The sequence below is a fragment of the Teichococcus aestuarii genome (assembly GCF_003116135.1).
Classification (GTDB): Bacteria; Pseudomonadota; Alphaproteobacteria; order Acetobacterales; family Acetobacteraceae; genus Pseudoroseomonas; species Pseudoroseomonas aestuarii.
Genome location: NZ_PDOA01000002.1, coordinates 1 through 443,732 on the forward strand (window position 1 = coordinate 1; position 443,732 = coordinate 443,732).

Sequence of the window (443,732 nt, forward strand, 5' to 3'; positions counted from 1 at the left end):
AAGGGCTCGAAGAAGGCCCATTCCTCGTCCGTCAGCAAACCTCGCAGCACCGGCGCCTCCCTTCAGGAGGCAGCCTTGAATCACCTCAGGTTCAGGGTGTGAAGCACCTTTGTCCACGTCGCCTAGGTGAAGAAGTCCTGCCGCATCGCGCCAGCGAAGGCGATGGCCGCGCCGAAGGCCAGGAACGGGGCAGCCAGCACCGCTTCCTTGCTGGCGCCGCCAGGGAGCGCCGTACGGCCCGTGTGGTGGTGGTAGATGGCTTCCTGCGCCTCATCCATGGGGAGGGCGAACAAAGCCGCCAGGAAGGCCCTCCAGGCGCCCCAGCTCTCCCCGCGAAAATGCGTCCCAAACAGGTTGGGATCGTCCATCGCCTCGATGGATGGTCATGGCCTGGGCCGGCATCAGGCGGCGGCCCCACGGTTGCCAGTGGCTCCCTGTGTCGCCCGCTCCGCGGCGTACTCGGCCAGCGTCTTCGGCGGACCCAGCGCTTTACCCTCCAGCCGGAGCTGCCGCAGCGTGCGCGTCAGCGTGTTGCTCCAGGCGAGATAAGTGCGGCTGTCGTACTCAGTCATCGCCCGGCCGCCGGCGGTTTTGGCATCGATCTACGCCATGTGGAGCGAGAGCCAGACGCAACGGCCGATGAGCGCCACCTGTGTGGCAGAGGGCTTTCCACCGACATGCGCGAACAGCTCTGCGCGAAGATCCCGCATCAGCCGCGCCTCACGGGTGCGGCCGTCCATCTTCTGCAGGCTGCGGGCACGCGAATGAGGTCCGATACGAGGCATATAGGCACCGTATCGGTGCCCTATCTGCCCCTCAATTGGAATTTTCTGTTCTAAATCAGATATTTATTCCGTGGTTTTCCGAGGTTTTCCAGCGTTGGATAAGGCTCAGGAGGAGCGGCTACCCCGCAGGATCCGGAATGCACTGGCTGTGCCGATGTTCAGCCGGCGGGCTATCTCCGCAACTGCCACACCCTGCGCATGGAGAGCCAGGACCTCAGAAGCCTTGGCACGGGCAGTTGGAGCGCGGCCCTTGTACTTCCCGGCCGCCTTTGCTGCGGAAATTCCCTCCCGCTGCCGCTCCAGCATCAGGTCCCTCTCAAAGGCCGCAATGGCTGCGAGCATGGTCAGCAGGAGCTTCCCCGTGGCGCCGCGGGTGTCCACTGGTTGACCACCCATAGAGAGGACCAGCAGGGCCACGCCGCGCTTCTCAAGGTCGGTCACGATGGAGAGGAGATCGGCGGTGGAGCGGGCCAGGCGGTCAGGCTTGGTGACCACCAGCACGTCCCCAGACCGAACGAAGCGCAATGCCTCGGCGAGCCGGGCGCGATCGGCGGCCACGGAGGAGACCCGCTCCGCGTAGATCTTCTCGCAGCCGGCGGCGCGGAGATCGCGCTCCTGGGCATCGAGGCCAGCTTCCTGCTCTGCCGTGGAGGTTCGGGCATATCCGATGAGCATCAGACGATCCGTGTCACTAGGATGGGTGGCGGATTATGATCGGACCAAAAATCAAAATTCAACTTCAGTGATCCGGTTTTAGGGCCAAAACTGCGCTGCCGCCGCCCTCTCACTAGGCCTCGCCCTAGTGAGAGGAAGGGCACGATGTAACGAGTATGAGAACAGCCTGCCGGCATGGTCTCTCGGTGCAGTACCGGACAGAGATTAGCCGGCGATGATGCGAGGTCTACCGAGCCAGATCACTCTGAGCAGAGTTCAGAAACGACTTGATGCTGGAGCGGGACTGTTGAAAGGCGAGCGCCGCAAGCTTGTGTTCATGGCCAGAAGGCAAAACCGGCTTTTGGGCTCTAAAGGCCCGCCTCTCGTTGCTTATTGATTTCTTCACTCAAGTCGTCCTGCTGCAGGCCCAAGGGCCTCGGAGAGAATTCAGGCTTACACAGCCTCGCAGACGAATAGGGGCCCACTCGATGAGCGCCTTAGGAGGGAGCAATGCTTATCATCGGTATGGTTAAGATCGCAGCCACGACTGGCAGCACATTGCTGGTCCTCTGGATGCTGTCGCTGTTGAGCGTCTGAAGGAGATCGTTGCGGCAAGCTGGCAGAATGAAGCCGACATGTCGGAGTGTCGACACGTCGACGTGGTAGGCCCTCTCCAGCGGAAGCACCGGCAGGGGAGGGCATTTTCTTCTTCGAGCAGGCCTTTTGAACCCTTCCAAGCCCCCTCCTCCTACCCCTCAACGGTGGTTTGCGACACATGCGACAGGTCAGGGGTATGATCGCCCATGCGTGCGCGTGCGTGGCAGGAGAATGGGAACAAGCGTCGAATGTGTCGCATGTGTCGCAACGCCGGTTCACTCGTCCCGCTCCTGCCAGTGGCGTTGGACTTCGACCTTCACTCGCAGACCTTGGAAGCCTCGGCCGCGGATGCCGTCGCTATCTTTGACTGGAGTGAACTCTCGCGCTGGAGAGTCTGGCTGAATCGTTTGGCGCTGCCGACTTCCTCGCCGCGTGCCAGGGCGTATGCCCGCCAACTGCCGAATAGGCCCGCAGTAGTGTCGACGTAGTGGGGCGGGCAATTGCTCACCTCGTAGGATTCGTCCAGCCACTGCCGTACAGCATCCTGGTCGCTGAAATACTCCGCTGTCGCCTCCAGCACGACCTTCGGCTGCTCCAGGCCGTGCTTCTGCCATGCAAGGCAGCCCTCGATTATCCCCCGCAGGATGCCCGGCCATTCGGCGCGCAGCTTGGTATCGAGTTCCCGATCGGGGTTGGCGGGCTTGTGGGTGAAGGGCACCCTGAAGTGGTCCCCATCCGCCGGACAGTTTGACGGCCTGGATAAGCTCGGTCCTGGTTCTTGTCAGGCCGCCAATCTCGTCATCTCATCTACGCCATACACCTCATCGGGGGTTTGCCCTGCCAGGGCGCTGTGTGGGCGTCCGGCGTTGTAGAGCCGATCCACTTCGACAGCCCGGCCCGCAGTTCCGAGCCGGTCTCGAAGGCATGCAGGTAGACGCACTCGTACTTCAGGCTGCGCCACAGCCGTTCGATGAAGATATTGTCCATCCAGCGGCCGCGGCCGTCCATCGAGATGCGCACCCCGGCCTGCTGCAGCAGGCCGGCGGAGCGCGGCGAGGTGAACTGGCTGCCCTGGTCGGTCTTGAAGATCTCCGGCCGCCCGAACCGCGCCATGGCCTCCTCCAACACCTCGAGGCAGAACTCCACTTCCATGGTGTTCGACACCCGCCAAGCCAGTACCTTGCGCGTCGCCCAGTCCATCACTACGACCAGGCAGAGAAAGCCGCGCCGCATCGGCAGGTAGGTGATGTCGGCGCACCAGACCTGATTGGGCATCTCGATGATTAGATCCCGCAGCAGGTAGGGGAAAACCCGGTGCTCGGGGTTCGGCACCGTCGTCCGCGGCCGCTGGTAGATCAGCGCCAGGCCGATCTTCGCCATCAGACGCCGGATGCGCTTGCGGCCGACCGCATAACCCTCGCGCCGCAGGTGCCGTGCCATCTGCCGCGAGCCATACCAGGGCGTCTCCAGGAACTGCGCGTCGATCAGCCGCATCAGTTCCAGGTTCAGTGCCGTCTCGCCCGTGGGCCGGTGGTAGAACCCAGACCGACTGATCGAGACCAGTTCGCATTGCCGCACCACCGACAGCTTCGGGTGCTCCGGCTCGATCATCTGGCGCCGCCGCTCCAGGCTCATCGACCGGACGCTTTGGCCAAAAATCCCGTTCCACCAGCAGCTGCCCGATCTTCGCGTGCAGCTTCTCGATATCCGCCTCAGCCGCCTTCGCGCTCTCCTGCGCCGCTGCCTTGCCGGAGAACACCGCCGTTAGCCCCTCCATGGCCTGCCGCTTCCAGTCGCCCACCATCGTCTGGTGAATGCCGTGCTTGGCCGCCAGCTGCGCCGTCGTCAGCTCACCCCGCAGCGCCTCCAGCGCCACCTTCGCCTTGAAATCCGCCGAATATCGCGTCCGCTTGCCCGTCATACGGGTCCGTCCATCTCACAGGCAGACCCAGCTTAGCCTCCTGTCCAAAATCCGGGGACCACCTCAACGCCGGACGCCCACACAGCACCCTGGCAGGGCAAACCCCCGATGAGGTGTATGGTGGCGTAGATGAGATGACGAGATTGGCGGCCTGACAAGAACCAGGACCGAGCTTATCCAGGCCGTCAAACTGTCCGGCGGATGGGGACCACTTCAAGGCATACGAGGCTACAATGGATGCGCTGGGTCGTGAACGTCCTGCTTGAGTTGCCCGGCGTGGTCGCCGCGAAGGCGGCGATCACTGGTTAATCTCATGCCGAGTCTCCAAGGCTCCAGCCCAGAGACCATGCGCATCCGGTCGCACCTCCTCCACCGTTATCGGACCCGGCTGGATGGCACCGGCACGGAGGACGTCTGGTGCGGCGGCCCCGAGCCGGCCGTTCACTGAGCGCCCGATTTCCTGTCCGATATGACAATCGGGTAGCCGGCGACATGCAACCGGATGCGTCCACGCGACAGGCGCAGCAGGCGAATTGGGGCGTTTTTGTCTTCCAGGCGGCGGCGCAACAGCAGGAGCCTTGTCTCGAGGTTGTCCTTGAGCCCCGGCAGGCGTAGCGCTCTGTCGGTGCGGATCTCGCGGTTCGAGAAATCGACCTGTCCGGCGCTGAGGAATGCCTCCAGCATGTGAATGAGGATCCGGCCAGGCACGCCCTTGATCAGGTAGTCGTGCTCGATGAAGACGCTGTCGTCATGGGCGTGGTGGACCACCCTGATATGTGGGCTGGCGACCTCCGATGGCCGTCGCGGTATGGGTGCATCCGGCGCAGCTTCGGCCGCATCCGCCTCGCTGAGCGCGATGGCCGCGGCAAGCTGGCGTGCGATGAGGGCCAGGGCGGCCTCATCCTCTGCCGAGAAGGCCAGCCGCTTCGGGCTTTCAAGGAAGAGAACGCCACGGATGCGCCCTTGCGTGGCCATGGGCAGCGCGATCTGGCTCATTGCGCCAGGCAAGCTCGGGAGGGCGACGGACCGCGTGCGGTTCTCCTGCTCCGACGAGGCCTCCACCGCGGCGCCGAAGCGCCGGAGGCGGCTTGCGTCGCTGACCCGGATGGCGCGGCCTTCCTTCCCTGAAAGGCCGATCAGACCCTCGCCGGGCAACACGTCGGCGCCAATGCCGGTGCGGCCGTAGCCACGGCTGCCGAGCGTGACAAAGCAGTCGCGGGCCGGGTCATGCAGCAGGATCATCGTGGCGCCATGCCGGAACGCGGCTTCCAGGGCATCGAGCGCGGCATCGACAATCTCGCCGAGTTCCGTCCTGTCTGCGAACGCATCCACGACTGCTGCCATCCGCGGCAATGCACTGCCGCGCCATGCCTCCGGCGGAGCGGCCGCCAGGGGCGAGCGTACCGCCCGCAGCCCGAGCACCCGATGGATCGCAACGCCCCGCAACCGCATCACGTCGGTCATTCCGACCTGCGCGCTTGTCGCCCGGAGGTCGGCTGCCATCCGCTCAAACACCGGGCCGCTGCCGACCGTCTCGCAATACTGCAGGTCCAGCCGGTACTGCGCGCCGTCATGCGGGTTCACAACCAGCAGCGCCGCGCGTGGATTCTCACGGATATTGCGAGCCGTCTTGGAGAAGAACTGGTCCGATAGCCCGACATGTTCGTCATCCAGCCGGGTGACATGCGAGAGATAGCTGATGTTGGGGGTGCCGTCGGCGCCGACCGTGCAGAGGATGGAGGGGATCACGCCCTCGAAACATGCGGCGAGCTCGGTCAGCGACAGGGTCATGGATCCGCCGTCATCGCTTCTGGCCGGCCGTGGCACCCGGCGTCTGGACGAACACCGCCTCGGGCACGAAGCGCAGCGCGAGAAGGTCGCGCGCCACGCGCCACGGCGCCGAGATTTCCGGCGCCAGGCCGAAGCCTGCAAGCACCTCGCCGATCTCGGCCAGATAGCGGGTTGCCCGCGCCTGCTGCTCCAGCGTCGGGGGGGCGATGGCGGTCACCGTGCCCTTCAACTGATAGGTCTCGTAATCCGCCGGGCGGCTGAAGGTCGCGGTGATGCGGCGGTTCGCGCGAAGGTTGGCGATGGTCTCAGGCCACTGCCAGGCCGAGACCATGAGGTGGAGCGCCGCGCGATCCGCTTCCAGCACCGCGCCGGCCGCCCGGGCGATCTCCGGCAGGTATCCGTCGGCCTGGGTGCCGACGATGATCATGACAGGCTCCTCCAGGAAGCTGGCCAAACCCTCGTCCAAGACCATGCCCAAGCCGGATGCCATGGCGAGGGAGAATAGCCGCGTAGGAAAGTTTTAGGAAACAGGTCTGACGCTTAGGAAGGTCTTAGGAAGCCGGCCCTTATCGGCAGCCCTACCAATGCGGCGCACCAGGACCACAGGGGAGCGCCGCCATGACCACCGAAGATCCTCTTCAGATGCCGCCGCAACAGGTGGCCATCATCGGAGCCGGCCCCGCCGGCCTCGCCACCGCGGCCTGGCTGCGGCGGCACGGCTTCACGCCGGTACTGTTCGAGGCGGCGGACCAGCTCGGCGGGCAATGGAACGCGGCTTCGCCGCTGAGCGGCGTCTGGCCGGGCATGCGGACCAATACCAGCCGCATCCTCACCGCTTTCAGCGACCTCGACCACGCGCCAGGAACCGCGGTCTACCCGAGCCAGGCAGAGATTCTGGACTACCTGCGTCGCTATGCCGACCAGGCCGGGATCGCCGGGCAGATCCGGGTCTCGACGGCCGTTGAACGTCTCGAACACGCGCCGGGGGACCGCGGCTGGGTTGTCCGGTCGCGGCATGCCGGGACGCCGCGGGCGGAGAAGTTCGCCCGTGTCGTCGTCGCCAGCGGGCGCTTCACGGCGCCCTTCCTGCCGGCGGTGGAAGGCCTCGGCGAGTTTGCCGGATCGGGCGGCGCCGTGCACAGCCAGGCCTATGGCGGACCGGCCGCCTATCGGGACAAGGCCGTGCTCGTCGCCGGGTGCTCCATCAGCGCCCTGGAGATCGCCTCGGAACTCGCGCTCGGCGGTGCGCGGCGGGTGGTGGTGGCCAGCCGCCGGCAGCGCTACGTCCTGCAGAAGCTTCTGGCGGGCGTGCCGGCCGACCACGTGGCGTTCACGCGCTTCGCCGCCCTCGCCGGTCGCGCCTTGCCGGCCGAGGCGCTGGCCGCCGGGTTGCGGCAGCTGGTGGTGTCCAGTTCAGGCAGCCCGGAGCAGTTCGGCGCGCCGAAGCCGGATGCGACCATCTTTGCTGCCGGCCTCACCCAGTCGCAGCATTTCCTGCCTCTCGTCGCCGAAGGGCGCATCCACACGCGCCCCTGGATCGGCCGCATCAGCGGCACCGAAGTCAGCTTCACCGACGGCACGACCGAGACGGTGGACACCATCCTGTTCGCGACCGGCTACCGGCTGTCACTGCCCTTCCTGAGCGAGGCGATCGCCGCAGCCCTGGATGTGGACGACCAGCACATAGACCTGCACGACCATACCTTTCATCCGGATCTGCCGGGGCTCGCCTTCATCGGCATGTTCGACCAGGTGGGGCCGTACTTCCCCGTACTGGAGCTGCAGGCGCGATGGCTGGCCTATGCCTGGGCGGGGCTGGTGCCGACGCCCACGGAGGGTGACCTGCGTGGGGGCTTGGCGCAGTGCCGTGCCGGGCGCAGCGGCCCGCAATCCATCCCCATGCATGTCCTGGCGACCCTGTTTGCGCAGCGTGCCGGCGTGGAGCCTGAACCGGACAAGCACCCGCTGCTTCGGCGTGCGCTACTGTTCGGGCCGCTCTCGCCGGCCTCCTTCCGTCTGCAGGGGCCAGACCTTCGCGCCGATGCGGCATCCCGGACGCTCGACGCGGCCGCGGCCTTTGGCCGGCTGACTTCAGCGGAGATGACCGCCGAGGAAGCGGGCCAGTGGGACGCTATCCAATGCGCGACGTGTACCGTGGCGGCTTGAGGTACCAGGGGCCCAAGCCATGGCGAGCCGACCTCGTTCGCCATGGCCGAGAGGGGCTCGCCCTTGGCGGGAGATGACGCAGCCGGAGAGACGCGTCTCACGGCACCCAGCGAAGGTTGGGCTCGGGTTTCCACCGCTGCTCCAAATCCTCTCGGAGAATGCAGGTGTTCAGCAAGGGTCCGCTTCGGCGGGTCTTTGCTGCGTCCGGCACAGTGTAAGCAGGCGACGCCCCACCGTGGCCCAGCCATGGGACAGGCCGGGAAGCCGCGATGCGGTCTGCCTCTCCCTCATCAGGCGAGGGGCGCGTCATCGCGGATCACGCCCTCCGGCATCGCCTGGCTGGTGCCGCGGCGGCCGGCGCGCTGGGTGAACAGCCGGGCGCCCTCGCCCAGTTGCCCGTGCTCCAGCGCCTCCAGCACCTCGCGGTACACAAAGTGGCTGGGATAGAGCGCGGCGGGCAGCTCCGTGAACCAGCACAGGTCGCCCGCCTCGGGTGTGCCGCCCGGCTCCACGATGCGCTTTCCGGGGCTGCCGCGCAGCATCGCGGGATAGCAGAGCGAGATGGAATGGCCGCGATCGTCGAAGATCTGCAGCAGCGCGACCGGCCGCTCGGCGGCCTCCACCGCGCAGCCGAACTCATCCCGGGCACAGGCCTCGATGCGGTGGGCCATGTCCTCCCGGTGGCGGATGATGCTGCCGGGAACGTGCCAGCCGGTGCCGAAGGCATCGTCACGCCAGGCGAGCAGCACGCGTCCCTCCCCGTCGCGCACCAGCAGATCCACATTGGCGGTGGCCGAGACCTCGGTGATGAAGCGGAACAGCGGTTTGGGCAGGCTCGCGCCGCGCCCGCTCAGCCGGGCCAGCAGGCTCTCGAGCGTCCGCAGCTCCTCGTCCGAAAGCTCCTGTTCACCGGCCTGCATCTCCATGGCTCCTTTCGCGCACCGGCAACGGCATCAGCTGCCCGCCTTGCGTCCATCCGTCCCGGCCGGGGCGGAGGGGGGAGGAGCGGCGCGGCCTTCACCCTCATGGTTGTCCAGGGGCTTGTACTCCTCCGTCGCGATGTTCCTGCCGAACTGCCCGTGATTGCCAGGAAGCTCCTTGGGGCTGGATGGATCGGCCATGCTTCGGTTTCTCTCTGGCTGGAGGGCACACAGCACATCAACACGGCCGGGGCCTTCCGGTTCGCCGGCGCGGGCTGCGGCCGCTCCGCTCAGCCTCCGGGACGAAGGGAGGCCGGCGAGGGCGGCGTCATGACGCCGCCCGCCTGCAGCCGGACGACCATGGCATGCAGGTGGGCGAGAACGGCACGCAGGGCCGGCGTCACCGCGCGGGTGGGGCTGAGCGCCACCATCAGCCGCGCGCGCAGGGGCGGCGTGCCGATGCCCCGCAGCACGTAGCGCCGGTCCGCCGCCTCCCGCGTCAGCGCGGCGCGCGGCAGCACGCTCCAGCCGATGCCGCGCTCGACCAGCGTGCGGATGGCGGTCAGGCTGTCCACCTCCAGCAGCAGCCGCGGGTCGGGGTGCGCGCCGGCCCGTTGCAGCGCGCGCCGCAGCCCGTGCTGCCGGTCCGGCAGGATCAGATCGAGCCGCGACAGGGCGGAGAGCGGCACCGCCTCCTGGCCCGGCAGGTCGGCGGCCCGGCGCCGGCGGGCGAAGAGCAGCAAATCCTCCTCCGCCAGCACCTCCGCCGTGATGGCCCGGCTGCGCTGGCTGTCATAGAGGATGGCGATGTCGAGCCTCCCCTCCGTCAGCCACTGGTTGATGAAGCCGCTGAAGCCGTCGACGAGGCGGATGTTCAGCTGGGGGTAGCGCCGCCGCAGCTCGCCGAAGATCGACTCCGCCAGATGCACGGACATGAAGGTGGGCACGCCGAGCACCACCTGGCCGCGCGGCACCGGGTCGTCCAGCGCCGAGGGCAGGTTCGCCAGCGCCGTGAGCAGCGGCCGGGCGGCATCGGCCAGGCGCTGCCCGTCCTCGGTCAGCCGGGCGCCGCGGCCGTGACGGTAGAGCAGCGGCCGGCCGACCTCCTGCTCCAGCAGCGCGATCTGCCGCGACAGGCTGGGCTGCGCCAGGCCGAGCGCCGCCGCCGCCCGGCCGAAGCCGCCATGCTCGGCGATCGCCAGAAGGGAGCGGAGCCGCGTCTGGTCCATAGCCTGGGACCATAGCTGCTACTGCAAGCCGGCGCATGTGCTGGCGCGCTATCCATCCGGCATGGGAAACGCCAAGACCGCCGCCGAGATCCTCCTCGACACCCTGGCCGCGCGCGGGGCCGACCGCGCCTTCTGCGTGCCGGGGGAATCCTACATCGCGCTGCTCGATGCGCTGCACGCGCACCCCTCCATCGACCTCGTGACCTGCCGCCACGAGGGCGGGGCGGGCTTCATGGCGGTGGCCGATGCCAGGCTCACCGGCCGGCCCGGCATCGTGCTGGTCTCGCGCGGGCCCGGCGCCTGCAACGCCGCCATCGCGCTGCACACCGCCGAGCAGGACGCGGTGCCGCTGATCCTGCTGATCGGCCAGGTGGAGAAGCGCGACCTGCGCCGCCGCGCCTTCCAGGAGATCGACTACGGGGCGATGTTCGGCGGCATCGCCAAATGGGTCGGCGAGGCCACGCACCCGGACGAGGTGCCGGAGCTGATCGCCCGCGCCTGGAGCATGGCCACGCAGGGCGTGCCGGGGCCGGTGGTGCTCTCCCTGCCGGAGGATGTGCTGGCCGCGCCCTGCGCCGCGCCCGCCCTGCCGCCCACCCGCCTCGGCGCCGCCGGCCTGCCGGCGGACACCGCCGCCGAGCTGGCCGGCCTGCTGCGCCGCGCCGAGCGGCCCATCCTGCTGGCCGGGCACGGGCTGGACGGGCCAGGCGGGCGGGCGGCGCTGCGGGCCTTCGCCGAGGCCTGGCAGCTGCCCGTGGCGGTCTCCTTCCGCCGCCAGGACCTCTTCCCCAACGACCATCCGCTCTATGCCGGCGATCTCGGGCTGCGCAACCCGCACGCGCAGCGGCAGGCCTTCGCCGAGGCGGACCTGGTGCTCGCCCTCGGCACGAGGCTGACCGACATCACCACCCAGGGCTACAGCTGGCCGGCGCCCGGGCAGCGCCTCGTGCATGTCTGTGCCGATCCGCGCTTCCTGGGCTGGCTGTTCCCGGCCGAGCTGGCCATCGCCGCCGAGGCGCGAGCGGTGCTGGCGGCGCTGTCCGCCGAGCCCGCCGCCGCCCCGCCCGGCCGTGACGGCTGGAACCGCCGCCTGCGGCAGCTCCAGGAGGCGGACAGCCGCGCCACCGCCGGAGACTTCCCGGATGGCCTGCCCTTCCTGCGCGTGGCGCAGCTGGTGGGCGAATGCGCGCCGGCGGATGCCATCGTCACCCTCGATGCCGGCACCTTCGCCGCGCCCTTCTACCGCAAGCTCGCCTGGCGGCCGCCGCAGCGCCTGCTGGCGCCGATCTCGGGCGCCATGGGCTTCGGCGTGCCGGCGGCGGTGGCCGCGGCGCTGCGCCACCCCGAGCGCACGGTGATCTGCGCGGTGGGCGATGGCGGGGCGCTGATGACCGGCGGCGAGCTGGCCGTCGGCATGGCGCGCCGCCTGCCGATCAAGCTGCTGCTCTCCGACAATGGCAGCTACGCCTCCATCCGCATCCACCAGGAGCGGCAGCATCCGGGCCGCGTCTCGGGCACCGACCTCGCCAACCCCGATCTCGGCGCCTGGTGCGCCGCCTTCGGCGCCCCGCTGCTGCGGGTGGAGACGGAGGCGGACCTGCCGGCGCTCGCACAGGCCTTGCGCGCGCCGGGGCCGCTGGCCGCGGTGGTGCGCACCTCGCTGCGGGCGGTGCTGCCGCCGGCGCGGCCGGTGCCCGCGCCGGCGGCAGCGGGCTGAGGCGGCGGGCCATGCGCATCGCCATCCTCGACGACTATCCGCGCGCCTTCGCCGGGCTGCGCTGCGCGGCGAAGCTGCGCGGCCATGAGCTGGCCGTCTTCCACGACGCGCCGCGCGACATGGCGGCGCTGGCCGCGCGCCTCGCGGGGGCCGAGGCGGTGCTGCTCACCCAGCAGCGCACCGCCCTGCCCCGCGCCCTCCTCGAGCGCCTGCCGGCGCTGCGGCTGATCAGCCAGACGGGGCGCAATGTCGACCATATCGACCTCGCCGCCTGCCGGGCGCTCGGCATCACGGTCTGCGCCGGCGGCGGCGGCGGGGTGGAGGCGACGGCGGAACTGACCTGGGCGCTGATCCTGGCGGCGCTGCGGCACATCCCGGAGGAAGCGCAGCGCCTGCGCGACGGGCAGTGGCAGGGCAGCCTCGGCACCGGCCTCTCGGGGCGGGTGCTGGGCCTCTACGGGCTGGGGCGGATCGGCGGCCGGGTGGCGCGGGTCGGCGAGGCCTTCGGCATGCGCATCCTGTGCTGGGGCCGGGAGGGCACGCGGGAGCGCGCCCGCGCCGCCGGCCATGCCTTCGCGGAAAGCCGCGAGGCCTTCTTCGCGGAGAGCGACGTGCTCTCGCTGCACATCCGCCTGACGCCGGAGACGCAGGGCGTGGTGACGGCGGCCGACCTGGCGCGGATGAAGCCCCGCGCGCTGCTGGTGAACACCAGCCGGGCGCAGATCATCGCGGCCGGCGCGCTGGAGGCGGCGCTGCGCCAGGGCAGGCCCGGCCGCGCCGCGGTCGATGTCTATGAGGAGGAGCCGGTGCTGGGCGGGCGGCACCCGCTGCTGGCCCTGCCCAACGCGCTCTGCACGCCGCATCTCGGCTATGTCGAGGAAGCCACCTACGAGGCGCTCTACGACACGGCGGTGGAGCAGATCCTCGCCTTCGCCGCCGGCCGGCCGATCAACCTGCTGGAGCCGGCGCCGGACTGAACGGCACCGCGCCACCATCAGCAGGCCCAACCAAGAAAAACGGGGAGACGCATCATGGGCACCACACGCCGCCTGTTCCTGCTGGCCACGGCCGGCCTCGCCGCCAGCGGGGCCCAGGCACAACAGGCTGGAACCCAACAGACTGGAACCCAGCCCACTGGAACCCAGAAGGCCGGGGCCGGCTGGCCGGACCGGCCGATCACGCTGATCGTGCCCAACCCGCCCGGCGGGGGCACCGACTTCGCCGCGCGGCTGTTCCAGGAGGCGCTGGGCCAGACGCTCGGGCAGCCGGTGGTGATCGAGAACCGCTCGGGCGGCAACGGCAATGTCGGCATCCTGGCCGCCGCCCGCGCCAGGCCGGACGGCTACACGCTGCTGCTGCAGTATTCCGGCTACCACGGCGCCAACACGGCGCTGATGCCGGATATCGGCTGGGAGCCGAACCGCGACCTCGCCGCCGTGGGCATGGCCACCCTCGCGCCGCACGTCATCTTCGCCGGGCCGGGCATCCCGGTCCGCAGCCTGGCCGAGCTGGTGGGGCACATCCGGGAGAATCCCGGCCGCGTCACCTACGCCTCCGCCGGCACCGGCTCGATCCAGAACATCGCCGGGCTGCAACTGGCGCAGCGGGTGGGCGCGCCGATGCTGCACGTGCCCTATCGCGGCGCGGCGCCGGCCTTGCAGGATGTGGTGGGCGGGCGCGTGGACATCTTCATCACCACGCCCTCCTCGGCCATGTCGCTGCTCCAGGGCGGGCAGCTCAAGGCCCTGGCCGTGGCCAGCGAGGCCCGCCTGCCGGCCCTGCCCGATGTGCCGACGACGGCGGAGGCCGGGCTGCCGGGCTACACGGTGGATGCCTGGTTCGCGGTCTTCGCGCCCGCCGGCACGCCGCCGGCGGTGATCGAGAAGGTCAACGCCGCCCTGCGCGCGGCGACGCGGGACCCGAAGGTGCGGGAGGTGGCCGCCGCCTCCGGCGTGGTGCTCAAGCCGCTGACCGTGGCCGAGATGGAGACCCTGGCGCGGCAGGATGTGGAGACGCTGGCGCGCGTCGTGCGCGAGGCGGGGCTGCGGCTGGAGTAGCATCCGCCGGGCGCACGGGTCTCAGCGCCAGCCCAGCGCCGGGGCGACGTGCTTCAGCACGCCCTCGATGACATGGGCGCAGTACGCGACGCCGAGCTGGTTGGGGATGGTCAGCAGCAGGGTGTCCGCCTCGGCGATGGCCTCGTCGGCGCGGAGCTGCGCGGCCAGTTCCTCCGGCTCGGCGGCGTAGCCGCGACCGAAGATGGCGCGGGTCTTCTCGTCGAGGAAGCCGACCTGGTCCCGCTCCTTGCCGCCGCTGCCGAAATAGGCGCGGTCGCGGTCGTCGAGCAGCGGGAAGATGCTGCGGCTGACCGAGATGCGGGGCGCCCGGGCATGGCCGGCCTCCCGCCAGGCGGCGCGGTAGGCGCGGATCTGGGCGGCCTGCTGGATGTGGAAGGGCTCGCCGCTCTCGTCGTCCTTCAGCGTGGAGCTTTGCAGGTTCATGCCCTGCCGCGCCGCCCAGGCCGCCGTGGCGTTGGAGCCGGAGCCCCACCAGATGCGCTCGCGCAGCCCTTCCGAATGCGGCTCGAGGCGCAGCAGGCCCGGCGGGTTGGGGAACATCGGGCGCGGGTTCGGCCGGGCGATCCCCTGGCCGCCCAGCACCTCCAGGAAGGCCAGGGCGTGGCGGCGGCCCATATCGGCGTCGGTCTCGCCCTCGGCCGGGGCATGGCCGAAATGGCGCCAGCCATCGATCACCTGCTCGGGCGAGCCACGGCTGAGGCCGAGCTGGAGGCGGCCGCCGCTGATGAGGTCGGCGGCCCCGGCATCCTCGGCCATGGAGAGCGGGTTCTCGTAGCGCATGTCGATGACGGCGGTGCCGAGCTCGATGCGGCGGGTCTTCGCCGCCATCGCGGCGAGCAGGGGGAAGGGCGAGGCGAGCTGCCGGGCGAAGTGGTGGACGCGGACATAGGCGCCATCCGCGCCCAGTTCCTCCGCCGCCACGGCGAGGTCGATGGATTGCAGCAGGGCGTCGGCGGCGGAGCGGGTGCCGGAACCGGGGGCGGGCGTCCAGTGGCCGAAGGACAGGAAGCCGATCTTCTTCATGGTGGGCGTGATCCAGATGGGCGGCCCCGGGGCGGGTGCTGACCGATGGGGCCGGTGTCATGCGGGGATATGGGCCCAGGCCGCGCAGGCCCCAAATCACCGGCGCCAATGATGCTCATGCGCCGCGGCTGCCCCCTGCGGGAGACGGGCCAGGAGGCTCCGGCCCGGCGCGCCGGGGGGGGCCGGCTACTCCACCCCGCGCGGTTGCGTTATGCTGCCGCGAGACGGCCATGCCGCACGGTCCGGCGGCAAGCCTTGGACCAGGAGGGAATATGAGCAAGCAACCCGCGATCGGCATGATCGGCATCGGCCTCATGGGGCATGGCATCGCCTGGAACATCGCGAAAGCGGGTTACGGGCTGACCATCCTGGACCACCCCGGCAACCAGCCGGTGGACGACCTGCAGGGCATGGGCGTGCAGGTGGCGCCGCGGATCGCCGATGTCGCGCAGGCGGCCGATGTCATCGTGCTCTGCGTGACCGGCTCGCCGCAGGTGGAGGCGATCCTGACCGGGGCGGACGGCGTGGTCGCGCATCTGCGGCCGGGCACGGTGGTGGTGGACTGCTCCACCGCGCTGCCGGAATCCAGCGCGCGCATGGCCGCCGCCGTCGCCGCCGCGGGCGGGCAGTTCCTGGACGCGGCCATGACCCGGCTGCCGCAGCATGCCCGCGCCGGCACGCTGAACCTCCTCGTCGGCGGCGACACGGCGCTGCTGGAGCGGCTCCGCCCGCTGCTCGAGACCTTCAGCGAGAACATCACCCATATCGGCGGCGTCGGCTCCGGCCACCTGATGAAGCTGCTGCACAACTACGTCTCGCTCGGCTTCCTGGCGCTGCTGGCCGAGGTGGCGGCGCACGGGCAGAAGGCCGGGGTGGAGATGGCCACGCTGGTCGACGTGCTGGCGCAGGGCGGCGGCGGCGGCACGGCGCTGCAGCGCATCTCGCCCTTCCTGCTCGAGGGCGACCCCTCCTCCGTGCCGTTCTTCATCAGCAACGCCGCCAAGGATCTGGGCTATTACCGCCAGGCGGCGGAAGCGGCCGGCGTGCACCGCGCCATCGCCGACGCGGTCGGGACCACGCTGGATTCGGTGGTCGCCCAGGGGCACGGGCAGGATTACGTGCCGCAGCTCGCGGCGCTGCTGAAAGCCTGAGGGGCTCCGGGCCGCGCCGGCGCAGAGCCGGTGCGGCGCCCTGCCCCCCCCCGCGCCAAGGCTCTTGCCAAGACATCGCGCCGGGCCTCTCGTGGGGCCGGGCACGGCGGCACCATCCGCTCCCGCCATGATCGACACCGATCCGGAGGATTCTGGAATGAGCAACCCGGCCGATTACAGCCCGCCGAAAATCTGGACCTGGGACCAGGCCAGCGGCGGCCGCTTCGCCAACATCAACCGCCCCATTTCCGGCCCCACGCACGAGAAGGAGCTGCCGGTCGGGCGCCACCCCCTCCAGCTCTATTCCCTGGCGACGCCCAACGGCGTGAAGGTCACGGTGATGCTGGAGGAGCTGCTGGCCCTCGGCCACAGCGGCGCGGAATACGATGCCTGGCTGATCCGCATCGGCGAGGGCGACCAGTTCGGCAGCGGCTTCGTCTCGGTCAACCCGAACTCCAAGATCCCCGCCCTGCTGGACCGCAGCGGCCCGGCACCCATCCGCGTCTTCGAGTCGGGCGCGATCCTCACCTACCTCGCGGAGAAGTTCGGCGCCTTCCTGCCGACCGAGCCGGCGGCGCGGGCCGAGACCCTCTCCTGGCTGTTCTGGCAGATGGGCAGCGCGCCCTATCTGGGCGGCGGCTTCGGCCACTTCTACGCCTATGCGCCCACCAAGATGGAATACCCCATCAACCGCTTCGCCATGGAGACGAAGCGCCAGCTGGACGTGCTGGACCGCCGCCTGGCGGAGAGCGAGTACATCGCCGGCAGCACCTACACCATCGCCGACATCGCCATCTGGCCCTGGTATGGCGGGCTGGCGAAGGGCTGGCTCTACGACGCCGCCGAGTTCCTGCAGGTCGGCAGCTACAAGAACCTGCAGCGCTGGGCGGACATGATCGGCGAGCGGCCGGCCGTCCGGCGCGGGCGCATGGTCAACCGCGTCTCCGGCGACCTGGCCAGCCAGCTGCACGAGCGGCACGACGCCAGCGACTTCGAGACCCGGACGCAGGACAAGCTGGGCGGCAAGGACCCGGCCGGCACCTAACCCGGCCGGCCCTGACCTGATTGGCCCTGGCGCGGCGCGCGCCGGGGCCTGGCCTCAGGCGGCCTTCCGTGGCCGCACCATCCGCGCCACGGCGCCGGCCAGCGGCGCCAGCACATACTCCGCCAGCGGGATGATGAGCGCGCCCAGGGCCAGCCCCAGCAGGCCGGACAGCGTGGCCGTCACCAGCCAGGACACCGCGCCGCCCAGCCCCCCCGACAACTCGCCCGCCCGGTGCGCGATGTCGTGCACGACATGGCCGGGCGCGGTGACGCCGAACTCCTCCAGCCCGTGCAGCACGATGCCGCCACCGACCCAGAGCATGGCGGCGGTGCCGACGATCGCCAGGACGCGCAGGAAATGCGGCATGCCCACCACCAGCCCGCGGCCAAGCGCCCGGGTCAGCGGCCGCAGCGCCCGGTCGGCGCCGCTCGGCGGCTCGGGCGGGGCGTCGATCACCGGGATCGCGCTGGGCAGGACGGCGCGGCGGCTGACCGCGGCGGGTGCCGGGGCGGCGGCCCGCGGCACCACGCCGCCACCGCCGCGCAGGCCCAGCAGGGTGGAGGCCGGCCGCTCGTTCACCGCCAGCGAGACGCCGGCATCGTCGGCCTTCACGATCAGCGCCACGGAGCCATAGACCAGCAGCGTCACGCCAATGCCGACCACCGCCAGGATCACCGCCTGCGCGAAAGTGGATTGCCCCGTCAGCCCGGCCAGCGTCAGCGCCATGATCTCGGCCGACAGGATGAAGTCGGTCTGGATGGCGCTGCGCACGCGCTGCCGCTCCAGCGCCTGCGGGTCCCGCGGCGTGGCGCCGGTCTTCTCCTCGTGGTGCACGGCGGCATGGGGGCGCAGGGCGTGCAGCACCTTCTCGGCCCCCTCGTAGCAGAGATAGGCGCCGCCCAGCATCAGCAGCGGCGTGATGCTCCAGGGCGCCAGCCAGCTGAGCGCCAGCGATCCGGGCAGCAGGTAGAGCAGCTTGTTCTTCAGCGAGCCGAGCGCGATCTGCCCGACGATCGGCAGTTCCCGCCTGGCGGCGAAGCCCACCACGTAGCGCGGCGTCACCGCCGCGTCATCGATGACGACGCCGAGCGCCTTGGTGCCGGCCTTGGCGGACTGGGCCGCGACATCGTCCAGCGATGCCGCCGCCACCTTGGCCAGCGCCGACACGTCGTCCAGCAATGCGATCAGGCCAACACTCACGGGAGCACTCCTCGATTCGCCGCGGATGGCAGGCGCGTTGCACCCTGCCCAAGCCGGCAGGAGCGGCAAGGGTTGCAGGCGGGGAGGCGGAATCCGCCCGGCCTGCCGCTTTCCCCGGGCGGATGGCCGCCCCGGCCGCTGCGCCGCGCCCGGCCCGCAAGCCCTGCCCGCAAGCCCTGCCGGCCGGGCCCGCATGGGGCCGCACCGGGCAGCGCGCCCCAACTTTCCTCCGGAGGCGGGTGCGCTACACTCGCCATGCCATCGGCGCCGGCGGCCTGCCGCGCGCCGGAAGGCGGGCACAGGGCCGGCTCCCCCCTCCCGCACCGCCGCGCCTGACCGAGGGACATCCGTGAAAGACGCCATGAGCACCATCTTCCTGAAGAACGCCCGCATCGTCGATGGCACCGCGCCCGAGCCCACCGCACCGCAGAGCGTGGTGATCGAGGGCGACAGCATCCGCGAGGTCTCCGCCACCGCCCGCGTGCCGGAGGGCGCCGCCGTCATCGACCTCGCCGGCAAGGTCCTGATGCCGGGGCTGATCGACGCGCATGTGCATGTCGTCGCGGTCGAGGCGAGCCTGGCGCGCAACGCCACGCTGCCGGATTCCCTGGTCATGGCGCGCTCCATCCGGCTGATGGGCGAGATGCTGATGCGCGGCTTCACCACGGTGCGCGACGTGGGCGGCGCCGACCACGGCCAGGTGGTGGCGGAGCAGGAGGGGCTGTTCCCCGCCCCGCGCCTCGTCATCTCCGGCAAGGCGCTGAGCCAGAGCGGCGGGCATTGCGACTTCCGCGGCCCCTTCGACAACGCGCCGAGCCCCTTCGAGGGGCGCCTCGGCGCGCTGGGCCGGCTGTGCGACGGCGTGCCGGAGCTGCGCCGCGCCGCCCGGCAGGAGATCAAGGGGGGCGCGCGCTTCATCAAGATCATGGCGAATGGCGGCGTCGCCTCGCCCACCGACCCGATCCACTTCCTCGGCTTCTCGCGCGAGGAGATCGGGGCGGCGGTGGAGGAGGCGCGCAACGCCGGCACCTATGTCTCCGCGCATCTCTACACCGACGAGGCGATCCGCCGCGCCGTGGAATGCGGCGTCCATTCGCTCGAGCACTGCAACCTGATCCGCCCGGAGACGGCGCGCCTCGCCGCCGAACAGGGCGCCATCGCCGTCCCGACGCTGGTCACCTACGACAAGCTGGCGGAGGAGGGCGAGGCGCTCGGCATCGGCGCCGAGGCGGTGGGCAAGGTGGACCATGTGCGGCTGGCCGGCATGGATTCGCTGCGCATCATGCATGAGGCCGAGCTGCCCATGGCCTATGGCTCCGATCTGCTCGGCCCGATGCACCGGCACCAGTCGGAGGAGTTCGTCATCCGCGGCCGGGTGCTGCCGGCGCAGGCGGTGATCGCCTCCGCCACCGCCGTCGCCGCGCGGCTGTGCCGGATGGAGGGCCGGATCGGCGTGGTGGCGCCGGGCGCCCTGGCCGACCTCATCGTGGTCGATGGCGACCCGCTGCGCGACCTCTCGCTGCTGACCGGGCAGGGCCGCCACCTGTCGCTGATCATGAAGGGCGGCCGGGTGATGAAGCGGGCCTGACGGCGGCACGGCTTGAAAGATCGGGCCGGGCCGCACATATCGCGCCCCGCCTGAGACACAACCATTGCAGGAGCAGTATCGTGAGCGAGGCCCTGGAGCGGCATGAATTCGGCGCCGAGGTCGGCCGCCTGCTCGATCTCGTCGTGCACGCGCTCTACTCGGAGCGCGAGATCTTCCTGCGCGAGCTGGTCGCCAACGCCGCCGACGCGGTGGACCGCCGCCGCTTCGAGGCGCTGACCACGCCCGCGCTGATGCTGGAGGGCGAGGCCAGGCTGCGCATCGTGCCGGACAAGGCGGCGCGCACCCTGACCCTCTCCGACCCCGGCATCGGCATGAGCAAGGCCGAGCTGGTGCAGCATCTCGGCACCATCGCCCGCTCCGGCACGCTGGCCTTCGCGAAGTCGCTGGCCGAGGCGCCGGCGGCGGAGAAGCCGAGCCTGATCGGCCAGTTCGGCGTCGGCTTCTATTCCGCCTTCATGGTGGCCGAGCGGGTGGAGGTCACCTCCCGCCGCGCCGGCGAGGCGGAGGCCTGGGTCTGGGCGTCGGAAGGCCGCGGCGACTACACCCTGGCGCCGGCCAGCCGCGACGCGGCGGGCACCGACATCGTGCTGCACATGAAGGCCGATGCCGAGGAGTTCCTCGACCCCTGGCGGCTGCAGTCGATCATCCGCAAATGGGCCGACCACATCACCATCCCCATCACCGTGGCGCGGGACGGCAAGGACGAGCCGGCCAACGAGGGCACGGCGCTGTGGCGCAAGCCGAAGTCGGAGATCTCGGAGGAAAGCTACGCCGAGTTCTACCGGCACGTGGCGCACAGCTTCGACAAGCCCTGGGCCACGCTGCACTGGCGCGCCGAGGGCACGGTGGAGTTCACCGCCCTGCTCTTCATCCCCGGCATGAAGCCGTTCCAGGCGGTGGAGGGCGAGCGGGAGAGCCGCGTGCGGCTGCATGTGCGGCGCATGTTCATCACCGACGAGGCGGCGCTGCTGCCGTCCTGGCTGCGCTTCGTGCACGGCGTGGTGGACACCGAGGACCTGCCGCTCAACGTCAGCCGCGAGATGCTGCAGGCGACGCCGGCGCTGGCCCGCATCCGCAAGGCGGTGACCAGCCGCGTGCTCTCCGAGCTGAAGACCCGCGCGAAGGATGCCGAGGCCTACCAGGGCTTCTGGGAGAATTTCGGCCCCATCCTGAAGGAGGGCATCTGGGAGGATGCCGAGCACCGGCAGGAGGTGGCGGCGCTGCTGCGCTTCCGCTCCTCGGCCGTGGAGGGCTGGACCTCGCTGGCCGACTACGTGGCGCGCATGAAGCCGGAGCAGGAGGCCATCTACATCCTGGCCGGCGACGACGCGGCGGCGCTGGCGAAATCGCCGCAGCTGGAGGGCTTCCGCGCCCGCGGCGTGGAGGTGCTGCTGCTGGCCGACCAGCTCGACGCCTTCTGGCCCGAGCGGCTGGACAGCTTCGAGGGCAAGCCGATCCGCAGCATCACCCAGGGGACGGTCGATCTCTCGAAGCTGCCGCTGGATGCGGCGCAGGAGGCGGCGGCCGATCTCTCCGCCCTGCTGCCGAAGCTGCAGGAGGCGCTGAAGGACGACGTCACCGAGGTGCAGGCCACCGACCGGCTGGTGGACAGCGCCGTGGTGCTCTCCGCCGGGGCGGACGGGCCGGACCTGCAGATGCAGCGCCTGCTGCGCCGCGCCGGCCGCGCCCTGGGGCCGGACCGCGCCGTGCTGCAGATCAACCCGCGCCACCGGCTGATCCACCGGCTGGCCGCCCGCGCCGCCGCCGGCGAGGACCTGGCCGAGGCCGCCGGCCTGCTGCTGGACCTCGCCCGGGTGCAGGATGGCGATGCGCCGCGCGACCCGGCGGCCTTCGCCCGCCGCGTGGCCGGGGCGCTGGCCGCGGAGGGCTGAGAGGAAGGAGAAGCGCGGGCGGGACTTCCCGCCCGCGCCCTCAGGGCAGCAGCCGCTCCACGCGCCGCAGGAACTCGGCCAGCCGGAAGGGCTTGGCGAGGATTTCCATCTGCGCCTCGGCACGGTCGGCGCCCAGCGTCGCCGCATCGGCATAGCCGGTGATCAGCAGCACCTTGAGGCCGGGCTGCTCCTGCCGCGCGGCATCGGCCAGTTGCCGCCCGTTCATCCCGCCCGGCAGGCCGACATCGGCCAGCAGCAGGTCGACAGGCCCGGCCGAGCGCAGCAGGGCGAGGCCGCCGGCGCCATCCTCTGCCTCCAGCACGGTGTAGCCGGCATAGTCCAGCGCCTCGCGCAGCACGGCGCGCAGGCTCGGCTCGTCGTCCACCAGCAGCAGGGTGCCCCGCCGGCCGGGCCGGGCGGGCGGCAGGCCGGCCGCCGCGGCCGGCGGCGCCTGCGGCGCCGCCTCCCCGTGGCGCGGCAGGTAGAGGTGGACGGCGGTGCCCTCCCCCGGCACGGAGTCGATCCGCACCTGCCCGCCCGATTGCCGGGCGAAGCCGTACACCATGGAGAGACCGAGCCCTGTCCCCCCTCCCAGCGGCTTGGTGGTGAAGAAGGGCTCGAACACCTTGGCGAGGGTGGCGGCATCCATGCCGCTGCCGGTGTCGGCGACGGTCAGCCGCACATAGTCGGCCGGCGGCAGATCCAGCGCCTGCGCCGCCGCCACGCCGAGGGCGGTGTTGGCCGTGGTGATGCGCAGCAGCCCGCCCCCCGCCATGGCGTCGCGCGCATTGAGGCAGAGGTTGAGCAGCGCGTTCTCGAGCTGGTTCTGGTCGCACAGGGTCAGCCACAGGGCGGGCTCGAAGCGTGTCTCGATGCGGATATGCGGCCCTATGCTGCGCTGGACCAGCTCCAGCATGCCCTCGACCAGCACGTTCACCGCCGTGGGCTGCGCATCCAGCGTCTGCCGGCGGGCGAAGGCCAGCAGGCGGTGCGTCAGGGCGGCGGCGCGCTGCACGGCGCCCTGCGCCAGCTCCACATGCCGCGGAAGGGCCGCCACCTGCCCTCCGGCGAGGCGCAGCTGCATCAGCTCCAGGCTGCCGCCGATGCCGGCCAGCAGGTTGTTGAAGTCGTGCGCCAGCCCGCCGGTGAGCTGGCCCACTGCCTCCATCTTCTGGCTCTGGCGCAGCCGCTCCTCCAGCTCGTTGCGGCGCGTCACGTCGCGCCCGGCGGCGACGAAGCCCGCCTCGTCCGGGATGCAGGCCCAGCTGAAGGCGCGGCTGGTGCCATCGGCGTGGCGCATGCGCAGCTCCACCGCCACATCCGCGCCGCCGTGGCGCAGCTGTGCCAGAGCCGCCTCCAGCATGTCGCGGTCCTCCTCCTGCACCAGCGCCCCCAGCGGGGTGCCGGGCAGGCCGGCGGCCGGCAGGCCCAGCGCGGCCTGCCAGGCCGGGTTGGCGCTGACACAGCGCCCCTCGGCGTCGCCCACGAAGAACAGGTCGCGGGAGACGCGCCAGACCCGGTCCAGCTCCCGCGTGCGCTCCGCCACCCGGCTTTCCAGCGCTTCGTTCAGCGTCCGCAGCCGGGCCTCGGCCTCCTGCGTGGCGGTGACGTCGTAGAGCACGCCGCTGAAGCGCAGCTCGCTGGTGTCCGCGTCGCGCAGGTATTCGCCGCGCCGCATCAGCCAGCGCGGCGTGCCGTCATCGGCGCGGCGGATGCGGAAGGCGCGGGTCTCGGCCGGGCCCGGAGCGGCGGGCGGGGCGCGGTCGAAGGGCGAGGGATCCCCCTCGGCGACCAGGCTGTTGACCAGCGGCACCGGCAGGTTCGCCACCGGCCGCAGGCCGAGCAGCGCGCAGAAGGTGCCGGAGACCGCCGCCGTGCCGAAGCCCGGCACATGCTCGAAGGTGCCGATGCCGCCGGCGCTCTGGGCGATGCGCAGCCGTTCCTCGGTGCGCTTCTGCTCGGTGATGTCGGTCAGCGTGCCGATCAGGCGGGCGGGCTGCCCCTGCGCATCCGGCCAGCAGCGGGTGCGGGCCTGCACCCAGCGCACCGTGCCATCCGGCCCCAGCAGGCGGTATTCCTTGGAGAACAGCTCGGCGCCGCGCAGCAGCCCGCCGACGCCCAGGCGGATGCGCATCCGGTCCTGCGGGTGGATGCAGGCGAAGAAGCCGGACGGGTCCAGCGCCGCGCCGGCGAGGGGCAGCCCGTGCCAGGCGGCGAACTGCGTGTCGCCGGCGATCCGCCCGGTGGCGATCTCCCACTCCCAGGCGGCGCTGCCGGAGAGGGCGAGCTGCGCCCGCAGGCGCCGGTCCTCCTGCCCCTCGCCTTCCGGCAGGGTGCAGAGCAGCAGCCCCTCCGACGGCCCCGGCGCCAGGAACAGGGGCGGGGTGTCGGCGGCCCGGAAGGCGCGGCCCTGGGCCTCGCGCGCCGCCGCCGGCCCCGCCTGCCGCAGCCGCTCCAGCGCGCCGGGGCCGCCCCGGGCGGTGAAGGCGGCGGTGCAGCCGAGCAGCGGCAGCTCCGGCTTCGCGCCGTCCAGCACCGCCAGCGCCACCCCCGCCGCCTCGAAGGCAGCCATCCACGGCCCGATCCGGTCCCCGAGGGAAGCGGCCAGGGGTCCGGTGGCAGGGTCGGTCGTGAAGGGCAGGGCGGTGTTCTCCATGCGCGCCGCCGCGGCCTCAGGGGCTGCCGGCCGTGTCGTCCATCACGCTGCTGATGAAGCTGGCGATCAGCTGCTGCAGCATGGCCAGCGAGGGCATGTCCATCAGCATGGCAATGTAGCCGCGGATATCGTGGTTGCGGATGCTGAAGTTGATATAGAGGAACAGCACCACCCCGGCCACCTCCTCCTCCGGTCTCATGCCGGAGGCGAAGAGGGCGGCGGGGGCGCCATGGTCCAGGTCGGGCAGCGACAGGGTCAGGCTCTCGCGCAGCATGTTGGCCATGGTGCCGAGGCAGTTGTTGAGCACGAGGTTGCCGGTCTCGGTCAGCGTCTCGTCCTGCAGGGCCAGGGCTTCCGCATCGTCCACCGAATCGCCCAGCACGGCGCGCACCAGGCTGGCGCCGTTCGCCGCCGGCAGGATCAGCAGGGCGCGGCCGGAGAAAGGACCGGCGAAGTCCTGCCGCACCGCCACCAGCGGCTCCTGCTCCCGGTCGGCGATCATCGCCGCCGCCGCCTGCCGGCTGATCACCTCGGCGGAGGGGACGGAGAGCAGCACCTCGGCGCCGATCAGGCGGCGCAGGCTGGCCGCGGCACGGCTGACGCCGATGTTGACGATCTCGGTCAGCGCGTCCCGCTCCAGCTCGCTGAGCAGGATCTGCATGATCACAGCGGGGCGCTCTTCACGCCGCACCCTGCCGCCACCGCAGCGCCGCGGCGGCGAGGAAGCCGCGCAGCCCTTCCTCGGTGGCGGGCTTCGGCACGAAGGCGAGCTTCAGGGCCCGCGCCTGGGCGATGATCTCGTCCTGCACGTTGGCGGTGAGCAGGGCGACCGGCATGTCGGGGTAGAGGGCGCGCATCTCGGCGGCCAGCGCCAGGCCGTTGCGCTCCGGCATGTTGTAGTCCACCAGCGCCACATCCACGCCTCCCTCGGCCAGGCGGGCCAGCGCCTCCGCGGCGCTGCCGGCCTCGACGCGCCGCCACTCCGGCTGCAGCGCGGCCACCGCCTTGGCGGCGACGATCCGCGCCAGCTTGCTGTCGTCGACGATCAGGAGGGTGGGTGCCATGGTTTCGGACTCTTCTGCCATCGGCGAGAAAGCAGGCTCCGCCAAGCCCCTACAGGCCCTCGTGGCGAGCAGGAGGGGCGCTTTGTATCAATTCCGGAGCACCGTTTGAAGAACCATCCTCTAAAACCGGTGCAATCCACTGCCGCAGGAAAGGATCGGTCGGCGCTTCCACCAGCCGGGGCCGCAGCGCCAGCAACACCTGCACCAGCGCCGTGTGCAGCGTGCGCGCCCGCCCCAGGGCGATGCCGCGGGATGGCCGCTCCAGCAGCAGGGACAGCAGCGGCTCGGCCTCCTCGCTGCCGCAATCGCCCTCCAGGTGCAGGGTGTCGTCGTCCAGGCGCAGGGTCATCGTGTCAGCTCCGGCAGGTCCAGCACCATCCGCACGCGGCCTTCGTCATCCAGCGCGGTGCCCAGCAGGCCGGGCATCCCGGCCATCAGCCCTTCCAGCGGGCGCAGCGGCGCGTCGAGCCGCCGGCCGAACGCCTCCACCGCCAGCCCCACCGGCTGCGCCCCGGCGGTGACCAGAACCCGCGTCACCGCAGCCCCCTCCGCCCGGCGCGGCAGGCCGAGCAGCGCCCCGAGGTCGAGCAGCGGCACGGTGCGGCCGCGCAGCACGAAGGCCGCCGCCTCCCCCGGCAGCCCCGCCAGGGGCAGGATGCGCGCGGCCGGCAGGCGCAGCGTCTCCGCCACCGCCTCCACCGGCACGGCCAGCTCCTCGCCGCCGGCGCGCAGCAGCAGCAGCGCGCGCAGCGCCGCCGCCTGCGGCAGGGAAAGCCGCACCGTGATGCCCTCCCCCTTGCGGCTTTCCAGCGCCACATGCCCGCCCAGCGCGGCGATGGCGGCGCGCACCGCATCCATCCCGACGCCGCGCCCGGAGATGTCGCTGACCCCGGCGGCGGTGGAGAAGCCGGGCGTGAAGAGCAGCGCGTGCAGCGCGGCCTCGTCCATGGCCGCGGCGCCCGCCACGCCGCGCGCCCGCGCCGCCGCGCGCAGGCGCTCGGGGTCCAGCCCGGCGCCATCGTCGCTGAGCGAGATCTCCAGCCGCTCGCCCGCGCGGCGTGCCGCCAGGCGCAGCCGGCCGGCGGGCGGCTTGCCGCGCGCCTGCCGCTCCGCCGGCGGCTCGATGCCATGGTCCAGCGCGTTGCGCAGCAGGTGCAGCAGCGGCTCGTACAGCCCCTCGACGATGGCGCGGTCGGCCTCCAGCGCCTCGCCCGCCATCTCCAGCGTGGCCTCCTTGCCCAGCCGCGCGGCGGTCTCCCGCGCCAGGGCGGGCAGGCGGCGGAAGCTGCGCGAGAGCGGCAGGCGGCGCAGCCCGGCCACCATGCCGTCCAGCTCCGCCACCAGCCGGCCGATGGCCGCCTGCCGCTCGGCCAGGTCGCGGCCCAGCGCCGGGTCCAGCGCGGCGGCACGGGCCACCAGCGGGGCCAGGGCGTTGCCCGTCACTGCCAGCGCGCCCAGCCGCGCCGCCAGCGCCTCGATGCGCGCCGGCTCCACCCGCAGCGGGCGGGCCGGCGTCCTGGCATCAGGCATCCTGCCGCCCGGCGTCTCGCGGCCCGGCGTCTCGCCGCCGGTTGTCTCGCCGCCGGTTGTCTCGTTGCCGGTTGTCTCGTTGCCGGGCGCCGTGGCCGGCACCTCGGCCAGCACGCACTGGTCCGCCACGAAGCGGAAGACCTGGCGCAGCGCGTCCGGCGCCTCCAGCGTCAGCGCCAGGATCTCCAGGTTGCAGGCATAGGGGTCGAGCTGCGCCGGCTCCGGCCAGGGGAGGCGCGGCGAAAGCTCCAGCGCCAGCAGGCCGGGCAGCCGGCGCAGCAGCGCCAGCGGGTCCTCGCCCAGGAAGAAGCAGCCGGCATCCGGGCGGTAGCGCAGCGCCATCACCCGCCGCCCCTCCGCCCACGCCGCCGCGAGGGCGGCGGCGTGGCGTGCCGCCAGCGGGACGAGCCAGGCGGTCTCCGCTTCCCCGGCCGCCCGGGCCTGCCCCGCCGAGGGCGCCGCGCCGGTGCCGCCGGCGGGGCCGGGGCCGGGGCGCAGCCGCGCGGCCAGCGCCGCGGCCTCCGCCGCCGCGCCGTCCGGCAGGCCGTCCTCGCTGGCGAATTCCTCCAGCCAGGCCTCGCAGCAGGCGGCGGCATCCTGCAGCGCCAGCACCACCTCCGGCGTGGCGGGGGCGGCGCGCAGCGTGTCCAGCCGGTCCTCCATGGCGTGCAGCACCAGCCCCATCGGCGCCAGCGGGAACAGGCCGACCGAGCCCTTCAGCGTGTGCACGGCGCGGAAGAGCCGGTCCAGCAGCGCCGGCCCGGGCTGCGCCGCCCGCAGGGCCGGCAGCGCCTCCCCCACCTGCTCCAGCAGCTCCCGCCCCTCGATCAGGAACTGGTCACGCAACTCGTTCATGCCGCCTCCGGCCGCTGATGCACCAGAACCCCGCCGAGGCGGCGCGGCTGGAGCCGGCCCGGCCGCGGCATCATCGTCTCGCTGCGGCCCAGGCAGAGGAAGCCGCCCGGCAGCAGCGCCGCCTCCAGGTTCTCCATCGCGCGCTGGCGGGAGGCGGTGTCGAAATAGATCAGGGCGTTGCGGCAGAAGATGACATCGAAGCCGCCCTGCGCCGCCATGCTCGCCGGCTCCACCAGGTTGGCCGCGGTGAAGCGCACCGATTCCCGCAGGTCCTGGATGATGCGGTGCCGCCCGCCCGGCAGGGGCTCGAAATAGCGCGCCACCAGCGCGGGCGGCAGTCGCGACAGGGCGCGGGCGCCATACTCCCCCGCCACCGCCGCCGCCAGGGCGCGGGTGTCGATGTCGGAGCCGACGATCTCGACATGGTAGGCATCCACCACCGGCCAGTTCTCCAGCAGCCAGAGCGCCAGGGAATAGGCCTCCTCCCCCGTGGCGCAGGGCATCGACCACAGGCGGATGCGGTCGCCGGGGCTGCGCCGCGCGGCGATCTCGGGCAGCATCCCGCCACTCAGGCAGCGGAGCTGGTAGTCCTCGCGGTAGAAGTAGGTCTCGTTGACGGTGAGGCTGTTGACCAGCGCCTCCACCTCCGCCGGGCTGTTGCGCAGCCGCGCCATGTAGGCGGCGAAGCCCGCCGCGCCGCTGTGCAGCACCCGCTCGGCCACGCGGCGCTCGATATAGTAGCGCTTCGGCTCGCCATAGGCGAGGCCGGTGTGGCGGTAGAGGAAGTCGCAGAGTTGCATCAGCTCCTGCCGGCTCAGCGGGGCGGGAGCGGTATGGGGCGAGGCGGGCACGCTCATGCCTCCACCCAGTGCCGCAGCCAGGCGGCCATGGCCTCCACCGGCGCCACCTGGGTGGCGCCGCCGCCGCGCACCAGCGCCCCCGGCATGCCCCAGATCACCGCGCTCTCCTCCGCCTCGGCCAGGGTGCGGCCGCCGGCGGCGTGCAGGCGCGCCATGGCGGCGGCGCCGTCATTGCCCATGCCGGTGAGCAGCACGCCGGCCAGGCGGGGGGCCGGCATGTGCTGCAGCGCGCTGTCCACCAGCCGGTCCACGCTCGGGTGCCAGCGATGCGCCGGCGCGGACGGGACCGGCAGCGCCACCAGGCCGCCCGGCCTGCGGGAGAGCAGGATGTCGGCATCGCCGCGTGCCACATAGGCGTGGCCCGGCCGCAGCGGCATGGGCTGCGCCACCTCCACCACGGAAAGCGCGCATTGCGTGTCCAGCCGCTGCGCCAGGGCCTGGGTGAAGGCGGCCGGCATGTGCTGCGCGATGACCAGCGGCCAGGGGAAGCCCGCCGGCAGCTGCGCCAGCAGCATCTCCAGCGCCGGCGGCCCGCCGGTGGAGGCGCCGACCAGCACCACCCCCTCCGGCAGGGCGGAGGCCTCGGGCGTCGGCGGCAAGGGCGAGGGCTGGGGCCGTGGCGGCGGCGGCAGGTGCCGCGGGCGGAGGGGGGCGCCGCGCGGGGCCGGCTCGCCGCGCAGGGCGGCCTGGGCGCGCAGCCGCACCCGCTCGGCCAGGCGGTGCGCGCCGCTCGGCCGCGCCCGGGCGGCCGCGCGCACCTTGCGCACCAGCTCCGGCCCCAGCGTCTCCATCGCCAGCGAGACGGCGCCGCCCGGCTTCGGCACCACATCCACCGCGCCCTGCCGCAGCGCCTCCAGCGTCGCCTCGGCGCCGGAGGCGGTGAGGGCGGAGAGCATCACCACCGGGCAGGGCCGCTCCAGCATGATCCGCTCCAGGCAGGCCAGCCCGTCCAGCTGCGGCATCTGCACGTCCAGCGTCACCACGTCGGGGCTGAAATCGTGCAGCAGGGCCAGCGCCTCCACCCCGTCGCGCGCCTGCGCCATCAGGAAATCGCCCTCCGCCTCGAACAGGCTGGCGAGCAGGCGGCGCATCAGCGGCGAATCATCGACCACCAGCAGGCGGATCACGACGCGCCCTCCACCGCCGCCCGCGCGGCGGCCAGCTGCGCCGCCCGGGCCGCGCCCGCCGCGGCCAGGGTGGCGCGCAGGGCCGAACCCGCCTCCCCCAGCAGCCCCACCGGCGAGAGCAGCAGCGCCATGCCCGCGCCGCCCGGCAGGCCGGCGGCGCCTTCCACCAGCGGCGCGGCGCCGGCGGCGGCGTGCGGCACCGGCACCGGCACCGGGGTCCGGGCCCCGCCGGGCAGGCGGCGCAGGCCCGTCACCGCATCCACCATCAGCGCGACGCGCAGCCCCTCGAGCCATGCCACCACCACCACCCGCCCCACCCGCGCCGCCGCCGGCAGGCCGAGCAGCCGCCGCAGGTCCAGCACCGGCAGCGGCTCGCCACGGAGCGTCATCACCCCGGCGAGGCCCTCCGGCGCCTGGGGCAGGCGCGGCAGCGCGGCAGGCGCGGGAGCCAGCTCCGCCACCGCCGCCAGGGGCAGGGCGTAATCCTGCTCCTCCAGGCGCAGCAGCAGCACGCGCCCGCCCTCCTCCAGGGCCGCGGGGGCCGCCTCCTGGCCCGTCTCCGGGGCAGGCGCGGGGGCGGCGCCTTCGAGCAGGGAGGCGGGCGCGAGGATGGGCAGCAGGCGCCGCCCTTCCTCCAGCCGGGCGATGGCGGCGATCCGCCCCCGCCCTTCCCCGTCCTGTCCTTCCCCGCCCTGCCCTTCCCCGTTCCGCCGGAGGCCGCGCAGCAGGAGCGGCGGCACCGGCTCCACCGCCGGCTCCGGCACCGCGAGGATGCCGCGCACCGCCTCCACCACCAGCCCGGCGCGGGCCATGCCCTGGCGCAGCACCAGGATTCGGGCACCCGGGCCCGGCGCCGCCACGCCGCGGCCCAGCAGGGCGTCCAGCGCCAGCAGCGGCAGCGCCTGTCCGCGATAAGGCACCACGCCGAGCGCCGCCGCGCCCAGGCCCGGCAGCGGGGCGAAACCCGGCGGCAGGCGCAGCACCGTCTCCACCGCCTCCAGCGGCACGGCGAAATCCTGGCCCCCCGCGCGGCAGCCGAGCAGGGCGAGGGTGGCGTCCTCCGCCACCGCCCGCACGGGCATCGCCGGAGTCACGGGCATCGCTGGAGTGGCGAGGACCGGCTCCTGCTGCGCCCGCGGCATGACGGCGCGGGCCAGCAGCGCCGCCAGGTCCAGCGGCGCCTCGCCATCCGCCAGCCCCAGCACCGCCTCCACCGAAAGCGCCAGCGGCGTGCCGCCGCGCAGCAGCACCAGCCGCGCGGCCCGCCCCGGCGGGGCCTCCTCCCGCCCCAGCAGCCGCGCCAGGGAGACCACCGGCACCGGCGCCCCGCGCAGGCTGGCCATTCCCAGCAGCCAGTCCGGCGCGCGCGGCACGCGCGTCAGCGGGACGCAGGGCTGGACGCCCTCCAGCGCCACCGCCGGCAGGGTCAGGCGCTCCCCCCCGGCGCGGCAGGCCAGCACGCGCGCATCCTGCGCGGACATGCGCTAGCCTTCCGTGCCCTGGAGTTCCTCGGCCAGCCCGGCGATCTCCTCGATGGCGGCGGCCAGCGCCTCGGTGCCCTGGGCCTGCTCGCGCGCCGCGGCCGCCGCCTGGGCGGTGGAGCCGCCGATCTGCGCCGCCGCGGCGGCGATCTGCCGGCAGCCGTCCAGCACCTCCCGCGCCGCCTGCATCGCCGCCTCGGCGCCGGAGGCCGTCTCCTCCGCCCCGCCGCGCAGCGCCTCGATCGCGTCGCGCGCCTCGCCCAGCCGGGCGAGCAGGAGGTGGTTGCGCCGCGCCTCGCCCTGGCCGGCGAGCACGATCTGCTCCAGGTCGCGCCGCGCCACGGCGGTCTGCATCTGCACCTCGCGCACCATGTCCTGCATCCGCCCGGCATGCGCGGCGGCCTCGCGCGAGAGGCCGCGGATGTCGCCCGCCACCACGGCGAAGCCGCGCCCGGCCTCGCCGGCCCGCGCCGCCTCCACCGCGCCGCACACCGCCAGCATGCCGGTCTGCGCCGCCACCAGCGCCATGCCGTTGACGATCTTCTCCGCCTGCCGGGCTTGGCCGGCCACCGTGTCGGACAGCAGCATCACCGCCTGCGCCTCGGCCGCGCCGGCGGCGATGCCCTGGCTGAGGCCCTCCAGCCGCTCCAGCGCCCCGGCCAGGCGCGGCGCGGCCTCCAGCAGGCGCGCGGCGGCGGCGGCGGCGGCGGCACGGGTGGCGGTGGCGGCCTGCTCGATCCGGTTCATGGTGTCGCTGGTCTGGCCGGTGGCCTCGGCCTGCATCTCGGCGCCGCGCCGGATCTGCTCCAGCGCCACGCTGATCTGCCCGGCCGAGCCGGCCAGCTCCTGCACGGTGGCGGACAGCTCCTCGGCGGCGGCGGCCAGCGCGGCGGCGCCGCCGGCCGCTCCCTCCTGCAGGGTGGTGGCCATGGCGGCGAGGGCCTGGGCGGTCCGCTGGCTCTCGTCCAGCGCCGTGCCCTGCTGCTGCACGGCCTCCTGCGCCTGCGCCGCGGCGGCGGCCTGCTCCTCGGCGGCAGCGGCCACCTGCTCGGCGCCGCGCCGGGCCTCGCCGGCGCCGAGATCGGCGTCGGCGGCGCTGGCCAGGATGGTCTCGGCCCCTTCCGCCAACGCCGCCAGGGTGCCGCGCAGGCCGACCAGCGTGGCCACCACCTGCTCGCCATGCCCGGCCTCCTCGGCGGCGCGGCCGGCGGCGGCGCGGATGCGCGCACCCATCGCCCGCACGCCCTCGCCGATCGCCACGGCCAGCTCCACCACCTCGGCGGCGCTGCCCTCGGTCTCCTCCGCCTGGGCGCGCACCTCCTCGGCCAGCACGGCGAAGCCGCGGCCCTGCTCCTCGGCCCGCGCCGCCTCGATGGCGGCGTTCAGGGCCAGCAGGCTGGTCTGCTCGGCAATCTCGCCCACCGCCCGGGTCAGCTCGCCGATGCCGCCCGCCTGCCGCTCCAGCCCGGCGGCGGCCTCGACGGTGCGCATCTGCTGGGCGGTGCTGTCCTGCACCCGGGCGATGGCGGCCTCCACCTGCGCCGCCACCTCGGCCAGCAGGGCCTGCAGGCCCTCCGTGCCGCGCTTGGTCTGATCGGCACGGGCGCGGGCCTGCCGGAAGGTGGCGGAAAGGCCGAGGATGGCACCCTGCGATTCCTGCGCGGCACCGGAGGCCTGCTCGGCCGCCGCCGCGATCTGCGCCAGGGCGCCATGCAGCTCCTCGGCGGCGCTGGCGGACTGGGTGAAGCCGGCGGCCAGCTCCTCGGTGGCGGTGCCGACGCGCTCGGCCGCCTTCTGGCGGCGCAGCCGGGCGCGCTCCTGCAGGCGGGCGGGGCCGGGCGCCGGCATGGCCGGAGGTTGTGCCACCGGGCCGCGCGTCTGGACGGGGCCTCGCATCTCGGATGTCTTGACCAGGGCCATGCGGTTTCTCCGGACAGGGGCGCAGGGTTCTCTCTACGCCAAGTCGCGGGCCGGGGAAGCCCCCCCTGATCGGATGCCTTGTCGGATCATGCGGCGGCCGCCGGGGCCGGATCATGGCCGCCGCCGCCGCCGGGGCCGGATCATGGCGCCGGCCGCCGCCGGGGGAGGATCTCCCCGGCGGCGGCCGGAGGTCAGGCGTGCTCGGTCAGCGGCGCATGCGGACCATAGACCGCCGGCATCAGGCCGATATCGTGCCGGTCGAGGCCCGCCGGCTCGACCAGCCGGCACTCATGCCCGCCATCGGCGTGCAGCACATGCTCGACATAGCCCAGCGGCTTGCCGCCCCAGCGCTCCTGCCAGGTGTCGCCGACGACGAAGGCCACGGCCGGCGCCCAGATCTGGCGCAGCCCGTCGCACAGGCCGCGGTCCCACCACTGGTGCAGGTGGCCGGAGGCGACGAAGGCCACGTCGTGCCCCGCCAGCAGGTCCAGCAGGCGGCGCCGCGCCGCCGGCAGCACCGGCCAGTAGGTCATCTCGGTGTCCGACAGGCGGTCGCGGCAGAGCGGTTTGTGCTGGAACAGCGCGATGCGGCGCCCATCCGCCGTCGCCAGCGCCTCCTCCAGGAAGGCGAACTGCGCCTCGCTCTCCGGCAGGCCGGCGGTGGTGATCAGCGTGTCCAGCCCGATCACCCGCCAGCCAGGGATGTCGCGCCGGTGCCAGTCCATGCCGAAAGTCTCGCGCCAACGGGCGAGGCGTGCGGCATCGGCGGGCGTCGCGCCGCCCAGCACGGTGTCGTTGCCGACATCGTGGTTGCCGGGCACGGCGAGCCAGTCCAGCCCCAGCCCGTCCATCTGCGCGCGGGCGAAGCGGAGGTCGTCGATGGCCAGCTCGCCATGCGCCGAGACATCGCCGGTGTGCAGCACGAGGTCGGGCCGCACGGCACGCAGGTGCTCCGCCAGATGCGCGAAGTTCGCGGTGAACTCCGGATGCGCGGCGGAGAGGTGCGTGTCGCTGATCTGGGCGACGCGGAAGGCCATGGCTCAGGACTTCCGTGGCAGCAGGCGGCGCACCTCGGCCACCATGTCGGCCTGCACCTCCTTGGGCGTCGCGCGCTGCTCGACGATGCGGGCGAGGTTGTCCACCATCGTCTGCGTCACGCGCACGCTGTTGCTGCCGGGGAAGGCGTACCAGGGGATGGAGATGGGCAGCTGGCGCACCGCCGGCATGAAGAGCGGGTTCTCGCGGTAGAAGGCGCCGAGATACTGCGGATCGTCGATGGCGATCTGGTTGCAGGGCAGGTAGCCGGTGTTCTGCACCATCAGCGCCTGGCCCACCGGGCCGGTGGAGAAGCGCAGGAACTTCCAGGCGGCCTCGCGCTTGGCCGGGTCCTTCGCCGTCAGCATCCCGGCGGCGCCGCCGGTGGGCAGGCGGCCCTTCTCGGCGTCGATCACCGGCATGCCGGTGGTGCGGAGCGTGAAGTTCTCGCCGATGCTGGCCAGGGTGCCGCGAACCAGCGCGGTGGTCTGGAAGATCATGCCCAGCTTGCCGGCGGCGAAGGCCTGGCGGGCGGCGGCGGCGGTCATGTTCGGCATGCCGCCCTGCTTCACCATGCGGTCCAGCAGCGTCAGCGCGGCGAGGCCCTCGGGGCCGCCGAAGCCGACATCGGTCTCGTCCGCGTTCAGCATGCGGCCGCCATGGCCGAAGAGCAGCGAGGAGAACATCCAGTCGTCGCCGCTCCAGGTGAACCACATGCCGTTGACGCCATCGCCCAGCCGGTTGATGCGGGCGGCGAGGTCGAGCACCCCGTCCCAGTCGCGCGGGAAGTTCTCCGGGTCGCCGCCGGCGCGCTTCACCAGCTCGGCATTGTAGTAGGAGACGGGGTTGGAGGCCGCGTAGGCGAGGCCGGACTGGATGCCGCCGAAGCGCGCCAGCGCCAGCAGCGAGGGCGTGTAGCCGGCCTTGGCCGGGTCGCCGTCGCGCGCCAGCAGCGGCGCCAGGTCCTGCGCGATGCCGCGCTCGGCGAAGACGCGCAGCCGGTTGAAGCCCTGGTAGGAGAGGTCCGGCAGCTGGTTGGTGGCGGCCTGGCGCAGGATGAGTTGCGCGCCCTCCTCGTAGTTCGGCGTGGTGACGAAGTTCACCGCGATGCCCGGCTCGGCCTTGGCGAAGGCTTCCAGGATGGCGTCATAGCTGCCCTTGTAGATGAAGGGCTGGGCGTAGTGCACCGTGATGGCGGTGGACTGCGCGCGGGCGATGCGCGGCGCGGCCAGGGGGGCGGCGAGCATCGCGGCGGGCAGGGCCAGCGCGGCGCGGCGGCGGAGGGTGACGGTCATGGGCTTGGCTCCGGTGTCCGGTGCGGAAGAGGGGGTCAGCCTTTGAGGCCGGTGGTGGCGATGCCTTCGACGAAGCGGCGCTGCGCCAGCAGGAAGGCGATGACGAGGGGCGCGGTCATGACGACGGCGGCGGCCATCAGCGCGCCGAAATCGTCGTCGCCCTCGGTGGTGCGGAAGAACAGCACGCCGAGCGCGGGTGTCGCGTGCTCCGGCGTGTTGACGACGATCAGCGGCCAGAACAGGTCATTCCAGTGCGCGACGACGGAGAAGATGGCGAAGGCGGTGGCCGCCGGCCAGGCATTGGGCAGCACCACGCGCCAGACGATGGCCATCTCGCTCATGCCGTCGAGCCGCGCGGCGTGGATCAGGTCGTCGGGCAGCGACTTGAAGAACTGCCGGAACAGGAAGATGGCGAAGACCGAGATGGTGGAGGGCGCGATCAGCGCCGTGTAGGTGTCCAGCAGGCCGAGCTGGCTGAAGCCGGCATAGAGCGGCAGCGCCGGCACGTGCGGCGGCACCAGCAGGCCCAGCATGACGGCGCCGAGCGCCAGCTCCCGCCCGCGGAAGTTCAGCTTGGCCAGCGCGTAGCCCGCGGGAATGGCGAAGAGCAGCTGGAAGAACAGGATGCCGCCGCAGACGATAATGCCGTTCAGCAGGTAGCGCGCCACCGGCACCAGCTCGAACACGCGGCCGTAGTTCTGCGCGACGGCGAAGCGCTCGGGAATCAGCGAGAGAGACGCACGGAAAATCTCGTCCGCCGGCTTCAGGCTGGCCGCCACCATCCAGATGTAGGGCATCAGCAGCAGCAGGCCGAGCAGGGAAAGGACCAGCAGGCGCGGCGCATCGCGCAGCAGGGAGGTCTTGCGCTCAACCATAATGCACCCGCTTGTCCAGCACGCGCGTCTGCAGCCACATCAGCGCCAGCACGATGGCGAGGAACACCAGCGTGATGGCCGCCGAGTAGCCGAGGCGGAAATAGGTGAAGCCCTCAAGATACATGGCGTGCAGCAGCACCTCGGAGGCTCTGTTCGGGCCGCCCTGGGTCAGCACCTTCACCGTGTCGAACACCCGCACCGAGCGGATCATGGTGATGGTGAGGACGAAGAGCGTGGTCGGCCCCAGCATCGGCCAGGTGACGAGGCGGAAGCGCTCCCAGGCGGAGGGCGCGCCATCCACCTCGGCGGCGGCATACATCTCGCGCGGGATGGCGGTCAGCCCGGCCAGGAACAGCACCAGGTTGAAGCCCAGATTCTCCCAGATGCCGATGGCGGCGAGCGACCACATCACCGTGTCGGAGGAGGAGAGCCAGGCCGGCCCGTCGATGCCCACCTGGCGCAGCACCGCGTTCAGCGGCCCGATGCTCGGGTGCAGCAGGTACTGCCAGGCGGAGGCCATGGCGACGGTGAGCGAGACCACCGGCAGGAAGAACACGGCGCGGAACAGCGTGCGCCCGCGCGTGCCGGCCTCGATCAGCAGCGCCAGCGCCAGCGCGCCGAGGATGGAGCCGGGCGTGACCACCGCCACGTAGAAGACCGTGTTGCGCAGCGCCTGGGCGAAGCCGCGGTCGCGCAGCAACTCGGAAAAATTGTCCAGGCCGATCCAGGCGAAGGCCGGCGCGCCCAGCTCGTAGTCGGTGAAGGCGAGCAGGATGGCGGCCAGCGTCGGCAGCAGCAGCAGGACGAGGTAGGCCAGCACCGCCGGCAGGCCGAGTGCCCAGGCGGTCAGCGCCTCGCCCGTGGCGCCCTCGCGGCGCGCGGGGGCGGCGGAGAGGACGGCCTCAGACAAGGCTCGGCTCCGGCACCACGGCGGTGTCGCGCAGACGGCGGCCGCGGGCATCGAACAGCAGGGCGCGGGCGGGGTCGAAGCCCAGCGTCACGCGGCTGCCGGGCGGCAGGTCCGGCACCAGCTCGGGCGGCAGGCGCACCACCAGGGCGGTGCCGGTGCCGACATGCCGCGCATGCAGCAGCAGGCTCTCGCCGAGGAACTCCAGCCCCTCCGCCGTGGCCGGGATGCCGCCATCGGCCAGGTAGAGATCCTCCGGCCGCAACGCCAGGGTGGCGGCGCCGGTGATGCGCTCGGCGCCGCAGAGCCGCACGCCTGTCGGGAAGCCGGCGACGCGGGTAAGGCCGTGGCCGTCGATCTCGGCCGGCAGGGTGTTGATGCGCGGCGAGCCGATGAAGGTGGCGACGCGCAGATCGTCCGGGTCGGCATAGATGGCGCGCGGGCTGGCCACCTGCAGGATCTCGCCCGCCTGCATCACCGCCACCCGGTCCGCCATGGTCAGCGCCTCGGACTGGTCATGCGTCACGTAGAGGGTGGCGGCGCCGGCGCGGCGGTGGATCTCGACGATCTCGCGGCGCGTGTGCACGCGCAGCGCGGCGTCGAGGTTGGAGAGCGGCTCGTCCATCAGGAAGGCGGCGGGCTGGCGGACGATGGCGCGCGCCAGCGCCACGCGCTGCCGCTGCCCGCCCGAGAGCTGCGAGGGGCGCCGCTCCAGCAGGTTGGTCAGGCCGAGCGCCAGCGCGGCGCTGCGCACATCCTCGGCGATGCCGCGCCGGGCGGCGCGGCTGCCCGGCCAGATGCGGCCGATCAGCGGCAGGCGCTGCGCCACGCCCATGCGCCGCATGGAAAGCGGCACGGCGATGTTCTCCGCCACCGTCAGATGCGGGTAGAGCGCGTAGGACTGGAACACCATGGCGACATTGCGCGCCGCCGGGCGCAGCGCCGTCACATCCCGCCCGTTGATCAGGATGCGGCCGCCATCGGGCCGGTCGATGCCGGCGATCAGCCGCATCAGCGTGGATTTGCCGCAGCCGGAGGGGCCGACCAGCGCGACGAACTCCCCCGCCGCCACGGCGAGCGACACACCCTTCAGCACCGGCTGCCCCGCGAAGTGGCGCGTGACCTTCTCGACGACGATACCCGTCACAATGACCCCCATTCCGTCGAGGCGGGCTCTTAGGGGCAGTGTGTGACACTCGTGTTCCAGTCCCGCGAAACTTCCATGCCAATGCATCCACGGTGCCACAACCGGATTGTCACGCGTCCGTCAGCGGCGCGTCACAGGCAGCCGCTAAGCCGCCCCGCATCGCACACCCATCGGGGATCGAGAGACATGCTCCGCAAGACCGCGCTCGCCGCCGGCCTGATCCTGGCCCTGGGCGGCGCCCAGGCGCAGGCGCAGGGCCAGCAGCGCCAGGGCTTCACCTTCTGGTACGGCCTGACCGGCCAGCTCAGCGAGGCGGTGCAGTCCGTCTGCAAGCGCTTCAACGACTCGCAGGCGCAGTACAGCGTCACCTGCACCAGCCAGGGCGACTACGCCAAGGCGCTGCAGAACACCATCGCCGCCTTCCGCGCCAACGAGCAGCCGACCGTCGTGCAGGTCTATGACATCGGCACGGCGGACCTGATGCTGGCCGGCGTGTACCGCCCGGCGCGCGAGCTGATGGCCTCGCAGGGCCACCAGGTGAACTGGAACAACTACCTCCCCCCGATCGCGGCCTACTACGCGACCTCGAAGGGCGAGATGCTCTCCTTCCCCTTCAACTCCTCCACGGCGGTGATGTACTGGAACCGCGCGGCGGGGCAGAAGGCCGGCATCGCCGAGGCCCCCGCGACCTGGGAGCAGGTGGCCGAGGCCGCGCGCAAGATGAAGGCGGCCGGCCATGCCTGCCCGATCGCGATGGATTTCGACAGCTGGGCGCTGTTCGAGCAGTTCGCCGCCATCCACAACGTTCCCGTCGCCACCCGCGCCAACGGCTATGGCGGGCTGGACGCCGAGTATGTGTTCAACCAGGGCGTCATCAAGAAGCACTTCAACAACCTGCTGGACTGGTACAAGGAAGGGCTTATCCAGATCCGCACGCCGCAATCGGGCAAGGACGGCATCGCCTCCTTCGCCGCCGGCGAGTGCGCCATGGCCTTCGGCTCCATCGCCAGCCACTCCACCATCCGCCGCACCGCGGCCGAGGGGCTGGACTGGACGCCGGTGATGGTGCCTGTCTATGAGGGCACGCAGCGCATCAACAGCCGCGTCGGCGGCGCCTCGCTGTGGACGCTGAAGGGCCGGCCGGAGGGCGAGTACAAGGCGGCCGCCGCCTTCTTCGCCTTCCTCGCCACGCCGGAATCCGAGGAATACTGGTCCACCATCACCGGCTACATCCCGGTGACGGCGGCGGGCCAGGCGCGGCTGGAGCAGAACGGCTTCTACAAGAAGCCCGAGAATGCGGGCCGCGAGGTGGCGATGCAGAGCCTGATGCTCACCGAGCCCACCGAGAACTCGCGCGGCCTGCGCCTCGGCAACCTGACGCAGTTCCGCGCCGCCTACGCCAACGAGATGCAGGCCGCCTTCGCCGGCCAGAAGACGATGGACCAGGCGCTCGCCGCGCTGCAGGAGCAGGGCAACCAGCTGCTGCGCCGCTTCGAGCAGACCTACCGCGGCAAGCAGCTTCCGTAAGCGGAGCAGGCCCGGCCGCGCGCGGCCGGGCCATCCAGAACCATGAGCAACACACGCCGCGCCCTGTTCCGCAGCACCTGGCTCCCCTGGGCCCTGGTGCTGCCGCAGCTCCTCATCATCTTCGTCTTCTTCTACTGGCCCACGGGCGAGGCGCTCTACTGGGCCTTCACGCTGGAACAGCCCTGGGGCGGCGGCAATGCCTGGGTCGGCTGGCAGAACTTCGTGTCGGTCTTCTCCAGCGCCGGCTACTGGCACTCCGTCCGCATCAGCATCCTCTACGCGGTGGCCACCACCGTGCTCGCCATCGGCGTGGCGCTGCTGCTGGCGCTGTTCGTGGACCGCGAGGTGAAGGGCAGCCGCGGCTACCGCCTCGCCGCCATCTGGCCCTATGCCATCGCGGCGCCCGCCATCGGCATCGTCTTCCGCTTCGTCTTCGACCCGCGCTCCGGCGTCTTCGCCTTCCTCAACCAGGCCTCGCCCGGCATGTGGGACCCGACGCTGAACGGCAACCACGCCATGACGATGCTGGTGCTGGCCGGCGCGTGGCAGCTCGTCTCCTACAATTTCGTCTTCCTGCTCGCCGGGTTGCAGAGCGTGCCGCGCGCGCTGGTGGAGGCCTCGGCCATGGACGGCGCTGGTCCGCTGCGCCGCATGTGGGACCTGCAGGTGCCGCTGCTGGCGCCGACGCTGTTCTTCCTCGCCATCATCAACATGACCGACAGCTTCACCCACAGCTTCGCGCTGGTGGACGTGATGACGAGCGGCGGCCCCGCCCGCTCCACCGACCTGATGGTCTACAAGATCTATTCCGACGGCTTCAAGGGCCTCGACTACTCCGGCGCCGCCGCGCAGAGCATCGTGCTGATGCTGCTCGTGGTCGGCATGACCTTCCTGCAGTTCCGCTTCGTCGAGCGGAAGCTGCACTACAAGTGAGCGCGCCGCGATGGTCGAACGCCGCCCCCTGCTGAACCTCGCCACGCACCTGCTGCTGGCGCTGGGCCTGGCCTGCCTGCTGCTGCCGCTCTGGCTCGCCTTCGTCGCCGCCACGCAGGACGTGGCGGGCGCCAACGCGGTGCCGATGCGCTGGCTGCCCGGCCCCTATTTCCTCGACAACATCGCCGCCGCCTGGACGCGCGCCGATCTCGGCGCCCGCTTCACCACCAGCCTCATCGTCGCGGTGGGCGTCATGGCGGGCAAGGTGCTGCTGGCCATGCTCGCCGCCTTCGCCATCGTCTTCTTCGACTGGCGCGCCAAGGCGGTGGTGTTCTGGCTGGTCTTCGTCACGCTGATGCTGCCGCTCGAGGTCCGCATCGTGCCGACCTACGCGGTGGCCGCCAACGCGCTGCGCCCCTTCCAGGCGATCCTCGACGTCACCGGCCTCACCGGCCTCGTCGAGACGCTGAGCGGCGTCCGCATCGCGCTGGAATGGCGGATGCTCAACTCCTACACCGGCCTCATCCTGCCGCTGGTCGCCACCGCCACCGGCACCTTCCTCTACCGCCAGTTCTTCATGACCATCCCCGAGGAGCTGGTGGAGGCGGCGCGGATGGACGGCGCCGGGCCACTGCGCTTCCTGCGGGACGTGCTGCTGCCGCTCTCGCGCACCAACATGGCGGCGCTGGCCACCATCATGTTCGTCTATGCCTGGAACCAGTATCTCTGGCCGCTGCTCGTCACCACCGAGCCGCAGCGCAGCACCGTGATGGTGGAGCTCTCCCGCCTGGTGCCGCGCGGCGACGGGCTGCCGGAATGGAACATCGTCATGGCGGCGGCGCTGACCGTCATGCTGCCGCCGCTCGCCGTGGTCGTGCTGATGCAGCGCTGGTTCGTCCGCGGCCTTGTCGCCACCGAGAAGTGAGGAGCGCCGCCATGGCCGCCATCGTGCTCGACCGCGTGAGCAAGACCTATCCCGGCGCCGCCCGCCCCTCGGTGGACGGCGTCTCGCTCGACCTGCCGGAAGGCGCCTTCGTCGTCGTGCTCGGCCCCTCGGGCTGCGGCAAGTCCACCCTGCTGCGGATGCTGGCGGGGCTGGAGACGATCACCGGCGGCGAGGCGCGCATCGCCGGCCGCCGCGTCAACGAGCTGGAGCCGAAGGACCGTGGCTGCGCCATGGTGTTCCAGAACTACGCGCTCTACCCGCACATGAGCGTCGCCGAGAATATCGGCTACCCGCTGAAGGTGGCCGGCGTGCCGCGCGCCGAGCGCGCCGCGCGGGTGCGCGCCGTGGCCGAATCCCTGGCGCTCAGCGAGCATCTGGCGCGCCGCCCGGCGCAGCTCTCGGGCGGGCAGCGGCAGCGCGTGGCCATCGGCCGCGCCATGGTGCGCGCGCCGCGCGTCTTCCTGTTCGACGAGCCGCTCTCCAACCTCGACGCCACGCTGCGCGTGCAGATGCGCGCCGAGCTGCGCCGCCTGCACGAGAAGCTCGGCGCCACCTCCCTCCTCGTCACCCACGACCAGGTGGAGGCGATGACGCTTGCCGACATCCTGGTGGTGATGCAGGCCGGGCGGGTGGAGCAGGTGGGCGCGCCGCGCGCCGTCTATGACCGGCCGGAGACGCGCTTCGTCGCCGGCTTCCTCGGCTCCCCGCCGATGAACCTGATGCCGGGCCGTGTCGCGGAGGGCGGCGCCGCCGTGGCGCTGGAGAACGGCCCGCCGGTGCCGCTGCCGGGCCGCCTGCCGGAGGGGCTCCCCGTGGTGCTCGGCATCCGCCCGGAGCATGTCGCGGCGGGCGGGCCGCACACCGCGGTGGTGGAAATGGTGGAGGACCTCGGCAGCGGCCGCGTGGTGCATGCGCGGATGCAGGGCGTGCCGGTGGTGCTGCACGCCCCGGCGGAGGGCCGGATGCAGCGCGGCCAGGCACTGCATCTCGGCCTGCCCGCCGCGCGGCTGCATGTGTTCGAGGCGGAGAGTGGCCGCCGGCGCGAGCCCGAGCCGCTGCCGGCCACGCAGGCGGCGCTGGCCGGCTGAGGCGCCACCGCCCCCCGCCCCTGCCCGCGCGGGAGCCTTCAGTTCACCGTGGCGCCGGAGAGGCGCACCAGCTCCTCCACCCGCTGCATCTCTCTGCGGTAGAAGGCGGCGAATTCTTCCGGCGTGCTGCCCACGGGCTCGTAGCCGAGCTGCTCCATCTGCGCCCGCACCTGCGGGTTGCGCATCGCGCCCGCAACCTCCTGCGCGATGCGCCGCACCGCCGGCTCCGGTGTGCCGGCCGGCGCGAACAGCCCCAGCCAGCTGCTGAAGGCATAGCCCGGCACCGCCTCGGCGATGGCGGGCACGTCGGCGAGCTGCGCGGCGCGCTCGGGCCGGGTGATGCCGAGGGCCCGCACCTGCCCGTCCCGCGCCTGCTGAAGGGCCTCCACCACGGGGGTGAACATCACGTCGATGCGGCCGCCGATCAGATCGGCCATCGCCGGCGCGCCGCCGCGGTAGGAGACATGGGTGAAGCGGACATCCGCCCGGTGCTCGAACAGCGCCGCGGCGAAGTGCTGCGAGCTGCCGGCGCCGGCGATGCCGCAGTTCAGCGCCCCCGGCTTCTCCCGCGCGAGGCGGACCAGATCCGCCACCGTGCCGGCCTTCACCGAGGGATGGACCACCAGCAGGCAGGAACTGAAGGAGATCTGCGTGACGGGCGCGAAGTCGCGCACCACGTCGAAGGGCAGGTCGCGGTAGAGGAAGGCGTTGGTGGCGTGCGAGCCCATGGAGGCGACGACGAGGGTGTGGCCGTCCGGCGCGCTGCGCGCCACGTGCTCGGTGCCGATGTTGCCGGCGGCGCCGGTGCGGTTCTCCACCACCACCGGCTGGCCCAGCCCGGCGGTGATGCTCTGCGCGACGACGCGGGCGCTGGTGTCGGTGCTGCCGCCGGGCGCGAAGCCGACGATGAGGCGCACCGGGCGGCTCGGGTTCCAGCCCGCGGCCTGGGCGCGGGCGCCGGCGCCGGCACCCAGGGCGAGGGGAAGCCCGGCGAGGGCGGAGAGGCAGTGGCGACGCTGCATGGTGGGGTTTCCTTCCCGCGGGGCATGGCCGCCCCGGCTGTTTGTCCAGGGGGCGTTGCCCGCCCCTTCTGTCGGCTGCGTCGGCGCGGGCGGCGCACCACCCGGGCCGGGGCGGGGGCAAGGCTCTCACCCCCGGAGGCGGAGGGGCCGCCTCAGGCGGCGGCGCCGCAGCGGCGGATGGCCTCGGCCGCGCCCGCCACCAGCCTGCGCATGTCGCTGCCGCAGGTGACGAAGTCCCGGCCGGCGCGGGCCATCACCCCGGTGGTGATGGCGGAGGGGATGGTGGGCCGGCCATCGAGCATGGCGCGGCCTTCGGCCCGGCGCAGGCGGATCGTGGGGGCATGGTGTTTCCTCGGCGGTCGCCCCTTGGCGGGGCTTTTTGGTTAATCGTTTAATCATCTAACGGCGGTTGCCGGCGGGCCGTCAAGGGCACCGGCTGGCGTGGGCGCCCCGCCTCCGCTATCCCGCCGCCATCCACCCCGGGGAGGAGACACGCCGCTGCGCCCGAAGCCTGCCGCCACCCCGGACGACGCCCCGCCCGGCGGAACCGGCCGGGGGCGGATCACCATCGCCGAGGTCGCGCGGCGCTGCGGCCTGTCCGTGGCCACGGTCTCCAATGCCCTCTCCGGCGGCGGGCGGATGGCGGAGGGGACGCGCGCGCGCGTGCGCGCGGCGGCCGACGCGCTGGGCTACAGCGCTTCCCCCGCCGCGCGCGGCCTGCGGCTGCGGCGGAGCTGGACGCTGGGCCTCGTCATCCCCGACATCGCCAACCCCATGTATGGCGAGATCGCGCGCGGCGCGGCGGAGGTGCTGGAGGCCGCCGGCTGCCACCTGCTGGTGGCCAGCCACGATTCATGCCCCGAGCGGCAGGCCCGCCATGTGCGGAACCTGCTGCGCCAGCGGGTGGATGGCGTGATCCTGCAGCCCTGGTCCTCGCGGGACGAGGAAGTGCCGGCCATGGTGGCGGCCGGCCTGCCGCTGGTGCTGCTGGCGCGCCGCCACCTGTCCCAGCCCACCGACCATGTGACCATCGACCCCCGCGCCCCCCTGCTGGAAGGGCTGCGCCACCTGGCGGCGCTGGGCCACCGGCGCATCGCCATCACGCTGATGGGCGGCCGTGCCTCCACCAGCGCGGAGGAGCGGCTGGAGACCTATCGCGGCTTCATGGAGCGGCAGGCCGGCGGCCCGGAGGAAGGGCTGATCGTCCGCCTCGCCCGCGCCGACCTCGAATCCGGCCGCGCGGCGGTGCCGGCGCTGCTCGCCGCCCGGCCCACCGCCATCGTCGCCAGCAACGACCTGCTGGCGCTGGGCATCCGCGAGGGGCTGCACGCCGCCGGGCTGCGCGTGCCGGAGGACCTCTCCCTGCTGGCGGTGGACGACACCTACCTCTCCGCCCTGCCCGGGGTGGAGCTGACCAGCCTGGAGCTGCCCAAGCGGCAGATCGGCGAGGCGGCGGCGCGGCTGATCCTGGAGCGGATCGCCGAGCCGGGGCGCGCCTGCGAGAGCATCGTGCTGCCGGCGCGGCTGGCCGTGCGGCGCTCCACTGCCCCGCCCCGCCCGGCGGGCTGAGCCGGCGCAGGCCGTCTCCGGGGCGGAAGGCCGGGATGGCTCCCGCCACCGTCGGCGACCGTGTCAGTTGCGCACGTCCATCGCGGCCCGCAGCCCGTCGCTGACGAGGTTGAAGCACATGCTGGTGACGAAGATGCAGAGCCCCGGCAGCATGGCGAGGAGGGGCTGCGAATAGATGGCGCTGCGCAGCGTGTTCAGCATCAGCCCCCACTCCGCCTCCGGCGGCTTGGTGCCGAGGCCGAGGAAGGAAAGGCCGGAGGCGATGATCATCGAGACGCTGATCAGGCTGGTGGCATAGACGAAGATGGGCCCGAGCACGTTGGGCAGGATGTGCACGCGCACGATGCTCATGGCCCCCGCGCCGCTGCCGCGCGCCGCCTCCACATAGTCGAGGTTGCGCACCGAGGTGGTGGTGCTCTCCGCCACGCGGATGATCTGCGGGATGAACACCAGGGTGAGCGAGAGGATGGCGTTGAACACCCCCGCCCCCAGCGCGCCGCTGATGGCCACCGCCAGCAGCACCGAGGGGAAGGCGTAGAACACATCCGTCACGCGCATGATCAGCATGTTCACCCAGCCGCCGGCGAAGCCCGCGACGATGCCGAGCAGCCCGCCCACGCCGAAGGCGATGACCACGGGCGTGATGCCGATGAACCAGGAGAGCCGCCCGCCATAGAGCAGGCGCGTCAGCATGTCCCGCCCCAGCTCGTCGGAGCCCAGGATGTAGTTGGGCGTGCCGACCGGGCGCAGGCGGCGGAGCATGCTGGTCTGGAAGGGGTCGGCCGGGGCCAGCAGCGGCGCGGCCAGGATGGCGAACAGCATCAGCAGCAGGATGCCGCCGCAGGCCAGCGTCACCGGGTCGCGCCGCAGCCGCTTCCAGACGCCCTGCCAGTAGCCGGGGCTGGCGACCGGCTGCGGCGCCAGGGGGAGGCCGGCGGTGGTGGTGCTCATGGCGGTGCTGCTCATGCCCGCTTGATCCTCGGGTCCAGCGCGGTCTGCATCAGGTCGACCAGCAGGTTGAGGGAGACGAAGAACAGCGCCAGCACCAGGATGGTGCCCTGCAGCACCGGGATGTCGCGCTGGAAGATGGCGCTGTTCAGCAGGAAGCCCGTGCCCGGCCAGGAGAACACCGTCTCCACCAGGATCGAGCCGCCCATCAGGTAGCCGAGCTGCAGGCCCATGATGGCCAGCGTGCCCGGCGCTGCGTTCTTCGCCACGTGCAGCAGGATGCCGCCCCGGCGCAGCCCCTTGCCGCGCAGCGTGTTGACGAAGTCCTGGTTCAGGATCTCGGCCACGATGCCGCGCACCGTGCGGGTGACGATGCCCATGGGAATGACGGAGAGGGTGACGGCGGGCAGCACCAGGTGGCGCATGTGCTCCCAGTTCCAGGCCCAGTCGCCCGAGCCGCCGGGGCCGGCGCCCATCGCCGGCAGCACATTCACCGTGACGCTGAAGATGATGACCAGCACCATGCCGAGCCAGTAATGCGGCACCGAGACGCCGGCGGCGGCCAGGCCGACCGCCACGCGGTCGATCCAGCTGCCGCGGAAGGCGCCGGCGATGGCGCCGAGCAGCGTGCCGGCCGCGAAGCCGATGGCCGCCGCGATCAGCGAGAGGCGCAGCGTGTTCTGCACCGCCACGAACAGATCGTCCGTCACGGCGCGGCCGGTGGCGAGGGAGCGGCCGAGGTCGCCCTGCACCACCTTCAGCAGCCAGAGCCCGAACTGCACCGGCAGCGGCTTGTCCAGCCCGTATTCGGCGCGGATCTGGTCCACCACCGCCTGCGGCGCGTCGGCGGGGACGATGGCGTTCACCGGGTCTCCGGGCGCGATGTGCACCAGCAGGAAGCAGAGCAGGCTGACCGCCAGCGCGATCGGCACGGCGTAGAGCACGCGCCGGAGGATGTAGGAGAGCATGGCCTAGCGGCCTCCGGCCGGGGGATGAAGGGTCATGCGGCTTCGTCCACGCGGATGCAGCGGACATTGCGCCCGGGCGCGGGGCTGCGCAGCTCGGGCATGGCGGGCAGGCAGTCCTCGCCCGCCTGCGGGCAGCGCGGCGCGAAGGCGCAGCCCTGCACGGGGCGGCTGAGGTCGGGCGGCGCGCCGGGGATGGTGGTCAGCCGCGTGCCGCGCATCCCGGCATGGACGGTGGCGCCCATCAGGCCGCGCGCGTAGGGGTGCAGCGGCCCGCGCATCAGCGCGGCCACCGGGCCTTCCTCGATGAAGCGGCCGGCATACATCACCGCCACCCGGTCGGCGATCTCGCCCGCCACGCCGAGGTCGTGCGTCACGAAGATGACGCCCATGCCAAGCTCCTGCTGCAAGCGGCGCAGGAGAAGCAGGATCTGGATCTGCACCGTGGCGTCGAGCGCCGTGGTCGGCTCGTCGGCCAGCAGCAGCTTCGGGCGGCAGGAGAGGGCGATGGCGATCATCGCGCGCTGCCGCAGCCCGCCGGAAAGCTCGTGCGGATAGGCGGCGAGGCGGCGCTTGGCGGAGGGGATCTGCACCAGCTCCAGCAGCCCCAGCGCACGGCGGTCGGCTTCGGCGCGGCTCACCCCCTCATGGCGGATGATGGTCTCGGCGATCTGCTTGCCGATGGTGAAGACCGGGTCCAGCGCCGTCATCGGCTCCTGGAAGACCATCGAGACCACACGGCCACGGATGTCGGCCATCGCCTTCTCCGGCGCCGCGACGATGTCGTGGCCGCCGACGCGCACGGCGCCCTCCATCACCGTCTTCTTCGGTGGGTTGAGCCGCATCAGCGCGCGCAGCGTGACCGACTTGCCGGAGCCGCTCTCGCCCAGGATGCAGAGGGACTCGTTCTGCGCCAGGGTGAAGTCCACGCCGTTGACGGCCTTGACCGTGGCGTCGCGCGAGACGAAGCGGACATTCAGCCCGCGCACCTCGACCAGCGGATTCGCGCCAGGATCATGCGGCATGGGGCATCGCCTTGCTGTGGCCGCTGCCGGGGCTGTGCACCAGGCAGGCGGCGCGGTGGTCCTCCCCGGCCTCGGCCAGCGGCGGCACGGTGGCGGCACAGACATCCTCGGCATGGAGGCAGCGGGTGCGGAAGCGGCAGCCGGAGGGCGGGTTCACCGGGTTGGGCGGGTCGCCCGAGAGGGGTGGCTCGGTGCGCCGGCGGTCGGGGTCCATCGAGGGGCGGCTGTCGAGCAGGGCTGCGGTGTAGGGGTGGGCGGCCTTCGCGTAGATCGCCTCCACCGGCCCGAACTCGGCGACGCGGCCGAGATACATCACCAGCACGCGGTCCGACATGTACTGCACCACGTTCAGGTCGTGGCTGATGAACAGGTAGGTGAGGCCGTACTGCTCCTTGAGGTCCATCAGCAGGTTCAGCACCTGCGCCTCGACCGACTTGTCGAGCGCCGAGACCGGCTCGTCGAGGATGATCAGGCGCGGCCGCAACACCAGGGCGCGGGCGATGTTGATGCGCTGGCGCTGCCCGCCCGAGAGCTCGTGCGGGTAGCGGCGGGCGAACTGCCCCGGCTCCAGCCCCACCGCCGCCAGCAGCTCATGCGCGCGCTCGATGGCGGTGCGGCGCGAGAGGCCGTGCACCTGCGGCGAATAGGCGATGGATTCCTCGATGGTCAGGCGCGGGTTCAGCGAGGCGTAGCTGTCCTGGAACACCATCTGCACCTGGCGGCGGTATTCCTTCATCGACAGGCCGCCGGGGCCGACCGTCTGGCCATCGAAGATCACCTCGCCGGCGGTGGGCTCCATCAGCGCCATGATGAGGCGCGAGGTGGTGGACTTGCCGCAGCCGCTCTCGCCCACGATGCCGAGCGTCTCGCCCTTGCGCAGGTCGAAGCTGACATCGTCCACCGCCTGCACCACGCCGCGCGTGCGGTTGAGCAGGCCACCCTTGAGGGGGAAGTGCTTGGTCAGACCCCGCACCGAGAGCAGCGGCTGCGCCGGGCCGCCGACATCCGGCAGGGGGCGGGACAGTAAGGCTGCGGGCGATGCCATGGGCTCTCCGTCCGTGAGTTTCGCAGCCCCCGCGATGCAAATGGCAGGCCAGCATCATATTGCGCGATTTGGGTGCAAAAACCTGGAGACCGGCAGGGATTGCACGCACCGCACCCAGAATCCGCCGAAAGAACAGGCATCCGGCGGCCTGCGGCCCCTTGCCCCCCTTTCCTTGTCTCAGCGCAGGCAGAGCAGCGCGGCGGGCGCACCCCGGCGCAGCACCACCACCGCGTTCTGCCGGAAGGCCCGGCCCAGCGCCGCGCCCGCCCGCGCGCCCAGGCCCAGTGCCAGCAGGCTTTCCTCGCCCTTCTCCGGCGCATCTGCCCAGGCGCCGAAGCCGGGCAGCACCCGGCCCAGCCTCGCCCGCAGCCGCGCCTGGGCGCGCCGGTTGGCCGCCAGCCCCGGCGTCCGCGACCATGGATTCCAGGCCGTGATGAACACCGCCCGGCGTACGGCATGGCGGGCCAGGAGGCGGTCCAGTTCCGGCTGGCGGCGGCCATGGAGGCGGGCCGTCACGCAATACGGCGGATCGCCCACCCGATAGAGCGTGGCACGATAAACTTTCTGAAACGGTGCACAGGCGGAATACATCACGCGCCTCCCACAGCGGCGGTTGCAACGGAAAAAGCCGGAGGGGCGGCCCGCCCTCTCCGCGCAGGTCCTCCCCTCAGGGGCCGGGGTCGAGCAGGGCCAGAAAGGCGGCCCGCTCGGCGCAGGGGGAATCCGGGTCCCAGGCGACGCCCAGGCCCCATTCCAGGGGCGCCGCGGCTTTGGGCAGCGCCACGGGGCGGAACACCACACCCGGCACCCGCATCCGCGCCGCCCATTCCGGCAGCAGCGCGATGCCGATGCCCGCCGCCACCAGGTTGACGATGGTCTGCTTCTCCTCCGCCTCCTGCGCCACATGCGGCGAGAGGCCCAGCGCGGCGAACAGGCGCATCACCCCGTCATGGCTGTGGGGCCGGGTGCGGCGGGGCGGCAGGATCAGCGGCAGCGGGGCCAGATCCTCCAGCCGCAGGCGGCGGCGGCCGGCCAGCGGATGCCGCCGCGGCAGCGCCACCACCGGGTATTCCTGCAGCAGCCAGCGGAAGGCGAGGCCCGGCTCGGGCCGCAGCGGCGGCCGGACGAAGCCGAGGTCCAGCCGCCGCGCGCGCAGCTGCGGCAGGATCTCCGAGGTCTTGGCCTCGGTCAGCCGCGTGGCGATGCCGGGATGCGCCGCCTGGAAGCGTGCCAGCAGGCCCGGCAGCAGCCCCGCCGCCGCGCTGTCGATGGCACCGATGCGCAGCAGGCCGGCGGGATGCGCCGCCATCCCGCGCACCAGCCGCGCCGCCGCCGCGGCATGTTCCAGGATGGCCCGCGCCTCGGTGGCCAGCGCATCCCCCGCCGGGGTGGTGGCCACCTGCCGGGTGGTGCGGCGCAGCAGCGCCGTGCCCAGTTCCTCCTCCAGCAGCCGCACCTGCCGGCCCAGCGCGGTGGGAAGCATGTTCAGCCGGGCGGCGGCGCGGCCGAAATGCAGCTCCTCCGCCACCGCCAGGAAGGCCCTGAGCTGCTTCAGTTCCACCGTGCCCTCTCCTTCCGCCCGCCCGCGAGGCTGTGCCGGCCAGGACGGATTATCGCCTTTTTTTGCGCAATCTTTCGGATGCAGGGCGCGGCCCCGGCGGAGCCTAGCCTGGGCGCCAGGACCTGACGAGGAGAGACACCGTTGCGCGAATACAGCATCGCCGCCATCCCGGCCGATGGCATCGGGCCGGAGGTGATCGCCGCCGGCTTGCAGGCCCTCTCCGTGCTGGAGCGGCGGATGGGTGATTTCCGCCTGCATGTCGAGGAATTCCCCTGGGGCTCCGATTACTACCGCAGGCATGGCGTGATGATGCCGGCGGACGGGCTGGCGACGCTGAAGAAGTTCGACGCCATCTATTTCGGCGCCGTCGGCGCGCCGGACGTGCCGGACCATGTGACGCTGTGGGGCCTGCGCCTGCCGATCTGCCAGGGCTTCGACCAGTACGCCAATGTGCGGCCCACCAAGATCCTGCCCGGCGTGACGCCGCCGCTCCGCGACTGCGGCCCGGGCGACCTCGACTGGGTGATCGTGCGCGAGAACTCGGAGGGCGAGTATGCCGGCCATGGCGGCCGCGCCCACCGTGGCCTGCCGGAGGAGGTGGCCACCGAGGTGGCCATCTTCACCCGCGTCGGCGTCACGCGGATCATGCGCTACGCCTTCCGGCTGGCGCAGGCGCGGCCGCGCAAGTTCCTGACGGTTGTCACCAAGTCCAACGCGCAGCGCTTCGGCATGGTGATGTGGGACGAGATCGCCGAGGAGGTCTCGAAGGAATTCCCCGACGTCACCTGGGACAAGATGCTGGTGGACGCCATGACCATGCGCATGGTGCTGAAGCCGCAGAGCCTCGACACCATCGTCGCCACCAATCTGCACGCCGACATCCTCTCGGATCTCGCCGCCGCGCTGGCCGGCAGCCTGGGCGTGGCGCCCACCGGCAATGTGGACCCGGAGCGGCGCTTCCCCTCGATGTTCGAGCCGATCCACGGCTCGGCCTTCGACATCGCCGGCAAGGGCATCGCCAACCCGATCGCCACCTTCTGGACCGGGGCGCAGATGCTGGAGCACCTGGGCGAGCCCGAGGCCGCCGCACGGCTGATGCGCGCGGTGGAGCGCGTCACCGCCAGCGGCCTGCTGACCCCCGACCTCGGCGGCACCGCCACCACGAAGCAGGTCACCGAGGCGGTGTGCGACGCCATCCACAGCGCGAATGTCTGACTGACAAAAACAGAAGAAGGGGGCGCGAGGGAATTCCTTCCCCCGCCCTTCCCCCCGGAGGAAACACCCATGCTCACCCGCCGTACGCTCCTGGCAGCCACCCCTGCCCTGCTGGCCACCCCCGCCCTGGCGGAGACCTTCCCCACCCGCTCCATCACCATCACCGTGCCCTTCGCCGCCGGCGGCCCGACCGACGTGGTCAGTCGGCTGGTGGCCGAGGGCATGTCGAAGGATCTCGGCCAGCCGGTGGTGGTGGAGAACGTGACCGGCGCGGGCGGCACCATCGCCGCCGCGCGGGTGGCGCAGGCCCGGCCCGACGGCCACACCCTGCTGATGCACCACATCGGCCATGCCAGCACCGCCACGCTCTACCGCAAGCTGCCCTATGACGTGCAGGAGAGCTTCGCGCCGCTCGGCCTCGTCTCGGACGCGGCGATGACGGTGGTGGCGCGCCCCGACTTCCCCGCCGCCGACCTGCCCGGCGTGCTGGCCGCCATCAAGGCGCAGGGCGACGGGCTGACGCTGGCGCATTCCGGCCTGGGCGGCGCCAACCAGCTCTGCGGCATGCTGCTGCAGCGCGCGGCGGGCCGCGCCCTGACCACGGTGGTGTTCCGCGGCAGCGCGCCCGCCATCACCGACCTGATGGCCGGGCGCATCGACCTGTTCTGCGACCAGGCGACCAACACGGCGCCCTTCATCCGCGACAGCCGCATCAAGGCCTATGCGGTGACGCTGCCGCAGCGCGTGCCGGGGCTGGACCTGCCCACCACCGCCGAGGCCGGCGCGCCGGACCTCGCCATGAGCACCTGGCACGGGCTTTACGCGCCGGCCGGCACGCCGGCCGAGATCCAGGAGCGCCTCGCCACCGCCATCCGCGCCGCGCTGCGCGAGGAGCGGCTGCTGACCCGCTTCGCCGAGCTGGTGACGGCGCCGGCCAGCCAGGAGCGGGCCACCCCGGCCTGGCACCGCCGCCATCTGGCCGAGGAAGTGGCGCGCTGGCGGCCGATCATCCAGGAAGCCGGGCAATACGCCGATTGAACAGGCTGGCGGAGGAGACTCCGCCATTCCGCTCGGAATCCGCTCCGTTCTCCTCCCCCTTCACCTTGAGCCCCTGCAAGTCCTCGGAGCCCATGAAGGCGGCCTTGGCGCCTTGCGGAAACCAGGGCAGAAGCCGCCGGGCTCCACGCACCGCCCTGCTTGGACCGGTTGGCTGCTGGTCCTGGCAGGCTGCACGCAGCCCGAGCCGTTGACGCGGGCGGAAATCGCCACACGGCCACCCAGGATCTGCACCGTGCCGGAGCCGGCGTCCAGGCGGCGAGGCCGGCCAGGGTGTGAAGCGGGCCGAGGAGGCGATCTCCCGCTGGCGGGAAAGCCTGACCGCGATGGACATGCTGGGCCAGGCGGCAGGCATGCCGCCTCTGCCCGCGGCACAGGCCCGCGGGCTTGAGCAGCGGGAGGGGCCATCTTCAAAGGGCCCAGAAATGCCAGGTGAACAGGGTCTCGATGCCGGGCAGGGCGATCTCGAACTCGGCCTCCGTATCGCCATCCGTGTTGCCGTAGAGCACGCCGCCCTGCAGGTAGAGCTGGCCGGCGGCGGTGAAGCCGGCCTCCATGCGCAGCACGAAGGCCTGGTCTCCCGCGAGATCGGCATTGGCGTCGATGCCGGAGAGGTCGAGCTGGTCGGTATAGGCGGCGGCCGAGAAATCCGTCACCGTGTCCCGCGCCGCGCCGGGGCCGGCATCGCCGCCGGCGAAGATGAAGCGGTCATTGCCCGCGCCGCCGGTCAGGGTGTCGGCGCCGGCACCGCCGGTCAGCCAGTCATTCCCGGCGCCGCCCAGCAGCGTGTCGTTGCCCGCGCCGCCCAGCAGCGTGTCGTTGCCGCCACCGCCGCGCAGGGTGTCGTCGCCCTCCAGGCCGGAGAGGGTGTCGTGATTGCCGCGGCCGGAGAGGATGTCGGCGGCCGCGCCGCCCGTCAGGGCCAGGGCGGGGGGCAGTTCCAGCAGGCCGGAGCCGGGCAGCACCTCCTCCAGCAGCCCATCCAGCCCCGTGACCTGGATCAGGCCGTCGGTGAAGCCGTCGCCATCGCGGTCCACCAGGAGCTGCGCGCCGGACTGGCGGAATTCCGGCTCGCCTATGGCCGCGAAGGCGTCCGCGCCGATGAAGCGGCCTTGCAGGGCCGAGAGATCGATCCTGTCGCCCACCGCGAAGTCGGTGATGGTGTCGGTGAAGCCGCCGGCCAGCTCGGCGGCGCTCCAGGCGAAGTTGTCATTGCCGGCGCCGCCGGTCAGCGTGTCGCCGCCGAGGCCGCCATCGAGCGTGTCGGCGCCGTCGCCGCCCAGCAGCGTGTCCTGGCCGCGCCCGCCGGCGAGGGTGTCGTCGCCGCCCAGGCCGGAAAGCCGGTCATCCCCCTCCCGCCCGGCGAGGCTGTCGGCGCCGCCGCCGCCGGTGAGCTGGAGGTCCGGCACCCGCCGCAGGAGGCCGGAGCCGCTGGCGGTCTCCTCCAGCCAGGTGGCGGCGCCGATGGCGAGGGTGGCATCGCCCAGCCCGTCGCCGTCGAGGTCCACCGTCACCCAGCTTTGCGCCGAGACGGTGACGCGGAGCTGCGCGCCGCCCCCGGCCTGGAAGGCTTCGCTGCCGATGAACCGCGCGCCCAGGGCCGAAAGGTCCAGGACATCCTCCGCCTGCAGGTCGGTGACCAGGTCGCCGGCCAGCTCGGCGGCGCCGCGGAACAGGAAGGTGTCGGCGCCGGCACCGCCGGTCAGTGTATCGGCGCCGAGGCCGCCGGTCAGAATGTCCGCGCCGTCGCCGCCGCGCAGCGTGTCCGCGCCGGTGCCGCCCTCGAGCAGGTCGTCGCCTTCGTCACCCTGGAGCAGGTCGTCGCCGCTGCCGCCAAGGAGCTGGTCCTGGCCGGCGCCGCCGCGCAGCGTGTCGTCGCCCGCGCCGCCATCCAGCCGGTCGTGGCCTTCCAGGCCGAGCAGCAGGTCGCGGCCGCCGCGGCCCGCCAGGGTGTCGTCGGCCGCCGTGCCCTGCAGCGTCAGGTCCGGCACGCGCACCAGGACGTTGGAGCCGCTGCGGGTTTCCTCCAGCGCCATGAGGCCGTCCAGCAGCAGCGCCAGATCGGCGGCGCCGTCGCCATCCATGTCGATGGCCAGGACGGACTGGCCGTTCTCCCACAGCACCGCCATCTGCCCGGCCACGCGGGTCAGGCCGCTCTCCGAAAGGGAGAGGCCACCCAGGGCGCTCAGGTCGAGCTGGTCGCCCAGCTCGAAATCGGTGATGCGGTCCTCGCGCAGGCCGATCTCGTCGGTGGCGCGGTAGCGGATGGCATCGGCGTTCTCGCCACCCGAGATCACGTCCCGCCCGGTGCCGGGCTGCAGCACGTCGCTGCCCGCGCCGCCGATGAGGATGTCGTCGCCGCCTTCGCCGCGCAGGATGTCGTTGCCGGCGCCGCCATCGAGCAGGTCGTTGCCGCCGCGCCCGGCCAGGGTGTCGTTGCCGCCTTCGCCATACAGCGTGTCATGGCCCGCGCCGCCGACGCCGATATTCGCCGTGTCGCCGCCGCGCCAGTTGACCACCGGCGCCAGCCGCAGCAGGCCGGAGCCAGGCGCCGTTTCCTGCAAGGCCCCCGCGCCGCGCAGCAGCACGCTCTGCTCGGCCACCCCGTCGCCATCCGCGTCGATCTGCAGCAGCGTGTCGTTGCCGCTGCGCTGGTGGCGCGCCTCGGGGCGCAGGCCGCTGAAGGGCGCCTCCGCGATCCAGGCCGGGTAGCCAAGGTCGATGATGCGGATGAGGTCGCTGCTGGAGAGGTCGGTGATGATGTCGGCCGCACCCGCCTGCGGGGTGATGACGAAGATGTCGATGCCGGCGCCGCCCTCCAGCGTGTCGTTGCCGGCGCCGCCCTCCAGCGTGTCGTTGCCGGCGCCACCGGAGAGCCGGTCATGGCCGGCCCCGCCGCGCAGCGTGTCGTTGCCGGCACCGCCCTCCAGCGTGTCGTTGCCGGCCCCGCCATCCAGCGTGTCGTTGCCGGCGGTGCCTTGCAGGGTGCGGTCCAGCGCCAGTTGCAGCAGCCGCGATCCGGGCGCCGTCTCCTCCAGCGCCACCCCGCCGGTCGCCACCACGGCGCCGGTCTCCGCCACGCCGTCGCCATCCGCGTCGATCCAGAGCATGCCGTCGCCAAAGCGGATCTCGCCGCGCGTGCCGGAGAGCTCGGCACCGCCGATGAAGGCGAAGCCGGCCAGGGCGGCGAGGTCGATGCGGTCATCCGCCGCCATGTCGCGGATGGCGTCTCCGGCCAGCTCGGCGGCGCTGGCGTAGCGGAACACGTCCTGCCCCGCGCCGCCGCGCAGCGTGTCGGCCCCCATTCCGCCGGCGAGGATGTCGTTGCCGGTGCCGCCATCCAGCGTGTCGTCGCCATCACCGCCGTCCAGCGTGTCGTCGCCGCTGCCGCCGCCCAGCGTGTCGTTGCCGGTGCCGCCGTCCAGCGTATCGTTGCCGCCGCCGCCGAGCAGGCGGTCATTGCCGCCGAGACCGTTCAGGCGGTCGTCGCCCAGCCCGCCATCGAGCAGGTCGCCGCTGGCGGTGCCGCCCAGCCTGTCGGCGCCATCCGTGCCGGCCAGGGAGACGGGCGCGACGCGCACCAGCCGCCGCGAGCCGGCGCTGGTCTCGGCCAGCATGTCGGTGCCGGAGACCCAGGCGCTGATCTCGGCCACGCCATCGCCGTCAAGGTCGAGCAGCAGCCGCTTGTCCTGGTTGCGCATCTCCCCCGGCGTGCCGCTGAACGCGGCGTCGCCGATGTAGCGCAGGAAGGTGAGCGGCGTGAGGTCGATCACGTCGCTGGCCGAGAAATCCTGCAGGATGTCGCCCTGCAGCTCCTCGGCGGCGAGGTAGCGGTAGGTGTCCTTCGCCGCGCCCCCCAGCAGGATGTCGGCGCCGGCGCCGCCGATGATCAGGTCCTCGCCGTCGCCGCCCTTCAGCACGTCCTCGCCATCGCCGCCGGCCAGCGTGTCGTTGCCGCCGAGGCCGATCAGCCGGTCGTCGCCGGCGCCGCCCGTGAGCGTGTCGGCGCCGGCGCCGCCGCTGAGGTTGAGCGGCTCGGCCAGTTGCAGGATGCGCGAGCCGGGCGCCGTCTCCACGAGGCGGTAGGTACCGTTCAGCGCCAGCACGATCTCCGCCTCGCCGAGGCCGCGCTGGTCGATCTGCAGCAGCGTGACGCCCGGCGCCCAGGCGACGCGCATCTCCAGCGCCGTGCCGCTGAAGGGCAGCGTGCCCAGGAAGGCCAGGCCGGCGATGGCGGAGAAATCCAGCTGGTCGCCGCTGGCGAAATCGACGATGCGGTCGAGATGCGCCTCCTCGGGCGCCAGGAAGCGGAAGGTGTCGCCGCCGGCGCCGCCGGACAGCGCATCGGCGCCGCGCCCGCCGGTCAGGATGTCGTTGCCGTCGCCGCCCGAGAGGGTGTCGTTGCCGCCCTGGCCCTGCAGGATGTCGGCCTGCGCCGTGCCGGTGAGCGTGTCGTTGCCTGATCCGCCGATGAAGTTCGCCATCCTGACCCCTGACGCCTGCGAAGGTGGCGCGCGACGGGCCTTCTGCCGGCCGGCGGGGTGGATTTAGCATGGGCGGGGCAGGGGCTTGCGGCGGGTTGCGCCTCAATCCGCACGGCGAGGCCGGGGAAGGGATTCCCCGGCCTCGCCGCTGTCTTCCGTTCAGGCGCCGGTGAAGTTGGGCGCGCGCTTGGCGAAGAAGGCGGCCTTGCCCTCCTCGTGGTCGGCGGTGAGGAACAGCAGGCTCTGGTAGTGGCGCTCCTGGTCCAGCGCGTTGTGCAGCCCCTCGGAGAGGATCTGCTTGGTCAGCGCCACCGCGGCGGGCGCCTGGGCGGCCAGCACGCGGGCGCGCTCCAGCGCCACGGCGAGCGCCTGGCCCTTCGGCGCCAGCCGGTCCACCAGGCCGATGCGCAGCGCCTCCTCGGCGCCGACCGGCTCGCCATAGAGCAGGATCTGCCGAGCCCGGGCATGGCCCACGCGCAGCGGCAGGGTGTGCGGCAGGCCGAGATCGGCCATCAGCCCCGCCTTGCCGAAGGCGGCCATGAACTGCGCGTCCTCCGCCGCCACGATGGTGTCGCAGGCGCAGGCCAGCGAGAGGCCGGCGCCGGCGGCCCAGCCCTCCACCGCCGCCACCACCGGCTTGGAGCCGCCGACCATGAGGCGGATCATCTGGTGCGCCGCGCGCAGCCGCTCCCGCCCCTGCAAGGGGGTGCGCACATCCATCCCCGAAAGGTCGCCGCCCGAGCAGAAATGCGCACCGCCGCCGGTGATGACGATGGCGCGCACCGCGGGGTCCGCCTCCGCGCGGTCGAGGATGCCGAGCAGCGCGGCGCGTAGGGCGGGCGCGAGCGCGTTGCGGCGGGCGGGGTAGTCGAGCGTCAGGATCAGCACCGGGCCGTCCCGCTCCTCCCCCACGCGCATGACGGGCTGTTCGCCGCTATGGTCGGGCATGGACGTCCTCCTGCTTGCGGCGCTTTGCGCCCTGTCTGTCCGCAGGCTACATTCCGCATACGGGAAATCAATCGGGATATCGAATGGACACTGCCCTTCCCCTGCCCGAGCGCGATCCCGGCGCGCAGCGCGACGTGGGTGCCGTCATCCACGCCATCCGCATCCTGCAGCACCTGGCGGGGGCGACGGGCCCGCTCGGCGTGGCGGCGGTGGCGCGCGGCACGGGCATCAGCCCCAGCACCTGCTTCAACATCCTGCGCACCCTGACGCGGGCGCGCTTCGTCGCCTTCCGCGACAGCGACAAGACCTACACGCTGGGCCTGGCCGTGGCCGAGCTGGCGGCCGGGCTGATCGGCGTCAGCCATGCCGAGCTGATCCGCCCCGAGCTGGAGCGGCTGGCGCTGAACTACGACATGCTGATCGTGCTGTGGCGCGTCACCGAGGACGGCCACATCGTGCTGATCGACCGCGCGCACAGCCACACCGCCGTGCGCGTCGAGATGCGCGTGGGGCTGCGGCTGCCGATGCTGGTGGGCGCGGTGGGGCGCTGCGTCGCCGCCGCGCTGGACCTGCCGGCCGACGAGCTGCGCCGCCGCTTCGCGACGCTCCGCTGGCAATCCCCGCCCAGCTTCGAGGCCTACCTGGCCGATGTCGCCCTCGCCCGGCAGCAGGGCTGGAGCCTCGACCAGAACAACCTCTACCGTGGCCTGATCACCGTGGCCGCCCTGGTGCGGGACCGCAACGGCCAGCCGCGCTTCGGCATCAGCGGCATCACCATCTCCGGGCAGTATGCGCCCGAGACCTTCTCGCGCCTCGGGGAGGAGCTGCGGGAGGTGGCGGCCTTCACCGGGAAGGCCCTGTTCCCCCTGGGCCACGGCATCCCGGATCAGGAATAGCATTTTCCATTCGGAACAGGCGCTTTGCGCATGACAGGCGCGCGCGCATCGGCTCAACTCCTTCGCCAAAAGCGGCGCCCGGCAAGGGCGCCGCAGGGAGGAGGAGAACACCATGAAGGTCCTGCACCGCCGCGCGCTGCTGCGCGGCACCAGCGGAGGGCTGGGCATCGCCCTGGCCGGTGGGCTGCTGCCCGGCCTGCCCCGCGCCCGGGCGCAGGAGGGCTGGCGGCCGAGCCAGACCGTGCGCGTCATCGTCCCCGCCGCCGCCGGCGGCACCACCGACATCATGGGCCGGCTGCTGGCCAACCACCTGACCCAGCACTGGGGCCAGGCGGCGGTGGTGGAGAACAAGTCCGGTGCCGGCGGCACCATCGGCACCGCCGAGGTGGTCCGCGCCAAGCCGGACGGGCACACCATCCTGCTGGGCAATATCGGGCCGCAGGCCATCGCCCACTCGCTGTTCCGCAACCTGCCCTACCGGGCGGACCAGCTCATCCCCGTCTCCAACATGATCCAGGGGCCGAACGTGCTGGTGGTGCACCCGTCCCTGCCGGTGGAGACGGCGAAGGACTTCATCGCCTATATCCGCGCCAACCCGGGCAAGCTGAGCTATGGCACGCCGGGGCTGGGGCAGTCGCCGCATCTCTCGGCGGTGTGGTTCAGCCAGCTCACCGGCACGCGCGCCACGGCGGTGCATTACCGCGGTGCCGGCCCGTCGATGATGGGGCTGGTGGCCGGCGAGGTGCAGTTCAGCTTCGACAACCTGACCAGCGCCATGGTGCAGGTGCGCGAGGGCCGGGTGCGGGCTTTGGGCGTGAGCAGCGCCGAGCGCAACCCGCAGCTGCCCGACCTGCCGGCGATGCGGGAGGTGGCGCCGGAGCTGGCCAATTACGAGGTGAACACCTGGTTCGGCGCCTTCTACCCGGCCGGCACGCCGGAGGCGGTGGTCGGCGCGTTGAACGCGCAGATCAAGGCGCTGCTGGAGCTGCCGGAGACAAAGAAGCGCTTCGCGGAGATGGGTGGCGTCTCCGCCTATGGCACGCCGGCGCAGTATGCCGCCTTCGTCCGGGCCGAGACGGAGAAATGGGGCGAGGTGCTGAAGCGCGAGGGGCTGCAGCTCGACGCCGGCTGAGGCGGGGGCCGCGAGAGGAAAAGGTGGCCCGGCGCGGCAGCCGGGCCACCGCGCCTCCAACGGGCCTCAGTAGCTGCGCGGCATGCCGAGCACATGCTCGCCCAGGTAGGAGAGGATCAGGTTGGTGCTGATCGGCGCCACCTGGTACAGCCGCGTCTCGCGGAACTTGCGCTCCACGTCGTATTCCTCGGCAAAGCCGAAGCCGCCATGCGTCTGCACGCAGGCCTCGCCCGCCGCCCAGCTCGCCTCGGCCGCCAGCATCTTGCCCATGTTGGCCTCCTCGCCCGGGTTCACCCCGGCCTCGAATTTGGCCAGCCCCTTGTGCACGATGGCCTCCGCCGCCCGCATCTGCGCATAGGCCCGCGCGATGGGGAACTGCACCCCCTGGTTCTGCCCGATCGGCCGGTTGAACAGCACGCGCTCCTTCGAGTAGGCCACGGCCTTCTCGATGAACCACTTGGCATCGCCGATGCACTCGCTGGCGATCAGCAGCCGCTCGGCGTTCATCCCGTCCAGGATGTAGCGGAAGCCGCGCCCCTCCTCGCCCACCAGATTCTCGGCGGGCACTTCCATGTTGTCGAAGAAGACCTCGCAGGAATTGTGGTTCATCATCGTGCGGATGGGGCGGATGGTCAGCCCCTTGCCCAGCACGGTGCGCATGTCGACGATGAAGGTGGAGAGCCCTTCGGTCTTCTTCGCCACCTGGTCGCGCGGCGTGGTGCGCGCCAGCAGCAGCATCAGGTCCGAATGCTCGGCGCGGCTGGTCCAGATCTTCTGGCCGTTGACGATGTACCGGTCGCCCTCCTTCTTCGCGAAGGTGCGCAGGCTGGTGGTGTCCGTGCCGCTGGTGGGCTCTGTCACGCCGAAGGCCTGCAGGCGCAGCTCGCCGCTGGCGATCTTGGGCAGGTATTCCTGCTTCTGCGCCTCGCTGCCATGCCGCAGGATGGTGCCCATGATGTACATCTGCGCGTGGCAGGCGGCGCCGTTGCAGCCCTGGCGCTGCACCTCCTCCAGGATCGCCGCCGCCGCGCCGAGGCCGAGCCCGGCGCCGCCATATTCCTCCGGGATCAGTGCGGCGAGATAGCCGGCCTCGGTCAGCGCCTGGACGAACTCGGTGGGGTAGCCCCGCACCTCGTCCAGCTTGCGCCAGTACTCGCCGGGGAAGCGGGCGCACAGCTTGGCCACCTCCTCGCGGATCTCGGCATGCGGGTCATTCGGCGTGGTCTGCAGCATGGTTGTCCTTCAGGCCGCCTCGGCCGGGCTGCGCAACAGGGAGGAGATGTCGTTCAGGCGGTCCATGCGGCCGATCGTCTCGGCCAGCGCCGTGGCCCGCTCCGGCCCGAGCACCGCATCGGCGAGGCCGCTGAACTTGGCGCGCAGCTCGGCCTCGGTCAGGAAGTTGTCCGGCTCGCCCTTCGGCACGATCACGGTGCGGACGAAGTCCTGGCCGCGCGCGCGCACCGTCAGCTTGCCGGACATGTTGGCCGGGAACTCGGCCTCGATCTCCGGGTCGTTCTCGCAGCGCACGCGCTGCATCATGGCGCGGATCCCGTCATCCTTCAGCAGCGCGTAGCTGTCCCAGCCCATCTGCCCGGTGGACAGCGCCGTGGCGATGACGAAGGGGCCGCTGAACTGGCCATCGACGATGTTCTGCGGGTTGGCCTTGCGCTCGGCCGGCTCGCCCACGAGCAGCATGCCGGCGCGGGAGATGCCGAGCGTCACGGCCTCGATCTCCTCGGCCTTGAAGCCATGCTCGGCGCGCAGCGCCAGCGCGGCGTCGATGCCCGCATGGCCCCAGCGGCAGGAGGGATAGGGCTTCACCCCCGTCGCCATCAGCTCCCAGACCTGGCCGAGATCCTGGCAGACGCGCTCGGGCTTCGGCTCCGGCGCGTAGGCGCGGAGGAAGCCCTGCTTCCCCTCGATGGCCTCCGCGGCACCCTTGAAGCCCTCCCGCGCCAGCGTCGCGGCGGCGAGGCCGGACATGCCCGCCCAGCCCACCTGGAAGCGCTTGGTCCAGGCGCCGTTGGCCAGGAATTGCAGGCTGCCCGCGCACTGGCTGAGGGCAATGCCGAGCGCCGATTCCATCCGCGCCGCATCCAGCCCGAAGACGCGGGCCGCCGCCGCCGCCGCGCCGAAGGCGCCGCAGGTGGCGGAAGGGTGGAAGCCGCGGTCGTAATGCGCGCCGGCCGGCAGGGCCAGCGCCAGCCGCAGCGCCACCTCGTAGCCGGCGACGATGCCAGCCAATACCTCGGCTCCCGAGGCACCCACCATCTCGCCCGCCGTGATGGCGGCCGGGATCACCGGCGCGCCGGGATGCACCACGGCCACCGCATGGGTGTCGTCGAAATCGAGCGAGTGGGCGAGGGTGGCATTGATCAGCACGGCGCCGGCCGGGCTGTAGGTGGCATCATCGGCGAAGACGCGGCTCTCGCCCTTGTCCAGCCCCAGCGCCTTCACCGCCGCCAGCAGCGCGGGCGTGCTCTCCGCCTCGCCCCGCGCGCGCACGATGTTGCCGACGAGGTCGAGCACCAGGGCCTGGGCCCGGGCCATCACCTCCGGCGGCAGCGCCTCCGGCCGCAGCCCGGCGGCGAAGGCGGAAATCTCCTGCGTGATACCCATGCCCGGCATATCCTTCCCCTGTGCCGGGGGCGCGCGGCCCCCGGCTTTTTCCTTGGCCCAGTCTAGCTCGGGCCAGTCTAGCTCAGACCGGGTCCCAGGCGAACACGTCGGCGCTGCGGTCGAGCGGCATGAACTGCGCCTTGAGCGCGGGCAGCGCGTGCTCGGCGATCAGCTCCGGCGTCCAGCCTTCCGAGCGGTGCGCGCTGCGCACCGGGCGCGGCTGGTTGAACAGGAAGAGCTCGTTGTTGCGCGCGGCGAAGATCTGCCCCGTCACGTCCTTGGCGGCGTCGCTGGCGAGGAACACGGCGAGCGGCGCGTTCTTCTCCGGCGTCATGCGCTTCAGCTTCTCGACCCGCGCCTTCTGCTCCGGCGTCTCGGCCGGGATGGAGCTGGTCATGCGGCTCCAGGCGAAGGGGGCGATGCAGTTGGAGCGCACTCCGAAGCGCTGCATGTCGAGCGCGATGGACTTCGACAGCGCGGCGATGCCGAGCTTGGCCGCCGAGTAGTTGGCCTGGCCGAAATTGCCGATCAGCCCGGAGGTCGAGGTCATGTGCACATAGGCGCCAGAGCCCTGGGCGCGGAAATGCTCGGCCGCGGCGCGGGAGACGAAGAAGCTGCCGTTCAGGTGGACGTTGATGACGGCCAGCCACTCCTCCGGCGAGGTCTTGTGGAAGATCTGGTCGCGCAGGATGCCGGCATTGTTGACGACGATATCCACCTTGCCGAAGGCGTCCACCGCGGTCTTGACGATGCGCTTGGCGCTCTCCCAGTCGGAGACGCTGTCGGTGTTCACCACCGCCTGGCCGCCGCGCTGCTCGATGATCGCCTGGGTCTGCTGGCCGGGCGTGGCCGAAGTCTCGCCCTCGCCGGTGAGCGAGGCGCCGATGTCGTTCACCACCACCTTGGCGCCGGCCAGCGCCATGGCCAGCGCGATCTCGCGCCCGATGCCGCCACCGGCGCCCGTGACGATCGCGACCTTGCCTTCAAGCATCATGCGTTTGCTTCCTTGTCCGTCATGGGCCGGGGAGCCGTGCCCCCCGGCATTCTCGTTCAGGCCATTCCTGCTCAGGCGGGCGTGAACATCGGCACGGGGTAGCCATCGCCCTCGGTGGGCTGGAACTTCAGCGTGACGGGCTGGCCGATGCGGATGGCGGCGAAGTCGGCGCCGATGATGTTGGTCATCATGCGCGGGCCTTCCTCCAGCTCCACATAGGCGATGGCGTAGGGCACCTTCGCGCGCATGATGCTGAAGCTGTAGATGGTGCCGCGGCCGCTGGCCTCCACCATCTCCACCTCGCCCTCGTCGTCGAAGGGGCAGATGGGGCGCGGCGGGTAGTGCGTCTTGCCGGTCTTGCTGTTGCGGCCGATCAGCAGCTTGCCCTCGCGCGCGGCGTCCCAGAAGCGCTGGGTGGAGGGATCGGGCGTGGGCGAGGGGGGGATACGGTCGGTCATGCTCACAGCCTCTCCAGCACCAGGGTCGCGCTGCCATGGCGGGTGCCGAGCGAGCCGCCCGTGCCATGCGCCAGCGCCAGGTCGCAATTCTTCACCTGCACGGCGGGGTGCGCCTCGCCGCGCAGCTGCCGCACCGCCTCGATCACCTTGGTGATGCCGCCGCGGTTGGCCGGATGGTTGTTGCAGAGCCCGCCGCCATCCGTGTTGAAGGGCAGGCGGCCGACGCCGGAGATCAGGTTGCCGTCGGACACGAACTTGCCGCCCTGGCCCTTCTCGCAGAAGCCGAGGTCTTCCAGCTGCATCAGCACCGTGATGGTGAAGCTGTCATAGATGCTGGCATACTTCATGTCGGCGGGCTTCACCCCCGCCATCTCGAAGGCGCGCGCCCCGGCGTAGCGGGCGCCGGTGTAGCTCAGGTCGATGCGCCCGCCATCGACATGCTTGATCGCCTCGCCGGCGCCGCGGATGGAGACGAGGGGGCGCTTCAGCGTGCGGGCGATCTCGGGGCTGGTCACCACCAGCGCGCCGCCGCCATCGCTGATGACGCAGCAATCGAGCCGGTGCAGCGGGTCCGCCACCAGCGGCGAGTTCACCACGTCCTCGACGGTGACCACCTTGCGCAGCATGGCATGCTCGTTGTGCTGCGCGTGGTGGCTGGCGGCGACCTTGATCCAGGCCAGCTGCTCCGAGGTGGTGCCGTACTCGTACATGTGGCGCTGCGCGCACATCGCGTACATGTTCGCGATCGCCGGGCCGAAGGGGTACTCGAACTGCACGTCCGGCTGGCGCGGGTCGCCCGGGCGCGGCGCGGTGCCGGTGGCAACGCCTTCCGAGCGCGGCCGGCCGGCGAGGGTGATCAGCGCCACCTTGCACTTGCCCATGGCGATGGCCTCGGCCGCGTGCGCCACATGCACCAGGTAGGAGCAGCCGCCGACATCGGTGGAGTCGTAGTGCGTCAGGCGGTTCAGGCCCAGATAGTCGGCCATGCTCAGCGGGCCCATGCCGGGCGCGTCGCCGGCGCAGAAATAGCCGTCCACGTCGGCGCGCGTCAGCCCCGCGTCGCGCAGCGCGCCCAGCGCCACCTCGGCGTGCAGCTGCGCCACGCTCTTGTCCTCGGCCTTGCGTGTCGGGTGCTCATAGGCGCCCACGATGCAGGCCTTGCCTCGGATGCTCACCGGCTCTTCCTTCTGCCGTTGCGGAAATTACTGGACACTGATGTTGCCCGCCTTCGCCACCTCGGCCCAGCGGGTGATCTCCTGCGCGATGAAGGCGGCGAAGGCCTCGGGCGTGGTGCCGCCCTGCGGCGTCAGCCCCGGCGGCTGGGCGGCGAAGGCGCCGATGCGCTCGGCCCAGTCCGGCGTGCGCACCACCGCGTCCATGGCCGCGCCGAGCTTCTCGATGACCGGCGCGGGCGTCGCCGCCGGCGCCTGCACGCCGAACCAGGCCGTGGCGTCGAAATCGGCGAGGCCGCACTCGATCAGCGTCGGCACCTCGGGCAGCAGCGCCACGCGCTCGCGGCTGGTCACCGCCAGCGCCCGGATCTGCCCCTCCCGCACGAAGTTCAGCGCGGAGGGGATGTTGTCCATCGCCGTCTGGATGCGGCCCGCCACCAGCTCGGTCAGCATCGGGCCGGAGCCGCGATAGGGGACATGGGTGATGTCGATGCCCGTGCGCGCCTTCACCAGCTCCATGCAGGCATGCGGGCTGCCGCCGATGCCGGAGGTGCCGTAGTTGAGCCGCCCCGGCGCCTTGCGCGCCGCCGCGAGCAGCGCATCGAAGCTGGCGATGCCGGACTCCCTCGAAGCCAGCACGAGGTTCGGCACCCGCACCGCCAGCCCGACCGCCGCGAGGTCCTGCGGTTTGTAGGGCATGGTGGCGCCATAGGCGGCGTAGTTGATGGCCGCCGTGCCGATGGAGCACATCACCAGCGTGTAGCCATCGGGCGCCGATTTCGCCACCGCGTCGGCGCCGATATTGCCGCCGGCGCCGCCACGGTTCTCCACCACCACGGGCTGGCCGAGGCGCGCCGAGAGCCGCTCCGCCAGCAGCCGCCCCATCAGGTCGGTGGTGCCGCCGGGGGGGAAGGGAATGATCAGCCGAATGGGCCGCGCGGGCCAGGCTTCCGCCGCCGCGCGTGCCGTGGCGGGCAGCAGCGCCGCCGCCGCCAGCCCCATGGCCTGCCGTCTGTTCCAGTTGCTCATGCCGCTTCCTCCTCCTGCCGGGGCCGCCTTGTCGCCGGCGGCCTCCCATGGGCTCAGCCTGGCAGCTCCAGCACCGCCTTGGCCAGGATGCCGCGCTGGATCTCGGAGCTGCCGCCATAGATCGTGGTCGGCCGCGCCTCGATGAACTGGCCCGAGGGGTGCAGGTCGCGGTTGCCTTCCATCGGCTTCAGCAGCCCGGCATTCTCGCCGCCGATCTCCAGCATCAGCTCGGTGATGCGCTGGAACAGGTCGGACTGGTGCAGCTTCAGCATGGAGACATCGGCGCCGAGCGGCTCGCCCCGCCGCAGCACGGCGACGAAGGTCTCGTAGAGCGCCTTGTGGTCCTCCAGGTCGCAGCGCAGCTTCGTGTAGCGCTCCTGGAACTCCGGCTCGTCATACACCCCCATCCGCTCGGCCAGCATGCGCAGCCGGGAGAGCGCGTAGGCGGATTGCCGCGGCGAGCCGAGGAAGATGCGCTCGAAGCCGAGCAGGGCCTTGGCCATGCTCCAGCCCTTGTTCGGCTCGCCCACGAGGTTCTCGCGCGGCACCTGGACGTTGTCGAAGAACACCTCGCAGAACTCGTCATGCAGGCCGAGATTGATGATCGGCCGCACCGTCACGCCGGGGCTCTTCATGTCGATCAGCAGGAAGGAGATGCCCTCCTGCTTCTTGCCGCTCTTGTCGGTGCGGACGAGGCAGAAGATCCAGTTGGCGTCGGTCGCCAGCGTGGTCCAGATCTTCTGGCCGTTGACGACGTAGTGGTCGCCCTCCAGCACCGCCTCGGTGCGCAGCGAGGCGAGGTCGGAGCCGGCGCCGGGCTCGGAATAGCCCTGGCACCAGATATCCTCGCCGGCCAGGATGCGCGGCAGGAAGCGGGCGCGCTGCGCCTCGGTGCCGAAGCGGATCAGCAAGGGGCCGAGCATGATCACGCCATGGTCGGGCAGCCGCGCCACGCCGTAGCGCTCGTATTCCTCGATCAGGATGATCTGCTTCGAGGCGTCGAGCCCCATGCCGCCGAGCTCCTGCGGCCAGCCCGGCGCCACCCAGCCCTTCTTCTGGACGATGCGGAACCACTCCTCCCCCTCCTGCCAGTGCAGGCGGTGCGGCGGGTTGCGCAGATGGGCGGGGTATTCGCTCTCGACGAAGCGGCGCACCTCGGCGCGGAAATCCTCGTCGGTCATCGCGTTGTAGTCGGTCATGCCTCGACCTCCGGCTGGGCGGCGGCGAACCGGCGGCGGTGCAGCGCGGCCGTGCCGAACTGGTTGGCCAGCACCATCGCGCGCCGCAGGTAGAGGCCGATATCGGCCTCGTCGGTGTAGCCGATGCCGCCATGCAGCTGGATCGCCTGGCGCGTCACCAGCAGCGCGGCATCGGCGGCGCGCGCCTTGGCGCGGGCGATGGCGGCGCGGCGCTGGGCGGCCGGCGCATCGGCGCGGTCGCACAGCATGGCCGCGGATTCCACGCTGGCGCGGCCGAGGGCGATCTGCACCTTCAGGTCCGCCGCGCGGTGCTGCAGCGCCTGGAAGCTGCCGATCGGCTTGCCGAATTGCTGGCGGGTGCGGAGATAGTCCAGCGTCATGGCGAAGGCCTGGTCCATCACGCCGAGCAGCAGCGCGGCGGTGCCGAGCGCGGCCTCCTCCAGCGCCGCCTCCATCTGCGCGGCGGAGAGGGTGCCGACCGTCTCGCCGCCCCGGGGCCGCAGCGTGCCGAAGCTGCCGCCATCCTGCGTCGGCTCCAGCGTCAGGTCGGCGCCCTCCGCCGGCTGCAGAATCAGAGAAAAACCCTCGCCCTGGCGCAGCGGCACCAGGAAGGATTGCGCGCCATCGGCCATGGGCAGGAACAGGCGCGGCGCCTCCGGCGTGCCGGGCACGTCGAAGCTGCCGGCGCGTTCCTGCCAGGCGGTCAGCACCAGCGCCTCGCCGGCCACCAGGCGCTCCAGCGGCCCGGTGGCGCCGGCCTCGGCCAGCAGCCGGGCGGAGAGCGCGCCATGCACCAGCGGCTCCGGCGCCAGCGCCGCGCCCAGCTCCTCGGCCAGCGCGCAGAAGGCGCCCATGCCGAGGCCGGCGCCGCCCTGCTCCTCCGGCACGCGCAGGCCGATCCAGCCCTGCTCGCCCATCTGCCGCCACACGGCCGGGTCGAAGCCGGGGGACTGGAAGCGCAGCGCACGGATGCGCTTGCGGTCGCCACCACGCGGCGCGATGCCCGCCGCGCTGTCGCGGATCATGCGGATGGCGTCGTCGCGCTCATCCTCGAGCATCGCGCTCATGCCAGCACCGCCAGGCCGTTGTTCACCACCACCACATCGCGCTCCACCACGCGGGCGCGGAAGGCGCCGCCCCGCCACATCTCCACCCGGATGGTCTCGCCGGGATAGACCGGCGCGGAGAAGCGCAGCGAGAGGCCCTTCAGCGCCTCGGCGCGGTAGCCGCACAGCTCGCGCAGGATCGCGTGCGTCACCACGCCCAGCGTGCACAGCCCGTGCAGGATGGGGCGCGGGAAGCCGGCGCGGGAGGCCACCTCGGGGTCGGTGTGCAGCGGGTTGTCGTCGCCGTTGAGGCGGTAATAGAAGGCCTGCTCGGGCCGCGTCGGCAGGTCGAGCACGATATCGGGCGCGCCCTCCGGCATCGGGTTGGGCGGGATGACGGGGCCGGAGGGGCCGCCGAAGCCGCCATCGGCGCGCAGGAAGGTGGTGCTGCCGGTCACCGCCAGCAGCTCGCCTGTGGCGGCGTCGGTGATCTCCTTCTCGGAGTAGAGCAGCGCGCCCTTGCCCTCGCCCTTGTCGACGATGCCGGTGACGCGGGTGCGGCCGATCACCTCGCCCTCGGCCGGCAGCGGCCGGTGCAGGGTGATGCGCTGCTCGCCATGCACCAGCCGCACCGCGTCCACCCCCGTCTCCGGGTTGCCCAGCCAGAAGCCGGGGTGGCCCAGCACCACCGCCATGGCCGGCATCACCACCGGGCCCTTCTGGGTGGTGATGTAGGGGAGCTGGCGGGTGTCCATCGGGTCCTGCCCCATGCCGACGGACAGGGCGTAGAACACCGCATCCTGCGCGCGGACGCGCTGGCGCACCTCGGGGATGGGGAAGTTCAGCAGCTTCTCGTAGTCGATCACGCGTCATTCTCCGCGATGTCGATCACCGCGTCGGCGGCGAAGGCGCCCTGCCCCGCGGGCATGGCGAAGACGGGGTTGAGGTCGATGCCCGAGAGGCGCGGCCCGGCCTGATGGGCGAAGGCGGAAAGGCGCGAGAGCATCCGCGCCAGCGCCGGGATGTCGGCCGGCGGGCGGCCGCGCGCGCCCAGCAGCAGCGGCGCGCCCTTGATCGAGCGGATCATCCGCTCCGCCTCCGCCTCGCCGAAGGGGCAGCGGCGGAACGAGACGTCCTTCAGGATCTCGACGAAGATGCCGCCCAGCCCGAACATCGCCACCGGCCCGAAGACCGGGTCGCGGTGCACGCCGAGGATGCACTCGACGCCGCCCGAGAGCTGCTTCGCCACCAGCACGCCCTCGATGCGCGCATCCGGCGCCGCCTTCGCCGCTCGCTGCATCAGCAGGGCGAAGCCTTCGCGCACCGCCGCCGCATCGGCCACGTTCAGCAGCACGCCGCCGATCTCCGACTTGTGCAGGATGTCGGGCGACAGGATCTTCAGCACCACGGGGAAGCCGATGGCCTCGGCCGCCGCCACGGCGCTCTCCACCTCGGCGCAGGCGCGCTCCGGCGCCGCCTCGATGCCGGCCCGGCCCAGGATGCGCTTGGCCTCGGCCTCGCTCGGCGTGGTGGCGGGCAGCGCCACGGCGGCCCCGGCGACAGGGGTTTCGCGCGGCGGCACGGCGAAGGCATCCCCGAAGCGGCCCATGGCGTGGATCGCCACCACCGCGCGCGAGGGGTCCTCGAAGACGGTGAAGCCATCCGCCTCGAACTGTTCCACCAGATGGGGGTCGGCCAGCACGGAGAGGACGAACAACCGGTCGGGGTGCGCGTCGCGCACCGCCTTCAGCTCGGCGCGCAGGCGCGGCGCCACGGAGGCGGCGCCGCCCGCATGGGTGAAGAAGGCGAGGATGGACTGGTAGCCGCCATCCTGCACCAGCGCGTCGGCGAAGCGGCCCACCAGGGAGAGGTCGTTCAGCGCCTGGGCGGTGCAGTCCACCGGGTTCTGCGGCGCGCAGAAGGGCAGCGCCTCGCGCAGCGCCGCCTGCGCCGCCTCCGGCATCTCCGGCATGGGCAGGCCGATGGCATCCGCCGCGTCCGAGATCAGCACGCCGGCGCCGCCGCTGATGGTCAGCACGCCCAGCGAATTGCCGGCCGGGTAGATGCGCCGCGTGGCCAGGCGGGCGATGTCCAGCATCTCCTCCGTCGTGCGGGCGCGCACCACGCCGTATTCGGCGAGCACCGCATCCGTCACCGCGTCGTCGCCGGCGATGGAGGCGGTGTGGGAGCGCGCGGCGGCGCTGCCCACGGCGCTGCGGCCCACCTTCATCATCACCACCGGCTTGCGGTTGCGCCGCGCCAGCTCCAGCGCGGCGAGGAAGCTCTCCGCGTCGCGGATGCCCTCGGCATAGGCGGCGATCACCTCGGTGCCGGGGTCCTGCGCCATCCAGCCGATCATGTGGCCGATGTTGAGGTCCGCCTCATTGCCGGTGGTCACCACGCAGGAAAGGCCGAGCCGGTGGTCGCGCGCCAGGCCGAACAGGTGCATGCCATAGGCGCCGGACTGACTGGCGATGCCGATGGGGCCCGGCACCGGCGGGCCGCGCTCCAGGCTGGTGGTGAAGGTGCCGAAGAAGCCGCTGCGGACGTTGAACAGGCCCAGGCAGTTGGGGCCGAGCAGGCGCATGCCGTGGCGGCGGGCGCTGGCCAGCATGGCCTCCTGCGCCGCCACCCCCTCCCCGCCCATCTCGGCGAAGCCGGCGCTGAACATGATGGCAGCCTTGGTGCCGCGCTCCGCCAGCTGCTCCACCGCCTGCGCCGCCGCGCTGGCCGGCACCGCGATGATGGCGACATCCGGCGTCTCCGGCAGGGCGGCGACGCTCTCATAGGCCGTCAGCCCCTGCACCACCTTGCGCTTCGGGTTCACCGGCAGGATGCGCCCCTGGAAGCCCAGCCGCGTCATGTAGTCGATCGGCCGGCCGCCGATGCGCGCCGCCTCGTCGGAGGCGCCGATGACCGCCACCGTGCGCGGGTCCAGCAGCGCCGAGAGCGTCTCCATGGGCAGAACCTGGCCCGGTGGCGTGGCGGTGGTGTCCGGCAATGGCGTCGTTCCCTTCTGACGGAGGCTTTTCCCACGGGAGCCGGAGGGCGCTCCGCCCGGCTGCCGGCGGCCCTGCTGGCCGCGGCGGCGCGGGGCATTCCGCCACCTTCGCCCGTTTCCTTCCCCCGTTCTTTCCATGGCCTTTCCGGCCTGCGCGGAGGCTAGACCCCTCCGCCGATGCATTCAATATGGAGAATGGTATTCCGCGCCCGGAAAAGAGGTACCCTTCTCGACGCCCGTGCCGCCCCGCCGCAGGATCGGCACCCGAGGCAATGCGGAGGCGGCGGCATGATCGTGGAGAATCCGAGAGCGGTGGGGCTCTGCCCGGAACGGCTGGGCCGGGTCGGGCACTGGGCGGAGGCGCTGGTGGCGTCGGGCCGGCTGGCGGGGATGACGACGCTGGTGGCGCGGCGCGGCCAGGTGGCCTGGCTGCACAGCACCGGCATGGCCGACCGCGAGCGGGCCGTGCCGATGACGCCCGAGACCATCGTCCGCATCTATTCGATGACCAAGCCGCTCACCAGCCTGGCCATCCTGATGCTCTACGAGGAGGGCCGCTTCCAGCTCGACGACCCGATCACCCGCTTCCTGCCCGGCTTCGCCAACATGCGCGTGGCGGTGGGCGGCGGGCGCGGCAAGATCGACACCGTGCCGGCGGAGCGGGACATCACCTTCCGCGACCTGCTGACCCACACCTCGGGCCTGACCTACGGCTTCATGCAGGCCACGCTGGTCGATGCGCTCTACCGCGAGCAGGGCGTGGACTTCCAGACGGCCGAGACCAGCCTGGAGGATGTGGTGGCGCGCGCCGCCGCCCTGCCGCTGATCGCCCAGCCAGGGCGGGAATGGAACTACAGCATCGCCACCGACGTGCTGGGGCATTTGGTCGCCGTCATCTCCGGCCAGCCCTTCGAGGATTTCCTGCGGCAGCGCGTGCTTCAGCCGCTGAAGCTGGTGGACACCGACTTCCACGTGCCGGAAGCCAAGCACCCCCGCCTCGCCGCCAACTACGCGCGCGGCGCGGGCGACAGCCTCGCCCTGATCGACGACCCCGCCACCAGCCGCTACCTGCGGCCGCGCACCGTCTGCTCCGGCGGCGGCGGGCTGGTCTCCACGGCGGCGGATTACTGGCGCTTCTGCCGCTTCATGCTGAACAAGGGGGAGCTGGAGGGGGTGCGCCTGCTCGGCCGCAAGACGGTGGAACTGATGACCGCCAACCACCTGCGCGGCGACATGGCGGCGATGGGCCAGCCGCGCTGGTCGGAAAGCACCGCCGAAGGCATCGGCTTCGGCCTCGGCTTCTCCGTCACGCTGGACCCGGCGCGGGCACAGATCCTCGGCACGCCGGGGGAATATGCCTGGGGCGGCGCCGCCTCCACCGCCTTCTGGGTCGACCCGGCCGAGGAGATGGCGGTCATCCTGCTCACCCAGCTCATGCCGTCCTCGGCCTATCCCATCCGGCGGGAGCTGCGGGTGCTGACCTATCAGGCCATCATCGACTGAGCGGGAGAAGGCCGGGGGAAGGAATTCCCCCGGACCCCCATCTTCTTTCTGTCAGCCGGGGGTGCGCGGGCGGCCGAGAAAGCGCTCGAAGGCCGCCAGCGTCGCCTCGCTGACATGGTGCTCGATGCCCTCGGCATCCATCTCCGCCACCTCCGCCGGCACGCCGAGCGCCAGCAGCACATCCACCACCACGCGGTGCCGGGCCTTCACCTCGGCCGCCAGCGCCTGCCCCTCGGCGGTGAGGAACACGCCGCGATAGGGCTTGGAATGCGCCAGCCCCTCCCGCTTCAGCCGGGCGATGGCCTTGATGGCGGTGGCATGGGAGACGCCGAGGCGCCGGGCGATGTCGGTCGGGCGGGCCTCGCCCGTGCCCTCCAGCAGGTCGGCGATCAGCTCCACATAGTCGTGCAGCAGGGCGCTGGCGCGGGCCGAGCGGGCCGAGGCGTGGCGCGCCGCCTCCCGCATCGCGTCGCCGGCCGGGGGGGCCGCCTTGTCATCCTCCATCGCCACCCTGCGCCATGCCTGTGAAGTTGCCGTGATGGGGGGCCTCTAGCAGCCAGGGAAGCCCTTGCGCAAAATGTAGCCTTGGCTTCAACATGGCGCCATCGCTTGAAGATGGCGCCGCTGGTTCCAGATGAAGACACTGTCACGAGAAGCCGGGAGACCGTCAGAATGACCGAGGCCCGCATGCCGCCTTCCCCTTCCCTCCTCCCCCCGCGCCCCGCCCGGCCGGGGCGGCGCGCCCTGCTGGCGGCCCTGGCCGGGCTGGTGGCGGCGCCGGCCCTGCCCGGCGTGGCGCCCGCCCAGCCGGCGGCGCCCCCGGTGCTCGCCACCACCGCCATGATCGGCGACCTGGCGCGCCGCATCGGCGGCGGACGAATCGCGCTCGACGTGCTGATGGGCGAGGGGGTGGACCCGCATCTCTACAAGCCGACGCGCGGCGACATCGCCCGGCTGCTGAAGGCCGAGCTGGTGCTCACCAACGGGCTGCTGCTGGAAGGGCAGATGACCGGCGCCTTCGAGCGTGTGGCGCGCGCCGGCAAGCCGGTGGTGGCGGTGGCCGAGTCGCTGCCGCCGGAGTTCCTGCTCTCCCCCGAGGGCGCGGCCGGGCACCACGACCCGCATGTGTGGATGGACCCGCAGGCCTGGTCGCGCGCGGCGGCGCTCATCGCGCAGCACCTCACCACGCTGGAGCCGGCGGGCGCGGCGGCGTTCGCGCGCAACCTCGCCGACCTCCAGGCCGAGCTGGTGGCGCTCGATGCCTGGGCGGAGCAGGCCATCGCCTCCATCCCGGCGCGGCAGCGGGTGCTGGTCACGGCGCATGACGCCTTCAACTACTTCTCGCGCCGCTACGGGCTGGAGGTGATGGGCATCCAGGGCCTCTCCACCGAATCCGAGGCCGGTCTGCGCCGCATGGAGGAGCTGGTGGCGCTGCTGGTGGAGCGCGGCATCCCCGCCGTCTTCGTCGAGAGCTCCGTCTCGGACCGCAACGTGCGGGCGCTGGTGGAGGGCGCGGCGGCGCGCGGCCACCGCGTCGTCATCGGCGGCTCGCTGTTCTCGGACGCGATGGGCGCGCCCGGCACCTATGAAGGCACCTATCCCGGCATGATCGACCACAACGTGACGACCATGGTGCGGGCGCTGGGCGGCGAGGCGCCGCCGCGCGGCTTCGCCGACCGGCTGGCGGAGGCCCGGTGAGCATCGCCCCGCCCGCCCTCGAGGTGCGCAACCTCTCCGTGGCCTACCGGGAGGCGCCGGTGCTGCGCGGCGTCAACTGGCGCGCGCCTGCCAGCGGCCTCACCGCCATCGTCGGGCCGAACGGCGCCGGCAAGTCCACCCTGCTGAAGGCGGCGCTGGGGCTGGTGCCGCGCCTCGCCGGCGAGGTGCGCTTCTTCGGCCAGGAGCTGCGGCAGGCGCGCCGGCGCATCGGCTACCTGCCGCAGCGCGCCAGCGTGGACTGGGACTTCCCCGCCACCGCCCTGCAGGTGGCGGCCATGGGCCGCTACCCGCGCGTCGGCTGGTTCCTGCCGCTGCCGCGCGCCGAGCGGGAGCGCGCCCGCGCCGCCCTGGCCGAGGTGGGCATGGCCGATTTCGCCGGGCGGCAGATCGGCCAGCTCTCGGGCGGGCAGCAGCAGCGCGTCTTCCTCGCCCGCGCCCTGGCGCTGGAGGCCGATCTCTACCTGATGGACGAGCCCTTCGCCGGGGTGGACGCCGCCACCGAGCGGGCCATCATCGACGTGCTGCACCGGCTGGGGCGGGAGGGGCGTGCGGTGATCGCGGTGCATCACGACCTCGCCACGGCGCCGCAATACTTCCAGCATGTCTGCCTGCTGAATGGCGGGGTGGTCGCCGCCGGGCCGATGGAGACGACCTTCACGGCCGAGAACCTCTCGCGCACCTATGGCGGGCGGCTCAGCCTGCTGGACGAGGCGGCGCTGCGCCCGGCCGCCGCCCCGCCGGCCGGCCGGCCGCTGCGGGCCGTGCCATGATGGAGGCGCTGTTCCAGGCGCTGACGCTCAGCGGCGGCTACAATGCGCGGGTGGTGGCGCTGGGCTGCGCCGCCTTCGGGCTGGCGGCCGGGGCGCTGGGCTGCTTCGTGCTGCTGCGCGGCCGCGCGCTGATCGCCGATGCCGCCGCGCACGCCACCCTGCCGGGCCTCTGCCTCGCCTTCATCCTCGCCGCCGGCATGGGCTGGAACCCGCGCAGCCTGCCGCTGCTGATGGGCGGCGCGGCGGCCACGGCGGCGCTCGGCGTGCTGGCCGCCGGCGCGCTGGCCCGCGGCGGCCGGCTGCGGGACGACGCGGCGATGGCGCTGGTCATCTCCATCGGCTTCGGCATCGGCGTGGCGCTGCTCTCGGTGGTGCAGTCGCTGCCGGTGGGCGGGCAGGCGGGGCTGTCCAGCTTCATCCTCGGCCAGGCGGCGGGGATGAGCGCGGCCGATGCCTGGCTGATCTTCTGGCTGGCCCTGGCGGCGCTGGCGGCGGTGGCGGTGCTGTTCCGCCCCCTCGCCGTGCTCTGCTTCGACGCCGATTTCGCCGCCGCGGCCGGGCTGCCGGTGCGCTGGCTCGACCTCGCCCTGCTGGGGCTGATGCTGGCCGTCACCGTGGCGGGGCTGCGCGCGGTGGGGCTGATCCTGGTGGTGGCGCTGATGGTGGTGCCCGCCGCCACCGCCCGGCTGAGCACCGAGCGCCTCTCGGTGATGGTGCCGCTGGCCGGGCTGCTCGGCGCCTTCGCGGCCTGGATGGGGGCGGGGCTTTCCGCCGCCGCGCCATCGCTGCCCACGGGCGCCACCATCGCCCTGGTGGCCTGCGCGCTGTTCCTGCTGGCGCTGCTCTTCGCCCCGGCGCGCGGGGTGGTGGCCTTCGCGCTGCGCCAGCGCCGGCTGCGCCAGGAAGCGGCGATGGAGGCACGATCGGCATGACGCTGTTCCTGCAACTCGATTTCGCGGCGCTCTCGGCGGCGGTGCTGGCCTGCCTGGCCTGTGGCCTGCTCGGCAACCTGCTGCTGCTGACGCGGCAGAGCCTGCTGGGCGATGCCATCAGCCATTCCGTGCTGCCGGGGCTGGTGATGGGCTTCATCGTCACCGGCACGCGCGCCACCCTGCCGATGGTGCTGGGCGCCATGGCCGCCGCCGTGCTGGCCGCGCTGCTGATCTCCCTGATCCGCCGTCTGGCGCGGCTGGAGGCGGGGGCCGCCATGGGCGTGGTGTTCTCCGGCATGTTCGCGCTGGGGCTGGTGCTGATCGAGGTGAGCGGCGCCCGCTCCGTCGATCTCGACGTGGACTGCGTGCTCTACGGCCAGCTGGAGGCGCTGATCTGGCCAGCCGCCACCGGCCTTTCCTCGCTGTGGGACCCGGTGGCGCTGGCCGACATGCCGCAGGAGACGCGCACCCTGGCCGGCGTGCTGGCGCTGACGCTGGCCGGCCTCGCCCTGCTGTGGAAGGAGCTGCGGCTGGCGGCCTTCGACCCGGACTTCGCCGCCAGCATCGGCTTCGCGCCGCGCGGCCTGTCGCTGGTGGTGCTGGTGCTGGTCTCGGTGGCCTGCGTGGCGGCCTTCTGGGCGGTGGGGTCGATCCTGGTGATCGCCGCCCTGGTGGCGCCCGCCGCCATCGCCCGCCTGCTGACCGACGACTACCGCCGCCAGTTCCTGCTCTCGGCCGCGGCGGCGGTGCTGATGGGGGCGGGTGGCTATGGCGCCGCCATCCTGGTGCCCTGGCTGCTGGGCCTGGGCCACGGGCTGAACGCCGCCGGCATGATGGCCGTGGTGGCCGGCCTGCTGCTCGCGCTGGCCTGGGCCTTCGGGCCCTATGGGCGGGTGCGGCGCGTCAGTGTGGCTTGAGGAAGAACCTTCTTTTTCTGAAGAAAAAGAAGCAAAAAGACTTTGTCAGTTTGGCGCCGCGCCCAACGTCAGCGCGGCGCCAACTGATGGAAGTTTTTTGGTCCTTTTTTCCAAAAAAGGACGTCTTCCTTACGCTGCCTTCCTCCGGCTGCTGACGCGCGCCTTCTCCGGCGCGTTCTCCACGCGCCCGCGCCGCTGCTGCTTCAGCACGTCCTCGATCCAGGCATCCAGCCGCGCCGTCTCGGCCTCGGCCTCGGCGCGGTCGGGGTAGGCGCCCTCGAAGCGCAGCGAGAGCCAGCGCCAGGCGACGAGGCGCTTGTGCACCTTCTCCGCCCGCTGGAGTTCCTCGCCCGAGGCGCGCTCAGGCGCCGGCAGCCGGCCGGCGAGCGGCGGCATCACCGGCCGCCCCGCGCCGTGGTCCACCGCCCAGCGCGCGAGGCGGGTGATGCCGTTGTCCCGCTCGTCCACCGGGCACATGGCGTAGGTCCAGCGGTCCAGCAGCGAGAGGTTCGCCACGCCGTCGATGGCGGAGGCGATGGCCATCTGCTGGGTCAGCTCGGCCAGGCGGTAGTTCGGGTCGTCCTTGCGCAGCACGGCGCGCTGGATGCGGGCGAGCACGCCGAACAGGCTGTCCGTGCCGATCTCCTTGGCCACGGCGGCGATGATGTCGGCATCCGGCTGCACCTGCGGGCGCAGCTCGGGGGGCGGCGCGTGCGGCGCATCCAGCAGGGCGCGCATCGCCTCCGGGTTGCCGGCGCCGGCCAGCACGGCGACGACGCCGCCCTCATGGTGGCCGTAGCGCCCGGCGCGCCCGCCGATCTGCTTGATCTCCTGGCTGTTCAGGTCGCGGCGCTCCTCGCCGTCGAACTTCTTCAGCGTGGAGAAGATGACGCGGCGGATCGGCAGGTTCAGCCCCATGCCGATGGCGTCGGTCGCCACCAGGATATCGGCCTCGCCGGAGCGGAAGCGGGCGGCCTCGGCGCGGCGCACCTCAGGGGAGAGCGCGCCATAGACCACCGCCACCTTGCGGCCGCGCTTCACCAGCTCCTCGCGCAGCCCCATCACGTCGCGGCGGGAGAAGGCCACCAGCGCGTCGCCCTCCTTCAGCCCGCCGAGCGGGACGGGGGTGGTGGAGGCGTGCAGCGGGCCCTTGCGCTGCAGCGAGATCTCCTCGACCTCGTCGCCGCACAGCTCGGCGATGCGCTTGACCATCGGCACGCATTCCGGCGCGCCGAGCACGAAGACCTCGCGCGCCGGCACGCCCATCAGCGCCGCCGTCCAGGCCGCACCGCGGTCGCGGTCGTGCAGCAGCTGCGCCTCGTCGATGATGGCGACATCCACCGGCGTGTGGAACGGGCACATCTCCACCGTGGCGGCCAGATGCTTGCTGCCGGGGGCCAGGATGCGCTCCTCGCCGGTGGAGAGCGCCGCCTCGACGCCGCGCGCGGCCAGCGCCTCGCGGAACTCGTGCGCCAGCAGGCGCAGCGGCGCCAGGGCCAGCCCGCTCTCGGCCCGGGCCAGGCGGTCGAGCGCCGTGTGGCTCTTGCCGCTGTTGGTCGGGCCGGTGACGATGACGATGCGGCGGATCATCGCCCGCGCCGTGGCGAAGTGGGCGGCGTAGCGGTCGAGCGCCGCGGCGCGGGCCACGGCGGCGTTGGCCACCTTGCCGCCACGCCCGGCCAGGGCCGCGGCACGCGCCAGCCCCTGCTCGGTGCCGCCGCGCTGCGGCGCGCGGCCGGAGCGGTCGCCCTGGCGGCTGTCATTCTGGGCGCGCTCGGCCTCGCGCCAGCCGGCCACCTCGGCGCGCAGCGGCTTCAGCTCGGCGGGGTCGAACTCCCAGCGCTCGCGGCCGCCGGATTTCGGCAGGCGCAGCTTGCGCGCCACCGGCAGCAGCCCGGCGGCCACCCAGCGCAGCGCCTCGCGCTCCGTGCAGCCGAGCAGGCCGGGCAGCGCCTCGATGCCGACGAGGCTGCGCTCCCACTCGCGCAGGCGCTTCACCTCCTCGCGGCGCTTCTCGCGCGCATTGGCCTCGGCGGCGCGCAGCTCCTGGCGGCGGCGCTCCTCGACATGCGCGGCGGCGCGGGAGAAGCGGGCGCTCTCGCTCTCGTCCAGCCCGTGCGCCTCGGCCACGGCGCGGGCCAGGGCGGCGTGCCGCTCGGGCGAGAGGGCGGTGCCGGTGACATCCACCAGCTCGGCCTCCACCGCCTCCAGCGCGGCGCCGGGGCGCGGCGCGGCGTTGCGCAGCCGGGTGCGGATGGCCGCGTCCAGCGCCGCGCGCAGCCGGTCCTCGGAGGGCTCCGGCTCGTCGATCGTGGCGGCGGCGGCCTCGGCCTCGGCGCGGCGGGCCCAGACCTCGCCGGCGCGGTTAGCCATGGCCACCATCGCCGAGGCCCAACCCTTGCGGCGCACTTGGCACAGCGCCTCACGCACCGCTTCGGCATCGGCCGGCAGGCGGCGGGCGACAAGGCGGATGAGCTGCGGCATCTCGCGCTGCTCCACCCTCAGGCCCGCCGCCAGGATGGCCGCTTCCGCCGGGTTGGCGGGGGGCAGGGTGTCGTCATGCATGCGCGGTGAAATCCTCTCGAAGCGGCCCCGAACAGGGCAAGGTGCCTGACATATCGGAAACGGAACCCTCAATGCCAATGCCTGTCCTGCGTGCAAGCTCCTGGCCAGGGGCATGGCACATATCAGGCCAGGGCGGGACAGGTTACGAATTTTCAACAGCAATTCCGCGTGCAAGGGCCGCGCAACCCTGCCGGGCAGGGGGTGTTCACCGCTTCGGGACCGGCAGAAAGGGGCGAGGACGGTGTGGAACGCGATTCCCTATTGCGGCGCGGGGCCTGTGCCGGACGCGCTGTGGAGCCGCTGGAACCTTGACCCCATCCTGCTGAGCGCCCTGGCGCTGCTGCTGGGCTGGGCCGTGCTGCGCCCGCCGGGGCGCCCCCGGCGGGCGGCGCTGGCGGGCTGGGCGGTGCTGGTGCTGGCCTTCGTCTCGCCGCTCTGCGCGCTCAGTTCCGCGCTGTTCTCGGCGCGGGTGGTGCACCACGTGCTGCTGGTGGCCGTGGCGGCGCCGCTGCTGGCGCTGGCGCTGCCTTCTCCGCGCCGCAACCTCTCCCTCGGCCTGGCGGTGCCGGCGCACATCCTGGCGCTGTGGCTGTGGCACGCGCCGCCACTCTACGCCGCCGCCCTCTCCTCGCATGCGCTCTACTGGGCCATGCAGGCCAGCCTGCTCGGCACCGGGCTGTGGTTCTGGGCCGCGGCCCTGGCGCGGCGCGAGACACCCCTGCCCTATCTGGCCGCGCTGCTGACAATGATGGCACAGATGGGCCTGCTCGGCGCGCTCATCACCTTCGCTCCCGGCGCGCTCTACCTGCCCCACCTGGAGACGACGCAGCCCTGGGGCCTCTCGCCGCTGCAGGACCAGCAGCTTGGTGGCCTGATCATGTGGGTGCCGGCCAGCCTGGCCTATCTCGGCGCCGCCCTGCTGCGCGCAGCGGAAGAGCTGCGCGAGCCGCGCCGGGGCGCAGCCTGATGCCGGCGCCCGAGGCCGCCTGGCTGAAGGCCGCCCATATCGCCTTCCTCTGCGTCTGGTGCGCCGGGCTGGTCTTCCTGCCCGGCCTCTTCGCCGGGCGCGCCCGCCAGCCCGACCAGCCGACGCTGATGCTGCTGTGGCGCTTCACCTGGGTGGGCTACCGCGTGGTGCTCTCGCCCGCCGCCGTGCTGGCCATCGCCACCGGCACCGGGCTGATCTTCGCCTACCAGGTCTTCGTGCCGTGGCTGTTCCTGAAGCTCCTCGTCGTCGGCGCCATGGTGGCGCTGCACATGTACTACGGCCTGGTGCTGGCGGAGCTGGCCGAGCCGGAGCATTGCTATCCGCGCTGGCGCTCGGCGGCGCTGGCCGTCGCCGCCAACCTCCTCATCCTCGGCGTGCTGCTGCTGGTGCTGGGCAAGCCCGAGATCGGCCCCGATGTCTTCCCGGACTGGCTGCTGCAACCCGGGAAGGGACAGGAGCTGTTTCAGTCGTCGCTCGAGAGCATGAGGCCGATCTGATGCTCGAACACCAGCTTGCCGCCATGCCAGCCCGCCAGCCCGACGAAGAAGGCCGCCAGCAGCGAGAGGAACAGCCCCCAGGGCAGCGGCGTGATGTCGGCCCCCGCCAGGCGCAGGCCCCAATTGGCGCCGGCGATGGAGAGCAGCATCACGGCGGCGACGAAATGCGTCCAGCCCGCGCTGTGGCGGCGGATGCCGCGCACCAGCAGCAGCTCCGCCGTGCCGGAGAGCCCGGCCAGCAGGCCGAGCCAGAAGGCGAAGCCGCTGGCCCACAGCCCGGCCCGCACCCAGAAGGGGTCGGCGGTCCACCAGTAGAACACGTCGCAGCCGAGGGTGGCCATGATCAGCGCGATGGGGAAGGCCACCAGCATGGCATGGATCGGGTGGCCGGCGACGGCCACCTTCGAGCTGACGCCCTCGCTGGTCAGCTCGGGGATCGGGTCGGCCATGCGGTGCGCGCTCCTCTGGCGGGGTATGGCGTGAGCCGTGGTCGGGTCGCTGCTGTAAGCGATGGCGGGCGGCGGGAGTTCCAGCGCGCGGCGCCGGAATGGTTTCGTCGGGCGGCGCCCTCTCTGCTTGGGCGCGCCGCGCCGGCTCTCTCTCGGCGCGCCGCGCCGGGTGCAGCCCTCCTCCTGGCCGGCTGCTCCGGCCCGCTTTCCACGCTGGACCCGGCGGGGCCGGGAGCGGCCTCGGTGGCGGCGCTGTGGTGGGTGATGTTCTTCATGGCCACCGCCATCCTGCTCGGCGTCTGCGCCGTGGCGCTCTACACGCTGCGGCGGGAGCGGCGGGGGCGCGGGCTGCATGTCGGCCGCTTCGTCGCCGGCTGGGGCGTGGCCTTCCCTGTCACGGCGCTGGCGGTGCTGCTGGTCATAGCGCTGCGCACCGGCGAGGGCATGCTGCCGAAGCCGGGGCCGGAGGGCGCGCTGCGCGTCGCGGCGCGCGGCCAGCAATGGTGGTGGTCCTTCACCCAGTGGGACGCGGCGGGCAACCCGGTGCACAGCGCGGGCGAGCTGCACATCCCGGCCGGGCGCGCGGTGGATGTGCACATCACGGCGGCCGACGTCATCCACAGCTTCTGGGTGCCGCGCCTGACCGGCAAGCTGGACGCCATCCCCGGCCATGAGAACGTGCTGCGCCTGCGCGCCGACACGCCCGGAATCTACGAGGGGCAATGCGCCGAGTTCTGCGGATTGCAGCATGCCCAGATGGATTTCCGCGTCATCGCCCACCCGCCCGAGGCCTACGCGGCCGCGCTGGCGGCGCTGGCCACGGCGCGGCCGGACCCGGCGCATCCCGGCGCCGCCGACTTCGCCGCCAACTGCGCCAGCTGCCACGGCACCGACGCCCGGGCGAAGAGCGCCGCGCCCAACCTCGCCGGCCTCGCGCAACGCGGGCGCATCGGCGGCGGAACGCTGCGGAACGAGGGCCAGGAGAGCGTCCTGCTCTGGCTGCGCCGGCACGAGACGCTGAAGCCCGGCAGCCGGGAGCCCTCCCACGCCGCGCTCGACGACGCGACGCTTGCCCGCATCGCCGGCTACCTGGAGACCGCCCGATGAGCATGACGCCGCCGACGCCGATCCGCCGGCACCGCCTGCTGGAGGCGATCTGGGGCACGCAGCCCGGCCTCGGGCGGCTGGCGGCGGTGAACCATAACATCGTCGGCAAGCGGTTCATGATGACCGCCTTCGTCTTCTTCGCCATCGGCGGCATCCTGGCGATGCTGATCCGCGCGCAGCTGGCGCGGCCGGGGCATGTCTTCATGCCGCCCGAGCAGTACAACCAGGTCTTCACCATGCACGGCACGGTGATGATGTTCCTCTTCGCCATCCCGATGTTCGAGGGGCTGGCGCTCTACCTGCTGCCGAAGATGCTGGGCGCGCGCGACCTGGCTTTCCCGCGCCTCTCCGCCTTCGGCTACTGGTGCTACCTGCTGGGCGGCAGCTTCATCATCGGCGCCATGCTGGCGGGCGTCGCGCCGGATGGCGGCTGGTTCATGTACACGCCGCTCTCCTCCTCCACCTATTCGCCGGGCATCAACGCCGATGTCTGGCTGCTCGGCATCACCTTCGTCGAGATCTCGGCGATCAGCGCGGCGGTGGAGTTCACCGCCACCATCCTGAAGCTGCGCGGCGCCGGCATGGCGCTGCGGCGCATGCCGATCATCGCCTGGTACTTCCTCGTCACCGCCGTGATGATGCTGGTGGGCTTCCCGCCGCTGATCCTGGGCAGCATCCTGCTCGAGATCGAGCGCACCTTCGGCCTGCCCTTCTTCGACCCGGCGCGCGGCGGCGACCCGCTGCTGTGGCAGCATCTGTTCTGGCTGTTCGGCCACCCGGAGGTCTACATCATCTTCCTGCCGGCGGCGGGGGTCATCTCCACCGTGCTGCCCGTTTTCGCGCGGCACCGGCTGGTGGGCTACAACGCCATCGTGCTGGCGCTCATCGCCATGGGCTTCCTCAGCTTCGGGCTGTGGGTGCACCACATGTTCGCGGTGGGCATCCCGCACATGGCGGTGGGCTTCTTCTCGGCCGCCAGCATGGCGGTGGCGATCCCGACGGCGGTGCAGATCTTCGCCTGGCTCGCCACGCTGCTGAAGGGCCGGCCACGCCTTGACCTGCCGATGCTCTATCTGCTCGGCTTCTTCTTCATCTTCGTCAATGGCGGCCTCACCGGCGTCATGGTGGCCGTGGTGCCGTTCGACTGGCAGGTGCATGACAGCTACTTCGTCGTGGCGCACCTGCACTACGTGCTGGTCGGCGGCTTCGTCTTCCCGCTGATGGCCGGCGCCTACTACTGGATGCCGCTGGTGACGGGGCGGATGCCGATCTACCACCTCGGCCGCGCCGCCTTCTGGCTGATCTTCGTGGGCTTCAACCTCACCTTCCTGCTGATGCACCTGACCGGCCTGCTCGGCATGCCGCGCCGCGTCTATACCTACCCCGCCGGCATCGGCTGGGACTGGCTGAACCTGCTCTCCTCGGTGGGCGGCTTCCTGACGGCGATCGGCTTCGCGCTGTTCGCGGTGGACATGCTGATGCAGCGCCGCTTCGGCCAGCACGCGCCGCGCAATCCCTGGGGGGCGGAGAGCCTGGAATGGTCCCTCCCCCTGCCGCCGCCGAGCTACAACGCCGCCAGCCTCGGCCCCGTGGAGAGCCGCGACCCGCTGGCGGACCGCCCCGATCTGGGCCGCGAGCAGGCCGCCGGGCAGCACTACCTCGCCACGCCGCGGCATGGCTGGATGGAGACGCTGGGCGTCGAGGCCGTCAGCGGCCGCCCGGACCAGCTCATCCTGCTGCCGCAGCCCAGCCTCGTGCCGCTCTGGACCAGCCTCGCCACCGCGCTGTGCTTCCTCGCCGTGCTGCTGAAGCAGTACTGGCTGGTGGGGGTGGGCGTGCCGCTGGTGCTGGGCTGCGCCCTGGCCTGGCTGTGGTCGATGGGCCTGCGCGAGGACCCGGCGCCGGTGCCGATCGGCCATGGCGAGAGCGCCCTGCCGCATCCCGGCGTGGCCTCGCAGCCCGGCTGGTGGGGCATGGCGCTGCTGCTGCTGGCCGATGCGGCGCTCTACGCCTCGCTGCTGTTCGGCGCGCTGTTCCTGTGGGTGGTGGCGCCGGGCTGGCCGCCGCCGGCGCTGCTCGGCTTCTCGCCCTCGCTGATCCTGCTGGCGCTGGCGGGGCTGCTGGGGGCGCCGCTGGCGGGCGCGCTGGGGCTGGCGGCGCTGCGGCGCGGGCGCGTGGGCGCCTGCGCGCTGCTCTCGCTGCTGGGCGCCGGGGCGGGGCTGCTGGCGGCGGCGGCCGTGGCGGCGCTGCCGCTGTGGCATGGCGCGCCGCCCGCCAGCCACGCCTATGCCGCCACCGCCCTGGTGCTGGCGCTCTATGTGGCGCTGCACGCGGCGCTGGGCACGATCATGGCGCTCTACACCGCCGCCCGCTGCCAGGCCGGCTATGTCTCGGCGATGCGCGACCTGGCGCCGCGCAACACCCTGATGTGGCAGGGCTACACCGCGCTCTGCGGCCTGGCCGCGCTGCTTCTGCTGCAACTCTGGCCCTGGATGGCCGGGGCGGGGACGACGCCATGACCCTGCTCCGGCGCCTGCCGGGGGTGGCGGTGGCCACCCTCGCCTTCCTCCTCTGGAGCTCGGCCTTCCTGCTGCTCTACGTCGCCGTCTCGCTCGGCTGCGCCTGGGGGTGGGACCAGCCGGCGGCGCTCGGCCTCAGCCTGCAGCGCTGGGTGCTGCTGGGCGTCTGGGCGGTGCATCTGGCGCTCCTCGGCACGCTGCTCGCCTGGAGCTGGCGCGGCACGCGCTGGGGCAGCGCGGAGGACGCCTTCCGCCCCGTGCTGGCCACCGGCGGCCTCGGCCTGGCGCTGGCGGCCACGCTCTGGTGCGGCCTGCCGGTGCTGCTGGCCTCCGCCTGCCAGTGAGGCGGCGCCTCAGTTGCGGGCCGCCGCCCGGCGCGGCGTGGCATCGGGGTGCCAGGCCGGCTCCGGACCGGGGGTGGCGAGCAGCGCCTCGGTCAGCCGGGTGATGTCCTGCTGGCGCAGCACGGCCGCAGTGTCGCCGCCCGGCAGGCCGCCGGCCTGATGCGCGGCGCGGTGCGCGGCCATCAGCGCGACCAGCTGGGTGGTGCCGCAGGAACGGTGATGGAACATGGCGGGCTTTCCCCCTCTCCGACGCGATGCCCCATCCTAGACGCGATTAAGAATGATTCTCAACATGATTCCGGCTTGGCTCAGCCGCCCAGCGCCGCCGCCAGCCGCGCCCAGGCCGCCGCGTCGCCCGGCAGGCCGAAGCGCAGCCAGCGTGGCTGGCCGGAGAAGCGCCGCACCAGGATGCCCGCCCGGCCCAGCCGCGCATGCCACGCCGCCGCGTCGCCCTCGGCCAGCCGGAACAGCCTCGTGCCGCCCCGCACGCGCAGCCCGGCGCCCGCCAGCAGCGCGTCGAGCCGCGCCGAATCGGCGGCGAGCCGCGCCGCGGCGGCCTCGCGCCAGGCCGTGTCGGCCAGGGCGGCGCGGCCGATGGCGAGCGCCGGGCCGGACACCGCCCAGGGCCCCAGCGCCGCGCGGATCGCCGCCGCCCGCTCCGGCGAGGCCAGCGCGAAGCCCAGCCGCACCCCCGCCAGGCCGTGGCTCTTGCCGAAGGAGCGCAGCAGGATCAGCGCCGGGTGCGGCAGCAGGGCGGCGGCGCCGGGCGTGTCCGGCTCCAGCTCGGCGAAGGCCTCGTCCACCACCAGCAGGCCGCCGCGCGCCGCCATGCGGTCGGCCAGGGCGCGCAGCTCCTCGGGCGCATAGCGGCGGCCATCCGGGTTGTTGGGGTTGCAGAGCAGCGCGGCACCAGGGCCGTCCGCTGGGCCGTCCAGCGCGGCGAAGCTCGCCACCTCCGCCACCGCCGTGCCGGCGGCGCGCCAGCAGGCGGCGTGTTCGGCATAGGTGGGCGAGAGCACGCGCAGCGCCGGCTGCGGGAACAGGCGCGGCAGCAGCTGGATGAGCAGCTGCGTGCCCGGCGCGGCCGCCACCATCGCCGGGTCGGCGGCGCCATAGGCCGCGGCGGCCACGGCGCGCAGCGCCGCCTCGGCCTCCGGCTCGGGCAGGCGGGTGAAGGCCTCGGGCGGCAGCGGCGGCACCGGCCAAGGGATGGGGTTGATGCCGGTGGAGAGGTCGAGGAACGGCTCCGGCGCACCGGGGAATTGCCGCCGCGCCGCGCCGAGCCGCCCGCCATGCTCCATCAGGCGGCCTTCCGCCCCGCCCTGTTCCGCCCCGCCCTGTTCCGCCCCGCCCAATCCCGCCCCGCTCTGTTCCGCCCCAACTGCCGCCATGCTAGCCCCTCCGCCGCTCTTCCCGGACACCGCGCCATGGCCCCGCTGCACACCACCCTGTTGATCCTCGCCGGGGCGCTGCTGCTCGAAGCCGCTCTCGGCTACCCCAGGCCGCTCTATTCCGCCATCCGCCACCCGGTGGTGTGGATGGGCGCGCTGATCGCCCGGCTCGACCGCGCGCTGAACCGCGACACGCTGCCCTTCGCGCGGCGCAAGGCGCGCGGCGTGCTGGCGCTGGCGCTGCTGCTGCTGGCCTGCGGCGTGCCCGCGGCGCTGGCCCAGGCGGCGCTGCTGGCGGCGCTGCCGCTGGCGCTGGCGGTGCCGCTGCTGACCGTGCTGGCCGCCACCCTGCCGGCCCAGCGCAGCCTGCACGAGCACGTGGCCGCCGTGGCCGAGGGTCTGGAGCGCGACGGTCTGGAAGGCGGCCGCGCCGCCGTGGCGATGATCGTCGGCCGCAACCCGGCCACGCTGGACGAGGCGGGCGTCGCCCGTGCCGCCATCGAGAGCCTGGCCGAGAACTTCTCCGATGGCGTGGTGGCGCCTGCCTTCTGGTGCGGCGTGCTCGGCCTGCCGGGGGCGGTGCTCTACAAGGCCATCAACACCGCCGACAGCATGATCGGCCACCGCACGCCGCGCCACGCGGCCTTCGGCTGGGCCGCCGCCCGGCTGGATGACGGGGTGAACCTGCCCGCCTCGCGACTCGCCGCGCTGTGGCTGATCCTGGCGGCGGCGGCGACGCGCGGCGCCGATGCGCGCGGCGCCTGGCGTGCGGTGCGGCGGGATGCGCGGCACCACCGCTCGCCCAATGCCGGCTGGCCGGAGGCGGCGATGGCCGGCGCCCTCGGGCTGCGCCTGGCCGGGCCGCGCGTCTATGGCACCACCCGTGTCGAGGATGGCTGGATGGGTGATGGCCGCGCCGGGGCCGGCCCGGCCGACCTGCGCCGCGCCCTGGCACTCTACCGCCATGCCTGCCTCCTGCAGGGCGGGGCGGTGGCGGCGCTGGCGGCGCTGGTCCTGGGCCTCGCCTGAACCGGCGAACATCCGCAACGGGAAGTCCGCCCAAGTCATTCCTGGGCGGTCATCCAAAATGCAGAAAATAGAAACTTACGATAAGGACATGAAGCCGACTTGCACGGCACGCGATGGGTTCATGCCGGTTACATGAGGCATCGGAATCCAAAGTAACGATCAAATTAACTTTCAGATCTCCCCGCGATTTCCAAGCCGCCCGAAATTTGCCTCAATCTGGACTTGATTTTTGCGGCGCAGCACAGCAGGTTAGTGCCTCCACAACTTCGTGAGACGCATCCATCAGCGGCTGACGCCGTACCTGATCTGTCCCCTCGCGGCCCCTTCCGGCACACCGCCTCGCGCACCGTGTCCCGGGCCGCCCAAGAATGCGGAGGGCCTTCCGTTGCCGAACACCGGACACGCCACCCAGACCACCGATCTTCACGACCCCACCCCCTTCGGCCGCGTCGCCGTCATCGGGGGTGGCGCCTGGGGCACCGCCCTGGCCCTGACCGCGCACCGTGCCGGCCGGCAGACCCGCCTCTGGATCCGCGAGGAGAGCGCGGTGGCCGAGATCAACAGCACCGGCCGCAACCCCTTCCTGCCCGCGCATGAAATCCCCCGCCCCATCGCCGTCACCGCCGATTTGGAGGCCGCGCTGCGCGGTGCCGAACTGGCCGTGCTGGTGATCCCGTCGCAGCACCTGCGCGCCGTGGCGGCGCGGGTCGAGGCGCTGCTGCCGCCGGGCGTGCCCGTCGTGCTCTGCTCCAAGGGCGTCGAGGCCGACAGCGGCGCGCTGATGACGCAGGTGGTGGCCGAGGAGATGCCGGACCGGCCGCAGGCCGTGCTCTCCGGCCCGAGCTTCGCCGCCGAGGTGGCGGAGGACCAGCCGACCGCCGTGACCATCGCCGCCCCCGCCGGCGCGCAGGGCCTGTTCGGCCCCGACCACCTCGCCGGGCGCATCGCCGTGACGCTGGCCAGCGAGACCTTCCGCCCCTACCTCTCGGACGACCCGGTGGGCGTCGAGGTCAGCGGCGCGGTGAAGAACGTGCTGGCCGTGGCCTCCGGCATCATCGCCGGGCGCGGCATGGGCTCCAACCCGCGCGCCGCGCTGCTCGCCCGCGGCCTGGCCGAGATCAGCCGCCTGAGCGTGGCGCTCGGCGGCCGGGCGGAGACGGTGCTGGGCCTCTCCGGCGCCGGCGACGTGATGCTCACCTGCTCCTCCGAGCAGTCGCGCAACTTCTCCTACGGCCAGGCGCTGGGCGCCGGCCGCAAGCCGGACACGGCGAAGGGCGCCGTGGTCGAGGGCGTGGCCAATGCCCGCTCCGTGCTGGCCCTCGCCCAGCGCCTCGGCGTGCAGATGCCGATCTGCGAGGCGGTGGACCGCATCGTCCACCGTGGCCTGTCGATCGACCGCGCCATCGCCGCGCTGCTGACCGGCCCGCTGCGCGCCGAGCCGCGCGCGCTGGAGCACCGCGCCAGCATCGCCCACCCGGCCCTCTCCACGCCGCAGGCGAAGCGGGTGTTCGCATGAACGCCCCGCGCATGAGCCATCTCGGCCTGGTGCTCGCCACCGACCTCGACGGCACCTTCCTCGGCGGCTCCGAATCGCAGCGCCGCGCCCTCTATGAGGAGCTGACGGCGCGCGACGACGTGCTGCTGGTCTTCGTCACCGGGCGCGACATCGGCTTCATCCGCGACCTGGTGGCGCAGCCCGGCATGCCGCGGCCGCACTACATCATCGGCGATGTCGGCACCTCGGTGTTCGACGGCGCCACCTTCGCGCCGATCCCGACGCTGGAGGCCGAGATCGTGGCGCGCTGGGACGATGCCGGCGACCGCGTGCGCGCGATGCTGGAAGGCGAGCCCGGGCTGCGCCCGCAGCCCACCGCCTTCCGCCACCGCGTCAGCTACTACTACGACCCGGCCACGCTGCGGCCCGGGACGGTGCGCAAGGTGGAGGAGGCGGGCTTCGACTGCATCCTCTCCGCCGACACCTTTTTCGACGTGCTGCCGCGCGGCATCGCCAAGGGGCCGACGCTGCTGCGGCTGGTGCAGGCGCTCGGCCTGCCGGCGCAGCGCGTGCTGACGGCGGGCGACACGATGAACGACCTCTCGCTGTTCCAGACGGGGCTGAAGGGCGTCGCCGTCGGCAATTCCGAGCCGCGCCTGGTCGAGGCGCTGCGCGGGGTGGAGGGCATCTTCCGGTCTTCCGCGCCGGGCGCGGCGGGCATCGCCGAGGCCATCCGCCATTTCAACCTGCTGCCGGAGGCCGTGGCATGAGCACGAAGAAGTCTTCCCTCGTCATCGTCTACCACCGGCAGCCCTATGAGGAGGCGGTGGAGGACGGCAAGGTGGTGTTCCGCCCCAACCGCAGCCCGAACGGCATCGTGCCGACGCTGAAATCCTTCTTTCAGCGCACCGAGCCGGGTGCGGGCGCCTGGGTCGCCTGGAAGCACGCGCAGCCGGGCGAGGCGTTCGAGCGCGTCGTGCACATCGACGACGTCAATGGCGGCTACACCGTCTCGCGCCTGCCGCTGACGCCGGAGGAGGTGGAGAGCTTCTACCACGTCACCTCCAAGGAGGCGCTGTGGCCGGTGCTGCACTCCTTCCCCTGGCTGTTCAGCTACGACAACGTGGACTGGGACACCTTCCGCTCGGTGAACCGCAAGTTCGCCGAGGCCGCCGCCGCGCAGGCGGAGGATGACGCCGTCATCTGGATCCACGACTACAATCTCTGGCTGGTGCCGGCCTATCTGCGGCAGCTGAAGCCGAAGGCGAAGATCGCCTTCTTCCACCACACGCCCTTCCCGGCGGCGGATGTGTTCAACATCCTGCCCTGGCGCCAGGAGATTCTGGAGAGCCTGCTGGCCTGCGACCTGGTGGGCTTCCACATCCCGCGCTACGCCCGCAACTTCGCCGAGCTGGCGCGCGCCCTGGGCGGCGCCGAGATCGCCGAGACCGTGCCGGTGGACGCTGGCTTCGGCGCCATGGGCCAGGCGCTGTCGGAGCCGGACATGCCGGTGAAGCTGCGCGTCGGCGGCCGCACCGTGGCGCTGGACAGCGCCCCCGTGGGCACCGACGCGGCGCTGATCCGCAGCGTGGTGGAGAAGCCCGCCAGCCGCGCCATCCAGCGCGAGATCCGCGAGGGGCTGGGTGACCGCCGCCTGATCATGGCCGTCGGCCGCACCGACTACACCAAGGGCATGATCGAGGCGATGGAAGGCTTCGAGCGGCTGCTGGAGCGGCGGCCGGAGCTGATCGGGCAGGTGAAGCTGGTCGTCACCTCGGTGCGCGCCGCCGCCTCGATGAAGGTGTATGACGACACCCAGCGCAACATCGAGGCGACGGTGGGCCGCATCAACGGCCGCTTCTCCAAGCTGGACTGGACGCCGGTGGTGCTGTTCAGCAACTCGACGCCCTTCGAGACGCTGCTCTCCTACTACCACGCCGCCGATATCTGCCTGACCACGCCGCTGCGCGACGGGCTGAACCTGGTGGCGAAAGAATACGTGGCGGCCAAGGCCGGCACGCCCGGCGCGCTGGTGCTCTCCGAGTTCGCCGGCTGCGCGGTGGAGCTGCCGGATGCGCTGCTGACCAACCCCTACTCCAAGCGCAACCTCGACCGCGCGCTGGACGAGGCGCTGGACATGCCGGCAGCCGAGGCCGCCGAGCGGATGCGCCGCATGGAAGCCGCCGTGCAGCGCTGCGACATCGCCTGCTGGGCGGACCATGTCTTCGCCGAGTTCGGCAAGATCGGCTTCGGCACCACCGAGAACCGCGCCGCCGCCTAAAACTCGCAGAAAGAAGAAGGGGGTTCGGGGGAATTCATTCCCCCGACCTTCAGCAGCCCTTCGATATCGACGTGCCGTTCCAGATGCGCCGCCAGCGCATCGAGCGCCCTTTCGATCCCCGCCTCATGATCCCGCGGCGCCGCGACGGCGCCGATCCGTGCCAGCCACGCCGCGCGCTGCGCATCGGCCGCGAAGAGCCCGTGCACATAGGTGCCGGCCACGCGCCCATCGGCCGAGACGGCGCCCTCCACCCGCCCCGGGCCATCCAGCGCCAGCAGCGGCCGCGCCGTGTCCGCGCCCGTGCTGCGGCCGATATGCATCTCGTAGCCCTCGAAGGGCAGGCCATCGGCGAGCGTCGTGCCGTGGACGCGCTCCAGCCGCTTGTCCCCCGCCAGCACCGTCTCCACCGCCAGCAGGCCGAGGCCGGGCACGTGGCCGGGCGGGCCTTCCACGCCGCCCGGGTCGTCGAGCCGGGTGCCCAGCATCTGGTAGCCGCCGCACAGCCCCAGCACATGCCCGCCGCGCCGGTGATGCGCGCGTATGTCCACATCCCACCCCTCGGCGCGCAGCGCGGCGAGATCGGCGATGGTGGCCTTGGAGCCGGGCAGGATGACGAGGTCCACGTCCCCCGGCAGCGGCATGCCAGGGCGCAGCAGGATGAGGTCCACCGAGGGCTCGGCGGCGAGCGGGTCGAGGTCGTCGAAATTGGCGATGCGCGGCAGCACCGGCACGGCGATGCGGCAGCGCGCGCCAGGGCGGCGCGGCAGGTGGTCCATCAGGTCCTGCGCGTCCTCGGCCGGCAGGTGGCGCGCGGCGTCGAGGAACGGCACCAGGCCGAGCGGCGCCCAGCCGGTGCGGGCCGCGATCTGCGCCATGCCCTCGTCGAACAGCGAGAGGTCGCCGCGCATGCGGTTGACGATGAAGCCGCGGATCAGCGCGCGGTCCTCCGGCTCCAGCACCGTGTGGGTGCCGACCAGGGCGGCGATGACGCCGCCGCGGTCGATATCGCCCACCAGCACCACGGGCGTGCCCGTCGCGCGGGCGAAGCCCATATTGGCGATGTCGCCCCGGCGCAGGTTGACCTCGGAGGCGCTGCCGGCGCCCTCCACCAGCACGATGTCGGCCTCGCCGCGCAGGCGGGCGAAGCTGTCCAGCACGAAGGGCAGCAAGGCGGGCTTCATCGCCTGGTAGTCGCGCGCGCGGGCGGTGGCATGCACGCGGCCCTGCACCACCACCTGCGCGCCGATCTCGCTCTGCGGCTTCAGCAGCACGGGGTTCATGTGCACGCTGGGCGGCACGAAGGCGGCGCGCGCCTGCAAGGCCTGGGCGCGGCCGATCTCGCCGCCCTCGGCCGTCACCGCCGCGTTGTTGGACATGTTCTGCGGCTTGAAGGGGCGCACGCGCAGGCCGCGCCGCGCCAGCGCCCGCGCGAGGCCGGCCACCAGGAGGGACTTGCCGACGGAGGAGCCGGTGCCCTGGAACATCAGCGCCTTCATAAAAGAAACTCCAAAAGAATCCGGGGGAATGAATTCCCCCGGACCCCCTTCTTCTTTCTGTCAGTTTTTCAGAACTCGATGCCTTCCTGGGCTTTCACCCCGGCGGCGAAATGATGCTTCACCGGCTTCATCTCGGTCACCATGTCGGCGGCCTCCAGCAGGGCCTGCGGCGCGTTGCGGCCGGTGACCACCACATGCAGCCCGTGCGGGCGGGCGGCGAGGCCGGCCAGCACCTCGTCCAGCGGCAGGTAGTCGTAGCGCAGCGCGATGCACAGCTCGTCCAGCACCAGCAGGCCCAGCTCCGCCTCGGCCGTCATGCGCTTCGCCTGATCCCAGGCGCGGCGGCAGGCGGCGATGTCGCGCGCGCGGTCCTGCGTCTCCCAGGTGAAGCCCTCGCCCATGCTGTGCCATTCCAGCATGGCGTAGGCTTCCAGCAGGCCACGCTCGCCGGTGCTCCAGGCACCCTTGATGAACTGCACCACGCCGACGCGACGGCCGCGCCCCAGCATCCGCATCGCCAGCCCGAAGGCGGCGGTGGACTTTCCCTTGCCGGCGCCGGTGTGGACCATCAGCAGGCCCTTCTCCACCGTCTTGCCGGCCACCTCGGCATCCTGCACGGCCTTGCGCTTCGCCATCTTCTCGCGGTGGCGGGCGGCGTCCTCGTCTTCGGTCATGGCTCCCCCTTCAGCACCAGCGGCAGGCCGGCGGCGATGAAATGCACCGAGGCGGCGCGCGCCGCCAGATCCTGATTCAGCCGCCCCGCCGCATCGCGAAAGCGGCGGGCCAGGGCGTTCTCCGGCACGATGCCGAGCCCCACCTCATTGGCCACCAGCACGGTGGGCGCGGCGCGGGCGTCCAGCGCCGCCTGCAGCGCGACCGTGGCGGCGGGGATGTCGTGCCCGCCCAGCATCAGGTTGGTCAGCCACAGCGTCAGGCAATCGACCAGCGCGGGGCGGGAGCCGGCGGCGGCGAGGGCGGCGGGCAGATCGAGCGGCGCATCCAGCGTCTCCCAGCGCGCATCGCGCCGCGCCCGGTGCTCGGCAATGCGGGCGCGCATCTCGTCATCCCACGCCTCGGCCGTGGCGAGATAGGCCCAGGGGGCGGGGTGGCGGGCGGTCAGCGCCTCCGCGTGGCGGGACTTGCCGGAGCGGGCACCGCCCAGGACGAGGATAAAGCTCATGCGGCGGAAACTGGGCCAATCCGGCGCGCCGCACCAGCGGGGAAGCGTGCCCCCTCAGCCGAAGGCGCGGCGCGCCAGGATGCGCAGCAGCTGCCAGGGGCTGAGCCGCGTGACGGAGCGGACATAGACGCCCGAGAAGATCTTGCGCACCAGCGCCGCCTGGGTGGCGGGCGAGAGGACGAAGGCGACATGGCCATGCCCCTGGCTGACGCGCCGCACCTCCCCCTCCACTGGGCCGGCCCCGGCCAGCTCCACCACCACCTGCGCGCCGCGCGAGAGGCCGCAGCCCGGCGGCAGGGCCAGGCGGCAGCCGATGGCCGAGATGTCCGTCACCCGCACGGGCCAGCGCGCGCCCTCCACCACCAGGGTGGCGGCCTCGTCGGCGCCGAAGCGCTCCTCCCGCCGGAAGCGCGGGCGTTCGACGCACATCAGCGCCGCCACGAGCAGGGTGGCGATGTTGTAGAGGCTCCAGAACAGGTTCATCGCCTCCACCTGCGGCGGCGTGCCGCTGATGGGGCCGGCCAGCACGCGCATCAGGATGCCGCCCAGGGTCAGCCCCGCCGGCACCAGGAACCAGGCCATCAGCGACCACTGCACCACCACCCGGTCGCGCATCGCGCCCTTGGCGGTCACCTTGAACTTCTGGTTGCGGGAGCCGAACAGCCCCACCGCGCTGGCGCGCAGCGATTCGCGCGCCACCAGCAGCGCCATCGCCTCCGCCATCAGCGGCACGTTGGTGCCGCGGCTGACCCAGCCCAGGAACAGCACGCAGCATACCCAGTAGGGGCCGAGATGCTCCAGGATGGAGGGCAGATCCGTCTCCATCACCACCAGCCCCACCCACCAGTAGAGGATGGGCACCAGCAGGCTGAGCACGCGGATCAGCGCGCCGACGGTCCAGAACAGCACGGTGTCGAGCGTGTGCAGCCGCATCAGCCAGGGCACCGGCCCGCGCGAGAGCGGCCCCCAGGGCGTGCGGACGATCTGCATGGTGCCGAGGCACCAGCGGCCGCGCTGCGTCAGGTATTCCTGCAGACCCTCCGGCGCCAGCCCCGCCGTCAGCGGCTCGTTCAGGTAGGCGGTGCGCAGGCCCATGCCGGTCATCTTGAGGGAGAGCAGCAGGTCCTCCGTCACGCTCTCGGTCGGGAAGCCGCCGATGGCGCGCAGCGCGGAGGCGCGCACCAGCGCCGAGGTGCCGCAGGAGAAGGCGGTGCCGTGCGCGTCCTTCGAGGCCAGGATGACGTCGAAGAAGAAGCGCTGCTCGTCGGGGATGAGGCTGGCGGCGCCGAGGTTGAGCTGCACCGGGTCGGGGTTGAAGAAATATTGCGGCGTCTGCACCACCGCCACCTTCGGGTCGTGCAGCAGGGCGGCGGCGCGGCGCAGGAAGAGGGGCGTCGCCACGAAATCGGCGTCCAGCACGGCCACGGCGTCGGGCGGCTCCGGCAGGGCCAGCAGGTGCTCCAGCGCGGCGTTCATGTTGCCGGCCTTGCCGTGGCTGTTGTCGCCGCGCGTGCGGTAGTGGGCGCCGAGGCCCTCGGCCATCTCGGCCAGCCAGGGGCGCCGGCCATCGTCCAGCACCCAGACGCGGAAGCGCGGATAGTCCTGCGCCATGGCGCCGATGATGGTGCGGTAGAGGATCTCGCGCTGCTCGTTGTAGGTCGGGATCAGCACGTCGATCAGCGGCGGGCCGCCGGGGAAGCCCTCCACCGGGTGGGCGCTCGCCTCCGCGCTGCGGTCGCGCGTGCGGGAGAGGACGTGCAGCAGCAGCAGCCCGGCCAGGGAGCTGAGCGCCTCCACCGTGAAGAAGCCCCAGGCGGCCAGGCTCTGCCACTCCGGCGCCAGGGGCGGCAGCGTGCCGGTCAGGCGCCAGTGCAGGTAGCGGAGCAGCAGCGCGGCGGTCAGCCCCGCACCCACCATCCGCGCCACCTTGTTGTCGGGCCGCAGGCCGGGCAGCACCAGGATGCCGAGGCCCAGCACCAGCAGCAGCGGCACGAAGGATTGCGCGAGGTCCGGGCCCATGGCGGCGCCCTCAGCCGAAGCGCACGCTGCCGATCCGGCCCACCTCGCAACCCCGGCTCAACCGGTCGGACGCGACCTGGACCACGGCGAGGAAGGTCTCGCGCCCCTCGGGGCCGGCGAGCATGGGCGGCAGCAGCTGCACCACCCGCCCCTCATGCTCCTCGCGCTCGCCGGCCATCACGAAGCGGGCGCGCATGCCGAGGCGCAGGGCGCGGAAGCCGCGCTCATCCATCTCCGCCCGCACCAGGGGGCGGGTGCAATCGACGAAGCCGGCGATCTCCTGTCCCTGCCGGACATACTCGCCGGGCTGCGCCGCGAGGCTGACCAGCCGCGCCTCGGCGGGCACCATCAGCGTGGCCTCGCGCAGCCGGGTGATGCGCGCCGCCTCGTGCTCCAGCCGCCCGCGCATCGCGGCGAGGCGGGCATGGCGCTCGGCCAGGCTGGCCTCCAGCTCCAGCTCCGCCAGCTGCAGCCGGTCCTGGCTCTGCTGGGAGGCGGAGCGGTCGGTCCCGGCCTCGGCCGCGAAGATGCCGCCCTCGGCCCCCGCCTGCTCCGCCAGCAGGGCGGCGCGGCGCTGGGCGGCGGCACGGTGCTCGCCGCTCGCCACATCCCGCTCGCGCCGCAGGGCGTCCAGCGCGGCGGCGGCGATGTAGCCGCCCCGGCGCAGCGCCTCGCCGCGGGCCAGCCCCGCCTCGGCCGCGCGCAGCCGCGCCGCAGCGGCGGAAAGCTGCGCCTCGGCCTCGGCCCGGCGCGCCGCGATCTGCTCCAGCCGGGTCTGGCGGAAGGCGCCGGCCGCCTCGCCCGCCGCGCCGGCCCGCGCCGCGGTGCCACGCAGGCGGCGCTCGATGGCGGCGATCTCCGCCTCCAGCACCCGCACCCCCGCCCCGAGCTCCGTCAGCCGGCCATCGTCGATCCGCTCGTTCTGGATCTGGCCGAAGCGCGCCCCCCGCTCCAGCAGGCTGCCCGGCAACCGCGGCTCGGCCTGCAGGATACCCTCGACGGGCGCGCGCAGGGCGAAGGGCGCGGCGCTGAGCACGGCCCGGGTGCTGGAGAAGGTGAAGAAGCGGTCCCACAGGAAGAGCAGGGCAGTGCCCAGGATCAGCGCGCCGAGGCCTATCCGCAGAAGGCGCCCGACATTCCAGGAGGTGGCCGCGCGCGATCCGCTCTGGGCCGGAGCGGCCCCGGAACCCGTGAAGGCCGCGCCCTGCGCCTCACCCTCCTGGAAGCTGACACTGTGAGACATAGCAGATCACTTCGTTGTGACCATCGCCTTGTCTCACGGGTACGTGATGGAGTAAAGAAATACTGAATAAACACAGGCTTGGCGTTTTCTCGGCATTTCTGGCGCCGGGAGCAGGCCGGCCGGGCGATACCCCGGCCGGCCTTGCCGTCAGGCTGCCTCCAGCCAGTCGTCCACGCGCTCGGCATTGGTCTCGATGTAGGAGGCCACCGCCTGGTCGTAGGACTTCTCCTGCGCCACCAGCATGGCGCTCTCCAGCTCGTCGAGCGGCATGTTGAGGCGGGAGAGGAAGCCGGCCACCTTCGGGTTGGCCTCGCGCAGGCCCTGGCGGCCCAGCGCCAGCACCTCCTCGGCGGCGCCCAGCGCGCCCTTCGGGTCGGCCAGGTAGCGCAGGTCGTACTTGCCGAACATCCAGTGCGGGCTCCAGGCGGTGGCCACCACCCAGCGCTCGCTGCGCATGGCGCGGTCCACGACGCTGAGCATGGCCGCCTCGCTGGCCTCCTGCAGGGTGTAGTCCTTCAGCCCATAGGTGCCGACGGCCTCCTTGGAGAGGCGGGTCAGGCCGGCGCCGGGCTCGATGCCCTGGATGCGGCCGCGGAACTTCTCCTGCACCCCCGGCTTGGCCAGGTCGGCGATCGAGGCGACCTCCGCCTCCGGCACGTAGGACGGCACCACCCAGCCCAGCTTGGCGCCGCTGTAGAGCGTGCCGAGGCGCTCGACCTTGCCTTCCACGCGCTTCCAGTAGTCGGCATGGGTCTGCGGCAGCCAGCACATCAGCATGGCGTCCACGTCGCCGCGGGTCAGGCCCTGGTAGAGCGGCGCCACGTCGGTCTGGATCAGCTCGACCTTGGTCTCCAGCCGGTCCTCGATCAGCTTGGCGGCGAGGCGGGTGATGAACTCGGCATCGGCCCAGGGGGCGAAGCCGAGCTTGATGCTGCCGGCCGGCTGCGCCCGCAGCAAGCCCGGAGACGCCAGGGGAGCGGCGAGGAGGCCGGCGGAGAGGCCGAGGAAGGTGCGCTTGTTGAGAAGCATGCGTGTCTCCTGTTGTTGGGGCGTGGCCGCAGGCCCGCCCGGGAACTTGCAGAAGGAAAAGAAGGGGGCCCGGGGGAATTCCTTCCCCCGGCTACGGCTTGTCACCCGCGCCCCGCGAAAAGCTGGCGGAACCGGAAGCCGTGCCCGGCCTGCCCGAAGCTCTGCGTGATCCGGTCGAGCAGCACGGCCAGCACCACGACGGCGAGCCCGCCCTCGAAGCCGGTGCCGACATCGAGCCGCTGGATGCCGGTGAGCACGGTGTTGCCGAGCCCCCCCGCGCCGATCATCGAGGCGATGACCACCATGGAGAGGGAGAGCATGATGGTCTGGTTGATGCCGGCCATGATCGAGGGCAGGGCGTTCGGGATCTGCACCTTCAGCAGCAGCTGCGTGGGCGTGCAGCCGAAGGCGAGCCCGGCCTCGATGAACTCGGCATGCACCTGGCGGATGCCGAGGTTGGTGAGCCGCACCACCGGCGGCATGGCGAAGATGACGGTGGCGATGGTGCCCGGCACGGCACCGAGGCCGAAGAACATGGCGGCCGGGATCAGGTAGACGAAGGCCGGCATGGTCTGCATCAGGTCGAGCGCCGGGCGCGCCACCATCTGCACCGCATTGCTGCGCGCCATGGCGATGCCGAGCGGCACGCCGAGCGCGATGGCGATGAGCGTGGCGGCGAGGACGAGGGAGAGCGTCTCCATCATCCGCTCCCACAGCCCCATGCCGCCGATCAGCAGCAGGGCCGCGATGGCGAAGAGGGCGAACTTCCAGCCCACCCGCCACAGCGCCAGCAGCGCGATGGCGATGACGGCCACCGGCAGCGGCAGGCCGGTCAACCCGTCGCGGATGCCGTCGGTGACGAAGCCGATGCCGGTGGCGATGCCGTCCAGCGCCGGCGTGAAATGGTCGAGCACGTAGTTGACGACGGCATCGGCGCCGTCACCGATGCCCAGGTCGAGATCCTGCATGGGTACGGTCCTCAGTTGCCGGAGCGGTCGAGCGACATCAGCAGGGCGGACTTGCTGATCGAGCCGACATAGCGGCGCTCGGCATCCACCACCGGCACGGGGTGCGGGCTCTGCGCCACGCGGCCCATCACGTCGGAGAGGGTGTCGGCGGCGTCGATCGGCTGCACATCGGCCAGGAAGGCGCGGTGGTAGGGGTCCGCCTCGCCGCTGCGCGCGGCGCGGGAGAGAGATTCGGCGCTGACCATGCCGTGGTACTTCTTGTCCCGCCCGACGACGATGGCGAAGTCCCGGTCGTGCCGGCGCATCCGCTCCAGCGCGGCGGGGATGGCCATGCCGCGGCGCTCGATCAGCGTCACCTGCGTCTCGCGGGCAATGTCGCCGGCGCGGAACACCTGGCTGACATCGACGTTGCGGAAGAAGGAGCGGACATAGTCGTTGGCCGGCTTCGTCACGATCTCGTCCGGCGTGCCGACCTGCACCACCACGCCGTGCTGCATGATGGCGATGCGGTCGCCGATGCGCATGGCCTCGTCGAGGTCGTGGCTGACGAAGATGATGGTGCGGCTCTGCTCGGATTGCAGGCGCAGCAGCTCGTCCTGCATCTCGGTGCGGATCAGCGGGTCGAGGGCGGAGAAGGCCTCGTCCATCAGCAGCACGGTGGGCTCGCTCGCCAGGGCTCGGGCGAGGCCGACGCGCTGCTTCATGCCGCCAGAGAGCTGGTCCGGCCGGCTCTGCGCATAGGCGTCGAGGCCCACGCCGCGCAGCGCGGCCATCGCCTTGGCATGGCGCTCGGCCTCGGCCACGCCGGCCACTTCCAGGCCGAAGGCGGCGTTGTCCAGCACGGTGCGGTTGGGCAGCAGGGCGAAGGACTGGAACACCATGCTCATGTCGCGCCGGCGCAGCTCGATCAGCTCGCGCTTCGACATGCGGGTGATGTCCTGGCCCTCGACCAGGATCGCGCCGGCGGAGGGCTCGATCAGCCGGTTGATCAGCCGCAGCAGGGTGGACTTGCCGGAGCCCGAGAGGCCCATGATGACGAAGATCTCGCCGGCATGGATGTCGAAGCTGGCATCGTTGACGCCGACCGTGCAGCCGGTCTCGGCGTGGATCTCATCCTTCGTGCGGCCCTCGCGGACCATCCGGATGGCGTCGTCCGGCTGGTCGCCGAACACCTTGAAGACGTTGCGAAGCGCGATCTTCACCGGCGGCGGGGCGTCGTCGCCCGGCCGGGTGGGGGTTTCTGGTTCCATGCGTCCTCGTGGTCTGCCGTCCGCCGGGCGGTCGGCATCACCTCCATGGGGTGGGTCGGAAGGCGGGGCCTGAACGGACCGGCAGCCCGAACAGGCCGAAAGGGGTCCAAGGCCATCCGGCCCGCCCCAAAAAAGACACATTGCTGTGCCGCCGCCTCATAGGTTGCAGAGGCTTTAGACGAGCCGGCTGAAATTGTCCAGCCCAAAGGCAAAATCATCCTGCCCGCGGCCTTCCCCTGGAACAATCAAGAGACCGGGAGCCACGAGAATATGCCGGCAGGAGGCACGGATATTTCATGAAAAAATAAAACAACGTGCTTTCTATTGCTCCCTTCGATGCGAGCCCGGACTCATATTGTATTCACCGCGCCCACCCGTATGGTTCAAAGAACCGAAAACATTCCGGCAAGTAGCCTGCAAGCTGCGGCGGGAGCGAGAGAGGGTTTGACTCCCGGCCCCGCCGCCGCCTACCAACCCGGCGATGGTCCTTCCGTCCGCGGAAGGTGAAAAGGGAATGCGGTGACGGGCGGCAGCGCCCCAGGCCGCGGCTGCCCCCGCAACTGTAGGCGGAGAGCGGATCGCCACCATGCCACTGGCGCCACGCGGCGCCGGGAAGGCCGGCGCTCCGTGCCTGATCCGCGAGCCAGGAGACCTGCCATCGCCATCGGATCGTGCCACCGGGCGGGGTGCCCCGGCGGGCGGCGATGTGCCCGGGCATCCACCCCCGGGCGCCTCGACCCGGCGCCGGAGACGGCACGGGCGGTCGGCACCTCATGCGCGCCAGGCACCCCCGGGTGCCACCTGTTCAGGGCTGAGGTCACGGATGCCGGATACCCCCCTTCCCGCCAAGCCGGTGCTGCTGGTCTGCACCACCTGCCGCGCCGGGCGCACGCTGGAGGAAGGCGAGACGCCCCCCGGCCGCCACATGCTCGCGGCGCTGGAACAGGCGCTGGCCGCCCACCCGGCGCCGCCGGTGGAACTGCGGCCCGTCACCTGCCTCTCCGTCTGCCAGCAGGGCTGCGCCGCCGCGATGACGCAGCCGGGCAAGTGGAGCTACCTGCTCGGCCGCCTCTCCCCCGCCCTGGCCGAAGACCTGCTGGCCTATGGCGAGACCTATGCGGCGCACGCCACCGGCGCCGTGCTGCCCTCCCGCCGCCCGGATTCGCTGCGCAGCGTGGTGCTGGGCCGCCTCCCCTCTCTGACCGAGATCCCGAAGGAGAACGCCGCATGAGCGCGCTAGAAAAAGTGCCCGCCACCATCGTCACCGGCTTCCTCGGCGCGGGAAAGACCACGCTGCTGCGCCACCTGATGCAGCACGCCGATGGGCGCCGCATCGCCATCATCGTCAACGAGTTCGGCAGCCTCGGCGTCGATGGCGAGACGCTGAAGGATTGCGGCATCCCCGGCTGCGAGGCGGAGAACATCGTCGAGCTCGCCAATGGCTGCCTCTGCTGCACCGTGGCGGACGATTTCATCCCCACCATCGAGGCGCTGCTCGGCCGCGCCAACCCGCCCGAGCACATCCTGATCGAGACCTCCGGCCTCGCTTTGCCCAAGCCGCTGATCAAGGCGTTCAACTGGCCTGCCATCCGCTCCCGCGTCACGGTCGATGGCGTGGTGACGGTGGTGGACGGCCCCGCCGCCGCCGAGGGCCGCTTCGCCGACGACCCGGAGGCCGTCGCCGCCCAACGTGCCGCCGACCCCTCGCTCGACCACGACAACCCGCTCGCGGAAGTGTTCGAGGACCAGCTCGCGAGCGCCGACATCGTCGTGCTCAACAAGGCCGACCTGCTGGACGAGGCGGCGCTGGCGAAGCTGCGCGCCGAGATCGCGCCGCACCTGCCCCGCGCGGTGAAGATGGTGCCCGCCCGCGAGGGCGCGCTCCCGCCCGACATCCTGCTCGGCCTCAAAGCCGCCGCCGAGGACGACCTCGCCGCCCGCCCCTCGCACCACGACGCGGAGGATGGCGCGCATGAGCACGACGATTTCGAGAGTTTTGTTCTTGTCCTGCCGGAATACGACTCGGCCGACGAACTTCTGCACCGCCTTCCAGAGATTGCCGCGCAGCACGACATCCTGCGCATCAAGGGCTTCGTGCGGCTGAAGGGCAAGCCGATGCGCCTCGCCGTGCAGGGCGTCGGCCGCCGCTTCCGCCAGCATTTCGACCGGCCCTGGAAGGATGACCGCGACGGGCATCTCGTTGTCATCGGGCAGGCGGGGATGGATCAGGAGGCCATCGCCAAGGCCATCCTGAAGTAAGAATCTTCTTTTTCTGAAGAAAAAGAAGCAAAAAGACTTTTCGAGTTTGGCGCGCCGCCAACTGACAAAAGTTTTTTGGTTCTTTTTCCCAAAAAAGAACGGAACTGATGCACCTCCTGGTCCGCGAGACACGCAGCCTGGACGAGACGGAGCAGGCCGAGGATCTCGGCCACGCCCCGGCCGACCTCGTGCTGCTCTCCTTCAGCGACAGCGACCTCGGCGCCGCCGCCATGGGCTGGTCGATGCTGGCGGAGCCGCGGCCCTCGCTGCGGCTGGCCAATCTCGGGCGGCTGCGCCATCCGCTCTCGGTGGATCTCTACGCGGAGGAGACGCTGGCGCGTTCGCGGGCCGTCGTCATCCGCCTGCTGGGCGGGCTGGAATACTGGCGCTACGGCGCCGAAGAGGTGGCCGCCCTCTGCCGGCGCGAGGGCATCCCCCTCGCCCTCCTCCCCGGCTGCGGGCGGGACGACGCGAAGCTCGCCGCCCTCTCCACCATGCCACCCACCCTCCATGCGCGGCTGGATGCGCTGCTGCTGGCCGGCGGGCCGGAGAACCTCGCCGCCGCGCTGCGCCTCGCGGCCCACGCGGCGGGCCTCGGCGCGGATGACGGCGCCGCCCCGCTTCCCCTGCCGCCGGCCGGCGAGCACCCGCTCGGCCTGGAAGAGAACGACCCCCAGGCCGTCATCGTCTTCTACCGCTCGCACCTCGTCTCGGGCGACATCGCGCCGATGCTGGCGCTCGCCGCCGCCCTGCGGGCGCGCGGCCTGCGCGTGCGCGGCCTCTACGCCGCCAGCCTGAAGGAGCCCGCCTCCGCCGCGCTGGTGCGGCAGCGGCTGGCGGCATGGCGCCCCGCCGTGGTGCTGAACGCCACCGCCTTCTCCGCCCGGCAGGATGGCGCCTCGCCGCTGGAAGCCGCCGGCGCGCCCGTGCTGCAACTCATCCTCTCCGGCGCCGCGCGCGATCTCTGGGCCGCATCGTCGCGCGGCCTGTCGCAGAGCGACCTCGCCATGCAGGTGGTGCTGCCGGAGCTGGATGGCCGCCTGCTCACCGCCGCCATCGGCTTCAAGGCGGAGGCCCCGCCCCTGCCTGGCCTTGAGCAGTCCCGCACCCTGCTAGCGCCGGACGCGGCGGGCATCGCCCTCGCCGCCGAGCGCGCCCTGAGCTGGTCGCGCCTCGCCGCCACGCCACGCGTGGCGCGCCGCGTGGCGGTGCTGCTCTCGGACTATCCGGCGGTGGGCGGGCAGGCGGGGCACGCGGTGGGGCTTGATTCCTTCGCCAGCCTCGCCGCTTTGCTCGAGGACCTTTCCGCCTCCGGCTACACGCTGGGCGAGGAACGGCCCGATGCCGAAGCCCTGGCGCGGGCGCTCACGCGCGGCGAGGCCGCCCCGCTCGTCACCCTGGCCGAGTATCGCGCCGCCCTCGCAACACTGCCCGCCGAACTCGCGGAAAAGATTACCGCCGCCTGGGGCGACCCGGCGGCGGACCCCGCCTGCCGGGACGGCGCCTTCCATTTCCGCCATCTCCGCCTCGGCAACCTCCTGCTGGCGGTACAGCCGGACCGTGGCGGCGCGCTGGACCGTTCCGCCGCCTATCACGACCCGGACACGCCGCCGCGCCACGCCTATGCCGCCTTCTACCTCGCGCTGCGGGGCCGGGCGGAGGCGCTGGTGCACCTCGGCACGCACGGCACGCTGGAATGGCTGCCGGGCAAGGCCGTGGCGCTCTCCGAGGCTTGCGCCCCCGCCGCGCTGCTGGGCGGGCTTCCGGTGGTCTATCCCTTCATCGCCAACAATCCGGGCGAGGCCGCCGTGGCGCGCCGCCGCCTCGGCGCCGTGACGATCGGCCACCTGACGCCGCCGCTGAAATCCGCCACCCAGCACGGCGCCGCCGCCGAGCTCGAGCGGCTGATCGACGAATACGCCGCCGCCGACGGGCTGGACCGCCGCCGCACCGCCCTGCTCCGCCGCGCCATCCTGGAGCGCGCCGAGGCGGCCGGTCTGCTGGAGGAAGGCCACATCCCGCGCGACATCCCGGAGGAGGAGGCGCTCTCCCGCCTCGACGCTTGGCTGTGCGACGTGAAGGAACTGCAGATCCGTGACGGGCTGCACGTCTTCGGCCGCGCCCCCGCGCCGGAGCGCCGCGCCCTGCTGCTGGAGGCGCTCTCCCGCGCCACGCCGGGCTTCGATGCCGCGCGGCTCGATGCCTCCCCCCCCGCCGAGCGGCAGGCGCTGCTCGACGCGCTCGATGGCCGCTTCATCCCCCCCGGCCCCGCCGGCGCCCCCACCCGCGGCCGCGCCGACGTGCTGCCAACGGGGAGAAACCTCTACAGCATCGACCCGCGCGGCGTGCCCACCCGCTCCGCCCTAGCCCTGGCCGAGAAGGCCGCCGAGGAGCTGCTGCGCCGCCACCGCCAGGAACAGGGGGACTGGCCCCGCCACCTGATGCTGGACCTCTGGGGCAGCGCCACGCTGCGCACCGGCGGCGAGGACCTGGCGCTGGCCCTGCTGCTCCTCGGCGCCCGCCCGGTGTGGGATGAAAGCTCCGCCCGCGTTACCGGCATCGAGATCACGCCGCTGGCGGTGCTGGACCGGCCGCGCGTCGATGTCACGCTGCGCATCTCCGGCGTGTTCCGCGACGCCTTCCCGGCCCAGATCGCGCTGTTCGACGCGGCGGTGCGCGCCATCGCGGCGCGCGACGAGGCGCCGGAGTGGAACCCCCTCGCTGCCGCCGCGCGCGGGCTGGAAGGGGCGGCGCTGCGGCAGGCCACGGCGCGCATCTTCGGCGCCGCCCCCGGCCAGTACGGCACGGGGGTGGAGGAGGTGCTGGCCAAGGGCGCCTGGGAGCGACGCGAGGATCTCGGCCGCGCCTGGATCGCCGGCGCCGCCGCCGCCTATGGCGAGGGGCTGGACGGCACCGCCGCGCCCGAGGCCCTCCAGGCCCGCATCGCCCTCGCCGATGCCTTCCTGCACAGCCAGGACCATGCCGAGACGGACCTGCTGGACAGCCCGGAGGTGGCTTCCCATGCCGGGGGCTTCGCCGCCGCCGCCGCGCTGCTCGGCGCCACCCCCGCCCTCTACCACGCCGACACCTCCCGCCCCGGCGCCCCCCGCCTGCGCGGCCTGCCCGAGGAAGTGGCCCGCGTGCTGCGCGGCCGCGCCGCCAACCCGGAATGGATCGGCGGCATGATGCGCCACGGGCACCAGGGCGCCGCGCACATCGCCCGCGCCATCGAGGCGCTGCACGGCTTCGCCGCCACCCTGCCCCACCGCTTCGACCGGCAGTTCGACCTGCTGCACGCCGCCACGCTGGGCGACGAGGCCGTGACCGCCTTCATGGCCGAGCACAACCCGGAGGCGCTGGCGGCGCTGCGGGCGCGCTTCCACGAGGCGCGGGAGCGGGGGCTGTGGCATTCCCGGCGCAACGATGTCTGACCCCGCCCCGCCCTCCGTGAAGGGCTGGTGCCCGCACCTCTTCGCGCCGATGGAGACGGGGGACGGGCTGCTGCTGCGGGTCAAGCCCTTCGGCGGCCGGCTCTCGGCGGCGCAGGCGCGGCGGCTGGCCGCCCTCGCCCCCGGCGCGGTGGAGCTGACCAACCGCGGCAACCTGCAACTGCGCGGCGTCGCCCCTGTACAGGCCGATGCCCTCGCCCGCGCCGTGGTGGAAGCCGGCCTCGCCGACCCCGATGCGGGGCGGGAGGCGCGGCGCAACCTCATCGGCCCGCCGCTGATGGGGGACGATCCAGCCCTTTCCCCGGGCCTGGCCGAATGGCACGCGGCGCTCTCCGCCCTGCTCGCGGAGGCCGGGTCCCTCCCGGGAAAGTTCGGCGCGGCGCTGGATGGCGGCGGCGCGCTGCCGCTGGCCGGGTTGGCGGCCGATCTGCTGCTGCGCCTCGCGCCCACGGGCGAGGCGGCGCTGCACCTGCCCGGCGGCCTGCGCCTTGCCGGCGCCACCCCCGAGGCCCTGGCCCGGCTGGTGGAGAATTTCCGCGCCACCGGCGCAAGGCGGATGCGCGCGGCGCTGGCCGGGCACGGCGCCGCCGCGCTGCTGGCGGGCACCGGCCTCTCCCCCCTCCCCGCCGCGCCGGAGCCCCTGGCCCCGGAACCGGTGGGCTTCCGCCCCTATCCCGGCACCGGTCGCGGCGCCTTCGGCCTCGCCCCGGAATTCGGCGTGCTGGACGGGGCGGGCCTCGCCGCCCTGGCGGATCTGGCAGAAGAATTCGGCGACGGCGCGCTGCGCCTCACCCCCTGGCGCGCGCTGCTGCTGGCGGGCGTCCGCCGCCCTGCCGCGCTGGCGCGGGCCGCCGCCGGCTGGATCACGGACCCGGCCGATCCGCGCCGCCGCGTGGTGGCCTGCCCGGGCGCGGCGGGCTGTGCCAGCGGCCAGGCCGACACCCGCGCCGACGCCCGCGCCCTGCTGGCGCGCGGGGCGGTGCTGGCGAAGGGCTTGCTGCATCTCTCGGGCTGCGCCAAAGGCTGCGCGCATCCCGCGCCGGCGGCGGCGGTGCTGGTGGCGGCGCCCGATGGCTATGCCCTGCTGCGCCAGGCCCGCGCCGGGGATTCACCGCTCCGCACCGGGCTGACCCTTGCCGAAGCGGCGGCCGAACTGGAACGAGCCGGACTGGAACAGGAATGAGCGGCTACGACTACATCCGCGACGGCGCGGCGATCTACGAGAAATCCTTCGCCACCATCCGGGCGGAGGCGGACCTCGCTGGCTTCACCGCCGCCGAGGCGCGTGTCGCGGTGCGTGTCATCCATGCCTGCGGGCTGGTGGAGGTGGCGCGGCACATCCGCTTCGCCCCCGGCTTCACCGCCGCCGCCGAGGCCGCGCTGCGCGCCGGGGCGCCGGTGCTGTGCGACGCCAAGATGGTGGCGCAGGGCATCACCCGCCCGCGCCTGCCCGCCGCCAACGAGATCCTCTGCCTGCTGGACGACCCGCGCGTGCCGGAGCATGCCCGCGCCATCGGCAACACCCGCTCCGCCGCCGCGCTGGATTTCTGGGGGGAGAGGCTACGCGGCGCGGTGGTGGCCATCGGCAACGCGCCCACTGCGCTGTTCCACCTGCTGGAGCTGCTCGACGCGGGCGCGCCGCCGCCCGCCGCCATCATCGGCCTGCCGGTGGGCTTCGTCGGCGCCGCCGAGTCGAAGGCGGCGCTGGCGGCGTGGAACCGCGTGCCCTGGATGATCGTGGAAGGCCGGCAGGGCGGCAGCGCCATGGCGGTCGCCGCCGTCAACGCGCTGGCGACGGAGCGGGAATGACACCCCCTCCCTCGGACTCCCCAGTGGGCACGCTGCACATCCTGGGCGTCGGCCCTGGCGATCCGGAGCTGGTGACGCTGCGCGCCGCGCGCATCCTGGGGCAGGCGCCCGCCCATGCCTTCTTCGCCAAGCGCGGGCGGACGGGGCATGCGCGCAGCATCGCGGCGCCGCACCTGAACCCGGCGGCCGAGGAATTGCGCTTCGAATACCCCTACACCACCGAGCTGTCCGTCGAGGATTCCCGCTACGCCGAGGGCATGGCCGCCTTCTACGATTCGTGCGCCGCCACGCTGGCCGGCCGCCTCGCCGCCGGGCAGGACGTGGCGCTGCTCTGCGAGGGCGACCCCTTCCTCTACGGCTCGGCCATGTACCTGTTCGACCGTCTGCGGCCGCGCTTCCCGGTGGAGGTGACGCCAGGCATCACCGCCATGTCCGGCTGCTGGTCCCGCGCCCTGGCGCCGATGGTGCATGGCGACGACATCCTCTCGGTTCTCCCCGCCACCATGCCGGCGGAGGAACTGGCGGCGGCGCTCGGGCGGTGCGACGCGGCGGTGGTGATGAAGCTCGGCCGCAACCTGCCCAAGCTGCGCGCCGTGCTGGACGCGCTGGGCCTGACGGCGCGCGCCCTCTATGCCGAGCGCGGCACCATGCCGGGCGAGGTGATCCTGCCGCTCGCCGAGCGCGACGACAGCCCGGCGCCCTATTTCTCTCTGGTGCTGGTCCCAGGGCGGCAGGGGGCCCGATGACAAGAAAAGCCATGTTCTTTTTTGAAAAAAAGAACCAAAAAACTTCTGCCCGTTTGGCGTCCCGCTTCGACGGGGGACCGCGCGCAACTGACAAAAGTCTTTTTGCTTCTTTTTCTTCAGAAAAAGAAGGCGCTTCATGTCCTGGCTGAAGATCATCGGCCTCGGCCCCGGCGCGGATTCCCTCCGCACGCCCGAGGCCAGCGCGGCCCTGGCCGAGGCCACCGACATCATCGGCTACGGCCCCTATGTCGCCCGTGTGCCGCACGCCCCCGGCCAGCGCCGCCACGAGACGGACAACCGGCAGGAACTGGAGCGCGCCCGCCACGCCCTCGCTTTGGCGGCGGAGGGGGCGCGGGTGGCGGTGGTCTCCTCGGGCGATGCGGGGGTGTTCGCCATGGCCAGCGCCGTGTTCGAGGCGCTGGAGGGCGGCCCCGCGGCCTGGCGCGCGCTGGATGTCGCGGTACTGCCCGGCCTCTCGGCCATGTTCGCCGCCGCCGCCCGGCTCGGCGCGCCGTTGGGGCATGATTTCTGCGCCCTCTCCCTCTCCGACAACCTCAAGCCCTGGCCGCTGGTCGAGCAGCGGCTGCGGGCGGCGGCGGGGGCGGGCTTCGTCATCGCGCTCTACAACCCCATCTCGCGCGCGCGTCCCTGGCAGCTGGGCCGCGCCTTCGCGATGCTGCGGGAGATGCTGCCGGGAGACGTGCCCGTGGCCTTCGCCACCGCCGTCAGCCGGCCGGAGGAGGCCATCGCCATCCAGCCGCTCGCGGAAGCCGACCCGGCGCGGGCGGACATGCGGACCCTGGTGATGATCGGCACGGCGCAGAGCCGGCTGGTCCCGCGCGGCGCGGGGCAACGCCCCTGGCTCTACGCCCCCCGCTCGGCGCGCAGCCCGTGAAGCCAGGCCAGCGCCGCCTCCGCATCCGGCACGGCGCGCAGCCCCTCGGGCGCGGGGGGGCGGGCCAGCAGCAGCACCGGCAGCCCGGCCTCGCGCGCCGCCTGGAGCTTGGCCTCGGTGGCGCTGCCGCCCGAGTTCTTGCTCACCAGCACCCCGATGCGGTGGGCGCGCAGCAGGGCGCGCTCCCCCTCCAGCGTGAAGGGGCCGGTGGCGGCGAGCACGGTGGCGCGCGGCGGCAGGCTCTCCGGCGCGGGCGGATCGACGCTGCGGATCAGGTAGTCGTGCTGCGGGGCGGCGCGGAAGGGGGCCAGCTCCTTCTGCCCCACCGTCAGCCAGACGCGGCGCGGCGCCTCCCCCAGCGCGGCGGCGATGGCGGGCATGTCGGGGAATTCGCGCCAGTCGTCACCGGGCCCGGCGCTCCAGGCGGGGCGCTCCACCCGCAGCAGGGCCACGCCCGCCAGGGCGGCGGCCGCGGCGGCATGGCGCGTCATCTGCGCGGCGAAGGGGTGGGTGGCATCGACCAGCGCCGCGATGCCTTCGGCGCGCAGGTAGGCCACCAGCCCGGCCACGCCGCCGAAGCCGCCCACCCGCGCCGGCAGCGGCTGCGGCAGCGGCGCCCGCGTGGCGCCGGCGAGCGAGAGGGTGGCGCGGAAGCGCGCATCCCCGGCGAGCGCCCGCGCCAGCGCCCGTGCCTCGGTCGTCCCTCCCAGCAGCAGAACCCGCATCGCACCCCGTCATGAGCAGCACACCCTGGCTCTCCATCATCGGGCTGGGCGAGGATGGCGTCGAGGGCCTCTCCCCCGCCGCGCGCGCCCTGCTGGAGGGGGCGGAGGCGGTGTTCGGCGGCGCGCGGCACCTGGCGCTGGCGGCGGGGCATCTGAGCGGCTCGGCGCATCCCTGGCCGAGCCCGATGCTGGCCGGGCTGCCCGCCCTGCTGGCCCGGCGCGGCCGGCCCACCGCCGTGCTGGCCTCGGGCGACCCGTTCTGCTTCGGCATCGGCGCCACGCTGGCGCGGCATGTGGGGCCCGGGGAGTTCCTGTGCCTGCCGGCGCCCTCGGCCTTCGCCCTCGCCTGCGCGCGGCTGGGCTGGGCGATGCAGGATTGCGCCACGATCTCCTTCTGCGGCCGCCCGCTGGAGCGGCTGCTGCCGCTGCTGCAGCCGGGCGCGCGGCTGCTGGCCCTCTCGGCCGATGCCGCCACCCCCGCGCAGGTCGCCGCGCTGCTCTGCCGCCACGGCTTCGGGCCGACGCGGATGGTGGTGCTGGAGGCGCTGGGCGGCCCGCGCGAGCGCCGCCATGAGACCAAGGCGGAAGCCTTCGCCCATGCGCCGGACCCGCTGAACATGCTGGCGCTGGAGGTGGTGGCAGGCCCCGCCGCGCGGGTTCTGCCCTTGGCACCCGGCCTGCCGGAAGCGTTCTTCGAGCAGGAGGGGCAGATCACCAAGCGCGAGGTGCGCGCGGTGACGCTGGCCATGCTGGCGCCGCGCCAGGGGGAGCTGCTGTGGGACATCGGCTGCGGCAGCGGCTCGGTGGCCATCGAGTGGCTGCTGCGCCACCCGGCCAACCGCGCCATCGGGCTGGAGCCGCGCCCGGAGCGGGCGGCGGGCGCGGCGCGCAACGCGCTGGCGCTGGGCGTGCCCGGGCTGCGCCTGGTGCGCGCCGCCGCGCCGGAGGGCCTGGCCGGCCTGCCCGCGCCGGATGCTGTGTTCGTGGGCGGCGGCGGCGGGCAGCCCGGCGTGCTGGAGGCGGCCTGGCAGGCGCTGCGCCCCGGCGGCCGGCTGGTGGCGAATGCCGTGACCATCGAGACCGAGGCCGTGCTCTACGCCGCCCATGCCCGCTGGGGCGGCGCGCTGACGCGCCTCGGCGTGGAGCGCCTGGACCGGGTGGGCACGATGCACGGCTTCCGCCCGGCGATGACGGTGACGCAATACGTGGCGGAGAAGCCATGGGCCGAGGCCGGCGCGGCCGCGGCGATGGCTTCCCCCTTGGCGGTGGCCGGGCTCGGCGCGCGCCCCGGCGTCTCGGCGGCGGCCATCGTCGCCCTGGTGCGGGAGGCCGAGCGGCGCTCCGGCCTCGCGGTGGGGGCGCTCGCCGCGCCCTGGTTCCGCCGCGAGGTGCCGGCGCTGGCCGAGGCGGCGGCCACGCTCGGCGTGCCGCTGCACTGGGTCGAGGAGGAGGCGCTGAAGGCCGTGCAGCCGCGATGCCCCACCCCCTCCGAGGCGGCGCGCCGCGCCACCGGCTACGCCGCCATCGCCGAGGGCTGCGCGCTGGCCCTGGGCGGCCGTCTGGCGCTGCCGCGCATCACGGGTGAGGGCGTGACCTGCGCCCTCTCGCTGGAGGAATGAAGCCATGACCGTGCATTTCATCGGCGCCGGCCCCGGCGCGCCGGACCTCATCACGCTGCGGGGCCGGGACCTGCTGGCCGCCTGCCCGGTCTGCCTCTATGCCGGCTCCATCGTGCCGCCGGCGCTGCTGGCGCATTGCCCGCCCGGCGCCCGGCTGGTGGACACCGCCCCGCTCGACCTCGACGCCATCGAGGCCGAATACCTCCGCGCCCACGCGGCGGGGCAGGATGTGGCGCGGCTGCATTCGGGCGACCTCTCCGTCTGGTCGGCCATGGCGGAGCAGGTGCGGCGGCTGGAGCGCCACGGCATCCCCTACACCGTGACGCCGGGCGTCCCCGCCTTCGCCGCCGCCGCCGCCGCCCTCGGGCGGGAGCTGACGGTGCCGGAGCTGGCGCAGAGCGTGGTGCTCACGCGCATCTCCGGCCGCGCCTCCGCCATGCCGCCGCGCGAGACGCTGGAGGCCTTCGGCGCCACCGGCGCCACGCTGGCGCTGCACCTGGCCATCCACGCGCTGGGGCGGATCGTCGAGACCCTCACCCCGCTTTACGGCGCCGATTGCCCGGTGGCGGTGGTGGTGCGCGCCTCCTGGCCGGATGAGCGGGTGGTGCGCGGCACACTGGCCGATATCGCGGCGAAGATGGAGCAGGCACCCGCCGAGCGGACGGCGCTGATCCTGGTCGGGCCCGCCCTGGCGCCGGAGGGCTTCCGCGAGAGCGCGCTCTACAGCACGGATTATCAGCGCCGCTTTCGCGGGCGGGATGATTGAAGAAAGGGAAGGGTTCTTTTTTGGAAAAAAGAACCAAAAAACTTTTGCCAGTTTGGCGTGGCGCCAAACGCGAAATGTCTTTTGCTTCTAATCTTCGCCGCTCTCCGCCAGCAGCGCCCCGTCCCGCCCGAACAGCGCGACACCGACGCGGATCGGCGCCCCCTCCACCACGCACTGCGCCACCCGGCGGGCTTCCTCCGCCACGGCGCGCGGCAGGCCGATGCCCTCGGCGCCAGCCAGGGTGAAGGCCTCCAGCGCCGTGTTGGCCGTGGCGATGCGCGCGGCCAGTGCCTCCCCCGCCCCCGCGGCGCGGGCCAGTTCCGCCAGCGCCGGCAGGTCCACCGCGCCGCGCCGCGAATGCAGGTCCAGCCGCCCCTGCGCCAGCTTGGTGAGCTTGGCCAAGCCCCCCGCGATGGTGACGCGCGGCACGGGATGCGCCCGCAGGTATTTCAGCATGCCGCCGACGAAATCGCCCATGTCGATCAGCGCCTGCTCGGGCAGGGCGTGGTGGCGGCGGATGGCTTCCTCGCTGGTGCTGCCGGTGGCGCCCGCCACATGCGCCAGCCCCGCCGCCCGCGCCACGTCGATGCCGCGATGGATGGAATGGATCCAGGCCGCGCAGGAATAGGGCACGACGATGCCCGTGGTGCCCAGCACCGACAGCCCGCCCAGGATGCCGAGGCGCGGGTTCATCGTCCGCTCCGCCAGCGCCGCGCCGCCGGGGATGGAGATCTCCACCCGCGCATCCGCCTCGCCGCCCGCCACCTCGGCCCCCAGAACTTCAGCCAGCGCGGCGCGGATCATGGCGCGCGGCATCGGGTTGATGGCGGGCTCGCCCGGCGGCAGCGGCAGGCCGGGCAGCGTGACGGTGCCAACCCCCTCGCCGGCGGCGAAGACCACGCCGGAGCCGGGCGGCAGGGCGCGCACCGTGGCGCGGACCAGCGCGCCATGCGTCACGTCCGGGTCGTCGCCGGCATCCTTCACCACGGCGGCCATGGCGCCGCCATCCGGCAGCAAGGCGTGTTCGGCCAGGGCGAAGGCGGGGCGCTCGCCACGTGGCAGGGTGATGGTCACCGGGTCGGGGAAGGCGCCGGTCCGCAGCGCGGCGAAGGCGGCCTTGGCCGCCGCCGTGGCGCAGGCGCCGGTGGTCCAGCCACGGCGCAGCGGGGGGTTCTGCTCGTGCACGGGGCAAGCTGTATCGCCCCGCGCCGCGCCTGTCATGCGGCGCCTACCGCCCGAGGCTGAGGGCCGAGAGCGCGGCGCATTCGGCCAGCACCGCGCAGGCGCCCAGGATGTCGCCCGTATGGCCGCCCACCTGCCGCCGCGCCAGCCAGGCCACGCCCAGCCCGGCCAGGGCGGCGGCGAGCGTGGCGGCGAGCGCGGCGCCCGCCGGCAGCAGCAGGAAGGCCAGCCCCGCCCCGAGCGCGAGCCCCGGCAGCACCCCCGCACGGCCGAGCCCGGCGGCCAGCCCGTCCGCCCGCGCCGGGCGCAGCAGGCCGAGCGGGAGGAGCAGCGCGGCGCGGGAGAGTGCCCCCGCCGCCACCCAGGCCAGCGGCGAGGCCAGCAGCGCCAGCGCCGCCCCGCGCAGCCCGAGCGAGAGCAGCAGCGCCAGCGCGCCATAGCTGCCGATGCGGCTGTCGCGCATGATGGCGAGCTTGCGCTCGCGGTCCCGCCCGCCGCCGAAGCCGTCTGCCATGTCGGCCAGCCCGTCCTCGTGCAGGGCGCCGGTCAGCAGCAGCAGGGCGGCCAGCGCCCAGGCCGTGGCCAGGGCGGGCGGCATCCCGGCCCAGAGCAGCAGCGCCTGCGCTCCCCCCGCCAGCCCCCCCGCCAGCGCGCCGGCCAGCGGATAGGCCCAGGCGGCGCGGGCGAAGCCCTCCGGCGCCTCCGGCATCGGCCAGCGGCCGAGCGGCAGGCGCGTCATCAGCCCGAGCGCCGCGCCGAGTTCCGCCCGGCGCGCGGCCAGCCAGCCGATGAGCCAGCCGCTCATCCGGCCGCGCCCGAGATGCCCGCCTCGTCGAAGGTGGCCATGCCGGCGTGGCAGGCCAGCGCCGCGCGCAGCAGCGGCACGGCGAGCGCGGCGCCCGAACCCTCGCCCAGCCGCATCCCGAGATCGAGCAGCGGCGCCTGACCAAGCGCCGCCAGCAGCCTTGCGTGGCCCGCCTCGGCCGAGCGATGCGCCACCCGCGCATGGTCCAGCCCGCCGGGGGCGAGGCGCGCCAGCGGCGCGGCGGCGGCGGTGCAGACGAAGCCGTCCAGCAGCACCGGCACACCCTTGCGCCGCGCTTCCAGCGTGGCGCCGAGGATCGCCGCCAGCTCCCGCCCGCCGAGGCGGCGCGCGGCCTCCAGCGGGTCGGCGAGCGCGGGGGCGTGGCAGGCGAGGGCGGCATCCACCGCGGCGCGCTTGCGGGCGAGGCCGGCCTCATCCACGCCTGTGCCGCGCCCGGCCCAGGCGGCGCCGCCGCCGCCGAACAGTGCGGCGGCCAGCGCCGCGCCGGCGGTGGTGTTGCCGATGCCCATCTCGCCCAGGCAGAGCAGCCCCGCCCCCGGCTCCAGCGCGGCGGCGCCCTGGTTCACGGCGTCCAGGAACGCCGCCTCGTCCATCGCGGGGGCGGCGGTGAAGTCCTCGGTCGGGGTGTCGAGCGCCAGCGGCACCACGCGCAGCGCCGCTCCGGCCACCGCCGCGAGCTGGTTGATGGCGGCGCCGCCGGCGGCGAAATTGGCCACCATCTGCGCCGTCACCGCCGCCGGGTAGGGCGAGACGCCGCGCGCCGCCACGCCGTGGTTGCCGGCGAAGACCAGCACCTGCACCCGCTCCAGCACCGGCAGGGCGCGGCCCTGCCAGCGCGCCATCCAGGCCGCCAGCTCCTCCAGCCGGCCGAGGCTGCCGGGCGGCTTGGTCAGCCGCGCCTGGCGCGCGGCCACGGCGGCGGCGGCGGCTTCGTCGCCCGCCGGAAGGGCGGCGCAGGCGGCGCGGAGGGCATCGAGGCTGGGATAGGCGGGCATCACGGCTCCTGCGCGGCGATGACGTGGAAGAAGCTGCCGCTGACCCGGCCGCGCCGCCCGCCGCCGGGGCCGAGATCGGCGCCCGTGGCGTCGCGCAGCGTGGCCAGCGGCGGGTCCCCGCCCGGGGTGGTGACTGTGGCGTAGTGGAATTCGTGCCCGCGCAGCACCGCGCCGGCCGGGCCGAGCACGCCGCCTTCCAGCAGCCGTGCCTCGCGGTAGCCGAGGTTCATCTTCCGCCGCGCGAAGCTGGTGGCGTGGCCGAGCAGCCCGGCCATGGCGTGCCGCTGGCCCTCCGCATCCTCCAGCCCCTCGCCCAGCACCATGTAGCCGCCGCACTCGCCATGCACGGGGCGGGTGGCGGCGAAGCGGCGCAGGCCGGCCAGGAAGCGCGTGGCGGCGGCCAGCCTTCCGGCGTGCAGCTCGGGGTAGCCGCCGGGCAGCCAGCAGGCGTCGCAATCCTCGGGCGGCGGCGCGTCCTCCAACGGGGAGAAGGGCACCAGTTCGGCGCCGGCCTGCCGCCAGCCCTCGGCGATGTGGGGGTAGAGGAAGCTGAAGGCGGCATCCTCCGCCACGGCCACGCGCTGGCCCGGCGGCGGCAGCGGGCGGGCGGCGGCGGCGGGCGGCACGGCCAGGGGTGCGGCGTCGGCCAGGATCGCCTCCAGGTCGAGATGCGACTCGGCGAGGCCGGCCAGCCGCTCCAGCAGCCCCGGCAGGTGGCCCAGCTCGCGCGCCTGCACCAGCCCCAGATGCCGCTCCGGCAGGGCGATGGTGTCCTCGCGCGGCAGGGCGCCCAGCACCGGCAGCCCGGCCGCGGCGATGGCCTCGGCCGCGCCGCGGCGGTGCCGGGGGCTGGCCACGCGGTTCAGCACCACGCCGCCCACCCGCACATCCGGCCGCAGCGTGGCGAAGCCATGCGCCACCGCGGCGGCCGATTGCGACTGGCCGGAGACGTCGAGCAGCAGCAGCACCGGCAGGCCGAGCCGCGCGGCGAGGTCGGCGGCGCTGCCCTGGCGGCCGGGCGCACCCCCCGCGCCGTCGAACAGCCCCATGGCCGATTCAATCAGCAGCAGCGAGAGCCCCTCCGCCGCCGCGCGCGCCGTGGCGTCGAGCAGCGGCCCCGGCATGGCCCAGCTGTCCAGGTTGCGGCTGGGGCGGCCGCAGGCGGCGGCGTGGAAGGCGGGGTCGATGTAGTCGGGGCCGGATTTGGCGGCGCCCACGGCCAGGCCACGCCGGCGCAGCGCGGCCAGCAGGGCGAGGGTCAGGGTGCTCTTGCCGGCGCCCGAGCGGGGCGCCGCGACGATCCATCCATGCGTGGTCATGCGCCTGCTCCAGCCCCGCGCCGGGCGCCGGAGGGCCAGGAGGCGGGGTGGCGCGGCTTAGCACGATTCGGCGCCGGTGCCTGCCATCCGGCGGCGCGGCCTGATGCACCGGGAACACAGTGCAGACGCCAGCGCAGCAATATGGCGTAACAACTTGATTTCGCGAACGCACAATCGGCGGGCCGGGGCGTTCTCTCCCTTGCCCTGGTCCAGGCCGGCACGGTATTCCAGCGCCGGGCACCACCGCGCCGCAGCCCTGATGCCTTCCGGCCGTTCCGGCCCCGCCGCTCCCCGTTCCGGGCGCGCCCGGGCGGGGGCCGGAGCCGGCATCCGGTCGCGGTGCCTCCCTGCCCGGGGCGGGAACCGGACCGGGACACGGGCACGGCCACGCCCGCCCGCGCCATTCCAGTTTTCCGCAGCCAGTCCGCGGCAGTCACCGCGCGCAGTATCAAGAACGGAGAGGAGATGGGTATGGTTCAGCGCCACCCGCTTCCAGACATGCGCCCGACCACCTCCCTCGCCGGGGCGTCGTCCAGCAGGGTCCGCCGTGGCCTGGCGGGGTTGCTCATGCTCAGCACCCTGTTCGCCTCCACCGCCGCGATGGCCGCGCCCTTCCGCTGCGCCGATCCCGAGGCGCAGGCGATGTTCGAGCTCTCGGCCCTGAAGACGGAGCTGATGGTCGTCGCCACCACCTGCGACACCGAGAAGCCCTACAACGACTTCATCACCCGCTACCGCTCGACGCTGAGCAGCAACGACATGGCGGTGATCCGGCACTTCACCGGGCGCGACCGCCGCGCCGGGCAGCGGGCGAACGACACCTTCATCACCAACCTGGCCAATGCCCGCGCCCAGGAAGCCAACCGCATCGGCGCCGATTTCTGCGCCCGCAACGCGCGGCTGTTCGAGGAAGTGATGGCCCTGCCCTCCGCCACCGAGCTGGCGCCCTACGCCGCCGCCAAGGACCTGCTGCCGGCCACGCTGGGCAGCTGCGTCTCCAGCGCCTCGGCGCCGGCCGCCCCCGCTCCCACCCGCCGGGCTTCCCGCTGATGCGCCTTCATGCTGCCTGGGCCGCGCTGGCCCTGCCGGCCCTGCTCGCCGCCTGTGCCCAGCCCCAGTCCGGCCCGGCCGCCCTGCAATCCAAGCGGCCGATCTTCGCCGCCGACCTGCAGGGCGCCGCGCAGCTCTGCACCGTGCAGGACGAGCCGAAGCTGGTCGATGCCCAGCAGACCGACGTGCCGATGACGGTGCGCAACGATGGCGGCTGGTGCGCCGTCCGGGTCTCCCGCCCTGGGCCGGAGCCCTTCGATGCCGGGCTGCTGACCAGCCGCCCGTCACGCGGCCGCGTGCATGTGCACAGCGTGGGCGACTGGACGCGCATCGACTACACGCCGGACCCCGGCTTCTCGGGCGCCGACAGCTTCGTGGTGCGGCTGCTGCCCGGCTCCACCAGCGTGAAGGTGAACGTGACGGTCGAGCCGGGCGCCGCGGCGGCGACGCCCGCCGCCGTCACGCCGCGCGTCACGGCGCCGCCGGCCACCAGCACCGCCCCGGCGCGCAGCACGGCGCCCGCCCGCAGCACCACGCCGGCGCGCAGCACCACGCCCACCCGCCGCGCGCGCTGACACGGACGCTCTGACATGGACCGGGCCGGGGGAGGGCCGCCCTCCCCCCGGCCCGGTCCTCTCCCGGCTCAGCCGCCTACGCGCCTACCCGGCCAGCCGCTCCGCCGGGATGGCCATGTAGACGCGGCGGAACCCCTTCTCCTCGCGCCGCTCCAGCTCGGCGAAGCCCAGCCGGGCGTAGAAGGCGAGGTTGCGCTCCATCCGCTCATTGGTCAGCAGCCGCACCTCGGGCAGGCCGCGGCGCAGCGCCTCCCCGCCCACGAAGCGCATCAGCGCGCGGCCGAGGCCAGCCCGCTGCCGCGCCGGATCGACCGCGACGTTCTCCAGCCAGAGATGGCTGCCGGCCACCTCCAGCACCAGCAGCCCGGCCAGTCCGCCATCCTCCGCCTCCAGCACCCAGGCCTGGCCGGCGGCGATGCGGGCGGCGTAGTCGTCGTCCATCGGCGCCGGGCGGCGGCCGATGACGGGCAGGTAGGCGGCATAGGCCCGCCCGACCAGGGCGGCGAGGGCCTCCGCCTCCTCCGGCCGGGCAAGCCTGAGGGGCGGGAGGCTCACACCGCCGTTCCGCCGATGGTCAGGCCGTTCATCTTCAGCGTCGGCTGGCCGACGCCCACCGGCACGCCCTGCCCCTGCTTGCCGCAGGTGCCGATGCCGGGGTCGAGCGCCATGTCGTCGCCGATCATGGAGACGCGGGTCAGCGCCTCCGGCCCGTTGCCGATCAGCATGGCGCCCTTCACCGGCGCGCCCACCTTGCCGTCCTCGATCAGGTAGGCCTCGGACATCGAGAAGACGAACTTGCCGCTGGTGATGTCCACCTGCCCGCCACCGAAATTCACCCCCCAGATGCCGCGCTTGACGCTGGCGAGGATCTCCTCCGGCGGCGTGTTGCCGCCCAGCATGACGGTGTTGGTCATGCGCGGCATCGGCGCGTGGGCATGGCTCTGGCGGCGCCCATTGCCGGTGGCGGCCACGCCCATCAGCCGGGCGTTCTGCCGGTCCTGCAGGAAGCCGGTCAGGATGCCGTCCTCGATCAGCACGGTGCGGCCGGAGGGGGTGCCCTCGTCATCCACCGTCAGGCTGCCGCGCCGGTCGGGGATGGTGCCGTCATCGACCACCGTGATGCCGGGCGCGGCGATGCGCTGGCCGAGCAGCCCGGCGAAGGCCGAGGTCTTCTTGCGGTTGAAGTCGCCCTCCAGCCCGTGGCCGATCGCCTCGTGCAGCAGGATGCCGGGCCAGCCGGGGCCGAGCACCACCTCCATCTCGCCGGCCGGGGCGGGGATGCTGTCGAGGTTCAGCACCGCCTGGCGCAGCGCCTCGTCCACCGCCGCCTTCCACACCGCCTCGCCCACCACGCGGCTGTAGCCGAAGCGGCCGCCGAGGCCGTGGCTGCCGGTCTCGCGCCGCCCGCCCTGCTCCACCACCACCGAGACGTTCAGCCGCACCAGCGGGCGGAGGTCGGCCACCCGCTCGCCGCCGGCGCGCAGCACCTGCACCGCCTGCCACTCGCCGGTCAGGCTGGCCATCACCTGCGTCACGCGGCTGTCGCGGCCGCGGGCATAGGCGTCGATCTCCGCCAGCAGCGCCGTCTTGGCCGGGAATTCCAGGGCCGAGAGCGGGTTGGCGTCGTCGTAGAGGCGGGCGTTGGTGGCGCGCGGCGCCACGGCGAGATGGCCGGAATGGCCGGCCGCCACGGCGCGCACCGTGGCGGCGGCGCGGGCCAGCGCGGCCTCCGAGATCTCGCCGCCATGCGCGTAGCCGGCCGCCTCGCCGGCCACGGCGCGCAGGCCGAAGCCGCGCGTGGCGTCGAAGCTGGCGGAGCGGATGCGGCCATCGTCGAGGCTGATCGCCTCGCTCTCCACATATTCCAGGAACAGCTCGCCATCCTCGGCGCCGGCCAGTGCCTCCGCGAGCTGGCGCTCCGCCGCGGTGCGGTCGAGGTCGCGGAAGAACAGCCGGTCGGTGGTCTCGATTGCGCTCATTCCGTCTGCTCCTGTTGTTGTTCCGCCGCCTCGAGCCGCAGCCGCGCGACGGTGCCCAGGCCCCGCGTGCTCTCCAGGGCCAGCGTGGCGCCCATCGACTGCGCCAGGGCGCGCGCCAGGTAGAGGCCCAACCCCGATCCGGCATAGCGCCGGGCATGGGTGGTTTCCAACTGCACGAAGGGCTCGAAGGCCCGCTCAAGCTGCCCCGGCTCGATGCCGATGCCGTTATCGGCGATGTGTACCTCCACCCCGCCATCCGGCAGGAGCGCGGCGCCGATCCGCACCGCGCCGCCCTGCGGGGTGAACTTCACCGCGTTGGAGAGCAGGTTGAGCAGCACCTGGCGCAGCCGCCGCTCATCGGCCAGCACGCGCGGCAGGGCCGGCAGCGCCTCCACCGAGAGCGCGACGCCGCCGGCCTCGGCACCGTTGCGCATCAGCCGCACCGCGCCCTCCAGCACACTGGCCAGGTGGAGCGGGCGGGTCTCGGCCGCCAGCGTGCCGGTGCCGGCCTTGGCCACCTCCAGGATCTCGTCGATCAGCGAGAGCAGGTGGCGGCCGGCCTCCAGGATGGTGCCGGCGAACTCGGCCACGTGCGGCCCCTGCGGCTCGGCCTGCAACGCCTCCGAGAAGCCGATCACGGCGTTCAGGGGGGTACGCAGCTCGTGGCTCATGGTGGCCAGGAAGCGGCTCTTGGCGGCGTCCGCCTCCTCGGCCAGGGCGCGGGCATGCTCGATGGCGGCGCGCACGCGCCGCTCCTCGGTCACGTCCGTGTAGGTGCGGACATAGCCGCCATCCGGCGTCGGGTCGGTGGTGATCTCGAGCACCGAGCCATCGGGGCGGATGCGGCTGTAGCGGTCCAGCCGCGGCACCAGGTTGACCGCGCGGCTGGTGTAGAGCTCGTCCGCGGCCGCGCCGGTGCCGAACTCGCCGGTCTCGTACTGCCGGCGGCGCAGCACCGCGAGCGGCGTGCCGGGCGCCATGTCCTCGGGCCGCAGCCCGATCATGCGCGCCGCCAGGGCGTTGGCGGCGACGACCTTGTGCTCGGCGTCGAACAGGCAGACGCCATGGCGCATGCTGTCGAGCATGGCCTGCAGCAGGCTGGCGCGCTGCTGGGCGGCCGCCTCGGCCCGCCGCAGGGGCGTGACGTCGCTCACCACCGCGATGTGCCCGCCATCGGGCAGCATCGCGCCATGCGTGCTGACCACGGTGCCGTCGGGCCGGGTGCGCTCGCGGCCCGTGGGGCTGAACGCGAACTGGCGGCGGAACACCATCTCGGCGGTCACGCCCGGCCCGTACTCGCCCTGCGCCTCGCGGCGGCGGCAGATCTCCATCAGGTGCTCGCCCACCCGCAGCTCGGCGCCCTTCAGCAGGCGCTGATAGGCGTCGTTGACCATGCTCAGCCGCCGGTCGGGCCCATAGACGCAGACGCCGTGCGGCAGCGCCGCCAGCACGCCGTCCAGAAGGGCGGCGCGGCGGGTGGCCTCGTTGCGCGCCTGCTGCAGCTCCGTCACGTCCTGCAGCGAGACGAGGAAGCCGCCCTCCGGCGTCGGCTGGCTGATGGAGCTGATGGCGCGGCCATCCGGGCGCTGGCGGACCTGCTGGTGCGGCCGGCTGCGGTCGATGGCCATGCGCTGCTGCCGCAGCGTCTCGGCCAGCTGCGGCTCCATGGCCTGGTGCAGCGCCATCTGGTCGAACACCGCCTCGAAGGTCATGCCGAGCCGCAGCGTGCCGGGCGGCATCTCCAGGATCCGCTCATAGGCCTCGTTGAACAGCACCAGCCGGGCCTGGGCGTCGTAGAGGCCGATGCCGGAGGGGTGGTAGCGCAGGGCGTGGTCCGTCAGCCGCTCCCGCAGGTGGCTGGTCTCCAGCGCCCGGCGGTGCAGGGTGACGTCGACCACCAGGCTGATCCAGCCGCCATCCGGCAGAGGCTCGGAGAGCAGGTCGAACCAGCGGCCATCGGTGGTGCGGGCGGTGCGGCGCAGCCTCTGGTTGCGGTCCGCCGCCAGGGCGGTGGCCGTCTGCGCCTCCGGGTCGCCCGGCCCGTACAGACCGCTATAGGCGATGAGCCGGATGATGTCGGCCACCGCGCGGCCTTCCAGCGGCGGCTCGGGGGTCATGCCCAGCACGTCGTAGGCGGCCGCGTTGGCCATGGCCAGCCGCCCGGTCCCGTCGAAGACGAAGACGGCGGCGGGCAGCGACCGCAGCACCGCCAGGGGCAGATCGCCCGGCGCCATGCCCTGGCTCATGGTGGTCGGCTCATGGAGATGCTCATCGGGCGGCCATGCGGGGCGGCCGCAGGGCGTGCAGCGCCACCAGCGCCGCGGTGAGGACGCCGACGGCCACGGTCTGGTGCAGCGTGCCGAGCCAGACCGGCACCACCATCACCAGGGTGGCGACGCCCAGCACGTATTGCAGCGCCACCACCCCGCCCAGCGCCAGCACGGCGCTGCGGGCGAAGCCGGCCGGCAGGGCGCGCGCCCCCCAGGCGGCGGCGGCCAGCGCCGCCACGCCCGCCAGGGTGGCCAGCAGGCGGTGGTTGAACTGCACGGCGGCGATGTTGGTCGTCAGGTTGTGCCAGAAGGGGGAGAGCTGGGCATAGCCCTCGGGGATGAGCTGGCCGTCCATCAGCGGGAAGGTGTTGTAGGTGAGGCCGGCGCGCAGCCCGGCGACGAAGCCGCCCGCCAGCATGGCCAGCACCACCAGCCCGGCCGTGGCGTGCACCAGGCGGCGCAGCCCGGCGGGCTGGCGGGGCCCGGTGCGCTCCGGCCGCAGCAGGCCGAGCGCCGTCCAGAGCACCATGCCGTAGAGCACCAGGGCGAGGCCCAGATGCAGCACCAGCCGGTAGGGGGAGACGGCGGTGCGGTCCGCCTCGAAGCCGGAGGCGACCATGAACCAGCCCACCGCCCCCTGCAGCCCGCCCAGCGCGAACAGCAGCAGCAGGCGCGGCTTCAGCCCGGCCGGGATGCGCCCGCGCACCCAGAACCAGAGCAGCGGCAGCAGGAAGGCGAGGCCGATCATCCGCCCCCAGAGGCGGTGCGCCCATTCCAGCCAGAAGATCTGCTTGAAGCCCTCGATCCCGAAGCCGCGGTTGACCAGCTCGTATTGCGGGATCGTGCGGTAGAGGTCGTAGAGGCGCTGCCACTCGGCCTCGGAGAGCGGCGGCAGGGCACCGGAGAGCGGTGCCCATTCCATGATGGACAGGCCCGAGCCGGTGAGGCGCGTGGCGCCGCCCAGCGCCACCATGGCCCAGATCAGGCCGGCGACGCCGAGCAGCCACCCGGCGATGGCGCGGCGGCTGTCCTGGCGGGCGGAATGTGGGGGGTGCGGATCGAAAGGCATGGCGCGCCACTCTAGCATAGGGTTTCTGGCAGAGGTGGTCCGCCAGGACGCATTAGCAATGCAGCGGGGCGGACCCGCGACGGCTTGTCGGCCCCGCCCATGGCTGCTACCCCGCGCGCCCATGCCGGACCATCCGCGCACCGCCGCAGCCGAAAGCACCGGCATGAGCCCTGCCGACCCCCTCCTCTCCGTCGTCGTCCCCGTGCGGAACGAGGCGCCCAACATCGCGCCGCTGGTGGCCGAGATCGGTGCCGCCCTCGCCGGCGTGCCGCACGAGATCATCTATGTGGATGATGGCTCGTCCGACGCCACGGCCGAGGCGCTGGCCGGCCTGCGGGCCACGGTGCCGGCGCTGGTGGTGCTGCGGCATGCCGTCTCCTGCGGGCAGTCGGCCGCCATCGTCACCGGCGTGCGGGCCGCGCGCGGCGCCTGGATCGCGACGCTGGACGGCGACGGGCAGAACGACCCGGCCGACATCCCCGCCCTCTGGGACTATGCGCAGGCGCATGGCACGCCCGGCCAGCCGCCCCTGATGGTGGCGGGCTGGCGCGTCAACCGGCGCGACAACCAGGTGAAGCGCCTCTCCAGCCGCCTCGCCAACGGCATCCGCGCCCGGCTGCTGGGCGACGCCACGCCGGACACCGGCTGCGGCCTGAAGCTGTTCCCGCGCGCGCTGTTCCTGAGCCTGCCGGCCTTCGACCACATGCACCGCTTCCTGCCCGCCCTGGTGCTGCGCCAGGGCGGCCGGGTGGTGAGCCGCCCGGTGAACCACCGCCCCCGGCTGCGCGGCCAGTCCAACTACGGCACGCTGGACCGGCTGGCGGTGGGCGTCACCGACATCCTGGGCGTGATGTGGCTGCAGCGCCGCTGGAAGCGGCCGCAGCTCCTCGCCGCCCCGCCGGCCTCAACGATGGCCTCATCGCCAGCCTCATCGCTGGCCGCCACGCCCGAATGAGCCCGCAGGGGCCCGCCGCCCGCCGCAGCCCCTTCGCCGCGCTGGGGCGCATGCTGCTGCTGGCGGCCGGCCTCGCGCTCGGCGGCTGGCTGCTGCGCGAGCTGGGCGGCGCCCCGGGCGGCGCCCAGGCCGAGGCCTGGGTGCGCCGCTTCGGCCTGGAGCAGACGCTGTGGGGCGAGGCCGCCTTCCTGCTGGTGGGCACGCTGGCGGCGGCGGTGGGCGTGCCCCGGCAGGCCATCGCCTTCCTCGGCGGCTATGCGCTGGGGCCGTGGCCGGGGCTGGCGCTCTCGATGCTGGCGCAGGTGCTGAGCTGCGCCGCCGCCTATGGCTGGGCCCGCATGGTCGGGCGCGGCTGGGCGGAGCGGCGCCTGGCCGGCCGCTTCGGCCGCCGCCTGCGGCCGCTGCGGGACGCGCTGGCGGCCAGCCCCTTCGGCGCCACCCTGGCGCTGCGGCTGCTGCCGGTGGGCAACAACCTGGCGCTGAACCTGCTGGCCGGCCTCTCCGGCCTTCCCGCCCTGCCCTTCCTGGCCGCCTCGGCGCTGGGCTACGTGCCGCAGACCGCCATCTTCACCCTGGCGGGCGCCGGCGTGGCGGTGGAGCGCAGCTCGCAGCTGGTGCTGGCGGGGGTGCTGTTCCTCGGCTCGGCGCTGATCGGCGTGCTGCTGCTGCGGCGGCACCGCGCCGGGCGCGCCATGGAGGCGGAGGAGGGCTGAGCCCTCAGCGCCGCCCGCCGGCGATGCGCCGCGCCTCCGGCAGGGCGCGCAGCCGGGCCATGGAGAGGATGCCGAGCAGCGGCCCCGGCACCAGCACCAGGAAGGCCCATTGCCAGCCGCCCAGCGCCCCGGCGGCCAGCGGCAGCGCCCAGATGGCCAGCGCCGTCAGCCCGAAGCCGAGGCCGAGCTGCGCGGTGAGCGCGGTGCCGACCAGCGCCGGGTCGCCCACCTCCGTCACCACCGCCGAGAACTGCGCCGAATCGGCGATCACCGTGGCGCCCCAGAGCAGGCCGATGGCCAGCAGCAGCCAGGCCGGCCCCGCCCAGGCGAAGCCGATCAGCCCGGCGCAGCCGCCCGAGATCGCCATCAGCCCGATGGTGAGGGTGGTGCGGCCCAGCCGGTCGGCCAGCCAGCCGGCCAGCACGCAGGCCGGCGCGCCGGCGGCGACGATGAGGAAGGTGAGCAGCGAGGCATCGCCGCCGGTGGCGCCGGGCCGGGCGGCGAGGAAGGCCAGCATCCAGCTCCACATCGCGTAGAGCTCCCACATGTGGCCGAGATAGCCGCCGGTGGCGAGCAGCACCGCCCGGTTGCCCAGCGCCTGGCGCAGCCGCGCCGGCTCGAACCGCGCGCGCGGAAAGGGGTATGGCCCCTCGCGCAGGAACAGCAGCACGCCGACGCCCCCCGCCAGCGTGGCGGCGCTGGCCGCCAGGATGACGCCCTGCCAGGGCAGCCCGCCCCCCGCATTCACCGCGTGCGGCAGCGCCGAGCCGAGGGTGAGGGCGCCGATGACGCTGCCCAGCGCCACGCCGCGCCCGCTCCGGAACCAGGTGGCGACGAGCTTCAGCGCCGGCGGGTAGAGGCCGGCCATCAGCACGCCCGTGGCGACGCGCAGCGCGATGGCGCTGCCCGGCCCCGGCGCCGCCAGCAGCGCCAGGTTGGCCAGCGCCGCGCCGAGGGCCGAGGCGGCCATCAGCGTGCGCGGCGGCAGCCGGTCCGGCAGGCCGGTGAGTGCGGCGCCCAGCGCGCCCAGCACGAAGCCGAGCTGCACGGCGATGGTGAGCCACCCCGCCACCGCCTCGGAGACCGCCCAGAGCGCGCGCAGCTGCGGCAGCACCGCGGCGGCGGAGAACCAGGTGGTCATGCAGAGCACGACGCAGCCGCAGAGCGCGAGCAGCACGCGGGTGCGCCCTTCCGGCGCGGGGGAGGCTGTCATGGTGGGCGGGGCCTTGCGCGTTTCCTCAGGCCCTGCGGTGTGCCGCAGCCGGCGGCGGGCGGCAACGGCCGCCCGCCTCCCTCAGCCCTGCCCGGCCGAGACGGCGCTGACCAGCGCCAGGAGCTCCTGGCCCGGCCGCAGCCGCAGCCGCGCCACCGCCTCCCGCGTCACCCGCGCCAGCAGCAGGCTCTCGCCCACCGCCAGCCGCAGGAAGCATTCCGCCTCGCCCAGCGCCTCCACCGCCCGCAGCGTGGCGGGCAGCGCATTGCCGAGCGAGAGGGTGGAAGGCAGGGTTCCGGCCAGCGCGCCGCCGGGCAGCGCCACCGCCACGTCCCGCGCCCGCACGCGCAGCCGCAGCGCCGCGCCCACCGGCGCATCCCGCCAGGAGATGGAGAGCCGCCCGCCGGGGAAGTCCAGCAGCGTCAGCCCGGCCGCGCGGTCCTGCGCCGCCACGCGGCAGGGCAGCACCACGCCGGCGTCGCGCCGCGCGGCCAGGAGGGGCAGGTCGGTGCGCGCGGTCAGCGCCGCCAGGGGGCCATGCGCCAGCACGCGGCCGCCCTCCAGCAGCACCAGCGTGTCCGCCAGCCGGTCCGCCTCCTCGATGGCGTGGGTGACGTAGAGCATGGGCAGGCCGGCGCGGTCGCGCAAAGCCTCCAGGAAGGGCAGCACCTCCTGCCGGCGGGGCGCGTCGAGCGCCGCCAGCGGCTCGTCCAGCAGCAGCAGGCGCGGGCGGGCCAGCAGTGCGCGGCCGAGCGCCACGCGCTGCTTCTCGCCGCCCGAGAGCCGCGCCGGGCGGCGGCCCAGCAGCCCCTCCAGCCCGAGCAGCGCCACCACCTCGGCGAAGCCCGGCCCTTCGGCGCCGCGGGGCGCGCGGCGCAGCCCGTAGCGCAGGTTCGACTCGACGGAGAGGTGGGGGAACAGCCGCCCCTCCTGGAACACCGTGGCGCAGCGCCGCCGCTCGGGGGGCAGGAACAGCCCGGCCGCCATGTCGGTCAGCGGCGCGCCCGCCAGCGCCACGCGGCCCTCGGCCGGGCGCAGCAGCCCCGCCACCGCCGCCAGGATGCTGGACTTGCCGCTGCCCGAGGGGCCGAACAGCACCGTCACCCCCGCCGGCGCCGTGAATTCGGCCTCCAGCGCGAAGGCGCCCAGCCGGTGACGCAGCGCGACCTCCAGCATCACGCTCATGGCCGGCCCAGCAGCCGCGCCAGCCGGCGCGAGAGCAGGTCGGCCGAGAGCAGCCCGGCGATGGCCAGCGCGAAGGCGATGCCCGCCAGCCGCGCCGCCGCCGCCTCGCCCCCCGGCACCTGGGTGGCGGTGTAGATGGCCAGCGGCAGGGTCTGCGTCTCCCCCGGCACGTTGGAGGCGAAGGTGATGATGGCGCCGAACTCGCCGAGCCCCGCCGCGAAGGCCACCACCGCGCCGGAGAGGATGCCGGGCGCCATCAGCGGCAGCGTCACCGTCAGGAAGCGGTCCAGCCGCCCGGCGCCGAGCGTCGCCGCCGCCTCCTCCAGCCCGCGGTCCAGCCCGTCCAGCGAGAGGCGGATGGCGCGGACGATCAGCGGGAAGGTCATCACCGCCGTGGCCAGGGCGGCGCCGGCGCTGGTGAAGGCCAGGCGGATGCCGAACCACTCGGCCAGCGGCGCGCCCAGCGGGCCGCGCAGGCCGAACAGCATCAGCAGCGCCCAGCCGGTGACGACGGGCGGGACCACCAGGGGCAGGTGCACCACGGCGTCGAGCAGCGTGCGGCCGGGGAAGCGGCCGCGCGCCAGGGCCAGCGCCACCAGGATGGCGGGGGGCAGGGAGAAGGCCACGGCGCGCAACGAGACGCTCAGCGAGAGGCGCACGGCCTCCCATTCCTCCGGCGTCAGCATCGGCGGCGCGCGTCCTTCCCGGGCCTCCCCACCCCCCTCATTCGGGCAGGGAGAAGCCGGCGCGGCGCCAGCCGGGCGCGGCCTGCGGGCCCTTCAGGAAGGCCAGCAGCGCCCCGGCGCCGGGGGCGGCCTCCCGCGTCAGGGCGAAGGGATAGGTGATGGGCGGGTGGCTGCCGGCGGGAAAGCGGCCGACCACCGCCACCCGGTCGCTCGCCGCCGCGTCGGTGCCGTAGACGATGCCGAGCGGCGCCTCGCCCCGCTCCACCAGCAGCAGCGCCGCGCGCACATTCTCGGCCCGCGCCAGCCGGGGGCGCAGCGCATCCCACAGGCCGAGCTGCGCCAGCGCCTGCTCGGCGTAGCGGCCGGCCGGCACATGCGCGGGGTCGCCCACCGCCAGCCGCCCGCCCGCGCCCAGCCGCGCGGCGATGCCGGCCGGCGCAACCGGCGCCGGCTGGTCGGCCGGCGCCACCAGCACCAGCGTGTTGCCGAGCACCGGGGCGCGCGTCTCCGGCCGGATCAGGCCGCGCTGCTGCAGGTAGTCCATCCAGGGCTCATCGGCCGAGGCGAAGAGATCGGCCCGCGCACCCTGCTCGATCTGCCGCGCCAGCACCGAGGAGGAAGCGAAGGACAGGCGCAGCGGCGCCCCGCCCGCCGCCCGCCAGGCCGCGTCCTGCGCCTTCAGCGCATCCTGCAGGCTGGCCGCGGCGAAGACGGTGAGGGCGGCGGGCGCCTGCGCCTGCGCCTGGGCGGCGCGGCACGGCAGGAGGGCGGGAGCAGCCAGCAGGCTGCCGAGCAGGGCGCGGCGTTGCATGGGCGGCGACGTTATGTTCCGCCAGATACAACGGCAAGCCTGGAATGCGGCCCGCCCGCATGCTTTGCTGCCCGCCATGGAACAGGGGCGGAACGGCGCGCCGCCGGCGGTGCGGCATCTGCGGGTGGCGGTGGTGGGCGCGGCGCAGCTCGGCCCCGGCAAGGCCGACCTGCTGCAGGCGGTGGCCGAGCTGGGCTCGATCAGCGCCGCCGGCCGCGCCACCGGCATGTCCTATGCCCGCGCCTGGCGGCTGCTGGAAGCGCTGGAGGCGGAGTTCGGCCAGCCCCTGGTGCAGGCCTCGCGCGGCGGCAGCAGCGGCGGGGGCGCGCGCCTCACCGCGTTGGGCGAGGCGGTGCTCGGCGCCTACCGCCGCATGCAGGCCAAGGCCGAGGCCGCCGTGGCGCCCGAGGTGGAGGCGCTGCGCGCCCTGCTGCGGGCCACGGCCGCGGGCTGACGCGCGGATCTGTTTCCCCGTTCCGCCGTCGGCCATATAGTCGCCCGCGCCCCGCGACGAGCCTTGCCGGCCAGGCGAAACCGACTGGAGACACCATGTCCGCCCTCAGGGTCACCTACCTGACGCTCCCCGACCAGGCCGGCGGCCTGCTGCTGAATGTCGGCGACCGCGTGATCTATCGCGGCGTGCGCAACATCATGCACGCCGCCATCGGCCCGCACCACGAGACCATCCGCTACCTCTCGGACCGCGAGCCGCTGCCGGCGGACACCGACATCGCCATCATCTGCGGCACGCCGCAGATCCTCAACTCCGGCACGGTCAGCCGCAACGTCGAGCGCATCGCCGAGGTGGCGGAGAGCGACGTGCCGGTGAAGATCAACCTCGGCGCCGGCGCCTTCTACTTCGACGCCTTCGGCGAGGACCGCCCGGCCGCCGACCGCGCCTTCGCCGAGCGCGTGCAGGGCGCGGGCTCCGCCGGCTACTACCGCCGCTATGGCGGCTTCGACCTCGTCACCTGCCGCGACATGGCGGGCGACGCGGTGTTCAACACCCTGGGCATCGCGCACCAGCCGATGCCCTGCCCCGGCTTCTTCTCGGCGCTGTTCGAGCCGCGCCCGCTGTTCCGCCGCAAGGAGCAGCTCGTCTCCGTGCTGAACGGCACGGCCAGCTTCTGGAACCGGGTGGATGCCGACGTCCACCTCTTCCTCCGCCAGCTGCACGAGGCCGACCCCAGCCGCATCTTCATCGCGCATGACGAGCAGGACATGCAGATGCTGGACGAGCTGGACATCCCGCATGTCGAGTTCGGCGACGCCGACAGCTTCATCCGCTACCTCGCCACCGCCGAGAGCCTGATCTCGCTGCGCGTGCATGGCGCGCTGCCGGCCTGGACGCTGGGGCTGGACGTGACGCTGCTCGGCATCGACCGGCGCGCCCTGCTGGGCGAGGATTTCGGCGCCCACTTCAACGTCGTGCCGCTGCGCAAGGATGCCGACTTCGCCTCCGTGCTGAAGCCCGGCCTGGGCCGCCCGCGGCAGACGGACGATGAGCGCCGCGCCTGGCTCGCGCGCCATCTCGGCCGCTACGTCTCGCTGATCCGCGACACGGTGCGGGGCAAGCTGGGCGCCGAGCCGCCGCCCGGCGTGCCGCTGCACGGCAGCGGCCTGCCGGAGCCGGCCGAGCCGGAGAAGCGCCCCTCGCAGGGCCGCTACTTCCGCAGCCTGTTCCACAGCCAGAAGCCGGACTTCCCGGTGGAGACGGAGCTGCTGCGCTCCGGCCAGGCGCACCAGCGGGAGAATGGCGCGCTGGTGGTGACCCTGTCCGACAAGGTCACCATCGCCTTCGGCCCCTATATCCGCATCCCGCGCGGCGCCTGGCTGCTGCGGGCGCGGCTGACCTTCGAGGCCGTTCCGCCCGCGCCCGAGCCGCCGGAGAACTCGATCCTGCCGGTACCGCCGCGCGCCAAGATGTTTGATATCAAGATCATGAAGGGCGTGCCGGGGCGGGAGCTGGCACGGGTGACGGTGCCGGTGGCCGAGCTGAAGCCCGGTGCGGAGATGACGCTGGAGCTGCCCTTCGAGAACCCGAGCGACACGGGCGAGCTGGAGACGGTGTTCCAGATCCGCGGCGGCCCGCTGGAGGGGGCCGTGGTACGCATCCAGCCGCTGCGGCTGCTGCGCCGCGAGGCCGCCCTGGCCGGCTGAGCCGGGAGGGAAAAGAGCGGGCGCGGGGGGGACCTCTTCCGCGCTCTTTCCTTACTTCTTCCCCCGCCCGCGCCCGCCGCGCTTCTTCTCCGGGTCATACCCTCCGCCCCCCGGCCCGAGCGGCTTCGGCTTCCATTCCCCCTTGCCGCCGCGCCGCGGCGCCGCCTCCTGCATGGAGCGGCCGGCGCGGTTCGGCTCCAGCGCCGGCGCGCCGAGGCCCAGCTCCATATTCTCCAGCCGCTTGATCTCGTCGCGCAGCCGCGCGGCGGTCTCGAACTCCAGGTCGGCGGCGGCGGCGCGCATCTTGCGCTCCAGCTCGGCGATGGAGGCGCGCAGGTCCTTGCCGACGAACTCGACCGGCCCGTCCTCCTCCGCCGCGGTGGGCGCGACGGTGACGTAGTCCTGCTCATAGACCGATTGCAGCACGTCGCTGATCTGCCGCCGGATGGTCTGCGGCGTGATGCCGTGCTCGGCATTGTAGGCCTGCTGCTTGCTGCGGCGGCGGTCGGTCTCCTCCAGCGCGGCGCGCATGCTGTTGGTCATGCGGTCGGCGTAGAGCACCACGCGGCCCTCGGCGTTGCGCGCGGCGCGGCCGATGGTCTGGATCAGCGAGGTGGTGGAGCGGAGGAAGCCCTCCTTGTCAGCGTCGAGGATGGCGACGAGCGCGCATTCCGGAATGTCCAGCCCCTCGCGCAGCAGGTTGATGCCCACCAGCACGTCGAACACGCCCTTGCGCAGGTCGCGGATGATCTCGATGCGTTCCAGCGTGTCCACATCCGAGTGCAGGTAGCGCACCTTGATGCCGGCCTCGGTCATGTACTCCGTCAGGTCCTCGGCCATGCGCTTGGTCAGGGTGGTGACGAGCACGCGCCCGCCCTTGCCCATCACCGTGCGGCACTCGGCCAGCAGGTCGTCCACCTGGCCCTCGACGGGGCGGATCTCCACCGGCGGGTCGATCAGCCCGGTGGGGCGGATCACCTGCTCGGCGAAGGTGCCGCCCGTCCGCTCCATCTCCCAGCCGCCGGGCGTGGCGCTGACGAAGATGGTGTCGGGGCGGAAGCTCTCCCACTCCTCGAACTTCAGCGGGCGGTTGTCCATGCAGGAGGGCAGGCGGAAGCCGAACTCGGTCAGCACCGATTTGCGCGCGAAGTCGCCCCGGTACATGCCGCCGATCTGCGGCACCGTCACATGGCTCTCATCGACGACGAGCAGCGCGTTCTCGGGCAGGTACTCGAACAGCGTCGGCGGCGGCTGGCCGGGGCCGCGGCCGGAGAGGTAGCGCGAGTAGTTCTCGATGCCTTTGCAGGAGCCGGTGGTCTCCATCATCTCCAGGTCGAAGGTGGTGCGCTGCTCCAGCCGCTGCGCCTCCAGCAGCTTGCCTTCGGCGGTCAGCCGCTCCAGCGTCTGCTTCAGCTCCACGCGGATGTCGCGGATCGCCTGCAGCAGCGTCGGGCGCGGCGTCACGTAGTGGCTGTTGGCGTAGACGGCGACGCTCTCCATCTCGCCGGCGATCTCGCCGGTCAGCGGGTCGAACTCGCGCAGGGAGTCCACCTCGTCGCCGAACAGGGAAACGCGCCAGGCGCGGTCCTCGAGGTGCGAGGGCCAGATGTCCACCGTCTCGCCGCGCACGCGGAAGGTGCCGCGCTGGAAGGCGGCGTCGTTGCGGCGGTACTGCTGCTCCACCAGCGCCTTCAGCAGCTGCTCGCGCGCGATGCGCCCGCCGAGCTGCAGCTTGACCACCATGTTCGAGTACAGCTCGACCGAGCCGATGCCGTAGATGCAGGAGACGGAGGCGACGATGATGACGTCGTTGCGCTCCAGCAGCGCCTGGGTGGCGCTGTGCCGCATCCGGTCGATCTGCTCGTTGATCTGCGCGTCCTTCTCGATATAGGTGTCGGAGCGCGGCACATAGGCTTCCGGCTGGTAGTAGTCGTAGTAGCTGACGAAGTACTCGACCGCGTTCTCCGGGAAGAAGGACTTCATCTCGCCGTAGAGCTGCGCGGCCAGCGTCTTGTTCGGCGCCAGGATCAGCGTCGGGCGCTGCTGCGCCTCGATCACCTTGGCCATGCTGAAGGTCTTGCCCGAGCCGGTGACGCCGAGCAGCACCTGGTCCCGCTCCCCCTGCCTCAGCCCTTCCACCAGCTGCGCGATGGCGGTGGGCTGGTCGCCCGCCGGCTCATAGGGCGAGACCACCTGCAGCCGCCGCGTCTGCGGCGGGGCCGGGCGCTTGGGCGGCAGGAAGGGCGTGGCGGCGGGGATGATATGGTTCATGCAGGAATCACCGGATGCGCGGGATGGGCATGTGGGGCGCCGAGGAGCCGGATGCCAGCATCTGGAACACTCCATGAACAGGAGTGCGTGTGCGAATTAGCCTTTCCCTGCTTTTAACATTTCCGTGATCGACTCATGATTTTTAAGGGATGTTAACCTTTCTCCGCGAAAACCCCGTGGGAAAACCGGGTGTGGGTGCGGCTGTCGTGCCCCGGACGTTAAAGGGGCACAGAATGTGCGCGGTGCATGTTTTCCAGGAAGCCGACCGGCTCAGCGCCGCCGAGATCGCCGCGCTGACGGCCGGCCTGCGTGCCCTGCCCGGGCGCTGGAGCCTGTTCCCCAGCGTCGGCTGCGACGGCGAGGTGACGCTGCTCGCCGCCCCCGCCGCCTGGGCGGAAGAGGAGTGGTGCGTGATCATCCAGCGCTTCCCGCACGGCCTGCGCCTGCTGCTGAGCGTGGGCGAGGCCCTGGAGACGCTGGGCACGGCGCCCGACGTGCCGGCGGCCATCCGGCTGATGGCCGAGGCGGCACAGCGCCATGCCCCGGTGCCTGCCTGAGCGGAGGCTGGCAGAAGGCACCGCCGGCGGGCGGTGCCGCGCCTCAGACCGCCGCCGCCGCCAGGATGCGGGAGACGTCGCCGCCCCATTCCGACCCATAGAGGCGCAGCCAGCGGTCGGCCTGGGTCTCGCCGCTTTCCACGATGCGCTCCAGCGGCGCCAGGTGGCGCTCCTCGCCGAGGCCCCGGGCGCGCAGCCCGTCGCGCGCAATGGCCACCGCCACATGCGCCAGCTCCCGCACCGTGGCGCCGCGGAAGGGCGTGGCCAGCCCCCCCTCCGGCACCGCCACGCGCAGCGCCTGCATCTCCGCCACGTCCCAGCCGCGCACCAAGGCGGCGGCGGCCTTCTGCGCCGCGTCGTCGTAGAGCAGGCCGGTCCAGAAGGCGGAGAGGGCCACCATCATCTCCGGGCTGCCGGCATCGGCGCCGCGCATCTCCAGGAAGCGCTTGAGGCGGACATCGGTGAAGACGGTGGTCACATGGTCCGCCCAGTCCCCCATCGTCGCCTCGATGCCGGGGTGGCCGGGCAGGCCGCGCGCCATGAAGTCGCGGAAGGTGGAGCCGGTGGCGTCGATCCACTGGCCCTCGCGCATCAGGAAGTACATCGGCACGTCGAGCACATGCTGCGCGAAGCGCTCGAAGCCGAAGCCCGCCTCGAACACCACGGGGGGGATGCCGGTGCGGTCCGGGTCCGTCTCGGTCCAGACGCGGCCGCGCAGGGTGCGCAAGCCGTTGGGCCGCCCCTCGCGGAAGGGGGAGTTGGCGAAGAGCGCGGTGGCCAGCGGCTGCAGGGCGAGGCTGATGCGCAGCTTCTCCACCATGTCGGCCTCGTCGCCGAAGTCGAGGTTCACCTGCACGGTGCAGGTGCGCAGCATCATGTCGAGCCCCATGGCGCCGACGCGCGGCATGTACTCCCGCATGATGGCGTAGCGGCCCTTCGGCATCCACGGCATGTCCTCCCGCCGGGCCAGCGGGTGGAAGCCGAGCGGCGCGAAGCCGAGGCCGAGCGGCGCGGCCACCTCCCGCACCTCGCGCAGGTGGTCCTCCAACTCCGCCGCGGTGCCGTGCAGGTCCTCGAGCGGCGCGCCGGAGAGCTCGAACTGCCCGCCCGGCTCCAGGCTGACCGAGGCATCGCCGCGCTTCAGCCCGATCGGGTTGCCGCGGTCCAGGATCGGCTCCCAGCCCATGCGCTCCAGCCCCTCCAGCATGGCGCGGATGCCGCCCGGCTCGTAGGGCGGGGGGGAGAGGTCGTCGCGGCGGAAGCCGAACTTCTCGTGCTCGGTGCCGATGCGCCAGGCTTCGCGCGGCTTGCTGCCTTGCGCGAACCATTCCGCCAGCTGCCGCACGGATGTGATCGGCGTGAGATCGGCCTCGCCGGGATTCGACATGGTCACCTTCCATATGCCCGGGGCCCGGGGCGCAAAGTGCCCGGCGTGGCTGGCGTGCAGGAAAAAAGCTCAGGAGGGAGCGGCCCAGTCCCCCGCCAGTGCCTGAAGCACGGCGAGGCCCCCGACCGCTGCCGTCTCGGCCCGCAGGATGCGGGGCCCGAGCGCGGCCGGTGAAACAAAGGGTCGCCGGCGCACCGCGTCAAGCTCCGGCTCCGTGAATCCACCTTCCGGCCCGACGAGAAGCCCGATCGGCGGCGCCTTTCCCTGCAATACCACGCTGAGCGATGGTGCTTTGCCGCGCGCATCCCCCACCAGCAGGGGGGCGCCGTCCCAGGCATCGAGCGCCGCGTGCAGGTCGAGCGGGGGCGCGATCTCCGGCAGGTCCAGCCGCTCGCACTGCTCCGCCGCCTCGCGGGCGATGGCGCCGAGCCGCTCCAGGTTCACCCGCCCCACCACGCAGCGCGCGGTGAAGACGGGCTGGATGCGCCGCACGCCGAGCTCCGTGGCCTTCTCCACGATCCAGTCCATCGCGTCGCGCTTCACCGGCGCCAGCAGCAGCCGCAGGTCGGGCGAGGCGGCCTGGGGGCGGGTCTCGGCCTCGGGGCGGAAGCTCACCTTGTCCTTGCGCAGGGCGGCGATGCTGGCGCGCCACTCGCCGTCCCGGCCGTTGAACAGCAGCACCGGGTCGCCCTCCCGCTTGCGCATCACCTGGCCCAGATAGTGGCCCTGGCCGGGCAGCCCCGGCAGCTCGGCATCCGCGCCCAGGGCGGCTTCGACATACAGGCGTGGGATGGACATGGCGCCCTCCGGCGAGGCTTATAGAGACGTGAACACGCACACCGATATCCGCGCCCGCGGCTGGGTCGCGCAACTCCCCGAGGGCTGGCAGCCCTTCGCCCTGCTGATGCGGCTGGACCGGCCCATCGGCGCCTGGCTGCTGTTCCTGCCGGCGCTCTGGGCCTTCGCCCTGGCGGCGCCGGGCTGGGGGGTGGGCGTGGCGCTCATCCTGCTGTTCGGCATCGGCTCCGTGGTGATGCGCGGCGCGGGCTGCGTCGTCAACGACCTGTGGGACCGCGACCTGGACCGGCAGGTGACGCGCACCGCCGGGCGCCCGCTCGCCTCCGGCGCCGTCTCGCCGCGGCAGGCGCTGGCCTTCCTCGGCGCGCTGCTGGCGCTCGGGCTGATCATCCTGGTGCAGCTCAACGGGCTGTCCATCCTGCTCGGGGTCGTCTCGCTGGTGCCGGTGGCGCTCTACCCGCTGGCCAAGCGCGTCACGGACTGGCCGCAGGCGGTGCTCGGCCTCACCTTCTCCTGGGGCGCGCCGATGGGCTACGCCGCCGCCACCGGCCGGCTCGATGCCCCCGGCCTGCTGCTCTACGCGGCGGCCTTCCTCTGGATCCTGGGCTACGACACCATCTACGCCCACCAGGACCGCGAGGACGACGCGCTGGTGGGGGTGCGCAGCAGCGCGCGCCGCCTGGGCGAGCGCACGCGGCCCTTTCTCGTCGCCTGCTATGGCGGTGCCGTGGCGCTGCTGCTGGCGGCCGGCTGGCAGGCGGGGCTGGGACCGCTCTTCTACCCCGTGCTGCTGGCGCCGGCGGCGGTGCTGGGCTGGCAGGTGGCGCGGCTCGACATCCACGACCCCGCCCGCTGCCTGCGCCTGTTCCAGAACAACCGCGAGGTGGGGCTTCTGATCGCCCTCGCCTTCCTGGCGGGCCGCCTGTGAGGCGCGATGACTCCCGGGATGATGGCGCCTTCATCGCCACCCACACCGCCATTGTCCGCCCGGCGCTGGTGCCCGAGATCGAACTCCACCTCGCGACCGAGATCACGCCGATCTGGCAGGCCAGCGAGGACTGGCTGCGGATGCAGGGCATCGAGCCGCCCTTCTGGGCCTTCGCCTGGCCCGGCAGCCAGGTGCTGGCGCGGCTGATCCTGGATGGCACCATCCCCGTCGCCGGGCGGCGGGTGCTGGACTTCGCGGCGGGCGGCGGGCTGGCCGCCATCGCCGCCGCGCGGCAGGGCGCGGATGCCGCGGAGGCCGCCGAGATCGACCCGCTGGCCATCGCCGCCATCCACCTCAACGCCACGCTGAACGGCGTGATCGTCGCCGCCGCCGAGGCGGATGTGGTGGGCCAGCCACGGCGCTGGGACACGGTACTGGCGGGCGATGTCTGCTACGAGGCGCCGATGACCGGGCACATCATGCCCTGGCTGCGCCGCCTGGCCGCCGAGGGGGCGGAGGTGCTGCTGGCCGACCCCGGCCGGGCCTATCTGCCGAAGGCCGGGATGGAGGCCATCGCCACCATGCGCGTGCCGACGACACGGGAGCTGGAGGATCGCGACTGGCGGGACGTGACGATCTTCAGGGTGAAGTGAAGCATTCTTCTTTTTCTGAAGAAAAAGAAGTAAAAAGACCTTGTTCGTCTGGCGGTGCGCCAGCAACCCGCGCACCGCCAAACTGACAAAAGTTTTTTGGTTCTTTTTTACAAAAAAGAACCCTTCATGCCGCTTCGCTGAGTCCCCCGGCGGCGGCCACGACGCGCAGATGCGTGTCGGTCTCGCCGAACTGGTTCACCAGCATGGTCAGCCGCTTGAAGTAGTGGCCGGCCTTGTACTCCATCGTCATGGCGATGCCGCCATGCAGCTGGATCGCCTCCTTGCCGATCAACTCGGCCGAGCGGTTCACCAGCGCCTTGGCGGCGGCGATGGCCGGGCGGCGCACCGCCGGGTCCGGGTTCTCCGCCATCATCGCCGCGTACATCGACATGGAGCGCGCCTGCTCCAGCGCCACCAGCATGTCCGCCGCGCGGTGCTGTACCGCCTGGAAGCTGCCGATGGTGACGCCGAACTGCTTGCGCTGCTTCAGGTAGTCCAGCGTCAGCTCGTGCAGCGCCTCCATGGCGCCCACCGCCTCGGCGCAGAGCGCGGCCAGCGCCACGTCCACAACCCGCTCCATCAGCGCCAGCCCCTCGCCCTCGGCGCCGAGCAGTGCATCGGCGGGCAGGGCCACGCCCTCCAGCAGCACCTCGGCGGCGCGCAGCCCGTCCTGCGTCGGGTAGCCGCGGCGCGAGACGCCCTGCGCATCGGCAGGAACAACGAACAGGGAGATGCCGTCGCGGTCCCGCCGCTGCCCGGCGGTGCGGGCGGAGACGATCAGGTGCTGCGCGCTGTCGCCATGCAGCACCAGGCTCTTGGCGCCATCCAGCACCCAGCCGCCATCGGTGCGGCGGGCGGTGGTGGCGACATCGAACAGGTCGTCGCGCGACTGGCGCTCGATCTGCGCGAAGGCCAGGGTGGTGCTGCCCTCGGCGATGCCGGGGATCAGCGCCTCCTGCTGCGCCGCGCTGCCGCCGAGGCGCAGGAAGCCGCCGCCCAGCACCACGGTGGCGAGATAGGGCTCGACGGCGAGGCCACGCCCGATCGCCTCCATCACCGTCATCGTCTCGACGGCGCCGCCGCCGAAGCCGCCCTGCTCCTCGCTGAAGGGCAGGCCGAGCAGCCCCATCTCGGCATATTGCGACCACAGCTTCGGGCTGTAGCCCTGCGGGTTGTCCTGGTGGTGCTTCCGCTTCTCGAAATCGCCATAGGCGTCGGCCATCAGCCGGTCGACGCTCTCCTTCAGGAGGCGCTGTTCCTCGGTCAGATCGAAATCCATGAAACTCTCCTGTCTCAGAGGCCCCCTGTCAGAGACCGAGGAAGGCCTTGGCGATGATGTTGCGCTGGATCTCGTTCGAGCCGCCGTAGATCGACACCTTGCGGTAGTTGAAGAACTGCGGCGCCACGGCATCCGCCCAGTCCGGCCCCACGGGCGGCTCGTTGTGCGAGTGCCCCGGCATGGCGGCGGCATAGGGGCCGGCCACCGTCATCATCAGCTCGGTGGCCATCTGCTGGATCTCGGAGCCCTTGATCTTGAGGATCGAGGAGGTGGGGTCCGGCTTGTCGGCGGCGCGGTGGCGCTGCGCGGCGACCGCGCGCATCTGGGTGATCTCCAGCGCCTTCAGCTCGATCTCGGCCATGGCGACGCGGTGGCGGAAGCCCACATCGTCCCACAGCATGCCCTCGCCGGCCGGCGTCTCCTTGGCGCGCGCCTTGACCAGCGCCAGCTTTTCCTTCGAGAAGCCGACGCGGGCGATGTTGGTGCGCTCGTTGGAGAGCAGGAACTTGGCGTAGTCCCAGCCCTTGTTCTCCTCGCCGACGAGGTTCTCGACGGGCACCTTCACGTCGTCGAAGAAGACCTCGTTCACCTCGTGCCCGCCATCGATGGTGATGATCGGCCGCACGGTGATGCCCGGCGTCTTCATGTCGGCCAGCAGGAAGGAGATGCCCTGCTGCTTCTTCGGCGCCGCCGGATCGGTGCGCACGAGCAGGAAGATCCAGTCGGCGTGCTGGCCGAGCGTGGTCCAGGTCTTCTGCCCGTTGACGATGTAGTGGTCGCCCTCGCGCTTCGCCGTGGTCTTGAGGCTGGCGAGGTCGGAGCCGGAGCCGGGCTCCGAGAAGCCCTGCGCCCACCAGATGTCGAGGCTGGCCGTGGCGGGCAGGAACTTCTGCTTCTGCTCCTCGCTCGCGAAGTTGGCGATGACCGGCCCGACCATGGCGACGTTGAAGGAGAGCGGCATCGGCACCGCGTTGAACTGCACCTCCTCCGTGTAGATGTAGCGCTGCACGGGGGTCCAGTCCTTGCCGCCCCACTGCACCGGCCAGTTGGGCGTGGCCAGCCCCTCGGCGTGCAGGATGCGGTGGGCCTGCGCGATCTCGTCGCGCTCCAGGTGGCGGCCCTCGCTCACCTTCTGGCGGATCTCGGCCGGGATCTTGCTGCGGAAGGTCGCGCGCAGCTCGTCGCGGAAGGCGATTTCCTCGGGCGTGTAGCGGAGTTCCATGGCGGCGTCCCCTCTCAGCAGATCTCGAACAGGCCGGCGGCACCCATGCCGGTGGCCACGCACATGGTGACGATGGCGCGCCTGGCACCGCGCCGCTTGCCTTCCAGCAGCGCATGGCCCACCAGCCGCGCGCCGCTCATGCCGAAGGGATGGCCGATCGAGATGGCGCCGCCATTCACGTTCAGCTTCTCCTGCGGGATGCCGAGCTGGTCGCGGCAGTAGATGGACTGCGAGGCGAAGGCCTCGTTCAGCTCCCACAGGTCGATGTCGTCCACCGTCAGGCCCTGGCGCTTGAGCAGGCGCGGCACGGCGAAGACCGGGCCGATGCCCATCTCCTCCGGCTCGCAGGCGGCGCTGGCGAAGCCGCGGAAGATGCCGAGCGGCTTCAGGCCCCGCCGCGCCGCCTCCTCCGCCGACATCACCACGCAGGCGCTGGCGCCGTCGGAGAGCTGGCTCGCATTGCCGGCGGTGATGAACTGGCCCTCGCGTACCGGCTTCAGCTTCGCCAGCCCCTCCAGCGTGGTGTCGGCGCGGTTGCCCTCGTCGCGGTCGAAGATCTTGGTCTGCTTCGACACCTCGCCCGTGGTCTTGTCCGTCACCGCGTAGGTGACTTCCATCGGCGCGATCTCGTTGTCGAACACCCCGGCCTTCTGCGCGGCGGCGGTGCGCTGCTGGCTGAGCAGCGCGAACTCGTCCTGCGCCTCGCGCGAGATGTTGTAGCGCTCGGCCACGAGGTCGGCGGTCTCGATCATGCTGTCGTAGAGATGCGGGCGGTGCTCGGCCAGCCAGGCGTTGCGGGCGGCGGCGCGGTCCACCTTCGGCACGGTCAGGCTGATCGATTCGAGGCCGCCGGCCACGGCGACATCCACCCCATCCACCATCACCCGCCGCGCGGCGTTGGCGATGGCATCGAGCCCCGAGGCGCAGAAGCGGCTGACCACCATGGCGGCGGTCTCCACCGGCAGGCCGGCGCGCAGCAGCCCGGCGCGGGCGATGTTGCCGCCCGTGGCGCCCTCGGGGTAGCCGCAGCCCAGGATCACCTCCTCCACCGCCGCCGGCTCCACCCCGGCGCGGGAGAGGGCATGGGTGATGGCGTGCGCCGCCATCTCGGCGCCGTGGGTGATGTTCAGGCTGCCCCGCGCCGCGCGGCCGATCGGCGTGCGGGCGGTGGAGACGATGACGGCTTCCCTCATGCGGGCATTTCCTTGTGGGTTGTCTCTTGCGCCGCCGCTTCTTCCTCGCGGAGGCGGGCGGCCAGCAGCTTTCCGGCCGGGCTGCGCGGCAGGGCGGCGCGCAGTTCCAGCGCCGCGGGCATCTCGTGGCGGCCGATGCGGTCGGCCAGGAAGGCGCGCAGCGTCTCCAGCGTCAGCACCGGCGCCGTGTCGCGCAGCTTGACGAAGGCCTTGGCCGCCTGCCCCCGGTAGGGGTCCGGCACGCCGATGACGAGGCATTCCTCGACATCCGGGTGCTCGTAGATGGCCTGCTCGATCGCCGCCGGATAGACGTTGAAGCCGGAGGAGATGATCATGTTCTTCCGCCGGTCCACCAGCGTGAAGTAGCCGGCCTCGTCCATCCAGCCGAGATCGCCGGTGAGGAACCAGCCATCGCGGAAGGCGGCGGCGTTCTCCTCGGCGCGGTTCCAGTAGCCGGGGAAGACATTGGGGCCGCGGATGGCGATCTCGCCATGCTCGCCGGGCGGCAGGGCGCGGGAAGGGTCGTCGAGCGCCACGACGCGCATCTCCACCCCCGGCAGCGGCAGGCCGATCATCCCGGCGCGCCTCGGGCCGTGGAAGGGCATGCGGCTGCCGGCCGGCCCCGTCTCCGTCATGCCCCAGCCGCCGCCGACGCGGAGCTTCAGCAGCGCCTCCAGCCTCTGCTGCACCTCGAAGGGCATCGGCGCCCCGCCCGAGGAGCATTGCCGCAGCGAGGAGAGGTCCCGCCCCTCGATGCCGGGCAGGTTGAGCAGGCCGATCAGCATGGTCGGCACGCCGGGGAAGATGGTGATGCGCTCGCGCTCGATGAGGTCGGCCGCCTGCGCGGCGTCGAAGCGCGGCAGCAGGATCTGCTCGTTGCCGTCGGCCAGGTGGCGCAGCAGCACGGCGGCCAGCATGTAGATGTGGAACAGCGGCAGCGCCCCCAGCACGCGCTGCGCGCCGGGCTCCAGCGTATCGGTGTCGCGCCAGGCACGGTAGATGGAGACGGCGGCGGTGAGGTTGCGGTGCGTCAGCATCGCGCCCTTGGGCCGGCCGGTGGTGCCGCCGGTGTATTGCAGCAGCGCCACCGCATCCTCGTCCAGCACCGGCCAGGGCGTGCCGTCCGGTTCCGCCAGCGGCAGCGAACAAAAATCCGGCTGCGCCGGGGCCGGCGTGCCGCCCCATTCGGCTTCGGGCGCCAGGAAGGCGCGCTCCACCGCGCCTTCCTTCAGCAGCCGCAGCGCGTTGGGCAGCAGCGTCGGGAAGTCGGTGGTGACGAGCCAGCGGGCGCCGCTGTCGTGCAGCTTGTGCAGCAGCTCGCGCGGCGCATCGAGCGGCGAGAGATGCACCACCCGCCCCCCCGCCCGCAGCACGCCGAAGAAGCAGGCGGGGTGCCACGGCGTGTTGGGCAGGTAGAGCGCCACCGCCTCGCCCGGGCGCAGCCCCCCGGCCAGCAGCCCGGCGGCCACGCGGTCGGCGAGCGCGCGCAGCCCCTCGAAGGAGAGCACGGCGTCGCGGTAGCGCAGCGCCGGGCGCGCGCCCCAGCGCGCCGCCGCCGCATCCAGCAGCGCCGGCAGGGTGGAGGTCTCGATCGGCGCGTCCCACCGCCCCTGGGGCGGGTAGGACGCCTCCCAGGGGTGGGGGGCGCGGGTCACCGGCGGCGCTTCGCTCAGGCGGCCTTCGCCTCGGCCTTCAGCCCGGCGAAGGAACCGCCCTCGGCGGCCAGCTTCGACAGCAGCGGGGCGGGCTTGAGGCTGTCGTCGCCGGTCTGCGCCGCATAGGCGGCGAGGCGCTCGGCAACGTGCGCGAGGCCCAGCGCATCGGCATGGTGCATCGGGCCGCCGCGCCAGGCCGGCCAGTTGTAGCCGTAGAGCCAGACCACATCGATGTCGCCCGGGCGGGCGGCGATGCCTTCCTCCAGGATGCGCGCGCCCTCGTTGATCATCGGGTAGATCAGCCGCTCGGCGATCTCCTGCTGGCTGATCTCGCGACGCTGGATGCCGAGCTTCTGCGAGACGCCCTCGATGATGCCCTGCACCTCGGCCGATTCCACGCCCGCGCGCGCACCCTCGGGGTAGTCATAGTAGCCCTTGGCGGTCTTCTGGCCGAGGCGGCCGGCCTCGCACAGCGCGTCTGCCACGGGGGCGCTGCCGCCCGTCGCCTTGCGGATGCGCCAGCCGATGTCGAGCCCGGCGAGGTCGCCCATGGCGAAGGGACCCATGCGGAAGCCGAAATCGGTCAGCGCCTTGTCCACCTGGGCGGGCGTCGCGCCTTCCTGCAGCAGGCGCTCGGCCTGCTGGGTGCGGCGCGCCAGCATCCGGTTGCCGACGAAGCCGTGGCAGACGCCCACCACCACCGGCACCTTGGCCAGCTTCTTGCCGATCTCCACCGCCGTCGCCAGCGCCTCGGGCGAGGTCTTCTCGGCGCGCACCACCTCGAGCAGCTTCATGACGTTGGCGGGGGAGAAGAAGTGCATCCCCAGCACGTCCTGCGGCCGGGAGGTGGCGGCGGCCATGGCGTTGATGTCGAGATAGGAGGTGTTGCTGGCCAGGATGGCGCCGGGGGCGATGCTGTCCAGCTTGCCGAAGATCTCCTTCTTCAGCTCCAGCTCCTCGAACACCGCCTCCACCACCAGGTCGGCGCCGGCGGCGGCCTCGAGGCCCACCTTGCCCTCGATCAGCCCCATGCGCTTCGCATGCGCCTCGGCGCTCAGGCTGCCGCGCTTGACGGAGGTGGCGTAGATGCCGTCGATCCGCTTCAGGCCGCGCTCCAGCGCCGCCGTCTCGGTCTCGATGATCGTCACCGGGATGCCGGCATTGGCGAAGGCCATGGAGATGCCACCCCCCATGGTGCCGGCGCCCAGCACCGCGACGCGCGCCACCTTGCGCGGCTGGGTGCCGCGCGGCAGGCCGGGGATGTGCGCCGCCGCGCGCTCGGCGAAGAACACATGGCGCAGCGCCAGGCTGCGCGGGTCGTCGCGCAGCTGGGTGAAGAAGGCGCGCTCGCCCGCTAGACCCTGCTCCAGCGGCATCTCGAAGGCGTTGCGCACGGACTGCACGATGGCCGCCACCTGCGGCTCCTCCGCCGCGCGCTTGGCCAGCTTCTGCGCCGCCGCCTCGAAGGCCTCGCGGGCGCCGGGGGCGGTCAGGCGGTCATCCCGCACGTTCAGGCGCGGCGGCAGGGGCGCCGCGGCCAGCGCCCGCACCTTGGCCTTGGCGGCGGCGATCAGGTCGCCCTCCTCCAGCGCATCGGCGAGGCCCATCGCCACCGCGTCACTGGCAGAAACTTTGTCGCCCGAGGCGGCCAGCGCCACCGCCTTGTCGGCGCCGATCAGGCGCGGGGTGCGCTGCGTGCCGCCGGCGCCGGGCAGGATCCCGAGCTTCACCTCCGGCAGGCCGAGCTGCGCGCGCGGCCCGACGATGCGGGCATCGCAGCCCAGCGCCACCTCCAGCCCGCCGCCCAGCGCGGCGCCGTGGATGGCGGCCACCACCGGCTTCGGGCAGGCCTCCAGCGCCGCGATCACCTCGTTCAGGCTGGGCGGCACGGGCGGCTTGCCGAACTCGGTGATGTCGGCCCCGGCGATGAAGGTGGAGCCCCGCCCGCCCAGCACGATCCCCGCCACGGCCGGGTCGGCGCCGGCGCGCTCGGCCGCTTCCTTCAGCCCGCCGCGCACGGCGGCGGAGAGGGCGTTCACCGGCGGGTTCTCCACCATGATGACGGCGATGCCGTCTTCCACCTGATAGGTCACGGGACCGGTCATCGGCGTCTTCTCCCTGGGATGCGGCGCGCTTAATTCTGCATTGCGGAATTGAATTCCGCATGTTTGTGCTATTGGGTCGCGCAAAGCGCCGCGCGCGTCAAGCGTGGCGTCGCCATTCCCGACAGGATGCCCATGCCCCGCCGCCGTGCCGCCCCCACAGCCCACCAGCCGGACAGCCCCGCCGGGCAGGACCGCGATTTCGTCACCGCGCTGGCGCGCGGGCTGGAGGTGCTGGGCTGCTTCCGCCGGGGCGAGTCGCTGCTCGGCAACCAGGAGATCGCGGCGCGCTGCGGCTTGCCGCGCTCCACCGTCTCACGCCTGACCCACACCCTCACCCAGCTCGGCTACCTGCACTACGTGCCGGAACTGGGGCGCTACCGGCTGGGCACGGCGGTGCTGGCGCTGGGCAGCGCCATGCTGGGCGGGCTCGACATCCGCCGCGTGGCGCGCCCCCTGCTGCAGCAGCTCGCCACCGAGACGCACAGCGTGGTGGCGCTCGGCACGCGGGACCGGCTGGGGGTGGTCTATCTGGAACTGGCGCGGGGCGACGCGGCGATCGCGGTGAACCTCGAGGCCGGCTCGCGCATCTCGCTGGTGAACAGCGCCATGGGCCGCGCCTGGCTGGCCGCCTGCAGCCCCGCCGAGCGCGAGGCGGTGCTGCGGCAGATCCACGCGCCGGACGAGGCCCGGCTGCGCGCAACGGTGGAGCGGGCCCTGGCCGAGCAGCGCGACTATGGCTGCTGCTGCTCCTTCGGCGACTGGCAGCCGGACGTGAACGCCATCGCCCTCGGCTTCCATCCCGGCGGCGGGCTGCCGCCGATGGTGGTGAATTGCGGCGCCCCCTCCTTCCTGGTCAGCCCGGAATACCTGCTGCAGGAAGCCCGGCCCCGGCTCGCCGCGCTGGTGGCGCGGCTGGAAGGCAGCATGGACCTGGCCGGCGCCCTGCCCCGCTAGGCCCGGCGCTTGGCATCCCCCAGAACGGAAAACACCCGGAACGGAAAGCCGCCCCGGCGACGATTCGCCAGGGCGGCAGGAATCAGGATGGGCGGAGAAGCGGCCCGGTGGAGGAACCCGCCCCCGGCCGCGATGCCGTCAGCGGCGAACCGGCTCGCCGCCGGCCTTGGGCGGCAGCGGCTGGCCGGGCTGCTTCGGCAGGGTCTCGCGCGGCACGCGGAGCAGGGACGCCTGCCGCTCCGCCTCGAGGGTCCCGAGGCGCACGGCGGGGCTGGTATCCAGGGTCGACATACGCTTGAAGGGGGCGACAAACATGGCGTTGAACCTCGCGGCGGCATTCCTTTGCCTTTAATTTGAAACCTGCGCATCGGTTTCACACGCCTCCGCCACTTCACGACATTGCGTGTTCCCATGTGCCGGCGAGCGCCGCCCCGAACGCCTCCGGCGCTTCCCACATCACCCAGTGGCCGGCATCGGGCACCACGGCCAGGGCCACGCCGGGCTGCAGGGCGCGCAACAGGTCCAGCCGGTCCTGCAGCCAGGGCGTGGCGGTGCTGTCCAGTTCGCCCCAGATGCCGGCCAGCGGCACGGCGAGGCCCTCCAGCGCATCGCGCAGCGCGGTGGTGCCGGCGAAGGGGCGGCTGCGCAGCCGGGCATGCCGCACATGCCAGTCCTGCAGGGCCAGGGCCGCGCCCTCGATCCGCTCCGGATGGGCCAGCATCAGCGCCGCCAGGTTGGCGCGGTTGGCCGCCTCACGCGCCGGGCCGTGCAGGCTGCGCACCGGCTGCATCGGCGTCGGGCGGCGGCGCAGCCCCATGGCGCCGGCGCCCACCAGCGTGAAGCTCGCCAGCCGCTCCGGCGCCTGCCGCGCCACATGCCCGCCGATCATGGCGCCGAAGGAGAACCCCACCAGCCGGTAGCGCACCGGGCCCAGCAGCGCCGCCACCCCGGCGGCGACAATGGCGGCGATGGCATCGGGCGAATCTGGCCGCGGCGGCATGTCGGATTCGCCGAGCCCCGGCAGGTCGGCGGCCAGGACGCGGTGGCGCGCGGCCAGGGCCGGGATGTTGCGCGCCCAGTGGCGCCAGGAGCCGGAGCCGCCATGCAGCAGCACCACAGGCGCCTCCCCCGGCGCCCCCTCCCCCCATTCGTGCCACACCATGCGGCCCTCGCCGCAGGGCGTCTCGTGCCGGCGGGCGGCGGCCTGCAAGGGCGCGAGCAGGGCCTCCAGGGGGTTGGTCATCAGGTCCGGCATGGGCGGCGGGGCTCCGATCTGGTGATATCCGCGCCCGGCGGAACGGGCGGTGGCCCGATCCTGCGCCCGGCGCGGCCGCGGGAAAACCGCCCCGCGCCTGTTCCCGCCCGCACGGGGCTGTTACTGCGGCGCCCGCGCCCCGCCCTCTCCTGCCTGACGGACCCGCCCGATGCGCCGCCCCGCCCCGCCATGCCCGCCGGCCGCCCTGGCGACATGCGCCGGAACGGCGCCCGCCTTCCGGCCTGCGTAGCCCGGCCATGCGCGTCGCCCTCGTGCGCCACCTGCCCACCGACCTGCCGCGCGGCCTCTGCTACGGACGGCTGGACGTGCCGCCGGGCCGCGGGGCCGACCCGGCGCCGCTGCGCGCGGCGCTGGCCGGGTTCGGCCCGGCGCGCTGGTTCAGCAGCCCCGCCCGGCGCTGCCGCGCCCTGGCCGCGGCGCTGGCCGGTGGCGCCGCCATCGTGGAGGACACGCGGCTGCTGGAGCTGGATTTTGGCGCCTGGGAAGGCCTGGCCTGGGACGACGTGCCCCGCGCAGCGCTGGACGAATGGGTGGCCGACCCCTGGGGCTTCGCTCCGCCGGGCGGCGAGAGCGGCGCGGCCCTGGTGGCGCGGTTGCGCGGCTTCCACGCCGGGCTCCGGCAGGATTGCGTGGTGGTGGCGCATGGCGGCCCGCTGAAGGTGCTGGCCGACCTGCTGGCCGGGCGCCCGGTGGACCTGCTGGCCCCTGCCCAGCCCATGGGCAGCCTGCGCATCCTGGAGACCGGCTAAGGCCGCCGCCCCGCTCAGCCGGCGGGCACGGGCGCGGGCGCCGCCTCCGGCGCCCCGATCCCGAGCCGCGCCGCCATTACCGGGCGGTTCGGCCCGTCCAGCAGGTCGCGCAGCGTCTGGCCGTCCAGCACCGCGAGGAAGGCGGACAGCGCCTCGCCCAGCAGCGATTGCAGCCGGCAGGCATTGGTCAGCGGGCAGCCGGCGCCCTCGGCGCTGTCCTGGAAGCAGGCGACCAGCGCCATGTCCTCCTCGGTGAAGCGCACCACCGCGCCGATGCGGATCTCCTCGGGCGCGCGCGCCAGGCGCAGCCCGCCGCCCCTGCCGCGCGTGGTCTCGATGAACCCGCCGCGGCCCAGATGGTGCACCACCTTCACCAGGTGGTTCTCCGAGATGCGGTGCGCCACCGCGATCTCCCGGATGGCAACGCGCCGCTCGGGCCGCAGCCCGAGATAGATCAGGGTCCGCAGGGCGTAGTCCGTGTAGAGCGTGAGCCGCATCCGGAAGATGTAGCAGCTTTACATCTTTCTACCAGGGCCGCATAAGGAGCATGTAGAATACACCTTATGGAGACCGCCATGCCCCGCCCGCTCAGCGCGCAGACCATCTCGGTCGTGAAGGCCACGGTTCCCGCGCTGGAGGTCCACGGCCTCGCCCTCACCCGCCGGATGTATGAGCGCCTGTTCGAGAACGCCGCCATCCGCGACCTGTTCAACCAGTCCCACCATGGCGAGACCGGATCGCAGCCCAAGGCGCTGGCGGGCGCGGTGCTGGCCTATGCGCGCAACATCGACAATCTCGGCGTGCTCGCCGGCGCGGTGGAGCGCATCGCGCAGAAGCATGTCGGGCTGAACATCCTGCCTGAGCACTACCCCTTCGTGGCGGACGCCCTGCTCGGCGCCATCCGGGACACGCTGGGCGAGGCCGCGACGCCGGAGATCCTGGCCGCCTGGGGCGAGGCCTACTGGTTCCTGGCCGACCTGCTGATTGGGCGCGAGGGGCAGATCTATGCCGAGCACGCGGCGGCGCCCGGCGGCTGGAATGGCTGGCGCGACTTCACCGTGGCGGAGAAGCTGCGGGAGAGCGAGGTCATCACCTCCTTCATCCTGGTGCCGGCCGATGGCGGCCCGGTGCTGCGGCACAGGCCCGGCCAGTACCTCACCTTCTGGCTCGACATTCCGGGCCAGCCGCCGCTGAAGCGGAACTACAGCATCTCCTCCGCCCCGGACGGCGCGTATTACCGCATCAGCGTCAAGCGCGAGCCGCGGGGTGTCGCCTCCAATTGGCTGCACGACGCGGTGCAGCCCGGCGCCCGGCTGAAGGTCGCCGCCCCCGCCGGCGAGTTCTTCCTGCCGGAGCCGCCGGCACGGCCGGTCGTGCTGCTCAGCGGCGGCGTCGGCCAGACGCCGCTGCTGAGCATGCTGCACGCCGTGGCGGGCGGCGCCCCAGCGGCGCCGGTGCAGTTCGTCCATGGCACGCTCTCGGGCGCCACCCACGCCCTGGGCGCTGAGGCGCGGGCCCTGGCCGCCGCCGGCCGGGTGCAAGTGACCACCTTCTACGAATGCCCGCGGCCGGAGGACCGGCCGGGCCAGGATTACGACGTGGCCGGCCGCATCACCCCGGACTGGCTGCGCGCCAACACGCCGCTGGCGGAGGCGGATTACTATCTCTGCGGCCCGCGCGACTTCCTGCGCGTCTTCGTGGCGGCGCTGCTGGCGCTGGGCGTGCCGGCGGCGCGCATCCACCACGAGTTCTTCGGCCCGGCGGACGAGCTGCTGGCCGCCTGAGGCGGAAGGCCGGGGCGGCGGTGCCTCACCCGCCGCCCAGCCCGGCCAGCCAGCGGCGCTTGCCGGCCAGGACATGCGCCTCCCCCGCCCGGCGGGCCGCCTCCGCGTCGCCGCCGGCGATGGCGTCCAGCATCGCCGCGTGCTCGGCATTGCTGGCGCGGCGGTTCTCCGCGTCGTCCAGCATCTGCCGGCGCACCGGGTGGCTCTCCTTCAGCATGGCGCGGTAGAGGGCGGCGGTGCGGCGGTGCGCCGCCGCCTCCAGCATCGCGTCGTGGAAGGCGAGGTTCAGCGCGTAGTAGCGCGCCGCGTCGCCGGCCGAGAGCGCCGCCGCCATGGCCGCCACCTGGGCGCGCAGCGCGGCCATCTGCGGCGCGGTGGCGCGGCGCGCCAGCAGGGCGCAGCAGAAGCCCTGCAACAGCGCGCGCGTGTCGTACAGCTCGGCCACCTCGGCGGCATCCAGGCGGCGCACGCTCATGCCGCGCTGCGCCGGGCCGCCCTGCACCAGCCCCTCGCGCTCCAGCGCCCGCAGCGCCTCGCGCAGCGGCCCGCGCGAGACGCCGAGCCGGGCCGCCAGCGCCTGCTCGTTCAGCCGCGCCCCGGGCGCCAGCAGCCCCTCCAGGATCATCCGCTCGATCCCGGCATGCGCCAGCTCGGCCAGCGATTCGGCGCGGCGGCGGGCAATGCGGTCCAGCGCCTCGGGGCTGGGGGCCGGGGCGGAAAGGGCGGATGCGGTGGCGGCCATGCGGCCATGGAACACATCGCACGCCGCTTGTCGACAGCCGGCAGACTGTTGACACTTTGCGGGCCGCCCCGCAGCATGGCCGCCGGGAGCCATTCCGCGACCGGCCCGCATCCACAAGACCAATCCGCAGGGCCGGCGCGGCGAAGGAAGGAAACGCCATGCTGCAGCGCCGGACCCTGCTGGGCGCCGCGCTTGCCTTGCCCGCCCAGGCCCTGCCGGCGCCGGGCGGGGGGGCACGCGCGCAAGCCGCCTATCCGGACCGCCCGGTCCGCGTCATCGTCGGCTTCGCGCCGGGCGGCGCCACGGACATCACCACCCGCCTGCTGGCGCCGCGCCTGCAGGCGGCGCTCGGCACCACCTATCCGGTGGTGGTGGAGAACCGGCCCGGCGGCAGCGGCAACGTGGCCACCCAGGCCGTCGTCAACGCCACGCCGGACGGCCACACCCTGCTGATGGGCACCATCTCCGCCCTCGCCATCAACCCCAGCCTGTTCACCGATCTCGGCTTCAACCCGCAGGCCGACCTCACCCCCATCGGCCTCTTCGCCGACGTGCTGAACGTGCTGGTGGTGCCGGTGGACCGGCCCTGGAAGACCCTGCCCGAGCTGATCGCCGCCGCGAAGGCGAAGCCGGAGGCGCTGAACTACTCCTCCTCCGGCATCGGCGGCGCCGGGCATCTGGGCGGCGCGCTGCTCGACCACCTGGCCGGCATCCGCACCACCCATGTCGCCTATCGCGGCGGCGGGCCGGCGATGACCGACCTGGTGAGCGGCAAGATGGACTTCTCCTTCGCCACCGCCCCCACCGCCCTGCCGCTGATCGAGGCCGGCAAGCTGCGCGCCCTGGCCGTGCCCACCGCGCGCCGCAGCCCGCTGCTGCCCGACGTGCCCGCCGTGGCCGAGACGGTGCCGGGCTTCGAGGTGGCCAACTGGTACGCCATGCTGGGCCCCAGGGGGCTGCCGCAGCCGGTGGCGGCGCGGCTCAGCGCCGCGCTGCGCGAGGCGCTGGCCGACCCGCAGCTCGTCTCCGCCCTCTCCCACCACGGCGCCGAGCCGCGCCCCTCCACGCCGGAGGCGCTGGCGCGCTTCCTGAAGCAGGAGACGGAGAAGTGGCGCCCCATTCTACAGGCCTCCGGCACCCGGCCGGAATGAGGCCGCAGCCGAGGGAACGTGCATGGACCTGCAACTGAACGGGCGGGAGGCGCTGGTGGTGGGCGGCTCCTCCGGCATCGGCCTCGCCACCGCGGCGCTGCTGCTGCGCGAGGGCGCGCGCGTCACCATCGCCGGGCGCGACGAGGCCCGGCTGGCCGGGGCCGCCGAGGCCCTGGCGCGCGAGACCGGCACCCGGCCGGAGACCGCCCGCTGCGACCAGGCCGACCCGGCGCAGGTGGCGGCCCTCGCCGCGCGCTGGGAGGGGCGGCACCTCGACGCGCTGGTCTGCGCCGCCGGCGGCAGCCACCGCTCCAGCTTCGAGGCGCTGACCGACGAACAGTGGCTGGCCAATTACGAGTTCAACATCCTGGGCACGGTGCGGGTGGTGCGCGCCCTGCTGCCGGCGCTGCGCCGGGCCGCCTGCGGGCGGGTGGTGCTGCTTGGCGCCGTCTCGGCGCGCCAGCCCACGGCGCAGCAGGTCGTCTCCAACACCCACAAGGCCGGCGTGCTGGCGCTGGCCAAGACCCTCTCGCTGGAGCTGGCGCCGGAGGGGATCGGCGTGAACAGCGTCTCGCCCGGGCGGGCGCTGACGCCGCTCTGGCGCAACCGCGCCGCCACCATGGCGAAGGATGAGGGCATCCCGGAAGCGACGGTGCTGGAGCGCGTGGCGGCCGACATCCCGATGGGGCGGCTGGCGGAGCCGGAGGAGGTGGCGGCCATGGTCGCCTTCCTCGCCTCGCCCGTCTCGGCCTATGTCACGGGGCAGGCCATCGCGGTGGATGGAGGGTTGCAGAGGGGCGTCTGACAGGAAGCCAGGGCGGGGGAAGGAATTCCCCCCGCGCCCCCATCCTTATTTCTGTCGGTTCAGGCGTCGCGGCGGGCCTGGTTGTTCCGGGTGGCCTGGGAGACGCTGCCCACCTGGCGCGGGTCCACCTGCGTCATCCGGCTGTCATGCTCCACCGGGTTCATGCCGCGATGCGCGGTGCGGCCGGAGGAGGGGTGGTGGCGCACGCGGCTGGCCCGCTTCATCTCCAGCGCGCGGCGGGCGATCTCGCCCTGCGCCGGGCGGCGCGCGGCGGCGTCATGCCGCCCGATCTCCTTGTTCACCCGCTTCAGCGCGGATGCGAAGACCTGCTTCTTCAGCGAGAGGCCGCTCTCGTCCCGCGCCGGGGTGGCGCCGCGCGGCTCGGCCTTGCCGCGCATCTCCCGCCGCCGCCCGCGGCCGACGTCGCGCGCCTTGTCGCGGAATTCGCGCAGGGTGCGCGCCATCTCGATCAGCTCCGGCTTCGGCAGGCCGCAGAGATCCGGGTAGTGGCTGCGGGAGACGGCCTCGAACTCGGTCGCGGTCAGCAGGCGGCGTTCGGTGGCGATCGGCAGGCTCACGGCATTCTCCTCCAGAAGCGGGGCGGGCCGCCGGTTCGCCCGGCGGCCCGCCCTTCCGAAGATGAAAACGCTGTAATCTTCCGGGGGTTTCCCCGGCCGCGCCCCGGCTTCAGCCGGCGCGGCGCTTCGCCCGGCGGCTGACGATGTTCAGCGCCTCCACCAGCGTCGAGAAAGCCATGGCGGCATAGACATAGCCCTTCGGCACATGCGCCCCGAAGCCCTCGGCGATCAGCGTCATGCCGATCATCAGCAGGAAGCCCAGCGCCAGCATCACCACCGTCGGGTTGGCCTTGATGAAGTTGGCCAGCGGGTCGGCCGCCAGCAGCATCACCGTCACCGCCGTCAGCACGGCGATGACCATGATCGGGATGTGCGGCGTCATGCCGACCGCGGTGATGATGCTGTCGATCGAGAACACCAGGTCGAGCACCAGGATCTGCGCGATGGCGCTGGAGAAGGTGAGCGTGGCCTTCCCCGCGAACATGTCGCCCTCCGCCGGCGGGTCGACATTGTGGTGGATCTCCTTGGTCGCCTTCCACACCAGGAACAGGCCGCCGGCGATGAGGATCAGGTCGCGCCAGGAGAAGCCGTGGCCGAACAGCTCGAACACCGGGGCGGTGAGCCGCACGATGATGGCCACCGTGCCGAGCAGCGCCAGCCGCAGCACCAGCGCCAGCCCGATGCCGATGCGCCGCGCCCGCGCCTGCTGTTCCACCGGCAGCTTGTTGGTGATGATGGAGATGAAGATCAGGTTGTCGATGCCGAGGACAACCTCCATCGCCATCAGCGTGGCGAGGGCGACCCAGGCGGCCGGGTCGGCGGCCAGGGCGAGCAGCGAATCCATCAGGCAGGCATCCCATGGGAAGGGTTGGAGGAAGGCACATAGACCCGCACCGCCTTCGGCAGCAGCCGGAAGCGCGCGGGGGTCATGGCGTTCAGCTCGCCATCGGTGTTCACCGGCATGGGGCGGCGGGTGCGCACCTCGCAGGCGGTGGTGGGGAAGGCCCGCACGTCGTGCCATTGCCCCTGCGTGCCGCGGCGCAGATAGGGCAGCAGCGCCAGCAGCCGCCACCAATGGTCCAGCTCCAGGCTGTAGACGTCGAGCTTGCCGTCATCCGGCCGGGCGGAGCTTTCCACGGTCATGCCGCCGCCATAGTGCCGCCCATTGCCGACCGAAACCTGGATGGTCTTCACCTGCTCCGTCACCCCGTCATGGGTGATCCAGGCGGTGAAGCGGCGCACACGGCGCAGCAGGCGGAAGGCGGCCAGCGCGTAGCCCAGCTTGCCCCAGCGCTTCTTCTCCTCCCGCCCCAGCCCCTTGGCCAGGGTGGCGCTGAAGCCGATGCTGGCGACGTTGAAGAAGGGCCGGCTGTTCACCTCGCCCAGGTCGATCGGCCGCAGCACGCCGCCGGCGATGACATGGGCCGCCTCCACCGGGTCGAACGGGATGTCCAGGCTGCGCGCCAGGTCGTTGGCGGTGCCGAGCGGCAGGATGCCGAAGGGCAGGCCGGTCTCCATCAGCGCCGGCGCGGCGCCGTTCAGCGTGCCGTCGCCGCCGCCCAGGATCACCGCCGCGAAGCCCTCGGCGGCGCGGGCGCGGATCACCTCGGCGGCGGTCTGGCCGGGGCTGCAGGGGTGCTCCACCAGCGACCAGCCGGCATCGCGCAACACCGCCAGCGCCGCGTCGATGACGGCGCCGCCGTTGCGGGCGTTGCGGTTGACGATCAGCAGGGCGCGGCGGTCCGGCTCAGCCATGCGCCACCCCACAGGCCCCGTACCCCGTCGCCGGCATCACGCTCGCTCCGCAGCTTTGCACCCTGGCTTTCTCCTGGCAGAACCGGCCGCGCCCTGGCGCTGGCACATCCGGCGGGAAACGCGCCAGGGAGCGGAGGGATGCGGAAGCGTGGCAACTCCCACCAGATGGCCGCGTCTCTGCCTTATCGGCAAGCGGAATCCCGGATGCTACGCGACACCCTGACCATTCTCTCCCGCCGCTTCAGCTGGGGGCAGTTCGCCACCCTGGCGGCCCTGCTGGTCTGCGCGGGCGGCATGCTGGCCTTCGCCGCCATCATGGACGAGGCGCTGGAAGGCGGCACCCACGCCTTCGACGAGACACTGCTGCGGGCGCTGCGCAACCCGGCCGACCTCTCGGACCCGCTCGGGCCGTTCTGGCTGGAGATCATGATGCGCGACTATACGTCGCTCGGCAGCCACGCCGTGCTGCTGCTGATCGGCGCCGTGGCGCTGGGCTACATCGTCATGCTGCGCAAATGGCTCTCCGCCACGCTGCTGACGGTCTCCTTCGGCGGCGGCATGGCGCTGAACAGCCTGCTGAAGCTGGGCTTCGACCGGCCACGGCCGGACCTCGTGGCGCATCTCGTCGAGGTGCACACGGCCAGTTTCCCGAGCGGCCACGCCATGCTCTCCGCCACCTGCTACCTGACGCTCGGCACGCTGCTGGCGGGGGTGACGCACCACAGGCGGCTCAAGGCCTACATCCTCGGCATCGCCATCGGGCTGACGCTGCTGGTGGGCAGCAGCCGCGTCTATCTCGGCGTCCACTGGCCGACCGACGTGCTGGCCGGCTGGTGCCTGGGCGCCGCCTGGGCCATGGGCTGCTGGCTGGTGCTGCGCGCCTGGCTGGCCTGGCACCAGCGCCGCCGCCGCCTGCACCCACCAGGAGAGGGGCACGGGCCGGGCTGAAGGCCGCTCAGAGGTGGCGGCCGCGCTCCAGGATCTCGAGCGTGTATTCGCGGTAGCTCATCCCCAGCTCCTCGGCCCGGGCGAGGCGACGCAGCGCGATCTCGCGCGGCGGCGTCTTCCAGGCCTTGCGGCTGGCACGGCGCCAGTTCCAGGCATTCCAGGAAAGGTCGGGCTCCGGCTCCAGCGGCGGGCCGCCATTGTGGCCGATCAGGGCCATGCGCCGCCCTCCACCGCCACTGCCCGCATCGCCCGCCTCCCGCTGTGCCGCAGGGCAGCACAGCATACGATCCGGCGCGCGGCGAGGGGAATCTGGCCGGAACGGCCCCGGGGCGGAGGCTCCGGCCCGATGAATCCCGGCGGGCCGGAAATCCCCTACAGCCCTTCCTTCCGCGTCCAGCCCTGGTCGCGCATGCAGGCCTCGATGACCGTGGCGCGCAGCGGCGCGGCGGCATCGCGCGTCCGGTACTGGGGCGGGCGGAAGCCGCCCGGCGAGGTCCAGCAGCGCCGGCCATCGCGGCCGCACTCGGTCACCGACGGCTCCCAGTAGCCGGGGCGTTCCACGTAATCCTGCCACTCGGGGGGGATCTGGCGGCCGGCCGCCTCGCACCGGCCCAGCGCGGCCTGCCTCTCGGCGCCGGTGGCGCCGGGCTTCTCCCAGCCGGCGCAGGCCGCCAGGGAGAGCAGGGCGGCGCCCCAGGCGGAGATCCTCATGCCGGCCCTCATCGCATCCCCTTTCCACCCGCGGCACCTGACATGGGAAGGCGGCCGCGCCGCCGGGAGCCCGCAGGGCCCGCCGATCGCGGCATCGTGGGAGGACAATGGGGAACAGGGCGGGGGCATTTGCCGGGTGAGGGGATCGAACCCCCGACCTTCGGTTTACAAAACCGCTGCACTACCGCTGTGCTAACCCGGCATTCTCCTGACGATGTGGCGGACCCGCATCGTCCCGCAAGGCCACCCTCCGCGATGGCGTCCGCAGACGCTCAACGGGCGGATGCCAGAGCATCCGGGTTTTCGCCTTTCAGGCGGCATTTTTCAAGAGCGCCGGGTTTCAGGAGCGCCGGAAGGGGCGCGACTCCCCTGGCTGGCGCGGCCGGCCTTTCCTATGCTGCCTGCGTTGCGTGCGTAAAACAAAAAAAGCCGAATGGGAGAGAAGCCCGATGCGTTACGCTGCCCTCGCGGCGGCGCTTGCCTGCCTCCTGGCAAGCGCCTCATCCGCCATGGCCCAGAACGCCATCACCATGATCGTCGGCTACCCGCCCGGTGGCGCGTCCGACCTGATGGCCCGCATCCTGCAGCCCGAGATGGCCAAGGCCCTGGGCCGTCAGGTCGTGATCAAGAACTCGCCCGGCGCCAACGGCACGGTGGGCGCCATGGAGCTCACCCGCTCCCGCCCGGATGGCGAGACCATCCTGTTCGCGCCCGGCGGCTCGCTGGTGCTGACGCCGCACACCCGCGGCGCCCCCTTCCAGCAGGCGGAGTTCATCCCCGTGTGCCAGATCTCGGCGGCGCATGTGGTGATGATGACGCAGCAGGATTCGGGCCTGCGGACGCTGCAGGACGTGGTGGCCCGCGCGCGCGAGAACCCGGGCGCCTTCGCCTATGCCAGCACCGGCCCCGGCGGCACGCCGCATATCAGCATGATCTCGCTGGAGAGGCTGGCGGGCATCGAGATGAACCACATCCCCTTCCGGGGCTCGGGCGACGTGATGCAGGCCATGGCGGGGAAGCAGCTCTCGCTGTTCACCGACCAGGGCAACCTGGTCCGGCAGTACAACCTGCACCCCATCGCCGTCTTCAGCGCGGCGCGGGCGAAGGAATTCCCGGACACGCCCACCATGCGGGAGCTGGGCTTCGACCTGAACTTCACCATCTGGTCCGGCCTCTACGCGCCCGCCGGCACGCCGGATGCCACCCTGAAGCCGATCGAGGAGGCCTGCGCCCAGGCCGTGGCGGCGCCCGCCGTGGTGGAGGGCTTCAGGCGGATGGACATGCCGATCCTGCTGCGCCGCCGCACCGACTTCACCGCCTACCACAACGCCGAGTACGAGCGCTTCGGCAGGCTGGTGAAGCAGTACGACCTGCGCGTGAACTGAGCCGCCTCAGCCGAGGCGCGGGTCCAGCCAGGGGCGCGGCATCGCCTGCCAGGGGGTGCCGCGCGCCTCCGCCTCCCGCAGCGCGATGCCAAGGCCGGGCCGGTCGGGCAGCCGCGCCGCGCCCTCCTGGAAGGCCAGCGCCTCGCCGCCCGAGACCAGGGTGAAGAAGCGGTCCGTCTCGCCGAACTGCACCTCCAGGCGCAGGAAGTTCGCCAGGGTCGCGCAGAGATGCAGCGAATGCGCGTGGCAGACCGGCCCGGTGGGGTTGTGCGGCGCGACCTCGATGCCGGCCGTCAGCGCCAGCGCGGCGATGCGGCGGATCTCCTCATGCCCGCCGGCGTGCTTGATGTCGGGCATCAGCACGTCGTAGCAGCCCTGCTCGATCAGCGGACGGTAGGCGGCGAGGCCGCTCAGCGTCTCCGCCCCCGCCAGGCGCATGCCGCGCTCGTTCGCCAGGCCGCGCAGGCGGCGGATCTCCGGCAGGTTGCCCTCGGCGACGGGGCATTCCAGCCAATAGAGATCGAGCGGCGCCAGGTCGCGGATCAGCGCCGCGGCGCCGCCGGCCGAGAAGCGCCAATGGGCATCGACCATGACATCGGCCCCGCCGCCCACCGCCTCGCGCACGGCGGCGATGCGGTCCAGTCCCCCCGCATAGGCGGCGCGCTGCGCGGCGGTGTCGCCACCGGCATCCTGCCAGACCATCGGCTCGAAGGGCGCCAGCTTCACGGCGGTGAAGCCCTGCGCCACGGCGCGGCGCGCGGCGGCGGCGAAGCCCTCCGGCGTGCGCGGCTGCGCGCCGCGGTTGATGTTGGCGTAGAGCGTCACCCGCGGCCGCAGCGCGCCGCCCAGCAGGTGATGGATCGGCACGCCCGCCGCCTGCCCGGCGATGTCCCACAGCGCCGCCTCGAAGGCGCTCTGCACCGTCTGCGCCACCAGCCCGCCGGGGGCGTGCGGCAGCACCTGGCACAGCCGGTTGCGCGCGGCGGCCTCCTCCCCCACCACCTGCGCGGCCAGCCGCGCGGCCTCGGCGGCCAGGGCGCCCTCCTGGTTTGCGAGGGTGCACTCGCCGAGGCCGGTCAGCCCGGCATCGGTGCGCACCAGCAGGAAGCACCAGTTGGTCTTGGGCGTGACCTGGGTGCCGAGGAAGTCGAGGGCGGTGATGCGCATGGGGTGTGTCACTCCGCCTGGATGCCGGCCCGGGCGGCCAGGGCCTTCCACTGGGCGATGTCGTGGACGATCCGCTGGCCGAAGGCCTCCGGCGGGCCGGCGACCAGCTCGCCGCCGAGCAGCCGCACGCGGTCCCGCAACTCGGCCGAGTCGCGCAGCCCGGCCAGGGCGGCGTGCAGCCGCTCGCGGATGGGCGCCGGGGTGCCGCGCGGGGCGAGGATGCCGTTCCAGGCCAGCGTCTCGAAGCCGGGCAGGGTGTCGGCCACCGGCGGCACCTCGGGCAGCTCGGCGCTGCGGCCGAGGAAGGTGACCGCCAGCGCGGCGAGCTCGCCACGGCGGATATAGGGCATGACGTTGACCAGATTGGCGAACATCAGCGCCGTGTCGCCGGCGATGACGGACTGCGCCATGGCCGGCGTGCCGCGATAGGGCACGTGCACGATGTCGAGCCCGGCCTCCGCCTTGAACAGCTCCATCGACATGTGCGCGGAGGAGCCGATGCCGCCGGAGGCGTAGTTCAGCGCCCCCGGCCGCGCCCGCAGGGCGGCGATCAGCGCCGGCAGGTCGCGCGCCGCCAGCAGGCGGCGGTTCACCACCAGCACGTTGGGGCCCTGCACCAGCAGCGAGACCGGCTCGAAGGCGGTGGCGAGGTCATAGGGCAGGTCGCGGTAGATGGCGGCGTTGATGCCGTTGGAGCCGGCATTGCCGAGCAGGAAGCTGTAGCCGTCCGGCGCCGCGTTGTGGGCGGCCTCGACGCCGATGCGCCCGCCCGCGCCGCCGCGGTTCTCGATGACGAAGGGCTGCCCCAGCGCGGCCTCCAGGGCGGGCGCCACCAGCCGGGCCACCGTGTCGTTGCCGCTGCCCGGTGCGTCGGGGAGGATCAGCCGCACCGGGCGGGCGGGCCAGCCGGAGGCTGCGGCGGCCCTGGCGCGCGGGGCGCCGGGCGCGGCCCACGTCCCTGCCCCCGCCCCTGCCAGGGCGGCGCCCTTCATGCACGCACGCAGCAGCCCGCGGCGGCCTGCCATGGCCATTCTCCTCCATTCCTTGCGTGGAGTGTGCCGCCGCAGCGCCTTCCCCCTCAAGCCCCCCCGCCTCTGGCCCCCGCCCCTGGCCCGGGGCATCGCCGCCCCGCTCACGCAGCCTTCTCTGGCGGGGGTGCCGCCTGCTCTGCTACCGCTCCGCCATGTTGGAAGACTGGACCATGGCCTTCGAGGCCTGGGTGCGTGCCAATGCCGCCTGGGCGGCGCCGGTGACGTTCCTCATCGCCTTTTTCGAATCCTTCCCCATCGTCAGCATCGTGGTGCCGTCCACGGCGCTGCTGCTGGCGGTGGGGGCGCTGATCGGCGGCGGGCTGATCGCGCCCGGGCCGGCGCTGCTGGCCTGCGTGGCGGGAGGGATCCTGGGCGATGCCGCCGGCTACTGGCTGGCACGCTGGTTCGGCCCCTATGCGGTGCGGCGGCGGCTGCCGAGATCCTGCCGCCGCGTCTATGCCTGGTCGGTGGTGGTGTTCCGGCGCTGGGGCTGGTGGGCGGTGTTCATCGGTCGCTTCCTCGGGCCGATGCGGGCGGTGACGCCGCTGGCAGCGGGCGTGGTGGGCATGCGCAACTGGCCGTTCCAGAGCGCCAACGTGCTCTCGGCCCTGGTCTGGGCGCCGCTGGTGCTGATGCCCGGCACGGTGGGCGGCTGGCTGGCGCGGCAGCTCGGCCCGGAGCCGGACCCGCTGGCGATCGGCGGCGTGCTGGCCGGCGCGGCGCTGCTGTGGCTGAGCTACCAGCGGCTGCGGCCGGTGGTGCGCGCGGCGGTGCAGGCCCGGCTGGCACGCGCCCGGGCCTGAGGGCCGCGCCCCCGCCGCGTCAGGCGCCGGGGCCGGGGTGCCCCACCGTCTGGATCACCTCGAACCCCTCGAACTGCGGCGGGCCGAGATAGAGCACCTTGGTCTGCCCGGCGCCCCGGTGCGCCGCGCGGAACGCGTCGGAGCGGGTCCAGCCCTCGAAGGACTCCCGGTCCTTCCAGATGGTGTGCGAGGCGTAGAGCACATGGTCCTCCCGCTGCGGGCCGCGCAGCAGGTGGAACTCGACGAAGCCGGGCACGGTGTGCAGGTGCGATTCGCGGCTCTTCCAGACCTGCTCGAACTCGGCCTCGGAGCCCGGCGCGACCTGGAAGCGGTTCATGGCGATGAACATGCGGCTCTCTTTCCCTCGCGGATGCTGCCGCAGAGATGGGGCCGCGACCCGGCTTCAGAAGAGGCCCCTAGAAAAGCCCCGCGAAGGGCAGCACCACCAGCCGGTCCCCCGGCGCCACGCCGAGGGACTCTTCCGGCAGCTCGGCGAAGGCATCGCTCTGCGTCAGGGAGGAGAGCAGCCCCGCCCCCTCCCGCGCGTATTTGGCGGCCACCGGCAGCCCGCCCGGCGCGCCGGGGCAGAGCGTGACGCGCACATATTCCCGCCGCCCCGCCTTCTTGCGGTAGGGAAAGGCAGCTTCCGCCAGGAAGCGCGGCAGCGGCACCGGCGCCGCGCCGCAGAGCCGCAGCGCCAGCGGCCGCGCCAGGTGCAGGAAGGTGACGAAGGCCGCCACCGGGTTGCCCGGCAGCCCCAGCACCGGGGTTCCGCCGATGACGCCCATCGCCGCCGGCCGCCCCGGCTTCAGCGCCAGGCGCCAGAACACCAGGCTGCCCGCCGCCTCGATGGCGGCGCGCACATGGTCCTCCTCCCCCGCCGAGACGCCGCCGGAGGTGAGCAGCATGTCGTGCGCCCCGGCCGCCTCGCGCAGCGCGGCACGGGTGGCCTCGGCGCGGTCGGGCAGGATGCCGAGATCGACCGGCTCCACCGGCAGCCCGGCCAGCAGCGCCAGCAGGGAGAAGCGGTTGCTGTCGAAGGTCTGGGCCGGGCCGAGGGGGGTGCCGGGCGTGGCCAGCTCGTCGCCCGTGCTGAACACGCCGATGCGCGGCCGCGCCGTGACGGCGAGCGCCGGCAGGCCGAGCGCCGCGGCCAGGCCGATGGCCGGCGGGTCGAGCAGGCGCCCGGCCGGCAGGGCCAGCGCGCCCTGCGCCACATCCTCCCCCGCCGGGCGGCAATTGGCGCCGGGCCTCAGCCCGGCCGGCAGCAGCAGCGCGCCGCCCTCCAGCCGGGCATCCTCCTGCATCATCACCGTGTCGGCGCCCGGCGGCATGGGGGCACCGGTCAGGATGCGGCAGGCCGTGCCGGGGGCGAGCGCCGCCGCCGCCTGCTGCCCGGCGGCGAGGCGGCCAGCGAGGCGCAGCCGCGTCTCCTCCCCCGCGCGCAGATCGGCATGGCGGAAGGCATAGCCATCGACGGCGCTGTTGAAGAAGGGCGGCAGCGGGTGCGGCGCGAACAGGTCGGCCGCCAGCACGCGGCCGCGCGCCTGCGCCAACGGCACCGTCTCGGTGCCGCCGAGGGGGGGCACGCGCGCCGCGATCAGCGCCGCCGCCGCCTCCACCGAGAGCAGCGCGCCGCCGAAGGCGAAGCAGTCGTCGCTCAGCTGGGCCATGGCGCAGCGTAGCGCAGGACGAGGCCGGCCACCGCCTCGATATCGTCCAGCCCGGCATGGGGCAGGGCGCCGCCGGGGGGCGGCGTGTCCGTGGCGGCGGCGCGGATGGCGGAATCCTCCGGGTGCAGCCAGGGCTTGCCGTTGGCGGCGCGGAACACCTCGATCTTGGGGTGGTGGTCGCGCTTGAAGCCCTCCACCAGCACGAGGTCTACCGGGGCGAGCTGCGCCAGCAGCTCCGGCAGGGCCGGCTCGGGGGCGCCGCGAAGCTCGGTCATCAGCGCCCAGCGCTGCGCGGAGGAGACCAGCACCTGCTGCGCGCCCGCCTGCCGGTGGGTGTGGCTGTCCTTGCCCGGCTGGTCCACGTCGAAGCGGTGGTGCGCGTGCTTCACGGTGGAGACCGTCAGGCCACGGCCGGTCAGGCAGGGAATCAGCCGGGCGAGGAGGGTGGTCTTGCCGGCGCCACTCCAGCCGGCCAATCCGATCAGGCGCATGCGGGAAGCCTTATCCGGGGCGGCGGGCAAAAAAAAGCCGGGGGAATGGAATTCCCCCGGCCCTGCGGTTCTTTCCGGCCGCCTCAGTCGGCGCCGGCGGGGCGCGTGGCGGGCTCGGGCCGCACGGATTCATGCGCCCGCTTCAGCTCGTCATCCACCCACATGCTGTGGTGCTCGCGGGCCCAGTTGTAGTCCACCTTGCCGCTGCCCATGGCGCTGAAGGCGCCCTCCATGCCCAGGCTGCCGATGTAGATATGCGCCAGCATGGCCGCGATCATCAGCATCGACAGCACGCTGTGCAGCATGTGGCCGATCTGCTGGCCCTCGATGTTCAGGACGAAGAAGGGGAACATCAGCAGGAAGCCGGAGGCCGCGACCGCGCCGCCGCCCAGCACCGTGATCCAGAACACCGCCTTCTGCCCGCCGTTGAAGCGCCCGGCCTGCGGGTGCGCATCGCCGATGAAGCCGCCGCCATTCTTCAGCCAGACCCAGTCCAGCTTGTTCGGGATGTTGTCCCGCACCCAGAGCGCCAGCAGCCCGAGGACGCCCAGGGTGAAGGGGAAGGCCAGGAAGTTGTGGGCGATCTTGCCGAGCTCGGAGACGGTGGTGAAGGCCTCCGGCCCGATCACCGGCCGCAGCAGGTGCCGGCCATAGACCAGGTTGAGCCCGGAGAGCGCCAGCACGATGAAGGTGCTGGCCGTCAGCCAGTGCAGCGAGCGCTCCAGGAAGTTGAAGCGCTGCATGGTGCGGCCGGAGGGGCCGTGGCGCATGCGGATGCGCCCGCGCACCAGGAAGAACAGCGCCAGCACCGCCAGCACCCCGAGGATGGCGACGCCGCCGATCCACATCATGGTGCTGTTGCGGAAGGCCCGCCAGTCCCGCCCTTCCGGCTGCACCAGCACGGCCAGCTTGTCGTCCGGGATGCTGACGATGCCGGTGATGCGCCGGCCGGTCAGCGCGCTCTGCAGCTCCAGCTCCTCGGCGGAGAGGTTGCGGTTGCCCAGCGGCGGCGGGGCCGGGATGGGCTGCACCGGCGTCGGCGCCACCTGCGGCTGGGGCGCGGCCGGCGTGCCGGTGGGCTGCTCCGGGTCGGCGCTGTTCGGCACCTGCCGCTGCCCGGTCTCGCCGGCGCTCTGCACCTCGGGCACCGGGGCCTGTACCTCCGAGGAGCCCTGCGGCGGGCCGGCGCCATCGTCCTGGGGCAGCTGCTGCTGCGTCTGGGAGGCGGGCGGCAGGGCCTGGCGCACCTGCGGGTCGGTGGTGGTGCGCGCGGCGGCGCCGGCATCGGCCGGGGCCTGCGGCTGCGCCCCGGTCTGTGGCTGCGCCGGCGCTGGCGCCTGCGGCTGGGCCGGGGCGGGCGGCGCTTCCGCCGCCGGAGCCGCAGCAGGCGGCGCCTCGGCCGCCGGGGCCTGGGCAAGGGCCGGCGCGCCCAGCAGGGGCGCGGCGGCGGCCAGGGCGATCAGCGTGGAACGGAGCATGCTCATCAGACGTCCACCGTCTCGCGATAGGCGGTGCGCCAGCCCCAGGCACCGCTGCCATAGCCGCGCTTCTGCACCCGCTCCTTGTAGATGGAGGCGATGATGTCGCCATCGCCCGCCATCAGCGAGCGGGTGGAGCACATCTCGGCGCAGAGCGGCAGCTTGCCCTCGGCGATGCGGTTGGCGCCGTACTGCGCGTATTCCGCCGCCGTGTTGTCCTGCTGCGGGCCGCCGGCGCAGTAGGTGCACTTGTCCATCTTGCCGCGCCCGCCGAAATTCCCGACCTTCGGGTATTGCGGGGCGCCGAAGGGGCAGGCGTAGAAGCAGTAGCCGCAGCCGATGCACAGGTCCTTGTCGTGCAGCACGATGGCATCCGCCGTCGTGTAGAAGCACGAGACGGGGCAGACGGCGGCGCAGGGCGCGTCCGTGCAGTGCATGCAGGCCATTGAGATCGAGCGCTCGCCCGCCTTGCCGTCATTGATGGTGACGACGCGGCGGCGGTTGATGCCCCAGGGCACCTCGTTCTCGTTCTTGCAGGCGGTGACGCAGGCGTTGCACTCGATGCAACGGTCGCTGTCACAGAGGAATTTCATGCGGGCCATGGATCAATTCCTCCCTGTCACGCGCCGCGGATCTGGCAGAGCGTGACCTTGGTTTCCTGCATCGCGGTCACCGGGTCGTAGCCATAGGTTGTCACGGTATTCACGCTCTCGCCGAGCACGATGGGGTCGGTCCCCGGCGGGTAGTAGCCGCGCCGGTCCTCGCCCTGGTACCAGCCGCCGAAGTGGAAGGGCATGAAGGCCACCCCCTTGGCGACACGGTCGGTCACCAGGGCCTTCACCCGCACCTTGGCGCTGTTCTCCACGCCGTCCACCCAGACCATCTGGCCGGGCTTGATGCCGCGCGCCTCCGCATCCGCCGGGTTGATCTCGACGAACATGTCCTGCTGCAGCTCGGCCAGCCAGCGGTTGGAGCGCGTCTCCTCGCCGCCGCCCTCGTACTCCACCAGCCGGCCGGAGGTCAGCACGATGGGGAAGGAGGTCGCCAGGCTGTAGGAGCGCGCCTGCACGCTCTTGGCCAGGTGCGGCAAGCGGAAAGTGCGCCGGTCGTCGATCGCGGGGTAGTCGGCGATCAGGTCGGTGCGCGGGGTGTAGATCGGCTCGCGGTGCACCGGCACCGGGTCGGGCAGGTTCCAGGCATTGGCGCGGGCCTTGCCGTTGCCGGAGGGCTGGCAGCCATGCTCCAGCGCCACGCGGATGATGCCGAAGGACAGGTCGGTCGACCAGGAGACGCGGTCCGGATTGTCGCCGCCCACCCGGGCGATGATCTCCTTCTCCTGCGCCGTCAGCTCGTCGTACCAGCCCAGGCGCTTCAGCACGGCCACGGTGAACTCCGGGTAGCCGTCCGTCAGCTCCGAGCCCTTGGAATAGGACCTCTCGGCCAGCAGCGTCTTGCCCTCGCGCTCCACGCCCCAGCGTGCGCGGAAGCAGCCGCCGCCTTCCTTCACGTGCAGGTTGGTGTTGTAGAGGATGTGCGTGCCGGGGTGCTTCATCTCCGGCGTGCCCCAGCAGGGCCAGGGCAGGCCATAGACCTCGCCCTCCACCGGGGAGCCGGGGCGGCCGCGCAGCGTTACCAGGTCGAAATCCTCCTGGCGCTGCATGTGCAGCTTCAGCCGCTCGGGCGACTGGCCAGAATAGCCCGTGGAGATGGCGCCGCGGTTGAACTCGCGGGTGATGCTCTCGGCGACGGGCTGCGTGCCCTTCACCTCGATCGACTTGAACATCTCCTGGGCGAAGCCGAACTTCCGCGCCAGCAGGTAGAGTAGCTCGTAGTCGTTCTTGCACTCGAAGATCGGGTCGACGATCTTGGAGCCCCACTGCAGCGAGCGGTTGGAGGCGGTGCGGCTGCCATCGCACTCGAACTGCGTCGAGATCGGCAGCAGGTAGGTGTTGTCGCGCCGGTTCGACATGCTGGAGAGGTTGGTCGGGTGCGGATCGGCCACCACGAGCAGCTCGAGCGCATCCATGCCCTTGATCGCCTCGGGCATGCGGCTGACGGTGTTGCCGCCATGGCCGATGGCGATGAAGGCCTTCACCGTATCCGGCTGCGACAGCTGGTCCTTCGGCAGCAGCACGGCGTCGAACCAGCGCGTGGTGGGGATGCCGGGCGTCTCCATCAGCGCCTTGCTGGCGAAGCGCTGCACCATCCACTCATAGGGCACGTCCCACACCCGGCACCAGTGGCGCCAGGCCGCCTCGTCCAGCCCGTAATAGGCCGGCAGGGTGGTGACATCGAGGCCGAAATCCGTCGCGCCCTGCACGTTGGTGTGGCCGCGGTAGATGTTGGCGCCGGTGCCGGGCCGGCCCATGTTGCCGGTGGCCAGCAGCAGGATGGTGAAGGCGCGCACATTGGCGGTGCCCACGGTCTTCTGCGTGGCGCCCATGCACCAGATCAGCGTGGCCGGCTTCTGGGTGGCGAAGATCTGCGCCACCTTCTTCAGCTGGGCCTCGGGCACGCCGGTGACGCGCTCGACCTCGCGCGGGTTCCACTTGGCGACCTCCTTGCGGACGTCGTCCATGCCGAACACCCGCTGGGCGATGAACTCCTTGTCCTCCCACCCGTTCTCGAAGATATGCCAGAGCATGCCCCAGATGATGGGGATGTCGGTGCCGGGGCGGATGCGGACATACTCGGTGGCGTGCGCCGCCGTGCGGGTGAAGCGCGGATCGATGACGATCACGTTCGCGCGGTTCTGCTCCTTGCCCGCCAGCATGTGCTGCATCGAGATCGGGTGCGCTTCCGCCGGGTTGCCGCCCATGATGATCATGGTGCGCGCGTTGCGCGTGTCGTTGTAGCTGTTGGTCTGGGCGCCGTAGCCCATGACGTTGGAGACGCCGGCCACGGTGGTCGAGTGGCAGATGCGCGCCTGGTGGTCGATCGTGTTGCTGCCCCAGAATGCGGCGAACTTCCGCATCAGGTAGGCGCCCTCGTTGCTGAACTTGGCGCTGCCCAGCCAGTAGACCGAATCGGGGCCGGATTTCTGCCGGATCTCCAGCAGCTTGTCGCCGATCTCCTCGATCGCCTGCTCCCAGGAGACGCGCTGCCACTGCCCGTCCACCAGCTTCATCGGGTATTTCAGCCGGCGGTCGCCATGCACCAGCTCACGCACCGAGGCGCCCTTGGCGCAATGCGTGCCGCGGTTGATCGGGCTCTCGAAGGCCGGCTCCTGCCCGACCCAGACGCCGTTCTGCACCTCCGCCACGACCGTGCAGCCCACCGAGCAATGGGTGCAGATGTTCTTGATGCGCTGGATCGGCTGGCTGAAGTTGGTCGGGCCGGCGGCGGCCGGGCGCGCGGTGGTCAGGCCGAAGCTGCCCAGCGCCGCCAGCCCGGCGCCGCCGAGGCCCGCCTGCCGCAGGAAGCTGCGCCGGTCCATCCCGCCGGCGGAGAGACCCTGATAGGTGGAGGAAAGCCGCTGACGGGCGGCCTTCCCCTCGCTGCGCTTGATCAGCATGGGGCGTCCCTTCCCTGTCCCGTCTCAGTAGCGGTTGGTGCGGTAGAAGGCCTTGACGTGGTCGGTCTCGCGATAGCGCGCCGCCACCTTCTCGACCTCCGTCTCCTTGCGCGGGCGCGGCGCCTGCGCCTGCGCGGCGGCGGGAGCGGCGGCCGCCGCGGCGGCGCCCCCGGCCAGGCCCAGCGTCTTCAGGAAGCCGCGCCGCTCCGCCACCTTGTTCTCGTTCCCGTCGTGCATCGCCGCGCTCCTTGGTCTTGTCTTTATGCCGGCAGCCCGGCCGCCGTCGCCTCGATCTCCATCGCCGCGCGTCCCAGCGCGCCGACGGCCCGGTAGAACTGCGCCGCCTCGGCCGCCTGCAGGTCGGCGAAGCAGCGCGTGGCCCAGGGCTGCACGTGGCGGGTGAAGAAGCCGGCGGCTTCCTCCGGCCCGGCGGGGAACACCCCCGCGATCAGCCCGGCCATGGTCTCGCAGAGAAACCCCAGATGGTCCTCCGGTTCCGCCACGCCGGGCGCGCGCTCGACGCCAAGCTGGCCCAGCGTGGCGCGCAGCTCGGCCAGCGGGCGCTCATGCAGGAAGCCGGTGAGGTAGTAGGAGGCGAAGGGCAGCAGCTCCCCGCGCCCGACGCCGATGAACAACGCATGGTACTCGCGCTCCGCCTGCGCCGGGTCGGTCTGCCGCGCCGCCTCGGCCAGCTGGCCGTAGGCATCGCCCAGCACGCTGCCCGCCTCGCCGCGCAGCGCGCGCAGATTGGCCAGCAGCGCGCCATCCGGCGGCGCCACCAGCAGCCGCCCCAGCAGGGCGAACAGCCGGGCGCGCTCCAGCTCCAGCAGATCGAGGGCGGCGGTCGGCGAGACCGGGGTGGTCATGCGTCGGGCGGTCCGATGGTCAGAGGTTTTGAACGGCAGCCGGCCGCTCCGCGAAGAGAGGCCATATACCATTCTGACTCATCCGGTCGGTTATGAGCAAGTATCCGGCTCAGACACCATTTGAGAACTATTCTCAATTACTGCTTTCTATTGTGGAACGGCCCCGCCATGCCGGCGGCGGGCCGGCAGCGCAGCCTCGGCCGGTGCAGTCTCGCCCGGCCCAGCCTCGCCCGCTGCGGTCTCGCCCGCTGCCGTCACGGCCGGCGCGGCCTCCGGCAGCGGGCTGAGCCGCAGCGGCGTCAGCGGCGCGGAAGCCAGAGACGGGAGCGGCGGCGCGCCTTCCAGGGGGCCGTCCAAGGAGCCGTCCACGGGACCCTCCATGGGGCCTTCCGCCACAGCCGCCTCGCCGGCTGGGCTTCCCTGCGGCGCGCCCGCCTCCGCATCCTCGGCGGCGGCCTCGTCCTCCTCCGGCTCGGGCGGGGCGCCGATCGCCTGCGCCAGCAGCTTGCGCAGGTTGCCGCCCAGCTCCGGCGAGAAGCCGGGCACCCCGTCGGCGGCATTGAAATCCCACGCATAGTCGGCGGGGCCGACGAAGTCGCGTATGCCGGGGTCGAGCGACCACATCCGCCGCAGCGCCGCCTGCCGCAGCAATGCCGGCACGTTGGGTTTGAGGAAGGCGGTGAAGTCGCTCTCCGGCCCCAGGCTTTCCAGCGGCGGCAGGCTGGCGGGGTCGAACGCGTCCGCCGCCGCGGCCGGATCAGGCCCAACGGCGGGAAAAGCGGCAGGCGGAACGGCGGACGGGGCGGCGGGCATGGGCGCCGCCCTGCCCGGCGCCGGCGGTTCCGGCGCGGCCTCCGGCTCCACGCCGCGCTTGCGGCGGGACCAGCGGCTGAGGAAGCCCTCGCCGCTCACCGCTCCCCTCCCCCCGTCCGGCCGCCCGGCGCGCGGCGGGCCAGTGCCTCCGGGTCGGCCCGGTCGCGCTGCCGCTTCGAGAAGCCGCGCTCGCGGTGGTGGCGGGCCACATACGCCTCCAGCGGCCCGTGCAGGAAGGCCGGCAGCCTCAGGCTCTCCAGCGTGTCGTTGCCGACATCGGCGTAGAGATGCGCCTCGCCCGGGTCGATCGTCACCAGGTGCAGCGCCATGCCCGGCTCGCCGGCAGCGGGGCGCAGCACCACCCACAGCCGGGGGTCCTCGCTCTCCAGGTTGCTCAGGTAGTTGCTGGTGTCGGTCGGGTGCAGCGCCACCGCGGCATGGCCGGCCAGGAACAGGGCGCGCCCCTCCTCCTGCCGCAGCAGCGTCCAGGGCGGCACATCGGGCGCCTCCGCCAGCACCTCCACGACGCGCCAGGACCAGTCCGCCCAGGGGCTGGACGAGGGCCGCCGCTCGGCGATGACGGCGACGCGGATGTGCAGGCTGTCGGGCGTGTCGGTCAGCATCGGGGCCTCACAGCGCCGCCTCGGCGGCGATCAGCGGCAGGCCGGTGGCCAGGTTCTGCGGCTTCATGCGCACCAGCTTGGCCGGGTTCATCGCCAGCGCCAGGTAGACGGGGCGGCCGGCCAGGCGCGGCAGCACGCGCGTCGTCTCGCGGAACTCCAGCACGCCGAGCCAGAGGATGCGCGCCAGCCGCTCCTGCGCCACCGCCTGCCCGTTCCAGAGGTCGTTGGCGATGCCGGTGGCCTCGCTGTCCAGCCCCACATGCCAGGACCAGTCTGCATCCTCGATCAGCCGGGTGGGGCGGATCGTCACCTCCTCGCCCAGCACGTGCCGGATGAAGCGCTCCAGCGCGCGGGCCAGGCCCTGCTGGCCGGGGCGGCCCTCGGCGATGTCGAGCGCGTAGTCATGCGCGTCGGAGCGGGCGGCATAGGCGGCCGGGTCGGCCTCGCCCAGCACGTCCAGCTCCACCTCGCGCGGGGTGGCGCCGGCCTCGGTCAGCAGCCGGCCCAGCGCGCCGAGGTCGCCATCCGCCGCGCGGGCGGCCACCACCTCCTCGTCGGCCAGCAGCAGCGCGCCCTGGTGGATGGCGGCGCGCTGCGGGCGAAAGAGGCATTCGGCGGCGCGCAGCGCATAGGCATCCGCCTCCCCCTCCATCGCCGCGCGGGCGATGAGCTGGGTCAGCATCTGCAGGAACAGCGGCGGCACGCCCGCCACGCCCTCGCGATAGAGCGCCAGCCAGGCGGCCTCCAGCGTGGGGTGGGCCATCACCCGGTCGCGGAACGTGAGAAAGACCTGCCAGTTCTCGGCCGCGTCCGGGTCGGCCAGCGCCGCCAGGGTGGCGGGCGCCACCGGGTGCAGCGGCTCCGCCAGCAGCGCCGCGTGCAGGGCGCGCTCGGCGCCGCAGGCCTCCTCCGGCGGCACCAGCTCGGGGCGGGCGAGGAAGGCGCGCCAGAGGTCCGGCGTCGGGACCAGGCGCCCCGCCTCGTCGCGGTCGCAGAGCTGGTGGCCGGAGGCGATCCAGAAATCAGGGGTCATGCGCCATTACCAGAACGGGAAAGGGAAGCGCGGGTCATCCGCGCCGGGGAAGGGCGGCGAGGTCCACCGCCTCGGGCTCCTCCCCCTCCACCTCGACGATGCCGAACACCGGCAGGCTGCCGAAATCGCTGTGCGGCGTCTCGCGCCGGTGCAGGGTGCGGAAGCGCTCGCGCACCTCTCCGCCCTCCACCGCGCGGGCGAGCGCCAGCACCGTGCCGGGCGGGTGGCCGCAGAGCGATTCGGCGAAGGCCAGCTCCTCCTCGGCGGCGGCGCGGGCGGCGGCCTCGTCCGGCGCGCCATAGGCGGCGCGGATCCGCGCGGCCAGGGTCGCCACCGCCGCGGCGCGCTCGGCCGGCGTGGCCTCGGCCACCTCCACCAGGGTGGAGAAGCCGAAGCTGCCGAGGCCGAGGAAGCCGGCGCGGAATTCCTGCCGCCGCTTGCCGGCGAGCGCGGCCGGGTCCTCGTCCCAGAAGTCGAAGCCACCGGGCACGGCCCACTCCCCCGGCGCGGCGGCGCGGGAGAACACCACCGTGTCGGACGGGTCGAGCCGCAGCGTGCGCGGCAGGAAGGTGCGGCGCGGGGTCATGCGGCCTCCAGCGGGCGGCGCTCATCGGCCGCGCCCTCGCGGCGCAGCAGCAGCGCACCGGTGGCGGGGTCGAGGCCGCGCCGCGCGCCCTCCATCCACTCCTCCACCTCCAGCCGCGCCAGCACCCGCTCGGCCATGGCGCGGAAGCCGCGCGACTGCCATTCGGAGAGGCCCGCCATCAGGTGCCGCGCCCAGGCGGCCACCAGCTCCCCGGGTGGAATCTCCAGGAAGCCCTCCTCGGCCAGCGCGGTGCGGCCGGGGTCGCGGCCGGGCTCATACCCCTCCGGGTGGCGCCAGGCCAGGCGGATACCCACCACCAGCCAGTCCGGCACCGCCTCCTCCGGCAGGCCGGGCGGCGCGCCGAGGAAGGCCTCGCCCACCTGCGCGCCGTTCAGCACGATGCCGGCGGGCCAGCGCAGCGTCACCGGGATCTCGGGCGGGCCGAGCACCACCAGCGCATCGGCGGCGGCGCTGGCGGCCGCCAGCAGGCCCGCGCGGGCGGCGGCGAGGCTCTCCTCCGGCTCCAGCACCAGCGCGGCCTCGATGCGGTCCGGCGCCGCCAGCCAGGGCAGCAGCCCGCCACCCCGCTCCGGCGCCAACGCCATGGCCCGGGCGCGCGCATCCTCGTCCGGCGCCAGCTTCAGCGGGGCGAACAGGCTGGGCAGGGGCGGCAATCCTTCGTGCATTCTGGGTGCTCTTCCCTCGTCATCCGGCATCCGCGTGGATATATGCGCTTCGGCCCGCGCCGGGACAGCCGACGGGAAAATTACTGCGGGCAGGAGAATTCATGACACATCCGGCCAACACCCCCGCCTCTCCCCGCGGCCGCACCGTCTTCGCCTGCAGCTGCGAGGACACCATGGTGCTGGACGAGGGCGCGCTGGCGCGGGGCTGCGGCGGGCGGCTGCGCACCGCCGAGCAGCTCTGCCGCGCCCAGCTGGACCGCTTCATGGCGGCGCTGGGCGAAGGCGACGTGACGGTGGGCTGCACCCAGGAGGCGCCGCTGTTCCGCCAGGAGGCGGAGGCCGCCGGCCATGCCGGCGCGCTGGACTTCGCCAATGTGCGCGAGCAGGCCGGCTGGTCGCGGGAGGGTGCGCAGGCCGGGCCGAAGATGGCCGCCCTGCTGGCCGCCGCCGCCGTGCCGATGCCCGCCACCCCCCTGGTGCCGCTGGAGAGCCAGGGCGTGACGCTGATCCTGGGCCGCGACGAGGCGGCCCTCGACTTGGCCGAGCGGCTGAAGGACCGGCTCGACATCACCGTGCTGCTGACCGGCGAGGCCGAGGTGGCGCCCCGCCCGCAGGCCGAATACCCCGTGCTGCGCGGCCGCGCCCGCAGCGCCACCGGCTGGCTCGGGCATTTCGCCGTCGCCATCGACGGCTACGCGGCGGCCGCCCCCTCCTCCCGCGCCGCCTATCGCTGGGGCGCGCCGCGCGACGGCGCCGCCAGCGAATGCGACATCCTGATCGACCTCACCGGCCGTGCGCCGCTCTTCCCGACGCACGAGGTGCGGCAGGGCTACCTGCGCGCCGCGCCGGGCGACGCGGTGGCGCTGGAACGCATCACCCGCGAGGCGGGCGAGCTGGTCGGGCAGTTCGACAAGCCGCGCTTCATCCGCTTCGACGCCGGGCTCTGCGCGCATTCGCGCAACAAGCGCACCGGCTGCACCCGCTGCCTCGACCTCTGCCCCACCGGCGCCATCACCCCCTCCGCCAAGGGGCACTGGGACAGCGTGGCGATCAGCGCCGAGATCTGCGCCGGCTGCGGCGCCTGCGCCGCCATCTGCCCGACCGGCGCCGCGCAGTACGACCTGCCGCCGACGGATGCGGTGCTGCGCCGCATCCGCGCCCTGCTGCTGGCCTACCGCGCGGCGGGCGGCCAGGCCCCCACCCTGCTGCTGCACGAGGCGGCGGGCGAGGCGATGATCGACGCCCTCTCCCGCCACGGCCCCGGCCTGCCGGCGCATGTGCTGCCACTGCGGCTGCACGCCGTGACGGCGGCCGACCTCGCCCTGCTGGTGGCGCCCTTCGCCTGGGGCGCGTCGGACGTGCAGCTGCTGCTGCCGGCCCGCCGGCCGCACGGCGCCGAGGGCGTGCTGCGCAATGTGGACTATGCCGAGGCGGCGCTCGCGGGCCTCGGCCTGCCGCATGCCCCCGGCGTGATCGAGACGGACGACCCGTTCACCCTCGCGGAGATGCTGGCCGCCGCGCCGCGCCCGGCGCCTGCCGCGCGGGCGGAGTTCCTGCCGCTCGGCGCCCCGCGCGAGATCCTGAGGACGGCGCTCTCCGCGCTGCGCGCGGCGGCGGAGGCGGCGCCGGCGGTGATCCCGATGCCGGAGGCGGCGCCCTTCGGCGCGGCGCATGTGGCGGTGGAGGGCTGCACCCTCTGCCTCGCCTGCACCATGGTCTGCCCCACCGGCGCCTTCGCCGCCAATCCGGAGCGGCCGGAGCTGTCCTTCCTGGAGGATGCCTGCGTGCAGTGCGGCCTCTGCGCCAACACCTGCCCGGAGAAGGTCATCAGCCTGGAGCCGCGGCTGGACCTGCGGCCGGAGGCGGCGCAGCGCCAGGTGGTGAAGCAGGAGGCGCCGGCCATCTGCCCGTCCTGCGCCAAGGCCTTCGGCACCCGCGCCTCGATCGACCGGGTGAAGGAGCGGCTGCGCGCCGGCGGCCACTGGATGTTCACCGACCCGGCGCGGCTGGCGATGCTCGACCTGTGCGAGGATTGCCGCGTCTCGGCCGCCACCAACAGCCAGATCGACCCCTATGCCAGCACCGCCCGCCCGCGCCCGATGACCACCGAGGACTATCTGCGGGAGGGTGGCCCGGAGGAGGGCTGAGGCCGCCTCAGCCCAGGACGATGCGGGTGGCGCCGTCCTGGCTGCTGGCCTGCAGCCCGAGCTCGGCCAGTGCCTCCAGCGCTCCCTCCGGCGCCGGCCAGTTCACCTCGATGGCGCTGCCATCCAGCCGCAGCAGGGGCGGCTGGCCGGGCGGCAGGCCGCGCGCGCCGGCGGTCAGGTCCAGCAGGGCGAGGTCCACCTCCGGCCGGGGCGGCGCGATGGTGGCGGTGGCCAGCACCTCCACCTTCAGCGGCTTGCCGACGGCCAGGGCCAGCACCGGCCGCACCGCCTCCAGGAACTTGCCGGAATCCACCTGCCCTTCCTCATGCGGGCGGCCGAGGCGCAGATAGGCGCGGATCAGCGCCTCCATCTCCCGCGCCCCCTGCAGTGCGCGGCCGAGGCGCACCGCGTTGCGCTCCTCCGGTGGCAGCGTGGCCTGCACGGCCTCCAGATTGGCCTGCAACACCATGTAGAGGTTGTTCATGGCGTGCTGCATCGGGCGAGCCAGGCCAGCCAGGCGGGCGGGGGCGTCGGTCATGGAAGTCCTTCCTCCACGATATCGCGGAACAGTTGTGCCGGCAGGGTGCCGCCGCGGACGTCGTCCATCGGCCGGGCGTCGTCATTGCCCAGCCAGACGCCGATGACCAGGGGGGGCGCAAGCCCAATGAACCAGGCATCGCGGAATTCCTGCGTTGTACCGGTCTTGCCTCCCACAACCTTACCCGGCACGAGGGCGGCGCGGCCGGTGCCGCGCGCCACCACGGCGCCGAGCATGCGCCGCATCATCGCCGCGTGCTCGGCCGAGAGCACGCGCTGCGGCGCGGTGCGCGGCACGGCCAGGAGGCGGTGGGCCGATTCGGCGCGCGCCACGCCATAGGGCTCCACCCGCAGGCCGCCATTGCCGAAGGCGGCATAGGCGGCGACGAGGTCGATCAGCGTGGCCTCCGCCGTGCCCAGCGCCAGCGAGGCATTGTCCGGGAACGGTCCGCGCAGCCCGAGTCGGCGCGCCACCCCGGCCACATCGCGGGCGCCGCCGGCGCGCAGCAGCACCCGCACGGCGGCGGTGTTGACGCTGTGCGCCAGTGCCTCCTCCAGCGAGATCTCGCCGCGGCCACGCCAGGCGCCGTTGCGCGGCGACCAGCCGGCCAGCGTCAGCGGCGCGTCGGAGACCTCCTCCTCCGGCGTGGCGCCCGCCTCCAGCGCCGCCAGCCAGACGATGGGCTTGAACACCGAGCCCGGCTGCCGCCGCGCGGTGACGGCGCGGTTGAAGGGGCTGGCGCGGTAGCTGCGGCCGCCGGCCATGGCACGCACCGCGCCATCGCGCAGGTCGAGCGCCAGCACGGCGCCCTGCCCCACCCCCGCCGCCGCGCCGGGGCCGGCCAGCAGCGCCTCCAGCCGCGCCTCCACCGCCGCCTGCAGCCGCAGGTCCAGCGTGGTGCGCAACACCAGGTCGCCGGCGCCGGGGTAGTGCTCGGCCAGGTCGTCCTGCACCCAGTCGGAGAACCAGCCGGAATCGCCGGAGGGGCGGCGCGGCAGGGCCATGCGCTCGGCCTCCTGCGCGGCGCGGCGGGCGGTGATGAGGCCCACCTCGGCCATGGCCTCCAGCACCTCGGCGCCGCGGCGGATGGCGGCGTCCGGCGCGCTGCGCGGGTTGAGGCGGGAGGGCGCCTTGGGCAGCCCGGCCAGGATCGCCGCCTGCCAGAGCGAGACGCGCCGCGCCGGCACGCCGAAATAGAGCCGCGCCGCCGCATCCACCCCATAGGCGCCGCCGCCGAGATAGACGCGGTTGAGGTAGATCTCCAGCAGCTGGTCCTTGCTGAAGCGCCGCTCCAGCCACAGCGCCAGAATCGCCTCCTGCACCTTGCGGCGCAGGCTGCGCTCGGGCGTCAGGAACAGGTTCTTGGCCAGTTGCTGCGTCAGGGTGGAGCCGCCCTGCACCACCCGGCCAGCGCGCAGGTTGGCGACGAGCGCGCGCGCCAGCCCGACCGGGTCCAGGCCGAAATGCTCGCGGAAGCGCCGGTCCTCCACCGCCATCAGCGCGCCGGGCAGGTAGGCGGGCAGGTCGTCCAGCCGCACCACCTCGCCATACAGGTCGCCGGCGGTGGAGAGCAGGCGGCCATCGGCGGCCTCCAGCGTCACGGAGGGGCGGCGCGTGGTGGCCAGCGCCTCCTCCGGCCGCGGCAGGTCCCAGGCGAAGTAGAGCAGCAGGGCGGCGCCGGCGAAGCCCAGCCAGACCAGCAGCACCAGCAGCCGGCCGAGCCAACGCCCCAGGCCGCCGCGCTGGCGCGGCCGGGCGGCGGCGGAGGGGGAAGGCGGCGGCGCGGCGCGGCCACCACGCGCCGGAGAGCGGGCCATGCGGCGCTCTCTAGACCGGATCGCGCCATGGCTCCAACCGAAAGGCAGCCACGGTCACGCTTTGGAAAACAGCGCCTTGGCCGGGGGAAAGCCATGCCCCCGGCCACTCCTCCGCGCCCTCAGTCGAGCAGGCCGGGCTCCGGCAGGCGGCCCTCGGCGGCGCCGAACTGCAGGAAGTGCAGCAGCGGGTTCACGCCCGCCTCGGCCACATCCGGGTTCGCCGCCAGATAGGCCGCGGCGTCGAAGCCGCCGAAGCTCTCGCGCCCCTCGGCGAAGCCATGCAGCAGGTAGTGCATCATCGGGTCCATGCCGGCCCCGGCGACGTCGGCATGGGCCTCGAGATAGGCGCCGGCATCGAAGAAGCCGTTCGGGTCGCGGCCCTCGGCCCGGCCATGCTGCTCGTAATGCGCGCGGGCGGAGAGGCCGGAGCGCGCCACATCGGCGTTGGCCAGCATGTAGAAGGCGGCGTCGAACCCATCCGCCGCCACCGTGCCGATGGCGGCGGTGGCGGCGCGGCCCTCGGCCTGGCCATGCGCCAGGTAGTGCTCCAGCGGGTTCAGCCCGGCTTCCGCCACATCGGCGTTGCGCGCCAGGTAGGCCTCGCCGTCGAAGCCGGCGGAGGGGTCGCGGCCCTCCTTCCAGCCGAACTCGCGGTAGTGTTGCAGCGGGCTCGCCCCCGCCGCCGCCACGTCCGGGTTGGCGGCCAGATAGGCCCCGGTGTCGAACAGCGCGTTCGGGTCGCGCCCCTCGCGCCAGCCGGTGTTCTCGTAATGCGCCTTCAGGTCCACCCCGGCCGCCCAGACATCGGGGTTGGCCATGGCGTAGGCGAGGCTGTCGAACAGCGCGTCGCCATCGTCGAGGCGCAGCAGGCCGTCGGCGAAGAGCAGGCGCTCGACGGAGAGCAGCGTGGTGGCGCCGGCCGGGCCGGTCAGCACCAGAGCCTCGCCCTCGCGCGCCACGGCGTGGTCGGCCAGGCGGCCGGAGAGGATGGCGGTGTCGGTGCCCTCGCCGCCTTCCAGCCGGTTGCCGCCGGGGCCGCCGATCAGCGTGTCGTTGCCATCTCCGCCCGTCAGCGCATCGTCGCCGGCACCGCCGAAGAGGATGTCGTCCCCCGCGCCGCCATCGAGGAAGTCGATGCCGTCCGTGCCCTGCAGGATGTCGTTGCCCTCGGTGCCGTCGCTGGCCAGGTGGTCGGCCACCGCCTCCAGGCCGAGATCGGGCTGGTCGGTGAAGAAGCCGTCCACGCCGAGCTCAATCAGCAGCCGCATCTCGTCCTGGGCCGAGAGCGGGGTGCCGTCCACGCCCAGCACCAGGAAGGGCTCCTCGGCGCGCACGGTGTAGGGAATGACCTTCAGCCCCAGCGAATGCGCGTTCTCCACCAGCGGCCGCACCTCGCCGGTGAGCTGGCGGGCGATCAGCGCCACGCCGTCGCCATCGCCATCCACGGGCGTGATGGCGCGGCGCAGCAGGATGGCGTCCTTGCTGGGCCCGACGATGTCGGCATAGCGGGCGATCTCGGTCAGCGCCTCGACCGTGTAGGAATTGCCGAGCTGGACGATCTGGAAGTCCACCCCGGCGCCGGGCATGATCTCGTCGTTCAGGCGGATCAGGTTGGCGGTCTCGAAGGACTGGACGAACACCCGCTCGCGGTCGGTGAAGCCGAGCGCCACGAGCTGCTCGACCAGCATGGCGCTGGTGTCGAGGCCGATCGACTCGAAGAAGGACGGGCTCTTGGTCTCCGGCGCGATGGCGATCTTGCGGCCGGTCTCCGCCTCCACCTGGCGGACCAGGGCGATGATCTCCGCCAGCGTCGGGATCTCGAACCGGCCGTCATAGCTGGCGCTCTCGGGCCGCACCTCGCCGAGCCGCTCCTTGGCGCGCAGCGTCTTCAGCTCGGCCAGGGTGAAGTCCTCGGTGAACCAGTTGGTCACCGCGCGGCCGCCGATCGTCTTGGTGACGAGGCGGTCGGCGAATTCCGGCAGATCGGCGACGTTGGTGGTGTCGGACAGGGTGTGCTCGTGGCGGGCCACCAGCACGCCGTCCTTGGTGGAGACGAGATCGGGCTCGATGACGCTGACGCCCATCTCGATCGCCAGCCTGTAGGCTTCCAGCGTGTGCTCGGGGCGGTACCCGCTGGCGCCGCGATGGGCGATGACGACCGGCGGCTGGCCGTCCAGCGTGGCGAAACTGACCATGGTTCCCGGCTTCCTCTCGATGCGGACTCTTGGCATGGAAGGCCGGGGCGGCGATGGCGGCACGCTCTTCCGGGCGGAGCCAGCGCCGCCCGGCACATCTCATGCCCGGCCATAGAAGCCAGCAATGACAGGCGGATGAGTATCAGATTACGCGAAGGTTAAACGAGGCCGGGGCGGGGGCCGTCCTCCGGCCTCCCGCGGTCTGCAGAAAGCCGGCCTCAGGGGGCGCGGAAGGTGATCGGCTTGTTGCCGTCCCACAGCACGGAGCGGCAGACATCGGCCAGCCGGTCCAGCCCGTCCTGGATGGTCAGGAAGTGGTTGCCGGCGAGCTGGCCGGCCTTGCTGGCGAAGCAGCAGGGGCCGTAGGCCACCAGGATCTCGGTCTCGGACACGCCGCTGATCTGGCCGGGGTGGACGATGACCTGGCCGGGGGCGGGGTAGGAGGTGGCGTTCTCGTAGCCGATCGAGAGGTCGCGCTCGCCCATCGGGATCCAGCACGCCTCGCCGGACCAGCGGACATGGATGATGCGGTCCTGGTAGGGCAGGAGCTGGCGGAAGCGGGCCACGGTCCTGGGCGCCGCGGCTTCCTCGAAGCGGGCCTGGAAGATCTCTCCCCCGATGTCGATGACGATGTCGGCCACTCTGCTCTCCTCCTGCGCGGGCGGCCGGTCTGGCCACCTGGGGCAGCCTGTGTGGCCCAGCCCTCCGCCCCGGAACAAGGGGGGAGATTGCGGCCCGGGCGCGGCTGGCGCAGGCTGCGCGGCCTTTTCGGGAGAGAACGAGCATGGCGTTGAAGATCTATGGCGTGTCCCGCTCGCGGGCGACGCGCCCGCTCTGGCTGGCGCGCGAGCTGGGGCTGGAATACGAGCAGGTGCCGGTCATCCAGTCCTACCGCCTGCCGGACCCGGCGGCGCCGGACGCGCCGCTGAACACCGCCTCCCCCGCCTTTCTGGCCATCAACCCGAACGGGCAGGTGCCGTCGATCGACGATGGCGGCTTCGTCCTGCACGAGTCGCTGGCCATCACCCTCTATCTGGCGCGCAAGCATGGCGGCCCGCTGGCGCCGCGCGACGCGCGGGAGGAGGCGCTGATGACCATGTGGTCGCTCTGGGCCGCGACCAATGTGGAGGACAACGCGCTGCAGGTGATGATGCACCTGCCCGCCGCCGCGCCGAAGCACGACGCCGCCCGCGCCCAGGCCGCCGTGGCGGCGCTGCGCCGCCCCTTCGCCGCGCTGGAGCGGGGCCTGCAGGCGGGCGGCGGCCACCTGGTCGGCGGCCGCTTCACCGTGGCGGACCTGAACGTGGCCGAGGTGGTGCGCTATGCCCAGCCGGCGAAGGAACTGTTCGCGGAATTCCCCGCCGTGCAGTCCTGGATCGCCGCCTGCCAGTCCCGCCCCGCCTTCCAGGCGATGATGGCCGAGCGGGAGAAGGAGCCCGCCTGAGCGGCCGGCGGCGGAAAGGCCGGGGGGAGGCGCCCCCCGGCCTTTCCCTCAATCCGCCTGCGCCATCTGGCCGAGCCGGTAGGGATGCGCCGGGTAGGAGCCCAGCACGCGCAGCTCGCGCGAGAAGAAGGCCAGCTCCTCCAGCGCGCGCTTCAGCCCGGGGTGCTCCGGGTGGCCATCGACGTCGCAGAGGAACTGGGTGGCGGTGAAGTGGCCGTCGAGCATGTAGCTCTCCAGCTTGGTCATGTTCACGCCGTTGGTGGCGAAGCCGCCCAGCGCCTTGTAGAGCGCCGCCGGAATGTTGCGCACCCGGAAGACGAAGGTGGTGACGGTGTTCACCGCATCCACCGCCGGCGGCGCCGGCTGGCGGGACATGACGTAGAAGCGGGTGGTGTTGTGTGCCGCGTCCTCGACGTTGCGCAGCAGGATCTCCAGCCCGTAGATCTCGCCGGCCAGCGAGGAGGCGATGGCGGCGTCCTCCAGGCTCGGCTTCTCGGCCAGCAGCTTGGCGGCGCCGGCGGTGTCGGCCTCGATCACCGGCTCCAGCCCGCGGTCGCGCAGCAGGTTCAGCACCTGCCCGAGCGCCACCGGGTGGCTGTGGGCGCGCTTCAGCCCTTCCAGCGTGGCGCCCTTGTGCGCCAGCAGGCAGTGCTCCACGCGCTGGTAGTGCTCGCCCACCACGAACAGGCCGGAATCGGGCAGCATGCGGTGGATGTCCGGCACCCGCCCGGCCAGCGAGTTCTCGCAGGGCAGCATGGCCAGCGCCGCACGCCCCTCGCGCACCGCCGCCATGGCCGCCTCGAAGCTCGGGCAGGGTAGGGTCGTCCAGCCGGGATAGGCGCTGCGGCAGGCGAGGTCCGAATAGGCGCCGGGCATGCCCTGGAAGGCGATCACACCACTCATCTCGTTCTTCTCGATCCGTCCTCGGTGTGGCGGCCGCGCCGGCGGAGGCCGGCGGCGGTGTTTGCCGTCGCATCGGCGTGGGGCTACGGGTTGAAGCGCCCGCTCTCTGCCACTATGGTCCGGGCGCTTCTAGTCGAGCCCTGGTTCCTGCGCAAACCAGCCGGGGCTTATCGGAGCGAGTCGCTTCGCATTTCTCGATGGATGGATCGGCAGCATGAGCTTGGAGGTCAACAAGGCGTTCGCGGCCGTCCTTACCGCCGGGATCGCCTTCATGGTGGCCGGCGTGGTGGGTGATGTGGTCGTGCACCCGAAGCGCCTCGACAAGGTGGCCATCGCCATCGAGGGCGCCCCGGAGCCGGGCGCCGAGTCCGCTCCCGCCGCCCCGCAGGTCGAGGACGTGACGCCGCTGCTGGCCGCCGCCAACCCCGAGGCCGGGCAGCAGCTGGCCGGCCGGCTCTGCGCCGCCTGCCACAGCTTCGACCAGGGCGGCGCCAACAAGGTGGGTCCGAACCTCTACGGCGTGGTCGGCAACCACCACGCCCACCTGGACAACTTCAACTATTCCCCGGCGCTGAAGGGCCTCGCCGAGAAGCCGTGGGACTACGCGGCGCTGAACGAGTTCCTGGCCGGCCCGGCGCGCGCCATCCGCGGCACGCGCATGGCCTTCGCCGGCATCCGCGACGTGAAGCAGCGCGCCGACGTCATCGCCTATCTCCGCACGCTGTCGCCGAACCCGCAGCCCCTCCCCTGATGCGGGACATGATCGCGGCGGCCGAAGCGGCCGCCGAGGCGGCGGGGGCGGTCATCCGCCCCCTTTTCCGTTCAGCCCTGCTGGTCGAGGCGAAGGGCGACGCCAGCCCCGTCACCGAGGCCGACAAGGCCGCCGAGCGCCAGATCCGCGCCCTGCTGGCCGAACGCTTCCCCGACCATGGCCTGATCGGCGAGGAATATGGCGCCGAGCGGGCGGATGCCGAATGGGTCTGGGTGATCGACCCGATCGACGGCACCCGCGCCTTCGTCACCGGCCGGCCCGTCTTCGGCAGCCTGATCGGGCTGATGCACCGCGGCCGCCCCGTGCTGGGGCTGATCGACCAGCCCGCCACCGGCGAGCGCTGGATCGGCGCCGCCGGCCAGCCGCTGATGTTCCGCGGCCCGATGGGCGGCAACCCGCGCACCCGGAGCTGCGCCCGCCTGGCCGAGGCGGAGCTCTCCTGCACCAGCCCGGACATGTTCACCGAGAGCGAGGCGCCGCGCTTCGCCCGGCTGCGCGCCGCCGCCCGCCGCGTCACCTGGGGCGGCGACTGCTACGCCTATGGCCTGCTGGCGCTGGGGCTGATCGACGTCATCGTCGAATCGGACCTCAAGCCGTGGGACTGGGTGGCGCTGCAGCCCGTCATCGAGGCCGCCGGCGGCAGCATGACCGACTGGTCCGGCCAGCCCCTGCGGCTGGATGGCCCCGGCCAGGCCCTGGCGCTGGGCGACCGCGCATTGCTGGACGAGGCGGTGCGGCTGCTGGGGTGAGGCACCGGGGAAGCCGGCGCCTCCCGTCCGGGGCGCGGGAAACCGTCATGTTGCAAATCGCAAGCCCGGCGACACGGCAGTTGTCCTGGCGCGGCCGAACGCTCATCCTATGCCCATGCGCCGCCGCCATCTGATCGCTTCCGGCCTCGCCCTCGCCACGGGCCCTGTCCTCTCCCGCGCCTGGGCCCAGCAGGGCGCGGGGGCCGCCGCGGTGCCGGCGCCGCCAGGAACAGCCGAGGCACCGCAGCCGCCACGCCGCACCCATGCCCTCTCCCTGCTGGGGGAGCCGGCCCTGCCGGCGGAGTTCACCCACTGGCCCTGGGTGAACCCCGAGGCGCCGAAGGGCGGCCGCATGGCGCTGACCGCCATTGGCAGCTTCGACTCCTTCAACCCCTACATCCTGCGCGGCGCCCCGGCCGCCGGCACCAGCCTGATCTACGACACGCTGATGATGCCGAGCCCGGACGAGGCCAGCACCGAATACGCCCATCTCGCGCAATGGGTGGAGCTGCCGCGCGACGGCCGCGGCATCACCTTCGTGCTGAACGAGGCGGCGCGCTGGCATGACGGCCAGCCCGTCACCGCGCAGGACGTGGTCTGGACCTTCAACACGCTGCGGCAGAGCGGCCGCCCCTTCTACCGCGCCTACTGGGGCGACGTGACGGAGGTGGCGGCGGAGGATGCGCGCCGCATCGTCTTCCGCTTCGGCAACGCCGACAACCGCGAGCTGGGGCAGATCCTCGGCCAGATGCCGGTGCTGCCGCGCCACTGGTGGGAGGGCAAGGACTTCGCCCAACCCGGCCTGACCGTGCCGCTCGGCTCCGGCCCCTACCGGATCGAGGGCTTCGAGCCGGGGCGCAGCGTCACCTACCGCCGCGTGGCCGACTACTGGGGGCGCGACCTGCCCACCCGCCGCGGCACGCAGAACTTCGATGTCATGCGCTACGACTACTTCCGCGACGCCACCGTGGCGCTGGAGGCCTTCAAGGCCGGGCAGATCGACCTGCGGGTGGAGAACGTGGCGAAGGAATGGGCCACGGGCTACGACTTCCCCGCCGCCCGGCGCGGCCTGGTGAAGCGCGAGGAGATCCGCCACGAGTTGCCCACCGGCATGCAGGGCTTCGCCATGAACCTGCGCCGGCCGCTCTTCCAGGACCGACGGGTGCGCGAGGCGCTGGGGCTGGTGTTCGACTTCGAGTGGATGAACGCCAACCTGTTCTACGGCAGCTACACGCGCACCACCTCCTACTTCTCCAATTCCGAGCTGGCGGCCACCGGCCTGCCCTCCGAGGGGGAGCTGATGGTGCTCTCCGCCTTCCGTGGCCGGCTGCCGGAGGCGGTGTTCACCACCGAGTTCCGCGTCCCCGCCTCGGATGGCAGCAACAACAACCGCGAGAATGCCCGCCGCGCCCTCGCCCTGCTGCGCGAGGCCGGCTGGACGGTGAAGGAGCGCCGCCTCGTCAACGAGAAGGGCGAGCCCTTCAGCTTCGAGATCCTGCTCAACAGCGCCACCTTCGAGCGCGTGGCCCTGCCCTACATCCAGGCGCTGCAGCGCCTCGGCATCGAGGCGCGGGTCCGCACCGTCGATCCCGCCCAGTACCAGGTGCGGATGGACGCCTTCGACTACGACATGACGGTGGAGCTGTTCCCGCAGAGCCTCTCCCCCGGCAACGAGCAGCGCGATTTCTGGGGCTCGGAGAAGGCGAAGGAGAATGGCAGCCGCAACACCATCGGCATCGCCGACCCGATCGTCGACGCGCTGGTGGAGCTGATCGTCGCGGCGCCCGACCGGCAGGCGCTGATCGACCGCACCCGCGCGCTCGACCGCGTGCTGCTCTGGGGGCACTACGTCATTCCGCACTGGCACAGCCGCAGCTTCCGCGTGGCCTGGTGGGACAAGTTCGGGCGGCCGGAGCGCAACCCGCGCTACGCCCTCGACCTTCAGGCCTGGTGGGTGGAGGCGGCCAAGGACCGCGCGCTGCCGGCGGACCGGAACGTGGCGAACTGAGGTCAGAGGCGGGGGAAGGAATTCCCCCGCACCCCCATCTTTTTTCTGCTAGCTGCCGGTCACGGCTCAAACGGGGTCACGGGGAACATCATGCGCGCGCAGCACCACGCATCCGCCAGGGCGCCCCATCCATGCGGCGCCCCCCCTCCCCGCCAGACCGCGGCAGCCTGACAAAAAAATGGGCGCGTATCTGCTGCGGCGGCTGGCGCTGCTGGTGCCGACTCTGTTCGGCATCATCCTGATCAACTTCATCGTGGTGCAGTTCGCCCCCGGCGGGCCGGTGGAGCAGATGCTGGCCGAGCTGCGCGGCAGCAATGTCAGCACCATCGGCCGCCTCGGCGAATCCCAGGGCGAGTTGCGCGGGCCGCCGCAAGGCCAGGCGGGCGAAGGCCCCGCCGGCACCTATCGCGGCGCGCGCGGCATGGACCCCGCCGTGGTGGCCGAGATCGAGCGCCTCTTCGGCTTCGACAAGCCGGCGCACGAGCGCTTCCTCACCATGATCAAGGGCTACCTGACCTTCGACTTCGGCGAGAGCCTGTTCCGCGGCCGCAAGGTGGTGGACCTGCTGTGGGAGAAGCTGCCCGTCTCCATCAGCCTCGGCCTCTGGTCCACGCTGATCATCTACATCGTCTCCATACCCTTGGGCATCCGCAAGGCGGTGCGGGACGGCACGCGCTTCGATGCCTGGACCTCCGGCGTGGTGCTGGTGGGCTACGCGGTGCCGGGCTTCCTCTTCGCCATCCTGCTGGTGGTGCTGTTCGCCGGCGGCTCCTTCGTGCAGTGGTTCCCGCTGCGCGGCCTCGCCTCCTCCGGCAGCGCGGAATGGCCCTTCTGGCAGCGCGCGCTGGACTATGCCTGGCACATGGCGCTGCCGACCCTGGCGCTCGTCATCGGCGGCTTCGCCGGGCTGACCATGCTGACCAAGAACTCTTTCCTGGAGGAGATCAACAAGCAGTACGTCGTCACCGCCCGGGCCAAGGGGGCGGGCGAGGGGCGCGTGCTCTACGGCCATGTGTTCCGCAACGCCATGCTGCTGATCATCGCCGGCTTCCCCGCCGCCTTCATCGGCATCCTGTTCACCGGCGCGCTGCTGGTCGAGATCGTCTTCTCGCTCGACGGGCTCGGCCTGCTCGGCTTCGAGGCCGCCATCCGGCGGGACTATCCGGTGATGTTCGGCACCCTCTACATCTTCACCCTGCTGGGGCTGGTCATGCAGATCGTGGGCGATGTCACCTACACGCTGATCGACCCGCGCATCGACTTCGAGGCGCGCCGATGAGCCTCTCCCCCATCACCCGGCGCCGGCTGGCCAATTTCCGCGCCAACCGGCGCGGCTGGTGGTCGCTCTGGATCTTCGCGCTGCTGTTCTTCGTCACCCTCGGCGCCGAGCTGGTGGCCAATGACCGGCCGCTGCTCGCCAAGGTGGGCGAGAAATGGTTCTTCCCCGTGGCGGTGGAATACGCGGAGAGCGACATCATCGAGGGCGGCTTCCCCACCGCCGCCATCTGGCGCGACCCCGCGCTGCGCGAGGAGGTGGAGGCCCAGGGCGGCTGGATGCTCTGGCCCCTGCTGCCCTACCGGCACGACACCATCATCCGCGACCTCGGCCAGCCCGCCCCCTCGCCCCCCTCCTGGGCGAACCCCCTCGGCACGGACGACCAGGCGCGGGACGTGCTGGCACGCGTCATCTACGGCTTCCGCATCTCGGTGCTGTTCGGCTTCGCCCTCACCCTTGCCTCCTCGGTCATCGGCATCGCGGCGGGGGCGGTGCAGGGCTATTATGGCGGCTGGGTCGATCTCGGCTTCCAGCGCTTCATCGAGATCTGGTCCGGCATGCCGCAGCTCTTCCTGCTGATCATCCTGGCCAGCGTCATCGAGCCGGGCTTCTGGACGCTGCTCGTCTTCCTGCTGCTGTTCTCCTGGATGGCGCTGACCGGCGTGGTGCGGGCCGAGTTCCTGCGCGGCCGCAACCTGGATTACGTGCGCGCCGCCAAGGCGCTCGGCGTGTCGGACACGCGGGTGATGACGCGCCACATCCTGCCCAACGCCATGGTCGCCACCCTCACCTTCCTGCCCTTCCTGCTCTCGGGCAGCGTCACCATCCTGGCCAGCCTCGACTTCCTGGGCTTCGGCCTGCCGCCCGGCTCGCCCTCGCTGGGCGAGCTGGTGAGCCAGGGCAAGAACAACCTCCAGGCTCCCTGGCTCGGCCTCACCGCCTTCTTCGTGCTGGGCGGCGTGCTGACATTGCTGATCTTCGTCGGCGAGGCGGTACGCGACGCCTTCGACCCCCGCAAGCTCCCCGGAGGCGAGGCATGACCCCCCCCACCCCGCCGCCGCTGCTCAAGGTCGAGGGGCTCGGCATTTCCTTCCGGGGCCGGGAGGTGGTGCGCAACGTCTCATTCGAGGTGCCGCAGGGCCAGACCGTGGCGCTGGTGGGCGAGAGCGGCAGCGGCAAGAGCGTCAGCGCCCTGGCCTGCCTGCGGCTGCTGCCGCCCTCCGCCTCCATCGCCGGGCGCGTCACGCTGGATGGCACCCGCGTGCTGGAGGCGAAGCTCGCCGAATTGCAGCGGCTGCGCGGCGGCGTCGCCGGCATGGTCTTCCAGGAGCCGATGACCAGCCTGAACCCGCTGCACAGCGTCGGCCGCCAGGTGGCCGAGGCGGTGCGGCTGCATCAGCCCCTGCGCGGCGCCGCGCTGCGCGCGCGGGTCATCGAACTGCTGGAGCGCGCCGGCCTGCCGAATGCGCAGGAGCGGCTGGATGCCTACCCGCACCAGCTCTCGGGCGGGCAGCGCCAGCGCGTGATGATCGCCGCCGCCCTCGCCAACGACCCCCGGCTGCTGATCGCCGACGAGCCGACCACCGCGCTCGACGTCACCATCCAGGCGCAGATCCTGGCGCTGCTGGCCGAGCTGAAGCAGCGCCTTGCCATGTCGATGCTGCTGATCACCCACGACCTGACCATCGTGCGCCAGCACGCCGACGCGGTGGTGGTGATGCGCCAGGGCCGGGTGGTGGAGCAGGGCCCGGCTGCGCAGGTGCTGAACGACCCGAAGCACGACTACACCAAGATGCTGCTGGCCACCGAGCCGCGCGGCCGCCCCGCCCCTGTGCCGGCGGATGCGCCGGAGGTCCTGCGCGCCGAGGCGATGAAGGTGCACTTCCCCATCCGCCGCGGCCTGCTGCGCCGGCCGGTGGGGGCGGTGCGCGCCGTCGATGGCGTTTCGCTGGCGCTGCGCGAGGGCGAGACGCTGGGGCTGGTGGGGGAGAGCGGCAGTGGCAAGACCACCCTCGGCCTCGCCCTGCTGCAGCTGGAGCGCAGCGAGGGGCGCGTCACCTTCGAGGGCAGCCCCATCCAGGGCCTTTCCCGCGCCGTGCTGCGGCCGCTGCGGGCGCGGATGCAGGTGGTGTTCCAGGACCCGTTCGGCGCCCTCTCGCCGCGCATGAGCGTGGCCGAGATCGTCGGCGAGGGGCTGGCGGTGCACGAGCCGGGGCTGAAGGCCGCCGGGCGCCGCGCCCGTGTGAACCAGGCGCTGGAGGAGGTGGGGCTCGACCCCGCCACGGCCGAGCGCTACCCGCACGAATTCTCGGGCGGCCAGCGGCAGCGCATCGCCATCGCCCGCGCCCTGGTGCTGCAACCCCGCCTGCTGGTGCTGGACGAGCCGACCAGCGCACTCGACGTCTCGGTGCAGGCGCAGGTGGTGGAGCTGCTGCGCGGGCTGCAGGCCAGGCACCGGCTGGCCTACCTGTTCATCAGCCACGACCTGCGCGTGGTGCGCGCCATGGCCCACCGCATCATGGTGCTGAAGGGCGGGCAGGTGGTGGAGGAGGGCGAGGCGGCGGCGGTGTTGCAGGCGCCCAGGGCCGAGTATACCCGCGCCCTGATGCGCGCCGCCTTCCCCCTGGAGGCGGCGGCCGGGGAGAGAGCCGCCACGCCATGAGTGAGTTCGAGACGCTGCAAGAGCTGGTCCGCCAGGACAAGGTCCAGCTCGGCGTCCATGTCCGCAAGATGAACGTCTCCGGCTCGCCGGTCTACCGCGCCTCGGAGACGCTGACCTGGCCCATCGGCATCCTGGTCGCCTTCGTGCTGGTGACCATGGCGGTGAACATCCATGTCGGCGCGGCGGTGCTGGCGGCGGGCATGGGCTGGTGGCTGTGGAAGGTGCAGCCGCGCATCAAGGCCGCCGTGTTCGAGCGCACCACCCTCCTCGCCTTCTCCGACGAACGGCTGTTCGACGGGCTCTGGGCCAAGGGCGTGCTCACCCTCTACGCCAAGCTGGAGGATGGCAGCGCCCGCGCCGCCACCCGCAAGGATGACTGGCGCGCCTTCACCCGCGCCATGGCGGAGCTGAAAGGTTAAAGGCCGGGGGAAGGAATTCCCCCGGACCCCCATCTTCTTTCTGCCAGTTCAGGCGAGGGGGCGGGTCTCCTGGAGTACCGCGCCGATCTCCTCCAGGATCACCGGGTCGTCGATCGTCGGCGGCACCATGAAGTCCTCGCCATCGGCCAGCTTGCGCAGCGTGGCACGCAAGATCTTGCCGCTGCGTGTCTTGGGCAGGCGGGCCACCACCCGCGCCTCCTTGAAGGCGGCGACCGGCCCGATGCGCTCGCGCACCAGCGCCACCAGTTCCTTCGCCAGCACGGCCTCGGGCTTGTCCACCCCCGCCTTCAGCACCACGAGGCCGAGCGGCGCCTGGCCCTTCAGGCTGTCCTTCACCCCCACCACGGCGCATTCCGCCACGTCGGGGTGGGCGGCCAGCACCTCCTCCATCGCGCCGGTGGAGAGGCGGTGGCCGGCGACGTTGATGATGTCGTCCGTGCGGGACATCACCCAGACATAGCCTTCCGCATCCACCATGCCGGCATCGCCGGTGTTGTAGTGGCCGGGGAAGGTTTCGAGATACGCCTCGCGGAAGCGCGCATCGGCCCGGTAGAGGGTGGGGGCGCAGCCCGGGGGCAGCGGCAGGCGGATGGCGAGGCTGCCGGTCTGCCCCGGCGCCACGGGGCGGCCCGCCTCGTCCAGCGCCTCCACCACATGGCCGGGGGCGGGCTTGCCGCCGGAGCCGGCGCGCATCGGGAACAGCCCGGCGCCGCGGAAATTGCCGGTGATGCACCAGCCCGTCTCGGTCTGCCACCAATGGTCCACCACCGGGCGTTGCAGCAGCCGCTCGGCCCAGAGCGCCGTGTCCGGGTCGCAGCGCTCGCCGGCCAGGAACAGCGCCTCCAGCCTCGAGAGGTCGTAGCCGGCCAGCAGCTTGCCCTCCGGGTCCTCCTTCTTGATGGCGCGCAGCGCGGTGGGGGCGGTGAACAGCACCTTCACCCCGTGCTCGGCGCAGACGCGCCAGAAGGCGCCGGCATCCGGCGTGCCCACCGGCTTGCCCTCGTAGATCACGCTGGTGCAGCCGGCCAGCAGCGGCCCGTAGACGATGTAGGAATGCCCCACCACCCAGCCCACGTCGCTCGCTGTCCAGGAGACGTCGCCCGCCCGCAAACCGTAGAGCAGGCCCATGGAGTGGTGCAGCGCCACCGCATAGCCGCCGCAGTCTCGGAGAATGCCCTTGGGCTTTCCCGTCGTGCCGCTGGTGTAGAGGATGTAGAGCGGGTCGGTGGCCGCGACGTCGACGCAGGGGTGCGGCGCGGCGGCGTCCATGGCCTCCGCCATGTCCTCGTCGCGGCCGGGCTGCAGCGCGCAGCGCCAGGTCTCGCGTTGCAGCACCAGGCAGCCGGCGGGGTGGTGCGGCGAGAGGGCCAGCGCCGCGTCCAGCAGCGGCTTGTACTTCACCACCCGCCCCGGCTCGATGCCGCAGGAGGCGGAGAGCACCAGCTTCGGCTCCGCATCCGTGATGCGCGCCGCCAGCTCCGCCGCCGCAAAGCCGCCGAACACCACCGAATGCACCGCGCCGAGGCGGGCGCAGGCCAGCATGGCGATGGCGGCCTCCGGCACCATGGGCATGTAGATCACCACCCGGTCCCCCACCCCGACGCCGCGCGCGGCCATGGCGCCGGCCAGCCGCGCCGTGCGGTCGAGCAGCGCGGCATAGGTGAGGCGGGATTGCGTGCCGGAGAGCGGGCTGTCCCAGATCAGCGCCGGCTGGTCGCCACGCCCGGCGGCCACGTGGCGGTCGATGGCGTTGTGGCAGATGTTCAGCCGCGCCTCCGGGAACCAGCGGCCATAGACGCCCTGCGCGGGATCGAAGGCGCGTCCGGGCGGGGTTGACCAGTCGATGCCGCTGGCGGCGCGGAGCCAGTAGCCCTCCGGGTCCTGCCGCCATTGCGCGTAGGTGGCGTCATAGCCATCCGGCATGGAAAGCCTCCCTGGTTCTGTTCTTGTCGGAGATGGGCGCCGCGCGGGGGGCGCCGGGCCGGCATGGCGGCCGGAAACGCGGCCGGGCGGCAGAGCCGCCCTGGCCGGGGGTGCCGCGCCGCCCTGGCGGCGGCGCGGCGGCTGCGGGTCAGACCCGCGCGCGGGCCGCGTTGGCCTCCGCCTCAGCGTCCTCCTCGGCGAAGATGTCGCGGTCCTTGGTCTCGGGCACGAAGAAGATGCCGATGACCACCGTGGCGAGGGCGATCACCACCGGGTACCAGAGGCCGTAATAGACGTCGCCGGTCTGCGCGATCATGGCGAAGGAGGTGGCCGGCAGCAGCCCGCCGAACCAGCCATTGCCGATGTGGTAGGGCAGCGACATGGAGGTGTATCGGATGCGGGTCGGGAACAGCTCGACCAGCGCCGCCGCGATCGGGCCGTAGACCATGGTGACGTAGATCACCAGCAGGGTCAGCACCGCGATCAGCACCGCCGGCTGCTCGCGGAAGAAGTCGAACGGGTGGTTCATCTTCACCACGGTCGGGTTCGACGCCGCCGGGTAGCCTGCCGCGGTGATGGCCGCGCTCACCGCCTGCGGGAAATTGGGCGTGGAGGAGGGAATGGCGGTATCGCCGATCCGCACGGTGGCGGCGGTGCCGGCGGGCGCGGCTTCCACCGTGTAGTTCACCGAGAGCCGGGCCAGCGCCGCCTTGGCGATGTCGCAGCTGTTGGTGAAGCGGGCGGTGCCGGTCGGGTTGAACTGGAAGGAGCAGTCGGCCGGGTCGGCCTGCACCACCACGGTGATGTTCTGGTGCGCGGCGTGCAGCGCCGGGTTGGCCTCGGCGCTGATCAGCTTGAACAGCGGGAAGTAGGTGAGCGCCGCGATCAGGCAGCCGCCGAGGATGATCGGCTTGCGGCCGACCTTGTCCGACAGCCAGCCGAAGAAGATGAAGCCGCCCGAGCCCAGCAGCAGCGACCAGGCGATGAGCATGTTGGTGGTGTAGCCATCCACCTTCAGCACGGAGCCGAGGAAGAACAGCGCGTAGAACTGGCCCGTGTACCAGACCACCGCCTGGCCGGCGACGAGGCCGAGCAGGGCGAACAGCGCCACGCGGGCGTTCTTCCACTGGCCGAAGGCCTCGGAGATCGGCGCCTTGGAGCCGGTGCCCTCCTCCTTCATCTTCTTGAAGGCCGGGCTCTCCTGCAGCTGCATGCGGATCCAGACGGAGATGCCGAGCAGCAGGATGGAGACCAGGAAGGGGATGCGCCAGCCCCAGTCGAGGAAGGCCTCCTCGCCGATCGCCGAGCGGGTGAACAGGATCACCATCAGCGACAGGAACAGGCCGCCCGTGGCGGTGAGCTGGATGAAGCTGGTGTAGAAGCCGCGCCGGCCATGCGGCGCGTGCTCGGCCACGTAGGTGGCGGCGCCGCCATACTCGCCGCCCAGCGCCAGGCCCTGGAGGCAGCGCAGCACGATCAGGATGATGGCGGCGGTGATGCCGATCTGGTCCGAGGTGGGCAGGATGCCGACGATGAAGGTCGAGGCACCCATGATCAGGATGGTGACCAGGAAGGTGTATTTCCGGCCCACCAGGTCGCCCAGCCGGCCGAACACCAGGGCGCCGAAGGGGCGCACCAGGAAGCCGGCGGCGAAGGCCAGCAGCGCGAAGATGTTCCGCGTTCCCTCGGGGAACTGGCTGAAGAACTTCGCGCCGATGATGACCGCCAGCGAGCCGTACAGATAGAAATCGTACCACTCGAAGACGGTGCCAAGCGACGAGGCCAGGATGACGCGCTTCTCCTCGCGCGACATCGGCCGATTCGCCGCATCTGTTCTGGGTGCTGCAGAGCGCATCTTCGAACCTATTCCTGCCCTCCCCGGATGCGCCGGGTGGCGCCCCAGGTTTTCTTTGTTGATGGTCCGCGCTGCCACGGCTCGCGGTTCAAGCCCGACATCCCGGCCTGAGTCTGCCCAGGGTGACGGTGTGCGGATTGTGGCCTTGCCATCCGAACGATGAAATCGCGGAAAGAAGTGGCGCCAGATATTCACCAAAATGTTATGTTGCCGCGCAGCGCCCCGGATCAGCCTCACATGCCAAGCCACTGAAACATTTGCCTGAAGGCGGAATAGGCTCATGGCTGCCATGTTCCGTGCAAGGGACAGTGATGAAACCCGCTCCATCTGGCGCGGGCGGCTTCCCGCACCCGCCTTCCCCACCGGAAGCGCTGCAACGCTTGGCGTGCCGTCTCGTTCGCCCAATATGTGGATGGCGGGCACGCGCCACCCGCCAGCCGGCTTCCCGGAAGCAGGCCTGGCGGTGCGCCCCGTGGAAAGCGGAAAACGTCGGCAGGATGCGGGCTATGCCACCCGTATCGGCAAAACCGACTGGAATCTTCAGGTGTCCGGCGTCAGCATGGACAAAAAGGGGGCCTATGGATGGATACGCTCCGCACTCTGGCTGACCATGCGATACGGCGGGTCCTTCTCGGCCTTGTGGTGAGCATCGTCGCTGTCATGGCCGGGCTGGCGCACGCGCCACTGCTGGCCCTGCAAAGCGGGGCGCTGCTGACCGCCGCGCTCTGGCTTGTGCTGTGGGGCCTGGCGCTGTCTGTGCCGCGCCGGGACCTGCGCGGCACCCGCCTGTGGCAGCAGCTTTCCACCCTGGCCGGCGAGAAGGCGGTGCGGCTGCGGAGCCGTGAGGGTCATCGCCAGCTGGCGGCCATCCTCGCCGAGCGTCTCATGTGGCATGCCGACCGTGCCGGCATGGCCGCCCTGTCGCTGGGCGGCATCACCCTGCTGACCTTCGGCTACCGCGCCCTGCGCCCCTGAGCTTCTGGTCCCCTGGCCCGGCCGTTTCGCGGCACTGCACAATCGATTCGGTTGACGGGCCGGCATCGCGGCGGGATGGTAGCGGGACCGTCGCAGCAGAGAAGGTCGGAGCCATCACGGATCGGAACATCACGCTGCTCCTGGATGCTGTGCGCGAGCAGGATATCGGCCCCCCGGCGCCCTCCTCCGGCTACAGCCTTGATGAATCCGTGGGGCATCTGCTGCGCCGCGCGCATCAGCGCCATGCCTCGCTGTTCCAGGACCGTGGCGCGATCGGCGGCCTGACCTCCACGCAATTCGCCACGCTGCTGAAGCTCGGGGAACTGGGGCGGGCCACGCAGAACGCGCTGGGCCGCGCCGTGGCGCTCGACCCGGCCACCATCCAGGGCGTTGTCGCGCGGCTCCGCGACCGCGGGCTGCTGGATGTGGCGCGCGATCCGCTGGACCGCCGCACCGTGGTGCTCTCGCTGGCGCCGGCCGGCGAGACCGTGCTGGCGGAGGCGGTGGCACAGGGCCGGCGCGCCAACGAGCAGCTCCTGGCACCGCTGGCGCCGGAGGAGCGGCGCATGCTCATCCGGCTGCTGCGGCGCCTGCTGGGGTAGGGCGGGCGCCTGCCCTGGCCTTCAGCCGCGCTTGCGGCGGCTCATCATGCCAATGATCATGCCCAGCAGGGGCGAGCGCGCCATGCCGCCCAGCATCGGCAGCAGGCCGAAGCTGGCCCGTGCCTGGCTGAAGGCGTTGTCCCGCAACATCCGGGCCTCGATCTCCTGCCGGCTCGGATTGTCGCGCAGCGCGAGGGCCAGCAGGATGCCCGCGATCACCAGATCGCCGGCCAGGATCACGCCGGCACGCGCCAGCGGCGAAAGCTGCGGTTCCAGCGCCAGCCAGGCCAGCACATGCAACATGGCGAAGGCGGCGATGAGGAACACCGCCGCCACCAGGCCCAGCACCGCCTTCACGGCGAATCGCTTGGCCTGGAGGCCCAGCAGCACGCGCTCCGCTTCCAGGGAGACGCTGACGAGGCGGAACGCGCGCATGGAGATCAGCGCCGCAGGAGGCGGGCGATGAGGAGGCCCACGCCCACCGCCACCGCGATGGTGACCAGCGGCCGCTCGCGCACCAGGTCGATCGCGTGGTCCGCCTCGCGGCGGGTGGTGTCGCTCACCTGATGCGCCAGGCTGGAGGCGCGGCTGCCGACGCGGGACAGGGCCGGATTGACCTGCTCATGCATCAGCTCGTCCACCTTGCGGCGCAGGTCGGCGATGCGCTCCTCCACGGAGCCGGTGTCGAGGGAAGCGGAATAGCGGCGCATGGCATCTCTCCTGAGAGCTTGAGGGTCTTTCTGGCGCGGCGCCGGGCCTCAGAAGGCGCGGTCGACGCTGCGGCCCAGGCGCTCGCCGGGCCCCTTCGGCGGGTCGATGGTGTCGCGGATGTTCTCGCCGGCGCGGTCCAGGCTGCGGCCGGCGCTCTCGCCGGGGCCTTCGCTGCACGCCATCAGCGGCAGCACGAGGACGAGGGCCGGAAGGGTGGCGGCCAGGATCTTGCGCATCATCGGAACTCCTTGCGTGATTGCTCCGTCAACGCCTTGCCTCCGGGCGGGTTGCGCGGCTCAGCCCGCCTCCGTCTCCGCTTCCCGCCGGCGCAGGGCGAAGCGTAGCACCAGCTCGGTGCCGCCGGCGCCCCGGATCTCGATCTCGCCCCCGAGATGCTGCGCGAAGCCGCGGATCAGCGTCAGGCCGATGCCCTGCCCCGCCTCCTCATCGTCCAGCCGCATGCCGAGCCCGTCATCCTGCACCTTCAGCGTGACCTCCTCCCCCTCCGCATGGACGGAGATGGTGATGGTGCCGCTGCGGGCGTCGGGGAAGCCGTGCTTGATGGCGTTGGTCACCGTCTCGGTGATCAGCAGCGCCAGCGACACCGCCTGGTCGGTGACGATCTCCAGCTCGTCGGCCTCGACCACCAGCTTGATGCGCTGCCCCGGCCGCTCCCCCAGCGCGGCGAAGAGCTGCTGGCCGAGCTCCTCCAGGAAGGGGCGCAGCGCGATCACCTCGAAGGTCTGGTTGGTGTAGAGGTGGCGGTGCAGCGTGGCGAGCGCCTGCACCCGGTCCCGCGCCGTTGCGAACTCGGCCTTGGCGCGCGGGTCACGCAGCCGGTTGGCCTGCAGGTTCAGCAGCGAGGCGACGATCTGCAGGTTGTTCTTCACCCGGTGGTGGATCTCGGCCATCAGCAGGTCGCGCTGGCGCAGCGCGGCGCGCAGCTCCTCCTCGCGGGCGCTGATGGCGGCAGCCGCGTCGGTGAAGGCCTGCTCCAGGGCGCGCACCTCGTCCGGCTCGCCGCGCAGCGCCTTGCCGCCGAAGGGCGCGCCGGGCCGCCAGCGCCGCACCCGCTCCGCCAGGGCGCGCAACGGCCGGGCGATGGCGATGTCGGCGCCCAGCACGATCACCACCAGGCAACCGAACAGGAAGGCGGCCAGCTCCACGGCGCGGCGCAGCAGCACCGCATGGGCGGCACGGCGGATCTCGCCGATCGGCAGGCCCACCAGCAGGTGCAGGTCGGTCTCCAGCCGGGCGCTGGCATAGGCGAACTCGGCCCCGCTGACGGCCCGGGTCTCCAGCGTCACGCTGCCATCCGGCTCGCTGGTGATATCCTTCAGCACCTCGCGGGAGGGCAGCTCGGCGGCCGCGGCCTGGGTGAGCGGCAGGGCGGCGCCATCGCGGTCGATCAGCCAGAGGCGCCGGGCGGCGCGCTCATGGCTGCTTTCCTCGCTGTGCACGAAATAGTCGAGCAGCAGGCCGGCGGCCACCACGCCGCGCACCTCGCCATCGACCATCAACGGCACCGCGCCGACGATCACCGGGCGGCGGCTGACAGGGCCACGCACGAAATTGCCGAGCGCGAAGGCCCGGCGCTCCACGGCCTCGCGGAAATAGGTGCGGCTGCTGAAGTTTTCCGAGCCGGAATAGGGAAGGGCGGTGCAAAGCGGCTGGCCCGTGGCATCCAGCACCCAGAAATTGGAATACCGCGTGTCGTGGAGCGCCAGCAGGGAACGCAGGAAATTGCCGCATTCCTCACGCGAGGCGGTCCGCACATGCCTGTCCTCGGACAGGCGCATCAGGGTCTGGCGGAGGCTCTCGACCGTGGAGCCATGGCGCGCGGCAGCCACGTCGCCCAGGATGGTGGCGGTCCGGCGTCCCGTCGCCAGTTCGCTTTCATAGCTGAGAATGGCATTCGCGCCGGCGATCCCGACCACCGGCACGCTGGCAACCATCAGCAGCAGCAGCATCCGGCCCCGTACGCCGCGGAGAAGTCTATTCAGCGCCCACCCTTCCGGGGGCGCCGGAAGCCTCATTTCTTGGGGCCTTGCGCCCGGTCCTGTTCGATCAGTCGCAACAGCTCCTCGGGAATGGGCTCCTTGGCGACGTCGTCATACATTGCATGCAGACCCCGCTGAAGCCACAGATCGAAGGCGGCGTCGGGAGCGCCCTTCCGGGCGCGCCCCGCAGCCGAGCGGTTTGGCTTGGTGGCCGGCTCCGCCAACATGCGCTTCTCTGCTCGATCGTCCATCACATTCCCGGATGCAGCGCCCGCGTTTCGGCTGCGCTTCCGCTCCGGGTATTACCACCGCGCCGGCGAACTTCGCCAGACTTGGCCTGTGCCTGCGCCTGGGCGCTGCGCTTGGCGGGCTGCGGGTCGCCCATCAGCCAGGCTTCGAGCTGGCGACGGGCCCGGAAGACGCGGCACTTGGCGGTGCCGACCGCGCACTTCATCACCGCGGCGGCTTCCTCGTAGGACATGCCCTGCACCGTCACCAGCATCAGCGCGGTGCGGTGGTCGGCCGGCAGGTCGGCGAGGCGGCGGCGCAGCTCGCGCAGCGCCATGCTGTCCTCCTGCGCCGCGGGGCGGGCCAGCGCCTCGGCCGGCGCGTTGTCCATGTCGCAGGTGTCGCGGCGGCGGCGGATATCGGAGAGGAAGCGGTTGCGCAGGATGCGGAACATCCAGGCGCCGAAATTGGTGCCGGGCGTGAAGCTGTGCTGCGCGGCCAGCGCGTTGCTGACGGCGGCCTGCACCAGATCATCGGCGTCGGCGCGGTTGCGCGTCATCGAGACGGCCTGGACCCGCAGGCGGGGCAGGATGGCCACAAGCTGGTCGTGGAAGCTGGGACCCTGGACGGCCTCCCCGACAGGAGCAGCGGCGTGGCCGGCTTCGTTGGTGGTCACGGTCGTCATGGTGCTTTGCTCGCCTTGCATGACCCACCAATGCAGCGGCCTGCTTCGGGGTTGCATGGCAGGATCAACATTGTTGCATATCAGCCATGCGATTTGAGAATGCAACCGGACTCGCGCCCAGGTCTTCACGCCGCAGCCATCGATGCCCGGACCCCTTGCCCTCCACCCCACGCCGAGACCTCCCCCCGCGCGCGCGGCCTTGCCGCCTGATGCGCCGGGCGGCTCCGTCTATGCCCCCACCGGCTATGCCTCCACCGGCTCTGGCCCGACGCCGCGCGCCAGGGCCGCCCGGGCGCGGGCCACGCGCGCCTTGACGGTGCCCACCGGAACCCCGCACACCGCCGCGGCCTCCTCATGGGAGAGGCCATGCGCGCCCACCAGGATCAGCGCCTCCCGCTGCGGCAGGGGCAGGCCCTGCAGGGCGAGCGCCAGATCCGCCATGTCGTTGCGCGCCTCCTGTTCCGGCGGCGGCTGGTCGGGCTCCGGCATCCGCTCCAGCGCACGCCGCTCGGTGCCGCGCCGGCGCATCTGCTCCAGGAAGACGTTGCGCAAGATATGAAACATCCAGGCCCGCAGGCTGGTTTCCGGGTCCCACTGGGATTCGGCCCGCAATCCGCGCAAGATCGACTCCTGCACCAGGTCATCCGCCAGCGCCGCATCCCGCGCCAGGAAGCGCGCGAAGGCCCGCAGCTCGGGCAGCAGCTCCGGAAGCCGGTGACGGATCGGGTCAGTTTGATTTGCCATTCTCATCCAAGCGCCGTCTTCCTGCACCATAGGACCGATACGAGGGCCACGACATGAACGCCGTAACCCAAGCCGAGCTTCTCCGGAGTTTGCCTCCCGCCCGACGTTATGCCCGGGCGCTGACCGGCAGCCAGGCGGCTGGCGACGGGCTCGTCGCCTCGGCTCTGCGCGGCGGCCTGCCGCCGCTGCCGGCCAGGCTGGCCCTGTATGCCGGCGTCACCCGCATGGCGCCGCCGCCGCCGCCCGCGCCGGGGGGCGGCGCCAGCCTCTCGCCGCGCCACCGGCAGCTGCTGCTGCTGACGGCGCTGGAGGAGCTTTCGGTGGCGGACGCCGCCATGGTGGTGGGCGTGCCCCTCGATGTCGCCGAGACGGAGCTGGCCGAGGCCCGCGGCGCCCTGCGCCGCGCCGCCGCCACCGAGATCCTCGTCATCGAGGACGAGCCGATCATCGCCATGGATGTGCGCCAGCTCGTGGAGGCCTGCGGCCACCGCGTGGTGGGCGTGGCCGCCAGCGAGGCGCAGGCGGTGCGCCTGGCCCAGCAGAAGCGGCCCGGCCTGATCCTGGCCGATGTGAACCTGGGCGTGGGCGGCGACGGCATCACCGCCGTCAACCGCATCCAGCGGGAGCTGAAGGTGCCGGTGATCTTCGTCACCGCCTATCCGGAGCGGCTGCTGACCGCCGAGCAGGTCGAGCCGGCCTTCGTCATCAGCAAGCCCTTCGAGCCGCTGGCGCTCGCCATCGCCACTTACCAGGCCGTGTCCTCCACCGTGCCACTGGACTGAAACCGCACGGTGAAACGCCGCGTTGCTTCGGCACCACCACGGGGCCTGCTGTCGTGGAGCAGACCGGTGGAACAGGCCGAAGGAAACGCAGGCATGACGCGGGATAGCGAGGACAGCCACCGGCCCCAGGCCGGGTGGCGGGACAGGCCAGCCACGGGCAACCCGGCCGGCCGCAGCAACCAGCGCCAGGGCCATGGCTTTCCCCTCGGCGCCTGGCCCTTGCAGGCCGGTCCGGTTCCTCCGGGCTGATGCCCTTCCCTCCCTCGATCCCAAGGACCACCCTTCATGCTCTACTGGACCCTCATCTTCCTCGTCATCGCCCTCGTCGCGGGCGTGCTGGGCTTCACCGGCGTTGCCTCGGCGGCCAGCGGCATCGCCAAGATCCTGTTCGTCATCTTCCTGGTCCTGTTCCTCGTCTCCCTGGTGGCCGGGCGCGGCTGGGTCTGACCGCCCGCGCACCCTCACCCGGCACGGTCACGGCCGTGCACGGGCCGTTCCGGAAAAGCCCCGCCCGGCCTCAGGCCCGGCGGGGCTTTCTCTGCGCCGCGCCACCCGGGGCTTCCGGAAGCGGGGCATGAAAAAGGCCGGGGCGGATATCCTCCACCCCGGCCTCTTCCCTCATGCCGGCGCGCGGTGCGCCGGCGGGGAGGCGAATTCAGCGGCGCGGGCCGTTCTGCGGATAGGCGCCCGAGGTGTTGGAATCCGTGGCGCGGTCATAGGTGCGCGTGGCGGCGGTGCCGGGCGGGTTGACCGCCGTGCCGTCCGACTGCCGGGGATAGGCGCCCGAGGTGTTGGTGTCCGCGGCACGGTCATAGGCGCGCGTGGCGGCGGTGCCGGGCGGGTTGACCGCCGTGCCGTCCGACTGGGAGGGATAGGCGCCCGAGATGTTGGTGCCGGCGGCGCGGTCCACCGCGCGCTCCGGAGCGGTACCGGTGGGCGACGAGCTGCAGGCCGCAAGGCCAAGCAGGGCGGCGGAGATGATGATGGCGGGGATGATCTCGCGCTGGCGCATGGCCGGTAACTCCGAAGGTTGCGGGTCTGCGGCCTTGCGGCGCCTGGACCCTGTGGCGATCCCCCGGTGAACGTCCCGCCACGCCCTGGGTTCCAGCACCCTGTCGCAAAAAAGGTGCGGAGACTCGCTCCGTGGAGATTCCGCAACCCGCCCCGCAGCCTCGCGTTCCATCGCTATCGACATGCTTGCCCGATGCGGCCCGGTTTTCCGGGCCCACCTCCGAAGGAGAAGACGATGCGCTCGATTTTGCTGTGGCTGCTGGGAATCCCCATCCCCATCATCATCCTGCTGCTGATCTTCGGCGTTCTCTGAACGCAGGCCTTCGGAACGAGGCGTAAAAAAGGGGGCCGTGAGGCCCCCTTTCGCATGGCGAAACGGGCGGGCGCTCAGCGCGCCGCGCGGCGGGTGCGCCAGAGGTGCCACAGGTAGAGGCCGATGACCGCGGCCACCACCACGTAGCTGAACGGCTCGATCGCCGCCTCCACCTTGCGGTACTGGTCGCGCAGCAGGTAGCCGGCACCGGCCAGCACCGTCACCCAGAGCAGCCCGCCGATCAGCGTCCAGAGATAGAAGACCGGGCGGGTGATGCCGGCGAGCCCCGCCGGGATCGAGATCAGCGTGCGGATGGCCGGCAGCATGCGGCCGAAGAACAGCGCCACGGGCCCGTGCCGGCGCAGCGTATCCTCCGCCTTGTCCATGTCCTCGGCCGAGACGCCGAACCAGCGGCCATAGCGCGCCACCAGCGGGCGGATGCGGCGGCTGCCGATGGCGCGCGCCACCTCGTACCACACGCCATTGCCGATGACGGAGCCGGCGGTGCCGGCCAGGATGGCCACCAGCAGCGACATGTGCCCCTCGGCGGCGGCGAAGCCGGCCAGCGGCATGATCAGCTCCGAGGGGATGGGCGGGAACAGGTTCTCCAGGAACATCAGGAAGAACACGCCGGCCGGGCCGGCGCTGCCGACCGTCTGGGTCACCCACTCGATCATGGCGCCGCCTGGAACAGGTGCAGCGTCAGCCGCCGGCCGCGCGTGTAGTTGTAACCGTCCACCGATCCGATCTCCCGAAGGTTCAGTCCCGCCTGCCCGGCCGCGGCGCGGAACCCGGCCAGCTCGCGCTCGCCCACGGCGGCGGTGCGGCCCGGCTCCGCGCCCAGGAAGGCGGCCGCCGCCACGCCATCGCGCAGCAGCGCCGTCCCCGTCCCGGTGGCGAAGACCATCGACGGCTCATGATAGCCGGTGATGCCGAATTCGCCCTGCACATCCCCGGTAGGTGCGGCCTGCGCCAGCGCGGCGGCCAAACGCGGGCCGACCCAGGGCGCCTCCAGCCGCGGCAGCACGCCGCCCAGCACCAGCCCATAGACCGGCACCGCCAGGAAGGCGCCGAGCAGCGCCGCGCGGGCCGGCGTGCCGCCCCGCAGCAGGCGCGTGACACCCCAGGCCAGCAGCAGCGTGGCGGGCAGCACCAGCAGCGCCACGGGGTCCACCCGGCGGTCGGCCAGCCAGGGCAGCACGGCCGCCGCCACGCCCAGCGCCAGCGCCACCAGCCAGAGCAGGCCGAGGCCCAGCATGGCGAGCCAGCGCGGCGCCGGGCGGCGCAGCGGGTCCATCGCCCAGGCGGCGGCCAGCAGCATCAGCGCCGGGAAGGCCGGCAGGGTGTAGTGCGGCAGCTTGGTGGCCACCGCCTCGAACAGCAGCCAGGTGGGCGCCGCCCAGGCCAGCAGGAAGCGCGTGCCGGGGTTCATCCGGTCCCGCCAGGCCGTGGGCAGCGCGCGCAGCACCAGGAAGGCGGCGGGGAAGGCGGCGAGCGCGAAGGTGGCGGCGTAGTAGCCCGGCGGCCCCCAATGCGCCTCCTCGCCCGAGCCGACCTTGGAGAGCATGTCGCCCCCCACCGCCTCGGCGAAGAAGCGCCCCTCGGTGGCGATGCCGATGGCCACCAGCCAGGGCACCGCCATGCCCAGCATCAGCGGCACGCCCCAGAGCGGGCGCAGCGCGCGCAGCCAGCCGCCGGCGCGGTCCGCCACCACCAGCGTCAGGCCCGCCAGCAGCGCCACCATCGGTCCGATCGGGCCCTTCAGCAGGATGGAGATTCCGAGCACCGCCCAGAACGCCGCCGCCTGCCGCGCCGTGAAGGCGTTGGGCGCGAGATAGGCGCGGCCGAGCAGGCCCATCGCCGCCGCCACGGTGGCCAGCAGCGCGGCGTCGGTCTTGGCGATGTGGGTCTCCACCACCAGCACGGTGCAGGAGGCCAGCAGCGCGGCGCCGAGGAAGGCGGCCCGCCGCCCGACCAGCGCCCGCCCCCAATGATAGGTGGCCAGCACCGCCAGCAGCGCCCCCAGCAGCGAGGGCAGGCGGTAGGGCCAGATCTCGCCCCGGTGGCCGAGGCTCAGCGCCTCCACCACCTGCACCGAGGCGGCCTGCGCCCAGTGGATGCCGACGGGCTTCTTGTTGCGCTCCTCCTCGCCGAAGCGGATGCGGACATAGTCGCCGCTGTCCACCATCTGGCGGCTGGCCTGGGCGAAGCGGCTTTCGTCGCGGTCGCCCGGCGGGAGGGAGGCGAGGCCCGGCAGCCAGAGCGCCAGGCAGAGGAGGCTCAGCCAGAGGCGCGGCCAGCGCGCTTCCGGCAGGCGGTCGAGGAGATCACGCAGGGAAAGCGGCATGGCGCCCGGGGCTTAGAGCCTTTTGCCGGGCGTTGGTAGCGGCAAAGCGGCGGGGGCGGCTCAGCCGGCCGGCCAGGGGACGGGGATGGTGTCGCCGGCGATGTAGAGAGGGTGGCCGGGCTCGCCGGACTGCGTCACCTTCAGGGCGCAGGGCCGCACGCCCGCCTCGCGCAGCAGCGCCGCCACCGTGGCGCCGCGCGCGCGCAGGGGCTTGGGCGGCAGGCCCCAGGCGACGACCACCCGCTCCGCCCGTGCCGACCATTCGCGGATGGCCGCGTCGTTGCCGGGGCCGACGGCATCCTCGGCCTGCAGCAGCATGGCCGGCTTCGTGGCGCGCAGCGCGAAGATGTTCAGCACCACCATGGCGCCATGGCCCCAGCGGCGGGTGAAGTCGCGGCAGCGGCGCACCGTGGGGTCGTCCACCTGCTCGTCGGCGGTGGAGGGGTTCATCATGATCCAGGCGACGAAGCCGGGGCTGCCGAAGGGCTGCCCGTCCCAGCGCCGCTCCAGCACGGTGCGGTAGCGGCCATCCTCGGAGAAGCTGGCCCGGCTGACCACGTCGCCGCTGACCGCCAGGCGCACCTTGCCGCCCGGATCGTGCCGGTCCTGCGGGCGGAGGGAAGCGGGGAAGAGGTCATCCATGCAGGAAATGTTCTTTTTTGGAAAAAAGAACCAAAAAAATTTGGTCCGTTGGCGGCACGCCTGCCGGGAGGCGTGACGCCAGACTGGAAAAGTCTTTTTGCTTCTTTTTCTTCAGAAAAAGAAGGCCTTACCGCGCGCTCGCGCTGGCCTCGGAGCGGGTGGCGCCGACGCGGGAGGCAAGGGCGGCGGCCATGAAGTCGTCCAGCTCGCCATCCAGCACCGCGTCGGGGTTGCCCTTCTCGACATTGGTGCGGAGATCCTTCACCAGCTGGTAGGGCGCCAGCACGTAGGAGCGGATCTGGTGGCCCCAGCCGATATCGGTCTTGCCGGCCTCGATCCCCGCCGTGATCTCCTCGCGCTTGCGCAGCTCCAGCTCGTAGAGGCGCGCCTTCAGCATATCCATGGCGATGACGCGGTTGCGGTGCTGGCTGCGGTCCTGGGTGGAGGCGGCGACGATGCCGGTGGGAATATGGGTGAAGCGCACGCCGGATTCGGTCTTGTTGACGTGCTGGCCGCCGGCGCCGGAGGCGCGGAAGGTGTCGGTCTTGAGGTCCGCCGGGTTGATCTCGATCTCGATCTTGTCGTCGATCACCGGGAAGACATAGACGCTGGCGAAGCTCGTCTGGCGGCGCGCGGCGGCGTCGAAGGGAGAGATACGCACCAGCCGGTGCACGCCACTCTCGGTCTTGAGCCAGCCATAGGCGTTGGGGCCGCTCACCTGGATGGTGGCGGATTTGATGCCGGCCTGCTCGCCCTCGCTTTCCTCGGTCAGCTGCACCTTCAGGCCGCGCTTCTCGGCCCAGCGCGTGTACATGCGCAGCAGCATCTGCGCCCAGTCCTGCGCCTCGGTGCCGCCGGCGCCGGCATTCACCTCGACGAAGCAGTCGCGCATGTCGGCCTCGCCGGAGAGCAGGCTCTCGATCTCGCGGCGCTTGGCCTCGGCGGCGAAGGCCTTGAGGTCGGCCACGGCGGCGTCGGCGGTGGCGGCGTCGCCCTCCGCCTCGGCCAGCTCGACCAGCTCCAGCGCGTCGGTCACGTTCTGCTGCAGCTTCTGCACGCCCTCGATCTGGTCGGCCAGGCGGTTGCGCTCGCGCATCACGGCCTGGGCCTCGTCGGGCTTGTCCCACAGGGTGGGGTCTTCGGCGCGGGCGTTCACCTCGTCCAGCCGGCGCAGCGCCACGTCCCAGTCCAGGTGGCGGCGCAGAAGGGCGATGGAATCCTCGATCTGGCCGCGCAGGGCCTCGGCATCGGCGCGCATCGTGTCTTCCTTCGCTCGCACAGGGTCCGGCACCACCCGCGCGGACGCCCCATGCGGACGGGTCCGTGCGGACAAACCCGCGGGCCAGCACGGCCACCCCGGCGAGGGGCGTCAGGCCCGGCGGGAAGGCCGGGCGGAAGAGGCTGCGGGGTGGGCGGGGATACTATCCCACCGCCCACCCTGTCCAGTGGTCGCGGTGCGGCGGCCGGCCCTCAGCCGATCAGCGGCTCGTCGACGCGCCCCTCGGCATAGCCGAAGCGCACGAAATGGGCCGTGGCGGCATCGTAGTCGGTGCCGAAGGCGGCCTGCAGGTCGGCATAGTTGCTGAGGTAGGTCACGGCGTCGAAGGTGTCGCGCTCGCGGCCCTCGGCATAGCCATGGCTGATGAAATGCGCGACGCCGGCATCGTAGTCCGCGCCCAGGGCCTGGATCAGGTCGCCATAGGAGGCGATGTACTGCAGGCCGTTGAAGTCGCCCGGCCCGCGCCCCTCGCCGGCGCCGAACTGGATGTAGTGCGTCGATCCGGCCGCGCGGTCCGGGCCGAAGGCGGCGATCAGGTCGTCGTAGCTGGCGATGTACTGCAGGCCGTTGAAGGCGGCGGCGCTACGGCCTTCGGCGAAGCCGTTCTGGATGTAGTGCGTGAGGCCCAGCTGGCCATTGGCGCCGAAGGCGGCGATCAGGTCGCTGTAGCTGGCGATGTAGTCGAGGCTGTTGAAGCTGACGAAGCTCCGGCCCTCGGCGTTGCCGAACTCCACATAGTGCCAGGCCGCCGCCGCCGAGTCGAAGCCGAACACCGGGATCAGGTCGGGGTTGGAGGCGACGTAGCGCTGCGGGCTGAAGGCCGGAACGCCGCTCAGATCTACCTGGGCGTTGTCGAAGTCGATGCGCTCGACATTGACCATCCAGCTGATGGCGCCGTTGCTGTTGTCCTGCACGGTGACGACGCCGCCGACGACCTGCACGGCGTAACGGCCCGAGGCGCCGGCATAGGCCGCGACATCGTAGCCCGGCCCGCCATCGATATAGTCGGCGCCCCCCCCGCCCAGGATCCAGTCGTCGCCTTCACCGCCATAGATGTCGTCGTTCAGCGTGCTGCCGGAGATGCGGTCATTTCCAGGCCCACCGACGATCTTGGTGACAGGAGCAATATAGGGACGGACCATTGCGGCGTTCTCGATGTGAGAGTTTTATGTGACGCTTCAGTTTGCCTTATTAATGAGAGCGCGTACCGGAAAATCTCAGATTCTCTTCTCAAGTCTTGGTGAAGTATCCGCATCTCCGATTTCTGTTCGCTTCTGCGGCATGCGGCCCCGCCCCATGAAAAAAGCCGCCTTCCCGGTCGCGGGAAGGCGGCTCGCGGCACAGGGCGCCACACCGGCAGGCGCAATAACGGCAGGCCGGCTCAGTAGAGCCCGCCCAGGCTGTTATCGACGCCGGCCGGCGTGTCGGAGGAGATCACCGTGTCGTCGCTCGGCGGGCGGGCGGCGTTCTCGGTGCCGGGGCGGAACGGCTCCAGGATGGTCTGGCCGTTGTCGAGTTGCACGCGCACCAGCGCCACGCCCGGCGGCGCGCGGAACGGCACGGGCGGGCTGTCCTTCAGCGCCGAGGCCACCACGTCGTGGAAGATCGGCGCGGCGTTGCTGCCGCCGGTCTCGCCGGTGCCCAGGCTGCGCGGCTCGTCGAAGCCCATCCACACCGCCACCACGATGTCCGGCGTGAAGCCCACGAACCAGTTGTCCATGTAGTCGTTGGTGGTGCCGGTCTTGCCGGCCACGGGGCGGCCCAGCCCGGCGCCGGCGCGGCTGCCGGTGCCATATTGCACCACGCCCTGCAGCAGCGAGACCATCTGGTAGGCGGCGATCGGGTCGGTGATCTGCCGGCGCTCGTCCACCAGCCGGGGCGGCGCGCTGCCGGGGCCGGCGTCGCAGCCCTCGCAGCGGCGCGTGTCGGCGCGCCACACCACCTTGCCGAAGCGGTCCTGCACGCTGTCGATCAGCGTCGGCGCCACCTCCTTGCCGCCATTGACGAAGGAGGCGTAGCCGGCGGCCATGCGCATCACCGTCGTCTCGCCGGCGCCGAGCGCCATGGAGAGCACGCGCGGCATGTTGGGGATGACGTGGAAGCGCGCCGCCGTCTCGGCCACGCGGTCGATCCCCACCTCCTGCGCCAGGCGGATGGTGACGAGGTTCAGCGATTGCTGCAGGGCGGTGCGCATCGTCACCCAGCCGCGCGGCTGGCCGCTGTAGTTGCCGGGCTTCCACAGCCCCTGCGGCGTCATGATCTCGATCGGCCCGTCGAGCAGGCGCTGGTTGGGCGGAATGCCCATCTCCAGCGCCGGCAGGTAGACGAAGGGCTTGAAGGAGGAGCCGGGCTGGCGCAGCGCCTGCGTCGCGCGGTTGAACCAGGATTTCTCGAAGGCATAGCCGCCGGCCATGGCCAGCACACGGCCCGTGGCGGGGTCGAGCGCCACCACCGCCCCCTCCACCTGCGGGATCTGCCGCAGCGAGAGCCGGGCGGCGCGCGCCGGGGTGCGGCCCTGCGCCTCGCGGCCGGGGACATATTCCACCATCACCACGTCGCCGGGGCTCAGCACGTCCTGCATCCGGCGCGGCGCGGGGCCGAGGCGGCCGTCGCGCACGGGGCGGGCCCAGGAGACGTCGTCGAGCGGCAGGGTGCCCTGGCGCGGCTGCGCCTGGGCACGGCCATCGGGACGCTCCAGCCAGGAGAGCCGCGCCTCGCGCGCCTCGACGCCGAGCACCACGGCGAGCTGCCAGCCCGGCTGCATGCCGCCCGGGCGCTGCACCGCCTCCAGCGCCGGCATCCACTCCGTGGGGGCGGCGGAGATCTGCGCCACCGGCCCGCGCCAGCCGCCGCGGCGGCGGTCGTAGTTGGTGAGCCCCTCGCGCAGCGCCTGCTCGGTGGCGGCCTGCAGCTCGGGCTCCATGGAGGTGCGCACCACCAGCCCGCCCATGGTGGTCTGGTCCTGGCCGAAGCGGGCCACCAGCTCGCGCCGCACCTCCTCGGTGAAGTAGGGGCCGGTGGCGACGAGGTCGGGCCGGGCGCGGCCGCGCGCCACGATGGGCTCCTGCTTGGCGGTCTCCGCCTCGGCGGCGGTGAGGGCGCCCTCCTCCACCATGCGGTCCAGCACCCAGTCGCGCCGGGCCTTGGCCGCCTCGGGGAAGCGGTTGGGGTTGTAGTTGTTGGGCGCCTTGGGCAGCGCGGCGAGGAAGGCCATCTCGCCCGGCGTCAGCTCGTCCAGCCCCTTGTTGAAGTAGTTCATGGCGGCGGAGGCCACGCCATAGGCCTGCTGCCCGAGGAAGATCTCGTTCAGGTAGATCTCGAGGATGCGGTCCTTGGGCATCGCCGATTCCAGCCGGAAGGCCAGGATCGCTTCGCGCACCTTGCGCAGGATGGTGCGGTCATTGCCCACCAGCATGTTCTTGGCGACCTGCTGGGTGATGGTGGAGGCGCCCACGGCGCGCCGCCCCGTGGCCATGCCCTCCACGTTCATCACCACCGCGCGGGCGATGGCCAGCGGGTCGACGCCATGATGCGACCAGAAATTCTGGTCCTCGGCGGCGACGAAGGCGGCCTGCAGCCTCGGCGGGATGGCGCCGATCGGCACGAAGACGCGGCGCTCCAGCGCCAGCTCCGCCATCAGCTTCGAATCGGCCGCGTAGATGCGGCTCATCTGCGGCGGCTGGTAGTCGGCCAGCCATTCATGCTCCGGCAGGTCGGCCGCCGCCTGGCGGTAGAAGCCGTAGCCGGCGATGCCGCCCACCGCCACGCCCGCCAGCCCCAGCACCAGCCCGAGCTTCGCCACGCCGAACAGGAAGCGCCCGATGCCGCGGCGGCCACCGCCGCCCCCCTTCTTGCGGCGCTTGCCGCGCGGCGGCCGCGGCGGCTCACCGGGCGGGGCGGCGTCGGGCGGGACGGGGGGAGCGGCGCGGTCGCCCACCAGCGGGCGGTCGGCGCGGAGTTGGTTCGGTGCCATGGCGGGCTCCCCTTACACCCTCGGGCAGCGGGGCGCGAAGCGCGGAGTGGTTATCCCCGGCAGATGGGGGGAGCCGCCCCTTCACACCAGGGTGAGACACACTGTGCAACGCACAAGGGCGCGCGCGCCGCCCTCACAGGCCGAGCAGGTCCAGCGTGCGGCCGATCACCTTCGCCTCGTCGAACCGCGCCAGGGCACGGGCGCGGCCGGCGGCGCCCTGGCGGGCGCGCAGCGCCGGGTCGGCGGCCAGGCGGCGCAGCGCGGCCGCCAGCGGCGCCACGGCCCCTGGCCCCGGCCCGGGCGGCACCAGGAAGCCGGTCTCGCCCTCCACCACCTGCTCGCGCGGGCCGCGTATGTCGGTGGCCACCACCGGCAGGCCGGTGAGCATCGCCTCGATCACCGACATGGGCAGCCCCTCGAAATGGCTGGGCAGGCAGAACACATCCGCCGCCGCCAGCAGGCGCGCCACGTCCTCGCGGTAGCCGAGCAGCTTCAGGCGCGGCCCCAGTTCGCGGCGGGCGCGGGCGAAATCCTCCGCCATGTCCGGCCCGTGGTCGGTGGGCAGGCGCTCGCCCACCACCCAGAGGGTGGCGCCGGGGACGGATTCCATCGCCCGCAGCAATTCCACATGCCCCTTGTGGCGCACCAGCCGCGAGACGATGACCACCACGCAATCCGCCGGCCCGGCGCCCAGCTCGGCGCGCAGCGCGGCGCGCGCGGCGGCGTCGGGGTGGAAGCGCGCCGGGTCCCGCCCGTTGCCGATGCCCACCGCGTTGCGCGCGATGCCGAGGCGCCGCGCATCCGCCGCCTCCTCCTCGCTCACCGTCAGGAACACGTCCGTGGCGCGGCCGCCCAGCCACTCCAGCCCGAGCGAGAGGCCGCGCCGCCAGGCGGGCCCCGGCTGGTTGAACAGGAAGCCGTGCCCCGTATAGGCCACGCGCGGCACGCCGGCCGCCCGCGCCGCCGCCCGCGCCAGCAGGCCGGAGATCGGCATGTGGGCGTGCACGAGGTCGAACCTCTCCGCGCGGAAGACGCGCAGCAGCGCCGCCAGGGCGCGCGCCTGGGCCAGCGGGTTCAGGCTGCGCGCCATCGGCACCGGGATGATGCGGAACCCCTCGGCGCGCGGGACGGAGAGCAGCGGCCCCTCGGCGCAGATCCCCACCACCTCGTGCCCGCGCTCGCGCGCGCCGCGCATCACCGGCAGCACGAAGTGGCGCATCGCGAAATCGACGTTGCTGACCTCGGCGATCTTCATGCTTCGGAAAAGGCCGGGGGAATGGATTCCCCCGGCCCCCCTTCTTCCTGTCGGTTTGCCGGTGCCGTCAGTCGTCGGTGGCGGCGGGGCCGGACTGGTTGACCCGGCTCAGTGCCCACTGCACCGAAGGCGTGCCGGCCTCGGCCGAGAGCACCACCTGGCTGGTGCGGCGCGGCTCGCCGGCCATGAACACGCTGTCCTCCACCGAGAGCCTGGCGCGGCTGGCGCGCAGGCGCCAGGACGCTCCCGAGGGCAGCCGCAGCAGCACGGCGTTGTCCTCCAGCTGCGGGCTGGCGACGACGCCGGGGTGCAGGTGGAAGCGCACCGCGTAGGCGGGCGGGTTCTCGCCCTCCACCGAATCCTCGCCGCGCAGATCGTCGCCGGATTCGGAAAGGTAGAGGCGGCGGCGGTGCAGCGCGCCGAAGCCCCGGCGGTAGCCATCGTGGCTGGCATCCAGCCATTGCGCGCCATTGGCTTCCTGGCGCTCGGCCTCCACCGCCTCCGGGCGGCGGCCGAGGCCCTCCTCGCGCAGCTCGCTGCTGTTGGTGTCGGCCAGCACCAGGGTGGAATGCGCGGCGGTGGCGCGCAGCGCGTCGCGCCACGGCCCCTCGGCGGCCGGCACGGCGCCGCAATTGACGATCAGGCGGTCGCGCCCCACCGACATCTCGAAGGCCAGGGTGCCGGCGTGGTGGAAGCGGTCCGCCTGCCGCGGCAGGCCGGCCGGGCCGGGCGCGGCGCGGCCCTCGGGCGGCGGCCCGCAATCGGCGATGATCAGGGTGCGCCCCGCCTGGAGACGCTGGAAGCCGGCCTCGGCCAGGATCAGCGGCGCGCGGCCGCGCGCCTGCCCCTGGGTCAGCACCAGGTCGACCAGCGCCGCGCCATCGTCGCGCGTGCCGTTGAACAGGGCGAGGCCGCCATCGCCATGGCGGAACAGCCGCAGCGCCGGCGCGGCGCGGTCCAGCGCCAGGGCCAGGTGCGGCGGCGCCTCCAGGCTGGAGCCGTGCAGCAGGTTGCGGATCTCGATCAGGTCCTGCACCGCCAGCAGCAGCTGGCCCGGGCTGCGCTCCACATGCGCGCCGTCGGGCAGGATCTGGCGGTCGATCTCGCCGGGCAGCACGCGCAGGCAGCGGGCGACCCAGGCTTCCTCCCCCAGCGCCACGGCGGCGGCCAGCGCGCCCTTCAGCGCGGCGAGGCTGCCGCGGTGCCGCCCCTCGGCCGGCAGGGTGGCCACCAGCCCGCGCGCATCCTGCGCCAGCCGCACCATCAGCGCGCGGCGGAAGGAATCCTCGGCCGTGGCGGCCAGGAAGTCCCAGTGGCCGAGCCAGGCGGAGAGCCGCGCGCCCGCCACCTCCGGCACGGCGGCGATGGATTCGGTGCCGCCCCGGGACAGCCAGTCGGTGGTCAGGTCGCGCGCCCGCAGCCGGGCGCCATCGGTGCCGAGGGCGCGCAGGTCGCGCAGCCAGGCGAAGCCGTGCACGGCGGCGCGCCACGGCGCGGAGCCGCTGCCCTCGGCCCAGCCCTGGCCGCCTTCCTCGGCGGTCACCAGCGGGCGGACGGTGCCGGCCACCTCGCACTCGCCGCGCAGCAGGCGGTGGCCGCGCCCGGCATCGCCGGGCCAGAGGTCGCGGAAGGCACGCGCCGGCGCCTCGGGCACCCGCACCGGCTTCAGCCCGGCCACCATCCGGCGGGCGCCGCGCAGCCAATCCGACATCAGCCGGCGCCCCCGCGCAGCCCGGCGATGGCGGCGGCGTAGTCCGGCGTGCCGAACACGGCGGTGCCGGCCACCAGCACGTCGGCCCCGGCCCCGATGCAGAGCGGCGCCGTCGCCGCCGTCACGCCGCCATCCACCTCGAGCGCGATGTCGCGGCCGCTGGCCTCGATCATGCGGCGCAGCTCGGCGATCTTGGGGAGCTGGCTGTGGAGGAAGCTCTGCCCGCCGAAGCCCGGGTTGACCGTCATCACCAGGATCAGCTCCACCATGTCCAGCACCGGCGCCACGACGGCGGCGGGGGTGGCCGGGTTCAGCACCACGCCAGGGGACTTGCCGAGCGCCCGGATGCTCTGCAGCGAGCGGTGCAGGTGCGGGCCGGCCTCGGCATGCAGGCTGATGCGGTCCGCCCCCGCCTCGGCGAAGGCGGGCAGGAAGGCATCGACCGGGGAGATCATCAGGTGCACGTCGAAGGGCATGCGGGTACGGCCGCGCAGCGCCTTCACCACGGCCGGGCCGTAGCTGATGTTGGGCACGAAATGCCCGTCCATGATGTCCAGGTGAAGCCAGTCGGCCCCGGCGGCATCGATGGCGGCGACTTCTTCGCCAAGCCGCGCGAAATCGGCGGCCAGCAGGGACGGGGCGATTTTGACAGGGCGTGTCACGAGGGAAGTTATGCCTTTAGGGCTGAAGCGGGACAAGCCGCGCACGGCCGGTGAAGTTGCGGAAATGACAGAAAGCCCGTCAGCGGGCCCGCATAAAGAAGCCGGCCCCCGGCGTCTTCCAATCCCCCATGCGGCCTTCCGGCATAACAGATTGGAGAGAAGGCAATTATTCGGCCCGGAAGCGGGCGATGAAGAAGCCGTCCAGCCCGCCCTGCCCGCCCCAGAGGTCGGGGCGGGTGCGCAGCCAGCCCTCGGGCGAGAGCGCCGCCTCCAGCCCCGGCACCTCCTCGGGGCGGATCGGGTCGGGGCGCAGGCCGGGGGCGCCGGCGCGGGCCTGCGCCTCGCCTTCCTCCGGCTGCAGGGAGCAGGTGGCGAAGACCAGCCGCCCGCCCGGCGCCAGCAGCCGCGCCGCCGCCGCCAGCAGCGGCCGCTGCAGCCCGGCCAGGGCGCCGACGTCGGAGGGGCGCTTCAGGTGCGGCACGTCCGGGTGGCGGCGGATGGTGCCGGTGGCGCTGCAGGGCGCGTCGAGCAGGATGGCGTCGAAGCGCTCGCCGGGGTTCCAGGCGGCGGCGTCGGCCTGCACCAGCTCGGCCTCCAGGGAGAGGCGGGCCAGGTTCTCGCGCAGCCGCTGGATGCGGTGGCCGTCGCGCTCCACCGCCACCACGCGGGCGCCGGCGGCGGCGAGCTGCGCCGTCTTGCCGCCCGGCGCGGCGCAGAGATCGGCCACGCGCTCGCCGGGGCGGACATCCAGCAGCCGGGCCGGCAGGGCGGCGGCGGCGTCCTGTGCCCAGGCGCGCCCCTCGGCGAAGACCGGCAGCTCGGTGATGCGGGTGCCGGCGGGGAAGCGGGCGGTGCCGGTGGGCAGGCGCTCCGCCCCCTCCGGCCATTCCGTGCCGGGCAGCAGGGAGAGGTCGAGCGGCGCCGGCAGGCGGTGGGCGCGGGCGATGGCGCGCACCGCCGGGCCGTAGGCGCCGTGCCAGGCGGTCCAGAGCCAGCCGGGGGTGTCCAGCCGCTCGCCATCCAGCTCCTCCAGCGCGGCCGGCCCCTGCTCGGCCACGCGGCGCAGCACGGCGTTCACCAGCCCGGCGAAGGGGCGCGGCACGAGGTCGACGCAGCTGGCCACGGCGGCGTGGGGCGGCGTCTCCAGCAGCAGCAGCTCGGCGGCGCCGATGCGCAGCGCGTTGCGCACCTCGGGCGGCGGCTCGCGCCGCAGCAGCGGCTCCAGCACGGCGTCCAGGCTGCCCAGGCGGCGCAGCACGGCGGCGGCGATGCGGTGGGCGGCGGCGCGGTCCCGCGCCTCGGCGGGGGGCAGGGCGTCCAGCGCCTCCTCCAGGCCCCGCCGGCGGTCCAGCACGGCGCCCACCAGCGCCAGGGCGGCGCTGCGGGTGGGGTTGCCCGCGGGGGAGCGCGGGCGGGCGGGGGCGGAACGGGTGGCGCCGGGGCGGCGGACGGGCGGCTTCATCGCGCAGTGCTATGGGCCGGAAGGCAGCCCGCTGTCGAGCGCCCGCGCGCATTGGCAGCCCTGCCCTGCGCACCCCACAAGGGGGCGGGCCACCCTCAGGCGGCCCGCAGCCCCTGCAGCGTGCTGACGACGCTGCCGCGCAGCGCGGCATCCTGCTGCCGCAGCGTCTCGGCCAGGGCGGCGAGCGGCTCCACCAGCCCCGCCGTCTCGGCCAGCGCGGTGGAGGTGCCGGAGACGGCGCCGCTGGCCCGCCCCGATTCGGCGGCCACGTGGCCGGCGGCGCGGGCGATCTCCTGCGTCGCCGCCGCCTGCTGCGCCACCGCCTCGCCGATCAGCCGGGCGGCCGACTGCACCTCCGCCACCACCGTGGCGATGCCCTGGATGGCCGCCGCCGCCTCCCGCGCCGCGCCCTGGATGGCGCCGACCTGGCCGCTGATCTCCTCCGTCGCGCGGGCGGTCTGCCCGGCCAGGGCCTTCACCTCGCTGGCCACCACGGCGAAGCCCTTGCCGGCCTCGCCGGCCCGGGCCGCCTCGATCGTGGCGTTCAGCGCCAGCAGGTTGGTCTGCCCGGCGATGGAGGTGATGAGCTCCACCACCTCGCCGATGCGCCCGGCGCTCTGCACCAGGGCCTGCACCGTGGCGTCGCTGGCGCTGGCGCGGGCGGCGGCGCCATCGGCCACCGCCGAGACCTGCCGCACCTGGCGGGTGATCTCCGCCACCGTGCCGGCCAGCTGCCCGGTGGCGGCGGCCATGCCCTGCGCCTCGCCGCTGCTGAGGCCGGCGGCGCCGGCGGCCAGGCCGGCGCTGTCGCTGGCCTGGCGGGTCGCGCCGGCGAGGCGGCCGGCCAGGGCGCCGAGCTGCGCCACCGCCTCCTCCACCCCCGCGGCCACGCTGCCCACCGAGGCCTCGATCTGCTCGGCCAGGACCAGCCGGGCGCGGCGCCGCTGCTCGGCCTGCGCCTGCTCGGCGGCCTGCCGCGCGGCCTCGGCGGCGCGGGCCTGCGCCTCGGCGGCGGCGGCGGCGAGGCGGGCGGCCTCGGCGGCGCGGGCGGCCTGCTCCAGGCTGTGGCCCAGCCAGATGAGCGGCAGCGCCTCGGCCAGCAGGATGGCGGCGTGCAGGCCGACGCGCGGCAGCGCCAGCGACGCCTCGGGGAAGATGGCCAGCGGCAGCAGCAGCCCGAGCCCCAGGTGGTGCAGCGCCACGAAGAGGGTGGCCAGCGCCACCGGCCGCGCGTCGCAGAAGCCGGCGACGAGGGCGAGGGCGGCGAAATAGGCCATGTGCAGGTCGATGCGCCAGCCATCCTCCACCCGCCACACCAGCAGCGAGACGACGAGCATGACGGCCAGGGCCAGCCCGTTGCGCGTGGCGGGTGCCGCCGCGTCCCTCCAGGCCAGCAGGCTGCCGCCCAGCGCCGCCAGCGCGGCGATGCCGGTGGCCAGCCCCAGGGGTGGGCCGGGGGGAGGGCCGGGGAGCGCACCGGGGCGGGGGTTTGCCCATTCCACCGCCAGCAGCACCGGCACGCAGGCCCAGAGCAGGCCGGCCAGCAGCAGGGCGAAGCGCCGCCGCAGGGGGTGCAGGTTCATGCGGCGTCCCCGGGGCGCGCGGCGGCGCGGGCAGCAGAGCGCGCGGCGGCGCGGGCAGCGGTGCGGGGGGCGGTGCAGCCGGGGGCGCCCGGCGCGGCCAGGGCAAGCCAGGCGTGGTGTGGCAGGGAAAGGCCGGGCGCGCGCTCGGCCAGGACCAGGGGCGGGCTGGCATGGAGCAGGCGCATGGGCCGGTGGCCGGCCGCGCCGGTCAGCAGCAGCGCCTGCTCGGCCGGCAGGCCGGGCCGGAACAGGATTGCCACCGGCTGGCCCGCCGCGGGCCAGAGCGGTACGGCCGTGGCCAGCGCCCCGGCAATGCCGAGGCACGCCAGGCCAGACGCGAGGAACCGCATCCCGACTCCCTCCAGAAGATGAAGCGGAGCACAGAATGCGGCGAGAATCGTTAACTACCCGTTGGTCGGGCCGAGTCCGCGCGCCTCAGGCCGCGGCGGGGTCGATCCAGCCCACATGCCCGTCCGGGCGCCGATAGACGACGTTGAGCTGCCCGCTGGCGCGGTTGCGGAACATCATCACCGGCATCTGGCCGAGGTCGAGCCGCATCACCGCCTCGCCCACGGTGAGGCGGGCGATCTCGGTGGGGGTCTCGGCAATGATGGCGCCGTGCTCGGCCCCGTCCATGCCGCCGGACGTCTCCATGCCATCGGCGGCCGGGTCCTCGGCGGGGGCGGCGCCGTCGGTCAGGCCGCCGAGCAGCACGGCGGCGTCGACCGGCTCGTCCGGCACGTCGGCCGGCTGGGCCAGCACCACCTGCCGCGCCGTCTCGGCGGTGGCGGGCAGGCGCTCATCGGCCAGGTTGCGGGAATGCTCGTTCATGCGGCGGCGGTAGCGGCGCAGGCGCTTGGCGATGTGCGCGGCGGCCTCGTCGAAGGCGCGGTGCGCGTCGGGCCCCTCGCCCTCGCCGCGCAGGCTGAGCCCGCGGCCGGCGTGGATGTCAATGGCGCAGGAGAAGAAGGCGCGGTTCTTCCCGAAGGTCACATAGGCTTCCAGCGCGTGGTCGAAGTATTTCTTGGTCACGGCGCTGAGGCCTTCGGTCACATGGACCTTCAGCGCCTCGCCTGTTTCGACCTGTTTCCCTGCGACAACGATATGCATGGCGGGCTAACCCCTCCTTGTTGCTGGGGAGGGGCCGTCCCTTGGGACGGCGGGGCGGGCGGGTCGCGCCCGCTCCGGGTCAGGCCGGGACGGCCTTCTCCCGTTTGCGCTGCACGGATGATGGGATGCGCAGCGCTTCCCGGTATTTGGCCACCGTGCGGCGGGCGATGTCCACTCCTTCCCGACGCAAAGCTGCGACAATTGCATCATCGCTGAGGATATCGTCCGGCGTCTCCGCCGCGACCATGCCGCGGATGCGGTGGCGGATCGCCTCGGCGCTGAAGGTTTCACCGCCCGTGCCGCCGATCGCAGTTGTGAAGAAGTATTTAAGCTCAAAATTGCCGCGCGGCGTGGCGATGTACTTGTTGGCGGTGACACGGCTGACGGTCGATTCGTGCATCTCCACCGCCTCCGCCACGTCGCGCAGGATGAGCGGGCGCAGATGCGCGACGCCGTGGCGGAAGAAGCCGTCCTGCCGCCGCACGATCTCGGCCGACACCTTCAGGATGGTGCTGGCGCGCTGCTCCAGGCTCTTCACCAGCCAGTTGGCGGCCTGGAACTTCTCGGAGAGGAAGGCCCGGTCCTCGCGCGAGGCGGCGACCAGCGCGCGGGCGTGGAAGCCGCGGTTGACCAGCACGCGCGGCAGCGTCTCCGGGTTCAGCTCCAGCAGCCAGTCGCCCGCCTCGCCGGCCATCGGGGCGGGGCGCATCAGCACGTCCGGCACCAGCGAGGGCGCGTGCTCGGGGTCGAAGCCGGCGCCGGGCTTGGGGTCGAGGCGCTTCAGCTCGGCCACCATGTCGGCCAAATCCTCGGCATCGACGCCGCAGACGCGCATCAGCCCGCGCATGTCGCGCCGCGCCAGCATCTCCAGGTTCCGCACCAGCGCGGCCATGGCCGGGTCCAGCCGGTTCTTCTCGGCCAGCTGCACGGCCAGGCACTCGCTGAGCGAGCGGCAGAACATGCCCACCGGCTCGAAGCGCTGCATCCGCGCCCGGATGCGCGCCACCCGCGCCTCCTCGCAGCCCAGCGCGGCGGCGATGGCGGCATCCGCCGCCGGCAGCCGCCCCGCCGGGTCGAGCAGCGCGATGAGCTGGGCGCCGATCAGCCGGTCCGACGGATCGGGGAAGGTGAGGCGGAGCTGCTCGCCCAGCTCCTCGCGCAGGCTGCGCGGCCGCTCGGCGGCCAGCGAGTCGATGCCGCGCGCATCCTCGTCGAAATCGGCGCGGCCGCCGCGCGGGCTCTCGCCGTCATAGACGTTCGACCAGTCGCGGATGTCGAGCGGGGCCTCCGCCTCGGCCGGCAGGGCGGCGGCGGTGCTGCTCTCGAAGCTGTCGGCCGGGGCGGGCGGCGGCGGGGCCGGCTCGCGCCCGGCATGGGCGTCGGGCGGCGGGCCGTCGGCGCGCTCGTCGCGCTCCAGCAGCGGGTTGCGCTCCAGCTCCTCCTCGACGAAGGCGATGACCTCGAGGTTGGAGGATTGCAGCAGCTTGATCGCCTGCCGCAGCTGCGGCGTCATCACCAGCGACTGGGTGTGCCGCAGATCCAGACGTGGGCCGATGGCCATGGCCGCTCAGCCTGCCTCCAGCAAGGGGGTGCCCGCCGCACGGGACCGGTGCAGCAGGCGCATGCTAGAGGCTGAACCGCTCGCCGAGATAGACCCGCCGGACCCCCTCATGGGCGACGATGTCCTGCGGCGTGCCCTCCATCAGCACCTGGCCGTCATGCAGGATGTAGGCGCGGTCGATGATCTCGAGCGTCTCGCGCACATTGTGGTCGGTGATCAGCACGCCGATGCCGCGGTTCTTGAGGTGCCGCACCAGTTCGCGGATCTCGCCCACCGCGATGGGGTCGATGCCGGCCAGCGGCTCGTCGAGCAGGATGTAGGCCGGGTGGGTGGCGAGCGCGCGGGCGATCTCGCAGCGCCGCCGCTCGCCGCCCGAGAGGGCGAGGGAGGGGGAGCGGCGCAGATGCGTCAGCCCGAACTCGGAGAGCAGCTCGTCCAGCATCTGCTCGCGCCGGGCGCGGACGGGCTCCACCACCTCCAGCGCGGCGCGGATGTTGTCCTCCAGGCTGAGCCCGCGGAAGATCGAGGCCTCCTGCGGCAGGTAGCCCAGCCCCATGCGGGCGCGGCGGTACATGGGCAGGGTGGTGACGTCCTGCCCGTCCATGAAGACCTGGCCCTGATCGGGGCGGACGAGGCCGGTCATCATGTAGAAGGTGGTGGTCTTGCCGGCGCCGTTGGGGCCGAACAGCCCCACCGCCTCGCCGCGCCGCACGCTGAGCGAGACGCCGCGCACCACGGGGCGCTTCTTGTAGCGCTTGCCCAGGTTGGTGGCGACCAGACCGCCCTCGCCGGGGATGACCTTCAGCGGCGCGCTCATCGCGGCTGCCCCTGGCCTTGCTGTCCCTGGGGCTGCTGTCCCTGGGGCTGCCCCTGGGGTTGCCCCTGGGGTTGCAACGCCTGCTGGCCCTGCTGCGGGATGATCAGGCCCTGCACGCGCTGGCCGGGGGTGGAAACCAGGCGGGCCACGCCGCTGCGCATGTTGACGATCGCCTCCTGTCCGTTGAGCTGGTTGTCGCCGCGGGTGATGCGCACGCCGCCGAGCAGGCGGGCCATGCCGGTGACTTCCGAATAGACGCCGCGGTCGCCGCGCACCACCTCGCCGGGGGTGCGGATCTCGACATTGCCGAAGGCCTCGACGCGCTCGAGCTGGCTGCCCTGGCCTGGCGTGGCGGCGCCGTTCCGGGCCGGCGCCGCGGCCTGCTGCGGCGCCCCGGCGCCCTGCTCCAGGAAGTAGCCCACCAGCGTGTCGGCGGCGATGCGGCGCTGGTCCTGCGTCACCACCACGGCGGCGCCGCGCGCCACGGCCATGCGGCGCTGCGGCCAGTATTCCATGCTGTCGCGGGAGGTCAGAACGTTCTCGGGCGTGGTCAGCTTCAGGGCGCGGCCGGTCATCACCAGCACGGCCTGGTCCATGTCGTAGATGGCGCGGTCGCCCTCGGCATGGTCGGTGGCGCTGTCGATGCGGACATTGCCCTCCGCCTCCAGCCGCCAGATCTCGCCGCCCGACATCGGCGTGTCGGCGCCGCCGGCGGCGGCGGGCTGGCCGGCGCGCGGGCGGTAGCGGGCGATCAGCCGGTCGGCGGTCAGGGTGATGCCCTGGCGCACGGCGCGGGCATTGCCGCGGGCGATCACCACCTGCTCCTGCTGGCGCCACTCGATGCCGTCGGTGGCGGTCACCTCCACCGGGCCGCCCTGGGTCAGGTCGAGCGCCTGGGCGCCGGCGGCGCGCGGGGCGAGCGCCAGGGAGGCGGCCAGCAGCAGGCCGGCCAGCAGGGCGGCGGCGGGAAGGCCGCGTCGCGTCTCGGTCATCGTGCGCCCTCCAGGACAGCCTTGGCGTTGCCGGTGAACACCACCACCTGGCCGCGATTCTCCAGCCGGAAGCCCTCGCTGACCAGCGTGCCGAAGGGGCCCTGCGCGGCCACCGGCCGGTCGCCCCGGGCGCTGCCGCCGGCCACGTCGATCTGCGCCGCCTCGGTGCGCAGCGTGCTGCCGTCGTCGTGCCACAGCGTCACCTGGCCGGACAGGGCGAGCTGGTTGCTCGCCCGGGCGTAGCGGCCCTGCTGCGCCTCCAGCAGCACCCAGGCGCCGTCGGCCATAAACAGGTCGGCGCGCGGGCGCTCCAGGTCGATCAGGTCGGTGTTCACCTGCTGCGTGGCGGTGGTGGCGGTCACGTTGTAGGGCCGGTTCTGCTCGTCCAGCCCCTGGTAGCGGGCGGAGGCGATGCGCATGGCCTCGGCCGAGGTCTGCGCCACGCGGCGGAAGGCCAGCCGGCCCCGCTCCTCCGCCGAATCGAATTCCGGCCACAGGGCGATGGCCGCCAGCAGGCCGAGCGCCCCCACCGGCAGCAGCCACTTGGCCAGCTTCACCAGCACGCGCCGACGCGCCAGGGCGCCGGCATCCATCGTCATGCGCGCGCGGGACGGCAGCGTCGTGCGCGACCGGCCGGGCGCGCGGCTGGCACGTTGCGCGGCAAGCGCGTCGCGGGGAGGCGTGGAGGGCGTCATTCGTCGGCTTTGCTTGTCCGCCGCCTTCAGGCCCGGCCGGCGCGGACGCGCGAACGCGGGGACAGCAGGCGGTGCGGGAAGGGGAAAAACCTCACCCTCCCTGTATGGGGCTGCGGATGGGCAGGGTCAACGCGCCGCGGCGTCTCGCTTAATCAAAAAGCGTGCCAGAATTTTGCCGGATTCCGCTCAATGCGCGAAAATATCCGGCTCGTCATAGCCCATCAGGTCGAGGGCACCGCGCGTGGGCAGGAAGCGGAAGCAGGCCTCGGCCAGTTCCAGCCGTCCCTCGCGCCGCAGCAGCGCCTCCAGCCTGCCCCAGAGCGCGTGCAGGTGCAGCACGTCCGAGGCGGCATACGCCAGCTGCTCCGGCGTCAGCTCGGCCGCGCCCCAGTCGGAGCTCTGCTGCTGCTTGGAGATCTCGACGCCGAGCAGCTCGCGGCAGAGATCCTTCAGCCCGTGCCGCTCGGTGAAGGTGCGGACCAGCTTGGCGGCGACCTTGGTGCAGCGGACGGGGGCGCATTCCACGCCCAGCGCGGCGCGCAGGATGGCGACGTCGAAGCGCGCGAAGTGGAACAGCTTCACCACGTCCGGCCGCGCCAGCAGCGCCTTGAGGTTGGGGCAGTCCGCACCGCGCCCGCCGAGGCTCTCGGGGATGATCTGCACGCAATGCGCCGTGCCGTCGCCGGCCGAGAGCTGCACCAGGCAGAGCCGGTCCCGGCGCGGGTCGAGGCCCATCGTCTCGGTGTCGATGGCGACGACAGCGCCGAAATCGACATCGGGCGGGAGATCGTGCTTGTGGAGCCTGATGGTGGCGTTGGCCGCAAACAGCGCGCTTGCCATCTTCGCCATCCCTGCCTTCCGATCCTGACCGTTGCGCTGACGCGCCGCGGAGGAGATATGCCCAGGAAAGGACTCGAACCTTCACGACCTTGCGGTCACTGGCACCTGAAGCCAGCGCGTCTACCAATTCCACCACCTGGGCAAGGGGGCGAACCGCCGTTTGGCGTGGGTGGGCTTTTATGGGCGCGGCCGGGCGCCGTCAACGGGGGTTTTGACAAAATTACGACGCCGGGCCGAACCGCCCCGCTCCAGCCGGAACGGGGCCCGCCGCCCTGCCCCGCCGCCCCGCCCCGCCGCCCTGCCCAGCCGCCCTGCCCAGCCGCCCTGCCCAGCCGCCCTGGCCCGCCGGCCGCCGCCTCAGCCCCGTCCGGCCTCGGGCTGCGGCGCGGCGGCGGCCTCGAAGCCCACCAGCCGCAGCCCGGCGGCAGGCGGCTCCACCGCCGGCGGGGCCGGCTCCTCCGGCTCCGGCTGGCGGCTCTCGGAGATGCGCTCCATGCGCCGGCCCAGTTCCGGCGCATCCAGCAGCAGGCGCTGGAAATCGGCGGCGCTCAGCTCCAGCAGGTGGCAGAAGCTGGTGGCCTTGGCGCGGCTGCGCCGCCGGCCGGGGTGCAGCAGCTCCGCCTCGCCCACGAAGTCGCCATGGGTGAGCAGGATGCTGTGCCCGTCCTGCTGCAGCTCCACCTCGCCCCGGCTGATGAAATAGACCGAGCGCGACGGCTGGCGGCGGCGGTAGATCCACTCCCCCGGCACGGTGAAGCGGCTGGTCACGCTCATCGCCAGGTCGTGCAGCAGCGCGTCCTGCAGCCCGGCGAAGGCCGGGAATTCCTCGATCCGCTTGTCCAGCCCGAGCTGGATGTTGAACTGCAGCGGGCGGGAGACCTGCCGGCGCAGCGTCTCCAGGCCGCGGATCAGCTCGTCGTACAGCTCCTCGCCCACCAGGGATTCGTGCTTCAGCGTGGCGTATTCCTCCGCCTCCAGCCGCAGCCCGATCTGCCGCAGGATCCGCGTCTCCAGCGCCTCGGCATAGCCGGGGTATTGCAGGCGCAGCGTCTCCATCGCATCCGCCAGCAGGTCCTCGCGGCGGGCGACGATGTCGGAGACCACCTCGGTCACGCGCGTGCCCAGCACCGGCTCCATCCGCCGCCGCACGAAGCGCTGCATGGAGAGGGCGACGAGATGCGTCAGCAGCAGCATCTCGAAGCGCTCGGCCATGCAGTGCATCAGCGGCGTGTCGATGCGGAACTTGCGGTGCAGCCACTGCGCCAGGTGGAAGCGCAGGCTGGGCTGCAGCCGCCGCCGCGCCGCCTGGATGTAGCCGAGCCGGCCCTCGCTGCGGGCGCCGTCGATCATGCTCTCGGCGTTCCACAGCAGGTTCTCCATCACCCGGCGGGAGAGGCCCTGGTCCTGGAACATCTCCAGCAGCAGGGAGCGCTCCTGGCTGGCGAAGGTGATCAGGCCGAGGATGACGCGCTCGCGGTCGGAGATGGCGGTGTCGAAGGTGTTGGCCGCCGTCTCCACCCGCACGCGGCGCTCGTAGAGCTCCACCACATGGGCGCGGGCGGGGGCGGAGAAGCCCAGCTCGGCGGCGGTGCCGCGCAGCTTGTCCCGCACCTCGCCGAGGCCGATCGCCACCACCTGGTTGCGCAGCGCCTGGTCGGCCGGCGAGAGGCGGTCGAGCTTCAGGAAGTGCACCAGGAAGCGCAGCGTGGTGCCGTTCACCAGCAGGGTGCTGAGCACGTAGCCGGTGGCGACGATGGCGACGAATTGCTGCACCGAGCTCGGCACCGCCCCGTTCTCGGTGACGGAGAGCGCCAGCGCCAGGGTGATGGCGCCGCGCATGCCGCCCCACAGGATGGTCACCTTGAAGGGGATGGGCACGCGCTGCGAGAGGCGGGCCATGGCCAGCAGCGGCATCAGCCCGAACAGCACCGCCGCCCGAGCTGCCATGGCCGCCAGGATGACGATGCCGATCAGCAGCAGGTCGTGCTGCTCCATGCCCAGCATCAGCCGCGGCACCAGCATCGAGGCCAGCACGAAGACCAGGGAGCTGGCCCAGAAGGAGAGCTGCGCCCAGACATCCTGCAGGAACTGCCAGCTCTGCGGGCGGAAGGTGGAGGGGCCGACCGCGCTCACCGTCAGCCCCGCGGCGGCGGCGGCCACCACGCCGGAGAAGCCCAGGAACTCGTCGCACAGGATGTAGGTGACATAAGGCAGCGCCAGGGTCAGCGTCATCTCGGCGGTGCGGTTGCCGCCCAGCAGGGGCAGCACGCCCAGCATCATCCGCGCCAGGATGAAGCCCACCGCCAGCCCGCCGATGAAGGACAGGACGAAGGTGACCACCGCCGCCATCGGGTCGCCCGGGTGCTGGCCGGTGAGCTGGGCCAGGAAGATGGTGAAGATGGAGATGGCCGCCGCGTCGTTCAGCAGGCTCTCGCCCTCCACCAGCCGGGTGAGGCGGGAATTGGCGCCGATCTCGCGGAAGATGCCGACCACCGCCGAGGGGTCGGTCGTCGCCACGATGGCGCCCAGCATCAGGCAGGCGGTGAGCGGCACGCCGGCGATGGGGGCGAGGGCGAAGCCGATCGCCGCCGTCGTCACCAGCACCGCCACCACCGCCAGCACCAGCACTGGCGCCGCGTCCCGCGCCAGCCTGCGCACGTCGATCGAGAGCGCGCCGTGGAACACCAGCAGCGGCAGGAAGATGAAGAGGAACACCTCGGCGTTGATCGGGAAGTGCAGCAGGGTGTTCGCCGCCTCGTCCAGCGCGCTGGTGTGCGAGGTGTTCAGCAGCAGAGTCGCGCCGCCGCCCAGCAGCACCCCCACCACCGCCAGCAGCACCGTGCTGGAGAGCATCAGCCGCCCCGCGAGCGGCTGGATGGCACTGACGACGATCAGCAGCATGGCGATGGCGAGGAGGGTATTCGGCAGGGTCGTCAGCATCGGTCCGCTCGTCTGGCGCCGCGAGGAGATGGCACGGGGCAGGGGAAGGAAGGCCACTCTGGGCCAATACTGGGGCGGATGTGGGGCGCGCCGCGCAGGCCTTGAAGCCGCCCCGCGTCTGGAGCATGGCTTTTCCGCCGCGCCACGGCATCCTGGCCGGCTTTTCAAGGAACAGCCCGGCATGGCGACGAGGAACCCGCCCGCACAGGCACCGCAGCAGCAGGAGCGGCCGGCCCGCGCCCTGCGTGGCGCCGCGATCAGCTTCCGGGCGGACCCCTTCCTGGCGGAGGACCCCGCCGCCACGCTGCGCCACTGGCCGGACGCGCTGATCCGGCTGGAGGGCGGGCGCATCGCCGGCATCGGGGATTTCTCGGCGGAAGCGGCGGCGGGGCTGGCGGTCACCCACTACCCGGACGCGCTGATCTGCCCCGGCTTCATCGACACCCATGTCCACTACCCGCAGCTTCCCATGGTGGGCGCCTATGGCGAGGGGCTGCTGGAATGGCTGGAGCGCTACACCTTCCCCGCCGAGATGGCCTTCGCCGACGCGGCGCACGCGGCGCACGCGGCGCGGGTGGCGCGGGTCTTCCTGCACGCCCTGCTGGCCGCCGGCACCACCACGGCGGCGGTGTATGGCACGGTCCATGCCGCCTCGGCCGAGGCCTTCTTCGCCGAATCGGCGCGGCTGAACACGCGGATGATCGCCGGCAAGGTGCTGATGGACCGCAACGCCCCCGCCGCCCTGCTCGACCCGCCCGGCGGCGGCATCGACGAATCGGCGGCGCTGATCGAACGCTGGCACGGCCGGGGGCGGCAGCTCTACGCCGTGACGCCGCGCTTCGCCCCCACCTCCAGCCCGGCGCAGCTCGCGGCCGCCGGGCGGCTGTGGCGGGAGCACCCCGGCACCTACCTGCAGACCCACCTCTCCGAGAGCCCGCCCGAGCTGGCCTGGGTGCGGGAGCTGTTCCCGGAGGCGGAGGACTATCTCGACGTCTATCACCGCGCCGGCCTCACCGGGCGGCGCGCCGTGTTCGGCCACGGCGTCCATCTCTCCGAGGCGGAGTTCTGCCGCTGCCATGCCACCGGCTCGGCGCTGGCGCATTGCCCCAGTTCCAACCTGTTCCTGGGCAGCGGCGCCTTCCGCCTGTCCGAGGCGAAGCGGCGGGACCGCCCGGTACGCGTGGGCCTCGGCAGCGACGTGGGCGCCGGCACCAGCCTCTCCACCCTCCGCACGCTGGGCGACGCCTACAAGGTCTCGCGTCTGAATGGCACACGGCTCTCGGCCGTGCAGGCTTTCTGGCTGGCGACGCGCGGCGGTGCCGAGGCGCTGGAGCTGGAGGACCGTATCGGCAGCCTGGAGCCCGGCATGGAGGCCGACCTCGTGGTGCTGGACCTGAAGGCCACGCCCCTGCTGGAGATGCGCATGGCCGCCTGCGACAGCCTCGCCGAGCAGCTTTTCGCCCTGATGACCCTGGCCGACGACCGCAGCATCCGCGCCACCTACGTCGCCGGCGAGCGCCTGTACGGATAGAAGAAAGATGGAAGGCCGGGGGAATTCCTTCCCCCGGCCTTCCCTTTAAAGCTTCACCACCAGCTTCCCGAAATTCTTCCCCTCGAGCAGCCCGATGAAGGCGTCCGGCGCGTTCTCCAGCCCTTCCGCCACATCCTCCTTCCAGCGCAGCTTCCCCGCGCGGATCCAGGCCGCGCCGCGCTCGCGCCAGGTGGCCCAGGCGCGCGGATGGTCGGAGACGATGAAGCCTTGCAGGCGCAGGCGCTTGCGCACCACGCTGGTCAGGTTGGGCCCGGGCGGCAGCGGCCGGACGTTGTAGCCCGCCACCATGCCGCAGAAGGCGATGCGCCCGAAATCCCGCATGCGGGGGAACACCGCCTCCTGCACCGCGCCGCCGACATTCTCGAAATACACGTCGATGCCGCCGGGGCAGGCTTCGTCGAGCTGCGCGCCGAGGTCGCCGCGATGGTCGAGGCAGGCATCGAAGCCCAGCTCCTCCGTCACGTAGCGGCACTTCTCCGCGCCGCCGGCGATGCCGACGACGCGGCAGCCCATGGCCTTGGCGATCTGCCCCGCCACGCCGCCCACCGCGCCGGAGGCGGCGGCGACGACGAAGGTCTCCCCCGGCCGCGGCTGGCCGATCTCGGTGACGCCGACCCAGGCCGTGGTGCCCGGCATGCCCAGCACGCCCAAATAGGCGCTGGGCGGCACGCCCTCCACCCCGGGCAGCTTCTGCACCGTGTGGCCGGGGGCGGCGGAGTAGAGCTGCCAGCCGCGCGCGCCGCCCACCCAGTCACCGGGGGAGAAGGCCGGGTTGCGGCTCTCCACCACCTCGCCCACGCACTCGCCCTCCATCACCTCGCCCAGCTTCACGGGGGCGGAGTAGGAGGCGCTGTCATCCATCCGCCCGCGCATATAGGGGTCGAGCGAGAGGAAGCGGTGGCGCACCAGCACCTCGTTCTTGCCGATCTCGGGCAGCGGCGTCTCGGCCAGCTCGAAATGCTCGGGGCCGGGCCGGCCCGTCGGGCGGGCCTTCAGCAGGATCCGCCGGTTCTGTTCCGTCATGTGCGTGTCTCCCTGGTTCTGGCTCGGGTCGCGGCACTCTGCGCCGGTCCCGGCGGGCTGCCAACGCAGAAGGGGGAGGGAGGCTGCGGCTCAGGGTAGCCGGCGCAGCCAGCCCTCGAGCCGCGCGGCCAGGCCGGGCCAGTCCGGCTCCAGCATCATCAGGTGGCCCATCCCGGGCAGGAACTCCGCCTCCGTGCCGTGCCAAAGGGCGCAGCGGCGCACCGCGTCGGCCGGGATCAGCCGGTCCTCCCCGGCGCCCAGCACCAGCACGCGGCGGCCATGCAGCCAGCCATACGGCACGGGCTGGGGCAGCTGCGCCTCCAGCAGGGCGGCGCGGGATTCGCCGCCCATCCGCGCCACCAGCGCATGCGCCCGGGGCTGCGGCATGGCAGCGCTGAACAGGGTGGTGGCCAGCTCGGGCGGGGCGCTGCCCACGGGGGCGTCCATCCGCGCCGCCTCGGCCCACAGCACCGGGTCGGTCAGCGCCAGCCGGGCGGAGGAGAACCACAGCCCCTCGGGCGGCACGGGGGTGAGCAGCGCGGCGCCGCGCACGGCGGGCTCCATCAGCAGGCGCTGCGCCACCAGGGCGCCCAGCGAATGGCCTACCAGCACCACCGGCCCCTGGAGCCGCGCCAGGGCGGCACGCGCCTGCACCACGTAGTCGGTCAGGCCGGAAGGGCGGTGATGCGTCTCCCGCGCCATGTCCAGCACCCAGCCGGAGAAGCCGGCCTCCGCGAGATGCGCGGCGAAGCCTTCCTCCCACACCCAGCCGCCGCAGCCGGCGCCGTGCAGGAACAGCAGGGCCGGCGCGGCCGCCACGGCGGGGCGCTGGCGGCCCCGCGCACCCGCCGCCGGGAGGTGCCGCAGCCCCGGATGCGCCGAGGCATTCCCGGGCGGCAGGGAGACGCCGACATCCGGCATCAGCCGAGCCCCTCGCCGGGCATGGCGGCGCGCAGGCCGTCCACCGTCACCTGTGCGCTGGCGGGCGGGACCCCCAGGCGCTGCAACACGAAATCGGCCATGCCCAAAGCCACCTCCCGCTCTCCCATCAGTGCCATGCCGACGCCGCCCTCCTGGCGCAGCCAGGCCATCTCGTCATCGTCATGGGTGCGCACCGCCACCTCCACCGCCGGGTTGGCGGCGCGCGCCAGCTCCATCACCCGCCGCGCCTCCCAGGCGCCGGGCAGGGCCAGCACCAGCAGCCGCGCCTGGCGCGGGCGGGCGGCGGCCAGCACGTCCTCCCGCGTCGCGTCGCCCCAGATGACGGGCAGCCCTTCCGCCCGCGCCCGGTCGGCGATGCGGCGGTCCTCCTCCAGCACCACCAGCGGCAGGCCGTGCCGGCGCAGCGCCGCGGCGATGGTGCGCCCGACGCGGCCATAGCCCACCAGGATGGCGTGCTCCCGCAGCCCCGGCAGGGCCGGGTGCGGCGGCGGGGCGCGGCGCGGCCGCTGCCAGCGGGCCAGGGCGCGGCTCGCCACCAGCCGGGGCACCGCCGCGCCGAAGGCGCGCGCCGTCAGCGGCAGCAGCAGGATGGCGCCGAAGCTGCCGAGCAGGATCGGGCCGCGCGCCAGCGGCGGCAGCAGCCCCTGGCCGATCGCCAGCTCGGCCAGCACGAAGGAGAACTCGCCGATCTGCGCCAGCGCCGCGGCGACGATGGCGGCGGTGGCCGGCGGCACGCGCAGCGCCAGCAGCAGCAGGAAGGTGGCCAGCCCGGTGCCCAGCAGCACCACGAGCAGCGCGGCGCCCGCCGCCCAGGGCGCCGCCGCCAGCGCCGCCGGGTCCAGCAGCATGCCCACCGAGAAGAAGAACAGCGCGGCGAAGACCCGCTGCAGCGGCAGCGTCTCGGCCGCCGCCTGATGGCCGAGGTCGCTCTCCCCCAGCACCACCCCGGCGAAGAAGGCGCCCAGCGCGAAGGAGACATGGAACAGCGCCGTGGCGGCGAAGGCCACGCCCAGCGCCACCACCACCACCGCCAGGGTGAACAGCTCGCGCGAGCCGGCGCGCGCCACGCGCTTCAGCGCCCAGGGCAGCACCCGCCGCCCGACCAGCAGCATCAGCGCCAGGAAGGCCGCCAGCTCCGCCACCGGGCGCAGCAGCGCCCAGCCCAGGCCTTGCGTATCGCCCCCCGCCAGGGTCGGGATCAGCACCAGCCCCAGCACGGCGATGAGATCCTGCACCACCAGCCAGCCCAGCGCCAGCCGGCCCGGCTCGCCGGAGAGGCGGCCGCGCTCCTCCAGCACCCGCGTCGCCACCGCCGTGGAGGCCAGCGCCAGGGCCAGCCCGAAGGCGAAGGCCCCCGCCACCGGCAGCCCCAGCAGCACATGGCCCACGAGCCCGCCGAGCAGCCCGCCCAGCGCCACCTGCGCCACCGCCCCCGGCAGCGCCACGCGCCACACCGCCAGCAGGTCCTGCGCCCGGAAATGCAGCCCGACGCCGAACAGCAGCAGCCCCACCCCGATCTCGGCCAGGGTGGCGGTGAAGCCGGGATCGGCCGCGAGGCCCGGCGTGTGCGGCCCCACCGCCGCGCCCGCCAGCAGGTAGCCCACCAGCGGCGGCAGCCGCAGCGCCCGCGCCGCCATCCCGAACAAGAACGCCAGCGTCAGCGCGACGACCAGCAGGGCGAGCAGGGGGGGCGGGGCATGCATCGGCCGCCAGGATAGGAGTGGCCCCGGGCCACGGCCAGGGGGGGTTAGGGATGGAAGGGTTCGTCATGCGCGCGGTCAATGATGACGGTTCGCGGATGGGATTTCCCTTTCCGCGCGGTGCCTCGCAGAGTCCGGCCGAAGCCCCGGAGGCCCCGCCATGCCCGCAGCACCCAGCCCCGCCAACCCGCACCCGGCCGACCCGCACCCGGCCATGGCGCCGCTCGCCATCGGCGGGGTCACCCTGGCGGCGCGCGACGCGCCCCGGCTGGCGGCCTTCTACGCCGGCCTGCTCGGCCTGGAGGCGCAGCCCGACCCGGCGGAGCCGGGCGCGCTGCGGCTGGGCAACGGCGCCGCGCCGGCAATGCTGCGGCTGCTGCACCGACCCCAGGCGCGCCCCGAGCGCGGCGACGAGCCGGGGCTGTTCCACACCGCCTTCCTGCTGCCCGGCCGCGCCGCCCTGGCGGGCTGGCTGCACCACGCCCTCGCCCGGGGCACGCGGCTGGAGGGTGCCTCGGACCACGGCGTCAGCGACGCCCTCTACCTCTCGGACCCGGAGGGCAACGGCATCGAGGTCTATGCCGACCGCCCCCGCGCCGACTGGCCGCGCCCGGCCCGCGAGGAAGGAGAGGGCGTGGCGATGGTGACGCGCCGGCTGGACCTGCACGCCCTGCTGGCCGAGGCCCCCGGCCCCGCCCTGGCGCCGGCGGAGACGCGGATCGGCCATGTGCACCTGCGCGCCGGCGATCTCGGCGCCACCGAGGCCTGGTACGCCGCGCTTGGCCTGGCGGTGACGCAGCGCATGCCGCAGGCCAGCTTCCTGGCCAGCGGCGGCTACCACCACCATGTCGCGGTCAACACCTGGCGCAGCGGCGGCACCCGGCCGGAGGGGCTGGCCGGGCTCGCCGCCCTGGAATTGCGGGCGAACACGCCGGAGGCCCACGCGCAGGCGCTGCGGAACCTCGGGGCGGGGATGGACCCTTCCGGGAACCGCGTCACCCTCGCCCGGGGCTAGTATCCCGGAGCGGCGCCGGGGGAGAGGCGGGCCTCCCCCGGGCCTCCCCCGGGCCTTCGCCTCGGCTCAGCGGCACATCAGGACGGGGATGTCCGCATTCTCCAGCACATGCCGCGTCACGCCGCCCAGGATGAGCTGGCGCAGGCGGGAATGGCTGTAGGCGCCCATGCAGAGCAGGTCGGCGTTGAAGTCCCGCACGGCGCCGAGCAGGCCCGCGCCCACCTCCCGCGTCTGCGGCTTGAAGGGCACCGTCTCGGCCTGGATGCTGTGCCAGCGCAGATAGGCGCGCAGCCCTTCGGCGTCCGGGCCGCGCCGCTGGTAGTCCTCGCTGTGCAGGATCCGCACCGCCTCGGCATGGTGCAGCCAGGGCAGCGCCGCCGCCACCGCCGCCGCGCTCTCCGCCGTGCCGTTCCAGGCGCAGCAGACGCGGGTGCCGATGGTCGCGGGCGGCTCGCGCGGGGCGATCAGCACGGGGCGGCCGGAATCGAACAGCACGGCGTGCAGCGCGTCGGAGGAGGAGACGTCCTCGTCCGCCTCCGGGTGCGGCACCACCGCCATGTCGTAGAGGCGCGACTGTTGCGCCACCACATCCTCCTCCCGCCCCGCGATCGACTCGAAGGAGAGGGTGGGGCCCTCGGTCTTCAGCGCGCTCTCGGCGGAGAGGGCGATGGTCACGTCCCGCCCCTGCACGAACTTCTCGAACAGGCTGCGCACGCGCCCGGCGCGCTCGCCGCTCTCGCGCTCGGTGGCGGCCATCATCTCCTCGATCATGGCGCCGGAGAGGCCCTCGCCCGCCAGCGGCGCCACGTCGCGCGCATCGACGCGCACATGCAGGCAATGCACATGCGCGTTCCAGGTCCGTGCCACCATCAGCGCGGTTTTCAGCGCCGCCTCGCCGGCGGCGGTTCCAGTGAGCGGCAGCAACAGCCGGCGGTAGGCCATCGGTCGGTCTCCTTCCTCCAGTCCGGCGCCCGGTCGTGCGGGCGTGGAGCATTGTAACACAAAGCGACAGCGCGCGTCCCTCGCCTGTCCTGCCGGGCGGCAGGCTAGAGCCAGGCAGGGTGAAATGCCTCGTTAAATCTCGTTCGGCATCGGCTGGCTGGCATCCATCCGGCGCCAGTCGAGCGGGCCGGGGTCGCGCCGGGCCGACTGCTCCAGCACCGCCAGCCCGGCATCCGAGGCATCGCCGCGCCGCGCCGCCACGCGGGCGCGCAGCAGCGGCAGCGGCGCCTCCAGCCAGAGGCCCTGGAAGGGCACGCCCGCCGAGGCCGCCACGGCGGCGATGCCGGCGCGCATCTCCGTCTCCAGGAAGGTGGCATCGGCGATGACGCTGTGGCCGGCCCGCAGCGCCTGCCCGGCCATGGCCTCCAGCGCCGCCCGCACGGCGGCACTGGCGGCGGCGCCGTAGGCCTCGGGCGGCAGGCGGCATTCCGGCGCCACGCCGTGCAGGCGCTTGCGGATCTCGTCGCTGCGCAGCACCAGCGCGCCGGGGGCGGCGCCCATGGCCGGCGCCCAGAGCCGGGCGGCGTGGCTCTTGCCGGTGCCCTGCAGCCCGCCCACCGCCACGAGTCGCGGCGGCGGCGGCCGCAGCGCCGCCTCGGCCGCCGCCAGGAAGGGCAGCCCGTCCTGCCCCACCCGGTGCACGCAATGGGCGCGGATCACGTCGCGCAGCGAGAGCCAGAGGGGCAGCCCGGCCACCAGCCCGGCATCGCCGGTGCGGGCCACGTAGCGGTTCAGCACCCGGTTGGCGGCGGCGCGGCCGACGCGGCGGTCCAGGTCGGCCAGCAGGAAGGCGAGGTCGTAGCCGGTGTCGATGGTGGCCAGCACCTCGTCGAACTCCAGCGCGTCGAACGGCACGGGGCGGCCCTTCCACAGCACCAGGTTGCCGAGGTGCAGGTCGCCATGGCAGCGGCGCACCGCGCCGGCGGCGGCGCGCGCCGCCAGGGCGGGGGCCAGCCGCGCCAGCCAGCCCCGCGCCGCCGCCGCCCAGGCGCCGATGCGCGGCGCCGGCAGGCCGGCGGCCAGGGCGGCTTCCACATTGCCCTCCAGCACCGCGCCGAGGCGCCCGGGCGAATCCCAGCCCGCCACCGGCGGCAGGCCGGCATGCAGCGCCGCCACCGTGTCCGCCAGCGCGTCCTGCAGGGCGGCATCCAGCGCGCCGCGCCCGGCGATGGCGTCGAGGAAATCCGGGGCCTGGAGGGGGGCCATCTCCAGCACCCATTCCTCGGCCGGGCCGTCCGCGTCCAGCGCCAGGGCGCCATCGGCGCCGCGCGCCAGCCTGTGCACGCCGCGATACAGGCCGGGCGCGGCGGCGGCGTTCAGCGCGTATTCACGGCGGCAGAAATGCTCGCGGTCGGCCAGCGCGGTGAAGTCGAGGAAGCCGAGCGCCACCGCCTTCTTCAGCTTCAGCACCCGGTCGGGGCCGATGAAGACGGCGGAGATGTGCGTCTCCACCGGCGTGTCGTCGCCGGTCAGGCGGGCCAGCAGCGCCGCCGCCGCCTGCTGCCCCGCCGGGATGCTCACGGGTAGATCGTCTCGATCCGCCAGCCGCCGCCCTGGGAGGTCCCTGCGGGGGCGGGGGTGTAGATCCGCCGGTCGTGCAGGCGGAAAGGCATGTCGCGCCAGAATTCCAGCCGCTCCGGCAGCACCCGGTAGCCGCCCCAGTAGGGCGGGCGCGGGATGTCGGCGCCGGGGAAGCGCGCCTCGGCCTCGCGCAGCGCCCCTTCCAGCTCCGGCCGGCCGGAGAGCGGGCGGGATTGCTGCGAGGCCCAGGCGCCGAGCCGCGAGAGGCGCGGGCGGCTGGCGTAGTAGGCGTCCGACTCCGCCTCGGCCACGTGCTCCACCGTGCCTTCCACCCGCACCTGGCGGCGCAGCGTCTTCCAGTGGAACAGCAGCGCGGCGCGCGGATTGCCGCCCAGCTCGCCGCCCTTGCGGCTCTCCTTGTTGGTGAAGAAGACGAAGCCGCGCGCATCCAGCCCCTTCAGCAGCACCATCCGGGCGGAGGGGAAGCCATCGGGCGTGGTGGTGGCCAGGCACATGGCGTTCGGGTCGTTCGGCTCGCTGGCCTCGGCCTCGGCGAGCCAGGCGGCGAACAGGGCGAACGGATCGGCGGATTCGCCAATGGCGTCGGCAGCGGACACAGTGGCGGACGGATCAGGCGCGGTCATACGGCTCCCCCTTGCCCAGGCCTCGGGGGTGTGCCACCAGGGCCAGACCCTTGCAACCGGGGACATCCCCTGCCCTCGCAACCCCGATCAGAGCGGTCCCGCCCGACAATGGAAGCTGTTGCCCCGCACGCCACCCCCGCCACCGGCACGCTGATGGCCGGCAAGCGCGGCCTGATCATGGGCGTCGCCAACGACCGCTCCATCGCCTGGGGCATCGCCCGCGCCCTGGCCGCGCAGGGCGCCGAGATCGCCTTCACCTACCAGGGGGAGACGCTGGAGAAGCGCGTCCGCCCGCTGGTGGAGAGCATCGGCGCCGACATCCTGCTGCCCTGCGACGTGACCGACGAGGCGAGCATCGACGCCGCCTTCGCCACGCTGGAGCAGCGCTGGGGCCGGATGGACTTCCTGGTCCACGCCATCGGCTTCGCCGACAAGCAGTTCCTGCGCGGCCGCTACATGGACACCCCGCGCGAGGCCTTCCTGCAGGCGCTGGACATCTCCTGCTACTCCTTCGTCTCGGTCGGCCGCCGCGCGGCGGCGCTGATGCCGGAGGGCGGCAGCCTGCTCACCCTCTCCTATCTGGGGGCGGAGCGCGTCACGCCGCACTACAACGTCATGGGCGTGGCCAAGGCGGCGCTGGAGGCCAGCGTGCGCTACATGGCGGTCGATGTCGGCAACCAGGGCATCCGCGTCAACGCCATCAGCGCCGGCCCGATCAAGACGCTGGCGGCCAGCGGCATCGGCGATTTCCGCTACATCCTGAAGTGGAACCAGTACAACGCGCCGCTGAAGCGCAACGTCACCATCGACGATGTGGGCGGCGCCGGCCTCTACCTGCTCTCCGACCTCGGCTCCGGCGTCACCGGCGAGGTGCACCATGTCGATTGCGGCTACCATGTCGTCGGCATGAAGGCGGAGGACGCGCCGGACATCTCCGTCGCCCCCTGATCCGTTGCGCCTCATCCGGGGCGCCCCATACGCGGCGCCTGACAAAGGGCGCCTGATCCGCGACTCCTGATCCGCGCCGCCGCCGCCAGGCGGCGCGGCAACCTCGCCCCCTCCGGACGGTTGCTTCCCCATGTGGCCAATCAGGGCCGCATCAGGGGAAGCGCGCATGAGCCAGCACGAGCCACCGCTGCCGCCGGCAGCCCACGGGCCCACGCCCGCATCCGGCGCGCCCGCCGCCCCGGCCTCCCCTGGCGCCGAGGGCGACGCCGCCGCGGCGGAGCGGCAGCAGGAGACCGGCTCCGGCGAGGCGGCCATCGAGACAGGTGGGCGAGCCGAGCAGGATAGCCGCGCCGCGTGCGCGGAAGCCGCCGCCCGCAATCTCCGCTGAGCGCCCACGCGCTGTTCCACGGATCGAGGAGAAAGCCATGAGCAAGGCGCATATGCCCCCCGTGCCGCCCGCCAACCGGCCGAAAGGCCCGGGCGGTGCCACCGAGACGCCCGAGCAGAAGAGCGAGCAGCACGCGCGGCCGCAGAACAACATCCCGCAGAACCAGGGCCGCAGCGCGGACATCGCGCAGAACACGCACAACCAGGGCTACCAGCAGGACCGTTGACCATGCCCGACAAGAACCCCGACGCCATGCGTCACGGCGGCCCCGGCAGCAGCCACCAGAACCGCCAGGACCCGTCGAAATCCGCCGCCACCGGCCACAAGGGCGGCGGCGACGACAGCGGGCCGACCCCCGGCTCGTCCACCAACAGCAGCAACAGCCGCATCTCCGGCGGCGGCGGCGAGCGGGACCGGCACCACGTGCACGACCCCGCCCACAAATCCTGAGGAGGCTCCATGGCCGAGAAGCAGCCCACCGCGCATCCGCCCGAGCGGACGCCCGTCGACCCGGCCTCGGGCGATGACAGCGGCACCATCCGCCACAGCCACACCGGCGAGGCGGAGCAGCAGGAGACAGCCAGCGGCACCATCCGCCAGCCGATCCAGCCCGGCGAGGTGCAGCCGGGCGAGATGAACGAGCTGGCCGCCACGCTGGGCGGGCCGGTGGACGTGTTCCCGGCCGGCGGGCGGCGTAAGCCGCCGCAGAGCGGCGACTGAGGGCGGCGACTGAGGGCGGCGGCCGGCTGAGAAGCGGCGAGGGGCAGGTAAGCCTCCCCGCCGCTTCCTCATCCGGCCGGTTTGCGACGGGGCGAGGCTTCGCCCATAAACGGCGGCCCAGACAGCTCCGCCGGTGTCCCGCCATGTCGCACAACAGCTTCGGCCATCTCTTCCGCGTCACCTCCTGGGGTGAGAGCCACGGGCCGGCGATCGGCGGCGTGGTGGATGGCTGCCCGGCCGGCATCCCGCTCTCCGAGGCGGACATCCAGCCCTTCCTCGACAAGCGCCGCCCCGGCCAGAGCAAGTTCGTGACGCAGCGGCAGGAGCCGGACCAGGTCCGCATCCTCTCCGGCGTGTTCGAGGGCGTGACCACCGGCACGCCCATCTCGCTGCTGATCGAGAACCAGGACCAGCGCAGCAAGGATTACGGCGAGATCGCCGACCGCTTCCGGCCCGGCCATGCGGACCTCGCCTACCACCTGAAATACGGCGTGCGGGACTATCGCGGCGGCGGTCGCTCCAGCGCGCGGGAGACGGCGGTGCGCGTCGCCGCCGGCGCCATCGCCCGCAAGGTGCTGGGGACGGGGGTTGTGATCCGCGGCGCCATGGTCGCCATGGGTCCCCTCGGCATCGACCGCGCCCGGCTGGACTGGGCGGAGACCGACAGAAATCCGTTCTTCTGCCCCGATCCCGGCGCCGTGCCGGCCTGGGAGGAGAAGCTGGCCGCCACCCGCAAGGCCGGCTCCTCCCTCGGCGCCGTCATCGAGCTGGTGGCGGAAGGCGTGCCGGTGGGCCTCGGCGCCCCCCTCTACGGCAAGCTGGACGCCGACCTCGCGAGCGCGCTGATGAGCATCAACGCCGTCAAGGGCGTCGAGATCGGCGAGGGCTTCGCCAGCGCCGCGCTGGATGGCGAGGCCAATGCCGACGAGATGCGCATGGGGCCGGAGGGCGAGGTGGAATTCCTCTCCAACCATGCGGGCGGCATCCTGGGCGGCATCTCCACCGGCCAGCCCATCGTGGCGCGCTTCGCGGTGAAGCCCACCTCCTCCATCCTGACGCCGCGCCGCTCGGTGGACCGCTTCGGCCAGGAGGTGGAGGTGCTGACGAAAGGCCGGCACGACCCCTGCGTGGGCATCCGCGCCGTGCCGGTGGGCGAGGCGATGCTGGCCTGCGTGCTGGCCGACCACCTGCTGCGCCAGCGCGCCCAGAACCCGGATGCGCCGGAGCGGCCCCGCCTGCCGCGCAATTGAGCGCGATTGCCACGGGCGAAGCGGCCAATCCCGACCACCACACTTGACTATTTAGTGACGCCTCAGGATTAGAAGGGACAGACCAGACCAGCCGAGGCTTCCGCATGTACCTCGATGCTCCAGCGGCCGACACCGACCCCACCACAGCCTGCCGCCACTTCCTCTCCCTGGCCGGGACGGAATCCTGGAGCCGGCGCATGGCGGACATCGCGGAACGCGCCCGGCCGCGTTCCTGGATGGGGCGGGCGGCGCAGCAGCGCCACGCGCTGGAACTCCTGCTGGCCCGCCTGGCCGACCCGCGCGACTCCGCCGGCCCCGCCGCACCCAACGCGGCCGAGCAACGCATCCTCGCCCTGGTGCGCGAGGCCGTGGCCCTGGCCGACGCCCTTCCCCCGGAATCGCGCGAGCGGCTGCGCCAGCGCCTGCTGGAGGGGCTGACCGGCGAGGGCACCCTGATCCCGCTCTTCCACCTGCTGCGGGAGGCGGCCCGCCAGCGGGCCCGCGGCTTCACCGTGGCCTTCACCGGCCTGGCCGAGGGCACGCCCCACGACCTGCTGCTGAGCCGCGACGGCGAATCGGCCGAGCTGGTGTGCGAGACCGTCTCGGCCGAGGAGGGCCGCCACCTGCACCGAGGCGACTGGTTCGCCCTGGTGGATGGCATCAACCCGGACCTGCAGACCTGGCTGGCCGCGCATCCCGGCCGCTACCTGCTGAAGATGACCCTGCCCGAGGGCATCCACGGCCCGCAGGAGCTGGCCGAGTTGCAGCGCCGCGTCAGCGCCCTGCTGGCCGACCACAGGCGCCAGGACAGCTCCGCCTCCGCCGTGCTGAAGCTGGACCCGCTGGTGCTGGCCGGCGCGCAGATGTCCGGCGCCGCCCTGCCGCAGCACCTGCGCAGCCTGTTCGGCCCCGACGCGCATCTGGCGGTGACGGCCGCCCCCTCCGGCGGCAGCATGTTCGTCATGGCCGCCCGCGCCGGGCGGGAGAACGCGGTGGCCGCCGCCATCGTCGGCCGGCTGGAGCGGGCCGCCGCCGGCCGCCTCTCCGGCACGCGGCCCGGCATCGTCTCCGTGTTCCTGGAGGATATCGAGCGGGCCGAGTGGCGCAGCCTGCGCGAGACGCTGGAGCTGGAAGGCGCCGTGCGCCGCTTCTTCACCACCCCCGCCGCGCAGCGGATCGTCGCCGCCGCCTGCGTCACCCGCATGGAGTTCTTCGGCGTCCCCGTGCCGGATTCGGCGGCCGATGGCGAGCTGCGCTTCCGCAACCAGTCGCATCCGCAGGCTCGTTCGGCCGGGTTGCACCCGGCCATCGCCTCAACGGTCTAAAATTTTCTCGATGTCTCTTTATCTTAACTCTATTGTGACGGAATCTCTGCCCTAGCCGTAAAGTTCGGTCACATAAGAGCCACTTTTTCCGGCATGCTGCGTTGCACTCTTCCCGCAACCGCCGCACCCAGGGTTTCTCCCGATGTCGGACCGTGAAATGGAAGCCAAGCTGCTGGAGCTGGATCGTCTGCTGAACGATCCGGAGGTCCAGATGGACCCCCATCGCGTCTGGTCGCTGCTGCAGGAAATCTCCGGCGCCCACAAGCGCCCGGCGCCGCGCGCCGCCTGAGGCTCAGCCCTCGCGCCGGGCGGCAATCAGGAATTCCCGGTTGCCCTCCGGCCCGAGGATCGGGCTCGGTTCCACCCCCAGCACCGTCCAGCCTTCCAGGCCCGACCACCAGCCCTCCACCCGGTCGCACACCGCCTGATGCACCGCCGGGTCGCGCACCACGCCACCCTTGCCCACCAGCGCCGGCCCGGCCTCGAACTGCGGCTTGATCAGCGCCACGGCCCAGGCGCCGGGCGCCGCCAGCCCCAGCGCCGCCGGCAGCACCGTGGCCAGGCCGATGAAGCTGGCATCGCACACCACCACCCCGGGCGGCTCCGGGATCAGCGTGGCATCCAGGCGGCGGGCATTGGTCTTCTCCAGCACCACCACCCGCTCGTCGCTTCGCAGCTTCCAGGCCAGCTGGCCATGGCCCACATCGACGGCATAGACCCGTACGGCGCCATGGTGCAGCAGCACGTCGGTGAAGCCGCCCGTCGAGGCGCCGACATCCACCGCCACGCGCCCCGCCGGGTCCAGGCCGAAATGCGCCAGCGCGTGCGAGAGCTTCATGCCGCCGCGGCTGACCCAGGGGTGCTCCTGGCTCTTCACCTCCAGCGGCGTGTCCTCGGCCACGGGCTGGCCCGGCTTCTCCACCCGCCTTGTGTTGGAGAACACCTTGCCGGCCATGATCAGCGCCTGCGCCCTGGCGCGGCTTTCCACCAGGCCGCGCTCGACCAGCGCCACATCGGCGCGCTGCTTGGGCATTCGGGGAGACTCCAGGATCAAGTCATCTTCTTTTTCTGAAGAAAAAGAAGCAAAAAGACTTTGTCAGTTGGCGTCGCGCTCCAAGCAAGCGTGCCGCCAAACCGACAAAGGTTTTTTGGTTCTTTTTTTCAAAAAAGAACGCTTCTTCTAGGCCTGCGCCGGGCGCACCGCGTTTTCCACGCCCAGCGCCGCCACCGCCGTCTCCACGATGCCGCGCGCCGAGAGGCCGCAGGCCTCGTACTGCGCCTTGGGCGTGTCGTGGTCGATGAAGAGATCGGGCAGCACCATCGGGCGGAACTTCAGCCCGTGATCGAAGGCGCCCTTCCAGGCCAGATGCTGCATCACCAGTGCGCCGAAGCCGCAGACCGAGCCTTCCTCGATGGTGATGAGCACCTCGTGCTCGCGCGCCAGCCGCTCCACCAAGCCAGTGTCCAGCGGCTTGGCGAAGCGGGCATCGGCCACCGTGCAGGGCAGGCCGCGCGCGGCCAGCTCGTCGGCCGCCTTCAGGCATTCCTGCAGGCGCGCGCCATAGCTGAGGATGGCCACCTTGCCGCCCTCGCGCAGCACGCGGCCGCGGCCGATCTCCAGCACCGTGCCGCGCGCCGGCACCGGCTCCAGCCCGAAGCCCTCGCCGCGCGGGAAGCGCAGCGCCGTCGGGCCTTCGTCATAGGCGGCGCAGGTGGCGACCATGTGGGCCAGCTCCACCTCGTCGGCCGAGGCCATCAGCACCATCTCGGGGATGCAGCCAAGATAGGCGATGTCGTAGGCGCCGGCATGGGTGGCGCCGTCGGCGCCCACCAGCCCGGCGCGGTCCAGCGCGAAGCGCACGGGCAGCTTCTGCAGCGCCACGTCATGCACCACCTGGTCGTAGGCGCGCTGGAGGAAGGTGGAGTAGATGGCGACGAAAGGCTTCATCCCCTCCGTCGCCATGCCGGCGGCGAAGGTGACGGCGTGCTGCTCGGCGATGCCCACGTCGAAGGTGCGCTTCGGGAAGCGCTTCTGGAAGGCGTCGATGCCGGTGCCGGAGGGCATGGCGGCGGTGATGCCGACGATCCGCTCATCCGCCTCCGCCTCGGCGATCAGCGCCTGGGCGAATACCTTGGTGTAGGTGGGCGGCCCCGGCGGCGCCTTGGCCTGGGTGCCGGTGACGACGTTGAACTTCGAGACGGCGTGGTACTTGTCGGCGCTTTCCTCGGCCGGGGCGTAGCCCTTGCCCTTCTGCGTGACGACATGCAGCAGGATCGGCGCGCCATCCTCCGCGTCGCGCAGGTTGCGCAGCAGCGGCAGCAGGTGGTCGAGGTTGTGGCCGTCGACCGGCCCGACATAGTAGAAGCCCAGCTCCTCGAACAGCGTGCCGCCGGTCAGCAGGCCGCGGGCGTATTCGTCGGCGCGGCGGGCGGCGCGCTCCAGCGGCGCGGGGAAGCGCCGCGCCAGCTTCGCCATCATCTCCCGCAGGCTGAGGAAGGGGCGCGACGAGATCAGCCGCGACAGGTAGGCCGACATGGCGCCGACGGGCGGCGCGATCGACATGTCGTTGTCGTTCAGCACCACGATCAGGCGGGAGCGCATGGCGCCGGCGTTGTTCATCGCCTCATAGGCCATGCCGGCGCTCATAGCGCCGTCGCCGATCACGGCGATGACGTTCTGCTCGTCGCGCCTCGAGGGGGCCTTGCGCGCCGTGGCGCGCTTCAGGTCCCGCGCCACCGCCATGCCGAGGCCGGCCGAGATGGAGGTGGAGGAATGCGCCGCGCCGAACGGGTCGTACTCGCTCTCCGAGCGGCGGGTGAAGCCGGAGAGGCCGCCGCCCTGGCGCAGCGTGCGGATGCGGTCGCGCCGCCCGGTCAGGATCTTGTGCGGGTAGGTCTGGTGGCCGACATCCCAGATCAGCCGGTCCTGCGGCGTGTCGAACACGGCATGGATGGCCACCGTCAGCTCCACCACGCCAAGGCTGGCGCCGAGATGCCCGCCCGTCTGGGAGACGGCGTGGATGGTCTCGGCGCGCAGCTCGTCGGCCAGCTGGCGCAGCTGCTCGCCGGAGAAATTGCGCAGGTCGGCGGGGACGCGCACGCGGTCCAGCAGCGGCGTGGCGGGCGGCGCGCCACCGCCGCCGGACGACGGAGGGGCGAACGTGTTCGGGGGGTTCGCCATCAGGACCTCCGGGCGATGGTGTAGTCGGCCAGCATCCGCAACAGATCGGCACGCTCGCCGAAGCTGTCGAGATGCGCGCGGGCCTGGGCGGCGAGTCTTTCCGCCTGCGCCCGGGCCCGCTCCAGCCCGAGCAGGCCGACGAGGGTGGCCTTGCCGGCCTCGGCGTCCTTGCCGGTGCGCTTGCCGGTCTCGGCCTCGCTGGCCGTGGCGTCGAGGATGTCGTCGGCGATCTGGAAGGCGGCGCCCAGCTCCCGCCCATAGGCGCAGAGGGCGTGGCGCTGCTGGCCCGGCGCCTTGCCCAGCACCGCCCCCGCCTCGGCCGAGAACTCGATCAGCTTGCCGGTCTTGAGCAGCTGCAGCCGGCCGATGCCGGCCTCGGTCGGCGGCTCGGTGCCGTCCTCGGCCAGCATGTCCAGCATCTGGCCGCCGCACATGCCGCGCGGGCCGGCGGCCAGCGCCAGGCGCAGGCACAGCTCGGCGCGCACGGCGGGGTCGGAATGCGTGTCCTCATGCGCCAGCACGGCGAAGGCCTGCGCCTGGAGGGCGTCGCCGGCCAGGATCGCGGTGGCCTCGTCGAACGCCTTGTGCACCGTGGGCTTGCCGCGGCGCATGTCGTCATTGTCCATCGCCGGCAGGTCGTCATGCACCAGTGAGTAGGCGTGCAGCATCTCGATGGCGGCGGCGACGCGCAGCGCCGAGGTGCGGGAGACGCCGAACTGCGCCGCCCCCTCCAGCACCAGGAAGCCGCGCATCCGCTTGCCGCCGCCCAGCGCCGCATGGCGCATGGCGGCGTAGAGGCGGGCCTCGGCGCCCTCCTCGGCCGGCAGCAGCGTGTCGAGCGCGTGCTCGATCTCGGCCGCGGCGGCGCGCAGCGCCTCCGGCAGCAGCGTCGGGGAGGTCTCGGCCATGGTGCTCAGGCCATCTCGCGCAGGGTGGCGCCCTCGGGGCCGCCGCCGGGGCCGGCGACGATGGCCTGCACCTTCTGCTCCGCCTCGGCCAGCTTGGCCTCGCAATGGCGGCGCAGCGCGGCGCCGCGCTCATAGTCGGCGATCGCCTCCTCCAGCCGGGCCTGGCCCCCCTCCAGCTTCTTCACGATCGCATCCAGCTCGGCCAGGGCCGCCTCGAAGGACAGGGACGCGACGTCCGGACGGGTGGGCGTCTCAGGCATGGGGCAGCAACCTCGGGGCCAAGTGGGGCAGGTGACAGGGCAGCGGCGTCAGGCGTTCATCAACGCCCGGACATGGCTGGCGGCGGAAGCCGCCAGCGCGTCCAGATCATAGCCGCCTTCAAGCGTTGAGACGACCCGGCCGCCGCACAACCGGTCCGCGATGCCGCAGATTTGGCCGGTGAGCCAGCCGAAATCGGCCTCCCGCAGGCGGAGCTGCGCCAGCGGGTCGCGCGCATGGGCGTCGAAGCCCGCCGAGACGACGACGAGGCCGGGGCGGAACGCCTCCAGCGCCGGCAGCAGACGGTCCCGCCACACGGCGCGGAAGGCGGCGCTGTCCGCCCCCGGCTCGAGCGTGGCGTTCAGCACGTTGCCCACGCCCGTCTCGTGCTCCATCCCCGTGCCGGGATAGCAGGGCGACTGGTGCGAGGAGAGGAACAGGATGGAGGGGTCGGCCTCCACCGCCGCCTGGGTGCCGTTGCCGTGGTGGACGTCGAAATCCAGCACCGCCACGCGGGCGATGCCGTGCGCCGCCTGGGCGTGGCGCGCGGCGACGGTGGCGTTGGCGAAGAGGCAGAAGCCCATCGGCCGGCGCGGCTCGGCGTGGTGGCCGGGCGGGCGCACGGCGCAGAAGGCCCGCCGCACCTCGCCGCGGCACACCGCATCGACCGCCGCGATGCCGGCCCCCGCCGCGCGCAGCGCCGCCTCGGCGCTGTGCCCGTTCATGCCGGTGTCGCCATCCAGCATCACCGTCTCGCCCGGCTCCGGGCGGATGGCGAGGATGGCCTGCACATACTCGGGCGGGTGGACGCGGGCGAGCTGCTCCGGCGTGGCGCGCGGCGCCTCCTCCTGGATCAGCGTGGCGAATTCCTCCCCCTCCAGCGCCGCCAGCACGGCGCGCAGGCGGTCCGGGCATTCCGGGTGGCCCTCGCCATTCTCATGGCCGAGGCAGGCACGGTGGGAGACCAGCAGCACGCTCATGCCGCGGCCTCAATCCTGCGCGGCGGGCTTGGGCTGGTCCTCCCGCTTGCGCAGGGTGAAGCGGTAGAGGCCGGCGGATTCGCTGAAGGAGACCAGCGCATGGCCGGTCTCGCGGCTGTAGGCCTGGAAATCCTTCACGCTGGCCGGATCGGTGGCCAGCACCGTCAGCTTCGCGCCGGGGGGGAGGGCGCGCAGGGCCTTGTTGGCCTTCAGCACGGGCAGCGGGCAGGTCAGGCCCTGCACATCCAACGTCGTCTCGCTCATGGGGAAGGACTGGACCACCGGCGTCGGCGCCGCGCAAGCGGCCTCTCCGCCACGGGGCGCCGGGCGCCCCGCTCCGTCGCGCGGCATCACCCGCCCCGCAGGCGCTGGGCCAGCACGGCCTGGGCGGCCATGGCCGCGCCGCCGCCGCGCCGGAAGGTGAGGGTGACGGGCTCGCCGCCATGGTCCCAGACCTTCAGCTCCTCCTCCAGCTCCGCCGTGCCGCCGACCTCGACGGCGAAGCGCCGGATGGATTTGTAGGGGATGCTCAGGATCTCCGCCTTGGAGCCGGTGAGGCCCTGGCGGTCCATCACCAGCAGGCGCCAGTCGGTCAGCGCGAAGCCGTCCCGCACGGTGCGGAAGGCGACGATCACCGCCTCGTCCGGCAGCAGCGCCTCCTGGAAGCGGGGGCCGAGCTCCTCCGGCCGAACCTGTCCGGCATCGCCGGTGATGGCGCCCAGCAACCTGCCCAGCATGGCCTTTCCCTCCCGCAAGACTGTGCCTGGGCAGATGGGATGCGGGGGCGCCGGCGTCCAGGGCGCGCCTCAGTTCTGCGGCGCGCCCGCCCGCATGTCGAGCGGCCGGCCGTGCGGCGGCTCCAGCAGCTTGTGGTAGTAGTGCCCGGCCACGGTGCGGCCGCGCACCCGCGCATAGGCCGGGTGGGTGCCCCAGCGCGTGTAGCCCAGCGCCTCGAACAGCGCGATGGCGGTGCTCTGCGTCTCCCGCACGTCGAGGTTCAGCACGCGGTGGCCGAGCGCCGCGGCGCGCTCCTCCACCCGCCGCACCAGCAGCCGCGCCAAGCCGTGGCCGCGCGCATAGGGCGCGATGTAGGCGTGGGTGAGCTGGGCGCCGAAGGCCTGCGCCTCGTTGTTGCGCGGCGGGCGGATGAGCTGGGCCGAGCCCACCGGCACGCCGTCCAGCCGGGCGATGAACAGCTCGCAGCCCGGCACCAGCAGCACGCCGCGGAAATGCCGCGCCAGCGCCTCGCGCCCTTGCGGCTCCACCCAGCCGAAGCCGCCGCCCTCGATGATGGCGGCGTCGGTGGCCTCGCACAGGTCGGCCAGGTCCATGTCGTCGAGCGACTCGGCGCGCTCGACCAGAAGCTCATGCTGAGAGGCGGACATTCACGGGTGCCACGAGAGGAAGTTGGCCAGCATGCGAAGGCCGGTGAACTGGCTCTTCTCGACATGGAACTGGGTGCCGACGAGGTTGTCCCGCCCCACCACGGCGGCGACGGGGCCGCCATACTCGGCGGTGGCCAGCAGCTGCTCCGGCCGGCCGCCGGAGAGGGCGTAGGAATGCACGAAATAGGCGTGGTCGCCGGGGGTGAGGCCGGCCAGCACCGGGTGCGCGCCCGGGGTGAAGCGCAGCGCGTTCCAGCCCATCTGCGGCAGCGGCAGGGGCTCGCCGGCGGCGTCGCGCGGGTCCATCGGCGCGATCTCGCCCTCCAGCCAGCCCAGGCCCGGCGTCACGCCATGCTCCAGCCCGCGCTGCGCCATCAGCTGCATGCCGACGCAGATGCCGAGGAAGGGCACGGCGCGGCGCGTCACCGCCTCGTCCACCGCCTCGATGATGCCGGGCATCGCCTCCAGCCCGCGCCGGCAGGCGGCGAAGGCGCCCTGGCCCGGCATGACGATGCGGTCCGCCGCCGCCACCGCCTCGGCGGCGGTCTCGACGGTGATGGTGGCCTCCACGCCTGCATCCCGCGCCGCGCGGTGCAGCGCGCGCAGCACCGAGGCGAGGTTGCCCGAACCCGGATCGACGACCGCGACCTTCATGCCGCCTTCCCTTCCATCATGGCCCCTGCCTCGGCCCTCGCCAGGGCCGGCCGCGCGGCGAGCGCGCGCAGCAGGGCCGATTCCTCATCCGCGCCCAGCACCACGGCGGCGGCCGGCAGGCCGCGCCGCGCCAGCGTCCAGCGCCGCAGGTCCTGCGCGTGCAGCCCCGCCAGCCAGTGGGCGCCCAGCCAGGCATAGGGCCGCAGCGCCCCCGGCAGCAGCACCGCCGCCAGCACGGCCAGCGCCAGATAGAGCACCAGCACCAGCCACATCCCGTGCCGCAGGAACCACAGCGGCGGCAGCAGCGCCGCCACCAGCGAGAATCCTTCCGGTACCAGAACCAGGCCGGGTGCGCGGTGGTTCCGCCGCGGCCGCGCCTGCGCCCCGCCGGTGGCGGGCACGGAGGCGGGCGCCGAGGGGGGCACAGAGGCGGCGGGGGGGGGAGGCGGGCTATGCACCGTCCAGGCGCGCATCACCCCTCCAGCACGCCCTTGGTGGAGGGGATCACGCCGGCCGCGCGCGGGTCCGGCTCCACGGCGGCGCGCAGGGCGCGGGCCACGGCCTTGAACACGCCCTCGGCGATGTGGTGCGCGTTGGTGCCGGCGCGCTGCACGATGTGCAGGGTGATGCCGGCATTCATCGCGAAGGCGCGGAAGAACTCCTCGAACAGCTCGGTGTCCATCTCGCCGATCTTGTCGCGCGGGAAGGTCACGCTCCAGGCCAGGAAGGGGCGGCCGGAGATGTCGATGGCGGCCTCGGCCAGCGTCTCGTCCATCGGCACCACGGCGTGGCCGTAGCGGCGAATGCCGCGCTTGTCGCCCAGCGCGCGCTTCACCGCCTGGCCGAGCACGATGCCCACATCCTCGGCGGTGTGGTGGAAGTCGATGTGCAGGTCGCCCTTCGCCTGCACGTCCATGTCCAGCAGGCTGTGCCGCGCCAGCGCTGTCAGCATGTGGTCGAGGAAGCCGATGCCGGTGCCGATGCTGGACTGCCCCGTGCCGTCCAGGTCGAGCGAGACGCGGATCTCGGTCTCGCTGGTGCTGCGGGCGATGTCGGCGGTGCGGGGCTTGGCGTCCATGGGGGCTTCCTAGACCGCGCGAGGGGGGCTTGCCCAGGGGAGAGCGTGCGGAAGGCGGGGCTCGGCACCGGCCTTAACGCTCCGCCAAGCGGCCGCCGCCAGTCTGGCGCCGAAGCGGCCCGGCCGGGGCGGGCGCCGCAGGCCGGCAGCAGCAGGCAGAGAGCAGGAGGGGGCAGGGCCATGGGCATGACGCGGCGCCGCATCATCAGCGCGGCGGGGTGGCTGCAAGCGGGCCTGCCGGCGGCGTGGTTCCGCGCGGCGGCGGCACAGCCCCTCGCCGCGCCGGCGGCAAAGCCCCTCGCCGCGCCGGCGACGCTCGCCCGGCTGGCCGAGGCGGAGGCCGCCCTGTTCCTGGAGCACGGCGCGACGCTCGGCGCGCTCAGCCTGACCGAGCCGCTGAGCGCCGAGAGCCGCGCCATGCTGCGCCAGCGGCGCAGGGAGGCGGATGTGGCGCTCGGCGCGCTGCTGGATGCCGTCCGCTCCGATCCGGGGCTGCCGGAGGGCCCGGCCCTCGCCGCGGCGCTGGCGGCGGTGGCGGATTCGCAGATGGTGATCGTGCTGCTGCGCGCCGGCATGGACCGGCCTGCACCGGACCGCCCTGCCCCCTCGGCCATCGCCTGGGCCGAGGCGCGGGCGCGGCAGGAGGCCGCCATGGCGGCGCTGCGCGGCCTGTTCTGGGCCCGCCTCAGCCTGCCCGCGCCGCCGGCCCTTCCGCCGCCGGGGCCGGAGGCGGCGCCGGCCGGGCCGCAGGCTGCCGCGCCGCCCGCGGCCCCGCGCACCGCCACCGCCGGCCCGGCCCCGGGCGGGCGGCAGCCGGGCTGGCCCTGGCTGGCCTGGCCCTGGCTGGCGCCGGCCGGCGGGCTGGCGCTGCTGCTGCTGCTGGCCCTGCGCGCCGCGGGGCGGGAGCGCACCGACCAGGGCCGCGCCGCGCGGCGCGTGGCGGTGGACTGGCCGGCCGAATTCGTGCCGGCGCCCGGCCTGCAGCCGGTGGCGGCGCGCATCGTCAGCCTGTCCCTGGGCGGGGCGGCGCTGCGGCCGGAGCGGGCCGGCTGGGGTGGCCGGCTGCGGCTGGCGCTGCTGCGGCTGCTGCGGCTGCTGCCGCCCGGGGCGGGGCGGGGCCGCATGCGCCTGCGCAACGCCCGGCTGGGCGAGATCGAGGTGCAGCTGGTGCAGCAGGAGGGCGGCCTGCTGCGGCTGCGCTTCCTGGCGCTGGACGCGGCGCAGGCGGCGATGATCGGCGGCCTCGTGGCTACGTCCGCCGCCCCCCCGGCCGATCCTGCGGCGGACGGCTCCGGCCGGCGGGAGGACAGCCCCGCCAGCGCCGCGCCCAGCGCTGCCACGGCCGCGCCGCAGCCACCCCCCGCCGAGTGGGAGACCTGGCGCGGCGGTTGAAGCACGCCCCCGCTTGTTGCGCCGCATCGGCGATGCCATCTCGGCGGCATGAACGCGACGTCTCACGATCCCCGCTACGATCCCCTGGGCTGGCACGGAACCACCATCCTCTGCGTGCGCAAGGACGGAAAGGTGGCCATGGCGGGGGATGGCCAGGTCTCCATGGGTCAGACCGTGGTCAAGAACAACGCCCGCAAGGTCCGCCGCATCGCCGGCGGCAAGGTGCTGACCGGCTTCGCCGGCGCCACCGCGGACGCCTTCACCCTGCTGGAGCGGCTGGAGGCCAAGCTGGAGCGCTTCCCCGACCAGCTCGAGCGCGCCGCCGTGGAGCTGGCGAAGGACTGGCGCACCGACCGCTACCTGCGCCGCCTGGAAGCCCTGCTGGCGGTGGCCGACAAGGACCGCTCCCTGCTCATCACCGGCAATGGCGACGTGCTGGAGCCGGAGGATTCCATCATCGGCATCGGCTCGGGCGGCAACTACGCCCTGGCCGCGGCCCGCGCGCTGATCGACGTGGACGGCATGAACGCCGAGGACATCGCCCGGAAGGCCATGGGCATCGCGGCCGAGATCTGCGTCTACACCAATGGCCGCTACGTGCTGGAGACCCTCTGACCCATGGCCACCGAGACCGTGAACCTCTCCCCGCGCGAGATCGTCTCCGAGCTGGACCGCTTCATCATCGGCCAGCATGAGGCCAAGCGCGCCGTCGCCATCGCGCTGCGCAACCGCTGGCGCCGCCAGCAGCTGCCCGAGGCGATGCGCGAGGAGGTGGTGCCGAAGAACATCCTGATGATCGGCCCCACCGGCTGCGGCAAGACCGAGATCGCCCGGCGGCTGGCCAAGCTGGCCGACGCCCCCTTCATCAAGGTCGAGGCCACCAAGTTCACCGAGGTCGGCTATGTCGGCCGCGACGTGGACAGCATCGTGCGCGACCTGGTGGAGATCTCCATCACCCGCATGCGCGAGACCGCCCGCCGCGAGGTGCAGGCCAAGGCGGAGCTGGCCGCCGAGGAGCGGCTGATCACCGCGCTGGTGGGCGAGGGCGCCTCCGGCGAGACGCGGATGAAGTTCCGCCGCATGCTGCGCGAGGGGCAGCTCGAGCAGAAGGAGGTGGAGGTCCAGGTCTCCGACCAGGGCGGCGCGACGCCCGTGGGGATGATGGACATGCCCGGCATGCCGCCCGGACAGATGGCCAACATCCAGGAGATGATGGGCAAGATGTTCGGCCGCCAGGCCAAGTCGCGCAAGCTGACCGTGGCCGAGGCGCGCATCGCCCTCACCCAGGACGAGGCCGACCGCCTGCTGGACCAGGAGAAGCTGACCCGCGACGCGGTGGCGCATGCCGAGAACCACGGCATCGTCTTCCTCGACGAGATCGACAAGGTCTGCGCCCGCTCCACCGATGGCGGCGGCCGTGGCGCCGACGTCTCGCGCGAGGGCGTGCAGCGCGACCTGCTGCCGCTGATCGAGGGCACCACCGTCGCCACCAAGCACGGCCCGGTGAAGACGGACCACATCCTGTTCGTCGCCTCCGGCGCCTTCCACATCGCCAAGCCCTCCGACCTGCTGCCGGAGCTGCAGGGCCGCCTGCCGATCCGCGTCGAGCTCGGCGCGCTGACGCGGGAGGATTTCCGCCGCATCCTGACCGAGCCGGAGCACTCCCTGGCGAAGCAGTATGTGGCGCTGCTCTCCACCGAGGGGGTGACGCTGGAGCTGACGGACGACGCCATCGAGGCGGTGGCCGACCTCGCCGCCGAGATCAACGCCCGCGTCGAGAACATCGGCGCCCGCCGCCTCGCCACCGTGCTGGAGAAGCTGCTGGAGGAGGTCTCCTTCAGCGCCAGCGACCGCAACGGTGAAACGGTGCGCGTCGATGCGGCGTATGTGAAGGAGAAGGTCGCGCCGCTGGCCGCCAGCGCCGATCTCAGCCGCTTCATCCTCTGACCGCCCGCGGGAGTGGGGCCACCCCTCCCGCCCCCCCTCCGGAGCCCGCCGCCCCATGAGCCAGACCCTTCCCGCCACCCTGCCCCTCCCTGCCGAGGCCGAGGCGGAACTGGCCGAGGCGCGGCGCGTGCTGGAGGAAACCTCGCTGGCCGCGCGCATGGCGCAGATGGCGGGCACCCCCATCGAGGCGCTGCGCCGCCGCCTGCCGGATTCGGCGCAGGGCCTGCTGGACCGGACGGTGCGCCAGGCCCTCTCCACCGCGCTGCGCGCCGCGATGCGCAGCCGGCCGGACCGCACCCCCACCGGGCTGCGGCAGGACTGGCTGCACCGTGGGCTGGCCGCCGCCTCGGGCGCGGCGGGTGGCGCCTTCGGCCTGCCGGGCACGCTGCTGGAGCTGCCCGTCTCCACCGCCGTGCTGCTGCGGCAGATCGGCGCCGAGGCCGCCGCCGCCGGCGAGGACCTGGACGACCCGATGACCGGCGCCGAGTGCCTGAAGGTGTTCGCCCTCGGCGGCCCCGGCCCGGCCGACGACGCCACCGAGACCGGCTACTTCGCCACCCGCCTGGCGCTGGCGCAGTTCCTGCCCAACATGAGCGCGGCGCTGCTGCCGGGCTTCGTCGGCGCCATCGCGGCGCGCTTCATCGGGCCGCTGAGCTTCAAGCTCTCGGCCCAGGCGGCGCCGGTGGTGGGCGCGGCGGCGGGGGCGGCGGTGAACCTCGCCTTCCTGGAGCATTTCCGCACCCTGGCGCGGGCGCATTTCACCGTGCGCCGGCTGGAGCGCACCCACGGCGCCGGGGCGGTGCGGGCCGCCTACGAGGTGCTGGCGGCGCGGGCGCGCCACCAGGCCGCCTGAGGCGGCGCGCGCTCCCTCTCAGCCCAGGAGCTGCCCGATCACCCGCGCCGTGTAGTCCACCACCGGGATGACGCGGCCATAGTTGATGCGCGTCGGGCCGATGACGCCGATGGCGCCGACGATCTGCTCCTGCCCGTTGCGGAAGGGCGCCACCACCATCGAGAGGCCGGCGCTGTCGAACAGGCCGGACTCGGCGCCGATGAAGATCTGCACGCCCTGGCCGCGCTGCGCCAGCTCCAGCAGGCGCAGCATGGTCTCCTGCGCCTCCAGCCGCTCGAACAGCGCCTGGATCTCCTGCACGCGGGCGATCTGGTCGAGATTCTCCAGCAGCTTGGCCTGGCCGCGCAGGATCAGCGAGCCGCCGCCACCGCCGGCCCAGGTGGCCAGCCCCTGCTCGATCATCTGCTGCGTCAGCGTGTCCAGCGCGGTGCGGTTGGCCTGGATCTCCTCGGCCACCATGCCGCGCGTCTCCTCCAGCGTGCGGCCGGAGAGGCGGGCATTGATGAAGTTGCTGGCCTGGGTGAAGGCGCTGGGCGGCAGCCCGGCCGGCACCTCGATGACGCGGTTCTCCACCTGGCCATGCGCGTTCACCAGCACCACCAGCGCCCGCCCGGGCGAGAGGGCGACGAACTCGATGTGCCGCACCGCCGCCTCGGTCTTCGGCGCCACCACCAGCCCGGCGGCGCCGGCGAGGCCGGAGAGCATCTGCCCCGCCTCGGACAGCGTCTCCTCCATGCTGCGGCCGGCGGCGGCGCAGCGTATGGCGATCGCCTCCCGGTCCTCGTCCGAGAGGTCGCCGAATTCCAGCAGCCCGTCCACGAACAGGCGCAGCCCCTGCTCGGTGGGCAGCCGCCCGGCCGAGGTGTGGGGGGCGTAGAGCAGCCCCGCCTCCTCCAGATCCGCCATGGCGTTGCGGATGGTGGCCGGCGAGAGCGCCAGCGGCAGGCGGCGGGAAAGGGTGCGGGAGCCGACCGGCTCCCCGGTTTCCATGTAGAGCTCCACCACCTGCCGCAGGATGGTGGCGCCGCGGTTGTCGAGCCCCGGCAGGAGGTGCAGCCCTCCCCGGTGGCCGGTGAACAGCGGCGATGGGCCCTTTCCTTTGGCCAAACTCTTCGATTCCTTCATCACGTTGCGGCGCTCTGCCCCGGCCTCAAGCATCCGTGAAGCAATCGGGTGACACTTCGCGCCAATCTTGTCACGCGCGGACACATCCTGGCCATCAACGCGTTGCACTTCTTCTATCCTAATGGTGTGCCGCAGGGCGCGAACAAGCGCGGAGGGCCTCATGACGGATATGTCTGGACTTCGGCTCTGGCCGCTGGCGCTGATGGGGTGGCTCGCGGCCTATCCGCCCGCCACCAAGGATGCCGCCAACGAAACCCCACCGGGGCTTGAGGAGGCGGAGGGAGAGCGTGCCCAGGCGGGCCAGCCCAAGCCGGGCACCCGCACGGCCTGGTTCGGCATGTCCCGCGCCCGCTACGCCCAGCTGACCGACGAGGAGCGGGCCCGGCTGCGCGCCGAGCGCCGCGCGGCCCGGCAGGCCGGACAGCCGCTGGCCTGATGGTGGCCAGCAACCCCGTCCTGCTCGGCTTCCTGCTGGTGCTGGGGCTGTTCGCGATGGGCGCCACCCTCGCCGGCCTGCTGCTGGAGCGCGCGGCGCGCCACCCCCGCGCCGCCGCCGGGGTGGTCGTGGCGGCGATGTTCGGCCTGTCCTGGGGCGGGATCCTGCTGCTGCGCGACTGAGCCGGCCGCGCCTCAGCCACGCCAGAAGCGCGGCATGAACAGGATCAGCACGGTGAACAGCTCCAGCCGCCCCAGCAGCATGGCGAAGCAGAGCAGCCATTTCGCCGCCTCCGGCAGCCCGGCGAAATTGCCGGCCGGGCCGATCACCGGCCCGAGCCCCGGCCCGACATTGGAGAGCATGCTGACGGCGGCGCTGGCGCTGGTGAGGAAATCCAGCTCCATCGCCATCAGCGCGATGGTGAGCGCGCCGTAGCAGAGGAAATACAGCGCGAAGAACACCACCACGGAGCCGATGACGTCGTCCGGCAGCGGCCGCCCGGCATAGACGCGCGGGAACACGCCGCGCGGGTAGAGCAGCCGCAGGAAATGCGCCCGCAGCATGATGGCCACCACCACGAAGCGGAAGATCTTCATGCCGCCGGCGGTGGAGCCGGTGCAGCCGCCGACGAACATCAGCGCGAAGAAGATGCCGGTGGCGGCACCCCCCCACTGCATGTAGTCGGCCGAGGCGAAGCCGGTGGTGGTGACCACCGAGACGACGTTGAGCGCCGCGTGGCGCAGCGCCGCCTCCACCCCGTAGGTGCCGCGCAGCACCAGGATCGCCGCCACCAGCAGGATGGCGCCGAGCAGCAGGCCGAGCAGCGCGCGCACCTGCGGGTCGCGCAGGATCTCCCAGTCCCGCCGCAGGGCGCGCAGGTAGAGCACGAAGGGCAGCGCGCCGGCCAGCATCCCCGCCGTGGCGATCCAGTGGATGGCCGGGTTGTCCCAGTTGGCCAGCGAGGAATCGGAGGTGGAGAAGCCGGCGGTGGAGATGGTGCTGAGCGCGTGCACCACCGCGGCGAAGGGCGCCATGCCGGCGGCGAGATAGGCCAGGGCGCAGGCCACCGTCATGCCCAGATAGACGGCGCTGATGGCGGTGGCGATCTGCCGCGCGCGCGGCAGCACCTTCTCCGAGCGGTCGGAGCTTTCGGTGCGGAACAGCTGCATGCCGCCGACGCCGAGCGCCGGCAGGATGGCCAGCGCCGTGGCGATGATGCCGATGCCGCCCAGCCATTGCAGCAGCGAGCGCCAGAGCAGGATGCCCGGCGGCGCGTGGTCCAGCCCCGTGACCACGGTGGCGCCGGTGGTGGTGAGGCCGGAGACCGCCTCGAAATAGGCATTGGTCACGCTGCCGCCGAGGCCGGGATGCAGCGAGAGATAGAAGGGGATGGCGGCGCAGGCGGTGATGGCCGCCCAGCTCAGCGGCGTCAGCACGAAGGCCTGGCGCAGCGTCAGCCCGCCCTTCAGCGGGCAGCGCGTGGCGCGGAACAGCAGGCCGGCGCCGGCCAGCAGGCCGAGGCTGGCGGTGGCGAAGGGCTTCCAGTCCGGGTGGCCATGCGCCGCGTCCACCGCCGCCGGCAGCAGCATGAAGGCGGCCAGCGCCAGCAGCATGCCGCTGACGAGGTGCAGCACCGGCCGCAGCGGCGGCGGCGACCAGCCGCCCGCGGCCTGCCCGGAGGCGGCGGGGGAGCGGGGCGGCTCAGGCCGCATCGGGGTCGGTGGCGTCGGGGTCGAGGGGCGGGCCGGGGGGCGGGCGGTCATCCTCCCGGCCGGGCACGGTGAGCACCGCCTCCGCCTGCTTCAGCGCCGCGTGGGAGACCACGGCGATGACGTCGTCGCCGGGCTCGATGCGGGTGGTGGCATCGGGGATGATGGCCTCGCCACCGCGCAGCACGGCGCCCACCAGCATGCCCGGCGGCAGGCCGATCTCGCCCAGCGGGCCGCTGACGAGGCGGGAGCCGGCCAGCGCCTCGGCCTCCAGCACCTCGCCGAAATCGCCGCGCAGCTGGTAGACCTGGGCGATGGCGCCGCGCCGCACGTGGCGCAGGATGGAGGAGATGGTGATGCTGCTCGGGCTCACCACCGTGTCGATGCCGAGCGTGTCCATCATCGGCTCGTAGGAGGATTTGTTCACCAGGGTGATGGCGCGCTGGCAGCCCTCCCGCTTGGCCAGCACGGAGACGAAGATGTTGGTCTCGTCGTCGTTGGTGACGGCGATGACGGTCTCGGCGGCGCCGATATTGGCCTCCTCCAGCAGCTCGCGGTCCAGCGCGTCGCCGCACAGCACCACCACGGAGGGGCCGAGCTCGCGCGCCACCTGCTCGGCGCGCTCCGGGCTGTGCTCGATGATCTTGAGGGAGACCAGTGCCTCCCGCCCCAGCATCCGCGCCAGGTGCAGCCCGACATGGCCGCCGCCGACGATGACCAGCCGCCGCGCCACCTGCTCCCGGTGGCCGAAGGCGGCCATCACCTGGTCCACCTGCGCCGGCTGGGCGATGACATAGACATCGTCGCCGCAGCGCACCTCGTCCTCCGGGCGGGGCACGAAGGCGCGCCCCTCCCGCACCAGGGCGACGACGACGAAGCCGTTCTCGGCGGCGCGCTGGCGCAGGTCGCTGAGCGGCGCGCCGGCGACGCGGCAGGCGGCATCCTCGCACTGGATGCCGAGCAGCTGCACCCGCCCATCGGCCAGCGGCACCATGTCGAAGGCGCCCGGGGTGCGCAGGCGGCGGGCGATGCCGCGCGCCACCTCCAGCTCCGGCGAGATGATGACGTCCACCGGCAGCTGGTCGCTGGCGTAGAGGCCGTTCCAGATCGGCTCCAGGTAACCATGGTGGCGCAGCCGGGCGATGCGGCGCTTCACGTGGAACAATGAGTAGGCCACCTGGCAGGCCACCATGTTCACCTCGTCCGAGCGGGTGACGGCGATCAGCAGGTCGGCGTTCTTGGCGCCCGCCTGGCGCAGCACCTCGGGGTGGGAGGCGTGGCCGGCCATGCCGCGCACGTCGTAGCTCTCATCGGCGCGGCGGGCCTGCTCGACGGAGCTGTCGATGACGGTGACGTCGTTGCCCTCCCGCGCCAGGTGCCGCGCGATGGTGGTGCCGACCTGGCCCGCGCCGCAGACGATGATCCGCATTCCGCTTTCCCTTCAGCCCCGTGGCGTGGCCGTGGCGGCGATGGCGCAGCTCAGATGATACAGGCTGCTGGCCGGCGCCGGCTCATGGCTGAGGCTGCCATCCGGCAGGCGGCGCTCATGCCACAGCCCGTCCTCGCGCAGATAGGCGCCCAGCACGCGGGCGGCGGCGGGCCGCTCGGCCGCGGTGGCGGCCTTCAGCCATTCCGTCTGCGGCCAGAGGCGGGCGCCCGGCTCCAGCACGGCGCCGGTGCTGTCCAGCACGTCGCGCAGCGCGCCCTCCGGGCGGCGGGCGGCGGGGCGGCCGAGGAAGCCGCGCAGCGCCGCCGCCGCCTCCGGCGCGGCATGGCCGCCGGCCAGCCGTGCGTGCCACTCCAGCAGCCAGAGCCATTCGCAATGGTGCCCCGGCTCCACCGGATGCGGCGCGGCGGGCGGCGCCAGCGCCTCGTCAAAAAACTCGGCCAGGGTGCCGCTGGCGGGCTGGAAGAAGCGCGCGCGGAACAGGCCGAGCAGCCGCGTCGCGCCCTCCAGGAAACGCGGCTCGCCGAAGGCCTCGGCGGCGGCGAGGCGGGCTTCCAGCAGGTGCATGTGCGGGTTCTGCCGGCGCGGCAGGGCGGGCGGCAGGCTCTCCACATAGCCGCCCGCCGGGTGGGCCATGTGGCGCTCGATGAAATCGTCCAGCGCCAGGGCCATGCCGCGCAGCGGCGCGGCGGGCAGCACGGCGGTGGCGGCGGAGAGCGCCAGCAGCACGAAGGCGTGGTCGTAGAGATCCCGCCGGCCGTCGGTCACGCGGCCATCGAGGCCGAAGCGCCAGGCGTAGCCGCCATCCGGCTGGCGGGCGCGGCGGCGGAGGAAGTCGAGCCCTAGCTCCACCGCCTCGGCGGCGCGCGGCAGCCCGTGCCGGTGTGCCAGGGAGAAGCTGTAGACCTGCCGCGCCACCACGCGCAGGCGGCGGAATTCCGCCGCGCAGGCATAACCATCGAGCGTCAGGCTTTCATGGAAGGCGCCCGCCTGCCAGTCGACGCCATGCGCCAGCCAGCAGGGCCAGGCCCGCCCTGTCAGCCAGGGCCAGAGATCGTCATGTTCCACGCCCGCCGCGTTACCGCGCCTGCGCGCCTGTCCGCAAGCGGCGCCCAACTTGCAGAAAAAAGAAGGGGGCGCGGGGGAATTCCTTCCCCCGCCCTTTTCCTGTCAGAGCGCCCCCGCCGGCGCCAGCGCCGTGCCGTCCACCAGCCGCGCGTAGCGATAGGGGTGGGCATCGACGATCGGCGCATCCCCCGCCACGAGATCGGCCGCCAGCCGCCCCGCCGCCGGCCCGATGCCGAAGCCGTGCCCGCTGAAGCCGGTGGCGAGGTGGAAGCCCTTGAGCTTCTCCACCGCCGAGATGACCGGCACCGCGTCCGGCGTCGAGTCGATGGAGCCGGCCCAGGCCTCGGCGCAGCCGATGCCGGCGAGCGAGGGGTAGGCGGCGCGCAGCATGGCCAGCGCCTCCTCCACCAGCGCCATGTCCGGCGCCGGGTCCAGCACGCGGGTGCGCTCGAAGGGCGATTCGCGGTCGAGGGACCAGGAGGCGCCGGCCATCAGCCCGTCGAGGAATGGCTTGCCGACGCGGATCTTCAGCTTGGCGGCGCGCTGGCGGAAGGTGGGCCAGAACTGGCGGGCATAGCGCAGCCCGTCCGGCGTCAGGTGCAGCGTGCCGCGGCCGCGCAGCGCCACGGTGAAGCCGCCATCCTCGCGCCGGCGGATGCAGTAGCCCGGCGTGCCCAGCGCACCCTCGGTCAGCGCCGGCGCGGCGGTGGTGCGGAAGGCGGTGCCCGTCACCATCGCCTGCGGCAGGTCGATGCCGTGGCGGCGGCAGAACAGGGTGGACCACGCGCCCCCCGCCAGCAGCACGGCGCTCGTGCGGATGCGGCCGCGCTCGGTCACCACCGCGTCGATGGCGCCGGCCTTCGTCTCCAGCCCGCGCGCGGCGCAGTTCTGGAACAGCTTCACCCCCAGCCGGCGCGCGGCGGCGGCCAGCGCCGGCGCGGCCTTGGAGGGCTCGGCGCGGCCATCGCTCGGCGTCTCCATGCCGCCGATCCAGCCCTCGGTGCTGTCCGGCAGGCGCTCGGCCACCTCGGCGGCGCTCAGCATATGGCTGTGCACCTGCATCTGCCGCGCGTCGTTCGCCCAGCGCTCCCAGCCGGCCAGCTCCTTCGGGTCCTTCGTCACCCAGAGCACGCCCTTGCGGCGGAAGCCGAGATCGGCGCCGATCTCCTCGTGCAGCCCGCCCCACATCTCCAGGCTGGCGCGGGCGAGCGGGATCTCGTGCCGGTCCCGCCCCTGCTGGCGGCACCAGCCCCAGTTGCGGCTGGATTGCTCGGCGCCGACATGCCCCTTCTCGATCAGCGCGACCGAATGGCCCTTCTTCGCCAAGTGGTAGGCGGCGGCGACGCCGATGATGCCGGCGCCGATGACGACGACATCGACCGCCTCCGGCAGCGTCTCGTCGCTGGCAATGCGGTCGACAGGTGGCGACATGAGGCGTGTCCTTGCAGGCGGTCAGGAAGGCGGAAGGGGCTGCGGGCGGGACCTGGCCAGGCTCAGCTTGGTCAGGCCCAGACTGGTCAGGCCCAGTACCACTCGCGGATGTTCCAGCAGTTGGAGGAGGTGTTGATGTTGGCGCGGAAGCCGTGCAGCCCTTCCTTCACACCCTCCACCAGCACCTGCTGGAAGATCGGCAGGATCGTCAGCTCGTCGCGGATGATCTCCTGGATGCGGCCATAGGTGGCCTTGCGCGCCGCCTGGTCGAACTGGGTGGCGCCCTTCAGCAGCAGCGCGTCCACCTCGGCATTCTCGAACTGGAAGGTGTTCTGGCCGCGCCCGCCCTTGGCGGGGATGGCCTTGCTGCTGAAGCGCGGCGTCACGTCCGGGTCGCTGCCGAGCTGGTAGTTCACGCTGACCATGACGGAGTTGAACTTCGACATCTGCCAGAACTCGCCCCAGATGACGGCGGCGGGCATGTTCTGGATCTTCATGGCGGCGCCGATGCCCTGCCATTCCTGCATCAGGTATTGCTGCGCCTGCTCGCGCACCTGGTTGCCGGTGGTGGTGGAGTTGGTGAACTCCAGCCGCACCCCATCCTTCTCGCGGATGCCGCCCGCGCCGCGCTTCCAGCCGGCGGCGTCCAGCATCGCGTTGGCCTTGGCGGGGTTGTACTCGTGCTTCGGCAGGTCGGGGTTGATGGCCCAGGACTGCCGGGGGAGGAAGGATTCGGTCGGCGTCGGCAGGCCGTAGTAGATGGCGTCGATCAGCGCCTTCTTGTTCATGCTCATGTAGAGCGCCTGCCGCACCACCTTGTCGGCCAGGGCGGGGAAGCCGAGGTTGGGGGCGATGCTCTCCACCGAGGCGGTGGGGTTCACATGCACCTTGCGGCCGCGCAGCCCCTGCGCCTCACGCGCGAAGTTGGGGGTGATGCCGCCGATGCCGGTGTAGTCGATCTGGCCGGTGCGGAACTGGGTGTAGAGCACCGTCAGGTCCGGGATGTACTTGAACACCAGCCGTTCCACATACGGCCCCTTGCCGTGATAGGCGGGGTTGGCGTTCAGCAGGATGTGGTCGCCCGCCGCGCGGCTGCCCCAGCGGAAGGCGCCGGTGCCCACGGGCGCGGCCTGGAAGGGCGTGCTGTTCGGGTCCGCCGCGTCGGCCAGCTTGTGCTTCGGCACGATGAAGGTGAGCGAGAGGATGGAGAGGTAGGGCGCGTAGGCCGTCTCCATACGCCACTCGATCTGGTCCGGCGCCACCACCCGGATGTCCTTGACCAGCGCGTGCCCGACCCGGTTGCGCACCCGGAAATTGGGATTGTTGATCAGGTCCAGGCTGAACTTCACGTCCTCGGCGGTGAAGGGCGTGCCGTCATGCCAGGTCACGCCGGACCGCAGCTTGATCTTCCAGGTCAGCCCGTCCTCGGAGATGCCGCCATTCTGCTGCGTCGGCATCTCGGCGGCGAGGTCGGGGACGAAGTTGCCGTCCGGGTCGATGTACCAGAGGGTGCTGAACAGGTTCCACCAGACGCCCTGGTCCACCTCGATGCCCGGCATCAGCGGGTGGAACACCGTCGGCTCCTGCGACAGGCCGACGATCACCTGCCCCTTCGGCTTCTCCGGCGGGCGGCCCTGGGGCTGGCCCTGGGCGCGGGCGGGGCCGGCGGCCAGCGCCGCCGCGGCGCCGCCGCCAATGGCGAACAGGCCGCGCCGCGTGGGCGAGAGGATGCGCTGCCAGCGCAGGGCGGACTCGTCATGCGTCATGCTTCTCGTCTCCCACTCCACCGGGCCGCCCCATCCTTCGGGATCAGCGCCGGATTGGCCGCACCAACTCTCCCGGGCCGGGTGTTTTCAGCCCGGTCAAAATTCTTGCGCTCATGTTCACTCTCATGAAATTTGCTTGTCAATCGCCTTGCAACAATCCGGCATGGCCGGCATGGCAGCGGCACCCTGCGGGAGAGATGCGCATGAAGCCTCGGGCTGAGCTGGCCGCCACGACGGCACTGGAGCCCGCCAGCCTGGCGGAGCCCGGCGTGGATGCCAGCCTGGACGCCAGCATCGACGACGATGCCAGCGACCGCCGCCTGGGGGAATGCGTGCGGATGCTGCGGCAGCGGCTGGGGCTGTCGATCCAGGAGCTGGGCCGGCGCACCGGGCTTTCCATCGGCATGATCAGCCAGGTGGAGCGCGGGCTGGCCACCCCCTCCATCCGCACCCTGCGGCTGCTCGGGCTGGCACTCCAGGTGCCGATCTCGTTCTTCTTCGAGGAACGGCCCACCGGCCCGGCGCCGCGCTACATCGTGCGCCGCGCGCAGCGGCGGCTGCTGCGCCTCACCCGCTCGGGCGTGCTGAAGGAATCGCTGGCGCCGGACGCGCCGGGGCGGATGGAGATGTACGAGCTGACGCTGAGCCCGGGCGGCTCCTCGGGCGCGGATTTCGTCAAGCACCAGGGGGAGAAGGCGGGCTACGTGCTGGCCGGCACGCTGCGCCTCTGGCTGGACCATGAGGCACACCTGCTGGAGGCGGGCGACACCTTCCGCTTCCCCAGCACCGTGCCGCACATGTTCGACAACCCGACCGAGGCGCCGACGCGCATCGTCTGGATCACGGTGCCCAGCACGGAGGCATAAAAAAAGGCCAGGGGGAATGAATTCCCCTGGACCCCTTCTTTTTTCTGGCCGCTGCCGGTCATGGCCGGGACGGGGTCGCTGCACTCGAACGGGTCACCCCGGTTTAGCACAGCGGCCGACGTCTCACCCCTGACCGGCAGCTTGCAGAATTAAGCGGCCTCGCTGTCGGAGCGCTTGGCGTGCTTCTTGCGCTCATGCGGGTCGAGGTAGCGCTTGCGCAGGCGGACGGCGGTCGGCGTCACCTCCACCAGCTCGTCCTCCTCGATGTAGGCGATGGCCTGCTCCAGGCTCATGCGGCGCGGCGGCACCAGCAGCAGCGCCTCGTCCTTGCCGGCGGCGCGGACGTTGGTGAGCTTCTTCTCCTTGATCGGATTCACGTCGAGGTCGTTCTCGCGCGAATGCTCGCCCAGGATCAGGCCGGTATAGACCTTGGCGCCCGGATCGACGAACAGCGTGCCGCGCTCCTGCAGGGAGAACAGCGCGTACTGCACCGCCTCGCCATCGGAGTTGGAGATCAGGCTGCCCTTGATGCGGCCCTCGATCGGCCCGGCCCAGGGCTGATAGCCCAGGAACAGGCGGTTCATCATGCCGGTGCCGCGCGTGTCCGTCATGAACTCGCCGTGGTAGCCGATCAGCCCGCGCGACGGGATGTGGAAGGTCAGGCGCACCTTGCCGCCACCCGAGGGGCGCATGTCCTGCATCATGCCCTTGCGGACGGACATCTTCTCGACGACGACGCCCGAGTATTCCTCATCAACGTCGATGACGGCTTCCTCGAAGGGCTCTTCCTTCTCACCCGTCTCCGGGTTCACCTGCGTCAGCACGCGCGGGCGGCCGATGGTCAGCTCGAAGCCCTCGCGGCGCATCGTCTCGATCAGCACGCCGAGCTGCAGCTCGCCGCGGCCGGCCACCTCGAAGGCGTCCACTTCCTCGGACACCTTCACCTTGATGGCGACGTTGCCCTCGATCTCCTTGAACAGCCGGTCGCGGATCTGGCGCGACGTGACCTTCTTGCCCTCGCGGCCGCCGAGCGGGCCGTCATTGATGCGGAAGGTCATGGACAGCGTCGGCGGGTCGATCGGGATCGCGTGCAGCGGCTCCGTCACCTCGGGGGAGGCGATGGTGTCGGGGATGGTGGCGTCCGACAGGCCGGCGATGGCGCAGATGTCGCCCGCCTGCACCTCGTCGACCGGCACGCGCTCCAGGCCGGAGAAGGTCATCAGCTTGGTCAGGCGGCCCGTCTCGACGACCGAGCCGTCCTGGCGCAGCACGCGCACCGGCATGTTGGTGCGCGCCACGCCCTGCTCGATGCGGCCCGTGAGGATGCGGCCCAGGAACGGGTCGGCCTCCAGGATCGAGGCGTTCATCGCGAAGGGCGCCGTGGCGTCGACCGTCGGCTGCGGCACATGGCTCAGGATCAGGTCGAACATCGGCGACAGGTCCTTGCGCGGACCGTCCATCGTCAGGTCGGCCCAGCCCTGGCGGCCGGAGGCGAACATGGTGTGGAAGTCGAGCTGCTCGTCGCTGGCGCCGAGCGCCGCGAACAGGTCGAACACCTCGTTCAGCACCTCGTCGGCGCGGGCGTCCTGGCGGTCGACCTTGTTGATGACGACGATCGGCTTCAGGCCGCGGGCCAGCGCCTTGGTCAGCACGAACTTGGTCTGCGGCAGCGGCCCCTCGGCGGCGTCGCACAGCACGATGGCGCCATCGACCATCGACAGGATGCGCTCCACCTCGCCGCCGAAATCGGCGTGGCCGGGGGTGTCGACAATGTTGATCTTCACGCCCTTCCACTCGACGGCGGTGGACTTGGCGAGAATGGTGATGCCGCGCTCACGCTCCAGGTCGTTGCGGTCCATGGCGCGTTCGGCGACCTGCTGGTTGGCGCGGAAGGCACCAGCCTGCTTCAGCAGGTTGTCGACCAGCGTGGTCTTGCCATGGTCGACGTGGGCGATGATGGCGACGTTGCGCAGTTCCATAAGGCGGGCAGTCCCGAGGCTGCGCCGCCTGCGCACGCGGCCCGATTCCCCTGACCGCAGGGATGCGGCGGGGTCGGGCAGGGCGGGCCTGGCGGCTTGTTGCGGCGCACAGATAGGATGATCGGGCGCAAAAAGCGAGCCTTTCGCGCCCCGAACCCCGGCGCGGGCTGCAAGGCAGCCTCCCGCGGCCGGAAACCTACAGCCGGTACAGCGCCTTGCTGGCGCCGCCGAAGGGGCGCCGGGGCTGGAATTTCTCCACCACGCAGAGATGCAGCGCCTGGTGCATGGCGGGCGGGATCTCCTCCGCCGCCTCGGGCACGGCCTCCTCGGCTTCCGCCGCGGCAGGCTGCCAGCGGACGAAGCGCGGCATGTTGGAGCGGAACAGGGGCGCTGATTCAGCGCATCCGGGGGCAGCGGCCAGACCTTGGCCGTGGCCACGCCCGGAGTCATGCTCCTGGACGACGAGGCCGAGCGCGACGCGCTGCAGGCCGGCGGCGGGAACAGGGTCGGTGGCCCGGGGGGCGGACATCGATGCTCCGAGGGCGACCGCTGCGATGAGGGGGAGGATCGTTGAGCGGCGCATGCGATTCCAACGAGGCTGCCTCTGCATCGTTGCCGAGCCGGGTTAGCATTCCCCTAACACAAAAATTTTTTGGCAACCCCAGCCTGCCCCGCCGGCTTCGCGTTGCCATAGCCTGACCCAGGGAGAGGAGGCCGCCGCATGAGTGACACGCCGCGAGACGACGAGAGCGAGGTCGATCTGGGCGTCAGTCTGGAAACCGTCGCGACCGTGGTCGACCACATCCGCGCCGTCCAGGGCGAGGACACCAACGAGCGCGACACCGAGTACGAGGACGAGGACAAGGTCAGCGACGAGGATTTCGACGAGGGGACCCTCGCCACCTTCATCGACGAGCTGAACGAGGACGAGCAGGCGGCGCTGGTGGCCCTGGCCTGGGTCGGCCGCGGCGACTACGAGCCGGAGGAATGGGAGGAGGCGCACCGCCTCGCCAAGGAACGCGGCGCCGGCACCGACACCGCCACCTATCTGCTCAGCATGGACATGGCGGGCGACCTGATCAGCGAGGGGCTGGCCGCCTTCGGCATCGCCATCGAGGAGGTCGAGCGCTGAGGCAGACGCTCCGGGCGCCCCCGGGCGCCGGGGCACCCGCGCCGTCCGGTCCGGGTGGCGCGGAGTTCCGGCGCCGCCATCAGGCGTAGTTCATGACCGGCCCGCCGGCGCCGGCGATCTCGCGGATCAGCTTGCGCCGCACGGCGACGCCGAAGCTCTCGAAGCTCTCCGCCGCGACCAGGAAGGCGCCGGCGCCGCCGATGACGGATTCGGCGTAGTACCGGTCGAGCGGGATGCTGAGGCGCCGGCCGAAGGTCGGGTTGTCGTTCATGATCGGCAGGCCGTTGATGACGATGCCCTGCGCCAACGCCGCGTCCCGCGCCGCCTCCACCGGGCCGCCGGAATTGTTCACTCCGTCGCCCGAGATGTCGATGACGCGCCGCGTGCCCTCGAACGGGGCCTCGGCCAGCATCCGCACGCTGAAGTCGATGCCGGCGGAGATCGAGGTCCAGGAGAGCGAGGCGCGCGGCGCCTCGGCCAGCATGTCGGACCAGCGGTTGGCTTCGGCCTGGCTGCCGATGCGCTGCCAGGGCAGCACCTGCCGCTGGTACTCCGCCCCCGCCCATTCGACATAGGTGACGGCGATGGCGCCCAGAATGCCGCCCTGCAGCGCCTCGACCACCTTCGGGTCGGACATCGCGGCGCGGTAGCCTTCCCGCTGGAGCCGCGCCTCATCCTCGTCGATCGACCGCGAGACATCGACCGCCAGGACGAGGAGGACATCGACCGCCTCCTCCGCCCTGGCCCGTCCGGGCAGGAGCGCGGCCGCCGCCGCCAGACCACCTGCCGCCAGCAAGGAACGTCGACGCATACCGAGCCTCCTGCCTGTCCGATGACCAGCAAAGCCGATCCAGGGGGGGAAGCTGCAACCGTTACGAGTGCAAGTCTGCGTGCGGTTCCCGGCCAGCCTGGAAAGCCGCTCCAGAATGGCAGAGGAACATTCCGACTTCGTAAAATACAGGCCAGTTCAGGGCAATTCCTGCAGCCGCCGCTCCACCAGGGCGCGCCAGGGCGCGTCGGCCGGGGCCTGGGCGAGCAGGGCGCGCCAGGCGCTGCGGGCATTCTCGGTGCGGCCGGCGCGCGCCTCGGCCAGGCCGGTCAGGTAGCGCAGGCGGGGCTGCTCCGGGTCGGCGGAGAGGGCGCGGGTGAGCAGGGCGGCGGCCTCCTCCAGCGCGCCGCGCTCGATCAGCAGCTCGGCCAGCTCGGCGGCCAGCGGCCCCTCGAAGCGCGCGGCCAGCGCGCGGCGCCAGGCCTCGGCGGCGGCCTCCCAGCGGCCGCGGCCGCGCTCGGCATTGCCGAGCAGGATCCAGCCCTGGCGCGCCGCCTCGCTGTCGGCCGGCACCTGCTCCAGCCGGGCGCGCAGTTGCGCCATCAGCGCGTCGTCGCGCGCCGCCGCCTCGGCCCGCTCCACATAGGGCGCGGCCGGCACCTCCGGGTTGCCGCCCCGGAGGTAGATGGCGAAGCCCAGTGCCGGCACCAGGAACAGCAGCGCCGCCAGCGCCGCGGCGCCGCGCCCGGCACGGCCCTGGCGCTCGGCGCCCTCGCTGGCCAGCAGGCGGCGCTGCACCTCGACCGTGGCGGCGCGGTGCGCGGCCTCGTCCAGCCGCCCGGCGGCGCGCTCGCGCTCCAGCTCGGCCAGCTGGGCGCGGTAGAGGGCGAGGTCGGCCTCGCGCCGGCCGGTGAGGCGGGCGGGGCGCAGCAGCGCGAGCCCGAGCGGCGCCAGGGCGAGCGCCGCCAGCCCCAGGAACAGCAGCCAGATCATCGCGCGGCGTCATCCTCCAGCGCCGCCAGCCGGGCGCGTTCCTCGGGCGTCAGCGGCGCCGGCTCGGGCCACGCGCCCTGCTCCGCCCGCTGGCGGCGGCGCAGCAGCAGCAGGGCCAGGCCGCCGCCGCCCAGCGCCAGCAGCGGCATGCCCCACAGCAGCGCCGTGGCCGCCGAGAAGGGCGGCCGCAGCAGCACGAAGTCGCCGTAGCGGTCGTGTACGTAGTCCACCACCGCGCGGTCGTCCTCGCCGGCGGCGATGCGCTCGCGCACGATGCGGCGCAGGTCGCGCGCCAGCTCCGCCTCGCTGTCCTCGATCGACTGGTTCTGGCAGACGAGGCAGCGCAGCTCCCGCCCGATGGCACGGGCGCGCTCCTCCTGCGCCGGGTCGCGCAGCATCTCGGACGGCAGGCCGACGCCGAGGGCAGGGGCGAGGGAGGCCCATCCCAGCAAGGCGAGGGTGGCGAGGCGGCGCATCAGGCGTGGCGCCGCAGCAGCGGGCGGATGTCCTGCTCCAGCACCTCGGGCGTCACGGGCCCCGGCCAGCGCCAGCGGACGATGCCCTTGCGGTCCAGCAGGTAGGTCTCCGGCACGCCATAGACGCCCCAGTCGATGGCGACGCGCCCCGGCTGGTCGGCGCCGAGGCGCTGGAAGGGGTTGCCGTGGCGGGTGAGGAACTGCGCCGCGTCGGCCGGCTTGTCCTTGTAGTTGACGCCCCAGACGGCCACGCCCTCGCGCGCCAGCCGCATCAGCTGCGGGTGCTCGATGATGCAGGGCACGCACCAGCTGGCCCAGAAATTCACCAGTATCGGCGCCGGCAGGTCGCGCAGCTCGGCATCGGTGAAGCCGGGCAGGCCGGTGGCCTCCAGCGGCGGCAGGGCGAAGGGCGGGGCGGCGCGGCCCACCAGCACGGAGGGCACGCCGCGCGGGTCGTAGCTGCCCGTGCCCAGGCCGCGCAGCATGGCGTAGAAGCCGGCGCCGCCGGCCACGGCGATGCCGAGCGGGGCCAGCATCAGCATGCGGCGGGAGGTCAGGGGCATGGGCAGGCTCCGGTCATGGGGTGTCGGCGGGTCAGGCCCGCGCCGCCGCGCCGGCGCGGGGCGCCGGGGCCGCCACCCGGATGCGCCGGTCGCTGAGGGAGATGCCGCCGCCCAGCGCCATGATCACGGCGCCCAGCCAGATCCAGGGCGCGAGCGGGTTGTGGTGGATGCGCAGCACGGCGGTGCCGCCCTCCTCCTCGCCCATCACCGCATAGAGGTCGGAGAGCCAGGTGGTGTGGATGGCGGCCTCGGTGGTGTTCATCCGGCCGACGGGGAAGAAGCGCCGCTCCGGCGTCAGCACCGTGACGGGGGCGCCGCCGCGCGTGACGGTGACGGTGGCGCGGCGGGCGGTCCAGTTGGGGCCGATCACGTCCTCCACCCGGTCCAGCCGCCACTCATAGCCGGCATGGGCGAGGCTGGCGCCGGGGCGCAGCGCGGCGAGGCGGTCGGTCGCCAGCCCCATGCCGGCCATGCCGAGGATGGAGATGCCGAGTCCGGCATGGGCGATGGCGGCGCCCCAGGCGGCGCGCGGCAGGCCACGCGCCCGGCTCCAGGCTGCGGCGGGGCGGCGGAACAGGGCGATGCGGTCGGAAATGTCGGCCAGGGCGCCGGCCACCAGCCAGGCGGCGGCGGCGAAGCCCAGCGCCGGGCCGATGCGCACGCCCGCATAGGCGAAGCACAGCGCCACGGCCAGCGCCGCCAGCAGCGCCGCCCACCACAGGCGTTGCAGCACCGGCCAGAGCTGCGCCCGCTTCCAGGGCATCAGCGGCCCGGCGGCCATGGCCAGCACCAGCGGCACGGCCAGCGGCAGGATGGCGGTGTTGAAGAAGGGCGGGCCCACCGAGATCTTCTGGCCCAGCAGCAGGTCGGCGAACATCGGCCAGAGGGTGCCGGTGAGCACCACGGCGGCCATGGAGCAGAGCAGCAGGTTGTTCAGCACCAGCCCGCCCTCGCGCGAGAGCGGCTGGAACAGCCCGGCCGGGGCCATGCTGGGCGCCCGCCAGGCGAACAGCGCGAAGCCCCCCGCCACGTAGAACACCAGCAGGCCGAGGATGAAGACGCCACGCTCCGGGTCGTTGGCGAAGGCGTGGACGGAGTTCAGCACGCCCGAGCGCACCAGGAAGGTGCCGAGCAGCGAGAAGCCGAAGGCCAGCAGCGCCAGCAGCACCGACCAGACCTTCAGCGCCTCCCGCTTCTCGACCACGATGGCGGAATGCAGCAGCGCCGTTCCCGCCAGCCAGGGCAGGAGGGAAGCGTTCTCCACCGGGTCCCAGAACCACCAGCCGCCCCAGCCCAGCTCGTAATAGGCCCACCAGGAGCCGAGCGCGATGCCAAGTGTCAGGAAGGACCAGGCCGCCAGCGCCCAGGGACGCACCCAGCGGCCCCAGGCGGCATCCACCCGCCCCTCCAGCAGGGCGGCGACGGCGAAGGCGAAGGTGACGGCGTAGCCGACATAGCCGAGGTAGAGCAGCGGCGGGTGGAAGGCGAGGCCGGGGTCCTGCAGCACCGGGTTCAGCCCCTGGCCGTCCGGCGGCGGCGGCCAGACACGGCCGAAGGGGTTGGAGGTGATCAGCACGAAGGCCAGGAAGCCCACCGCCACCAGCCCCAGCACGCCGAGCACGCGGGCGCGCAGCGCCGAGGGCAGCTCCCGCCCGAAGCCGGCCACCGCGCCGCCGCACAGCGCCAGGATCAGCACCCAGAGCAGCATCGAGCCCTCGTGGTTCCCCCAGGCGCCGGAGAGCTTGTAGAGCATCGGCTTGGCCGAGTGGCTGTTCTGCACCACGTTGATGACGCTGGTGTCGTTCACCGCGAAGGCCCAGAGCAGCGCGCCGAAGGCGGCGGCGCAGGCCAGCAGGTGGCCGCCCGCCAGCGGCCCGGCGGCGGCCATCAGCCGGGCATCGCCACGGGCGGCGCCGAGCAGCGGCACGAAGCTCTGCGCCAGGGCGAGCGCCAGCGCCAGCGCCAGGGCGAAGTGCCCGAGTTCCGCGATCATCCGCCGTTGCGCTCCTGCGCCGCAGCCGGCGAGAGGGTGTTCCAGGAGGCCGCCGGCGGCGCGGCGCCCTGGGCCGGGTCCCAGTGGCCGCTGCGCTTCAGCGCGTCGGCCACCTCGGGGGGCATGTAGGTCTCGTCGTGGCGGGCCAGCACCTCGCTGGCGCGGAACAGCCCGTCCGCCCCCAGCTTGCCGAGGGTGACGACGCCCTGCCCCTCGCGGAACAGATCCGGCAGCACGCCGACATAGGAGACGGGGATGGTCGCCGGCCCGTCGGTGACGCGGAAGCGCGCCTCGGTGCGGCCATCGGCGGCCTGGGCGCGCTGCAGGCTGCCGGCCTCGACCAGCCCGCCCAGGCGGAAGGCGCGCTCCGGCCCGGGGTTCTTGCTGGCGATGTCGCTCGGCGCCAGGAAGAAGACGAGGTTGTCCTGGAAGGCGGTGAGGGTGAGCGCCGTGGCCGAGCCGAGGCCGAGCCCCGCCAGCACCACGATCCACATCCGGCGCCGCTTGCGCGACGATTTCATGCCCGCCTCCTCTCGCGCGGATCCAGCCGGGCCAGATGCCGCTTCGCCGCCGCGTGCCGCCACGCGGCCAGGACCGCCATGCCCCCGAAGCCCAACGCCGCCAGCCCCCAGGAGATGGCCACATGCCACCAATGCTGCGTCATGCCGCCCTTCTGTCAGGTTTTTCCATGACTTGCATCAAGCCTGGAGGTCCGCCGCCGGGCCGGCCGCGGGCCGCTGCGTGTCATGTCGCCGTGCCTGGGCCAGTTGCAACTGCCGCACCCGCCGCTCCATCACCGCCGCCCGCGTGCGCGCCAGCACCAGCGCCGCGAAGGCCAGCCCGAACCCCGCCGCGCAGGTGAGCAGCGGGTAGAGGATATCGACATGCAGCCCCGGCGCCGCCGCCCGCGTGACGGAGGCCGACTGGTGCAGCGTGTTGAACCAGTCCACGCTCCACTTGATGACCGGCAGGTTCACCGCCCCCACCAGGGCGAGGATGGCGCCGGCCCGCGCGCCGCGCTCCTCCTCGTCGAAGGCGCGGACCAGGGCGGCGTGGCCCATCCAGAGGAAGAACAGCACCAGCACGGAGGTCATCCGCGCGTCCCAGGCCCACCAGGTGCCCCACATCGGCCGGCCCCACAGGCTGCCGGTGGCGAGGCAGAGCGCCGTGACCATGGCCCCCACGGGCGAGAGCTCCCGCGCCGCGAGGTCGGCCAGCGGGTGGCGCCAGATCAGCGACATCAGCGAGGCGATGGCGAGGCCGAGATAGCCGCCCATCGCCAGCCAGGCCATCGGGACATGGACGTACATGATCCGCACCGTCTCGCCCTGCTGCCAGTCGGGCGGCGAGAAGAGCAGCGCCCAGGCGGCGCCGATCCCCAGCACCAGCACGGCGGCGCCCCACAGCCAGGGCAGCGCGCGGTCCGTCAGCCGCAGGAAGCGGCCGGGATTGGCGAAGCGGTGCAGCCCGCCGCCCGGCTGCGGGGTGCCGGGCTGGGGCGTGGCGGAGAGGGGCCGGGGGGCCGGATGGGGCGCGGGGGTGCTCACGCGGCGCAAACTAGGCGCTGGCGGCGCCGGATTGAAGCCATCGCCGCACGCGGTTACGTCATGCAACAGCGGCGGCTGGCGCCGCGCCCCTTTCGAGAGGACGTTCCACCATGCTGTTCGCCATCGTCGCCGAGGACAAGCCCGGCGCCCTGGAGCTGCGCCTGGCCACCCGCCCCACCCACCTGGAGTACCTGGACAGCCAGGTGGAGAAGCTGGTGCAGGCCGGCCCGGTGCTGGACGCCGAGGGCAAGCCCTGCGGCAGCGTGCTGATCGTCGAGGCGGAGGACCAGGCGGCGGCCGAGGCCTTCGCGGCGGCCGACCCCTATGCCCAGGCCGGGCTGTTCGCCCGCACCACCATCCGCCCCTTCCGGCAGGTCTATGCCGGCGGCCAGCGCCTTGGCTGAAAGGCGCTTCTGGCTGGTCAAGAGCGAGCCGGACGCCTTCTCCTGGCAGCAGCAGGTGGCGAACGGCACGGAACCCTGGACCGGCGTGCGCAACGCCCAGGCCGCCAGCTTCCTGCGCGCCATGCGCCGGGGCGACCGGGCCTTCTTCTACCACTCCAATGTGGGGAAGGAGATCGTCGGCGTGGTCGAGGTGGCGCGGGAAGCCTATCCCGACCCCACCGAGGCCGTGCCGGAGGGCCGTGCCCCGCGCTGGGTCTGCACCGACATGCGCGCGGTGGGGCCGATGCCCCGCCCCGTGCCGCTGTCGGCGATCAAGGCCGAGCCGGCGCTGGCCGAGATCGGGCTGATCCGCCAGTCCCGCCTCTCGGTGATGCCGATCTCGCCGGAACACTGGGCGCTGCTGTGCCGCATGGGGGGCTGGGAGGGCTGAGGCCCTCCCGGCTTTCTCTGGACTGCTTCCTCTGGGTTGTTCCCTCAGGGCCGCGCGCGCTGCGGGTCGTTGAACCAGGGTGTGCGGCCGCGCGGCGGCGGGGGTTGCGGGCGCTCCGGCTCGGCGGGCGTCCAGAGCGGCGGCGCCGGGTCGATATAGACATGCACATTGGGCTGGCCGTAGCCGTTGGATTGGCCGTAGCCACTCCCGTAGGGCGGCTGCGGCGGGTAGGGCTGCGGCAGGGGGCGGTAGACCGGCGGCGGCGCCGGCTGGCGGTTGCGGAAATCCCGCTCGATGTCGTCCCGCCCCAGGTAGCGGCCCTCGGCATCGTAGTGGCGCATCACGCCGCCGCCGGCGGAGCGTTCCGAGCGCCCCTCGTAGCGGCCCCAGGGATCGTAGTGGCGCAGCGTGCCGCCCTGCTGCTCCGTCCGGCCGTTGTAGCGGCCCCAGGGGTCCAGATCCGGCCGCGTCTGCGCCGCGGCGGTGCCGGCCAGCAGCAGCCAAACCCCGATCGCCATCCAGGCTCCGTGCTGTCGCATTGGCGGCCTTTCCTTTCCGTGGCGTTATCGTCGGGGCCAAAGATTACCAGACCATGAAGGGCAGGGGGCGCTTGCCTTGCCCGCCGCGCCGCGCGATCCCTGGCCCTGCCCCCACACCGTGCCGGAGACCTCACCCCCGATGACCGATGCCCCATGACTGATGAACGCCGCCTCTGCCGCCTCGACGAGATCGCCGACGGGCAGGCGCGGGGCTTCCCCGGCCCGGAGGGCAGCTTCATCGGCCTGTTCGCCGTGCGGCGCGGCGGGGCGGTGCATGTCTATGTCAATTCCTGCCCGCATGTCGGGGTCGCCCTGGAGATGATGCCGGACCGCTTCCTGGACGGGGCGGGGGAGCATATCGTCTGCGCCGTGCATGGCGCGCGTTTCCAGGTGGAGGACGGCTTCTGCCTCTCCGGCCCCTGCGCCGGCGATTCGCTGGAGGCGGTGCCGGCGCGGATCGACGCCGCGGGCGTCGTCTGGGTGCCGGCCGATGCGGGGGCCTGAAGGCCACCCGCCGCTTCCCTGCGTGGGCTTCACTTGACGCAGGTCATGGCCCCTTGGCCCAATGGGCGTTGAAACAGTGGACGAAGCCCCGCAGGAGGGGCGCACCACAGCGGGAGGAACACGATGCCGGATGATGCGCTGATTGCCGTGAAGCCCGAGCTGGCCCAGGGCGCGCGGGTGGACGCCGCCCGCCACCGCACCATGACGGCGGAGGCCATCCGCGACCCCGAGGGCTTCTGGCGGGAGGAGGCGAAGCGGATCGCCTGGATGACCCCGCCGACGAAGATCAAGAACACCTCCTTCGAGGGCGATGTCTCGATCAGGTGGTTCGAGGATGGCGTGCTGAACGCCTCCGTCTCCTGCCTCGACCGGCACCTGGAGACGCGCGGCGACCAGGTGGCCATCATCTGGGAGGGCGACGACCCGAACAGCGACGCCAAGGTCACCTACCGCGAGCTGCATGAGCGCGTCTGCCGCATGGCCAACGCCATCAAGGCGCTGGGCGTGAAGAAGGGCGACCGCGTCACCCTCTACCTGCCGATGATCGTCGAGGCGGCGGTGGCGATGCTGGCCTGCGCCCGCGTCGGCGCGGTGCACTCCATCGTCTTCGGCGGCTTCAGCCCGGACAGCCTGTCCAGCCGCATCCAGGATTGCGACAGCACGCTGCTGATCACCGCCGACCAGGGCCGCCGCGGCGGCCGCACCGTGCCGCTCAAGACCAATGCGGACGAGGCGCTGAAATCCTGCCCGACGGTGAAGAACGTGCTGGTGGTGCGCAACACCGGCAACGCCGTGCCGATGCAGGAGGGGCGCGACATCTGGTGCCACGAGGCCTGCGCGGCCGCTTCCGCCGACTGCCCGCCGGAGCCGATGAACGCGGAGGACCCGCTGTTCATCCTCTACACCTCGGGCTCCACCGGCAAGCCCAAGGGCGTGCTGCACACCACCGGCGGCTACATGGTCTGGGCCAGCTACACGCATGAGCTGGTGTTCGACTACCGCCCCGGCGAGGTCTACTGGTGCACCGCCGATGTCGGCTGGGTCACCGGCCACACCTACATCGTCTATGGCCCGCTGGCGAACGGCGCCACCACGCTGATGTTCGAGGGCGTGCCGAACTGGCCGGGCATCGACCGCTGCTGGCAGGTGGTGGACAAGCACCAGGTCAACATCTTCTACACCGCCCCCACCGCCATCCGCAGCCTGATGCGGGAGGGCGAGGCGCCGGTGCGGAAATGGTCCCGCCAGTCGCTGCGCGTGCTGGGCAGCGTGGGCGAGCCGATCAACCCGGAAGCCTGGATGTGGTACTACCGCGTGGTGGGCGACGAGCGCTGCCCGATCGTCGACACCTGGTGGCAGACCGAGACGGGCGGCATCCTGATCTCGCCGCTCCCCGGCGCGGTGGACCAGAAACCCGGCTCCGCCACCCTGCCCCTGCCCGGCGTGCAGCCGGCGCTGGTGGATGGCGAGGGCAACCTGCTGGAGGGGGCGACCGAGGGCAACCTCGTCATCCTCGATTCCTGGCCCGGGCAGATGCGCACCGTCTACAAGGACCATGAGCGCTTCATCCAGACCTACTTCTCCACCTTCCCCGGCAAGTACTTCTCGGGCGACGGCGCGCGGCGCGACGCCGATGGCTACTACTGGATCACCGGCCGGGTGGACGACGTGCTGAACGTCTCCGGCCACCGCATGGGCACGGCCGAGATCGAGAGCGCGCTGGTGGCGCACCCCAAGGTGGCGGAGGCCGCGGTGGTCGGCATGCCGCACGAGCTGAAGGGCCAGGGCATCTACTGCTACGTCACGCTGAAGACGGGCGAGGAGCCCTCCGACGCGCTGAAGAAGGAGCTGGTGGCCTGGGTGCGCAAGGAGATCGGGCCCATCGCGGCGCCGGACGCCATCCAGTGGGCGCCGGGCCTGCCGAAGACGCGCTCGGGCAAGATCATGCGCCGCATCCTGCGCAAGATCGCCGCCAACGAGACGGACAGCCTGGGCGACACCTCCACCCTCGCCGACCCGACGGTGGTGCAGGACCTCATCGGCAACCGGGTGGGCTGAAGGCGCCGCCGGGCGGGGGAGAAGGCGCCCCCGCCCGGCATCAGCCGATGCCGGTCGGCCCGTCCAGGATCAGGCGCACCTTGCGAGCCAGTTCCAGCCGGCCATAGGGCTTGCTGATCACGTCGAACTCCGAGCCGCCGGCATCGCTGCGCTCCAGCGAGGCCTCGGCATAGCCGGTGGTCAGCAGCACCTTCAGCTTCGGCTGGCGGCGGCGCGCCTCGCGGGCCAGCATCACGCCGTTCATGCCGCCGGGCATGATCAGGTCGGAGAACAGCAGGTCCACCCGCTCCGCCTGGTCGAGGATGTCCAGCGCCGCGCGGCCATTGGCGGCCACCAGCACCGTGTAGCCGAAATCCTCCAGGATGGCGCGTGCCAGCTCCGCCACCTCCTCGCGGTCGTCCACCACCAGCACATGCTCGGTGCCGGCGCGGTCCATCACGCGCAGGCTGCGCCGGGCCGCCGGCCGCTCCTCATCTCCCTGGTCGGGGAAGTAGAGATTGACCGTGGTGCCGGCGCCCATCTCCGATTCGATCTGCAGCGCGCCGCCCGACTGCTTGGCGAAGCCATAGACCATCGACAGGCCGAGCCCGGTCCCCTTGCCCTCCTCCTTGGTGGTGAAGAAGGGGTCCATCACCCGGGCCAGGATGTCGGGCGGCATGCCGGTGCCGGTGTCGGCGATGGAGAGCTGCACGTAGCGCCCCGGCGCCAGATTGCCGATGGCGCCGGTCGCCTCCGCGTCGAGCGTGACGTTGCGGGTGCGGATGGTGAGCAGGCCCTGCGGCTGCTCGGCCATGGCGTCGCGCGCGTTGATCAGGATGTTGAGCAGCGCCACCTCCGCCTGGGTCGGGTCCAGCCGGCAATTGCCCAGCCCCTCCGCCAGGTCCAGCCGCAGCGCGATGGCGTCGCCCAGGGTGCGGCGGGCCATGTCGCGCATGCCCTCGACCAGCGTGTTGAGGTTCAGGGTGCGGCCGTCGAGCCGCTGCTTGCGGGCGAAGGCCAGCAATTGCTGCGTCAGGGTGGTGGCGCGGTTCACGGCGCCGCGCACGTTCTGCAGCCCGCGCTGCATGCGGTTGCGGTCCAGCTCCGGGCGCCCCAGCGCGTGCTCGGTCAGCTCCAGATAGCCGACCATGACCTGCAGCAGGTTGTTGAAGTCGTGCGCGATGCCGCCGGTGAGCTGGCCCAGCGCCTCCATCTTCTGGCTCTGCCGCAGCGCGTCCTCGGCATCCCGCCGGCGGCTCACATCGAGCTGCGAGCCGAAGAAGTACATCAGCTCCCCCTGGGCGTTGTAGACGGGGGAGACGAACAGCGCGTTCCAGAAGGTGGAGCCGTTCTTGCGGTAGTTGAGGATCTCGGTGGCGATCTCGCGCCGCTCGCTGATAGCGGCGCGGACGCTGGCCACGGTCTCCCGGTCGGTGTCGGGCCCCTGCAGGAAGCGGCAATTGGTGCCGAGGATCTCGTCCAGGCTGTAGCCCGTCATCTTCAGGAAGGCGTTGTTGGCGAAGATGATCGGGTGGTCCTTGGCCCGCGCGTCGGTGACGATCATCGGCATGCGCGTGGTCTCGACGGCCGCGAAGAAGATGTCGCCATACTGCTTGCCGCCACTGTTGGAGACGGGCGGGCTGGAGGTTCGGGAGGCCGGATCAGGCTCCATGAGAAATTCCATCGGGGCTGAGGGGCCGGACCGCGCCTGGCGTGGCCGTCCCTGGGCGGGCGGCATCATGAGCCCAGGATCGCTTTGAAAATGGCCCGGTCTCGGGGTTCCACAACCGGGCGCATCCCTGGCCACATGCCGCGCACGCCCTGCATGCCGGTCTGGCGCGGATAGTATGAAGAATGCGCCCCGCCGCAATCCGCGCCGAAGTCAACTTTCACCCAGCCGTCGCGCCGCCCGGATTGCCAGCGGGCGGGGAGTGTGGAACCCCTTTCGCGAGACAGGCCGGAGGAATGTGGCGGATGCGAATCCTGGTGCTCGGGGCCGGGGCCCTGGGCGGCTATTTCGGCGCCCGCCTGCTGGAGGCCGGCGCCGAGCTGGCCTTCCTGGTGCGCCCCAAGCGCCAGGCGCAGCTGCGGCGCGAAGGGCTCTCGGTCCGCTGCCCGGCGCTGGGCGCCTGGTGCCGCCCCGTCACGGCGCTGCTGGCCGGCGAGGTGCGGCCGGGCTGGGACGTGGTGCTGCTGAGCTGCAAGGCCTACGACCTGGAGGCGGCGATCGAATCCATCCGCCCGGTGGTGGGGCCGGAGACGGCGATCCTGCCGGTGCTGAACGGGCTTTCGCACATCGACACGCTGCGCGAGGCCTTCGGCGAGGCGGCGGTGCTGGGCGGCCTCGCCAAGATCCGCGCCACCCTGGCGCCGAGCGGCGAGGTGCGGAACCTCTCCAACTGGCGCTACCTCACCTTCGGCGAGATGGACGGGCGGATGACGCCGCGCGTCGAGGCGCTGGCGGCGCTGGCCCGGCGCGGCGGCATCGAGGCCCAGGCGGTGCCCGACATCCGCGCCGCCATGTGGGCCAAGCTGGTGCATCTCGGCACGGTGGCGGCCGGCACCGTGCTGCTGCGCGGCTCCACCGGGCAGATCGCCCGCGCGCCGGGCGGGGTGGCCTTCATGCACCGGCTGCTGGAGCGCAACATCGCCATCGCCGCCGCGCATGGCGTGGCCATGCCGCCCGGCTTCGAGGCGGAATACCGCGCCATGCTGGCCGACCCCGCCGGCAGCTACACCGCCAGCATGCTGCGCGACCTGGAGCAGGGCGGCCGCATCGAGGCCGACCACATCCTGGGCTACCTGCTGGCGGCGGCACGGCGCGCCGGCGTGGAGGAGGAGCTGCACGCCCTCACCTACCTCCACGCCAAAACCTATGAGGAACGGCGGGCCGAGGAGAAGGTCCAGAGGGACAAGGACCCGGGACGCGCCGCATGACCGACCGCCACCGCATCGAGGCCGATGGCCTCTCGGCCACCATCCAGGCGCGCGGCGCCGAGCTGGTGAGCCTGTGCGACGCCGCGGGCGGGGAATATCTCTGGCAGGCCGGGCCGGAATGGCGCCGCCACGCGCCGGTGCTGTTCCCCATCGTCGGCAAGCTGGCCGGGGACACGCTGCGCCATGCCGGGGCGGAGCACCGCCTGACGCAGCACGGCTTCGCCCGCGACCGCCGCTTCGAATGGGTGGAGCGGGAGCCCGCCTCCTGCCGCCTGCGCCTGACCGATGACGCGGAGAGCCGCGCGGCCTACCCCTTCGGCTTCGCGCTGGAGCTGGCCTATGCGCTGGCCGGCGGCACGCTGACGGTGACGGCCAGCATCGCCAACCCCGGCGAGGCGGTGCTGCCCTGCGCCATCGGCGCGCACCCCGCCTTCCGCTGGCCCCTGGTGCCGGGCGCGCCGAAGGAGGCGCACCGCCTGGTGTTCGAGCAGCCCGAGCACGGCCCCGCCCACCGGCTGGAAGGCGGCCTGCTGGGGCCGGAGGAGCCTTCCCCGGTGCGGGGCCGGGACTTGCCGCTCTCGCCCGCCCTCTTCGCGCGCGACGCGCTGATCCTGCCCGACGTGGCCAGCCGCGCCCTCCGCTACGAGGCGCCGGACGGCACGGCGCTGACCGTGCGGTGGGAGGGCTACCCGGACCTCGGCATCTGGTCGAAGCCCGAGGGGGCGGATTTCCTCTGCATCGAGCCCTGGCACGGCATGTCCAGCCCGGTGGGCTGGGATGGCGACTTCGCGGAAAAGCCGGGCCTGCTGCACATTCCGCCCGGCGGGAGCCGGGACTTCACCTGGAGCGTGACGCTGTAACCTGGCACCCCGCACGGGGCCGGCGGGGCGCCAGAACAGACAAAGTCTTTTTGCTTCTTTTTCTGAAGAAAAAGAAGGTTTCTTCTACTTCACTCCTTCGATCACCGCCGCCACCACACGCTCGAGCTGCCCCTCATCCAGATAGGGATGCATCGGCAGGGAGAGGATGCGCTGGCAGAGCGCCTCGCTCACCGGCAGGGGCGGCGCCTGGCGCAGCCCTTCGGCATGGGCGGCGGCATAGGCCGGCTGGCGGTGCAGCGGCTTCGGGTAGTAGATGGCGCTGGGCACGCCGCGCGCCTGCATCGCCGCCTGCACGCGCGCCCGCGCCTCGGCATCCGGCAGCAGGATGGAATAGAGGCCCCAGGCGCTCTCCGCCCCCGGCATCTCGCCCGGCACCACCACATGCCCGGCGAGGTGCTGGCTGTAATAGCGGGCGACACGGGCGCGGTCCTTCAGCTCCTGCTCCAGCAGCGGCAGCTTGCAGAGCAGGATGGCGGCCTGGATGGTGTCCAGCCGGCCGTTCATGCCGGTGCGCTCCACCTCGTAGCGGGTCTTGCCTTCGCCATGGGTGCGGAGCGAGCGGTAGAGCTCGGCGCGGCCGGAATCGTTGGTCAGGATGGCGCCGCCATCGCCGTAGCAGCCCAGCGTCTTGGTCGGGTAGAAGCTGAGCGCCGCCGCATCGGCCCACTGGCCCAGGCGCTTGCCGTGCAGCGCGGCGCCGAAGGCCTGCGCGGCGTCATCGAGCGCGAACATGCCCTCGGCGCGGCAGATCTCCTGGATCGCCGGCCAGTCGGCGGGGCGGCCGAACAGGTCGACGCCCACCACGGCGCGCGGGCGCAGCTTCCCTTCCGCCTTCACCAGCGCGATGCGGTGCTTCAGGTCGGCGAGGTCGATGTTGAAGCCGTCCTCCGCCACATCGACGAAAACGGGCGTGGCGCCCAGCACCAGCGGCACCTCGGCGGTGGCGGTGTAGGTGAAGGCGGGCAGGAACACCGCGTCGCCACGGCCGATGCCCTCGGCCATCATGGCGATCTGCAGCGCATCCGTGCCGGAGGAGACGCCGACGGCATGGGCGCAGCCGGCGAACTCGGCCAGCTTCGCCTCCAGCTCGCGCACGTCCGGGCCGTTGATGAAGGCGCCGCTGTCGAGGATGGCGGCCACGCGGCGGTCGATCTCGGCACGGATCAGCGATTGCTGCGCCTTCATGTCGAACAGCCCGATCGGGCGCGGGGAGGTGTCGGCGTTCATCGGTGGGCGTGCTCCGTCATCCGCGGGCCATGGGCCACCCCCTGGCGGGGGCGCCTCAGGCCTGAATGACGCGGTGATAGGCCGGTTCCGCCTGCGGAGGGAAATCACCGCGCGTTTCAAAGGGCAACGTGCCGGGCGGCAGGGCGCCGTCCGGCTGCACGGCGGCGTCGCGGTAGACGCCGCGCGTGTCCACCACCAGCCGCGCCGCCGCGCGCAGCGCCGCGAAGTCGATGCCCGGCTGCGGCGTGACGATCAGCACCGCATCCTGCGCCGCGACGAAATCCGGCGCCAGCGCCTGGCTCTCCAGCCGCAGCGGCCCGCCGCGCGCGCCGCGCTCCAGCGTGAAGCGGGGCACCAGCGGGTCGTGATAGGCGAGGCTGGCGCCGCGCCCGTCCAGCAGCCGCAGGATCTCGGCCGCGGGGCTCTCCCGCGTGTCCGGCACGCCGGGCTTGTAGGCCAGCCCCACCAGCAGCAGCCGCGCGCCGCGCAGGGCGCGGCCGCGCGCGTCCAGCGCATCCCGCAGGCGGGAGACGACATAGCCCGGCATGGCGTCGTTCACCCGGCCGGCCAGCTCGACGAAATCGCTCGGCACGCCCAGCTCGCGCGCCTTCCAGGCCAGGTAGTAGGGATCGACCGGGATGCAGTGGCCGCCGAGGCCGGGGCCGGGGCGGAAGGGCATGAAGCCGAAGGGCTTGGTGGCCGCGGCGTCGATCACCTCGTGCACGTCGAGGCCGAGGGCGTGGCTGATCCGCTTCAGCTCGTTGACGAGGCCGATGTTCACGGCGCGGAAGACGTTCTCGTAGAGCTTGGCCAGCTCCGCCGCGCGCAGCGAGGAGAGCGGCACCAGCCGCCCCGCCGCCACCGGCCCGTAGAGCGCCCGCCCCACGGCGAGGCAGGCCGGGGTGGCGCCGGCCAGCAGCTTCGGCACCCGGCCCACCGTGCCCTCCGGGTTGCCAGGGTCCTCGCGCTCCGGGCTGTAGAGGGCGAAGGCGTCGATGCCCGGCGTCAGCCCGGCGGCGCGCAGCGCGGGCAGCACGTAATCCTCGGTGGTGCCGGGATAGGTGGTGCTCTCCAGCGCCAGCACCTGGCCGGGGCGCAGATGCGGCCGCAGCGCCGCCAGCGCCGCCGCCACCGGGCCGAGATCCGGCTCCTTGTGGCGGCCGATCGGCGTCGGCACGCACAGGATCAGGGCGTCGCACGCCCGCGCCCCCTCCAGGCCGGTGCTGGCGGCGATGCCCGCCGCCGCCACCCGCGCATCCTCGATGCCGTGCACCGGGCTGCGCCCGGCGGCGATGGCCGCCACCTTCCCCGCGTCGATGTCGAAGCCCGAGACGGGGAAGCCGCACTCGGCGAAGCGCAGCGCCAGCGGCAGGCCGGCATAGCCCAACCCCACCACCCCCACCCGCGCCGTGCGCGCGGCGATCCGCGCCACCAGCGCCTCGGCGACGAGGCCGGATATTTCCCTCTCCCAGCCCGGAACGGAGCGTTCCGGCGAATCCACCAGCGCGGCAGCGGCGCCGAAAGGGGAGAGGGCCGTCATGTCAGGTCCTGGTCACGGGGGGCGCCCCCGGGTTGTGGTCGAATTCGGGGACCATCTCGGCCAGCCGGGCGAGGGCGGGCTTGGCCGCCCCCTGGCGCGCGGCGGTGGCGATGGTGTCGATCGCCGCGCCCACGGCGCCGGCATCGGTGGTGCGGGGCGTGGCCACGAGCAGGCCGGCGAACCGCGTCGGCCGCGGCGGCTCCTGGCCGTGGAACAGCTCCTCGTAGAGCTTCTCGCCCGGGCGCAGGCCGGTGAAGCGGATCTCGATGTCCTCGTCCGGCCGCAGCCCGGCGAGGCGGATCATGCGCCGCGCCATGTCGACGATCTTCACCGGCTTGCCCATGTCGAGCACGAAGATGCCGCCATCGGCCAGTTCGGGCGGCTGGTCCTGCCGCTCCCCGGCGCCGACGACGCTGGCCTGCAGCACCAGCCCCACCGCCTCGCGCACCGTCATGAAGTAGCGGCGCATGTCGGGGTGGGTGACGGTGAGCGGCCCGCCGCGCTCGAGCTGGCGGCGGAACAGCGGCACCACGCTGCCGGTGGAGCCCAGCACGTTGCCGAAGCGCACCGTGACGCAGCGCATGGCCTGCCCCTGGCCGCCCGCGCCGCTCCGCGCCTGCTTGTCCAGCGCTTGGCAGTACATCTCGGCCAGGCGCTTGGAGGCGCCCATCACGCTGGTCGGGTTCACCGCCTTGTCGGTTGAGATGAACACCATGGCGCGGCAGCCCACGGCGCGCGCGGCATCGGCGATGATGCGGGTGCCGAGCGCGTTGGTGAGCAGCCCCTCCAGCGGGTCGTTCTCCACCATCGGCACGTGCTTCAGCGCGGCGGCGTGGAACACCAGCTCGGGCCGCACCTCGGCCATCAGCGCGGCGACGCGCGCGGCGTCCCGCACATCGGCCAGCATGGCGCGTCGCGGCACGCCGGGGTGGCTCTCGGCCAGCTCCAGGTCGATCGAGTAGAGGGCGAACTCGCCATGGTCGAGCAGGGTGAGCTGCGCCGGGCCCAGCGCCGCCACCTGCCGCGCCAGCTCGCCGCCGATGGTGCCGCCCGCGCCGGTGACGAGCACGCGCCGCCCCTGCACCAGCCGCGCCATGCCCTCGCGGTCCAGCGGCACCTGCGGGCGGTCCAGCAGCTCCTCGATCGCCACCGGGCGCAGGTCGAAGCGGCGGCTGGCGGCGGGGGCCTCGCGCCGCGCCGGGTCCAGCGCCGTCAGCCGCGGGGCGCGCTTGACCAGCACGCCATGGCGGTCCGCCACGTCCAGCAGGGACTCCAGCTCCGGGCCCTGCAGGTCGGGGTCGGCCAGCACCAGGGTGGCGGGGGGGCGGCCCTCGGCGCGCAGCCGGTCCAGCACCTCCGCCGCCTCCTCGAAGCCGCCGAGGATCGGGTAGCCATGGATGCGCCGCCCCGCCGCGCGCGGCCGCCGCGCCAGGATGCCGACAACGCGGTAGCCCGGGCTGCGCTGCTGCAGCAGGGCGCGGATGAAGAGGTCGGCGGCATCGCCCGTGCCGACCAGCAGCACCGGCTGGGCGGGCTGCGCCGCCGCCAGCCCCAGCGAGCCGTTGGTGCGCCGCTCCTGCCGCAGCCGCCCCACCACGCGCGGCGCCAGCAGGGCAGCCGCCTGGGTGCCGGCATGGATCAGCGCGAAGGCCGCGTTGTCCGGCCGCCAGGCGCCGAGCAGGGCGAGGCCGAGGGTGAACAGCACCGCGCCGCCCACCCCGGCGCCGACCACGGCGACGAGATCCTTCAGCGCGGCGAAGCGCCAGTATTGCTGCGGCAGCCGCACCGGCAGGCCGGCCAGCAGCAGCGCCGCCACCGCGCCCGGAATGGCGCCCAGCCACCAGAGCGGCGGGGGCGGCCAGCCGCCGGGCGAGGCCATCCAGACGGCGAGCGGCAGGGCGAGGGCGGCGAGCAGCGCGTCCAGGCCAAGATTCAGCAGAATGCGGGTGAGGGCCATGAAGGCGGCGTATAGGCCCCGGCCAGGGGTGGGTGAAGCGCCGCCCTGCATGCGGGCGCGTGGCAGGGCCTGCGTGCCGGTCACGGCAGCGGCGCCAGCCGCCGGTAGAGCCCGACGAGCCGCTCCGCCTCGCCCGCCCAGCCATAGCGGCCGAGGGCGGCGGCGCGGCCCCGCCCGGCCATCCCGGCCCGGCGCGCCGGGCTCTCCAGCGCGGCCACGGCGGCGGCGATGTCTTCCGGGTCGGCGCTGTCCACCAGCACGCCGTTGCCGGCATCCTGGATGATGGCGGCCACCTCGGTGGCGAAGGCGGGGGCGATCACCGGCAGGCCGGCCAGCATGCAGTCGAACAGCTTGTGCGGCAGGGCCAGGCGGTGGTTCTCCACCCCCGGCTGGAACAGCACCAGCCCGATATCGGCGGTGGCGGCCTCGGCCAGGGCGGCATCATGCGGCATCCAGCCGCGCCATTCCAGCCGCTCCGTGAGCCCCAGCGCCGCGGCGCGGGCGCGGAAATCGGCCTCCGAGCCATCGGTGAAGCGGCCGATCAGCCGCAGCCGCGTGCCGGCCGGGCAGAGCGCCAGCGCGTCCAGCATGGTCATCGCGCCGCGCGCCCGGCCCAGCGCGCCGAGATGCACCAGCGTCAGCGGCCCTTCCGCGTGCCGGCGCGGCGCGACCGGCGCGGCGGCGGCGTAGTTGCGCACGGCGATGGTCTCGGGCGCGGTGGCGAAATCGGCGTCCAGCCCGTCCTTGGCCACCACCACCCCATCGGCGCGGCGGGCCATGGCGCGGCAGGCCAGGCGCAGCGCCGCCCGGCCGAGCGGGCGCAGCGGCGCCGGCAGCCGCCCATCCAGCCGGGAGGGATAGTGCTCGTGCACGTCCAGCACCACGCGGGCGCCGCTCTTGCGCGCCGCCAGCAGCGCGGCCAGCCAGGCATCCGGCTCGCTGGCGTGCAGCACCGCGGCGCCGGTGGCGCGCGCCTGCCGCGCCAGGGCGGGGATGCCCAGCAGCCGGCCACGCCAGCCCGGCCCCCGCCGGTAGCGGCGGATCGCCACCCCCGCATGCCGCTCCGGCGCCGCCTGCGCCTCGGCGGCGGCCGCGCCGGAAGCCATGGGCGCCGCCGCGCCGGAAGCCATGGGCGCCGCCGCGCTGGAAGCCATGGGCGCCGCCGCGCCGGGGCAGAGATGCATCACGCGCCAGCCGGCCTCCGCCAGGGCGGCGCCCTCCTTGCCCACGACGCGCAGATCGGCCGGCGGATGGGCGGCGGAGAGCATGCACACCAAAGGGGCGGGCCGCCCGGCGGCCGGCATCAGGCCACCTCGCGCAGATGCGGCGCCAGCGTCTCGGCCAGGTGCGCCACCATGCGCGCCCCCGCCCGGCCATCCCAGAGCGGGATCGGCCGCGCCGCCGGCCAGTGCCCGGCGAGCACGGCGGCCACCGATTCGGCCAGCCGGTCAGGCGGCACCAGGCGGTTGGAGCCGGCCTCCAGCGTCACCGGCCGCTCGGTGGAGGGGCGCAGCGTCAGGCAGGGCAGGTCGAGGGCCGTGGCCTCCTCCTGCACGCCGCCGCTGTCGGTGGCGACCAGCCGCGCCCGCGCCAGCAGGCCGAGGAAGTCGAGATAGCCCAGCGGCGGCAGCACCCGCACGCCGCGCGGCAGGGCGAGCCCCGCCTCCTGCAGCCGCTTCGCCGTGCGCGGGTGCATCGGCCACACCAGGGGCAGCGCCGCGGCGGCCACGCCCAGCGCCGAGAGCAGCCGCGCCAGGACCGCCGGATGGTCGACATTGGCGGCGCGGTGCAGGGTGACGACGCCATACTCCTCCGGCACCAGCCCCTCCGGCAGCGGCCGCGCGCGGGCGGCGGGCAGGCGGGCCAGCAGCGTGTCGATCATGGCGTTGCCGACGGCGCGCACCGCGCCGGGGGCGTGGCCATCCGCCAGCAGCCGCGCGGCGGTCGCCTCGTCCGGCGCCCAGAGCAGGTCGCTGACGGCATCGATGGCGCGGCGGTTGATCTCCTCGGGCATGTCGCGGTCGCCGCAGCGCAGCCCGGCCTCCAGATGCGCCACCGGGATGCCGAGCTTGCGCGCCGCCAGCGCGGCGGCCAGCGAGCCGTCGACATCGCCGGCGACCACCACCATCGCCGGGCGCCAGGCCGACCAGAAGCCGGCGCAGGCCATCATGGTGCGGCCGGTGACGGCGGCGTGCCCGCCACCGCCGGCGATGCCCAGCGCATGGTCGGGCTGCGGCAGGCCGAGATCGGCCAGGTGGGTGCCGAACATCGCCGGGTCGTGGTGCTGGCCGGTGTGCAGCAGCAGCGGCCGGCACAGGCCGGGGCGCGCCGCCAGGGCGTGCCACAGCGCCGCCAGCTTCGGCAGGTTGGGCCGCGCGGCGGCCACCAGATGCAGCTCGGGGAGGGAATTGCTCATGCGGCGGCCAGCGCCTCCAGCGTGGCCGCCGGCGCCGCGGCCTCCTCGACGATGCCGGCGAACTGGCTGGCCAGCAGGCGGCGGTCCCAGCGGCGCACCGCCTGGTCCCGCGCGCTGCGGCCCATCACCTGGCGCAGGGCGGGGTTGTCCGCCATCCAGCGCAGCGCCTGGGCCATCGCTGCGGCATCGCCGGGGGGAGTGGCGATGCCGCAGGGGCCCTCGGCCAGCAGCCGGGCTGCGCGGCCGGAGAGATTGGCCACCACCGGCAGGCCGGCGGCCAGGTAGTCCATCAGCTTGTTGGGCGCCGTCCACTCGGCGAATTCCGGCACTGGCGCCAGGCACTGCACGCCGAGCTGCGCGCCGGCCAGCAGCGAGGCCAGCTTCCGCTTCGGCATGGCGGGCAGGAAGGTGACGTTGTGCAGCCCGCGCTCCGCCGCCTGCGCGCGCAGGCGCGGCTTCTCGCCGCCCTCGCCCACCAGCAGGATGCGGATGCGCCGCTCGCCCCCGGCGCGCAGCAGGGCGGCCGCCTCCAGCAGCGAATCCAGCCCGTTGGCGCGGCCATGCGCGCCGGCATAGACGGCCAGCACCTCCCACGGCGCCACCTCCGCCGGGCGCCAGGGGGCGACCTGCGGGCCGAACAGGTCGAGGTCGCAGCCATTCGGCACCACGTGCACGCGCTGGGCCGCGGCGCCGCGGCCCAGCGCCGTCTCGGCCATGCCCTCGCTCAGCGCCACCACGGCGGCGGCCTGGCGGCAGGCGGCGTCGGCCAGCCTCTCCATGCCGGAGAGCGCCCAGCCGGGCACGCCCCCCAGGGCGCGCGGCAGCTCCGGCCAGGGGTCGCGCATCTCGTAGAGGAAGGGGGTGCCGCGCAGCCGCCGCGCCAGCAGCGCCGGCAGCACCACGGTGAGCGGGGTGGAGCTGGCCACCACCAGGTCCCACCGGCCGCCAAGGGCAAGGTGCGCGGCGCGGGCGGCGTAGCGGCCGAAGGACAGGCCGCGCCCGCCGAGGCCCTGCGCGTTGCCGCAGCCGATGTCGAACTCGACGATGCGCAGGCCGCGCACCAGCCCTTCCCGCCGCCCGCCACGGAAGGCGCCGGCCAGGCCGGTCACCGCCCCCTCGTAGCGGCCGCAGGCGAGGGTGACGTGGTGGCCGCGCGCCGCCAGGGCATGGGCCAGCGCGTGGCTGCGGGTGGCGGTGGCGCCGGCCGGGCCGGAATAATGCTGGTGCAGGTAGAGGATGCGCATGCTCAGCCCCGGCAGCAGGAGCGCAGCACGGCGATGACGCGGTCCTGCTCCTCGGCGCTCATCGCGCCGCTGGGCAGGCAGAGGCCGCGCTCGAAGAGCTGGTTGGACAGGCCGGCGCCATGGCAGCGTATGCCGCGGAAGGCGGGCTGCATGTGCAGCGGCTTCCACACCGGCCGGCTCTCGATGTTGGCGGAGTCGAGGGCGCGGCGGGCCATTTCCGGCGTGGCGCCGAAGCGGCGCGGGTCGAGCTGGACGACGCTCAGCCAGCGCGTGGCGTGGCCCCATTCCGGCTCCGGCATCAGGCTCAGCCCGGGCAGGCCGGAGAGGCCGGCGGCGTAGCGGGCGAAGACCTGCCGCCGCGCCGCCACGCGCGCCTGCAGCGCGGTGATCTGCGCCAGCCCCACCGCCGCCAGCACCGAGGAGAGGCCGTAGGAATAGCCGGTGGTCTCGTGCTGGTAGTGCGGCGCCACCTCCTTGGCCTGGTTGGCCAGGTGGCGGGCGCGCTCGATCAGCGCCGCGTCGTCCGACACCAGGGCGCCGCCGCCGCCGGCGGTGATGATCTTGTTGCCGTTGAAGGAGAAGGCGGCCAGCGCCGCGCCCTTGCCCACGGGGCGGCCGCGGTAGAGGGCGCCCAGCGCCTCGGCGCTGTCGCACAGCACGGGCACGCCCCAGCGGCCGCACAGCGCCAGGATGGCGTCGAGGTCGCAGGACTGGCCGTAGAGATCGACCGGCACCACGGCGCGCGGCAGGCGCCCGCGCCGGGCGGCGGCGCGCAGCTGGCTCTCCAGCACGTCGGGGTCGAGCGTCCAGCTCTCGGCCGAGACGTCGAGGAAGCGGGGGCGGGCGCCCATCTGCACGGCGGGGGGCGATGGTGGCGACGAAGGTGAGGCTCTGCGTCCAGACCTCGTCGCCGCGCTCCACCCCGAGCACCCGGTAGGCCAGGTGCAGCGCCGCCGTGCCCGAGGCCACCGCCGCCGCATGCGCGAAGCCGGTGGTCTCGGCCACGGCGCGCTCGAAGGCGGCGGGCATCGGGCCGGCGGGGGCGAGCCAGCCGGAGGAGAGGGTCTGGCTGAGGGTGGCCAGCTCGCCTCCGGCCAGGCTGGGGGGCGAGAGATGCAGCCGCTGGCGTGGCGGCGGCATGTCCTGGCCCCGCCCGGAGAACAGCAGCACCCCCGCCCGACGGGCAGAGGCGTCGCCGATCGATCTGCTCTGGAATGCCACCATCGCTCCGATCACTTTTTTGTGAACATGAGCGTAGCCAATCAAACTCCGGCTGTGGCTTCAAGCCCTAAATTCAACCTCAGGTTCTAAAATTCCGTGGATCTGCCAGCGGCCCTGTGGGTGGCCGGGCTGTCCAGCCGCGGCATGGTGGCGTGGCCGGGCGCGCTCACGCCGCGGCCGGAGAGCAGGATGCGCAGCGTGCCGAGGGCGGCGCGCAGGTCGGCCAGCGCCGTCACGCGCCCGGCGTAGCGGGCATCCAGCTCCAGCCGCTCGGGCCAGGGCAGGGCGTTGCGCCCGGCCGCCTGCGCCGCCCCCGCCAGCCCTGGGCGGACGCGCAGCCGCAGGCGCTGGCGCGGCGTGTAGCGGGGCAGGTAGGCCATGGGCAGCGGGCGCGGCCCCACCAGGCTCATCTCGCCGCGCAGCACGTTGACGAGCTGCGGCAGTTCGTCCAGCGCGCTGGCGCGCAGGCGGCGGCCGAAGGGGGTGAGGCGCTCCGCATCCTCGCCCGGGCCGTCGCGCATGCTGCGGAACTTCAGCAGGGTGAAGGGCCGGCCATCGCGCCCCGCCCGCTCCTGGCGGAACAGCACCGGGCGGCCGAGCGACAGCCGCACCGCCAGCGCCACCCCCAGCAGCAGCGGCGAGAGCAGCAGCAGCAGCGCCGCCGAGAGCAGCACATCCCCGAGTCGCTTGCCGAAACGTTCATACACGGCGGGCTCCCACTCCGATCGAAAGCGCCAGACCCAGGGCGAACCAGACCATCCGGTTGCCGAGGTCGGTCGAGACCATCGCCGCCAGCGCCACCGGCAGCACCAGCGCGGCGATGCGCGCCACGCGCGCCGGCGCCACCTGGCGGCAGCGCAGCAGCAGCAGCAGACCGCCGCCGCCGAAGGCCAGCAGCCACAGCAGCAGGCCGGGCACGCCGCCCTCTGCCCAGGCTTCCAGCAGGTGGTTGTGCGGGTAGAGGCCGCGCCGCTCGCCATGCCCGGCGGCGGGGGTGAAGCCGCCCGTGCCCAGGCCCCAGGGCAGCGTCTCGGCCCCCCAGGCCAGCGCGGCGCGCCACAGGGCGGGGCGGGCGGAGCCTTCCAGGTCGCCCTGGGTCAGCCGCTCCAGCGTGCGCAGGCCGGAGGCGGCGTCCTCGTCCAGCAGCAGCGTGGCCAGGGCGGCGGCGGCGCCGAGGGCGGCCAGCGCCACCCAGCCCAGGGCGCGGCGCGGCGCCCCGGCCGACCAGCAGCGCAGCGCCGGGACCAGCAGCACCGCCAGCACCAGCGCCGCCAGCGCCGTGCGCCCGCCCGGCAGCAGCGAGGCGGCCGCCAGCAGCGCCGTCAGCCCGCCCCAGAGCAGCCGCCCCGCCCAGCCGCGCGACTCGACCAGCCGCACGGCGGAAAGCCCGGCGGCGCAGGCGATGGCCAGCCCGGCGAGCTGGTACTGCACGCGCAGCATGTCCGGGCCGGCGGTGCCGGCCATGCCGCCCAGCACCACCTGCCCGGTGGCCAGCCCCACCGCCACCGACACCGCCACCAGCGGCCCGCTGGCCAGGGTGACGGCCACCGCCAGCCGCCGCGCCCCGGCATCAGCGCCCACCGCCAGCCCGGCCAGCAGCATCACCGGCGCCAGCAGCACCACCTCCGGCAGCTTGGCGGCCAGGATGGCGCGGCTGCCGCTCCAGCTTCCCGCCAGCACCAGCCACAGCCACAGCAGCGCCGCCCCCGCCAGCGGCGGCCCGAGCCCCGGATGCAGCCACCAGCGCCGCGTCAGCCCCAGCACCGCCAGCAGCGGCAGCAGCAGCGCGCCGGCCAGCAATGTCAGGTCCACCGGAAGGGCGGCGCCGAGCGGGGTGGATTTCAGCGCCCCCGCCAGATGCAGGATGGCGGCGGCGGCGCCCGCCAGGCTGCCCAGCGCCGCGCTGTCGATGCGCGGCGCGCTCACCGCCGCCGCCGCCCCTCCCGGGGCGGGCCGCGCAGCAGCACCAGGCAGGCGCCGAGGAAGGCGCAGGCGAGCGGCACCGCCACCGCCAGCATGGCCAGCAGCAGCGGCCGGTTGGGCAGCGAGGGCCGCAGCTCCACCGCCGGGCCGGAGACCAGACGCGCCGCCACCGCGCTGTCGGCGCCGATCACCAGCAGGGCACGCTGGTGCTGCGCCAGCAGCTCGAACAGGGGGGTGCGCAGGTAGATGTCGCGCTCCTGCGCCAGCCGGGCCTCCAGCGTGGCGACGCGGCGGCGCACCAGCGCCATCAGCTCCTCACGCACCCGCCGCTCGGCGAAGTCGTGCAGCCGCGCCAGCAGCTCCAGCGCCAGTTCGCGCCGCGCATGCGCCAGCTCCAGCGTCCAGGTGACGGAGGCGAGCGACTGGGTGACGGACAGGCTCCGTTCCAGCCAGCGCTGCGCGTCATCGGCGTCCGGCGGGCGGTCCAGCCCCAGCGCGGCGCGCAGCGGGGCGAGCGGGCCATCGGCGCGCGACTCGGCCAACGCCTCCGCCAGCGGCGTCTCGCGCAGCAGCATGGCGGTGGCCTCGGGGCTGCGCAGCGCCGCGAGGTAGATGGCGAAATTGCCGCCCGGCCGCGTGTCCAGCAGGTTGCCCGGCGCTAGGCTGTTGGCCGAGATCAGGGTGGAGACGGCGATGCCGGAGGTCTCGGCCGGCGCCACCACCGCCGCCGCCACATAGGCGCGCGGCCAGCCGAGGATCAGCGCGGCGCCCAGGCCCCAGCCCAGCAGCACCGCCAGCAGCAGCCAGCGCCAGAGGCGCCATACCCCTCTCAGAAGCTGGTCGAGCGGCATCGCGTCGGTGGCGGGCGGGCCACGGCCTCAGCCCAGCTCGATCTGCGTGGCCAGGCAGGTGATGGGCGCCAGGGCCCGCACGGCCAGCACCGGGCAGGGGCGCACCACGCCATAGGCGGGGCTCTCCCAGCCCTCTTCAAGGGTGATGTGCAGCGGCGCGTCGGCAGTCACCCGCAGCCGGTCCGGGCCTTCCACCCCGCCGGGGCGGAGCCGCCATGCGCCGGGCCCCAGCCGCCAGCGCAGCGTCAGCGCATGGAAGGGTCCGCTCACCGTGTCCAGCACCGTCCAGCTGCGCCCCTCGGCCCGGACCTGGCGGTGATGCCGGTTGCCCCGGCCGTCGCGCAGCGCCGCGCCGTCGGGCAGCGGGCGCAGGCGGGGCCAGCGGGCGAGCAGGAAGCGCGACAGGCGCGGCATCGGCTCCCGCCCGTCGAAGGTGATGGTGTTGTGCGCGGCGGCGGCGGGGAAGTAGTCCAGCCACCATTCCTGGCCGGCGGGGGGGTTGTAGGCGCCGGTGCCGGCATCGGTCAGCACCGGGCGGTCGCCGTCCCACAGCTCGAAATGCAGCATGTCGGCCTGGCCGGGGCGGAAGCGCAGCGGGCCGGTGCGCAGCAGGGCGCGCGCCCCCGCCACCGCCCAGCCGCGGCTGCCGGTGGCCACCCATTCGGCCGGGCGCAGCGCCGCCGGCAGCCCTTCCGGCAGGCCCAGCCAGCGGCAGCCCGGCTCCTCCGCGAAGCCGGCCGATTCGCCGGCGAACAGGCGCATCGCCCGCTCCACGCTGCCGCGCGCGTCGGCCACGCCGCCGGCCGAGAGATCGGCCAGGGCCGAGCCGTCCTGGTGGCCCAGCGCCGGCAGCGCGCCCTGGGCCGAGACCAGCCGCGCCAGCCAGCGCGCCGCCGCCGCCGCGCGGGCGGTGAAGGGCTCGGGCAGCGGCGGCGCGCCCTGGTGGCGGCGCAGCGCCTCCACCACCGAGAGCACGTCGAGCAGCAGCCGGTGATAGCCGGTGGAGAGCTGGGCGAAGCCGCCATCCGGCGCCACCAGCCGCGCCAGGGCGGCGGCCAGCTCCTGGCCGGCGCGGCGGGCCATGGCCGCGTCCCCCAGCAGCCAGCCGCAGGCCAGCAGCCCGGCGGGCTCGCTGATGCTGTGGTTGTTGTCCTGCGCCCGGGCATAGGCGCGGGTGGCCAGGATGCGGCGGGCATGCAGCGCCAGCAGGTCGCGCGCCGCCGGGCCGGGGCGGCGCAGCCCGGCCAGCATCAGCGCCAGGGCCAGATGCAGCACGCGCAGCGCCGCCTCCTGCCCGCAGGCCCAGTTCGGCCCGCGGAAGGGCGGGTTGGCGTCGGTCCAGGCGGCAAGGCGCGCCTCCAGCCGGGCGCGGTGGCCTTCCTCCGGCCACAGCCGCGCCGCCTGCACCAGCAGCGGCAGGCAGGCCAGGCGGTTCGCCTCCCAGACCGGGCGCACATCGCCCGGGTTGAACAGGTCCAGCGCCAGGGCCGGCATGTCGGCGGCGAAGGGGCCATGGCAGACGGCGCCGGGCAGCGACTCCAGCGCGGCCCGCAGCCTGGCCTGCGCCTCCGGCGCCAGCACGGGCGGCGGCGGCAGCGCGGCGAAGCCCAGCAGGCCCACCGGCGGCGGCGGCGCGTCGCGCAGCGCCTGCTGCGGCAGCCCGGCGGCCTGCCGCAGCCGGTGCAACCCATACTGCGCCAGGGCATGGGGCCCGAGGCGGCAGGCCACGTCCGCCAGCAGCCACATCCGCGACGGCTCAGGATTGCGCGCTTGGATCGCCATAAGGAAACTGATAATCCAGTCATCACTTTTTAGCGAGCATTTCGTGGCCCCGCCTGTTGCGGGAAAAAGGCCCCTTCCGCATGCCGCCTTCCGGTGCGCCGTCTCGTCCTCTCCGCTGGCCGGCCCGCCTGACCCGCCTGACGCTGGCGGGCCTGCTGCTGCTGCCCTCCCCCGCCCCGGCCCAGCCCGGCCCGCCCGGCGGCCAGGTGCCGAGCCCGCTGCTCTCGCCCCCCGCGCTGCCCTCCACCCTGCCCGGCGGCATGCCGCTGCCCAGCCTGCCGCCCGCCTTGCAGCAGGACATCCTGCAACGCATCCTGGAGGCCTCGGGCGGGCGCGCCCCGGCGCCTCTCCCCGCCACGCCGCCACTGGCGTCCCCATCGGCCGCCCACCCGCCGGCCGCCCCCCCGCCGCCCCCGGCGGCGTCCGCCGAGCCGCTCTCGAACGCCGAGGCCTTCTTCGCCGCGCGGCTCGAGCAGCCGCTGCGGCAGTTCGGCTACGACACCTTCCGCGAGCTGGCCTCGGTGCCGCCCGCACAGGCGGCGCTCGGCACCCTGCCGGATGACTACATCCTGGGGCGGGACGACGAGATCCTCGTCTCCATCCGCGGCCGCACCCGGCAGAACCACGCGCTGCGCATCAGCCGCGACGGCACGCTGCTGCTGCCGGACCTGCCGCCCTTCACCGCCGCCGGCCTCAGCCTCGGCGCGCTGCGCGCCGAGATCGAGCAGCGGGTGGCGCGGGAGCTGGGCGGCTCGGAGGCCTTCGTCTCGGCCGGGCAGCTGCGGCAGATCGGCGTCTTCGTGGCGGGGGAGGTGGTGCGGCCGGGGCTCTACAGCCTGCCCGCCATGGCCTCGGCGCTGGAGGCGCTGGCCCTGGCCGGCGGCGTGAGGAAGACCGGCACGCTGCGCGCCATCCGCGCCGAGGGGCCGCGCGGCAGCCGCGTCATCGACCTCTACGCCGTGCTGGGCAGCGAGCCCGGCGCGCCCGACCTGGCGCTGCGCGAGGGGGAGCGGCTGGTGGTGCCGCCGCTCGGCGCCGCCGTGGCCGTGGCCGGCGAGGTGACGCGGCCCGGCATCTACGAGCTGCCCGCCGGCGCCGCCGCCTTGCCGCTCGAATCGCTGCTGCGGCTGGCCGGGCAGGCGCTGCGCCCGGCCGGCAACCGCTTCCTCCTCCAGGGCACGGATGCGCAGGGCCGCCGCGTCTTCTCCGAGGTGGGCGCCAATGCCCGGCTGCGGCGCGGCGACGCGCTGCTGGTGCAGCCGGGCACCGATGTCGCGGCCGGGCAGGTGCGGCTCTCCGGCCATGTGGCCACGCCGCTGCTGCGCGCCGCCGGCAGCGGCGGGCTGCGCGGCCTGCTCTCGGACCCGCGGCTGGTGAAGCCCGACCCCTATGTGCGGATGGGCCTCGTCTGGCGGGTGGACCCGGCGACGCGGGTGCGCCGCTTCATTCCCTTCGACCTCGGCCGCGTGCTGCAGCGCCAGGCCGACATGCCGCTGCGCGAGGCGGACGAGGTGATCCTGCTCTCGCAGGCGGAGGTGCTGTGGCTGGCCAGCCCGCCGGTGCAGCGCGCCCTGCGCGGCGAGGCGGCCGCCACGGCGCCCGGCGCGCCGGACTGCCCCGCCCTGCTCGCCCTCGCCACCGCCGCCCGCGCCTCGCCCGCCCGCTTCGCCCATGCGCGGGGCGCGGGCTTCCCGGATTTCGGCGCGCCGCCCTGCCCGCAGGTGTTCCTCGACCACCCGGCGCTGCTGCCCTATCTGCTCGACCAGTCGGTGCTGATCGCCGGCGAGGCGCGGCTGCCCGGCCTCTACCCGGTCCTCGACGACACCGGGCTCGACCAGGTGCTGGGCGCCGCCGGCGGCGTGACGGACACGGTGGACCTCTCCGCCGTCGAGCTCTCGCGCGAGCCGCTGGAGCAGGCGGGCGCCATCCCGCTCAGCCGCGTGCTGCTCGACCTGCGCAGCGGCAACTTCACCGCCGTGCGGCTCTCGCCGCGCGACGCCATCCGCCTGCCGCGCGGCTTCGGCGACCGCGACAGCGGCCCCGTCACCCTGGCGGGCGAGTTCGTGCGGCCCGGCATCTACGACATCCGCCGCGGCGAGCGCCTCTCGGAGCTGATGACGCGGGCGGGCGGGCTCTCGCCGCAGGCCTACCCCTATGGCACCGTCTTCACGCGCGAGAGCGTGCGGCAGCGGCAGCAGGAGGGCTTCGCCCGCACCGCGCGCGAGCTGGAGCAGAGCCTGATCCAGGTGGCGGCGGGGCAGGCCATGGCCGGCAGCAAGGCCGGCGGCATGGATCTCGGCGGCGCCATCACGGCGGGGCGGGAGCTGGCCGGCGCGCTGCGCGAGGCGCGCGCCGCCGGGCGCATGGTGGTGGAGGCCAACCCCGTCATCCTCGCCGCGCGGCCGGAGCTGGACGTGCTGCTGGAGCCGGGCGACCTGATCATGGTGCCCAAGCGCCCGAACGAGGTGACGGTGGTGGGCGCCGTGCTGAACCCCGGCAGCCTGCAATTCTCCACCGGCTGGAAGGCGGCGGAATATGTGCGCGCCTCGGGCGGCACGCAGCGCTTCGCCGATGGCGGGCGCGCCTTCGTGGTGCTGCCGAACGGGCAGAGCGTGCCGGCCGGCCTCGGCGCCTGGCAGGCGGGCGGGCCGCCCATCCCGCCCGGCAGCCTTGTCGTCGTGCCGCAGGACCCCAGCCCCTACGAGACCTGGGGCTTCGTGCGCGACCTGACGCAGACGCTGGGGCAGATCTCCATCAGCGCCGCCGCCCTGGCGGTGATCTCCCGGCAGACGCGCTGAGGCGGCTCAGCCCCGGATGCTCAACCCGGGACGCTTAGCCCCGGACGCTCAACTCCGGACGCTCAGCCCCGGCTCCCGCCGGTGCCGCCGGTGGAGCCGGCGCCGGCCGGGCCGCCCTGCAGGCCCGGCTCGCCGGGGCGGTGGGCGGGCTTCTGGTCGCGCGGGTCGGGCCGCGCGCCGGGGCGGCCGGGCGTGTGGTTGCCGGGCCGCTCATGGGCGGGCAGCCGCATCGGGTCGGGCTTCTCCTCGGGCATGGCGGGGCTCCTCCTCCTGGGTTCCACCACAGCAACGCCGGCGGGGCGGGAAGGGCTGCGCGCCCCCCTTCCCCGGGGCGCCGCTTCGGGGCATGGCTGGGCGCCATGACCGAGACTCCCGACATCCTCCGCGCCGCCACGCCGGAGCAGCGCGACGCCTGCCTCGCCATCCGCGAGGCGGTGTTCGTGCAGGAACAGCAGGTCCCGCCCGAGATGGAGTGGGACGAGCACGACGCCACCGCCCTGCATTTCCTCGCCCTGCGGGAGGGCCGCCCGCTGGCCACGGCGCGGGTGGTGTTCAAGGAGGGCGGGCGCGTCGCCAAGATCGGCCGCGTGGCGGTGCGGGCCGAGGCGCGCGGCAGCGGCCTCGGCGCCGCGCTGATGCGGGCGGTGGAGGCCGACCCGGCGCTGCGCCGGGTGGAACGCTGCGTGCTGGAGGCGCAGCTCCACGCCATCCCCTTCTACGAGCGGCTCGGCTACGCCGCCTCGGGCGAGGTGTTCCTCGACGCCGGCATCCCGCACCGCTTCATGGCGAAGGCGATGCCGCCCCGCTGAGGGCGGCCGACGGGCGCCTCAGGGCTGCTCCGCCTGCTCCCGCCCGGTGGTGATGCCCCGCCACAGCGCGGAGAAGGAGCGCGCATCGGCGGCGGGGCGGCGGGCGAAGATGCGCGCCTCGCCCGGCCGCCCGGCGGCATCCACCGGCACGCTGATGCCCCAGAAGCCGAGCAGGCTCTCGCCCCGCGCGCCGTAGCGCGTGTCGGCGCCCTCCACCACGGCGGCGCCTTCCGCATCGCGCACCCGCCAGGCGACATGCCCCATGGCGAACCACTCCAGCAGCCGCCCCTCCCGCGTGGCGGCCACCGCGTCGATGCGCGGGTCGCGCTGGCGCGGCACCTCGGTCCAGGCGATCGGGCGCGGCGCCAGCATGCTGTGGAAGCCGATGCGGATGCTCTCCGGCGTCTCCGCCACCACCCGGCGGTACCAGGGCTGGAACAGCAGCGGGTAGGCGGTGACATCGGTGGCGGCGATGCCCTGCGCCGCGAGCTGGGCGCGCGCCGCCTCGCGCGTGCGGGCATCGAGGCTCCAGGCGTGCAGCGTGTAGGCGGCGACGAAGAACAGCGCGAGGGCCGAGGCCACCACGCCCCGCCCCGCCCGGCGCGACAGCCCCGCCACCAGCGCCGCCGCCAGCAGCGGCAGGCTGTAGACGGGGTCGATGATCGGCATGGCGTTGATGGCGAAGCGGTGGTCCGAGAAGGGCGCCAGCAGCTGCGTGCCATAGCTGGTGAACAGGTCGATCAGCGGGTGCGTCACCAGCACCAGCACGGAGAGCCAGATCCAGGCGCGCAGCCGGTCCGGGTCGGGCGGGGCGGCGCCGCGCCGGCGCGCCTCCCATTTCGCCAGGCCGAGGCCGATCAGCGGCCCCACCACCGGCCCGAAGAAGATGGAATGCGTCAGCCCCCGGTGGTGGCGCCAGGTGGCGAAGCCGTCCGACACCCAGCCCACCACCACGTCGAGGTCGGGCACCGTGCCCAGGGCGGCGCCCGCCAGCACCACGCGCCGGCCCAGGCCGCGCCGGAATCCGGCCGCCGCCACCGCCGCGCCGAAGAGAGCCTGAGTCACGCTGTCCATGCCGGTCCTGTCATTCCTGCCGCGATCACGCTGCCGAATGTGGTGCGCCAAAGCGCGCTGTGCAGTGCGGCGGTGCGTTGACGCCCCCTCGGCACAGGCATAGCGTTTCGTCTCCGGCGATTTGGAGGAAACGGAATTACAATGCCGAACAAGGTCAAGGATGCCTGGGCGCAGGGCCGCGCCGTGGTCAATGGCTGGCTGGCCATCCCGAATGGCTACAGCGCCGAGGTCATGGCGCAGGCCGGCTTCGACAGCCTGACCGTCGACATGCAGCACGGCGTGCAGGACTACCTCTCCGCCGTCAGCTGCTTCCAGGGCATGCAGCCGCACGGCGTGACGCCGATGGTGCGCGTGCCGTGGAACGAGCCGGGCATCATCGGCAAGGTGCTCGATGCCGGCGCCATGGGCGTCATCTGCCCGATGGTGAACACCGCCGAGCAGGCGCAGCAGCTCGTCTCCTCCTGCCGCTACCCGCCCGAGGGCACCCGCTCCTTCGGCCCGATCCGCGCCGGCATCTATGGCGAGGCCGGCAGCTACTTCGAGACCGCCAACCGCGACATCGCCGTCATCCCGATGATCGAGACCAAGCAGGCGCTCGACAACCTGGAGGCCATCCTCGACGTGCCGGGGATTGACGGCATCTATGTTGGCCCCTCCGACCTCGGCCTCTCGCTCGGCATGGCGCCGAAGCTGGACCGCGACGAGCCGGAGATCATGAAGATCTACGAGCGGCTGCTGAACGAGTGCGGCAAGCGCAACATCGCCGTCGGCCTGCACAACGCCACCGGCGCCTACGCCAAGAAGATGATCGGCATGGGCTTCAAGCTCACCACCATCCTCAACGACAGCGGGCTGATGCTGCAGGGCGCCAAGACGCAGATCGCGGCGGCGCGCGGCTGAACGGGAAAGGCCGGGGGAAGGAATTCCCCCGGCCTCCCATCTTCTTCCCGCCGGTTCAGGCGGCGGCGGCGAGCGGCTTCGGCAGCTTCGCGATCAGCGCCTTCAGCATGTCCATCTCCGCCGCGTCCAGGTCGGTCAGCGGCGCGCGCACCGGGCCGGCCGGGCGGCCCACCGCGGCGCAGCCCGCCTTCACGATGGAGACCGCATAGCCCTTCTTCCGGTTGCGGATGGCGATGTAGGGCAGCACGAAATCCCGCAGGCCCTGGTAGACCGTGGCCGCATCCTTCGCCCGCACCGCCTTGTAGAAGGCATTGGCGAAATCCGGCACGAAGTTGAAGATGGCCGAGGAATAGGTCGTCACGCCCATCTCCAGATAGGGCAGGGCGAAGGTCTCGGCGGTGGGCAGGCCGCCCACATAGGTCAGCCGGTCGCCCATTTTGGCGTAGATGCGCGTCATCAGCTCGATGTCGCCCACGCCGTCCTTGAAGCCGACGAGGTTGGGGCAGCGCTCGCAGAGCCGCGCCAGCGTGTCCTCGTTCAGGATGGCGTTGTCGCGGTTGTAGACGATGACGCCGAGCCGCGTGCTCTTGCACACCGCCTCGATATGCCCGGCAAGGCCCGCCTGCTCCGAGTTCACCAGGTAGTTCGGCAGCAGCAGCAGCCCGTCGGCCCCCGCCGCCTCGGCCGATTGCGCCAGCTCCTTCGCGATCGGCGTCGCCATGCCGGCCGCCGCGATCACCGGCACCTTGCCGCCCACCTCCTCCACCGCGTCCTTCACCACCACGGCGATCTCGGCGGGGGAGAGGTTGAAGAACTCGCCCGTGCCGCCGGCGGCGAACAGCCCGGCGGGGCCGTGGCCCAGCATCCAGCCCACATGCTCGCGATAGGGCGCGGCGTCGTAGCTGAAATCCGCCTTGAAGTGGGTGACGGGGAAGGACAGCAGGCCGCTGCCGATCTGCTGCGCCATCTCGGCGGGGGTCATGCGGGCCATGCGCGGCTCCTCCGGCTGTTTGTCAGGTCATCATACGTCCTATGCCTGCCCGCGCAACCATCCTTGTTCACCCCGGCCGGGGGAGGTCCCAGAGCCGGGCGGCGCCGAACACGCCGGAGGAATCGCCATGCCGCGCCGGCCGCAGCCGGCATTGCGCCACGTCGCCGAACACATGCGCCGCCATCAGCCGCGGCACCGTCTCGTAGAGGGTGGCGAGGTTGGAGAGGCCGCCGCCCAGCACCACCACATCGGGGTCGATCAGGTTGGTCACCGCCGCCAGGGCGCGGGCGAGGCGGCTGGCGTGCCGCTCCAGCGCGGCGCGCGCCGCCGCATCCCCGGCCGCAGCGGCGGCCTCGATGCCGCCGGCATCGCGCTGGCCCTCTCCCTTCCAGTCGACCGCCAGAGCGGGGCCGCAGAGCAGCGTCTCCAGGCAGCCGCGCTGGCCGCACCAGCAGGCGGGGCCGGGGTGCTCCCCGGGCGCCGCCCAGGGCAGGGGGGTATGGCCCCATTCGCCGGCCACCCGGTTCAGCCCCTCGATCAGCCGCCCCTCCACCACCAGCCCGCCGCCCACGCCGGTGCCCAGGATGACGGCGAACACCACCCCGAAGCCGGCGCCCGCGCCATCCGCCGCCTCGCTCAGCGCCAGGCAGTTGGCGTCGTTGGAGAGGCGCACCGGGCGGCCCAGCGCCGCCGCCAGGTCGCGGTCCAGCGGCCGGCCGTTCAGGCAGCGGGTGTTGGCGTTGCGCACCAGCCCGGTGGCCGGGCTGAGACTGCCGGGGATGCCGACACCGACGCTGGCGCCGCCCTCCTCGCCCAGCTCCGCCTCCGCCGCCGCCACCAGCCCGGCCAGCAGGCCGAGGATGCCGTCGTAATCCTGCGGCGTGGCGGCGCGTCGGCGCAGCCGCACCGCGCCCGCCGGGTCGAGCGCCACGATCTCTGTCTTGGTGCCGCCCAGGTCGATGCCGATACGGAATTTCATCGCCGCAGGATGCAGCCCCGGCACGCCGCGGCCAAGAGGCGGCGGCGCTGCTGGACCACCCGGCCGGGCCGGGCTATCCCCGCCGCTCCGCCAGCAGCCTCCGGACCGCGCCATGCCCTTCACGCTCTACCCCGCCATCGACCTCAAGGCCGGCCAGGTGGTGCGCCTGAAGCGCGGCGACATGGCGCAGGCCACCATCTACGGCGACCCCGCCACCCAGGCCGCCGCCTTCGACAAGGCCGGCTTCGGCTGGCTGCACGTGGTGGACCTCGACGGCGCCTTCGCCGGCCGCCCGGCCAATGCCGCGGCGGTGGACGCCATCCTGGCCGCCACCACCCGCCCCGTGCAGCTCGGCGGCGGCATCCGCGACATGGCGACGGTGGAGGCCTGGCTGAAGCGCGGCATCGCCCGGATCATCCTCGGCTCGGCGGCGGTGAAGGACCCGGATTTCGCCCGCGCCGCCTGCCGCGCCTTCCCCGGCCAGGTGGCCGTGGGCATCGACGCGAAGGACGGCATGGTGGCGACCGAGGGCTGGGCCGAGGTCAGCAGCGTCTCCGCCCTCGACCTCGCCCTGGCCTTCGAGGATGCCGGCGCCGCCGCCATCATCCACACCGACATCGAGCGGGACGGCATGCTGGGCGGCGTGAACGTGGAGGCCACGGCGGCGCTGGCGGCGCGGCTGTCCACGCCGGTCATCGCCTCGGGCGGCGTGGCGGGGGTGGAGGACATCCTGGCGCTGCGCGCCGCCGGCGGTGTGGCCGGCACCATCATCGGCCGCGCCCTCTACGATGGGCGGATCACGCCCGAGGCCGCCATCGCCGCCGCGCGGGGCTGAGGCCGCTCAGCCCGGAAGGGGGGCGGGCACCGCCTCCGCCAGCCGGCGCAGCGTCTCCCGCTCCGCCGGGAGCAGGAGGGCCTTGTCGGCCCGCGCCAGGGCCTCCCGCGCGTGCCGGGCGGCCATGGGGGCGAGGCGCCCATGGCCGGCGCCGGCCAGCATGGCCAGGGTGCGCTGCAGCCGCATCCCCACCTCCAGCACGCCCGCGCCGTCGCGCGCCAGCGGGCGGAAGAAATCGTCGAATATCTCCTCGGCCTGCAGGCCGGGCAGGTGCAGGTTGCGGTAGCGGCATTCCTCCGCGGGCGGGCGGTCCATCGCCACCGCCCATTCCGCCAGCAGCCGGCCGCCGGCATTGATGACGCTGATCGCCGTGCCGGGGTCGTTCACCGCCGGCGACAGGGCGCGCGAGCCGATCTCGGACAGCACGATCAGCCCGAAGCGCGGGTCCTGGTCGTAGGAGCGCTCCTCGGCCAGGGTGAAGGCGCCGCGCAGGCGCTCCGCCATCGCGTCGTCGAAGGGCCCGTCGAGCCACAGCAGCGGCCGGCCGGGATGCACATAGGCGCCGGGCCGCACCGCCACATGCGCCGCACCGCCCGCCTCCTCGGCCAGTTCGGAGAGCAGCCCGGTGTCGATGTACTGCACGTAGCCCCGCCCTTCCGGCTCCACGGCGCGGGCGGCGGGCGGCACCATGACCGGCGGCAGGCCGCCCAGATGCGGCAGGCGCGCCGCCTCGCGCAGCGCCTCGCGCGCCGCCGTCTCGATGCGGTGGGTGGTCTCCCCCACCCGGCCGAGGCGGGAGAGGTGCTCCATCCAGCGCACCAGCGTCACCACGATCCAGACGATCACCAGCACCGTCACGGCGAAGAGGATGACGCGCCCGCTCTCGCCATACAGCCCGGTGCTGAGCGCGACGATGCCCACCACCGCGTAGAGGAAGCTGCCGAGGAAGGTGGAGATGGCGTTCTGCGCCGTCCGGTCCTCGATCAGCAGGCGGGTGGCGCGCGGCGTGGCGTTGCTGGTGGCGGCCGAGAAGGCCGAGACCATGGTGGTGAGGGAGAAGGTCGTCACCGCCAGCATGCTGCTGGCCAGGATGCCGAGGATGTTGTCCACCGCCTCGGCGCCGATGGTGGCGGTGATCTCGTAGGGGATGAAGGGCGCCGCCACGGCGGAGAACAGCGCCGTCACCACCGCCAGCAGGGCGAAGAAGGCGGCGCGGAACCAGAGCTTCCGTGTCAGCCTGCGCAGCAGCCAGCGCCAGCGGCTCATGCCCGTCCCTCCTGCCATGCTGCCGCCAGGAACCCGGCGGAAGCGGAGGAGTTGCGCCGGGCCGGCCTGGCCCGGCGCGCTCCCATCCTCAGGCCGGGACGCGGGCGCCGCGCACGGCTTCCGACAGCTCGCGCACCTGGTCGAGCACCTTGCGCACCGTGTCGGGGCGGGCACGGCCCTTGTCGTCGAGCGACTTCGCCAGCGTGTCGATCAGCGCCGAGGCCACCACCGCGCCATCGGCGATCTGCACCGCCTCCGCCGCCTGCTGCGGCGTGCGGACGCCGAAGCCGATGGCGATGGGCAGGTCGGTGTGCCGCCGCACGCGCGGGATGGCCTCCGCCAGCACGTCGCGCGAGGCGCTGCGCGTGCCGGTGATGCCGGCGATGGCGACGTAGTAGATGAAGCCGCTGGTGCCGGCGAGCACCTTGGGCAGCCGCGCATCGTCCGTGGTGGGGGCGATGAGGCGGATCAGGTCCAGCCCCTCGGTGGCGGCGTGCGGGGCCAGCGCGTCCGCCTCCTCGGGCGGCATGTCCACCACGATCAGGCCATCGACGCCGGAGGCGCCGGCGTCGCGGCAGAAGCGCTCCTCCCCATAGGAGAGGATGGGGTTGAGGTAGCCCATCAGCACGATCGGCGTCTCGTCATCCTCGCGCCGGAAGTCCCGCACCATGGCGAGCGCGCCGGCCAGCGTGCCGCCGGCCTTCAGCGCCCGCTGGCCGGCCAGCTGCACGGTGGGGCCGTCGGCCATCGGGTCGGTGAAGGGGACGCCGAGCTCGATCAGGTCCGCCCCGGCGCCGGGCAGGCAGCGCAGCAGCGCCATGCTGGTGGCCGGGTCCGGGTCGTAGGCCTCGATGAAGGGCATCAGGGCGCCGCGCCCCTCCGCCTTGAGCTGCGCGAAGCGGGCGGCGATGCGGCTCACAGCGTCACTCCCATGTGCTTCGCCACGGTGAAGATATCCTTGTCGCCCCGGCCGGAGAGGTTGAGGACAATGATCTTATCCTTGTCCATCGTCGGCGCCAGCTTCATCACATGCGCCAGGCCATGGGCGGATTCGAGGGCGGGGATGATCCCCTCCAGCTTCGAGCAGAGCTGGAACGCCTCCAGCGCCTCGTCATCGGTGACGCTGACATAGGTGGCGCGGCCGATCTCGTGCAGCCAGGAATGCTCCGGCCCGATGCCGGGATAGTCCAGCCCCGCCGAGATCGAGTGCGCCTCGGTGATCTGGCCGTGATTGTCCTGCAGCAGGTAGGTCTTGTTGCCGTGCAGCACGCCCGGGCGCCCGCCGGCGATGGCCGCCGCGTGCTCGCCGCTCTCGAGGCCACGCCCCGCCGCCTCGACGCCGTAGATCGCCACGCCCTCATCGTCGAGGAAGGGGTGGAACAGCCCCATGGCGGAGGAGCCGCCGCCCACCGCGCAGACCAGCGCGTCCGGCAGCCGCCCTTCGGCGGCCAGGATCTGCTGGCGCGTCTCCTCGCCGATGACGCACTGGAAGTCCCGCACCATCTGCGGGAAGGGCGCGGGGCCGGCGACGGTGCCGATGCAGTAGTAGGTGTCCGCCACATTGGCCACCCAGTCCCGCAGCCCCTCGTTCATCGCGTCCTTCAGCGTGCCGGCGCCGGAGGTGACGGGCACCACCTCGGCCCCCAGCAGCTTCATGCGGAACACGTTGGGCTGCTGCCGCTCCACGTCGGTCGCGCCCATGTAGACGACGCATTTCAGCCCGAACAGCGCGCAGGCCGTGGCGGTGGCCACGCCGTGCTGCCCGGCACCCGTCTCGGCGATGATGCGCGGCTTGCCCATCCGCTTGGCCAGCATGATCTGGCCCAGCACGGCGTTGATCTTGTGCGCGCCGGTGTGGTTCAGCTCCTCGCGCTTGAAGTACACCTTCGCGCCGCCAAGGTGCTCGGTCAGCCGCTCGCACAGCCAGAGCGGGCTGGGCCGGCCCACATAGTCCTTCAGCAAGCGACGCCACTCCGCCATGAAGGCCGGGTCGTTGCGGGCCTCGTTATAGGCCTGCTCGACCTCCTGGATGACGGGCATCAGCGTCTCGGCGACATAACGGCCGCCGAACTGACCGAAGCGACCGCGCCCATCCGGGCCCTGACGCAGAGAATTTGGCAGAGGCTTGTTCACTCATCCCTCCAGGCCGCGCATCGTCACGCGTGCGCTGTCATATGGGGCCAGGGCGGACCGCGCCACCCTGGGGCCGGCTCATAGTTTTAAACGAAGCGACGGCCGGGGGAATGAATTCCCCCCGGGCCCCCTTCTTTTTTCTGGCCGTCAGGCGCCGTGGGCGGCGGCGACGAAGGCCGAGACCAGCACCGGGTCCTTCACGCCGCGCATCCGCTCCACGCCGGAGGAGACATCCACCGCCGGCGCGCCGGTGGCGCGGATGGCGGCGGCCACGTTCACCGGCGTCAGCCCGCCGGCCAGCATCCAGGGGCGCGGGATCTCCCGGCCGGCCAGCAGGGACCAGTCGAAGCTCACCGCGTTGCCGCCGGGCAGCTCGGCGCCGCGCGGCGGCTTGGCATCCAGCAGGAAGCGGTCCACCGCCGGCGCGTATTCGGCCAGCAGGGCGAGATCCTCCTCCCCGGCGATGCCGAGCGCCTTCATCACCGGCAGGCCGAAGCGCGCGCGGATGGCGGCGCAGCGCTCCGGGCTCTCCATGCCGTGCAGCTGCAGCAGGCCGAGCGGCGCCTCGGCCAGCACCGCCTCGATCAGCGCGTCCTCGGCATCGACCAGCAGGCCGACATTCACCGGGCGTCGCCCGGTGCCGCCGCGCGCCGCCAGCGCCGCCGCCTGCTCCGGCGGGACGGCGCGCGGTGAGGGCGGGTAGAAGACGAAGCCCACCCACTCCGCCCCGGCATGGCAGGCGGCGTCATAGGCCGCGGCGTCGTTGATGCCGCAGATCTTCACCTGGGGGATGGGGAGCAGGGCCGGCATCAGCGTGGCAGGCTGGCCGCGATGGCGGCCGCCGCCGCGCCCGGATCCGGCGCACCGGTGATGGGCCGGCCGACCACCAGCCAGTCCGCCCCCAGCGCCGCTGTCTCCTCCGGCGTGGCGATGCGCGCCTGGTCGCCCCCCGCGCTGCCGGCCGGGCGGATGCCCGGCACCACCAGCAGCGGCGCGTCGCCGAAGGCATCGCGCAGGCGGCTCACCTCCTGCGGGCTGCACACCAGCCCGTCGGCGCCGGCCTCCAGCGCCAGGCGCGCCAGCCGCAGCACCTGCTGCGCCGGGCCGCCGGAGACGCCCGTCTCGGCCAGCGCCGCGGCGGTGAAGCTGGTCAGCACCGTGACGGCCAGGATGGCCGGGCGCGCCTCGCCCAGCGCATCCTCGGCGGCGCGGCGCGCGGCCTCGATCATCGCCGCCCCGCCGCCGCCATGCAGCGTCAGCATCGCCGGCGCCGCGGCGCGGTCGGCGCAGACGGAGCGCACGGCGCCGGCCACGGTGTTCGGGATGTCGTGGAACTTCAGGTCGAGGAAGACGGGCCGGTGCCGGGCGATGCGCCCCACCACCCCCGGCCCGGCGGCGCAGAACAGCTCCAGCCCCACCTTCACCAGCCCGACATGCGGCGCCACCGCCTGGGCCCAGCCCTCGGCCCGCGCCGCGTCCGGCGTGTCCAGCGCGGCGATCAGGCCGGCCGCGTTCGGCTTCCGCAGCATCGTCAGCGGGCGGCCACGGCTGTCGAGGAGGCAGGCGCGGGCAGGGTGGCCTCGAGGCCGGGCACGGCGCCCTTGGCCTCCTGCTGGCCACGCAGCTCGGCCAGCTCGGCCTCCAGCAGCTGGGCGGCGCGCTGCATCCTGCGGGCGCGGCGGCGGTAGCGCAGCGCGCCGCCCCAGGCCACCAGCGCGCCGAGCAGGAAGAACAGCGCGGCGGCGCCCAGCATGGCGCCCGCCAGCGGCACCTCCCAGCGCAGGTCGAAGGGCCAGAGCTGCAGCGACACCGGGTCGGTGTTGGAGATGGTGAACAGGACCAGCAGCAGCAGCAGCAGCGCGGTCAGCAGGAAGCCGAGGATTTTCATGAAGGGGTCACCGTACCGCGGGGGCTGCGCTTCGGGGCCTGCAGGGGGCCGCCATTGACACGCTCCCGCAGCTCCTTGCCAGGCTTGAAATAGGGGACGGACTTGCCGGACACTTCAACCGCTTCCCCGGTGCGGGGGTTGCGGCCGGTGCGCGGGTCGCGCTGCTTGGCGGAGAAGGCGCCGAAGCCGCGCAGCTCGACGCGGTCGCCACGCGCCAGGGCGTTGGTGATCTCGTCGAAGATGGTGCCGACGATCAGCTCGACATCGGGCTGGCGCAGATGCGGGTTGGCCGCGGCCAATTGCGCGATCAGTTCGGATTTCGTCATGGCGCCCCTGTTTCCTGCCGCCGGGTTTCCTGCCGCCGGCCGCGGCCCCTGCCGGGCTGCGCGCCCGTTCCCCCGCCCCTGGCTGCGCCAGCGCCGGTCATCGCGGAAGCTGCCAAACGGCCCGGACGCCGTCAATCGCGCCCCATTCCGAGGCGATGCCCCGCACCAGCGCCCGCAGCGAGAAGCCGAGCGCCCGCTCGGCCGGGCCGCGCGGGTCGAGGTCGCGCACCGGCAGGCCGGCCGGCAGCTTCGCCTCGGCCTCCAGCCAGGCGCGCGCCTCGGGCTCGCCGCCGATGGAATCCACCAGCTTCAGCGCTAGCGCCTGCCGGCCGGTGTAGACGCGGCCATCGGCCAGGCGCGCCACCTCCTCCGCCGGCAGGGCGCGCCCCGCCGCCACCAGGGCCACGAACTGCGCGTGCATGTCCCGCAGCACCGCCTCCAGCGCGGCGCGGCCCTCGGGGCTGAGCGGGCGGAACGGGTTGGGCTCGCCCTTCAGCGGGCCGGAGGTGAGCATCTCGGCGCGGATGCCGAGGGTGCGCATCAGCTCGCCCACGTCGAAGGACTGCAGGATGACGCCGATCGAGCCGGTGAGGGTGGACTCGCGGGCGAAGACGCGCTGCGCCGGCATGGCGATCATGTAGCCGGCCGAGGCGGCGGTGCCGCGCATCACCGCCACCAGCGGCTTGCCGGAGTCGCGGAAGCGGAGCAGCGCGGCGTGCAGCCCCTCGCCCCCCGCCACCGTGCCGCCGGGGCTGTCGATCGACAGGATCATGCCGCGCACCGCCGGGTCCTTCGCCGCCCGGGCGATGGCCTCGGTCATCTTGCGGTCGTCGGTGATGGTGCCCTCGACCGAGAGGCGCAGCACATGGCCCCGCAGCCCGCCCACGCCGCCTTCCAGGCCGGGCGCGAAGGCGGCGAACAGCGCCGCCAGCACCGCCAGCACGGCGAGCACCCGCCACAGCGCCAGGCGGCGCTTCAGGCGGCGGCGGTCCACTAGCAGGTCGTGTTCGAGGGAGGCGCTCATGCTGCCGGCATCAATGCCGGGGCGCGGGGCGGCGGGTCAAGCATGGGAGCGACCGCCCGGGGCCGGGGCGGCGGATTTCCCGCCGCCCCGCACCTCCGGCCGGCCTCAGACGGCGTGCACCTGCGCCTCGCGCTCCCAGAAGCGGAGCTGGCGGCAGGCGGCGAGGAAGGCCTTGGCGTCCGCCGCCCCGCCGAGGGGGAGGAAGCCGGCATCCGGCTCGTCCAGCCCCGCCTTGCGGAACAGCGCCTGCGCCGCCGGGGCATGGCCGATGAACTTGGCGTGGGCGTAGGCGTCGTTGACGAAATCCTTCGCCGTCGCCTCCCGGGCCAGCAGCGCCGCGCCCGCCTCCGAGGGGATCACCGCCACCGCGTCGTAGAGCACGGAGGGGCCGCCATTGACCTTCTGCTTGGCCGGCACCGTCGTGCCGTCGCTCAGCGTGACGCCGCCGACGCGCGGCGCCACCAGTTCGACCAGCGCGCCCTCCGCCTCGGCGGCCGCCTGCAGCGCCTGGAGCAGCGCGGCGTCCGTGCCGTCCGTCACCAGCACGCCGAGCTTGCGGCCCTTGAAGTCCTTCGGGCCGTTGCGGAGGATGCTGAGCGCCGGGGAGGGCGGCAGGTCGGCCACCACCGGGCGGGCCGGCTCGGCGGCGGGCGGCATGTCGCCCAGGCCCAGCCCCTCGGCCACGCCCCATGCCAGCGCCTCGTCCACGTTGCGCAGGTGGGAGACCATGCGGGCGCGGATGGACAGCGTCTCCACCTTGCTCAGCTCGAAGACGAAGGCATCCTTGATGTGCGTCCGCTCGACCGGGGTCTGGCTGACGTAGAACTGCCGCGCCTGGCTGTAGTGGTCGGCGAACAGCTCGGGGCGGATGCGCAGCTTCGCGCCGCTCTCCTGCGCCGGATGGGTGCGGAAGCCGCGCTCGCGCGATTCACGCGGGCCGCCCGCGGCGCCGCCCCAGGAATTCGGCTCGTAGTTCACCCGGCCCTTCGGGTTGCGCATGGCCATGTGGCCATCCTGCTGGAAGTTCCGCACCGGCACCTTCGGCGCGTTGATCGGGATGTGGGTGAAGTTCGGCCCGCCCAGGCGCTTCAGCTGCGTGTCCAGGTAGGAGAAGTTGCGGCCCTGCAGCAGCGGGTCGTTGGTGAAGTCGATGCCGGGGACGATGTTCTGGGTGCAGAAGGCCACCTGCTCCGTCTCGGCGAAGAAATTGTCCACCATCCGGTCCAGCACCATCCGGCCGACGATGCGCACCGGCACCAGCTCCTCCGGGATGATCTTGGTGGCGTCCAGCACGTCGAAGGGGAATTTCTCGGCGAAATCCTCGTCGAACACCTGCAGGCCCAGCTCCCATTCCGGGAAGTCGCCGGACTGGATGGCGTCCCACAGGTCGCGGCGGTGGAAGTCGGGGTCGGCGCCGTTCAGCTTCACCGCCTCGTTCCACACCACGGATTGCAGGCCGAGCTTCGGCTTCCAGTGGAACTTCACGAAGCTGGCGCGGCCCTCGGCGTTGACCAGCCGGAAGGTGTGGACGCCGAACCCCTCCATGAAGCGCAGGCTGCGCGGGATGGTGCGGTCCGACATGATCCAGAGCGCCATGTGCATGGCCTCCGGGCTCAGCGAGATGAAGTCCCAGAAATTGTCGTGCGCCGTCTGCGCCTGCGGGAAGCCGCGGTCCGGCTCCTGCTTGGCGGCGTGGATCAGGTCCGGGAACTTGATGGCGTCCTGGATGAAGAAGACCGGGATGTTGTTGCCGACGAGGTCCCAGTTGCCCTCCTGCGTGTAGAACTTCACCGCGAAGCCGCGCACGTCCCGCGCCAGGTCCGGCGAGCCCTTGTTGCCGGCGACGGTGGAGAAGCGCAGGAACACCGGCGTCCTCTCGCCCTTGCGCTGGAACAGGTCGGCATGGGTCAGCTCGGCGAGCGATTCATAGGGCTCGAAGAAGCCATGCGCGCCGACGCCGCGGGCATGCACCACCCGCTCCGGGATCCGCTCATGGTCGAAGTGGAACATCTTCTCCCGGAAGTGGAAATCCTCCAGCAGCGCCGGGCCGCGCGGGCCGACGCGCAGCGTGTTCTGGTCGTCGGCGACGGGGATGCCTTGCTGGGTGGTCAGCACCGGCACCTCGCCGCCCGCGAGCTGGTGGGTCTCGCCGCCCGCCCCGCGATGGATCTCGGCATCGGCGATGGTGGCGGGTTGCAGCGCGTCGCCGCGCAGCGTGTCGTTGCTCATGGCAGGTCTCCCTTGGGCCTTGCCGCCGCCAGGGAACCCGCAGGAGGGAGCGGGCGCGGCAGCACTCGCGGGGGAGAACGCGGCCTAGCCCCAGTCGTTGAGGCGTGAGGCCAGCCATCGGTGCGGAAAAGTCGCCGGGCCCCGAAACGCGGACGCCCCGGGTGGAGGGTCCACCCGGGGCGCCGCGCAACCCGCCCGGCACGAGGCCGGGCGCGCTGGTCTGAGGATCAGTCCTCGGAGGCCATCTGGTTGCGGCGGCGGATGGCCGCGCCCAGGATGTCGCCCAGCGAGGCGCCGGAGTCGGCGGTGCCGTACTCCTTCATCGCCTCGCGCTCCTCCTCCACTTCCTTGCCCTTGATGGTCAGGGCCAGGCGGCGGGCGGCGCGGTCCACGGCAGTCACCTTCGCATCGACCTTCTCGCCGATGGCGAACTTGTCGGGGCGCTGGTCGCCACGGTCACGGGCCAGCTCGGCGCGGCGGATGAAGCCGGTCAGCACCTCGTCCACGCGGACCTCGATGCCGTTCTGCTCGACCTTCGTCACCACGCAGGTGACGACGTCGCCCTTGCGGACGCGGTCCAGCACCTCGGCGGCCGGGTCGGCCTGGAGCTGCTTGATGCCGAGCGAGATGCGCTCCTTCTCGACGTCAACGTCCAGCACCTTGGCCTTGACGATGTCGCCCTTCTTGTAGGCGGCCATCGCCTGCTCGCCCGGGATCTCCCAGGAGAGGTCGGACATGTGGACCATGCCGTCGATCTCGGGCGCCAGGCCCACGAACAGACCGAACTCGGTGATGTTGCGGATCTCGCCCTCGACCATCGAGCCGGGGCCATGGCTCTCCAGGAACAGCTCCCAGGGGTTGCCCTGGGCCTGCTTCAGGCCGAGCGAGATGCGGCGCTTCGGCTCGTCCACGTCCAGGATCATCACGTCGACTTCCTGCGAAGTGGCGACGATCTTGCCCGGGTGGACGTTCTTCTTGGTCCAGCTCATCTCGGAGACGTGGACCAGGCCCTCGACGCCCGGCTCCAGCTCCACGAAGGCGCCGTAGTCGGTGATGTTGGTCACGCGGCCCGAGAACTTGGCGCCCACCGGGTACTTGATGGACACGCCCTCCCACGGGTCGGACATCAGCTGCTTCATGCCGAGGCTGATACGCTGCGTCTCGGAGTTGAAGCGGATGACCTGCACGCGGACCTGCTGACCGATGGTCAGGGCCTCGGAGGGGTGGTTGATGCGGCGCCAGGCGATGTCGGTGACATGCAGCAGGCCGTCCACGCCGCCAAGGTCGACGAACGCACCGTAGTCGGTGATGTTCTTGACCACGCCGTCGAGGATCATGCCCTCCTTCAGGCCCTGGATCAGCTCCGAGCGCTGCTCGGCGCGCGTCTCTTCCAGAACAGCGCGGCGCGAGACCACGATGTTGCCGCGGGCGCGGTCCATCTTCAGGATCTGGAAGGGCTGCGGCGAGCCCATCAGGGGACCCACGTCGCGCACCGGGCGGATATCGACCTGGGAGCCGGGCAGGAAGGCCACGGCGCCGCCGAGGTCGACGGTGAAGCCACCCTTCACGCGGCCGAAGATGACGCCGTTGACGCGCTGCTGCGCGTTGAACGCCTTCTCCAGGTTGGTCCAGGCCTCCTCGCGGCGGGCCTTCTCGCGCGAGAGCACGATGGAGCCGTCACGGTCCTCGTAGCGCTCGACGAACAGCTCGATCACGTCGCCGGGCTGCACCTCGGCCCGCTGCCCCTGGGGGGCGAATTCCTTGAGGGGCACGCGCCCCTCGGACTTCAGCCCGACATCCACGACCGCGAAGTCATCGTCCACCCGGATCACCTTGCCGGTGACGACGGAGCCGGCGAAGCCGGTATCGGCGCCCAGGGTCTCGTCCAGCAGGGCGGCGAAGTCTTCGGTCATGGACGGGCTGTTGGCATTAGCCATGAAGCAGAGTGTTCCTGATCCGCCCCGGCGGCGCCGCGGGAGGATTCCTGCGCCCCCGCTCGCGCGGGCACGGCTTGACCGAGCGCCCGCTCCGGCAGGAGGGACGCCCTTCGGTCCAGATCATGACAGGCGGAGTGTCGGCCCGCCTTTTCCGGTCCGGGAAGGTGGGAAGCCCGAGGGCCGCCCGCCAGGGTCCGGACTTCCCGCCGCCCTGCGGCAGCGGGAATGGGGGACTCGCCTAGGCCAGTTGGGCCGCGAGCGTCAAGCGGATTCTGTCAAAGGCGCAACAATCCGGCGGGGGAGGATTTCAGGCGGCAGAATGAATTCTCCCGCCCGGCCTCCCTTCTTCTTCCTTTGGAAAGTTCTCGGCCGCGTCAGCCAGGGTGTTGTCAGGCCGGGCGTTGTCAGCCCAGGCGTTCGCGCACCAGCGCCCAGGCGGCGGCGAAGGCCGCCTCGGCGTCCAGCGCGGTGGTGTCCAGCAGCAGCGCGTCCCCGGCGGGCTTCATCGGCGCGGTGGCGCGGCTGGCATCCTGCGCGTCCCGCGCCCGCAGCTCGGCCAGCACCTGCGCCGGGTCGGCCTCCACGCCGCGGCCGCGCAGCTCCAGCCAGCGGCGGCGGGCACGCTCCTCGTCGCTCGCGGTGACGAACAGCTTCACCGGCGCCTCGGGGAAGACCACGGTGCCGATGTCCCGCCCGTCCAGCACCGCGCCATGGGTGCGGCCGAAATCCCGCTGCCAGTCCAGCAGCGCGGCGCGCACGGCGGGGATGGCGGCCACGGCGCTGGCGGCCCGATCGGCCGCCGGGCCGCGCAGGTCGGGGCGGCGCAGGTCCTCCGGCGTCAGCGCGCGGGCAGCGGCCTCGGCGCGGGCCGGATCGGCCGGGTCGGCACCCTCGTCCAGCAGGCGGCGGCCGGTGGCGCGGTAGAGCAGGCCGGTGTCCAGGTAGGACAGGCCGAGCGACTCGGCCAGGCGCCGCGCCAGCGTGCCCTTGCCCGCCGCCGCCGGCCCGTCCACCGCGATCACCACCCCGGCGAGGCTGCGCGCGGGCGCCGGCTGCGCCCCGCTCATGCGGTGGCCGGGTGGTTCAGCCGGCGCAGGGCATCGCCCCCCGCCGCGCGGTTGATGAGGTCGGCGAAGCCGGGGAAGGAGGTGTCGATGAAGCTGGCATCGTCCACCGTCACCGGCTGCGCGGTGGCCAGGCCCAGCACCAGCGCGCTCATGGCGATGCGGTGGTCCATATGGGTGACGACGGTGCCGCCGCCCGGCGGCGGCGCGCCGGTGCCATGCACCAGCATGTCGTCGCCCTCGATCTCGACGCGGATGCCGTTGGCCTCCAGCAGCGCGGCCGTGGCGGCCACGCGGTCGCTCTCCTTCACCCGCAGCTCGGCCAGGCCGCGGAAGCGGCTGATGCCGCTGGCGCAGGCGGCGGCGACGGCCAGGATGGGGTATTCGTCCACCATCGAGGGCACCCGCTCCGGCGGCACGTCCACGGCGCGCAGCGCGCCGAAGCGGGCGGTCAGGTCGCCCACCGGCTCGCCGCCCTCGGTGCGGGCATTCTCCACCACGAGGTCGGCGCCCATCTCGCGCAGCGTGGTGAACAGGCCGGTGCGCAGCGGGTTCAGCCCGACATGCGCCACCGTCAAGGCCGAGCCCGGCACCAGCAGCGCCGCCACCAGCGGGAAGGCGGCGGAGGAGGGGTCGCCCGGCACCGCCACGGGGGCGGCCACCAGCTCCGGCTGGCCGTCCAGCTCGATGACGCGGCGGTGGCCATCGGCCTCCACCTGCACCGTGGCGCCGAAATGGCGCAGCATGTTCTCGGTGTGGTCGCGCGTCGCCTCCGGCTCCACCACGCGGGTCACGCCGCGGGCGCAGAGGCCGGCCAGCATCACCGCCGACTTCACCTGCGCCGAGGCCATGGGCAGGGTGTAGTCCAGCGGCATCGGCTGGGCGGCACCCTCGATGGCGAGCGGCAGCCGGCCGCCGGCGCGGCCGGTGAAGCGCGCGCCCGAGGCCGAGAGCGGGTCCGTCACCCGCTTCATCGGCCGCTTGCGCAGGCTGGCGTCGCCGGTCAGCACGGCGAAGAGCGGGTGGCCGGCGAGCAGGCCGCAGATCAGCCGCGCGGCGGTGCCGGAATTGCCCATGTCCAGCACGTCCGCCGGCTCCACCAGCCCGCCGACGCCGCGGCCGGAGACCTGCCACTGGCCTTCGCCCAGCCGCTCCACCGTGGCGCCCAGCGCCCGCATGGCGGCGGCGGTGCGCAGCACGTCCTCCCCCTCCAGCAGGCCGGAGATCTCGGTGCGGCCAACGGCCAGCGCGCCGAACATCAGCGCGCGGTGGCTGATCGACTTGTCGCCGGCGACCGTCAGGCGGCCGGAGAGGCCCTGAAGCGGCCGGGAGGCGCGCAGCGGCCTTGCATTCGTTCCATGTTCCACAAGGGCGGGGTTTGACATGGGGGCGGGGTGCGTGGCAATGCGCCCCGTGTTTTTCAGCCGGCCCATCCCTGGCCCGCCTTTCCCGGGATACTCACGCTGATGGCCAAGCCCGAACTGGGTCTGAAACGCACTTGCGTCGCCTGCGGTGCCAAGTTCTACGATCTGACCCGCCAGCCGGCGGTGTGCCCCAAGTGCGGCACCGAGCAGCCCGCCGAGCAGCCGCGCCTGCGCCGCGCCGCCGCCGTGGTCGAGGAGAAGGTCAAGAAGCGGCCCGTCCCGGTCGAGGCCGATGGCGACGAGGTCGAGATCGAGGACGTCGACGCCGATGACGCGATCGACGACGCCGAGGATCTCGATGACGCCGAGGACGACATCGACGCCGAGATCGAGGTCGAGACCGACCGCGAGGAAGAGAACTGACCGCCTCCGGGCGCGCCGACTCGCAGGAATGACGATTTGGAGCTGGGGGAATTCATTCCCCCGGCTTTTTTATTGGCGCCCCTACTGGCGCTCCATCGCGAACATCGCGATCCGCACCAGCGCGCTGACCACGAGCAGGACCAGGACGATCCGGGAGAGGGTGGAGATCGGCGGCATGCCCTCCACATGGTTCCTGGCGGCCCGGCATGGAAGGCTCGCTGGCGCGGCGCCGCGGCATCGCCTATCCGGTGGGGCATGGACGCCACCGATGCCCATCTCGCCGCCCAGTACGAGGCCTACCCCTACCCGCAGCGCGACCCGCGCGAGGAGGCGAAGCGCCTGATCGTCGGCAGCCCGAGCCACCTGCGGGAGATCGACCACTGGATCTTCGGCGCCCGCCGCCCGGCCACGCAGCCGCTGCGGGCGCTGATGGCGGGCGGCGGCAGCGGCGACGGCACGATGATGCTGGCGCAGCAGATGCAATGGGCCGGCAGATGCAATGGGCCGGCCGCCCCGGCGAGGTGGTGTGGCTCGACCGCTCCGCCGCCGCCTGCCAGGTGGCCGAGGCGCGGGCCAGGCAGCGCGGCCTCGCCAACATCCGCTTCGTCAACGGCTCGCTGCTCGACCTGCCGACGCTGGGCCTCGGCGAATTCGACTACATCGATTGCTGCGGCGTGCTGCACCACCTGCCGGACCCGGCGGCGGGGCTGGCGGCGCTGGCGGGCGCGCTGGCGCCGGGGGGCGGCATCGGGCTGATGGTCTATGCCCCGCATGGCCGCACCGGCGTCTACATGCTGCAGGACGCGCTGCGCCTGCTGGCACCGGAGGAGGAGCCCCCCGCCGCCCGCGTGGAGGCCGCCCGCCGCCTCTGGAAGCACCTGCCCGAGACCGCCTGGCTGCGCCGCAACCCCTGGATCACCGACCATCTCGATGGCGGCGATGCCGGGCTCTACGACCTGCTGCTCAACCCGCGCGATGTGTCCTTCAGCGTGCCGCAGCTCGCCGCGCTGATCGGGGGGGCCGGGCTCAGGCTCCGCTGCTTCGTCGAGCCGCTGCGCTACGACCCGGACCGCTATCTGCCGGACCCGCGCCTGCGCGCCCGCACCGCCGCGCTGGACCCCGTGGCCCGCGCGGCGCTCGCCGAGTCGATCTGCGGCAACATGGGCATCCACATCGCCTATGTGACGCGCGACGAGGCCCCGGAACCCGCCTGGGACGACCCCGCTGCCATCCCGGTCCTGCGCGAGCTGGACGGCGCGGCGCTGGCCAAGGGGCTGCCCCGGGACGGGGTGCTGCGCGTCACCTTCGACGACATCCGCCTCGGCATCCCGCTGCCGCGCCTCGCCGCCGCCATCCTGGCGCGGGTGGACGGGCAACGCCGCATCGGCGAGATCGGCGACGCGCTGGCGGCCAACGGCATCCCGCGCGAGGCCTTCGCGCGGGACTGGGCGGCGCTGCGCGATGCCATGGAGCCGCTCAACCGCCTGCTGCTGGCCGCCCCGCCCGGATGAGCGATCCCCTGGAGCAGCGGCCGGCCATCGTCATCTTCGGCGCCGCCGTGCGCGCCGATGGCGGCCCGAGCCTGACGCTGCGCCGCCGCGTGATGGCCGCCGCCGCCTTCGGCGCCACCCTGCCCAGCCCGCTCTACGTGCCCACCGGCGCCAAGGGCCGCCACGGCCCGGCCGAGGCCGAGGTGATGGGCCGCCTGCTGCAGGATCTCGGCGTGCCCGCCGCCGCCATCCGGCTGGAACCCACGGGGACGGACACGCTCTCCTCCGCCCGCGCCTGCGCCGCTTTGCTGCGCGGGCATGAGGGGCCGGTCTATGCCGCCAGCAGCGGCTACCACCTGCCGCGCTGCGTCATGCTGCTGCGGCTCTACGGCCTGCGGGCGCGCGCCGCGCCGCCGCCCGAGGCCGCCCATGCCTGGCGGGAGCGCTGGTGGTGGCGCGGGCGGGAGGCGCTGGCCCTGCCCTACGACGCGGCATTGGCCTGGTGGGAGGTGCGCCGCGCCCCGGCCGCCCCGCCCTCTGCCCCTCCCCCTGGCCAGGGCTGAGGCTCCCGGTGTAGAAGCCGCGCCAGCATCGCGAGTCGGGCCCCGCCCCGACGCCAACCTGCCCCGTCCGTGGCAAGGTGGCACCCCGGCGACGGGGGATGTGGCCGCGCTCGGCAATCCAACGGCGCCCACCTCGATGCGGAGCATGGAAGGAAGGGCGCCGCCGATGGACCAGCAATTCGCCAGCGACAACTATGCGGGCCTCTGCCCCGAGGCCTGGCAGGCCATGGCCGAGGCCAATGCCGGCCACGCCCCCGCCTATGGCGACGACCCCTGGACCGCCCGCGCCGCCGACCGCTTCCGTGCCCTGTTCGGCACGGAATGCGAGGTGTTCTTCGTGTTCAACGGCACGGCGGCCAATGCGCTGGCCCTGGCCGCGCTGTGCCAGAGCTACCACAGCGTGATCTGCGCCGAGGCCGCGCATGTCGAGACCGACGAGTGCGGCGCGCCGGAATTCTTCTCCAACGGCTCCAAGCTGCTGGTGGCGCCCGCCAGCGGCGGCCGGCTGACGCCGCACGCCATCCGCACGCTGGCCACCGCGCGGGGCGACATCCACTACCCCAAGCCGCGCGCCGTCACGATCACCCAGCCCACCGAGACGGGCGAGGTCTATTCGCTGGCGGAGATCCGCGCCATCGCCGCCGAGTGCCGGGCGCTTGGGCTGCGCCTGCACATGGATGGCGCGCGCTTCGCCAATGCCTGCGCCAGCCTCGGCTGCTCCCCGGCCGAGATGACCTGGCAGGCGGGGGTGGACGTGCTCTGCTTCGGCGGCACCAAGAACGGCATGGCGGTGGGCGAGGCGGTGATCTTCTTCAACCGCGCCCTGGCCGAGGATTTCGACTACCGCTGCAAGCAGGCGGGGCAGCTCGCCTCCAAGATGCGCTTCCTGGCCGCGCCCTGGGTGGGCATGCTGGAAAGCGGCGCCTGGCTGCGCAACGCCGCGCACGGCAATGCCTGCGCGCGGGACTTCGCCGCCATGCTCGACGGCATCCCCGGCGTGGCGCCGATGTTCCCCGTGCAGTCCAACGCCGTCTTCCTCCAGGCGCCGCCGGCGGTGCTGGAGGGGCTGAAGGAAAGGGGCTGGCGCTTCTACACCTTCATCGGCGGCGGGGCGCGCTTCATGTTCGCCTGGGATGCCCGGCCGGAGCGGATGCGGGCGCTGGCCGACGACCTCCGCGCCCTGGCCGCCGGGGCCATCTGCCAGGGATAGTGCCGCGCCACGCCCCGTGCCAGTCTGCTCAGCAGCAGTCTGCTCATCAGACGAGTGAGGGAGAACACCATGAACCCGACCGGCCTGAACGAGACGCCCTGGGAGCCCAGCCAGCGCTACCCCGAGCCGCGCTTCCGCGCCTTCGACCCCGCCTTCCTGCGCTTCCGCGCCATGAACGGCACGGTGGAGAAGCTGGCCGGCGGCTGCCGCTGGGCGGAGGGGCCGGTCTGGTTCGGTGACCAGCGCGCCCTCTACTGGTCCGACATCCCGAACGACCGCATCCTGCGCTGGGACGAGGTGACCGGGCAGGTCGCCGCCTTCCGGCAGTCCTCCAACTACGCCAACGGCAACACGCGCGACCGCCAGGGCCGCCTCGTCACCTGCGAGCACCTGACGCGGCGCGTGACGCGCACCGAGCATGACGGCGCCATCACCGTGCTGGCCGACCGCTATGACGGCAAGCGCCTGAACTCGCCGAACGACGTGGTGGTGAAGTCCGACGGCTCCATCTGGTTCACTGACCCGCCCTTCGGCATCCTCGGCTACATCGAGGGCGAGAAGGCGGAGCCGGAGCTTTCGCAGGGCGTCTACCGCATCGACGGGCAGAGCGGCGCCGTCACCCTCGTCACCGACGAGCTGGCCGGGCCGAACGGCCTCGCCTTCAGCCCGGACGAGCGCATCCTCTACATCGTCGAGAGCCGCGCCGAGCCGCGCCGCATCGTCGGCTACGACGTGGGCGAGGATGGCCGCCTCTCCAACCGCCGCACCGTGGTGCAAGGCGCCGCGGGCGACACGCCGGACGGCTTCCGCGTGGACACCGAGGGCAATCTCTGGTGCGGCTGGGGCATGGGCGGCGCGGAGTTCGACGGCGTGCGCGTCTTCACCGCCGAGGGCCGCCCGCTCGGGCAGATCGACCTGCCGGAGCGCTGCGCCAACATCTGCTTCGGCGGGCGGCACCGCAACCGGCTGTTCATGGCGGCCTCGCGCTCGCTCTACAGCGTTTACGTCAATGCGCAGGGCGTGGCAGGGGGGTAGGAATCTTCTTTTTCTGAAGAAAAAGAAGCAAAAAAACTTTGTCAGTTTGGCGGTGCGCTGGTTGAGAAGCGTGACGCCAAACTGACAAAAAGTTTTTGGTTCTTTTTTTAAAAAGAACTTCTTTCTGACTCTTTCACCTCTCGCATGATGGCGAGATCCAGCCTGCGGTCTTCCGGGTCCAGCGCCGCCTCCAGCGCATCCAGCCGCGCGCTGAACTCGGCGCGCAGTTCGGCCTTGCGCGCCTCCGGCAGCCAACTCGCCTCCACCCCGGCCAGGCTGAGCTGCCGGGCCTGCGCCGGCTGCCAGCCCAGCGCGTCGAACAGGGTGCGCCAGCAATGGCCCATGCTGGTGTGGAAGAAGGTCGGGTCGTCCGTGCCCAGCACGATGTTCACCCCCGCCTCGTAGAGCCGGCGGATGCGCTGCTGGCGCGGCGCCCGGTTGGCCGGGATGGAGGACCAGCAGGCCATGGTGAAGGGCACCTGCTCCGCCGCCGCGCGGGCCAGGATCGCCGGGTCGGCCAGCATGTTGTAGCCGTGGTCGAGCCGGTCGCAGCCCAGCGCGTCGCGGCAATGGGTGAAGTGGGCGGGCGGGCCCTCGAACAGCGTCTGGTTGTCCTCGCAGACATGGGCGGTGCGGCGCAGCCCGGCGCGGCCGGCGCGGCGCCACGCCTCCACCCACACCAGCGGCGGCCCGGCGCGCTCGGCGCCATCCAGCCCGATGCCCACCACCTGCGGGCGCGGGTGGCGCTGCACCCAGTCCAGCATCTCCAGCGCCTCGGAAGGCAGGCAGACGCTGCGGTCGATGCAGGCGATGAGCAGGGCGGAGGTGCCGAACTCCGCCTCGGCGCGGGACAGCCCGTCGATCAGCCCATCGACGATCTCCGGGTAGGTGGCGCCGTTCGGCGTGTAGTAGTGCGGGTTGAAGAAAATCTCGGCGTGGCGGACATTGCCGTGCCGGTGCAAATCCTCGATGCACTCATAGGCCACGCGGGCGAACTCCTCGCGCCGCCGCACCGCCAGGGCGCCGAGCCGCAGCACCTCGAGGAAGCCGTAGAAATCCAGCCACTGGTAGAGCGTCTCCGCCGGGCGCGGCAGGCGCACGCCATTGGCCGCCGCCAGCTCCACCAGCGTGGTGGCGCGCACCGCGCCGGCGATGTGCAGGTGCAGCTCGACCTTCGGCACGAGGTCGAGATAGTCGGAATAGCCCAGCATGGCGCTCAGCGCCCCCCGCGGGCGATGTTCCAGAGGAACATGGCCGGGCCGGTGGGCACGCCGGTCAGCTCGGCGCGCCAGGCGGAGGCGGCGACGAACTGGCCGAGCGGCATGTAGAAGCCGGCCTCGGCGGCGCGGGCATGGATCTCGCCCGCCAGCCGCTTGCGTTCCTCCTCGCTGCCGGCGGCGGCGAAGGCGGCGCGCAGCCGCTCCACCGCCTCGTCCTTCGGCCAGCCGGCGAAGCCCGCCGGGCCGGGGCCGGCGCCGTTCAGATAGACGTTCTGCAGCGGCGTCTGCATGTCCGGCACGGTGTTGGTGGTGTGGAAGATGTGCCAGCCCTCCGGCCGGGCGCGGCGGCCGAAGAAGGTGTTCAGGTCCATCGACTGCAGGTCCACGGTGAAGCCGAGCCGGGTCAGCAGATCCTGCGTCACCAGCCCCAGCGCGGCGATGCCAGGGGCGTCGGCCGGGTGCAGGATGACGATGGGCTTCGAGAGATCGGCCCCGCTTTCCGCCAGCAGGCGGCGGGCGCCTTCGAAATCGGGCGCGGCGGGCATGCCGGCGGCGGTCTCGTAGGGCGTGCCGCAGCCGTAGAAGCTGCGGCATTCCCGCCCGTATTCGGCGCGGCCCGCGACGCCGGGCAGGTAGTCGGCCTGGTTCACCGCCAGCATCACGGCGCGGCGCACCTGCACGTTGTCGAACGGCGCCTGGAGGTGGTTGAAGCGCAGGATGCCCTGGTAGCCGAAGGGGCTCACCACCTGCACCTTCACCTGCCGGTTCCGCTCCAGGATGGGCAGCACATCGGCCGGCAGCCGCTCCAGATAATCCACCTCGCCGGTGGAGAGCGCGCTCACCTGGCTGGAGACATCCGGCATGGCGATCAGCTCGATCCGCTCGAAGCGCGGATGCTTGGCCCCGCTGGCCCAGACGGAGGGCTCCGGGCGCGGCCGGTAGCCGGCATGGCGGGCGAGCACGATGCGGTCGCCGGGGCGGTATTCCTCCGCCACGAAGCGGTAGGGGCCGGAGCCGATCGGCTCGGTGACCGGGCGGGTGGCGGGCGTCTCGGCCAGGCGCTTCGGCATGATCATCGGCACCATGGCGCCCGGCTTGGCCAGCGCCTCCAGCACCAGCCCGAAGGGCTCGCGCAGCACCAGGCGGAAGGTGGCGGAATCCACCGGCTCCAGCGTGGCGGTGGCGCGCAGCAGCTGGCCACCCAGCGCGTCCCGCGCGCCCCAGCGGCGCAGGCTGGCCACGCAATCCTCGGCGGTGACGGGGGCGCCGTCGTGGAAGACCAGCCCTTCGCGCAGGGTGAAGCGCCATTCCAGCCCGTTCCCGCTGCGCTCCCAGCGCTCCACCATCTGCGGCCGGGGCCGCCACTGGTCGTCCACCGCGAAGAGTGTGTCGAAGACGAGGTAGGAAAAATCCCGCGCGGTGAAGCTGGTGGTGAAGTGCGGGTCGAGGATGGTGGTCAGCGTCTCCGGCACGACGCGCAGCGTGCCGGCGCGGCCCGGCGACTGCGCCCGCGCGGCGGTGGAGAGCAGGGCGGGCACGCCAAGGGGAGCGGCGAGGAGGGTGCGGCGGAGCATCGCGGGGGAACCTCTACAAAGCGGGCGGGCGGGGCGCCGCGCCGGTCATGTCCGGCGCAGCAAGAATCATGCGCGAGAACCATGGGGCAAGAACCATGCCCGGCGGCCCGTGAAAACCCGCCCTCTCACTCCGCGCGGATGCGCCCCTCCGTCGCGGCGCGCGCGGCGCCCCCGGCGGCGAGGTGGCGGGCCACCGCCTCGTCCATGGGCAGGCCGTTGTCGCGGGCCATCAGCGCCCGGTCGCGGAAGGGCAGGTAGCCATCGCCGCCGCGGCGCAGGAAGTCGTTGGTGACGAGGCGGTAGGCCCGCTCCGGCTCCAGCGGCCGGCCGCCGATGGTCACCGCCGCCACCCGCTCGCCCACCGGCGCCTGCGGGCGGATGCGCAGCGCCATCCCCGCCACCTGCGGGAAGGCGCCGCCCGAGCCGGCGCGGGAGAGACCGATCTCCAGCGCCGCGCGCAGGTCGGCACCGCGCAGCACCAGGAAGGCGAGGGTGTTGCCGAAGGGCAGCGCCTCCAGCACCGCGCCGCGGCTGATCATCCCCTCCGGCAGGCCGGCGCGCAGCCCGCCGCCATTGGTCAGCGCGATCTCGGCCTCCGGCTCGGCGGCCAGCATGGCGTCGGCCACCAAATTGCCGAGGGCGCATTCGCCGCCGCGGCAGCCCTCTGGCGTCAGGCCCGGGGCGCCGGGGCCGGCGGGGCTGGCGCGCAGCGCCGCCAGCGGCGCGGCGAAGCCGGCCAGCAGCGCCGCCACCGCCGCATCCTCGGCCAGGGCGGCGGTGACGGGCCGCACCGCGCCGCCATGCGCCAGCACCCGCCCATCCGCCGCGAGGTCCAGCGAGAGCCGGCCGAGCCAGCGCCCGTAGGAGCCCGCCTGCACGATGCGGACGGCGCGGTCCGGCCCGTCCGCCAGCAGGGGGTGCGGGCCTTCCGCGCCGGGCAGGCCATCGGCCAGCAGGGTATGGGAATGGCCGCCGACGATGAGGTCGAGGCCCGGCACGGCGGCGGCCAAAGCGAGGTCGCTGGCCAGGCCCAGATGCGAGAGCACGAGGATGGTGCCGGCCCCCTGCGCCCGCAGCACGGCGGCCTGCCGGGCGGCGGCCTCCTGCGCGTCGGTGAAGGCGAGGTCGGGGCCGGGGCTGGAGGCGCGCGGCGTGGTCTCCGTCGTCAGGCCGATGACGCCGATCCGCGCGCCGCCGCGCTCGAACAGGGCCGAGGGGCGGATGCGCGCGGCCAGCGCCGGCATCCGGCGGGCGTCGAGATTGGCCGAGAGCAGCGGGAACTCCACCGCCGCCGCGTAGCGCAGCAGCCCCTGCGGCCCGTGGTCGAACTCGTGGTTGCCGAGCGCCATGGCCTCGCAGCCCGTGGCGCGCTGCACCGCCGCCTCGGCCAGCCCGCCATGGGCGGTGTGGTAGAGGCTGCCGGTGAACTGGTCGCCGGCGTCGAGTTGCAGCACGGCGCGGCCGGCGGCGGCGGCCTCGGCGCGGGCCTCCGCCAGGGCGGTGGCCAGCCGTGCGCTGCCGCCCAGGCAGTCCCGCCCCGGCGCGCAGGCGGCGCCGCTCGGCTGCTGGCCCTCGTGCCGGGCGTGGAAGTCGTTCAGGTGCAGCAGCGCGAGCCGCGCCGCCGCCTCAGCGCGGGGCCGGCGCAGGGCGGGAAGGGCCAGCGCCAAGCCGAGCGGCGCGACGCGCAGCAGGGCGCGGCGCGGCAGGCCGGGCCGGGCGGGGGCGGCGGGGGAGGGGGCAGGAGAGTCGGGCGGCATGACGGATTCCCCACGGGCAGCCCCGCTTTAGCCCAAGTCCCGCCGCATTCGGAATGTCCCTTGTCTGCCGGGCATGACGGGTCCAAACCGGAAGCCTGTCCTTCTGGCGTAAAGACTGGAACCGCGATGCAGGTCTACCTGCCGATCGCCGAAATGTCGGTGGATGCCCTGCTGCTGCTGGGCATTGGCTTTGGCGTGGGCTGGCTCTCGGGGCTGTTCGGCGTGGGAGGCGGCTTCCTGCTCACCCCGCTGCTGATCCTGATCGGCATTCCCGCCCCGGTGGCGGTGGCCTCGGGCGCCAACCAGACGCTGGGTGCCTCGGTTTCCGGCCTCATCGCGCAGTGGCGGCGCGGCAATGTCGACCCCCGCATGGGCGGCGTGCTGCTGGTGGGCGGCTTCATCGGCTCCGGCCTCGGCGTGCAGCTCTTCGCCTGGCTGCGAAGGCTGGGGCAGGTCGATCTCGCCGTCTCGATCTTCTACGTCGTCATCCTGGGCAGCGTCGGCGCGCTGATGGTGCGCGAGAGCGTGCGCGCCATCCTGCGCCGGCGGCGGCAGGGCGGCCCCGCCCGGCTGCACGCGCATTTCTGGATGCACGGCCTGCCCTTCAAGCTGCGCTTCCGCAAGTCGCGCCTGTACATCTCGGTCATCCCGCCGCTGCTGGTGGGGCTGGCCATCGGCGTGCTCTCGGCGATCATGGGCGTCGGCGGCGGCTTCATGCTGGTGCCGGCGATGATCTATCTGCTGGGCATGCCCACCGCCGTGGTCATCGGCACCTCGCTGTTCCAGGTGGTGTTCGTCGCCGCCAACGTCACGCTGCTGCAGGCGGTGCAGACCGGCAGCGTCGACATCGTGCTGACGCTGCTGCTGCTGATCGGCGGCGTGGCGGGGGCGCAGTTCGGCGCCAGCATGGGCACCCGCCTGCGTGGCGAGGAGACGCGCGCCCTGCTCGGCCTGCTGGTGCTGGGCGTGGCGCTGAGCCTGCTCTGGGGCCTGGTGGTGACGCCGGACAGCCAGTTCGCCGTGGGCCCGATGCCCCTATGAGCCTGTGGCGGCCAGCGGGGGCGCGGGCGCGCCCGGCGGGAGCGGCGCGCGCCGGCTGCCGCGCCGGTCTCCATGCCGCTCTGGCCATGGCGCTCGGCCTGCTGCTCGCCGCTCCCGTGGCGGAGGCCCAGGCACCCGCCCCGCCGCCGCGCCGCCCCGCCGCCCAGGCGCCGCTGCCACCGCCGCCGCCGGCGCCGCCCGCCCTCCCCGCCGCCGCCCGCCCGCCGCTGGTGGCGGAGCTGTCCCAGGCGCAGGTGGCCATCACCACCGGCTTCAGCGGCACGGAGGTGCTGGTGTTCGGCGCCACCGAGCGGCTGCTCGGCGCCGGCGGCGACGACGTGCTGGTGATCGCCCAGGGGCCGGCGCAGCCCATGGTGGTGCGCCGCAAGGTCCGCGTGCTGGGCCTGTGGCTCAACGGCGCCTCGGCCCGCTTCTGGCGGGTGCCGGGCTACTACCTGCTCGCCGGCACGCGCCCGCTGGCGGAGGTGCTGAGCGAGGAGGAGCGCGCCGCCAAGCGCATCGGCCTCGAGGCGCTGCCGCTGGAAGCGGCGGGCAACCAGCAGAGCGAGTTCCGCGAGGCGCTGATGGAGCTCAAGCAGGCGGCCGGGCTGTGGGGGGAGGCGGGCAGCATGCACATCGCCGGCGCCCGGCTGTTCCGCGCCAGCCTGCCGCTGCCCGCCACCGTGCCGACCGGCGACTACCTGGTGCAGGTGCTGCTGGTGCGCGAGGGGCGCGTGGTGGCGCGGCAGGAGCTGGGCTTCCGCGTCGGGCGCGTCGGCACGGCCGCCCGCATCGCCAATGTCGCCAAGGTGCAGCCGGTGGTATACGGCCTGCTCTGCATCCTGCTGGCCGCCCTGGCGGGCTGGCTCGGCAGCGTGCTGTTCCGGAGGGGATGAATGCCCGAAGCCGCGCGACGCGACCGTGTCTTCCTGGTGGTGGTCGATGACAGCCCGGAGCTGCGCATCGCGCTGCGCTATGCCTGCCTGCGCGCCAAATACGGCGGCGGCCGCGTGGCGCTGCTGCGCGTGGTGGAGGAGGCCGGCACGGTGGAATGGGCCGGCGTCGGCGCCATGCTGCAGGAGGAGCGGCGCGACGAGGCGGAGAAGCTGCTCTCGGCGCTGGCCGCCGAGGTGCAGGAGATCACCGGCGGCATCCCCATCCTGCTGATCCGCGAGGGCAACCCGCGCGACGAGCTGCTGGCGCTGCTGGAGGAGGACCCGCGCATGTCCATCCTGATCCTCGCCACCGCCGCCAATGGCAGCGGGCCGGGGCCGCTGATCACCGCGCTGACCGGCCGCTACGCCCCGCGCCTGCGCGTGCCCATGACCATCGTGCCTGGCACGCTGGACGAGAAGGACCTGGAACGCGTCACCTGAGGGCCAGCCCGGCCCCCGGCGCGGGCCCGGGCCGGTTGCACGCGGCGCCCCGACCGCCCAAATCCCGGCACAAGACCAGAGCCGACCTCACACGGAAAAGCCCAGAACAATGTTCATCGAGACCGAAGCCACCCCGAACCCCGCCACCCTGAAGTTCCTGCCGGGCCAGGACGTGATGGGCGGGCGCGGCACGGCCGATTTCACCAGCGCCGAGGGCGCCGGCCGCAGCCCGCTGGCCGAGCGGCTCTTCGCGCTGGAGGGTGTCGCCCGCGTCTTCCTCGGCGCCGACTTCGTCACCGTCACCAAGACCGAGGCGGTGGACTGGCAGGCGCTGAAGCCGATGGTGCTGGGCGGCATCATGGAGCACTACATGGCCGGCCGCCCCGTGGTGCTGGAAGCCGAGGGCGAGGACGCGGTCGAGGACAGCGACCCGGCCGATGCCGAGATCGTCGCCCAGATCAAGGAGCTGCTCGACACCCGCGTGCGCCCGGCGGTGGCCGGCGATGGCGGGGACATCGTCTTCCGCGGCTTCCGCGACGGCGTCGTCAAGCTGCACCTGCAGGGCGCCTGCTCCGGCTGCCCCTCCTCCCGCGCCACGCTGAAGCATGGCGTCGAGAACATGCTGCGCCACTACGTGCCGGAAGTGATGGCGGTGGAGCAGGTGGACGCCTGAGCCACTGAACGGGTGGAGCCGGGCCGCGCGGCCCGGCTCCACCCGGCTCCCATTCACGGGGCGAATGTCGGCCATCCGGGCGGGCCGATTGGCAGGCTCCCGCATCGGCACCATCCTGGGCGCAAGCACAGGAGCCACCCGATGACCAACGCCCTCGACGACACCGCGCTCGACCAGCTGTTCCGCACGGCGCGCACCCACAACACGTGGCAGGACCGCCCCGTCAGCGACGAGACGCTGCGCCAGCTCTACGACCTGGTGAAGATGGCGCCGACCAGCGCCAATGCCTCCCCCGCCCGCTTCGTCTTCATCCGCACCCGCGAGGGCAAGGAGAAGCTGCGCCCCGCCCTCTCGGCCGGCAACCTGGAGAAGACGATGACGGCGCCGGTGACGGTGATCGTCGCCTGGGACCAGAAATTCTACGACAAGCTGCCGGTGCTGTTCCCGCACGCCGATGCCAAATCCTGGTTCACCGGCAGCGCCGCCTTCGCCGAGGCCACCGCCTTCCGCAACTCCTCCCTGCAGGCGGGCTACCTGATCATGGCGGCCCGCGCGCTGGGGCTGGATACCGGCCCGATGAGCGGCTTCGACAACGCCAAGGTGGACGAGGCCTTCCTCGCCAACACGGGCTGGAAGTCCAACCTGCTGGTCAATCTCGGCTATGGCGACGAGGCCGGGCTGTTCGGCCGGCTGCCGCGGCTGCCCTTCGACGAGGCGGCGGATCTGGTTTGAGGATCTTCTTTTTCTGAAGAAAAAGAAGCAAAAAGACTTCTCGGGCTTGGCGCTGCGCCATCAACCAGCGCAGCGCCAGACCAACAAAAGTTTTTTGGTTCTTTTTTCCAAAAAAGAACCCTTCTTTTCTTCCTCTTAACTGTCCAGACGAATGCCAAGCTCGCGGATCAACGGCCGCCAGACGGCGTTCTCGCGCAGGACGAAATCGTTGAACTCCGCGGGCGACCAGGGCGCGCTCTCGATGCCCAGGTCGCGCATCCGCGCCTGCATCGCGGGGGCGGCGATGGCGGCGCGCATCTCCTGGTTCAGCCGCGCGATGACAAGCTGCGGCGTGCCGGCGGGGGCCGACATGGCCTGCCAGCCGAAGGCCACCGCCTGGCCGATGCCCAGTTCCAGCGCCGTCGGCACCTCCGGCGCCTGCGCCGAGCGCGCCTCGGAGAGCACCAGCAGCGCCCGCGCCTTGCCGTCGCGCAGGAAGGGCAGGCCGGTGGCGCAGTCGATCAGCACGCTGTCCAGCGTGCCGGCCAGCAAATCCTGCATCGCCGCCGGGCCGCCGCGATAGGGCACGTGCGTCGCGTCGAAGCCGGCGCGGCGCTTCAGCATCTCCATCGCCAGGTGGTGCGGCGAGGCGACGGCGGGGGAGCCATAGGTCGGCACCTGCTGGCGCGAGGCCGCCACGTAGCCGGCGAAATCCGCCACCGCGCTGTCCGCCCGCACCACGAGGAAGAGGGGGAAGCGGCCGATGAAGCCCACGCCGGTCAGGTCGCGGTCCGGGTCGTAGGGCAGGCGGGCGTAGAGGGCGGGGTTGTAGACGAGGTTGCCATTGTCGGCGTGCAGCAGGGTGTAGCCATCCGGCGCGGCGCGGGAGACGGTCTCGCTGGCCAGCACGGCGCCGCCGCCGGGCCGGTTCTCCACCACCATGGTGTGCCCCAGCGCCGGCCCGATGCCGGCGGCGATGAGCCGCGCGAAGGTGTCGGACGGCCCGCCCGCCGGGTAGCCCACCACCCAGCGCAGCGGCCGCTCCGGCCAGCTGCCCTGGGCCTTGCCGCTGCGCGCGGCGAGGGCGCCCGCAAGGCCGAGGGCCAGGCTGCGTCGCTGTATGTTCATGCTGTGCCGTCCCGCATCTGTCCGCCCCATCATGCGGCGCACAACCCCGCAGAAAAAGATGATGGGGGGTGCGGGGGGAAGAATTCCTTCTTCCCCCCGCCCGATCTCAAAGCGCCAGCAGCGCCACCCAGAGCGGCAGCGTCACCATGGCGAGGAGGTGCTGCGTCGTGGTCATCGCCGCCATCAGCGGCGCGTCGCCGCCCATGGCGCGGGCCTGCACATAGGCGGTGGTGGCGGTGGGCTGGGCCATGAACAGCACGGCGACGGCCAGCGCCTGCGTCTCCAGCCCCAGGATGCGCCCCAGGCCCAGGGTGACCACCGGGACCACCAGCAGCTTCAGCGCCGCCGTCAGCCCCTGGGTGAGCGGGCTGGCCGCCAGCGCCCCCGGCGTCAGCGCCGCGCCGACGCAGAGCAGCCCGATGGCGAGCGAGCCCTGCGCCAGGCTGCGCAGCAGCCCGGCCACCCCCGGCGGCGCCCCGCCGACCAGCGAGAGCGCCAGCCCCACCGCGCAGGCCAGCAGCAGCGGGTTGGTAACCATCTGCCAGAGCACGCGCACCGGGTCCGGCCGGCGGGTGCCGCCCAGGCTGAACACCAGGGTGATGACGACCTGCACGAAGGGCACGATCAGCCCGGTGGCGATGCCGCCGAAGGCGATGCCGGCCGGCCCGTACACCGACCCCGCCACGGCGAAGGCCAGCAGGGTGTTGAAGCGGATGCCGCCCTGCAGCACGGAGGTGGCGGTGGCATGGCTGTGCCCCAGCGCCCGCGCCAGCAGCAGCGACAGCGCCGCGCCGAGCAGCAGCGCGCCCCAGATGGCGCCGGCCATGCCGCCCAGCGGCAGCTCGGCCAGCCGCACCGCGCCGATGGAGGAGACCAGCAGCGCCGGCAGCAGCACGGTGAAGACCAGCTTCTCCATGCCGGCCCAGACGGCCACATCGGTGAGCACCCTGCGGCGCAGCAGCGCGCCGAGGCCGATCAGCCCGAAGGTGGCGACGAAGGCATCGAGCCACGCCCCCATGGTGGCCGCCTCCCGTGCCCGGCGGCCCTCAGGCGCCGACCAGCGCCTTCAGCTCGGCCTGCGGGCGGGCGCCGAAATGGCCGATGCACTCGGCCGCGGCGACCGAGCCCCAGCGGCCGCATTCCGGCAGGGCGTGGCCCTGGGTCAGCGCCGCCAGGAAGCCGGCGGCATAGGCGTCGCCCGCCCCGGTGGTGTCCACCACGGTGGTGGGCTCGGCGGCGATCTCGTGCGTCGCTTCGCCGGCGACGATGATGCTGCCCTTCTCGGAGCGGGTGATGGCGGCCAGCCCCGCATCCCGCCGCACGGCCTCGATGGCCGCCTCCAGGCTCTCCGTCTCGTAGAGGCTCATGATCTCCGCCTCGTTGGCGAAGACGATGTCCGCCTGGCGCGCCACGAAGGCGCGGAAGGCCTCGCGGTGGCGGCCGACGCAGAACGGGTCGGAGAGGCTGATGGCCACCTGCCGGCCGGCCGCGTGCGCCAGGGCGGCGGCGCGGCGGAAGGCGGCCTGCGCCGCCGGCGGGTCGAACAGGTAGCCTTCCAGGTAGGTGACGGCGGCGGAGGCCACCATCGCCGCGTCCACATCCGCCTCGCCGAAGCTGACGCAGGCGCCGAGATAGGTGTTCATCGTCCGCTGCCCGTCGGGCGTGACGAGGATCAGGCAGCGCGCGGTGGGGTCGCCGCCCTGCAGCGGGGCGGTGGGGAAGGCCACGCCGGCGGCGCGGATGTCGTGCGCGAAGACGCGGCCCAGCGCGTCGTCCGCCACCTTGCCGAGGAAGCCCACGCGGGCGCCGAGCGCCGCGGCCACCGCGCAGGTGTTGCCGGCCGAGCCGCCGCTGCTCTCCACCCCCGGCCCCATGGCGCCGTAGATCGCCTCGGCGCGGCTGGTGTCGATCAGGGCCATGGCGCCCTTGGTCATGCCCTGCGCGGCCAGGAAGCCGTCCTCGGCGCGGGCCAGCACGTCCAGGATGGCGTTGCCGATGCCGAGGATGTCGAGGGTGGAGGCGGCCATGTGCGAAACCCTGTGCTCTGGATGCGGCGGTGCCGCGCAGCCCCGCCGATAGCAGCCCCGCGCCGCCCGGCATAGGGCAGGGCGGGCCGGGGCCGGGGCCCGCCCAAACCTGGCGGCGCGAAAGTTTATTAACCGTTATGGAAGGATTGCCCCGCATTGTTCCCGCAGGGGGCGAGCCGGCCCGGCGAACTTCCGGAAGCTTCTGGAAAATCGGGGATTCGTTGCGCCCAGCCGGTTGTCCGGACGGGCCGCCGCGTGATAGCCGGAGTGAGGAGTGCGCCAGCCCATGATGGAGCTGGCGCGCAAGGCTTCATACCCAGCCGTTGCACAGGGGGAGCAGATGTCCATCTTCCGCCGCCGCGAAGAGCCCACACCGCCCGCGCCCGGCGCGGGAGGGGCAGAGGAAGGTTCCGGCGCGCCGACCACCGTTCCGGTGGCGCGCGATCCGGACCTTGCTGTTCCCCCCTTCCGCCCCGCGCCCAGCAAGGAGGCCGCCATGAACCTGCCGCCGAAGCCCAGCCAGCCCCCTGCCGGAATGGGCATGCCGCCGCGGCCGCCGGTGAACGCCGGCATGAATGCCGGCATGAACGCGGGCGCCCAGCAGGCCCCGGCCGCCGCCGCCCGCGCCCCCGGCCCGGCCGCCGCCACCGAGCGCCGCACCATGGTGGTGGGCAAGGGCATCAGCCTGCAGGGCACCGTGACGGATGCCGAGCGGCTGGTGGTGGAAGGCACCATCGAGAGCCAGATGATGCAGGCGGCCGAGCTGTTCATCAGCCCGAGCGGCGTGTTCAAGGGCGAGGTCGAGGTGGACGACGCCGAGATCGCCGGCACCTTTGACGGCACGCTGACGGCGCGCGGCAACCTGGTCATCCGCGGCACCGGCAAGGTGCTGGGCGTGGCCCGCTGCCGCAAGCTGCAGGTGGAGGAGGGCGGCCAGCTCTCCGGCCGCATGGAGATGCTGAGCGACAGCGCGCCGCAGCACAGCTACGCGCCCTCGCCGCTCGCCATCCCCGCCGCGGAGGTCTGACCGGCGGCGCGGGCGGCCCGTCTCCGCGCCGGCCTTCCGCGCCATCCTCCTCCCATGCGTCCCACCCTCCTGACCGCCCTTCTGCTGCTCGGCGCCTGCGCCGCGCAGCCCTCTCCGGCCGACCCGCACGCGGTTCTGCAGGAGGTGCTGGACAGCTACCGCGCCAACCTGGCCGGCATGCAGCCGACAACCGCCCCCGTCCTGCCACGGCTGGAAGGGGCACCCGAGCGTGCCGCCCAGCTTCTCGGCCAGTCGCCCGAGGCGCTGCGCCGCTGGCTGGGCGAGCCGCGCCTGCGCCGCACCGAGGGCGCGGCGCAGATCTGGCTCTACCAGACCCCCTTCTGCCATCTCGACGTGGTGCTGGACCGCGACGACGCGCCCGGCTCGCCCCTGCGGGTCAGCTACGCCGCCGCCCGCGCCTCGGGCACCGAACGGCGCACCGAGGCCGCCTGCCTGCGGCAGCTCGCCGGAGGCATGCGGAGCGCCGCGAATTGACAAGGCGGCGGCCATCGCCCCATTCCCGGCGGGTCCCGCCGCCGCAGATATCGAAAGCTCCCCGCCCATGCGCCCCTCCGGCCGTGCCCCCGACGCGTTGCGCCCCGTCAGCCTGGAGGTCGGCGTGGCCCGGCATGCGGAAGGCTCCTGCCGCATCCGGATGGGCCACACCGAGGTGCTCTGCACCGCCAGCGTGGAAGGGCGCGTGCCCTCCTTCCTGCGCGGCAAGGGCGAGGGCTGGGTGACGGCCGAGTACGGCATGCTGCCGCGCGCCACCCACAGCCGCGGCGAGCGCGAGGCGGCGCGCGGCAAGCAGTCCGGCCGCACGCAAGAGATCCAGCGCCTGATCGCCCGCAGCCTGCGCGCGGTGGTGGACCGCAGGGCGATGGGCGAGCTGGCCGTGGTGCTGGATTGCGACGTGCTGACGGCCGATGGCGGCACGCGCTGCGCCGCCATCACCGGCGCCTGGGTGGCGCTGCACCAGGCCTTCGAGCATTGCGTGCTGAAGAACATGATCAGCGGCAACCCGATCCGCGACCAGGTGGCCGCCATCTCCTGCGGGCTGTGGAAGGGCGAGCCGGTGCTCGACCTCGACTATGCCGAGGACAAGGACGCCCAGGCGGACGGCAATTTCGTGCTGACCGGCAAGGGTGGCATCGTCGAGGTGCAGGGCACGGCCGAGGGCGCGCCCTTCTCCGACGCGCAGCTCACCGCCATGCTCGGGCTGGCGCGGCAGGGCACGGCGGCGCTGTTCGCCGCCCAGCGCCGGGCGGTCGGCCAGTGAACGGCGCCCCGGTGAACGGAACCCCGCACCGCCGCCTGACGGAGCGGCGCATCGTCATGGCCAGCCACAATGCCGGCAAGGTGGCGGAGAACGCCGCGCTGCTGGCCGAGTACGGCATCGGCATCGTCAGCGCCAAGGAACTCGGCCTGCCGGTGCCGGAGGAGACCGAGACCAGCTTCCTCGGCAACGCCACGCTGAAGGCGCTGGCCGCCGCGCGCGCCTCCAGGCTGGTGGCGCTGGCCGATGACAGCGGCTTCTCGGTCGCCGCGCTGGACGGCGCGCCGGGCGTCCACACCGCCGACTGGGCGGAGCTGCCCGGCGGCGGGCGGGACTACGCCGCGGCCATGGCGAAGGTGCGTGACCTCGCCGCCCCGCATGCCGACCGCACCGCCTGGTTCACCTGCGCCCTGGTGCTGGCCTGGCCGGATGGCCATGTGGAAGGCTTCGAGGGCCGGGCGATGGGCGAGTGGGTCTGGCCGCCGCGCGGCCCGGGCGGCTTCGGCTACGACCCGATGTTCCAGCCCGCCGGCCAGGCGCTGACCTTCGCGGAGATGGACAAGGCCGGCAAGCACGCCATCAGCCACCGCGCCAACGCCTTCCGGATGCTGGCCGAGGCCTGCCTGAAGGGCTGAGGCGTGGTGGGAAGGGGGCCGGGGCTCAGCCGGCCGCCACCGCCATCACGGCGCGCGCGAATTCCTCCGGCGCCTCCTGCGGCACATTGTGCCCGATGCCCGGCAGGATGCGGCGCGCATAGGGCCCGGCGAAATGCGCCGCGTTCCTGTCCTCCGCCGGCAGCGGCCCCTCCACGCCATCCGCCGCGCCCTGCAGCACGATGGCGGGCACAGGGATGCGGGGTTGCGCGGCCAGCCGCGCCTCGATCTCCTCCAGCGCCGGGTCGCCGGGGGCGCCGCCATGGCGGTGCCGGTAGGAGTGGATGACGACCTCCACGAAGTCGGGGTTGTCGAAGGCCGCGGCGCTGCGGGCGAAGGTGGCTTCGTCGAACGCCCATTCCGGCGACCACAGCCGCCAGAGGAGGCGGCACAGGTCGCGCCGGTTCTGCGCCAGGCCGGCGCGGCCCCGCCCGGTCTGGAAGTAGTACTGGTACCAGTGGCGGAGCTCCTTCTCCGGCGCCGCCGGCTCCCCGGCACGGGCGAGGTCCTGGATGTTGTAGCCGGTGCCGCAGCTGACCAGGCCGCGCGCCCGCTCCGGCCACAGCGCCGCGGCGACGCAGGCGGCGCGGCCGCCCCAGTCATACCCCGCCAGCACCGCGCGCGGGATCCGCAGCGCCTCCATCAGGGCCAGCAGGTCCGCCCCCAGCGCCGCCTGCTGGCCGGAGCGCGGCGTCCCGGCCGAGAGGAACCGCGTGCCGCCATAGCCGCGCAGGAAGGGGATGACGCAGCGCCACCCGGCCGCCGCCAGCATCTCCGCCACGGCGTCATAGGCATGGATGTCATAGGGAAAGCCGTGCAGCAGGATCGCCACCGGCCCCTCGGCCGGGCCCGCCTCCCGATAGGCCACCGACAGGCCGCCCGCCTCGATCCGCCGCATCATCGCCCCGCCTCCCCTCTGGCCGGGCGGCAGGATAGGCCGGGCCGGCGTTTCGCGCGCCCCGTCCCGCCGAGTCGCGCGCCGATCGCCGGAAGCCTCTCGCCTTCCGGCCGCAAGGGGCCTAGCCTTTTCCGCCATCCGCCCCCGGCTGTGCAGGATCGACCATGAACCAGATCAACGTGCCGCGCCCGAACGACCTTGATGCGTTCTGGATGCCCTATTCCGACAACCGCTACTTCAAGTCGCACCCGCGCCTGCTGGCCCGCGCCGAGGGCATGTCCTACTTCACGGCGGACGGGCAGGAGATCATCGACGGCACCGCCGGGCTGTGGTGCTGCAACGCCGGCCATGGCCGCCGCGAGATCACCGAGGCGATCCAGAAGCAGGCGGCGGTGATGGACTTCGCCCCCACCTTCCAGCTCGGCCACCCCATCGCCTTCGAGGCGGCGGCCCGCGTGGCGGAGATGACGCCGGAGGGGCTGGACCGCGTCTTCTTCACCAATTCCGGCTCCGAGAGCGCCGACACCGCGCTGAAGATCGCCCTCGCCTACCAGAAGGCGCGCGGGCAGAGCCAGCGCGTGCGCCTCGTCGGGCGGGAGCGCGGCTACCATGGCGTCGGCTTCGGCGGCATGTCGGTGGGCGGCATCGGCGGCAACCGCAAGCAGTTCGGCGCCATGCTGCCCTATGTGGACCACCTCCCCCACACCCACCTGCCGGAGCAGAACGCCTTCTCGAAGGGCCTGCCGCAGCACGGCGCCCACCTGGCGGACGCGCTGGAGAACCTCGTCGCCCTGCACGGGGACACCATCGCCGCCGTCATGGTCGAGCCGATGGCCGGCTCCACCGGCGTGCTGGTGCCGCCCGTGGGCTACCTGAAGCGCCTGCGCGAGCTGTGCGACAAGCACGGCATCCTGCTGATCTTCGACGAGGTGATCACCGGCTTCGGCCGACTCGGCACCAATTTCGGCGCCGAGCGCCTCGGCGTCACGCCCGACATCATGACGATGGCCAAGGGCCTCTCCAACGCCGCCGTGCCGATGGGCGCGGTCGCGGTGAACAACGCCATCTACGACACGGTGGTGAACGGCGCGCCGGAGGGCATCGAGCTGTTCCACGGCTACACCTATTCCGGCCACCCGCTGGCCTGCGCCGCCTCCATCGCCACGCTGGCGCTGCACAAGGCGGAGGACCTGCCGGGCCGCGCCGCCGCCATGGAGCCCTATTTCGAAGAGGCGGCCCACTCGCTGCGCGGCCTGCCCAACGTCATCGACATCCGCTCGATCGGCCTCGTCACCGGCATCGAGTTGTCCTCGCGCCCGGGCAAGCCCACCGCCCGCGCCGTGGACATCTTCCGCGACTGCTTCGACAAGGGCGTGCTGATCCGCACCACCGGCGACATCATCGCCCTCTCGCCGCCGCTGATCGCCGAGAAGCACCACATCGACCGGATCTTCGGCACGCTGTCCGACGCCATCCGGGCGGCCGCCTGAGCAGCCTCCGGGGAAGGCGCGCGCCTTCCCCGGGACCCCTTCTTCTCAGCGGGACAGCAGCAGGCGCAGGCCCAGCGCGGCCATCGCCGCGCCCGCCAGGCGGTCCAGCCAGCCCTTGCCGCGCAGATAGGCGGCGCGCGGCGCGGCGGTGGAAAGAGCCAGGGCCACCAGCCCGTACCACCCGGCCTCCACCGCCAGCACCAGCGGCGGCAGCACGACGGCAAGCCAGAACGGCGCCTCCGCCGGCAGCAGGGCGGCAAAGATGCCGGCATAGACCAGCGCGGTTTTCGGGTTGCTCAGCTGCGTCGCCAGCGCCAGCAGGAAGGTGCGGCCCAGCCCCGCCTGCGCCCTCTCTCCCGCCGGGGCGCTCCCCTCCTGGGCCAGCGGCACATCCGCGCCACGCCAGATGCGCCAGCCCAGCCAGACGAGGTAGAGCCCGCCCGCCACCCGGACCAGGAGGGACAGCGCCTCCACCTGCGCCAGTAGCGCGGTGAGGCCCAGCAGCGCCAGGGTGGCGAAGGCGGCACCCCCCACCCCCATGCCAAGCGCCGCCGCCAGCCCGCACAGGCGGGATCGCGTGACGGCGATGCGGCTCACCAGGACGAAGCTCGGGCCGGGGCTGATCGCCCCCAGCAGGAGCGCCCCCAGAATGGCCATCAGGGCTGTGGTCGCGGACATGACAATCTCTCCGTCAGGGAGGGTGGATTGCCCAGGCGAGCGGCATGCGGCATGGCCCCGCACTCCCCGATGGTGCTCCATCTTTTCTCGCCAGTTGCGCGGGAGGGCAGGCTAAGCCAGGGCGGCGGCCCGCGTCCAGCACAGGCGTGGGATGCTCTTCGCGGCGCCCCCCGTGACCTTCGGAGGGAACCGTATCATATAACATGGCCGAACGACGTCCCCCTCCCGGCAGGAGACCGCGCGCCATGAGCGAGACCAGCGACACCATCCCCGTCACCGTGCTGACCGGCTATCTCGGCGCCGGCAAGACCACGCTGCTGAACCGCATCCTCACCGAGAACCACGGCAAGAAATTCGCGGTGGTGATCAACGAGTTTGGTGAGCTCGGCGTGGACAACGACCTCGTCATCGACGCCGACGAGGAAGTGTTCGAGATGAACAACGGCTGCATCTGCTGCACCGTGCGCGGCGACCTCGTCCGCATCCTCGGCGGGCTGATGAAGCGGCGCGGCAAGTTCGACGGCATCATCGTCGAGACCACCGGCCTGGCCAACCCGGCCCCCGTGGCGCAGACCTTCTTCATGGACGAGGACGTCAAGCGGGCCACGCGGCTCGACGCCATCGTGACCGTGGTGGACGCCAAGAACCTCATCGCCCGGCTGGCCGACAGCACCGAGGCCGAGGAGCAGATCGCCTTTGCCGACCTCATCGTGCTCAACAAGATGGACCTGGTGAGCGAGGAGGAGGCCGCCGAGGTGGAGCGCCGCATCAAGGCGATCAACCCCTATGCCGAGATCCAGCGCGCCACCAAGTCGGCCGTGCCGGTGGAGAGCGTCATCGGGCGGGACGCCTTCAAGCTGGAGCGCATCCTGGAGCGCGAGCCGGACTTCCTCACCTCCGACGAGCACGAGCACAATGACGAGGTGATGAGCATGTCCTTCGAGGTGTCGCAGCCGATCGACGCCGAGAAGTTCAATGCCTGGATCAGCCAGCTCCTCCAGGCCAAGGGGCAGGACCTGCTGCGCACCAAGGGCATCCTGGCCTACAAGGACGAGCCCAACCGCTTCGCCTTCCAGGCCGTGCACATGATCGCCGATGGCGATTTCATCGGGCCGTGGAAGGAAGGCGACCCGCGCAAGTCCAAGATCGTCTTCATCGGCCGCAACCTGAACCGGCCGCAGCTGCGCCGCGGCTTCGAGGGCTGCGTGGCTTCCCCGGGGGTGGCATGAGCGAAAGCCTGAGCGGCGGCGCCATGGGAAGCGTCGAGGACGCCGACTTCCTGCTCTCCACGCGCGGGGCGGGGCATGAGCTGGGCGCCTGGGTGGTGAGCGCCGCCTTCGGCCGGGACGGCCAGGGCGCCGCCTTCGGCCTGGGCGACGGCACGCTGCACCTGGCCGACCCGGCGCAGCCCGCCGCCCCCTGGCGGAAGCTGGAGGCGCATGACGGCGCCTGCCTGACCGTGGTGCCCGACTTCGCCGCCGGCTTCCTCTCGGGCGGCGACGACGGCAAGCTGCTGCGCGTGCTGCCCGACGGCAGCACCGCCACGCTGGCCGATTTCGGCATGATGAAGTGGGTGGAACATATCGCCGCCCACGCCTCCGGCCTGCGCGCCGTGGGTGTGGGCAAGGCGGTGCACCTGCTGGACAAGGGCGGCGCGACGCTCAAGACGCTGGCGCACCCCTCCACCGTGGGCGGCGTGGCCTTCGACGCCAAGGGCAAGCGCGTGGCGGCCGGGCACTACAACGGCGTCAGCCTGTGGTTCGTCAACAGCAAGGAGGACAAGCCGCGCGTGCTGCCGTGGAAGGGCAGCCACCAGCTCGTGGCCTTCAGCCCGGACGGCACGCATGTCGTCTCCACCATGCAGGAGAACGCGCTGCATGGCTGGCGGCTGACCGACCAGCAGGACATGCGGATGTCCGGCTACCCCGCCAAGATCAAGTCCTTCTCCTTCACCGCCAAGGGCCGCTGGATGGCCACGGCGGGGGCGGATTGCGTGGTGCTGTGGCCCTTCTTCGCCGGCGGCCCGATGGGCAAGCCGCCGATGGAGCTGGCGGGGGGCGATGGCGTGCTCTGCACCCAGGTGGCCTGCCACCCGCAGCACGAGGTGGTGGCCGCCGGCTTCCAGGACGGGCTGGTGCTGATGGCCGAGATCGGCAGCGGCAAGATCGTCCCCGTGGCCGCGCCCGGCCGCGGTGCCGTCTCGGCGCTGGCCTGGAACGCCACCGGCACGCAGCTGGCCTTCGGCACCGAGACCGGCTTCGCCGGCCTGGTGGACCTCTCGAAGCGCGGCTGAACCGATAGAAAAAAGATGGGGGTCCGGGGGAATTCCTTCCCCCGGCCTTTCTTTGCCTACAGCCCGACCAGCCGCAGCATCTCCGCGAACAGCGCCTCCCGCTGCCCCTTGAGGCTGCCATCCCGCTCCCGCGTCAGCGCGACGATCTCCTCGGGCACGATCCCCTTCGCCGCCAGCCGCTCGGGCGGCGTGAAGCCGATCCATTCCGCCACGCAGCCCGCATTCGCCTCCGGGTGGAACTGCACCCCCAGCGCCCGCCGGTGGCGGAAGGCCTGGATGGTGCCTTCCGAGCGGGCCAGCACCTCGGCCTCCGGCGGCAACGCCACATGGTCGCCATGCCAGCGCAGCCAGGGGCCGCGCCAGAGGGGCGCGCTGGCCTCGGCCGTCTCCATCCACCCCTCATGGAAGGTGCCCGTGGGCGCCACGCTGCCACCGATGGCGGAGGCGATCATCTGCGCCCCGAAGCAGATGCCGATGGCGGGCCGCCCTTCGCCGATCCAGCGGGCCAGCAGGTCGCGCTGGGTGTCGATCCAGCCATCCCCGTCATAGGCCGCCCTGGGCGAGCCGAGCGTGACCAGGAGATCCGCCTCCGGCAGCGGGCCGGGGGTCAGGTCCGGCCCGGCGAGGGTGGCCAGGGCGGCGCCGTGGCGGGCCGCCAGCCAGTCGCCGAAATGGCCGACCGGCGCCAGGGGGGAGTTCTCGAGGACCAGGACGCGCATCAGACTCGGTTCCGCAGGAAGCTGCGGGACGATGCCATTCCGGTGGCGGGGCGCAAGGCAGCCTCCGCCACTTTCCGCTTCGCAGGGCGCGCCATGCGGCGCAGACAGGGCCTTCCACCCTTCCGGAGTGCACCGCCCATGCCCGCCGAACGCTTCCGCGCCCTGAACCGCCGCCGGCTGCGGCGCCTGCCGCTGCTCTCGCCGCGGCAATGGCGGCGGCGGCTGCTGTTCTGGCTGGGCGCGGCGCTGATCGGGCTGGTGGCGGTGGCCTTCGCCGAGCTGGCGGATGCGGCGCAGCACCTGTTCCTGCGCGTCGCGGCGGTGCATCCGCTGCTGGTGTTCCTGGTGGCGCCGGCGGGGCTGGCGCTCTCCCTGGTGCTGACGCGGCGCCTCTTCCCCGGCGCCCAGGGCAGCGGCATCCCGCAGGTCATCGCCGCGCTGCACGAGCCGGACCCAGCGCGGGCGGGGGCGCTGCTGACGCTGCGCATCGCCTTCGGCAAGGTGCTGCTGACGCTGCTCGGCATGGCCAGCGGCGCCTCGATCGGGCGCGAGGGGCCGACGGTGCAGGTGGGCGCCGCCATCATGCATGCCCTCTCGCGCTGGCAGCGCCTGCCGCGGCCGGAGATGGTGCGGGTGCTGGTTCTGGCGGGCGGCGCGGCGGGGGTGGCGGCGGCCTTCAACACGCCGCTGGCCGGGCTGGTCTTCGCCATCGAGGAGCTGAGCCACTCCTTCCGCTCCCGCAGCGGCGGCATGACGCTGACGGCGGTGGTCATCGCCGGCATCACCGCCACCGCCGTGCTGGGCAACTACGTCTATTTCGGCGTCAGCGAGGCGCAGCTGGCGCTGGGCCCGGCCTGGCTGGCGGTGGTGGTCTGCGGCGTGGCGGGCGGGCTGGCGGGGGGGCTGTTCTCCTCGGCGCTGCTGCACCTGCCGCGCCTGCTGCCGGGGGCGGTGCGGCGCTTCGCCGGGCGGCGGCCGGCAGGCTTCGCGGCGCTGTGCGGCGTGCTGCTCGCGCTGATCGGCTGGCTCTCGGGAGGCACCAGCTACGGCACGGGCTACGAGCAGGCGCGGATGCTGCTGGAGATGCAGCCCGGCCTGCCAGCCGATTTCGCGCTGTGGAAGCTGCTGGCCACCGTGGTCTCCTACCTCAGCGGCATCCCGGGCGGCATCTTCGCGCCCTCGCTCTCGGTGGGGGCGGGCATCGGCGCGCTGCTGCCGCCGCTGCTGCCGGGGGCGCCGGCCGCGGCGGTGGTGCTGCTCGGCATGGTGGCCTATTTCGCCGGGGTGGTGCAGGCGCCCATCACCGCCGCCGTCATCGTGCTGGAGATGACCAGCAACCACGCCATGGCGGTGCCGCTGATGGCCACCGCCCTGGTGGCGCTGCTGGTCTCCCGCCTGGTCTGCCGCCGGCCGCTCTACAGCACCATGGCGACGCGCTTCATGGCCGCGCAGCGCTGAAGCGGCAATGCCTCAGCCCTGGCGCGGCTCGTGGACGGGGCAGCCGTTGCGGGTGCCGCGGAAGCGCGCGGAATCCTCGTAGGCCGGCCGGCGGGCGCGCATGATGCCGCCCAGCGGCCGGTGCGCCTCCAGCCCGTGCCAGGGGCTGAAGGCCATGCCGTCGTCGATCTCCCGCACCCGCTCCGCGTCCCAGGCCGGCTGCGGCGGCACGATGATGCGCGCCACGGCGATGTAGGGGCTCTCCTCCTCCGGCCAGGGCACCGAGGCATCCTCGACCGGCATGGTCTCGCGATTGGTGAGAAGCTGCACCCGCAGTTCCCACTCGCCTCCCTGCTCGCGGAAGAAGGCCTTCACCTCCTCGCGCAGCGCGTCCGGCCGGCCGCCGGTCTCCACCTTGGCGTCCTTCAGCGCCAGCAGCGCCGGGGAAAGCGGAGCGACGGAATACTTGGCCACATAGTCGCCGTGGCGCAGCGGCACCTGGCTCCAGAAGGTCTCGCCCAGGATGTGGGTGCTGGGATGGCCGCCCATGCTCTTCAGCATGGCGCTCTCGCCGCCGAAGGTCTCCACCACCGCCTCGGCACCGCGCAGCACGGTAGACACCATCTTCTTCAGCCCCTGCGGCGTGTCCGTGGTGCGGGCCAGCAGCTTCAGGCTGCCGGCGAAGGCCTTGGGGTCGGGCGCCAGGAAGGCCGGCGCGTTGGCCATGACGAAATCCTGCGTCGCATCCGCCTCCGAGCCGGGCAGCCGCTCCCCCTCGACGCCGATCACCTTCACCGCCAGGCCACGCGGCACGGTGATGCTGTCATCCAGCACGTCGCCGGGGTTGGTGGAGAAGCGCAGTACCGCCGGATACTCCGCCGGATGCGCGAACAGCCCCTGCGCCAGGGTGGGCGGCAGGTGGCCCAGCACCCGCAGCGTGCCCTTCAGCAGGCCGTGGCCCTTGGCGTGCACGCTGCGCACGGCGTGGCCATAATCCTCGAAGGTGGTCTCGCTGATCTTGCGCAGGCTGCCGGTGAGGGAGGCGATGGTCTCGGCCTCGTCGGGCTGCACCTGTTCCAGCGAGGGGTCGTAGCGCACGGGCATGGGGCGTTCTCCAGGGGGGTCACCCCGGAAAACGCCGCTCCCCCCGCCGCTGTTGCCCACAGGGCCGCCAGCGGCCCGCCAGGAGGCTTCTCAGCCCATGCGGATGACGCGTGCCAGCGCCGCCACATGCTCCGGCGGCGTCGGCGGGACGATGCCGTGGCCCAGGTTGAACACGAAGGGCCGGCCGCGCATGGCGGCCAGGATCGAGCGCGCCTCGGCCTCCATCGCCGCGCCGCCGGCCACCACCGCCTGCGGGTCCAGGTTGCCCTGCAGCGCCACCTCGGCCGGCACCGCCGTGGCGGCCCAGCGCGGGTCCATGGCGGTGTCCATTGCCACGGTGGAGACACCGGTGCGCTGCGCGTATTCCGGCAGCAGCGGCCCCGCCAGGCGCGGGAAGCCGATCAGCGGAATGTCCGGCCGGACCTTGCGGATGTTGCGGACGATGGCGGCGCTGGGCTCGATCGACCAGCGGCGGAACTGGGCGGGGGAGAGCAGGCCGGCCCAGCTGTCGAACAGCATCAGCGCCTCGGCCCCCGCCTCGGCCTGGGCGAGCAGATATTCCGTCGTCGAATCGACAAGCAGGCGGATCAGCTTCCCGAACAGCGCTGGGTCGGCATAGGCCATGCGCCGGGCATGGGCGAACTCGCCGCCGCCGCGGCCTTCCACCATGTAGCAGGCGACCGTGAACGGGCTGCCCGCGAAGCCGATCAACGCCGCCTTCGGCGCCTCCTGAGCCAGCCCGGCCCGCACCCGCGACACCGTCTCGTAGATCGGCGCCAGCCGTGCCGCCGCCCCTGCCGGGTCCAGCTTCGCCAGCCCTTCCGCGTCGCGGATCGGCTCCAGCAGCGGCCCCTCGCCCTCGGCGTAGCGCAGCGGCTGCCCCATGGCCCAGGGCAGCATCAGGATGTCGCTGAACAGGATGGCGCCATCCATCCCGTAGCGGCGCAGCGGTTGCAGCGTCACCTCGGCGGCGAGGGCGGGGTTCGTGCACAGGCGGATGAAGTCGCCCGCCTGGGCCCGCAGCGCCCGGTATTCCGGCAGGTACCGCCCGGCCTGGCGCATCAGCCAGAAGGGTGGCGGCCAGACCGCCTCGCCGGAGAGGGCGCGCAGCAAGGGCTTCGGTGCGTTTTCCATGGCGCCCCTTTCTATGAAAAAGAGTCTTTAAGAAAGATGGGGGACTCGTAGGGCCTGTGGATAAGGGGGACGCAGTGGACGCAATTCCTGTCCACAAAGTTCTCCACAGGCGCGAATCGGGCACAAAGCCAGCTCAAAGGCCGGTTTCCGGCGTTTTCCACAGAGTCTCGCGCCACGCTGTGCCCAACAAACCCCAGCCCCCCGGAAATGCGGATTCCATCCCCGCTTATCCCAGGGGGGGTTCCGGTGGGGCAAGGTTTTCCCCAATCTCCACAGCAATCCCCGTTATTCTCCACCGCGCAAAAACGCCGCACGAGGCCGATCGGAGCCGATGTCAAACCGTAGCTTCAACCTGCATCTCGTCTCCGACAGCACGGGTGAGACGCTGAACTCCATCGCGCGCGCCACGCTGGCGCGCTTCGCGGACCCGCATGTCATCCATCACCGCTGGTCGCTGGTCCGCTCCCATTTGCAGCTCGAGCAGGTGCTGGAGGGCATCAAGGCGGAGCCGGGGCCGGTGATGTTCACCCTGGTGGACCGCTCGCTGCGGCATTCGCTGGAGGAGGTGTGCCAGCAGCTCGGCGTGCCCTGCCTCTCGGTGCTGGACCCGGTGATGGACCTGCTGCAGACCCAGCTCGGCCAGCAGGCGCGGGAGAAGCGCGCCGCGCAGTACGTGCTGGACGCCGACTATTTCCGCCGCATCGACGCCATGCACTACGTGCTGGCGCATGACGACGGCCAGGGCGTTGCCGGCATCGAGGAGGCCGACTGCGTGCTGGTGGGCGTCTCCCGCTCCTCCAAGACGCCGACCTGCTTCTACCTCGCCAATCGCGGCATCAAGGCCGCCAACGTGCCGATCGTGCCGACCTCCCCCCTGCCGGAGGAGCTGGAGAACCCGCCCTGCCCGGTGATCGGCCTCACCATCGACGTGGCGGCGCTGATCGACATCCGCCGCCACCGGCTGAAGATCATCGGCGCCGGCGGCGTGCGGCAGGACACCAACGACTATGTGGACCACGAGGCGGTGAAGGCGGAGATCCAGGCGGCGCGGCGGCTCTGCACCAGCCATGGCTGGCCGGTGATCGACGTCACGCGCCGCTCGATCGAGGAGACGGCCGCCACCGTGCTGCAGCTGATGGAGGCCTGGCACGCCCGCCGCAGCCAGGGCGGGCCGAAGCCCGGCGGCATCGGCGCATGATCCGGCTGGTCCTGGCCTCCGGCTCCGCCACGCGGGCGGCGCTGCTGCGCGCGGCGGGGCTTGACTTCACCGCGCAGCCCGCGCCCGTGGACGAGGCCAGCCTGAAGGAGGCCGCCCGGGCCGAGGGCATACCGCCGGCCGATGCCGCCATCCTGCTGGCCGAGGCCAAGGCCATGCGCGTGGCGCGGCGGGAGCCGGAGGCGCTGGTGATCGGCGCCGACCAGCTCCTGGTGTGCGAGGGGGCGTGGTTCGACAAGCCGGAGGACCTGGCCGGCGCCCGCGCCCAGCTTCAGGCGCTGCGCGGGCGCACGCACACGCTGTTCACCGCCATGGTGCTGTGGCGGCATGGCCAGCGCGTCTGGCAGCACGTCGCCACACCACGGCTGACCATGCGCGACTTCTCCGACAGCTTCCTGGACCGCTACCTGGCGCTGGAGGGGGAGGCGGTGACGCACTCCGTCGGCGCCTACCGGCTGGAGGGGCCGGGCATCCAGCTCTTCCGCGAGGTGGAGGGGGAGCACAGCGCCATCCTCGGCCTGCCGCTGCTGCCGCTGCTGGGGTTCCTGCGGCAGCACGGGGCGTTGGATTAAGGAAGAATCTTCTTTTTCTGAAGAAAAAGAAGCAAAAAGACTTTTCGATTCTGGCGCCGCGCCATCAACCAGCGCGGCGCCAGACTGACAAAAGTTTTTTGGTTCTTTTTTCCAAAAAGGAACCCTTTCCCTTCTTCTACGCCGGCCGCCGCGCCTTCAGCGCCGCGGCCAATGTCCCGTCATCCATCACATCCAGCGCGCCGCCCATCGGCACGCCCTGGGCCAGCCGCGTGACGATGACGCCGGTGGGGCGCAGCCGGTCGGTCAGGTAATGCGCGGTGGTGGCGCCATCGACCGTGGCGGGCAGCGCCAGGATCACCTCGCGCGCCTCACCCTCCGCCACGCGGGCCAGCAGATCCGCCACGCGCAGATCGTCCGGCCCGACGCCGGAGAGCGCCGAGAGCACGCCGCCCAGCACATGGTAGAGGCCGCGGTGCACATGCGCCCGCTCCAGCGCCCAGAGGTCGGAGACGCCCTCCACCACGCAGAGCACGTCGTGCTCCCGCGCCGGGTCGGTGCAGATGCGGCAGGGGTCCTGGGTGTCGAGATTGCCGCAGACGCGGCAGGGGCGGACGGCCTCCGCCGTCTCGCGCAGGGCCTGGGCGAGCGGCAGCATCAGCCCGCCCGGGTCCTGCAGCAGCTTCAGCGCGGCGCGGCGGGCGCTGCGGCGGCCGAGCCCCGGCAGCCGCGCCAGCATGGCGACGAGCCGCTCGACCTGGTCCGGCCCGCGCACGCTCAAGGCCGGCGGCTCAGAACGGCAGCTTGAAGCCGCCGAGGCCGCCACCGCCGCCCATGCCGGGGATGTTCAGCCCGGAGGTGGCCTTCTGCATCTCCTCGGCCATCATCGCCTCCACCTTCGCCTTGGCGTCGGCATGGGCGGCGACGATCAGGTCCTCCAGCACCTCGCGCTCATCGGCCGCCATCAGGCTGGGGTCGATGGCCAGGCGCTTCAGGTCGCCCTTGCCGGAGAGCGTCACCTTGACCATGCCGGCGCCGGCGGCGCCCTCCACGGTCATGGCGTCCAGCTTGGCCTGCATCTCCTGCATCTTGGCCTGCATCTGCTGGGCCTGCTTCATCATCGAGGCAAGGTTCTTCATGCGTCCTCCCCATAGGGATCAGAGGAATGGAAATCGTCGAGATCGGCCGGCTCGGCATCGGGCGGCGCGAATTCGGGGCCGTCGTCGGGCGCCTCGGGCGCCGGCGGCAGGCCGTATTCATCCAGGCTGTCGTCGCGCAGCGCCTCCACCTGGGCGCCGGGGAAGGCGAGCAGGATGGATTGCACCAGCGGGTGGGCCTTCGCCATCTCCAGCCGCTCGCTCGCCACGTGGCTGCGCTGCTGCGCGATGGTCGGCTCGCCCTCGGCGTTGGAGAGGCTGATGGTCCAGCGCCGCCCCGTCTGCTCCAGCAGCAGGCCGGCGAGCTGGGCGGCGAGGTCGCGCGGCGCCTCGGGCCGCTGGCGGATCTCGATGCGGCCGGGCGCGAAGGCCACCAGATGCACATTGTGCAGCAGGTGGGCGTGCAGCATCGGCGCGCGGCCCGAGGCCAGCGCCACCACCTCGCGGAAGCCGCGCGGCTGGGCCAGGGTGGGCTGCGCCTCCATCACCGTCGTTGCCACGGGGGCACCATTGGCCGTGGCGCGGCTGCCGCCGCCCATGGGACCACCCGGGGCGCCGGAGGGCAGGGGGCCGCCCGCCGCCGCGGTGGCGCCGCCCTCGGTCAGGCGGCGCACGAGGTCGCCCGGCGTCGGCATTTCGGCGAGGTGGGCGAGGCGGATCAGCACCATCTCGGCCGCCGCGCGCCGGTCCGGCGCCTCGGCCACCTCGGAGATGCCCTTCAGCAGCACCTGCCAGGCGCGGCCGAGCACCGGGATGCTCAGCGCCCCGGCCAGGGCGGTGCCGCGCACCCGCTCGGCCTCGGGCAGCGAGGGGTCCTGGCGCAGCGCCGGCACGGCGCGCAGGCGGGTGAGGGTGTGGGTCAGCTCCAGCAGGTCGGCCAGCACCACGCCGGGGTCGGCGCCGCGCTCATGCCCGGCATCCATCGCCGAGAGCACGCCGGCGATGTCGCCGCGGAAGGCGGCTTCCAGCAGGTCGAACAGCAGGGTGCGGTCGGCCAGGCCCAGCATGTCCCGCACCAGCTCCGCCTGCACCCCCTCCGGGCTGCCGGCGGCCTGGGCGATCGCCTGGTCGAGCAGCGAGAGGCCGTCGCGCACCGAGCCGTCGGCGGCGCGGGCGATCATCGCCAGCGCTTCCGGCGTGGCGGGCACGGCCTCGGCCTCGGCGATGCGGGCGAAGTGGGCGCGCAACACCTCCTGCGGCACGCGCTTCAGGTCGAAGCGCTGGCAGCGGGAGAGGATGGTGGCCGGCACCTTGCGGATTTCCGTCGTCGCGAACAGGAACTTCACCTGTGGCGGCGGTTCCTCGAGCGTCTTGAGCAGCGCGTTGAACGCCGCCGTCGACAGCATGTGCACCTCGTCGAGGATGTACACCTTGAAGCGCGCGCGGGCCGGGCGGTAGCGCACCGCCTCGCGCAGCTCGCGGATGTTGTCCACGCCGTTGTTGGAGGCGGCGTCCAGCTCCAGCACGTCCGGGTGGCGGTCGGCCAGGATCGCCTGGCACTCGGCGCAGACGCCGCAGGGCTCGGCGGTGGGGCCGCCATTTCCGTCCGGCCCGACGCAGTTCAGCGCGCGGGCGATGATGCGGGCGGTGGTGGTCTTGCCGACGCCGCGCACGCCGGTGAGCATGAAGGCATGCGCCACGCGGTTCTGCGCGAAGGCGTTGCGCAGGGTGCGCACCAGCGCGTCCTGGCCGATCAGGTCGGCGAAGCTCTGCGGGCGGTACTTGCGGGCGAGCACCCGGTAGGGCGTGGCGGCCGGCTCGGGCGCCGGAGCAGCGGGAGAGGGGGCGGGCTCCGCCTCGCCGAACAGGCCCGGCCCCTCGGGGGGCGGCGGGTCGCCGAATAGGCCGGGGCCTTCGGGCGCCGGGGGCTGCTCGAAGGCGGGCTGTGCAAGCTCGTCGGGGCGGGTGTCGCTTGGCATGGCGCGCGGCGGATCCGATGCTGGCCGCGGCGGGCCATTCAGCGAGAGGTGAAAACCTCAGAAGGTGGAAGACCGGCGGAACGACCCAGACGGGAACTCGCTGCGGCTGCTTCCTTCCGGACCTGACCGGGTTGGCAAGGCGCCTGTCCGCCGCCGACCTTCCGAGGGCACCATATCATGCCGCCCCCCCTCCGCGGCAAGGGGGGCATCCCCGATCGGGCCGAGTTGCCGTGCGCGCCGGCCCATGGCAGGGTCGCGGCCGCATGCTGTCCATCCCGGCTTCCCGTCCCAACGCCTACACCGGCAGCCCCCTCGACCGCGCCTCGGGCCGGCGGGAGGAGGCCGATTTCATCGCCGCCGCCATGGCCTCGCCGCAGGCGCTGTTCGTGCCGGTCTGGCGCAGCCGCAGCCTGATGCGCGGGGTCGAGGAGGGCCGGCCCGAGGCCGTGCTGCTCTCGGCCGAGGCGGCCGAGGCGGTGCGCATGGCCGGCGGCCCCTGGGCCTTCCTGGGCTTCTGGGAGGGCCGGCCGGTCTTCAGCGTGGATTGCTCCGCCGCCGAGGACCCGCTGCCGCTGCTGCCCGAGGGCTTCGGCGCCTTCGCCGACCTGCGCGCCGTGGCCGGGCTGCTGCCGGCGGGCGAGGCCAGCGTGCTGGCGCATGCGCGCGGGCTGATGCACTGGCGCGTGCGGCACCGCTTCTGCGGCGTCTGCGGCGGGGTGTGCGAGCCGCGCAGCGCCGGCAACGCCATGGCCTGCACCGCCTGCGGCGCGCAGCACTTCCCGCGCACCGACCCGGCGGTGATCATGCTGGTGACGGATGGCGCGCGCGCCCTGCTCGGCCATTCCACCCGCTTTCCCACCACCACCATGTACTCCACCCTGGCCGGCTTCGTGGAGCCGGGCGAGAGCCTGGAGGAGGCGGTGCGCCGCGAGGTGCTGGAGGAGGTGGGCGTCCAGGTGGGCGAGGTGCACTACCATTCCTCGCAGCCCTGGCCCTTCCCGGCCTCGATCATGCTGGGCTTCCATGCCGAGGCGCTCTCCCACGAGATCACCATCGACCCGGAGGAGCTGCGGGATGCCCGCTGGTTCACCCGCGCCGAGCTGCGCGCGCATGAGCAGCACGGCTTCAGCCTGCCGCGGCTGGATTCCATCGCGCGCCGGCTGATCGAGGACTGGCTGGAGGCCGAATGATGCGCCCGACCCGAGCCCTTCTGCTGCTGCCCCTCCTGGCCGCCTGCGCCACCCCGCCGCCGGCCCCGCCCACGCCGCCCGAGCCGCCGGGCCATGCCGCCTGCCGCGCCGAGGCGCGCAACGACCCCGCCGTGCAGGCGCTGGGGCGGCAGGAGAACCCGCTGAACTGGGGCAACCGCGAGCGCGTGCAGAACGATTTGCGCGTGGCCGAATTGCGGGCATTCCGGGACTGCCTGCGGCGCAACGGGCTGGCCGCGCCGGGAGGCGTCGAGCCCGCCCGCTGAGGCGCGGCCGGCCACGCCACGCTTCGCCCGGCGATGGCACGGAAATTGCATAGCGATATTTTGCCCCGCTTCCGCAACTGGCCTATGAGGCTCCCCGCGGAACAGCCGAGGAGCCGCCATGACCCGTCCCGCCCCTTCCCCCGCCGCCGCGGCCACCCGGCCGATCGTCGACGCGCGGGGCCTGTGGAAGCGCTTCGGCCCGCTGACGGTGCTGAAGGGCGTCGACCTCAGCGTGGCGGAGCGCGAGCTGGTCTTCATCATCGGCCCCTCCGGCTCCGGCAAGTCCACCCTGCTGCGCTGCCTGAACCGGCTGGAGGAGCCGGATGACGGCTCCATCCATGTCGACGGCATCGAGCTGCTGAGCCGCGCCACCGACATCAACGCGGCGCGCCGGCGCATCGGCATGGTGTTCCAGAGCTTCAACCTCTACCCGCACATGACGGCGCGGCAGAACGTGATGCTGGCGCTGCGCAAGGTGCTGAAGCAGGAGCGCGCCCAGGCCGAGGAGGCCGCCGCCCGGGCGCTCGACCGCGTCGGCCTGGCCGAGCGGATGGACCACTACCCGGCGCAGCTCTCGGGCGGGCAGCAGCAGCGCGTGGCCATCGCCCGCGCCATCGCGCTGGAGCCGCGCGTCATGCTGTTCGACGAGCCGACCAGCGCACTGGACCCCGAGCTGGTGGGCGGCGTGCTGGCGGTGATGCGCGAGCTGCGGCAGGACGGCATGACCATGGTGGTGGTGAGCCACGAGATGGCCTTCGCCAAGGCCGCCGCCGACCGCGTGGTGTTCATGGCCGATGGCGAGAAGCTGGAGGAAGGGCCGCCCGCCCAGATCTTCGGCGACCCGCGGCACGAGCGCACCCGCGCCTTCATCCGCCAGATCGACCGGCACTGAGGCGGCGGGGCGCGCGCCATGGGCGGTCTTGAAAGCTTCCTCTTCTCCTTCTTCAACCTGAAGGTGATGGGCACCTACCTGCCGCTGATCGCGCAGGGGCTGGGGCTCACCGTCATCCTGGCGCTGCTGATCGTGGTGTCCGGCCTCGCCCTCGGGCTGGCGCTGGCGCTGCTGCGCGCCTGCGGCATCCGGCCGCTGAACTGGCTGATCATCTTCGTGGTCGACCTGTTCCGCGCCCTGCCGCCGCTGGTCATCATCGTGCTGCTGTTCTTCGGGCTGCCGGCCATGGGGCTCGGCATGTCGGGCTTCGCCGCCACCTGGCTCTCGCTGACCCTGGTGCTGATGGCCTTCGCCGAGGAAATCTACTGGGCCGGCATCACCGCCGTGCCGAAGGGGCAGTGGGAGGCGGCGCGCTCCACCGGCCTCGGCTTCTTCCAGACGCTGCGGCTGGTGGTGCTGCCGCAGGCGCTGCGCATCACCATCCCGCCGCTGACCAACCGCACCATCGCCATCACCAAGGGCACGGCGCTGGGCTCGGTGGTGGGAGTCGCCGAGATCCTGGGCGCCGCGCAGAGCGCCATGTCCTTCTCGGCCAACCCCTCGCCGCTGACGCTCGGCGCCATCGCCTACCTGATCCTGTTCATCCCCGTCGTCGCGCTCGGCCGCTGGGTCGAGACGCGCTTCGCCTGGAAGCGCTGAGGGAACCGCCACCCATGGAAGAGTTCCTCTTCGCCTTCCTCAACGGCGACATCCTGCGCGAGGCCTGGCCGATCCTGTGGCAGGGCTTCCTATACACCCTGGCGCTCTCCGCCATCACCGTGCCGCTCGGCCTCGCGGGGGGCGTCATCCTGGCGCTGCTCTCCACCTCCGGGCCGCGCGGCATCCGCCTCGCCGCGGCGGCGTGGACCGACCTGTTCCGCGCCATCCCGCCGCTGGTGCTGCTGGTGTTCCTCTATGCCGGGCTGCCCTTCGCCGGCATCGATGTCGGCGCCTGGGGGGCGGTGGCCATCGGCTTCTTCCTCAATACCGGCGCCTATTACGGCGAGGTGCTGCGCGCCGGCATCGGCAGCGTGCCGGCGGGGCAGATGGAGGCGGCGCGCTCCACCGGCCTCACGCGCGGGCAGGCACTGCGCCATGTCATCCTGCCGCAGGCGGTGCGCAACGTGCTGCCCGACCTGGTGAGCAACACGCTGGAGGTGGTGAAGCTCACCTCCATCGCCTCCGTCGTCGCGCTGCCGGAGCTGCTGTTCCAGGCGCGGCAGGCGCAGAACGCCACCTACAACGCCACCCCCATCGTGGCGGCGGCGGTGGCCTACTTCCTGCTGCTCTGGCCGCTGGTGCGGCTGATCTCGCGGCTGGAGAACAAGGCGATGGCCGGGCGTTAGCGCCCGGCGCGGGAGGGAAACCGCGCCGGGGTGGCTTCCCTCCCGCCCCCGGCGGGAGGATGGTGCGGCCGCCATGATCCTGCGCCCCCGCCCCGGCCCGCTCGGCCTGCTCTTCATCCTGCGCGGCTCCATCGTGCCGCGCATCGCCAGCCGGCTGGCCGTCGTCACCACGCTGGCCACGCTGCTGACCCTCGCCGACCTCAGCTATCCGCACCTCTTTCCGCAGGTGACGGCGGTGCCCTTCACCTTCATGGGGCTGGCGCTGTCCATCTTCCTCGGCTTCCGCACCAATACCTGCTACGCGCGCTGGTGGGAGGCGCGCGGCCTGTTGGGTGCGCTGGTGATCGCGGCGCGCGACCTGGCGCGGGAGGTCACCACCCTGTTCGCGGCGGATGCGGCGCTGCGGCAGCGCGTGCTGTACCGCGTGGCGGGCTTCGCGCGCGGCCTGGCGGCGCAGCTGCGCGGGGAGGATGCCACCGCCGCCCTCGGCCCCTGGCTGCCGGTGGCGGAGGCCGCGGCGCTCCCCGGCACGCGCAACCCGCTGCAGGCGGCGCTGCGCGCCTGCGCCGCCGATTTCGCCGCCTGCCGGGCGGAGGGACGGCTGGGCGATGTGCTCTATGCCCGGCTCGACGGCCACCTCGCGGCGCTGAACGCGGTGCAGACGGGCTGCGAGCGCATCCGCAACACGCCCACCCCCTTCGCCTACTGGCTGCTGCTGAACCGCACCGCCTGGCTGTTCTGCCTGCTGCTGCCCTTCGGCTTCGTCGGCACGCTGGGGCTGGCGACGCCGGTGGTGGTGGCGATCCTGGCCTACACCTTCTTCGGCCTGGACGAGCTGGCCGACGAGCTGGAGGACCCCTTCGGCCGCGCCGCCAACGACCTGCCGCTGGACGCCATCGCACGGGTGGTGGAGATCGACCTGCGCGAGGCGCTGGGCGAGGCGGCCCTGCCCGAGCCGCTGCAGCCGGAGAGATACGTGCTGCTGTGAGGTAAGCTCTGGCCCGGCGTTCCCGCCGGGCCAAGGCCCGCTCAGCCCTTCGGCAGCACCGCCCCGGGCGGCACCGCCATGCCCATGGCGAGGTAGCCGGCGCGGTTGGGGTGCAGCTTGTCGCCCGCGGCGCCGGTGGTCGAGTCGGGCACCATCTCGGGCTTCAGCCCGCCGGTGGCGGGGTCGCGCGTGGCGGCGTCGAAATCCACCACCGCGTCGAACAGCCCGCCCTCGCGGATGAAGGCGTTGAGCTGCCGGCGCTTCTCGTCCTGCTCGGCATGGCCATGCGCGGCGCTGGTGCTGCCCAGCGCCGGCGTCACCGTGGCGCCCACCACCCGCAGGCCGGGGATGGCGGCGCGCAGCCGCTCCACCCCCTGGCGCATCCCGTCGCGCACCGCCTCGAAGCTGGCATTGCCGTTGCGGCTGAAATCGTTGGTGCCCTCCAGCCAGACCACGGTGCGGATGCCGGAGAGGGAGATGATGTCCCGCTCCAGCCGCGCCAGCGCCGAGGGGCCGCCGGGGAAGGGTTTTTCCGGGCTGTATTCGGCGGGGCCGACCACCTGGTTGCCGCCGATGCCGGCATTCACCACCGCCACCCGGCTGCCCAGCGTGGCGTGCAGCCGGCGGGAGAGCACGTCCGGCCAGCGGTCGTCGCCATTCATGGTGGAGGCGGTGCCGTCGGTGATCGAATCGCCGAAGCAGAGCACCACGGGCGTGCCGGCGGGCGCCGCCATATCCACGGCGTCGAGGAAGAACCAGGAGGCGGTGGAGTAGGGGAAGGCGGCCTCGCCCTCCTCCGCGCCCTGCGCGCCGCTGCCGGGGGGCGAGACATAGGAGGTCTGCAACGCCTTGGCGTGCCAGGTCATCGGGCCCGAGGGGCCGGGGACGTGGAAGGAGACGGCCAGCTTGCGGCCCATCAGCAGGGCGGCGTCCGGCTCGGCGGCGAAGGGCAGCTCCACGGCGTCCGACCAGAGCTGGCCGCCGGGCGGGATGGTGGCCTCGGCCGCGCCGCCGAACAGCACGGGTCGGTTGCTGCCCGGCACCAGCGCCGCGCCGCCGAAGTGCAGGCCCGCATGCACGCCGGCGAGGCGCAGCGGCCGCGTGCCGAAGGCGTTGGTGAAGCGGAGCCGCGCCCGCCGGCCCCAGAGATCGGGGCGCAGCACCAGGCGGAAGGTCTGGTCCCGCGCGCCTTCCGCCGGATCGGGGAAGGCGAAGGACTGGTTGGGCTGGGCCGAGGGGTTGCCCACCGGGTAGGGCCCCTGGGCCGAGCCGGTCCAGGCCGTCGTCCAGGCTTCCGGCCCGGCGCCGGCCGTTTGCGCGCGGGCCGGGGCGGCGAGGCCCCCCGTGCCCAGGATGGTGCCGGCCAGAATCATCCCCTGCGCCAGTTCCCTGCGGTTCATGCGTTCCTCCCGCCCCTTGCCCGGGGCTTTCCGGCTGCATTCCACGCCCGAACGGGGCGGAAAAGAAGAGGCCGGCAGGAGGAACCCCCGGCCCCCGCGCGTTTGTTACGCCTTTTCCCGCGCCGGCACCCCGGAGACGGTGGCGCCCGCCGGCACATCCCCCACCACCGCCGCGCCGAGCGCGATGGTGGCGCCATCCCCCACGGCGGTTCCCGGCTTGATTCCCGCCAGGATGCCGACCAGCACCTCCGCCCCGAGCCGGACGCCGCCGCCCAGCACCGCCCCGGGGGCGATGTGGCAGCCCGGCCCGGTCACGGCGTCATGCTCCAGGATGGCGCCGGTGTTCAGGATGGAATGCGCCCCGAGCCGGGCCGCCGCCCCCGCCACGCTGCGCGGCATGGCCACGCTGCCCGCGCCCAGAGTGGCGGAGCCGGCGACGATGGCGGAAGGGTGGCGCAGCGCCGGCAGGGCGTAGCCGAGCGCGAGCAGCGCCTCGCCCAGCCGGCGCCGCGTGGCGTTGTGGCCGAGCGCCACATGGGCGGCGGCGGCGCCCTCCGCCCGCAGCGCCGCCATGCGGGAGAGCGGCCCGAGATGCGGCACGCCGGGCAGGCCGGGGCTGGCCGGGCCGTCGTCCAGCACGCCGAGGGGAGGCGGGAAGCCGGCGTCCCGCAGCAGCTCCAGCACGGCGCGGCCATGCCCCCCGGCGCCGAGGATCAGCAGCCGGGGGCGCTCCATGGCTCAGATGGCCACCCGCACGCCCAGCTCCACCACCCGGTCGCTCGGGATGCGGAAGAACTCGGTGGCGGGCATGGAATTGCGGCTCATCACCGAGAACAGCCATTGCCGCCAGGCGGCCATCTTCGGCACGGAGGAGGCCACCAGCGTCTCGCGGCCGAGGAAGTAGCTGGCCTGCATGGCCTCGAACTGCACGCCGTATTCGTGCAGCGCCTCCAGCTCGCGCGGGATGTTGGGGCTCTCCTGGAAGCCGTAGCGCAGCATGACGCGGTGGATGCCGGGCGCCAGCTCGGTCACCTCCCGCCGCTGCGGCGCCTGGGGCACGTCCAGGTTCTCCACCGTGACGAACAGCACCCGCTCGTGCAGCACCTTGTTGTGCTTGAGGTTGTGCAGCAGGGCGGCGGGCACGTAGTCGGCCTGGCCGGTCATGAACACGGCGATGCCCGGCACGCGGATGGTGCGGGACTGCGGCAGCCGCGCCAGGAAGGATTTCAGCGGCAGGCTGTCCTGCCGGAAGCGGGCGAAGAGCAGCTCCCGCCCGCGCCGCCAGGTGAGCATCAGCACGAACAGCCCGGCGCCCAGCAGCAGCGGCACCCAGCCGCCATCCGGCACCTTCAGCACGTTGGAAATGAAGAAGCCGGAATCGAGCAGGAACAGGGGCACGATGATCGCCCCCACCGCCAGGCGCGACCAGCCGAACTGCCGCCGCAGCACCAGCCCCGCCAGCGAGGTGGTACAGAGGAAGGTGCCGGTGACGGCGATGCCATAGGCCGCCGCCAGGCTGTCCGAGTCGTGGAAGCTGACCACCAGGATGACGACGCCGACGAGCAGGGCGAGGTTGATCTGCGGCATGTAGATCTGCCCCTCCTCCGTCTCGGAGGTGTGGCAGACGACGAGGCGCGGCAGCAGGCCGAGCTGCACGCATTGCCGGGCGATGGAGTAGGCGCCCGAGATCATGGCCTGGCTGGCGATGATGGTGGCGCAGGTGGCCAGCACCACCAGCGGCAGCCGGAACCAGGCGGGGGCGAGCAGGTAGAAGGGGTTCTCCAGCGCCGCGCGATCGGTCAGCAGCAGGGCGCCCTGGCCGAAATAGTTCAGCGTCAGCGCCGGCAGCACCGCCCAGAGCCAGACGAGGCGGATGGGGCGGGCGCCGAAATGGCCCATGTCGGCATAGAGCGCCTCCGCCCCCGTCACCGCCAGCACCACCGAGCCGAGGGCGATGAAGGCGGCGAGGTGGTAGTTCACGCAGAACTCGACGGCGTAGTAGGGCGAGAGCGCCAGCAGCACCTTGGGCTGCACCGCGATCTCGACCAGGCCGAGGATGGCCAGGCTGCCGAACCAGAGCGCCGTGACCGGGCCGAACACCTTCCCGATGACATGCGTGCCCTTGTACTGCACCAGGAACAGCGCCAGCAGCACGCCGAGCGAGATGGGGATGACCGCGCCGGTGAAGGCGGGGGAGATGACCTTCAGCCCCTCCACCGCCGAGAGCACCGAGATGGCGGGGGTGATGATGCCGTCGCCGAAGAACAGCGAGGCGCCGGCGATGCCCACCAGCAGCACCAGCATGCGGCCGCGCTCGCCGCGCGTCACGCGCTGGGCCAGCGCCATCAGCGCCAGGATGCCGCCTTCGCCGCGGTTGTCGGCCCGCAGCACGAGGAGCACGTACTTGATCGTGACCACCAGGATCAGCGACCAGAAGATCAGGCTGAGGACGCCGAGGATCTCCCAATCCTCCAGCCCGTCCGCCGCGAAATGCAGCAGCGAGGCGCGGAGCGCGTAGAGCGGGCTGGTGCCGATGTCACCATAGACCACCCCCAGCACGCCAAGCAGCAGCGCGGGGGTGAGGGGGCGCGAGGCCGGGGATGAAGGGTGCTGGGACACTGCCGTGCTGTGAGGATGCCGGGCGGCAAGGTCTAGGATGCCACCGGGCGCCGCCGCAAGAGGCAGCTCCGTGAGCGGCCGGGGGCGGCTGCCCGCCCCCGGCCCGCCCGCGGCTCAGTGGCCGCGCAGGATCTGGCTGAGGAAGGTCTTCAGCCGGTCCGTCTTGGGGTCGTTGAAGAGCTGCTCCGGCACGCCCGACTCGACGATCTCGCCGCGGTCCATGAACACCACCCGGTCCGCCACCTGGCGGGCGAAGCCCATCTCGTGGGTGACGCAGACCATGGTCATGCCGTCCTCGGCCAGCCCCACCATGGTGTCGAGCACCTCCTTGATCATCTCCGGGTCGAGTGCCGAGGTCGGCTCGTCGAACAGCATGATCTTGGGCTTCATGCACAGCGCGCGGGCGATCGCCACGCGCTGCTGCTGCCCGCCGGAGAGCTGGCCGGGGTACTTGTTCGCCTGCTCCGGGATCTTCACCCGGGACAGGTAGTGCATGGCCAGCTCGTCCGCCTCCTTCTTCGGCATGTGCCGCACCCAGATCGGCGCCAGGGTGCAGTTCTCGAGGATGGTCAGGTGCGGGAACAGGTTGAAGCTCTGGAACACCATGCCGACCTCGCGGCGGATGGCGTCCAGGCTGCGCGTGTCGTCGGTCAGCTCCATGTTGTCGACGATGATGCGCCCCTCCTGGTGCTGCTCCAGGCGGTTGATGCAGCGGATCATGGTGGACTTGCCGGAGCCCGAGGGGCCGCAGACCACCACGCGCTCGCCGGTGGCGACGCTCAGCGTCACGTCGCGCAGCACATGCATGCTGCCGTACCACTTGTTCACCTTGTCCAGCACGATGGCCGGCGGCGCGTCGGTGCGGGCGGCGGAGGCGAGGTGCGGGGCGGCACCCGCGGGATCCATGGTGGTGCTCATGCGTGCGGTCCCTGGGTGAGGATGGTCATGGCCGGCATCTCAGCGGACGCGGTGGCGGTTCAGCTCCGCCTCCAGCCCCTGGCTGTAGCGGGACATGGCGAAGCAGAAGACGAAGTAGATCAGCCCGACCGTGACGTAGATCTCGATGCCGAAGCCCTGCCAGGCCGGCTCGACGATGGCGGTCTTGCCGGCGGTCAGCAGGTCGAAGATGCCGATGATCAGCACCAGCGAGGTGTCCTTGAAGAAGCCGATGAAGGTGTTCACCAGCGGCGGGATCACCAGCCGCAGCGCCTGCGGCAGGATGATGAAGCCGGTCTTCTGCCAGTAGGTGAGGCCGAGCGCGTCGGCCGCCTCGTACTGGCCGCGCGGCAGGGCCTGCAGGCCGGCGCGCACCACCTCCGCCAGGTAGGCGGCGGCGAAGAGGATGATGGCGATCTGCGCGCGCAGCAGCTTGTCGATGTTCATGCCCTCCGGGAGGAAGAGCGGGAACATGACGCTGGCCATGAACAGCAGGCTGATGAGCGGCACGCCGCGGATCAGCTCCACATACAGCACGCAGAGCGTCTTGATGGCCGGCATGCTGGAGCGCCGGCCGAGCGCCACCAGGATGGAGAGCGGGAAGGCGAGCGCGATGCCGAAGGTGGCCAGGATGAGCGTGATGACGAGGCCGCCCCAGCGCTCCTGCGGCACATAGGAGAGGCCGAGCATGCCGCCCCACATCAGCACGCCGATCACCGCCAGCGTGGCCAGCCAGATCAGCGCCAGCGCCGGCCGCCAGAAGCGGCGCATGGCGGAGACGATGTAGAGGCCGATGAACAGCAGGACGCAGATGGCCGGCCGCCAGTGCTCCTCATAGGGGTAGGTGCCGAACAGGATGAAGCGGTGCTTCTCCGTCACCACCGCCCAGCAGGCGCCGGTGCCGCCCAGCGCGCGGCAGGCCTGGGTCTGCGCCCCCTGGGGCGTGACGGGCACCGACCAGATGGCGTTGATGAAGGCCCAGTCGATGAAGCCCATCGTCCAGCGGACGAGCAGGTAGCCCAGCGCCAGGGTGACGGCGGTGGAGATCCAGGAGGAGAACAGGTTCGCCTTCGCCCAGGCCAGCGGCCCCACCGCCAGCAGCGGCGGGCGGCGGTGGCCGAGCTCGGCGTCCTGCGCCGGGCGTGGGGCGGTGGCTTCGGCGGTGATCTCGGCCATGGTTCAGCGCTCCACCAGCGCGATCCGCGCCGCGTAGCCGGCCCTTGGGCCGGCGAAGCCAGACATCGCGTAGCCGGCCCTTGGGCCGGCGAAGCCGGGCGAAGACTTGCCGGCCCTTGGGCCGGCGAAGCCCGGGGACTGCACGATGCGCGGGCCGTGGCCCGGAAGGTTCGGCATGCCCATGCTCAGCGCTCCACCAGCGCGATCCGCGCATTGTACCAGTTCATGAAGAGGCTGATCGACAGGCTGATGGTCAGGTAGACCACCATGATGATGGCGATGCCCTCGATCGCCTGGCCGGTCTGGTTCAGCGTGGTGTTCGAGATCGAGACGATGTCCTGGTAGCCGATGGCCACCGCCAGGGAGGAGTTCTTGGTCAGGTTCAGGTACTGGCTGGTCATCGGCGGCACGATCACGCGCAGCGCCTGCGGCAGCACGATCATGCGCAGGATGCGGCCGCGCTGCAGGCCGAGCGCCTCCGCCGCCTCCCACTGCCCCTTGGCCACCGAGAGGATGCCGGCGCGGACGATCTCGGCGATGAAGGCGGCGGTGTACATCACCAGGCCGATCAGCAGCGCGAAGTATTCCGGCGTGATGGTCAGGCCGCCCTGGAAGTTGAAGCCGCGCAGCGCCGGGATGTCGCCCTGCCAGGGGGCGCCGAGGCCGGCCCAGATCAGCACCGGCAGGCCGAGGACCAGCCCCGCCGCCACCGGCCACACCTTGCGCGGCTGGCCATCGGCCATCTGCTTCGCGCGGGCGGAGCGGGCGTAGAACACGGCGCCGACGATGCCGAGGATGAGGCCCAGCAACGCGAAGCTGTGCGCGTCCTGCCACTGGATCCAGGGCAGCTTCAGGCCGCGGTTGGAGAGGAACACGCCCTCCACCGGGTGCAGCGCCTGGCGCGGGGCCGGCAGGCCCTGCAGGATGGCGTACCAGAACAGCAGCTGCAGCAGCAGCGGCAGGTCGCGCACCACCTCGATATAGGCGGCGGCGATGCGCGAGAGCAGCCAGTTCTTCGACAGCCGGGCGATGCCGACCATCGTGCCGAGAATGGTGGCCACCACCACGCCGACCACGGCGATCTTCAGCGTGTTCAGCACGCCCACCATCAGGGCGCGGGCATAGGTGTCGGTCGGGCTGTAGGGGATCAGGCTCTCGGCGACCGGCAGCCCGGCCTCGCGCGAGAGGAAGCCCCAGCCCGTGGCGATGCGCCGGACCTCGAGGTTGTGCGCCGTGTTGCGGACCAGCCACCAGACGATGCCGACCACCACGCCCACCACCAGGATCTGCCAGATGATGGAGCGGAACCGTTCATCGGCCCAGGAAAGCCGGATTCCTCGCTTGGGTGGCGCGCGCAGCAGCCGGGGATCGGCGGCGGTGTCGGACATGCGTTGAAGCCCCGTTGTGTGTCTCTTTGCCCGCTCGGTCGGTCCGCCCCGCCTGCACCCCCGGCTGCCCGCAGCGGGACGAGGAACGGGGGGCGGGGCGGGAGCGCGGGGCCGGCCATGCCGCCGGCCCCGCTTCGTTCAGCCGCCCGCGCTCAGCGGAACGGCGGCGAGTACTGCAGGCCGCCCTGCGTCCACTGCGCGTTCGGGCCGCGCTGGATGCCGAGCGGGGTCAGGTGCTTCTCGAAGATCTCGCCGTAGTTGCCGACCGCCTTGATGACGTTGACCGCCCAGGCGTCGCTCACGCCCAGCATCTGGCCCAGGCCGCCGGTCTTGCCGAGCAGGCGCTGCGCCTCGGGGCGCTGGTCGTTCGCCACCGCCTGGTCGACGTTCTTGCTGGAGATGCCGAGCTCCTCGGCGGCCACCAGGACGTTGTGCGTCCAGCGGACGAGGTCGGCCCAGCGCTGGTCGCCATGGCGCACGGACGGGCCGAGCGGCTCCTTGGAGATGACCTCGGGCAGGATCACGTGCTCGCCCGGGTTGGGCTGGGCGGAGCGGGTGGCGGCGAGGCCGGAGACATCCGTCGTGTAGGCGTCGCAGCGGCCGGCCACATAGGCGGAGACCAGCTCCTCCAGCCGCTCGATGATGACGGGCGTGAACTTCAGGTTGCTGGCGCGGAACCAGTCCGTCAGGTTCTGCTCGGTGGTGGTGCCGGGCTGCACGCAGACCGTGGCGCCGTCCAGCTCCTTGGCCGACTTCACGCCGAGCGAGGCCTTCACCATGAAGCCCTGGCCGTCATAGAAGTTGATGGCCGGGAAATCGAGGCCGAGCGAGGTGTCGCGCGAGAGCGTCGCCGTCGTGTTGCGCGGCAGCACGTCGATCTCGCCGGACTGCAGCGCCGTGAAGCGGTTCTGCGCCGTGGTCGGCACGTAGCGCACCTTGCTGGCGTCGTTGAACAGGGCGACCGCCAGGGCGCGGCAGTACTCCACGTCGAAGCCCTGCCAGCGGCCCTGGCTGTCGGGCTGCGCGAAGCCGGCCAGGCCGGTGTTCACGCCGCAGCTCAGCGTGCCGCGTGACTTCACGGCATCCATGGTGGCGGCGTTCTGGGCCGGCTGCTGGGCCATGGCCGGCGCCGCGAGGGCGGTGGCCAGGGCAGCCGCGCCGAGTGCGCGGAAGGTCGAAAGCCGCATGGGCTTCATAAACTCTCTCCCAATTCTTATCCGCCATCCGGCTGTTTGCCGGCGGCTCCTCCCCTGAGTCCGGCGAGGCGGCACCGGGGACCGGGGCATTCCGCCGCGCTGGGCGCGCAGCGATACCGCCCAGATTGCCCGTTAGCCTTGCAGGGCACGCGGCGCAATGATCACGCCATGTTTCCGCCCCGAAGGCTTTGCCGTCCGCCGAGTTTAGCAATCGGTATGCCATGCGGTGCAACGGCTTTCCCTGCCCGCGCGCCGGCCTAGGATGGCCACCTGGAGCGAGGAGAACCGTGCCCGATGCGCCTGATGGACAAGGCCGAGACGGAAGCCAGGCTGCCCTGGCCGGCATTGCGTGACGCGCTGGAAGGCATCTTCCGCCAGGGCTGCGAGGCGCCGCTGCGGCACCGCCATCCGCTGCCGCAAAAAGAGGCAGCGGAAGGCTCGCTGCTGCTGATGCCGGCCTGGCAGGCGCACCGCTACACCGGCGTGAAGATTGTGCATGTGAACCCGGCCAATGCCCGCCAGCCGGGGCTGCAGGCGGTGCATTCCGTCTACCTGCTCTCCGATGGCGAATCGGGGCGGCCGCTGGCGATTCTCGATGGCGGCACGCTGACCGACCGCCGCACCGCCGCCGCCAGCGTGCTGGCCGCCGGCTTCCTGGCGCGCCCGGAAAGCCGCCGGCTGCTGCTGCTGGGCAGCGGCAAGGTGGCGCATGCCCTGGCCCAGGCCTATGCCGCGCGCTTCCCGCTGGAGGAGATCCGCGTCTGGTCGCGCCGGCCGGAGAGCGCGGCGAGGCTCTCCGCCACCCTGGCGGCCGAGGGGCTGCCGGCCCGCGCTGTGGACAGCCCCGACCCCGCCGGGGCCGACATCGTCTCGGCCGCCACCCTCTCCACCCTGCCGCTGCTGCGCGGCGCGGATGTGGCGCCGGGCACGCATGTCGATCTCGTCGGCGCCTTCCGGCCCGACATGCGGGAGAGCGATGCTGGCCTGGTGGCGCGCGCCAGCCTGTTCGTGGACACGCGCCCGGGCGCGCTGGCCGAGGCGGGGGATGTGGTGCAGGCCATCGCGGAAGGGGCGATCGGGCCGGGGCATATCGCCGCCGACCTGTTCCAGCTCTGCCGCGGGGAGCATCCGGGGCGGCGCTCGGCGGCGGAGGTCACCCTGTTCAAGTCGGTGGGCTGGGCGGGGGAGGATCTGGCGGCGGCCGTGCTGGCTTACGAGACGGCATGAAAAAAGCCCGGGGGAATGAATTCCCCCGGACCCCCATCTTTTTTCTGTTCGTTTCCGGGCGCGCTGTGGCGGCGCCCGGAGCCGTCAGCGGCGCAGGCCGAGACGCTCGATCAGGCTCTGGTAGCGGGCCTGGTTCTTGCGCTTCACATAGTCCAGCAGGCCACGGCGCTGGCCGACCAGCACCAGCAGGCCACGGCGGCTGTGGAAATCCTTCGGGTGCGCCTTCAGGTGCTCCGTCAGGGAGGAGATGCGGTCGGAGAGCAGGGCGACCTGCACTTCCGGGCTGCCCGTGTCGCCTTCCTTCATCGCGTACTCGGCGATGATCTTCGCGCGGCGCTCGATCTCGGTCACGTCGGTCGACATCGGCTTGTGCCTTTCAGTCTGTCTCGCCATCCGGCATCGGCTGGACGGGGAGGAGGGTGTTGTCGCCCGGGCTGAGCCAGCGCTCCGGCTTCACCAAGCCGGAATCGAGGCGCACGAGACCCTTCAGGCGCTCCCCCGCCATTGCCCGCACAAGCCCACCATCGGGGCTGGCGTCGCCGGGTATCCGCCCCATGAACTCGACCATGGAGATGGTCTGTCCGTAGGAGAGGCGTGCGGCCTCGGCTTCGGTGAGGGCCAGTGCCGGGATGTCGGCCAGCGCGGTCGTCACGGGAAGCAGAAGGTCCGGGGAAGGAGGCGGGGTATCCTCCGAACCCGTCAGCTTGTCCAGCGGAATCGCCGCATCCTCCAGGAAGGGGCCGACGCGCATCCGCCGCAGCACGGCGATGTGCCCGACGCTGCCCGCCGCGCGCGCGATGTCCCGCGCCAGGGAGCGCATGTAGACGCCCTTGCCGGACTGCACGGTGAACACCGCCGTGTCCGCGTCGGGGCGGGATTCCAGCTCGAACTTGTCCACCCGCGCCGGGCGCGCCGCCATCTCCGGGATCTGGCCGTCGCGCGCGAGATCATAGGCGCGGGCACCGTTGATCTTGATGGCCGAGAAGATCGGCGGCACCTGCATGATGTCGCCGATGAAGGCGGGCAGGGCGGCGCGGATCTGCGCGTCTGTCGGGCGCGCGTCGCTGGTCTCGATGACCTGGCCCTCGGCGTCGTCCGTGTCGCGCGCCTCGCCGAACCGCAGCGTGAAGCGGTAGGTCTTGGTGCCGTCCATGACGTAGGGCACCATCTTGGTGGCGGCGCCGAAGGCGATCGGCAGCACGCCCGTGGCCAGCGGGTCCAGCGTGCCGCCATGGCCCACCTTCTGCGCGTTGAAGGCGCGCTTCAGCTTGTTCACCACATCGGTGGAGCCGATGCCCGAAGGCTTGTCGACAATGAGCCAGCCATCCATCGGACGGCCCTTCGGCTTGCGGTTCGGGCGTGCCATGAAATTCTCTTTGAATGCGTCGTGTCTGCGGAAGGGCGCCGCCCTCCCGCGATCTCCCGCGGGAAACCGGGGTTCCCCGGCCTTCCCTCAGCTCGCGGGGACGGGGCGGGGCCGGCCGGTGGCGTCCAGCGCGACGAAGGTGAACACCGCCTCCGTCACGCGGTTGGTGTGGTCGCTCTCCCGCTCCCGCCGCCAGGCCTGCACGCGGATGCGCATGGAGGTGCGGCCGGTGTGCAGCACCTCGGCGTAGAGGCTCACCTCGTCGCCGACGCGCACGGGGGAGTGGAAGGTGATGGCCTCCACCGCCACGGTGGCGCATCGGCCGCGCGCGCGGCGGGCGGCGGCGTTGCCGGCGGCAAGGTCCATCTGCGCCATCAGCCAGCCGCCGAAGATGTCGCCCGCCGGGTTGGTGTCGGCCGGCATGGCGATGGTGCGGATCATCGGCGCCACGTCCGGCGGCGCGTCAGGGATTGTCACGCCTCGTCATCCTCCTGCGGCGCGCCAGGCTTCCCTGGAGGGGGCGCGAGATCCTGCTGGACCTCGGGGCGGCGCATCACCGCGTCGATCTTCATCGCATAGTCCAGCGCCGTGTCGGGCTGGAAATGCATCTCGGGGGCGAATCTCAGCCGCACCGCCCGCGCCACCTGGGTGCGCAGATAGGGCTGCACGCGGCGCAGCCCCTGCAGCTCCTCCTTCGTCACGGCGCGCCCGAGGGCGGCGACGAAGCAGGTCATGTGCCTGAGGTCGGGCGAGGCGCGCACCTCGGTGACGGTGATGTGCCGCCCGTCGAGATCGGGGTCGTGCATCTCGCCGCGCAGGAATACGGCGGAGAGGGCGTGGCGCACCTCTTCGGCGACGCGGAGCATGCGCTGGCTGGGAGCGCCGGCGGTGGCAGGTTTCTTGGCCATGGTATGTCCGGGGAACAGCTCCGGCCCCTTGGCGTTGATGGGACCCTGTCCCGACCCTGACCGGCAGCTTGCAGAAAAAAGAAGGGGGTGCCGGGGGAATTCCTTCCCCCGGCGCTTTCCGTTCAGACGGCGGCCACCGTCTCGGTCTCGTAGCACTCGATCTGGTCGCCGACCTTGATGGCGTCGTAGTTGGCGAAGCTCATGCCACACTCGTAGCCATTGGTGACTTCCTTGACGTCGTCCTTGAAGCGGCGGAGCGTCGCCAGCTCGCCCTGATGGATGACGATGCCATCCCGCAGCAGGCGGACGCCACAGCCGCGGCGCACCACGCCCTCGGTGACGCGGCAGCCCGCGATGTTGCCCAGGCGCTTGACCTCGAACACCTCGAGGATCTGCGCGTAGCCCAGGAACTTCTCGCGCTGGATCGGCGCCAGCTTGCCGCGCACCAGCTGCTCCACGTCGTCCGCCACCTCGTAGATGATCGAGTAGTAGCGGATGTCGACGCCCTCGCGCTGCGCCAGCTCCCGCGCCTGCGCCGTGGCGCGGACGTTGAAGGCGACAACGATGGCGTTGGAGGCCTTGGCGAGCTGGATGTCGCTCTCGGTGATCTGGCCGACCGCCGAGTGCAGCACCCGCACCTTCACCTCGTCGCGCGACAGCTTGTTCAGGGTCACGCCGAGCGCCTCGGCCGAACCCTGCACATCCGCCTTCACGACGACGGCCACTTCCTTCTGCTCGCCGGCGGCGACGCGGGCCATCATGTCGGCCAGCGTGCCACGGGCGGCGCCGGCGGCGGCCGCCTGCTTCTCCCGCAGCTTGCGCTGGCGGAACTCGCTGATCTCGCGCGCCCGGCCCTCATCCTCGACGAAGGAGAGCGGCTCGCCCGCCGCCGGAACCCCGGACAGGCCCAGGATCTCGACCGGGAGGCTCGGATCGGCCTCCTTCAGCTGGCGGCCCTTGTCGTCGAGCATGGCGCGCACGCGGCCCCACTCGGCGCCGGCCACCACCATGTCGCCCTGGCGCAGCGTGCCCTTCTGCACCAGCACCGTGGCCACCGGCCCGCGGCCCTTGTCCAGCTTGGACTCGATCACCGTGCCCTCGGCGCCCCGGTTCGGGTTCGCCTTCAGGTCCAGCACCTCGGCCTGCAGCAGGATGGCTTCCAGCAGCTTGTCGAGGTTCATCGCCTTGGTGGCGGAGACCTGGATCTCCATGGTGTCGCCGCCCAGGCTCTCCACCACGATCTCGTGCTGCAGCAGCTCCTGCCGCACGCGGTCGAGGTTGACGCCCGGCTTGTCGATCTTGTTGACCGCCACGATCAGCGGCACGCCGGCCGCCTTCGCGTGGTGGATCGCCTCGATCGTCTGCGGCATCACGCCGTCATCGGCGGCCACCACCAGCACCACCATGTCCGTCACGCTGGCGCCGCGGGCGCGCATGGCGGTGAAGGCGGCGTGGCCCGGCGTGTCGATGAAGGTGACCTTCTGGCCGCCCTGCACCGTCACCTGGTAGGCGCCGATATGCTGGGTGATGCCACCCGCCTCGCGCGCCGCCACGTCGGTCTTGCGCAGCGCGTCCAGCAGGCTGGTCTTGCCGTGGTCGACATGGCCCATGATGGTGACGACCGGCGGACGCGGCAGCATGTCCTCGTCGGCATCGACGGTGCCTTCCAGCCCCTGCTCGACATCCGACTCGGAGACGCGGCGCACGCGGTGGCCGAACTCGTTGACCACCAGCTCCGCCGTATCGGCGTCGATGGTCTGGGTCAGCGTCGCCATCACGCCCATGCGGAACAGCGCCTTCACCACCTCGCCGCCACGGGCGGCCATGCGGTTGGCGAGCTCCTGCACGGTGATGGCTTCCGGCACCACCACGTCGCGCACCACCTTCACGCCGTCCGAGCGGAGGCGCTGCAGCTCCTGCTGCCGGCGCTCGCGCTCACGGGCGCGGCGGACGGAGGCCATGGAGCGGCTGCGCTCGTCCTCGCCCTCGATCGCGGCGGCGACGTCGATCTTGCCGTCGCGGCGGCGGTCGCCACCGGCGGCCGGCTTCTTGGTCGGCGCGGCGGCCGGCTTCTTGGCCGGCATGGCAGGCATGCCGGGGCGGCGGATGGCGGGGCGGCGCTCCTCCTCCTCGCCCTCGCGGCCACGCAGCGTCAGGCGCGGCGCGGCGCCGGCCGGCGCGGCGGCGGGCGCCGCGGCGGGGCCACCCGGGCGGCGCGGCGCGCCACCGGGGCCGGCATTCGGGCCGGCGGCCGGACGCGGCCCCATCGGGCGCGCGCTGCCCGGCGCGGCGGCCGGACGTGCGGCGGCGGGCGGCTGCGGCGCGTTGCGGCGGGCCTCCTCCTCCACCTTGCGGCGGGCCTCGGCCTCGATCTTCTCGCGCGCTTCCTGCTCGGCGCGCAGCGCGGCCTCCTCGGCGGCGCGGCGGTCCTCTTCCGCCTTGCGGGCGGCTTCCTCGGCGGCGCTGCGCACCATCAGGGCCTGGCGCTCGCGCTCCTCGCGCTGGCGCTGGGCCTCCTGGCGGCGCATCTCCTCCAGCACGCGCAGGCGGTTCGCCTGCTCGGCCTGGGTCAGCGGCCGGCCGGTGGCCGAGCCGCTGCCGCCCCGGTTGACGGGGCCGCTGGCGCGCTGCGGGCCGCCCGCCGGGCGGGGGCCGCTGGCCTGCTGTGGGCCGCCGGCGGGCTTGGCGCCCGGCGCGGGCGGGCCACCGGCGCGCTTCTTCACCACTTCAACCTGCACGGTCTTGCCGCGACCATGGCTGAAGGACTGCCGCACAGTCCCGGCAGCCTCGGTCTTCCCACGGTCCATGAGACCGCTGGGCCGAAGGCTCAGCCGGCCCTTGGCAGCATCCTGTTCATTCTGGTCGCTCATTCGTTCGCCTGAACCCGATCCGTCTTGTGCCATCAATCCTATCGCGAGCCGTTGCCGGGCTCACGTCCCCGCTCCGTTCGCGATACCGGAGACGGCGGCCAGACGGCCCGCCTCCTGCACCAACATGTCGGCGATCCGTCCGGGGGCTATCGCCACGTGTACCGCATGATCCCGTCCGAACACCGCGCCCAATTCCTTTGCCGTCAGAACATCAATCAGGGGAGCCTTGCGGCTTCCCATCAGCCTCGCCCGCTCGGCGGGGCTGCCGTCACTCGCCTCGACCAGCGCGGCGGCCCGTCCGGCCTTCAGCCATTCGCGCACCTGCTGGAAGCCGCTCACGGCCTGTCCGGCCCTGCGCGCAAGCCCCACCTGGTCGCGGATGCGAACCTTGAGGCCAGTCTCAATCCGGGCGCGAAGGTCGGGGGGCAATTGCACCTGCCCGCGGGCCGCCCTCGAGAAGGCGCCCTTGGTCAGGCCGCGTTCTAGCACATCGGCCCGCGCGCTCAACCACATTCCCCGCCCGGGCAGCCGCCCGGCGAGATCGGGCACGACCTGCCGGTCCGGCCCCAGCACGAAGCGGATCATCGCTTCCTTGGGCAGGCTCTCCCGCGTCACGATACAGCGGCGCAGCGGGCCTTTCAGTTCCGGCTCGGGCCCTTCCCCCTCGGCGGTCTCCAGGGAGACATCCTCGGGGGGCGGGGCCGGCACGGTATCAGGATTGCTGGTCGTCACCCTTCTCCTCGGCGCTGCCCTTCTCTTCCGACGCGAACCAGTGCTCGCGCGCGGCCATGATGATGGCGTTCGCCGTTTCCTCGTCCACCGCCTCGGCGCCGAGGATCTCGATCAGCTCATCGGCTGCCAGGTCGGCCAGGTCGTCGAGCGACTTCACGCCCTTCTCGCCCAGAGTCACCAGCATGGCGGGGCTGAACCCACCCGCCTCGGCCACCGCGTCCTCGACGCCGAGGGCGCGGCGCTTCTCGTCGAGCTGCTCGTCGCGCCGGTCCAGGAAGCCCTGGGCGCGGCGCTTCAGCTCGGCGGCCACGTTCTCGTCGAAGCCCTCGATGCCGGCGAGATCCTCGTCCGGCACGTCCACCAGCTCCTCGGCGGAGCCGAAACCCTCGGTCACCAGCAGGCCGGCGATGACGTCGTCCACGTCCAGCGCCTCGACGAACAGGCCGGTCCGCTTGCGGAACTCCTCCTGCCGGCGCTCGCTTTCCTCGGCCTCGGTAAGGATGTCGATGTCCCAGCGCGTGAGCTGGGAGGCAAGGCGGACATTCTGGCCGCGGCGCCCGATCGCGAGGGAAAGCTGGTCATCCGGCACGACGACTTCAACCCGCTTGCTGTCGTCGTCCATCACCACCTTGGAGACCTCGGCCGGGGCCAGAGCGTTCACCACGAAGGTGGGGTTGTCGGGGGACCAGGGAATGATGTCGATCTTCTCGCCCTGCAGCTCGGCCACCACCGCCTGCACGCGGCTGCCGCGCATGCCGACGCAGGCGCCGACCGGGTCGATGCTCGAGTCGCGGCTGATCACCGCCATCTTGGCGCGGCTGCCCGGGTCGCGGGCCACGGCCTTGATCTCGATGATGCCGTCGTAGATCTCCGGCACTTCCTGGGCGAACAGCTTGGCCAGGAAGCCGGGATGCGTACGCGACAGGAAGATCTGCGGTCCGCGCGGCTCCTCGCGCACGTCGTAGATGTAGGCGCGCACGCGGTCGCCGTTGCGGAAGGCCTCGCGCGGGATGGTCTCGTCGCGCCGCAGCAGGGCCTCGGCACGGCCGAGATCGACCATCAGGTTGCCGTACTCGGTGCGCTTGACCACGCCGTTGATGATCTCGCCGACGCGGTCCTTGTACTCGTTGAACTGCTTGCTGCGCTCCACCTCGCGCACCCGCTGCACGATCACCTGCTTGGCGGTCTGCGCGGCGATGCGGCCGAAATCGATCGGCGGCAGGGGGTCGACGATGAACTCGCCCACCGCGATGCCGGGCCTGATCTTCTGCGCGATTCGCAGCGGGATCTGGGTCGCCTCGTTCTCGACCGGCTCCTGCTCCACCACCTCGGTCCAGCGGGAGAGCTTCACCTCGCCGGAGCGGCGGTCGATGACGGCGCGGATGTCCTTCTCGTGCCCGTACTTGGCGCGGCCGGCCTTCTGGATGGCCTGCTCCATCGCCTCCAGCACCTCGTCGCGCTCGATCATCTTCTCGCGGGCGACGGCCTCGGCGACCTGCAGCAGCTCCGGGCGGGCAATGGCAACGTCTGCGGCCATGGTCCTCAGTTCCTCCTGGCGTGGGGCGGGCGGCCGGGTTCCTCGTCGGAGTCGTCCTCCGCCTCCCGGAACCGGGCGGCCTCGGCCGCGGTGGCAGCGATCAGTTCATCGGTCAGCACCAGCTTGGCGCGGCGCATGTCGGCCCGGGGCAGCGCCACCTCGGCGCCATCCTCCAGCCGCAGCCGCACCACCGCCTCGTCCGCGCCAAGCGCGATGCCGCGGAAGCGGCGCCGACCCTCGAAGGGAATGCTCATCTCCACCGTCGCCACATGGCCGGCGAAGCGCTGCCAGTCCCTGGTGCGGGTCAGCGGGCGGTCGATGCCGGGCGAGGAAACCTCGAGGTTCCACTCGCCGGTGAAGGGGTCGTCCACGTCCAGCACGGCGCCGGCGGCATGGCTGATCGCCTCGCAGTCCCCCACCCCGATCGGCCGGCCGTCCGTGCGGTCGGCCATGATCTGGACGGTGGGAGTCTGCTTGCCCTGGATCTGCACGCGCACGATCTCGTAGCCCATCGCCGACAGCGTCGGCTGGATGGTGGCGGCAATGCGGGCCTCAAGGCCCTCATTCTGTGGCAGATCGTCTTCCAAAAAACAAAAAAGGCGGCCCGCTAAGGCCACCCCCCTGACTGTGCAGCGAAGATGTTCTGCGCCTCATATAATCCTGTGTGCCGGTAAATACAAGAAAACCCGCGCTTCGCCCGGCTTGCCCCGGCAAGGTCCGGGCCGGGGGCCGGGGGCCGGGGGCCGGCGCCGGTCAGCCCTGCGGCAGCGCCCGCTCCAGCCGCGCCACATGCGTCACGCGGCAGAGACCGTGCGTGTGGACGGAGAGCACGGCGCCGGACAGGCGGTTGTCGTGCACCTGCGCCAGGCCAAAGCCATGCAGCCGCAGCAGCAGGAAATGGCCGGTCACCCGCACGAGGTAGAGGCCTTCCTCCAGCCCGCCGCGCCGCGCCAGGCCGATCAGGGTGGGGCGGCGGGAGAAGGGGAGGGCGGAGAGGGGAAGCGGCGTGCAGCGCACCCGGGCCATGCCGAGCGCCGCCACCACGTCCCGCCAGTAGGCGGTGACGATCTCGCCCGTGGCCGGATAGTGCGGGGGAGAGGCGGCACGCAGCAGGGCGCAGGCCTCGGCGTAGCTGCACCCCGAGGCCAGGGCGACGGCCGCCGGCCCGCACCAGGGCAGATTCCCCCCCCGCTCGGCGGCCAGGGCCTCCGCGCCACGACGGCCAGCTTCATGCTCGGGGTCGGGGGAAAGTTGCAGCATCACCACCGCACGTTGTCGTGAGCGGTGAGGTCACGTCAATTCCCTTGTTCAGGGATACAAAAAGAGCCGCGGCACCGTGGCGGCCCTGCAACGCAGGGTAGCTTAACCCTGGCGGCGCCACACCCAGTACATGGGCTGCCGGCCCTCGCGCAGCGCCTTGGCCTCGTAGCGCGTGCCGGGCCAGCCCTCGGGGCGGCTCAGCTCGAGCGAGACGCGGGTGAAGGCATCCTGCGCGCCCATCACCTCCACCACCCATTCTTGGTAGGTCGGGTCGTCGGTGGCGATGCGCCATTCGCCGCCCGGGCGGATGGCCCGCGCCAGCACGGGGATGATGCTGGGGTGGACGAAGCGGCGCTTGGCGTGGCGCGCCTTCGGCCAGGGGTCGGGGAACATCAGGAACAGGCGGGAGAGGCTGGCCTCGGGCAGGGTGCGCAGCAGGCGGCGCGCATCCTCCGTCCAGAGGCGCAGGTTGGGCGGCAGCGGCGCGGTGGCCTCCTGCTCCTCCGGCACCAGCCGCGTCAGCAGCGAGCAGATGCCGTTCTCGAACACCTCGGCCGCGATCAGCCCGGCCTGGGGGCTGGCCTCGATCTGCGCCAGCGCGTGCTCGCCGCCGCCGAAGCCCACCTCCAGCCACAGCTCCCGCGGGCGCATCGGGAAGGCCGCCAGCGGGTCGGCCGGGTCGAGGGCGAGGCGGGGCAGCGTGACGTCCATCAGGCGCTGCTGGCGCTGGCGCAGCGGGTGGCCGCGGCGGCGCCCGTAGAGCCGGTCGGGAACGGGGGGCGGCGCTTCGCTCATGCTGGGGAAAACCGTGTGGATTCAGGGGAAAACTTCCCCGGGACGGCGCCACGCGGAAGGCGGGCGCGGGCGGGAGGGGACCTGCCCCTCCCGCCGCGAAGGCAGCTCAGCGGCCGAAGGCGCGCTTCAGCTCGGCGGCCAGGTCGGTCTTCTCCCAGGTGAAGGTGCCCTTCTCCGGGTCCGGCGTGCGGCCGAAATGGCCATAGGCCGAGGTCGGCGCATAGATGGCGCGGTTCAGGTGCAGGTGCTCGCGGATGCCGCGGGGGGAGAGGTTGACCATGTCGTTGACGACCTTGGCCAGCTTCACCTCGTCGACGTCGCGCCCCGTGCCGTGCAGGTCGAAATAGACCGAGAGCGGCTTGGCCACGCCGATGGCGTAGGAGACCTGGATGGTGCACTTCTCGGCCAGGCCGGCGGCGACCACGTTCTTGGCCAGGTAGCGGCAGGCATAGGCGGCCGAGCGGTCCACCTTGGTCGGGTCCTTGCCCGAGAAGGCGCCGCCGCCATGCGGCGCGGCACCGCCATAGGTGTCGACGATGATCTTGCGGCCCGTCAGGCCGCAATCGCCGTCGGGGCCGCCGATGACGAAGGTGCCGGTCGGGTTCACGTAGAACTCGTCCTCCGGCACGCTCCAGCCCTCGGGCAGGCTGCTCACCACGATCGGGCGGACCAGATCGCGCACCTGCGCCTGGGTCATGCCCTCCTCGTGCTGGGTCGAGACCACCACCGAGGCGACGCCGACCGGCTTGCCGTCCACGTAGCGCAGCGTCACCTGGCTCTTGGCATCCGGCAGCAGGCCGCGCACCGACTTGTCGTTGGTGCGGCGGCGCTCGGCGATGCGGCGCAGGATCAGGTGCGCGTAGTAGAGCGGCGCCGGCATCAGGTCCGGCGTCTCGGTGCAGGCATAGCCGAACATGATGCCCTGGTCGCCGGCGCCCTCGTCCTTCTCGCCGGAGGCGTCGACGCCCTGGGCGATGTGCGCGGACTGGGCGTGCAGGTGGCAGGCGATCTCGGCGTTCTTCCAGGAGAAGCCTTCCTGGTCGTAGCCGATGTCATGCACCGCCATGCGCGCGAGGTGCATCAGCAGCTCGGGCGTCACGCTCGCCGGGCCGCGCGTCTCGCCGGCCAGGATGATGCGGTTGGTGGTGACCAGCGTCTCGCAGGCCACGCGGGCATACGGGTCGGCTTCCAGGAAGGCGTCCAGCACCGTGTCGCTGATGCGGTCGGCAACCTTGTCGGGGTGGCCTTCGGAGACGGACTCCGAGGTGAACAGATATTCGCCCTTGTCGCGCATGGCCTTATCGTCCTCTTGTCGCGATGGCGACCGGCTCGCCCCGGCCTGGCTATCCCCCGCGGAATCGCGGCGCGCGCTGTGTCGCAAGCGCCGCACGGGGGGTCAAGGGAGGAAGGGGCATCGCAGTGCCGCGTTTCATCGCGGCGTCACGCGCAGGGGGCTGCCGCCCCCGCCGCGCGCTGCCTTCAGCCCATCCCGAGCACATGCTTCATGTCGTAGAGGCCGGCCGGCTGCCGCGCCGCCCACAGCGCCGCCCGCACCGCGCCGGTGGCATAGACGCGCCGGTCGAAGCTGCGGTGGGTGAGGGCGATGTGCTCGCTGCCGGCGGCGAAGAGCAGGGTGTGCTCGCCCACCACCTGCCCGCCGCGCAGCGCGGCGAAGCCGATCGGGCCGGTGGCGCGGGGGCCGGTATGCCCGTCCCGGCCACTCTCCATGCCGACCTCCTCCAGCGTCTTGCCGCGCCCGCGCGCCACGGCGCGGCCGAGGCCGATGGCGGTGCCGGAGGGGGCGTCCACCTTCTGCCGGTGGTGCATCTCGACGATCTCGGCGTCGTACTGCTCGGGCGGCAGGGCGGCGGCCATGCGCTCGGCCATGGCGAAGAGCAGCGCCACGCCGGGCGAGAAATTGGCGGCATAGACCACCGGCACGGACTCCGCCGCCGCGGCCACCGCCGCCTCCTGCGCCGCCGAGAGGCCGGAGGAGCCGAGGATGAGCGGCTTGCCGTGCCGCGCCGCCAGCGCCGCATGCGTCTCGGCCGTGGCGGCGTTGGTGAAGTCGATCACCACCTGGCTCTGCGCGAAGAGCGCGCCGGCATCGTCGCCGCGCCCGGTGCCGCCGGCCAGGGTGGCGCCGGCGGCCGCCACCTCCTCGGTGAGAAGCGTGCCCATGCGGCCCGAGAGGCCGGCGATGCCGATGCGGAGCGTCATGCTGTTTCCCGTGAAACGGAGGGCGGGTGCCGGGGGAGGGGGTGCCTCCTCCGCCCGGCGCGGCGGCTGTTCTACCGCCCCAGCCCGTCCCAGAAATCCTTCACCTTGGCGAAGAAGCCTTCGCTCTCGGGCGAGGAATTGCCGTTCTGCCCCACCTCGCCCTCGAACTGCTCCAGCAGCTCGCGCTGGCGGGCGGTGAGGTTCTGCGGCGTCTCGACCGCCACCTGCACATACATGTCCCCCCGCGCCGCCGAGCGCAGCACGGAGAAGCCCTTGCCGCGCAGGCGGAACTGGTCGCCCGTCTGGGTGCCGGCGGGGATGGTGACGCGCGAGCGCCCGCCATCGATGGTCGGCACCTCCACCGCGCCGCCCAGCGCCGCCTGCGTCATGCGCAGCGGCACCCGGACGAAGATGTTGGCGCCGTCGCGCTGGAACAGCGCGTGCGGGCGGACGGCGATGTCCACGTAGAGATCGCCCGCCGGGGCGCCGCGCAGCCCGGCCTCCCCCTCGCCCGAGAGGCGGATGCGCGTGCCGTCCTCCACCCCGGCCGGGATGGTGACGTTCAGCGTCCGCTCGCGCTGCACGCGGCCGGCGCCCTGGCAGACCTTGCAGGGGTTCTTGATGACGCGCCCGGTGCCGCCGCAGGTGGGGCAGGTGCGCTCGATCAGGAAGAAGCCCTGCTGCGCCCGCACCTTGCCGGCGCCGGCACAGGTGGTGCAGGTCTGCTGCGCGCTGCTGGCCTTGCCCTCGGCGCCGGTGCCGTCGCAGGCGTCGCACTGCACGCTGGTGGGCACGCGGATGGTCGTGCGCGTGCCGGCGAAGGCCTCCTCCAGCGAGATGTCCACCGCGTGGCGCAGATCGGCGCCGCGGCCGGCCGCCGCGCCGCCGCCGCGCCGCCCGGCGCCGCCGCCGAACTGGCCGAACATCTCGGCGAAGATGTCCTCGAAGCCGCCGCCGCCGAACGGGTTGCCGCCGCCGAAGCCGCCGGCACCCGGCCCGCCGCCGCCGCCCTCGAAGGCGGCATGGCCGAAGCGGTCATAGGCGGCACGCTTCTCGGCGTCCTTCAGCACGTCATAGGCCTCGTTCACCTCCTTGAAGGAGGTCTCGGCGGCCTTGTCGCCCGGGTTGCGGTCCGGGTGATATTTCATGGCGAGCTTGCGGTAAGCCTTCTTCAGCTCATCCTCGCCCGCGCCCCGGGCCACGCCCAGGGTCTCGTAGTAGTCCTTCTTGGCCATGGTGCGGCCTGTCCCCCAAGCTCCGGAACGACGATGCGCCCGACCCCTTCGTCGGAGCCGGGCGCCCGTGGATTCAGCGCGGCTGATTCACCCTAGCGCTGGGCGCCTCAGCTGGGCTTCTTCTTGCTGGGGTCGACATCCTCGAACTCGGCGTCCACCACCTTCTCGCCCGGCTTGGTCTCCGCACCGGGCTGGGCCTGGGCCTCGGCCGCGCCCTCGGCGGGGGCGGCCTTGTAGACGGCCTCGCCCACCTTCATCGCGGCGGCGCCCAGGCGCTCCGTGGCGGCCTTGATCGCCTCCAGGTCGTCGCCCTCGCGCGCCGTGCGGGCCGCGGCCAGCGCAGCCTCGGCCTCGCCCTTCTCGGCCTCCGGCACCTTCTCGGCGTTGTCCTTCAGCGACTTCTCGGTCGTGTGGATCAGCGCCTCGAGCTGGTTCTTGGCCTCGACCGCCTCGCGCCGCTTCTTGTCGGCCTCGGCATTCGCCTCGGCGTCCTTCACCATGCGCTCGATATCGGCGTCCGACAGGCCGGACTTCGCCTGGATCTTGATCTGCTGCTCCTTGCCCGTCGCCTTGTCCTTGGCGCTGACCGACACGATGCCGTTGGCGTCGATGTCGAAGGAGACCTCGATCTGCGGCACGCCACGGGGAGCCGGGGTGATGCCCTGCAGGTCGAAATTGCCCAGCAGCTTGTTGTCCGCCGCCATCTCGCGCTCGCCCTGGAACACCTTGATGGTGACCGCGGTCTGGTTGTCGTCGGCGGTGGAGAAGGTCTGGCTCTTCTTGGTCGGGATCGTCGTGTTGCGATCAATGAGGCGCGTGAAGACACCACCCAGGGTTTCGATACCCAGGGAGAGCGGCGTCACATCCAGAAGAAGAACGTCCTTCACCTCGCCCTTCAGCACGCCGCCCTGGATGGCGGCGCCGATGGCGACCACCTCGTCGGGGTTGACGTTGCGGGCCGGCTCCTTGCCGAAGAAGGTCTTCACCGCCTCGATGACCTTGGGCATGCGGGTCATGCCGCCGACCAGGATCACCTCGTCGATCTCGCCGGCGTTCAGCCCGGCATCCTTCAGCGCCAGCTTGCAGGGCTCCAGCGTCCGCTGCACCAGGTCGTCCACCAGGCTCTCCAGCTTGGCGCGGGAGAGCTGCAGGACGAGGTGCTTCGGCCCGGTGGCGTCGGCGGTGATGAAGGGCAGGTTGATCTCGGTCTGCTTGGCGCTCGACAGCTCGATCTTGGCCTTCTCGGCGGCCTCCTTCAGGCGCTGCAGGGCGAGCTTGTCGCCGCGCAGGTCGATGCCGTTCTCCTTCTTGAACTCGTCCGCCAGGTAGTCGATGACGCGCTGGTCGAAATCCTCGCCGCCCAGGAAGGTGTCGCCGTTGGTGGACTTCACCTCGAACACGCCGTCGCCGATCTCGAGGATCGAGACGTCGAAGGTGCCGCCGCCGAGGTCATAGACCGCGATGGTGCCGGTGGCCTTCTTGTCCATGCCGTAGGCGAGGGCGGCGGCCGTCGGCTCGTTGATGATGCGCAGCACCTCGAGGCCGGCGATGGCGCCCGCCTCCTTGGTGGCCTGGCGCTGGCTGTCGTTGAAGTAGGCGGGGACGGTGATGACGGCCTGCGTCACCTTCTCGCCGAGATAGGCCTCGGCCGTCTCCTTCATCTTGGTCAGCACGTTGGCGCTGATCTGCTGCGGCGCCTGCTTCTGCCCGCCGGCCTCGACCCACGCATCGCCATTGTCGGCGCGGATGATCTTGAAGGGGGCGAGGCCCGCTTCCTTCTGCACCATCTTGTCGTCGAAGCGGCGCCCGATCAGGCGCTTCACGGCGAACAGCGTGTCGGTCGGGTTGGTCACCGCCTGGCGCTTCGCGGCCTGGCCCACCAGCCGCTCGCCATTCTTGGCGAAGGCGACCATGGACGGGGTGGTACGCGCGCCCTCGGAATTCTCCAGCACCTTCACATCGCCGCCTTCCATGATGGCGACGCAGCTGTTGGTGGTGCCGAGATCGATGCCGATGACTTTGCTCATCCGAGTTCTCCTTTGCGGCGGATGGGGGCGGCCCTGTCTCTGGCGCCGCGCCCATCCCCTGTTCTCATCAGGCGGGGTGTTGGGGTGACCGCCCGGGCGGGAAAGCGGTGCCGGACGGTTGTGACTGCGATGTATTGAGCCGCGCCGCCCCGGACAAGGGCGACTCGCCCGGGCTGCGCAAAAAACGTGCAGCGGAGCAGAGCAGGTATTCCACCCGCTTGCCGTTGCGCGGGTCCGTCGCCTGGCCGACGGGGCGGAAGCCCAGCCGCCGGTGGAAGGCCATGCTCTGCGGGTTGGGCGGGTCGAGATTCACCTCGCAGCCCAGCGCCGCCACGCCCGGCAGGGCGGCCAGCGCGGCATAGAGCCGGCGGCCGAGGCCCTGGCCCTGCGCCGCCGCGTCCACCACCACGCGGTCGACATAGGCGGCCTCCGGGTGGCGGGCGCGCATCCAGGCGTGGTTGGGGCCGCGCTCCGGCGTCTCCGGCCCGAAGGCCAGGAGGAAGCCGAGCAGCCGCTCCCCCTCCCAGGCGGCCAGCGCCAGCAGGGCGCCGGCGCACTGGGCGGCGAAGGCCTCGGGCGTGAGGGCGTTCACCGCCGCGGCGTGCCGGTTGTTCAGGGCCAGCAGGGCAGGGTGCTCGGCCGCGGCGACGGGCCGCAGCGCCATGGCGCCCGGTCCACCGCTCATTCCGCCGCTTATTCCACCGCTTATTCCGCCGCTCACGCGGTTTCCGAGACGCCCTCGCCGGCCACCACCACCATGGCGGGCTTCAGCAGGCGGCCGTTCAGCGTCCAGGCCGGGGTCCAGGCCTGGATGACGGTGCCCACGGCCACGCCTTCCGGCGGCGGCTGCTGCGCCATCGCCTGGTGCAGCTCGGGGTCGAAGGGCTTGCCGGTGGCATCGTGCTTGGCCACGCCGTTGCGCTCCAGGATGGCGAGGAAGGCCCGCTCCACCCCTTCGAAGCCGCCGCGCAGCTTGGTCAGCAGCTCGGCCTCGTCCTCCCGGGGGGCGGGCAGCGCCTCCAGGCCGCGGCGGAGGTTGTCGGCGGCCTCCACCACGTCGCGGGCGAATTTCTGCACCGCATAGGCGCGGGCATCCTCCACCTCGCGCTTGGTGCGGGCGCGCAGGTTCTGCATCTCCGCCTCGGAGCGCAGCCAGCGGTCCTTCACCTGCGCCAGCTCGGCCTCCAGCTCGGCGAGGCGCGCCATGGCGTCGGCGGGCTGGGCGGGGGTCTGCTGCTGTTCGGCGGCCGGCGTTTCCGCGGGCTGGGTCTGGTCGTTCATCACAGGATCATTCTTTTCAGTCATGTCAGCGCCTGCAAGGCCATTTCAGGCCTCCAACTAGGGAAGCCGACCCGCCGGGACAAGGAACGGTTGCGGGATGCCTGGCCCGGAGCTCCCGATTCCGCTCTCCTGTCATCCGCCTGCCTCTTGACCAAACCCCCTTCCGTGGCATTTCCGGAACCATGTCCGAACCCCACCGCCCCCGCGTCGCCATCATCCTCTTCAACCTCGGTGGGCCGGACGCGCCGGAAGCGGTCCGGCCCTTCCTGGAGAACCTGTTCACCGACCCCGCCATCCTGCGGGTGCCGGGCTTCATCCGGCCCTGGCTGGGGAAGTTCATCGCCGCGCGCCGCACCAAGGCGGCCAGCGAGAACTACGCCATCCTCGGTGGCAAGTCCCCGCTGCGCGAGCTGACGGAGGAGCAGGGCGCCGCGCTGGAGCGGGCCCTGGCGCCGGAGGTGGAGGCGCGCTGCTTCATCGCCATGCGCTACTGGCACCCCTTCGCCGAGGAGGCGGCGCGGGCGGTGAAGGCGTGGGGCGCGGAGGAGGCGGTGCTGCTGCCGCTCTACCCGCAATTCTCCACCACCACGACCGGCTCCTCCATGGAGGACTGGCAGGAAGCCTGCGCGAAGGTGGGGCTGGACCTGCCCACCAAGGCGCTGTGCTGCTTCCATTCGGACGAGGATTTCGCCCGCTCCACCGCCGCCATGGTGCGCGCGGCCTACGATTCCGCCCGCGCCGAGCTGCCGGAGGGGGTGAGGCTGCGCCTGCTGTTCTCCGCCCACGGCCTGCCGGAGAGCATCGTCAAGCGCGGCGACCCCTACCAGTGGCAGGTGGAGCGCACGGTGGAGGCGGTGGTGCGCCAGCTCGGCATCGAGGGGCTGGACAGCGGCATCTGCTACCAGTCCCGCGTCACGCCGCAGAAATGGATCGGCCCCTCGCTGGAGACGGCGCTGGAGCACGCGGCGAAGGACAAGGTGGCGGTGCTGGTCAGCCCCATCGCCTTCGTCTCGGAGCATTCCGAGACGCTGGTGGAGCTGGATGTCGAGTACAAGGAGCTGGCCCACAAGCTGCACCTGCCCGGCTATTTCCGCGTGCCGGCGCAGAACAGCGATGCCGGCTTCATCGATTCGCTGGCCGGGCTGGTGCGGCGGGTGCGCGGCGGCAACCGGGCGCTCTGCTCCTTCGCCGGCGCCCGGCAATGCCCCAAGGTGCACCGCGACTGCCCGCACGCCCGCGCCCGGGACGCCGCGTGATGCGCGCCGCCGCCTCCCGGCCCGCCGCCATCCTGTTCGACTGCGATGGCGTGCTGGCCGACAGCGAGGCGCTGGCCGCCATGGTCGTGGCCGAGGAGCTGACGGAGCGCGGCTGGCCGGTCTCGCCCGAGGAATGCCAGCACATCTTCCTCGGCCGCGCCGTGCCGGACATGATGCCGATCATCGAGCAGCGCTTCGGCCCCGTGCCGGATGACTGGCCCGCCCGCATGTCCCGCCGCCTGACCGAGCGGATGGCGCGCGACGTGGTGCCGGTGCCGGGCGCCAAGGCCGCCGTGGCGGCGCTGCGCGCGGCGGGGATGACGCTGGCCTGCGCCTCCAACTCCTCCCGCGCCGAGCTGTCGGCGAAGCTGGGGCGGCTCGACCTGGCGGCGGCCTTCGAGGGGCGCGTCTTCTCCTTCGAGGATGTGGACCGGCCGAAGCCCTACCCCGACATCTACCGCGCCGCCGCCCTCTCCTGCGGCGCCGCGCCGGAGGATTGCGTGGTGGTGGAGGACAGCCTGCCCGGCATCCGCGCCGGCCGCGCCGCCGGCTGCCGCGTGCTGGCGCTGGTGTGGGACATGCCGGAGGCGATGCTGCGCGCCCAGGGGGCCGAGCCCTTCCGCCACATGGACGAGCTGCCCGGCCTGCTGGGAGTCGGCTGATGGACCTGGGCTTCCTCGCCGGCTGGTACCCCTGGACCAAGTCGCTGCACCTGCTCTCGGTCTTTGCCTGGATGGCGGGGCTGTTCTACCTGCCGCGGCTCTATGTCTATCACACCCCCGCCGAGCCCGGCTCGGCGCAGAGCGAGCTGTTCAAGGTGATGGAGCGCCGCCTGCTGCGCGGCATCATGAACCCGGCGATGATCTCGGCCTGGATCTTCGGCGTGACCCTGGTGCTGACGCCGGGGGTGGTGGACTGGTCGGCCGGGTGGTGGCACGGCAAGCTGGCCGGGCTGCTGGGCATGACCTGGTTCCATCACCACCTGGCCTATGCCCGGAAGGCGTTCGTCGCCGATGCCCGGCACCGCACCGAGCGCTACTGGCGCGCCATGAACGAGGTGCCGACGGTGCTGCTGATCCTCATCGTCATCATGGTGATCGTGAAGCCGTTCTGAGGTACCGCCGAGGCGGCGCTGAAAATCGCCGCCGGCTGCCTTGAAAATCGCGCTGCGTGGTCTACTTTGCCCATTGACGGAGTCCGGCGGGCGAACCTAGCCTTCGGCACTTCCCGTCAAGGGCGTTAAGCGCAGGGTTTCGCCTGTTCTGGCGCCGAGACTCCCTCCCTCCTTATCCGGGACATGGCCGGCCGCGTTCCTCATGCGGCCACGGCTCGCAGGCAGGCCGCGCTGCCCGCCCTCCGCAGATGTCCCGACTGCTCCCCGCCGGAACGGAATGCGTCCGACCCATGCACCTCTCTGAACTCAAGGCCAAGAGCCCCGCCGACCTGCTCGCTTTCGCCGAGTCGCTGCAGATCGAGAACGCATCCATCCTGCGCAAGCAGGACATGATGTTCGCGATCCTGAAGCAGCTGGCGGAGAACGATCAGGCGATCCATGGCGACGGCACGCTGGAGATCCTGCCGGATGGCTTCGGCTTCCTGCGCAGCCCCCAGTCCAACTACCTCCCCGGCCCGGACGATATCTATGTCTCCCCCGCCCAGGTGCGCCGCTTCGGCCTGCGCACCGGCGACACGGTGGAGGGGCAGATCCGCGCGCCGAAGGACGGGGAGCGCTACTTCGCGCTGCTGAAGGTCAACACCGTCAATTTCGAGCCGCCCGAGGCGCTGCGCCACCGGATCAACTTCGACAACCTCACCCCGCTCTATCCGACGCGCCGGCTGAAGATGGAGAACCCGGAGTTCGAGAGCGTCGCGAAGGGCATCCAGAAGGACTACACGCCGCGCGTCATCGACCTGGTGGCGCCGATCGGCATGGGCCAGCGCGCGCTGGTGGTGGCGCCGCCGCGCACCGGCAAGACCGTGATGCTGCAGAACATCGCCCGCAGCATCAGCGCCAACCACCCCGACGTTTTCCTGCTCGTCCTGCTGATCGATGAGCGGCCCGAGGAAGTCACCGACATGGCCCGCACCGTGCGCGGCGAGGTCGTGGCCTCCACCTTCGACGAGCCGGCCACCCGCCACGTGCAGGTGACGGAGATGGTGCTGGAGAAGGCCAAGCGGCTGGTCGAGCACAAGCGGGACGTGGTGATCCTGCTCGACTCCATCACCCGCCTTGGCCGCGCCTACAACTCGGTGGTGCCGTCCTCGGGCAAGGTGCTGACCGGCGGCGTGGATGCCAACGCCCTGCAGCGGCCGAAGCGCTTCTTCGGCGCCGCCCGCAACATCGAGGAAGGCGGCAGCCTGACGATCATCGCGACCGCCCTGATCGACACGGGCAGCCGCATGGACGAGGTGATCTTCGAGGAGTTCAAGGGCACCGGCAACTCCGAGCTGATCCTCGACCGCAAGCTCTCCGACAAGCGCGTCTTCCCCGCCATCGACATCACCAAGTCCGGCACGCGCAAGGAGGAGGTGCTGATCGACCGCGCCACCCTGACCAAGATGTGGGTGCTGCGGCGTATCCTGAACCCGATGGGCACGCAGGATGCGATGGAGTTCCTGCTGGACAAGCTGAAGTACAGCAAGACCAACCAGGACTTCTTCGACGCCATGAACACCTGATTTTTCTGCAAGCTGCCGGTCAGGGCCGGGACGGGATTGCAATGCTGCGCCGGGACGCTCCGGCCCGGCGTCGCGGCCCGCGCCTCGGCTCCCCTGCGGCAGCCTGACAGAAAGGCCCGGGGGAATTCATTCCCCGGGCTTTTTTATGACCTCTGCCCTTCGCGGACTGCGTGCCTCGCTTCTCCGCCCGTGGCGCTAGGGTGCGCCGGGCCGACAGAAGGGGATGGGCGGATGCAGGGCAGGTCCTGGCAGGGTGTCTCGGTGGCGGAGTTGGAGCGGGCCTCGCACACGGCCGTGCCGGCGCTGCGCACGGCGTTCGACGGGCCGTTCCTGGTGCGGGCCTTCCTGGGCGGCACGGGGCGCGCCAACGCGGCCAGCGCCATCGACCCTTCGCAGGATGCCGGGCTTCCGGAGCGGCTGGAGCGTATCGCCGCCGCCTACCGGCGCGTCGGCATGACCCCGCGCTTCCGCTCCACGCCGCTCGACCCGCCCGGGCTGGAGGAGGCGCTGCTGGAACGCGGCTACCGCGAGGCCGATGCGTCGCTGGTGATGGCGGGGCCGCTGGCGGGCTTCGCCGCCGAGGACGCCGCGCTGGAGGTGCTGCCGGCACCGACCGAGGAGTGGCTCTCGGTCCTGGCCACGGCGGAATACCAGACGGAGAAGCGGCGGGCCGAGAAGCTGCAGGCGCCGGCGTTGATGATGGTGCCGGCCGCCTGGCTGCTGCTGCGCGTGGAAGGCCAGGCCGCCGCGGCGGGGCAGGTGGCGGCCGATGGGCGGCTGCTGGGCTTCTTCGACATCGCCACGGCGCCCGCCTTCCGCCGCCGGGGCATGGCACGCCGGCTGCTGGCCGCCGGCGCGGCCTGGGGGCAGGCGCAGGGCGCCACCACGGGCTGGCTGCAGGTCTCGGCCACCAACACCGCGGCGCGGGGCCTGTACGAGGCGCTGGGGATGCGGGAGATCTACCGCTACCGCTACTTCCTGCCCGGCTGAGCCGCAGGCCGGCCCGCCGGGGCCGGCGGGCTCTGCCTCAGGGGATGAACACCGTGCTGCCGGTGGTCCGGCGCCCTTCCAGGGCGCGGTGCGCCTCGGCCGCATCCTTCAGCGCGTAGGTCTGGTTGACCTCGATCTTCACCGCGCCGGACAGCACGACGGAGAACAGGTCGGTCGCCGTGGCCACCAGGTCGGCATGCTTGGCGGTGTAGGTGGCCAGCGTCGGGCGCGTCAGGAAGAGCGAGCCCTTGGCGGCGAGGATGCCGATATCGACCGGCGGCACGGCGCCCGAGGCATTGCCGTAGGAGACCATCATGCCGAGCGGGGCGAGGCAGTCCAGCGAGGCCATGAAGGTGTCCTTGCCGACGCTGTCATAGACCACGGGCAGCATGGCGCCGTTGGTGATCTCCTTCACCCGCGCGGGCAGGTCGTCCTGGCCGGAGATGAGCACGTGCTCGGCGCCGTGGGCGCGGGCGAGCTCGGCCTTCTCCGGCGTGGAGACGGTGCCGATGACGGTGCAGCCGAGCTGCTTCGCCCACTGGCACATGATCAGCCCGACGCCGCCGGCGGCGGCATGCACCAGGATGGTCTCGCCCGCCTTCACGGGGTAGGTGCGGCGCAGCAGGTACTGGGCGGTCATGCCCTGCAGCATCATGCCGGCGGCGGTCTTGTCGTCGATGCCGTCGGGCAGCTTCACCAGGCGGTCCGCCTTGATGGTGCGGGCCTGGCAGTAGGCGCCGATGGGCGCCATGGCATAGGCCACGCGGTCCCCCACCATGAGGCCGGAGACCTCGCTGCCCACCGCCTCGACCACCCCCGCCGCCTCCATGCCCAGCGTGGCGGGGAGGGAGGGGAGCTTGTAGAGGCCGGTGCGGAAATACACGTCGATGTAGTTCAGGCCCACCGCGCCGTGGCGGACCAGCACCTCGTCGGGCTTTGGCGCGGGGACGGGCACTTCCTCCCACACCATCTTCTCGGGGCCGCCATGTTCGTGGATGCGGATGGCATGGTTCATAGGAGGGTTCCTTGCTGGCGCAGGCTGCGTCGTTCGAGGTCCAGGAGGTAGCGCTTGGTGGCGGGGCCTTCGCCGCCGGAGTAACCGCCCAGCGCGCCGTTGGCTCCGACCACGCGGTGGCAGGGGATGATGATGGGAATCGGGTTGGCGCCGTTGGCCTGCCCGACCGCCCGCGCCACGGAGCCGAGGCCGGCGGCCAGGGCGGCGTAGCTGCGCGTCTCGCCGGGCGGGATCTCAGCCAGGGCGGCCCAGACCCTCCGCTGGAAGGCGCTGCCATGCGGGGCCAGGGGAAGGTCGAAGACCATCCGCTGACCGTCGAAATAGTCCTGGAGCTGGTCGCGCGCGGCGAGGAGGACGGGGGTTTCCGTCTGGTCCCGGCCACGGCCCCAGTCGAGCGCCACGATCGCCCCATCCTCCTCGGACAGGGTGAGCGCGCCGAGGGGGGAGAGGAGTGAGAGCTGCGGCATGCGGGTACGATTCGACACGCGTGGGCGGCAGCGTCAAGGGCTGGCTGCACCCGCGCGGCGCCACCGTGACCGGCCCCTTGGCCGACCCCGCCCGGGCTGCCTAAATGGGCCGGGCGGCGGGGCTTTCTCCCCGGCCGGCAGGCTTCAGGGAATCGCGCCGATGAACGACCTTTCCGATCCGCCCCCCTATTTCCAGGCGCATGTCTTCGTCTGCTGCAACCGGCGCCCGGATGGGCACCGCCGCGGCTCCTGCGCCGCGCGCGGCAGCGAGAAGCTGAAGGACTACATGAAGGCCCGCGCCAAGGAGCTTGGCATCCCCGGCATCCGGGTGAACCAGGCCGGGTGCCTCGACCGCTGCGAATTCGGCCCCGCTATCGTCATCTACCCCGAGGGCGTCTGGTACAAGGCCGAGACCACGGCCGACATCGACGAGATCCTGGCGGCGCATCTGGTCGAGGGCGGCCGCGCCCGCCGCCTGATGCTGATCGAGAAGGACGTGGTCGCCAAAGGCTGACCGCGGGGCCCGGGGCGGCCGTCGCCGCCCCGGCGGAGGTCCAGGGGGCGGCGCCCCCTGGCCGCGCTTGAAAGATATCTGCACCCATGTCCTTCGACACCATCTTCGCCCTGGCGTCCGGCGGCGGCCGCGCGGCCGTCTCGCTGCTGCGCCTCTCCGGCCCCGGCAGCGGCGCCGTCCTCGACCGGATCGCCGGTGGCCGCCCCGCGCCGCGCCTGGCCAGCCTGCGCCGCCTGCGCCACCCCGAGAGCGCCGAGCTGCTGGACGAGGCGCTGGTGCTCTGGTTCCCCGGCCCGCGTTCCTACACGGGCGAGGATGCGGCGGAGCTGCACCTGCATGGCGGCCGCGCCGTGCTGGAGGGGGTGACGGCGGCGCTTCTGGCCTGCGGCGCACGCCCCGCCGAGCCGGGCGAGTTCACCCGCCGCGCCTTCCTCAACGGCCGCATGGACCTGACGGAAGCGGAAGGCATCGCCGACCTGATTGCCGCCGAGACCGCGGCGCAGCGGCGGCAGGCGCTGCGGCAGGCGGGGGGCGCCCTGGCCGTGCGTTACGCCGGCTGGGCAGAGCGGCTGACGCGGCTGCTGGCGCACCAGGAGGCGGCCATCGAGTTCGCCGAGGATGGGCTGCCGAACACGCTGGAGGCGGAGGTGCGGCGGGAAGGCGCGGCGCTGGCCGCCGAGATCGGCGCGCATCTGGCGGATGGCGGACGCGGCGAGCGGCTGCGGGAAGGGCTGTGGGGCGCCATCGTCGGCGCGCCGAATGCCGGGAAGTCCTCGCTGCTGAACGCGCTGGCGGGGCGGGAGGCGGCCATCGTCTCGGCCCGTGCGGGCACCACGCGGGACATCGTGGAGGTGCGGCTGGAGCTGGGTGGCGTGCCGGTCTGGCTGGCCGACACCGCCGGGCTGCGCGAGACGCCGGACGAGATCGAGGCTGAGGGGGTGCGCCGCGCCCGGCGGCGGGCGGAGGAGGCGGACCTGCTGATCGCCGTCTTTGCCGCCGACCAGCCGCCCGATGCGGAGACGCTGGCGCTGCTGGCCCCCGGCACGCTGGTGGTGGCCAACAAGACCGATCTGGCGCCGGCGCCGGCCGCGATCGGCGGCCAAGCGCCCATCGCCCTCTCGGCGCGGGACGGGGAGGGGCTGGCGGCCTTGCGGGCGGCGCTGGAGGCGGTGGCGGCCGAGCGGGCCGGGCTTTCCGAGGAAGCCAGCCTGACCCGGCCGCGCCACCGCGCCGCGCTGGGCGAGGCGGCGGCCTGGATCGAGGAGGCCATCCGCGCCCCCTTGCCGGAACTGGCGGCCGAGGCGCTGCGCGCCGCGCTGCGCGCGCTCGGACGGCTGACCGGACGGGTGGGGGTGGAGGCGGTGCTGGACGTGGTGTTCGGGGATTTCTGCATCGGCAAGTGAGGCTGCCGGCCGCGCAGCTTTTTGCAGCCGCCTCGCCCGGCGCCGGCCACTTCCTGCTATAGGGTGCCGCCATGCGCGAGAATTCCTTCGATGTGGTGGTGGTGGGCGGCGGCCATGCCGGCACCGAGGCCGCCGCGGCCGCCGCCCGCTGCGGCGCCCGCACGCTGCTGCTGACCCACAAGCTTGAGACCCTGGGCGAGATGTCCTGCAACCCCGCCATCGGCGGGGTGGGGAAGGGACACCTGGTGCGCGAGGTGGATGCGCTGGACGGGCTGATCGGCCGTGCCGCCGATGCCGCCGGCATCCACTTCAAGCTGCTCAACCGCAGCAAGGGGCCGGCGGTGCGTGGGCCGCGCGCCCAGGCGGACCGGGCGCTCTACCGCCGGGCCATCCAGGCGCTGCTGGCGGCGCAGCCGGGCCTGACCATCCGCGCCGTGGCGGCGGAAGGGATGGAGCGTGATGCCGCCGGGCGCGTCGTGGCGGTGCTGACCGCCGATGGCGCGCGCATCGCCTGCGGCGCGCTGGTCATCACCGCCGGCACCTTCCTGCGCGGGGAGATCCACATCGGCGAGACGCGCATCCCGGCGGGGCGGGTGGGGGATGCCCCCTCGGTCGGGCTGGCGGTGGCGCTGGAGGCGCTGGGCCTGCCGATGCGCCGGCTGAAGACCGGCACGCCGCCACGGCTGGACGGCCGCAGCATCGACTGGGCAGGCCTCGAGATGCAGCCGGGCGATGCCGAGCCGGAGCCGCTTTCCTGGATGACGGAGCGCATCGGCAACCCGCAGGTGGAATGCGGCATCACCGCCACCACGCCGATGGGTCATGCGCTGATCCGCGCCAACCTGCACCGGGCGCCGATCCATTCCGGGCAGATCCAGGGGGTGGGGCCGCGCTACTGCCCCTCGATCGAGGACAAGGTGGTGCGCTTCGCCGAGCGGGAGCGGCACCAGATCTTCCTGGAGCCGGAGGGGCTGGACGACCCGACCATCTACCCGAACGGCATCTCCACCAGCCTGCCCGAGGATGTGCAGCGCGTCTTCCTGGCCACCATCCCCGGGCTGGAGAAGGCGGTGGTGCTGCGCCCGGGCTATGCCATCGAGTACGACCATGTGGATCCGCGCGCCCTGCGCCCGACGCTGGAACTGCGCGACGTGCCAGGGCTGTTCCTGGCGGGGCAGATCAACGGCACCACCGGCTATGAGGAGGCGGCGGCGCAGGGGCTGCTAGCCGGCCTCAACGCGGCGGCGCTGGCGGGCGGCATGGCGGAGGAGCGGGTGCTGGCCCGCACCGAGGCCTATCTTGGCGTGATGGTGGACGACCTCGTGCTGCAGGGCGTCAGCGAGCCCTACCGGATGCTGACGGCGCGCTCCGAGCACCGGCTGGCGCTGCGGGCCGACAATGCCGGGCTGCGCCTGACCGCCAAGGGCATCGGCTGGGGCGTGGTGGGGCCGGAGCGCGCCGCCCGCTTCCGCGCCTTCGAGGCGGCGGTGGCCGAGGCCCTGGCGCGGGCCCGGACCGAGGGCGGCAGCCCGGCGGCGCTGAAGGCGGCCGGCATCGCCATCAACCAGGATGGCCGTTGGCGCAGCCTGCTGGAGGTGCTGGCCCTGCCGGAGGTCGCGGCCGGGGCGGTGGATGCGGTCTTCCCCTGGCTGCGGGACCTTCCGCCGGGCGTGCGGGCCCAGGTGGAGGCAGAGGCGCTCTACGCCCCCTACCTGCAGCGCCAAGCCGCCGAGCTGCGGCTGCTGGAGAAGGAGGAGCGCACCGCCATCCCGCGCGGCATGGATTTCTCCGCTATTCCCGGCCTCTCCAATGAGATGCGTCAGCGGCTGATCGTGGCGCAGCCCGCCACGCTGGGCGGCGCCGGGCGTGTGGCCGGCATCACCCCTGCGGCGCTCGCGGCGCTTGCCGTGCATCTGCGCCGCCAGACGGAGCGTTTCACGTGAAACAGGATCTGCACGACACTCTGCCCCCTCCGGCCGTTTCACGTGAAACAGAGGCGCGGCTGGAGCGCTTCCTGGCGCTGCTGCTGCGCTGGAATGCCCGCATCAACCTGGTGGCCAGCCAGGACCCGGCCGTGCTGCGCCAGCGGCATATCCAGGATTCTCTCCAACTCCTGCCGCTGCTGCCGGAGGGGGAAGGGCCGATGGCCGATCTCGGCTCCGGCGGTGGCTTCCCCGGGCTGGTCCTGGCCATGGCCGTGCGCCGCCCGGTGCATCTGGTGGAGTCCGACCGCCGCAAGGCCGCCTTCCTCCAGGCCGCCGCCGCCGAGCTGGGGCTGGCGCATGTCACGGTCCATGCCGCCCGCATCGAGGCGGTGCGCCTGCCGCCCCTCGCCGTGCTGACCGCCCGCGCCCTGGCGCCGCTGGAGAAGATGCTGCCCTGGGCCCAGGCCCTGCTGGCGCCCGATGGCGTCGCCGTGTTCCCGAAAGGGCAGGGAGCCGAGGCGGAAATCGAGGCCGCCACCGGGGCGGGCTGGACAATGGCCCTGCAGCGGTTCAAGAGCAGCACCGACCCGAACGCCACCATCCTTCGCATGTCTGGAATCCACCGTGCCGGCGAATAAAACCCTCCGCCGCATCGCACTCGCCAACCAGAAGGGCGGGGTGGGCAAGACCACCACCGCCATCAACCTCGCCACCGCGCTCGCCACCAAGAAGCGCGTGCTGGTCATCGACCTGGACCCGCAGGGCAACGCCTCCACCGGCCTCGGCATGCAGCGGGGCGAGCGCGGCCAGGGCAGCTATGCCCTGCTCGTCGGCCAGAAGCCGCTGGCCGAGCTGATGCGCCCCACCAAGGTGCCCGATCTCTTCCTGCTGCCCGCCGACAACGACCTCGCGGGTGCCGAGATCGAGCTGGTGGGCATGGACCAGCGCGAGCACCGCCTGCGCCTGGCGCTGGAGGCCGGCGCCGACACGCTGCGCGACTTCGACTTCATCCTGATCGACTGCCCGCCCTCGCTCGGCCTGCTGACGCTGAACGCGCTGGTGGCGGTGGAATCCGTGATGATCCCGCTGCAGACGGAGTTCTTCGCGCTGGAGGGCGTCTCGCAGATCACCCGCACCATCGACCGGGTGAAGCGCGTGCTGAACCCGGCCCTGTCGCTGGATGGCATCGTGCTGACGATGTTCGACCGCCGCAACAATCTCTCCGAGCTGGTGGCGGCCGATGTCCGCGCCTTCTTCCGCGAGCGCGTGTTCGAGACCGTCATCCCGCGCAACATCCGGGTCAGCGAGGCGCCCTCGCACGGGTTGCCGGTGCTGCTCTACGACCCGCGCTCCACCGGGGCGCAGGCTTACATCCAGCTGGCCGCGGAGCTGCTGCGGCGTGAACGGGCGAGGGGGAACAAGGCCGCATGAGTGGACGCAAGCCGCCCCGGCTGGGCATGGGGCTCTCCGCCCTGCTGGGCGATCAGAACGCCGCCACCCCCGCCTCGCCGGGCGCCAGCATTCCGCGCACCCTGCCGGTGGAGGCGATGGAGCCCGGCCCCTTCCAGCCGCGCGGGCCGATCGACCAGTCCGGCCTCGCCGAGCTGGCGGCCTCGATCCGCGAGCATGGCGTGCTGCAGCCCATCCTGGTGCGGCCGAAGCCGGGGCAGCCGGGGCATTACCAGATCATCGGCGGCGAGCGCCGCTGGCGCGCCGCCCAGCTGGCGCAGCGGCACGAGGTGCCGGTCTTCGTCCATGAGCTGGACGACCGCATGGCGCTGGCCGCCGCGCTGGTCGAGAACCTGCAACGCCAGGACCTGAACGCGCTGGAGGAGGCGCAGGGCTACCAGCGCCTCTCCGACGAGTTCGGCCTGACGCAGGACGCGCTGGGCCAGGCCGTCGGCAAGAGCCGCAGCCATGTGGCCAACACGCTGCGCCTGCTGGCCCTGCCGCCCAAGGTGCGGGAGATGCTAGCCCGTGGCAGCCTCTCCGCCGGCCATGCCCGCGCCCTGCTGACGGCGCCGGACCCGGTGAAGCTGGCCGAGCTGGTCGTCACCCGCGGCCTGAACGTGCGGCAGACCGAGGCGCTCGCCGCATCTGCCGAGAAGCTGAAGCCGGGCCCCGGTCCCATCTCCGCCGACGCCGACACCAAGGCGCTGGAGCGCGACCTGATGACCCGGCTGGGCCTCAAGATCGCCATCCAGCACGGCAAGAAGGGCGGCAAGGTGACCATCGCCTATCGCGATCTCGACCAGCTGGACGGGATCGTGCGGCTGCTCTCGCCGCAGTAGCGGCCTCAGCCGCGCCGGCGCAGCGCCAGGGCCTGCCGGGCCAGGGCCAGGATCGCCTGCTGCGCCACCACACGGTCCGGGATCGGGCGGGCGGCGGAGCCGGACTTGCCGCGCTTCTCCGCCTCCAGCAGGGCGGTGCCGGCGGACTCCAGCTGGGCCGGGGACCAGAGACGCAAGGCGCGCTCGAAGGCCGGCTTCAGGCGGAAGAAAACGGGCGGGCGCAGCCCCTCCATCGCGGCATTGGCCTGCTGCCCGCCGGCCATGGCCAGCGAGGCCAGGTGCAGCCGCTGCACATGCCGCAGCGCCGCCCGCAGCACCATGATCGGGCTGGCGCCCTCGGAGAAGGCGGCCTCCAGCGCGCGGTCCGCCACCGGAATGTCGCCCGCCGTGGCGGCCACCAGCGCCTCGTCCAGATCCAGGGTGGAGCCTTCGCCGGCGCAGGCCAGCACATCCTCCTCCGAGAGGCGGCCGCCCTGGCCGGCATAGAGCGCCAGCTTCTCCACCTCGCGCCGCAGCAGCATACGGTCCTCGCCCAGGCGGGAGGCCAGCCAGTCCAGCGCCGCCGGCTCGGCCGAGACGCCCTGCTCCTGCAACAGCCGCGCGATGCTGCCGGCCAGCTCCGCGCCGCGCTCGCGGTAGCAGGGAATGACGGCGGCGCTGCCCATCGGCTCCAGCAGCGCGCGCAGCTTGGCGCGGGCGGTCAGCTCGCCCGCCTCCAGCACCAGCAGCGCCTCGCCGGGGCCCACCAGCGCCTCCTTCACCGCACCGGCCAGCGCATCCGTGGCGTCGCGCACCCGCACCAGGCGGCGCCCGCCGGTCATCGCCAGCGCTGCCATCTCGCCCGCCAGCGCCCCGGGCCGCGCCGCGGCCTCGCGCGCCAGCTCCGCCAGCCGGAACGGATCGTTGCCGCCCACCACACGGGCCACCAGCGCCTCGGCGCGCTCCTGGATCAGCCCCGCATCGTCCCCGTGCAGCAGGACCGCGCGCGTGGCGCCCGGATCGGCGAGGAAGGCTGCGACGCGACGCGGATCGAGCTTGGCCATCGGCTCCCCAGCCGCGCGTGCCCCGGGCACCGCGCGAAAACGGATGGAAACAGGAAGATGAGCCGGGAAAGATCCTTTCCCCGGCCGTGCCGCCTCAGCCGGCGCGCCCCGCCCGCAGCTGGACGGAGAGCCGCAGCACGATGTCGTCCGCGAGCTGTTCCACCAGCCGCCGGATCGTGGCGTCGCGCGAGGCATCGGCGGCGAAGAACTGGTTGTCGGGGATGTTGAAGGAGTCGAAGGCCCGCTCCGTCCCCTGCGCCAGCGTGGCCGGCGGCGGCCCCTGCGAGACCAGCAGCCAGCTCGCCGTGGCATTGTAGCGCAGCCGGGTGGGCGTGCCGTCGCGCCGGAAGCCTTCCGGCTCGGCGCCGAACTGCAGCCCGACGCGCAGCTCCTGCGTGGGCGCGGCCTGCCCGGCGCCGCCCAGGCGCTCCTGCAGGGCGCGGCGCAGCATCTGGCCGCTGCGCTCCGGGATCAGCGCCACCTGGGTGGAGGCGAGGACCTGCCGCACCGCCGGGTCGGACGCCGCCGCCTGCCCCTGCGGCCCATAGACGGGGCTGAAGCCGCAGCCCGCCAGGGAGAGCGCCCCGGCGGCGCAGAACGCCGCCAGCGCCCGCCTGGAAGGCTTCGTGGCCCTGGTGTCAGACGACGAAGTTGACGATGCGGCCCGGGACATGGATGCGCTTCCTGATGGGGCGCCCCGCAATGGCGCGTTGGACATTCTCCTCCGCCTCCGCCAGGGCGAAGACGGTGGCCTCGTCGGTGCCGACGGGCACCTCGATGGTGGCGCGCAGCTTGCCCAGCACCTGCACCGCCAGCGTCAGGCTGTCGGCGCGGGTCAGCGCCTCCTCGGCCTCCAGCCAGGGCAGGTTGGCCACCAGCCCGGCGCCGGGGCGGAGCATGGACCACAGCTCCTCGGCCAGATGCGGCATCATCGGGCTGACCAGCCGCGCCACGGCCTCCAGCGCCTCGCGCCGGGCCGCGCCATCCTCCGCCGCGCCCTGCTCGATGGCGTTGGCGAACTCATGGATGCGCGCCACGGCGACGTTGAAGGAGAAGCTCTCCAGCGCCTCCGTCACCGCCTGGATGGTGCGGTGGGTGGCACGGCGCAGCGCGCGGGCGGCGCCCTCGGCGGGCACGGCGCCCGGCGGCGGCAGCCCGTCCGCCGCGTTGTTCACCAGCCGCCACAGCCGCTGGGTGAAGCGCGAGGCGCCCGAGACGCCGGATTCGGTCCACTCCATGTCCCGGTCCGGCGGGTTGTCGGAGAGGATGAACCAGCGCGCCGTGTCCGCGCCGTAATGGTCGATGATGGCGCCGGGATCGATCGTGTTGCGCTTCGACTTCGACATCTTGTCGTTGCGCGAGACGGTGACGGCGAGGCCCGTGGCCTTGTCCGTGGCGCTGCCATCGGCTGCCACGTCCACCTCGTCCGGCGCCAGCCAGCGGCCATCCTGCGCCTTGTAGGAGGCGTGCTGCACCATGCCCTGGGTGAACAGCCCGGCGAAGGGCTCCGGCGTGCCGAGCTGCCCCATGCCGTGCAGCGCACGGGTGAAGAAGCGCGAGTAGAGCAGGTGCAGGATGGCGTGCTCGATGCCGCCGATATACTGGTCCACCGGCAGCCAGCCATTGGCGGCCTCGGCCACCAGCGGCGTGGCGGCCTTCGGCGCCGTGAAGCGGGCGAAATACCAGGACGAATCGACGAAGGTGTCGAAGGTGTCGGTCTCGCGCCGCGCCGCCGCGCCGCATTGCGGGCAGGCGACGTGCTTCCACGCCGGGTGGTGGTCCAGCGGGTTGCCGGGCTTCGAGAAATCCACATCCTCCGGCAGCGTCACCGGCAGCTGGTCCGCCGGCACCGGCACGGTGCCGCAGGCCTCGCAATGGATCACCGGGATCGGGCAGCCCCAGTAGCGCTGGCGGGAGACGCCCCAGTCGCGCAGGCGCCAGTTCACCACGCCGGTGCCGGCGCCCTTGGCCTCCAGCGCGTCGATCGCGGCGCGCTTGCCCTCGGCGGTGCCGAGCCCGTCCAGGAAGCCGGAATTGTAGAGGGTGCCTTCATCCGTGTAGGCGGTCCTGCCGATGGCGAAGCTGGCAGGGTCCTCGCCGGGCGGCAGGATGACCGGCGGCACCGGCAGGCCATACTTGCGGGCGAAATCGAGGTCGCGCTGGTCCCCGGAGGGGCAGCCGAAGATGGCGCCCGTGCCGTATTCCATCAGCACGAAATTGGCGATCCACACCGGGAAGGTGGCGCCCTCGATGAAAGGGTGCGCGACGCGCAGCCCGGTGTCGATGCCGCGCTTCTCCGCCTGCTCGATGGCGGCCTCGGAGGTGCCCAGCGCGCGCACCTCGGCGATGAAGGCGGCGATCTCGGGGTTGGCCTCGGCGGCGGCGGCGGCCAGCGGGTGCTCGGCGGCGACGGCCAGGAAGCTCATGCCGAACAGCGTGTCCGGCCGGGTGGTGAACACCTCGACGCTCTCATGCCCGGCCACCGGGGTGGCGAGCGGGAAGCGCACGCGCGCGCCCTCGCTGCGGCCGATCCAGTTGGCCTGCATCAGCTTCACGCGCTCGGGCCAGCGGTCCAGCGTCTCCAGCGCGGCGAGCAGTTCCGGCGCGTACTTGGTGATGGAGAAGAACCACTGGGAAAGCTTCTTCTTCTCCACCGGCGCGCCCGAGCGCCAGCCGCGGCCGTCGATCACCTGCTCATTGGCCAGCACGGTGTGGTCCACCGGGTCCCAGTTGACCCAGCTTTCCTTGCGCTCCACCAGCCCGGCCTGGAGGAAGTCCAGGAACAGCTTCTGCTGCTGGCCGTAGTAGCTCGGGTCGCAGGTGGCGAACTCGCGGTCCCATTCCAGCGAGAGGCCCATGCGCTTCAGCTCGGCGCGCATGGTGGCGATGTTCTGGTAGGTCCAGGCGGCGGGGTGCACGCCGCGCTCGCGCGCCGCGTTCTCGGCCGGCAGGCCGAAGGCGTCCCAGCCCATCGGGTGCAGCACCTGGTGCCCGCGCGCCCGCTTGTAGCGCGCCACCACATCGCCCAGCGTGTAGTTCCGCACATGCCCCATGTGGATCTTGCCGGAGGGGTAGGGAAACATCTCCAGCACGTAGTATTTCGGCCGGCTGCCATCGGGCACATCCGGCACCTTGAAGCAGTCCTGGGCATCCCAGGCCTGTTGCCAGCGCGGCTCGGCACTGGCGAAGTCGTAGCGGGCGGGCGTGGCTGCGTCGTTCATGGGACCAGGCGATCGATATTCCGGGGGGAAGGGATACGGTCTTGGCGCCGCCATGGGAAGAGCGGCCGGGCCGGAAGCCGTGCGGATCGCCGGGGCCGGACATGACAATGGCGCGCCGGGGGGCGCGCCATCGGGTCGCTCAGGCTGTGCGCGGCGCGTTCAGCGCGCCGCGGTCTGGCTGCGCAGCTCGCGGGCGCGGGCCAGGACCTGGTTCTCCATGTCGGTGTTGGTGCTGGGGGCCACGGGGGCATCGACCCAGGTGCCGTTGCGCTGCTCCTGCCGGAACACCGAGATGCGCACCCCGTCCGAGCGGAGCTGGCGGCCGAGGATATAGGCGGTGGCGCGGAAGCGCTCGCCCGGCGTGGCCGGCGGCGAGTACCAGTCGGTGATGATGACGCCGCCGAACGGGTCCGCCGAGGAGAGCGGCAGGAAGGAGAGGGTGTCGAGCGTGGCGCGCCACAGATAGGCGTTCACGCCCAGCGCGCCGGATTCGCTGGCGCCGCCGCCGCGGCCGGAGCGGTCCGTGCCCATGATGAGCAGGCCGTCCTGCTCGCCGCTCAGCCGGCCCTGCACGCGGGCGCGGCGCGAGTCGTTGTTGTATTCGTCGTTCTCGACGACGCGACCGCTGCTGCAAGCCGCCAATGCCAGGAGCATCAGGGGCGCTGCGGCCAGGGGGCGAAGGTTCAGTGCGGCTCGGGCACGGTGCTTCAGCATGGCGGTCACTTACGTCTGAGGGCCTGCGCTAGGCAAGCGGTAAAAAAAGAAGGGCGGCAGGTTGCCCTGCCGCCCTCCCTTTTCCAATCCCCGAGGGGGATCAGAAGGCGAAGCGGAAGCCGGTCAGGAAGACCTGGCCGTCGACCGAGTTGTTCGCGGTGCCGCGGCCGCCGGTGGCGAAGTTCACGCCGGCTTCCTCGATCTTGTAGGTCGTGTACTCGGCGATGTACTCGATGCCGGGCGAGATGCGGTAGGTGCCGCCGACGCTCAGGCCCTTGTCGGTACGGCCGCCGGTGTTGGCGAGGCCAGCCGTGTTCACGCTCTGCGCGCCAGCCGAGCGGGTCTCGCCGTACTGAGCGCCGACCGTGATCTGGCCCAGCGTGTAGGAGGCGCCGACGTTGAAGGCCTCGTAGCGGCGGTCGTCGTTGACCAGCTTCAGGCGCGGCGTGGCGAAGCCGAGGCCGGCGTCACCGAACAGGTACTGACCGCCGACCAGGAAGCCATAGGCCGACAGCTGCAGGCCGAGGGCGCCCACATTGATGCGGTCGACGCCGAAGCCGTTGGTGTTCTTCACCGCGTCGGCGCCGATGTAGGCGGCCGAGGCGCCGAGGCCCACGCCAGCGAAGCTGCCGCGATAGCGCAGGGCGGCCACGACCTCGTTGCGGCGGCGCGCCGTGGAGGAGCCGAAGGTCTCGATGGAGGCCAGGCGGTCACACGAGGCGTTGCCGGTGGTGCAGCCGGACAGCGGGCCCTCGCCGGTGTTGAAGGCGAAGCTGGCGCCGAAGTCGAAGCCGGCGAACTGCGGCGACATGTAGATGATCTTGGTGTTGTCGCCGGCGTCGGAAGGCTGGCTCAGCGCCGGGGAGTTGCCGGACAGGCTGTCGTAGAAGTCGCCGTCCAGGCCGCCGGTCGCGAAGTTCGCGATCTGGCCGACGCTCATCAGGCCCCAGACGTTGTCTTCGTCACCCATGCGCAGCTGGCCGAAGCTGCCGGCCACGTAGCCCCACACCTCGTCGAGGTCGAGCGAGGTCTTGCTGTTGGTGCCGGAGGTCGCCTGGCGGACGCTGTCGTTCTGGATCTCGACGGCCACACCGTAACGCAGGCCATTGGCGGCCTTGCCGTTGGCGACGATGTGGATCTCGGTCTCTTCCTGGAAGTCGGACTTGCCCTGGTTGAAGCCCGTCCGGCCGGCGCCGGTGCCGGTGCCGTTGTTCAGGTAATCCTGATCGGTGTTCGAGTAGTAGAACCGGAAGAAGCCGCCCAGGCGGACTTCCAGGTCACGATGCGAGGTCATCGCCGGGCCGGCAGCCCGGAACGGGTCGGCACCCTGCGCCATCGCGCCGGTCGAGGCCATGACGACGGCGCCAACCACGGCGGTCGTGCCCAGCAGAATCTTGCGCATCCCAAATCCTCCTCACGCGCCAGGCGGTGCCCGGCTGGTCCCGCGGCCCCCTGTCCCCCTCGACAGGAGTCCGCCATAGGCAGGGCGGACTGTCAGGCCTCGGGGCGGACTATGGTTCAGCCCGATCCGGGCCGGCAATGCTCCGCTTGCAGCCTCCGCGACTTCCTTGAAACACTGTGTCCCGGATGCAACAGGGCCGTGATGGCGGCCAATCCACAGGCTCCGGGCGGGGTGCGGGGGGCGGTTGTGGCCGTGATGCCACCCAGCGCCATGGCCGGCCGCCCGGCCCGCCGCGCCAGCGCGGCCCAGCGCCAGACCCCGAGGCAGGGCGCGCCCGGATGGCTGGGCGTGGCGAAGAGCGGCGAGAGGAACAGGAGGTCGGCGCCCTGCCGGCGTGCCCGCGCGAGGCCCGGCGTGCCATGCGCGGCCGCCGAGAGCAGCGCCCAGGGCGCGCCGGCCCGCCGCGCCAGCCGGAAGGCGGCCATGCCCGGCGGCGGGGCGCGGTCCGGCAGGTGCAGGCCGGCGCGCAGGCGCAGCGCCGCGCGCGGCGTGCCGCCCAGCAGCAGCACGCCGCGCCGCTGCCGTAGCAACCTTGCCAGCCCCGGGAGCAGGGCCGACTCGACCCCGCGCGCCACCACGCCGCTGCCGCGCGGCAGCGCCGCCGCCGCCGCGCGCGGGTCTGGCAGGCGGGCCGGGTCGCTGAACAGCCAGAGCCGGGGCAGCCGGCCACGTCCCTCGGCCCGCGCCGGCTTGAGCCGCGCCGCCACCGCTCCTAGGCTTCGCACACCATGTCCTCCATCTCCGACAATCTGAAGCGCATCCAGGACCGCATCGCCAGCGCCTGCGCCGGCTGCGGCCGCGACCCGGCCTCCGTGACGCTGGTGGCGGTGTCGAAGTTCCATCCGGCCGAGTCGGTGGCGGAAGCCCTGGCCGCCGGCCAGGCCACCTTCGGCGAGAACCGCGTGCAGGAGGCGGCGGGCAAGTTCCCCGCCCTGCGGCCGGGGCATCCCGGCCTCAGGCTGCACATCATCGGCGCGCTGCAGACCAACAAGGCGCGCGACGCGGTGCGCGTGGCCGATGTCATCGAGAGCCTGGACCGGCCCAGGCTGGCCCAGGCCCTGGCCGAGGCGATGGCGCGCGAGCAGCGCCGCCCCGGCCTGCTGGTGCAGGTGAACACCGGGCGGGAGCCGCAGAAGGCCGGCATCGCGCCGGAGGCGCTGGAGGATTTCCTCGGCCTCTGCCGGGAGACGCACGGCCTGCCGGTGGAGGGGCTGATGTGCATCCCCCCCGCCGATGAGGACCCGGCCCCGCACTTCGCCCTGCTGGCCGCGGCGGCGGCGCGACTCGGCCTCCGCACCCTGTCCATGGGCATGAGCGGGGATTTCGAGGCGGCCATCGCGCACGGCGCCACCCATGTGCGGGTGGGCACGGCCATCTTCGGCCACCGCCCGGCGATGTGAGGGGCCGGGCGCGGCGTCTTGGCGGCGGCGGCGGGTGGACATAGCCTGCCGCCTCCACAAGAAGCACCGGAAATGTCCCCCATGATCCATGTCATCGCCATCATCACCGCCAAGCCCGGCCAGCGCGAGGCGGTGCTGGCGGAGTTCCGCGCCAACATCCCCGCCGTGCTGGCCGAGGATGGCTGCATCGAGTACGGCCCGGCCATCGACGCGCCCAACTCCCCCGCCAGCTTCGGCGAGGACAGCTTCGTGGTGGTGGAGAAGTGGGCCAGCCCCGAGGCGCTGAAGGCGCATGCCCGCTCGCCCCACATGCTGGCCTATGGCGAGCGGACGAAGGAGATGGTGGCCGGCCGCGTCATCCATGTCCTGAACCCCGCCGCCTGAGGCTGTCCCGCCTCAGGCTGTGCCTCTGGGGGCGCGCTCAGCGCAGCGGGAAGCCCAGCGCCCGCAGCGCGCCCTTCAGCCCGTCCCGCCCGTGCAGCGCGCGGGTGCTTCCCAGCCGGGCCAGCACGCGCTCCGTCCAACGATAGGCGGACATCTCGTTCCGGGCGCTGAAGGCCCCGAGCGCCGAGTCGTAGGCGGCGCGATGGGCTTCCTCGCCGCAGCTGTCATAGCGCTCGTGGTGCAGGATGGCGGGCTGCGGCAGGCGGGGCTTCACCTCGGCCGGCTGCGCCGGGTCGGCATGGCCCACGCACAGGCCGAACACCCCCACGGCGCCGGGCGGCAGGTCCAGCTCCGCCGCCACCGCCCGCACGTCGTTCCGCAGCGCACCAATATATACGGTGGACAGGCCGAGCGACTCGGCGGCCACCGTCGCGTTCTGCGCCGCCAGCCCGGCATCGAGCGCCGCTACCAGGAAGGTCTCCAGGTAGGGCAGGCCCTCCAGCGTCCGGCCTTCCGCCTCGGCCAGCCGCGCCGTGCGGGAAAGGTCGGCGATCCACACCAGGAAGAGCGGGCACTGCTCGATATGCTTCTGGCCGTTGGCCACGGCGGCGAGGCGCGCCTTGCGGGCCGGGTCGGTCACCGCCACCACCGACCAGGTCTGCAGGTTGGAGGAGGTGGCGGCCGATTGCGCGGCGGCCACCAGCGTCTCCAGCGTGCCCTCCGGCAGCGGGTCCGGCCGGTAGGCGCGGACGGAGCGGTGGGCCAGCAGCGCGTCGATCACCGGGCTCCAGGGGCCGGCGGCGGGGATGTGGCCGTCGCCATAGCGGGCGGCGAGGGCGGCTTGGTTGGGGGTGTCGGTCATCCGTGTCTCCGAGTCGGTTCGGCGAAGCTCAGCGGATGCGGAAGGCGGGCGCCAGCCCGGGGCAGCGGCCGGGAACAAATGGCCTGTCGCATCGGAGACGAAAATCTCTCATAGTGGACATCCGCCAGAAGCCGCAGATCCCCGGGAGCCGTCCATGCCGCGTGAACTCCGCCTCAATGCCTTCGACATGGCCTGCATCGGCCATATCCAGCAGGGGATGTGGACGCATCCACGCGACACCAGCCTGCACTACAACCGGCTGGACCACTGGATGGATCTGGCCCGCACCCTGGAGCGCGGCCTGTTCGACGGGCTGTTCCTGGCCGATGTGCTGGGCATCTACGACGTGTATGGCGGCAGCCCGGAGGCGGCGCTGCGCGGCGCGGTGCAGGTGCCGCTGCTCGACCCGGCGATGCTGGTGCCGGCCATGGCAGCGGCCACCACCCATCTCGGCTTCGGCATCACCTGCAACCTGGCCTATGAGCAGCCCTTCCTCTTCGCCCGCCGGATGTCCACGCTGGACCACCTGACGCAGGGGCGGATCGGCTGGAACATCGTCACCGGCTACCTGGACAGCGCCGCCCGCGCCATGGGCTTCGACCGGCAGATGGCGCATGACGACCGCTACGACCTGGCCGACGAATACATGGAGGTCGTCTACAAGCTCTGGGAAGGCAGCTGGGACCAGGACGCGGTGCGCGCCGACCGCGGGGCCGGCCTCTACGCCGAGCCCTCGAGGGTACGGCCGATCCGCCACCAGGGGCGGCAGTTCCAGATGGAGGCGATCCATCTCTGCGAGCCCTCGGCCCAGCGCACGCCGGTGCTCTACCAGGCCGGCGCCTCGGACCGCGGCCGGCGCTTCGCCGCCACCCATGCGGAATGCGTCTTCGTCAATGGCGGCAAGCCGGAGCCGGTGGCGGCGCTGGTGGCCGACCTCCGCGCCCGCGCGGGCGGGCGGGCGCTGAAGGTGTTCGCCGGCGCCACCGTCATCGCCGGCCGCACCGAGGCCGAGGCGCGCGACCTGCTGGAGGAATATCGCCGCCACGCCAGCGTGGAGGGGGCGCTCGCCCATGCCTCCGCCTCGCTCGGCATCGACTTCGCGAAATACGGCATGGACGAGCCGATCGAGGCGGGCCCCACCCAGGCCATCCAGTCCAATGTCACGGCGATGAAGCAGGCGGCGGGGCCGGTCTTCACCAAGCGGAAGCTGATCGACCAGTTCGTGCTGGGCAGCCGGCAGCCACCCATCGTCGGCAGCGCGGCGCAGGTGGCGGAGCGGCTGATCGGCTGGGCCGAGGCCGCCGATGTGGACGGCTTCAACCTCTCCCGCACCGTGCTGCCGGAAGGGCTGGAGCAGTTCGTGGCGCTGGTGGTGCCGGAGCTGCAGGCGCGCGGCGCCTTCAAGACCGCCTATGCCCCCGGCACCTACCGGGAGAAGCTGTTCGGCGCCGGGCCGCTGCTGGCGGCACCGCACCCGGCGGCGGCGCTGCGCGGCTGAGGGCGCGGCCGGCTCACCGCCGCAGCAGCACCACCACGTAGCGGCAGGGCAGGGGCCCGGGGTTCTCGTAGCGGCAGGCATCGGGCGGGCCGAAGCGCAGGCAATCCCCCGGGTGCAGCACATGCAGGCTGCGCCCCTGGGTGAAGTGCAGCACGCCCTCCAGCAGCAGCAATTGCTGGTCCTGGATGAAGGCGAAGGCGGCGGCGGGGTAGTCCACCGCCTGGCCGGGCGGCAGCTCGCCCCAGATCAGTTCCAGCGGCGTGGGCGGGCCGGCGGTGGGGGTCAGGGCGCGGCGGATGAAGCCGGTTTCCGGGTCCTGCCAGACCGGCTGCGCCTCGGCCCGCGCCAGCAGCCCGGCGCCCTGCTCGGCGCGGGCCAGGAGCTGCGAGAGGCTGAGGCCGAAGGCGCCGGAAAGGCGGCCCAGCAGCGCCGCCGTCGGGCTCACCTCGTCGCGCTCGATCTTGCTGATCATCGCCTTGGAGACGCCGGAACGCTCCGCCAGCTCGGCCAGCGACCAGCCGCGCGCCTCCCGCTCGGTCTTCAGGCGCTGGGCGAGCTGGGAGGAGCTTTCATGCAGGGGCATGCCGGGAGGGTAGCAGCAAGGCCGGGGAATGAATTCCCCGGACCCCTTCTTTTTTCTGTCAGTTCGCGGCGCGCAGGGTGGCGGTGGCGGCCTCGTCCACCACGCCGCCCGCGATCGCCACGCCGTAGTCGCGGCGCGCGGTCTCCACCGAGACCAGGCCGTCCAGCACATCCTCCAGCACCCGCGCGGGGTCGCGCTTCAGCGGGTCGCCATAGCCGCCACCGGCGGGGCCGTAACAGATAAAAGTGTCGCTGGCCTTCACGGCGCGGTGCGGCACCTTGGAGGGCAGCGAGTCCTCCGTGCCGTCCGGGTGGCGCAGGGTCAGGCGCGCGGTGACGCCGGGGGCGCCGCCGAGGAAGCCCCAGGGGCGGTGCGCATGGCCCTCGCCCTCCACCGAGGTGCCGGCATCGGTGAGGAAAGCGATCTCGCGCACCGAGCCGAGGCCACCGCGCCACTCGCCGGCACCCGCCTCGTCCTCGCGCAGCTCGTAGCGCAGCACGCGCAGCGGCAGGTGGGTCTCGATGTCCTCGATCGGGTTGTTGCGGGTGTTGGCGTAGAGCGTGTCCACCGCGTCCATCCCGTCCTGGCCGGGGCGGCCGCCATAGGCGCCCTCGAAGATCTCCATGTGCACCCAGTGGCCTTCCTCCTTCAACCCGGAGAAGGCGATGACCTTGAGGTTGCCGATGCCGGCCGAGACCTGCCCCGGCACCGCCTGCGCCAGCGCCTTCATCACCGTGTCGGCCAGCTGGTTGCCGGGGCAGAAGCGGGCGATGGTGGGCGCCGGGAAGCGCGGATTGGCCAGGCACCCCTTCGGCGCCACGATGCGGATGGGGCGCGTGAGGCCCTCGTTCACCGGCACATGGCCATGCACCGCCGTGTCCAGCAGCACGGAGCGGACGGTGAGCCACACCGCCACGTCCACCGTGCCGTGGAAGGGCATGTTGATCGGCCGGTCATCCACCTGCGGCGCGGTGCCGGTGAGGTCCACCACCAGCTCGTCGCCCTGCCGCGTGACGGTGGCGACGAGGGGCAGGTTGCTGCGCGCCGGGTCGTCCAGGTAGCCGTCGATGACGGTCTCGGCCCGGAAGCTGCCCTCGGGCAGCGCGGCGATGGCGCGGCGCATCAACTGCTCCGCCTGGTCCAGCATGGCGGCGCAGGCGGCGCGGAAGCCTTCCAGCCCGTGCCGCGCCACCAGCGCCGCCATGCGCTCGGCGCCGATGCGGCTGGCTGCCACCTGCGCCTCCATGTCGCCCACCACCAGCTCCGGCGCGCGGAGGTTGTCGCGCAGGATCTGCCACACCGCGTCGTTCCGCACGCCGCCCGCATAGACCTTGATGGCCTTGAACTGCAGCCCTTCCGCATAGGCGTCGATCGCCTCGACGATGCCGCAGGAGCCGGGCGTCTGCGCGCCGATGTCGAGATGGTGCGCGGTGGTGGCGCTGAAGCCCACCAGATGCTCCGCGCCCGACTGATCCACGTGAAACACCGGCACGATGAAGGCCACGTCCGGCCCGTGGCTGGCGCCGCCATAGGGGTCGTTGTGCATGATCACGTCGCCCGGGCGCAGCCGGTCGCCGCGCCTGGCCAGCGTCGCCAGCACCGCCTTCACATAGCCGGGGATGGGGCCGGATTGCAGCGGCGTGGACTGCGCCGATTCCGCCAGCCCCTGGCCGGTGGCGTCCGTCAGCGCCGCGCCGAAATCCTCCGATTCGCGGATGATGGAGGAATAGGCCATGCGCATCAGCTTGTAGCCCACCTCCACCGCGATGGTCTCCAGCGCGCCCTGCACGACGCTGACGGTGACGGGATCGATGCGGCTCGTCTCGGTCATGGCGTTGCGTCCCGCGTCAGAGGGTGATCAGGAGGTTGCCGCCGGCCTCGGCGGTCAGGGTGCAGCCGGGCGGCACCACCGTGGTGCTGTCCGTCTGCAGCACGATGGCCGGGCCGGGGATGGGCTGGCCCACCGGCAGCGCCTCGCGCCGCAGGAAGGGAGTGTCGTGCGCCTCCGGCGCGGTGGGGGTGCCGAAGACGACGCGCCCGGTCCTCACCGTGGCCTCCGCCAGCGAGCCGCCCGCGCGCGGCGGCGGCGCGCCGAGATGCGGGCGCGGAATGGCGCCGGTCAGCCGCAGGTTGACGATCTCCACCGGCCGCTCGGGGAAGGCGTGGCCGTATTCCGCCTTGTGCTGGGCGTGGAAGCGCCCGAACAGCGCCGTGGCGTCCGCCGCCTCTCCGGCGGGGAAGGGCACGCGCAGCTCGTAGCCCTGGCCGGCGTAGCGGAGATCGGCGGCGCGGGTGAAGCGGGCGGTCTCCACCGGCAGGGCGTCCGCGGCGAAGCGGGCGGTGATCTGCGCCTCCATCGCGGCGAAGTCGTCGGCGATGCGCGCCGGGTCCAGCGCGGTGGAGAGCTGGAAGCAGGTGCGCACCGCATCGGCGCTGAGGTCGGTGGTCAGCAGCCCCATGGCGGAGGTGATGCCGGGGTGCGGCGGCACCAGAACCTCGCGCCCCTCCAGCATCCGCGCCACCTCCACCGCCTGCAGCGGGCCGGCGCCGCCGAAGGCCACCAGCGCGTAGCCGCGCGGATCGATGCCCTTCTGCACGGTGCGGCTGCGGATGGCGTTGGCCATGTTGGCGTTGACGATGGTGAGGATGCCGAGCGCCGCGCCCTCCATCGTCAGCCCCAGCTCCGCGGCGAAGGTGCCGACGACGCGGCGCGCGGCCTCGGCATCCAGCGCCATCGCGCCCCCCAGGAAGTTCTCCGGGTCCAGCCTTCCGAGCACGATGTTGGCGTCCGTCACGGTGGGGCGCTGGCCGCCGCGGCCATAGCCCGCCGGCCCCGGCTGCGCCCCCGCCGATTGCGGCCCGACGCGGAAGGCGCCCCCCGCATCCCGCCGCGCGATGGAGCCGCCGCCGGCGCCGATGGTGTGGATGTCGATCATCGGCACCAGCAGCGGGAAGCCGGCGATCCAGGTGTCGCGCGCCGAGGCCTCGCCGAATGTTCCATCCGAGACGATGGCGATGTCGGCCGAGGTGCCGCCGATGTCGAAGGTGATGAGGTCGCGCCGGCCGGAAAGCGCCCCCGCCCAGGCGCCGCCCAGCACGCCGGCGGCGGGGCCGGAGAGCATGGTCAGCACCGGCTGCTCCGCCACCATGGCCACCGAGGCGACGCCGCCGGTGGAGCCCATCACCTGCAGGTCGCCCGAGACGCCCGCCTCCTTCAGCCGGGTGGCGAGGCGGGAGACATAGTCGCGCACCTTCGGCCCGACGAAGGCGTTCATCGCCGCCGTGGTGAAGCGCTCGAACTCGCGGAACTGCGGCGCCACCTCGGCCGAGGTGGTGACGAAGGCCTCCGGGTATTCCTCGGCCACGATGGCCCTGGCGCGCAGCTCGTGCGCCGGGTTGAGGTAGGAGAACAGGAAGCAGATGGCGATGGCCTCGACGCCCTCGGCCTTCAGCGCGCGGGCGGCGGCGCGCACCTCGTCCTCGTCCAGCGGGGTCAGCACGTCGCCGGTGGGCGGCACCAGCCGCTCCGTCACGCCGATGCGGTGGCGGCGCTTCACCAGCGGGCGGGACTGCCACGGGATCTGCTGCTGGATGGAATAGTGCTCCGGCCGCTGGTGCCGGCCGATATGCAGCACGTCCCGGTAGCCGCGCGTGGTGATCAGCCCGGTGAGCGCGCCGCGGTGCTCCAGCACGGCGTTGGTGGCGATGGTGGTGCCGTGCAGCACCTGGTCCACCGCGCCGGGCGCGATGCCCGCCCGCGCGCACAGCTCCACCACGCCCTGGGTGACGCCGATCGACGGGTCGGCATTGGTGCTGGACACCTTGTGGATGACGCTGCGGCCGGTTTCCGTGTCCGCGAGCACGAGATCCGTGAAGGTTCCGCCGACATCGACGCCGATCAAGCGCATGGAGTCTCCCCCGTCCATTGTTCGCGGTGCCTGCTGGCAAGCCTTGTGCCAGGAGGCTGGACGCGGCGTGGCGCGGCGGCAAGGGGGAGGAGGCGGCGCCGCGCTGGCCAGGAATCAGTCAATGCTCAGGCGATTGCCTCCGCCTGGTGCGCCGCCGCCATCGCGCCCAGCGAAGGAAAGCGGAACTCGTAGCCCGCGCCGGAGGGCGGCGGCATGGTGGCGCCCCAGCCATCCCGGTCGTGCCGCCGGTCGATCCAGGCGGAGGCGAGGCCCATGCGCTTGGCCGGGGCATGGTCGTGGAACAGGCTCTGCGCCGTGTGCAGGATCTCGGCCTTGCCGATGCCCTGCGCCGCCAGCGTCTCCAGCATGTGCTCGAAGTTGCGCAGGCTGGGCTTGTAGCTGCCGATGTCCTGCGCGGTGAAGACGGCGTCGAATTCCACGCCGAGCCGCCTGCGGCTGCCGGCGAAGCCGGCGCGGTCCACGTTGGAGAGGATCACCAGCCTGTAGTGCCGCTTGAGGTAGGCCAGCGCCTCGGCCGAGTCGGGGAAGGCGGGCCAGTCCGGCACCGAGGCGCCGAAGCGCGCATGCACCGCGTCGCTCACCTCCACGCCCCACTCGTCGGCGAGGTTGCGGTGCACCTCGGTCAGCAGCTCGGCATAGGGCATGGCCGGCGTCTCGGCCTGCTGGGTGGATTCGTGGCGGGCGAAGGCTTCCAGCACCTCGTCGCGCGGCAGGTCGAGCCCGCCCTTCTGCAACAGGGGCTGCAGCGCCTCGTGGATGCCGCTTTCCCAGTCGATCAACGTGCCGTAGCAGTCGAAGGTCAGCACACGGAAATCATGCAGGCGCATCGCGTCTCTCCGGAAGCCGATCGGGCATACGGTGCCATGCCGGAGCCTCCGGGGAAAAGCGCGGAATGCATCCGCCGGCTGGGCGCGGGCGGGGGGCGGGGCCATATTGAGGCCCCTCCCGCGCGATCCAGGGCGAGCCATGACCAGCACCGACCAGCCTTCCCCCCCGCCCACCATCCGCCGCGAGGACTACCGGCCGCCCGCCTTCCTGGTGGAGCAGGTGGATCTGCACATCGCCCTGCACCCCACCGCCACGCGGGTGCGCGCCCGGCTGGCGCTGCGCCGCAACCCGGCGGCCCCCGCCACGCCGGCGCTGGAGCTGGATGGCGAGGCGCTGACCCTGCTCTCCGCCGCGCTGGACGGCGCGCCGCTCGCCGCGGACCGGCTGCACCACCTGCCCGGCGGCGGCCTGCGCATCGACGGCATGCCGGACAGCGCCGTGCTGGAGACCGAGGTGGAGATCTCGCCCGAGGCCAACAGCGAGCTCTCCGGCCTGTATCTCTCGGGCGGCAACTACTTCACCCAGTGCGAGGCGGAGGGCTTCCGCCGCATCACCTACTTCCCGGACCGGCCGGACGTGATGGCGCGCTACACCACCACGCTGGAGGCCGACCGCGCCACCTGCCCGGTGCTGCTCTCCAACGGCAACCCGGATGGCGCGGGCGAACTGCCCGATGGCCGCCACTGGGCGCGCTGGTCCGATCCGCACCCCAAGCCCTCCTACCTCTTCGCCGTGGTGGCGGGCGATCTGGTGGCGGTGCGGGACCGCTTCACCACCCGCTCCGGCCGCGCGGTGGCGCTGGCCATCTATGTCCGCCGGGGCGACGAGGATGCCTGCGGCCACGCCATGGATTCGCTGAAACGCTCGATGGCCTGGGACGAGGCGACCTACGGCCTCGAATACGACCTCGACGTGTTCAACATCGCCGCCGTGTCGGACTTCAACATGGGGGCGATGGAGAACAAGGGCCTCAACGTCTTCAACACCAAGTACATCCTGGCCCGGCCCGAGACGGCGACGGACGCGGATTACGAGGGCATCGAGACCGTCGTCGCGCACGAGTACTTCCACAACTGGACGGGCAACCGCGTCACCTGCCGCGACTGGTTCCAGCTCTCCCTGAAGGAGGGGCTGACCGTGTTCCGCGACCAGCATTTCTCCGCCGACCAGGGTTCGGCGGCGGTGAAGCGGCTGGCCGATGTGCGCCGCCTGCGGAGCGCCCAGTTCCCCGAGGATGCGGGGCCGATGGCGCATCCGGTGCGCCCCGATTCCTATGTGGAGATCAACAACTTCTACACCGCCACCGTCTACCAGAAGGGCGCCGAGGTGGTGCGCATGATGCGCGCCCTGATCGGCGAGGCGAATTTCCGCCGCGGCATGGACCTCTACATCGCCCGCCACGACAACCAGGCGGTGACGATCGAGGATTTCGTCCGTGCCATGCAGGATGCCTCGGGGGTCGATCTCTCGCGCTTCAGCCGCTGGTACGCCCAGGCCGGCACGCCGGAGCTGCGGGTGTGGGAGGCGTTCGAGGCAGGCCGCTACACGCTCACCCTCTCCCAATCCACCCCGCCCACGCCGGGCCAGCCCGACAAGCAGCCGGTGCCGATCCCGGTGGCGATGGGGCTGATCGGCCCGGACGGCGCCGCGCTGGCCGAGCCCCAAATGCTGCTGCTGGAGGAAACCGAACAGACATACGTGTTCGAGGGGCTGCCGGCGAAGCCGGTGCCCTCGCTGCTGCGCGGCTTCTCGGCGCCGGTGAAGCTCTCCGGCCTGACGCTGGAGCAGCTCGGCTTCCTCGCCGCGCATGACACGGATGCCTTCGTCCGCTGGGAATCGTCGCAGCAATACGCCACGGCCGCCATGCTGGAGATGGTGGCGGCGCTGCGCAGCCAGAAGCCCCTCGAACTTCCCGAGGGCCTCGCCGCCATCACCGCCGCGCTGCTGGACCGCGCGATGGAGGACCCCGCCTTTGCCGCCGAGGCGCTGGCGCTTCCCTCGGAGGAGTTCATCGCCGACCAGATGGCGGTGGCCGATCCGGAGGCGATCCATGCCGTGCGGCACTTCCTGCGCGGCGCGCTCGGCCGTCGCTTCGCCGCGCGCTTCGCCGCGCTGCACGGGGATCTCGCGGAGTCCGGCCCCTACCGGATCGACGGCGCCGCCATCGGCCGCCGCGCGCTGCGCAACGCCGCGCTCGCCTATCTGGGCGCGGCGGGGGAGACGGCGCGGGCCGAGGCGCAGTTTGCCGCCGCCACCAACATGACCGACTCGCTGGCCGCGCTGCGCGTGCTGGCCGATTCCGATAGCCCGGCGCGGGAGGCGGCGCTGGCCGCCTTCCACGCCCGCTGGAAGGATGAGCCGCTGGTGCTGGACAAGTGGTTCATGATCCAGGCCATGTCGCCCCGCACCGGCGCGGCGGCGGCCGAGGCGCTCTCGCATCACCCGGATTTCGACCTGCGCAATCCCAACCGGGTGCGCGCGCTGGTCGGCGCCTTCGCCGCCGGCAACCCGGCGGCGTTCCACGCGGCCTCCGGCGAGGGCTACCGCTTCCTGGCCGACATGGTCATCGCGCTCGATGCGGTGAACACCCAGGTGGCGGCGCGGATGGTCTCGCCGCTCGGGCCGTGGAAGCGGCAGGATGCGGCGCGCGGCGCGATGATGCGGGCCGCGCTGGAGCGCATCGCCGCGCGGCCCGGGCTGAGCAAGGGCACCTACGAGAAGGTCTCGAAGAGCCTCGCCGCCTGAGCCGCCCGATGCCCGCCGGGCCTCAGGCCTGGCGGGGCTGGCCGTTGGAGGCGGAAAGCCCGCCATCCACCGGAAGGTTCACGCCGGTGACGAAGCGCGCATCCTCGCTGGCGAGGAAGGCGATGACATCGGCGACATCCGCCGGCTCGCCGGGGCGGCCGAGCGGGATGCGCTCGCGGAACTTGGCCACCAGCGCCTCGTCCTCCGCCATGTCCCGGGTCATGTCGGTGAGGGTGAAGCTCGGGTTCACCGCGTTCACCCGCACGCCCTTCTCGCCCAGCTCCATGGCCAGCGAGCGCGTCAGGTTGGTCACCGCGCCCTTGGCGGCGTTGTAGGCGCTCATGTTCCAGTCCCCCCCCGGTGCCGGAGACGGAGGAGACGTTGACGATGCTGCCCTTCGCCTCCAGCAGATGCGGCAGGGCGGCGCGGGTGCAGAAATAGACGCCGTCCAGGTCGGTCGCCATCAGGCGGCGCCAAGCCTCCGGCTCCAGCTCCAGCAACGGGCCGGTGACGACGGTGCCGGCATTGTTCACCAGCACGTCGAGCCGCCCGAAGCGCGCCAGCGTGGCGGCGACCAGCGCCTCCGCCTGTGCCCGCTCCGACACGTCGGCCACCTGCACCAGTGTCCGCTCCGCGTCCAGATCCGCGGCCACGCGCCGCAGCTTCGCCTCCGTGCGGCCGCAGAGGACGACCATCGCGCCCTCCGCCGCGAAGCGCCGCGCCGTGCCCTCGCCGATGCCCGAGCCCGCGCCCGTCACCACCACCACCTTGCCCGCGAAGCGCTGCATCTCTGCCTGTCCCTGCCGTCCAGGGCCAGAACACGGGGGCGGGGCCACGGTTCCCCGCCCGCTCAGTCCCGCGCCGCGTCCTGCGCCGCGAACCAGGCCGCCACCGCCTTGTTCTGCTCCGGCGTGAGCCGGCCGGCGATGGTCTGCATCAGCGCCCGGTACGGCCCGCCGCCGCGCGTGCCGGCCTGCCATTGCACGAGCTGGTTCTCCAGGTAGCTGGCGTGCTGCCCGTGCAGCGCGGGGTAGGAGGGGTTGCGCGCCAGCGCCGCGCCGCCGTGGCAGGAGAGGCAGGCCGGCACGCCCTCGGCCGGGATGCCCTGGCGGGCGATGCGCTCGCCCTCCGCCAGCAGCGCCGGCTCCGCGGGGGCCGCCACCGGCGGGCGGGGCTGGCGCGCATAGTGGCCGGCGATCTCGCCCAGCACCGCGTCATCGGCGCGGGCCGCGGGCGGCTGCATCATGCCGCTGTGCCGCGTGCCGTGCGAGAAGGCCAGCAGCGTCTCGCGCAGATAGGCCTCGCTCTGGCCGGCGAGGATGGGGAAGGCGTCGTTGTCCCGCCCGCGCCCGTCCATGCCGTGGCAGCGGGCGCAATCGGCCAGCGCCTCCTGCATCGGCGGCGCGGGGCCGCCGGTGTTGATGGCGTCGATGCCGATGAGGCCGGAGCTGGGCTGGCGCGCGCCGCCGGGGCCGAAGGCGAGGCGGCGGTATTCCTCCGGCGTCATTTCCGGCAGCGCCTCCAGGAAGGCGACCATGGCCCAGATCTCGTCATGCCGCTCGATGGCCACCCAGGCGGGCATGCCGCTGTAGCGCACCCCGTGCTGGACGATGCGGAACAGCTCCTCCGGCGTCCATTCGTCGAAGCGGCGGGTGAATTCCGGCGGTGGCGGCAGCGAGGCCTGCACGATGGGGTTCTGCCGCTCCCCCGGCGCGCCGTGGCAGGGGGCGCAGCCGGTGGCGTAGTGGCCGGCGCCGCGGTCGAGCAGGGCGGAGCGGGAAAGGTCCGGCGCCTCCAGCGCCAGGGCGCGGGTGCGGACGGAGTTGCGCATCACCCAGTGCAGGAACCACTCCGTGGCGGCCCAGTGGCCGCCGGAGGCGCCGACATAGATGACGCCCGACCAGCCGACCAGCAGCCCGCCCAGCGCGAGCGCGGCCAGCCCCAGCCCGACGCGGCGGAGGGTGAGGCGGAGGATCATCGGGCGGGCTCCTGGGGGCTGGTTCCTGGCGGGGCGGGATTGGGCGGGGCGGCTTCGGGGTCGCGCAGCAGGCGGGCGGCGAGCCAGAGGCCGCCGGCGAGATAGGCGCCGCCGCCCACCAGCAGCATCACCACGCCGCCGATCGACTGGTCCTCCAGCGGCGTCAGGCCAAGGCAGGCGGCATGGGCGTAGAGCGGGCGCGGCGCGAGGGCGATCAGCGCGCCGAGCAGCGTCATGTGCATGGAGGTGAGCAGCAGGCCGACGACGCCCGCCGCCTGGCGCGGCCGCCGGTCCGCCTCGCCGGCGCCGAGGCAGGAGAGCCAGACCAGCAGCGAGACGGCGAGGAAGCTGCCCTGCTCCAGCGCCATCACGCCGGAGGATTCGCGCGCCGCGTGGTGCGGCCCCGGCATGTGCCAGCCCCAGATGGTGACGAATTCCAGCCCCGAGGCCGCCACGGGCCACCAGAGGTTTGGCCCGAGAAGCCGGGGAAAGCGCCGTGCCGGGTCCCACCGCCCGCCGCCGAGGGCGATGGCGAGCAGCGGCGCGGCCACCGCCACCACGCCCATATGCATCACCATGTGGCCGGTGAAGGAGCGTTCCAGCAGCACCAGCAGCGGCCCGCCCCAGACCAGCGCCAGAACCAGCAGCGCCAGCGGCAAGGCCACCCCGGCGGCCATCAGCGGCAATCCGCGATGGTGATCGCCGGCATGGCGACGAAGATGACGCTGACGAAGCTCAGCGCGCAGAGCAGCAGCGTGGCGTAGCCGAGGAAGTGCTGGCGGTCCTCGTCCGTGGCCTGGTCGTGCGGCGGGTCGTCCGTGCCGAAGCCCCAGTGGCGGCGCGCCTGCTGCCCGGCCACCAGGATCAGCCCCAGCGCCGGGATGGTGATGCCGAGGATCACCCAGCGCAGCGTGGTGAGATCGACCCACGGCCCGCCGCCCTTGGCGCAGGCGATGGCGGCGGCGACGTAGCAGAGCAGGAAGTGGATGGCCCAGATGGCGGGCGGCGCCAGCAGGGTCCAGAGATTGGCGTGGCGCCGGTTGTGGATCAGCATGGCGGCCCCTCCCTCACGCCAGCAGCGGGAAGAGGGCGACGGTGGCGAGCGTCACCACCGCGGTGATGGCGGCGAAGTGCCAGTAGAGGACGACATTGTGGATATCGATGTCGTGCTCCCGCGTCAGCTTGCCGGCGAGGCTGCGGGCCAGGGCGTAGAGCGTCATGATGACGCCGACCGCCAAGTGCAGCGCCGCCCAGCCCAGCAGCACCCAGACGGCGGCGGGGTAGGCGTGGGTGGTGGGCTCCAGCCCGTTCGCCCAGGGGCCCATCAGCATGGCGCCGCCGCTGGCCAGGGCCAGCAGCACCGCCGCCAGCAGCCCGAGGCGCAGCCCGCCCGCCTGGCCCGCCGTGTTGCGCGCCCGCGCCCAGAGCATGGCGCCCCAGGCGCCGAGGGCGGCGAGCAGCGCCACGCCCGGCCAGAGCAGGCCGGGGCCCATCGGCAGCCCGGCGGCATCCAGCGGCGGGAAGACGGGGTGGATGGTCCAGAAGTAGAAGTAGCTGAACACCAGGCTGGCGAAGGCCGTCATGTCGCCGGTCATGGTGATGAACATCGCCCACCAGCCGACCGACCGGATGCCGGAGGCGTAGAGCGGCAGCCTCACGCCGCGGCCGATATCCTTCTCGTGCTTCTCCGGCACCATCGCCGTGCCGCGCCACAGCCAGGCCAGGATGGAGAGGATGGCGGCGACGCCGAAGGCCAGCCCGGTCCAGTAGAGGTGGAAGGTGGTGAGGATGAACACCGCCCCCGTCAGCACCGCCGCGATCATCGGCATGAAGCTGTTGCCCGGCACGCGCAGGCACTGGATCGGCCGCGCGTCGAGCACGGAGGTGACGAGGGTCTCGCGCTTTCCTTCCTCGGCATCGGGGAGGTATTCGCGGCCCTCGTCCACGCGGCGGGGCAGCTCCGGGTCGTCCCAGAGCGGGTAGCGGGAGGCGATGGCGGGAACGCTGCGCACGCCGTAATCGGGGCCGGGGATGGGGTTCAGCCATTCCAGCGTGCCGGCGCCCCAGGGGTTGCGCGGCGAATCCGCGCGGCGGCGGATGCCCCAGATGGCGTCCCAGGTGAACAGCAGCACGCCGGCCGCGAACAGCACCGCGCCGGCCGAGGAGATCAGGTTCAGCCAGTCCCAGCCGATGCCGCCCGGATAGGTGAACACGCGGCGCGGCATGCCGCGCAGCCCGGTGAAGTGCATGGGGAAGAAGGCGATGTTGAAGCCCAGGAACATCAGCCAGAACACGAGGCGGCCGATGCGGTCCGAGAGCTTCCGCGCCATGATCAGCGGGTAGTAGTAATAGGCGCCGGCGAAGAGCGGCAGCACCATGCCGCCGATCAGCACGTAGTGCAGGTGCGCCACGACGAAGTAGCTGTCATGCGCCTGCCAGTCGAAGGGGGCGATGGCCACCATCACCCCCGTCAGCCCGCCGAAGACGAAGATGGCGAGCGCCCCGGCGGCGAACAGCATCGGCGTGGAGCGGGTCATCTTCCCCGCCAGCATGGTGGCGACGAAGACGAAGATCTGCACGCCCGTCGGGATCGCCACCGCCTCGGAGGCCGCCGAGAAGAAGCCGAGCGAGATGGCGGGCAGGCCGGTGGTGAACATGTGGTGCACCCACAGCCCGAAGCTGAGGAAGCCGGTGCCCACGGCGGCCAGCACGATCCAGGAATAGCCGATGATCGGGCGCCGCGCGAAGGTCGGCACGATCATCGCCAGCAGCGCGATCGAGGGCAGGAAGACGATGTAGACCTCCGGGTGGCCGAAGATCCAGAACAGGTGCTGCCACAGCACCGGGTCGCCGCCGCGGCTGGCGTCAAAGAACGGCCAGCCGGCCAGCCGCTCCAGCTCGAACAGGATGTCGCCGGCGATCAGCGGCGGGAAGGCGAACAGGATCATGCCGCCGACGATCAGCACGTACCAGCAGTAGAGCGGCATGGTGTTGATGCGCATGCCCGGCGGGCGGCACTTCAGCACGCCCACGATCAGCTCCACCGCGGCGGCGATCGAGGCCACCTCGATGAAGGAGAGGCCGAGCAGCCAGATGTCGGCGCCGATGCCGGTGAGCTTCGGGTCGGTGGTCAGCGGCGGGTACATGAACCAGCCGGCATCGGGCGCCGCGTTGAAGAAGATCGAGCCCATGACGAAGACGCCGCCGATCAGGAAGCACCAGTAGCCATAGGCGGAGAGGCGCGGGAAGGGCAGGTCCCGCGCCGCCAGCATGGTGGGCAGCAGCAGGATCGCCACCGCCTCGAAGATCGGCACCGCGAACAGGAACATCATCGCCGTGCCGTGCAGCGTGAAGGCCTGGTTGTAGAGGCTGGCGGAGATGAGGTCGTTGTCCGGCACGGCGAGTTGCGCCCGCACCAGCAGCGCCAGCGCGCCGGCGAACAGGAAGAACAGGAAGGAGGTGGCGGTGTACCACAGCCCCACCTCGGTGTTGTTCACCGCCGACCAGTAGCGCCAGCCGGAGGGCGTCTCCCAGGTCTTCTCGAGCCGTGCCTCCTGGGCCTTCCGGCGGGCGGCGTCCTCGCTGTCCGGCATCGTCGCCTCGCTCATCGCAGCGTTCCCAGCCAGGCCGCGATCGCGGCGATCTCGGTCTCCGGCAGCGTGCCGTAGGCGGGCATGCGGGCGGAGGGCTTGATCTGGTCGACCCGGGCGATGAAGGCGGCGCGGTTCTCCGCGCTGTTCTCCAGGATGCCGGCGCCGATCGTGGGGCGGCTGGCCAGGTGCGTCAGGTCCGGCCCGATGTCGCCGCGCGCCGCCGTGCCGCGCACGCTGTGGCAGGCGCCGCAGCCATTCGCCAGGAAGGCGGCCTCGCCCGCCTGCGCCGCCGGCTCCACGGCGGCGGCCGGCGCCGCCTCGCGCGCCAGCCAGGCCTCGAACTCGGCCGGCTCCACCACCCGCACGGTGAAGGCCATCAGCGCGTGGGAGGCGCCGCAGAGCTCGGCGCAGGCGCCGCGGAACTCGCCCGTGCGCGTCGGCTCCAGCACCAGGCGGTTGGTGCGGCCGGGGATCATGTCCATCTTGCCGCCCAGCGCCGGCACCCAGAAGGAGTGGATGACGTCGCGCGTCGAGAGGCTGAACTCGACGCGCTGGCCCACCGGCAGCACCAGCGCGTTGGCGCTCTCCACCGGGGCGCCGCCGGGCGGATGGTAGCGCACCCGCCACCAGAACTGCTCGCCCTCCACATGCACCCGCAGCGGGCCGCCGGGGGCGCGGAGCTCCGGCATCAGCCGCAGGCCGTAGAACAGCAGCACCGCCAGCAGCAGCGTCGGCACCACCGCCCCCGCCCAGACGATGAGGCGGCTGGCGCCCTGCTGGCTCCAGGGCTGCCCGCGCCGTCGGGCGGCATAGGAGGCGAGGCCCAGCACCAGCACCCAGATGACGCCACTGGCGATCAGCATGGCCCAGAACAGCCGCGCCACCTGCTCCGCCTCGAAGCCGGCGGGGTCGAGCGCCGACTGCACGCCGCCGCACCCGGTCAGCAGCCCTGCCAGCGGCATGGCGCGCATGGCGCGGCCCGTCACGGTGCGTTGTTCCATTGGCCCCCTGCGGGCTCGCCGCCCACCCTGTCGTGCGCCGCCGTTGCGGCACACCTCTCCAGACCGCGCAACGCATCGCGGGCGGGGCGGTTTCCGGCTGCGGCTTGGCCTTCCGCGCGGCGCCAGCGCCGGCCGGGGCGGCTTCAGCGGGGTGCGGCGGTGCCGGGGAAGCCGGCCTCGGCCGGGTACATCAGCTCGGGCACGGCGATGTTGAGCTGGCCGTGATGCAGCCGGTGCACCGCCGCGCGCACCGCCACATCCAGCCCCGGCCGGTTGTAGTAGACGCCGCGTATGTGCAGCTGATGCGCGATGCAGCGCAGGAAGCCCTCGCGCAGCGCCGGGTCGGGCGGGGTCGCTTCCGTCCAGAAGCGGTCCAGCGGGCCGGAGAAGACCAGGCCGGGAATGCGGTAGAGCGCCTCGCCCAGCGCGAAGGTCGGGGTGTGGTCGATGATGGAGCGCAGCCCCACCGTGCTGTTGACGGTGACGGTGCCCTGCACCTGCTCGACGATGGCGCCCAGATTGCCGCCCCCCAGATAGTGCATCCGCGCCGAGACCCCCGCCGCCTCGGCGATGCGGCGGGTGCGCCGCTTCCAGTTCTTCAGCCCCGGGTCGAGCGGATGCACCTTCACCAGCAGATGCGCGTCGGCGGGCGCATGGGCGGCGAAGCTCTCCGCCACCTCGCGCAGCGCCGTGTCCAGGTCGGGATAGCGGGAATAGGCGCGGATGGAGAAGTCGCTCTCCATCTGCATCGCCATCAGGAAGAGCGGGCCGGTGCCGGAGAGGCGCTGCAGGATGGCGTCCGCCCGGCGGTTGTCCCGCCCGCGCTGCAGCAGCCGCAGCCCGACGCCCATGTAGTACAGCGCCGGGTGCTGCAGCAGGTGCGTGCGGTAGTGGGGGAAGGGCCAGGGCAGGGCGCTGCTCAGATGGTAGAGCATGTCCCACCGTGCCTGGCGGGCGAAGCTGTCCTTGTTGCGCACGATCAGGTCGGGCGGCGGCAGGCTGGCGCCGGTGCGCAGGATGGTTTCCGGGTCGCGGGTGAACAGACTGGCCGCGTTCATGCCGTCCCGCTCGAGCACGATCCAGTCGGGGCGGATGTAGCCGAAATCGGTGGTGGCGACGTGGATGCCGCGCGCATGCGCGGCGGCGATGGCGGCCTTGTGATAGCTCCGCTGCTCGCCCAGCAGCACCAGGTCGGTGACGCCGTGGCGGTCGAGGAAGGCTTCGACGAAGGCCGGCCATTCCTCGGCCCGGCCGCGGAAATCCACCGCGCCCGGGCCGCGCCAGAACAGCCTGTCGCCGAGGTTCAGGTTGATCCGGTGCACGGCATGTCCCAGCGCCCGCAGCCCGGCGCCAACCTCGTCGAAGAACGGCGTGATCGGTCCCTGCAGGAAGAGGAAGCATCGTGAAGCCGGATCGGCGGGGCTGCTCATCGGCGGCGGCGGGTTCTCGTCTGCGGCGGTCGGAGGGGCGGGGCTTCCGGCCCGCCGCGCGGAATGAAGGGCAGGGCCGCCATGGGCATGGCGCGCGCTACCCGACAGGCGCGGCCAGGGCCGCATGCAGGTCCTCCCAGCCGACGGTCCGCTGGCCCTGCCACGCCATCTCCCGCAATGCCCCGGCCGATGGAAATGGGCAATAGGGCGCGCCAGGCTGTGACAGGTCCTGCGGCCGGCCCGCCGGCGGCGCGGCGGCGGCCTCCAGCGCCGCCAGCAGCGGCCCGAGCAGCGCGGCGCCGGCCTCGTGCAGCAGCCGGGCCGCGGTGCTGGCGGTGACGCCCGGCGGCAGCGCCATCGCCTGCTGCGCCAGGATGGCGCCGGCATCGATGCGCGGCACCATGCGGTGCACCGTCACGCCGAAGGCGGGCGGCGTCTCCCGCATCGCCCAGAGGGTGGGCACCGGGCCGCGGTGGCGCGGCAGCAGCGAGGGATGCACGTTGATGCCCCCCAGCGGCGCCAGGGCCAGGATTTCGGCGCGCAGGATCTGGTCGAAGTGGAAGGACAGGATCAGGTCCGGCCGGGCCGCGCGCAGCGCGGCGGCCATGGCGGGGCCGTTGACGTCCTCCACCGCCAGGAGCGGGATGCCCCGCCGCCGCGCGAAGCCGCTCAGCGCGCCACGGCCCAGGGCCCGGCGCAGCCCGCCCAGCGCCTGCGGCAGGCCGTAATTGACCAGCAGGTAGGGCAGCAGGCGGGGGCCGGAGCGGCGCCAATGGGCGCGCATCTGCCCGGGCATGCCGCCGGCGGCGGCGCGGTAGGGCAGGGAGCGGCCGATCAGCACGATCCGCTCCGCCTGCTGCTCCGCCAGCCGCAGCACCGCCGCGGCGCTGAGCGCGCTCTCCAGGGTCAGCAGGGCGATGCGCATGCCGCCCGCCCGAGCCCCCATCCGGCCTCCTGCCCGATCTCCTGCCCGATCTCCTGCCGGCCGGGGCGCCTCACGCGCCGAGGCCGGGCAGGCTCTCGACGCGGCCGATGCCGGAGACGGCCTGGCTCAGCGCCTCGGCCGCCTGGTCGAGATCCGCCGCGCTGTGCTCGGAGGAGATGAAGAAGCGCAGCCGCGCGGATTGCTCCGGCACGGCGGGGAAGGTGACGGTCTGCACCGCCACGCCGCGCTCCAGCAGCGCCGCCGCCACCTTCGCCGTGCGCACCGAGGAGCCGAGGATGACCGGCAGCACGGCGCCGCCCTGGCTGGTGCCGGTGTCGAAGCCGCGCGCGCGCAGCCGCTCCCGCAGGCCGAGGCCATTGGCCTGCAGCCGTGCCACCCGCTCCGGCTCGGCGCGCAGGATGCGCAGCGATTCCAGCGCGGCGGCGGCCAGCGCCGGCGGCAGCGCCACGGAATAGACGAAGCCCGGCGCGGTGTGGCGCATCCAGTCGATCAGGTCGGCCCGCGCGGCGATGTAGCCGCCGCAGGCGGAGAGCGTCTTGGAGAGCGTGCCCATCCAGATGTCGACGCCGGCGGGATCGACGCCCTGCGCCTCGGCGATGCCCTGGCCGGTGGCGCCCAGCACGCCGAGGGAATGCGCCTCGTCCACCATCAGCCAGGCATCGTGGCGGCGGGCGATCTCGATGCAGCGGGCGAGGTCGGGGCTGTCGCCATCCATGCTGTAGTGGCCCTCCACCAGCAGCAGGGCGCGGGCCGCCTTGCCCGCGCCGCGCCGGGCCGCCGCCAGCTCCCGCTCCGCCGCGCCCAGATCGTTGTGCGCGAAGGGGATGCGCCGGGCGCCGGAGAGGCGGACGCCCTCGGTGCAGGAATTGTGGATGGCCGCGTCGTGCACCACGATGTCGCGCGGGCTCATGAGGTGGCCGATGGTGGTGACGTTGGTGGCGTGGCCGGAGACGAAGGTGAGCGCCGCCTCGGTGCCGTGCAGCGCCGCCAGCGCGCGCTCCAGCTCGCGGTGCAGCTCCCGCTCCCCCGAGAGGATGCGCGAGCCGGAGGGCGAGACGCCGTAGCGGTCCACCGCCGCCTTGGCCGCCGCCAGCACGCGCGGGTCGCCGTTCAGGCCGAGGTAGTTGTAGCTGGTGAAGTTGACGACCGCGCGCCCCTGGATGCGGCTGTGCGCGCCGGCCAGCCCGTCATGCGCCTGGAACAGCGGGCTCGGCATGTCGAGCGATTGCAGCGCGGTCTTCAGCAGGCCGAAATCGCGCATGCCGGGCAGGGTGGTGAAGTCGCGCGCGCTGCCCGCGTCGGGCGCCGGCGCCTCGCCGCTGCGCCGCTTGGAGAGCCGCGCCAGCAGCGCCATCCGCGCCGTGGCGCTGAGCCCGCCGCTCATGCGCCCGCCCCGCGGGCGGGGTGGATCGGAGAGAGGGTCATGCGTGCTGCGTGTCCATGGGCCATGGTCCGGGCCGTTCGTGGGCGCTGCCCCCGGCCCGTGCCGGCGGGGCGGCGTGCGGGGAGGATAGCCGGTCCGGGGCGGGTCCGCACCCGCCCCGGGCCATCACGAAGTCGCTTCGGCCGGGTGCCCGGCCGGGCCGGCGCTGGGCTCGAACTGCTCCACCAGCTCGGCGATCGCCTCCTCGGCGCGGCCGCCGGCCAGGCCCTCAGCCAGCTTGCGGGTCAGCAGGTCGATGGTCAGATCCTCGCTCACCGAGGCCAGCGGCACCTGCATTCCCAGCCGCCGCTCCAGCGCGCCGCGCAGCTCGAGGCCGCCCAGGCTGTCGAGCCCGAGGCCGGCCACGGGCGCGTCGAGCGGCACCGCCTCGGGCGGCAGGCGCAGGATGCGCGCCACCTCCTCCTGCACCACCTGGCGCAGCAGGGCGCGCGCCTCCTCCGGCGGCAGGGCGAGCAGATGGGCCTGCAGCCCGGCTGCCTCCAGGCTGGTCTCGGCGCGGCCGCGCACCTCGGAGAAGAGCGGCTCCTCCAGGATCGGCAGCGCCATGCGCGCCTCCCGCCAGGCGACATGCGCCAGCCCCAGCACCGGCGCGCCGCTCTCCAGCAGCGCCGGCAGGGCGGAGAGCGCCTCGGCCGCCGCCATCGGCGCCACGCCCAGGCGGCGGGCCAGGGTCCCGGCGGTGGCGGCGTTGCCGGCGAGGATGCCGGCATCGGCGATCGGGCCCCAGGCCACCGCCAGCGCCGGCAGCTCCTCGGCATGGCGGCGCCGCGCCAGCGCCTCCAGCGCCATGTTGGCGGCGACGTAGTTGGCCTGGCCCGGATTGCCCATCGCCGTGGTGGCGGAGGAGAACAGCAGGAACAGCGAGACCGGGTCCCGCCGTGTCAGCCGGTCGAGATTCCCGGCGATGGCGAGCTTCGGCGCCAGCACGGCGGCGAAGCGGCGGGCGTCGAGCGCAATGGCGGCGGCGTCGTCGAAGGCGGCGGCGGCGTGCACCACCCCCGCCAGCGGCGGCCCCTCGGCGCGGATGGCGGCGAGCGCGCCCTCCAGCGCCGCGGCATCCGTGGCGTCGGCCGCGTGCACGGTGGCGCGGGCGCCCAGCGCCGCCAGCGCCGTCACCGCCGCCTCCGCCCCCGGCGTGGTGCCGCCGCGGCGCGAGAGCAGGGCGAGGTGCCGCGCGCCGCGCGCCGCCAGCCACTTGGCGCATTCGAAGCCGAAGCCCTGCACGCCGCCCACCACCAGGATGGTGCCCTCGGGCGGCACCCAGGCGGGGCGGGGCGGGGTGCGCGGCATGGCGGGCGGCACCAGCACCAGCTTGCCGATGTGGCTGCTGGCCTGCAGCGCGCGGAAGGCGGCCTCCACCTCGGTAGCCTGGCGCGCCGCGTGCGGCAGCGGGTGCAGCAGCCCGTCGGCGAAGCGCTGGGCGATGTCGGTGAGCAGGCGGCGCGCCAGTATGGGCCGCGCCTTCGGCAGCTGGTCCACATCCACGCCGAAATAGGTGAGGTTGTGGCGGTAGGGGCGCAGCCCGACGCGGCGGTTCTCGAAGAAGTCCCGCTTGCCCAGCTCGACGAAGCGGCCGAAGGGCTTCACCAGCCCGAGGCTGCGCTCCATCGCCTCGCCGGCGAGCGAGTTCAGCACCACGTCCACCCCCTCCGGCCAGGCGGCGCGGAGCTGGTCGGCGAAGCCGGGGTCGCGGCTGTCCAGCACCAGCTCGGCGCCGGCGGCGCGCAGCAGGGCGCGCTTGGCCGGCGTGCCGGCGGTGGCGGCGATGCGCGCCCCCGCCGCCTGCGCCACCTGCAGCGCGGCCAGCCCCACCGCGCCGGCGCCGCCATGGATCAGCACCGTCTCGCCGGCCTCCAGGCGGGCGCAGTTCTCCAGCGCGTAGATGGCGGTGAGGAAGGCCACCGGCACGGTGGCGGCGGCGGCGAAATCCAGCCCCGGCGGCACGCGCGTCACCGCCTCGGCGCGGGTGCGCACGCGGCTGGCCAGCGCCGCGGGGGCGAAGCCGAACACCGCCTCGCCCGGGCGGAAGGCGACGTCCGGCCCGGCCTGCTCCACCACGCCGGCCATCTCCATGCCCAGCGTCGGGCCGGCGAAGCCGAGCAGCAGCGCCTCCTCCGGCAGCAGCCCCTGCGCCCACATCAGGTCGCGGAAGTTCAGCCCGGCGGCCTCGACGCGCACCACCACCTCGCCCGGGCCGGGCGGCGGCAGGTCGAGCGGCTCCCATTCCAGCGTGCCGAGCTGGCCGGGCTGGCGGATGGCCAGCCGCGCCGGGCCCTGCGGCGCGGCGGCGGCGGGCTTCGCGCCGGGGCGCAGGCGCGGCGCCAGGCGCGCGGCCGGGGTCAGGTGCAGCTCCGGCTCCGCGCCGGCGCCCAGCAGCTCGGGCAGCAGGCGGGCGGCGGCCTCCTGCGGCGCCAGCGCGGCATCCAGCCCGATGCGGCGCGGCCGCAGCTCCGGCATCTCGTTGGCCAGCACCCGGGCCAGGCCGTGCAGCGCGGCGGCCTCCGGCATGTGCAGCGCGTCGGCGGTCAGCAGGGTGAAGGCCCGGGCGCGGCCGCGCGCCGCCTCGGCCAGGGCGGTGACCTGCGCCAGCGTGGCCGCCAGCGCCTCCGCCCCGGGGGCGGCCAGCACCACCGCGTGAATGCCGGACAGGGTGCGCGGCGGCTGCCGCGCGGCCCCGGCCAGCGGCAGGGCGGTGACGCCGGCGCCGGCCCCGGCCAGGGCGGCCGCCAGGGCCTCGGCCAGCGGCGCGCTGGCCTTGTCATGGTGCAGCTGCAGGGCGATGGCGGGCGGCGGCAGGGAAGGCGCCCCACCCTCGCCGGCCGCCGGCTGTGCCGCGCGGGCGCCGATCAGCAGCGCCGGCCAGGGCGCCGAGCCGAGCGGCGCGATCCAGGCGCGCTCCACATCCGGGGCGGCGCAGGCGGCTTCCCAGCCGGCGGCGTCGGGCAGCGGGGGCGCGCCATGGTCCCACCAGCCCGCATCCTGGCCGCAGGTGAAGGTCCAGGCGCGGCCGGGCAGCGGCTCGGCCAGCAGCAGGGCGCCGCCGCCGGCCAGCAGGCCGCCCAGCGTGCCGAGCAGGGCGGTGCCGCGCCGCGCGCGGGCGGCGGCGGCAAGCCCCACCACGAGGTCCGCGCCCAGCCCGGCCGGGGCGGGGGCGCCCGGCTCCCAGGCCTCAAAGCCGAAGACGATGTTGCCGGCATGCGGCGGGATGGCGGCGGCGCGGGCATCGCCCGGCGCGCCGGTGGCGGTGTAGCGCACCGGCCGGCCGCTGGCGCCCAGCACGGCCAGCAGCCGCCGCGTCAGCGGCCCGCCATTGGCGCCCAGCTCCAGCACCCGCAGCGGCCGCCCCGGCGGCCAGCCGGCGACGAAGCGCCCCACCGCCTGGGCCAGCACGGCGGCCAGCCGCTCGAAGCCCAGCGCATCGGGCGGCGGCAGGCTCTCGGGCTGCGATTCGCCGGAGAGCGCCTGCGGCAGGCGCTCGGCCGCCAGGGCCAGCCAGCCCAGCTCATGCGCCAGCGCCGGGCTCTCGGCCAGCACGGCGCGCCAGATGTCGCCGGCTTCCGGCAGGTCCTCCGGCGGCGGCAGCAGCCAGCCCTTGGGGCCCGGCTCGGCCAGCCCGTCCTCGGCCAGGGCGCGCAGCAGCGACAGCGCGTAGGGCGAGAGGCCGGCCGCCGGCAGCAGCCCCGACACCCCGGCGCGGGCACGCAGCGCCGCCTGGGCGCTGGACACCACATGGCCCTCCAGCAGCAGCGCCGTCTCGCTCAGGTCGTGCTCGGCATCCTCGGCCAGGGCGGCGCGCAGGGCGGCGTCCAGGTCGACCGACGGGGCGGGGCCGGGCGCCGCCTCCAGCGCCTGCGGCTCGATGCGGAACACCGCCTCCGCCACGGTGGGGCGTGGGGCGAGGCGGATGGACTGCATCCAGCCCTCCTCCAGCTGCGCCACGACCTGCCCGTTGCCGTCGCGCAGCCGGGCCGCGTACTGGCCGGAGCGGCTGCCGCGGTGCAGCAGCGCCAGCTCGGCGCTGACCGGCACGGGCGCGCCGCGCCGCAGCAGCAGCCGGCCGAAGCGCACCGGCACCACGGCGGTGCCCTCCTCCTCCCGCTGGCCGGGGGCGAACAGCGCCACCAGCCCGTGCAGCGCCGCGTCCAGCCGCACCGGGTGCAGCAGCCAGCCGGCCGAGTCGGGCGGCGCCGCCGCGGGCAGGACGAGGCGCACCCCGGCCTGCCGGCCATCGGCGGACAGGGTGGCTTCCGCCGCCGCCTGGAAGGCGGGGCCGTAATCCAGCTGCAGGCGGCGGGCGATGGCGAGGATCTCCCCGCCCTCCAGGCGCGGCCCTTCCAGCGTGGGGGGCGGGGCGGCGTCCAGCGCCGCCGGGGTAGCGGCGGCCGCCTGGCCGCGCGCGTGCAGGGTCCAGCCCTCGCCGGTCAGGCGCGGCCGGCTCTCGATCTGGAACAGGCCGTTCTCCGGCTCCAGCACGAAGCGCAGCTCGCGCGCCGAATCGGCGGAGAGCGGCAGGGCGCGCAGGATCTGCACGTCGCGCAGCTCCAGCACCGGCGCCTCCGGGAAGTGCTGGGCGGCGGCGGCGAGCGCCATCTCCAGCATGGCGGCGGCGGGCAGCACCGGCTCGCCGCCCAGCCGGTGGTCGGCCAGCCAGGGTTCCTGCGCCGTGTCCAGCAGGCGCGACCAGCGCCCCGCCTCGTTGCCCTGGCGGAAGCCGAGCAGCGGGTGCTCGGCCACCGGGTCGGTCAGCCGCACGGTCTCCTGCGTGGCGGCGAACCAGTGGCGCTGCCGCTCGAAGGGCGTGAAGGGCAGGCCGCGCCGCGCCGCCGGGCCCTGCCAGGCGGGGCCGCCGCGCGGGTCGGCGCCCAGTGCCAGGGCGCGGTCGGCCAGCGCCGGGAAGGGGTCGCCCGGCGGGTCGCGGCGGCTGAGGCTGGCCAGCACCGGCGCCTCCGCCTCGGCGGCGCGCAGGCTCTCGCGCAGATAGGATTGCAGCACCGGGTTGGGGCCGATCTCCAGGAACAGCCGGGCGCCGGCATCCACCGCCGCCTGCACAGCCGCCTGGAAGCGCACCGGGGCGCGCAGGTTCTGCCACCAGTACTCGGCGTCCAGCGCCGCGCCCGGCAGCTTGGTGCCGGTGACGGAGGAGAGGAAGCCGATCCGCCCCGCGCCCGGGGCCTCCTGGGGGGCGAAGCCTTCCAGCTCGGCCAGCAGCGCCTCGCGCACCGGGTCCATGGCGGCGGAGTGGAAGGCGTAGTCGAGATCGAGCCGCACGGCGGCCAGGCGCTGCGCCTTGGCGGCCGCCACCAGCGCGTCGATCGCCGCCTCCGGCCCGGCCACGGTGATGGCGTCCGGCGCGTTGTAGGCGGCGATCTCGGGGCGCCAGCCGGATTCGTCGGGCGGGCAGGCGGCCAGCAGCGGCGCCGCCGCCTCGGCTCCGGCGCCGATCGCCGCCATGCGGCCCTGGCCGCGCCGGCTGTGCTGGGCGCGGGAGCGCGCCACCACCAGCCGCGCCGCCTGCGCCATGGTGAGGATGCCGGCCGCCTGCGCCGCCGCCACCTCGCCCACCGAATGGCCCAGCACGTAGTCCGGCCGGATGCCCTGCGCGGCCAGCGCCGCCAGGATGCCGTGCTGCACCAGAAAGAGCAGCGGCTGCGCGCGGTCGGTGCCCGCGAGGTCGTCGGCGGTGGCGCCCGCCGCCAGCAGCGCGGCGCCGGACCAGCCGGTGAGCGGCGCCAGCACCGCGTCCGCCGCCGCGACGGCGGCGCGGAAGGCGGCGTTGTGCGCCATCGCCTCCCGCGCCATGCCGGCGAACTGCGCGCCATTGCCGGAGAAGACGAAGGCGATGTGCCCGCCCGCGCCGCGCTTGGCGACGCCATGCGTCACCCCCTCCGGCCGGGCGCCGGCGAGCCAGCCCTCCAGCCCGGCGCGCAGGGCCGCGGCATCCTCGCCGCGCAGCGCCAGGCGGTGGCCGTGCAGGTCGCGGTGGCGGCCGAGGCCGCGGCGGAGCGGCAGGGTGTCCGTGCCGTCCTCCAGCCGGTCCCGCCAGCGGGTGGCCAGTGTCTTCAGCGCGGCGGCGGAGCGGGCGCTCAGCACCAGCGGCGGCGCCGGCCCGACGTCAGCAGGTTGGGCGGCGTCAGGCTGGCTGGTGGCAGGCTGGCTGGTGGCAGGCTGGGGAGGGGCGGCCCCCAGCAGCACCGAGGCGTTGGTGCCGCCGAAGCCGAAGCTGTTGACGCCGGCCACCGCGCCCGGCGGCAGCGCCTCCAGCGCGGTGGGGACGCGCAGGTTCAGCCCGGCGAAGTCGATGTTCGGGTTGGGCGTGCTGAAATGCAGGTTGGGCGGCACCGCGCCCCGCTCCAGCACCAGCATGGCCTTGAGCAGGCCGGCGATGCCCGAGGCCGGCTCCAGATGGCCGATATTGGTCTTCACCGAGCCGATGGCCAACGGCGTGGCGCGGCCCTGCGCCAGCGCGGTGCCGATGGCCCAGGTCTCGGCCGGGTCGCCGGCCTGGGTGCCGGTGCCATGCGCCTCGAAATAGGCGATGTCGTCCCGCGCCACGCCGGCCTCGGCCAGCACGCGCTGCAGCAGCGCTGCCTGCGCCTCGCGGTTGGGCAGGGAGAGGCCGATGGTGCGGCCGGCGGCGTTGGTGCCGGCGGCCAGGATGACGCCGCGGATGGCATCGCCCGCCGCCAGCGCCGCCGAGAGCGGCTTCAGCACCACGAGGCCGGCGCCCTCGCCGCGCACATAGCCGTCCGCCGCCGCGTCGAAGGCCTGGCAGCGGCCGCGCGCCGAGAGCATGCCGGCGCGCGAGAAGCCGACGAAGGCGAAGGGCGAGAGCAGCATCTGCACGCCCCCCACCAGCGCCGCCTCCACCCGCCCCGCGCGCAGCGCCGCCACCGCGGCCTCCAGCGCCACCAGCGAGGAGGAGCAGGCGGTGTCCACCGTCTGGCCGGGGCCGCGCAGGTCGAACACGTTGGTCAGGCGGTTGGCCAGGATCGACAGCGTGTTGCCGGTCATGAAGTAGCGGTCGGCGCCGGGGGAATCGCCCAGGCGCAGCTCGGCATAGTCGGTCGAGGAGCCGCCGACCCAGACGCCCACGGCGCGGCCGGCGAGCTGGCTGGCCGGCCAGCCCGCATCCTCCAGCGCCTCGGCCGCCACCTCCAGCAGCAGGCGCTGCTGCGGGTCCATCTCGGCGGCCTCGCGCGGGGAGAGGCCGAAGGCGGGGGCGTCGAAGCCGGAGATGTCGCCCAGATGCGCGGCGGCGAAGCTGTAGGAACGGCCCGGCTCGCCCTTGCGCGGGTGGTGGAAGGCGGCCTGGGTGAAGCGGTCCGGCGGCAGGGTGCCGACGCAGTCGCGCCCGGCGGCCATCATGTCCCAGAAGCCATCCAGATCCTTGGCACCCGGCAGCCGGCAGGCGGCGCCGATGATGGCGACCGGTTCAGCGGCGCGCATGGCGGATGGAGTCGGTCCTTGAGTCATTCCATATGCTCTGCGGCCGGCAGGAGAGGCCGCGCAAGAGAAGCGTCAGGGAAAAAGCCGAGGATGAAGCCAGCCAGCTTGCCGGGCGCGGACGAAGCCCCGTCCGGCAGGACTGTCATGACATGGCCGCATCCCGCGCGGCAACGCCGCCGGCCATGCCGCGCCAGCTGTTCGCGGCCTCGGCGCGCCCTGGCAGCCGCTTCTGCAGCCCTGTCATCCGCCAGGCGGGGTCGGTGACCTGCCAGAGCAGGTCGTCCACCTGCCCGAAATGCTCGGCCCAGCTCGGGGTCTGCCAGCCTTCCATGCGGCGCAGCTGCGCCTCGCGCGACTGGCTGCCGGGGGTGGCGTAGTCGATCACGGCATTGCGCCAGGCGCTGCCATCCAGCGGGTCGAGGTAGTCCGGCACGGCGCCGCCCACCTCGCGCAGCGCCGGCAGGTCGGAGCAGATGACCGGCAGCCGCACCGCCAGCGCCTCGGCCAGCGGCAGGCCATAGCCCTCGGCGAAGGAGGGGAAGAGCAGGGCGCGCGCGCCCTGCAGCAGCTCGGCCACCATGCGGTCCGGCAGCTGGCCCACCTCCTGCACCAGCCCCTTCAGCACGGTGCAGCGCTCCAGGATGTCGACGACGTTCTCGTTCTCCCAGCCGCGCTTGCCGATGACCAGCAGCCGCGGCGTGGCGGCGCCGTGCCGGCGCGCCAGCTCCCGCCACAGATGCAGCAGCAGCAGGTGGTTCTTGCGCGGCTCGATGGTGCCGAGGGTGATGAAGTAGGGGTCGATCGGCGTGCCGTGCGACGGCGTGGACTGGGTGTCGATGCCGAGCGGCGCCACCACCACGGGCGGCGGCGCGGCGCGCCCGGACAGATAGGGCGACAGCGCCTCGGCGGTGGCGACGGAATTGACGATCACGCCATCCGCCAGGGCGGCGGTGGTGTTGATGCGGCGCAGATGCTTCTCCGCCTGGCCGGGGCGTGCGTATTCCGGATGGGTGACGGGGATCAGGTCGTGGATCAGCGGCACGAAGGCGCAGCCGGCGCGGCGCATCGCCTCGATCGGCCCGCTGCGGTCCAGCGCCTGGTGGGAGACGAGCAGGAAGGCCAGCCGGCGCGTGCCGTTCATCAGCCGCGCGAGGTCGGAGCGGCCGAGGCCGAGCAGCAGCCGCCCCCGCCCCAGCCCGCCGATGCGCGCCGCGGTGCGGAAGGCCGGGCCATTGGCCAGCCCGCTGCTCCAGGCCTCGGTGAGGGCGGCGACGAGATCGGCCACCAGGCGGCGGGGCAGCATGGCGAAGCCGCCCTGCAACTCCTGCCCCACGAAGCTGCAGGAATCCGGCGGCGCCGCCAGCCAGCGCCGCGCATAGGCGAGTTCGACGCGATCAATGCCCGACGGGGTGCGCTTGCGGCCGCAGCTGAGCAGCCGGGAGACATCCAGAATCACGTGCAGGCCGTCGGCGCGCGAGTCAAAGGGCATCGTCGATCCCCAGAAGGGCGGCGGGCTCGGCGCACCGCCCTAGTTGGTAAGCAGTAATGACTTATGCTGCGACCGCGAAGAAAAGTAACTCACGAAAAAGTGGGTTTCCCCTGATTTTCCGGTTTCGCGTCATGCGAGTAGCGAAAGCTTGGCAGCGTCGGCTTTCGCCTTCCGGTAGTAATAGCGGCGCTTACGGGTTGTGTCGCGTCGAAAATGATCGGGCGATTGATCGTTATTGGTTTATTCGTCAGTCGGCCTCCGGCATTATCACATTGTTGTGCCTTCCTTCCAGTAGAACATCGCGCATCGTCTCAGCGCTTTTGATGCGGATGTCCGCGAAGGCGTGGGGGGTGTGGAAGGCGCTGTGGGGCGTGACGATCAACCGGCCCGTGAGCCAGGGCTCGCGCGCACGGTAGGCTGCTAGCAGGGCCGGAATGGGCGCAACCGGCGGTTCCTGTGGCAGCACGTCCAGTCCGGCGCCGGCGATGTGGCCGTCGCGCAGGCAGGCGGCCAGCCCGTCGACGTCGAGGATCGGCCCGCGCGCCGTGTTCACCACCACGGCGCCGGGGCGCAGAAGGCGCAGCGCCGCCTCGTCCAGCAGGCCGCGCGTGGTGCGGGTCAGCGGCGCGTGGATCGAGAGCGTGTCGGTCTGCGCCAGCAATTCCTCCAGGCTGCGGGCGCGGGCGATGCCGAGCGCGCGGTCCACGCCGTTCGGCAGGTAGGGGTCGAAGAACACCACGCGGAAGCCGAAGGCCTTCGCCCGCAGCGCCACCGCCGTGCCGATGCGCCCGAGGCCCAGGATGCCGAAGGTCTGCTCCGAGGCGCGCTGGACCAGCGGGCTGTCGAGGTAGCGCCACTCGGCCGGCGGGTCGGCGCGCTGCAGGTCGTGGTGCAGCGCGATGCCGCGCCGCAGCGTCAGCGCCAGGGCCACGGCGTGGTCGGCCACCTCGGTGGTGCCGTAGTCGGGCACGTTGCACACCGTCACGCCGCGCGCGGCGAGCGCCGGGCGGTCCAGCCGGTCGTAGCCCACGCCCATGCGCACCACCACCTTCAGCTTCGGGAAGCGGTGCAACTGGCTGCCCGGCAGCCAGTGGCGGAAGATGAACAGCCCGTCCGCCTCGGCGCAGAGCGCATCCGGCAGCTCCTCCACCCCGCCCGGCCCGCCGCCACGGATGACCCGCACCCCGGGGCCCAGGATCTCCTCCTCCAGCGTGGTGTCGGGGTACAGGCCTTCCGGTTCCAGAACGGTCAGCATGGGTGTGCTCTCCTCCAGGTTGAGTTTGTTGCGCGGAGGATGCGGGGGCCACCTTGGGCGCGCAAGCCACCCCGCCTATCCTGCGCCCGGCAAGGCAGGGAGGCAGGCATGACGGTGGAGCGGAGAATCTTGGTCACGGGCGCGTCGAGCGGCATCGGCGCCGCCACGGCGCGGGCGCTCGCCGGGCCGGGCGTGGCGCTGGCCGTGCACGCCCGCAACAACCGCGCGGGGGCGGAGCGCGTGGCGGCGGAGGCCCGCGCGCGCGGCGCCGAGGCCACCGTGCTGCTGGCCGACCTGGCCGCGCCGGACGCCCCCGCGCGGCTGGTGGCCGAGGCCGCCGCCGCCCTGGGCGGGCTGGACGTGCTGGTCTCCAACGCCGGCTTCGCCGACCGCACGCCGGTGGCGCAGCTCACGGACGAGGCCTTCGCCCGCAGCCAGGACACCATCCTGACGGCGCTGTTCCGCCTGGCGCGCGCCGCGGGGCCGCTGCTGGCGGCGGGGCGGGCGCCGCGGCTGGTCGCCGTCTCCTCCTTCGTGGCGCACAATTTCCGCACCGACAGCGCGGTGTTCCCCGCCTCCGCCACGGCCAAGGCGGGGGTGGAGGCGCTGGTGAAGGCGCTGGCGCTGGAATGGGCGCCGGCGGTCACCGTCAACGCCGTGGCGCCAGGCTACACGCAGAAGGACTCCGGCGCGCATGCGGCGCTGGACGCGAAGGCGTGGGAGGCGGTGGTCGCCCGCATCCCGCTGCGTCGCCTGGGCCTGCCGCAGGACGTGGCGGAGGCGATCGCCTTTCTCGCCTCGGAGCGGGCCGGCTACATCACCGGGCAGGTGCTGCATGTCGATGGCGGGGTGGTGGTGTAGCCGCCCCGCCATGGCCGGGGAGGCTCACTCCACGCGGATGTTCGCCTCCCGCACCAGCGTCGCCATGCTCTGCCGCCCCTCGCGCACGAAGCGGGCGAAGTCGGCCGGGCTGCTGCCCACCGGCACGGCGGCGAGCTGGGCGAGGCGCGCCTGCACCTCCGGCTCGGCCAGCGATTCGGCCAGCACGGCGTGCAGACGGGTGGCGATGGCCTCCGGCAGCCCGGCGGGGCCGAACAGCGCCGCCCATTCGGAGAGGGTGAGGCCGAGCAGCCCGGCCTCGGCGAAGGTGGGCACCTCCGGCTGCACCGAGACGCGCCGCTCCGCCGCCACGGCCAGGAAGCGCGCCCGGCCGGAGGCCACCACCGGCGCGGCCGAGAGGGCGGTGATGAACACCGCGTCCAGATTGCCGCCGGCGATGTCGCGCGCCGCGTCGGCGCCGCCGCGATAGGGCACGTGCTGCACCTCGATGCCGGCCAGCCGGCCGAGCTGCACCACCGCCAGGTGCCCCGCCGTGGCATTGCCCTGGGTGCCGATGTTGAGCTGGCCGGGGCGCGACTTCGCCAGGGCGATGAAGCCCGCCAGATCCTGCGCCGGGCTGTCCGCGCGCACCGCCAGCACCTGCGGAAAGGTGGTGACCAACGAGACGGGGGTGAAGGCGGTGGCGTAGTCGAAGGGCAGGCCCTTCAGCAGCGCGGGGTTCACGAGGTGGGAGGAGGCGTCCCACAGCAGCATGTGCCCGTCGGGCGCCGCCTGCGCCACCACGCCGCCGCCGACGCTGCCGCCCGCGCCGGTGCGGTTCTCCACCACGATGGTCTGGCCCAGGCGCTCGCCCATGCGGGGGGCGATGGTGCGCGCCGCGCTGTCCGCCGCGCCGCCGGCGGCGAAGGGGACGATGAGGCGGATGGGCCGGCTGGGCCAGGCGGGCTGGGACCGCGCGGCGCCGGGCCGCAGGGCGGGCAGCAGCAGGGCGGGGGCGGCGAGCAGGGCGCGGCGCGGCGCGAGCGGCATGGGGGCTTCCTCCGGCGTGATGGTTGCGCCGAAGCTAGCGCGGCGCCGCCGGGCGCGGGAAGCCGGAAGGCCGCAAACGAAACGGGCCGCTCAGTGGCTGAGCGGCCCGTTCGGAACTGGTGGAGCCAATCGGAATCGAACCGACGACCTCTTGAATGCCATTCAAGCGCTCTCCCAACTGAGCTATGGCCCCACAGGAAGCGAGGCGGCGATATAGCGGCGGTGCGGGCGCCGTGCAAGCGGCCTTGCGGCGGGCTCTTGAAGGGCGGTTCAGAGGCCGGAAATGCAACAGGCCGCCCGTTGCCGGGCGGCCTGTGGAACTGGTGGAGCCAATCGGAATCGAACCGACGACCTCTTGAATGCCATTCAAGCGCTCTCCCAACTGAGCTATGGCCCCTCAGGGAAGTGGCGGGGGTATAACGAGCGCGCCTGGGCCACGCAAGCGGGGGAGGCGGGATTTTTTCGCCGCATCCGCGCCACCCCTCCGTGCACGTGCGGCACGCCACCGCGCGCCCCTTTCGCAGCCGCGTCATGGCCGGTAGCCTCCCCCGCATCCGAAACTGGGGAGCGTCAAATGCGGAAAGTCTACCCCGATGCGCGCGCCGCGCTCGACGGCGTGCTGCGCGACGGCATGCTGATCCATTCCGGCGGCTTCGGTCTGTGCGGCATTCCGGGGGCGTTGATCGAGGCGATCCGCGATTCCGGCGTGAAGGACCTCACCGTCGTCTCGAACAATGCCGGCATCGACGATGCGGGCCTCGGCCTGCTGCTGAAGACGCGGCAGATCCGGAAGATGATCTCCTCCTATGTGGGCGAGAACAAGACCTTCGCCGAGCAGTTCCTGGCCGGCGAGCTGGAGATCGAGTTCAACCCGCAGGGCACGCTGGCCGAGCGCATCCGCGCCGGCGGCGCCGGCATCCCCGCCTTCTTCACCAAGACCGGCGTCGGCACCGCCGTGGCCGAGGGCAAGGAGACGCGGGAGTTCGACGGCGAGACCTATGTGATGGAGCGCGGCCTGTTCGCCGACCTCGCCATCATCCACGCCTGGAAGGCGGACACCGAGGGCAACCTCGTCTTCCGCAAGACGGCGCGCAACTTCAACCCGATGATGGCCACCGCCGCGACGATGACGGTGGTGCAGGTGGAGCACCTGGTGCAGCCGGGCGAGCTCGACCCCGACCACATCCACACCCCCGGCATCTATGTGAAGCGCATCGTCAAGCTGCCCGAGGGCTACGAGAAGCGCATCGAGCAGCGCACCGTGCGCAAGCGGGTGACCGACCTGAACCCCGCCACCAGCAACGTCGCCTGAGGGAGAGGAGAACGACCATGCCCTGGACCCGCGACGAAATGGCCGCCCGCGCCGCCCGCGAACTGCAGGACGGCTTCTACGTCAATCTCGGCATCGGCATCCCGACGCTGGTGGCCAACCACATCCCCGACGGGATGAGCGTGCAGCTGCAGTCGGAGAACGGCATGCTGGGCATGGGCCCCTTCCCCTATGAGGGGGACGAGGACCCGGACCTGATCAACGCCGGCAAGCAGACCGTGACGGTGCTGCCCACCACCAGCTTCTTCTCCTCGGCCGACAGCTTCGCCATGATCCGCGGCGGGCATATCGACCTGTCCATCCTGGGCGCGCTGCAGGTGGCGGAGAATGGCGACCTCGCCAACTGGATGATCCCCGGCAAGATGGTGAAGGGGATGGGCGGCGCCATGGACCTGGTGGCCGGCGTGAAGAAGGTGGTGGTGCTGATGGAGCACACCGCCGGCGGCAAGCCCAAGCTGCTGCGCGAATGCGCCCTGCCGCTGACCGGCAAGGCGGTGGTGGACATGGTGATCACCGAGCTCGCCGTCTTCGCCATCGACCGGCAGAAGGGCGGCATGACGCTGACCGAGCTGGCGCCCGGCGTCACGCTCGACGAGGTGCGGGAGAAGACCGAGGCCAGCTTCGCGCTCGGCGCCGGCATCGGCTGAGGCGCCGCCCCGGCCGGGAGGGGCCAGGCCTCTCCCGGTGCGCGGGGGCTATTGTGGCCGCGGGCCCGGGGTGGGCACAGGGCCGGGCGTGGGCAGGCCGGCGCCCGCGCCGGTGAGGGAAGGCTGCTGCGGCATGGGAGCGGCAGGCTGGGCCTGCGGCTGGGCGGGGCCCCGGCTGTAGGCGGGCGTTGCGGCGCGCTGCGCCTCGTAGCGCCGGCGGTCCTCCTCCAGGCGGCGGCGCAACGTCTCCAGCTCGCGCTCGCGTTCGGAGAGGGTGCGCTCCCAATCCTGGCTGGCCGTGGCGCGCGGCGCAGCGGGCGTGCTCGCGGCACGGCGCGGGGCTGGCGCGGCGCGGCGCGCGGGCGCCTGGCGCGGCGTGGCGGTCGGCAGGGGCGGCGGGGCCCAGTCCAGCATCGGGATCGGCGCGCGGCCGGGCGGGATGGCGGCCGGGGACGCGAAGGGAGAGGCAGGGGCGGGAGCGGCGAAGGCGGGGGCCGGCGCGGCGGGCGCCGCCTGGCGCAGCCGGTCGAACTGCCGGCCGCTGCCGGCCATGATGTCGCCGCCCAGCCCCACCTCGTTGGGCCACATCTGGGCCAGGGCCGGCGCCGATGGAAGCAGGAGAGCCAGGAACAGCGCGCGCCACATGTCAGCAGAAGCCCGTCCGGAAAGGAAGAAGCCGGCAGGATGGCCGATCCGGCCCGCCGGCTTCAAGGAATTCACGCCACCGCCAGCCAGCCCAGGATCAGCACCCCGAGCACGATGCGGTACCAGCCGAAGGGGGTGAAGCCGATGCGGCCGATCACGCCCATCAGCCAGCGCACCACCACCAGCGCCACGACGAAGGTGACGACGAAGCCGACGCCGATCTGCCCCACCGCCGAGACATCGAGCACCGCCCGGTTCTTCCACAGGCTGAACACGGTGGCGGCCAGCATGGTGGGGACGGCCAGCAGGAAGCTGAACTCCGCCGCCGCGCGCCGCTCCACCCCCACCAGCAGCGCGCTGATGATGGTGGCGCCGGAGCGGCTGGTGCCCGGCACCATGGCCAGCGCCTGGCCGAAACCGATCAGCAGCGCCGCCACCGGCCCGATCTCGGGCACGGTGTGGATGGTCGGCGCCGCGCGCAGCTTCTCGATGACAATGATGGCGATGCCGCCGGCGATCAGCGCCAGCGCCACCACCAGCGGCGTGTAGAGCAGGCTGGTGATGTAGCCGTAGAGGGTGGCGCCCAGCACCATGGCCGGCAGGAAGGCCAGCAGGATGTTGATGGCGTAGTAGTATTCCGCGCTGCCGCGCCGCCACATGCCGAAGGCGATGCGGATCAGCGTCGCGCGGAACAGCCAGATCACCGCCAGGATGGCGCCGAACTGGATGCTGATCTCGAAGGTCTTGCCGGGAGGACCCTGGAAGCCGATCGCCTCGCCGAGGAGAATCAGGTGGCCGGTCGAGGAGATGGGGAGGAACTCGGTGACGCCTTCCACAATGCCCATCAGCACCGCGGAAAGCAGCGAAGCAAAGTCCATGGAGACATCCTGCGCAGGGTGCGGCTCCGACTACCCTTCGGCGCGGGGCCTGTCATGCCGTATTGTGCAGTGCGGGAGAGCCGGGACGATGAATTTCTACGGATCGGCCCGGTATCTGAACGAAAGAGTAAAAAAAGCGCCGGCGGGGAGGCCCCGCCGGCTCTGACGCCGCTCGTCTTCCGGCTCAGCGCACCGTCTGCGAGGCGGTGAAGGCGAAGTTGTCGAAGGAGTTCTCGGCGACGCGGAACCAGGTGTACTCGTCGTCGCGGAAGCGGCGATAGGACTCCCAGATGGTCTTGAACCGCTCGTTCTTGGCGCCCGTCTCGTCGTAGAGCTCGTGCGTCGCCTTCCAGGCGGCGGAGAGGATCTCGCGCGAGAAGGGGCGGAGCTGGGTGCCGGCGGCGATCAGCCGGCGCAGCGCCTGCGGGTTGGCGGCGTCGTAGCGCGCCGTCATGTCCTGGTCGGCCTCGGCGCAGGCGGCTTCCAGCGCCGCCTTGTAGGCGGTCGGCAGCGCCTCGAAGGCGGCCTTGTTCACCATCAGGTGCAGCCGCGCGCCGGGCTCGAAGAAGCCCGGGAAGTAGTAGTTCGGCGCCACGCGGGAGAAGCCCAGCTTCTCGTCGTCATAGGGACCGACGAACTCCACCGCGTCCAGCGTGCCGCGCTCGAGCGAGGGGTAGATGTCGGCCGCCGCAACCTGGGTCGGCACCGCGCCGAGCCTGGCGAAGACCTGGCCCGCGAAGCCGGCGACGCGGAACTTCAGCCCCTGCAGGTCGGCCAGCGTTTTCACCTCCTTGCGGAACCAGCCGCCCATCTGGGCGCCCGTGTCGCCGGCGGTGAAGGCCACGATGTTGTAGGTGCCGAACAGCTCCGCCGCCAGCGCCGCGCCGCCGCCATGGCGGTACCAGGCGTTGAACATGCGGGTGTTCAGCCCGAAGGGCATGGCGGTGAAGAAGGCGAAGGCGGGGTCCTTGCCGACATAGTAGTAGGGGGCGGTGTGGGCGCACTCCACCGTGCCGGCCTGCACCGCGTCCAGCGCCTGCAGCCCGCCGACGATCTCGCCGGCGGGGAAGACGCGGATCTGGAACTTGTTGTCCGTCATCGCCGCCACGCGGCGGGCGATCATCTCCGGCGCGCCGTAGAGGATGTCGAGGTTGCGCGGGAAGGAGCTGGTCAGGCGCCAGCGCAGCTCCGGGGCCGACTGGGCCAGGGCAGGCATGGCAAGGGCGGCCGGCGCGGCGGTGGCGGCGGCGCCGAGCAGGGCGCGGCGGTTCATGGGGGCTTTCCTCCCGACGGGATCGAGGCGCAGTGACGGCTCCTGGAGGAGCCGGGGCGCTGCTTATCCCGCCAAATCCGGTCGGAGGAAAGGGCAAAAGGGAAATTTTCTTGCGCGATTAGGTCAGGAAACTTGCCGTTTCGCGCAAGGCCGGGAGAGCGAGGGCGGGGCGGGGTGCAGGCCCCCGCCCCGCGCCGCCTCAGTAGCGGTATTCCTCGTGCTTGAAGGGGCCGCTCACCGGCACGCCGATATACTCGGCCTGGGCGGGGGAGAGCTTGGTCAGCTTGGCGCCGACCTTGCCGAGATGCAGCGCCGCCACTTTCTCGTCCAGCTTCTTGGGCAGGGTGTAGACCTTGCACTCATAGGCCTTGGCGTTGGTCCACAGCTCGATCTGCGCCAGCACCTGGTTGGAGAAGCTGGCCGACATGACGAAGCTCGGGTGGCCCGTGGCGTTGCCCAGGTTCACCAGGCGGCCCTCGGACAGCACGATCAGGCGCTTGCCGTCGGGGAACACCACCTCGTCCACCTGCGGCTTCACGTTGTCCCACTGGAAGTTGCGCAGGGCGCCGATCTGGATCTCGGAGTCGAAGTGGCCGATGTTGCAGACGATGGCGCGGTGCTTCATCGCCCGCATGTGGTCGAGCGTGATGACGTCGATGTTGCCGGTGGCGGTGACGAAGATGTCGCCCTGCGGCGCGCCCTCCTCCATCGTCACGACCTCATAGCCTTCCATGGCGGCCTGCAGGGCGCAGATCGGGTCGGCCTCGGTCACCAGCACGCGGCAGCCGGCGTTGCGCAGGCTGGCGGCGGAGCCCTTGCCCACGTCGCCGAAGCCGGCGACGACGGCGACCTTGCCGGCCATCATCACGTCCGTGCCACGGCGGATGGCGTCCACCAGGCTCTCGCGGCAGCCATAGAGGTTGTCGAACTTCGACTTGGTGACGCTGTCGTTCACGTTGATGGCGGGAACCTTCAGCGTGCCCTTCTTCACCATGTCCCACAGGCGGTGCACGCCGGTGGTGGTCTCCTCGGACAGGCCGCGGATGCCGGGCAGCAGCTCGGGGTACTTGTCGTGGACCACGGTGGTGAGGTCACCGCCATCGTCCAGGATCATGTTGATCTCCCAGCCATCCGGGCCGCGGACGGTCTGGTCGATGCACCACCAGAACTCCTCCTCGGAGAGGCCCTTCCAGGCGAAGACCGGGATGCCGGCGGCGGCGATGGCGGCGGCCGCGTGGTCCTGGGTGGAGAAGATGTTGCAGGAGGACCAGCGGACCTCGGCGCCGAGCGCGGTCAGCGTCTCGATCAGCACGGCGGTCTGGATGGTCATGTGCAGGCTGCCCGCGATGCGCGCGCCCTTCAGCGGCTGGCTCGGGCCGTATTCGGCGCGCAGCGCCATCAGGCCGGGCATCTCGTCCTCGGCCATCGAGATCTCCTTCCGGCCCCAGGCGGCCAGCGAGATGTCCTTGACCTTGTAGTCGGTGAAGCCGGTGTTCGCGTCGGGCATGAGCTTTCTCCGCAGTTGGCGGGCGCGATAGCACAGCCACCCGGCGGCGGCCAGGGTAATGCGTAACATATAAGGATGGGTTTATGTGCCGCGGCGCAGGGCCGAGCCCGCCTATCCGTGGATCAGCAGGGACTCGACGAAGGTGGTCAGCAGGGCCGCGTTGTCACGCCCCGGCATGGCCCGCAGCACGCGCAGCGACTCGGCCTGCTCCACCGTCTCGCAGAAGCGGAGCATGGCGCCGTAGCCGCGCATGCGCCCCTCCGTCATGTCGTGCACCATCAGCAGGGGCGGGTTGTCCGGGCAGGCCAGCAGGGCCGACAGGGCGCAGGCCACGCGGAACCGGCCATCGACGAAGACGAGGTCCGGCTTCTCCCCGCGCCGCGCCCACTCGGCCCAGGCGGTGCCGACATAGCGCGACCAGGTGCGGATGGTGGCGGGGTCGGAGGGCTTGCCCCAGGCGCCGACGGGCCCGATGCGCGCGTGCAGCACGCTCAGCCGCCTGCTGCGCCGCGCCGCCGCCATCTCCGGATGCCGGCGCACCGCCTGCACCCAGCGCTCGTCCGAATCGACCGCCACCAGCGTCTTGAAGCCGCTGCGCACCGCCTCCAGCGTCGAGCCGCCCAGGCCGAACTCGGAGTAGCGCTCATAGCCGCGCCCCAGCACGTCGCGGAACAGCGCCAGCTCCGCCTTGCTCATGTGCGGCAGGCCGATATTGACGCTCTCGCCGGCAGGAGGCGCCTCGTCCTCATCCCTCTCCGCCGGGGCGGCTTCGCTCATGGGTCGGCTCTCACTCACGTCCGGCCGCCGGCTCGCCGAAGTTCAGCACCAGCTCCTGGATCCGTTGCGGGTCGCCCTGCTCCATGACACGCCGCGCGAAACGGGCGCAATCGTCGATCTTCAGGGTGCGCACCATCTGCTTCACGCGCGGGATGGCGCTGGCGTTCATCGACAGCGAGCGCAGCCCGAGGCCAAGCAGCAGCGGCACCAGCCGCGGGTTGCCCGCCATCTCGCCGCAGACCGAGACCGGCATGCGCAGCCGCAGCGCTGCCTCGGTGGCGAACTGCACCAGCCGCAGCACGGCCGGGTGCAGCGGGTCGTAGAGATGCGCCACCTCCGCCTCGGCGCGGTCCACCGCCAGGGTGTACATGGCCAGGTCGTTGGTGCCGATGGCGAAGAAATCCGCCTCCAGCGCGATGGCGTCCGCCGCCAGCGCGGCGCCCGGCGTCTCGATCATGGCGCCGAGCGGCGGCAGCTTCTCCGGCAGCGCCACGCCCTTGCGGCGCAGCCGGCGGATGACGCGCTCATAGATCTCGCGCGCCTGCGCCACCTCGGCCGGGATGGTCACCATCGGCAGCAGGATGCGCACCGGCCCCTGCGTCGCCACCCGCAGGATGGCGGCGAACTGCGACTCGAGCAGCTCGGGGCGCTTCAGCAGCATGCGGATGCCGCGCAGGCCGAGCGCCGGGTTGGGGCCGCTGTGCCAGGGCTCCACGCCCTGGGCCAGCGCCTCCATGTCCTTCTCGCCGCCCCAGTCCAGCACGCGGATGGTCACGCCATCCCCCGCCATGGGGCCGACGATCTGGCTGTAGGCCTCGAACTGCGCGTCCTCGTCGGGGAGATCCTCGCGGTTCATGAACAGGAACTCGGTGCGCAGCAGGCCGATGCCCTGCGCGCCGGCCTGGGCGATCAGCGGCAGCTCGGCCGGGATCTCCAGGTTGGCCTGCAGCTCCACCTCCTCGCCGTCGAGCGTGACGGAGGGCAGGCGGCGCAGCTTGGAGAGGCGCGACTTCTCCTTGGCGTAGGCGGCGAGCGATTCCTGCCCCACCTCCAGCGCGGCCGCGCCGGGGCGCAGCACGATGGTGCCGGCGGCGCCGTCCAGCACCGCCTCGTCGCCGCGCCGCGCCGCCTCGGTCAGCCCGGCGCAGCCCAGCACGGAGGGGATGCCGAGCGCGCGCAGCATGATGGCGGTGTGGCCATCCGAGCCGCCCTCC

Annotated in this window: 415 protein-coding genes, 4 tRNA genes, 1 other RNA gene, 4 pseudogenes and 2 riboswitches (1 of these 426 running past the window's edge); of the genes and pseudogenes, 146 read left to right on the plus strand and 278 right to left on the minus strand. The window is 72.9% G+C overall.

What is annotated here, in order from left to right; translation table 11 throughout:
* Positions 1-122: 122 nt before the first annotated feature.
* The 7 genes and pseudogenes from CR165_RS02965 to CR165_RS02990 form a co-directional block, all read right to left on the minus strand.
* Positions 123-368: a hypothetical protein gene (locus CR165_RS02965; RefSeq protein WP_109515489.1), complete on the minus strand. Its 246-nt coding sequence runs from the start codon at positions 366-368 to the stop codon at positions 123-125.
* Between the two features lie 33 nt (positions 369-401).
* Positions 402-572, minus strand: a complete 171-nt coding sequence (locus CR165_RS24820; RefSeq protein ID WP_181377981.1) for a hypothetical protein — start codon at positions 570-572, stop codon at positions 402-404.
* Between the two features lie 318 nt (positions 573-890).
* A complete protein-coding gene (locus CR165_RS02970; protein ID WP_109515490.1) occupies positions 891-1,460 on the minus strand; it encodes a recombinase family protein in 570 nt (189 codons plus the stop codon).
* A gap of 892 nt (positions 1,461-2,352) precedes the next feature.
* Entirely contained in the window at positions 2,353-2,754 is a 402-nt protein-coding gene (locus CR165_RS02975; RefSeq protein WP_109515491.1) for a hypothetical protein, read from the minus strand.
* Positions 2,755-2,817: 63 nt separating this feature from the next.
* Positions 2,818-3,957: pseudogene (locus tag CR165_RS02980) on the minus strand (IS3 family transposase).
* A 441-nt stretch (positions 3,958-4,398) separates the two neighbouring features.
* The gene (locus CR165_RS02985) at positions 4,399-5,748 is read right to left on the minus strand and encodes a pyridoxamine 5'-phosphate oxidase family protein (protein ID WP_109515492.1); all 1,350 of its coding nucleotides are present in this window, start codon (positions 5,746-5,748) and stop codon (positions 4,399-4,401) included.
* A gap of 10 nt (positions 5,749-5,758) precedes the next feature.
* Positions 5,759-6,175 (minus strand): hypothetical protein, encoded by a 417-nt coding sequence (locus CR165_RS02990; RefSeq protein WP_219929668.1) that lies wholly within the window; start codon positions 6,173-6,175, stop codon positions 5,759-5,761.
* Between the two features lie 191 nt (positions 6,176-6,366).
* Here CR165_RS02990 and CR165_RS02995 point away from each other — a divergent pair, with 191 nt between their 5' ends.
* Positions 6,367-7,914, plus strand: coding sequence for a flavin-containing monooxygenase (locus tag CR165_RS02995; protein ID WP_109515493.1), 1,548 nt, complete (start codon positions 6,367-6,369; stop codon positions 7,912-7,914).
* Positions 7,915-8,204: 290 nt separating this feature from the next.
* Here the strand turns inward: CR165_RS02995 and CR165_RS03000 are convergent, their stop codons facing one another.
* The 3 genes from CR165_RS03000 to CR165_RS03005 all read right to left on the minus strand — a co-directional run bounded on the left by CR165_RS03000 (position 8,205) and on the right by CR165_RS03005 (position 10,063).
* On the minus strand, positions 8,205-8,834 hold the full coding sequence (locus CR165_RS03000; protein ID WP_146201815.1) for an NUDIX hydrolase: 630 nt from the start codon (positions 8,832-8,834) through the stop codon (positions 8,205-8,207).
* Positions 8,835-8,867: 33 nt separating this feature from the next.
* Positions 8,868-9,035: a hypothetical protein gene (locus CR165_RS24825; RefSeq protein ID WP_181377982.1), complete on the minus strand. Its 168-nt coding sequence runs from the start codon at positions 9,033-9,035 to the stop codon at positions 8,868-8,870.
* Positions 9,036-9,124: 89 nt separating this feature from the next.
* Entirely contained in the window at positions 9,125-10,063 is a 939-nt protein-coding gene (locus CR165_RS03005) for a LysR family transcriptional regulator (RefSeq protein ID WP_109515495.1), read from the minus strand.
* 61 nt (positions 10,064-10,124) lie between these two features.
* Between CR165_RS03005 and CR165_RS03010 the strand changes: the two genes are divergently transcribed.
* From CR165_RS03010 to CR165_RS03020, 3 genes are read left to right on the plus strand one after another with little or no spacing between them, the layout of a single operon-like run.
* Positions 10,125-11,780 (plus strand): thiamine pyrophosphate-binding protein, encoded by a 1,656-nt coding sequence (locus CR165_RS03010; protein WP_109515922.1) that lies wholly within the window; start codon positions 10,125-10,127, stop codon positions 11,778-11,780.
* An 11-nt stretch (positions 11,781-11,791) separates the two neighbouring features.
* Positions 11,792-12,757, plus strand: coding sequence for a D-2-hydroxyacid dehydrogenase family protein (locus CR165_RS03015; RefSeq protein ID WP_109515496.1), 966 nt, complete (start codon positions 11,792-11,794; stop codon positions 12,755-12,757).
* Between the two features lie 54 nt (positions 12,758-12,811).
* Positions 12,812-13,837, plus strand: a complete 1,026-nt coding sequence (locus CR165_RS03020; RefSeq protein ID WP_109515497.1) for a Bug family tripartite tricarboxylate transporter substrate binding protein — start codon at positions 12,812-12,814, stop codon at positions 13,835-13,837.
* Between the two features lie 21 nt (positions 13,838-13,858).
* Here CR165_RS03020 and CR165_RS03025 read toward each other — a convergent pair whose 3' ends face one another.
* Positions 13,859-14,881, minus strand: coding sequence for an LLM class flavin-dependent oxidoreductase (locus tag CR165_RS03025; protein WP_109515498.1), 1,023 nt, complete (start codon positions 14,879-14,881; stop codon positions 13,859-13,861).
* 272 nt (positions 14,882-15,153) lie between these two features.
* On the opposite strand from CR165_RS03025, the gene CR165_RS03030 reads away from it, so the two are divergent.
* Both CR165_RS03030 and yghU read left to right on the plus strand, forming a co-directional pair.
* A complete protein-coding gene (locus CR165_RS03030) occupies positions 15,154-16,032 on the plus strand; it encodes an NAD(P)-dependent oxidoreductase (RefSeq protein ID WP_109515499.1) in 879 nt (292 codons plus the stop codon).
* A 157-nt stretch (positions 16,033-16,189) separates the two neighbouring features.
* A complete protein-coding gene (yghU, locus tag CR165_RS03035; RefSeq protein WP_109515500.1) occupies positions 16,190-17,077 on the plus strand; it encodes a glutathione-dependent disulfide-bond oxidoreductase in 888 nt (295 codons plus the stop codon).
* A gap of 54 nt (positions 17,078-17,131) precedes the next feature.
* On the opposite strand, the gene CR165_RS03040 is transcribed toward yghU, so the two are convergent.
* A complete protein-coding gene (locus CR165_RS03040) occupies positions 17,132-18,277 on the minus strand; it encodes a DUF808 domain-containing protein (protein WP_109515501.1) in 1,146 nt (381 codons plus the stop codon).
* 361 nt (positions 18,278-18,638) lie between these two features.
* Here CR165_RS03040 and CR165_RS03045 point away from each other — a divergent pair, with 361 nt between their 5' ends.
* Positions 18,639-19,865 carry a metal-dependent hydrolase family protein gene (locus tag CR165_RS03045; protein ID WP_109515502.1) on the plus strand — a complete coding sequence of 409 codons (1,227 nt, stop codon included), beginning with the start codon at positions 18,639-18,641 and terminating at the stop codon, positions 19,863-19,865.
* A gap of 80 nt (positions 19,866-19,945) precedes the next feature.
* Positions 19,946-21,778 carry a molecular chaperone HtpG gene (htpG, locus tag CR165_RS03050; RefSeq protein WP_109515503.1) on the plus strand — a complete coding sequence of 611 codons (1,833 nt, stop codon included), beginning with the start codon at positions 19,946-19,948 and terminating at the stop codon, positions 21,776-21,778.
* A 40-nt stretch (positions 21,779-21,818) separates the two neighbouring features.
* Here the strand turns inward: htpG and CR165_RS03055 are convergent, their stop codons facing one another.
* The 14 genes from CR165_RS03055 to CR165_RS03120 form a co-directional block, all read right to left on the minus strand.
* Positions 21,819-24,434, minus strand: a complete 2,616-nt coding sequence (locus CR165_RS03055) for a hybrid sensor histidine kinase/response regulator (protein WP_109515504.1) — start codon at positions 24,432-24,434, stop codon at positions 21,819-21,821.
* 16 nt (positions 24,435-24,450) lie between these two features.
* Positions 24,451-25,101 (minus strand): hypothetical protein, encoded by a 651-nt coding sequence (locus CR165_RS03060; RefSeq protein WP_456316309.1) that lies wholly within the window; start codon positions 25,099-25,101, stop codon positions 24,451-24,453.
* A gap of 13 nt (positions 25,102-25,114) precedes the next feature.
* Entirely contained in the window at positions 25,115-25,498 is a 384-nt protein-coding gene (locus tag CR165_RS03065) for a response regulator transcription factor (protein ID WP_109515505.1), read from the minus strand.
* 49 nt (positions 25,499-25,547) lie between these two features.
* Positions 25,548-25,847 carry a hypothetical protein gene (locus tag CR165_RS03070; protein ID WP_181377983.1) on the minus strand — a complete coding sequence of 100 codons (300 nt, stop codon included), beginning with the start codon at positions 25,845-25,847 and terminating at the stop codon, positions 25,548-25,550.
* Positions 25,844-27,883, minus strand: coding sequence for a chemotaxis protein CheA (locus CR165_RS03075; RefSeq protein WP_109515506.1), 2,040 nt, complete (start codon positions 27,881-27,883; stop codon positions 25,844-25,846). Before CR165_RS03075 ends, CR165_RS03070 begins: the two co-directional genes overlap by 4 nt.
* On the minus strand, positions 27,880-28,740 hold the full coding sequence (locus CR165_RS03080) for a CheR family methyltransferase (RefSeq protein WP_109515507.1): 861 nt from the start codon (positions 28,738-28,740) through the stop codon (positions 27,880-27,882). Before CR165_RS03080 ends, CR165_RS03075 begins: the two co-directional genes overlap by 4 nt.
* Positions 28,737-29,870 carry a chemotaxis-specific protein-glutamate methyltransferase CheB gene (cheB, locus tag CR165_RS03085; protein WP_109515508.1) on the minus strand — a complete coding sequence of 378 codons (1,134 nt, stop codon included), beginning with the start codon at positions 29,868-29,870 and terminating at the stop codon, positions 28,737-28,739. The genes CR165_RS03080 and cheB overlap by 4 nt, the downstream gene beginning before the upstream one ends.
* Positions 29,867-31,351 carry a chemotaxis protein CheW gene (locus CR165_RS03090; protein ID WP_109515509.1) on the minus strand — a complete coding sequence of 495 codons (1,485 nt, stop codon included), beginning with the start codon at positions 31,349-31,351 and terminating at the stop codon, positions 29,867-29,869. Before CR165_RS03090 ends, cheB begins: the two co-directional genes overlap by 4 nt.
* Before the next feature lie 3 nt (positions 31,352-31,354).
* The gene (locus tag CR165_RS03095) at positions 31,355-33,271 is read right to left on the minus strand and encodes a methyl-accepting chemotaxis protein (protein ID WP_109515510.1); all 1,917 of its coding nucleotides are present in this window, start codon (positions 33,269-33,271) and stop codon (positions 31,355-31,357) included.
* Between the two features lie 191 nt (positions 33,272-33,462).
* Positions 33,463-34,308: a metallophosphoesterase family protein gene (locus CR165_RS03100; protein WP_109515511.1), complete on the minus strand. Its 846-nt coding sequence runs from the start codon at positions 34,306-34,308 to the stop codon at positions 33,463-33,465.
* 3 nt (positions 34,309-34,311) lie between these two features.
* Positions 34,312-35,601, minus strand: a complete 1,290-nt coding sequence (locus tag CR165_RS03105; RefSeq protein ID WP_109515512.1) for an ABC transporter substrate-binding protein — start codon at positions 35,599-35,601, stop codon at positions 34,312-34,314.
* Positions 35,602-35,636: 35 nt separating this feature from the next.
* Positions 35,637-36,476, minus strand: coding sequence for a carbohydrate ABC transporter permease (locus tag CR165_RS03110; protein ID WP_109515513.1), 840 nt, complete (start codon positions 36,474-36,476; stop codon positions 35,637-35,639).
* Positions 36,469-37,386, minus strand: a complete 918-nt coding sequence (locus CR165_RS03115) for a carbohydrate ABC transporter permease (protein WP_245906085.1) — start codon at positions 37,384-37,386, stop codon at positions 36,469-36,471. Before CR165_RS03115 ends, CR165_RS03110 begins: the two co-directional genes overlap by 8 nt.
* Entirely contained in the window at positions 37,379-38,530 is a 1,152-nt protein-coding gene (locus CR165_RS03120; RefSeq protein ID WP_109515515.1) for an ABC transporter ATP-binding protein, read from the minus strand. Before CR165_RS03120 ends, CR165_RS03115 begins: the two co-directional genes overlap by 8 nt.
* A 186-nt stretch (positions 38,531-38,716) precedes the next feature.
* Here CR165_RS03120 and CR165_RS03125 point away from each other — a divergent pair, with 186 nt between their 5' ends.
* From CR165_RS03125 to CR165_RS03140, 4 genes are read left to right on the plus strand one after another with little or no spacing between them, the layout of a single operon-like run.
* Positions 38,717-40,057 (plus strand): extracellular solute-binding protein, encoded by a 1,341-nt coding sequence (locus tag CR165_RS03125; protein ID WP_109515516.1) that lies wholly within the window; start codon positions 38,717-38,719, stop codon positions 40,055-40,057.
* Between the two features lie 42 nt (positions 40,058-40,099).
* The gene (locus CR165_RS03130) at positions 40,100-40,990 is read left to right on the plus strand and encodes a carbohydrate ABC transporter permease (RefSeq protein WP_109515517.1); all 891 of its coding nucleotides are present in this window, start codon (positions 40,100-40,102) and stop codon (positions 40,988-40,990) included.
* A 10-nt stretch (positions 40,991-41,000) separates the two neighbouring features.
* Positions 41,001-41,915 (plus strand): ABC transporter permease subunit, encoded by a 915-nt coding sequence (locus CR165_RS03135; protein WP_109515518.1) that lies wholly within the window; start codon positions 41,001-41,003, stop codon positions 41,913-41,915.
* A gap of 11 nt (positions 41,916-41,926) precedes the next feature.
* Positions 41,927-43,024 (plus strand): ABC transporter ATP-binding protein, encoded by a 1,098-nt coding sequence (locus tag CR165_RS03140; protein ID WP_109515519.1) that lies wholly within the window; start codon positions 41,927-41,929, stop codon positions 43,022-43,024.
* 38 nt (positions 43,025-43,062) lie between these two features.
* Here the strand turns inward: CR165_RS03140 and CR165_RS03145 are convergent, their stop codons facing one another.
* Together CR165_RS03145 and CR165_RS24830 are read right to left on the minus strand one after the other, a co-directional pair.
* Positions 43,063-44,046 carry a Bug family tripartite tricarboxylate transporter substrate binding protein gene (locus tag CR165_RS03145; protein WP_109515520.1) on the minus strand — a complete coding sequence of 328 codons (984 nt, stop codon included), beginning with the start codon at positions 44,044-44,046 and terminating at the stop codon, positions 43,063-43,065.
* Positions 44,047-44,198: 152 nt separating this feature from the next.
* Positions 44,199-44,348 carry a hypothetical protein gene (locus tag CR165_RS24830; protein WP_181377984.1) on the minus strand — a complete coding sequence of 50 codons (150 nt, stop codon included), beginning with the start codon at positions 44,346-44,348 and terminating at the stop codon, positions 44,199-44,201.
* Between the two features lie 139 nt (positions 44,349-44,487).
* Between CR165_RS24830 and CR165_RS03150 the strand changes: the two genes are divergently transcribed.
* Entirely contained in the window at positions 44,488-45,615 is a 1,128-nt protein-coding gene (locus CR165_RS03150) for a LacI family DNA-binding transcriptional regulator (protein ID WP_109515521.1), read from the plus strand.
* Between the two features lie 63 nt (positions 45,616-45,678).
* On the opposite strand, the gene CR165_RS03155 is transcribed toward CR165_RS03150, so the two are convergent.
* The 6 genes from CR165_RS03155 to CR165_RS03180 all read right to left on the minus strand — a co-directional run bounded on the left by CR165_RS03155 (position 45,679) and on the right by CR165_RS03180 (position 51,159).
* Positions 45,679-46,581, minus strand: a complete 903-nt coding sequence (locus CR165_RS03155; RefSeq protein WP_245906087.1) for an ABC transporter permease — start codon at positions 46,579-46,581, stop codon at positions 45,679-45,681.
* Positions 46,578-47,531, minus strand: a complete 954-nt coding sequence (locus tag CR165_RS03160) for an ABC transporter permease (protein ID WP_109515522.1) — start codon at positions 47,529-47,531, stop codon at positions 46,578-46,580. The genes CR165_RS03155 and CR165_RS03160 overlap by 4 nt, the downstream gene beginning before the upstream one ends.
* 32 nt (positions 47,532-47,563) lie before the next feature.
* Entirely contained in the window at positions 47,564-48,553 is a 990-nt protein-coding gene (locus CR165_RS03165) for an ABC transporter ATP-binding protein (protein ID WP_109515523.1), read from the minus strand.
* Complete coding sequence (locus tag CR165_RS03170; protein WP_109515524.1) at positions 48,543-49,598, minus strand: ABC transporter ATP-binding protein; 1,056 nt, start codon at positions 49,596-49,598, stop codon at positions 48,543-48,545. The genes CR165_RS03165 and CR165_RS03170 overlap by 11 nt, the downstream gene beginning before the upstream one ends.
* Positions 49,599-49,775: 177 nt before the next feature.
* A complete protein-coding gene (locus tag CR165_RS03175; RefSeq protein WP_181377985.1) occupies positions 49,776-50,114 on the minus strand; it encodes a DUF3293 domain-containing protein in 339 nt (112 codons plus the stop codon).
* Positions 50,115-50,265: 151 nt separating this feature from the next.
* Positions 50,266-51,159 carry a LysR family transcriptional regulator gene (locus CR165_RS03180; RefSeq protein WP_109515526.1) on the minus strand — a complete coding sequence of 298 codons (894 nt, stop codon included), beginning with the start codon at positions 51,157-51,159 and terminating at the stop codon, positions 50,266-50,268.
* 141 nt (positions 51,160-51,300) lie between these two features.
* On the opposite strand from CR165_RS03180, the gene CR165_RS03185 reads away from it, so the two are divergent.
* On the plus strand, positions 51,301-52,374 hold the full coding sequence (locus tag CR165_RS03185) for a tartrate dehydrogenase (RefSeq protein WP_109515527.1): 1,074 nt from the start codon (positions 51,301-51,303) through the stop codon (positions 52,372-52,374).
* 69 nt (positions 52,375-52,443) lie between these two features.
* The gene (locus tag CR165_RS03190; protein ID WP_109515528.1) at positions 52,444-53,412 is read left to right on the plus strand and encodes a tripartite tricarboxylate transporter substrate-binding protein; all 969 of its coding nucleotides are present in this window, start codon (positions 52,444-52,446) and stop codon (positions 53,410-53,412) included.
* A 428-nt stretch (positions 53,413-53,840) separates the two neighbouring features.
* Here the strand turns inward: CR165_RS03190 and CR165_RS25520 are convergent, their stop codons facing one another.
* Together CR165_RS25520 and CR165_RS03200 are read right to left on the minus strand one after the other, a co-directional pair.
* On the minus strand, positions 53,841-57,977 hold the full coding sequence (locus CR165_RS25520; protein ID WP_408887528.1) for a calcium-binding protein: 4,137 nt from the start codon (positions 57,975-57,977) through the stop codon (positions 53,841-53,843).
* Between the two features lie 96 nt (positions 57,978-58,073).
* Complete coding sequence (locus tag CR165_RS03200; RefSeq protein ID WP_109515530.1) at positions 58,074-58,862, minus strand: enoyl-CoA hydratase/isomerase family protein; 789 nt, start codon at positions 58,860-58,862, stop codon at positions 58,074-58,076.
* A gap of 83 nt (positions 58,863-58,945) precedes the next feature.
* Here CR165_RS03200 and CR165_RS03205 point away from each other — a divergent pair, with 83 nt between their 5' ends.
* Together CR165_RS03205 and CR165_RS03210 are read left to right on the plus strand one after the other, a co-directional pair.
* Positions 58,946-59,758 carry an IclR family transcriptional regulator gene (locus CR165_RS03205; RefSeq protein ID WP_109515531.1) on the plus strand — a complete coding sequence of 271 codons (813 nt, stop codon included), beginning with the start codon at positions 58,946-58,948 and terminating at the stop codon, positions 59,756-59,758.
* Between the two features lie 112 nt (positions 59,759-59,870).
* The gene (locus tag CR165_RS03210; protein ID WP_109515532.1) at positions 59,871-60,890 is read left to right on the plus strand and encodes a Bug family tripartite tricarboxylate transporter substrate binding protein; all 1,020 of its coding nucleotides are present in this window, start codon (positions 59,871-59,873) and stop codon (positions 60,888-60,890) included.
* Positions 60,891-60,956: 66 nt separating this feature from the next.
* Here the strand turns inward: CR165_RS03210 and CR165_RS03215 are convergent, their stop codons facing one another.
* The 10 genes from CR165_RS03215 to CR165_RS03260 form a co-directional block, all read right to left on the minus strand.
* The gene (locus CR165_RS03215) at positions 60,957-62,123 is read right to left on the minus strand and encodes an acyl-CoA dehydrogenase family protein (protein ID WP_109515533.1); all 1,167 of its coding nucleotides are present in this window, start codon (positions 62,121-62,123) and stop codon (positions 60,957-60,959) included.
* 9 nt (positions 62,124-62,132) lie between these two features.
* Entirely contained in the window at positions 62,133-63,509 is a 1,377-nt protein-coding gene (locus tag CR165_RS03220) for an MmgE/PrpD family protein (RefSeq protein WP_109515534.1), read from the minus strand.
* Between the two features lie 82 nt (positions 63,510-63,591).
* On the minus strand, positions 63,592-64,503 hold the full coding sequence (locus CR165_RS03225) for an SDR family oxidoreductase (RefSeq protein ID WP_109515535.1): 912 nt from the start codon (positions 64,501-64,503) through the stop codon (positions 63,592-63,594).
* Positions 64,504-64,574: 71 nt separating this feature from the next.
* A complete protein-coding gene (locus tag CR165_RS03230) occupies positions 64,575-64,961 on the minus strand; it encodes a Zn-ribbon domain-containing OB-fold protein (RefSeq protein WP_109515536.1) in 387 nt (128 codons plus the stop codon).
* 2 nt (positions 64,962-64,963) lie between these two features.
* Positions 64,964-66,136 carry a thiolase domain-containing protein gene (locus CR165_RS03235; protein WP_109515537.1) on the minus strand — a complete coding sequence of 391 codons (1,173 nt, stop codon included), beginning with the start codon at positions 66,134-66,136 and terminating at the stop codon, positions 64,964-64,966.
* A 27-nt stretch (positions 66,137-66,163) separates the two neighbouring features.
* Entirely contained in the window at positions 66,164-67,162 is a 999-nt protein-coding gene (locus CR165_RS03240) for a Bug family tripartite tricarboxylate transporter substrate binding protein (RefSeq protein ID WP_109515538.1), read from the minus strand.
* A gap of 53 nt (positions 67,163-67,215) precedes the next feature.
* Entirely contained in the window at positions 67,216-68,361 is a 1,146-nt protein-coding gene (locus CR165_RS03245) for an acyl-CoA dehydrogenase family protein (RefSeq protein WP_109515539.1), read from the minus strand.
* Positions 68,358-69,428: an acyl-CoA dehydrogenase family protein gene (locus CR165_RS03250; RefSeq protein WP_109515540.1), complete on the minus strand. Its 1,071-nt coding sequence runs from the start codon at positions 69,426-69,428 to the stop codon at positions 68,358-68,360. The genes CR165_RS03245 and CR165_RS03250 overlap by 4 nt, the downstream gene beginning before the upstream one ends.
* Positions 69,425-70,273: a MaoC/PaaZ C-terminal domain-containing protein gene (locus CR165_RS03255; protein ID WP_109515541.1), complete on the minus strand. Its 849-nt coding sequence runs from the start codon at positions 70,271-70,273 to the stop codon at positions 69,425-69,427. The genes CR165_RS03250 and CR165_RS03255 overlap by 4 nt, the downstream gene beginning before the upstream one ends.
* Complete coding sequence (locus CR165_RS03260; RefSeq protein ID WP_219929670.1) at positions 70,270-72,408, minus strand: acetate--CoA ligase family protein; 2,139 nt, start codon at positions 72,406-72,408, stop codon at positions 70,270-70,272. The genes CR165_RS03255 and CR165_RS03260 overlap by 4 nt, the downstream gene beginning before the upstream one ends.
* A 288-nt stretch (positions 72,409-72,696) precedes the next feature.
* Between CR165_RS03260 and CR165_RS03265 the strand changes: the two genes are divergently transcribed.
* Complete coding sequence (locus CR165_RS03265) at positions 72,697-73,911, plus strand: serine hydrolase domain-containing protein (RefSeq protein ID WP_109515542.1); 1,215 nt, start codon at positions 72,697-72,699, stop codon at positions 73,909-73,911.
* A gap of 51 nt (positions 73,912-73,962) precedes the next feature.
* On the opposite strand, the gene mntR is transcribed toward CR165_RS03265, so the two are convergent.
* Entirely contained in the window at positions 73,963-74,415 is a 453-nt protein-coding gene (gene mntR, locus CR165_RS03270; RefSeq protein ID WP_109515543.1) for a manganese-binding transcriptional regulator MntR, read from the minus strand.
* A gap of 168 nt (positions 74,416-74,583) precedes the next feature.
* Here mntR and CR165_RS03275 point away from each other — a divergent pair, with 168 nt between their 5' ends.
* Genes CR165_RS03275 through CR165_RS03290 form a run of 4 tightly spaced genes read left to right on the plus strand, consistent with a single transcriptional unit; the run spans position 74,584 to position 78,249 of the window.
* On the plus strand, positions 74,584-75,609 hold the full coding sequence (locus CR165_RS03275; RefSeq protein WP_245906088.1) for a metal ABC transporter solute-binding protein, Zn/Mn family: 1,026 nt from the start codon (positions 74,584-74,586) through the stop codon (positions 75,607-75,609).
* Positions 75,606-76,400, plus strand: coding sequence for a metal ABC transporter ATP-binding protein (locus tag CR165_RS03280; protein WP_109515544.1), 795 nt, complete (start codon positions 75,606-75,608; stop codon positions 76,398-76,400). Before CR165_RS03275 ends, CR165_RS03280 begins: the two co-directional genes overlap by 4 nt.
* Entirely contained in the window at positions 76,397-77,332 is a 936-nt protein-coding gene (locus CR165_RS03285) for a metal ABC transporter permease (RefSeq protein WP_245906089.1), read from the plus strand. Before CR165_RS03280 ends, CR165_RS03285 begins: the two co-directional genes overlap by 4 nt.
* Positions 77,329-78,249 (plus strand): metal ABC transporter permease, encoded by a 921-nt coding sequence (locus CR165_RS03290; protein WP_109515545.1) that lies wholly within the window; start codon positions 77,329-77,331, stop codon positions 78,247-78,249. The genes CR165_RS03285 and CR165_RS03290 overlap by 4 nt, the downstream gene beginning before the upstream one ends.
* Before the next feature lie 129 nt (positions 78,250-78,378).
* Here CR165_RS03290 and CR165_RS03295 read toward each other — a convergent pair whose 3' ends face one another.
* Positions 78,379-80,814 (minus strand): helicase-related protein, encoded by a 2,436-nt coding sequence (locus tag CR165_RS03295; RefSeq protein ID WP_109515546.1) that lies wholly within the window; start codon positions 80,812-80,814, stop codon positions 78,379-78,381.
* A 241-nt stretch (positions 80,815-81,055) separates the two neighbouring features.
* On the opposite strand from CR165_RS03295, the gene CR165_RS03300 reads away from it, so the two are divergent.
* On the plus strand, positions 81,056-81,781 hold the full coding sequence (locus CR165_RS03300) for a cytochrome c oxidase assembly protein (RefSeq protein ID WP_219929671.1): 726 nt from the start codon (positions 81,056-81,058) through the stop codon (positions 81,779-81,781).
* A complete protein-coding gene (locus CR165_RS03305) occupies positions 81,781-82,299 on the plus strand; it encodes a CopD family protein (RefSeq protein WP_109515548.1) in 519 nt (172 codons plus the stop codon). The genes CR165_RS03300 and CR165_RS03305 overlap by 1 nt, the downstream gene beginning before the upstream one ends.
* Here the strand turns inward: CR165_RS03305 and CR165_RS03310 are convergent.
* Complete coding sequence (locus tag CR165_RS03310; protein ID WP_109515549.1) at positions 82,266-82,748, minus strand: DUF2231 domain-containing protein; 483 nt, start codon at positions 82,746-82,748, stop codon at positions 82,266-82,268. The genes CR165_RS03305 and CR165_RS03310 overlap by 34 nt on opposite strands.
* Positions 82,749-82,778: 30 nt before the next feature.
* On the opposite strand from CR165_RS03310, the gene coxB (CR165_RS03315) reads away from it, so the two are divergent.
* Genes coxB (CR165_RS03315) through CR165_RS03325 form a run of 3 tightly spaced genes read left to right on the plus strand, consistent with a single transcriptional unit; the run spans position 82,779 to position 86,718 of the window.
* Positions 82,779-83,855 (plus strand): cytochrome c oxidase subunit II, encoded by a 1,077-nt coding sequence (coxB, locus tag CR165_RS03315; RefSeq protein ID WP_181377986.1) that lies wholly within the window; start codon positions 82,779-82,781, stop codon positions 83,853-83,855.
* A complete protein-coding gene (ctaD, locus tag CR165_RS03320) occupies positions 83,852-86,374 on the plus strand; it encodes a cytochrome c oxidase subunit I (RefSeq protein WP_109515551.1) in 2,523 nt (840 codons plus the stop codon). The genes coxB (CR165_RS03315) and ctaD (CR165_RS03320) overlap by 4 nt, the downstream gene beginning before the upstream one ends.
* Entirely contained in the window at positions 86,371-86,718 is a 348-nt protein-coding gene (locus CR165_RS03325) for a hypothetical protein (protein WP_109515552.1), read from the plus strand. Before ctaD (CR165_RS03320) ends, CR165_RS03325 begins: the two co-directional genes overlap by 4 nt.
* A 9-nt stretch (positions 86,719-86,727) precedes the next feature.
* Here CR165_RS03325 and CR165_RS03330 read toward each other — a convergent pair whose 3' ends face one another.
* Entirely contained in the window at positions 86,728-86,946 is a 219-nt protein-coding gene (locus CR165_RS03330; protein ID WP_109515553.1) for a hypothetical protein, read from the minus strand.
* An 80-nt stretch (positions 86,947-87,026) separates the two neighbouring features.
* A complete protein-coding gene (cobD, locus tag CR165_RS03335; protein WP_219929672.1) occupies positions 87,027-88,109 on the minus strand; it encodes a threonine-phosphate decarboxylase CobD in 1,083 nt (360 codons plus the stop codon).
* A gap of 36 nt (positions 88,110-88,145) precedes the next feature.
* Here cobD and cbiB point away from each other — a divergent pair, with 36 nt between their 5' ends.
* From cbiB to ggpS, 4 genes are all read left to right on the plus strand, one after another.
* Entirely contained in the window at positions 88,146-89,138 is a 993-nt protein-coding gene (gene cbiB / locus CR165_RS03340) for an adenosylcobinamide-phosphate synthase CbiB (protein WP_109515555.1), read from the plus strand.
* Positions 89,139-89,523: 385 nt separating this feature from the next.
* Positions 89,524-90,654: an NAD(P)H-dependent glycerol-3-phosphate dehydrogenase gene (locus CR165_RS03345; protein WP_109515556.1), complete on the plus strand. Its 1,131-nt coding sequence runs from the start codon at positions 89,524-89,526 to the stop codon at positions 90,652-90,654.
* An 11-nt stretch (positions 90,655-90,665) separates the two neighbouring features.
* Entirely contained in the window at positions 90,666-91,403 is a 738-nt protein-coding gene (locus CR165_RS03350) for an HAD-IIB family hydrolase (RefSeq protein WP_109515557.1), read from the plus strand.
* On the plus strand, positions 91,400-92,914 hold the full coding sequence (gene ggpS, locus CR165_RS03355; protein WP_109515558.1) for a glucosylglycerol-phosphate synthase: 1,515 nt from the start codon (positions 91,400-91,402) through the stop codon (positions 92,912-92,914). The genes CR165_RS03350 and ggpS overlap by 4 nt, the downstream gene beginning before the upstream one ends.
* On the opposite strand, the gene CR165_RS03360 is transcribed toward ggpS, so the two are convergent.
* From CR165_RS03360 to proV, 8 genes are all read right to left on the minus strand, one after another.
* Complete coding sequence (locus tag CR165_RS03360; RefSeq protein WP_219929673.1) at positions 92,911-94,410, minus strand: cobyric acid synthase; 1,500 nt, start codon at positions 94,408-94,410, stop codon at positions 92,911-92,913. The two genes, ggpS and CR165_RS03360, sit on opposite strands and share 4 nt — an antisense overlap.
* A 68-nt stretch (positions 94,411-94,478) precedes the next feature.
* Positions 94,479-95,084: a cob(I)yrinic acid a,c-diamide adenosyltransferase gene (gene cobO, locus CR165_RS03365; RefSeq protein ID WP_109515559.1), complete on the minus strand. Its 606-nt coding sequence runs from the start codon at positions 95,082-95,084 to the stop codon at positions 94,479-94,481.
* Complete coding sequence (gene cobU, locus CR165_RS03370; protein WP_109515560.1) at positions 95,081-95,590, minus strand: bifunctional adenosylcobinamide kinase/adenosylcobinamide-phosphate guanylyltransferase; 510 nt, start codon at positions 95,588-95,590, stop codon at positions 95,081-95,083. Before cobU ends, cobO begins: the two co-directional genes overlap by 4 nt.
* A 54-nt stretch (positions 95,591-95,644) precedes the next feature.
* Positions 95,645-97,609: a glycosyltransferase gene (locus tag CR165_RS03375; RefSeq protein ID WP_109515561.1), complete on the minus strand. Its 1,965-nt coding sequence runs from the start codon at positions 97,607-97,609 to the stop codon at positions 95,645-95,647.
* Between the two features lie 10 nt (positions 97,610-97,619).
* Complete coding sequence (locus CR165_RS03380; RefSeq protein ID WP_109515562.1) at positions 97,620-98,852, minus strand: HlyD family secretion protein; 1,233 nt, start codon at positions 98,850-98,852, stop codon at positions 97,620-97,622.
* 147 nt (positions 98,853-98,999) lie between these two features.
* Entirely contained in the window at positions 99,000-99,881 is an 882-nt protein-coding gene (locus tag CR165_RS03385; protein ID WP_109515563.1) for a glycine betaine ABC transporter substrate-binding protein, read from the minus strand.
* Between the two features lie 101 nt (positions 99,882-99,982).
* Positions 99,983-100,849 (minus strand): ABC transporter permease, encoded by an 867-nt coding sequence (locus tag CR165_RS03390; protein ID WP_109515564.1) that lies wholly within the window; start codon positions 100,847-100,849, stop codon positions 99,983-99,985.
* An 11-nt stretch (positions 100,850-100,860) separates the two neighbouring features.
* Entirely contained in the window at positions 100,861-102,099 is a 1,239-nt protein-coding gene (gene proV / locus CR165_RS03395) for a glycine betaine/L-proline ABC transporter ATP-binding protein ProV (protein ID WP_109515565.1), read from the minus strand.
* 465 nt (positions 102,100-102,564) lie between these two features.
* Positions 102,565-102,773: riboswitch (cobalamin riboswitch) on the plus strand.
* Positions 102,774-102,922: 149 nt separating this feature from the next.
* Between proV and CR165_RS03400 the strand changes: the two genes are divergently transcribed.
* The 7 genes from CR165_RS03400 (at position 102,923) to cobJ (ending at position 111,257) form a co-directional block, all read left to right on the plus strand.
* Positions 102,923-103,330, plus strand: a complete 408-nt coding sequence (locus CR165_RS03400; RefSeq protein WP_109515566.1) for a DUF1636 family protein — start codon at positions 102,923-102,925, stop codon at positions 103,328-103,330.
* A complete protein-coding gene (cobW, locus tag CR165_RS03405) occupies positions 103,327-104,358 on the plus strand; it encodes a cobalamin biosynthesis protein CobW (RefSeq protein WP_109515567.1) in 1,032 nt (343 codons plus the stop codon). The genes CR165_RS03400 and cobW overlap by 4 nt, the downstream gene beginning before the upstream one ends.
* Before the next feature lie 107 nt (positions 104,359-104,465).
* Positions 104,466-107,789: a cobaltochelatase subunit CobN gene (gene cobN / locus CR165_RS03410; protein WP_109515568.1), complete on the plus strand. Its 3,324-nt coding sequence runs from the start codon at positions 104,466-104,468 to the stop codon at positions 107,787-107,789.
* Positions 107,782-108,990, plus strand: coding sequence for a precorrin-3B synthase (gene cobG, locus CR165_RS03415; RefSeq protein ID WP_109515569.1), 1,209 nt, complete (start codon positions 107,782-107,784; stop codon positions 108,988-108,990). The genes cobN and cobG overlap by 8 nt, the downstream gene beginning before the upstream one ends.
* On the plus strand, positions 108,987-109,616 hold the full coding sequence (locus CR165_RS03420) for a precorrin-8X methylmutase (protein ID WP_109515570.1): 630 nt from the start codon (positions 108,987-108,989) through the stop codon (positions 109,614-109,616). Before cobG ends, CR165_RS03420 begins: the two co-directional genes overlap by 4 nt.
* Positions 109,613-110,362: a precorrin-2 C(20)-methyltransferase gene (locus CR165_RS03425; protein ID WP_109515571.1), complete on the plus strand. Its 750-nt coding sequence runs from the start codon at positions 109,613-109,615 to the stop codon at positions 110,360-110,362. Before CR165_RS03420 ends, CR165_RS03425 begins: the two co-directional genes overlap by 4 nt.
* A gap of 136 nt (positions 110,363-110,498) precedes the next feature.
* Positions 110,499-111,257 (plus strand): precorrin-3B C(17)-methyltransferase, encoded by a 759-nt coding sequence (gene cobJ / locus CR165_RS03430; RefSeq protein ID WP_109515572.1) that lies wholly within the window; start codon positions 110,499-110,501, stop codon positions 111,255-111,257.
* Here the strand turns inward: cobJ and CR165_RS03435 are convergent.
* Positions 111,227-111,982: a cobalt-precorrin-6A reductase gene (locus tag CR165_RS03435; protein WP_109515573.1), complete on the minus strand. Its 756-nt coding sequence runs from the start codon at positions 111,980-111,982 to the stop codon at positions 111,227-111,229. The genes cobJ and CR165_RS03435 overlap by 31 nt on opposite strands.
* An 11-nt stretch (positions 111,983-111,993) precedes the next feature.
* On the opposite strand from CR165_RS03435, the pseudogene cbiE reads away from it, so the two are divergent.
* The 3 genes and pseudogenes from cbiE to cobM all read left to right on the plus strand — a co-directional run.
* Positions 111,994-113,211, plus strand: a pseudogene (cbiE, locus tag CR165_RS03440) (precorrin-6y C5,15-methyltransferase (decarboxylating) subunit CbiE); the annotation flags it as partial.
* An 18-nt stretch (positions 113,212-113,229) separates the two neighbouring features.
* Positions 113,230-113,601, plus strand: coding sequence for a cobalamin biosynthesis protein (locus tag CR165_RS25525; protein ID WP_245906142.1), 372 nt, complete (start codon positions 113,230-113,232; stop codon positions 113,599-113,601).
* A 4-nt stretch (positions 113,602-113,605) separates the two neighbouring features.
* On the plus strand, positions 113,606-114,367 hold the full coding sequence (gene cobM / locus CR165_RS03445) for a precorrin-4 C(11)-methyltransferase (protein WP_109515575.1): 762 nt from the start codon (positions 113,606-113,608) through the stop codon (positions 114,365-114,367).
* Between the two features lie 87 nt (positions 114,368-114,454).
* On the opposite strand, the gene CR165_RS03450 is transcribed toward cobM, so the two are convergent.
* The 4 genes from CR165_RS03450 to CR165_RS03465 are packed head-to-tail and all read right to left on the minus strand — an operon-like array spanning position 114,455 to position 118,689.
* Complete coding sequence (locus CR165_RS03450) at positions 114,455-115,588, minus strand: cobalt-precorrin-5B (C(1))-methyltransferase (RefSeq protein WP_109515576.1); 1,134 nt, start codon at positions 115,586-115,588, stop codon at positions 114,455-114,457.
* A 7-nt stretch (positions 115,589-115,595) separates the two neighbouring features.
* The gene (gene cobS / locus CR165_RS03455) at positions 115,596-116,354 is read right to left on the minus strand and encodes an adenosylcobinamide-GDP ribazoletransferase (protein ID WP_109515577.1); all 759 of its coding nucleotides are present in this window, start codon (positions 116,352-116,354) and stop codon (positions 115,596-115,598) included.
* Positions 116,351-117,370: a nicotinate-nucleotide--dimethylbenzimidazole phosphoribosyltransferase gene (gene cobT / locus CR165_RS03460; RefSeq protein ID WP_109515578.1), complete on the minus strand. Its 1,020-nt coding sequence runs from the start codon at positions 117,368-117,370 to the stop codon at positions 116,351-116,353. Before cobT ends, cobS begins: the two co-directional genes overlap by 4 nt.
* Positions 117,370-118,689, minus strand: coding sequence for a cobyrinate a,c-diamide synthase (locus CR165_RS03465; RefSeq protein WP_109515579.1), 1,320 nt, complete (start codon positions 118,687-118,689; stop codon positions 117,370-117,372). The genes cobT and CR165_RS03465 overlap by 1 nt, the downstream gene beginning before the upstream one ends.
* Positions 118,690-119,256: 567 nt before the next feature.
* On the opposite strand from CR165_RS03465, the gene CR165_RS03470 reads away from it, so the two are divergent.
* Together CR165_RS03470 and CR165_RS03475 are read left to right on the plus strand one after the other, a co-directional pair.
* Positions 119,257-119,739: a hypothetical protein gene (locus CR165_RS03470; protein WP_109515580.1), complete on the plus strand. Its 483-nt coding sequence runs from the start codon at positions 119,257-119,259 to the stop codon at positions 119,737-119,739.
* Positions 119,739-120,314 carry a hypothetical protein gene (locus CR165_RS03475; protein WP_109515581.1) on the plus strand — a complete coding sequence of 192 codons (576 nt, stop codon included), beginning with the start codon at positions 119,739-119,741 and terminating at the stop codon, positions 120,312-120,314. The genes CR165_RS03470 and CR165_RS03475 overlap by 1 nt, the downstream gene beginning before the upstream one ends.
* An 84-nt stretch (positions 120,315-120,398) precedes the next feature.
* Here CR165_RS03475 and CR165_RS03480 read toward each other — a convergent pair whose 3' ends face one another.
* The 4 genes from CR165_RS03480 to CR165_RS03495 are packed head-to-tail and all read right to left on the minus strand — an operon-like array spanning position 120,399 to position 125,632.
* On the minus strand, positions 120,399-120,869 hold the full coding sequence (locus CR165_RS03480) for a GNAT family N-acetyltransferase (protein ID WP_109515582.1): 471 nt from the start codon (positions 120,867-120,869) through the stop codon (positions 120,399-120,401).
* The gene (gene tldD, locus CR165_RS03485; RefSeq protein WP_109515583.1) at positions 120,866-122,293 is read right to left on the minus strand and encodes a metalloprotease TldD; all 1,428 of its coding nucleotides are present in this window, start codon (positions 122,291-122,293) and stop codon (positions 120,866-120,868) included. Before tldD ends, CR165_RS03480 begins: the two co-directional genes overlap by 4 nt.
* Positions 122,290-124,539, minus strand: a complete 2,250-nt coding sequence (locus CR165_RS03490; RefSeq protein ID WP_109515584.1) for a PAS-domain containing protein — start codon at positions 124,537-124,539, stop codon at positions 122,290-122,292. The genes tldD and CR165_RS03490 overlap by 4 nt, the downstream gene beginning before the upstream one ends.
* A gap of 22 nt (positions 124,540-124,561) precedes the next feature.
* On the minus strand, positions 124,562-125,632 hold the full coding sequence (locus tag CR165_RS03495; protein WP_109515585.1) for a COX15/CtaA family protein: 1,071 nt from the start codon (positions 125,630-125,632) through the stop codon (positions 124,562-124,564).
* A 163-nt stretch (positions 125,633-125,795) separates the two neighbouring features.
* Here CR165_RS03495 and CR165_RS03500 point away from each other — a divergent pair, with 163 nt between their 5' ends.
* The gene (locus tag CR165_RS03500; RefSeq protein ID WP_109515929.1) at positions 125,796-126,587 is read left to right on the plus strand and encodes a glycosyltransferase family 2 protein; all 792 of its coding nucleotides are present in this window, start codon (positions 125,796-125,798) and stop codon (positions 126,585-126,587) included.
* A complete protein-coding gene (locus CR165_RS03505; protein ID WP_109515586.1) occupies positions 126,584-127,300 on the plus strand; it encodes a TVP38/TMEM64 family protein in 717 nt (238 codons plus the stop codon). The genes CR165_RS03500 and CR165_RS03505 overlap by 4 nt, the downstream gene beginning before the upstream one ends.
* 4 nt (positions 127,301-127,304) lie before the next feature.
* Here the strand turns inward: CR165_RS03505 and CR165_RS03510 are convergent, their stop codons facing one another.
* The 4 genes from CR165_RS03510 to modA form a co-directional block, all read right to left on the minus strand.
* The gene (locus CR165_RS03510) at positions 127,305-128,513 is read right to left on the minus strand and encodes an MFS transporter (RefSeq protein ID WP_109515587.1); all 1,209 of its coding nucleotides are present in this window, start codon (positions 128,511-128,513) and stop codon (positions 127,305-127,307) included.
* A gap of 81 nt (positions 128,514-128,594) precedes the next feature.
* Positions 128,595-129,698, minus strand: coding sequence for a molybdenum ABC transporter ATP-binding protein (gene modC / locus CR165_RS03515; RefSeq protein WP_245906091.1), 1,104 nt, complete (start codon positions 129,696-129,698; stop codon positions 128,595-128,597).
* Complete coding sequence (modB, locus tag CR165_RS03520) at positions 129,695-130,384, minus strand: molybdate ABC transporter permease subunit (RefSeq protein ID WP_109515588.1); 690 nt, start codon at positions 130,382-130,384, stop codon at positions 129,695-129,697. Before modB ends, modC begins: the two co-directional genes overlap by 4 nt.
* Before the next feature lie 37 nt (positions 130,385-130,421).
* Complete coding sequence (modA, locus tag CR165_RS03525) at positions 130,422-131,195, minus strand: molybdate ABC transporter substrate-binding protein (protein WP_109515589.1); 774 nt, start codon at positions 131,193-131,195, stop codon at positions 130,422-130,424.
* 76 nt (positions 131,196-131,271) lie between these two features.
* Between modA and CR165_RS03530 the strand changes: the two genes are divergently transcribed.
* Both CR165_RS03530 and CR165_RS03535 read left to right on the plus strand, forming a co-directional pair.
* Positions 131,272-131,649, plus strand: coding sequence for a winged helix-turn-helix domain-containing protein (locus tag CR165_RS03530; RefSeq protein WP_109515931.1), 378 nt, complete (start codon positions 131,272-131,274; stop codon positions 131,647-131,649).
* A gap of 95 nt (positions 131,650-131,744) precedes the next feature.
* Entirely contained in the window at positions 131,745-133,355 is a 1,611-nt protein-coding gene (locus tag CR165_RS03535) for a polysaccharide pyruvyl transferase family protein (protein ID WP_109515590.1), read from the plus strand.
* Positions 133,356-133,406: 51 nt separating this feature from the next.
* On the opposite strand, the gene uvrB is transcribed toward CR165_RS03535, so the two are convergent.
* Positions 133,407-135,626 (minus strand): excinuclease ABC subunit UvrB, encoded by a 2,220-nt coding sequence (gene uvrB, locus CR165_RS03540; protein WP_109515591.1) that lies wholly within the window; start codon positions 135,624-135,626, stop codon positions 133,407-133,409.
* Between the two features lie 242 nt (positions 135,627-135,868).
* Here uvrB and CR165_RS03545 point away from each other — a divergent pair, with 242 nt between their 5' ends.
* Positions 135,869-136,183 (plus strand): hypothetical protein, encoded by a 315-nt coding sequence (locus CR165_RS03545; RefSeq protein ID WP_146201817.1) that lies wholly within the window; start codon positions 135,869-135,871, stop codon positions 136,181-136,183.
* A gap of 43 nt (positions 136,184-136,226) precedes the next feature.
* Here CR165_RS03545 and CR165_RS03550 read toward each other — a convergent pair whose 3' ends face one another.
* Together CR165_RS03550 and CR165_RS03555 are read right to left on the minus strand one after the other, a co-directional pair.
* Entirely contained in the window at positions 136,227-137,570 is a 1,344-nt protein-coding gene (locus CR165_RS03550) for a glutamate--cysteine ligase (RefSeq protein ID WP_109515593.1), read from the minus strand.
* Positions 137,571-137,639: 69 nt separating this feature from the next.
* Complete coding sequence (locus tag CR165_RS03555) at positions 137,640-138,368, minus strand: 16S rRNA (uracil(1498)-N(3))-methyltransferase (RefSeq protein WP_109515594.1); 729 nt, start codon at positions 138,366-138,368, stop codon at positions 137,640-137,642.
* Here CR165_RS03555 and ubiA point away from each other — a divergent pair.
* Together ubiA and CR165_RS03565 are read left to right on the plus strand one after the other, a co-directional pair.
* Complete coding sequence (ubiA, locus tag CR165_RS03560; RefSeq protein ID WP_109515595.1) at positions 138,361-139,296, plus strand: 4-hydroxybenzoate octaprenyltransferase; 936 nt, start codon at positions 138,361-138,363, stop codon at positions 139,294-139,296. The two genes, CR165_RS03555 and ubiA, sit on opposite strands and share 8 nt — an antisense overlap.
* Positions 139,293-139,949 carry a class I SAM-dependent methyltransferase gene (locus CR165_RS03565; protein WP_109515596.1) on the plus strand — a complete coding sequence of 219 codons (657 nt, stop codon included), beginning with the start codon at positions 139,293-139,295 and terminating at the stop codon, positions 139,947-139,949. The genes ubiA and CR165_RS03565 overlap by 4 nt, the downstream gene beginning before the upstream one ends.
* A gap of 124 nt (positions 139,950-140,073) precedes the next feature.
* Here CR165_RS03565 and CR165_RS03570 read toward each other — a convergent pair whose 3' ends face one another.
* The 5 genes from CR165_RS03570 to CR165_RS03590 are packed head-to-tail and all read right to left on the minus strand — an operon-like array spanning position 140,074 to position 147,403.
* Positions 140,074-141,228 carry an acyl-CoA dehydrogenase family protein gene (locus tag CR165_RS03570; protein ID WP_109515597.1) on the minus strand — a complete coding sequence of 385 codons (1,155 nt, stop codon included), beginning with the start codon at positions 141,226-141,228 and terminating at the stop codon, positions 140,074-140,076.
* 28 nt (positions 141,229-141,256) lie between these two features.
* A complete protein-coding gene (locus tag CR165_RS03575; protein WP_109515598.1) occupies positions 141,257-142,450 on the minus strand; it encodes an acyl-CoA dehydrogenase family protein in 1,194 nt (397 codons plus the stop codon).
* 14 nt (positions 142,451-142,464) lie between these two features.
* Positions 142,465-143,643 (minus strand): acetyl-CoA C-acyltransferase, encoded by a 1,179-nt coding sequence (locus tag CR165_RS03580; RefSeq protein ID WP_109515599.1) that lies wholly within the window; start codon positions 143,641-143,643, stop codon positions 142,465-142,467.
* Positions 143,640-145,298 (minus strand): AMP-binding protein, encoded by a 1,659-nt coding sequence (locus CR165_RS03585; RefSeq protein WP_109515600.1) that lies wholly within the window; start codon positions 145,296-145,298, stop codon positions 143,640-143,642. Before CR165_RS03585 ends, CR165_RS03580 begins: the two co-directional genes overlap by 4 nt.
* Before the next feature lie 14 nt (positions 145,299-145,312).
* A complete protein-coding gene (locus CR165_RS03590) occupies positions 145,313-147,403 on the minus strand; it encodes a 3-hydroxyacyl-CoA dehydrogenase NAD-binding domain-containing protein (RefSeq protein ID WP_109515601.1) in 2,091 nt (696 codons plus the stop codon).
* A gap of 132 nt (positions 147,404-147,535) precedes the next feature.
* Here CR165_RS03590 and CR165_RS03595 point away from each other — a divergent pair, with 132 nt between their 5' ends.
* Positions 147,536-148,357, plus strand: a complete 822-nt coding sequence (locus tag CR165_RS03595) for an IclR family transcriptional regulator (protein ID WP_219929674.1) — start codon at positions 147,536-147,538, stop codon at positions 148,355-148,357.
* Between the two features lie 138 nt (positions 148,358-148,495).
* Here the strand turns inward: CR165_RS03595 and CR165_RS24865 are convergent, their stop codons facing one another.
* Positions 148,496-148,672, minus strand: a complete 177-nt coding sequence (locus CR165_RS24865; protein ID WP_181377987.1) for a hypothetical protein — start codon at positions 148,670-148,672, stop codon at positions 148,496-148,498.
* A gap of 76 nt (positions 148,673-148,748) precedes the next feature.
* Positions 148,749-149,612, minus strand: a complete 864-nt coding sequence (locus tag CR165_RS03600; protein WP_109515602.1) for an alpha/beta fold hydrolase — start codon at positions 149,610-149,612, stop codon at positions 148,749-148,751.
* Between the two features lie 257 nt (positions 149,613-149,869).
* Here CR165_RS03600 and CR165_RS03605 point away from each other — a divergent pair, with 257 nt between their 5' ends.
* Positions 149,870-150,382, plus strand: coding sequence for a histidine phosphatase family protein (locus CR165_RS03605; RefSeq protein WP_109515603.1), 513 nt, complete (start codon positions 149,870-149,872; stop codon positions 150,380-150,382).
* A gap of 14 nt (positions 150,383-150,396) precedes the next feature.
* Here the strand turns inward: CR165_RS03605 and CR165_RS03610 are convergent, their stop codons facing one another.
* Positions 150,397-150,879 (minus strand): RrF2 family transcriptional regulator, encoded by a 483-nt coding sequence (locus CR165_RS03610; protein WP_109515604.1) that lies wholly within the window; start codon positions 150,877-150,879, stop codon positions 150,397-150,399.
* 78 nt (positions 150,880-150,957) lie between these two features.
* On the opposite strand from CR165_RS03610, the gene hmpA reads away from it, so the two are divergent.
* Entirely contained in the window at positions 150,958-152,166 is a 1,209-nt protein-coding gene (gene hmpA, locus CR165_RS03615; RefSeq protein ID WP_109515933.1) for an NO-inducible flavohemoprotein, read from the plus strand.
* Positions 152,167-152,191: 25 nt separating this feature from the next.
* Here hmpA and CR165_RS03620 read toward each other — a convergent pair whose 3' ends face one another.
* Positions 152,192-152,908: a GntR family transcriptional regulator gene (locus CR165_RS03620; RefSeq protein ID WP_109515605.1), complete on the minus strand. Its 717-nt coding sequence runs from the start codon at positions 152,906-152,908 to the stop codon at positions 152,192-152,194.
* A 158-nt stretch (positions 152,909-153,066) separates the two neighbouring features.
* On the opposite strand from CR165_RS03620, the gene CR165_RS03625 reads away from it, so the two are divergent.
* Both CR165_RS03625 and CR165_RS03630 read left to right on the plus strand, forming a co-directional pair.
* Positions 153,067-154,059: a Bug family tripartite tricarboxylate transporter substrate binding protein gene (locus tag CR165_RS03625; protein WP_181377988.1), complete on the plus strand. Its 993-nt coding sequence runs from the start codon at positions 153,067-153,069 to the stop codon at positions 154,057-154,059.
* Between the two features lie 22 nt (positions 154,060-154,081).
* Entirely contained in the window at positions 154,082-154,864 is a 783-nt protein-coding gene (locus tag CR165_RS03630) for an SDR family oxidoreductase (protein ID WP_109515607.1), read from the plus strand.
* Between the two features lie 59 nt (positions 154,865-154,923).
* Here the strand turns inward: CR165_RS03630 and CR165_RS03635 are convergent, their stop codons facing one another.
* From CR165_RS03635 to CR165_RS03645, 3 genes are all read right to left on the minus strand, one after another.
* On the minus strand, positions 154,924-155,442 hold the full coding sequence (locus CR165_RS03635; protein ID WP_109515608.1) for a hypothetical protein: 519 nt from the start codon (positions 155,440-155,442) through the stop codon (positions 154,924-154,926).
* A 109-nt stretch (positions 155,443-155,551) separates the two neighbouring features.
* Positions 155,552-156,286 (minus strand): TerC family protein, encoded by a 735-nt coding sequence (locus CR165_RS03640; RefSeq protein WP_109515609.1) that lies wholly within the window; start codon positions 156,284-156,286, stop codon positions 155,552-155,554.
* Positions 156,286-157,197: a lipid kinase gene (locus CR165_RS03645; RefSeq protein WP_109515610.1), complete on the minus strand. Its 912-nt coding sequence runs from the start codon at positions 157,195-157,197 to the stop codon at positions 156,286-156,288. The genes CR165_RS03640 and CR165_RS03645 overlap by 1 nt, the downstream gene beginning before the upstream one ends.
* A 204-nt stretch (positions 157,198-157,401) precedes the next feature.
* On the opposite strand from CR165_RS03645, the gene CR165_RS03650 reads away from it, so the two are divergent.
* The gene (locus CR165_RS03650) at positions 157,402-158,145 is read left to right on the plus strand and encodes a phosphatase PAP2 family protein (protein ID WP_109515611.1); all 744 of its coding nucleotides are present in this window, start codon (positions 157,402-157,404) and stop codon (positions 158,143-158,145) included.
* A gap of 7 nt (positions 158,146-158,152) precedes the next feature.
* Here the strand turns inward: CR165_RS03650 and CR165_RS03655 are convergent, their stop codons facing one another.
* The 3 genes from CR165_RS03655 to CR165_RS03665 form a co-directional block, all read right to left on the minus strand.
* Positions 158,153-158,362, minus strand: a complete 210-nt coding sequence (locus CR165_RS03655) for a hypothetical protein (protein WP_109515612.1) — start codon at positions 158,360-158,362, stop codon at positions 158,153-158,155.
* A gap of 155 nt (positions 158,363-158,517) precedes the next feature.
* Complete coding sequence (locus CR165_RS03660; RefSeq protein WP_146201818.1) at positions 158,518-158,856, minus strand: hypothetical protein; 339 nt, start codon at positions 158,854-158,856, stop codon at positions 158,518-158,520.
* A 130-nt stretch (positions 158,857-158,986) separates the two neighbouring features.
* Positions 158,987-159,058 (minus strand) — tRNA-Thr (locus CR165_RS03665).
* 247 nt (positions 159,059-159,305) lie between these two features.
* Between CR165_RS03665 and CR165_RS03670 the strand changes: the two genes are divergently transcribed.
* The gene (locus CR165_RS03670; RefSeq protein ID WP_109515614.1) at positions 159,306-160,241 is read left to right on the plus strand and encodes a tripartite tricarboxylate transporter substrate binding protein; all 936 of its coding nucleotides are present in this window, start codon (positions 159,306-159,308) and stop codon (positions 160,239-160,241) included.
* Between the two features lie 6 nt (positions 160,242-160,247).
* Here CR165_RS03670 and CR165_RS03675 read toward each other — a convergent pair whose 3' ends face one another.
* Positions 160,248-161,408 (minus strand): mandelate racemase/muconate lactonizing enzyme family protein, encoded by a 1,161-nt coding sequence (locus tag CR165_RS03675; RefSeq protein WP_109515615.1) that lies wholly within the window; start codon positions 161,406-161,408, stop codon positions 160,248-160,250.
* Between the two features lie 8 nt (positions 161,409-161,416).
* Positions 161,417-162,433 (minus strand): tripartite tricarboxylate transporter substrate-binding protein, encoded by a 1,017-nt coding sequence (locus CR165_RS03680; RefSeq protein WP_181377989.1) that lies wholly within the window; start codon positions 162,431-162,433, stop codon positions 161,417-161,419.
* A 176-nt stretch (positions 162,434-162,609) separates the two neighbouring features.
* Between CR165_RS03680 and CR165_RS03685 the strand changes: the two genes are divergently transcribed.
* A complete protein-coding gene (locus CR165_RS03685; protein WP_245906092.1) occupies positions 162,610-163,242 on the plus strand; it encodes a DedA family protein in 633 nt (210 codons plus the stop codon).
* A gap of 19 nt (positions 163,243-163,261) precedes the next feature.
* Here the strand turns inward: CR165_RS03685 and CR165_RS03690 are convergent, their stop codons facing one another.
* The 13 genes from CR165_RS03690 to CR165_RS03750 form a co-directional block, all read right to left on the minus strand.
* Positions 163,262-163,591 (minus strand): antibiotic biosynthesis monooxygenase family protein, encoded by a 330-nt coding sequence (locus CR165_RS03690; RefSeq protein WP_109515618.1) that lies wholly within the window; start codon positions 163,589-163,591, stop codon positions 163,262-163,264.
* Between the two features lie 67 nt (positions 163,592-163,658).
* The gene (locus tag CR165_RS03695) at positions 163,659-164,915 is read right to left on the minus strand and encodes a molybdopterin molybdotransferase MoeA (RefSeq protein WP_109515619.1); all 1,257 of its coding nucleotides are present in this window, start codon (positions 164,913-164,915) and stop codon (positions 163,659-163,661) included.
* Positions 164,903-165,406 carry a molybdopterin-guanine dinucleotide biosynthesis protein B gene (gene mobB / locus CR165_RS03700; protein WP_109515620.1) on the minus strand — a complete coding sequence of 168 codons (504 nt, stop codon included), beginning with the start codon at positions 165,404-165,406 and terminating at the stop codon, positions 164,903-164,905. Before mobB ends, CR165_RS03695 begins: the two co-directional genes overlap by 13 nt.
* An 83-nt stretch (positions 165,407-165,489) precedes the next feature.
* Positions 165,490-166,890 (minus strand): formate dehydrogenase subunit gamma, encoded by a 1,401-nt coding sequence (locus tag CR165_RS03705; protein WP_245906094.1) that lies wholly within the window; start codon positions 166,888-166,890, stop codon positions 165,490-165,492.
* Positions 166,890-167,486, minus strand: coding sequence for a formate dehydrogenase FDH3 subunit beta (gene fdh3B, locus CR165_RS03710; RefSeq protein ID WP_109515621.1), 597 nt, complete (start codon positions 167,484-167,486; stop codon positions 166,890-166,892). The genes CR165_RS03705 and fdh3B overlap by 1 nt, the downstream gene beginning before the upstream one ends.
* 17 nt (positions 167,487-167,503) lie before the next feature.
* On the minus strand, positions 167,504-170,398 hold the full coding sequence (locus CR165_RS03715) for a formate dehydrogenase subunit alpha (RefSeq protein ID WP_109515622.1): 2,895 nt from the start codon (positions 170,396-170,398) through the stop codon (positions 167,504-167,506).
* A gap of 24 nt (positions 170,399-170,422) precedes the next feature.
* Complete coding sequence (locus CR165_RS03720) at positions 170,423-170,635, minus strand: twin-arginine translocation signal domain-containing protein (protein WP_109515623.1); 213 nt, start codon at positions 170,633-170,635, stop codon at positions 170,423-170,425.
* Between the two features lie 23 nt (positions 170,636-170,658).
* Entirely contained in the window at positions 170,659-171,264 is a 606-nt protein-coding gene (locus CR165_RS03725; protein WP_109515624.1) for a TorD/DmsD family molecular chaperone, read from the minus strand.
* Between the two features lie 147 nt (positions 171,265-171,411).
* Entirely contained in the window at positions 171,412-172,176 is a 765-nt protein-coding gene (locus tag CR165_RS25345) for a DUF3306 domain-containing protein (protein WP_219929675.1), read from the minus strand.
* Complete coding sequence (locus CR165_RS03735; protein ID WP_109515625.1) at positions 172,173-172,700, minus strand: DUF3305 domain-containing protein; 528 nt, start codon at positions 172,698-172,700, stop codon at positions 172,173-172,175. Before CR165_RS03735 ends, CR165_RS25345 begins: the two co-directional genes overlap by 4 nt.
* Positions 172,701-172,707: 7 nt before the next feature.
* Positions 172,708-173,733 (minus strand): DUF6352 family protein, encoded by a 1,026-nt coding sequence (locus CR165_RS03740; RefSeq protein ID WP_109515626.1) that lies wholly within the window; start codon positions 173,731-173,733, stop codon positions 172,708-172,710.
* Between the two features lie 34 nt (positions 173,734-173,767).
* Positions 173,768-174,319, minus strand: coding sequence for a DUF6505 family protein (locus CR165_RS03745; protein ID WP_109515627.1), 552 nt, complete (start codon positions 174,317-174,319; stop codon positions 173,768-173,770).
* A complete protein-coding gene (locus tag CR165_RS03750; RefSeq protein WP_109515628.1) occupies positions 174,316-175,005 on the minus strand; it encodes a biotin/lipoate--protein ligase family protein in 690 nt (229 codons plus the stop codon). Before CR165_RS03750 ends, CR165_RS03745 begins: the two co-directional genes overlap by 4 nt.
* Positions 175,006-175,106: 101 nt before the next feature.
* On the opposite strand from CR165_RS03750, the gene CR165_RS03755 reads away from it, so the two are divergent.
* Positions 175,107-177,152 carry a 4Fe-4S dicluster domain-containing protein gene (locus CR165_RS03755; RefSeq protein WP_109515629.1) on the plus strand — a complete coding sequence of 682 codons (2,046 nt, stop codon included), beginning with the start codon at positions 175,107-175,109 and terminating at the stop codon, positions 177,150-177,152.
* A 7-nt stretch (positions 177,153-177,159) separates the two neighbouring features.
* On the opposite strand, the gene CR165_RS03760 is transcribed toward CR165_RS03755, so the two are convergent.
* The 4 genes from CR165_RS03760 to CR165_RS03775 all read right to left on the minus strand — a co-directional run bounded on the left by CR165_RS03760 (position 177,160) and on the right by CR165_RS03775 (position 182,343).
* Entirely contained in the window at positions 177,160-177,690 is a 531-nt protein-coding gene (locus tag CR165_RS03760) for a hypothetical protein (RefSeq protein WP_109515630.1), read from the minus strand.
* Positions 177,687-179,507, minus strand: a complete 1,821-nt coding sequence (locus CR165_RS03765) for a transglycosylase domain-containing protein (RefSeq protein ID WP_109515631.1) — start codon at positions 179,505-179,507, stop codon at positions 177,687-177,689. The genes CR165_RS03760 and CR165_RS03765 overlap by 4 nt, the downstream gene beginning before the upstream one ends.
* 119 nt (positions 179,508-179,626) lie before the next feature.
* Complete coding sequence (locus tag CR165_RS25940) at positions 179,627-181,702, minus strand: glycerophosphodiester phosphodiesterase family protein (RefSeq protein ID WP_281262092.1); 2,076 nt, start codon at positions 181,700-181,702, stop codon at positions 179,627-179,629.
* Positions 181,703-181,920: 218 nt separating this feature from the next.
* On the minus strand, positions 181,921-182,343 hold the full coding sequence (locus tag CR165_RS03775; protein ID WP_109515632.1) for a DUF3830 family protein: 423 nt from the start codon (positions 182,341-182,343) through the stop codon (positions 181,921-181,923).
* A 143-nt stretch (positions 182,344-182,486) separates the two neighbouring features.
* On the opposite strand from CR165_RS03775, the gene CR165_RS03780 reads away from it, so the two are divergent.
* Positions 182,487-183,146 carry a glutathione S-transferase family protein gene (locus CR165_RS03780; RefSeq protein ID WP_109515633.1) on the plus strand — a complete coding sequence of 220 codons (660 nt, stop codon included), beginning with the start codon at positions 182,487-182,489 and terminating at the stop codon, positions 183,144-183,146.
* Positions 183,147-183,194: 48 nt separating this feature from the next.
* On the opposite strand, the gene CR165_RS03785 is transcribed toward CR165_RS03780, so the two are convergent.
* A complete protein-coding gene (locus CR165_RS03785) occupies positions 183,195-184,049 on the minus strand; it encodes a prephenate dehydratase (RefSeq protein WP_109515634.1) in 855 nt (284 codons plus the stop codon).
* Positions 184,050-184,263: 214 nt separating this feature from the next.
* Here CR165_RS03785 and CR165_RS03790 point away from each other — a divergent pair, with 214 nt between their 5' ends.
* The 7 genes from CR165_RS03790 to CR165_RS03820 all read left to right on the plus strand — a co-directional run bounded on the left by CR165_RS03790 (position 184,264) and on the right by CR165_RS03820 (position 191,935).
* Positions 184,264-184,800, plus strand: coding sequence for a c-type cytochrome (locus CR165_RS03790; protein ID WP_109515635.1), 537 nt, complete (start codon positions 184,264-184,266; stop codon positions 184,798-184,800).
* Positions 184,800-185,570, plus strand: a complete 771-nt coding sequence (gene hisN, locus CR165_RS03795) for a histidinol-phosphatase (RefSeq protein WP_181377990.1) — start codon at positions 184,800-184,802, stop codon at positions 185,568-185,570. The genes CR165_RS03790 and hisN overlap by 1 nt, the downstream gene beginning before the upstream one ends.
* Before the next feature lie 115 nt (positions 185,571-185,685).
* Positions 185,686-187,578: an extracellular solute-binding protein gene (locus tag CR165_RS03800; protein WP_109515937.1), complete on the plus strand. Its 1,893-nt coding sequence runs from the start codon at positions 185,686-185,688 to the stop codon at positions 187,576-187,578.
* 178 nt (positions 187,579-187,756) lie between these two features.
* A complete protein-coding gene (locus CR165_RS03805) occupies positions 187,757-188,857 on the plus strand; it encodes a microcin C ABC transporter permease YejB (protein ID WP_109515636.1) in 1,101 nt (366 codons plus the stop codon).
* Positions 188,854-189,894, plus strand: a complete 1,041-nt coding sequence (locus tag CR165_RS03810) for an ABC transporter permease (RefSeq protein ID WP_109515637.1) — start codon at positions 188,854-188,856, stop codon at positions 189,892-189,894. The genes CR165_RS03805 and CR165_RS03810 overlap by 4 nt, the downstream gene beginning before the upstream one ends.
* Positions 189,891-191,516, plus strand: a complete 1,626-nt coding sequence (locus CR165_RS03815) for an ABC transporter ATP-binding protein (protein WP_109515638.1) — start codon at positions 189,891-189,893, stop codon at positions 191,514-191,516. The genes CR165_RS03810 and CR165_RS03815 overlap by 4 nt, the downstream gene beginning before the upstream one ends.
* Positions 191,513-191,935, plus strand: coding sequence for a hypothetical protein (locus CR165_RS03820; protein WP_109515639.1), 423 nt, complete (start codon positions 191,513-191,515; stop codon positions 191,933-191,935). Before CR165_RS03815 ends, CR165_RS03820 begins: the two co-directional genes overlap by 4 nt.
* 48 nt (positions 191,936-191,983) lie before the next feature.
* Here the strand turns inward: CR165_RS03820 and CR165_RS03825 are convergent, their stop codons facing one another.
* The gene (locus CR165_RS03825) at positions 191,984-193,879 is read right to left on the minus strand and encodes an AMP-binding protein (RefSeq protein WP_109515640.1); all 1,896 of its coding nucleotides are present in this window, start codon (positions 193,877-193,879) and stop codon (positions 191,984-191,986) included.
* A 148-nt stretch (positions 193,880-194,027) separates the two neighbouring features.
* Positions 194,028-195,692 (minus strand): MFS transporter, encoded by a 1,665-nt coding sequence (locus CR165_RS03830; protein ID WP_109515641.1) that lies wholly within the window; start codon positions 195,690-195,692, stop codon positions 194,028-194,030.
* A gap of 322 nt (positions 195,693-196,014) precedes the next feature.
* Here CR165_RS03830 and CR165_RS24380 point away from each other — a divergent pair, with 322 nt between their 5' ends.
* The 3 genes from CR165_RS24380 (at position 196,015) to CR165_RS03840 (ending at position 197,311) form a co-directional block, all read left to right on the plus strand.
* Positions 196,015-196,380: a hypothetical protein gene (locus tag CR165_RS24380; RefSeq protein WP_146201819.1), complete on the plus strand. Its 366-nt coding sequence runs from the start codon at positions 196,015-196,017 to the stop codon at positions 196,378-196,380.
* Complete coding sequence (locus tag CR165_RS03835; RefSeq protein WP_146201820.1) at positions 196,377-196,709, plus strand: hypothetical protein; 333 nt, start codon at positions 196,377-196,379, stop codon at positions 196,707-196,709. Before CR165_RS24380 ends, CR165_RS03835 begins: the two co-directional genes overlap by 4 nt.
* A gap of 149 nt (positions 196,710-196,858) precedes the next feature.
* On the plus strand, positions 196,859-197,311 hold the full coding sequence (locus CR165_RS03840; RefSeq protein WP_219929677.1) for a MarR family winged helix-turn-helix transcriptional regulator: 453 nt from the start codon (positions 196,859-196,861) through the stop codon (positions 197,309-197,311).
* Positions 197,312-197,332: 21 nt separating this feature from the next.
* Here CR165_RS03840 and CR165_RS03845 read toward each other — a convergent pair whose 3' ends face one another.
* The 7 genes from CR165_RS03845 to CR165_RS03875 all read right to left on the minus strand — a co-directional run bounded on the left by CR165_RS03845 (position 197,333) and on the right by CR165_RS03875 (position 201,679).
* A complete protein-coding gene (locus CR165_RS03845) occupies positions 197,333-197,746 on the minus strand; it encodes a hypothetical protein (RefSeq protein ID WP_109515643.1) in 414 nt (137 codons plus the stop codon).
* Between the two features lie 5 nt (positions 197,747-197,751).
* The gene (locus tag CR165_RS03850; RefSeq protein ID WP_109515644.1) at positions 197,752-198,021 is read right to left on the minus strand and encodes a glycine zipper domain-containing protein; all 270 of its coding nucleotides are present in this window, start codon (positions 198,019-198,021) and stop codon (positions 197,752-197,754) included.
* A gap of 48 nt (positions 198,022-198,069) precedes the next feature.
* Positions 198,070-198,261 (minus strand): hypothetical protein, encoded by a 192-nt coding sequence (locus CR165_RS03855; protein ID WP_109515645.1) that lies wholly within the window; start codon positions 198,259-198,261, stop codon positions 198,070-198,072.
* 57 nt (positions 198,262-198,318) lie between these two features.
* Positions 198,319-199,992: a sensor histidine kinase gene (locus CR165_RS03860; RefSeq protein ID WP_181377991.1), complete on the minus strand. Its 1,674-nt coding sequence runs from the start codon at positions 199,990-199,992 to the stop codon at positions 198,319-198,321.
* A 62-nt stretch (positions 199,993-200,054) separates the two neighbouring features.
* The gene (locus CR165_RS03865) at positions 200,055-200,273 is read right to left on the minus strand and encodes a NepR family anti-sigma factor (protein WP_109515939.1); all 219 of its coding nucleotides are present in this window, start codon (positions 200,271-200,273) and stop codon (positions 200,055-200,057) included.
* Positions 200,273-200,809, minus strand: a complete 537-nt coding sequence (locus CR165_RS03870; protein WP_245906144.1) for a sigma-70 family RNA polymerase sigma factor — start codon at positions 200,807-200,809, stop codon at positions 200,273-200,275. The genes CR165_RS03865 and CR165_RS03870 overlap by 1 nt, the downstream gene beginning before the upstream one ends.
* 369 nt (positions 200,810-201,178) lie before the next feature.
* The gene (locus CR165_RS03875) at positions 201,179-201,679 is read right to left on the minus strand and encodes a sigma-70 family RNA polymerase sigma factor (protein WP_109515648.1); all 501 of its coding nucleotides are present in this window, start codon (positions 201,677-201,679) and stop codon (positions 201,179-201,181) included.
* Between the two features lie 53 nt (positions 201,680-201,732).
* On the opposite strand from CR165_RS03875, the gene CR165_RS03880 reads away from it, so the two are divergent.
* From CR165_RS03880 to CR165_RS03885, 3 genes are all read left to right on the plus strand, one after another.
* Complete coding sequence (locus CR165_RS03880) at positions 201,733-202,461, plus strand: response regulator (RefSeq protein ID WP_109515649.1); 729 nt, start codon at positions 201,733-201,735, stop codon at positions 202,459-202,461.
* A gap of 93 nt (positions 202,462-202,554) precedes the next feature.
* Positions 202,555-202,710, plus strand: a complete 156-nt coding sequence (locus CR165_RS24870; RefSeq protein WP_181377993.1) for a hypothetical protein — start codon at positions 202,555-202,557, stop codon at positions 202,708-202,710.
* A gap of 36 nt (positions 202,711-202,746) precedes the next feature.
* A complete protein-coding gene (locus tag CR165_RS03885) occupies positions 202,747-202,908 on the plus strand; it encodes a DUF1328 domain-containing protein (RefSeq protein ID WP_099095466.1) in 162 nt (53 codons plus the stop codon).
* A gap of 208 nt (positions 202,909-203,116) precedes the next feature.
* On the opposite strand, the gene CR165_RS03890 is transcribed toward CR165_RS03885, so the two are convergent.
* The 21 genes from CR165_RS03890 to CR165_RS03990 form a co-directional block, all read right to left on the minus strand.
* Positions 203,117-203,473, minus strand: a complete 357-nt coding sequence (locus CR165_RS03890) for a hypothetical protein (protein ID WP_109515650.1) — start codon at positions 203,471-203,473, stop codon at positions 203,117-203,119.
* Positions 203,474-203,859: 386 nt separating this feature from the next.
* Positions 203,860-204,462, minus strand: a complete 603-nt coding sequence (locus CR165_RS03895; RefSeq protein ID WP_109515651.1) for a DedA family protein — start codon at positions 204,460-204,462, stop codon at positions 203,860-203,862.
* Positions 204,459-206,132 carry a glycosyltransferase family 39 protein gene (locus CR165_RS03900; RefSeq protein WP_109515652.1) on the minus strand — a complete coding sequence of 558 codons (1,674 nt, stop codon included), beginning with the start codon at positions 206,130-206,132 and terminating at the stop codon, positions 204,459-204,461. Before CR165_RS03900 ends, CR165_RS03895 begins: the two co-directional genes overlap by 4 nt.
* A 60-nt stretch (positions 206,133-206,192) precedes the next feature.
* The gene (locus CR165_RS03905) at positions 206,193-206,774 is read right to left on the minus strand and encodes a DUF1643 domain-containing protein (protein WP_109515653.1); all 582 of its coding nucleotides are present in this window, start codon (positions 206,772-206,774) and stop codon (positions 206,193-206,195) included.
* Positions 206,775-206,901: 127 nt separating this feature from the next.
* Positions 206,902-208,032 (minus strand): peptide chain release factor 2, encoded by a 1,131-nt coding sequence (gene prfB, locus CR165_RS03910; RefSeq protein WP_109515654.1) that lies wholly within the window; start codon positions 208,030-208,032, stop codon positions 206,902-206,904.
* A gap of 212 nt (positions 208,033-208,244) precedes the next feature.
* Positions 208,245-209,195 carry a calcium-binding protein gene (locus CR165_RS03915; protein ID WP_109515655.1) on the minus strand — a complete coding sequence of 317 codons (951 nt, stop codon included), beginning with the start codon at positions 209,193-209,195 and terminating at the stop codon, positions 208,245-208,247.
* Between the two features lie 239 nt (positions 209,196-209,434).
* A complete protein-coding gene (locus CR165_RS03920) occupies positions 209,435-212,026 on the minus strand; it encodes a penicillin-binding protein 1A (RefSeq protein WP_109515656.1) in 2,592 nt (863 codons plus the stop codon).
* Between the two features lie 133 nt (positions 212,027-212,159).
* Positions 212,160-213,281: a glycosyltransferase gene (locus CR165_RS03925; protein ID WP_109515657.1), complete on the minus strand. Its 1,122-nt coding sequence runs from the start codon at positions 213,279-213,281 to the stop codon at positions 212,160-212,162.
* Between the two features lie 67 nt (positions 213,282-213,348).
* Complete coding sequence (locus tag CR165_RS03930; protein ID WP_181377994.1) at positions 213,349-214,992, minus strand: heparinase II/III family protein; 1,644 nt, start codon at positions 214,990-214,992, stop codon at positions 213,349-213,351.
* Positions 214,992-215,654, minus strand: coding sequence for a ribulose-phosphate 3-epimerase (rpe, locus tag CR165_RS03935; protein ID WP_109515658.1), 663 nt, complete (start codon positions 215,652-215,654; stop codon positions 214,992-214,994). The genes CR165_RS03930 and rpe overlap by 1 nt, the downstream gene beginning before the upstream one ends.
* Positions 215,655-215,820: 166 nt before the next feature.
* Positions 215,821-217,116 carry an RsmB/NOP family class I SAM-dependent RNA methyltransferase gene (locus tag CR165_RS03940; RefSeq protein ID WP_109515659.1) on the minus strand — a complete coding sequence of 432 codons (1,296 nt, stop codon included), beginning with the start codon at positions 217,114-217,116 and terminating at the stop codon, positions 215,821-215,823.
* A gap of 95 nt (positions 217,117-217,211) precedes the next feature.
* The gene (locus CR165_RS25350; RefSeq protein WP_109515660.1) at positions 217,212-218,699 is read right to left on the minus strand and encodes a methyl-accepting chemotaxis protein; all 1,488 of its coding nucleotides are present in this window, start codon (positions 218,697-218,699) and stop codon (positions 217,212-217,214) included.
* A complete protein-coding gene (locus tag CR165_RS03950; protein ID WP_109515661.1) occupies positions 218,696-219,049 on the minus strand; it encodes a hypothetical protein in 354 nt (117 codons plus the stop codon). Before CR165_RS03950 ends, CR165_RS25350 begins: the two co-directional genes overlap by 4 nt.
* A gap of 85 nt (positions 219,050-219,134) precedes the next feature.
* Positions 219,135-219,809 (minus strand): ribosome hibernation-promoting factor, HPF/YfiA family, encoded by a 675-nt coding sequence (hpf, locus tag CR165_RS03955; RefSeq protein WP_109515662.1) that lies wholly within the window; start codon positions 219,807-219,809, stop codon positions 219,135-219,137.
* Between the two features lie 79 nt (positions 219,810-219,888).
* On the minus strand, positions 219,889-221,370 hold the full coding sequence (rpoN, locus tag CR165_RS03960) for an RNA polymerase factor sigma-54 (protein ID WP_109515663.1): 1,482 nt from the start codon (positions 221,368-221,370) through the stop codon (positions 219,889-219,891).
* Between the two features lie 64 nt (positions 221,371-221,434).
* The gene (lptB, locus tag CR165_RS03965) at positions 221,435-222,187 is read right to left on the minus strand and encodes an LPS export ABC transporter ATP-binding protein (RefSeq protein ID WP_109515664.1); all 753 of its coding nucleotides are present in this window, start codon (positions 222,185-222,187) and stop codon (positions 221,435-221,437) included.
* A complete protein-coding gene (locus CR165_RS03970) occupies positions 222,184-223,179 on the minus strand; it encodes an LptA/OstA family protein (protein WP_109515665.1) in 996 nt (331 codons plus the stop codon). The genes lptB and CR165_RS03970 overlap by 4 nt, the downstream gene beginning before the upstream one ends.
* Entirely contained in the window at positions 223,176-223,874 is a 699-nt protein-coding gene (gene lptC, locus CR165_RS03975; RefSeq protein ID WP_109515666.1) for an LPS export ABC transporter periplasmic protein LptC, read from the minus strand. Before lptC ends, CR165_RS03970 begins: the two co-directional genes overlap by 4 nt.
* A gap of 186 nt (positions 223,875-224,060) precedes the next feature.
* Positions 224,061-224,714, minus strand: a complete 654-nt coding sequence (locus CR165_RS03980) for a ribonuclease D (protein ID WP_109515941.1) — start codon at positions 224,712-224,714, stop codon at positions 224,061-224,063.
* A gap of 58 nt (positions 224,715-224,772) precedes the next feature.
* Positions 224,773-224,856, minus strand: a tRNA-Leu gene (locus CR165_RS03985).
* Positions 224,857-225,071: 215 nt separating this feature from the next.
* Entirely contained in the window at positions 225,072-227,654 is a 2,583-nt protein-coding gene (locus CR165_RS03990; protein ID WP_109515667.1) for a cation:proton antiporter, read from the minus strand.
* Positions 227,655-227,835: 181 nt separating this feature from the next.
* Here CR165_RS03990 and guaD point away from each other — a divergent pair, with 181 nt between their 5' ends.
* On the plus strand, positions 227,836-229,185 hold the full coding sequence (guaD, locus tag CR165_RS03995) for a guanine deaminase (RefSeq protein ID WP_109515668.1): 1,350 nt from the start codon (positions 227,836-227,838) through the stop codon (positions 229,183-229,185).
* A gap of 45 nt (positions 229,186-229,230) precedes the next feature.
* Here guaD and CR165_RS04000 read toward each other — a convergent pair whose 3' ends face one another.
* From CR165_RS04000 to CR165_RS04010, 3 genes are all read right to left on the minus strand, one after another.
* Positions 229,231-230,229 carry an NADP-dependent oxidoreductase gene (locus CR165_RS04000; protein ID WP_109515669.1) on the minus strand — a complete coding sequence of 333 codons (999 nt, stop codon included), beginning with the start codon at positions 230,227-230,229 and terminating at the stop codon, positions 229,231-229,233.
* Positions 230,230-230,319: 90 nt separating this feature from the next.
* Entirely contained in the window at positions 230,320-231,150 is an 831-nt protein-coding gene (locus tag CR165_RS04005) for an alpha/beta hydrolase (protein WP_109515670.1), read from the minus strand.
* On the minus strand, positions 231,150-232,874 hold the full coding sequence (locus CR165_RS04010; RefSeq protein WP_109515671.1) for a cation:proton antiporter domain-containing protein: 1,725 nt from the start codon (positions 232,872-232,874) through the stop codon (positions 231,150-231,152). Before CR165_RS04010 ends, CR165_RS04005 begins: the two co-directional genes overlap by 1 nt.
* 157 nt (positions 232,875-233,031) lie before the next feature.
* Between CR165_RS04010 and CR165_RS04015 the strand changes: the two genes are divergently transcribed.
* Positions 233,032-233,886: a VOC family protein gene (locus CR165_RS04015; RefSeq protein WP_109515672.1), complete on the plus strand. Its 855-nt coding sequence runs from the start codon at positions 233,032-233,034 to the stop codon at positions 233,884-233,886.
* A gap of 66 nt (positions 233,887-233,952) precedes the next feature.
* Here the strand turns inward: CR165_RS04015 and CR165_RS04020 are convergent, their stop codons facing one another.
* The 3 genes from CR165_RS04020 to pdxH all read right to left on the minus strand — a co-directional run bounded on the left by CR165_RS04020 (position 233,953) and on the right by pdxH (position 237,026).
* Positions 233,953-234,828, minus strand: coding sequence for a universal stress protein (locus CR165_RS04020; RefSeq protein WP_109515673.1), 876 nt, complete (start codon positions 234,826-234,828; stop codon positions 233,953-233,955).
* A gap of 132 nt (positions 234,829-234,960) precedes the next feature.
* Entirely contained in the window at positions 234,961-236,409 is a 1,449-nt protein-coding gene (locus CR165_RS04025) for a bifunctional aminoglycoside phosphotransferase/ATP-binding protein (RefSeq protein WP_109515674.1), read from the minus strand.
* Positions 236,406-237,026: a pyridoxamine 5'-phosphate oxidase gene (gene pdxH, locus CR165_RS04030; protein ID WP_245906096.1), complete on the minus strand. Its 621-nt coding sequence runs from the start codon at positions 237,024-237,026 to the stop codon at positions 236,406-236,408. Before pdxH ends, CR165_RS04025 begins: the two co-directional genes overlap by 4 nt.
* 135 nt (positions 237,027-237,161) lie before the next feature.
* Here pdxH and fabI point away from each other — a divergent pair, with 135 nt between their 5' ends.
* From fabI to CR165_RS04070, 8 genes are all read left to right on the plus strand, one after another.
* A complete protein-coding gene (fabI, locus tag CR165_RS04035; protein ID WP_109515676.1) occupies positions 237,162-238,001 on the plus strand; it encodes an enoyl-ACP reductase FabI in 840 nt (279 codons plus the stop codon).
* A 166-nt stretch (positions 238,002-238,167) separates the two neighbouring features.
* Complete coding sequence (locus CR165_RS04040; protein ID WP_109515677.1) at positions 238,168-238,389, plus strand: hypothetical protein; 222 nt, start codon at positions 238,168-238,170, stop codon at positions 238,387-238,389.
* A gap of 37 nt (positions 238,390-238,426) precedes the next feature.
* Positions 238,427-238,615 (plus strand): hypothetical protein, encoded by a 189-nt coding sequence (locus tag CR165_RS04045; protein ID WP_109515678.1) that lies wholly within the window; start codon positions 238,427-238,429, stop codon positions 238,613-238,615.
* 2 nt (positions 238,616-238,617) lie between these two features.
* Entirely contained in the window at positions 238,618-238,839 is a 222-nt protein-coding gene (locus CR165_RS04050) for a hypothetical protein (RefSeq protein ID WP_219929678.1), read from the plus strand.
* A gap of 9 nt (positions 238,840-238,848) precedes the next feature.
* Complete coding sequence (locus tag CR165_RS04055) at positions 238,849-239,109, plus strand: hypothetical protein (protein WP_245906097.1); 261 nt, start codon at positions 238,849-238,851, stop codon at positions 239,107-239,109.
* A gap of 143 nt (positions 239,110-239,252) precedes the next feature.
* Positions 239,253-240,359: a chorismate synthase gene (gene aroC / locus CR165_RS04060; RefSeq protein WP_109515680.1), complete on the plus strand. Its 1,107-nt coding sequence runs from the start codon at positions 239,253-239,255 to the stop codon at positions 240,357-240,359.
* A gap of 104 nt (positions 240,360-240,463) precedes the next feature.
* Positions 240,464-241,684 (plus strand): hypothetical protein, encoded by a 1,221-nt coding sequence (locus CR165_RS04065; protein WP_109515681.1) that lies wholly within the window; start codon positions 240,464-240,466, stop codon positions 241,682-241,684.
* 142 nt (positions 241,685-241,826) lie between these two features.
* Complete coding sequence (locus CR165_RS04070) at positions 241,827-241,973, plus strand: peptide chain release factor 1 (protein ID WP_109515682.1); 147 nt, start codon at positions 241,827-241,829, stop codon at positions 241,971-241,973.
* Positions 241,974-241,976: 3 nt separating this feature from the next.
* Here CR165_RS04070 and CR165_RS04075 read toward each other — a convergent pair whose 3' ends face one another.
* The 11 genes from CR165_RS04075 to hisB all read right to left on the minus strand — a co-directional run bounded on the left by CR165_RS04075 (position 241,977) and on the right by hisB (position 250,128).
* A complete protein-coding gene (locus tag CR165_RS04075; protein WP_109515683.1) occupies positions 241,977-242,717 on the minus strand; it encodes a TlyA family RNA methyltransferase in 741 nt (246 codons plus the stop codon).
* A gap of 147 nt (positions 242,718-242,864) precedes the next feature.
* Positions 242,865-244,865 (minus strand): 1-deoxy-D-xylulose-5-phosphate synthase, encoded by a 2,001-nt coding sequence (dxs, locus tag CR165_RS04080; protein WP_109515684.1) that lies wholly within the window; start codon positions 244,863-244,865, stop codon positions 242,865-242,867.
* Positions 244,865-245,773, minus strand: a complete 909-nt coding sequence (locus CR165_RS04085; RefSeq protein ID WP_109515685.1) for a polyprenyl synthetase family protein — start codon at positions 245,771-245,773, stop codon at positions 244,865-244,867. The genes dxs and CR165_RS04085 overlap by 1 nt, the downstream gene beginning before the upstream one ends.
* A gap of 5 nt (positions 245,774-245,778) precedes the next feature.
* The gene (locus CR165_RS04090; protein ID WP_109515686.1) at positions 245,779-246,033 is read right to left on the minus strand and encodes an exodeoxyribonuclease VII small subunit; all 255 of its coding nucleotides are present in this window, start codon (positions 246,031-246,033) and stop codon (positions 245,779-245,781) included.
* Positions 246,034-246,081: 48 nt separating this feature from the next.
* The gene (locus tag CR165_RS04095; protein ID WP_109515687.1) at positions 246,082-247,011 is read right to left on the minus strand and encodes a histone deacetylase family protein; all 930 of its coding nucleotides are present in this window, start codon (positions 247,009-247,011) and stop codon (positions 246,082-246,084) included.
* 9 nt (positions 247,012-247,020) lie between these two features.
* Positions 247,021-247,275, minus strand: coding sequence for a sulfurtransferase TusA family protein (locus CR165_RS04100; RefSeq protein ID WP_109515943.1), 255 nt, complete (start codon positions 247,273-247,275; stop codon positions 247,021-247,023).
* 86 nt (positions 247,276-247,361) lie between these two features.
* On the minus strand, positions 247,362-247,748 hold the full coding sequence (locus CR165_RS04105; protein WP_109515688.1) for a PH domain-containing protein: 387 nt from the start codon (positions 247,746-247,748) through the stop codon (positions 247,362-247,364).
* A 69-nt stretch (positions 247,749-247,817) separates the two neighbouring features.
* Positions 247,818-248,396: a GNAT family N-acetyltransferase gene (locus tag CR165_RS04110; RefSeq protein ID WP_109515689.1), complete on the minus strand. Its 579-nt coding sequence runs from the start codon at positions 248,394-248,396 to the stop codon at positions 247,818-247,820.
* On the minus strand, positions 248,397-249,050 hold the full coding sequence (gene hisH, locus CR165_RS04115) for an imidazole glycerol phosphate synthase subunit HisH (RefSeq protein WP_109515690.1): 654 nt from the start codon (positions 249,048-249,050) through the stop codon (positions 248,397-248,399).
* Positions 249,047-249,451, minus strand: coding sequence for a DUF2628 domain-containing protein (locus tag CR165_RS04120; protein ID WP_181377995.1), 405 nt, complete (start codon positions 249,449-249,451; stop codon positions 249,047-249,049). Before CR165_RS04120 ends, hisH begins: the two co-directional genes overlap by 4 nt.
* A 71-nt stretch (positions 249,452-249,522) precedes the next feature.
* On the minus strand, positions 249,523-250,128 hold the full coding sequence (hisB, locus tag CR165_RS04125) for an imidazoleglycerol-phosphate dehydratase HisB (RefSeq protein ID WP_109515692.1): 606 nt from the start codon (positions 250,126-250,128) through the stop codon (positions 249,523-249,525).
* Between the two features lie 180 nt (positions 250,129-250,308).
* On the opposite strand from hisB, the gene CR165_RS25945 reads away from it, so the two are divergent.
* From CR165_RS25945 to CR165_RS04145, 4 genes are read left to right on the plus strand one after another with little or no spacing between them, the layout of a single operon-like run.
* Entirely contained in the window at positions 250,309-251,520 is a 1,212-nt protein-coding gene (locus tag CR165_RS25945; protein WP_109515693.1) for a hypothetical protein, read from the plus strand.
* A gap of 48 nt (positions 251,521-251,568) precedes the next feature.
* Positions 251,569-252,135 carry an ATP-dependent protease subunit HslV gene (gene hslV, locus CR165_RS04135; RefSeq protein WP_109515694.1) on the plus strand — a complete coding sequence of 189 codons (567 nt, stop codon included), beginning with the start codon at positions 251,569-251,571 and terminating at the stop codon, positions 252,133-252,135.
* Positions 252,136-252,138: 3 nt separating this feature from the next.
* On the plus strand, positions 252,139-253,467 hold the full coding sequence (hslU, locus tag CR165_RS04140) for an ATP-dependent protease ATPase subunit HslU (RefSeq protein ID WP_109515695.1): 1,329 nt from the start codon (positions 252,139-252,141) through the stop codon (positions 253,465-253,467).
* A gap of 55 nt (positions 253,468-253,522) precedes the next feature.
* On the plus strand, positions 253,523-254,320 hold the full coding sequence (locus CR165_RS04145; protein ID WP_109515696.1) for an EcsC family protein: 798 nt from the start codon (positions 253,523-253,525) through the stop codon (positions 254,318-254,320).
* Between the two features lie 18 nt (positions 254,321-254,338).
* Here CR165_RS04145 and hrcA read toward each other — a convergent pair whose 3' ends face one another.
* Positions 254,339-255,427 carry a heat-inducible transcriptional repressor HrcA gene (gene hrcA, locus CR165_RS04150; RefSeq protein WP_379650348.1) on the minus strand — a complete coding sequence of 363 codons (1,089 nt, stop codon included), beginning with the start codon at positions 255,425-255,427 and terminating at the stop codon, positions 254,339-254,341.
* Between the two features lie 178 nt (positions 255,428-255,605).
* Between hrcA and CR165_RS04155 the strand changes: the two genes are divergently transcribed.
* A complete protein-coding gene (locus tag CR165_RS04155; RefSeq protein WP_146201821.1) occupies positions 255,606-255,881 on the plus strand; it encodes a hypothetical protein in 276 nt (91 codons plus the stop codon).
* Complete coding sequence (locus tag CR165_RS04160) at positions 255,881-256,063, plus strand: hypothetical protein (protein ID WP_109515698.1); 183 nt, start codon at positions 255,881-255,883, stop codon at positions 256,061-256,063. Before CR165_RS04155 ends, CR165_RS04160 begins: the two co-directional genes overlap by 1 nt.
* 12 nt (positions 256,064-256,075) lie before the next feature.
* Here the strand turns inward: CR165_RS04160 and CR165_RS04165 are convergent, their stop codons facing one another.
* From CR165_RS04165 to CR165_RS04185, 5 genes are all read right to left on the minus strand, one after another.
* Positions 256,076-257,644, minus strand: coding sequence for a TrkH family potassium uptake protein (locus CR165_RS04165; RefSeq protein WP_245906098.1), 1,569 nt, complete (start codon positions 257,642-257,644; stop codon positions 256,076-256,078).
* Positions 257,583-259,019, minus strand: coding sequence for a Trk system potassium transporter TrkA (gene trkA, locus CR165_RS04170; RefSeq protein WP_109515699.1), 1,437 nt, complete (start codon positions 259,017-259,019; stop codon positions 257,583-257,585). The genes CR165_RS04165 and trkA overlap by 62 nt, the downstream gene beginning before the upstream one ends.
* Positions 259,020-259,031: 12 nt before the next feature.
* Positions 259,032-260,105: an AGE family epimerase/isomerase gene (locus CR165_RS04175; protein WP_109515700.1), complete on the minus strand. Its 1,074-nt coding sequence runs from the start codon at positions 260,103-260,105 to the stop codon at positions 259,032-259,034.
* 102 nt (positions 260,106-260,207) lie between these two features.
* The gene (locus tag CR165_RS04180; protein ID WP_109515701.1) at positions 260,208-261,536 is read right to left on the minus strand and encodes an NAD(P)/FAD-dependent oxidoreductase; all 1,329 of its coding nucleotides are present in this window, start codon (positions 261,534-261,536) and stop codon (positions 260,208-260,210) included.
* A gap of 86 nt (positions 261,537-261,622) precedes the next feature.
* Positions 261,623-263,302 (minus strand): peptide ABC transporter substrate-binding protein, encoded by a 1,680-nt coding sequence (locus CR165_RS04185; RefSeq protein ID WP_109515702.1) that lies wholly within the window; start codon positions 263,300-263,302, stop codon positions 261,623-261,625.
* 203 nt (positions 263,303-263,505) lie between these two features.
* On the opposite strand from CR165_RS04185, the gene CR165_RS04190 reads away from it, so the two are divergent.
* Positions 263,506-264,168: a helix-turn-helix domain-containing protein gene (locus tag CR165_RS04190; RefSeq protein ID WP_245906099.1), complete on the plus strand. Its 663-nt coding sequence runs from the start codon at positions 263,506-263,508 to the stop codon at positions 264,166-264,168.
* A gap of 149 nt (positions 264,169-264,317) precedes the next feature.
* On the opposite strand, the gene typA is transcribed toward CR165_RS04190, so the two are convergent.
* Both typA and CR165_RS24385 read right to left on the minus strand, forming a co-directional pair.
* Positions 264,318-266,147, minus strand: coding sequence for a translational GTPase TypA (typA, locus tag CR165_RS04195; RefSeq protein WP_109515703.1), 1,830 nt, complete (start codon positions 266,145-266,147; stop codon positions 264,318-264,320).
* A 196-nt stretch (positions 266,148-266,343) separates the two neighbouring features.
* The gene (locus tag CR165_RS24385; protein ID WP_146201822.1) at positions 266,344-266,676 is read right to left on the minus strand and encodes a hypothetical protein; all 333 of its coding nucleotides are present in this window, start codon (positions 266,674-266,676) and stop codon (positions 266,344-266,346) included.
* Positions 266,677-266,868: 192 nt separating this feature from the next.
* Between CR165_RS24385 and CR165_RS04200 the strand changes: the two genes are divergently transcribed.
* Complete coding sequence (locus CR165_RS04200) at positions 266,869-267,279, plus strand: DUF3775 domain-containing protein (protein WP_109515704.1); 411 nt, start codon at positions 266,869-266,871, stop codon at positions 267,277-267,279.
* Between the two features lie 79 nt (positions 267,280-267,358).
* On the opposite strand, the gene CR165_RS04205 is transcribed toward CR165_RS04200, so the two are convergent.
* From CR165_RS04205 to CR165_RS04235, 8 genes are all read right to left on the minus strand, one after another.
* Positions 267,359-268,090, minus strand: a complete 732-nt coding sequence (locus tag CR165_RS04205; protein ID WP_109515705.1) for a DUF1194 domain-containing protein — start codon at positions 268,088-268,090, stop codon at positions 267,359-267,361.
* Between the two features lie 156 nt (positions 268,091-268,246).
* Positions 268,247-269,041 carry a c-type cytochrome biogenesis protein CcmI gene (gene ccmI, locus CR165_RS04210; protein ID WP_109515706.1) on the minus strand — a complete coding sequence of 265 codons (795 nt, stop codon included), beginning with the start codon at positions 269,039-269,041 and terminating at the stop codon, positions 268,247-268,249.
* The gene (locus tag CR165_RS04215) at positions 269,038-269,517 is read right to left on the minus strand and encodes a cytochrome c-type biogenesis protein (protein WP_109515707.1); all 480 of its coding nucleotides are present in this window, start codon (positions 269,515-269,517) and stop codon (positions 269,038-269,040) included. The genes ccmI and CR165_RS04215 overlap by 4 nt, the downstream gene beginning before the upstream one ends.
* The gene (locus CR165_RS04220) at positions 269,517-270,080 is read right to left on the minus strand and encodes a DsbE family thiol:disulfide interchange protein (RefSeq protein ID WP_109515708.1); all 564 of its coding nucleotides are present in this window, start codon (positions 270,078-270,080) and stop codon (positions 269,517-269,519) included. Before CR165_RS04220 ends, CR165_RS04215 begins: the two co-directional genes overlap by 1 nt.
* 31 nt (positions 270,081-270,111) lie before the next feature.
* Complete coding sequence (locus tag CR165_RS04225; RefSeq protein ID WP_109515709.1) at positions 270,112-272,073, minus strand: heme lyase CcmF/NrfE family subunit; 1,962 nt, start codon at positions 272,071-272,073, stop codon at positions 270,112-270,114.
* Positions 272,070-272,594 carry a cytochrome c maturation protein CcmE gene (ccmE, locus tag CR165_RS04230; protein ID WP_109515710.1) on the minus strand — a complete coding sequence of 175 codons (525 nt, stop codon included), beginning with the start codon at positions 272,592-272,594 and terminating at the stop codon, positions 272,070-272,072. Before ccmE ends, CR165_RS04225 begins: the two co-directional genes overlap by 4 nt.
* Positions 272,591-272,737 (minus strand): hypothetical protein, encoded by a 147-nt coding sequence (locus CR165_RS24880; RefSeq protein WP_181377996.1) that lies wholly within the window; start codon positions 272,735-272,737, stop codon positions 272,591-272,593. The genes ccmE and CR165_RS24880 overlap by 4 nt, the downstream gene beginning before the upstream one ends.
* Before the next feature lie 34 nt (positions 272,738-272,771).
* Complete coding sequence (locus tag CR165_RS04235) at positions 272,772-273,620, minus strand: heme ABC transporter permease (protein WP_109515947.1); 849 nt, start codon at positions 273,618-273,620, stop codon at positions 272,772-272,774.
* Positions 273,621-273,730: 110 nt separating this feature from the next.
* Here CR165_RS04235 and CR165_RS04240 point away from each other — a divergent pair, with 110 nt between their 5' ends.
* The gene (locus tag CR165_RS04240) at positions 273,731-274,024 is read left to right on the plus strand and encodes a YciI family protein (protein ID WP_109515711.1); all 294 of its coding nucleotides are present in this window, start codon (positions 273,731-273,733) and stop codon (positions 274,022-274,024) included.
* Complete coding sequence (locus CR165_RS04245) at positions 274,017-274,454, plus strand: EVE domain-containing protein (protein WP_245906100.1); 438 nt, start codon at positions 274,017-274,019, stop codon at positions 274,452-274,454. Before CR165_RS04240 ends, CR165_RS04245 begins: the two co-directional genes overlap by 8 nt.
* A 44-nt stretch (positions 274,455-274,498) precedes the next feature.
* Here the strand turns inward: CR165_RS04245 and CR165_RS04250 are convergent, their stop codons facing one another.
* On the minus strand, positions 274,499-274,972 hold the full coding sequence (locus CR165_RS04250) for a hypothetical protein (RefSeq protein ID WP_109515713.1): 474 nt from the start codon (positions 274,970-274,972) through the stop codon (positions 274,499-274,501).
* Between the two features lie 174 nt (positions 274,973-275,146).
* Between CR165_RS04250 and CR165_RS04255 the strand changes: the two genes are divergently transcribed.
* Together CR165_RS04255 and acs are read left to right on the plus strand one after the other, a co-directional pair.
* The gene (locus CR165_RS04255) at positions 275,147-275,497 is read left to right on the plus strand and encodes a Rieske (2Fe-2S) protein (protein ID WP_109515714.1); all 351 of its coding nucleotides are present in this window, start codon (positions 275,147-275,149) and stop codon (positions 275,495-275,497) included.
* Positions 275,498-275,620: 123 nt separating this feature from the next.
* Positions 275,621-277,555 (plus strand): acetate--CoA ligase, encoded by a 1,935-nt coding sequence (gene acs, locus CR165_RS04260; protein WP_109515715.1) that lies wholly within the window; start codon positions 275,621-275,623, stop codon positions 277,553-277,555.
* Between the two features lie 40 nt (positions 277,556-277,595).
* On the opposite strand, the gene CR165_RS04265 is transcribed toward acs, so the two are convergent.
* Positions 277,596-279,206, minus strand: coding sequence for a hybrid sensor histidine kinase/response regulator (locus CR165_RS04265; protein ID WP_219929679.1), 1,611 nt, complete (start codon positions 279,204-279,206; stop codon positions 277,596-277,598).
* Between the two features lie 302 nt (positions 279,207-279,508).
* On the opposite strand from CR165_RS04265, the gene CR165_RS04270 reads away from it, so the two are divergent.
* Both CR165_RS04270 and CR165_RS04275 read left to right on the plus strand, forming a co-directional pair.
* Positions 279,509-280,471: a ketopantoate reductase family protein gene (locus CR165_RS04270; protein WP_109515717.1), complete on the plus strand. Its 963-nt coding sequence runs from the start codon at positions 279,509-279,511 to the stop codon at positions 280,469-280,471.
* Positions 280,468-281,331 (plus strand): aldose 1-epimerase family protein, encoded by an 864-nt coding sequence (locus CR165_RS04275; protein WP_109515718.1) that lies wholly within the window; start codon positions 280,468-280,470, stop codon positions 281,329-281,331. Before CR165_RS04270 ends, CR165_RS04275 begins: the two co-directional genes overlap by 4 nt.
* An 84-nt stretch (positions 281,332-281,415) precedes the next feature.
* Here CR165_RS04275 and CR165_RS04280 read toward each other — a convergent pair whose 3' ends face one another.
* The 12 genes and pseudogenes from CR165_RS04280 to CR165_RS04330 form a co-directional block, all read right to left on the minus strand.
* Complete coding sequence (locus tag CR165_RS04280; protein ID WP_109515719.1) at positions 281,416-282,579, minus strand: DegT/DnrJ/EryC1/StrS family aminotransferase; 1,164 nt, start codon at positions 282,577-282,579, stop codon at positions 281,416-281,418.
* 55 nt (positions 282,580-282,634) lie between these two features.
* Positions 282,635-284,119 (minus strand): nucleotide sugar dehydrogenase, encoded by a 1,485-nt coding sequence (locus CR165_RS04285; RefSeq protein WP_109515720.1) that lies wholly within the window; start codon positions 284,117-284,119, stop codon positions 282,635-282,637.
* 1 nt (position 284,120) lies between these two features.
* Entirely contained in the window at positions 284,121-286,076 is a 1,956-nt protein-coding gene (locus tag CR165_RS04290) for a polysaccharide biosynthesis protein (RefSeq protein ID WP_109515948.1), read from the minus strand.
* A gap of 80 nt (positions 286,077-286,156) precedes the next feature.
* Complete coding sequence (locus tag CR165_RS04295) at positions 286,157-287,380, minus strand: glycosyltransferase (RefSeq protein WP_109515721.1); 1,224 nt, start codon at positions 287,378-287,380, stop codon at positions 286,157-286,159.
* The gene (gene wecB / locus CR165_RS04300; RefSeq protein WP_109515722.1) at positions 287,380-288,492 is read right to left on the minus strand and encodes a non-hydrolyzing UDP-N-acetylglucosamine 2-epimerase; all 1,113 of its coding nucleotides are present in this window, start codon (positions 288,490-288,492) and stop codon (positions 287,380-287,382) included. The genes CR165_RS04295 and wecB overlap by 1 nt, the downstream gene beginning before the upstream one ends.
* On the minus strand, positions 288,489-289,736 hold the full coding sequence (locus tag CR165_RS04305) for a glycosyltransferase family 4 protein (RefSeq protein ID WP_109515723.1): 1,248 nt from the start codon (positions 289,734-289,736) through the stop codon (positions 288,489-288,491). Before CR165_RS04305 ends, wecB begins: the two co-directional genes overlap by 4 nt.
* Before the next feature lie 2 nt (positions 289,737-289,738).
* Positions 289,739-290,587, minus strand: a complete 849-nt coding sequence (locus CR165_RS04310; RefSeq protein WP_245906103.1) for a DegT/DnrJ/EryC1/StrS family aminotransferase — start codon at positions 290,585-290,587, stop codon at positions 289,739-289,741.
* Positions 290,588-290,657: 70 nt separating this feature from the next.
* Positions 290,658-290,960: pseudogene (locus CR165_RS26105) on the minus strand (DegT/DnrJ/EryC1/StrS family aminotransferase); the annotation flags it as partial.
* Positions 290,961-291,043: 83 nt separating this feature from the next.
* On the minus strand, positions 291,044-291,664 hold the full coding sequence (locus CR165_RS04315) for a sugar transferase (RefSeq protein WP_109515724.1): 621 nt from the start codon (positions 291,662-291,664) through the stop codon (positions 291,044-291,046).
* Entirely contained in the window at positions 291,657-292,883 is a 1,227-nt protein-coding gene (locus CR165_RS25550) for an O-antigen ligase family protein (RefSeq protein WP_245906105.1), read from the minus strand. Before CR165_RS25550 ends, CR165_RS04315 begins: the two co-directional genes overlap by 8 nt.
* Positions 292,880-293,731 (minus strand): hypothetical protein, encoded by an 852-nt coding sequence (locus tag CR165_RS04325; protein WP_109515726.1) that lies wholly within the window; start codon positions 293,729-293,731, stop codon positions 292,880-292,882. Before CR165_RS04325 ends, CR165_RS25550 begins: the two co-directional genes overlap by 4 nt.
* 27 nt (positions 293,732-293,758) lie before the next feature.
* Positions 293,759-295,477, minus strand: a complete 1,719-nt coding sequence (locus CR165_RS04330; protein ID WP_245906107.1) for a heparinase II/III family protein — start codon at positions 295,475-295,477, stop codon at positions 293,759-293,761.
* Between the two features lie 116 nt (positions 295,478-295,593).
* Between CR165_RS04330 and CR165_RS04335 the strand changes: the two genes are divergently transcribed.
* Positions 295,594-298,311, plus strand: a complete 2,718-nt coding sequence (locus tag CR165_RS04335) for an SLBB domain-containing protein (protein ID WP_245906108.1) — start codon at positions 295,594-295,596, stop codon at positions 298,309-298,311.
* 62 nt (positions 298,312-298,373) lie between these two features.
* Here the strand turns inward: CR165_RS04335 and CR165_RS04340 are convergent, their stop codons facing one another.
* Positions 298,374-298,565 (minus strand): hypothetical protein, encoded by a 192-nt coding sequence (locus CR165_RS04340; RefSeq protein ID WP_109515728.1) that lies wholly within the window; start codon positions 298,563-298,565, stop codon positions 298,374-298,376.
* Positions 298,566-298,670: 105 nt separating this feature from the next.
* On the opposite strand from CR165_RS04340, the gene CR165_RS04345 reads away from it, so the two are divergent.
* Entirely contained in the window at positions 298,671-299,120 is a 450-nt protein-coding gene (locus CR165_RS04345; RefSeq protein WP_109515729.1) for a GNAT family N-acetyltransferase, read from the plus strand.
* Between the two features lie 18 nt (positions 299,121-299,138).
* On the opposite strand, the gene CR165_RS04350 is transcribed toward CR165_RS04345, so the two are convergent.
* Positions 299,139-300,194, minus strand: coding sequence for a metal-dependent hydrolase (locus CR165_RS04350; RefSeq protein WP_109515730.1), 1,056 nt, complete (start codon positions 300,192-300,194; stop codon positions 299,139-299,141).
* Positions 300,195-300,335: 141 nt separating this feature from the next.
* On the opposite strand from CR165_RS04350, the gene CR165_RS04355 reads away from it, so the two are divergent.
* Entirely contained in the window at positions 300,336-301,094 is a 759-nt protein-coding gene (locus tag CR165_RS04355) for an HpcH/HpaI aldolase family protein (RefSeq protein ID WP_109515731.1), read from the plus strand.
* 55 nt (positions 301,095-301,149) lie between these two features.
* Here the strand turns inward: CR165_RS04355 and kdgD are convergent, their stop codons facing one another.
* The gene (kdgD, locus tag CR165_RS04360) at positions 301,150-302,085 is read right to left on the minus strand and encodes a 5-dehydro-4-deoxyglucarate dehydratase (RefSeq protein WP_109515732.1); all 936 of its coding nucleotides are present in this window, start codon (positions 302,083-302,085) and stop codon (positions 301,150-301,152) included.
* Positions 302,086-302,152: 67 nt separating this feature from the next.
* Positions 302,153-303,064 (minus strand): ROK family protein, encoded by a 912-nt coding sequence (locus tag CR165_RS04365; protein WP_109515733.1) that lies wholly within the window; start codon positions 303,062-303,064, stop codon positions 302,153-302,155.
* A 112-nt stretch (positions 303,065-303,176) separates the two neighbouring features.
* Between CR165_RS04365 and hisA the strand changes: the two genes are divergently transcribed.
* A complete protein-coding gene (gene hisA / locus CR165_RS04370; RefSeq protein WP_109515734.1) occupies positions 303,177-303,899 on the plus strand; it encodes a 1-(5-phosphoribosyl)-5-[(5-phosphoribosylamino)methylideneamino]imidazole-4-carboxamide isomerase in 723 nt (240 codons plus the stop codon).
* Between the two features lie 6 nt (positions 303,900-303,905).
* Here hisA and CR165_RS04375 read toward each other — a convergent pair whose 3' ends face one another.
* The 12 genes from CR165_RS04375 to aroA all read right to left on the minus strand — a co-directional run bounded on the left by CR165_RS04375 (position 303,906) and on the right by aroA (position 317,151).
* Complete coding sequence (locus CR165_RS04375) at positions 303,906-305,165, minus strand: DUF2254 domain-containing protein (RefSeq protein WP_109515735.1); 1,260 nt, start codon at positions 305,163-305,165, stop codon at positions 303,906-303,908.
* Between the two features lie 88 nt (positions 305,166-305,253).
* Positions 305,254-306,084: a tryptophan synthase subunit alpha gene (gene trpA / locus CR165_RS04380; RefSeq protein ID WP_109515736.1), complete on the minus strand. Its 831-nt coding sequence runs from the start codon at positions 306,082-306,084 to the stop codon at positions 305,254-305,256.
* Complete coding sequence (trpB, locus tag CR165_RS04385) at positions 306,081-307,298, minus strand: tryptophan synthase subunit beta (RefSeq protein ID WP_181377998.1); 1,218 nt, start codon at positions 307,296-307,298, stop codon at positions 306,081-306,083. The genes trpA and trpB overlap by 4 nt, the downstream gene beginning before the upstream one ends.
* Positions 307,299-307,445: 147 nt before the next feature.
* Complete coding sequence (locus CR165_RS04390; protein WP_456316310.1) at positions 307,446-308,090, minus strand: phosphoribosylanthranilate isomerase; 645 nt, start codon at positions 308,088-308,090, stop codon at positions 307,446-307,448.
* A 17-nt stretch (positions 308,091-308,107) separates the two neighbouring features.
* The gene (gene pyrF, locus CR165_RS04395) at positions 308,108-308,827 is read right to left on the minus strand and encodes an orotidine-5'-phosphate decarboxylase (RefSeq protein WP_109515738.1); all 720 of its coding nucleotides are present in this window, start codon (positions 308,825-308,827) and stop codon (positions 308,108-308,110) included.
* A gap of 2 nt (positions 308,828-308,829) precedes the next feature.
* Positions 308,830-309,186 (minus strand): lipopolysaccharide assembly protein LapA domain-containing protein, encoded by a 357-nt coding sequence (locus CR165_RS04400; protein ID WP_109515739.1) that lies wholly within the window; start codon positions 309,184-309,186, stop codon positions 308,830-308,832.
* On the minus strand, positions 309,183-309,512 hold the full coding sequence (gene ihfB / locus CR165_RS04405; RefSeq protein WP_109515740.1) for an integration host factor subunit beta: 330 nt from the start codon (positions 309,510-309,512) through the stop codon (positions 309,183-309,185). The genes CR165_RS04400 and ihfB overlap by 4 nt, the downstream gene beginning before the upstream one ends.
* Positions 309,513-309,609: 97 nt before the next feature.
* Positions 309,610-310,536 carry a signal peptide peptidase SppA gene (sppA, locus tag CR165_RS04410; RefSeq protein WP_109515741.1) on the minus strand — a complete coding sequence of 309 codons (927 nt, stop codon included), beginning with the start codon at positions 310,534-310,536 and terminating at the stop codon, positions 309,610-309,612.
* 105 nt (positions 310,537-310,641) lie between these two features.
* Positions 310,642-312,765 (minus strand): catalase, encoded by a 2,124-nt coding sequence (locus CR165_RS04415; RefSeq protein WP_109515742.1) that lies wholly within the window; start codon positions 312,763-312,765, stop codon positions 310,642-310,644.
* 227 nt (positions 312,766-312,992) lie between these two features.
* Positions 312,993-314,702 carry a 30S ribosomal protein S1 gene (rpsA, locus tag CR165_RS04420; RefSeq protein WP_109515743.1) on the minus strand — a complete coding sequence of 570 codons (1,710 nt, stop codon included), beginning with the start codon at positions 314,700-314,702 and terminating at the stop codon, positions 312,993-312,995.
* A 404-nt stretch (positions 314,703-315,106) separates the two neighbouring features.
* Positions 315,107-315,769: a (d)CMP kinase gene (gene cmk / locus CR165_RS04425; RefSeq protein WP_109515744.1), complete on the minus strand. Its 663-nt coding sequence runs from the start codon at positions 315,767-315,769 to the stop codon at positions 315,107-315,109.
* Positions 315,766-317,151: a 3-phosphoshikimate 1-carboxyvinyltransferase gene (gene aroA / locus CR165_RS04430; RefSeq protein ID WP_109515951.1), complete on the minus strand. Its 1,386-nt coding sequence runs from the start codon at positions 317,149-317,151 to the stop codon at positions 315,766-315,768. Before aroA ends, cmk begins: the two co-directional genes overlap by 4 nt.
* An 81-nt stretch (positions 317,152-317,232) precedes the next feature.
* Between aroA and CR165_RS04435 the strand changes: the two genes are divergently transcribed.
* Positions 317,233-317,553: a TIGR02300 family protein gene (locus CR165_RS04435; RefSeq protein WP_109515745.1), complete on the plus strand. Its 321-nt coding sequence runs from the start codon at positions 317,233-317,235 to the stop codon at positions 317,551-317,553.
* An 81-nt stretch (positions 317,554-317,634) separates the two neighbouring features.
* On the opposite strand, the gene CR165_RS25555 is transcribed toward CR165_RS04435, so the two are convergent.
* Positions 317,635-318,036 carry a hypothetical protein gene (locus CR165_RS25555; RefSeq protein ID WP_245906156.1) on the minus strand — a complete coding sequence of 134 codons (402 nt, stop codon included), beginning with the start codon at positions 318,034-318,036 and terminating at the stop codon, positions 317,635-317,637.
* Between CR165_RS25555 and CR165_RS04440 the strand changes: the two genes are divergently transcribed.
* The 4 genes from CR165_RS04440 to CR165_RS04455 all read left to right on the plus strand — a co-directional run bounded on the left by CR165_RS04440 (position 318,036) and on the right by CR165_RS04455 (position 321,851).
* Positions 318,036-319,064, plus strand: a complete 1,029-nt coding sequence (locus CR165_RS04440) for a methyltransferase (protein WP_408887525.1) — start codon at positions 318,036-318,038, stop codon at positions 319,062-319,064. The genes CR165_RS25555 and CR165_RS04440 overlap by 1 nt on opposite strands.
* A complete protein-coding gene (locus CR165_RS04445) occupies positions 319,061-319,606 on the plus strand; it encodes a YdcF family protein (RefSeq protein ID WP_109515746.1) in 546 nt (181 codons plus the stop codon). Before CR165_RS04440 ends, CR165_RS04445 begins: the two co-directional genes overlap by 4 nt.
* 166 nt (positions 319,607-319,772) lie before the next feature.
* Positions 319,773-320,816 (plus strand): threonine aldolase family protein, encoded by a 1,044-nt coding sequence (locus tag CR165_RS04450; protein WP_109515747.1) that lies wholly within the window; start codon positions 319,773-319,775, stop codon positions 320,814-320,816.
* Positions 320,817-320,885: 69 nt separating this feature from the next.
* Complete coding sequence (locus tag CR165_RS04455) at positions 320,886-321,851, plus strand: SMP-30/gluconolactonase/LRE family protein (protein WP_109515748.1); 966 nt, start codon at positions 320,886-320,888, stop codon at positions 321,849-321,851.
* Between the two features lie 107 nt (positions 321,852-321,958).
* Here the strand turns inward: CR165_RS04455 and add are convergent, their stop codons facing one another.
* From add to CR165_RS04470, 3 genes are all read right to left on the minus strand, one after another.
* Entirely contained in the window at positions 321,959-323,062 is a 1,104-nt protein-coding gene (gene add, locus CR165_RS04460) for an adenosine deaminase (protein ID WP_109515749.1), read from the minus strand.
* Positions 323,063-323,067: 5 nt separating this feature from the next.
* The gene (locus CR165_RS04465) at positions 323,068-324,645 is read right to left on the minus strand and encodes an ABC transporter substrate-binding protein (RefSeq protein WP_109515750.1); all 1,578 of its coding nucleotides are present in this window, start codon (positions 324,643-324,645) and stop codon (positions 323,068-323,070) included.
* Positions 324,646-324,770: 125 nt separating this feature from the next.
* On the minus strand, positions 324,771-326,402 hold the full coding sequence (locus CR165_RS04470) for a bifunctional metallophosphatase/5'-nucleotidase (RefSeq protein WP_109515751.1): 1,632 nt from the start codon (positions 326,400-326,402) through the stop codon (positions 324,771-324,773).
* Positions 326,403-326,528: 126 nt separating this feature from the next.
* Here CR165_RS04470 and CR165_RS04475 point away from each other — a divergent pair, with 126 nt between their 5' ends.
* The 5 genes from CR165_RS04475 to CR165_RS04495 all read left to right on the plus strand — a co-directional run bounded on the left by CR165_RS04475 (position 326,529) and on the right by CR165_RS04495 (position 330,224).
* A complete protein-coding gene (locus CR165_RS04475) occupies positions 326,529-327,443 on the plus strand; it encodes a sulfite exporter TauE/SafE family protein (RefSeq protein WP_109515752.1) in 915 nt (304 codons plus the stop codon).
* The gene (locus tag CR165_RS04480; RefSeq protein ID WP_146201823.1) at positions 327,440-328,339 is read left to right on the plus strand and encodes a TIGR02186 family protein; all 900 of its coding nucleotides are present in this window, start codon (positions 327,440-327,442) and stop codon (positions 328,337-328,339) included. The genes CR165_RS04475 and CR165_RS04480 overlap by 4 nt, the downstream gene beginning before the upstream one ends.
* Positions 328,340-328,819, plus strand: coding sequence for a universal stress protein (locus tag CR165_RS04485; protein WP_109515754.1), 480 nt, complete (start codon positions 328,340-328,342; stop codon positions 328,817-328,819).
* Positions 328,820-328,928: 109 nt separating this feature from the next.
* Entirely contained in the window at positions 328,929-329,492 is a 564-nt protein-coding gene (locus CR165_RS04490; protein ID WP_109515755.1) for a NifU family protein, read from the plus strand.
* A gap of 141 nt (positions 329,493-329,633) precedes the next feature.
* Positions 329,634-330,224: a malonic semialdehyde reductase gene (locus CR165_RS04495; protein ID WP_109515756.1), complete on the plus strand. Its 591-nt coding sequence runs from the start codon at positions 329,634-329,636 to the stop codon at positions 330,222-330,224.
* Between the two features lie 135 nt (positions 330,225-330,359).
* On the opposite strand, the gene CR165_RS04505 is transcribed toward CR165_RS04495, so the two are convergent.
* From CR165_RS04505 to CR165_RS04515, 3 genes are all read right to left on the minus strand, one after another.
* A complete protein-coding gene (locus CR165_RS04505; protein ID WP_109515758.1) occupies positions 330,360-331,331 on the minus strand; it encodes a Bug family tripartite tricarboxylate transporter substrate binding protein in 972 nt (323 codons plus the stop codon).
* 106 nt (positions 331,332-331,437) lie between these two features.
* Positions 331,438-332,349, minus strand: coding sequence for an AEC family transporter (locus CR165_RS04510; protein WP_109515759.1), 912 nt, complete (start codon positions 332,347-332,349; stop codon positions 331,438-331,440).
* 28 nt (positions 332,350-332,377) lie between these two features.
* Positions 332,378-333,358 carry an adenosine kinase gene (locus CR165_RS04515; RefSeq protein ID WP_109515760.1) on the minus strand — a complete coding sequence of 327 codons (981 nt, stop codon included), beginning with the start codon at positions 333,356-333,358 and terminating at the stop codon, positions 332,378-332,380.
* Between the two features lie 496 nt (positions 333,359-333,854).
* On the opposite strand from CR165_RS04515, the gene CR165_RS04520 reads away from it, so the two are divergent.
* The 4 genes from CR165_RS04520 (at position 333,855) to CR165_RS04535 (ending at position 336,296) form a co-directional block, all read left to right on the plus strand.
* Positions 333,855-334,385: a bactofilin family protein gene (locus tag CR165_RS04520; protein WP_245906109.1), complete on the plus strand. Its 531-nt coding sequence runs from the start codon at positions 333,855-333,857 to the stop codon at positions 334,383-334,385.
* Between the two features lie 54 nt (positions 334,386-334,439).
* Positions 334,440-334,880, plus strand: a complete 441-nt coding sequence (locus CR165_RS04525) for a hypothetical protein (RefSeq protein ID WP_109515762.1) — start codon at positions 334,440-334,442, stop codon at positions 334,878-334,880.
* A gap of 67 nt (positions 334,881-334,947) precedes the next feature.
* Entirely contained in the window at positions 334,948-335,664 is a 717-nt protein-coding gene (gene rph, locus CR165_RS04530; protein WP_109515763.1) for a ribonuclease PH, read from the plus strand.
* 56 nt (positions 335,665-335,720) lie between these two features.
* On the plus strand, positions 335,721-336,296 hold the full coding sequence (locus CR165_RS04535) for a non-canonical purine NTP pyrophosphatase (RefSeq protein WP_109515952.1): 576 nt from the start codon (positions 335,721-335,723) through the stop codon (positions 336,294-336,296).
* Between the two features lie 25 nt (positions 336,297-336,321).
* Here CR165_RS04535 and CR165_RS04540 read toward each other — a convergent pair whose 3' ends face one another.
* Positions 336,322-337,215 (minus strand): alpha/beta fold hydrolase, encoded by an 894-nt coding sequence (locus CR165_RS04540; protein WP_219929680.1) that lies wholly within the window; start codon positions 337,213-337,215, stop codon positions 336,322-336,324.
* A 161-nt stretch (positions 337,216-337,376) separates the two neighbouring features.
* Here CR165_RS04540 and CR165_RS04545 point away from each other — a divergent pair, with 161 nt between their 5' ends.
* Positions 337,377-338,702: an aspartate aminotransferase family protein gene (locus tag CR165_RS04545; protein ID WP_109515764.1), complete on the plus strand. Its 1,326-nt coding sequence runs from the start codon at positions 337,377-337,379 to the stop codon at positions 338,700-338,702.
* A gap of 45 nt (positions 338,703-338,747) precedes the next feature.
* Here the strand turns inward: CR165_RS04545 and CR165_RS04550 are convergent, their stop codons facing one another.
* A complete protein-coding gene (locus CR165_RS04550; protein ID WP_109515765.1) occupies positions 338,748-339,380 on the minus strand; it encodes a LysE family translocator in 633 nt (210 codons plus the stop codon).
* A 22-nt stretch (positions 339,381-339,402) separates the two neighbouring features.
* Positions 339,403-339,488, minus strand: a riboswitch (ZMP/ZTP riboswitch).
* Between the two features lie 137 nt (positions 339,489-339,625).
* Here CR165_RS04550 and CR165_RS04555 point away from each other — a divergent pair.
* On the plus strand, positions 339,626-340,609 hold the full coding sequence (locus CR165_RS04555) for a CobW family GTP-binding protein (protein WP_109515766.1): 984 nt from the start codon (positions 339,626-339,628) through the stop codon (positions 340,607-340,609).
* Positions 340,606-341,673 carry a WD40 repeat domain-containing protein gene (locus CR165_RS04560; protein WP_109515767.1) on the plus strand — a complete coding sequence of 356 codons (1,068 nt, stop codon included), beginning with the start codon at positions 340,606-340,608 and terminating at the stop codon, positions 341,671-341,673. Before CR165_RS04555 ends, CR165_RS04560 begins: the two co-directional genes overlap by 4 nt.
* Before the next feature lie 56 nt (positions 341,674-341,729).
* Here the strand turns inward: CR165_RS04560 and CR165_RS04565 are convergent, their stop codons facing one another.
* Positions 341,730-342,392 carry a type 1 glutamine amidotransferase gene (locus CR165_RS04565; protein WP_109515768.1) on the minus strand — a complete coding sequence of 221 codons (663 nt, stop codon included), beginning with the start codon at positions 342,390-342,392 and terminating at the stop codon, positions 341,730-341,732.
* A gap of 138 nt (positions 342,393-342,530) precedes the next feature.
* Between CR165_RS04565 and CR165_RS04570 the strand changes: the two genes are divergently transcribed.
* The gene (locus tag CR165_RS04570) at positions 342,531-343,850 is read left to right on the plus strand and encodes a chloride channel protein (protein ID WP_109515769.1); all 1,320 of its coding nucleotides are present in this window, start codon (positions 342,531-342,533) and stop codon (positions 343,848-343,850) included.
* Positions 343,851-343,862: 12 nt separating this feature from the next.
* Here the strand turns inward: CR165_RS04570 and CR165_RS04575 are convergent, their stop codons facing one another.
* Positions 343,863-344,933, minus strand: a complete 1,071-nt coding sequence (locus CR165_RS04575; protein WP_109515770.1) for a catalase family protein — start codon at positions 344,931-344,933, stop codon at positions 343,863-343,865.
* Positions 344,934-345,023: 90 nt separating this feature from the next.
* On the minus strand, positions 345,024-346,067 hold the full coding sequence (gene hemE / locus CR165_RS04580) for a uroporphyrinogen decarboxylase (protein ID WP_109515771.1): 1,044 nt from the start codon (positions 346,065-346,067) through the stop codon (positions 345,024-345,026).
* A 331-nt stretch (positions 346,068-346,398) separates the two neighbouring features.
* On the opposite strand from hemE, the gene CR165_RS04585 reads away from it, so the two are divergent.
* On the plus strand, positions 346,399-347,265 hold the full coding sequence (locus CR165_RS04585) for a pyruvate, water dikinase regulatory protein (protein WP_109515772.1): 867 nt from the start codon (positions 346,399-346,401) through the stop codon (positions 347,263-347,265).
* Positions 347,262-347,855, plus strand: coding sequence for a Maf family protein (locus tag CR165_RS04590; RefSeq protein WP_109515773.1), 594 nt, complete (start codon positions 347,262-347,264; stop codon positions 347,853-347,855). Before CR165_RS04585 ends, CR165_RS04590 begins: the two co-directional genes overlap by 4 nt.
* A gap of 136 nt (positions 347,856-347,991) precedes the next feature.
* Here CR165_RS04590 and recR read toward each other — a convergent pair whose 3' ends face one another.
* The 4 genes from recR to ffs all read right to left on the minus strand — a co-directional run bounded on the left by recR (position 347,992) and on the right by ffs (position 351,048).
* Entirely contained in the window at positions 347,992-348,594 is a 603-nt protein-coding gene (gene recR / locus CR165_RS04595) for a recombination mediator RecR (protein WP_408887526.1), read from the minus strand.
* Positions 348,595-348,604: 10 nt separating this feature from the next.
* On the minus strand, positions 348,605-348,952 hold the full coding sequence (locus CR165_RS04600; protein ID WP_109515774.1) for a YbaB/EbfC family nucleoid-associated protein: 348 nt from the start codon (positions 348,950-348,952) through the stop codon (positions 348,605-348,607).
* Entirely contained in the window at positions 348,949-350,889 is a 1,941-nt protein-coding gene (locus CR165_RS04605; RefSeq protein ID WP_109515775.1) for a DNA polymerase III subunit gamma/tau, read from the minus strand. The genes CR165_RS04600 and CR165_RS04605 overlap by 4 nt, the downstream gene beginning before the upstream one ends.
* A gap of 67 nt (positions 350,890-350,956) precedes the next feature.
* An RNA gene (gene ffs, locus CR165_RS04610) (signal recognition particle sRNA small type) lies at positions 350,957-351,048 on the minus strand.
* A gap of 104 nt (positions 351,049-351,152) precedes the next feature.
* Between ffs and nudC the strand changes: the two genes are divergently transcribed.
* From nudC to CR165_RS04640, 6 genes are all read left to right on the plus strand, one after another.
* On the plus strand, positions 351,153-352,079 hold the full coding sequence (nudC, locus tag CR165_RS04615; protein WP_109515776.1) for an NAD(+) diphosphatase: 927 nt from the start codon (positions 351,153-351,155) through the stop codon (positions 352,077-352,079).
* Positions 352,079-352,363: a phosphoribosylamine--glycine ligase gene (locus tag CR165_RS04620; RefSeq protein WP_245906110.1), complete on the plus strand. Its 285-nt coding sequence runs from the start codon at positions 352,079-352,081 to the stop codon at positions 352,361-352,363. The genes nudC and CR165_RS04620 overlap by 1 nt, the downstream gene beginning before the upstream one ends.
* A 118-nt stretch (positions 352,364-352,481) precedes the next feature.
* A complete protein-coding gene (locus CR165_RS04625) occupies positions 352,482-353,255 on the plus strand; it encodes an amino acid ABC transporter ATP-binding protein (protein WP_109515778.1) in 774 nt (257 codons plus the stop codon).
* Positions 353,256-353,273: 18 nt separating this feature from the next.
* The gene (locus CR165_RS04630) at positions 353,274-353,954 is read left to right on the plus strand and encodes an amino acid ABC transporter permease (protein WP_109515779.1); all 681 of its coding nucleotides are present in this window, start codon (positions 353,274-353,276) and stop codon (positions 353,952-353,954) included.
* Positions 353,955-353,968: 14 nt separating this feature from the next.
* A complete protein-coding gene (locus tag CR165_RS04635; protein WP_109515780.1) occupies positions 353,969-354,640 on the plus strand; it encodes an amino acid ABC transporter permease in 672 nt (223 codons plus the stop codon).
* A 73-nt stretch (positions 354,641-354,713) separates the two neighbouring features.
* A complete protein-coding gene (locus CR165_RS04640; protein WP_109515781.1) occupies positions 354,714-355,628 on the plus strand; it encodes a bestrophin family protein in 915 nt (304 codons plus the stop codon).
* A gap of 41 nt (positions 355,629-355,669) precedes the next feature.
* Here CR165_RS04640 and CR165_RS04645 read toward each other — a convergent pair whose 3' ends face one another.
* The 8 genes from CR165_RS04645 to CR165_RS04680 form a co-directional block, all read right to left on the minus strand.
* Positions 355,670-357,028: a GDSL-type esterase/lipase family protein gene (locus tag CR165_RS04645; RefSeq protein ID WP_219929681.1), complete on the minus strand. Its 1,359-nt coding sequence runs from the start codon at positions 357,026-357,028 to the stop codon at positions 355,670-355,672.
* A 105-nt stretch (positions 357,029-357,133) separates the two neighbouring features.
* Positions 357,134-357,763: a NeuD/PglB/VioB family sugar acetyltransferase gene (locus tag CR165_RS04650; RefSeq protein ID WP_109515782.1), complete on the minus strand. Its 630-nt coding sequence runs from the start codon at positions 357,761-357,763 to the stop codon at positions 357,134-357,136.
* 3 nt (positions 357,764-357,766) lie between these two features.
* Positions 357,767-359,647: a potassium transporter Kup gene (locus CR165_RS04655; protein ID WP_109515783.1), complete on the minus strand. Its 1,881-nt coding sequence runs from the start codon at positions 359,645-359,647 to the stop codon at positions 357,767-357,769.
* A 114-nt stretch (positions 359,648-359,761) separates the two neighbouring features.
* Positions 359,762-360,565 carry an amino acid ABC transporter ATP-binding protein gene (locus CR165_RS04660; protein WP_281262093.1) on the minus strand — a complete coding sequence of 268 codons (804 nt, stop codon included), beginning with the start codon at positions 360,563-360,565 and terminating at the stop codon, positions 359,762-359,764.
* Between the two features lie 39 nt (positions 360,566-360,604).
* Entirely contained in the window at positions 360,605-361,759 is a 1,155-nt protein-coding gene (locus tag CR165_RS04665; protein ID WP_109515784.1) for an amino acid ABC transporter permease, read from the minus strand.
* Positions 361,760-361,762: 3 nt separating this feature from the next.
* A complete protein-coding gene (locus CR165_RS24885) occupies positions 361,763-361,936 on the minus strand; it encodes a hypothetical protein (RefSeq protein ID WP_181377999.1) in 174 nt (57 codons plus the stop codon).
* 8 nt (positions 361,937-361,944) lie between these two features.
* On the minus strand, positions 361,945-363,147 hold the full coding sequence (locus CR165_RS04675) for an amino acid ABC transporter permease (protein ID WP_109515786.1): 1,203 nt from the start codon (positions 363,145-363,147) through the stop codon (positions 361,945-361,947).
* A gap of 152 nt (positions 363,148-363,299) precedes the next feature.
* Positions 363,300-364,343 carry an amino acid ABC transporter substrate-binding protein gene (locus tag CR165_RS04680; protein ID WP_109515787.1) on the minus strand — a complete coding sequence of 348 codons (1,044 nt, stop codon included), beginning with the start codon at positions 364,341-364,343 and terminating at the stop codon, positions 363,300-363,302.
* 294 nt (positions 364,344-364,637) lie between these two features.
* Here CR165_RS04680 and lhpI point away from each other — a divergent pair, with 294 nt between their 5' ends.
* The gene (lhpI, locus tag CR165_RS04685) at positions 364,638-365,570 is read left to right on the plus strand and encodes a bifunctional Delta(1)-pyrroline-2-carboxylate/Delta(1)-piperideine-2-carboxylate reductase (protein ID WP_109515788.1); all 933 of its coding nucleotides are present in this window, start codon (positions 364,638-364,640) and stop codon (positions 365,568-365,570) included.
* Positions 365,571-365,654: 84 nt separating this feature from the next.
* On the opposite strand, the gene rpsO is transcribed toward lhpI, so the two are convergent.
* The 16 genes from rpsO to CR165_RS04765 all read right to left on the minus strand — a co-directional run bounded on the left by rpsO (position 365,655) and on the right by CR165_RS04765 (position 381,801).
* A complete protein-coding gene (gene rpsO, locus CR165_RS04690; protein WP_109515789.1) occupies positions 365,655-365,933 on the minus strand; it encodes a 30S ribosomal protein S15 in 279 nt (92 codons plus the stop codon).
* A 13-nt stretch (positions 365,934-365,946) separates the two neighbouring features.
* On the minus strand, positions 365,947-366,936 hold the full coding sequence (truB, locus tag CR165_RS04695) for a tRNA pseudouridine(55) synthase TruB (protein ID WP_109515790.1): 990 nt from the start codon (positions 366,934-366,936) through the stop codon (positions 365,947-365,949).
* An 87-nt stretch (positions 366,937-367,023) separates the two neighbouring features.
* Positions 367,024-367,377: an acyl-CoA thioesterase gene (locus CR165_RS04700; RefSeq protein ID WP_109515957.1), complete on the minus strand. Its 354-nt coding sequence runs from the start codon at positions 367,375-367,377 to the stop codon at positions 367,024-367,026.
* Between the two features lie 32 nt (positions 367,378-367,409).
* Positions 367,410-367,844: a 30S ribosome-binding factor RbfA gene (gene rbfA, locus CR165_RS04705; RefSeq protein WP_109515791.1), complete on the minus strand. Its 435-nt coding sequence runs from the start codon at positions 367,842-367,844 to the stop codon at positions 367,410-367,412.
* Between the two features lie 122 nt (positions 367,845-367,966).
* Positions 367,967-370,714: a translation initiation factor IF-2 gene (gene infB / locus CR165_RS04710; protein WP_109515792.1), complete on the minus strand. Its 2,748-nt coding sequence runs from the start codon at positions 370,712-370,714 to the stop codon at positions 367,967-367,969.
* A gap of 60 nt (positions 370,715-370,774) precedes the next feature.
* Positions 370,775-371,392, minus strand: coding sequence for an RNA-binding protein (locus tag CR165_RS04715; protein ID WP_109515958.1), 618 nt, complete (start codon positions 371,390-371,392; stop codon positions 370,775-370,777).
* 34 nt (positions 371,393-371,426) lie between these two features.
* Complete coding sequence (gene nusA, locus CR165_RS04720) at positions 371,427-372,983, minus strand: transcription termination factor NusA (protein WP_109515793.1); 1,557 nt, start codon at positions 372,981-372,983, stop codon at positions 371,427-371,429.
* Between the two features lie 5 nt (positions 372,984-372,988).
* On the minus strand, positions 372,989-373,570 hold the full coding sequence (gene rimP, locus CR165_RS04725; protein ID WP_181378000.1) for a ribosome maturation factor RimP: 582 nt from the start codon (positions 373,568-373,570) through the stop codon (positions 372,989-372,991).
* A 166-nt stretch (positions 373,571-373,736) separates the two neighbouring features.
* On the minus strand, positions 373,737-374,243 hold the full coding sequence (locus tag CR165_RS04730) for a hypothetical protein (RefSeq protein WP_146201824.1): 507 nt from the start codon (positions 374,241-374,243) through the stop codon (positions 373,737-373,739).
* Between the two features lie 102 nt (positions 374,244-374,345).
* The gene (gene trmB, locus CR165_RS04735; RefSeq protein WP_109515796.1) at positions 374,346-375,038 is read right to left on the minus strand and encodes a tRNA (guanine(46)-N(7))-methyltransferase TrmB; all 693 of its coding nucleotides are present in this window, start codon (positions 375,036-375,038) and stop codon (positions 374,346-374,348) included.
* A gap of 106 nt (positions 375,039-375,144) precedes the next feature.
* Positions 375,145-376,332: a methionine adenosyltransferase gene (metK, locus tag CR165_RS04740; protein WP_109515797.1), complete on the minus strand. Its 1,188-nt coding sequence runs from the start codon at positions 376,330-376,332 to the stop codon at positions 375,145-375,147.
* Between the two features lie 185 nt (positions 376,333-376,517).
* Positions 376,518-377,258, minus strand: coding sequence for a 4-hydroxy-tetrahydrodipicolinate reductase (gene dapB, locus CR165_RS04745; protein WP_109515798.1), 741 nt, complete (start codon positions 377,256-377,258; stop codon positions 376,518-376,520).
* A 71-nt stretch (positions 377,259-377,329) separates the two neighbouring features.
* On the minus strand, positions 377,330-378,493 hold the full coding sequence (dnaJ, locus tag CR165_RS04750; RefSeq protein WP_109515799.1) for a molecular chaperone DnaJ: 1,164 nt from the start codon (positions 378,491-378,493) through the stop codon (positions 377,330-377,332).
* A gap of 107 nt (positions 378,494-378,600) precedes the next feature.
* On the minus strand, positions 378,601-380,520 hold the full coding sequence (gene dnaK, locus CR165_RS04755; RefSeq protein ID WP_109515800.1) for a molecular chaperone DnaK: 1,920 nt from the start codon (positions 380,518-380,520) through the stop codon (positions 378,601-378,603).
* A 67-nt stretch (positions 380,521-380,587) separates the two neighbouring features.
* Entirely contained in the window at positions 380,588-381,205 is a 618-nt protein-coding gene (locus tag CR165_RS04760) for a GNAT family N-acetyltransferase (protein ID WP_219929682.1), read from the minus strand.
* A gap of 32 nt (positions 381,206-381,237) precedes the next feature.
* Positions 381,238-381,801 carry a nucleotide exchange factor GrpE gene (locus CR165_RS04765; protein WP_245906111.1) on the minus strand — a complete coding sequence of 188 codons (564 nt, stop codon included), beginning with the start codon at positions 381,799-381,801 and terminating at the stop codon, positions 381,238-381,240.
* 182 nt (positions 381,802-381,983) lie between these two features.
* Here CR165_RS04765 and hemH point away from each other — a divergent pair, with 182 nt between their 5' ends.
* From hemH to CR165_RS04790, 5 genes are all read left to right on the plus strand, one after another.
* Entirely contained in the window at positions 381,984-383,057 is a 1,074-nt protein-coding gene (gene hemH, locus CR165_RS04770) for a ferrochelatase (protein ID WP_109515803.1), read from the plus strand.
* On the plus strand, positions 383,057-383,719 hold the full coding sequence (locus CR165_RS04775; protein ID WP_109515804.1) for an HAD family hydrolase: 663 nt from the start codon (positions 383,057-383,059) through the stop codon (positions 383,717-383,719). The genes hemH and CR165_RS04775 overlap by 1 nt, the downstream gene beginning before the upstream one ends.
* Complete coding sequence (gene hemJ, locus CR165_RS04780) at positions 383,719-384,171, plus strand: protoporphyrinogen oxidase HemJ (protein ID WP_109515805.1); 453 nt, start codon at positions 383,719-383,721, stop codon at positions 384,169-384,171. The genes CR165_RS04775 and hemJ overlap by 1 nt, the downstream gene beginning before the upstream one ends.
* Before the next feature lie 290 nt (positions 384,172-384,461).
* The gene (gene rho, locus CR165_RS04785; RefSeq protein WP_109515806.1) at positions 384,462-385,736 is read left to right on the plus strand and encodes a transcription termination factor Rho; all 1,275 of its coding nucleotides are present in this window, start codon (positions 384,462-384,464) and stop codon (positions 385,734-385,736) included.
* Between the two features lie 231 nt (positions 385,737-385,967).
* Positions 385,968-386,726, plus strand: coding sequence for a GNAT family N-acetyltransferase (locus tag CR165_RS04790; RefSeq protein ID WP_109515807.1), 759 nt, complete (start codon positions 385,968-385,970; stop codon positions 386,724-386,726).
* Between the two features lie 37 nt (positions 386,727-386,763).
* On the opposite strand, the gene CR165_RS04795 is transcribed toward CR165_RS04790, so the two are convergent.
* Both CR165_RS04795 and CR165_RS04800 read right to left on the minus strand, forming a co-directional pair.
* Positions 386,764-387,741 (minus strand): quinone oxidoreductase family protein, encoded by a 978-nt coding sequence (locus CR165_RS04795; RefSeq protein WP_109515808.1) that lies wholly within the window; start codon positions 387,739-387,741, stop codon positions 386,764-386,766.
* On the minus strand, positions 387,738-388,208 hold the full coding sequence (locus CR165_RS04800) for a methylated-DNA--[protein]-cysteine S-methyltransferase (protein WP_109515809.1): 471 nt from the start codon (positions 388,206-388,208) through the stop codon (positions 387,738-387,740). The genes CR165_RS04795 and CR165_RS04800 overlap by 4 nt, the downstream gene beginning before the upstream one ends.
* A 160-nt stretch (positions 388,209-388,368) precedes the next feature.
* Here CR165_RS04800 and CR165_RS04805 point away from each other — a divergent pair, with 160 nt between their 5' ends.
* The 6 genes from CR165_RS04805 (at position 388,369) to CR165_RS04830 (ending at position 394,341) form a co-directional block, all read left to right on the plus strand.
* Positions 388,369-388,722, plus strand: coding sequence for a (2Fe-2S) ferredoxin domain-containing protein (locus tag CR165_RS04805; RefSeq protein WP_109515810.1), 354 nt, complete (start codon positions 388,369-388,371; stop codon positions 388,720-388,722).
* Between the two features lie 86 nt (positions 388,723-388,808).
* Complete coding sequence (mnmE, locus tag CR165_RS04810; protein WP_109515811.1) at positions 388,809-390,125, plus strand: tRNA uridine-5-carboxymethylaminomethyl(34) synthesis GTPase MnmE; 1,317 nt, start codon at positions 388,809-388,811, stop codon at positions 390,123-390,125.
* A 71-nt stretch (positions 390,126-390,196) separates the two neighbouring features.
* Positions 390,197-392,068 carry a tRNA uridine-5-carboxymethylaminomethyl(34) synthesis enzyme MnmG gene (gene mnmG / locus CR165_RS04815; RefSeq protein ID WP_109515812.1) on the plus strand — a complete coding sequence of 624 codons (1,872 nt, stop codon included), beginning with the start codon at positions 390,197-390,199 and terminating at the stop codon, positions 392,066-392,068.
* Positions 392,065-392,688 carry a 16S rRNA (guanine(527)-N(7))-methyltransferase RsmG gene (gene rsmG, locus CR165_RS04820; protein ID WP_109515813.1) on the plus strand — a complete coding sequence of 208 codons (624 nt, stop codon included), beginning with the start codon at positions 392,065-392,067 and terminating at the stop codon, positions 392,686-392,688. Before mnmG ends, rsmG begins: the two co-directional genes overlap by 4 nt.
* Positions 392,675-393,481 carry a ParA family protein gene (locus CR165_RS04825; protein ID WP_109515814.1) on the plus strand — a complete coding sequence of 269 codons (807 nt, stop codon included), beginning with the start codon at positions 392,675-392,677 and terminating at the stop codon, positions 393,479-393,481. Before rsmG ends, CR165_RS04825 begins: the two co-directional genes overlap by 14 nt.
* Positions 393,478-394,341, plus strand: a complete 864-nt coding sequence (locus CR165_RS04830) for a ParB/RepB/Spo0J family partition protein (RefSeq protein ID WP_109515815.1) — start codon at positions 393,478-393,480, stop codon at positions 394,339-394,341. The genes CR165_RS04825 and CR165_RS04830 overlap by 4 nt, the downstream gene beginning before the upstream one ends.
* A gap of 5 nt (positions 394,342-394,346) precedes the next feature.
* Here the strand turns inward: CR165_RS04830 and holA are convergent, their stop codons facing one another.
* The 6 genes from holA to CR165_RS04860 all read right to left on the minus strand — a co-directional run bounded on the left by holA (position 394,347) and on the right by CR165_RS04860 (position 401,506).
* Complete coding sequence (gene holA, locus CR165_RS04835) at positions 394,347-395,384, minus strand: DNA polymerase III subunit delta (RefSeq protein ID WP_109515816.1); 1,038 nt, start codon at positions 395,382-395,384, stop codon at positions 394,347-394,349.
* 94 nt (positions 395,385-395,478) lie between these two features.
* The gene (gene lptE / locus CR165_RS04840; protein ID WP_181378001.1) at positions 395,479-396,057 is read right to left on the minus strand and encodes an LPS assembly lipoprotein LptE; all 579 of its coding nucleotides are present in this window, start codon (positions 396,055-396,057) and stop codon (positions 395,479-395,481) included.
* Positions 396,023-398,605: a leucine--tRNA ligase gene (gene leuS / locus CR165_RS04845; RefSeq protein WP_109515818.1), complete on the minus strand. Its 2,583-nt coding sequence runs from the start codon at positions 398,603-398,605 to the stop codon at positions 396,023-396,025. Before leuS ends, lptE begins: the two co-directional genes overlap by 35 nt.
* Before the next feature lie 159 nt (positions 398,606-398,764).
* Positions 398,765-399,259: a DUF3576 domain-containing protein gene (locus CR165_RS04850; RefSeq protein WP_367604200.1), complete on the minus strand. Its 495-nt coding sequence runs from the start codon at positions 399,257-399,259 to the stop codon at positions 398,765-398,767.
* A 160-nt stretch (positions 399,260-399,419) separates the two neighbouring features.
* Entirely contained in the window at positions 399,420-400,721 is a 1,302-nt protein-coding gene (locus CR165_RS04855; RefSeq protein ID WP_109515820.1) for a porin, read from the minus strand.
* 116 nt (positions 400,722-400,837) lie between these two features.
* On the minus strand, positions 400,838-401,506 hold the full coding sequence (locus CR165_RS04860; protein WP_245906112.1) for a thiamine phosphate synthase: 669 nt from the start codon (positions 401,504-401,506) through the stop codon (positions 400,838-400,840).
* A 3-nt stretch (positions 401,507-401,509) separates the two neighbouring features.
* On the opposite strand from CR165_RS04860, the gene CR165_RS04865 reads away from it, so the two are divergent.
* Entirely contained in the window at positions 401,510-402,181 is a 672-nt protein-coding gene (locus CR165_RS04865) for a YggS family pyridoxal phosphate-dependent enzyme (protein ID WP_109515821.1), read from the plus strand.
* A gap of 72 nt (positions 402,182-402,253) precedes the next feature.
* Positions 402,254-402,565, plus strand: a complete 312-nt coding sequence (locus tag CR165_RS04870; RefSeq protein WP_245906113.1) for a putative quinol monooxygenase — start codon at positions 402,254-402,256, stop codon at positions 402,563-402,565.
* Positions 402,566-402,602: 37 nt separating this feature from the next.
* Here the strand turns inward: CR165_RS04870 and CR165_RS04875 are convergent, their stop codons facing one another.
* Positions 402,603-403,427: an NADPH-dependent oxidoreductase gene (locus CR165_RS04875; RefSeq protein ID WP_109515823.1), complete on the minus strand. Its 825-nt coding sequence runs from the start codon at positions 403,425-403,427 to the stop codon at positions 402,603-402,605.
* Between the two features lie 154 nt (positions 403,428-403,581).
* Here CR165_RS04875 and CR165_RS04880 point away from each other — a divergent pair, with 154 nt between their 5' ends.
* The gene (locus CR165_RS04880) at positions 403,582-404,925 is read left to right on the plus strand and encodes an LLM class flavin-dependent oxidoreductase (protein ID WP_109515824.1); all 1,344 of its coding nucleotides are present in this window, start codon (positions 403,582-403,584) and stop codon (positions 404,923-404,925) included.
* Positions 404,926-404,938: 13 nt separating this feature from the next.
* On the opposite strand, the gene CR165_RS04885 is transcribed toward CR165_RS04880, so the two are convergent.
* The 4 genes from CR165_RS04885 to CR165_RS04900 form a co-directional block, all read right to left on the minus strand.
* Positions 404,939-405,508, minus strand: a complete 570-nt coding sequence (locus CR165_RS04885) for a helix-turn-helix domain-containing protein (RefSeq protein ID WP_109515825.1) — start codon at positions 405,506-405,508, stop codon at positions 404,939-404,941.
* A 58-nt stretch (positions 405,509-405,566) separates the two neighbouring features.
* Complete coding sequence (locus tag CR165_RS04890) at positions 405,567-407,339, minus strand: hydantoinase B/oxoprolinase family protein (protein ID WP_109515826.1); 1,773 nt, start codon at positions 407,337-407,339, stop codon at positions 405,567-405,569.
* Positions 407,340-407,355: 16 nt separating this feature from the next.
* Positions 407,356-409,416 (minus strand): hydantoinase/oxoprolinase family protein, encoded by a 2,061-nt coding sequence (locus CR165_RS04895; RefSeq protein WP_109515827.1) that lies wholly within the window; start codon positions 409,414-409,416, stop codon positions 407,356-407,358.
* Between the two features lie 125 nt (positions 409,417-409,541).
* Positions 409,542-410,264: a haloacid dehalogenase type II gene (locus tag CR165_RS04900; RefSeq protein ID WP_109515828.1), complete on the minus strand. Its 723-nt coding sequence runs from the start codon at positions 410,262-410,264 to the stop codon at positions 409,542-409,544.
* A 139-nt stretch (positions 410,265-410,403) separates the two neighbouring features.
* On the opposite strand from CR165_RS04900, the gene pepN reads away from it, so the two are divergent.
* Entirely contained in the window at positions 410,404-413,010 is a 2,607-nt protein-coding gene (pepN, locus tag CR165_RS04905; RefSeq protein WP_109515829.1) for an aminopeptidase N, read from the plus strand.
* Between the two features lie 22 nt (positions 413,011-413,032).
* Here pepN and CR165_RS25950 read toward each other — a convergent pair whose 3' ends face one another.
* The 13 genes and pseudogenes from CR165_RS25950 to CR165_RS04965 form a co-directional block, all read right to left on the minus strand.
* Entirely contained in the window at positions 413,033-413,353 is a 321-nt protein-coding gene (locus CR165_RS25950; RefSeq protein WP_281262094.1) for an SDR family NAD(P)-dependent oxidoreductase, read from the minus strand.
* Between the two features lie 70 nt (positions 413,354-413,423).
* Positions 413,424-413,798 (minus strand): annotated as a pseudogene (locus tag CR165_RS25955) (SDR family NAD(P)-dependent oxidoreductase); the annotation flags it as partial.
* A 62-nt stretch (positions 413,799-413,860) separates the two neighbouring features.
* Positions 413,861-414,988, minus strand: coding sequence for a c-type cytochrome (locus CR165_RS04915; protein WP_109515830.1), 1,128 nt, complete (start codon positions 414,986-414,988; stop codon positions 413,861-413,863).
* Positions 414,985-415,665 carry a cytochrome c oxidase assembly protein gene (locus CR165_RS04920; protein ID WP_109515831.1) on the minus strand — a complete coding sequence of 227 codons (681 nt, stop codon included), beginning with the start codon at positions 415,663-415,665 and terminating at the stop codon, positions 414,985-414,987. Before CR165_RS04920 ends, CR165_RS04915 begins: the two co-directional genes overlap by 4 nt.
* Positions 415,665-416,042 carry a hypothetical protein gene (locus CR165_RS04925; RefSeq protein ID WP_109515832.1) on the minus strand — a complete coding sequence of 126 codons (378 nt, stop codon included), beginning with the start codon at positions 416,040-416,042 and terminating at the stop codon, positions 415,665-415,667. The genes CR165_RS04920 and CR165_RS04925 overlap by 1 nt, the downstream gene beginning before the upstream one ends.
* A 13-nt stretch (positions 416,043-416,055) precedes the next feature.
* Positions 416,056-418,596 carry a cytochrome c oxidase subunit I gene (gene ctaD, locus CR165_RS04930; protein ID WP_245906114.1) on the minus strand — a complete coding sequence of 847 codons (2,541 nt, stop codon included), beginning with the start codon at positions 418,594-418,596 and terminating at the stop codon, positions 416,056-416,058.
* Positions 418,593-419,582 (minus strand): cytochrome c oxidase subunit II, encoded by a 990-nt coding sequence (gene coxB / locus CR165_RS04935; RefSeq protein WP_245906116.1) that lies wholly within the window; start codon positions 419,580-419,582, stop codon positions 418,593-418,595. Before coxB (CR165_RS04935) ends, ctaD (CR165_RS04930) begins: the two co-directional genes overlap by 4 nt.
* A gap of 143 nt (positions 419,583-419,725) precedes the next feature.
* On the minus strand, positions 419,726-421,012 hold the full coding sequence (locus tag CR165_RS04940) for a capsule biosynthesis protein (protein WP_109515962.1): 1,287 nt from the start codon (positions 421,010-421,012) through the stop codon (positions 419,726-419,728).
* 97 nt (positions 421,013-421,109) lie between these two features.
* Entirely contained in the window at positions 421,110-421,937 is an 828-nt protein-coding gene (locus CR165_RS04945) for a formyltransferase family protein (RefSeq protein ID WP_109515833.1), read from the minus strand.
* 70 nt (positions 421,938-422,007) lie between these two features.
* On the minus strand, positions 422,008-423,342 hold the full coding sequence (locus tag CR165_RS04950; RefSeq protein WP_109515834.1) for an aminotransferase class I/II-fold pyridoxal phosphate-dependent enzyme: 1,335 nt from the start codon (positions 423,340-423,342) through the stop codon (positions 422,008-422,010).
* 165 nt (positions 423,343-423,507) lie between these two features.
* Positions 423,508-430,848, minus strand: coding sequence for a type I polyketide synthase (locus tag CR165_RS04955; protein WP_181378002.1), 7,341 nt, complete (start codon positions 430,846-430,848; stop codon positions 423,508-423,510).
* Positions 430,849-430,990: 142 nt separating this feature from the next.
* Entirely contained in the window at positions 430,991-432,337 is a 1,347-nt protein-coding gene (locus CR165_RS04960; RefSeq protein ID WP_245906118.1) for a glycosyltransferase family 4 protein, read from the minus strand.
* A 247-nt stretch (positions 432,338-432,584) separates the two neighbouring features.
* Positions 432,585-433,592: a C-terminal binding protein gene (locus CR165_RS04965; protein ID WP_109515836.1), complete on the minus strand. Its 1,008-nt coding sequence runs from the start codon at positions 433,590-433,592 to the stop codon at positions 432,585-432,587.
* 129 nt (positions 433,593-433,721) lie between these two features.
* Here CR165_RS04965 and CR165_RS04970 point away from each other — a divergent pair, with 129 nt between their 5' ends.
* Complete coding sequence (locus CR165_RS04970) at positions 433,722-434,453, plus strand: SDR family NAD(P)-dependent oxidoreductase (RefSeq protein WP_245906120.1); 732 nt, start codon at positions 433,722-433,724, stop codon at positions 434,451-434,453.
* 24 nt (positions 434,454-434,477) lie between these two features.
* On the opposite strand, the gene CR165_RS04975 is transcribed toward CR165_RS04970, so the two are convergent.
* The 3 genes from CR165_RS04975 to CR165_RS04985 form a co-directional block, all read right to left on the minus strand.
* Entirely contained in the window at positions 434,478-435,461 is a 984-nt protein-coding gene (locus CR165_RS04975; protein ID WP_109515838.1) for a Bug family tripartite tricarboxylate transporter substrate binding protein, read from the minus strand.
* Positions 435,462-435,578: 117 nt separating this feature from the next.
* A tRNA-Ala gene (locus tag CR165_RS04980) sits at positions 435,579-435,654 on the minus strand.
* Positions 435,655-435,782: 128 nt separating this feature from the next.
* A tRNA-Ala gene (locus CR165_RS04985) sits at positions 435,783-435,858 on the minus strand.
* Between the two features lie 177 nt (positions 435,859-436,035).
* Here CR165_RS04985 and CR165_RS04990 point away from each other — a divergent pair.
* Positions 436,036-436,773 carry a CoA transferase subunit A gene (locus tag CR165_RS04990; RefSeq protein WP_109515839.1) on the plus strand — a complete coding sequence of 246 codons (738 nt, stop codon included), beginning with the start codon at positions 436,036-436,038 and terminating at the stop codon, positions 436,771-436,773.
* 17 nt (positions 436,774-436,790) lie between these two features.
* Complete coding sequence (locus tag CR165_RS04995; protein ID WP_109515840.1) at positions 436,791-437,438, plus strand: CoA transferase subunit B; 648 nt, start codon at positions 436,791-436,793, stop codon at positions 437,436-437,438.
* A gap of 48 nt (positions 437,439-437,486) precedes the next feature.
* Here CR165_RS04995 and CR165_RS05000 read toward each other — a convergent pair whose 3' ends face one another.
* The 6 genes from CR165_RS05000 to ptsP form a co-directional block, all read right to left on the minus strand.
* Positions 437,487-438,083 carry a hypothetical protein gene (locus tag CR165_RS05000; protein ID WP_109515841.1) on the minus strand — a complete coding sequence of 199 codons (597 nt, stop codon included), beginning with the start codon at positions 438,081-438,083 and terminating at the stop codon, positions 437,487-437,489.
* Between the two features lie 71 nt (positions 438,084-438,154).
* Positions 438,155-438,961: an undecaprenyl-diphosphate phosphatase gene (locus CR165_RS05005; protein WP_109515842.1), complete on the minus strand. Its 807-nt coding sequence runs from the start codon at positions 438,959-438,961 to the stop codon at positions 438,155-438,157.
* A 184-nt stretch (positions 438,962-439,145) separates the two neighbouring features.
* Positions 439,146-440,234, minus strand: a complete 1,089-nt coding sequence (locus CR165_RS05010) for a TRAP transporter substrate-binding protein (protein ID WP_109515843.1) — start codon at positions 440,232-440,234, stop codon at positions 439,146-439,148.
* Between the two features lie 199 nt (positions 440,235-440,433).
* Positions 440,434-441,741, minus strand: coding sequence for an adenosylhomocysteinase (gene ahcY / locus CR165_RS05015; protein ID WP_109515844.1), 1,308 nt, complete (start codon positions 441,739-441,741; stop codon positions 440,434-440,436).
* A 111-nt stretch (positions 441,742-441,852) separates the two neighbouring features.
* Complete coding sequence (locus CR165_RS05020) at positions 441,853-442,518, minus strand: hypothetical protein (protein ID WP_109515845.1); 666 nt, start codon at positions 442,516-442,518, stop codon at positions 441,853-441,855.
* A gap of 10 nt (positions 442,519-442,528) precedes the next feature.
* A protein-coding gene (ptsP, locus tag CR165_RS05025) for a phosphoenolpyruvate--protein phosphotransferase (protein ID WP_109515846.1) crosses the window boundary here: on the minus strand, positions 442,529-443,732 show its 3' portion. Its footprint extends 656 nt past the window's final position; only the last 1,204 of its 1,860 coding nucleotides appear in the window; the start codon falls outside the window, past its right edge — the gene reads right to left on this strand; its stop codon occupies positions 442,529-442,531.

Excerpts from the sequence above, each read along its gene's own strand:
- CR165_RS04495 (WP_109515756.1), top strand. The coding sequence starts at position 329,634 with ATGACCAACGCCCTCGACGACACCGCGCTCGACCAGCTGTTCCGCACG.
- CR165_RS04605 (WP_109515775.1), bottom strand. The coding sequence starts at position 350,889 with ATGCCAAGCGACACCCGCCCCGACGAGCTTGCACAGCCCGCCTTCGAG.
- CR165_RS03580 (WP_109515599.1), bottom strand. The coding sequence starts at position 143,643 with ATGAGGGAAGCCGTCATCGTCTCCACCGCCCGCACGCCGATCGGCCGC.
- CR165_RS03295 (WP_109515546.1), bottom strand. The coding sequence starts at position 80,814 with ATGCATGACGACACCCTGCCCCCCGCCAACCCGGCGGAAGCGGCCATC.
- CR165_RS03160 (WP_109515522.1), bottom strand. The coding sequence starts at position 47,531 with ATGCTCTCCTACATCCTCCGGCGCGTGCTCTACGCCGTGCCGATCGCG.
- CR165_RS03010 (WP_109515922.1), top strand. The coding sequence starts at position 10,125 with ATGGGAAACGCCAAGACCGCCGCCGAGATCCTCCTCGACACCCTGGCC.
- CR165_RS03930 (WP_181377994.1), bottom strand. The coding sequence starts at position 214,992 with ATGTCGGATTGGCTGCGCGGCGCCCGCCGGATGGTGGCCGGGCTGAAG.
- mnmG (WP_109515812.1), top strand. The coding sequence starts at position 390,197 with ATGCGCGAGAATTCCTTCGATGTGGTGGTGGTGGGCGGCGGCCATGCC.
- CR165_RS04760 (WP_219929682.1), bottom strand. The coding sequence starts at position 381,205 with ATGAGCGGTGGACCGGGCGCCATGGCGCTGCGGCCCGTCGCCGCGGCC.
- CR165_RS04640 (WP_109515781.1), top strand. The coding sequence starts at position 354,714 with ATGATCCTGCGCCCCCGCCCCGGCCCGCTCGGCCTGCTCTTCATCCTG.
- tldD (WP_109515583.1), bottom strand. The coding sequence starts at position 122,293 with ATGAGCGCAATCGAGACCACCGACCGGCTGTTCTTCCGCGACCTCGAC.
- CR165_RS03165 (WP_109515523.1), bottom strand. The coding sequence starts at position 48,553 with ATGCCGCATGATCCTGGCGCGAATCCGCTGGTCGAGGTGCGCGGGCTG.
- coxB (WP_245906116.1), bottom strand. The coding sequence starts at position 419,582 with ATGGAACAACGCACCGTGACGGGCCGCGCCATGCGCGCCATGCCGCTG.
- CR165_RS04445 (WP_109515746.1), top strand. The coding sequence starts at position 319,061 with ATGAGCGATCCCCTGGAGCAGCGGCCGGCCATCGTCATCTTCGGCGCC.
- CR165_RS04105 (WP_109515688.1), bottom strand. The coding sequence starts at position 247,748 with ATGCTGGGCAGGTTGCTGGGCGCCATCACCGGCGATGCCGGACAGGTT.
- wecB (WP_109515722.1), bottom strand. The coding sequence starts at position 288,492 with ATGAGCAATTCCCTCCCCGAGCTGCATCTGGTGGCCGCCGCGCGGCCC.
- CR165_RS03630 (WP_109515607.1), top strand. The coding sequence starts at position 154,082 with ATGGACCTGCAACTGAACGGGCGGGAGGCGCTGGTGGTGGGCGGCTCC.
- CR165_RS04095 (WP_109515687.1), bottom strand. The coding sequence starts at position 247,011 with ATGAGCGTGCTGCTGGTCTCCCACCGTGCCTGCCTCGGCCATGAGAAT.
- CR165_RS03330 (WP_109515553.1), bottom strand. The coding sequence starts at position 86,946 with ATGTTCCATCACCGTTCCTGCGGCACCACCCAGCTGGTCGCGCTGATG.
- CR165_RS03505 (WP_109515586.1), top strand. The coding sequence starts at position 126,584 with ATGAGCCCGCAGGGGCCCGCCGCCCGCCGCAGCCCCTTCGCCGCGCTG.
- CR165_RS04800 (WP_109515809.1), bottom strand. The coding sequence starts at position 388,208 with ATGCCGCAGCTCTCACTCCTCTCCCCCCTCGGCGCGCTCACCCTGTCC.
- CR165_RS03390 (WP_109515564.1), bottom strand. The coding sequence starts at position 100,849 with ATGCAGGATCTCGACCTGGGCATCGGTGACGGCGCCGATGCCGTCGTC.
- CR165_RS04015 (WP_109515672.1), top strand. The coding sequence starts at position 233,032 with ATGCCCGCAGCACCCAGCCCCGCCAACCCGCACCCGGCCGACCCGCAC.
- CR165_RS04330 (WP_245906107.1), bottom strand. The coding sequence starts at position 295,477 with ATGTGGCTGCTGGCGGACGTGGCCTGCCGCCTCGGGCCCCATGCCCTG.
- dnaJ (WP_109515799.1), bottom strand. The coding sequence starts at position 378,493 with ATGGCCAAGAAGGACTACTACGAGACCCTGGGCGTGGCCCGGGGCGCG.
- CR165_RS03145 (WP_109515520.1), bottom strand. The coding sequence starts at position 44,046 with ATGCAGCGTCGCCACTGCCTCTCCGCCCTCGCCGGGCTTCCCCTCGCC.
- CR165_RS03640 (WP_109515609.1), bottom strand. The coding sequence starts at position 156,286 with ATGGATTCGCTGCTCGCCCTGGCCGCCGACCCGGCCGCCTGGGTCGCC.
- CR165_RS03765 (WP_109515631.1), bottom strand. The coding sequence starts at position 179,507 with ATGGCCCGCTCTCCGGCGCGTGGTGGCCGCGCCGCGCCGCCGCCTTCC.
- CR165_RS03620 (WP_109515605.1), bottom strand. The coding sequence starts at position 152,908 with ATGGCCGCCACCGCATCCGCCCTTTCCGCCCCGGCCCCCAGCCCCGAG.
- aroC (WP_109515680.1), top strand. The coding sequence starts at position 239,253 with ATGTCGCACAACAGCTTCGGCCATCTCTTCCGCGTCACCTCCTGGGGT.
- CR165_RS03240 (WP_109515538.1), bottom strand. The coding sequence starts at position 67,162 with ATGAGCAACTGGAACAGACGGCAGGCCATGGGGCTGGCGGCGGCGGCG.
- CR165_RS03000 (WP_146201815.1), bottom strand. The coding sequence starts at position 8,834 with ATGCAGGCCGGTGAACAGGAGCTTTCGGACGAGGAGCTGCGGACGCTC.
- CR165_RS03140 (WP_109515519.1), top strand. The coding sequence starts at position 41,927 with ATGGCCGCCATCGTGCTCGACCGCGTGAGCAAGACCTATCCCGGCGCC.
- CR165_RS04145 (WP_109515696.1), top strand. The coding sequence starts at position 253,523 with ATGAGCCAGACCCTTCCCGCCACCCTGCCCCTCCCTGCCGAGGCCGAG.
- CR165_RS04545 (WP_109515764.1), top strand. The coding sequence starts at position 337,377 with ATGAACCAGATCAACGTGCCGCGCCCGAACGACCTTGATGCGTTCTGG.
- CR165_RS03070 (WP_181377983.1), bottom strand. The coding sequence starts at position 25,847 with ATGACCCTGCGCCTGGACGACGACACCCTGCACCTGGAGGGCGATTGC.
- CR165_RS04650 (WP_109515782.1), bottom strand. The coding sequence starts at position 357,763 with ATGGAGCGCCCCCGGCTGCTGATCCTCGGCGCCGGGGGGCATGGCCGC.
- CR165_RS03925 (WP_109515657.1), bottom strand. The coding sequence starts at position 213,281 with ATGAAGATCGCCGAGGTCAGCAACGTCGATTTCGCGATGCGCCACTTC.
- CR165_RS04005 (WP_109515670.1), bottom strand. The coding sequence starts at position 231,150 with ATGCCGGATGTCGGCGTCTCCCTGCCGCCCGGGAATGCCTCGGCGCAT.
- CR165_RS04205 (WP_109515705.1), bottom strand. The coding sequence starts at position 268,090 with ATGCGTCGACGTTCCTTGCTGGCGGCAGGTGGTCTGGCGGCGGCGGCC.
- CR165_RS02970 (WP_109515490.1), bottom strand. The coding sequence starts at position 1,460 with ATGCTCATCGGATATGCCCGAACCTCCACGGCAGAGCAGGAAGCTGGC.
- cobG (WP_109515569.1), top strand. The coding sequence starts at position 107,782 with ATGTCTGACCCCGCCCCGCCCTCCGTGAAGGGCTGGTGCCCGCACCTC.
- CR165_RS04265 (WP_219929679.1), bottom strand. The coding sequence starts at position 279,206 with ATGGAGCCTGATCCGGCCTCCCGAACCTCCAGCCCGCCCGTCTCCAAC.
- CR165_RS04345 (WP_109515729.1), top strand. The coding sequence starts at position 298,671 with ATGACCGAGACTCCCGACATCCTCCGCGCCGCCACGCCGGAGCAGCGC.
- CR165_RS04090 (WP_109515686.1), bottom strand. The coding sequence starts at position 246,033 with ATGCCTGAGACGCCCACCCGTCCGGACGTCGCGTCCCTGTCCTTCGAG.
- CR165_RS03245 (WP_109515539.1), bottom strand. The coding sequence starts at position 68,361 with ATGACCGACTACAACGCGATGACCGACGAGGATTTCCGCGCCGAGGTG.
- CR165_RS04565 (WP_109515768.1), bottom strand. The coding sequence starts at position 342,392 with ATGCGCGTCCTGGTCCTCGAGAACTCCCCCCTGGCGCCGGTCGGCCAT.
- CR165_RS03205 (WP_109515531.1), top strand. The coding sequence starts at position 58,946 with ATGGACACTGCCCTTCCCCTGCCCGAGCGCGATCCCGGCGCGCAGCGC.
- CR165_RS04940 (WP_109515962.1), bottom strand. The coding sequence starts at position 421,012 with ATGAGCAGCCCCGCCGATCCGGCTTCACGATGCTTCCTCTTCCTGCAG.
- CR165_RS03980 (WP_109515941.1), bottom strand. The coding sequence starts at position 224,714 with ATGGCAAGCGCGCTGTTTGCGGCCAACGCCACCATCAGGCTCCACAAG.
- cobD (WP_219929672.1), bottom strand. The coding sequence starts at position 88,109 with ATGGCGGCAGTTGGGGCGGAACAGAGCGGGGCGGGATTGGGCGGGGCG.
- CR165_RS03575 (WP_109515598.1), bottom strand. The coding sequence starts at position 142,450 with ATGGAACTCCGCTACACGCCCGAGGAAATCGCCTTCCGCGACGAGCTG.
- hslV (WP_109515694.1), top strand. The coding sequence starts at position 251,569 with ATGAACGCGACGTCTCACGATCCCCGCTACGATCCCCTGGGCTGGCAC.
- typA (WP_109515703.1), bottom strand. The coding sequence starts at position 266,147 with ATGGAACTGCGCAACGTCGCCATCATCGCCCACGTCGACCATGGCAAG.
- CR165_RS24825 (WP_181377982.1), bottom strand. The coding sequence starts at position 9,035 with ATGGCCGATCCATCCAGCCCCAAGGAGCTTCCTGGCAATCACGGGCAG.
- CR165_RS04435 (WP_109515745.1), top strand. The coding sequence starts at position 317,233 with ATGGCCAAGCCCGAACTGGGTCTGAAACGCACTTGCGTCGCCTGCGGT.
- acs (WP_109515715.1), top strand. The coding sequence starts at position 275,621 with ATGCCGGATGATGCGCTGATTGCCGTGAAGCCCGAGCTGGCCCAGGGC.
- CR165_RS03745 (WP_109515627.1), bottom strand. The coding sequence starts at position 174,319 with ATGACCCCGCGCCGCACCTTCCTGCCGCGCACGCTGCGGCTCGACCCG.
- CR165_RS04075 (WP_109515683.1), bottom strand. The coding sequence starts at position 242,717 with ATGCCCAAGCAGCGCGCCGATGTGGCGCTGGTCGAGCGCGGCCTGGTG.
- CR165_RS04890 (WP_109515826.1), bottom strand. The coding sequence starts at position 407,339 with ATGACCGAGACGAGCCGCATCGATCCCGTCACCGTCAGCGTCGTGCAG.
- add (WP_109515749.1), bottom strand. The coding sequence starts at position 323,062 with ATGCTGGGCTATTCCGACTATCTCGACCTCGTGCCGAAGGTCGAGCTG.
- CR165_RS24380 (WP_146201819.1), top strand. The coding sequence starts at position 196,015 with ATGGCTGCCATGTTCCGTGCAAGGGACAGTGATGAAACCCGCTCCATC.
- CR165_RS04700 (WP_109515957.1), bottom strand. The coding sequence starts at position 367,377 with ATGATCCGCACCATCGCCATGCCGGCCGACACCAACCCGGCGGGCGAC.
- CR165_RS03325 (WP_109515552.1), top strand. The coding sequence starts at position 86,371 with ATGACCCTGCTCCGGCGCCTGCCGGGGGTGGCGGTGGCCACCCTCGCC.
- CR165_RS04830 (WP_109515815.1), top strand. The coding sequence starts at position 393,478 with ATGAGTGGACGCAAGCCGCCCCGGCTGGGCATGGGGCTCTCCGCCCTG.
- CR165_RS24880 (WP_181377996.1), bottom strand. The coding sequence starts at position 272,737 with ATGACGCAGCATTGGTGGCATGTGGCCATCTCCTGGGGGCTGGCGGCG.
- CR165_RS03015 (WP_109515496.1), top strand. The coding sequence starts at position 11,792 with ATGCGCATCGCCATCCTCGACGACTATCCGCGCGCCTTCGCCGGGCTG.
- CR165_RS04895 (WP_109515827.1), bottom strand. The coding sequence starts at position 409,416 with ATGCGCTTGATCGGCGTCGATGTCGGCGGAACCTTCACGGATCTCGTG.
- CR165_RS04660 (WP_281262093.1), bottom strand. The coding sequence starts at position 360,565 with ATGAGCACCACCATGGATCCCGCGGGTGCCGCCCCGCACCTCGCCTCC.
- cobJ (WP_109515572.1), top strand. The coding sequence starts at position 110,499 with ATGTCCTGGCTGAAGATCATCGGCCTCGGCCCCGGCGCGGATTCCCTC.
- hslU (WP_109515695.1), top strand. The coding sequence starts at position 252,139 with ATGGCCACCGAGACCGTGAACCTCTCCCCGCGCGAGATCGTCTCCGAG.
- lptE (WP_181378001.1), bottom strand. The coding sequence starts at position 396,057 with ATGTCCCGGGCCGCATCGTCAACTTCGTCGTCTGACACCAGGGCCACG.
- rpsA (WP_109515743.1), bottom strand. The coding sequence starts at position 314,702 with ATGGCTAATGCCAACAGCCCGTCCATGACCGAAGACTTCGCCGCCCTG.
- ihfB (WP_109515740.1), bottom strand. The coding sequence starts at position 309,512 with ATGACGAAATCCGAACTGATCGCGCAATTGGCCGCGGCCAACCCGCAT.
- CR165_RS03810 (WP_109515637.1), top strand. The coding sequence starts at position 188,854 with ATGAGCCTCTCCCCCATCACCCGGCGCCGGCTGGCCAATTTCCGCGCC.
- CR165_RS03285 (WP_245906089.1), top strand. The coding sequence starts at position 76,397 with ATGATGGAGGCGCTGTTCCAGGCGCTGACGCTCAGCGGCGGCTACAAT.
- CR165_RS25525 (WP_245906142.1), top strand. The coding sequence starts at position 113,230 with ATGGCTTCCCCCTTGGCGGTGGCCGGGCTCGGCGCGCGCCCCGGCGTC.
- CR165_RS03350 (WP_109515557.1), top strand. The coding sequence starts at position 90,666 with ATGAGCCATCTCGGCCTGGTGCTCGCCACCGACCTCGACGGCACCTTC.
- CR165_RS03435 (WP_109515573.1), bottom strand. The coding sequence starts at position 111,982 with ATGCGGGTTCTGCTGCTGGGAGGGACGACCGAGGCACGGGCGCTGGCG.
- CR165_RS03045 (WP_109515502.1), top strand. The coding sequence starts at position 18,639 with ATGAGCACCATCTTCCTGAAGAACGCCCGCATCGTCGATGGCACCGCG.
- hisA (WP_109515734.1), top strand. The coding sequence starts at position 303,177 with ATGCCCTTCACGCTCTACCCCGCCATCGACCTCAAGGCCGGCCAGGTG.
- cbiB (WP_109515555.1), top strand. The coding sequence starts at position 88,146 with ATGGCCCCGCTGCACACCACCCTGTTGATCCTCGCCGGGGCGCTGCTG.
- CR165_RS03080 (WP_109515507.1), bottom strand. The coding sequence starts at position 28,740 with ATGAGCGTGCCCGCCTCGCCCCATACCGCTCCCGCCCCGCTGAGCCGG.
- CR165_RS04065 (WP_109515681.1), top strand. The coding sequence starts at position 240,464 with ATGTACCTCGATGCTCCAGCGGCCGACACCGACCCCACCACAGCCTGC.
- CR165_RS04925 (WP_109515832.1), bottom strand. The coding sequence starts at position 416,042 with ATGCTGATCCACAACCGGCGCCACGCCAATCTCTGGACCCTGCTGGCG.
- CR165_RS04535 (WP_109515952.1), top strand. The coding sequence starts at position 335,721 with ATGGCCAGCCACAATGCCGGCAAGGTGGCGGAGAACGCCGCGCTGCTG.
- rho (WP_109515806.1), top strand. The coding sequence starts at position 384,462 with ATGCACCTCTCTGAACTCAAGGCCAAGAGCCCCGCCGACCTGCTCGCT.
- hisB (WP_109515692.1), bottom strand. The coding sequence starts at position 250,128 with ATGGACGCCAAGCCCCGCACCGCCGACATCGCCCGCAGCACCAGCGAG.
- CR165_RS04575 (WP_109515770.1), bottom strand. The coding sequence starts at position 344,933 with ATGCCCGTGCGCTACGACCCCTCGCTGGAACAGGTGCAGCCCGACGAG.
- aroA (WP_109515951.1), bottom strand. The coding sequence starts at position 317,151 with ATGTCAAACCCCGCCCTTGTGGAACATGGAACGAATGCAAGGCCGCTG.
- hemH (WP_109515803.1), top strand. The coding sequence starts at position 381,984 with ATGTCCGAACCCCACCGCCCCCGCGTCGCCATCATCCTCTTCAACCTC.
- CR165_RS04160 (WP_109515698.1), top strand. The coding sequence starts at position 255,881 with ATGGTGGCCAGCAACCCCGTCCTGCTCGGCTTCCTGCTGGTGCTGGGG.
- modA (WP_109515589.1), bottom strand. The coding sequence starts at position 131,195 with ATGCAACGCCGCGCCCTGCTCGGCAGCCTGCTGGCTGCTCCCGCCCTC.
- CR165_RS03105 (WP_109515512.1), bottom strand. The coding sequence starts at position 35,601 with ATGACCGTCACCCTCCGCCGCCGCGCCGCGCTGGCCCTGCCCGCCGCG.
- CR165_RS04515 (WP_109515760.1), bottom strand. The coding sequence starts at position 333,358 with ATGGCCGCCTCCACCCTCGACATCCTCGGCATCGGCAACGCCATCCTG.
- CR165_RS04510 (WP_109515759.1), bottom strand. The coding sequence starts at position 332,349 with ATGGGGGCGTGGCTCGATGCCTTCGTCGCCACCTTCGGGCTGATCGGC.
- CR165_RS04675 (WP_109515786.1), bottom strand. The coding sequence starts at position 363,147 with ATGTCCGACACCGCCGCCGATCCCCGGCTGCTGCGCGCGCCACCCAAG.
- CR165_RS03065 (WP_109515505.1), bottom strand. The coding sequence starts at position 25,498 with ATGGCACCCACCCTCCTGATCGTCGACGACAGCAAGCTGGCGCGGATC.
- CR165_RS03760 (WP_109515630.1), bottom strand. The coding sequence starts at position 177,690 with ATGACCGACGCCCCCGCCCGCCTGGCTGGCCTGGCTCGCCCGATGCAG.
- lhpI (WP_109515788.1), top strand. The coding sequence starts at position 364,638 with ATGCGCCTGATGGACAAGGCCGAGACGGAAGCCAGGCTGCCCTGGCCG.
- CR165_RS03230 (WP_109515536.1), bottom strand. The coding sequence starts at position 64,961 with ATGACCGACCGTATCCCCCCCTCGCCCACGCCCGATCCCTCCACCCAG.
- CR165_RS03875 (WP_109515648.1), bottom strand. The coding sequence starts at position 201,679 with ATGGCAAATCAAACTGACCCGATCCGTCACCGGCTTCCGGAGCTGCTG.
- CR165_RS04920 (WP_109515831.1), bottom strand. The coding sequence starts at position 415,665 with ATGGCCGCCGGGGTGGCCTTGCCGCTGGCGCTGCTGGTTCTGGCGCTG.
- CR165_RS04620 (WP_245906110.1), top strand. The coding sequence starts at position 352,079 with ATGCGCCCGACCCGAGCCCTTCTGCTGCTGCCCCTCCTGGCCGCCTGC.
- CR165_RS04085 (WP_109515685.1), bottom strand. The coding sequence starts at position 245,773 with ATGGCCGAGACCTCCCCGACGCTGCTGCCGGAGGCGCTGCGCGCCGCC.
- CR165_RS04295 (WP_109515721.1), bottom strand. The coding sequence starts at position 287,380 with ATGCCGGCCGCCGGGCGGCCCGCCCCTTTGGTGTGCATGCTCTCCGCC.
- CR165_RS03950 (WP_109515661.1), bottom strand. The coding sequence starts at position 219,049 with ATGCGGTTCCTCGCGTCTGGCCTGGCGTGCCTCGGCATTGCCGGGGCG.
- CR165_RS04050 (WP_219929678.1), top strand. The coding sequence starts at position 238,618 with ATGCCCGACAAGAACCCCGACGCCATGCGTCACGGCGGCCCCGGCAGC.
- CR165_RS03915 (WP_109515655.1), bottom strand. The coding sequence starts at position 209,195 with ATGGTCCGTCCCTATATTGCTCCTGTCACCAAGATCGTCGGTGGGCCT.
- nudC (WP_109515776.1), top strand. The coding sequence starts at position 351,153 with ATGCTGTCCATCCCGGCTTCCCGTCCCAACGCCTACACCGGCAGCCCC.
- CR165_RS02995 (WP_109515493.1), top strand. The coding sequence starts at position 6,367 with ATGACCACCGAAGATCCTCTTCAGATGCCGCCGCAACAGGTGGCCATC.
- CR165_RS02965 (WP_109515489.1), bottom strand. The coding sequence starts at position 368 with ATGGACGATCCCAACCTGTTTGGGACGCATTTTCGCGGGGAGAGCTGG.
- cobS (WP_109515577.1), bottom strand. The coding sequence starts at position 116,354 with ATGAGCGGCTGGCTCATCGGCTGGCTGGCCGCGCGCCGGGCGGAACTC.
- CR165_RS04350 (WP_109515730.1), bottom strand. The coding sequence starts at position 300,194 with ATGGACAGCGTGACTCAGGCTCTCTTCGGCGCGGCGGTGGCGGCGGCC.
- CR165_RS04900 (WP_109515828.1), bottom strand. The coding sequence starts at position 410,264 with ATGCGCCTGCATGATTTCCGTGTGCTGACCTTCGACTGCTACGGCACG.
- CR165_RS04790 (WP_109515807.1), top strand. The coding sequence starts at position 385,968 with ATGCAGGGCAGGTCCTGGCAGGGTGTCTCGGTGGCGGAGTTGGAGCGG.
- CR165_RS04665 (WP_109515784.1), bottom strand. The coding sequence starts at position 361,759 with ATGGCCGAGATCACCGCCGAAGCCACCGCCCCACGCCCGGCGCAGGAC.
- CR165_RS24885 (WP_181377999.1), bottom strand. The coding sequence starts at position 361,936 with ATGCCGAACCTTCCGGGCCACGGCCCGCGCATCGTGCAGTCCCCGGGC.
- cobN (WP_109515568.1), top strand. The coding sequence starts at position 104,466 with ATGCACCTCCTGGTCCGCGAGACACGCAGCCTGGACGAGACGGAGCAG.
- modB (WP_109515588.1), bottom strand. The coding sequence starts at position 130,384 with ATGCTGACGCCGGAGGAATGGGAGGCCGTGCGCCTCTCGCTGAGCGTC.
- CR165_RS25940 (WP_281262092.1), bottom strand. The coding sequence starts at position 181,702 with ATGGTCAGTTTCGCCACGCTGGACGGCCAGCCGCCGGTCGTCATCGCC.
- CR165_RS04775 (WP_109515804.1), top strand. The coding sequence starts at position 383,057 with ATGCGCGCCGCCGCCTCCCGGCCCGCCGCCATCCTGTTCGACTGCGAT.
- CR165_RS03310 (WP_109515549.1), bottom strand. The coding sequence starts at position 82,748 with ATGGCCGACCCGATCCCCGAGCTGACCAGCGAGGGCGTCAGCTCGAAG.
- CR165_RS03110 (WP_109515513.1), bottom strand. The coding sequence starts at position 36,476 with ATGGTTGAGCGCAAGACCTCCCTGCTGCGCGATGCGCCGCGCCTGCTG.
- CR165_RS03825 (WP_109515640.1), bottom strand. The coding sequence starts at position 193,879 with ATGCCGGATGGCTATGACGCCACCTACGCGCAATGGCGGCAGGACCCG.
- CR165_RS04070 (WP_109515682.1), top strand. The coding sequence starts at position 241,827 with ATGTCGGACCGTGAAATGGAAGCCAAGCTGCTGGAGCTGGATCGTCTG.
- pyrF (WP_109515738.1), bottom strand. The coding sequence starts at position 308,827 with ATGCTGCGGAAGCCGAACGCGGCCGGCCTGATCGCCGCGCTGGACACG.
- CR165_RS04765 (WP_245906111.1), bottom strand. The coding sequence starts at position 381,801 with ATGAACGACCAGACCCAGCCCGCGGAAACGCCGGCCGCCGAACAGCAG.
- infB (WP_109515792.1), bottom strand. The coding sequence starts at position 370,714 with ATGAGCGACCAGAATGAACAGGATGCTGCCAAGGGCCGGCTGAGCCTT.
- CR165_RS04250 (WP_109515713.1), bottom strand. The coding sequence starts at position 274,972 with ATGGCGATCGGGGTTTGGCTGCTGCTGGCCGGCACCGCCGCGGCGCAG.
- CR165_RS03220 (WP_109515534.1), bottom strand. The coding sequence starts at position 63,509 with ATGGGTATCACGCAGGAGATTTCCGCCTTCGCCGCCGGGCTGCGGCCG.
- CR165_RS03090 (WP_109515509.1), bottom strand. The coding sequence starts at position 31,351 with ATGTCCGCGCAGGATGCGCGCGTGCTGGCCTGCCGCGCCGGGGGGGAG.
- cobM (WP_109515575.1), top strand. The coding sequence starts at position 113,606 with ATGACCGTGCATTTCATCGGCGCCGGCCCCGGCGCGCCGGACCTCATC.
- CR165_RS03900 (WP_109515652.1), bottom strand. The coding sequence starts at position 206,132 with ATGCCGCTTTCCCTGCGTGATCTCCTCGACCGCCTGCCGGAAGCGCGC.
- CR165_RS04995 (WP_109515840.1), top strand. The coding sequence starts at position 436,791 with ATGCCCTGGACCCGCGACGAAATGGCCGCCCGCGCCGCCCGCGAACTG.
- CR165_RS03675 (WP_109515615.1), bottom strand. The coding sequence starts at position 161,408 with ATGCGCATCACCGCCCTCGACTTCCTCGGCACCCAGGTCACGCCCAAG.
- CR165_RS04525 (WP_109515762.1), top strand. The coding sequence starts at position 334,440 with ATGCGTCCCACCCTCCTGACCGCCCTTCTGCTGCTCGGCGCCTGCGCC.
- CR165_RS04955 (WP_181378002.1), bottom strand. The coding sequence starts at position 430,848 with ATGCGCGCCGCTGAACCGGTCGCCATCATCGGCGCCGCCTGCCGGCTG.
- CR165_RS03475 (WP_109515581.1), top strand. The coding sequence starts at position 119,739 with ATGCGCCTTCATGCTGCCTGGGCCGCGCTGGCCCTGCCGGCCCTGCTC.
- CR165_RS03740 (WP_109515626.1), bottom strand. The coding sequence starts at position 173,733 with ATGACCCCTGATTTCTGGATCGCCTCCGGCCACCAGCTCTGCGACCGC.
- CR165_RS03095 (WP_109515510.1), bottom strand. The coding sequence starts at position 33,271 with ATGGCCCTGGTCAAGACATCCGAGATGCGAGGCCCCGTCCAGACGCGC.
- CR165_RS03890 (WP_109515650.1), bottom strand. The coding sequence starts at position 203,473 with ATGCGCCAGCGCGAGATCATCCCCGCCATCATCATCTCCGCCGCCCTG.
- CR165_RS04540 (WP_219929680.1), bottom strand. The coding sequence starts at position 337,215 with ATGATGCGGCGGATCGAGGCGGGCGGCCTGTCGGTGGCCTATCGGGAG.
- CR165_RS03940 (WP_109515659.1), bottom strand. The coding sequence starts at position 217,116 with ATGAAGCCGCCCGTCCGCCGCCCCGGCGCCACCCGTTCCGCCCCCGCC.
- CR165_RS04960 (WP_245906118.1), bottom strand. The coding sequence starts at position 432,337 with ATGCCCTTTGACTCGCGCGCCGACGGCCTGCACGTGATTCTGGATGTC.
- CR165_RS04635 (WP_109515780.1), top strand. The coding sequence starts at position 353,969 with ATGGAAGAGTTCCTCTTCGCCTTCCTCAACGGCGACATCCTGCGCGAG.
- hmpA (WP_109515933.1), top strand. The coding sequence starts at position 150,958 with ATGCCCCGCCCGCTCAGCGCGCAGACCATCTCGGTCGTGAAGGCCACG.
- CR165_RS04915 (WP_109515830.1), bottom strand. The coding sequence starts at position 414,988 with ATGATCCTCCGCCTCACCCTCCGCCGCGTCGGGCTGGGGCTGGCCGCG.
- CR165_RS03895 (WP_109515651.1), bottom strand. The coding sequence starts at position 204,462 with ATGATCGAGTGGGTGACCCAGACGGTCGGCAGCGCCGGCCCGGCCGGC.
- CR165_RS24820 (WP_181377981.1), bottom strand. The coding sequence starts at position 572 with ATGACTGAGTACGACAGCCGCACTTATCTCGCCTGGAGCAACACGCTG.
- CR165_RS03265 (WP_109515542.1), top strand. The coding sequence starts at position 72,697 with ATGATCGTGGAGAATCCGAGAGCGGTGGGGCTCTGCCCGGAACGGCTG.
- CR165_RS04340 (WP_109515728.1), bottom strand. The coding sequence starts at position 298,565 with ATGCCCGAGGAGAAGCCCGACCCGATGCGGCTGCCCGCCCATGAGCGG.
- fdh3B (WP_109515621.1), bottom strand. The coding sequence starts at position 167,486 with ATGGCCCGCATGAAATTCCTCTGTGACAGCGACCGTTGCATCGAGTGC.
- CR165_RS24385 (WP_146201822.1), bottom strand. The coding sequence starts at position 266,676 with ATGTCCGCCCCCCGGGCCACCGACCCTGTTCCCGCCGCCGGCCTGCAG.
- CR165_RS25945 (WP_109515693.1), top strand. The coding sequence starts at position 250,309 with ATGGGCATGACGCGGCGCCGCATCATCAGCGCGGCGGGGTGGCTGCAA.
- guaD (WP_109515668.1), top strand. The coding sequence starts at position 227,836 with ATGGCGACGAGGAACCCGCCCGCACAGGCACCGCAGCAGCAGGAGCGG.
- CR165_RS03780 (WP_109515633.1), top strand. The coding sequence starts at position 182,487 with ATGGCGTTGAAGATCTATGGCGTGTCCCGCTCGCGGGCGACGCGCCCG.
- CR165_RS03125 (WP_109515516.1), top strand. The coding sequence starts at position 38,717 with ATGCTCCGCAAGACCGCGCTCGCCGCCGGCCTGATCCTGGCCCTGGGC.
- kdgD (WP_109515732.1), bottom strand. The coding sequence starts at position 302,085 with ATGGCCCGCATGACCCCCGCCGAGATGGCGCAGCAGATCGGCAGCGGC.
- CR165_RS03425 (WP_109515571.1), top strand. The coding sequence starts at position 109,613 with ATGACACCCCCTCCCTCGGACTCCCCAGTGGGCACGCTGCACATCCTG.
- CR165_RS03855 (WP_109515645.1), bottom strand. The coding sequence starts at position 198,261 with ATGATGCGCAAGATCCTGGCCGCCACCCTTCCGGCCCTCGTCCTCGTG.
- CR165_RS05010 (WP_109515843.1), bottom strand. The coding sequence starts at position 440,234 with ATGAACCGCCGCGCCCTGCTCGGCGCCGCCGCCACCGCCGCGCCGGCC.
- leuS (WP_109515818.1), bottom strand. The coding sequence starts at position 398,605 with ATGAACGACGCAGCCACGCCCGCCCGCTACGACTTCGCCAGTGCCGAG.
- CR165_RS03820 (WP_109515639.1), top strand. The coding sequence starts at position 191,513 with ATGAGTGAGTTCGAGACGCTGCAAGAGCTGGTCCGCCAGGACAAGGTC.
- trkA (WP_109515699.1), bottom strand. The coding sequence starts at position 259,019 with ATGCGGATCATCGTCTGCGGCGCGGGCCAGGTCGGCACCACCATCGCG.
- CR165_RS04555 (WP_109515766.1), top strand. The coding sequence starts at position 339,626 with ATGAGCGAGACCAGCGACACCATCCCCGTCACCGTGCTGACCGGCTAT.
- CR165_RS03470 (WP_109515580.1), top strand. The coding sequence starts at position 119,257 with ATGCTCAGCACCCTGTTCGCCTCCACCGCCGCGATGGCCGCGCCCTTC.
- CR165_RS03750 (WP_109515628.1), bottom strand. The coding sequence starts at position 175,005 with ATGCACGAAGGATTGCCGCCCCTGCCCAGCCTGTTCGCCCCGCTGAAG.
- nusA (WP_109515793.1), bottom strand. The coding sequence starts at position 372,983 with ATGGCCGCAGACGTTGCCATTGCCCGCCCGGAGCTGCTGCAGGTCGCC.
- yghU (WP_109515500.1), top strand. The coding sequence starts at position 16,190 with ATGAGCAACCCGGCCGATTACAGCCCGCCGAAAATCTGGACCTGGGAC.
- CR165_RS03380 (WP_109515562.1), bottom strand. The coding sequence starts at position 98,852 with ATGTCTCACAGTGTCAGCTTCCAGGAGGGTGAGGCGCAGGGCGCGGCC.
- CR165_RS04185 (WP_109515702.1), bottom strand. The coding sequence starts at position 263,302 with ATGACGCATGACGAGTCCGCCCTGCGCTGGCAGCGCATCCTCTCGCCC.
- CR165_RS03705 (WP_245906094.1), bottom strand. The coding sequence starts at position 166,890 with ATGAGCATGCTCCGTTCCACGCTGATCGCCCTGGCCGCCGCCGCGCCC.
- CR165_RS03360 (WP_219929673.1), bottom strand. The coding sequence starts at position 94,410 with ATGAAGGCGCTGATGTTCCAGGGCACCGGCTCCTCCGTCGGCAAGTCC.
- mobB (WP_109515620.1), bottom strand. The coding sequence starts at position 165,406 with ATGCGCCTGATCGGATTGGCCGGCTGGAGTGGCGCCGGCAAGACCACC.
- CR165_RS04310 (WP_245906103.1), bottom strand. The coding sequence starts at position 290,587 with ATGGGCGCCCGCCCCCGCTTCCTCGACGTCTCGGCCGAGAGCTGGACG.
- hisH (WP_109515690.1), bottom strand. The coding sequence starts at position 249,050 with ATGAAGGTCGCGGTCGTCGATCCGGGTTCGGGCAACCTCGCCTCGGTG.
- CR165_RS04155 (WP_146201821.1), top strand. The coding sequence starts at position 255,606 with ATGACGGATATGTCTGGACTTCGGCTCTGGCCGCTGGCGCTGATGGGG.
- CR165_RS03650 (WP_109515611.1), top strand. The coding sequence starts at position 157,402 with ATGCTACGCGACACCCTGACCATTCTCTCCCGCCGCTTCAGCTGGGGG.
- cobO (WP_109515559.1), bottom strand. The coding sequence starts at position 95,084 with ATGACCGAAGACGAGGACGCCGCCCGCCACCGCGAGAAGATGGCGAAG.
- ahcY (WP_109515844.1), bottom strand. The coding sequence starts at position 441,741 with ATGCCCGACGCGAACACCGGCTTCACCGACTACAAGGTCAAGGACATC.
- CR165_RS04465 (WP_109515750.1), bottom strand. The coding sequence starts at position 324,645 with ATGCTCCGCCGCACCCTCCTCGCCGCTCCCCTTGGCGTGCCCGCCCTG.
- CR165_RS04455 (WP_109515748.1), top strand. The coding sequence starts at position 320,886 with ATGAACCCGACCGGCCTGAACGAGACGCCCTGGGAGCCCAGCCAGCGC.
- hpf (WP_109515662.1), bottom strand. The coding sequence starts at position 219,809 with ATGCATATCGTTGTCGCAGGGAAACAGGTCGAAACAGGCGAGGCGCTG.
- CR165_RS04600 (WP_109515774.1), bottom strand. The coding sequence starts at position 348,952 with ATGAAGAACCTTGCCTCGATGATGAAGCAGGCCCAGCAGATGCAGGCC.
- rph (WP_109515763.1), top strand. The coding sequence starts at position 334,948 with ATGCGCCCCTCCGGCCGTGCCCCCGACGCGTTGCGCCCCGTCAGCCTG.
- CR165_RS04285 (WP_109515720.1), bottom strand. The coding sequence starts at position 284,119 with ATGACGGCCCTCTCCCCTTTCGGCGCCGCTGCCGCGCTGGTGGATTCG.
- CR165_RS04165 (WP_245906098.1), bottom strand. The coding sequence starts at position 257,644 with ATGACCGCCCGCCCCCCGGCCCGCCCCTCGACCCCGACGCCACCGACC.
- CR165_RS05020 (WP_109515845.1), bottom strand. The coding sequence starts at position 442,518 with ATGAGCGAAGCCGCCCCGGCGGAGAGGGATGAGGACGAGGCGCCTCCT.
- CR165_RS03860 (WP_181377991.1), bottom strand. The coding sequence starts at position 199,992 with ATGCTGCTGCTGCTGATGGTTGCCAGCGTGCCGGTGGTCGGGATCGCC.
- cobW (WP_109515567.1), top strand. The coding sequence starts at position 103,327 with ATGAGCGCGCTAGAAAAAGTGCCCGCCACCATCGTCACCGGCTTCCTC.
- CR165_RS03680 (WP_181377989.1), bottom strand. The coding sequence starts at position 162,433 with ATGGCAGGCCGCCGCGGGCTGCTGCGTGCGTGCATGAAGGGCGCCGCC.
- CR165_RS03495 (WP_109515585.1), bottom strand. The coding sequence starts at position 125,632 with ATGCCTTTCGATCCGCACCCCCCACATTCCGCCCGCCAGGACAGCCGC.
- CR165_RS03880 (WP_109515649.1), top strand. The coding sequence starts at position 201,733 with ATGAACGCCGTAACCCAAGCCGAGCTTCTCCGGAGTTTGCCTCCCGCC.
- CR165_RS04795 (WP_109515808.1), bottom strand. The coding sequence starts at position 387,741 with ATGAACCATGCCATCCGCATCCACGAACATGGCGGCCCCGAGAAGATG.
- CR165_RS03375 (WP_109515561.1), bottom strand. The coding sequence starts at position 97,609 with ATGGGCCCGGACCTCGCGCAATCCTTCGTGCCGCTGCTGCTGGTGCTG.
- CR165_RS02990 (WP_219929668.1), bottom strand. The coding sequence starts at position 6,175 with ATGATCATCGTCGGCACCCAGGCCGACGGATACCTGCCGGAGATCGCC.
- CR165_RS05000 (WP_109515841.1), bottom strand. The coding sequence starts at position 438,083 with ATGTGGCGCGCGCTGTTCCTGGCTCTCCTGCTTCCATCGGCGCCGGCC.
- hemE (WP_109515771.1), bottom strand. The coding sequence starts at position 346,067 with ATGGAAAACGCACCGAAGCCCTTGCTGCGCGCCCTCTCCGGCGAGGCG.
- CR165_RS25950 (WP_281262094.1), bottom strand. The coding sequence starts at position 413,353 with ATGAGCGCCTACAACGCCGCCAAGGGCGCGGTGACCAACCTGACGCGC.
- CR165_RS03865 (WP_109515939.1), bottom strand. The coding sequence starts at position 200,273 with ATGGACGATCGAGCAGAGAAGCGCATGTTGGCGGAGCCGGCCACCAAG.
- rpoN (WP_109515663.1), bottom strand. The coding sequence starts at position 221,370 with ATGGCCATCGGCCCACGTCTGGATCTGCGGCACACCCAGTCGCTGGTG.
- CR165_RS03885 (WP_099095466.1), top strand. The coding sequence starts at position 202,747 with ATGCTCTACTGGACCCTCATCTTCCTCGTCATCGCCCTCGTCGCGGGC.
- CR165_RS03555 (WP_109515594.1), bottom strand. The coding sequence starts at position 138,368 with ATGTCCATCCCACGCCTGTATGTCGAAGCCGCCCTGGGCGCGGATGCC.
- lptC (WP_109515666.1), bottom strand. The coding sequence starts at position 223,874 with ATGACGCCCTCCACGCCTCCCCGCGACGCGCTTGCCGCGCAACGTGCC.
- CR165_RS04950 (WP_109515834.1), bottom strand. The coding sequence starts at position 423,342 with ATGAGCGGCGGGCTCAGCGCCACGGCGCGGATGGCGCTGCTGGCGCGG.
- CR165_RS04550 (WP_109515765.1), bottom strand. The coding sequence starts at position 339,380 with ATGTCCGCGACCACAGCCCTGATGGCCATTCTGGGGGCGCTCCTGCTG.
- CR165_RS04110 (WP_109515689.1), bottom strand. The coding sequence starts at position 248,396 with ATGTCCGCCTCTCAGCATGAGCTTCTGGTCGAGCGCGCCGAGTCGCTC.
- CR165_RS03215 (WP_109515533.1), bottom strand. The coding sequence starts at position 62,123 with ATGCTGCAGACCACGCCGAATGACCCGCATGCCGAGATCCGCGAGGAG.
- CR165_RS04335 (WP_245906108.1), top strand. The coding sequence starts at position 295,594 with ATGCCGCCTTCCGGTGCGCCGTCTCGTCCTCTCCGCTGGCCGGCCCGC.
- prfB (WP_109515654.1), bottom strand. The coding sequence starts at position 208,032 with ATGCGCGCCGATGCCGAGGCCCTGCGCGGCCAGATCGAGGATTCCATC.
- CR165_RS04730 (WP_146201824.1), bottom strand. The coding sequence starts at position 374,243 with ATGCTGCAACTTTCCCCCGACCCCGAGCATGAAGCTGGCCGTCGTGGC.
- pepN (WP_109515829.1), top strand. The coding sequence starts at position 410,404 with ATGACCAGCACCGACCAGCCTTCCCCCCCGCCCACCATCCGCCGCGAG.
- CR165_RS04805 (WP_109515810.1), top strand. The coding sequence starts at position 388,369 with ATGAACGACCTTTCCGATCCGCCCCCCTATTTCCAGGCGCATGTCTTC.
- CR165_RS03490 (WP_109515584.1), bottom strand. The coding sequence starts at position 124,539 with ATGAGCCAGGGCATGGCGCCGGGCGATCTGCCCCTGGCGGTGCTGCGG.
- CR165_RS04325 (WP_109515726.1), bottom strand. The coding sequence starts at position 293,731 with ATGCCGCTCGACCAGCTTCTGAGAGGGGTATGGCGCCTCTGGCGCTGG.
- CR165_RS03170 (WP_109515524.1), bottom strand. The coding sequence starts at position 49,598 with ATGGCATCGCCCGCAGCCTTACTGTCCCGCCCCCTGCCGGATGTCGGC.
- CR165_RS03655 (WP_109515612.1), bottom strand. The coding sequence starts at position 158,362 with ATGGCCCTGATCGGCCACAATGGCGGCCCGCCGCTGGAGCCGGAGCCC.
- CR165_RS04020 (WP_109515673.1), bottom strand. The coding sequence starts at position 234,828 with ATGGCCTACCGCCGGCTGTTGCTGCCGCTCACTGGAACCGCCGCCGGC.
- CR165_RS03500 (WP_109515929.1), top strand. The coding sequence starts at position 125,796 with ATGAGCCCTGCCGACCCCCTCCTCTCCGTCGTCGTCCCCGTGCGGAAC.
- cmk (WP_109515744.1), bottom strand. The coding sequence starts at position 315,769 with ATGAGCGGGGCGCAGCCGGCGCCCGCGCGCAGCCTCGCCGGGGTGGTG.
- CR165_RS24830 (WP_181377984.1), bottom strand. The coding sequence starts at position 44,348 with ATGCTCGATGGCCGGCCCACCATCCCCTCCGCCATCACCACCGGGGTG.
- CR165_RS03400 (WP_109515566.1), top strand. The coding sequence starts at position 102,923 with ATGCCGGATACCCCCCTTCCCGCCAAGCCGGTGCTGCTGGTCTGCACC.
- CR165_RS04625 (WP_109515778.1), top strand. The coding sequence starts at position 352,482 with ATGACCCGTCCCGCCCCTTCCCCCGCCGCCGCGGCCACCCGGCCGATC.
- cobT (WP_109515578.1), bottom strand. The coding sequence starts at position 117,370 with ATGCCCGCCTATCCCAGCCTCGATGCCCTCCGCGCCGCCTGCGCCGCC.
- CR165_RS04305 (WP_109515723.1), bottom strand. The coding sequence starts at position 289,736 with ATGCGCATCCTCTACCTGCACCAGCATTATTCCGGCCCGGCCGGCGCC.
- truB (WP_109515790.1), bottom strand. The coding sequence starts at position 366,936 with ATGGCACGCCCGAACCGCAAGCCGAAGGGCCGTCCGATGGATGGCTGG.
- CR165_RS03610 (WP_109515604.1), bottom strand. The coding sequence starts at position 150,879 with ATGCGGCTCACGCTCTACACGGACTACGCCCTGCGGACCCTGATCTAT.
- CR165_RS03850 (WP_109515644.1), bottom strand. The coding sequence starts at position 198,021 with ATGCGCCGCTATTCCGCTTCCCTCGACACCGGCTCCGTGGAGGAGCGC.
- CR165_RS03645 (WP_109515610.1), bottom strand. The coding sequence starts at position 157,197 with ATGGCTGAGCCGGACCGCCGCGCCCTGCTGATCGTCAACCGCAACGCC.
- CR165_RS04180 (WP_109515701.1), bottom strand. The coding sequence starts at position 261,536 with ATGTCGCCACCTGTCGACCGCATTGCCAGCGACGAGACGCTGCCGGAG.
- CR165_RS04225 (WP_109515709.1), bottom strand. The coding sequence starts at position 272,073 with ATGATCGCGGAACTCGGGCACTTCGCCCTGGCGCTGGCGCTGGCGCTC.
- CR165_RS04045 (WP_109515678.1), top strand. The coding sequence starts at position 238,427 with ATGAGCAAGGCGCATATGCCCCCCGTGCCGCCCGCCAACCGGCCGAAA.
- CR165_RS04290 (WP_109515948.1), bottom strand. The coding sequence starts at position 286,076 with ATGGCCCTCACCCGCATTCTGCTGAATCTTGGCCTGGACGCGCTGCTC.
- CR165_RS04055 (WP_245906097.1), top strand. The coding sequence starts at position 238,849 with ATGGCCGAGAAGCAGCCCACCGCGCATCCGCCCGAGCGGACGCCCGTC.
- CR165_RS04470 (WP_109515751.1), bottom strand. The coding sequence starts at position 326,402 with ATGCCGCCCGACTCTCCTGCCCCCTCCCCCGCCGCCCCCGCCCGGCCC.
- CR165_RS03830 (WP_109515641.1), bottom strand. The coding sequence starts at position 195,692 with ATGTCGCGCGAGGAGAAGCGCGTCATCCTGGCCTCGTCGCTTGGCACC.
- CR165_RS04850 (WP_367604200.1), bottom strand. The coding sequence starts at position 399,259 with ATGCTCCTGGCATTGGCGGCTTGCAGCAGCGGTCGCGTCGTCGAGAAC.
- trmB (WP_109515796.1), bottom strand. The coding sequence starts at position 375,038 with ATGAGCGAAGCGCCGCCCCCCGTTCCCGACCGGCTCTACGGGCGCCGC.
- CR165_RS03200 (WP_109515530.1), bottom strand. The coding sequence starts at position 58,862 with ATGCCCGACCATAGCGGCGAACAGCCCGTCATGCGCGTGGGGGAGGAG.
- CR165_RS03135 (WP_109515518.1), top strand. The coding sequence starts at position 41,001 with ATGGTCGAACGCCGCCCCCTGCTGAACCTCGCCACGCACCTGCTGCTG.
- CR165_RS03075 (WP_109515506.1), bottom strand. The coding sequence starts at position 27,883 with ATGAACGAGTTGCGTGACCAGTTCCTGATCGAGGGGCGGGAGCTGCTG.
- CR165_RS04365 (WP_109515733.1), bottom strand. The coding sequence starts at position 303,064 with ATGAAATTCCGTATCGGCATCGACCTGGGCGGCACCAAGACAGAGATC.
- CR165_RS05005 (WP_109515842.1), bottom strand. The coding sequence starts at position 438,961 with ATGGACTTTGCTTCGCTGCTTTCCGCGGTGCTGATGGGCATTGTGGAA.
- CR165_RS04965 (WP_109515836.1), bottom strand. The coding sequence starts at position 433,592 with ATGCTGACCGTTCTGGAACCGGAAGGCCTGTACCCCGACACCACGCTG.
- CR165_RS04220 (WP_109515708.1), bottom strand. The coding sequence starts at position 270,080 with ATGCCCCTGACCTCCCGCCGCATGCTGATGCTGGCCCCGCTCGGCATC.
- CR165_RS03715 (WP_109515622.1), bottom strand. The coding sequence starts at position 170,398 with ATGCTGATCAAGCGCAGCGAGGGGAAGGCCGCCCGTCAGCGGCTTTCC.
- CR165_RS03420 (WP_109515570.1), top strand. The coding sequence starts at position 108,987 with ATGAGCGGCTACGACTACATCCGCGACGGCGCGGCGATCTACGAGAAA.
- CR165_RS24865 (WP_181377987.1), bottom strand. The coding sequence starts at position 148,672 with ATGTTTGTCGCCCCCTTCAAGCGTATGTCGACCCTGGATACCAGCCCC.
- CR165_RS03755 (WP_109515629.1), top strand. The coding sequence starts at position 175,107 with ATGACACATCCGGCCAACACCCCCGCCTCTCCCCGCGGCCGCACCGTC.
- CR165_RS04475 (WP_109515752.1), top strand. The coding sequence starts at position 326,529 with ATGCAGGTCTACCTGCCGATCGCCGAAATGTCGGTGGATGCCCTGCTG.
- CR165_RS04590 (WP_109515773.1), top strand. The coding sequence starts at position 347,262 with ATGATCCGGCTGGTCCTGGCCTCCGGCTCCGCCACGCGGGCGGCGCTG.
- CR165_RS03055 (WP_109515504.1), bottom strand. The coding sequence starts at position 24,434 with ATGGAGAACACCGCCCTGCCCTTCACGACCGACCCTGCCACCGGACCC.
- CR165_RS04505 (WP_109515758.1), bottom strand. The coding sequence starts at position 331,331 with ATGAACATACAGCGACGCAGCCTGGCCCTCGGCCTTGCGGGCGCCCTC.
- fabI (WP_109515676.1), top strand. The coding sequence starts at position 237,162 with ATGGAAGCTGTTGCCCCGCACGCCACCCCCGCCACCGGCACGCTGATG.
- CR165_RS03690 (WP_109515618.1), bottom strand. The coding sequence starts at position 163,591 with ATGTTCATCGCCATGAACCGCTTCCAGGTCGCGCCGGGCTCCGAGGCC.
- CR165_RS03870 (WP_245906144.1), bottom strand. The coding sequence starts at position 200,809 with ATGACGCGCAACCGCGCCGACGCCGATGATCTGGTGCAGGCCGCCGTC.
- CR165_RS03020 (WP_109515497.1), top strand. The coding sequence starts at position 12,812 with ATGGGCACCACACGCCGCCTGTTCCTGCTGGCCACGGCCGGCCTCGCC.
- CR165_RS03005 (WP_109515495.1), bottom strand. The coding sequence starts at position 10,063 with ATGGACCAGACGCGGCTCCGCTCCCTTCTGGCGATCGCCGAGCATGGC.
- CR165_RS03970 (WP_109515665.1), bottom strand. The coding sequence starts at position 223,179 with ATGACCGAGACGCGACGCGGCCTTCCCGCCGCCGCCCTGCTGGCCGGC.
- CR165_RS03735 (WP_109515625.1), bottom strand. The coding sequence starts at position 172,700 with ATGCTGACCGACACGCCCGACAGCCTGCACATCCGCGTCGCCGTCATC.
- CR165_RS03905 (WP_109515653.1), bottom strand. The coding sequence starts at position 206,774 with ATGGATGACCTCTTCCCCGCTTCCCTCCGCCCGCAGGACCGGCACGAT.
- CR165_RS03800 (WP_109515937.1), top strand. The coding sequence starts at position 185,686 with ATGCGCCGCCGCCATCTGATCGCTTCCGGCCTCGCCCTCGCCACGGGC.
- CR165_RS04355 (WP_109515731.1), top strand. The coding sequence starts at position 300,336 with ATGCCGAACAAGGTCAAGGATGCCTGGGCGCAGGGCCGCGCCGTGGTC.
- CR165_RS03805 (WP_109515636.1), top strand. The coding sequence starts at position 187,757 with ATGGGCGCGTATCTGCTGCGGCGGCTGGCGCTGCTGGTGCCGACTCTG.
- dnaK (WP_109515800.1), bottom strand. The coding sequence starts at position 380,520 with ATGAGCAAAGTCATCGGCATCGATCTCGGCACCACCAACAGCTGCGTC.
- CR165_RS03625 (WP_181377988.1), top strand. The coding sequence starts at position 153,067 with ATGCTGCAGCGCCGGACCCTGCTGGGCGCCGCGCTTGCCTTGCCCGCC.
- CR165_RS04240 (WP_109515711.1), top strand. The coding sequence starts at position 273,731 with ATGCTGTTCGCCATCGTCGCCGAGGACAAGCCCGGCGCCCTGGAGCTG.
- rbfA (WP_109515791.1), bottom strand. The coding sequence starts at position 367,844 with ATGGCCAAGAAACCTGCCACCGCCGGCGCTCCCAGCCAGCGCATGCTC.
- hisN (WP_181377990.1), top strand. The coding sequence starts at position 184,800 with ATGCGGGACATGATCGCGGCGGCCGAAGCGGCCGCCGAGGCGGCGGGG.
- CR165_RS03590 (WP_109515601.1), bottom strand. The coding sequence starts at position 147,403 with ATGACCGGTCCCGTGACCTATCAGGTGGAAGACGGCATCGCCGTCATC.
- CR165_RS04375 (WP_109515735.1), bottom strand. The coding sequence starts at position 305,165 with ATGAGCCGCTGGCGCTGGCTGCTGCGCAGGCTGACACGGAAGCTCTGG.
- rpsO (WP_109515789.1), bottom strand. The coding sequence starts at position 365,933 with ATGTCGACCGACGTGACCGAGATCGAGCGCCGCGCGAAGATCATCGCC.
- CR165_RS02985 (WP_109515492.1), bottom strand. The coding sequence starts at position 5,748 with ATGACCCTGTCGCTGACCGAGCTCGCCGCATGTTTCGAGGGCGTGATC.
- CR165_RS04480 (WP_146201823.1), top strand. The coding sequence starts at position 327,440 with ATGAGCCTGTGGCGGCCAGCGGGGGCGCGGGCGCGCCCGGCGGGAGCG.
- sppA (WP_109515741.1), bottom strand. The coding sequence starts at position 310,536 with ATGAGCGCCTCCCTCGAACACGACCTGCTAGTGGACCGCCGCCGCCTG.
- cobU (WP_109515560.1), bottom strand. The coding sequence starts at position 95,590 with ATGAGCTTTATCCTCGTCCTGGGCGGTGCCCGCTCCGGCAAGTCCCGC.
- proV (WP_109515565.1), bottom strand. The coding sequence starts at position 102,099 with ATGGAACCAGAAACCCCCACCCGGCCGGGCGACGACGCCCCGCCGCCG.
- CR165_RS04485 (WP_109515754.1), top strand. The coding sequence starts at position 328,340 with ATGCCCGAAGCCGCGCGACGCGACCGTGTCTTCCTGGTGGTGGTCGAT.
- CR165_RS03550 (WP_109515593.1), bottom strand. The coding sequence starts at position 137,570 with ATGTCGAATCCCGGCGAGGCCGATCTCACGCCGATCACATCCGTGCGG.
- CR165_RS04520 (WP_245906109.1), top strand. The coding sequence starts at position 333,855 with ATGAACCTGCCGCCGAAGCCCAGCCAGCCCCCTGCCGGAATGGGCATG.
- CR165_RS03695 (WP_109515619.1), bottom strand. The coding sequence starts at position 164,915 with ATGGCCCAGCTGAGCGACGACTGCTTCGCCTTCGGCGGCGCGCTGCTC.
- CR165_RS03450 (WP_109515576.1), bottom strand. The coding sequence starts at position 115,588 with ATGACAGGCGCGGCGCGGGGCGATACAGCTTGCCCCGTGCACGAGCAG.
- dapB (WP_109515798.1), bottom strand. The coding sequence starts at position 377,258 with ATGACGCTCCGCATCGGCATCGCCGGCCTCTCGGGCCGCATGGGCACG.
- CR165_RS03225 (WP_109515535.1), bottom strand. The coding sequence starts at position 64,503 with ATGATGCTTGAAGGCAAGGTCGCGATCGTCACGGGCGCCGGTGGCGGC.
- CR165_RS03210 (WP_109515532.1), top strand. The coding sequence starts at position 59,871 with ATGAAGGTCCTGCACCGCCGCGCGCTGCTGCGCGGCACCAGCGGAGGG.
- CR165_RS03660 (WP_146201818.1), bottom strand. The coding sequence starts at position 158,856 with ATGAGGATCTCCGCCTGGGGCGCCGCCCTGCTCTCCCTGGCGGCCTGC.
- ubiA (WP_109515595.1), top strand. The coding sequence starts at position 138,361 with ATGGACATGGCGCCCTCCGGCGAGGCTTATAGAGACGTGAACACGCAC.
- CR165_RS04000 (WP_109515669.1), bottom strand. The coding sequence starts at position 230,229 with ATGACGGAACAGAACCGGCGGATCCTGCTGAAGGCCCGCCCGACGGGC.
- CR165_RS04010 (WP_109515671.1), bottom strand. The coding sequence starts at position 232,874 with ATGCATGCCCCGCCCCCCCTGCTCGCCCTGCTGGTCGTCGCGCTGACG.
- CR165_RS04440 (WP_408887525.1), top strand. The coding sequence starts at position 318,036 with ATGGGCCGGCAGATGCAATGGGCCGGCCGCCCCGGCGAGGTGGTGTGG.
- CR165_RS04865 (WP_109515821.1), top strand. The coding sequence starts at position 401,510 with ATGTCCTCCATCTCCGACAATCTGAAGCGCATCCAGGACCGCATCGCC.
- lptB (WP_109515664.1), bottom strand. The coding sequence starts at position 222,187 with ATGAGCGCGCCGCTGAAGGTCATCCCCGGCGAGGGCGGTCTGGTCGCC.
- CR165_RS03720 (WP_109515623.1), bottom strand. The coding sequence starts at position 170,635 with ATGCACGACGGGAACGAGAACAAGGTGGCGGAGCGGCGCGGCTTCCTG.
- CR165_RS04215 (WP_109515707.1), bottom strand. The coding sequence starts at position 269,517 with ATGCGCCGCCTCGCCACCCTCGCCTTGCTGGGATGGGCCTCCCTCGCC.
- ctaD (WP_109515551.1), top strand. The coding sequence starts at position 83,852 with ATGAGCATGACGCCGCCGACGCCGATCCGCCGGCACCGCCTGCTGGAG.
- CR165_RS03275 (WP_245906088.1), top strand. The coding sequence starts at position 74,584 with ATGACCGAGGCCCGCATGCCGCCTTCCCCTTCCCTCCTCCCCCCGCGC.
- CR165_RS04945 (WP_109515833.1), bottom strand. The coding sequence starts at position 421,937 with ATGCGCATCGCCCTGCTGACCCTGGAGAGCGCGCTCAGCGCCGCGGCG.
- CR165_RS03790 (WP_109515635.1), top strand. The coding sequence starts at position 184,264 with ATGAGCTTGGAGGTCAACAAGGCGTTCGCGGCCGTCCTTACCGCCGGG.
- holA (WP_109515816.1), bottom strand. The coding sequence starts at position 395,384 with ATGGCCAAGCTCGATCCGCGTCGCGTCGCAGCCTTCCTCGCCGATCCG.
- uvrB (WP_109515591.1), bottom strand. The coding sequence starts at position 135,626 with ATGAACCATATCATCCCCGCCGCCACGCCCTTCCTGCCGCCCAAGCGC.
- CR165_RS04870 (WP_245906113.1), top strand. The coding sequence starts at position 402,254 with ATGTCCCCCATGATCCATGTCATCGCCATCATCACCGCCAAGCCCGGC.
- dxs (WP_109515684.1), bottom strand. The coding sequence starts at position 244,865 with ATGGCGAACCCCCCGAACACGTTCGCCCCTCCGTCGTCCGGCGGCGGT.
- CR165_RS04680 (WP_109515787.1), bottom strand. The coding sequence starts at position 364,343 with ATGAAGCCCATGCGGCTTTCGACCTTCCGCGCACTCGGCGCGGCTGCC.
- metK (WP_109515797.1), bottom strand. The coding sequence starts at position 376,332 with ATGCGCGACAAGGGCGAATATCTGTTCACCTCGGAGTCCGTCTCCGAA.
- CR165_RS03920 (WP_109515656.1), bottom strand. The coding sequence starts at position 212,026 with ATGGCACCGAACCAACTCCGCGCCGACCGCCCGCTGGTGGGCGACCGC.
- hemJ (WP_109515805.1), top strand. The coding sequence starts at position 383,719 with ATGGACCTGGGCTTCCTCGCCGGCTGGTACCCCTGGACCAAGTCGCTG.
- CR165_RS03305 (WP_109515548.1), top strand. The coding sequence starts at position 81,781 with ATGCCGGCGCCCGAGGCCGCCTGGCTGAAGGCCGCCCATATCGCCTTC.
- CR165_RS04645 (WP_219929681.1), bottom strand. The coding sequence starts at position 357,028 with ATGAACCGCAGGGAACTGGCGCAGGGGATGATTCTGGCCGGCACCATC.
- CR165_RS03595 (WP_219929674.1), top strand. The coding sequence starts at position 147,536 with ATGCCCCGCCGCCGTGCCGCCCCCACAGCCCACCAGCCGGACAGCCCC.
- mntR (WP_109515543.1), bottom strand. The coding sequence starts at position 74,415 with ATGGAGGATGACAAGGCGGCCCCCCCGGCCGGCGACGCGATGCGGGAG.
- CR165_RS04100 (WP_109515943.1), bottom strand. The coding sequence starts at position 247,275 with ATGAGCGAGACGACGTTGGATGTGCAGGGCCTGACCTGCCCGCTGCCC.
- CR165_RS04630 (WP_109515779.1), top strand. The coding sequence starts at position 353,274 with ATGGGCGGTCTTGAAAGCTTCCTCTTCTCCTTCTTCAACCTGAAGGTG.
- CR165_RS04255 (WP_109515714.1), top strand. The coding sequence starts at position 275,147 with ATGACTGATGAACGCCGCCTCTGCCGCCTCGACGAGATCGCCGACGGG.
- ccmE (WP_109515710.1), bottom strand. The coding sequence starts at position 272,594 with ATGAAATCGTCGCGCAAGCGGCGCCGGATGTGGATCGTGGTGCTGGCG.
- CR165_RS03685 (WP_245906092.1), top strand. The coding sequence starts at position 162,610 with ATGGCCTTCGAGGCCTGGGTGCGTGCCAATGCCGCCTGGGCGGCGCCG.
- CR165_RS04200 (WP_109515704.1), top strand. The coding sequence starts at position 266,869 with ATGAGTGACACGCCGCGAGACGACGAGAGCGAGGTCGATCTGGGCGTC.
- CR165_RS03605 (WP_109515603.1), top strand. The coding sequence starts at position 149,870 with ATGCGCGTCGCCCTCGTGCGCCACCTGCCCACCGACCTGCCGCGCGGC.
- CR165_RS25350 (WP_109515660.1), bottom strand. The coding sequence starts at position 218,699 with ATGAACCTGCACCCCCTGCGGCGGCGCTTCGCCCTGCTGCTGGCCGGC.
- CR165_RS03155 (WP_245906087.1), bottom strand. The coding sequence starts at position 46,581 with ATGAGCAGCACCGCCATGAGCACCACCACCGCCGGCCTCCCCCTGGCG.
- CR165_RS03025 (WP_109515498.1), bottom strand. The coding sequence starts at position 14,881 with ATGAAGAAGATCGGCTTCCTGTCCTTCGGCCACTGGACGCCCGCCCCC.
- CR165_RS03190 (WP_109515528.1), top strand. The coding sequence starts at position 52,444 with ATGCTCACCCGCCGTACGCTCCTGGCAGCCACCCCTGCCCTGCTGGCC.
- CR165_RS04560 (WP_109515767.1), top strand. The coding sequence starts at position 340,606 with ATGAGCGAAAGCCTGAGCGGCGGCGCCATGGGAAGCGTCGAGGACGCC.
- CR165_RS04450 (WP_109515747.1), top strand. The coding sequence starts at position 319,773 with ATGGACCAGCAATTCGCCAGCGACAACTATGCGGGCCTCTGCCCCGAG.
- CR165_RS03785 (WP_109515634.1), bottom strand. The coding sequence starts at position 184,049 with ATGAGTGGTGTGATCGCCTTCCAGGGCATGCCCGGCGCCTATTCGGAC.
- ccmI (WP_109515706.1), bottom strand. The coding sequence starts at position 269,041 with ATGATCTGGCTGCTGTTCCTGGGGCTGGCGGCGCTCGCCCTGGCGCCG.
- CR165_RS04990 (WP_109515839.1), top strand. The coding sequence starts at position 436,036 with ATGCGGAAAGTCTACCCCGATGCGCGCGCCGCGCTCGACGGCGTGCTG.
- ctaD (WP_245906114.1), bottom strand. The coding sequence starts at position 418,596 with ATGAGCGAGGCGACGATGCCGGACAGCGAGGACGCCGCCCGCCGGAAG.
- CR165_RS04400 (WP_109515739.1), bottom strand. The coding sequence starts at position 309,186 with ATGAAAATCCTCGGCTTCCTGCTGACCGCGCTGCTGCTGCTGCTGCTG.
- CR165_RS03250 (WP_109515540.1), bottom strand. The coding sequence starts at position 69,428 with ATGAGCGCGATGCTCGAGGATGAGCGCGACGACGCCATCCGCATGATC.
- CR165_RS03290 (WP_109515545.1), top strand. The coding sequence starts at position 77,329 with ATGACGCTGTTCCTGCAACTCGATTTCGCGGCGCTCTCGGCGGCGGTG.
- CR165_RS04880 (WP_109515824.1), top strand. The coding sequence starts at position 403,582 with ATGCCGCGTGAACTCCGCCTCAATGCCTTCGACATGGCCTGCATCGGC.
- CR165_RS04280 (WP_109515719.1), bottom strand. The coding sequence starts at position 282,579 with ATGAACGCCGACACCTCCCCGCGCCCGATCGGGCTGTTCGACATGAAG.
- CR165_RS04585 (WP_109515772.1), top strand. The coding sequence starts at position 346,399 with ATGTCAAACCGTAGCTTCAACCTGCATCTCGTCTCCGACAGCACGGGT.
- CR165_RS03130 (WP_109515517.1), top strand. The coding sequence starts at position 40,100 with ATGAGCAACACACGCCGCGCCCTGTTCCGCAGCACCTGGCTCCCCTGG.
- CR165_RS03670 (WP_109515614.1), top strand. The coding sequence starts at position 159,306 with ATGCGTTACGCTGCCCTCGCGGCGGCGCTTGCCTGCCTCCTGGCAAGC.
- CR165_RS03030 (WP_109515499.1), top strand. The coding sequence starts at position 15,154 with ATGAGCAAGCAACCCGCGATCGGCATGATCGGCATCGGCCTCATGGGG.
- mnmE (WP_109515811.1), top strand. The coding sequence starts at position 388,809 with ATGTCCTTCGACACCATCTTCGCCCTGGCGTCCGGCGGCGGCCGCGCG.
- CR165_RS03570 (WP_109515597.1), bottom strand. The coding sequence starts at position 141,228 with ATGGATTTCGATCTGACCGAGGAACAGCGCCTCCTGAAGGAGAGCGTC.
- CR165_RS04975 (WP_109515838.1), bottom strand. The coding sequence starts at position 435,461 with ATGCCGCTCGCGCCGCGCCGCGCCCTGCTCGCCGCCCCCGCCCTGCTG.
- CR165_RS03600 (WP_109515602.1), bottom strand. The coding sequence starts at position 149,612 with ATGCCGGACCTGATGACCAACCCCCTGGAGGCCCTGCTCGCGCCCTTG.
- CR165_RS03530 (WP_109515931.1), top strand. The coding sequence starts at position 131,272 with ATGGAACAGGGGCGGAACGGCGCGCCGCCGGCGGTGCGGCATCTGCGG.
- CR165_RS04040 (WP_109515677.1), top strand. The coding sequence starts at position 238,168 with ATGAGCCAGCACGAGCCACCGCTGCCGCCGGCAGCCCACGGGCCCACG.
- ggpS (WP_109515558.1), top strand. The coding sequence starts at position 91,400 with ATGAGCACGAAGAAGTCTTCCCTCGTCATCGTCTACCACCGGCAGCCC.
- CR165_RS24870 (WP_181377993.1), top strand. The coding sequence starts at position 202,555 with ATGACGCGGGATAGCGAGGACAGCCACCGGCCCCAGGCCGGGTGGCGG.
- CR165_RS04190 (WP_245906099.1), top strand. The coding sequence starts at position 263,506 with ATGAAGCCTCGGGCTGAGCTGGCCGCCACGACGGCACTGGAGCCCGCC.
- CR165_RS03990 (WP_109515667.1), bottom strand. The coding sequence starts at position 227,654 with ATGCTGACGACCCTGCCGAATACCCTCCTCGCCATCGCCATGCTGCTG.
- CR165_RS04570 (WP_109515769.1), top strand. The coding sequence starts at position 342,531 with ATGCCCGCCGAACGCTTCCGCGCCCTGAACCGCCGCCGGCTGCGGCGC.
- CR165_RS04270 (WP_109515717.1), top strand. The coding sequence starts at position 279,509 with ATGCGAATCCTGGTGCTCGGGGCCGGGGCCCTGGGCGGCTATTTCGGC.
- CR165_RS03535 (WP_109515590.1), top strand. The coding sequence starts at position 131,745 with ATGTCCGCCCTCAGGGTCACCTACCTGACGCTCCCCGACCAGGCCGGC.
- CR165_RS03465 (WP_109515579.1), bottom strand. The coding sequence starts at position 118,689 with ATGACCACGCATGGATGGATCGTCGCGGCGCCCCGCTCGGGCGCCGGC.
- CR165_RS03510 (WP_109515587.1), bottom strand. The coding sequence starts at position 128,513 with ATGACAGCCTCCCCCGCGCCGGAAGGGCGCACCCGCGTGCTGCTCGCG.
- CR165_RS03815 (WP_109515638.1), top strand. The coding sequence starts at position 189,891 with ATGACCCCCCCCACCCCGCCGCCGCTGCTCAAGGTCGAGGGGCTCGGC.
- CR165_RS04885 (WP_109515825.1), bottom strand. The coding sequence starts at position 405,508 with ATGCCCCTGCATGAAAGCTCCTCCCAGCTCGCCCAGCGCCTGAAGACC.
- modC (WP_245906091.1), bottom strand. The coding sequence starts at position 129,698 with ATGAGCGTGATGCTGGAGGTCGCGCTGCGTCACCGGCTGGGCGCCTTC.
- CR165_RS04875 (WP_109515823.1), bottom strand. The coding sequence starts at position 403,427 with ATGACCGACACCCCCAACCAAGCCGCCCTCGCCGCCCGCTATGGCGAC.
- CR165_RS04415 (WP_109515742.1), bottom strand. The coding sequence starts at position 312,765 with ATGAGCAACGACACGCTGCGCGGCGACGCGCTGCAACCCGCCACCATC.
- CR165_RS03100 (WP_109515511.1), bottom strand. The coding sequence starts at position 34,308 with ATGGCCTTCCGCGTCGCCCAGATCAGCGACACGCACCTCTCCGCCGCG.
- CR165_RS04855 (WP_109515820.1), bottom strand. The coding sequence starts at position 400,721 with ATGCGCAAGATTCTGCTGGGCACGACCGCCGTGGTTGGCGCCGTCGTC.
- CR165_RS03385 (WP_109515563.1), bottom strand. The coding sequence starts at position 99,881 with ATGCTTCTCAACAAGCGCACCTTCCTCGGCCTCTCCGCCGGCCTCCTC.
- CR165_RS04275 (WP_109515718.1), top strand. The coding sequence starts at position 280,468 with ATGACCGACCGCCACCGCATCGAGGCCGATGGCCTCTCGGCCACCATC.
- CR165_RS03845 (WP_109515643.1), bottom strand. The coding sequence starts at position 197,746 with ATGCGCGCGTTCCGCCTCGTCAGCGTCTCCCTGGAAGCGGAGCGCGTG.
- CR165_RS03725 (WP_109515624.1), bottom strand. The coding sequence starts at position 171,264 with ATGACCACCCCGGTCTCGCCGACCGCCGCCCTCGATCTGCTGGAGCTG.
- CR165_RS04490 (WP_109515755.1), top strand. The coding sequence starts at position 328,929 with ATGTTCATCGAGACCGAAGCCACCCCGAACCCCGCCACCCTGAAGTTC.